The organism is Clostridium nitrophenolicum (assembly GCF_055391695.1).
Window position 1 is genome coordinate 3,344,784 of the sequence record NZ_AP042469.1, and the last position, 461,373, is coordinate 3,806,156.

Annotated in this window: 392 protein-coding genes, 3 tRNA genes, 4 rRNA genes, 2 other RNA genes, 5 pseudogenes, 1 riboswitch and 1 other annotated feature (2 of these 408 running past the window's edge); of the genes and pseudogenes, 108 read left to right on the forward strand and 298 right to left on the reverse strand. The window is 31.5% G+C overall.

Going from position 1 to position 461,373, the window contains the following annotated elements; all coding sequences use genetic code 11:
* Nucleotides 1-444 carry the 3' portion of a flavodoxin family protein gene (locus tag ACZ5N4_RS16015; protein WP_464203499.1) on the forward strand. The gene continues 180 nt to the left of window position 1, outside the view, so the window shows 444 of its 624 coding nt (coding positions 181-624); its start codon lies beyond the left edge, outside the window; it ends in the stop codon at nt 442-444.
* An 85-nt stretch (nt 445-529) separates the two neighbouring features.
* Here the strand turns inward: ACZ5N4_RS16015 and ACZ5N4_RS16020 are convergent, their stop codons facing one another.
* Complete coding sequence (locus ACZ5N4_RS16020; protein ID WP_464203501.1) at nt 530-1,453, reverse strand: serine hydrolase domain-containing protein; 924 nt, start codon at nt 1,451-1,453, stop codon at nt 530-532.
* A 238-nt stretch (nt 1,454-1,691) separates the two neighbouring features.
* Between ACZ5N4_RS16020 and ACZ5N4_RS16025 the strand changes: the two genes are divergently transcribed.
* The 6 genes and pseudogenes from ACZ5N4_RS16025 (at nt 1,692) to ACZ5N4_RS16050 (ending at nt 9,770) form a co-directional block, all read left to right on the forward strand.
* Nucleotides 1,692-2,891, forward strand: a complete 1,200-nt coding sequence (locus ACZ5N4_RS16025; RefSeq protein ID WP_464203502.1) for a 5-bromo-4-chloroindolyl phosphate hydrolysis family protein — start codon at nt 1,692-1,694, stop codon at nt 2,889-2,891.
* A gap of 26 nt (nt 2,892-2,917) precedes the next feature.
* Nucleotides 2,918-4,060: a toxic anion resistance protein gene (locus tag ACZ5N4_RS16030; RefSeq protein WP_464203503.1), complete on the forward strand. Its 1,143-nt coding sequence runs from the start codon at nt 2,918-2,920 to the stop codon at nt 4,058-4,060.
* A 214-nt stretch (nt 4,061-4,274) separates the two neighbouring features.
* Complete coding sequence (locus ACZ5N4_RS16035) at nt 4,275-5,693, forward strand: amino acid permease (RefSeq protein ID WP_464203504.1); 1,419 nt, start codon at nt 4,275-4,277, stop codon at nt 5,691-5,693.
* 26 nt (nt 5,694-5,719) lie between these two features.
* Nucleotides 5,720-6,937: a M20 family metallopeptidase gene (locus ACZ5N4_RS16040; protein WP_464203505.1), complete on the forward strand. Its 1,218-nt coding sequence runs from the start codon at nt 5,720-5,722 to the stop codon at nt 6,935-6,937.
* Nucleotides 6,938-7,054: 117 nt separating this feature from the next.
* Nucleotides 7,055-8,605, forward strand: a pseudogene (locus ACZ5N4_RS16045) (amidohydrolase).
* Nucleotides 8,606-8,627: 22 nt separating this feature from the next.
* Complete coding sequence (locus ACZ5N4_RS16050; protein ID WP_464203506.1) at nt 8,628-9,770, forward strand: AfsR/SARP family transcriptional regulator; 1,143 nt, start codon at nt 8,628-8,630, stop codon at nt 9,768-9,770.
* Nucleotides 9,771-9,888: 118 nt separating this feature from the next.
* On the opposite strand, the gene sufU is transcribed toward ACZ5N4_RS16050, so the two are convergent.
* The 5 genes from sufU to sufC all read right to left on the reverse strand — a co-directional run bounded on the left by sufU (nt 9,889) and on the right by sufC (nt 15,069).
* Nucleotides 9,889-10,335 carry a Fe-S cluster assembly sulfur transfer protein SufU gene (gene sufU / locus ACZ5N4_RS16055; RefSeq protein WP_464203507.1) on the reverse strand — a complete coding sequence of 149 codons (447 nt, stop codon included), beginning with the start codon at nt 10,333-10,335 and terminating at the stop codon, nt 9,889-9,891.
* Nucleotides 10,322-11,563, reverse strand: coding sequence for a cysteine desulfurase (locus tag ACZ5N4_RS16060; protein WP_464203508.1), 1,242 nt, complete (start codon nt 11,561-11,563; stop codon nt 10,322-10,324). Before ACZ5N4_RS16060 ends, sufU begins: the two co-directional genes overlap by 14 nt.
* 64 nt (nt 11,564-11,627) lie before the next feature.
* Nucleotides 11,628-12,848, reverse strand: coding sequence for a Fe-S cluster assembly protein SufD (sufD, locus tag ACZ5N4_RS16065; protein WP_464203509.1), 1,221 nt, complete (start codon nt 12,846-12,848; stop codon nt 11,628-11,630).
* Nucleotides 12,849-12,863: 15 nt separating this feature from the next.
* On the reverse strand, nt 12,864-14,270 hold the full coding sequence (gene sufB, locus ACZ5N4_RS16070; RefSeq protein WP_464203510.1) for a Fe-S cluster assembly protein SufB: 1,407 nt from the start codon (nt 14,268-14,270) through the stop codon (nt 12,864-12,866).
* A gap of 46 nt (nt 14,271-14,316) precedes the next feature.
* On the reverse strand, nt 14,317-15,069 hold the full coding sequence (gene sufC, locus ACZ5N4_RS16075; protein ID WP_464203511.1) for a Fe-S cluster assembly ATPase SufC: 753 nt from the start codon (nt 15,067-15,069) through the stop codon (nt 14,317-14,319).
* 317 nt (nt 15,070-15,386) lie between these two features.
* Between sufC and desB the strand changes: the two genes are divergently transcribed.
* Nucleotides 15,387-16,433 (forward strand): Delta(10) desaturase DesB, encoded by a 1,047-nt coding sequence (gene desB, locus ACZ5N4_RS16080; RefSeq protein WP_464203512.1) that lies wholly within the window; start codon nt 15,387-15,389, stop codon nt 16,431-16,433.
* Nucleotides 16,434-16,841: 408 nt separating this feature from the next.
* Here desB and ACZ5N4_RS16085 read toward each other — a convergent pair whose 3' ends face one another.
* The 7 genes from ACZ5N4_RS16085 to ACZ5N4_RS16115 all read right to left on the reverse strand — a co-directional run bounded on the left by ACZ5N4_RS16085 (nt 16,842) and on the right by ACZ5N4_RS16115 (nt 25,960).
* Complete coding sequence (locus ACZ5N4_RS16085) at nt 16,842-18,209, reverse strand: DUF4179 domain-containing protein (protein WP_464203513.1); 1,368 nt, start codon at nt 18,207-18,209, stop codon at nt 16,842-16,844.
* Nucleotide 18,210: 1 nt separating this feature from the next.
* Nucleotides 18,211-18,765 carry a sigma-70 family RNA polymerase sigma factor gene (locus ACZ5N4_RS16090; protein WP_464203514.1) on the reverse strand — a complete coding sequence of 185 codons (555 nt, stop codon included), beginning with the start codon at nt 18,763-18,765 and terminating at the stop codon, nt 18,211-18,213.
* Nucleotides 18,766-19,050: 285 nt separating this feature from the next.
* On the reverse strand, nt 19,051-19,368 hold the full coding sequence (locus tag ACZ5N4_RS16095; RefSeq protein ID WP_464203515.1) for a hypothetical protein: 318 nt from the start codon (nt 19,366-19,368) through the stop codon (nt 19,051-19,053).
* 3 nt (nt 19,369-19,371) lie between these two features.
* Nucleotides 19,372-21,207: an LTA synthase family protein gene (locus tag ACZ5N4_RS16100; protein WP_464203516.1), complete on the reverse strand. Its 1,836-nt coding sequence runs from the start codon at nt 21,205-21,207 to the stop codon at nt 19,372-19,374.
* A gap of 231 nt (nt 21,208-21,438) precedes the next feature.
* Nucleotides 21,439-22,974: a GTP pyrophosphokinase gene (locus ACZ5N4_RS16105; protein ID WP_464203517.1), complete on the reverse strand. Its 1,536-nt coding sequence runs from the start codon at nt 22,972-22,974 to the stop codon at nt 21,439-21,441.
* 76 nt (nt 22,975-23,050) lie between these two features.
* Nucleotides 23,051-24,487, reverse strand: coding sequence for a cardiolipin synthase (gene cls, locus ACZ5N4_RS16110; RefSeq protein ID WP_464203518.1), 1,437 nt, complete (start codon nt 24,485-24,487; stop codon nt 23,051-23,053).
* 654 nt (nt 24,488-25,141) lie between these two features.
* Nucleotides 25,142-25,960, reverse strand: a complete 819-nt coding sequence (locus ACZ5N4_RS16115; protein ID WP_464210976.1) for a purine-nucleoside phosphorylase — start codon at nt 25,958-25,960, stop codon at nt 25,142-25,144.
* A gap of 323 nt (nt 25,961-26,283) precedes the next feature.
* On the opposite strand from ACZ5N4_RS16115, the gene ACZ5N4_RS16120 reads away from it, so the two are divergent.
* Complete coding sequence (locus ACZ5N4_RS16120; RefSeq protein WP_464210978.1) at nt 26,284-26,856, forward strand: cyclic nucleotide-binding domain-containing protein; 573 nt, start codon at nt 26,284-26,286, stop codon at nt 26,854-26,856.
* Nucleotides 26,857-27,019: 163 nt separating this feature from the next.
* On the opposite strand, the gene ACZ5N4_RS16125 is transcribed toward ACZ5N4_RS16120, so the two are convergent.
* From ACZ5N4_RS16125 to ACZ5N4_RS16210, 18 genes are all read right to left on the reverse strand, one after another.
* Nucleotides 27,020-27,217, reverse strand: coding sequence for a hypothetical protein (locus tag ACZ5N4_RS16125; RefSeq protein WP_464203519.1), 198 nt, complete (start codon nt 27,215-27,217; stop codon nt 27,020-27,022).
* 152 nt (nt 27,218-27,369) lie between these two features.
* Nucleotides 27,370-27,741 (reverse strand): carboxymuconolactone decarboxylase family protein, encoded by a 372-nt coding sequence (locus ACZ5N4_RS16130; protein ID WP_464203520.1) that lies wholly within the window; start codon nt 27,739-27,741, stop codon nt 27,370-27,372.
* A 4-nt stretch (nt 27,742-27,745) separates the two neighbouring features.
* A complete protein-coding gene (locus ACZ5N4_RS16135; protein ID WP_464203521.1) occupies nt 27,746-29,371 on the reverse strand; it encodes a thiamine pyrophosphate-binding protein in 1,626 nt (541 codons plus the stop codon).
* A gap of 21 nt (nt 29,372-29,392) precedes the next feature.
* Nucleotides 29,393-31,651: an EAL domain-containing protein gene (locus ACZ5N4_RS16140; protein WP_464203522.1), complete on the reverse strand. Its 2,259-nt coding sequence runs from the start codon at nt 31,649-31,651 to the stop codon at nt 29,393-29,395.
* Between the two features lie 413 nt (nt 31,652-32,064).
* Nucleotides 32,065-32,913 carry a 3-hydroxybutyryl-CoA dehydrogenase gene (locus tag ACZ5N4_RS16145; protein WP_464203523.1) on the reverse strand — a complete coding sequence of 283 codons (849 nt, stop codon included), beginning with the start codon at nt 32,911-32,913 and terminating at the stop codon, nt 32,065-32,067.
* Between the two features lie 180 nt (nt 32,914-33,093).
* The gene (locus tag ACZ5N4_RS16150) at nt 33,094-34,116 is read right to left on the reverse strand and encodes an electron transfer flavoprotein subunit alpha/FixB family protein (RefSeq protein WP_464203524.1); all 1,023 of its coding nucleotides are present in this window, start codon (nt 34,114-34,116) and stop codon (nt 33,094-33,096) included.
* Between the two features lie 16 nt (nt 34,117-34,132).
* Nucleotides 34,133-34,915: an electron transfer flavoprotein subunit beta gene (locus tag ACZ5N4_RS16155; RefSeq protein ID WP_464203526.1), complete on the reverse strand. Its 783-nt coding sequence runs from the start codon at nt 34,913-34,915 to the stop codon at nt 34,133-34,135.
* Nucleotides 34,916-34,933: 18 nt separating this feature from the next.
* On the reverse strand, nt 34,934-36,073 hold the full coding sequence (locus ACZ5N4_RS16160; RefSeq protein ID WP_464203527.1) for an acyl-CoA dehydrogenase: 1,140 nt from the start codon (nt 36,071-36,073) through the stop codon (nt 34,934-34,936).
* Between the two features lie 13 nt (nt 36,074-36,086).
* Nucleotides 36,087-36,869, reverse strand: a complete 783-nt coding sequence (locus tag ACZ5N4_RS16165) for a short-chain-enoyl-CoA hydratase (RefSeq protein WP_464203528.1) — start codon at nt 36,867-36,869, stop codon at nt 36,087-36,089.
* Nucleotides 36,870-36,897: 28 nt separating this feature from the next.
* Nucleotides 36,898-38,073, reverse strand: coding sequence for an acetyl-CoA C-acetyltransferase (locus ACZ5N4_RS16170; protein WP_464203529.1), 1,176 nt, complete (start codon nt 38,071-38,073; stop codon nt 36,898-36,900).
* A 494-nt stretch (nt 38,074-38,567) separates the two neighbouring features.
* Complete coding sequence (locus tag ACZ5N4_RS16175) at nt 38,568-39,938, reverse strand: sigma-54 interaction domain-containing protein (RefSeq protein WP_464203530.1); 1,371 nt, start codon at nt 39,936-39,938, stop codon at nt 38,568-38,570.
* Nucleotides 39,939-40,297: 359 nt separating this feature from the next.
* Nucleotides 40,298-41,254 (reverse strand): MerR family transcriptional regulator, encoded by a 957-nt coding sequence (locus tag ACZ5N4_RS16180; protein WP_464203531.1) that lies wholly within the window; start codon nt 41,252-41,254, stop codon nt 40,298-40,300.
* A 407-nt stretch (nt 41,255-41,661) separates the two neighbouring features.
* Nucleotides 41,662-42,456, reverse strand: a complete 795-nt coding sequence (locus ACZ5N4_RS16185) for a glycerophosphodiester phosphodiesterase (protein ID WP_464203532.1) — start codon at nt 42,454-42,456, stop codon at nt 41,662-41,664.
* Between the two features lie 312 nt (nt 42,457-42,768).
* The gene (locus ACZ5N4_RS16190; RefSeq protein ID WP_464203533.1) at nt 42,769-43,332 is read right to left on the reverse strand and encodes a cysteine hydrolase family protein; all 564 of its coding nucleotides are present in this window, start codon (nt 43,330-43,332) and stop codon (nt 42,769-42,771) included.
* A gap of 308 nt (nt 43,333-43,640) precedes the next feature.
* Entirely contained in the window at nt 43,641-44,048 is a 408-nt protein-coding gene (locus ACZ5N4_RS16195) for a DUF2000 family protein (RefSeq protein WP_464203534.1), read from the reverse strand.
* A gap of 15 nt (nt 44,049-44,063) precedes the next feature.
* Nucleotides 44,064-44,456, reverse strand: a complete 393-nt coding sequence (locus ACZ5N4_RS16200) for a helix-turn-helix transcriptional regulator (protein WP_464203535.1) — start codon at nt 44,454-44,456, stop codon at nt 44,064-44,066.
* An 86-nt stretch (nt 44,457-44,542) separates the two neighbouring features.
* Complete coding sequence (locus tag ACZ5N4_RS16205) at nt 44,543-44,986, reverse strand: NUDIX domain-containing protein (RefSeq protein ID WP_464203536.1); 444 nt, start codon at nt 44,984-44,986, stop codon at nt 44,543-44,545.
* Between the two features lie 30 nt (nt 44,987-45,016).
* The gene (locus tag ACZ5N4_RS16210) at nt 45,017-45,781 is read right to left on the reverse strand and encodes a DUF2087 domain-containing protein (protein WP_464203537.1); all 765 of its coding nucleotides are present in this window, start codon (nt 45,779-45,781) and stop codon (nt 45,017-45,019) included.
* A 275-nt stretch (nt 45,782-46,056) separates the two neighbouring features.
* Here ACZ5N4_RS16210 and ACZ5N4_RS16215 point away from each other — a divergent pair, with 275 nt between their 5' ends.
* Together ACZ5N4_RS16215 and ACZ5N4_RS16220 are read left to right on the forward strand one after the other, a co-directional pair.
* Entirely contained in the window at nt 46,057-46,650 is a 594-nt protein-coding gene (locus ACZ5N4_RS16215; protein WP_464203539.1) for a TetR/AcrR family transcriptional regulator, read from the forward strand.
* Nucleotides 46,651-46,705: 55 nt separating this feature from the next.
* Nucleotides 46,706-47,533, forward strand: coding sequence for an EFR1 family ferrodoxin (locus ACZ5N4_RS16220; RefSeq protein WP_464203540.1), 828 nt, complete (start codon nt 46,706-46,708; stop codon nt 47,531-47,533).
* Nucleotides 47,534-47,611: 78 nt separating this feature from the next.
* Here ACZ5N4_RS16220 and ACZ5N4_RS16225 read toward each other — a convergent pair whose 3' ends face one another.
* From ACZ5N4_RS16225 to ACZ5N4_RS16245, 5 genes are all read right to left on the reverse strand, one after another.
* Nucleotides 47,612-48,661: a tyrosine-protein phosphatase gene (locus tag ACZ5N4_RS16225; protein ID WP_464203541.1), complete on the reverse strand. Its 1,050-nt coding sequence runs from the start codon at nt 48,659-48,661 to the stop codon at nt 47,612-47,614.
* A 162-nt stretch (nt 48,662-48,823) separates the two neighbouring features.
* The gene (locus ACZ5N4_RS16230) at nt 48,824-50,191 is read right to left on the reverse strand and encodes a DUF6179 domain-containing protein (protein ID WP_464203543.1); all 1,368 of its coding nucleotides are present in this window, start codon (nt 50,189-50,191) and stop codon (nt 48,824-48,826) included.
* Nucleotides 50,175-50,666, reverse strand: a complete 492-nt coding sequence (locus ACZ5N4_RS16235) for a DUF6323 family protein (protein WP_464203544.1) — start codon at nt 50,664-50,666, stop codon at nt 50,175-50,177. Before ACZ5N4_RS16235 ends, ACZ5N4_RS16230 begins: the two co-directional genes overlap by 17 nt.
* Nucleotides 50,667-51,164: 498 nt before the next feature.
* Nucleotides 51,165-51,992, reverse strand: coding sequence for a 4Fe-4S binding protein (locus ACZ5N4_RS16240; protein WP_464203545.1), 828 nt, complete (start codon nt 51,990-51,992; stop codon nt 51,165-51,167).
* Between the two features lie 103 nt (nt 51,993-52,095).
* Nucleotides 52,096-52,533: a MarR family winged helix-turn-helix transcriptional regulator gene (locus ACZ5N4_RS16245; protein ID WP_464203546.1), complete on the reverse strand. Its 438-nt coding sequence runs from the start codon at nt 52,531-52,533 to the stop codon at nt 52,096-52,098.
* A 357-nt stretch (nt 52,534-52,890) separates the two neighbouring features.
* Here ACZ5N4_RS16245 and ACZ5N4_RS16250 point away from each other — a divergent pair.
* Nucleotides 52,891-53,656 (forward strand): annotated as a pseudogene (locus ACZ5N4_RS16250) (AraC family transcriptional regulator).
* A gap of 73 nt (nt 53,657-53,729) precedes the next feature.
* The gene (locus tag ACZ5N4_RS16255) at nt 53,730-54,500 is read left to right on the forward strand and encodes an epoxyqueuosine reductase (RefSeq protein ID WP_464203547.1); all 771 of its coding nucleotides are present in this window, start codon (nt 53,730-53,732) and stop codon (nt 54,498-54,500) included.
* A gap of 78 nt (nt 54,501-54,578) precedes the next feature.
* On the opposite strand, the gene ACZ5N4_RS16260 is transcribed toward ACZ5N4_RS16255, so the two are convergent.
* Entirely contained in the window at nt 54,579-55,739 is a 1,161-nt protein-coding gene (locus tag ACZ5N4_RS16260) for a MerR family transcriptional regulator (protein ID WP_464203548.1), read from the reverse strand.
* 727 nt (nt 55,740-56,466) lie between these two features.
* Here ACZ5N4_RS16260 and ACZ5N4_RS16265 point away from each other — a divergent pair.
* Genes ACZ5N4_RS16265 through ACZ5N4_RS16275 form a run of 3 tightly spaced genes read left to right on the forward strand, consistent with a single transcriptional unit; the run spans nt 56,467 to nt 61,073 of the window.
* Nucleotides 56,467-57,060 (forward strand): TetR/AcrR family transcriptional regulator, encoded by a 594-nt coding sequence (locus ACZ5N4_RS16265; RefSeq protein ID WP_464203549.1) that lies wholly within the window; start codon nt 56,467-56,469, stop codon nt 57,058-57,060.
* A gap of 22 nt (nt 57,061-57,082) precedes the next feature.
* Nucleotides 57,083-59,737, forward strand: a complete 2,655-nt coding sequence (locus ACZ5N4_RS16270) for a phosphoenolpyruvate synthase (RefSeq protein ID WP_464203550.1) — start codon at nt 57,083-57,085, stop codon at nt 59,735-59,737.
* 10 nt (nt 59,738-59,747) lie between these two features.
* Nucleotides 59,748-61,073 (forward strand): MFS transporter, encoded by a 1,326-nt coding sequence (locus ACZ5N4_RS16275; protein WP_464203551.1) that lies wholly within the window; start codon nt 59,748-59,750, stop codon nt 61,071-61,073.
* A 53-nt stretch (nt 61,074-61,126) separates the two neighbouring features.
* Here ACZ5N4_RS16275 and ACZ5N4_RS16280 read toward each other — a convergent pair whose 3' ends face one another.
* From ACZ5N4_RS16280 to ACZ5N4_RS16290, 3 genes are all read right to left on the reverse strand, one after another.
* Nucleotides 61,127-61,693 carry an ion channel gene (locus ACZ5N4_RS16280; RefSeq protein WP_464203552.1) on the reverse strand — a complete coding sequence of 189 codons (567 nt, stop codon included), beginning with the start codon at nt 61,691-61,693 and terminating at the stop codon, nt 61,127-61,129.
* A gap of 260 nt (nt 61,694-61,953) precedes the next feature.
* Nucleotides 61,954-62,106 carry a sigma factor gene (locus ACZ5N4_RS16285; RefSeq protein WP_464203553.1) on the reverse strand — a complete coding sequence of 51 codons (153 nt, stop codon included), beginning with the start codon at nt 62,104-62,106 and terminating at the stop codon, nt 61,954-61,956.
* Nucleotides 62,107-62,576: 470 nt separating this feature from the next.
* A complete protein-coding gene (locus ACZ5N4_RS16290) occupies nt 62,577-64,052 on the reverse strand; it encodes a protein adenylyltransferase SelO (RefSeq protein WP_464203554.1) in 1,476 nt (491 codons plus the stop codon).
* A gap of 379 nt (nt 64,053-64,431) precedes the next feature.
* On the opposite strand from ACZ5N4_RS16290, the gene ACZ5N4_RS16295 reads away from it, so the two are divergent.
* A complete protein-coding gene (locus ACZ5N4_RS16295; protein ID WP_464203555.1) occupies nt 64,432-64,821 on the forward strand; it encodes a rhodanese-like domain-containing protein in 390 nt (129 codons plus the stop codon).
* Between the two features lie 77 nt (nt 64,822-64,898).
* Here the strand turns inward: ACZ5N4_RS16295 and ACZ5N4_RS16300 are convergent, their stop codons facing one another.
* The 4 genes from ACZ5N4_RS16300 to ACZ5N4_RS16315 all read right to left on the reverse strand — a co-directional run bounded on the left by ACZ5N4_RS16300 (nt 64,899) and on the right by ACZ5N4_RS16315 (nt 69,208).
* On the reverse strand, nt 64,899-66,011 hold the full coding sequence (locus ACZ5N4_RS16300) for a helix-turn-helix domain-containing protein (protein ID WP_464203556.1): 1,113 nt from the start codon (nt 66,009-66,011) through the stop codon (nt 64,899-64,901).
* A gap of 184 nt (nt 66,012-66,195) precedes the next feature.
* Nucleotides 66,196-66,960, reverse strand: a complete 765-nt coding sequence (locus tag ACZ5N4_RS16305; protein WP_464203557.1) for a MerR family transcriptional regulator — start codon at nt 66,958-66,960, stop codon at nt 66,196-66,198.
* Nucleotides 66,961-67,534: 574 nt separating this feature from the next.
* Nucleotides 67,535-68,311: a PIG-L deacetylase family protein gene (locus tag ACZ5N4_RS16310; protein WP_464203558.1), complete on the reverse strand. Its 777-nt coding sequence runs from the start codon at nt 68,309-68,311 to the stop codon at nt 67,535-67,537.
* Nucleotides 68,312-68,635: 324 nt separating this feature from the next.
* The gene (locus ACZ5N4_RS16315) at nt 68,636-69,208 is read right to left on the reverse strand and encodes a ferritin-like domain-containing protein (RefSeq protein ID WP_464210979.1); all 573 of its coding nucleotides are present in this window, start codon (nt 69,206-69,208) and stop codon (nt 68,636-68,638) included.
* Between the two features lie 200 nt (nt 69,209-69,408).
* On the opposite strand from ACZ5N4_RS16315, the gene ACZ5N4_RS16320 reads away from it, so the two are divergent.
* A complete protein-coding gene (locus ACZ5N4_RS16320; protein ID WP_464203559.1) occupies nt 69,409-70,575 on the forward strand; it encodes an SH3 domain-containing protein in 1,167 nt (388 codons plus the stop codon).
* A gap of 207 nt (nt 70,576-70,782) precedes the next feature.
* Nucleotides 70,783-72,288 (forward strand): stage V sporulation protein B, encoded by a 1,506-nt coding sequence (gene spoVB / locus ACZ5N4_RS16325; RefSeq protein WP_464203560.1) that lies wholly within the window; start codon nt 70,783-70,785, stop codon nt 72,286-72,288.
* 79 nt (nt 72,289-72,367) lie between these two features.
* Here the strand turns inward: spoVB and ACZ5N4_RS16330 are convergent, their stop codons facing one another.
* From ACZ5N4_RS16330 to ACZ5N4_RS16340, 3 genes are all read right to left on the reverse strand, one after another.
* Nucleotides 72,368-73,669, reverse strand: coding sequence for a DUF4179 domain-containing protein (locus tag ACZ5N4_RS16330; protein WP_464203561.1), 1,302 nt, complete (start codon nt 73,667-73,669; stop codon nt 72,368-72,370).
* 4 nt (nt 73,670-73,673) lie between these two features.
* Nucleotides 73,674-74,231 carry a sigma-70 family RNA polymerase sigma factor gene (locus tag ACZ5N4_RS16335; protein WP_464203562.1) on the reverse strand — a complete coding sequence of 186 codons (558 nt, stop codon included), beginning with the start codon at nt 74,229-74,231 and terminating at the stop codon, nt 73,674-73,676.
* Between the two features lie 144 nt (nt 74,232-74,375).
* Nucleotides 74,376-74,795, reverse strand: a complete 420-nt coding sequence (locus tag ACZ5N4_RS16340) for a hypothetical protein (RefSeq protein WP_464203563.1) — start codon at nt 74,793-74,795, stop codon at nt 74,376-74,378.
* A 751-nt stretch (nt 74,796-75,546) separates the two neighbouring features.
* On the opposite strand from ACZ5N4_RS16340, the gene ACZ5N4_RS16345 reads away from it, so the two are divergent.
* Nucleotides 75,547-76,440, forward strand: a complete 894-nt coding sequence (locus ACZ5N4_RS16345; RefSeq protein ID WP_464203564.1) for a permease — start codon at nt 75,547-75,549, stop codon at nt 76,438-76,440.
* Between the two features lie 44 nt (nt 76,441-76,484).
* On the opposite strand, the gene ACZ5N4_RS16350 is transcribed toward ACZ5N4_RS16345, so the two are convergent.
* The 5 genes from ACZ5N4_RS16350 to ACZ5N4_RS16370 all read right to left on the reverse strand — a co-directional run bounded on the left by ACZ5N4_RS16350 (nt 76,485) and on the right by ACZ5N4_RS16370 (nt 83,860).
* Nucleotides 76,485-78,092, reverse strand: a complete 1,608-nt coding sequence (locus tag ACZ5N4_RS16350; RefSeq protein WP_464203565.1) for a putative polysaccharide biosynthesis protein — start codon at nt 78,090-78,092, stop codon at nt 76,485-76,487.
* 44 nt (nt 78,093-78,136) lie between these two features.
* Nucleotides 78,137-79,096 carry an RluA family pseudouridine synthase gene (locus tag ACZ5N4_RS16355; protein ID WP_464203566.1) on the reverse strand — a complete coding sequence of 320 codons (960 nt, stop codon included), beginning with the start codon at nt 79,094-79,096 and terminating at the stop codon, nt 78,137-78,139.
* 610 nt (nt 79,097-79,706) lie between these two features.
* Nucleotides 79,707-80,879, reverse strand: a complete 1,173-nt coding sequence (locus tag ACZ5N4_RS16360) for a M20 metallopeptidase family protein (protein WP_464203567.1) — start codon at nt 80,877-80,879, stop codon at nt 79,707-79,709.
* A gap of 25 nt (nt 80,880-80,904) precedes the next feature.
* Entirely contained in the window at nt 80,905-83,061 is a 2,157-nt protein-coding gene (locus tag ACZ5N4_RS16365) for a cell division protein FtsA (RefSeq protein WP_464203568.1), read from the reverse strand.
* Between the two features lie 451 nt (nt 83,062-83,512).
* Nucleotides 83,513-83,860 (reverse strand): hypothetical protein, encoded by a 348-nt coding sequence (locus ACZ5N4_RS16370; RefSeq protein ID WP_464203569.1) that lies wholly within the window; start codon nt 83,858-83,860, stop codon nt 83,513-83,515.
* A gap of 204 nt (nt 83,861-84,064) precedes the next feature.
* Between ACZ5N4_RS16370 and ACZ5N4_RS16375 the strand changes: the two genes are divergently transcribed.
* Nucleotides 84,065-84,667 (forward strand): DUF3862 domain-containing protein, encoded by a 603-nt coding sequence (locus ACZ5N4_RS16375; RefSeq protein WP_464203570.1) that lies wholly within the window; start codon nt 84,065-84,067, stop codon nt 84,665-84,667.
* A gap of 231 nt (nt 84,668-84,898) precedes the next feature.
* Nucleotides 84,899-85,618, forward strand: coding sequence for a hypothetical protein (locus tag ACZ5N4_RS16380; protein WP_464203571.1), 720 nt, complete (start codon nt 84,899-84,901; stop codon nt 85,616-85,618).
* 39 nt (nt 85,619-85,657) lie between these two features.
* On the opposite strand, the gene ACZ5N4_RS16385 is transcribed toward ACZ5N4_RS16380, so the two are convergent.
* The 6 genes and pseudogenes from ACZ5N4_RS16385 to ACZ5N4_RS16410 all read right to left on the reverse strand — a co-directional run bounded on the left by ACZ5N4_RS16385 (nt 85,658) and on the right by ACZ5N4_RS16410 (nt 88,995).
* The gene (locus ACZ5N4_RS16385) at nt 85,658-86,107 is read right to left on the reverse strand and encodes an Ig-like domain-containing protein (protein WP_464203572.1); all 450 of its coding nucleotides are present in this window, start codon (nt 86,105-86,107) and stop codon (nt 85,658-85,660) included.
* 203 nt (nt 86,108-86,310) lie between these two features.
* Nucleotides 86,311-87,204: a hypothetical protein gene (locus ACZ5N4_RS16390; RefSeq protein ID WP_464203573.1), complete on the reverse strand. Its 894-nt coding sequence runs from the start codon at nt 87,202-87,204 to the stop codon at nt 86,311-86,313.
* Nucleotides 87,205-87,353: 149 nt separating this feature from the next.
* Entirely contained in the window at nt 87,354-87,836 is a 483-nt protein-coding gene (locus ACZ5N4_RS16395) for a hypothetical protein (RefSeq protein ID WP_464203575.1), read from the reverse strand.
* A gap of 242 nt (nt 87,837-88,078) precedes the next feature.
* Nucleotides 88,079-88,348 (reverse strand): annotated as a pseudogene (locus tag ACZ5N4_RS16400) (phage tail assembly chaperone); the annotation flags it as partial.
* Complete coding sequence (locus ACZ5N4_RS16405; RefSeq protein ID WP_464210980.1) at nt 88,315-88,746, reverse strand: phage tail tube protein; 432 nt, start codon at nt 88,744-88,746, stop codon at nt 88,315-88,317. The pseudogene ACZ5N4_RS16400 and the gene ACZ5N4_RS16405, both read right to left, overlap by 34 nt.
* 3 nt (nt 88,747-88,749) lie before the next feature.
* Nucleotides 88,750-88,995, reverse strand: a complete 246-nt coding sequence (locus tag ACZ5N4_RS16410) for a phage tail sheath C-terminal domain-containing protein (protein ID WP_464210981.1) — start codon at nt 88,993-88,995, stop codon at nt 88,750-88,752.
* Between the two features lie 144 nt (nt 88,996-89,139).
* Between ACZ5N4_RS16410 and ACZ5N4_RS16415 the strand changes: the two genes are divergently transcribed.
* Nucleotides 89,140-90,324 carry a class-III pyridoxal-phosphate-dependent aminotransferase gene (locus ACZ5N4_RS16415; protein ID WP_464203576.1) on the forward strand — a complete coding sequence of 395 codons (1,185 nt, stop codon included), beginning with the start codon at nt 89,140-89,142 and terminating at the stop codon, nt 90,322-90,324.
* 233 nt (nt 90,325-90,557) lie between these two features.
* Complete coding sequence (locus ACZ5N4_RS16420; protein WP_464203577.1) at nt 90,558-91,004, forward strand: GNAT family N-acetyltransferase; 447 nt, start codon at nt 90,558-90,560, stop codon at nt 91,002-91,004.
* Nucleotides 91,005-91,442: 438 nt separating this feature from the next.
* On the opposite strand, the gene ACZ5N4_RS16425 is transcribed toward ACZ5N4_RS16420, so the two are convergent.
* Nucleotides 91,443-91,913, reverse strand: coding sequence for a hypothetical protein (locus ACZ5N4_RS16425; protein WP_464203578.1), 471 nt, complete (start codon nt 91,911-91,913; stop codon nt 91,443-91,445).
* Between the two features lie 469 nt (nt 91,914-92,382).
* Between ACZ5N4_RS16425 and ACZ5N4_RS16430 the strand changes: the two genes are divergently transcribed.
* Nucleotides 92,383-92,850 (forward strand): hypothetical protein, encoded by a 468-nt coding sequence (locus ACZ5N4_RS16430; protein ID WP_464203579.1) that lies wholly within the window; start codon nt 92,383-92,385, stop codon nt 92,848-92,850.
* 62 nt (nt 92,851-92,912) lie between these two features.
* On the opposite strand, the gene ACZ5N4_RS16435 is transcribed toward ACZ5N4_RS16430, so the two are convergent.
* The 8 genes from ACZ5N4_RS16435 to ACZ5N4_RS16470 form a co-directional block, all read right to left on the reverse strand.
* Complete coding sequence (locus ACZ5N4_RS16435) at nt 92,913-93,668, reverse strand: DNA adenine methylase (RefSeq protein ID WP_464210983.1); 756 nt, start codon at nt 93,666-93,668, stop codon at nt 92,913-92,915.
* 239 nt (nt 93,669-93,907) lie between these two features.
* The gene (locus ACZ5N4_RS16440) at nt 93,908-94,294 is read right to left on the reverse strand and encodes a hypothetical protein (protein WP_464203580.1); all 387 of its coding nucleotides are present in this window, start codon (nt 94,292-94,294) and stop codon (nt 93,908-93,910) included.
* 531 nt (nt 94,295-94,825) lie between these two features.
* The gene (locus ACZ5N4_RS16445) at nt 94,826-95,125 is read right to left on the reverse strand and encodes a hypothetical protein (RefSeq protein WP_464203581.1); all 300 of its coding nucleotides are present in this window, start codon (nt 95,123-95,125) and stop codon (nt 94,826-94,828) included.
* A gap of 711 nt (nt 95,126-95,836) precedes the next feature.
* Entirely contained in the window at nt 95,837-97,060 is a 1,224-nt protein-coding gene (locus ACZ5N4_RS16450) for an SGNH/GDSL hydrolase family protein (RefSeq protein ID WP_464203582.1), read from the reverse strand.
* A gap of 112 nt (nt 97,061-97,172) precedes the next feature.
* Nucleotides 97,173-97,676, reverse strand: coding sequence for a hypothetical protein (locus ACZ5N4_RS16455; RefSeq protein ID WP_464203583.1), 504 nt, complete (start codon nt 97,674-97,676; stop codon nt 97,173-97,175).
* Nucleotides 97,677-97,804: 128 nt separating this feature from the next.
* Nucleotides 97,805-97,984, reverse strand: a complete 180-nt coding sequence (locus tag ACZ5N4_RS16460; protein ID WP_464203584.1) for a uracil-DNA glycosylase — start codon at nt 97,982-97,984, stop codon at nt 97,805-97,807.
* A 313-nt stretch (nt 97,985-98,297) separates the two neighbouring features.
* A complete protein-coding gene (locus ACZ5N4_RS16465) occupies nt 98,298-99,203 on the reverse strand; it encodes a hypothetical protein (protein ID WP_464203585.1) in 906 nt (301 codons plus the stop codon).
* 116 nt (nt 99,204-99,319) lie between these two features.
* Complete coding sequence (locus ACZ5N4_RS16470; protein ID WP_464203586.1) at nt 99,320-101,344, reverse strand: ATP-dependent helicase; 2,025 nt, start codon at nt 101,342-101,344, stop codon at nt 99,320-99,322.
* Between the two features lie 207 nt (nt 101,345-101,551).
* Between ACZ5N4_RS16470 and ACZ5N4_RS16475 the strand changes: the two genes are divergently transcribed.
* Nucleotides 101,552-103,033, forward strand: a complete 1,482-nt coding sequence (locus ACZ5N4_RS16475; RefSeq protein WP_464203587.1) for a nicotinate phosphoribosyltransferase — start codon at nt 101,552-101,554, stop codon at nt 103,031-103,033.
* A gap of 48 nt (nt 103,034-103,081) precedes the next feature.
* Here the strand turns inward: ACZ5N4_RS16475 and ACZ5N4_RS16480 are convergent, their stop codons facing one another.
* Complete coding sequence (locus ACZ5N4_RS16480) at nt 103,082-103,306, reverse strand: hypothetical protein (RefSeq protein WP_464203588.1); 225 nt, start codon at nt 103,304-103,306, stop codon at nt 103,082-103,084.
* A gap of 252 nt (nt 103,307-103,558) precedes the next feature.
* Here ACZ5N4_RS16480 and ACZ5N4_RS16485 point away from each other — a divergent pair, with 252 nt between their 5' ends.
* Nucleotides 103,559-103,915, forward strand: coding sequence for a winged helix-turn-helix transcriptional regulator (locus ACZ5N4_RS16485; RefSeq protein ID WP_178907748.1), 357 nt, complete (start codon nt 103,559-103,561; stop codon nt 103,913-103,915).
* Nucleotides 103,916-103,993: 78 nt separating this feature from the next.
* Nucleotides 103,994-104,341 carry a hypothetical protein gene (locus tag ACZ5N4_RS16490; protein ID WP_464203589.1) on the forward strand — a complete coding sequence of 116 codons (348 nt, stop codon included), beginning with the start codon at nt 103,994-103,996 and terminating at the stop codon, nt 104,339-104,341.
* 18 nt (nt 104,342-104,359) lie between these two features.
* Here the strand turns inward: ACZ5N4_RS16490 and ACZ5N4_RS16495 are convergent, their stop codons facing one another.
* The gene (locus ACZ5N4_RS16495; protein WP_464203590.1) at nt 104,360-104,968 is read right to left on the reverse strand and encodes an NUDIX hydrolase; all 609 of its coding nucleotides are present in this window, start codon (nt 104,966-104,968) and stop codon (nt 104,360-104,362) included.
* Between the two features lie 208 nt (nt 104,969-105,176).
* Here ACZ5N4_RS16495 and ACZ5N4_RS16500 point away from each other — a divergent pair, with 208 nt between their 5' ends.
* A complete protein-coding gene (locus ACZ5N4_RS16500; RefSeq protein WP_464203591.1) occupies nt 105,177-106,445 on the forward strand; it encodes a D-alanyl-D-alanine carboxypeptidase family protein in 1,269 nt (422 codons plus the stop codon).
* 61 nt (nt 106,446-106,506) lie between these two features.
* Here the strand turns inward: ACZ5N4_RS16500 and ACZ5N4_RS16505 are convergent, their stop codons facing one another.
* Nucleotides 106,507-107,622, reverse strand: coding sequence for an aminopeptidase (locus tag ACZ5N4_RS16505; protein WP_464210985.1), 1,116 nt, complete (start codon nt 107,620-107,622; stop codon nt 106,507-106,509).
* A 585-nt stretch (nt 107,623-108,207) separates the two neighbouring features.
* Between ACZ5N4_RS16505 and ACZ5N4_RS16510 the strand changes: the two genes are divergently transcribed.
* Nucleotides 108,208-109,722 (forward strand): MBL fold metallo-hydrolase RNA specificity domain-containing protein, encoded by a 1,515-nt coding sequence (locus tag ACZ5N4_RS16510; RefSeq protein ID WP_464203592.1) that lies wholly within the window; start codon nt 108,208-108,210, stop codon nt 109,720-109,722.
* A gap of 364 nt (nt 109,723-110,086) precedes the next feature.
* Here ACZ5N4_RS16510 and ACZ5N4_RS16515 read toward each other — a convergent pair whose 3' ends face one another.
* Entirely contained in the window at nt 110,087-110,488 is a 402-nt protein-coding gene (locus tag ACZ5N4_RS16515; RefSeq protein ID WP_464203594.1) for a hypothetical protein, read from the reverse strand.
* Nucleotides 110,489-110,700: 212 nt separating this feature from the next.
* On the opposite strand from ACZ5N4_RS16515, the gene ACZ5N4_RS16520 reads away from it, so the two are divergent.
* On the forward strand, nt 110,701-110,934 hold the full coding sequence (locus ACZ5N4_RS16520; RefSeq protein WP_464203595.1) for a CPF_0552 family protein: 234 nt from the start codon (nt 110,701-110,703) through the stop codon (nt 110,932-110,934).
* A 100-nt stretch (nt 110,935-111,034) separates the two neighbouring features.
* Here ACZ5N4_RS16520 and ACZ5N4_RS16525 read toward each other — a convergent pair whose 3' ends face one another.
* The 4 genes from ACZ5N4_RS16525 to ACZ5N4_RS16540 all read right to left on the reverse strand — a co-directional run bounded on the left by ACZ5N4_RS16525 (nt 111,035) and on the right by ACZ5N4_RS16540 (nt 117,589).
* Nucleotides 111,035-112,123 carry a 4Fe-4S dicluster domain-containing protein gene (locus tag ACZ5N4_RS16525; RefSeq protein WP_464203596.1) on the reverse strand — a complete coding sequence of 363 codons (1,089 nt, stop codon included), beginning with the start codon at nt 112,121-112,123 and terminating at the stop codon, nt 111,035-111,037.
* A gap of 197 nt (nt 112,124-112,320) precedes the next feature.
* Entirely contained in the window at nt 112,321-113,373 is a 1,053-nt protein-coding gene (gene gap, locus ACZ5N4_RS16530) for a type I glyceraldehyde-3-phosphate dehydrogenase (RefSeq protein WP_464203597.1), read from the reverse strand.
* Between the two features lie 551 nt (nt 113,374-113,924).
* Nucleotides 113,925-115,925 (reverse strand): methyl-accepting chemotaxis protein, encoded by a 2,001-nt coding sequence (locus ACZ5N4_RS16535; protein WP_464203598.1) that lies wholly within the window; start codon nt 115,923-115,925, stop codon nt 113,925-113,927.
* 476 nt (nt 115,926-116,401) lie between these two features.
* The gene (locus ACZ5N4_RS16540) at nt 116,402-117,589 is read right to left on the reverse strand and encodes an anaerobic nitric oxide reductase flavorubredoxin (RefSeq protein ID WP_464203599.1); all 1,188 of its coding nucleotides are present in this window, start codon (nt 117,587-117,589) and stop codon (nt 116,402-116,404) included.
* A gap of 394 nt (nt 117,590-117,983) precedes the next feature.
* Here ACZ5N4_RS16540 and rd point away from each other — a divergent pair, with 394 nt between their 5' ends.
* Nucleotides 117,984-118,145: a rubredoxin gene (gene rd / locus ACZ5N4_RS16545; RefSeq protein WP_211144775.1), complete on the forward strand. Its 162-nt coding sequence runs from the start codon at nt 117,984-117,986 to the stop codon at nt 118,143-118,145.
* A 106-nt stretch (nt 118,146-118,251) separates the two neighbouring features.
* On the opposite strand, the gene ACZ5N4_RS16550 is transcribed toward rd, so the two are convergent.
* The 15 genes from ACZ5N4_RS16550 to ACZ5N4_RS16620 all read right to left on the reverse strand — a co-directional run bounded on the left by ACZ5N4_RS16550 (nt 118,252) and on the right by ACZ5N4_RS16620 (nt 134,308).
* Nucleotides 118,252-119,259: a D-alanyl-D-alanine carboxypeptidase family protein gene (locus ACZ5N4_RS16550; RefSeq protein ID WP_464203600.1), complete on the reverse strand. Its 1,008-nt coding sequence runs from the start codon at nt 119,257-119,259 to the stop codon at nt 118,252-118,254.
* Between the two features lie 266 nt (nt 119,260-119,525).
* On the reverse strand, nt 119,526-120,677 hold the full coding sequence (gene vanS, locus ACZ5N4_RS16555) for a vancomycin resistance histidine kinase VanS (RefSeq protein WP_464210987.1): 1,152 nt from the start codon (nt 120,675-120,677) through the stop codon (nt 119,526-119,528).
* Nucleotides 120,661-121,356: a VanR-ABDEGLN family response regulator transcription factor gene (vanR, locus tag ACZ5N4_RS16560; RefSeq protein ID WP_464203601.1), complete on the reverse strand. Its 696-nt coding sequence runs from the start codon at nt 121,354-121,356 to the stop codon at nt 120,661-120,663. Before vanR ends, vanS begins: the two co-directional genes overlap by 17 nt.
* Nucleotides 121,357-121,596: 240 nt before the next feature.
* Nucleotides 121,597-122,475: a diacylglycerol/lipid kinase family protein gene (locus ACZ5N4_RS16565; protein WP_464203602.1), complete on the reverse strand. Its 879-nt coding sequence runs from the start codon at nt 122,473-122,475 to the stop codon at nt 121,597-121,599.
* A 207-nt stretch (nt 122,476-122,682) separates the two neighbouring features.
* Complete coding sequence (locus tag ACZ5N4_RS16570) at nt 122,683-123,318, reverse strand: GntR family transcriptional regulator (RefSeq protein ID WP_464203604.1); 636 nt, start codon at nt 123,316-123,318, stop codon at nt 122,683-122,685.
* A gap of 201 nt (nt 123,319-123,519) precedes the next feature.
* On the reverse strand, nt 123,520-124,779 hold the full coding sequence (locus tag ACZ5N4_RS16575) for an MFS transporter (protein ID WP_464203605.1): 1,260 nt from the start codon (nt 124,777-124,779) through the stop codon (nt 123,520-123,522).
* Between the two features lie 25 nt (nt 124,780-124,804).
* On the reverse strand, nt 124,805-126,886 hold the full coding sequence (locus tag ACZ5N4_RS16580; RefSeq protein ID WP_464203606.1) for an acetate--CoA ligase family protein: 2,082 nt from the start codon (nt 126,884-126,886) through the stop codon (nt 124,805-124,807).
* 14 nt (nt 126,887-126,900) lie between these two features.
* Nucleotides 126,901-127,449, reverse strand: coding sequence for a 2-oxoacid:acceptor oxidoreductase family protein (locus tag ACZ5N4_RS16585; RefSeq protein ID WP_464203607.1), 549 nt, complete (start codon nt 127,447-127,449; stop codon nt 126,901-126,903).
* Complete coding sequence (locus tag ACZ5N4_RS16590; protein ID WP_464203608.1) at nt 127,442-128,182, reverse strand: thiamine pyrophosphate-dependent enzyme; 741 nt, start codon at nt 128,180-128,182, stop codon at nt 127,442-127,444. Before ACZ5N4_RS16590 ends, ACZ5N4_RS16585 begins: the two co-directional genes overlap by 8 nt.
* Nucleotides 128,176-129,246, reverse strand: coding sequence for a 3-methyl-2-oxobutanoate dehydrogenase subunit VorB (vorB, locus tag ACZ5N4_RS16595; protein WP_464203609.1), 1,071 nt, complete (start codon nt 129,244-129,246; stop codon nt 128,176-128,178). The genes ACZ5N4_RS16590 and vorB overlap by 7 nt, the downstream gene beginning before the upstream one ends.
* A 3-nt stretch (nt 129,247-129,249) precedes the next feature.
* Nucleotides 129,250-129,453 carry a 4Fe-4S dicluster domain-containing protein gene (locus ACZ5N4_RS16600; RefSeq protein WP_464203610.1) on the reverse strand — a complete coding sequence of 68 codons (204 nt, stop codon included), beginning with the start codon at nt 129,451-129,453 and terminating at the stop codon, nt 129,250-129,252.
* Between the two features lie 24 nt (nt 129,454-129,477).
* Nucleotides 129,478-130,626, reverse strand: coding sequence for a Glu/Leu/Phe/Val family dehydrogenase (locus tag ACZ5N4_RS16605; RefSeq protein ID WP_464203611.1), 1,149 nt, complete (start codon nt 130,624-130,626; stop codon nt 129,478-129,480).
* 382 nt (nt 130,627-131,008) lie between these two features.
* Nucleotides 131,009-131,584, reverse strand: coding sequence for a transposase (locus ACZ5N4_RS16610; protein WP_464203244.1), 576 nt, complete (start codon nt 131,582-131,584; stop codon nt 131,009-131,011).
* Nucleotides 131,547-132,086: a helix-turn-helix domain-containing protein gene (locus tag ACZ5N4_RS16615; RefSeq protein WP_464203245.1), complete on the reverse strand. Its 540-nt coding sequence runs from the start codon at nt 132,084-132,086 to the stop codon at nt 131,547-131,549. The genes ACZ5N4_RS16610 and ACZ5N4_RS16615 overlap by 38 nt, the downstream gene beginning before the upstream one ends.
* Before the next feature lie 188 nt (nt 132,087-132,274).
* A complete protein-coding gene (locus tag ACZ5N4_RS16620) occupies nt 132,275-134,308 on the reverse strand; it encodes a methyl-accepting chemotaxis protein (RefSeq protein WP_464203612.1) in 2,034 nt (677 codons plus the stop codon).
* Nucleotides 134,309-134,902: 594 nt separating this feature from the next.
* Here ACZ5N4_RS16620 and ACZ5N4_RS16625 point away from each other — a divergent pair.
* The 4 genes from ACZ5N4_RS16625 to ACZ5N4_RS16640 all read left to right on the forward strand — a co-directional run bounded on the left by ACZ5N4_RS16625 (nt 134,903) and on the right by ACZ5N4_RS16640 (nt 139,806).
* Nucleotides 134,903-135,547 (forward strand): YidC/Oxa1 family membrane protein insertase, encoded by a 645-nt coding sequence (locus ACZ5N4_RS16625; protein WP_464203613.1) that lies wholly within the window; start codon nt 134,903-134,905, stop codon nt 135,545-135,547.
* 357 nt (nt 135,548-135,904) lie between these two features.
* The gene (locus ACZ5N4_RS16630) at nt 135,905-137,506 is read left to right on the forward strand and encodes a spore germination protein (protein WP_464203614.1); all 1,602 of its coding nucleotides are present in this window, start codon (nt 135,905-135,907) and stop codon (nt 137,504-137,506) included.
* Nucleotides 137,503-138,666, forward strand: coding sequence for a Ger(x)C family spore germination protein (locus ACZ5N4_RS16635; protein WP_464203615.1), 1,164 nt, complete (start codon nt 137,503-137,505; stop codon nt 138,664-138,666). The genes ACZ5N4_RS16630 and ACZ5N4_RS16635 overlap by 4 nt, the downstream gene beginning before the upstream one ends.
* A 15-nt stretch (nt 138,667-138,681) precedes the next feature.
* Complete coding sequence (locus tag ACZ5N4_RS16640) at nt 138,682-139,806, forward strand: GerAB/ArcD/ProY family transporter (RefSeq protein WP_464203616.1); 1,125 nt, start codon at nt 138,682-138,684, stop codon at nt 139,804-139,806.
* A 45-nt stretch (nt 139,807-139,851) separates the two neighbouring features.
* On the opposite strand, the gene ACZ5N4_RS16645 is transcribed toward ACZ5N4_RS16640, so the two are convergent.
* The 3 genes from ACZ5N4_RS16645 to yaaA form a co-directional block, all read right to left on the reverse strand.
* Nucleotides 139,852-140,754, reverse strand: a complete 903-nt coding sequence (locus ACZ5N4_RS16645) for a DMT family transporter (protein WP_464203617.1) — start codon at nt 140,752-140,754, stop codon at nt 139,852-139,854.
* Between the two features lie 130 nt (nt 140,755-140,884).
* Nucleotides 140,885-142,033, reverse strand: coding sequence for a PucR family transcriptional regulator (locus ACZ5N4_RS16650; RefSeq protein ID WP_464203618.1), 1,149 nt, complete (start codon nt 142,031-142,033; stop codon nt 140,885-140,887).
* A 30-nt stretch (nt 142,034-142,063) separates the two neighbouring features.
* Nucleotides 142,064-142,840 (reverse strand): peroxide stress protein YaaA, encoded by a 777-nt coding sequence (gene yaaA, locus ACZ5N4_RS16655; protein ID WP_464203619.1) that lies wholly within the window; start codon nt 142,838-142,840, stop codon nt 142,064-142,066.
* Between the two features lie 371 nt (nt 142,841-143,211).
* Here yaaA and ACZ5N4_RS16660 point away from each other — a divergent pair, with 371 nt between their 5' ends.
* Entirely contained in the window at nt 143,212-143,394 is a 183-nt protein-coding gene (locus tag ACZ5N4_RS16660) for a hypothetical protein (protein WP_464203620.1), read from the forward strand.
* 177 nt (nt 143,395-143,571) lie between these two features.
* On the opposite strand, the gene ACZ5N4_RS16665 is transcribed toward ACZ5N4_RS16660, so the two are convergent.
* From ACZ5N4_RS16665 to ACZ5N4_RS16675, 3 genes are all read right to left on the reverse strand, one after another.
* Nucleotides 143,572-147,705: a 5'-nucleotidase C-terminal domain-containing protein gene (locus ACZ5N4_RS16665; protein WP_464210989.1), complete on the reverse strand. Its 4,134-nt coding sequence runs from the start codon at nt 147,703-147,705 to the stop codon at nt 143,572-143,574.
* A gap of 324 nt (nt 147,706-148,029) precedes the next feature.
* A complete protein-coding gene (locus tag ACZ5N4_RS16670) occupies nt 148,030-149,223 on the reverse strand; it encodes a pyridoxal phosphate-dependent aminotransferase (RefSeq protein ID WP_464203621.1) in 1,194 nt (397 codons plus the stop codon).
* 80 nt (nt 149,224-149,303) lie between these two features.
* Entirely contained in the window at nt 149,304-149,762 is a 459-nt protein-coding gene (locus ACZ5N4_RS16675) for an Lrp/AsnC family transcriptional regulator (protein ID WP_464203622.1), read from the reverse strand.
* A gap of 452 nt (nt 149,763-150,214) precedes the next feature.
* Here ACZ5N4_RS16675 and gdhA point away from each other — a divergent pair, with 452 nt between their 5' ends.
* Complete coding sequence (gene gdhA, locus ACZ5N4_RS16680) at nt 150,215-151,576, forward strand: NADP-specific glutamate dehydrogenase (protein WP_464203624.1); 1,362 nt, start codon at nt 150,215-150,217, stop codon at nt 151,574-151,576.
* Between the two features lie 3 nt (nt 151,577-151,579).
* On the opposite strand, the pseudogene ACZ5N4_RS16685 reads toward gdhA, so the two are convergent.
* Nucleotides 151,580-152,361, reverse strand: a pseudogene (locus tag ACZ5N4_RS16685) (lactate utilization protein).
* A 378-nt stretch (nt 152,362-152,739) separates the two neighbouring features.
* Between ACZ5N4_RS16685 and ACZ5N4_RS16690 the strand changes: the two are divergent.
* Together ACZ5N4_RS16690 and ACZ5N4_RS16695 are read left to right on the forward strand one after the other, a co-directional pair.
* The gene (locus tag ACZ5N4_RS16690; protein WP_464203625.1) at nt 152,740-153,702 is read left to right on the forward strand and encodes a S8 family peptidase; all 963 of its coding nucleotides are present in this window, start codon (nt 152,740-152,742) and stop codon (nt 153,700-153,702) included.
* Nucleotides 153,702-154,502 (forward strand): endonuclease I family protein, encoded by an 801-nt coding sequence (locus tag ACZ5N4_RS16695; protein ID WP_464203626.1) that lies wholly within the window; start codon nt 153,702-153,704, stop codon nt 154,500-154,502. The genes ACZ5N4_RS16690 and ACZ5N4_RS16695 overlap by 1 nt, the downstream gene beginning before the upstream one ends.
* 288 nt (nt 154,503-154,790) lie before the next feature.
* On the opposite strand, the pseudogene ACZ5N4_RS16700 reads toward ACZ5N4_RS16695, so the two are convergent.
* From ACZ5N4_RS16700 to ACZ5N4_RS16790, 19 genes and pseudogenes are all read right to left on the reverse strand, one after another.
* Nucleotides 154,791-155,021, reverse strand: a pseudogene (locus tag ACZ5N4_RS16700) (MFS transporter); the annotation flags it as partial.
* Nucleotides 155,018-156,727, reverse strand: coding sequence for a GH3 auxin-responsive promoter family protein (locus ACZ5N4_RS16705; RefSeq protein ID WP_464203627.1), 1,710 nt, complete (start codon nt 156,725-156,727; stop codon nt 155,018-155,020). The pseudogene ACZ5N4_RS16700 and the gene ACZ5N4_RS16705, both read right to left, overlap by 4 nt.
* Before the next feature lie 261 nt (nt 156,728-156,988).
* Nucleotides 156,989-157,297: a hypothetical protein gene (locus tag ACZ5N4_RS16710; protein ID WP_464203628.1), complete on the reverse strand. Its 309-nt coding sequence runs from the start codon at nt 157,295-157,297 to the stop codon at nt 156,989-156,991.
* Nucleotides 157,261-157,500, reverse strand: coding sequence for a 3-hydroxyacyl-CoA dehydrogenase NAD-binding domain-containing protein (locus ACZ5N4_RS16715; protein ID WP_464203629.1), 240 nt, complete (start codon nt 157,498-157,500; stop codon nt 157,261-157,263). Before ACZ5N4_RS16715 ends, ACZ5N4_RS16710 begins: the two co-directional genes overlap by 37 nt.
* The gene (locus tag ACZ5N4_RS16720; RefSeq protein WP_464203630.1) at nt 157,487-158,665 is read right to left on the reverse strand and encodes an acetyl-CoA C-acetyltransferase; all 1,179 of its coding nucleotides are present in this window, start codon (nt 158,663-158,665) and stop codon (nt 157,487-157,489) included. The genes ACZ5N4_RS16715 and ACZ5N4_RS16720 overlap by 14 nt, the downstream gene beginning before the upstream one ends.
* Before the next feature lie 68 nt (nt 158,666-158,733).
* Nucleotides 158,734-159,522 (reverse strand): lysine 5,6-aminomutase subunit beta, encoded by a 789-nt coding sequence (kamE, locus tag ACZ5N4_RS16725; protein WP_464203631.1) that lies wholly within the window; start codon nt 159,520-159,522, stop codon nt 158,734-158,736.
* 23 nt (nt 159,523-159,545) lie between these two features.
* A complete protein-coding gene (gene kamD / locus ACZ5N4_RS16730) occupies nt 159,546-161,126 on the reverse strand; it encodes a lysine 5,6-aminomutase subunit alpha (RefSeq protein WP_464203632.1) in 1,581 nt (526 codons plus the stop codon).
* A 31-nt stretch (nt 161,127-161,157) separates the two neighbouring features.
* Nucleotides 161,158-162,627 carry a lysine 5,6-aminomutase reactivase ATPase KamC gene (gene kamC, locus ACZ5N4_RS16735; protein WP_464203633.1) on the reverse strand — a complete coding sequence of 490 codons (1,470 nt, stop codon included), beginning with the start codon at nt 162,625-162,627 and terminating at the stop codon, nt 161,158-161,160.
* Between the two features lie 10 nt (nt 162,628-162,637).
* Entirely contained in the window at nt 162,638-163,669 is a 1,032-nt protein-coding gene (gene kamB / locus ACZ5N4_RS16740) for a lysine 5,6-aminomutase reactivase subunit KamB (RefSeq protein WP_464203634.1), read from the reverse strand.
* 87 nt (nt 163,670-163,756) lie between these two features.
* On the reverse strand, nt 163,757-165,025 hold the full coding sequence (gene kamA, locus ACZ5N4_RS16745) for a lysine 2,3-aminomutase (RefSeq protein WP_464203635.1): 1,269 nt from the start codon (nt 165,023-165,025) through the stop codon (nt 163,757-163,759).
* Between the two features lie 31 nt (nt 165,026-165,056).
* Nucleotides 165,057-166,091 carry an L-erythro-3,5-diaminohexanoate dehydrogenase gene (gene kdd / locus ACZ5N4_RS16750; RefSeq protein ID WP_464203636.1) on the reverse strand — a complete coding sequence of 345 codons (1,035 nt, stop codon included), beginning with the start codon at nt 166,089-166,091 and terminating at the stop codon, nt 165,057-165,059.
* A gap of 12 nt (nt 166,092-166,103) precedes the next feature.
* Complete coding sequence (locus ACZ5N4_RS16755; protein ID WP_464203637.1) at nt 166,104-166,769, reverse strand: CoA transferase subunit B; 666 nt, start codon at nt 166,767-166,769, stop codon at nt 166,104-166,106.
* A gap of 1 nt (nt 166,770) precedes the next feature.
* Nucleotides 166,771-167,424, reverse strand: coding sequence for an acetate CoA-transferase subunit alpha (gene atoD, locus ACZ5N4_RS16760; protein ID WP_464203638.1), 654 nt, complete (start codon nt 167,422-167,424; stop codon nt 166,771-166,773).
* 35 nt (nt 167,425-167,459) lie between these two features.
* Nucleotides 167,460-168,281 (reverse strand): 3-keto-5-aminohexanoate cleavage enzyme, encoded by an 822-nt coding sequence (gene kce / locus ACZ5N4_RS16765; RefSeq protein WP_464203639.1) that lies wholly within the window; start codon nt 168,279-168,281, stop codon nt 167,460-167,462.
* Between the two features lie 79 nt (nt 168,282-168,360).
* On the reverse strand, nt 168,361-168,744 hold the full coding sequence (gene kal / locus ACZ5N4_RS16770) for a 3-aminobutyryl-CoA ammonia lyase (RefSeq protein WP_464203640.1): 384 nt from the start codon (nt 168,742-168,744) through the stop codon (nt 168,361-168,363).
* A gap of 129 nt (nt 168,745-168,873) precedes the next feature.
* Nucleotides 168,874-169,054: riboswitch (Lysine riboswitch) on the reverse strand.
* A gap of 422 nt (nt 169,055-169,476) precedes the next feature.
* Nucleotides 169,477-170,550 (reverse strand): 2,3-butanediol dehydrogenase, encoded by a 1,074-nt coding sequence (locus ACZ5N4_RS16775; protein ID WP_464203641.1) that lies wholly within the window; start codon nt 170,548-170,550, stop codon nt 169,477-169,479.
* Nucleotides 170,551-170,722: 172 nt separating this feature from the next.
* The gene (locus ACZ5N4_RS16780; RefSeq protein ID WP_464203642.1) at nt 170,723-172,678 is read right to left on the reverse strand and encodes a sigma-54-dependent Fis family transcriptional regulator; all 1,956 of its coding nucleotides are present in this window, start codon (nt 172,676-172,678) and stop codon (nt 170,723-170,725) included.
* Between the two features lie 400 nt (nt 172,679-173,078).
* The gene (gene aspD, locus ACZ5N4_RS16785; RefSeq protein WP_464203643.1) at nt 173,079-174,713 is read right to left on the reverse strand and encodes an aspartate 4-decarboxylase; all 1,635 of its coding nucleotides are present in this window, start codon (nt 174,711-174,713) and stop codon (nt 173,079-173,081) included.
* A 924-nt stretch (nt 174,714-175,637) separates the two neighbouring features.
* Entirely contained in the window at nt 175,638-177,824 is a 2,187-nt protein-coding gene (locus tag ACZ5N4_RS16790; protein ID WP_464203644.1) for a DNA topoisomerase III, read from the reverse strand.
* A gap of 213 nt (nt 177,825-178,037) precedes the next feature.
* Here ACZ5N4_RS16790 and ACZ5N4_RS16795 point away from each other — a divergent pair, with 213 nt between their 5' ends.
* The 5 genes from ACZ5N4_RS16795 (at nt 178,038) to ACZ5N4_RS16815 (ending at nt 181,789) form a co-directional block, all read left to right on the forward strand.
* Entirely contained in the window at nt 178,038-179,627 is a 1,590-nt protein-coding gene (locus ACZ5N4_RS16795; RefSeq protein ID WP_211144109.1) for an ATP-binding cassette domain-containing protein, read from the forward strand.
* A 119-nt stretch (nt 179,628-179,746) separates the two neighbouring features.
* Nucleotides 179,747-180,016: a DUF1294 domain-containing protein gene (locus ACZ5N4_RS16800; protein ID WP_464203645.1), complete on the forward strand. Its 270-nt coding sequence runs from the start codon at nt 179,747-179,749 to the stop codon at nt 180,014-180,016.
* A gap of 149 nt (nt 180,017-180,165) precedes the next feature.
* Nucleotides 180,166-180,582 carry a hypothetical protein gene (locus ACZ5N4_RS16805; protein WP_464203646.1) on the forward strand — a complete coding sequence of 139 codons (417 nt, stop codon included), beginning with the start codon at nt 180,166-180,168 and terminating at the stop codon, nt 180,580-180,582.
* A 343-nt stretch (nt 180,583-180,925) separates the two neighbouring features.
* Nucleotides 180,926-181,441 carry a MarR family winged helix-turn-helix transcriptional regulator gene (locus tag ACZ5N4_RS16810; protein ID WP_464203647.1) on the forward strand — a complete coding sequence of 172 codons (516 nt, stop codon included), beginning with the start codon at nt 180,926-180,928 and terminating at the stop codon, nt 181,439-181,441.
* 111 nt (nt 181,442-181,552) lie between these two features.
* Nucleotides 181,553-181,789, forward strand: coding sequence for a hypothetical protein (locus tag ACZ5N4_RS16815; RefSeq protein WP_464203648.1), 237 nt, complete (start codon nt 181,553-181,555; stop codon nt 181,787-181,789).
* Between the two features lie 360 nt (nt 181,790-182,149).
* On the opposite strand, the gene ACZ5N4_RS16820 is transcribed toward ACZ5N4_RS16815, so the two are convergent.
* The 22 genes from ACZ5N4_RS16820 to ACZ5N4_RS16925 form a co-directional block, all read right to left on the reverse strand.
* On the reverse strand, nt 182,150-182,890 hold the full coding sequence (locus ACZ5N4_RS16820) for an NAD(P)H-dependent oxidoreductase (RefSeq protein WP_464203649.1): 741 nt from the start codon (nt 182,888-182,890) through the stop codon (nt 182,150-182,152).
* A gap of 206 nt (nt 182,891-183,096) precedes the next feature.
* On the reverse strand, nt 183,097-183,405 hold the full coding sequence (locus tag ACZ5N4_RS16825) for a hypothetical protein (RefSeq protein ID WP_464203650.1): 309 nt from the start codon (nt 183,403-183,405) through the stop codon (nt 183,097-183,099).
* 418 nt (nt 183,406-183,823) lie between these two features.
* Nucleotides 183,824-184,639, reverse strand: a complete 816-nt coding sequence (locus ACZ5N4_RS16830) for an ABC transporter ATP-binding protein (RefSeq protein WP_464203651.1) — start codon at nt 184,637-184,639, stop codon at nt 183,824-183,826.
* The gene (locus tag ACZ5N4_RS16835) at nt 184,633-185,436 is read right to left on the reverse strand and encodes an ABC transporter ATP-binding protein (RefSeq protein WP_464203652.1); all 804 of its coding nucleotides are present in this window, start codon (nt 185,434-185,436) and stop codon (nt 184,633-184,635) included. The genes ACZ5N4_RS16830 and ACZ5N4_RS16835 overlap by 7 nt, the downstream gene beginning before the upstream one ends.
* Nucleotides 185,437-185,452: 16 nt before the next feature.
* Nucleotides 185,453-187,033 carry an ABC transporter substrate-binding protein gene (locus tag ACZ5N4_RS16840; protein WP_464203653.1) on the reverse strand — a complete coding sequence of 527 codons (1,581 nt, stop codon included), beginning with the start codon at nt 187,031-187,033 and terminating at the stop codon, nt 185,453-185,455.
* Nucleotides 187,034-187,148: 115 nt separating this feature from the next.
* Complete coding sequence (locus ACZ5N4_RS16845; RefSeq protein ID WP_464203654.1) at nt 187,149-187,949, reverse strand: ABC transporter permease; 801 nt, start codon at nt 187,947-187,949, stop codon at nt 187,149-187,151.
* The gene (locus tag ACZ5N4_RS16850) at nt 187,949-188,914 is read right to left on the reverse strand and encodes an ABC transporter permease (protein WP_464210991.1); all 966 of its coding nucleotides are present in this window, start codon (nt 188,912-188,914) and stop codon (nt 187,949-187,951) included. The genes ACZ5N4_RS16845 and ACZ5N4_RS16850 overlap by 1 nt, the downstream gene beginning before the upstream one ends.
* A 662-nt stretch (nt 188,915-189,576) precedes the next feature.
* Nucleotides 189,577-190,038: a hypothetical protein gene (locus ACZ5N4_RS16855; RefSeq protein ID WP_464203656.1), complete on the reverse strand. Its 462-nt coding sequence runs from the start codon at nt 190,036-190,038 to the stop codon at nt 189,577-189,579.
* 283 nt (nt 190,039-190,321) lie between these two features.
* On the reverse strand, nt 190,322-190,468 hold the full coding sequence (locus tag ACZ5N4_RS16860) for a hypothetical protein (protein WP_464203657.1): 147 nt from the start codon (nt 190,466-190,468) through the stop codon (nt 190,322-190,324).
* A gap of 165 nt (nt 190,469-190,633) precedes the next feature.
* On the reverse strand, nt 190,634-192,901 hold the full coding sequence (gene hypF, locus ACZ5N4_RS16865) for a carbamoyltransferase HypF (protein WP_464203658.1): 2,268 nt from the start codon (nt 192,899-192,901) through the stop codon (nt 190,634-190,636).
* A gap of 30 nt (nt 192,902-192,931) precedes the next feature.
* Nucleotides 192,932-193,936: a hydrogenase expression/formation protein HypE gene (hypE, locus tag ACZ5N4_RS16870; protein ID WP_464203659.1), complete on the reverse strand. Its 1,005-nt coding sequence runs from the start codon at nt 193,934-193,936 to the stop codon at nt 192,932-192,934.
* Nucleotides 193,929-195,029: a hydrogenase formation protein HypD gene (gene hypD, locus ACZ5N4_RS16875; protein WP_464203660.1), complete on the reverse strand. Its 1,101-nt coding sequence runs from the start codon at nt 195,027-195,029 to the stop codon at nt 193,929-193,931. Before hypD ends, hypE begins: the two co-directional genes overlap by 8 nt.
* Nucleotides 195,016-195,240 carry a HypC/HybG/HupF family hydrogenase formation chaperone gene (locus tag ACZ5N4_RS16880; RefSeq protein WP_464203661.1) on the reverse strand — a complete coding sequence of 75 codons (225 nt, stop codon included), beginning with the start codon at nt 195,238-195,240 and terminating at the stop codon, nt 195,016-195,018. Before ACZ5N4_RS16880 ends, hypD begins: the two co-directional genes overlap by 14 nt.
* A 13-nt stretch (nt 195,241-195,253) precedes the next feature.
* Nucleotides 195,254-195,976: a twin-arginine translocase subunit TatC gene (tatC, locus tag ACZ5N4_RS16885; protein WP_464203662.1), complete on the reverse strand. Its 723-nt coding sequence runs from the start codon at nt 195,974-195,976 to the stop codon at nt 195,254-195,256.
* Nucleotides 195,966-196,697 (reverse strand): twin-arginine translocase subunit TatC, encoded by a 732-nt coding sequence (gene tatC, locus ACZ5N4_RS16890; protein ID WP_464203663.1) that lies wholly within the window; start codon nt 196,695-196,697, stop codon nt 195,966-195,968. The genes tatC (ACZ5N4_RS16885) and tatC (ACZ5N4_RS16890) overlap by 11 nt, the downstream gene beginning before the upstream one ends.
* An 18-nt stretch (nt 196,698-196,715) precedes the next feature.
* Nucleotides 196,716-196,907 carry a twin-arginine translocase TatA/TatE family subunit gene (gene tatA / locus ACZ5N4_RS16895; protein WP_464203665.1) on the reverse strand — a complete coding sequence of 64 codons (192 nt, stop codon included), beginning with the start codon at nt 196,905-196,907 and terminating at the stop codon, nt 196,716-196,718.
* Between the two features lies 1 nt (nt 196,908).
* Nucleotides 196,909-197,574 carry a hydrogenase nickel incorporation protein HypB gene (gene hypB / locus ACZ5N4_RS16900; RefSeq protein WP_464203666.1) on the reverse strand — a complete coding sequence of 222 codons (666 nt, stop codon included), beginning with the start codon at nt 197,572-197,574 and terminating at the stop codon, nt 196,909-196,911.
* A gap of 3 nt (nt 197,575-197,577) precedes the next feature.
* Nucleotides 197,578-197,919, reverse strand: a complete 342-nt coding sequence (gene hypA / locus ACZ5N4_RS16905) for a hydrogenase maturation nickel metallochaperone HypA (RefSeq protein ID WP_464203667.1) — start codon at nt 197,917-197,919, stop codon at nt 197,578-197,580.
* 10 nt (nt 197,920-197,929) lie between these two features.
* A complete protein-coding gene (locus tag ACZ5N4_RS16910) occupies nt 197,930-198,382 on the reverse strand; it encodes a hydrogenase maturation protease (RefSeq protein ID WP_464203669.1) in 453 nt (150 codons plus the stop codon).
* A gap of 1 nt (nt 198,383) precedes the next feature.
* Nucleotides 198,384-199,805 carry a nickel-dependent hydrogenase large subunit gene (locus ACZ5N4_RS16915; protein ID WP_464203670.1) on the reverse strand — a complete coding sequence of 474 codons (1,422 nt, stop codon included), beginning with the start codon at nt 199,803-199,805 and terminating at the stop codon, nt 198,384-198,386.
* A gap of 30 nt (nt 199,806-199,835) precedes the next feature.
* Entirely contained in the window at nt 199,836-200,732 is an 897-nt protein-coding gene (locus tag ACZ5N4_RS16920) for a hydrogenase small subunit (protein WP_464203671.1), read from the reverse strand.
* A gap of 170 nt (nt 200,733-200,902) precedes the next feature.
* The gene (locus ACZ5N4_RS16925; protein WP_464203672.1) at nt 200,903-201,529 is read right to left on the reverse strand and encodes a DUF3793 family protein; all 627 of its coding nucleotides are present in this window, start codon (nt 201,527-201,529) and stop codon (nt 200,903-200,905) included.
* A 423-nt stretch (nt 201,530-201,952) separates the two neighbouring features.
* Between ACZ5N4_RS16925 and ACZ5N4_RS16930 the strand changes: the two genes are divergently transcribed.
* A complete protein-coding gene (locus ACZ5N4_RS16930) occupies nt 201,953-202,840 on the forward strand; it encodes a DegV family protein (RefSeq protein WP_464203673.1) in 888 nt (295 codons plus the stop codon).
* Between the two features lie 542 nt (nt 202,841-203,382).
* On the forward strand, nt 203,383-203,580 hold the full coding sequence (locus ACZ5N4_RS16935; protein ID WP_178908821.1) for an alpha/beta-type small acid-soluble spore protein: 198 nt from the start codon (nt 203,383-203,385) through the stop codon (nt 203,578-203,580).
* Nucleotides 203,581-203,671: 91 nt separating this feature from the next.
* Here ACZ5N4_RS16935 and ACZ5N4_RS16940 read toward each other — a convergent pair whose 3' ends face one another.
* The 3 genes from ACZ5N4_RS16940 to ACZ5N4_RS16950 all read right to left on the reverse strand — a co-directional run bounded on the left by ACZ5N4_RS16940 (nt 203,672) and on the right by ACZ5N4_RS16950 (nt 207,502).
* Nucleotides 203,672-205,732, reverse strand: a complete 2,061-nt coding sequence (locus tag ACZ5N4_RS16940) for a methyl-accepting chemotaxis protein (protein WP_464203675.1) — start codon at nt 205,730-205,732, stop codon at nt 203,672-203,674.
* A gap of 48 nt (nt 205,733-205,780) precedes the next feature.
* Nucleotides 205,781-206,353, reverse strand: a complete 573-nt coding sequence (locus ACZ5N4_RS16945) for a TetR/AcrR family transcriptional regulator (protein WP_464203677.1) — start codon at nt 206,351-206,353, stop codon at nt 205,781-205,783.
* 189 nt (nt 206,354-206,542) lie between these two features.
* A complete protein-coding gene (locus ACZ5N4_RS16950) occupies nt 206,543-207,502 on the reverse strand; it encodes an ABC transporter substrate-binding protein (protein WP_464203679.1) in 960 nt (319 codons plus the stop codon).
* Nucleotides 207,503-207,692: 190 nt separating this feature from the next.
* Here ACZ5N4_RS16950 and ACZ5N4_RS16955 point away from each other — a divergent pair, with 190 nt between their 5' ends.
* The 4 genes from ACZ5N4_RS16955 (at nt 207,693) to ACZ5N4_RS16970 (ending at nt 211,264) form a co-directional block, all read left to right on the forward strand.
* On the forward strand, nt 207,693-208,709 hold the full coding sequence (locus ACZ5N4_RS16955) for a FecCD family ABC transporter permease (RefSeq protein ID WP_464203680.1): 1,017 nt from the start codon (nt 207,693-207,695) through the stop codon (nt 208,707-208,709).
* The gene (locus tag ACZ5N4_RS16960) at nt 208,702-209,769 is read left to right on the forward strand and encodes a FecCD family ABC transporter permease (RefSeq protein WP_464203682.1); all 1,068 of its coding nucleotides are present in this window, start codon (nt 208,702-208,704) and stop codon (nt 209,767-209,769) included. The genes ACZ5N4_RS16955 and ACZ5N4_RS16960 overlap by 8 nt, the downstream gene beginning before the upstream one ends.
* Nucleotides 209,770-210,570 carry an ABC transporter ATP-binding protein gene (locus tag ACZ5N4_RS16965; protein WP_464203684.1) on the forward strand — a complete coding sequence of 267 codons (801 nt, stop codon included), beginning with the start codon at nt 209,770-209,772 and terminating at the stop codon, nt 210,568-210,570.
* 259 nt (nt 210,571-210,829) lie between these two features.
* Nucleotides 210,830-211,264, forward strand: a complete 435-nt coding sequence (locus ACZ5N4_RS16970; protein ID WP_464203686.1) for a hypothetical protein — start codon at nt 210,830-210,832, stop codon at nt 211,262-211,264.
* Nucleotides 211,265-211,657: 393 nt separating this feature from the next.
* Here ACZ5N4_RS16970 and lpdA read toward each other — a convergent pair whose 3' ends face one another.
* The 16 genes from lpdA to ACZ5N4_RS17050 form a co-directional block, all read right to left on the reverse strand.
* Nucleotides 211,658-213,046 (reverse strand): dihydrolipoyl dehydrogenase, encoded by a 1,389-nt coding sequence (lpdA, locus tag ACZ5N4_RS16975; protein WP_464203687.1) that lies wholly within the window; start codon nt 213,044-213,046, stop codon nt 211,658-211,660.
* Between the two features lie 13 nt (nt 213,047-213,059).
* The gene (locus ACZ5N4_RS16980) at nt 213,060-214,367 is read right to left on the reverse strand and encodes a dihydrolipoamide acetyltransferase family protein (RefSeq protein WP_464203688.1); all 1,308 of its coding nucleotides are present in this window, start codon (nt 214,365-214,367) and stop codon (nt 213,060-213,062) included.
* Nucleotides 214,368-214,398: 31 nt separating this feature from the next.
* Nucleotides 214,399-215,397, reverse strand: a complete 999-nt coding sequence (locus ACZ5N4_RS16985; RefSeq protein WP_464203689.1) for an ATP-NAD kinase family protein — start codon at nt 215,395-215,397, stop codon at nt 214,399-214,401.
* Nucleotides 215,398-215,436: 39 nt separating this feature from the next.
* The gene (locus ACZ5N4_RS16990) at nt 215,437-216,408 is read right to left on the reverse strand and encodes an alpha-ketoacid dehydrogenase subunit beta (RefSeq protein ID WP_464203690.1); all 972 of its coding nucleotides are present in this window, start codon (nt 216,406-216,408) and stop codon (nt 215,437-215,439) included.
* A 1-nt stretch (nt 216,409) separates the two neighbouring features.
* The gene (gene pdhA, locus ACZ5N4_RS16995) at nt 216,410-217,390 is read right to left on the reverse strand and encodes a pyruvate dehydrogenase (acetyl-transferring) E1 component subunit alpha (protein WP_464203691.1); all 981 of its coding nucleotides are present in this window, start codon (nt 217,388-217,390) and stop codon (nt 216,410-216,412) included.
* A 15-nt stretch (nt 217,391-217,405) separates the two neighbouring features.
* A complete protein-coding gene (locus ACZ5N4_RS17000; RefSeq protein ID WP_308038813.1) occupies nt 217,406-217,777 on the reverse strand; it encodes a Lin0512 family protein in 372 nt (123 codons plus the stop codon).
* Between the two features lie 138 nt (nt 217,778-217,915).
* Nucleotides 217,916-219,871, reverse strand: coding sequence for a sigma-54-dependent Fis family transcriptional regulator (locus ACZ5N4_RS17005; protein WP_464203692.1), 1,956 nt, complete (start codon nt 219,869-219,871; stop codon nt 217,916-217,918).
* 217 nt (nt 219,872-220,088) lie between these two features.
* The gene (pdxT, locus tag ACZ5N4_RS17010; RefSeq protein WP_464203693.1) at nt 220,089-220,685 is read right to left on the reverse strand and encodes a pyridoxal 5'-phosphate synthase glutaminase subunit PdxT; all 597 of its coding nucleotides are present in this window, start codon (nt 220,683-220,685) and stop codon (nt 220,089-220,091) included.
* 1 nt (nt 220,686) lies between these two features.
* Nucleotides 220,687-221,556, reverse strand: coding sequence for a pyridoxal 5'-phosphate synthase lyase subunit PdxS (gene pdxS / locus ACZ5N4_RS17015; protein WP_464203694.1), 870 nt, complete (start codon nt 221,554-221,556; stop codon nt 220,687-220,689).
* Between the two features lie 399 nt (nt 221,557-221,955).
* Nucleotides 221,956-223,464, reverse strand: a 16S ribosomal RNA gene (locus ACZ5N4_RS17020).
* Between the two features lie 265 nt (nt 223,465-223,729).
* A tRNA-Met gene (locus ACZ5N4_RS17025) sits at nt 223,730-223,805 on the reverse strand.
* Nucleotides 223,806-224,362: 557 nt separating this feature from the next.
* Nucleotides 224,363-225,544 carry a pyridoxal phosphate-dependent aminotransferase gene (locus ACZ5N4_RS17030; protein WP_464203695.1) on the reverse strand — a complete coding sequence of 394 codons (1,182 nt, stop codon included), beginning with the start codon at nt 225,542-225,544 and terminating at the stop codon, nt 224,363-224,365.
* Nucleotides 225,545-225,788: 244 nt separating this feature from the next.
* Complete coding sequence (gene cwlD, locus ACZ5N4_RS17035) at nt 225,789-226,523, reverse strand: N-acetylmuramoyl-L-alanine amidase CwlD (protein ID WP_464203696.1); 735 nt, start codon at nt 226,521-226,523, stop codon at nt 225,789-225,791.
* Nucleotides 226,524-226,655: 132 nt separating this feature from the next.
* On the reverse strand, nt 226,656-226,877 hold the full coding sequence (locus ACZ5N4_RS17040) for a YdbC family protein (RefSeq protein WP_464203697.1): 222 nt from the start codon (nt 226,875-226,877) through the stop codon (nt 226,656-226,658).
* 327 nt (nt 226,878-227,204) lie between these two features.
* Nucleotides 227,205-227,969 (reverse strand): SDR family NAD(P)-dependent oxidoreductase, encoded by a 765-nt coding sequence (locus ACZ5N4_RS17045; RefSeq protein ID WP_464203698.1) that lies wholly within the window; start codon nt 227,967-227,969, stop codon nt 227,205-227,207.
* 66 nt (nt 227,970-228,035) lie between these two features.
* Nucleotides 228,036-229,445, reverse strand: a complete 1,410-nt coding sequence (locus ACZ5N4_RS17050; protein WP_464203699.1) for a pyridoxal phosphate-dependent decarboxylase family protein — start codon at nt 229,443-229,445, stop codon at nt 228,036-228,038.
* 142 nt (nt 229,446-229,587) lie between these two features.
* On the opposite strand from ACZ5N4_RS17050, the gene pdxR reads away from it, so the two are divergent.
* Complete coding sequence (gene pdxR, locus ACZ5N4_RS17055; protein ID WP_464203700.1) at nt 229,588-231,078, forward strand: MocR-like pyridoxine biosynthesis transcription factor PdxR; 1,491 nt, start codon at nt 229,588-229,590, stop codon at nt 231,076-231,078.
* 152 nt (nt 231,079-231,230) lie between these two features.
* On the opposite strand, the gene ACZ5N4_RS17060 is transcribed toward pdxR, so the two are convergent.
* The 4 genes from ACZ5N4_RS17060 to ACZ5N4_RS17075 all read right to left on the reverse strand — a co-directional run bounded on the left by ACZ5N4_RS17060 (nt 231,231) and on the right by ACZ5N4_RS17075 (nt 235,916).
* A complete protein-coding gene (locus ACZ5N4_RS17060) occupies nt 231,231-233,195 on the reverse strand; it encodes an FtsX-like permease family protein (RefSeq protein ID WP_464203701.1) in 1,965 nt (654 codons plus the stop codon).
* Nucleotides 233,182-233,949, reverse strand: a complete 768-nt coding sequence (locus ACZ5N4_RS17065) for an ABC transporter ATP-binding protein (RefSeq protein WP_464203702.1) — start codon at nt 233,947-233,949, stop codon at nt 233,182-233,184. The genes ACZ5N4_RS17060 and ACZ5N4_RS17065 overlap by 14 nt, the downstream gene beginning before the upstream one ends.
* Nucleotides 233,950-234,131: 182 nt before the next feature.
* Nucleotides 234,132-235,184 carry a sensor histidine kinase gene (locus ACZ5N4_RS17070; RefSeq protein ID WP_464203703.1) on the reverse strand — a complete coding sequence of 351 codons (1,053 nt, stop codon included), beginning with the start codon at nt 235,182-235,184 and terminating at the stop codon, nt 234,132-234,134.
* A 36-nt stretch (nt 235,185-235,220) separates the two neighbouring features.
* Entirely contained in the window at nt 235,221-235,916 is a 696-nt protein-coding gene (locus tag ACZ5N4_RS17075) for a winged helix-turn-helix domain-containing protein (RefSeq protein WP_464203704.1), read from the reverse strand.
* A gap of 182 nt (nt 235,917-236,098) precedes the next feature.
* On the opposite strand from ACZ5N4_RS17075, the gene ACZ5N4_RS17080 reads away from it, so the two are divergent.
* Nucleotides 236,099-237,397, forward strand: a complete 1,299-nt coding sequence (locus ACZ5N4_RS17080) for an SH3 domain-containing protein (RefSeq protein ID WP_464203705.1) — start codon at nt 236,099-236,101, stop codon at nt 237,395-237,397.
* Between the two features lie 157 nt (nt 237,398-237,554).
* Here ACZ5N4_RS17080 and ACZ5N4_RS17085 read toward each other — a convergent pair whose 3' ends face one another.
* Together ACZ5N4_RS17085 and ACZ5N4_RS17090 are read right to left on the reverse strand one after the other, a co-directional pair.
* Nucleotides 237,555-238,055 (reverse strand): putative ABC transporter permease, encoded by a 501-nt coding sequence (locus tag ACZ5N4_RS17085; protein WP_464203706.1) that lies wholly within the window; start codon nt 238,053-238,055, stop codon nt 237,555-237,557.
* 189 nt (nt 238,056-238,244) lie between these two features.
* Nucleotides 238,245-238,727, reverse strand: coding sequence for a nucleoside deaminase (locus ACZ5N4_RS17090; protein WP_464203707.1), 483 nt, complete (start codon nt 238,725-238,727; stop codon nt 238,245-238,247).
* A 263-nt stretch (nt 238,728-238,990) separates the two neighbouring features.
* Between ACZ5N4_RS17090 and ACZ5N4_RS17095 the strand changes: the two genes are divergently transcribed.
* Nucleotides 238,991-240,337 carry a nucleobase:cation symporter-2 family protein gene (locus tag ACZ5N4_RS17095; protein ID WP_464203708.1) on the forward strand — a complete coding sequence of 449 codons (1,347 nt, stop codon included), beginning with the start codon at nt 238,991-238,993 and terminating at the stop codon, nt 240,335-240,337.
* A gap of 49 nt (nt 240,338-240,386) precedes the next feature.
* Here ACZ5N4_RS17095 and ACZ5N4_RS17100 read toward each other — a convergent pair whose 3' ends face one another.
* From ACZ5N4_RS17100 to htpG, 6 genes are all read right to left on the reverse strand, one after another.
* A complete protein-coding gene (locus ACZ5N4_RS17100) occupies nt 240,387-241,133 on the reverse strand; it encodes a GntR family transcriptional regulator (protein WP_464203709.1) in 747 nt (248 codons plus the stop codon).
* Nucleotides 241,134-241,427: 294 nt separating this feature from the next.
* Nucleotides 241,428-243,068, reverse strand: a complete 1,641-nt coding sequence (gene aspD, locus ACZ5N4_RS17105) for an aspartate 4-decarboxylase (protein WP_464203710.1) — start codon at nt 243,066-243,068, stop codon at nt 241,428-241,430.
* 128 nt (nt 243,069-243,196) lie between these two features.
* Nucleotides 243,197-243,640 carry an Lrp/AsnC family transcriptional regulator gene (locus ACZ5N4_RS17110; RefSeq protein ID WP_464203711.1) on the reverse strand — a complete coding sequence of 148 codons (444 nt, stop codon included), beginning with the start codon at nt 243,638-243,640 and terminating at the stop codon, nt 243,197-243,199.
* Nucleotides 243,641-243,685: 45 nt separating this feature from the next.
* Nucleotides 243,686-244,669, reverse strand: coding sequence for an asparaginase (locus ACZ5N4_RS17115; RefSeq protein WP_464203712.1), 984 nt, complete (start codon nt 244,667-244,669; stop codon nt 243,686-243,688).
* A gap of 706 nt (nt 244,670-245,375) precedes the next feature.
* The gene (locus tag ACZ5N4_RS17120; protein WP_464203713.1) at nt 245,376-246,128 is read right to left on the reverse strand and encodes an exodeoxyribonuclease III; all 753 of its coding nucleotides are present in this window, start codon (nt 246,126-246,128) and stop codon (nt 245,376-245,378) included.
* Between the two features lie 36 nt (nt 246,129-246,164).
* Nucleotides 246,165-248,033 (reverse strand): molecular chaperone HtpG, encoded by a 1,869-nt coding sequence (gene htpG / locus ACZ5N4_RS17125; protein ID WP_464203714.1) that lies wholly within the window; start codon nt 248,031-248,033, stop codon nt 246,165-246,167.
* Between the two features lie 160 nt (nt 248,034-248,193).
* On the opposite strand from htpG, the gene ACZ5N4_RS17130 reads away from it, so the two are divergent.
* The 4 genes from ACZ5N4_RS17130 (at nt 248,194) to ACZ5N4_RS17145 (ending at nt 251,750) form a co-directional block, all read left to right on the forward strand.
* Nucleotides 248,194-248,454: a MoaD-like domain-containing protein gene (locus ACZ5N4_RS17130; RefSeq protein WP_464203716.1), complete on the forward strand. Its 261-nt coding sequence runs from the start codon at nt 248,194-248,196 to the stop codon at nt 248,452-248,454.
* Between the two features lie 169 nt (nt 248,455-248,623).
* The gene (locus ACZ5N4_RS17135; protein ID WP_464203717.1) at nt 248,624-249,166 is read left to right on the forward strand and encodes an MORN repeat-containing protein; all 543 of its coding nucleotides are present in this window, start codon (nt 248,624-248,626) and stop codon (nt 249,164-249,166) included.
* 330 nt (nt 249,167-249,496) lie between these two features.
* The gene (locus ACZ5N4_RS17140) at nt 249,497-249,868 is read left to right on the forward strand and encodes a BlaI/MecI/CopY family transcriptional regulator (protein WP_464203718.1); all 372 of its coding nucleotides are present in this window, start codon (nt 249,497-249,499) and stop codon (nt 249,866-249,868) included.
* Nucleotides 249,869-249,872: 4 nt separating this feature from the next.
* Complete coding sequence (locus ACZ5N4_RS17145; protein ID WP_464203719.1) at nt 249,873-251,750, forward strand: M56 family metallopeptidase; 1,878 nt, start codon at nt 249,873-249,875, stop codon at nt 251,748-251,750.
* A gap of 68 nt (nt 251,751-251,818) precedes the next feature.
* Here the strand turns inward: ACZ5N4_RS17145 and ACZ5N4_RS17150 are convergent, their stop codons facing one another.
* The 5 genes from ACZ5N4_RS17150 to ACZ5N4_RS17170 all read right to left on the reverse strand — a co-directional run bounded on the left by ACZ5N4_RS17150 (nt 251,819) and on the right by ACZ5N4_RS17170 (nt 256,175).
* Nucleotides 251,819-252,544 (reverse strand): DUF1048 domain-containing protein, encoded by a 726-nt coding sequence (locus ACZ5N4_RS17150; protein ID WP_464203720.1) that lies wholly within the window; start codon nt 252,542-252,544, stop codon nt 251,819-251,821.
* Between the two features lie 3 nt (nt 252,545-252,547).
* The gene (locus ACZ5N4_RS17155; RefSeq protein WP_464203722.1) at nt 252,548-252,868 is read right to left on the reverse strand and encodes a PadR family transcriptional regulator; all 321 of its coding nucleotides are present in this window, start codon (nt 252,866-252,868) and stop codon (nt 252,548-252,550) included.
* Between the two features lie 246 nt (nt 252,869-253,114).
* Nucleotides 253,115-254,230 (reverse strand): HD-GYP domain-containing protein, encoded by a 1,116-nt coding sequence (locus ACZ5N4_RS17160; protein WP_464203723.1) that lies wholly within the window; start codon nt 254,228-254,230, stop codon nt 253,115-253,117.
* Between the two features lie 263 nt (nt 254,231-254,493).
* Nucleotides 254,494-255,231: a tRNA pseudouridine(38-40) synthase TruA gene (gene truA / locus ACZ5N4_RS17165; protein WP_464203724.1), complete on the reverse strand. Its 738-nt coding sequence runs from the start codon at nt 255,229-255,231 to the stop codon at nt 254,494-254,496.
* Nucleotides 255,232-255,380: 149 nt separating this feature from the next.
* Entirely contained in the window at nt 255,381-256,175 is a 795-nt protein-coding gene (locus ACZ5N4_RS17170) for an HAD family hydrolase (RefSeq protein WP_464203725.1), read from the reverse strand.
* Between the two features lie 447 nt (nt 256,176-256,622).
* Nucleotides 256,623-256,870, forward strand: a binding site (T-box leader).
* 79 nt (nt 256,871-256,949) lie between these two features.
* Here ACZ5N4_RS17170 and asnA point away from each other — a divergent pair.
* Complete coding sequence (gene asnA, locus ACZ5N4_RS17175; protein ID WP_464210993.1) at nt 256,950-257,966, forward strand: aspartate--ammonia ligase; 1,017 nt, start codon at nt 256,950-256,952, stop codon at nt 257,964-257,966.
* A gap of 295 nt (nt 257,967-258,261) precedes the next feature.
* Here the strand turns inward: asnA and ACZ5N4_RS17180 are convergent, their stop codons facing one another.
* Complete coding sequence (locus tag ACZ5N4_RS17180) at nt 258,262-259,236, reverse strand: metallophosphoesterase family protein (protein WP_464203726.1); 975 nt, start codon at nt 259,234-259,236, stop codon at nt 258,262-258,264.
* A 158-nt stretch (nt 259,237-259,394) separates the two neighbouring features.
* Between ACZ5N4_RS17180 and ACZ5N4_RS17185 the strand changes: the two genes are divergently transcribed.
* From ACZ5N4_RS17185 to ACZ5N4_RS17195, 3 genes are read left to right on the forward strand one after another with little or no spacing between them, the layout of a single operon-like run.
* A complete protein-coding gene (locus tag ACZ5N4_RS17185) occupies nt 259,395-259,463 on the forward strand; it encodes a 4Fe-4S binding protein (RefSeq protein WP_464210995.1) in 69 nt (22 codons plus the stop codon).
* Nucleotides 259,464-259,500: 37 nt separating this feature from the next.
* On the forward strand, nt 259,501-261,270 hold the full coding sequence (gene feoB / locus ACZ5N4_RS17190) for a ferrous iron transport protein B (protein WP_464203727.1): 1,770 nt from the start codon (nt 259,501-259,503) through the stop codon (nt 261,268-261,270).
* Nucleotides 261,260-261,418: a FeoB-associated Cys-rich membrane protein gene (locus ACZ5N4_RS17195; protein ID WP_464203728.1), complete on the forward strand. Its 159-nt coding sequence runs from the start codon at nt 261,260-261,262 to the stop codon at nt 261,416-261,418. The genes feoB and ACZ5N4_RS17195 overlap by 11 nt, the downstream gene beginning before the upstream one ends.
* A gap of 22 nt (nt 261,419-261,440) precedes the next feature.
* Here ACZ5N4_RS17195 and ACZ5N4_RS17200 read toward each other — a convergent pair whose 3' ends face one another.
* The 7 genes from ACZ5N4_RS17200 to aat all read right to left on the reverse strand — a co-directional run bounded on the left by ACZ5N4_RS17200 (nt 261,441) and on the right by aat (nt 267,053).
* Nucleotides 261,441-262,298, reverse strand: a complete 858-nt coding sequence (locus ACZ5N4_RS17200; protein ID WP_464203729.1) for a DegV family protein — start codon at nt 262,296-262,298, stop codon at nt 261,441-261,443.
* 228 nt (nt 262,299-262,526) lie between these two features.
* Nucleotides 262,527-262,727 carry a helix-turn-helix transcriptional regulator gene (locus ACZ5N4_RS17205; protein ID WP_464203730.1) on the reverse strand — a complete coding sequence of 67 codons (201 nt, stop codon included), beginning with the start codon at nt 262,725-262,727 and terminating at the stop codon, nt 262,527-262,529.
* A 7-nt stretch (nt 262,728-262,734) separates the two neighbouring features.
* Entirely contained in the window at nt 262,735-263,094 is a 360-nt protein-coding gene (locus tag ACZ5N4_RS17210) for a DUF2178 domain-containing protein (protein WP_464203731.1), read from the reverse strand.
* A 103-nt stretch (nt 263,095-263,197) separates the two neighbouring features.
* Nucleotides 263,198-264,121, reverse strand: a complete 924-nt coding sequence (locus tag ACZ5N4_RS17215; protein WP_464203732.1) for a DUF421 domain-containing protein — start codon at nt 264,119-264,121, stop codon at nt 263,198-263,200.
* 135 nt (nt 264,122-264,256) lie between these two features.
* Nucleotides 264,257-265,591: a DUF4179 domain-containing protein gene (locus ACZ5N4_RS17220; protein ID WP_464203733.1), complete on the reverse strand. Its 1,335-nt coding sequence runs from the start codon at nt 265,589-265,591 to the stop codon at nt 264,257-264,259.
* Nucleotides 265,591-266,145: a sigma-70 family RNA polymerase sigma factor gene (locus ACZ5N4_RS17225; RefSeq protein WP_464203734.1), complete on the reverse strand. Its 555-nt coding sequence runs from the start codon at nt 266,143-266,145 to the stop codon at nt 265,591-265,593. The genes ACZ5N4_RS17220 and ACZ5N4_RS17225 overlap by 1 nt, the downstream gene beginning before the upstream one ends.
* 263 nt (nt 266,146-266,408) lie before the next feature.
* Nucleotides 266,409-267,053, reverse strand: a complete 645-nt coding sequence (aat, locus tag ACZ5N4_RS17230) for a leucyl/phenylalanyl-tRNA--protein transferase (RefSeq protein ID WP_464203735.1) — start codon at nt 267,051-267,053, stop codon at nt 266,409-266,411.
* 295 nt (nt 267,054-267,348) lie between these two features.
* On the opposite strand from aat, the gene ACZ5N4_RS17235 reads away from it, so the two are divergent.
* Nucleotides 267,349-269,124, forward strand: coding sequence for a M3 family oligoendopeptidase (locus ACZ5N4_RS17235; RefSeq protein ID WP_464203736.1), 1,776 nt, complete (start codon nt 267,349-267,351; stop codon nt 269,122-269,124).
* A gap of 106 nt (nt 269,125-269,230) precedes the next feature.
* Here ACZ5N4_RS17235 and ACZ5N4_RS17240 read toward each other — a convergent pair whose 3' ends face one another.
* The 9 genes from ACZ5N4_RS17240 to ACZ5N4_RS17280 all read right to left on the reverse strand — a co-directional run bounded on the left by ACZ5N4_RS17240 (nt 269,231) and on the right by ACZ5N4_RS17280 (nt 277,796).
* The gene (locus ACZ5N4_RS17240) at nt 269,231-269,947 is read right to left on the reverse strand and encodes a flavodoxin family protein (protein WP_464203737.1); all 717 of its coding nucleotides are present in this window, start codon (nt 269,945-269,947) and stop codon (nt 269,231-269,233) included.
* A gap of 46 nt (nt 269,948-269,993) precedes the next feature.
* On the reverse strand, nt 269,994-270,800 hold the full coding sequence (locus ACZ5N4_RS17245) for an MBL fold metallo-hydrolase (RefSeq protein WP_464203738.1): 807 nt from the start codon (nt 270,798-270,800) through the stop codon (nt 269,994-269,996).
* A gap of 65 nt (nt 270,801-270,865) precedes the next feature.
* Complete coding sequence (locus ACZ5N4_RS17250; protein WP_464203739.1) at nt 270,866-271,957, reverse strand: AAA family ATPase; 1,092 nt, start codon at nt 271,955-271,957, stop codon at nt 270,866-270,868.
* Nucleotides 271,958-271,959: 2 nt separating this feature from the next.
* Complete coding sequence (locus ACZ5N4_RS17255) at nt 271,960-272,757, reverse strand: RNA ligase family protein (RefSeq protein ID WP_464203740.1); 798 nt, start codon at nt 272,755-272,757, stop codon at nt 271,960-271,962.
* Nucleotides 272,758-273,201: 444 nt separating this feature from the next.
* Nucleotides 273,202-273,792, reverse strand: a complete 591-nt coding sequence (locus ACZ5N4_RS17260) for a hypothetical protein (RefSeq protein ID WP_464203741.1) — start codon at nt 273,790-273,792, stop codon at nt 273,202-273,204.
* Nucleotides 273,779-274,564, reverse strand: a complete 786-nt coding sequence (locus ACZ5N4_RS17265; RefSeq protein WP_464203742.1) for a hypothetical protein — start codon at nt 274,562-274,564, stop codon at nt 273,779-273,781. The genes ACZ5N4_RS17260 and ACZ5N4_RS17265 overlap by 14 nt, the downstream gene beginning before the upstream one ends.
* A 152-nt stretch (nt 274,565-274,716) precedes the next feature.
* Nucleotides 274,717-275,493 carry a sporulation protein gene (locus ACZ5N4_RS17270; RefSeq protein ID WP_464203743.1) on the reverse strand — a complete coding sequence of 259 codons (777 nt, stop codon included), beginning with the start codon at nt 275,491-275,493 and terminating at the stop codon, nt 274,717-274,719.
* Nucleotides 275,494-275,891: 398 nt separating this feature from the next.
* A complete protein-coding gene (locus ACZ5N4_RS17275) occupies nt 275,892-277,220 on the reverse strand; it encodes a S41 family peptidase (protein WP_464203744.1) in 1,329 nt (442 codons plus the stop codon).
* 45 nt (nt 277,221-277,265) lie between these two features.
* On the reverse strand, nt 277,266-277,796 hold the full coding sequence (locus ACZ5N4_RS17280) for a GNAT family N-acetyltransferase (protein ID WP_464203745.1): 531 nt from the start codon (nt 277,794-277,796) through the stop codon (nt 277,266-277,268).
* Between the two features lie 334 nt (nt 277,797-278,130).
* On the opposite strand from ACZ5N4_RS17280, the gene ACZ5N4_RS17285 reads away from it, so the two are divergent.
* The gene (locus ACZ5N4_RS17285) at nt 278,131-279,195 is read left to right on the forward strand and encodes a 4Fe-4S dicluster domain-containing protein (protein WP_464203746.1); all 1,065 of its coding nucleotides are present in this window, start codon (nt 278,131-278,133) and stop codon (nt 279,193-279,195) included.
* 56 nt (nt 279,196-279,251) lie between these two features.
* Here the strand turns inward: ACZ5N4_RS17285 and ACZ5N4_RS17290 are convergent, their stop codons facing one another.
* Nucleotides 279,252-280,604, reverse strand: coding sequence for an aspartate aminotransferase family protein (locus ACZ5N4_RS17290; RefSeq protein ID WP_464203747.1), 1,353 nt, complete (start codon nt 280,602-280,604; stop codon nt 279,252-279,254).
* A gap of 225 nt (nt 280,605-280,829) precedes the next feature.
* Here ACZ5N4_RS17290 and ACZ5N4_RS17295 point away from each other — a divergent pair, with 225 nt between their 5' ends.
* Nucleotides 280,830-281,240, forward strand: coding sequence for a hypothetical protein (locus ACZ5N4_RS17295; RefSeq protein WP_464203748.1), 411 nt, complete (start codon nt 280,830-280,832; stop codon nt 281,238-281,240).
* A 286-nt stretch (nt 281,241-281,526) separates the two neighbouring features.
* On the opposite strand, the gene ACZ5N4_RS17300 is transcribed toward ACZ5N4_RS17295, so the two are convergent.
* On the reverse strand, nt 281,527-283,008 hold the full coding sequence (locus tag ACZ5N4_RS17300) for a hypothetical protein (protein WP_464203749.1): 1,482 nt from the start codon (nt 283,006-283,008) through the stop codon (nt 281,527-281,529).
* A 272-nt stretch (nt 283,009-283,280) separates the two neighbouring features.
* On the opposite strand from ACZ5N4_RS17300, the gene ACZ5N4_RS17305 reads away from it, so the two are divergent.
* On the forward strand, nt 283,281-283,355 hold the full coding sequence (locus ACZ5N4_RS17305; protein WP_464210997.1) for a hypothetical protein: 75 nt from the start codon (nt 283,281-283,283) through the stop codon (nt 283,353-283,355).
* Nucleotides 283,356-283,362: 7 nt separating this feature from the next.
* On the opposite strand, the gene ACZ5N4_RS17310 is transcribed toward ACZ5N4_RS17305, so the two are convergent.
* Entirely contained in the window at nt 283,363-283,914 is a 552-nt protein-coding gene (locus ACZ5N4_RS17310; protein WP_464203750.1) for a helix-turn-helix domain-containing protein, read from the reverse strand.
* 356 nt (nt 283,915-284,270) lie between these two features.
* Here ACZ5N4_RS17310 and ACZ5N4_RS17315 point away from each other — a divergent pair, with 356 nt between their 5' ends.
* Nucleotides 284,271-284,969, forward strand: a complete 699-nt coding sequence (locus tag ACZ5N4_RS17315) for a hypothetical protein (protein ID WP_464203751.1) — start codon at nt 284,271-284,273, stop codon at nt 284,967-284,969.
* Nucleotides 284,970-285,110: 141 nt separating this feature from the next.
* On the opposite strand, the gene ACZ5N4_RS17320 is transcribed toward ACZ5N4_RS17315, so the two are convergent.
* From ACZ5N4_RS17320 to ACZ5N4_RS17380, 13 genes are all read right to left on the reverse strand, one after another.
* The gene (locus ACZ5N4_RS17320; RefSeq protein ID WP_464203244.1) at nt 285,111-285,686 is read right to left on the reverse strand and encodes a transposase; all 576 of its coding nucleotides are present in this window, start codon (nt 285,684-285,686) and stop codon (nt 285,111-285,113) included.
* Nucleotides 285,649-286,188, reverse strand: coding sequence for a helix-turn-helix domain-containing protein (locus ACZ5N4_RS17325; RefSeq protein ID WP_464203245.1), 540 nt, complete (start codon nt 286,186-286,188; stop codon nt 285,649-285,651). Before ACZ5N4_RS17325 ends, ACZ5N4_RS17320 begins: the two co-directional genes overlap by 38 nt.
* A gap of 115 nt (nt 286,189-286,303) precedes the next feature.
* A complete protein-coding gene (locus tag ACZ5N4_RS17330; RefSeq protein ID WP_464203752.1) occupies nt 286,304-286,714 on the reverse strand; it encodes a VC0807 family protein in 411 nt (136 codons plus the stop codon).
* A gap of 15 nt (nt 286,715-286,729) precedes the next feature.
* A complete protein-coding gene (locus ACZ5N4_RS17335) occupies nt 286,730-287,437 on the reverse strand; it encodes a flavodoxin family protein (protein WP_464203753.1) in 708 nt (235 codons plus the stop codon).
* Between the two features lie 111 nt (nt 287,438-287,548).
* A complete protein-coding gene (locus tag ACZ5N4_RS17340; RefSeq protein WP_464203754.1) occupies nt 287,549-288,109 on the reverse strand; it encodes a PadR family transcriptional regulator in 561 nt (186 codons plus the stop codon).
* Between the two features lie 272 nt (nt 288,110-288,381).
* Nucleotides 288,382-289,236 carry a hypothetical protein gene (locus ACZ5N4_RS17345; protein WP_464203755.1) on the reverse strand — a complete coding sequence of 285 codons (855 nt, stop codon included), beginning with the start codon at nt 289,234-289,236 and terminating at the stop codon, nt 288,382-288,384.
* Entirely contained in the window at nt 289,217-289,783 is a 567-nt protein-coding gene (locus ACZ5N4_RS17350; protein ID WP_464203756.1) for an RNA polymerase sigma factor, read from the reverse strand. Before ACZ5N4_RS17350 ends, ACZ5N4_RS17345 begins: the two co-directional genes overlap by 20 nt.
* Before the next feature lie 14 nt (nt 289,784-289,797).
* Nucleotides 289,798-290,778, reverse strand: a complete 981-nt coding sequence (locus tag ACZ5N4_RS17355) for a hypothetical protein (protein ID WP_464203757.1) — start codon at nt 290,776-290,778, stop codon at nt 289,798-289,800.
* A 19-nt stretch (nt 290,779-290,797) separates the two neighbouring features.
* A complete protein-coding gene (locus tag ACZ5N4_RS17360; protein ID WP_464203758.1) occupies nt 290,798-291,664 on the reverse strand; it encodes an ATP-binding cassette domain-containing protein in 867 nt (288 codons plus the stop codon).
* A gap of 188 nt (nt 291,665-291,852) precedes the next feature.
* Nucleotides 291,853-293,337, reverse strand: coding sequence for an ABC transporter permease (locus ACZ5N4_RS17365; protein ID WP_464203759.1), 1,485 nt, complete (start codon nt 293,335-293,337; stop codon nt 291,853-291,855).
* Between the two features lie 4 nt (nt 293,338-293,341).
* Nucleotides 293,342-294,079, reverse strand: coding sequence for a hypothetical protein (locus tag ACZ5N4_RS17370; RefSeq protein WP_464203760.1), 738 nt, complete (start codon nt 294,077-294,079; stop codon nt 293,342-293,344).
* Nucleotides 294,072-294,974 (reverse strand): ABC transporter ATP-binding protein, encoded by a 903-nt coding sequence (locus ACZ5N4_RS17375; RefSeq protein WP_464203761.1) that lies wholly within the window; start codon nt 294,972-294,974, stop codon nt 294,072-294,074. Before ACZ5N4_RS17375 ends, ACZ5N4_RS17370 begins: the two co-directional genes overlap by 8 nt.
* A 218-nt stretch (nt 294,975-295,192) precedes the next feature.
* On the reverse strand, nt 295,193-297,136 hold the full coding sequence (locus ACZ5N4_RS17380; protein WP_464203762.1) for a molybdopterin-dependent oxidoreductase: 1,944 nt from the start codon (nt 297,134-297,136) through the stop codon (nt 295,193-295,195).
* 373 nt (nt 297,137-297,509) lie between these two features.
* On the opposite strand from ACZ5N4_RS17380, the gene ACZ5N4_RS17385 reads away from it, so the two are divergent.
* From ACZ5N4_RS17385 to ACZ5N4_RS17400, 4 genes are all read left to right on the forward strand, one after another.
* Nucleotides 297,510-298,202, forward strand: a complete 693-nt coding sequence (locus tag ACZ5N4_RS17385) for a response regulator transcription factor (protein WP_464203763.1) — start codon at nt 297,510-297,512, stop codon at nt 298,200-298,202.
* A complete protein-coding gene (locus ACZ5N4_RS17390) occupies nt 298,199-299,449 on the forward strand; it encodes a sensor histidine kinase (RefSeq protein WP_464203764.1) in 1,251 nt (416 codons plus the stop codon). Before ACZ5N4_RS17385 ends, ACZ5N4_RS17390 begins: the two co-directional genes overlap by 4 nt.
* A gap of 106 nt (nt 299,450-299,555) precedes the next feature.
* Nucleotides 299,556-300,236 carry an ABC transporter ATP-binding protein gene (locus ACZ5N4_RS17395; protein ID WP_464203765.1) on the forward strand — a complete coding sequence of 227 codons (681 nt, stop codon included), beginning with the start codon at nt 299,556-299,558 and terminating at the stop codon, nt 300,234-300,236.
* Nucleotides 300,229-302,655, forward strand: a complete 2,427-nt coding sequence (locus ACZ5N4_RS17400) for an FtsX-like permease family protein (RefSeq protein WP_464203766.1) — start codon at nt 300,229-300,231, stop codon at nt 302,653-302,655. Before ACZ5N4_RS17395 ends, ACZ5N4_RS17400 begins: the two co-directional genes overlap by 8 nt.
* 113 nt (nt 302,656-302,768) lie before the next feature.
* On the opposite strand, the gene ACZ5N4_RS17405 is transcribed toward ACZ5N4_RS17400, so the two are convergent.
* Nucleotides 302,769-303,464, reverse strand: coding sequence for a protein kinase family protein (locus ACZ5N4_RS17405; protein ID WP_464203767.1), 696 nt, complete (start codon nt 303,462-303,464; stop codon nt 302,769-302,771).
* Nucleotides 303,465-303,635: 171 nt separating this feature from the next.
* Here ACZ5N4_RS17405 and ACZ5N4_RS17410 point away from each other — a divergent pair, with 171 nt between their 5' ends.
* Nucleotides 303,636-304,427, forward strand: a complete 792-nt coding sequence (locus ACZ5N4_RS17410) for a TIGR00266 family protein (protein WP_464203768.1) — start codon at nt 303,636-303,638, stop codon at nt 304,425-304,427.
* Between the two features lie 275 nt (nt 304,428-304,702).
* Here ACZ5N4_RS17410 and ACZ5N4_RS17415 read toward each other — a convergent pair whose 3' ends face one another.
* The 3 genes from ACZ5N4_RS17415 to ACZ5N4_RS17425 all read right to left on the reverse strand — a co-directional run bounded on the left by ACZ5N4_RS17415 (nt 304,703) and on the right by ACZ5N4_RS17425 (nt 308,448).
* On the reverse strand, nt 304,703-304,909 hold the full coding sequence (locus tag ACZ5N4_RS17415) for a DUF350 domain-containing protein (protein ID WP_464203769.1): 207 nt from the start codon (nt 304,907-304,909) through the stop codon (nt 304,703-304,705).
* A gap of 249 nt (nt 304,910-305,158) precedes the next feature.
* Nucleotides 305,159-307,768, reverse strand: coding sequence for a cation-translocating P-type ATPase (locus ACZ5N4_RS17420; RefSeq protein WP_464203770.1), 2,610 nt, complete (start codon nt 307,766-307,768; stop codon nt 305,159-305,161).
* Between the two features lie 77 nt (nt 307,769-307,845).
* Nucleotides 307,846-308,448 (reverse strand): DedA family protein, encoded by a 603-nt coding sequence (locus tag ACZ5N4_RS17425; RefSeq protein WP_464203772.1) that lies wholly within the window; start codon nt 308,446-308,448, stop codon nt 307,846-307,848.
* Nucleotides 308,449-308,921: 473 nt separating this feature from the next.
* On the opposite strand from ACZ5N4_RS17425, the gene ACZ5N4_RS17430 reads away from it, so the two are divergent.
* A complete protein-coding gene (locus ACZ5N4_RS17430) occupies nt 308,922-309,524 on the forward strand; it encodes a 3'-5' exonuclease (RefSeq protein ID WP_464203773.1) in 603 nt (200 codons plus the stop codon).
* 167 nt (nt 309,525-309,691) lie between these two features.
* Here the strand turns inward: ACZ5N4_RS17430 and ACZ5N4_RS17435 are convergent, their stop codons facing one another.
* Together ACZ5N4_RS17435 and ACZ5N4_RS17440 are read right to left on the reverse strand one after the other, a co-directional pair.
* Complete coding sequence (locus ACZ5N4_RS17435) at nt 309,692-310,693, reverse strand: rod shape-determining protein (RefSeq protein ID WP_464203774.1); 1,002 nt, start codon at nt 310,691-310,693, stop codon at nt 309,692-309,694.
* A gap of 491 nt (nt 310,694-311,184) precedes the next feature.
* On the reverse strand, nt 311,185-312,066 hold the full coding sequence (locus ACZ5N4_RS17440) for a LysR family transcriptional regulator (protein ID WP_464203775.1): 882 nt from the start codon (nt 312,064-312,066) through the stop codon (nt 311,185-311,187).
* Nucleotides 312,067-312,200: 134 nt separating this feature from the next.
* On the opposite strand from ACZ5N4_RS17440, the gene ACZ5N4_RS17445 reads away from it, so the two are divergent.
* Nucleotides 312,201-312,818: a histidine phosphatase family protein gene (locus tag ACZ5N4_RS17445; RefSeq protein WP_464203776.1), complete on the forward strand. Its 618-nt coding sequence runs from the start codon at nt 312,201-312,203 to the stop codon at nt 312,816-312,818.
* Between the two features lie 415 nt (nt 312,819-313,233).
* On the opposite strand, the gene ACZ5N4_RS17450 is transcribed toward ACZ5N4_RS17445, so the two are convergent.
* The 4 genes from ACZ5N4_RS17450 to ACZ5N4_RS17465 all read right to left on the reverse strand — a co-directional run bounded on the left by ACZ5N4_RS17450 (nt 313,234) and on the right by ACZ5N4_RS17465 (nt 316,947).
* Nucleotides 313,234-314,190, reverse strand: a complete 957-nt coding sequence (locus tag ACZ5N4_RS17450; RefSeq protein ID WP_464203777.1) for a polysaccharide deacetylase family protein — start codon at nt 314,188-314,190, stop codon at nt 313,234-313,236.
* A gap of 558 nt (nt 314,191-314,748) precedes the next feature.
* A complete protein-coding gene (locus tag ACZ5N4_RS17455) occupies nt 314,749-315,867 on the reverse strand; it encodes an alpha/beta hydrolase family protein (RefSeq protein WP_464203778.1) in 1,119 nt (372 codons plus the stop codon).
* Nucleotides 315,868-315,941: 74 nt separating this feature from the next.
* Complete coding sequence (locus ACZ5N4_RS17460; RefSeq protein ID WP_464203779.1) at nt 315,942-316,379, reverse strand: MarR family winged helix-turn-helix transcriptional regulator; 438 nt, start codon at nt 316,377-316,379, stop codon at nt 315,942-315,944.
* 100 nt (nt 316,380-316,479) lie between these two features.
* Nucleotides 316,480-316,947, reverse strand: a complete 468-nt coding sequence (locus ACZ5N4_RS17465; protein ID WP_464203780.1) for a hypothetical protein — start codon at nt 316,945-316,947, stop codon at nt 316,480-316,482.
* 370 nt (nt 316,948-317,317) lie between these two features.
* Here ACZ5N4_RS17465 and ACZ5N4_RS17470 point away from each other — a divergent pair, with 370 nt between their 5' ends.
* Entirely contained in the window at nt 317,318-317,521 is a 204-nt protein-coding gene (locus tag ACZ5N4_RS17470) for a hypothetical protein (protein WP_464203781.1), read from the forward strand.
* Nucleotides 317,522-317,566: 45 nt separating this feature from the next.
* Here ACZ5N4_RS17470 and clpB read toward each other — a convergent pair whose 3' ends face one another.
* Nucleotides 317,567-320,173, reverse strand: coding sequence for an ATP-dependent chaperone ClpB (gene clpB, locus ACZ5N4_RS17475; protein WP_464203782.1), 2,607 nt, complete (start codon nt 320,171-320,173; stop codon nt 317,567-317,569).
* 209 nt (nt 320,174-320,382) lie between these two features.
* Here clpB and ACZ5N4_RS17480 point away from each other — a divergent pair, with 209 nt between their 5' ends.
* On the forward strand, nt 320,383-321,141 hold the full coding sequence (locus tag ACZ5N4_RS17480; protein WP_464203783.1) for a hypothetical protein: 759 nt from the start codon (nt 320,383-320,385) through the stop codon (nt 321,139-321,141).
* 46 nt (nt 321,142-321,187) lie between these two features.
* On the opposite strand, the gene ACZ5N4_RS17485 is transcribed toward ACZ5N4_RS17480, so the two are convergent.
* The 4 genes from ACZ5N4_RS17485 to ACZ5N4_RS17500 all read right to left on the reverse strand — a co-directional run bounded on the left by ACZ5N4_RS17485 (nt 321,188) and on the right by ACZ5N4_RS17500 (nt 326,196).
* On the reverse strand, nt 321,188-322,570 hold the full coding sequence (locus ACZ5N4_RS17485; protein ID WP_464203784.1) for a sigma-54 interaction domain-containing protein: 1,383 nt from the start codon (nt 322,568-322,570) through the stop codon (nt 321,188-321,190).
* Between the two features lie 146 nt (nt 322,571-322,716).
* A complete protein-coding gene (locus ACZ5N4_RS17490) occupies nt 322,717-323,973 on the reverse strand; it encodes an MFS transporter (protein WP_464203785.1) in 1,257 nt (418 codons plus the stop codon).
* Nucleotides 323,974-324,004: 31 nt separating this feature from the next.
* On the reverse strand, nt 324,005-325,333 hold the full coding sequence (locus ACZ5N4_RS17495) for an acetyl-CoA hydrolase/transferase family protein (protein WP_464203786.1): 1,329 nt from the start codon (nt 325,331-325,333) through the stop codon (nt 324,005-324,007).
* Between the two features lie 44 nt (nt 325,334-325,377).
* Nucleotides 325,378-326,196: an alpha/beta fold hydrolase gene (locus tag ACZ5N4_RS17500; protein ID WP_464203787.1), complete on the reverse strand. Its 819-nt coding sequence runs from the start codon at nt 326,194-326,196 to the stop codon at nt 325,378-325,380.
* 627 nt (nt 326,197-326,823) lie between these two features.
* Between ACZ5N4_RS17500 and ACZ5N4_RS17505 the strand changes: the two genes are divergently transcribed.
* Nucleotides 326,824-327,558: a YoaK family protein gene (locus ACZ5N4_RS17505; protein ID WP_464203788.1), complete on the forward strand. Its 735-nt coding sequence runs from the start codon at nt 326,824-326,826 to the stop codon at nt 327,556-327,558.
* Nucleotides 327,559-327,604: 46 nt separating this feature from the next.
* On the opposite strand, the gene ACZ5N4_RS17510 is transcribed toward ACZ5N4_RS17505, so the two are convergent.
* Nucleotides 327,605-327,877, reverse strand: coding sequence for an acylphosphatase (locus ACZ5N4_RS17510; RefSeq protein ID WP_464210999.1), 273 nt, complete (start codon nt 327,875-327,877; stop codon nt 327,605-327,607).
* Nucleotides 327,878-328,196: 319 nt separating this feature from the next.
* On the opposite strand from ACZ5N4_RS17510, the gene ACZ5N4_RS17515 reads away from it, so the two are divergent.
* The gene (locus tag ACZ5N4_RS17515) at nt 328,197-329,093 is read left to right on the forward strand and encodes a DMT family transporter (protein WP_464203789.1); all 897 of its coding nucleotides are present in this window, start codon (nt 328,197-328,199) and stop codon (nt 329,091-329,093) included.
* 97 nt (nt 329,094-329,190) lie between these two features.
* On the opposite strand, the gene ACZ5N4_RS17520 is transcribed toward ACZ5N4_RS17515, so the two are convergent.
* Nucleotides 329,191-329,724: an N-acetyltransferase family protein gene (locus tag ACZ5N4_RS17520; RefSeq protein WP_464203790.1), complete on the reverse strand. Its 534-nt coding sequence runs from the start codon at nt 329,722-329,724 to the stop codon at nt 329,191-329,193.
* Between the two features lie 289 nt (nt 329,725-330,013).
* On the opposite strand from ACZ5N4_RS17520, the gene ACZ5N4_RS17525 reads away from it, so the two are divergent.
* On the forward strand, nt 330,014-331,069 hold the full coding sequence (locus tag ACZ5N4_RS17525; protein WP_464203791.1) for a DNA polymerase IV: 1,056 nt from the start codon (nt 330,014-330,016) through the stop codon (nt 331,067-331,069).
* Nucleotides 331,070-331,265: 196 nt separating this feature from the next.
* Entirely contained in the window at nt 331,266-332,681 is a 1,416-nt protein-coding gene (locus tag ACZ5N4_RS17530) for a LysM peptidoglycan-binding domain-containing protein (protein ID WP_464203792.1), read from the forward strand.
* A 307-nt stretch (nt 332,682-332,988) separates the two neighbouring features.
* Here the strand turns inward: ACZ5N4_RS17530 and rrf are convergent.
* From rrf to ACZ5N4_RS17555, 5 genes are all read right to left on the reverse strand, one after another.
* Nucleotides 332,989-333,105, reverse strand: a 5S ribosomal RNA gene (gene rrf / locus ACZ5N4_RS17535).
* A gap of 324 nt (nt 333,106-333,429) precedes the next feature.
* A 23S ribosomal RNA gene (locus tag ACZ5N4_RS17540) occupies nt 333,430-336,323 on the reverse strand.
* 343 nt (nt 336,324-336,666) lie between these two features.
* Nucleotides 336,667-338,175 (reverse strand): 16S ribosomal RNA (locus tag ACZ5N4_RS17545).
* Together the 16S, 23S and 5S rRNA genes with 2 tRNA genes alongside form the textbook arrangement of a ribosomal RNA operon.
* 283 nt (nt 338,176-338,458) lie before the next feature.
* Nucleotides 338,459-338,534, reverse strand: a tRNA-Met gene (locus tag ACZ5N4_RS17550).
* Nucleotides 338,535-338,726: 192 nt separating this feature from the next.
* Nucleotides 338,727-338,802: transfer RNA gene (locus ACZ5N4_RS17555), tRNA-Met, on the reverse strand.
* Between the two features lie 513 nt (nt 338,803-339,315).
* Between ACZ5N4_RS17555 and ACZ5N4_RS17560 the strand changes: the two genes are divergently transcribed.
* Complete coding sequence (locus tag ACZ5N4_RS17560) at nt 339,316-339,696, forward strand: hypothetical protein (protein ID WP_464203793.1); 381 nt, start codon at nt 339,316-339,318, stop codon at nt 339,694-339,696.
* A 213-nt stretch (nt 339,697-339,909) separates the two neighbouring features.
* Here ACZ5N4_RS17560 and ACZ5N4_RS17565 read toward each other — a convergent pair whose 3' ends face one another.
* The 3 genes from ACZ5N4_RS17565 to ACZ5N4_RS17575 form a co-directional block, all read right to left on the reverse strand.
* The gene (locus tag ACZ5N4_RS17565) at nt 339,910-341,025 is read right to left on the reverse strand and encodes a pyridoxal phosphate-dependent aminotransferase (RefSeq protein ID WP_464203794.1); all 1,116 of its coding nucleotides are present in this window, start codon (nt 341,023-341,025) and stop codon (nt 339,910-339,912) included.
* A 324-nt stretch (nt 341,026-341,349) separates the two neighbouring features.
* Entirely contained in the window at nt 341,350-343,110 is a 1,761-nt protein-coding gene (locus tag ACZ5N4_RS17570) for a sigma-54 interaction domain-containing protein (RefSeq protein ID WP_464203795.1), read from the reverse strand.
* A gap of 575 nt (nt 343,111-343,685) precedes the next feature.
* The gene (locus tag ACZ5N4_RS17575; RefSeq protein ID WP_464203796.1) at nt 343,686-344,156 is read right to left on the reverse strand and encodes a hypothetical protein; all 471 of its coding nucleotides are present in this window, start codon (nt 344,154-344,156) and stop codon (nt 343,686-343,688) included.
* Nucleotides 344,157-344,663: 507 nt separating this feature from the next.
* Here ACZ5N4_RS17575 and ACZ5N4_RS17580 point away from each other — a divergent pair.
* From ACZ5N4_RS17580 to ACZ5N4_RS17590, 3 genes are all read left to right on the forward strand, one after another.
* A complete protein-coding gene (locus ACZ5N4_RS17580; protein ID WP_464203797.1) occupies nt 344,664-345,128 on the forward strand; it encodes a DUF4342 domain-containing protein in 465 nt (154 codons plus the stop codon).
* A gap of 113 nt (nt 345,129-345,241) precedes the next feature.
* On the forward strand, nt 345,242-345,925 hold the full coding sequence (locus tag ACZ5N4_RS17585; RefSeq protein ID WP_464203798.1) for a response regulator transcription factor: 684 nt from the start codon (nt 345,242-345,244) through the stop codon (nt 345,923-345,925).
* Complete coding sequence (locus tag ACZ5N4_RS17590) at nt 345,918-347,090, forward strand: sensor histidine kinase (protein ID WP_464203799.1); 1,173 nt, start codon at nt 345,918-345,920, stop codon at nt 347,088-347,090. Before ACZ5N4_RS17585 ends, ACZ5N4_RS17590 begins: the two co-directional genes overlap by 8 nt.
* Nucleotides 347,091-347,183: 93 nt before the next feature.
* Here ACZ5N4_RS17590 and ACZ5N4_RS17595 read toward each other — a convergent pair whose 3' ends face one another.
* The 10 genes from ACZ5N4_RS17595 to ACZ5N4_RS17640 all read right to left on the reverse strand — a co-directional run bounded on the left by ACZ5N4_RS17595 (nt 347,184) and on the right by ACZ5N4_RS17640 (nt 357,748).
* A complete protein-coding gene (locus ACZ5N4_RS17595; protein ID WP_464203800.1) occupies nt 347,184-347,768 on the reverse strand; it encodes a DUF3841 domain-containing protein in 585 nt (194 codons plus the stop codon).
* On the reverse strand, nt 347,744-348,304 hold the full coding sequence (locus tag ACZ5N4_RS17600; RefSeq protein WP_464203801.1) for a DUF3841 domain-containing protein: 561 nt from the start codon (nt 348,302-348,304) through the stop codon (nt 347,744-347,746). Before ACZ5N4_RS17600 ends, ACZ5N4_RS17595 begins: the two co-directional genes overlap by 25 nt.
* A gap of 325 nt (nt 348,305-348,629) precedes the next feature.
* A complete protein-coding gene (gene grdD, locus ACZ5N4_RS17605) occupies nt 348,630-349,784 on the reverse strand; it encodes a glycine/sarcosine/betaine reductase complex component C subunit alpha (RefSeq protein ID WP_464203802.1) in 1,155 nt (384 codons plus the stop codon).
* Nucleotides 349,785-349,877: 93 nt separating this feature from the next.
* A complete protein-coding gene (gene grdC / locus ACZ5N4_RS17610; RefSeq protein ID WP_464203803.1) occupies nt 349,878-351,416 on the reverse strand; it encodes a glycine/sarcosine/betaine reductase complex component C subunit beta in 1,539 nt (512 codons plus the stop codon).
* Between the two features lie 90 nt (nt 351,417-351,506).
* On the reverse strand, nt 351,507-351,983 hold the full coding sequence (grdA, locus tag ACZ5N4_RS17615; RefSeq protein WP_464203804.1) for a glycine/sarcosine/betaine reductase complex selenoprotein A: 477 nt from the start codon (nt 351,981-351,983) through the stop codon (nt 351,507-351,509).
* Between the two features lie 21 nt (nt 351,984-352,004).
* Nucleotides 352,005-352,328, reverse strand: coding sequence for a thioredoxin TrxA (trxA, locus tag ACZ5N4_RS17620; RefSeq protein ID WP_464203805.1), 324 nt, complete (start codon nt 352,326-352,328; stop codon nt 352,005-352,007).
* Between the two features lie 19 nt (nt 352,329-352,347).
* Nucleotides 352,348-353,289 carry a thioredoxin-disulfide reductase gene (gene trxB, locus ACZ5N4_RS17625; protein WP_464203806.1) on the reverse strand — a complete coding sequence of 314 codons (942 nt, stop codon included), beginning with the start codon at nt 353,287-353,289 and terminating at the stop codon, nt 352,348-352,350.
* Nucleotides 353,290-353,329: 40 nt separating this feature from the next.
* Nucleotides 353,330-354,874: a glycine betaine uptake BCCT transporter gene (locus ACZ5N4_RS17630; RefSeq protein WP_464203807.1), complete on the reverse strand. Its 1,545-nt coding sequence runs from the start codon at nt 354,872-354,874 to the stop codon at nt 353,330-353,332.
* Nucleotides 354,875-355,094: 220 nt separating this feature from the next.
* Nucleotides 355,095-356,408 (reverse strand): betaine reductase selenoprotein B, encoded by a 1,314-nt coding sequence (gene grdH, locus ACZ5N4_RS17635; protein ID WP_464203808.1) that lies wholly within the window; start codon nt 356,406-356,408, stop codon nt 355,095-355,097.
* Nucleotides 356,409-356,422: 14 nt separating this feature from the next.
* Nucleotides 356,423-357,748 (reverse strand): glycine/sarcosine/betaine reductase component B subunit, encoded by a 1,326-nt coding sequence (locus ACZ5N4_RS17640; RefSeq protein WP_464203809.1) that lies wholly within the window; start codon nt 357,746-357,748, stop codon nt 356,423-356,425.
* 376 nt (nt 357,749-358,124) lie between these two features.
* Between ACZ5N4_RS17640 and ACZ5N4_RS17645 the strand changes: the two genes are divergently transcribed.
* The 3 genes from ACZ5N4_RS17645 (at nt 358,125) to hutG (ending at nt 360,481) form a co-directional block, all read left to right on the forward strand.
* Nucleotides 358,125-358,775 carry a TetR/AcrR family transcriptional regulator gene (locus ACZ5N4_RS17645; RefSeq protein ID WP_464203810.1) on the forward strand — a complete coding sequence of 217 codons (651 nt, stop codon included), beginning with the start codon at nt 358,125-358,127 and terminating at the stop codon, nt 358,773-358,775.
* A gap of 107 nt (nt 358,776-358,882) precedes the next feature.
* Nucleotides 358,883-359,386 (forward strand): hypothetical protein, encoded by a 504-nt coding sequence (locus tag ACZ5N4_RS17650; RefSeq protein ID WP_464203811.1) that lies wholly within the window; start codon nt 358,883-358,885, stop codon nt 359,384-359,386.
* A 75-nt stretch (nt 359,387-359,461) separates the two neighbouring features.
* Nucleotides 359,462-360,481: a formimidoylglutamase gene (gene hutG, locus ACZ5N4_RS17655; protein WP_464203812.1), complete on the forward strand. Its 1,020-nt coding sequence runs from the start codon at nt 359,462-359,464 to the stop codon at nt 360,479-360,481.
* A 236-nt stretch (nt 360,482-360,717) separates the two neighbouring features.
* On the opposite strand, the gene ACZ5N4_RS17660 is transcribed toward hutG, so the two are convergent.
* From ACZ5N4_RS17660 to buk, 14 genes are all read right to left on the reverse strand, one after another.
* Nucleotides 360,718-361,008 (reverse strand): hypothetical protein, encoded by a 291-nt coding sequence (locus tag ACZ5N4_RS17660; RefSeq protein ID WP_464203813.1) that lies wholly within the window; start codon nt 361,006-361,008, stop codon nt 360,718-360,720.
* Between the two features lie 154 nt (nt 361,009-361,162).
* Nucleotides 361,163-362,686 (reverse strand): histidine ammonia-lyase, encoded by a 1,524-nt coding sequence (gene hutH, locus ACZ5N4_RS17665; RefSeq protein ID WP_464203814.1) that lies wholly within the window; start codon nt 362,684-362,686, stop codon nt 361,163-361,165.
* 29 nt (nt 362,687-362,715) lie between these two features.
* Nucleotides 362,716-363,354: a cyclodeaminase/cyclohydrolase family protein gene (locus ACZ5N4_RS17670; protein ID WP_464203815.1), complete on the reverse strand. Its 639-nt coding sequence runs from the start codon at nt 363,352-363,354 to the stop codon at nt 362,716-362,718.
* Nucleotides 363,355-363,381: 27 nt separating this feature from the next.
* Nucleotides 363,382-364,644, reverse strand: a complete 1,263-nt coding sequence (gene hutI / locus ACZ5N4_RS17675; protein WP_464203816.1) for an imidazolonepropionase — start codon at nt 364,642-364,644, stop codon at nt 363,382-363,384.
* A gap of 21 nt (nt 364,645-364,665) precedes the next feature.
* Nucleotides 364,666-366,687 carry a urocanate hydratase gene (locus ACZ5N4_RS17680; RefSeq protein WP_464203817.1) on the reverse strand — a complete coding sequence of 674 codons (2,022 nt, stop codon included), beginning with the start codon at nt 366,685-366,687 and terminating at the stop codon, nt 364,666-364,668.
* A gap of 30 nt (nt 366,688-366,717) precedes the next feature.
* A complete protein-coding gene (ftcD, locus tag ACZ5N4_RS17685; RefSeq protein ID WP_464203819.1) occupies nt 366,718-367,614 on the reverse strand; it encodes a glutamate formimidoyltransferase in 897 nt (298 codons plus the stop codon).
* 443 nt (nt 367,615-368,057) lie between these two features.
* Nucleotides 368,058-368,885: a diaminopimelate epimerase gene (locus ACZ5N4_RS17690; protein ID WP_464203821.1), complete on the reverse strand. Its 828-nt coding sequence runs from the start codon at nt 368,883-368,885 to the stop codon at nt 368,058-368,060.
* A 161-nt stretch (nt 368,886-369,046) separates the two neighbouring features.
* Complete coding sequence (locus tag ACZ5N4_RS17695; protein ID WP_464203822.1) at nt 369,047-370,534, reverse strand: amino acid permease; 1,488 nt, start codon at nt 370,532-370,534, stop codon at nt 369,047-369,049.
* A 186-nt stretch (nt 370,535-370,720) separates the two neighbouring features.
* Complete coding sequence (locus tag ACZ5N4_RS17700) at nt 370,721-373,765, reverse strand: AAA family ATPase (protein WP_464203823.1); 3,045 nt, start codon at nt 373,763-373,765, stop codon at nt 370,721-370,723.
* A 224-nt stretch (nt 373,766-373,989) separates the two neighbouring features.
* A complete protein-coding gene (locus ACZ5N4_RS17705) occupies nt 373,990-374,565 on the reverse strand; it encodes an indolepyruvate oxidoreductase subunit beta (RefSeq protein ID WP_464203824.1) in 576 nt (191 codons plus the stop codon).
* A gap of 2 nt (nt 374,566-374,567) precedes the next feature.
* A complete protein-coding gene (gene iorA, locus ACZ5N4_RS17710; RefSeq protein ID WP_464203825.1) occupies nt 374,568-376,355 on the reverse strand; it encodes an indolepyruvate ferredoxin oxidoreductase subunit alpha in 1,788 nt (595 codons plus the stop codon).
* 32 nt (nt 376,356-376,387) lie between these two features.
* Nucleotides 376,388-377,056 carry a hypothetical protein gene (locus ACZ5N4_RS17715; RefSeq protein WP_464203826.1) on the reverse strand — a complete coding sequence of 223 codons (669 nt, stop codon included), beginning with the start codon at nt 377,054-377,056 and terminating at the stop codon, nt 376,388-376,390.
* A 78-nt stretch (nt 377,057-377,134) separates the two neighbouring features.
* Nucleotides 377,135-378,235, reverse strand: a complete 1,101-nt coding sequence (hisC, locus tag ACZ5N4_RS17720) for a histidinol-phosphate transaminase (RefSeq protein WP_464203827.1) — start codon at nt 378,233-378,235, stop codon at nt 377,135-377,137.
* A gap of 12 nt (nt 378,236-378,247) precedes the next feature.
* On the reverse strand, nt 378,248-379,309 hold the full coding sequence (gene buk, locus ACZ5N4_RS17725; RefSeq protein ID WP_464203828.1) for a butyrate kinase: 1,062 nt from the start codon (nt 379,307-379,309) through the stop codon (nt 378,248-378,250).
* Between the two features lie 352 nt (nt 379,310-379,661).
* Here buk and ACZ5N4_RS17730 point away from each other — a divergent pair, with 352 nt between their 5' ends.
* A complete protein-coding gene (locus ACZ5N4_RS17730) occupies nt 379,662-381,260 on the forward strand; it encodes a sensor domain-containing diguanylate cyclase (RefSeq protein WP_464203829.1) in 1,599 nt (532 codons plus the stop codon).
* A gap of 46 nt (nt 381,261-381,306) precedes the next feature.
* On the opposite strand, the gene ACZ5N4_RS17735 is transcribed toward ACZ5N4_RS17730, so the two are convergent.
* Nucleotides 381,307-383,370, reverse strand: coding sequence for a sigma-54 interaction domain-containing protein (locus tag ACZ5N4_RS17735; protein ID WP_464203830.1), 2,064 nt, complete (start codon nt 383,368-383,370; stop codon nt 381,307-381,309).
* Nucleotides 383,371-383,772: 402 nt separating this feature from the next.
* On the opposite strand from ACZ5N4_RS17735, the gene ACZ5N4_RS17740 reads away from it, so the two are divergent.
* A complete protein-coding gene (locus ACZ5N4_RS17740; protein WP_464203831.1) occupies nt 383,773-386,322 on the forward strand; it encodes an ABC transporter substrate binding protein in 2,550 nt (849 codons plus the stop codon).
* A gap of 76 nt (nt 386,323-386,398) precedes the next feature.
* Here the strand turns inward: ACZ5N4_RS17740 and ACZ5N4_RS17745 are convergent, their stop codons facing one another.
* On the reverse strand, nt 386,399-387,607 hold the full coding sequence (locus ACZ5N4_RS17745) for a hypothetical protein (protein WP_464203832.1): 1,209 nt from the start codon (nt 387,605-387,607) through the stop codon (nt 386,399-386,401).
* Between the two features lie 187 nt (nt 387,608-387,794).
* Nucleotides 387,795-388,130 carry a cytochrome C biogenesis protein gene (locus ACZ5N4_RS17750; RefSeq protein ID WP_464203833.1) on the reverse strand — a complete coding sequence of 112 codons (336 nt, stop codon included), beginning with the start codon at nt 388,128-388,130 and terminating at the stop codon, nt 387,795-387,797.
* A gap of 259 nt (nt 388,131-388,389) precedes the next feature.
* Here ACZ5N4_RS17750 and ACZ5N4_RS17755 point away from each other — a divergent pair, with 259 nt between their 5' ends.
* On the forward strand, nt 388,390-388,680 hold the full coding sequence (locus ACZ5N4_RS17755) for a hypothetical protein (RefSeq protein WP_211141772.1): 291 nt from the start codon (nt 388,390-388,392) through the stop codon (nt 388,678-388,680).
* A gap of 83 nt (nt 388,681-388,763) precedes the next feature.
* Here the strand turns inward: ACZ5N4_RS17755 and ACZ5N4_RS17760 are convergent, their stop codons facing one another.
* The gene (locus ACZ5N4_RS17760; RefSeq protein ID WP_464203834.1) at nt 388,764-389,450 is read right to left on the reverse strand and encodes an FMN-dependent NADH-azoreductase; all 687 of its coding nucleotides are present in this window, start codon (nt 389,448-389,450) and stop codon (nt 388,764-388,766) included.
* A gap of 189 nt (nt 389,451-389,639) precedes the next feature.
* Between ACZ5N4_RS17760 and ACZ5N4_RS17765 the strand changes: the two genes are divergently transcribed.
* Nucleotides 389,640-389,948 (forward strand): winged helix-turn-helix transcriptional regulator, encoded by a 309-nt coding sequence (locus ACZ5N4_RS17765; protein WP_464203835.1) that lies wholly within the window; start codon nt 389,640-389,642, stop codon nt 389,946-389,948.
* Between the two features lie 97 nt (nt 389,949-390,045).
* Here the strand turns inward: ACZ5N4_RS17765 and ACZ5N4_RS17770 are convergent, their stop codons facing one another.
* From ACZ5N4_RS17770 to ACZ5N4_RS17810, 9 genes are all read right to left on the reverse strand, one after another.
* On the reverse strand, nt 390,046-390,843 hold the full coding sequence (locus ACZ5N4_RS17770) for a 4Fe-4S binding protein (RefSeq protein WP_464203836.1): 798 nt from the start codon (nt 390,841-390,843) through the stop codon (nt 390,046-390,048).
* 80 nt (nt 390,844-390,923) lie between these two features.
* Nucleotides 390,924-391,364, reverse strand: coding sequence for a hypothetical protein (locus ACZ5N4_RS17775; RefSeq protein WP_464203837.1), 441 nt, complete (start codon nt 391,362-391,364; stop codon nt 390,924-390,926).
* A 2-nt stretch (nt 391,365-391,366) separates the two neighbouring features.
* On the reverse strand, nt 391,367-391,564 hold the full coding sequence (locus tag ACZ5N4_RS17780; protein WP_211141776.1) for a helix-turn-helix transcriptional regulator: 198 nt from the start codon (nt 391,562-391,564) through the stop codon (nt 391,367-391,369).
* Nucleotides 391,565-391,779: 215 nt separating this feature from the next.
* Nucleotides 391,780-392,799, reverse strand: coding sequence for an alpha/beta fold hydrolase (locus ACZ5N4_RS17785; RefSeq protein WP_464203838.1), 1,020 nt, complete (start codon nt 392,797-392,799; stop codon nt 391,780-391,782).
* A 217-nt stretch (nt 392,800-393,016) separates the two neighbouring features.
* Complete coding sequence (locus ACZ5N4_RS17790; protein WP_464203839.1) at nt 393,017-393,652, reverse strand: TetR/AcrR family transcriptional regulator; 636 nt, start codon at nt 393,650-393,652, stop codon at nt 393,017-393,019.
* A 79-nt stretch (nt 393,653-393,731) separates the two neighbouring features.
* Nucleotides 393,732-394,967 (reverse strand): efflux RND transporter periplasmic adaptor subunit, encoded by a 1,236-nt coding sequence (locus ACZ5N4_RS17795; protein ID WP_464203840.1) that lies wholly within the window; start codon nt 394,965-394,967, stop codon nt 393,732-393,734.
* A 113-nt stretch (nt 394,968-395,080) separates the two neighbouring features.
* Nucleotides 395,081-397,444: an ABC transporter permease gene (locus ACZ5N4_RS17800; protein ID WP_464203841.1), complete on the reverse strand. Its 2,364-nt coding sequence runs from the start codon at nt 397,442-397,444 to the stop codon at nt 395,081-395,083.
* Nucleotides 397,444-398,151: an ABC transporter ATP-binding protein gene (locus ACZ5N4_RS17805; RefSeq protein ID WP_464203842.1), complete on the reverse strand. Its 708-nt coding sequence runs from the start codon at nt 398,149-398,151 to the stop codon at nt 397,444-397,446. Before ACZ5N4_RS17805 ends, ACZ5N4_RS17800 begins: the two co-directional genes overlap by 1 nt.
* 326 nt (nt 398,152-398,477) lie before the next feature.
* Nucleotides 398,478-400,178, reverse strand: coding sequence for a methyl-accepting chemotaxis protein (locus ACZ5N4_RS17810; RefSeq protein WP_464203843.1), 1,701 nt, complete (start codon nt 400,176-400,178; stop codon nt 398,478-398,480).
* Nucleotides 400,179-400,637: 459 nt separating this feature from the next.
* On the opposite strand from ACZ5N4_RS17810, the gene ACZ5N4_RS17815 reads away from it, so the two are divergent.
* From ACZ5N4_RS17815 to ACZ5N4_RS17845, 7 genes are all read left to right on the forward strand, one after another.
* Nucleotides 400,638-401,312 carry a response regulator transcription factor gene (locus tag ACZ5N4_RS17815; protein WP_464203844.1) on the forward strand — a complete coding sequence of 225 codons (675 nt, stop codon included), beginning with the start codon at nt 400,638-400,640 and terminating at the stop codon, nt 401,310-401,312.
* Nucleotides 401,309-402,337, forward strand: a complete 1,029-nt coding sequence (locus tag ACZ5N4_RS17820) for a sensor histidine kinase (protein WP_464203845.1) — start codon at nt 401,309-401,311, stop codon at nt 402,335-402,337. The genes ACZ5N4_RS17815 and ACZ5N4_RS17820 overlap by 4 nt, the downstream gene beginning before the upstream one ends.
* 168 nt (nt 402,338-402,505) lie before the next feature.
* On the forward strand, nt 402,506-403,273 hold the full coding sequence (locus tag ACZ5N4_RS17825; RefSeq protein WP_464203847.1) for an ABC transporter ATP-binding protein: 768 nt from the start codon (nt 402,506-402,508) through the stop codon (nt 403,271-403,273).
* A gap of 63 nt (nt 403,274-403,336) precedes the next feature.
* On the forward strand, nt 403,337-403,906 hold the full coding sequence (locus ACZ5N4_RS17830; protein WP_464203848.1) for a redoxin family protein: 570 nt from the start codon (nt 403,337-403,339) through the stop codon (nt 403,904-403,906).
* A gap of 9 nt (nt 403,907-403,915) precedes the next feature.
* Nucleotides 403,916-404,050, forward strand: coding sequence for a CD1871A family CXXC motif-containing protein (locus tag ACZ5N4_RS17835; protein WP_464203849.1), 135 nt, complete (start codon nt 403,916-403,918; stop codon nt 404,048-404,050).
* Nucleotides 404,043-404,888: a 4Fe-4S binding protein gene (locus ACZ5N4_RS17840; RefSeq protein WP_464203850.1), complete on the forward strand. Its 846-nt coding sequence runs from the start codon at nt 404,043-404,045 to the stop codon at nt 404,886-404,888. Before ACZ5N4_RS17835 ends, ACZ5N4_RS17840 begins: the two co-directional genes overlap by 8 nt.
* Before the next feature lie 48 nt (nt 404,889-404,936).
* Nucleotides 404,937-406,826: an FtsX-like permease family protein gene (locus tag ACZ5N4_RS17845; RefSeq protein WP_464203851.1), complete on the forward strand. Its 1,890-nt coding sequence runs from the start codon at nt 404,937-404,939 to the stop codon at nt 406,824-406,826.
* Between the two features lie 95 nt (nt 406,827-406,921).
* On the opposite strand, the gene ACZ5N4_RS17850 is transcribed toward ACZ5N4_RS17845, so the two are convergent.
* The 12 genes from ACZ5N4_RS17850 to ACZ5N4_RS17905 form a co-directional block, all read right to left on the reverse strand.
* Nucleotides 406,922-407,758, reverse strand: coding sequence for a YARHG domain-containing protein (locus ACZ5N4_RS17850; RefSeq protein WP_464203852.1), 837 nt, complete (start codon nt 407,756-407,758; stop codon nt 406,922-406,924).
* A gap of 98 nt (nt 407,759-407,856) precedes the next feature.
* Complete coding sequence (locus tag ACZ5N4_RS17855; RefSeq protein ID WP_464203853.1) at nt 407,857-409,005, reverse strand: GAP1-N2 domain-containing protein; 1,149 nt, start codon at nt 409,003-409,005, stop codon at nt 407,857-407,859.
* 2 nt (nt 409,006-409,007) lie between these two features.
* Nucleotides 409,008-410,285: a TRAFAC clade GTPase domain-containing protein gene (locus ACZ5N4_RS17860; RefSeq protein WP_464203854.1), complete on the reverse strand. Its 1,278-nt coding sequence runs from the start codon at nt 410,283-410,285 to the stop codon at nt 409,008-409,010.
* A gap of 53 nt (nt 410,286-410,338) precedes the next feature.
* Nucleotides 410,339-410,986, reverse strand: coding sequence for a hypothetical protein (locus ACZ5N4_RS17865; RefSeq protein ID WP_464203855.1), 648 nt, complete (start codon nt 410,984-410,986; stop codon nt 410,339-410,341).
* A 39-nt stretch (nt 410,987-411,025) separates the two neighbouring features.
* The gene (locus ACZ5N4_RS17870; RefSeq protein ID WP_464203856.1) at nt 411,026-412,288 is read right to left on the reverse strand and encodes a vWA domain-containing protein; all 1,263 of its coding nucleotides are present in this window, start codon (nt 412,286-412,288) and stop codon (nt 411,026-411,028) included.
* Between the two features lie 332 nt (nt 412,289-412,620).
* The gene (locus ACZ5N4_RS17875) at nt 412,621-414,966 is read right to left on the reverse strand and encodes a hypothetical protein (RefSeq protein ID WP_464203857.1); all 2,346 of its coding nucleotides are present in this window, start codon (nt 414,964-414,966) and stop codon (nt 412,621-412,623) included.
* 66 nt (nt 414,967-415,032) lie between these two features.
* Nucleotides 415,033-418,440, reverse strand: a complete 3,408-nt coding sequence (locus tag ACZ5N4_RS17880) for a tubulin-like doman-containing protein (RefSeq protein WP_464203859.1) — start codon at nt 418,438-418,440, stop codon at nt 415,033-415,035.
* Between the two features lie 23 nt (nt 418,441-418,463).
* Complete coding sequence (locus tag ACZ5N4_RS17885) at nt 418,464-420,209, reverse strand: VWA domain-containing protein (protein ID WP_464203860.1); 1,746 nt, start codon at nt 420,207-420,209, stop codon at nt 418,464-418,466.
* A gap of 57 nt (nt 420,210-420,266) precedes the next feature.
* Nucleotides 420,267-421,733, reverse strand: a complete 1,467-nt coding sequence (locus tag ACZ5N4_RS17890; RefSeq protein ID WP_464203861.1) for a TRAFAC clade GTPase domain-containing protein — start codon at nt 421,731-421,733, stop codon at nt 420,267-420,269.
* 31 nt (nt 421,734-421,764) lie between these two features.
* Nucleotides 421,765-424,437 carry a GAP1-N2 domain-containing protein gene (locus ACZ5N4_RS17895; RefSeq protein WP_464203862.1) on the reverse strand — a complete coding sequence of 891 codons (2,673 nt, stop codon included), beginning with the start codon at nt 424,435-424,437 and terminating at the stop codon, nt 421,765-421,767.
* A gap of 7 nt (nt 424,438-424,444) precedes the next feature.
* Nucleotides 424,445-425,623, reverse strand: coding sequence for a hypothetical protein (locus ACZ5N4_RS17900; protein WP_464203863.1), 1,179 nt, complete (start codon nt 425,621-425,623; stop codon nt 424,445-424,447).
* A 34-nt stretch (nt 425,624-425,657) separates the two neighbouring features.
* Nucleotides 425,658-426,686, reverse strand: coding sequence for a hypothetical protein (locus ACZ5N4_RS17905; RefSeq protein ID WP_464203864.1), 1,029 nt, complete (start codon nt 426,684-426,686; stop codon nt 425,658-425,660).
* A 422-nt stretch (nt 426,687-427,108) separates the two neighbouring features.
* Here ACZ5N4_RS17905 and ACZ5N4_RS17910 point away from each other — a divergent pair, with 422 nt between their 5' ends.
* The 5 genes from ACZ5N4_RS17910 (at nt 427,109) to ACZ5N4_RS17930 (ending at nt 432,439) form a co-directional block, all read left to right on the forward strand.
* Nucleotides 427,109-428,350: a hypothetical protein gene (locus ACZ5N4_RS17910; RefSeq protein ID WP_464203865.1), complete on the forward strand. Its 1,242-nt coding sequence runs from the start codon at nt 427,109-427,111 to the stop codon at nt 428,348-428,350.
* Between the two features lie 401 nt (nt 428,351-428,751).
* Nucleotides 428,752-429,477: an ABC transporter ATP-binding protein gene (locus ACZ5N4_RS17915; protein ID WP_464203866.1), complete on the forward strand. Its 726-nt coding sequence runs from the start codon at nt 428,752-428,754 to the stop codon at nt 429,475-429,477.
* The gene (locus ACZ5N4_RS17920) at nt 429,464-430,216 is read left to right on the forward strand and encodes an ABC transporter permease (protein WP_464203867.1); all 753 of its coding nucleotides are present in this window, start codon (nt 429,464-429,466) and stop codon (nt 430,214-430,216) included. The genes ACZ5N4_RS17915 and ACZ5N4_RS17920 overlap by 14 nt, the downstream gene beginning before the upstream one ends.
* 74 nt (nt 430,217-430,290) lie before the next feature.
* Nucleotides 430,291-431,727, forward strand: a complete 1,437-nt coding sequence (locus tag ACZ5N4_RS17925; protein ID WP_464203868.1) for a sensor histidine kinase — start codon at nt 430,291-430,293, stop codon at nt 431,725-431,727.
* Between the two features lie 16 nt (nt 431,728-431,743).
* Nucleotides 431,744-432,439, forward strand: coding sequence for a response regulator transcription factor (locus tag ACZ5N4_RS17930; protein ID WP_464203869.1), 696 nt, complete (start codon nt 431,744-431,746; stop codon nt 432,437-432,439).
* A gap of 35 nt (nt 432,440-432,474) precedes the next feature.
* Here the strand turns inward: ACZ5N4_RS17930 and ACZ5N4_RS17935 are convergent, their stop codons facing one another.
* The 5 genes from ACZ5N4_RS17935 to ACZ5N4_RS17955 form a co-directional block, all read right to left on the reverse strand.
* Nucleotides 432,475-434,901, reverse strand: coding sequence for a bifunctional diguanylate cyclase/phosphodiesterase (locus ACZ5N4_RS17935; RefSeq protein WP_464203870.1), 2,427 nt, complete (start codon nt 434,899-434,901; stop codon nt 432,475-432,477).
* A gap of 365 nt (nt 434,902-435,266) precedes the next feature.
* Nucleotides 435,267-436,334, reverse strand: a complete 1,068-nt coding sequence (locus ACZ5N4_RS17940; protein ID WP_464203871.1) for a tetratricopeptide repeat-containing glycosyltransferase family 2 protein — start codon at nt 436,332-436,334, stop codon at nt 435,267-435,269.
* 83 nt (nt 436,335-436,417) lie between these two features.
* A complete protein-coding gene (locus tag ACZ5N4_RS17945; RefSeq protein ID WP_464203872.1) occupies nt 436,418-437,833 on the reverse strand; it encodes a collagen-like domain-containing protein in 1,416 nt (471 codons plus the stop codon).
* Nucleotides 437,834-438,060: 227 nt separating this feature from the next.
* Nucleotides 438,061-439,242, reverse strand: a complete 1,182-nt coding sequence (locus ACZ5N4_RS17950) for a hypothetical protein (protein ID WP_464203873.1) — start codon at nt 439,240-439,242, stop codon at nt 438,061-438,063.
* Between the two features lie 177 nt (nt 439,243-439,419).
* Nucleotides 439,420-439,638 (reverse strand): hypothetical protein, encoded by a 219-nt coding sequence (locus ACZ5N4_RS17955; RefSeq protein WP_464203874.1) that lies wholly within the window; start codon nt 439,636-439,638, stop codon nt 439,420-439,422.
* Between the two features lie 223 nt (nt 439,639-439,861).
* Between ACZ5N4_RS17955 and ACZ5N4_RS17960 the strand changes: the two genes are divergently transcribed.
* Nucleotides 439,862-440,698, forward strand: coding sequence for a methyl-accepting chemotaxis protein (locus tag ACZ5N4_RS17960; protein WP_464211001.1), 837 nt, complete (start codon nt 439,862-439,864; stop codon nt 440,696-440,698).
* Between the two features lie 106 nt (nt 440,699-440,804).
* On the opposite strand, the gene ACZ5N4_RS17965 is transcribed toward ACZ5N4_RS17960, so the two are convergent.
* The 3 genes from ACZ5N4_RS17965 to ACZ5N4_RS17975 all read right to left on the reverse strand — a co-directional run bounded on the left by ACZ5N4_RS17965 (nt 440,805) and on the right by ACZ5N4_RS17975 (nt 447,780).
* Nucleotides 440,805-441,731 (reverse strand): indoleacetate decarboxylase activase, encoded by a 927-nt coding sequence (locus tag ACZ5N4_RS17965; protein WP_464203876.1) that lies wholly within the window; start codon nt 441,729-441,731, stop codon nt 440,805-440,807.
* A 22-nt stretch (nt 441,732-441,753) separates the two neighbouring features.
* The gene (locus ACZ5N4_RS17970) at nt 441,754-444,360 is read right to left on the reverse strand and encodes an indoleacetate decarboxylase (RefSeq protein ID WP_464203877.1); all 2,607 of its coding nucleotides are present in this window, start codon (nt 444,358-444,360) and stop codon (nt 441,754-441,756) included.
* Between the two features lie 177 nt (nt 444,361-444,537).
* Nucleotides 444,538-447,780: a DEAD/DEAH box helicase gene (locus ACZ5N4_RS17975; protein ID WP_464203878.1), complete on the reverse strand. Its 3,243-nt coding sequence runs from the start codon at nt 447,778-447,780 to the stop codon at nt 444,538-444,540.
* A gap of 224 nt (nt 447,781-448,004) precedes the next feature.
* On the opposite strand from ACZ5N4_RS17975, the gene ffs reads away from it, so the two are divergent.
* Together ffs and ssrS are read left to right on the forward strand one after the other, a co-directional pair.
* Nucleotides 448,005-448,269, forward strand: an RNA gene (gene ffs / locus ACZ5N4_RS17980) — signal recognition particle sRNA large type.
* Between the two features lie 13 nt (nt 448,270-448,282).
* Nucleotides 448,283-448,474: non-coding RNA, 6S RNA (gene ssrS, locus ACZ5N4_RS17985), on the forward strand.
* Nucleotides 448,475-448,535: 61 nt separating this feature from the next.
* Here ssrS and ACZ5N4_RS17990 read toward each other — a convergent pair.
* Nucleotides 448,536-449,981 carry a sensor histidine kinase gene (locus ACZ5N4_RS17990; protein ID WP_464203879.1) on the reverse strand — a complete coding sequence of 482 codons (1,446 nt, stop codon included), beginning with the start codon at nt 449,979-449,981 and terminating at the stop codon, nt 448,536-448,538.
* A gap of 18 nt (nt 449,982-449,999) precedes the next feature.
* A complete protein-coding gene (locus ACZ5N4_RS17995) occupies nt 450,000-450,695 on the reverse strand; it encodes a response regulator transcription factor (protein WP_464203881.1) in 696 nt (231 codons plus the stop codon).
* 173 nt (nt 450,696-450,868) lie between these two features.
* Here ACZ5N4_RS17995 and ACZ5N4_RS18000 point away from each other — a divergent pair, with 173 nt between their 5' ends.
* Nucleotides 450,869-451,444 carry a hypothetical protein gene (locus tag ACZ5N4_RS18000; protein ID WP_464203882.1) on the forward strand — a complete coding sequence of 192 codons (576 nt, stop codon included), beginning with the start codon at nt 450,869-450,871 and terminating at the stop codon, nt 451,442-451,444.
* A 76-nt stretch (nt 451,445-451,520) separates the two neighbouring features.
* Here the strand turns inward: ACZ5N4_RS18000 and ACZ5N4_RS18005 are convergent, their stop codons facing one another.
* A complete protein-coding gene (locus ACZ5N4_RS18005; protein WP_464203883.1) occupies nt 451,521-452,690 on the reverse strand; it encodes a hypothetical protein in 1,170 nt (389 codons plus the stop codon).
* The gene (locus tag ACZ5N4_RS18010; RefSeq protein ID WP_464203885.1) at nt 452,677-454,515 is read right to left on the reverse strand and encodes a MutS family DNA mismatch repair protein; all 1,839 of its coding nucleotides are present in this window, start codon (nt 454,513-454,515) and stop codon (nt 452,677-452,679) included. Before ACZ5N4_RS18010 ends, ACZ5N4_RS18005 begins: the two co-directional genes overlap by 14 nt.
* Nucleotides 454,516-454,718: 203 nt before the next feature.
* Between ACZ5N4_RS18010 and ACZ5N4_RS18015 the strand changes: the two genes are divergently transcribed.
* On the forward strand, nt 454,719-457,046 hold the full coding sequence (locus ACZ5N4_RS18015) for a YcdB/YcdC domain-containing protein (RefSeq protein WP_464203886.1): 2,328 nt from the start codon (nt 454,719-454,721) through the stop codon (nt 457,044-457,046).
* A 196-nt stretch (nt 457,047-457,242) separates the two neighbouring features.
* Here the strand turns inward: ACZ5N4_RS18015 and ACZ5N4_RS18020 are convergent, their stop codons facing one another.
* The 5 genes from ACZ5N4_RS18020 to ACZ5N4_RS18040 all read right to left on the reverse strand — a co-directional run.
* Complete coding sequence (locus tag ACZ5N4_RS18020) at nt 457,243-458,076, reverse strand: DUF7973 family transport facilitator (protein ID WP_464203887.1); 834 nt, start codon at nt 458,074-458,076, stop codon at nt 457,243-457,245.
* A gap of 164 nt (nt 458,077-458,240) precedes the next feature.
* Nucleotides 458,241-458,420: a hypothetical protein gene (locus tag ACZ5N4_RS18025; RefSeq protein ID WP_464203888.1), complete on the reverse strand. Its 180-nt coding sequence runs from the start codon at nt 458,418-458,420 to the stop codon at nt 458,241-458,243.
* Between the two features lie 38 nt (nt 458,421-458,458).
* Entirely contained in the window at nt 458,459-459,007 is a 549-nt protein-coding gene (locus ACZ5N4_RS18030; protein WP_464203889.1) for a BMC domain-containing protein, read from the reverse strand.
* Between the two features lie 14 nt (nt 459,008-459,021).
* Entirely contained in the window at nt 459,022-460,350 is a 1,329-nt protein-coding gene (locus ACZ5N4_RS18035) for a 4Fe-4S dicluster domain-containing protein (RefSeq protein ID WP_464203890.1), read from the reverse strand.
* A 51-nt stretch (nt 460,351-460,401) separates the two neighbouring features.
* Nucleotides 460,402-461,373, reverse strand: partial view of an aldehyde dehydrogenase family protein gene (locus tag ACZ5N4_RS18040; protein ID WP_464203891.1) — the 3' portion only. It continues 438 nt past the right edge of the window; the window shows 972 of its 1,410 coding nt (coding positions 439-1,410); its start codon lies off the right edge, out of view — the gene reads right to left on this strand; its stop codon occupies nt 460,402-460,404.

The window sequence follows — 461,373 nt, forward strand, 5'->3', positions numbered from 1 at the left end:
GTATTTGATGATGATTCTGTGAATATTGCTTTAAAAATAGCTAAAGATGCTGACGGTTTTGTTTTTGGTTCTCCTGTACATTATGCTAGTGCATCTGGTCAAATAACATCCTTTCTAGACAGATTTTTCTATGCTGGAAATGTTTTTCAATATAAACCTGGTGCTGCAATTGTAAGTTGTCGACGCGGTGGCTCAACAGCAGCTTTCGAACAGTTAAATAAATATTTTACCATATCAAATATGCCTATTGTATCCTCTCAGTATTGGAATATGGTTCATGGAAATACTCCTGAGGAAGTAAGACAAGATCTCGAGGGAATGCAAACAATGAGAACACTAGGCAAAAACATGGCCTGGCTTTTAAACTGTATACATGCAGGTAAGGAAGCGGGAGTTAAATTACCAGAGAAAGAAACTCGAGCTGTTACTAATTTTATACGTTAATAACATGAGCGCCAATAAAAACTATTGGCGCTCATGTTATTAATACTATTTATTAAACAGTTCTTCTTCTCCTGCAATCTTTAAATCATAGTTTATCAACTATTGTATTCCATGTTAGCTCTAGAACCCCTGTCATATTTGATGGTTCATTCGAAACGTAGGTAACCACTGCATTTTTATCTGGCAACATTACTACATATTGTCCATACAATCCATCCATTCGATAGGAATTAGGGTATGAATTGATCCATATCTGATAACCGTATCCTTGCTTGTGATCAACAGTTGCAAAATACTCATTGAATCCAGATGTATCGATTTGGGATTTTGTAGCCTGTGCAATATAATCTGCAGGTATAAGCTGTTTTTCATTCCATACGCCATTATTAAGCAGGAGTTGGCCAAATTTTGATAACTCTCGTGCTGTTAAATATAATCCTGAGCATCCAAATGATATACCATTTACATCGGAATCCCATTGTGGCTCAGGTATTCCTAATGGCTTAAAAATACGAGGCATTAAATATTCTTTTAGACTATATCCAGTTGTAATGCTAATAAGCTTTGAAAGCATATAAGTTGCAGCATTATTGTATAAAAAATGTGTACCTGGTTCAAAAACAACAGGCTCCTCAAAGAAAAGCTTGCTAATATCATGAAGGGGCTTATTTTCCTTCATTGCTTTTTCTACAGGGCATCTTGCATGTCCTGTACCCATACAAAGCAAATCATGAATGGTCATTTTCTTCAAGTTATCATTTATCTGTATAACATCATCTGCAAAATAATCTACAACTTTGTCATTTAATCTGAAATATCCTTCCTTTTCTGCAATACCAATTGCCATAGATGTAAATGTCTTACTTACAGACCATAAAAGAATTGGTTTTTCTTCTTCAAAATCATGTTCAGCAATTATATCCCCATCCTTTCTTACAACTACATTAAGAACGTGAAGATTTTGCATCTTAACTGATTTAATTAAATTATCCAATATATAATTTTTCATTTTCCATTCTCCTAATATTCATATAATATATTTAATTTTTACTAATAAAATTATAACTTTATTCTTCCTAATTTATCTAGTTCATAAATAATTCTGTAATAAAATTGTCTACACATTACAAATAGATATAATAGGAAGTTGTTGCAAATTGTAATTTATAAAAGAATGATATATAATAGAGCCAAAATATTATTACAATATATAGTGAATTACAAGAAAATAATTTGGAGGCATGAGCATGGGAAAAAGAGATTTTTCTGATTTAGAAGATCAAATTAGAGATACATTGAAAAATGCATTTAACGCTATAGATTTTGCTAGATTAAAAGAGGATATTAATGATAAAACTGATAGCACTTTAAATGAAGTAAAAACAAATTTAAAGAATAAGTCACAATATTTTAATGAAAAAATAAAAAATAACAGGTATTATAAATATAGAAATATTACAGATGTAACATCAAATGACAAAAATAAAGTGCAAATGTATATTTCTAAAAGACCAGCTGGAAGCATATCGGGAATACTTTATATGATATTTGGATTTATAGGCTGTGCAGCATTTGGTTCAATGTTAACCATATACTCAATATTTACTTCTTTTTTTATAGCTTTTTCTAGGGCTAATCTTATTACTTTAGAAATTCTGTTTTCTTTTTTCATATTCAGCATAGTCTTAGCTTTAAGAGGTGTGCATTTAAGAAAAAGGGTAAAGCGTTTTAAACAATATGTAAGAACCTTAGGTAATCAAAGCTATTGTTCTATAGAAGAATTAGCTGCATCCCTTAGAAGGAAGAACAAATTTGTTGTAAAAGATTTAAGCAAAATGATTGACTTAAGTATGTTTCCACAAGCACATATTGATGATAAACAGACCTACTTCATGTTAAATGATGAAGTTTATGAGGACTATTTGAATTCGCAAGAGGCTCTTAAGCATCGTAATGAAGAAGAATTAAAAAGACAAGAGGAATTAAACGAGGAACTAAATGATCCAGAAAAGAAAGAGTTAAGATATACACTTGAACTTGGTAAGAACTATATTGAACAGATAAAAAGTGTAAATGATGCTATACAAAAAGAAGAAATTTCAACAAAATTGCATAGACTCGAAAATATTTCCAGTCAAATATTTAATTATGTAGGAAATAATCCTAATAAGCTGCCTGAGGTTAACAAACTTACTAATCATTATCTTCCTATAACTTTAAAGTTAGTCAATGCATATAAAGAGCTAAATGATCAGCCAGTTCAAGGTGATAATATAAAAAATGCAAAAAATGAAATTGAAAAAACTATAGATACTATAAATATTGCTTTCGAAAAGCTATTAGATGACTTATTTGGAGAAGTAGCTTTAGATATTTCTACAGATATTTCTGTACTTGAAACACTGTTTACACAAGAAGGACTGACTGAAAATGATTTTAAAAAATAATATTAAACAAAAAGGGGAAATTGAGAGTGAATAACGAATTTAAAGAAAATATTGATGTGGTACCAAGCTTAAGTTTTGAACCTTTTCAAGAGGAGGCTCCTATTGTTAAGGCAAAAGAGGAAAATACACAGGGGGAAGTTCTTGACGATAGTTATTTAACAGAAGAAGAAAAAAAGATGGTAGATGAATTTGTTAATAAAATTGATATAACTAGTTCAAATTCAATTCTACAGTATGGAGTAGGTGCTCAAAAGAAAATTGCAGACTTTTCCGAAACTGCTTTAAGTAATGTAAAGACTAAGGAATTAGGTGAAATAGGCGAAATGCTCTCTAATGTAGTAGGTGAGCTAAAAAACTTTGATGCTTCTGAAGAGAAAAAAGGCTTTTTAGGCTTTTTTAAGAAAACTACGGAAAAATTTTCTCATATGAAAGCAAAGTATGATAAAGTTGAAGGAAACATAAACAAAATTTGTACTACTCTCGAAAAGCATCAGATACAACTTTTAAAAGATATTGCTATGCTTGATAAAATGTATGAAATAAATAAGGTATATTTTAAAGAGCTTTCCATGTATATCTTAGCTGGAAGAAAGAAGCTTGCAAAATTGGAGAAAGAGGAACTTCCGCTCCTAGTTGAAAGAGCAAAAGCTAGTGGACTTCCTGAGGATGCACAGGCAACAAATGATTTTGTAGCCCTTTGTAACCGCTTCGAGAAAAAAGTTCATGATTTGGAGCTAACTAGAATGATTTCTCTTCAAATGGCTCCACAAATTCGCTTAGTTCAAAATAATGATTCTTTAATGTCTGAGAAAATACAGTCTACTATAGTAAATACTATTCCGCTTTGGAAAAGTCAAATTGTACTGGCTCTTGGAGTTGCTCATTCCAGCAATGCAGCTAAGGTTCAAAGCGAGGTAACAAATATGACAAATGAACTTTTACGTAAGAATGCAGAAACTCTTAAAATGTCAACTATAGAAACAGCTAAAGAATCTGAACGTGGAATTGTTGATATTGATACTCTTCGCCAAACAAATGAATCATTAATTTCCACTCTTGATGAAGTGCTTCGTATACAAACAGAAGGACGTCAAAAACGTAAAGAGGCTGAAGCAGAATTGCAAAATATTGAAGAACAATTAAAAAATAGGCTTTTAAGGCTTAGATAATTATAGAAGATAAGAGCAGTATAATTTCACTTATTGCTCTTACCTTCTTTTTTTATTATATCTTCCTTGTTTAAAAAAGTTAATGACCTATGATAACAAACAAAATAAAACAGAAATACATGGAAAAATAAAACATTTTTTAAAATAGCTCTAATATATAATTAAAATAATGAAGGTACCTTTCATAAAAAAGTTCAATTATAAGGGGGTTAACATGAAAAATGAGCTTAAGAGAGGTCTGAAAAGTCGTCACTTGAATATGATTGCCATCGGAGGAACAATTGGAACGGGTCTGTTTTTAGCTTCTGGGTATAACATAGAAAAAGCAGGTGTAGGAGGAGGTCCTCTTGCATATTTAATTATTGGAATTCTAGTATATTTCCTCATGATGGGAGTTGGAGAAATGTCAACATTCCTCCCAACATCTGGTGCTTATCAAACATTTGCCGGCCTGTTTGTTCATCCTGTTTTTGGATTTGCTGTAGGATGGAATGTTTGGGTCAATGCTTCAATTTCAATTGGAGCTGAATTGGTTGGCGGTGCAATGATTATGCAACAATTTTTTCCTGGAATTAATCCTGTAGTCTGGTGCATTGTTATCGGGGTTGGAATACTACTATTAAACTTGATTACTGTTAAGGCCTATGGGGAAGCAGAATTTTGGTTTGCTGGAATCAAAGTAGTGACAATTATAGCATTCATGATTACTGGTATACTTATGGTGATTGGTGTTATTGGTAGTAAAGGTCCAATTGGATTTTCCAACTGGACGAGTGCCTCCTTTATGCCAAATGGCATATGGGCTGTTGCATTAGTATCTATTGGTGTAATTTGGTCCTATCTAGGAGTTGAAACTGTAACTATTGCAGCTGGCGAAACTGAAAACCCTCAATTAAATGTTCCTAAAGCTATAAAAACTGTTTTTTTCCGAATTGTATTATTTTACGTTGGATCCGTTACTATAATCGGTCTTGTTGTGCCTTATAAAAATGTGGATGTGTTACACAATGGATATGCTGGTGTTTTCGCAATGGCTGGGATCGGATTTGGTGCTACACTAATGAATGTTGTAATATTGACTTCTCTTGCTTCCTGTGCAAATTCAGTTGTTTATATTGCTAGCAGAATGCTAATGGCTCTTGCTCAAGAGGGAAAAGCCCCAAAAGTATTTGGTAAAATAAATAGTCGGGGTATACCAGTTCCTGCTATTTTGTTGACTATGTCCATTGGTTTTATTTCAATATTAACAAATTTTATTTCACCAGATAAAGTATTTGTTTGGCTAATTTCAATTGCAGGATTTAATACCTTACTCACATGGTTTGGAATCCTACTTTCTCATGTAAAATTCAGAAAATGGCTTGTAAAAAATGGTGGAAAAGTTGAAAACCTTAAGTTCAAAGCTTCCTTCTATCCAGCTGCACCTATAATTGCTCTTATATTTTTAATTGCGATTGCAATAGCTATGGCTACAAGCCCTGATACTAGATTTTCATTTCTAATTGGCATACCTATGATGGCATTGTATTTTGGAATAGGTTATTGGCAATACAAAAAGGGCAATATGATTCCTCCAAGCTATTCAGAGTATCTGGAAGCAAATATAAAAGCTAAAGAGTCAGAAAACTCATAAATTTATTAATGCTGGAGGAAACAAAAATGGAGTGTAAAAAGAAAGATAATTATAAAGAAAATTTAATTTCCGACGTAACGGCTTTAATGCAAAAACTAATTTCTATACCAAGTTCATATTTCAATGAATCAGATATTATGGACTTCGTATTTAACTGGTTTCGTGATAGAGAAATTAAAGCATATTTTCACGAGTACCATGAATCGAAGATTACAAATTATAAAGGTAAAAATGTAGTTTGTGAGTTATTTGGTAGTAAACCAGGACCTACAATTCATATCAATGGTCACCTCGATACAGTAAATCCCTGCAATGGTTGGTCCAAAGATCCTTATGCTGGAACTGTAGAGGATGACAAAATATTCGGCCTTGGAGCTCTTGACATGAAATCGGGATGCTGTGCAATAATGATTGCAATTGAAAGATTTTATCGACTTAATAAAAATTTTCGCGGTAAAATTATTTCTACTTTTGTTTCGGATGAAGAAGGACCTTATGGATTAGGAACCAACTCATTAATAGAAGATGGCCTGCTAGAAGGGATAGATTTTTCTATTGTTGCTGAACCAAGTGCATCATTTGCTTTAAAGCCCTTCCCTAATATTTGCTTAGGCGCAAGAGGTGGATACGCTTTGGAGGTAGAATTCTTTGGGAAAGCTGCTCATGCTGCACTACCACATAACGGTATCAGTGCTGCTGTTGATGCTGGTAAATTCATTTGCCAACTTGAAAATATAAGCTATTTAAAAGATGATTTGCTGGGCCAAGGCGTAGCCTGTGTTGTGGCTCTTGAAAGTGATGGTGGCGCCTGTAGTGTTCCTCATTATTCAAAAGTAAAACTTTTCTGGCATATTGTTACAGGGGAAGATGAAACCGCAATAGAAAAGTATATTATCGAAGCCATTGAAAAAGCAAAAATTAAATGTGATTACAAAATTTCTTTTAGAAATTCTCCAACAGAGGGAAGTCGAGGTTTCATGCCCTATAAAGTTGATAAAAAAAACTACTATGTTGTTGAATTCTTTAAATGCATAAAAAATATATGTGGAGTAGAGCCAAGTGTATCCTATTTCCAAAGTATTGGAGATTTCAATTATTTAGGCTCGAGAACAAATGCTCCTGTAGTAATATTTGGTGCTGACGGAGAAAATTTTCACAGTTCAGATGAATATGCAACCTTAACTTCAATTTCAAAGACTGCAGATATTATTTATGACTTTCTTGTTCGTATACTCTCAAAATAATCTCCTATATTATTGTTAGTATTTATTAACATTTTTTAGTAGAATCTTCGCTTCTATTAGCGATGATTCTACTATATAATTAACTATTAATATTCATTTAAATGAGGGGGCGAAGATTTGCAAGCAGATTTATTAATAGTAAATGGGAAATGCTTTAATCCCGCTGATAATGAAACCTACAAGTGGATTGCAATAAATAAAGATAAAATAGTTGCTATAGGAAAGGGAGATGACTACTTAAATTTCTCTGAATATTGCGGCGAAATCATCGATGCAAATGGTTCTTCAGTGCTACCTGGTTTTTATGATAGTCATTGTCATCTTGCTCAGACCGCTATCAATCATGTTAGCCTGAATTTAAGTGAGGCCACTTCTTTTAATGATATCGGAGATTTGATTTCTATGCAGTCAAAAAAGAATCCTGGTAAACCAATAAGAGGAATTCGACTGGATGAGCTTAATTTGAAAGAAAAGAAACTTCCTGATAGATATATATTAGATAAATTTTGCGATGATGTTCCAGTTTGAATAAATAGAGTGGAATATCATACGAGTATATTAAATACATACTCTTTGCTCCATTACAAAATTCCATATTCAGTCTCAGGAATTGAGCTTGATAAAAGCGATATGCCAACAGGTATTTTTAGAGGAAATGCAAACGCTTTGCTACGTCAGAATATCTTAAATAGCATAAGCAATGAATTCAAACTTGAAGCTTTAAAAGAGGTAATACCAAACTTTATTAAGTCCGGTGTTACAACGGTATCTTCAATGGAAGGTGGCTTTATGTTTTGTGATAAAGATGCAGAATTCATACATGAGTATTATAAATCTATGCCTATTGATTTGGTGCTTTTTTATCAGACTACTGACATAAAAAAAGTCACTAGTATGGGACTTAAAAGAATTGGTGGGAGTTTATTCATAGATGGCTCTTTTGGTTCTAGAACTGCTGCACTTTATCAGGACTATTCTGATTCCCCTGGTAATCGAGGAGTTTTATATTATACACAAGATGAACTGAATTCTTTCTTTCTAGATTGCTATGAAAATAATCTTCAAACCGCAGTTCATGTTATTGGTGAGCATTCCATTGATCTTGCTTTAAATGCTCATGAATATGCATGTAGAAGAACTGGCAATAACACATTGAGGCATAGACTTGAACATATAGAACTCCCTACCCCACTTCATCTAAAAAAATCAAAAGCATTAAATTTGATTTATTCAATGCAACCGGCTTATGAGTACTTTTGGGGAGGGCCAGGTAAAATGTATCAAAGGAGGCTTGGAGAAAGATATAAAATTACCAATCCATTCAACGAAATTATTAAATGTGGTATTAAAATTTGTGGCGGATCTGACAGTGATGTTACACCTTCCAATCCATTACTAGGAATTCATTCTGCAGTTAACCATCCCGTTGAACAGCACAGAATACCTGTTCTTGAAGCTGTTAAAATGTTTACATCGAACTCTGCATATGCGATATCTGAAGAGAGTGTTAAAGGTAGCTTAGAAATAGGAAAATTGGCTGACTTAATAATTCTAAGCGATGATTTATTTAGTATAAACAAAGAAAATATAATAGATGTGAAAGTTAAAGCAACTATTAAATCTGGCAATGTTTTGTTTAACGAATTTAGTCGGGGAGGTAGAGTATAAAATGCCTATTCTCTCGATAAGTATGCTAGGAAAAATCACTATGAAATTTAACGGTGAATACATCGAAAATAAATTAAGTCACAAGGCAATTGCTCTAATTTGTTATTTAATTACTAATTCAGATAAAAAAATTAGCCGTGAGAATTTAGCAGGTTTGCTCTGGGCTGATAGCGATGAGGAATCTTCAAGATACAATTTAAGATATAGTTTGTGGAGTATTAAACGTATTATTCATCATGATGAAAAAGGTGAGGAATTAATTATTTCAGAAAAGGATTCATGTTATATAAATAAAAGATATGATTTTTTTTGTGACATTCTTTTTCTTAAAAATCATGAAGAAAAGAATGCCATTACCCTAGAGGAACTTCTTAATTTGAAAACTTTATTCTCAGGAGAATTTTTAGAAGGACTATATATAAAGAGAGCTTCTGAATTCAACGATTTCATATTATTTGAGAGAATCATTTTTCAAAATAAAAACTTAGAAATTCTGAAAAAAATATTGAAAAAATATGAAGAACTAAATCAATCTAAAAACTGTATTAGGACAGTGAAAGAAATGTTGGCAATTGATTTATATAATGAAGATTTTGCTTATATGCTTATGGATACTTATAACAAATCAGAAAACATAACTAGCGCAATTGATTTTTACCAAAGCTTCGAGAAAAACCTCAGGAAGAACTTAAATATTTCTCCTTCAAAGAGATTGAAAACGCTCTATAGTTCAATAATTTCTACTAATCAAAATGAAAAAAAGACAACAAATAATACTTACGCCAATGTGCAAAAAAAACATTTATTTATTAATACCTTTTGCCTAAAAAAAATCCCCTTTTTCTGGATTTCTGATGTCATAGGAAAGATTGTAGAGGAATTAAAAGCTTATAAGGAATTAATTATTGAAACCAATTATATTGCCGACCTAGCATTTATTCAAAATAAAATAGTGTTTTTGAGTAAAGAAAAAATCAAAGTTCCTCAAGCGGTACCTCCAGTACGAGTAATTAATGCGCTTTATGAACTCCTTAAATCTTTACCAGAGTTTTACTTGATTCATATTAAAGTTAATAATTTCGAAAACATTGACTCTATTTCAAAAGATGCACTGCAATATATTGAAAGTAATTCCATAGAAGGTATCGAAATTATTAAAAGCTAATGTAAATTTAATGAAGTTTTAATTGAGAAATTAAAAAATCCAGCAGTTCATTACAACTACTGGATTTATATTATTTGTTATCCCTATAACTCTCACTATTTACGGTACCGATTATCTCCTAAGGCTCTAAACCATCTTTTTTTCTTATAGCTTCCTTCAATGTATGCCAAGCAAGCACCGCACATTTCACTCTAGCTGGCATTGTAGAAATATTTTTAAGAGCGATTGCATCTTCTAATTTTTCTAACTCTTCATCATCAGTAACTTCTTTTTTTATCATACCTATAAAGGTATTTACATATTCTAATGCTTCCTCTTTAGATTTTCCTTTTATAAGATCTATCATCATTGAGGTAGATGCCTGAGATATGGCACATCCACTGCCTTCAAAGGATGCATCCTCAATTATATCTCCATTAAATTTTAGTGATAGAGTTATATCATCGCCGCAGCTTGGATTGTGTCCTCTCTCTGTACAATCCGCATGTTCTATATGCTTCTTATTGTGATTACTTTGGTTATGCTCCATTATTATTTCAGAATATATTAAATTAAGATTCTCCATATCCTAACCACTTCCTTACACTTTTTATACTTTCAATAAATTTATCTACTTCTTCAAAAGTATTATAGAAGTAAAAGCTTGCTCTTGACGAAGCTTGAATTCCTAAATACTTCATAAGAGGTTGTGCACAGTGGTGACCAGCTCTAACTGCTACACCATAGCTGTCAACAATACTTGCAACATCATGGGGATGAACTCCTTCTATATTAAAGGATATAATTCCACCTCTACTATCCATATCCCTAGGTCCATAAATAGTTACATAAGGTATTTCCTTCATTTTACTTAGGGCGTATTCTGTAAGTTCTTTTTCATGTTCTGCAATATTGTCCATCCCCACACCCTCTAGGTAATCTATAGCTGCACATAAAGCTACTGCTCCCTCAACGTTTTGTGTGCCTGCTTCGAATTTAAATGGAAGCTCAGCAAAGGTTGAATCCTGCTCTGTTACGTACTCTATCATGTCTCCTCCTCTCAAAAATGGAGGCATCTTTAAAAGAAGTTCTTCTTTTCCGTATAGCACTCCGATTCCCATTGGAGCAAGTGCTTTGTGTCCTGAAAATACAAAGAAATCTGCATCTATATCTGTTACATTTACCTTCATGTGTGGTACACTTTGAGCTCCGTCAACCACAACGACAGCTCCTTTACTGTGGGCATACTCTACTATGTCTTTAACAGGATATATAGTTCCAAGTACATTAGACATTTGTGCTACAGCTACAAGCTTTGTCTTATCAGTAATCTTTTCCCTATACTCTTCTTCAGTAAGTCTTCCTTCTTTATTAATATACATGTATTTTAAAACTGCGTTTTTTGCTTTTGCTACCATCTGCCAAGGCAAGATATTACTATGGTGTTCTGAAATAGTAACTACAATTTCATCTCCTGGCTGTATAAAGGCCATTCCGTAGGTATAAGCTATCAAGTTTAATGATTCAGTAGCATTTTTTGTAAATATTATTTCATTAGCTTTTCCAGCTCCAATGAAATTTTTAACCTTCTCTCTAGCTCCTTCGTATGCATCTGTTGCTGCTACGCTTAGATAATGGGCTCCTCTGTGAGGATTTCCATTAATCTTCTCATTATAATCTGTTATTGCCTGTATAACGGATTTTGGCTTATGTGTTGTAGCTCCGTTATCTAAATAAACTAATTTTTTACCATTTATATCTATAGAGAGGATTGGAAAGTCCTCTCTTATTTTATTCACATCAATCTTACTCATCTTTAATCCTCCTATAGAAAACCTAGGATTCCAAGTTAAAAAATCAATTTCCTAACTAATTTCCCTAGACTAGTCTCTTTCTAAGTTCCTCCAATAAAAAGTCTTTAAGTTCTTGTACTGGTACTCTATCAAAAATAGGACTGAACTTAGCTTCCACTACAAGTTTCTTAGCTTCTTTCTCACTAAATCCTCTGCTCATTAAATAGAATAATTTATCCTCATTCATTTGCCCTACACTAGCTGCGTGTGCTCCTTCTACATCATCTTCCTCACATAGAAGCATTGGCACTGAATCAGTTTTTACTGTAGGATCTAATAAAAGTACGTCTTCATCCTGTGCTCCTTTAGCCTTTGATGCACCCTTCTTGAAATCTATATTACCTTTAAACAATTTCTTTGCTTTATCCTTCAATACACCTTTGATTTCCATGTTACTTTCACTTCTTCTGCCGTTGTGGTTTACAGTGTAATAAATGTCCTGCTTTCTAGCCCCATCTACAAGATATGCAGAATGTAATTCTGATGAACTATTATCCCCTTTTAGATTAGTAACATAGTTAGTAACGTTTATTTCACTTCCAATATCAACAGTAACCCAGTTTACCTTTCCGTCTCTTTCTACAAAGGCTACATTAGAGTCAAAATGAGTTGATTTATCATTCATTCTCTGTATTTTAACTATAGTTACCTCCGAATTTTCTTTTGCAAATACTTTTGTTACACCGTTATGAAATGGCTTATTTTCTTCTAAAACATTACTCTGAATTTCCATGTTTGAGTCATTTATACTATAGTCCATAACAACAGTAACTTTACTTCCTTTTTCTGCAATAATGATATTATGATCTATCACTGTAGGATTTTCCCTATCCATTACAAAGTTAAGTCTAATAGGTGAAGCTACAACTTGATTTTCACAGGTTCTAAGGAACACTCCAGAATTAAAGTTATATTCACCTAAAGCTACAAATTTATCAGAGACTCCAAAGCTTTCCTTCAAATTTATAAATTCATTTATATCCTCTACTACTTCTAAAGCCTCTTTTGTTTCCAAAACCAATGCACTATCTAAAGTTCCATCCTCAAAGCTTAAATATTGTTTATCAAAAGCTTCTATTTTAGGAAGTGTAAACTTTTCTAGATTAAAGTTGTTTACCTTTAAATAACTCCAAGCAGGAACCACAGTTTGATTTAACTTATGCTCCTTTTCGCTGTTTACTGCATTTAAAATATCTAAAATGTCATCATATTTACTCTTTGATAACTCTCTTATTGTACCATTCATTTTCTGCTCCCCCCCTTAACCTATAGTTCCTTCTAACTCTAGTTTTATTAAGTTATTCATTTCAACGGCATATTCTAGAGGAAGTTCCTTTGCTATAGGTTCAACGAATCCTCTAACTATCATAGCTTTTGCTTCTTCTTCATTTAATCCTCTACTCATTAAGTAGAATATAGCCTCATCACTTATTCTGCCTATCTTTGCTTCGTGACCAATATCTATATTGTCATTGGCAACGCTTATAACTGGTACTGTATCTGATCTTGACTCATTATCAAGCATCAAGGATTCACAGGATACAGTAGCCTTTGAATGATGTGCATTTGGAGTAGCACTTAAAAGTCCTCTATAAACAGCAATTCCTCCATTTTTAGATATAGACTTTGAATTTATTGTTGAAGTTGTATAGGGTGCTGCGTGAACAACCTTAGAGCCAGTGTCTAAATGCTGTCCTGACCCTGCAAAGGTAACTCCAGTAAACTCTGATCTAGCCCCTTCTCCTCTTAAAATACTCATTGGGTAAAGCATAGATACTTTTGACCCAAAGGAACCAGATATCCACTCAATAGTTCCATTTTTATCTACTACAGATCTTTTTGTATTTAAGTTATACATATTTCTAGACCAATTTTCTATAGTGCTATATCTAAGAGTTGCTCCCTCTTTTACAAATAATTCAACACAGCCTGCATGTAGGTTATTAACATAATACTTCGGTGCTGAACATCCTTCTATATAGTGAATCTTCGCTCCTTTTTCCACTACAATAAGAGTATGTTCAAACTGTCCTGCCCCTGGGGCATTTAGTCTAAAATAGGACTGTATTGGTATATCTACCTGAACGCCAGCAGGCACATAAACAAAGGAGCCTCCTGACCATACTGCACCATGCAGTGCTGCAAACTTATGATCACTTGGTGGTACTAACTTCATGAAATATGGCTTTACTAAATCCTCATATTCCTTTACTGCAGTTTCCATGTCCATATAAAGTACACCTTGGCTTGTTAGCTCTTCGCTTACATTGTGATAAACAACCTCTGAATCATACTGAGCACCTACTCCCGCTAATGATTCATGCTCTGCCTTTGGTATTCCAAGAAGATCAAAGGTCTTCTTTATATCCTGTGGCACATCCTTCCAATCATGCTTCATATCAGTATTTGGTCTGATGTACGTCACTATATTTTCTACATCCAAATCCGTTAAATCCGGTCCCCAGGCTGGCATAGACATGCTGTTATATATCTCTAAAGACTTAAGTCTAAAATCTCTCATCCACTGAGGTTCATTCTTTTCCTCAGATATTTGCTCTATTATTTCTCTAGTCAACCCCTTTTCTGTCTTGTAACTATATTTAAAGTCATTTTTTATATCGTAAATTCCTCTTTCTATATCATCAATATAAGTTTTCTTCTTTTCCAATTTACTCCACCTCTTTTTCTGAATATGGTTTTGCTAAGTTTCAAGCTTACTTACCTAATTCCGCTCTTATTGCATCATATCCATTTTCTTCAATTTCTCTTGCCAATGACATATCTCCCGTTTTAACAATTCTTCCATCCATTAAAACATGAACATAATCAGGTTTTAGATAGTCTAATATACGATTATGGTGGGTTATTATTAGAATTGAATTTTCTTCATTTACAAGCTTGTTAACCCCTTCTGCAACAATTCTTACAGCGTCAACGTCTAATCCTGAGTCTGTCTCATCTAATATAGCAAGTTTAGGCTCTAATACTGCCATTTGAAGTATTTCATTTTTCTTTTTCTCTCCGCCAGAGAATCCTAAATTTAAATATCTTTGAGCATAACTCTCATCCATCTTTAGAAGTTTCATCTTTTCCTTAAGTGCTTTTCTAAACTGTATAATGTTTTGAACTTTTCCTGCGACTGCACCTTTAGCTGTACGTAAGAAATTCTCTACTGTTATTCCCGGTACTTCTTCTGGATATTGAAATGATAAGAAAATTCCCTTTCTTGCTCTTGCATCTACTTTTAAATCATTAATTATATCTCCTTCAAAGACCATTTCTCCATCTATAATTGAGTATTTGGGATGACCCATTAATGTATTTGCAAGAGTGGATTTACCAGCACCATTAGGTCCCATTATTACATGAATTTCACCTTTTCCTATTTCTAAATTTAACCCTTTTAAAATTTCCTTTCCTTCAACAGAAGTTTTTAAATTATTTATTTTCAATAGTTCATTTTTCATTATTATCTCTCCTTACATATCCGAGTATTTCACTCTGATTTTAAATCAAAAAAATTTACACAATAATTTTTCCCGATGACTAACTGTTTTTCCTTTATAATAATCCTCTTCATATCCGACAAGATTACTCTGGTTTCTCTTTAGCTATATTTTACTACTTAAAACAAAAATAATCAACATTAAATCAAAGATAATTAATATCAAAAAATAATAATTGACAATTAATAATAATAATTGATATGATTTTATAGGTAAATATTTTGACTATCAAACAAATAATCGCAAAAAAGTACATACTACTAGGAGGAATCAACATAATGAAAAATCTTTATAAAATTCGCTGGTATGCAGAGCGCATATCGCCTTATTTACCTGAAACAGCATTTGATCCAGTACCTACTCGTCTTTTTGGAGGGCTTGCTTATTTAATTGTTATTACTGCAGGGTTTCTTACAATTGATTTATTCAATCTTAATCCATTGTTTAATTTATTGATTTCAATTATTTTGGGATTCAGTTTTGCATCTATAGGTTTGTTAGCCCATGAAATTCTACATGGCACTGTGGTAAAGAAACCTTGGCTCAGAAATCTACTAGGTGCAATTGGATTTTCGCCTTTACTCATTGGACCTAGACTTTGGATTAAGTGGCATAATATGAATCACCATGCCTACACTCAGGACAATGATATGGACCCTGATGCATGGATGAGCATGGAGCAGTTTAATAATAGGCCTTTTATAGGTTGGATATACCGTCTACCTATTACATTTCGTTCTTTGTTTAGTTTTACCTTTTTAACTGTTTCATTTACCCTACATTCTACTAGGATGTTCTTTCACTATATAAATGATTTTAAGCCAAATAAACGATTAGTTACTTGGATACAATTCATTTTACCTTGGACAACCTGTATAGGCTTGCTCTTTTACATAGGCTTAGAAAAATGGTTGTTTGTTTATTTAATTCCGGCACTTATTGGGAATTTTATAGTTATGGCTTATATTGCAACTAACCATCGATTAAACCCCCTTGTACCAGTTAATGATCCTTTAGTTAATAGTCTTACTGTTACAGTACCTAAATGGTTGGATATCCTTAACTTTAATTTTTCACACCACACAGAACATCACCTTTTCCCTAGAATGAGTCCTAAGTACTATCCTTTAGTTAAGGAGCACATAAAAAAAATGTGGCCGGAGCGTTATAATGAAATGCCGATGGGAAAGGCATTAATATCACTTTGGAAGACCCCTAGAGTTTACTATAATAATACGGAATTAATTGATCCACACAAAGGGAATATCTATGGCTCTTTAGGAAATGGATTTGATCCTAATAATGTTAAGTATCGTAAAATATAACCTGCAAAAAGTAGGTCCTTTTAAAATAGTTAAACCCATGGATTTAATTGCCATGGGTTTAACTATTTGTACAACTTTAGGTGGTATTTTATTCTGTCTCTAGAGTATGCTCCATCTTATAGGAATACTAACTAGAAAGTTAACTTATACAAAGGGATATGTTTCCAAAGCTGAAGGTAGATTTAAAAACTTTGTGTCAGTCTTAGTGAAGGGTTTTAAGACAACCTTAGCACCTTCGAGTTGTCTGAGCATAGCGAGTTTCTCGAAGGTTCTTAGGTCGTCTAAAACACAAGCTTTAGACCGACTAAAAGTTTTTAACGGACTGAAGCTTGGAAACATAGCCCGGGGTATAAGTTAACTTTCGGACTTATAACCCTATATCCAGATTGCATATACTATCCTAACTCATCATTTTTCCATTTTAACAGTAAAACTCTTGTCCTTTAACATTTTCACATTTGAACCATCATAAGTTCCAATCATAATATTTCTTGATGTACCAATTTTAAATATCTGTACATTATTCTTCAAAGTATCATATTTACTGTAAAGTTCATTTCTTTTATCATCATCAGCCTCCTTTACTTCAGCACCATCTATTGTTACATATATAGGTATATCAAACATTTGTCTTAAACTGTCTTTTCCAAAATATTTTTGATTATATCTTACAATCAGATAGTCACCATCTATAAAGTAATCCTTTATACCTACACTTCGATCTTTATCAATGGTTAATTCTATTGGCTTTACATTATTCATATCTAGCTTAACCGCTGGTAATTTTCCAGTATTTTCGCTTCCTTTGGTCTTATAACCTGGTATAATAGTTACACTTTTCATATCATTATTGGAAATAAAAGTTGAATTCCATTTATAGGTTTCTAGTAAACCATTTATTCCTCCAGATCTACCATTCCAACACAATCCATTACCTTTATCATCCAAAACTATAAATTCAGAAACAGTATCATTACCCAAATCATCAAACTCTCCTTCTCCTTTAATAGTTACAGTAAGCGGAGAAATAGTTACCGTTGAAATCTCACCTTTTACTCCATTTATCTCAAGCTTAGAATTAATTTTTTCTTCATAGGTCTTCTCTGTCTGCTTACTTTTATCAAGGAAAAAATGAACGCCCCAGTCCCCTGTTTTCCCAAATAATTGTGATATGTTTATATCTATATTCATCTTATTTGGCAACTTATCCCTTGACCAATCTATCTTCTTTAATATTCTAATTGTATTGTTGTCTATAAACTCCCATGATGCTCCTGCACCTGTACTTACACTTTTCCCATTAACCTTCATTTCTGTTGGAATTAATAAAGCATCAGAATAGTTATCTTTAATTTCTTTATTATTATTTTTCACTACAAAATTTAAAAATAGCATATTATTATCCGCTACCGCACTTTCAAAGGTAACGTCAATACCTTCACAGGACTTGGTCTTACCAATTACATCAAGGTAATTATCGTATTTTTCATTTACACTAACTAAATCTCTTTTAAATAATTCTCCGATTATTGGAACGCTAGTAGCTAATGCTGGGTTTACCACTATAGCAGAAGATATGAAAATCATAGTAATTGCAGCAGCTATAGAAATCTTTTTCTTACTGATAAATCTTTTCTTAGTTATTGACTTTTCCTTACTTAAAGCTTCTTTTATATTCTTCTTAACTCTTTCCTTTTCTATTTCACTTACAGGCATTTCTTCAAATTCCTTTTCATCTACTTCTATATCATTAAGCATTTCATAAATATCCTTCATATTAAATCACCTCCAAGTTTAATGCTTTTTCCTTTAATTTTCTCTTTCCTCTGTAGATTCTATTATCTACGGAAGCCTTGGTAATATTAAGTTTTTTAGCTATATCCTCTGATTTATAGCCAAGGAAAAATTTAAGAATAAAAATATCTCTATCAATCTTTCCTAGACTATTAATTAGTTCTATTACCTCACTCCTATTCTCCATAGTAATTAAATCATCTTCTACAGAGCTTTTGTCCACAACTTCAATAGCCTCTAAAACTTCCTCAGCCTTTTTTACTCTTGACCTGTAATAATCAATAGCCTTAAACTTAGATATAATATAAAGCCATTTCTTAAACTCACTATCATCACCGTGAAACTTATTTGCATTTCTCCAAACAGAAAGAAACACATCATTTATACATTCCTCTATAAGTCCTTCATCTTTAAGTGAAGCAAGAACCTTATATATAGTTCCTTTAATTAACGGGAGATAATTGTCAACTATATAATCTAAAGCATCTTCCTTCCCATCTTTTAGCCTTTGTATGTAATTTTTCTCGTCTGATTTCATAAACTCTCTCCTTACTAAAAGGTGTTGTTGTAAAAGCTTTTACACTTTATATAACGAATGAAAATTTATATATTCTCAAATTTTTCTATTATATTTTAATAATACATTAGTAAGATAGACTTGTAACTATTCAGCTATATATAATACTGTGAAATTTTAGGTACGCCAAAATGGGGCTGTTGTATTAAAGAATTTACATACAATACATTGTTCTTCAAATTTAAAATTAGAACAATATATTGTAGTATTTATTCTTAATGCAGCAGCCCCATTAATCCATTTTAACTAAACTATTTTAGCTACAACTATCTTTGTTACATAATAAACTAAAATATTATATGCTATAGCAATTGTCCATAATACTATTAAAACTTTTATTGCCTGTTCCGTTTTATTTTTTTCTACATTTTTATATATATTTATAATTTTATATGACCCCCAAATACCAATACACCAGCTGAATAAACTTTCTACAGATAATATTGGTATTAATAAATGCAGAAAAATAAATAAGGATTTTATACCTTCTCTGTATTTTACGGTTATTGCCTCTTGCAATCCACTTGAAGTACTTACTACATTTTGTTCCAAATTACTATTCATTCTTTACTGCCTTTCTTTAAAATAGTTAGCTTTTATCATATCATTTGATTGCTGTAGTATATTAATATATTCCTTCTTCTCTTCACTAGAAATTTCTTTTCCTACATAAGATTTATTAGTTAGCACTGCATAATCTAAATTAGTATTTAAAAGATTTCTACCTAATGCAGTGCCAATATAATTGTTTTCTTTTATACCCATTAAATAACTAATCGTTGGGAGAAAGTCTACTTGTCCACCATTAACCTTAAATTCTTTACCGTGAAAATTCTTCGAATATATTATTAAAGGTACTCTTCTATCATTATTTCTCCATTTATCTGGTATTCCGTTAATATCTTTTACTTCTCCACCAAAAAACTTGTGAACACCTTCATGGTCGCCATATATAGCCACTATAGTATTTTCTAACATACCTTTTTTATCAAGGTCTTGTATAAACTTTCCTATCATTGCGTCTGTATAATGTATGCTTTCTATAAACCCACCCATCTTAGTTCCTTTTAAATTATCTGATAAATCAATAGTTACCTGGTCTCTTGGAATAACAAAAGGGCTGTGGCTAGTTTCCGTTATCATGAAAGTATAAAAGGGCTCCTTTTGTTTTTCTATCTTTCCCACCGCTTGTGATAAAAAGCTTCTATCACTTAAATTTATCCCTATTATTTCGTCTGCATTAAAATTTGTTATGTCTAAACAGTTATCAAAGCCCATGTGTTTTTCTGCTGCCATCCAATTCCAATAACTACCTTTTTCTCCATGCATCGAATAAGTATAGTAGCCTTCCTTCTTTAATAGGTTTGGTAATGAATTATAATCATTATATGGATAATTAAAATTATTATTTCCTATTAATACAGGAAGCATAGAAGTATTAGAAACAAAAGTAGCATCAGAGGTTGTACCATTATAGGTTTGCTCATGATAATTGGAAAAATAAAGTGAATTACTGAGCAATTTATTTAAGTTAGGTGTTATTTCTTGATTGTTTACTTTTTCGTTTATAATAAAGTTTTCCATTGACTCTACTTGAATAACAATCAGATTTTTTCCTTTAAAAATTCCATTATAACTATTTGGTTTAAGATTTTTCTCTTTTGAACTAAAGTATCTTTTTATTGAGTCTTTCTCCTGCTGAGACATGATATAAGATGTGTTATCTTTGCTGTAATTGTATAAATCATATAGGTGATAACCTATTGGCGTTAAATAATACATGCTTTGGTTTTGTGACCATGATCTTTTAAATAAATATTGATAAGCATATCCTCTTTGAAATTTATCTACTTTGACATGATTATAGGCTAGATATAAGTTTGGAATTAAGAACAATATGCCAAACTTATTTAGGCTTCTTCTAACATTCTTATAAGACTTTATATTTTTTATAAAAATTGCTATAAGAATTACAGCGTTTATTAAAAATATCAAATCTATTGTTCTAAACATTGCGAGTATACTTGGAGTTAATCTTTCTAAATTAGCTGTCATTTTAAACATATAGTAATTTAAAAATGAACTATTGCTTCTATAATACCATAAGTCCAGTATCAATAATAATGAAATAAGTATATTCATTATTATCATAAACACATTTTGTGCTATACCCTTAAATAAAAATCCAAAAGAATAGGGTATTAACGCAAATACTATATATATTAATATTGGAAGTATCCCTAAAATAGCAGTTCTAAAATTTATACTTACTGCATTTCCATCGGATAAAAGCAAGATAAATAGAATATATTGTATTAATGTGCCTACTACTGCTGTCATAAAAAATTTATCTTTTATAAGTTCTTTTATGTTTTTTTCTATAAAACTAATGGTTCTCTTCACTTTTAGCCCCCTTTGCTCAAAAAATATGTAGATTTATTATATCACATTTTTGATAATAACAATATTTTTTTCATTCGTTAAATATAAAAAGCTAAACTGTGAGTCCTTAGGTCACAGTTTAGCTTTTTATATTGCCGCATTGGAATTATACTTACAGCTATTTATTTGAAATGCTTTATCCGATGTATATCGCCACTAACACCCCATAGCGAGAACTTCACCTCGAACTTCTTATAACTTAATTTTAAAAAGTCTTACCGCTTCTTCAGCTTTAATCTTATCCATCTCATCTAATTTATCTATATATTTTAAAATGCTTTTACTTATTTCTATTTTGTAAGCACCACTTTTAACCATCTCAATAAGTTCTTTTACTTTATAGGTTTCAACCTTACAATTGAAAATAGATAGAACTTTAAAATGCAATAGATTTAGCCCTATATCACGAGTTTTTTCCCATTCCTCATATGTACTTATCTTTTCACATATTAAATCTATAAGAGAAGTTATTACTTCATTTATTTCATCAATATTATTATCATATATAAACTCTATAGAGTCTACAATTTCAAAACTATGTGCTATGGTCAGCATAATATCATTTTTTACACCTTCAAACTCTTCTTCATTTAAAATTGAATGTAACCTTAAAAAACTATCATTTTCATAAAATCTAGTTCTTACAAATTTTATAAATGTCTCAAAATCCTCAGCATTATTTCCAAGCTCTATTTCAAATAATATTCTAAAAAACAAATTCCATTGAAATTCATTATTTATTGAATTTAATATGATATATCCGATCTTATTAGAGAAAGCATCTTCAAAATGTATCTCTCTTTCAAATTCTATCTCACTATTAAAATTCACATCATTTTTGCCAATACTATTTAATCTATCCATTGTTTTTACCATTGTTTTATTATAATCATCCAAATTTTCAGCATTTCTAGTTCTAAAAATATACTTCATTATGGTATCACAGGATTCTTTAAAATCGACTCCAAAGCCAATGTTATTTTGCATTTTTGCTGAAAATATATCATAAATAATTTTCGAAAGAAATATTTCTACTTTAGACTTTCTCATCATAGGATCTATACTATTTATACTATTAAACTGATTATAAATCATAAGAAGCTGATTATCTATCATTGTAAGGTTTTTCTTAATGGATCCCATCAGTTCTTTTAAAAAGCCATCTGCTATTCTGTAGTTATGATCTTTATATACTATTTTATGCTCAAGCTCACCCCAAAATATATTAACCAAGGATTTAATTTGAAGTTCAAATCTAATTATTCTATCATTTATTTCATAAACTCCATCTATTCTAAAGATTTCAAACCCATTTTTTTGTTCCTGTGGCTGTTTGCCAGATAACTCTAATCTAATATTTTCATTTAATTCATTGTAATAATATCCATCAGCATTTCTTTTGTTAAAAAGCCTTTTTAGAATTTTAAATATTACCATTTCATCTTCAATAAATCTACATTCTACTCTGACTCCAATCAAGTCTGAAAGATTTGAAATAACCTCCTCTCCTGACTTGTACTTTTTATAATAATTATTCCTTATTATTTTTTCTCTCAAGCTAGAAGAAGACTTTACTCTTGAATTTACCTTTATATCTCCATCATTATTATTTTCTAATAATTTTTCAAAATATATCTCTAAATCCTTAGCTTTATCTTGTAATTCATCATTTATTTCTTCTAAACACCCTATGACCTCTTCAATAAAATTAAACATTTTCAGCTCCATAACTTACCTCCTAATGTTAATGTAATACTTATTTCTAAAATATATAATTCTATACTTACTTTTGACTGTGTTACAACTATAAAATTGGTGAAATAAGTCTAACTATTGACTCCGCTGCTTTCTCAATTAACGGTCTTTTTATAAACTCTTCTTTATTTATCTGTCTACAATACTTAATATCCTCCTTAAAGCTGTCCTCTAGTCCTTTTGTAAATTCACTATTATATATAAAACTATTAACCTCAAAGTTTAATTTAAAACTTCTAATATCCATATTTGCTGTACCAATGCTGCAAACAGCGCCATCTGCCATCATAGTTTTAGCATGAATAAATCCTTTTTCATATAAATATACCTTTACATTCACATTTAAAAGCTCCAATATATAAGAATTTGCAGCCCAAGCCATAAACTTATGATCTGGATTTCCTGGTATCATAATTCTAACATCTACTCCAGATAAAGCTGAAATCTTTAAAGCTTCTAACAATGTATCATCCGGTACAAAATATGGAGTTTGTAAAAATAAACTTTCTTTTGCCTTATTTATTATTTTTATATAACCGTTTCTTATATGCTGTTCCTTATGATCTGGCCCACTTGTAACTATTTGCATTCCTATTTTTCCATCCACTAAGTTTTTACCCTTTGGAAAATACCTAAATATATCTTCTATCTCACAATTTTTAGCATAGCTCCAATCTAGTAAAAATCTTTTCTCTAATCCATATACTGCCTGTCCTATAATTTTCACATGAGTATCTCTCCAATAACCTATATTTTTATCTTTACCTAAATACTCATCACCAATATTGAAGCCACCTACAAAACCTATTTCTCCATCTACTACTACTATTTTTCTATGATTTCTATAATTAATTCTTCTATTTATGTATGGCATCATGCCTGGAAAAAAAGCTGCATATTCAACCCCTGCACTTGTCAATTCATTTAAATACTTCTTATTATTTAAGCTATTTGACCCCATTGCATCAAATAAAAATCTTACCTCTACACCTTCCTTAGCTTTACTCATTAAAATATTTAATAGCTTCTTTCCTATATCGTCTGGTCGAAATATATAATATTCCATATGAATAAATTTTGTTGCACCTTCTAAAGCTTTAATAAGAGCATCAAATTTTTCATTTCCTTCAATATACAAAGTTACATCATTATTTTGTGTATAGATTGCTCCTGATTGCTTGTAGTTCATATTAATTAAATCTCTATGCTCATAGGTTGACAAATCATATTCATACTCTTCTCTAATATTTTCTAAATATCTCTTTTTAGCTTCATCCCTTAAAACCTTCTTATCAAAAATCTTCTGCCTACTTATATTCCTTCCAAAAAGTAAATAGATTATAAAACCACCAATTGGAATTAACATAAATATCAATAGCCAAGCCCACGTAGTTGAAGGATTTCTTCTTTCAAAAAATATCAATACTATAGAAAATATTATATTTAAAATAAAAATCGTCGTACTCACACTTGTTACAACACTCATACTTTACCTCCTCTTGTTATATAGATATCCAACTTGGGTGCTTGACTTATTAGAGATATTCATAGGGGTACCTCTTCTGTACTGTTAATAATTTTAGTTATCTCTAGGGCTTGCTGCTAAGAACCTCAACAATCTTAAATAAACTCGCTGTGCTCAAACAGTATTCAAGATTGTTGAAGTTCTAAAGCAGCTTCGTCAAGAGCTAACATAAAATCATTAAATGTACTGTCAGATGTACCCCTATGAATACCTTGATTAAGTCAATTATCGAAGTTGGATATCTATATCACTTATATCGACAATAGTATCTATGCCTCGACCAATTTTTCCATCAATTAGATTTTAACATAATTGCATAACAATGAAAACAAAAGGGGGTTCAGCGTATTTTTGAATTCTATTTTCAAAGTATTTTCTAAATGAATAGTAAGATTATTATTATTCATAATCCATATATTGGAATATGCAATACTGCTGCATAATATATTAAGTGATAAGTTAACGCCTATGTTTTAAAACATAGACGTTTTTAATCAATATGAAAAATACCAGAGGTTGCTCTGGTATTTTAGTACTATTACATTTGCTCTGTATTTCTTTTCAATTGTTTTTGCTTAACCTAAACTTCCCAAGAACCTCCATCTACATAAGTTCCTATTCTACATTTTCTATTATCTTAGCTACCCAGGTACATAAGTCCGCTGAAACCTTTTTAGCTGTTGCTACAACTCTTTCATGTGAATGTTTATACTTTTGTATTCCTGTGGCCATGTTTGTAATGCACGCTATGCCAAGCACATCTATTCCTAGATAATTAGCAGCTATAGTTTCAGGAACAGTTGACATTCCTACAGCATCAGCCCCTTGCCTGCCTATAGATACTATTTCTGCGGCTGTTTCATAGTAAGGGCCCATAAAACCAGCATAAATTCCTTCTTTATATTCAATACCAAGTTCATCAGCTAATGTTTTTGCTTTGTCTATCAATTCTAGTTTGTATGGCTCAGACATATCAGGAAATCTTGGTCCAAATCTTTGATCATTAACTCCAATTAGTGGATTAGTTCCAAATAAATTTATGAAATCCTTTATAAGCATTAGTGTGCCAGGATTAAAACTAGTATTTATTCCTCCGCAAGCATTGGTAACTATAAGTTTTTTTATACCTAATTGCTGCATTACATATACGGGATAAGTAACTTCTTTCATAGTATATCCTTCATAGTAATGAAATCTTCCTTGCATTGCTAATACATCTATTCCTTTTATCCTTCCAAATACTAATCTACCCTCATGACCTTCAACTGTTGATTGAGGAAAGTTTGGAATATCTTTGTAATCTATATATTCTTTATCTTCTAATACGTTTACTAAATCACCTAATCCTGAACCAAGAATAACTGCAATTTCAGGTTTAAAGTTTGTAACCTTATTTCCTATATATCTTGCAGATTCTGTAACTTTATCATACATATTGTTCATTTTAGTACCTCCTTAAACTTTTAAGCATAATTTATCATATAATCTGTTGACTCTAAAACTTTATTATACATATTTTGTATTTTAACCTCCTCGTCGAAAGTAGTGTAGCATAAATGTATTGATATAGTGTATGACATATGTCATAATGGAATAAAAAAGTGAGCTAAGCATTATATGGAGGTAATTTGATTATGAAAAAGATAAAGAATACTTCTATGCTAAATAGATATATACAGCAGTACAATATTGAGAAGTTTTTTAATGGAGATATACCAACTTACTTAGAACTTATATTATTTAAAAAAGGATAACATATTTGTAAAGAAGGCGAGGAGACAAATTATCTTTTATTTTTTGTAAGAGGTAAGGCGAAGGTTTACACAACATTAAAAAATGGTAAAAACATGCTTGTGTGTTTTTACAGTCCATTAGAATTAATTGGAGAAGTAGAAATTATAAAATTAGTGCCAGCAATATCGAGTATTCAAGCTATAAAAGATTGCTATTGCATAGGTATATCAACTAAAATTATCAAAGAAAATTTGATGAAAGATATAAATTTCCTACTTTTAATTTGTGAATCATTAGGTAATAAATTAGAAAGATTATCCAAGAATAGTTCTATAAATTTAAGCTATCCACTTGAAAATAGATTAGCTAGTTTTATTATAGCGTCAAAAACTTTAATAGAAATTGAGGATAGAAAAATTGTGGTATTCAATGAGAATTTGACTGAAGTATCCGAGTTATTAGGCACAAGTTACAGACATCTATTGAGGAGCTTAAAAATATTATGTGAAAAAAGTATTATAAAAAAGAGAGAAGCTTATTATGAGATTATAGACTATAATGCTCTCTTATGCATTTCATCTGATCTGTACAAATAATTATTAAACTTGTTGCTTTAATTTTGATAGAGCGGAAGTAGTTTATTCGTAAGCACTGCAGCTGTGCCAGCATCTATTACACTCTCATCTATATGAAGAAGCATTTCCTTATGTATTAAATTTTTATTTATTCATCTCTTTCAATAAATTATCTATTTTTTTATTATCCAATGAACTCATTTCCTATCTCCTTTGTATAGTTCATGGCTGCAATTATCTCAATATCCATATCATTAAGGTAACTTTTATCTATTTTTTCTAATATTTTGTTATATAAATTCAATCCGTTTTTCCTTTCCAGTACATAATCATCATCACAATAGAACTGTATTTCTGTTATGCATGATTCATACATTGACATTTTAATCACCTTTATAGTCGGAATTATATTCTACAGAGTTAGTTACGCTAAAAATAAAGTTCATATTATGTAAAGCACAAAAAAGACCATGAAGTTTCCAATTTAAATCAGCTCCTTCATAGCCTTTTTCCACTTTATATTAATCTTATAATTTAAGCTTTATTGTTTTTAAAAATTTCACCTGCAATTACTAAAGCGCTGCAAGCCTTAGGAAATCCTACATATGCTGCACAATGCAAAATAATTTCTAATATTTCTTCTGGCTTCAATCCAACTTTAAGCGCTGCTTTTATATGAAAATCTAATTGTTCAAATGCACCTTGTGTTATAAGAGCCGTTATAGTTACAACCTCTCTTGTTTTTAAATCCAAATTTTCTCTTGAATATATTTGACCAAATCCAAAAGCAATCATTTTTTCTTCAAAATCAGGGAATATCTCTCCTAAAGATTTTATGGTCTGTTGGCCATTTATATCTGTCATTTCTTTTAATATATCAATTCCTTTTTGATAATCTTTATTCATTTCCTTAACCTCTTTTCATAGTTAGTGGTATTTCATATGGATCAACCATAACTTCTATTATAATTGTTTCGTTATGTAAATTTGAAATTTGTAGAGCTTCTCTTAATTCAAATCGATTACAACATTTATATGATTTTACTCCCATTGACTCACCAAATTTTTTAATATTTAATGGTACATTGTAAGTGGTTCCTATTGCTTTTCCTAAATGCTTTTGCATACCTTTATCAACCATATCTAATCTTCCGTTATTTAATATTATAAAAGTAACTGGAATATTATAATTTACTGCTGTGGATATTTCAGTGCCGTGCATAAAAGTACATCCATCACCGGTTAGACAAATAATTTTAGAATTATAACTTGCCAATTGGGCACCTATGGAGTAACCTATAGCATGTCCCATAGCTCCAAATACATCGTCAAAAAAGAATGTACCAGGTTTTCTGATATTAAAATGCTTTATTGCATAAAATGAATGACTCCCATCATCTCCAAAAACAATAGAATCCTCTGGCAACTCTTGTCTTATTATCTCTATAGCTTCAATAGCTGACATATAAGAATGATTATTACTATTTTTAATCTCATATTCCTCCTCTAATAAATTATAATCATTTTTTATTCTATCTTTAGCCTTGTCTAATACTAACTGTAAATTTGTTTTAATGTCACCTATAATAGGGAGTGTTTGAACTGATAGAGATTTACCTATAAATGTAGGATCGTAATCTAAATGAATAACTTCTTTAGGATAATTTTCTGTTGATATGCCAACTAGAGACATATCTGATAGTTTACTTCCAATTACAATCATTAAATCTATTTCTTGCTTAATATATTCAGATGATCTTTCTGTACCGCCTAATCCCAAAGCACCAAGTGATAATGGATGATTCTCAACAAATGTCCCCTTTCCACCTGGCGTAGTCATAACTGGTATATTCCATAGTTCAGATAAATTTTTAACTTCTTCATAAGCTAAACTTGAATGAACACCCTTACCTGCTAAAATTACAGGTTTTTTAGCATTATTAAGCTTATCAATAAATTCATCTAACCTAGAGGAATTTATCTGAGGAATGTTATTAGGTAACTCAAGCTCAAATTCTTCTATTTGTTCATTAAGTATATCAGATGGTATAGATAAATGGACTGGCCCCTTTACCCCAAAGTAAGCTTTTTCCAACGCATGCTGTAAATATCTCTTAAACTGATCTGCTCTTTCAATTCTAACACTAAATTTAGTAACCGGCTCAAACATTTTAACTAAATCTGTACCAAAAATAGTAGAATCCTGCCCTAATGCTTTCCCAACATCATTTATATTTTGTTGCCCAGTAATAAATAATACTGGAATGTGATAAGCTTTTGCCTGCCCTGCAGCGGTTAATAAGTTTGTACCACCAGGACCTGAAGTTCCAATAGCTACACCTAGTTTCTTGTTCATTAATGAATAACCTGCAGCAGCGTAACCTGAGCCACATTCATGTTTATTTAAAATAAAATTGATATCTTGTTTGTCTAATTCAATAATTAAAGGAACAACAGGCTTTCCAGGTATACCAAAAACGTGATCGATTCCCCATTTTTTTAAATGCCATGCTAAGATCCATGCTATACTTTTCATTCTTCCATCCCCTTATGTCAACTAATATTTTTCTTTAAATGTTTTTTGTAAATTATAAAATCCCGTTTCAAAAACATCTGCAGGTATGGGTTTACTAAAATAATAACCTTGTACAAAATCACAATGACGTGATTGTAAGAATCTTAATTGCTCTTTATCTTCAACCCCTTCTGCTATAACCTTTAAACCTAAGCTATGTGCCATAGAAATAATTGTCTCAACTATCTTTGCATCATTTTCATTATTCATAATATCTTTAACAAAAGATTTATCAATTTTTAAGTAATCAATGCAGAACTTTTTTAAATAATTTAACGAACTATATCCAGTTCCAAAATCATCAATACTAATTTTCACCCCTAAATCATTTAATTCTTTTAATGTTCTTATTGCATAGTCAACTTTCATTGTCATACTTTCAGTTATTTCTAGTTCTAAATTTATTGGATCAAGTCCCGTTTCAGATAAAACATCTTTAATAACTTTAGTTAAACCACTTTTTAGAAATTGTTGCGTTGATAAATTTACGCTTATTTTTATGAGTGGTAAATTGATATTTTGCCACTTCTTAGCTTGAGAACAAGCTTCTCTTAATACCCACTCACCTATTTTAGTAATTAATCCTGTTTCTTCTGCTATAGGAATAAATTTATCTGGAAAAATCATTCCTTTTTCTTTGTGATTCCATCTGATCAATGCTTCAACACCAATTATTTTGCCATTTTGTATATCCACTTGTGGTTGATAATGTAGAATAAATTCATTATTTTCTAAAGCTTTTTCCATATCCATCTTTAGTGTCAACTTATCTTTATAGGATTCTTCTAAAATCGAATTGTAAATTACATACCCATTTCTTCCATTAGATTTTGCTTTATACATAGCATTATCCGCATAAATTAAACTATCTTCGTAGTTCGCTGGATTATCTTCATATAAAACGATTCCTAAGCTTGGCGTTATATGTAATTGATGGCCATCAATTACAATTGTTCTATTAAAAGCATTGATAATTTTTTCTGCTAGTTCGGTTGCTTGTTCGTTATTTTTAATATCAAAACATAATAATATAAATTCATCTCCACCAGCACGAAAAATATGATCATCTTTGTTTAAGCATTCTTTTAGTATATTTGCAGCTTCTTTTATTAATAAATCACCCTTTGAGTGACCAAACTTATCATTAATCATTTTTAATTTATCTAAATCTAAAAATACAAGTGACATATTCCTAGATTGGCAAATCTTATTGTCAATGTATTTATTCATTATTTCATGAAAATACCGTCTATTTGGTAGTCCAGTTAACTCATCGTGATGTGCTAAATAATTATATTTTTCCTCTGCTAAATATCTTTCTGTAATATCCCTAAATTGTCCAAAAGCACCTATTATATTTAAATTTTCATCATGAATAGATTGCGCATCAACAAGACAAACATATTGTTCGTTATTATTATTTTTGAACTTTATCTCAACATCTTTATACTGTTTTTGATTATTTAATACATCTTTAAAAAGATCACCTGTTATTGGAGAATCAAAAATACTTTTCCCTACTATTTCCTCTTTATCAAAACCAGATATTTTTTCTGCAAATTCATTAAATTCTAACACTTTCCCATTTGCATCTGTGATAATAATTGCATTTCTAGTTTTGCTTAACATAATTTGGTTCATTATATTAAGCTTACGATTCTGTTTTCTAAGTAATAGCTCACGTTCTATAGCATCAACTACTGTTGTTAATGTCATTAGAAAAAATGGATTATGAAGACTCACTTCTGTCATAATACATATGCTTCCTAAAATGCGATTACTGTCCGTATCATGAAATGGCATTCCATAACAAGCAATGTTGTGTAAAAATGTATGAAAGTGATTAGTTCCTACTAATTGTATTGGATGATTTTGCTTTAGAGTTAAACTGACTACATTTGTACCCAAATTATTTTCACAAAATAGAACACCTTGCCTGATACCTAGTTGAGTCATAGTGGATTTTATTGTTTCATCTCCAACCATATCTAGCAAATAACCATTTTCATCTGATATTACTATTAATATAGGGGTACCATCTAATGACTTTATTATTTTTTTACTAAAAAATTTTACTACATCTAAAATTTCTTCATAAGCTTCTTTTTTATTTTCTAATTTAAATTCTGACATAATCTCTTTGGGGATTCTAAGCTCATTAGGATCCATACCCAATTCTATGCATCTTTTTTTTGATTCTATAACATACCTTGGTTCTTGCTCATATTCTTGTTGTGTCATAAATTACATTCCTCCTGAAAAGCAAAAATAGCTAAACTTTAATATACTTAGAATATAACATATTTTTCAAAAGTTATAATATAACACTTTACTAATCTCTTATAAAGTTAAAAATTATTAAATCTTTATAACCAATTATATCCATTATATATTAATATAGGCGTAAATACAACAAAATTTGTCATACAAACTATATTTTCAACAAAGTTTCAATTTCTTAAACCCTTGGAAATTTTACTTTATAACTAAAATATATTAGATAAGTTTCCTTAAAATAAAAAAGCTAAACTGTAAGTCCTTAGACTACAGTTTAGCTTTTTTATCTTACTTCGTTAGAATGAATATTTTTAGCTTTTCAAACAATAAACCATTGAGCCCGCAGTAATTTATTTGAGATACTCTATAATAAAAGCTTATTTTGCATAGTTATGAAATCCTTTTGAAGTCTTTCTTCCAAGCCATCCAGCTCTTACATATTTTCTTAACAATGAGTGAGCTCTATATTTTGAATCTCCAGTCTCTTTATATAATACATCCATTATTGCAAGGCAAACATCTAAGCCTATAAGATCACCTAGCGCTAGTGGTCCCATTGGATGATTTGCACCAAGCATCATAGCTTTGTCTATGTCCTCAGCACTAGCTATTCCTTCAGCTAATATTCCACAAGCTTCATTTATCATAGGAATAAGTATTCTATTAACAACAAAACCAGGAGCCTCTGCTACTTCTACAGGGTCTTTTCCTATAGAAATTGACATCTCTTTAACTGCATCAAAAGTCTCTTGTGATGTAGCCATTCCTCTAATTATTTCTACAAGCTTCATTACTGGAGCTGGGTTGAAGAAGTGCATTCCTATAACTTTATCTGCTCTTTTAGTTGCTGCTGCAACTTCAGTTATTGAAAGTGAAGATGTATTTGATGCTAGTATAGTTTCTGGTTTACATATTTCATCTAACTCTCCAAATATTTTTTTCTTTATATCCATATTTTCAACTGCTGCTTCTACTACTAAATCACAGTTAGCTGCCAAATTTAAGTCAGTTGTTCCTGTTATTCTATTAGCTATAGCATCTGCATCTCCTTGTGCCATTTTTCCCTTAGCTACTAATTTTGAAAGACCTTTCTTTATTCCAGAAATGCCTCTTTCCACAAATTCATCTTTAATATCTCTTAGTACAACTTCATATCCTTTAGCTGCAAATACTTGTGCAATACCTGCTCCCATAGTACCTGCGCCTAATACACATATCTTTTTCATTTAACTTCCCCCCCATTTATAAAATGAAACTTAAATCAAATGGGGTTTTAACTCCATTTGATTCTTATCGGATAAAAATTATATAAATGGCATGTCCGCTTCACTAATTCAAGCCTTAGATACACTGTTTTTTTCAAATCAACGTTCTAATCTAAAAACATGCCATTAAAAACAAAGTTACTATATGGCAGCTTCTTCTTTATGAGCTTTAATTTTAGCTGTTAGTTCTGGTAAAACTTTATTTAAATCTCCAACTATCGCAAGGTCTGCAACCTTCATTATAGGACAATCTGGATTTTTATTAATAGCTATTATAAATTCACTGTCCTGCATTCCAGCTAAATGTTGAATTGCACCAGAAATTCCACAGGCAATATATAATTTAGGTCTTACAGTTTTACCAGTCTGTCCAACTTGAATAGCCTTATCAGCCCAATTAATATCTACAGCGGCTCTTGAGGCAGCTACTGTACCACCTAAAACTTTAGCAAGCTCTTCAAGCATCGAGAAATTTTCTGCATTTCCAACGCCTCTTCCACCAGATACAAGTACTGAAGCTTCTCCTATATCCATTATATTTTTTGAAAGCTTTACTACCTCTTCTGTCTTTGTTCTTATGTCTTCTTCTGTCAATTTAATATCTACTTTTTGAATTTTTTCTGGGTTTATTTTTGAGTTATCTTTTTCTAGTCTTGAAAAAACTCCAGGTCTTACAGTTGACATTTGAGGTCTGTGCTTTCCACAAACTATTGTAGCCATAAGATTTCCACCAAAAGCTGGTCTAGTCATCATGAGGTTATTAGTTTCTGGATCTATGTCAAGCCCAGTACAGTCAGCAGTTAAGCCTGTGTGTAATCTTGCAGAAACTCTTGGTCCTAAGTCTCTTCCTATAAATGTAGCTCCTATGAATATTATTTCTGGCTTCTTTTCCAGAGCTAAGTCACAAATAACTTTAGTATAGGCATCTGTTGAATAGTGTGATAAAAATTTATTGTCACAAGCAAGAACTTTATCTGCTCCATAGGATAGCAAGTTATCTGCTATGTCTTGAGTATTATATCCAAGTACAACTGCAGTAAGTTCAGTACCTAATTTATCTGCAATTTCTCTTCCCTTTCCAAGTAGTTCAAGGGATACTTTTTGAAGCTTCCCGTCTCTCTGCTCTGCAAATACCCATACACCTTTATGTTCCGATATATTCATCTAAGATTCCTCCAAACTAAATATAGTGATTTTCAATTAATTTTGAAACTGTGTACTCTACTGCTTCTTTAACTGGTTTAGCCACCAATTCTCCACTTCCTTTAGCTTCTTTAGTTGCTGATTTCATAACTCTTGTTGGTGAACCATTAAGTCCAAGAAGGCTTTTATCAACATATATATCATCTGCAGTCCAAACTTTTATTTCTTTATCAAAAGCACCAAATATTTTAGACATATGCATATATCTTGGAATATTTAATTCTTTTATTGCTGTTAAAAGTGCAGGAGTTTTAACTTTTATTATTTCATAGCCATCTTCCCAAGCTCTTCTAACTTTTATATATCCTTCTCCTACTTCTTCAACCTTTTCGACATAGGTTACTTGAGGAATATTAAGATGCTCAGCAATTTCTGGTCCAACCTGTGCAGTATCCCCATCAATGGCCTGCCTTCCAGCAAACACTATATCATAGCCAAGTCTCTTTAATGCACTAGCAAGAGCATAAGAAGTAGCCAAAGTATCGGCACCTGCAAAAGCTCTATCTGTAATAAGTATAGCTTCGTCTGCTCCCATTGCTATTGCTTCAATCAAAGCATTTTTAGCTTGTGGAGGTCCCATTGTAATTACTGTTACATGTGCCCCGTGATTATCTTTAATTGCTAAAGCCTCTTCCAATGCATTCTTGTCATCTGGATTCATTATTGATGGAACTCCTTCTCTTATGAGCGTCCCTGTCTTTGGGTCAATTTTAACTTCATTTGTATCTGGAACTTGTTTTATACAAACAACTATATTCATTGTCTAATATCCTCCTCGTTATCTAAATATATTTCCGGAAATAACCATCCTTTGAACCTGTGATGTTCCTTCATATATTTCAGTTATTTTAGCATCTCTCATCATTCTTTCAACTGGATAGTCTTTAGTGTATCCATATCCACCAAATAACTGTAAAGCTTTAGTAGTAACATCCATAGCAACATTTGCAGCATGAAGTTTTGCTCTTGCCGCATCAACGCTATATGGAAGTTTGTTATCTTTCTTCCATGCAGCAAGATAAACAAGATGTCTTGCGGATTCAATAGCAACATCCATATCTGCCATTATCCAGCTTAAACCTTGGAATTTATCAAGTGATTTACCAAATTGTTTTCTTTCCTTCATATAATTTTTTGCCTCTTCAAAGGCTCCTTCAGCTATTCCCAATGCTTGAGCTGCTATACCAATTCTTCCTCCATCAAGACTTTTCATTGCTATGCCAAAGCCTTTTCCTTCTTTTCCAACTAAATTTTCAGCTGGAACTATACAGTCCTCAAATATAAGCTCAGTTGTTGATGATGCTCTTATACCCATCTTATCTTCTACTTTTCCTATTGAAAATCCAGGGAATCCTTTTTCAATTATAAATCCGGATATCCCCTTAACGCCCTTGCTTCTATCAGTCATAGCAAATACTACAAATATATCAGCCTTTCCACCGTTAGTTATGAATATTTTTGATCCATTTAACACATAGTGATCTCCTTCAAGAACTGCAACTGACTGTTGTCCTGCTGCATCAGTACCTGCATTTGGTTCTGTCAAGCCAAATGCACCGAGTTTTTCGCCCTTTGCAAGTGGTACTAAATATTTTCGTTTTTGTTCTTCTGTTCCAAATTCATTTATTAATGAAGCACACAATGAAGTATGCGCTGAAAGTATAACACCTGTTGTAGCACATACCTTTGATAACTCTTCAACTGCCATAATATATGATTGAGTGTCTCCTCCTGCTCCACCATATTCTTTTGAAAATGGAATGCCCATCATTCCATACTTAGCCATCTTCTTTACATTTTCCATAGGAAACTCTTCTGTTCTATCTATTTCAGATGCTATTGGTTTAACTTCTTTTTCAGCGAATTCTCTAACCATCTGTCTTACTAATTCTTGTTCCTTTGTTGGTGCGAAATTCATATGAAATTACCTCCTACTTATTTTTAAAGCTTTTTTCTCTTCTTTCTACAAAGGCTGTCATACCTTCTTTTTGATCCTCAGTTGCAAAACACTCTCCAAACACTTCTGATTCATACATAAGTGCTGTTTCTATATCACACTGCATACCTCTATTTATAGCAGCTTTACAATACTTAACGGCTATGGGAGCTTGTGCTGCTATTGTATTTGCAAAGCTTATAGCTTCTTCCATAACTTTATCTGGTTCAACAACCTTATTCACTAAACCAACTCTAAGAGCTTCCTCAGCTTTAATAATTCTTCCTGTAAAAATTAACTCTTTTGCTACTGCCATTCCTGCAATTCTTGCTAATCTTTGAGTTCCACCAAAACCTGGTGTTATTCCAAGACCAACTTCAGGCTGTCCAAATTTAGCATTAGTTGATGCAATTCTTATATCGCAAGCCATAGAAAGTTCGCAGCCACCTCCAAGTGCAAATCCATTCACTGCAGCTATTACAGGTTTATCTAACAAGTCAAATTTTCTAAATACTTTATTTCCAAGCATTCCAAATTTTCTTCCTTCAGCTACTGACATATCTTTCATTTCTGTGATATCTGCACCAGCAACAAAAGCCTTTTCACCGGCACCGGTTAAAATAACTGCATACACTCCCTCATCCTCAGCTACCATGTCAACAGCACAATCAAGTTCTTTTAAGGTTTCCGAGTTTAAAGCATTTAATGCTTTAGGCCTGTTAATAGATATGGTTGCAATTTTATCATTTTTTTCAAGAATTATATTCTTAAATTCCATGTTAATCCTCCTCTATATTTTAAGATTGCTATCTTTCAACTATAAGAGCGGTCCCCATTCCTCCACCTATACATAAAGTTGCAAGGCCTCTTTTAGCATCTCTTCTTGCCATTTCATGTAATAGTGTTACAAGTATTCTCGTTCCTGACGCTCCAATTGGATGTCCAAGTGCTATAGCTCCACCATTTACATTTACTACGTCCATATTGAACTTTAAGTCTTTAGCAACAGCTAAACTTTGAGATGCAAATGCTTCATTAGCTTCAATTAAATCTATATCTTCTATTTTCAAATTTGCCATATCTAATGCTATCTTAGTTGCATGGAATGGTCCGTAACCCATTATTGATGGTTCAAGACCTCTTTGTCCATAAGAAACTATTTTAGCAAGAGGTTTAACTCCAAGCTCTTTAGCTTTTTCTGCGCTCATTACAACTATTGCTGCTGCACAATCATTTATTCCTGACGCATTGCCAGCAGTAACTGTACCCTCTTTTTTGAAAGCTGGTTTTAATTTTGCTAAAGCTTCAATTGTCGCACCGAATCTTGGAAATTCATCCTGTTCAAATATTATTTCTTGTTTTTTCTTTTTAACAACTACCGGAACTATTTCATCCTTGAATTTTCCTTCTTTTATAGCTGTTTCAGCTTTTTTTTGTGATGCTAAAGCAAATTTATCCTGCTCTTCCCTGGTTATTCCCCATTGCTGAGCTATATTTTCTGCAGTTATTCCCATATGGTATTTATTGAATACATCTGTTAAACCGTCAGTTACCATTTCGTCAACAAACTCTCCATTACCCATCCTTTGTCCCCATCTTGCATTATTTAAAAGATATGGAGCTTTTGACATATTTTCCATACCACCAGCTACAATTACATCTGCATCTCCAGCTTTTATTATTTGACAAGCCAGAGAAACTGCTCTTAGACCTGAGCCACAAACCTTATTAATAGTCATTGCTGGAACTTCAACCGGAAGACCTGCATTAACCATAGCTTGTCTAGCTGGATTTTGTCCGAGTCCCGCTTGTAAAACGTTTCCCATTATTACTTCATCTACAGCTTCACCTTTAACTCCTGCTCTATTTAAAGCTTCTTTTATTACTACAGCACCTAAATCTACTGCTGCTACATCCTTTAAAGTCCCTCCAAAGGATCCAATAGCCGTTCTTACTGCACTTGCTATAACTACTTCTCTCATTTTTAATCTCCTCCCCCTCTATTGATTTAAATGTTACTTTGTTAACTTATACTATTGATGTGAAAATGTTATCAATACTATAAGCTGATATAAAATATATATGCTTGAAAGATTTGAAATATAATTTTTGTATCCCGAAATAGATATAGCAAATACCTTGCCAAAGATATTTTACTTATTAAAACCAGTAATTTAGCCTTTCTACAATTTTAATTAAATATAATATTTAACAAAATCAGTATTTCTTTTAATATTTGTGTTATATTCAAGACAATTTCAATCTAAAGTTGTCTACATTTCTATACAATTGATAAATTTATAACAATTTCACTTTTTTAAAATGTATAGTTTTCCGTACAATAACTGTCAAAAATAAACAAATTGTTAAATATATAACTAAAAGCCCCAAAAAAATATTTTTTGGAGCTTCCTAATATCAATTGAGTTTATCTTCTCGCTTAACACATAGTAAATTCAGTTTTAATTTTGTCACTCTAATCTATATGCAACTTTGACATTTTTTCATATAAACTTGATCTACTTATGCCTAGAAGTTGTGCTGCCTTTGATTTATTTCCCTTCGCAACACTAATACTATTTAAAATTGCTTCTTTTTCTGTATCATTTAATATATCTTGAAGATTTCTAACAGGTTTACACTCTCTTATTTCTGTTATTTTAGAAGGAAGATGTTTTACATCTATTACTGTTTCATTTTCAATAATTGTTATTGCTCTTTCAAGTACATTTTCCAGTTCTCTTATATTTCCTGGCCAACTGTAACTTTTTATATATTCCAAAGCCTCATTTGAAATCCCCTCAATATATTTACTTACTTTGTTACTTATTTTATTAATAATATGATAAACTATTGTTTCAATATCTTCTCTTCTTTCTTTTAATGATGGAACGTTAATTGTTAAAACGTTCAATCTATAAAATAAGTCCTTTCTGAACTTATCTTCTTTCACTAATTGTTCTAAATTTTGATTAGTGGCTGCTATAACTCTTACATCTATTTTTTTAGGACCATCTGACCCTATTTTTTCAACTTCCTTTTCCTGAAGTACTCTTAAAAGTTTAACCTGCATATATATTGGCATATCTCCTATTTCATCTAAAAAAATAGTACCACCATCTGCTAATTCAAATTTACCTATCTTTCCTTCTTTTTTTGCCCCTGTGAAAGAACCACCTTCATATCCAAAGAGTTCAGATTCAAGAAGTTCTCCTGGAATAGCTCCGCAGTTAACTTTGATAAAAGCACCATTCCTTCTTCTGCTTTCCTTATGAATAGCATGGGCAAAAAGTTCTTTACCCGTCCCACTTTCACCTAATAGTAAAACATTTGAAGAGCTCCATGCAGCTTTTTCAGCAAATCTTTTTGCACTTTTTATTAATACCCCTTCTCCAACGATATCATCAAAGGAATAAGTTGTTCTATTTAATGCGGATATATTATTAGTTAATCCTTTAAGTTGTTTTTTCATTGCGTTTATATGTTCATGCATATCATTTAAATCTTTTATGCTTTTAAATATAATCTTTGCAATGGCTCCAATTACTTCCCCATCTTTAACAATAGGTATACGACTGACAATTAAGTATTGACTATCTATTTTTAGCAACTCTGCTATTTCAGCTTGTCCAGTTTTGACTACCCTAGGTAATCTTGTTTCTTCAACTATTTCTGTTATGTGCTTCCCAATAATATCCTCTCTTTTCTTTTTAAAAATCATAGCATAACCTTTACTAATCATTGTAATGAAACCTTCTTTATTAATAGCTATAATACCATCATAAAGCGTGTCCATTATAATATTTAAAATTATACTGTCGTTTTTTAAAATGTTTTTCTTATACATATTTATAGCTCACCACCTAACTGAATTTATATTAAAAAACTATTTCCCTTTACCCTACATATACATTTATCTTTATGCTATCTAAAAAATAATTACAATAGTATATCCTATTGCATTATATTATAATCCTTATTTTTCTATTTTTCCATGATTGTATATATTTTGTTTAATTTTAAACAAAAATCATGAGCTTAATAGGAGTAAAGGTAGCATCTGTATAACCAGGGGCAAAGTAGAAAACGCACTCTAATTTATTAAATAATTAAAGTGCGTTTCTTAGTGTTTTTTCAATAGTGTATAACTTTTAGTAGCTGAAGAAATAAGAAGATTAATATCATAGTCTAATATAGCCTGATTTTTTAATTTTTTTCATTGAACGTTTTTATTAATTCATTAGTTGTAAATCCTAGTCTATCTTTTACTGCTTCATTAACGTCAGACAACATCTTTGTAGTATTTTCTCTATATTTTTTATAATCTTTATTAAGTAGGCATAAATACTCTTCAAAATCTTTTTGAATTGATCCAATTACCTTCATTATTTGCTTTGTTTTTTCAATATCTTTGATAAATTTCTCTTTAACTTCTTCGTTCTCTTTTAGCGATTTTGCAAATTCAATTTGATGATTTACCATGTTATTCTTAGTGTTTTCATCGTAATTTAACAAGTCTTTAATTTGAGAATCCATCATTTTTTTTAATTCATCTAATTTATAAGTATCTGATGATTTATTAAACTCTTTTATTAAATAATCATTTTCATCTACTTCGTCTACAGAATCCAAAAATTCCACAAGCTTCAGCCATGTTTTCTTTTTTTCATCATTATCAATGGTAATCATTAAAAAAGGTTCATACATAGTAACAAATATCTGTCCAAAGTTTCCTGGAAATATTCTAAGTAAGATATTTGATATATACTCTTTTTTATCATATATAGATAATTCTAATGTTTCCCTTAGTTTTCTAATTTGTTCTCCTGATGCTTTGTAATCATTTAGATTCTTTTCTATAAGACTTTCAATGATTAATTTACTTTTTCCCAGATGATTTATACTTTCATCTATTTTTTTTAGAGCAGCCATTAAAGCTTCAGTCAAACTTTTTTTACCTACAACCACATCTTTTATATCTATAATTGATATATCTAAAGCTCTCAGTGCTCCAATTAAATTCAGTTTAACAATATCATCCTCGGAATATTCTCTATAATTATTTTCATATTTTTTTGAAGGATTAATTAATCCCTCACTTTCATAGTATTTAATAGCCTTTTTGGTTAAACCAGTTTTCTCTGATGCAATTTTAATATTCATATTGTATACCTCCCATAAATCTAAGAAATTTCATTTCTTTAATTTTATTCTAATGGTGCCTGTAAGGTACAAGTCAATATTTTTTATAACACTTGATTTAAAATCAAACTCATTTTAAACTATAAAAAAGTATTGCATCTAATTCTTTAAATTGTTTTGATATATTTTACCATTCCGATGTAGCTCCAACAAATGAATTACACCATTATAATCTACTAACTACCTATGAACTATAATAAAACCCTATGCAAAGCATAAGGTTTTTGAACAAAATGAAACTCCTTCTCCTTTCGTCGAATGAGTACTCGCTGAGTAAGCGACTATCTCCAAATCATAGATTTGGGATATCTGCTTAAGATTTTGGATGCCTGCTTATCTGAGCGGTAGTTTTACCGCTTTATGTTATATTAAATACTTTTCAAAGCACCTGGACAATTAGTAATTATGTCATCAACTCCCATCTGAATAAGCCTTCTCCAATCATCTACATTATCTACTGTCCATACATGCACCTTTTTATTATTTTTATGGAGCTTTTCTACTATACTCTTAGTAACTTTAGGATAGTAAATGCTATAATAATCAACATATTCTAGATTTAACTTGTCTCCTTTATTCAAAGCTGTGATATATCCTGTCCTAATTTTAGGATTTAGCTTTTTCACCTTTATCAGCGTGCGGTAATCAAAGGAACATACTAAACAATTATCTATAAAATTATTATCTTCAATAAGTTGCACAACTTTTCTTGGTAAGTCCGTATCATTTTTATAGCTCTTAATTTCAATATCTAATTTAATTTTTCCTTTTGATGCCTTTATAACTTGATCTAGTGTAGGTATCTTTTCACCTTTAAACTTTTCTGAATAAATGCTCCCTACATCTAGCTTCTCTATATCTTTATATGCTACGTCTGAGAGGTTTTTATCCACCTTTGCTACTCTTTTTAAGTTCTTATCATGCATTAATACAACTACCCCATCTTTTGTTTCCTGTACATCCAACTCAGCATAATCTGCCTTATCTTCTGCCGCACACAAAATAGAGCTTACGGTATTTTCAGGCGCACGTTTACTACTTCCCCTATGACCTATTATTTTTACATTCTTACTTTTAACGGTAAATCTCTTACCAGAGTAATTATCAGCGACCATAATAGAAACCATAATAACTACAAATATAACCAGTGCCCTTTTTATCATAATTAACTCTCCTTCTGCTACAGCATCCACTTATTACAAAAATTATCCATAATCTAAATAAAAATTACAGGTTACTACAAAAAATTTAAGTTCTTATTATCCATTATATATTATATATCGGTAATGGTTAAATCATTTTTCAAATAATTCTGTGATAGTTCTTTTTAAAAACAAAAACTGCCTACGTTTGTTTCAATTAACATTATGACACATATAAGGAGGCTAGAATTCTACGGATGTAGAACTACCGAGGAAAGTAAATCAAGAAGTATCGTTATTACGAACAAAAAAGTACCTAAAAATGAAAAGATCCTAAAATTCATTACTCGATATAAGAGTAATACCATCCTGTTTAAACTTCTTTAAAAGGTTTCCCCATTTGTTTTCAGCTAGTAAGACAATTCCGTCTTTGATGATAGAGACATTGTATCCTCGTTTTAAGGCTCCCTTTGCTGTAAAATAAACACACCCTGCTGCATCTAGTCCAACAATATATAGTTTGTTAATTTGTTGTTCAGCTAAAAAAGCCTCAAATTTAGGATTAGAAAACGCATCTGGCATTGGTTTTGAAAAACAATGGTTGGACATGATATTGATTCGTTTATCAAACTCAGTTCCTGGTTTTCCTTTGATAGCTGTTCCATGTCCAACGACTCTCGATAGCATCCTACCAAAAAAACCGTCAAATTCTTGACGAATATATACAGTGATTATATTCTTCTTGGATGCCTCCTCTATTATCTTATTCACTGTTGTAATCAATCTCTCAGAGTCTTTGTAGGGATATGGAGATTTTGCTGTTGTTCCAGTATAGTCTTCTTGAATGTCTATTACTAATAATGCTTTTTGTGGGCTGTGGTACTTTTTATTTTCCATAATTTCACCATCACTTTCTTATGTCATATCATACCATTTTGACTTAATCAATATAAAAATTGTGAATCTACCTTTATAAAATATGCTCTATATTCGAATGATATCATTCGATGCATCAACGCATCAACCTATAACATTTTTCTGAACTAAAAATGCGCCATTAAGTTTTTATCTTACGGCGCATTTTGATATTGGTTTTCTCTTTTCATTTTTACTTTCGGTTGTTTCCCCCTAAATCTTTCTGTTGCATTCTTTTCTCGGAATATAAGAAAAATACGTCTTAATAAGCATTATAATGCTCTACTTATCTAATCGTGTAGTTTAAGTCCTTTTGTCATCCTATCAATATGATTCTTCTTGCCTATCATTCCAATACCTACAAGGTTTAAGTCATCAGTTTTATACTCTGCAACTTTTGCACGATTGTCCGTATCATTATAGGTCTTGAAAATTTCTTCAGTATAAATAGTCATCTTAACTTCTTTAGTAAGAGCCTTTTTCAGTATCTCTTTCAACTCCTGATTACTTGCGGAATAAATCATAATGGGTTGTTGTGACATCGGAAGGTAAGCTACCCCGTCACCATCAACATAAGGTTCTCCGATAATATTTTGTGTCCCGCCAATTCCGCTCATTAAAAATGCTGTAACATTTAGTTTTTGCCATACCAAAAGGTCATCTCTGATTATAATTACTATCTTGTTAGCAAATTCCATCTTAGAAACTCCTCCTCAATTTAAGTGTGACATATATTCAAATGGTGTTATTCCATATATGCTTTTAAAATTTTTATTTAAATGCGTTAAATCAACAAAACCACATTCTTCTACTGCTGAATAAACATCTCTATTTTTCTCTATTAACTTCCTTGCATGGTCTACCTTGTAGTTAAGAAAATATTGGTATGGTGAGATTCCAGTATTAGCTTTAAATAATCTGATAAACTTAAATTTTGACATATCAAGCTCTTTACAAATGTCATCAAGTCTTAGTACATTTTTTAAGTTACAACAAATCATATCCTTTGCTTTTATAATTAGAGCATTATCTTTCTTGTAACTTCTACAAAGATTAGTTTGAGTAAAGCTATCTGCAAGAGATAAAAGTAATTCACTACACCTCATTTTTTCAAATATAAATCTTATTTCTTATATATAAAGGTACTATATAAAAATATATTACAAGAATCTTCTTTACGTTTGTATTTTTACTAACGAATAAAAGCTGCTTCTTGCTGACAAAGAGCATCTTTCAGCCATTGAGGATGCATCGGTAAAATATCTGTTGGCAGATCATCTATTGCAAAATAACGCAATTCAAGAGTCTCAGGTGAAGAAGCATTTATTTGTCCTCCCACTACTTCTCCCTCAAAATACGTAGTTATAAAATGTGTTGTAATTCCATTAGGATATTTGAAAACTTGTGACTTTGGATCTGAGTAAACACCAATCAGCCTAGTAATACGAATATCTAATCCTGTCTCTTCCCATACTTCTCTAACAGCAGCTTCCTTTACACTTTCGCCTGGCTCTACATGTCCAGAAAGTAATCCCCAGAGTCCTACATCTGCACGTTTTTGTAGTAGAACTTTTCTATTTTCATCAAAAATAATTATTGCAACTCCTGGGTAAATGTTATCAATTTTTTGTATCATAAGTATTCCCTCCCCTTAAATTACACTAAGTTATTCCTTTATCCAGTAAGTGCTACAATCATTAGAGCGCTCAATAAACCCATACTCTATTAAAGCTCTTCTAATAGTAGCATAGTCATCATATACTCTTTTTAAAATTCTATTTATTTCTTTTTCGGAATATTTCTTTCCTTTTGAAAAATTCTTAACTATTTCAGATAGAACTATTATCTTATTTTTTTCTTTAGCTGGATAGGTCTTTATTGCTCCATTTTCATCCATATAATTTTTAATAGTGTTCTCTCGTTCTTTGTCAGTAGTATTATATCTATCATCTATGGTAGTTGCTGTTTTATGGGCATCACACAAAACCTCTTTATCTAGTATATTCACCTTTTTTCTTGCGTCATTAGATATAAGCTCCATCATTGCTAAAAACAATCTTGCTTGCTTTTCTTTTTCTCGCAATTTATAACGATGACTTCTTATAGTAGACTGCGCAACTCCTAGCTTTAAAGCAATTTCCTTATCAGTTAAGCCTGAAGCTATTAATACAAGTACATCTCGCTGAACCTCAGATATGCCAGTAAAAGCGGTATTCATTCCTAGCAAATATTCTAATGTTGAACCATGGATTTTCTCTATATGAAGCTCAGTTGCCTTCCTTGAATCATAAAGTATAGAATCTATTTCATATATTCTTCCCTTTGTAAATTCCTCCTCACAAATTATACATTTATAATGCTCATCACTCTCAATGAAGCCTTTTTTTACATCTTCTATAGTTGCATCCCAAAATATTTCTCTATTATTCATATTCTCAACACCTCTTTTATATTTGTTTATACGTTAATTATATGCACATTTTTCAATTTTGTCTATATATAAATAAACTTTTTCGAATTAAGTTTATTTGTTATTGGAACATATACTTTTTAATACGCTATTTTATAAATATAAACTTACGATTATTGATGTAAGCCTTTTGCCACATTATAAAAAATAAGAATTATGTTCAAATCGATTCTTATCTGACTTTTATTGACCGATCGATCGGTTTGTGTTAAGATTATGATGAAAGAGGTGATACCATGATAAATAACGAAGTACAGACAAATGTATCTACTGCTGACCGCATCTTATATGCTGCTATGCAGATTATTAGTGAATCTGGTCTTAAGGGGTTGAGTGCGTCAAAATTAGCAAATGCCGTTAATCTTAGCAAAAGTACGGTATTTCATTACTTTAAAAAAATGGACGACATCCCAGCACTGGTTCTTGAAAAATTATATGATAAAATCATTAATCCTATACAAGAGGAACATTATGATAATGTACACTCATATCTCAAAGCACTTGGTACAACTAGCTTTTCAAGCAATGAAGAGCACATAATCATCTATAAAGCCTTTGTAAGCCTTTTTCAAGCTAGTATGCACGATGCGCATTTAAAACAAATCGTAAGCAGCTGCTCCGACCATTTTGGTTCATCGCTTTATAGTAAACTTCGCAGTCTTTGCGATAAACGTATTGATGATGATACGTTAAAAACGTTGACGCATCTGATCTATATGAGCTTAGATGGTATCGGCATACACTATTTAATAAACGGCAACCAAATACAAGCACAAATGGCTTGGGAATTGTTCGTCGATACAATTGTTAATCAATACGCTTTAGTTTAGCAGCATAAAGATTAATAACCCTTATGTAAAATAAGGAATGCTAGGAGGTTCCGAAATGAAAAGCATTATTATTTATTATTTTAGTGGCACAGGTAATACCTGGTGGATAGTAAATGAACTTCAACAACAATTGACAGCACAAAAACATCAAGTCAAATGTTATTCTATTGAAACACTCACCACGGAAAATGTACTAGAACACGTTAAAGATGCGAATCATATTATATTGGGTTTCCCAGTATATGGCTCAACAGCTCCGAAGAATATGCTTAATTTTATTCATCAGTTTCCAAGTACAATTAATGGCCAATCTGTTAGCATATTTGCCACTCAAGCATTAGCCTCTGGTGATACTACTTATCACATAGGGCAAATGTTTATTGAAAAAGGTTATAATCTTAAACAAACAATGCATTTTAGAATGATGAATAACTTTCATATACCAAAATTCAGATTTTATCGACCTAAAAATGATTACCGTGTTGATAAATTACACCAAAAATCTTTACCGAAGGTGGAAAAATTAGCACTTGCAATTACTAATGACAAAAAGCACATTATTGGTAAAAATATTCTAGACCATCTTCTTGGTAATTTACAGCGAAGTCATATTGATAAGGTAATTGATACGGTAAGTAAAGAATTTAAGATTGACACAACACGATGTATCAACTGTGGTAAATGCGAGCGTATATGTCCGACGCATAACATTAAAAAGTGTAGCTGCACTTACAAATTTGAAGATAATTGCATCTTATGTTTGCGTTGTTATAGTCAGTGCCCTAAATCTGCAATTCTCATTGGCGAAGGTACAAAAAATGAAGTGAAGTATCCACGCTATAAAGGTCCTGGAAAATATTTTGACATTATAGAAAAAATCTAAAAAAAATAGTAGCTCCATTTACAATTGGATGCTACTATTTATATATATTTTGGTAAAACTTGAATAACACACCTTCAGCTACCACAAATAATTTTGCTGTAATCTAGCTCTCTTTTCTTTATTAAAGCCATATTCTTTTTCTAAATATTCATCAATAGAGCCGTATCTTTCTTTAATTGTATTTAAAGCACTTTCTATATATTCTTTTCTTACCTCCATTAAAGCTTTGAAAATTTCTTTGCTGTCTTCATCCATTAACAAATTGCTAAGGGATTTAATTAATGCTTCATTCATATTTGAGCGATATATATTAGTTAATAAATAATCTTCTATAACAGTTTCCTCTGGTACTCCTAATGCTAGTAATATTAATGCAGAACCTATACCTGTCCTATCTTTACCAGCTGTACAATGCTGAATTATAGGCATTTTATCTGGATGTTCAATATACTCCATAAGCTTTTTAAAGGCTTTATTTTCAAATACCATCTCTAGATAACTCTTTTTAAGAAGCTCCTCTGGTTTTCCTAATGTTTTTAAGCTTTTACTTTCCTTTATTAATGAAAACAGATCAAAATTAACATCACTATTATCTAAAGATTTCATTCCAGAAATATTTAGATTTTCAATGCCTTCAATTAATGGATCTGGTTTTGCATTAACTTCCCCCTTTGAACGATAATCCAAAATTGTTTTTATACCTAAATTTTTTAGATATTCTATATCTTCTTCCGTTAAACCAGCTAATTCATCAGAACGATAAAAAATATTCCATTTAACCCTTCTACCATCTTTTGTTTTATATCCTCCTATATCACGAAAGTTATTAGTACCCTTAAATGGTATTAATACTTCCGCAACTATTTCTGGAACATATCCCTCAGCTTTTAAAATAAAATAATTTCTTCTATTAGTATCTGGATCATCAAAAATAACTGCCTCTTTTCCTTCTACAGTTGCAATATATTCTTCAATTCCATTTATCTCAGGAGTTTTATTCCAATAAATTTTAACCTGGTTAAGCTCTTTTTCTGACTTCCAACTAATATTTACTTTGTTATCATTAATCCTTGTAATCTTTACATTTTTAAAATATTTTTTCTCTTTTTCTACCTTTAAAAAATCCATACTCATTCTCTCCTTAACACAAATTACATTTTATCCAATTTATAGAATGAAGTAAAAATTATAAATGTTATTTTAATACTTACTATTACTATTAAATCATATTGTTTTAATTTATGGTAGAATTTTCTTTGACATAACTAGACATTTCCACTAATTCTTTATTTACATACTAATCCCCTTAGATATTCTAATTATTTCTTCTTTTTTCGTATCATCCAAGCTTTCCAAATATTTGTTAAACTTTTCATGCCACTCTTTCTCACTTTCAGTACCATAATCAGTGTCTAGAACTTTATCATTGGAAATACTCTTAATTAATAAGGCTACTTCAAAATCATCTAGAGCTTTAAAAATATCAATAAATTCATCGTTAAATATACAATCAGAACTAAATACATCCACCAGATCCTTTAAGCTGTGAAATTCTTCTCTAATAATCTTTATTTTATCTTCTACTCTACTACAATCCCTAATCTCTTCAGTTATTTTTCTAAATCTACTATCATCTAAGCTTTTTCCATCCTCATATTTAAGCATATTTTCTTCTGACTTGCTTAAAGTGATGAATACATTTTCCAAAGTGTTAGTTTCAATATATCTTTTTATTTCAGGTGCTATCTTCCAAACAGTCCTGTTTATATATTCAATAAAGTTTTTATCCTCAATAAAAAGCTCCTGACAAAGTTTTTCTGCCGCCCCGAAAATCAATCTCCTAAACTCCACTTGAGATAAGTTTTTCATGATACTTTTAAGATATGTTCTATCCCCTTTAGTTATCTCTAAGGACCTGTCCTCTTTTCCAATTAGAATACATCCTAAGTAGTTGACAAGAACTAACTGAAAAATATTAATTAACATGTGCTTAGAGTCTTTGTTAAAGCCTTTTAATAAAGCTTCAATTTCTGAGCCATCAAAGTATGAACAGAACTTATTTTCAAGAATTATTTTATTTAAATAATCCTCTATATATTCAATTCCTACTAAATCACTTTCATCAATAGATAGTGGATAATCTATAGAACCTGGAGTTTCATGCCTTGCAAACCTAACATCATACTCTTTAAAAAATAATGAAATTCCATAATCAATGGTATCTATATAGGCATAGTTTTCTGTTTGTAATCTAGTTTCCTTTACAATCTGAAATAATCTTTGACATTCATCTACCTTAGCCTTTAATATCTTTTCACCCTGAGCAAATAAATACTTTACTTCTTTCTTTTTAATTAAAGTTATACTTTCCTCTACTGTTGATTGGTTCTTTAAAAATAATCCCAGTGTATAGCAAATAGACAACATAATCTGCTCTGCAATTTCTACCCTAACCGAAGAACTTTCATTCCTTGTATAATAACCCACCGTTTCTGTTAAGATATCTAACACTTGAAGTTGAATACTCTCAATATCTCTTATGTTTAATAAATTATTTGAATGAAGCACCTGCAACAGAGTTTGAAAATAATGTTTCTTACTTAATGAATTTTCAAAAGCATCTTTTTTATTTATAATAAAATTATTCTTTATCTCCATCATCATCACTCTCCACGTCTCCATCCACATTTAAATAATCAACCACTCCATACTTTATATTATGAGCTATTTTATCCAAGTATTTATATCTAAGAAGCTCTAAATCCCCATGACATCTATTATCAAAATACTCCTTCATCAACTCAATTAACTCGTCATCACTTATCTCTTCCATCGTTTCACTTTTATAATAATAAAAAGTTTCTATAAGGTCATCTATAGTTTCAACATAATTATTTTGTAAAATATAAGGCGAATCGCAAAAGCTGGAAATAATTTTCGTTATTATACCTCCGCCAAATTCCACTCTGCCATTACTGACTAAAGCTTCATCTCTCGTTTCCATAAGTGCTTTTATATCTTTCTCTAAAAGTTTTAATCCATATTCTAAAGTCTTTTCGTTAATTTGCTGAATTTCTATAAATGCTTGCTTAGTTATTATAGAATTTGGAATAGACATAATATAATTTTTCACAAATTAACCCCCTAATTTTTTAAATTTCCTATTGACTTTTCAATTCGGATATGATATGATAAAATTGATATATTATATTTACAACGTTATACAATTTTATCATTGTCTTGATCTTAAGTCAATGATATTTTTATGCTTGGATAAGATTAAATTGAGCTGAAAAGTTAAAGAAAAAACCCTCGACATCGCTGTCGAGGGTTTTATTAGTGTAGGGTATCCATACCAAACATCTGCACAAAAACCTCATTTACTTGTGGTAGTCGAGTAGGGAAAGCCCTCTCGAACTTTCCCCCTCACAGATTCCGTACGTGCCTAATTAAGACATACGGCTCTTCATATTATTTTATAGAAATCGCTATCTATATATGTTTACATAAATCTTAGGCTTAGGTAATGAATTATACTTCATATACATTTTGAATTTGTCTAAATCAAAGCTTCGCCTTTACCTTTGCTCTGAATTTCTTTTTTCTGTTTTCTTCTGCATTTTTCCAAATGTTAACAAATTCTAATTGGATTTTTACCTTCACAAGGTACTCCAGTTTGACATAAACCACATCCAGAGCCTGGCTTTTCACTTTCGCCATAAGATTCAGCTAATTTACTTAATGCATCACCATAAGCATATTTATAACATTTTATCTTATCATGACCTTCTTTAGATATAGCATTGACAGGACATCGCTTAATGCAAGCTCCACAGATACCTTTGCTACATAACAAACAATTTTCCGTATGATTTTTAGCAACTCTAACATCTGGTGTAAGCTTTAATTCAGTTACAACTGAAATTAGCTTTACTGCTATTCCCTTCTCAGTAATAAAAGCATCATTTATAGAAAAAGTCCCTAACCCAGCTGCATAAGCTATATGACGTTCTGACCAATTTGATGTTAAGTCTGAACCATCTCCATGAATTTTAAACCATTCAGAAAGATGAGGAGCAGTAGTTCTATATCCCATTTTATTTAAATAACTTTCTAAATATTTAGCAAAATCTCCAGAAGCACGAGTTAATGCCCATTCTTTTGATGCTAATTTTTTTTGTGCTCTATTACTTTTTCTAGTTTTTTCATTTATAGGCAGCACAACGCTTATAACTGTTCCACCCTTATAGGTACCTTCTCCAAAAGCTAATTCAAATGCTTCTTTTGGAGTGAAGTGATGCTCACCAATTATTTTTTTATACTCTTCAAATAAAGGATCTTCTGTATCTGCAAATTTTATAATAGGCTCCTCATAATAAGTATCTTTAATTTCTTCAAACCAATTCTCTTTACTTTCCTTAAAATATTTTTTAATTTCATTTTTTATTAAATTCTCCATTTAAAAACCTCCATAAATAATTTAGTTCTAAACATTTAATAAGTCCCCTGACTCACCTAGCAAATACCAATTAAAGTGTATATACACGTTAACTAGTAAAAAATTAAGGCACTAAAGCCTCAATTTTGGAAAGAAATGTTGTAAAAATATCTATATTGTCTTTGCCTAGATATTCTTCTAAAAAACTTTGTGCCTTTTCCCAAAGCTCTTCTGCATATTTATAGGTTTCAATTCCCTTATCCGTTAATTTAAGTTGTCTATTTCTAGCACCTTCTGCTGATATATCTTCTACAAATCCACTTTTTTCTAAAGGTTTAAGATTTCTCACAAGAGTAGTTCTATCTAATCTTATGATTAAAGCTAAGTCACTGACACTTACTGGTTCTAATTGCTTTATATGTCTAAGTAATGCAAACTGACCTATCTTTAAGTTACTTGGTGCAAGAAATTCATCATAAACTTCGGTAACTGCTTGTGAAGCTCTTCTGATATTAAGACAATTACAAGGGGATGGTTTCTTATCATAAATGTTTCTATCCATAATTATCACCTTTTTTACTTTCGTGTATTTACACTATTAAATATACTTCTTAAATTCTTTTTTGTCAATATATTCTTATATACTTTATGATATTTTCAAAAACCCTTACCATCTTTAATTTTAAAATAGGTTTCTGATGGAAATCTAAAGCAAATCTGAAGAATTTCTGAAGAAATATAAAAAACCATACTGTTTTTACAATATGGTCAATGTATAGTGCACATATTTCGTATATGATATGCTTCAGCGTAACGTATATAACTTAGACTTTTTAATTGAGAATACTAAATTTATGTTATAATAAGTTTATTATGTTAATTTACAGCTACAATTTATGAAAAGATGAGGTGATCACTTTTGAACAGTATAAAATGTGAACGTAGAATATATAATTGTGAATTCAACACTCATGCTCATTCATATGCTCAATTGATTCTCCCCTTGCATGGAATGCTTAATATAAAAACTGATTATAAAAAACTAGCACTTGAAGATGATCACTTGTTCTTTCTTCCTCCGGATTGTGAACACACCTTTAGAGCTGATAAGAATAATGAATTTTTGGTTTTAGATATAGCTAGTAATATGCTTAATAGATATGATATGGAAAATATGATAGGTGGGAGAGAACTTTTATTCGATGATAAGTGGAAAGCTATAAGATATTTATTGTTAAATGAAGCTGATAACAATAAATGTTCAAGTTCTATTATTAACTTATTTCTCTACTGTTATGATTTTATTGCAGATGGTGGTAATCTACCTGATTCTATAAAATATATTAATGAACATTTTACAGAGGATATAGATTTAAAAAAATTAGCAGCTATTGAGCATTACAACGTCAGTTATTATAGTGAATGGTTTAAAAATAAAATGAAGGTCTCCCCTGTTGAATATATACAAAAATTAAGAATAGAAAAAGCAAAAGAATTATTTTTAAATACAGATCTAACTATTTTACAAATTGCTCAGATGATAGGTTATGAACACAATTCTTCTTTTACTAGAGTATTTAAAAATTTAGAAAAAATGACGCCTGCAGAGTTTAAAAGAAAAACCAAATAATAGGCTAAAAACTAACTGGATTTTAGCTAAGATTTATAAAGAAAAAAAGCTATAATAGTAGATAAATAACAGTTTAAAGGACTATCATAAATAGTGCTTTATTTTTTTATAACTTAGGGGGGATAATAATGACTAATAAAATAGAAACAATTATAAAACAATTTGTAGAACAATATTCAGAAAGGGTGGATGTTCAAACAAAGTGGAAGGAACCTTTGGTAGCTTATGCAGATGCAATGGATGAAATGTTTTATAAGCTTAAGGACATAGTAAGTCCTTCACATGCAATGCCTAAGGATTTTTTGCCAGAAGCTAAAACAGTAGTAGCATATTTCATACCTTTTGATGAAGCTATAGTTAAAAGTAATATGGAAGGAAAAGAAAGTTCGAAAGTTTGGGCAAAAGCATATATAGAAACTAATCAGCTAATATTAGATTTAAATACTTTTATTAAAAATGAATTACAAAATTTAGGGTGTAAATCAAATATTATACCAGCAACACATAATTTTGATACTAAAAAACTAATTAGTGACTGGTCCCATAGACATGTTGCTTTTATTGCTGGGTTAGGAAAATTTGGACTAAACAATATGTTAATTACTGATAAAGGATGTTGTGGAAGGGTTGGTACTTTTGTAACTGATCTAAAGATAGAACCTACTAAAAGAAAAAATAGCGAGAATTGTTTATATAAGCATATGAATGTATGCAAAAAATGTGTAGATAGATGTGTAAATGATGCTTTAAAAATTGATTACTTTGACAGACATAAATGTTATGAAATGTGTTTGTATACCGATAAACTTCATTCAGATATTGGTTTATCAGATGTATGTGGCAAATGCTTAGTTAACGTCCCTTGTTCTACAACTAATCCAGTGAAACTAAATAAATAGTTCTATTACTATACAATATTCTTAAAAGATGAGTCAAGGACTTACTTCATCATAGTAAGTCCCATTGTTTTTAATTCACTACTTACTATTTTCAGAATAAAATTTTAAAGCTTCCCCGATAAATTTAGATGCACCACTACCATATTCCTTATCAGTTCCTTTTATCACTTTAGAATTTAATAAATAAAGTTCTGCCATAAACCCCAAATAATTTTCTCCCGCATCTATTTTTAAGGCTTTATTCTGTTTTTGAGTCTCATTTGCTATTTCTTCAACAATCTCTTGAATTTCCTCTGAAGAAGGCTCTTTACTTAAGTCAGATGTAAGCTTTTCATATAATGTATTTATTTTAGGCTGCTTATCTCTCAAATAAAATTTTAAAGCTTCTCCGATAAATTTAGATGCACCATTTCCATATTTCTTATCAACTTCTTCTATCCACTTAGGAAATACTAAATAAATTTGTACCATAGAGTACCAATGATCATCTCCATTATCCATTTTGAAAATTTCATAATCTTTTTTAGCTGTATTAGTTATTTCTTCAGCAATTTGTTGAATTTCCTTTGAAGAAGGATCTTTACTTAAGTCAGATACAAGCTTTTTATATAGTTCTTTTAATTTAGGATGCTTATCTTCCAAACAATCTTTTTTAAACTCATCATATTTTTCTTCTATAGTTAATATATCACTATTAAAATTATTCTTTATAGCTTTAGCAAATTTTTCAATACTTCCATATTGCTTTATAGCACTTTTAGCAATTTCAGCTTCATTAGATTTACATTTTTCAATAAATTCATTATATTTATCTATACTACCCCAGCTTTTAATTATATAATCCTCATGTTCTTTTTTAACCTCTTCCAATACATTAAAATATTCACTCATATCAAATTCTTTAAAACTCATTGTATTTTCTCCTTTTAAGGTTTTATTTATGAGCTCTATTAAACCATTCAATCTCTTGCGTTTTAACATAAGCAACTTTTTTTGATTTTTTAGTGCTTGCATTTTATCAAAGTACGGACTCAACATTATCTCTTTAACATCTTTTAAAGGTATATCAAGTTCTTTAAAAAATAAAATTTGCTGCAGAGTTTTAAGGGCCTCATCGTCATAAAGTCTATATCCTGCCTCTGTAATTTCACTTGGTTTTAATAATCCTATTTCATCGTAATAATGTAGTGCGCGCACACTTATTCCTGTCAAATCCGAAACTTGTTTTACTGTTCTCATTGCTACACCTCAAAGTTTAATTTTACAGCTATCAATATTATCTAATACTCAGCCGGCTATGAGTTTTTGTAATATATTCAAGCTATATTTTTATATTACACTATGACGTGGTGTTAGGGTCAACACTTTATAAAAGAATTATAATAAAACTTAGTAGAAAGCACTTTGCATGCTGCTTGGCTATTGTATCAGTTTGTAGTTTTTTATATCACACTTCAAATCTACCTAGTCAGCATTATTATATAGAAATTTTTATATTCACAGGATTTATCATTAATTTTCTTCTTGAAACAAAATAAGAAGGAGAACCTCCTCCCTCTGGATTTGGTTCTCCTCCATTACTTAAATACATTATATTGAAAATTATCTTTTATAATATTTTCTTTATTTTTACTTATTATCCTTTACTTGTGATATGGTTCGGCGTAACAGTAGTATAGGAGGTTTAAAAACTTCACATAAATGTTAGAAGAAATTTTATTAACATAGTACCTCTATTATGCTTTTAACCAATAGTTCTTTAACTATCTTTTTAAATTTTTCTTTATATCTACTGCTGTTTCCCCCTACTTCTCTTCGAATTTTTACTTATCCATTTATGAATTTAATTGGTGTTTTTTTATCAGCGCTTATTGACTTTTTAGAAAAATTGACTTAGTATAAATTTATACACCGTATAATATTTTACGTAATATAAATTTAATTGGAATTAAGGAGTGTTACAGTTATGAGCAGAAGGGAGCGCAAAAAGGAGGAAACTAGGAGCACCATAATAGATTGTGCTTTAGATCTTTTCAAGGGTAAGGGTTTTCAAGAAACCTCCATGGAAGAAATCGCAGAACAATCAGACGTATCAAAGGGCACTTTGTATAATTACTTTCCAGATAAGGAGTCCATACTGGTGGGATACTTTCAGTATATTACAGCTGATTACGGGGAGGATATTAAAGAGGCTCTAACAGACAGTCAAGATTTAAAGACAAAGCTTAATAACCTGTTGGACTTTAAAAAAGGTTTAATGGGAAGTGATGTAAAGTTAACAGCTATTTACTTAAGATATAGGATTCAGACACTTTTAAACAGTGACCCCTTTTCCAATCCAAATCGAAGCGGACTGGAAAATGTAGTACTCGAAATAATAAAAGATGCACAGGCAAAAAAAGAACTCAGATCAGATATACCTTCAATAATAATGGCAAGGACTTTTATGCTTTTAGCGGTTAACTATTTTATTTCAAACATAGAAGCAAAAGAGCCATTTGAAATGGATACATTAAAGAATCAGTTAATTGAACTATTTTTAAACGGTGCAAAGCTATAAATATTATGGGGGTGGAAGGATTATGGAAAAAAAGTATATTTTATTCTTTGATGAAACAGATAAAAAGGACTTGCTTCTTGTAGGCGGTAAAGGTGCAAACCTAGGTGAAATGACACTGGCAGGCTTCCCTGTACCTTTTGGATTTTGTGTGACAACAGAAAGCTATAAGGAGTTCATACACCATAACAATCTGTCAGAATTCATAGCTCAGGTAATTAAAGCTGCAAGCCTTGAGAACATAAATGAAATTGGGGAGCAAATAAGAGAGAAAATACAGCAATCAGCTATACCTGAAAAAGTGGAACAGGAAATAATAAAATCATTTAACAAGCTAGGAGTAGACAACTACTATGCAGTTAGATCAAGCGCCACAGCAGAGGACTTAGCTTTTGCCTCTTTTGCTGGTCAGCAGGACACCTATCTTAATATCATGGGAGAAAAAGCCCTATTAGACTCAGTAAGAAACTGCTGGGCATCACTGTTTACAGATAGAGCTATATTATATAGAATTCAAAATAAAATTGAGCATGAAAAGGTCCATATGTCCGTAGTTGTTCAAAAGATGGTACTGCCTGAGGTATCAGGAATTATGTTTACAGCGGACCCTATATCAGGTCACAGAAAGCTTATATCCATAGATGCAAGCTATGGTTTGGGAGAAGCTCTTGTTTCCGGTTTAGTGTCCCCTGACATATATAAATATAATAAAAGCAGTTCAGTAATAGAAAATAAAACAATTGCTGAGAAAAAACTTGCTATAACGCCGATTGAAGGCGGCGGTACAAAAAAAGTCGAGATAACAGCTGAGAAAGCAGCAAGCCAGGTTCTTCAGGACTCACAGATAAAAACTCTTGCTGAATTAGGCATTGCAATAGAAAAGCACTACGGCTGCCCACAGGACATTGAGTGGTGTCTGGAAAATGACAAGCTGTATATAGTTCAAAGCCGTGCTATTACCTCATTATTTCCTATGCCGCAACCTATTCCAAAGGATGATGCTCTGCATGCCTATGTTTCCTTTAACCATTTTCAAGTTATGATAGCCCCTATTTCACCACTTGGAATTGACATGCTTAGAATGATTTTTCCTTTTGACAAAGGAGCTAGAAGTGCCGAGGAATATAGAGTAATAAAGTCAGCAGCAGGCAGAATATATCTTGATTTAAGCGATATTCTTCAATATAAAAAACCTAGAGAGGTTGTATCTTCATTTCTCAAAAATGCTGATGCCTTGATGTCACAAGCTTTAAAAGAGCTTATAAACAGGCCTGACTTTGAAGCAGAAATTAAAAAGAACAAAAACTCAGGGAAAGCCTTAAGAAAATTCTTTAAGCCTATAGTTTTCAAAGCGGTAAAAAATATTACCTACAGAAAACCTGAGGGTACTGTGGAATTTGTAAAAAGCTATATAGATAAGCGAACAAAAGAAGCGGCTAAAGCTATTAATAATGCAAAGCAAGGCATAGAAAAACTTGAAGCTATATATAAGTCTGCAGACTTTTCTGATGACTTTCAGGTGTTGATTCCAATAATGGCTCCTGCAATGTTAAGCTTTAAAGCTCTTGAAGCACAGGAAGAAAAGCTGCTTGGAGAACACAAATATGTTGATATTATAGTTAAAGGCCTGGAGGGCAATATAACCACAGAAATGGGTCTTCTTGTTGGGGACCTGGCTGATATGATTAGAAAATCACCTGATTTAATAAGAGAATTTACAAATGAGGATTATATCACTTTAATTTATAGAATAAACAAACTAAAGGATAATGAGGAATTTAAAAAGACGTTTAATAACTTTATTGATATATACGACATGAGAGCTGCTGGTGAAATAGACATGGCAAAGGATAGATGGATAGAGAATCCTGAACCTCTAGCAAAGGCAATTATGGCTATAGTTAATACCTCAGAGGAAGGCATCCACAGAAAAGAGTATAAGGAAACTATTGAAAGAGCAAAGAAAGCTTCGGCAGAACTCATTAAAGAAGTAGAAGGAAAGCACGGAAAAGTAAAAGGCAAAGTAGTAAGACGTATGGTAAGGGTATTAAGAAACTATATGCCAATTAGAGAGCATCCTAAATATTTAATAATGAAGCTTATTCTGACCTATAAGAAAGCCTTCTTAGAAGAAGCAAGGCTACTGGTTGAAAAAGGCCATCTTTTAGAAGAAAAGGATATATTCTATGTAGGCTTCTGGGAGCTTTATAAGGCAATACAAAATAATGATAGCCTTGTAGAACTTATAAAACTGAGAAAAGAGGAATATGAGCACTTTAATAAGCTAACCCCTCCTCGCCTCATAACTAGTGATGGTGAAGAAATCAAAGCAGGCTATAAGAGAGAGAACCTTCCTGAAGGTGCCCTACCTGGCATGCCCGTTTCCTCAGGAGTTATTGAAGGTATCGCAAGAGTAATCACCGACCCCTCAAAGACTTCTATAAATAAAGGCGAAATTCTAGTAGCACCTTTTACAGACCCAGGCTGGACACCATTATTTATAAATGCAGCTGGTCTTGTTATGGAGGTTGGAGGTTTACTCACTCACGGTACTGTAGTTGCTAGAGAATACGGAATACCAGCAGTAGTTGGAATTACTGAAGCTACTAAGAAAATCAAGACAGGTCAGAAAATAAGAGTTGACGGTAATGCTGGATTTGTCCTGATAATTGAAGAATAGAGGTGCTTAAGTGTTAGGATTTGCAGGCATACTGCTAGGAATGTTTTCTATAGGCATGATGCAGCTTATACTTGCCACTGCCCTGCCTTTCATAGTTAAAGAGATAGGCGGCGGCAGTTTGTACAGCTGGGTTTTCTCCAACTATATGCTGGCATCTCTGGCTGCCATTCCATTATTCTCAAAGCTTGCGGATATTTACGGCAAACGGAAGTTTTATATCCTTGGAATAAGCATATTTTCTGTAGGCAGTATTTATGGAGGGCTTGCTCCAACCATGGCTCATTTAGTCGCAGCAAGAGTAGTTCAGGGCTTTGGCGCAGGGATTATAACCCCTGTATCCATGGCCATGATTACAGATATGTTTCCAGCTGAAAAAAGAGGAAACATGATAGGCGTTTTCGGATTTGTACAGCTCTTATCAAACCTTTTGAGTCCTCCCCTGGGAAGCTTTATTACAAAGCATCTGGGCTGGCACTGGATTTTCTTTATAACAGTAGCTTTGTCAGCACTATCAATCCTCATGATTGTATCAGGACATAAGATTAAAGAAATTCGCTCCTCCATGAAGCCCTCAGATATAGACATTTTAGGAGGAATGATTTTTGGAGGCTTCTGCGTACTCATAGTAAACTTCTCAAATACAGTAAGCAGTCAGAAGAAACTAAGTGCTTTAGGAATAACTCTCCTTCTGGCAGCTATTGTTGCAGCGGTGTTACTTGTATTTAATGAAAGAAAACACAAAAACCCTGTTATTAAAGTTGAATTCTTAAAAACTAAAGTAATAAGAAGTTCTATAATAAGCTCTATTTTGGCAGGAGCAATAATGTACGGTCTAGTTACTATACTGCCAATGTGTGGAGTTGTTCTTAAGACTCAGGGCTTTAAGATTGATGAAAGCAGGATACTCCTTCTTTTCATGATCGGCATTACTATAGGACTTTTAACAAGCAGCAGAGTCGCTGTCAAATTCAGTTCAAGATATTTTACAAGGTCCTTATGGTCAATTATGCTTTTAAGCTCCATTATAATGATGTATTCCATCAGCGCTGGAAAGCTTCTAATATTCAATGTTCTTTGCGCATTAATAGGCCTTTGCACAGGAGGAATCATGGCAACCTTCCTTATAAACTCACAAAATGCCGTGAGCAGCGAGGACAGAACAGTACTCAGTGGCCTTATACAGCTGGGAAGATATTTCGGCGCATCAGTGGGAGTTACCATCCTTACAGGTATACTGCCTGAGATTAGTGTAATCACAAACATTGGTCAGTTTACAGGAGCCTTTGGACTACTGGCGGCCTTGTGCATATTAGGTCTTATTAATGAAATTGTATAATAGATTTTTCATACTATAATTGATTATTCCAAGTTTTAACAAGTAATCTTAGACTAATTATTAGATATTTTGAGCAGTAAAACCGGTACAATAATCATACCAAAAACGTATGCGCTTATCATTTCCATTGTTAAAAGCAGATACATTATATTTCCAACAGGATGCATATCTCCATATCCTACAGTAAAGAAGGTGGCTGCACTAAACCAAAGGCAAACTATAAATGCTTTGGGCAGTTTATAATTGGATTTAATAGCGTCTTTAAGATAGTTTCCTGCAAAAGGACTGTTTGGATAGTTTATAGGAAAATTATGTACTAGGAAATATAAAGTTGCATTAACAAATAATATAACCATCACTACAGAAATGATTGTAGCCATTGTTTTTATTATTGTAAAATGTATGTCACTTTTAGGCCCCATAGTAAGATTGCTGTAAATTGAAAGAACCATTATTATTATAACAAAATATACGAACGTCATATATACAATGGGAGCAAGCTCTATTATAGATATTTTCGTTAAAGTTATATACTTTTGTATGCTGGATTTTGATGCATAGGAATATAGGATTTGAAACAATCCATAAACTGATATGGCTATGTTTATAAAATTCATCATAAAATTTTCAAAAGCTTCATGGAACTTACTTTGTTCTTGCTAGCAGCATAGTATTTAAAGGATATTATAAACAAACATAATAAGCTTGTATAATACAATGTCTAACATTTGAAGAATATTGTTAATGCAAAGTCACACAAGCATATAAAAATTCCGCTTACAATATTTATTTTGACTTGAGTTGATATAAATAAAGCAGGCAAATTGCTCCTACTAAAAGTTTGTATACCAAAATATTATAATTCACCATCCATGAAGCTTTATGTCGTTTTAATAGATGATTTGCATTTAAAATTTCCTATAGAGATAATCGCCTTAACAAAGGTTTCGGAAAGTAAATCTTCTGAAAGGATAGGATTTTTAGTAATACTCAACAAATAGTTATAGATGTCCTGCTTATATTCAAAATACATTTTTCAATCTGCTTCACTGATATCCCCCTTTCATATAATGAGTCACATCATTGCTCAAAATCTTACACAAGTTATTATATAAATTTTATATAACATATTTAAAAACAAAATTTAAAAAGAAGTTTAACTAGTTTATATCTAAAATTTTCATTTTACTCTTTATTCTGTCATCAACTATAACATAATAGCAAAACAGAAAAAGAAGAAGAACCCCATCTGAGTATTCTCCTTCCTTATTATTAATAAAATATTTCTGTGCCTTTTCATTAAAGTGTAACTATATGCTATCTATATTTTTTATAATTTATTTAGTATATGGTACGAACCCCAATACTATTATCATCTTTAAAGCCCGTTATACCAATCCCTCTGAAGAAAACCTCCTTTACTTGTGATATGGTTCACCGTTAACAATCCTAAATTTAATGAAATATTGTTAATTCCTAATCTAAGTCCGTCTATCTTCATTATCATGTACCGCAAAATGTTCGGTAAGGACGGTCTGATTTCTCAGGCAGTGTGGAATAATCAGCCTGTTCAGGAGAGTGTGCGTAAGGACAGGAAAGAACATTAATAAGTCTCTCCATCACGCTGTAGTCTCCATGTTTCACCGCAGCTTCTAGCGCTTCTTCTACCCGGTGGTTCCGAGGAATTAGAGCTGGGTTATTGCTTTGCATCAACTGATATGAGGAGGCTTTTGGTTCCTGCTGTCTATCTAGTCTCGCCTGCCACAGCTCATGCCACTGAGTAAATTCTGTGGTGTCAAACATCATCGTATCCGACAACTTATTAAAAGTTAATGCACGGAAAGTATTGGTGTAGTCCGTACCATACTTCTGCATCATATTTAGGAGGTCTTCAATTAGAGCCTCATCCTGCTGCTCTTCGTTAAAGATTCCCAGTTTTGCTCTCATTCCTTCCAGCCAATTAATATTATATAACTCAGCAAAATCTGAAATCGCATCCTGGGCCAATTTTACAGCCTGCTCCTGGTTGTCATGCAGCAGCGGTAATAGAGTTTCAGCAAATCTCGCCAGGTTCCATGCTGCAATATTGGGCTGATTGCCATAGGCATATCGGCCACGAATGTCAATGGAGCTAAATACCGTTGCTGGGTCGTAAGTATCCATGAAGGCACAAGGGCCGTAATCAATGGTTTCTCCACTAATGGTCATATTGTCAGTGTTCATAACTCCGTGAATAAAGCCAACCAGTTGCCATTTTGCAATCAATACAGCTTGACGTTTGATTACTTCCTTAAGCAGAGAAAGATAGCGATTCTCATCATCACCAACCTCTGGAAAATGCCTTTTCAATGTGTAATCAGCCAAGGACCGAAGCTCCTCAATAGTGCCCCATTGTGCAACATATTGAAAGGTACCCACCCGCAAATGACTAGCTGCTACACGGGTAAGGATTGCGCCAGGCTGCTCGGTTTCGCGGATTATTGACTCACCGGTTGTCACCACTGCTAGACTGCGGGTGGTAGGAATACCAAGTCCATACATTGCTTCGCTAATAATGTATTCCCGCAGCATCGGGCCAAGTGCCGCTCGGCCATCGCCACCGCGGGAATACGGCGTTTCACCTGAACCCTTTAACTGAATATCAAATCGTTCGCCTTTTGGAGTAATCTGTTCACCGAGCAGCACAGCCCTACCGTCGCCGAGCATTGTAAAATGTCCAAATTGATGCCCTGAATAAGCTTGAGCAAGAGGTAAAGCGCCGTCCGGAATCTTGTTCCCAGCAAATACTGCTGTACCATCATCGCTTTTCAGTGCCAGGAAGTTCAACCCCAAGGATGTTGCTAAGGAATCATTGAAAATAATCAACTTCGGTGAGGGTACAGGAGTTGGATTCTGTCTAGTAAAAAATGATTTTGGAAGACGAGCATAACTGTTGTCTAAATTCCATCCTGTTTCTATTATTTCTTTTGTCTCTATCATAGTATCTCCTCTCCTCCTTCTATTTTTTTGTATCTTAGCTTTTTCTTTTAGATAAAATAAAAATTATAGGTATTCCATGATATTTTTAGTTATTTACTTTCTATGTTAACACAACGCAACCCTTTTTAGTGTCTGCTTCTGCCAACTTATTATACTCTTTACACAAAAATGCGTCCTATAAGTATTTTCAGGTTTAAAATTAATAATCTTTAAGTTAATTTATCCTTTTCTTCTATATCCTCTCTTGTCGAATATGTTATTACAAATGAAAAAATAACTCTTGCTTTTATACCCCTAGGTGGTATAATTGTTTTATAGTTAGGAATTTTGATTATAATATTAATATAAAAACTAATACTATAGATGAGGAGTGCTTACAATGCAAAACTTTATTTTAATACTCGGTGTTGCTATCTTAGCCTTTATACTATATCGTAGATTTGCCTTTACTACTAATAAGAATATAAAGAATGTTACCGCTGATGAAGCCCATCAATTAATTAAAACTACTAAAGACCTTATAATTCTAGATGTAAGAACTAATCAGGAGTTTAAGTCTGGCCATATACCTGGTTCAAAGTCTATTCCTGTAGGAGAACTTACTTCAAGAATTAATGAACTTGAAAAATATAAGGATAATCCTATATTAGTTCACTGTACTTCAGGAGGTAGAAGCCCGGCAGCAGTAAAAGTTCTTTTAAAACATAATTTTAGTAAAATATATCATATGAATCGCGGTTTATCCGGTTGGAAATATGGCTTAAAATAATATATATAAGTCAAATAAAGGTGGTAGTTCAAAATGTTGAACTACCACCTTTATACTATGATTCTAAACTAATGTAATTATTTTTTACTTAAGGATCTTTCCTCTAATTTTTTCAAATCATTTATTATACTTATGAATTCTTTACTTTCTCTAATTATATCAAATATTGGTTGTTCAAAAATCTTGAATATATTCTCATATAAATTCATTGTTATCGTGCGATTCCCAGCTGAAATTTCGTTAAAGCACCAAATTGAGCTGAATTTAGCTGGCTCATTTATATCATTCTTCCCTATATCTTCTATCATATTGTGTAACATATCTATTGCTTTTTTTGTTTCATTAAATTTTAAATATGCTTCAGCAAAAATTAAATATTCCATTGATAATCCAAATGCTGAATATTCATCAGTAGAAAAGACTTTTTTAATATTAATAGATAAGTTGTAATATTTCTCTATCATCTTTAAATCTTTTTCTTCTTTCATAAATGAATTGGCTAACCCCATACATACTAGACCTATATCATTAATACTTTTATATAAATTACTTTGCAGCAATTCCCTTGCTTTTTTTAGTTCATTCCTTTTAATATGTATACTGGCAAGTAACATATCAGGATCAAGCTTACTTTTATTAATTTTACTCAAAGCCTCTATAGCTTTATCCTCTTCCTCTATTGATGGGTACAATGCACCAAGCTGATATAATGCTTGTTCAACTAATTCTGCTTTATTGCAATTTTGAGATACATCTTCAAATAATTCAATAGAATAATCCATCATCTTCTTACAGACTTCTTCATCTGAACCTTTCCATGAATACATAGTAAATAAAAATCCTACTCTAAGTTTTAAGTAATAACTAGATGGATACTTTAATACATAATTCTTGCACTTATCTATTGCATCATCTAAAGCACCACTACTAAATAGACTCTCACATTCACTGTATATTTTCATAACTTCCTCATCTGAAAGCTCAATTTTAAAATTTAGTAATTTATCAATTGTAATATTAAAAAATGCTGCAAGCACTGGTAATAAAGTTATATCTGGATATGAACTTCCACTTTCCCATTTCGATACTGCTGCTGTTGATACCCCAATAAAGCTTCCTAATTGTTCTTGAGTAATTCCTTTTTCTTTTCTTAATTTTAAAATAACTTCCCCTATTAGCAATTTATCCATGCTTAACCACTCTCCTGATTTCATTTTGCTTTAAGAGCTCTTATACTTTTATTGTAATTTAATTTTCTTCATATACCAATAGATAAATAGTTGAATGCTGCATGATAAATTTAACCGCTAGTTAAGTTACAACTAAATTTAGGCAAAAGAAACACCGGAGCACTGCCCCGATGTTTTATTATTTTTATTTATTCATTCCTGTATAGATGAAAATAGCATCTCTTAGAAAGGCTGCTAAGCCCGGTTGATTCTTATCATAATATGCTGTGAATCTTTCGTCATCTACATACATTTGAGCAAGCCCTGCATGTGCTTCTTTACTGTAGCTAGACCAAGAATAACTTAGCCACTGACGATGCAAATCTGCAGCTTTCTGCGCAAGTTCACCAGCTGGATTACCAGTCTCAAATGCTTTGCTTAGTGTATCAATTACATCACGTTCAAGTTTTTTTAGCTCAGCATACTGCTCCTCTGTCATGTTTTTTAATTTTTTATTTGATTTATCTACTGTTTCGTCACCATATTTTTCTCTGATTTCTTTACCATACTTCTTCTCATTTTCATCAATCATTTTTTGTTTAAAGCCTTCAAATTTTTCTTTATTACTCATTTTAACTCTCCCTTCCGTTGCAGCTATTGTTTTATCAACATTTGCAATTAACATGTTTAATTGTTCTCGTTTTTCAAGAAGCTTCTCACGATGTTCTCTAAGCGCAGCTGTACCATCAAAGGAGGGCGAAGTTATTATTTCCTTAATACTCTCCAAGCTTACCCCTAGCTCCCTATAAAACAGTATTTGCTGCAATCTATCTACTTCTTTTTCTCCATAGATACGATATCCTGAAGAATTCATTCTTGCCGGCTTAAGAATTCCAATTTCATCATAATATCGCAGTGTCCTAGTACTGACACCTGCCATTTTTCCTAGTTTTTGCACCGTGTATTCCATTTGTACCCTCTCCTGTATTCTCAATATGCATATTAAGGCTATCAGTCAGTATGTCTCCTGACAAGATTAATATACACCTTTACGCAGCGTGAATGTCAATAAGTTTTTAAAAAATATAAAAAGGTTCAAAAGACTTTGAACCTTTTTTGCAGTATTACTTTTAATAACACTTATCTTCCTATAAATACTTTTTAATGTTTCATTAAAGCTAAATTTCCTTGTATGGTAAAAAACTCTCATATAACTCTTACTTCTTAAATATTTAATTTTCTCACCTATTTTGTAAACATAGATTTTGTCTTTGTATACGATGACAATTTTTTACTGACTTTTCATTGTCCTCACAAAATTGAGTTACGGTTTTATTACTTCACGGGATGCTTTATTCAACGCATAAACCCGAATATCTGGTATTTATCCGATGTCTATCGCCACTAACACCCCAACTTCTTAAAGTTGGGGATAAGTGGCGCTACGACCCTGGATAACGGCTTCTAAGCTTCAGATGAAGTTTAAAACTCCACCTGAAGCCAAGAATCCTGTTTATATCGTATGTTCTATTCCGCTCTTGTAATTATGTATGGTAATATGAATACATATTACCACTCTTAGCAGGATCCACCTTATCAAATAGGTTCTGAACTGAGTGATATCCTACTCCGTACTTTCCGGTAGTTGGCGACCATAATTTGTAAGCACTTTGCGCATTTACTACTGTATTTTGGTAAGCTAAGCTTCCTTCTTGGTATGCTGTAACTCCACTAACTGTTATTGATGAAGGAATCCCGCTTGTAAAGTGCTCTGGGCTAATATAAAATCTTGGATTTGTTATATGTCCCTTTGCTTTTAAGTCTTGTACTACTTGGGCACAAGCTTGGTGATCGGGACTTGTATCTGTATAAGATGTAACCCTAACCATAGTTACAGATGGTCCACCATAAGCATATATCCAATCTTTTATTGCATTGAATATAGTTGTTTTATTAGCATTACAAGTATCATCTTTTATACCAACTTTTATGATTGCATTTGTTACTCCTAGAGCATTAACTGCTCTCTGTTGCTCCTCATATCTAGCATTTGACATTTCAACCGCGTCCATATATGAGCCTACTGTATACCCTTCTCCTACTGGATTATGATATCTTCCATGAATACCGCACCAGAGTGGTTGTGGAGGCGAAACGCTCTCATCTAAGTTATTAATTATATATCTTGCTGAACTACCAGAACCATCTGTAACTAACATAATAAAAACATTATGTCCTGCTGCTAAATAATTTTTGATAGCCATTCCCATAGATAAAGTTTCGTCATCTTGATGTGGTGATACAAATAATACATTTGCCATAATATAATACCTCCGTCAAAATCGTAGTAGTTTACAGTTCTCATTAATCTTATATAAAATTGTAACATATATTATATATTATTACTTACACACTATTCATAAGAATACATATGAAGTAGAATAATCAGTATAATTCTAACTATACATGAAAATTGTAACATACCATTCACCTTTATATTATTATGATTTTATTGTATTCTATCCATTACCTAATATTAACAAATCTAACTCAAGGGATTTAGAGAATAAAAAATAGTCGATTCCAACATCAATATTATCAATATCGATGTTGGAACCGACTCTCAGAATTCTAAACACATCTGTTTATGCTATTTTTCCTTTACCTGTAAGTTCAATATGCTCCTCTTCAACTCCAGATAAAGCAGCAAATACTTCTACTATAGTTTTATCCCCTATTTCTTTGCTGTATCTTTCATAGTATTCAACAGCATGTTTTTCTCTCTTACAAGCCATTTCCAGCAATATATCATCACTGTCATACTTTGAATAATCCATGTCTCTTAAAACAGGATTATCTTTAATACCACCTATTTTTTTATGTATTCTTGCATGCATATACTCAATTCTTGATAAAGCCTCAAATATTTTTTTAACTTTTTCATCTTCAGCAATTGTTGATGCTTTTTTGTAAAAATCTCCATTAAATACTTCTAATTTAACAGCATGGTCAATTATTTTCAAAGCATTGTCATCAAGCTCACTTTTATCATAATCAAACTCTTTACCATCTATTTGCAAATATTGTTGTGGTGCACCACAAAATGGACAATATTTTATATTCTCTTTACTGTTTGAACTAATAAAAGCTTCTTTATTGAAGTTATAATTCTTATCATTAATCTCCATACCACAAATTACGCATACTAATTTTTCCATAGTTCCATCCCTTCCTTCAATTAGCATAATAATCATAATAAGTATACCATAATTTCATGAAATATTACCCATAATCTTAATATTTTAATCCATAATTTGCGTGTTGATGTAAACCATATTCCTGTTTATAATTATGATTACAGTTCGAAAAAATTCCTCACTGAGTGCATACAATTCATATATATAGGAGGGTTTATATAATGAAAAGATATAAATCATTATTTCTTGCTGCCTTATTTGCAGTTGCTACAGTGACTACTCCGATAAGCATGGTAAGTGCTAGTACAGTGCAAACACCAATTACAAGAGCTCAAGCAGAGCAAAGAGCTTTAAGCATGATTAATCTAACTTGGACATACTCTGCCAGCAAAAATGGAACAATTGACCCTAATTATGCTTCAAGCGTTACTCAACCGAAGCAGTTTGCCAATGTTTCCACTGTCCAAGTTACGGGGATCCCTTATAACTGGGGTGGACAAGACAGCTTAGATTCAAATTCAATCGATTCTACATGGTCAAACTTTGTTGAAGCTATTAATAATGGGGCTTATGCTGGTAACGTAAATACAACTGCTGGACAACAACATGTACCTGGCACTGCTGGAATTGATTGTTCTGGATTCATACAAGCAACTTTTAATATTAAAGATAGCAAAATATCTACTTCAACTATGTTTGATAAATATTTTACTAAAATTAATCTAAGTGATATTAAACATATGGATATATTGGACAGGCCAGGTGATCACGTAGCTATATTCGACAGATGGGGTTCATTAAATGGAGTGCAAGGTGCTTTCACATATGAATCTACTTATGAAGATGTCTTTGGTGGAATACAAGGTACAAAAAGATATTTCATAACTATGGATGATATCAATAATGGATATATTCCAGGTAGGTATGTTAACATTGTTGAAGACAGCTCAAGTGGTTCATCTACATCAAATTCAGTTAGCGCAGGAACATTTGGTCAAATAACAAATGTAAATAGTTATGCAAATTTTAGAGCTAATCCTTCAACTAGCGCTGATATTATAGGTACTGTTCCTAAGAATACTATTGCATATTTAATTGATTATTCTAACGGCTGGTATCAAATAAAATATAATGGACAAGTAGGTTGGATATATGGAACTTTAATCACTTCAGTAAAAAGTGGTGAATATGTAACAGTAAACAATTCCACTTATCAGCTGAATATAAGAAACAATCCTACAACGGTATCTTCTAATATTATAGGAGTGTTAAGCCAAGGCCAATATGCTCAAGTACTAGATTATTCTGTAGATGGAAGTTGGATGAAAATCAGCGTTAATGGAGTTCAAGGATGGGCATCTAGCAAATATTTAAGCTATATAAATTAATAAAATTATAAGTATCTATTCAAGCACAGCTTTTACGAGCTGTGCTTTTTTATGTTTATACATACATCATTAAATGGAATATAATTATTTAATTTAACATAGTTATTAATACTAGGGAATACAAGCTTTATTTTACATCTGCTTTAGTTGTACTTTAATTACTAAAGTGATAACCTAAAAAACATTATTTAGTATAGGGGTTTGTGTATGAGAAGGGATAGATTTTTAAAAAATTCACTTATATTAATTAGCTCTAATTTAATTACAGGAGTATTCGGTTTTATATTTACTATAATTTTATCTCGTGAATTAGGTGCTGAAGGAATGGGACTTTATGGCCTTGTAATGCCTATCTACGATTTATTTATATGTCTTATATCTGGAGGAATGGTCACTGCTATATCAAAGGTTGCAGCAATATATTTCTCTAAGGACGATTTTAGGAACTTAAACAGATCTATAGATATTTCATTATTATTCGATTGTGTATGGGCTCTAATTATAGTAAGCCTCGTATTTGTTTATGCTCAGTACATAAGTGTTTATATTATAAAAGATGTAAGAACTATACATGCTGTACAAGTTATGTGTCCTGCTATGCTTTTCATAGCATTATCTGCAATTTTAAAGGGATATTTCTATGGTACTTCTAATATTAAAATACCTGCTTTTATTGATATTTTAGAAAAGTTTTTAAGGATAGTAGTTTTAGTAACTATAGTAACTCTTTTTTCACTTAATGATGTTAAAAACACCGTAACTGCCGCTTACGTAACATTGACATTTGGTGAACTAGTAAGTCTTATTCTTCTTTATGCTGCTTATAAAATTAAAAAATCGCATTATAAATTTAACTTTACCGCAGCTGAAGACAAGCTTCAGCTTTTATTTAACATACTGGTTATATCTTTTCCACTGTGTTTAAATGGCTTTCTATCAACAGCTATATCTGCTGCATCTGCTTTAATAGTACCAAGAAGACTTGTGAGTGCAGGAATAGAATACAGTATGGCACTGTCCATGATTGGTAAATTCAAAGGTATGTCTTTAAATATAATCTTTTTTCCAATGCTCATAGTTATGTCAATTTCAACTGTACTCATACCAGATCTCTCTGAAAAAATAGAGAAAAAAAATTACTGGGATGCAGAGCATAGAATATCACAGGTCTTAAAAATAGCTTTATTACTAGGTATTACTACTATGATAATATGCTTAAATATGCCTAATTCCTTAGGAGAACTTTTCTATGGCAGAAAGGACCTAGGACCATACATTAAGTTTTGCTCCTTTGCCGCTCCTATTGTCTTTACCTCTGCTACCACCTTTGGCATATTGAATGGATTGGGAAAGCAAAATATAATTCTACGAAATTCACTAATTGTAGCATTTGAGGAATTGTTCCTTTTGTATGTACTCACAGGAATATCATGGATAAATATTTATGGTTATGGTATATCCCTCATAATAACCTCCATAACAACTTTAGCACTAAACTTATATGAGATAAAAAGAATATGTAATTTAAACATTACAAAATATGATATATTCATAATGATGCTTTTAGGAATTCTGCTCTATTTTGTATTAGCTATATTAAACAATGTATTACCTTCGCAAATGTTTGCACTTAAAAACTTATCCATGATAGCAATTTCTTTTCTCATATCACTTGTTTTTGCTTTATATATAACTAAGAGTAGATATAGATAAGCATTTTACAAAGGATACTATAAAACAGGTAGTCTTTTTCGGCTACCTGTTTAATGTTTTAATATATATTTATCAGTTTCTATTTTAATTTAATAGTAAATTTATATGCCTCATTTAGTTTATAGAACTCTTCTAATCTCACAGCACCTAGTTTATATTTTTTATCTTTAGCTAATCCTTTAAAGTACATTATAAACTCATGTTGATTGAGAGGGTCTTTTTGAGTATTAAATCTATTTTCTGGTTCAATTAACTTTCCCCCTTCATCAACCAAGCACAATGCTTGGGATTGGGTTATAGGAATTTTCCCTTCTGCAATATATGAAATCTTAAGTATATCTTTATCCCATTCAACATTATTGACTATAAGTTTTCCTAGATTTTCTTGTGGCATTTCAATTGGCAACTTATTCATATCATATATTCTTGGATTAACTTGGTAGTTATCATTAAATTCAAATGGTATAAATGTTAGATATTTTGTATCTCCATTTATTAAGCTATTAAAATGCATTTCTCCTTTACCTCCATCTGAAGAAGCACTCCTAGCTTTAATTTCATTTCCTTTGTCGTCTAATAAGAAGTAGTGATATTTTATCAGTGAGCCATAAACTTCTATTCCCATAGATAGCGGGGATATACTTATCCTTTTAATAAAAATTTTTTCTTCTCCAAGGTTTATAATCTTATTTATTCTATAATTCTTAGTTTCTTTCTTAACGTCCTTTTTATTAACTTTTATATTGAAATTCCAGCTACCCTGTATTCTATCTATTTCTTTAACGCTCATAGCCAAATAAAATGTATTTGTAATATTTTCTCTCATCGTGTCTATTTCCAAAACTCCATCATATCTTTTATCATTAACAAATTTACCTGAACCTCCATAACCACAACTAAGCACTTTGCCATTGATTTTAAACTCTATTATACTTATATTGGGATTTTTTATTACTTCACTCATTTTTTTATCACTAATAATAGAATAGGAAATTAATACGTGATTATTATCACTTACTATTTCGTTAACCCTAAACTCAATGCCTTTATCGTAAGAAGACAGGTTAACATTTTTAATATATTTTTTGTAGTTTGTGTAATCACCTCTAAGGGTTTGAATAGTTTGAATTACAGAATTTTGTATATTAGAGGCTAGTGTTGGATTAGCAATAATAAAAGTTCCTAAACATATTAATAAAAGTGCTGCTGCAATATACTTTCTTCTTCTCTTGGTTCCATTTAATTTTTTCTTAATTTTATTTTTAATTCTCTTATACGCAACTTTGTCCAACTGAAAATCTTCATTATAATCATCTTCTAACTTTGCATAATTCAAAAGTGAATAAATACTACTGTCATCATATTTATCTTTTTTATTCATATCATTACCTCCCGATAATTTTCTGCCACTTATTTCTTATAGCTTTTCTACCTCTAGATAGCCTATTGTCAATAGCACTTCTAGGCATGTCCAAATGTTTCGCAATGTCGCTTATATTTTCATTTAAGATGTAACGTTTAATAAATATATCCCTATCCACTTCACTCATATCCATTATCACGCTATGAAGAGTAGCTATTTCACTATCTCGAATTATCTTATCCTCTATGTTGTCTTTTGCTATACTTATGTTCTCTTCTAGCTCTACTGTTTGTTGATGTTTACTAAGTTTTCTCAAGTAGTCAATTGCTTTATACTTAGAAACTGCTATAAGCCATTTTTTGAATGGTGTAACATTAGGATTATATTTTTCTATGTTTTTCCAAATTCCTATAAAGATATCACTTACACATTCTTCAATATCTTCTTTTGTAGTGATATCACCTAATATGTCAATCACAACCTTATAAACTAAATTTAAATATTTAGAATATATATAGTCTAGTGCCGTCTCATTTCTACACTTTAATTCATCAATAAAGTTATTTTCATCTACTTTCATTTTTTATACCTCCTGAAAAGCTCTTCACTAAATAAATACGAATGTTAATTAAATTTCTATCATAAAAAAAGAAAAAATCCCTTAATAGGGATATAGTAGTCTTATATGATAATCGTAATTTTATTCTTTCTCATTAATGTGAGTTTAACCTTCCTGCAATTTATTTTTCAAATCTCTAATATATATATCTTGTATTTTATTTAAATCCCAAAACAGGTAAGAGACAATTCTCACTATAGGGTTTTTAATAAAAATATTTTCTATAATTATTAATTTTGTTCCACCTGTTTTAGTTGGATAGAAATGGCCTGTCCAATTGCCATAGAACATCTTATTTTCCATGTTAAAAACATATTTTATGTATTCTGCTTTTTCAACAAGAGTAAATTTAGTGTAATTTTTATTATCATAGTATTCTAACCATTGACTTCCATCCTCAATAGGCTCTATTTTTTTAATATCAGAACGCCATTTGTAATCCTCGTTATTGGTTAAAACATTCCAGACAGCATCTACTTTTGATTTAAAATATACCGTTTTTTCAGCTATTCTTGCTTTTGCCATACCTTATCCCTCCATATAACATACTCATTTATTTTACTGTTATTAAATAAAGATAATCTAATAGCTTTAAAATTTTTTAACATAAAGTATAGAGAATTTAATTTCAATATCTATTCTATAATTACTTTCCCATAATCTTCATAAGTAAATTTTAGCATATTAACTATGACAACTGTATGTCATATCTATCCAAAAGATAAAAAGAGACAAAATTTTAGGTACTAGAGCCGTACTTACTCTGGTATCTAAAATTTTGCCTCTAATATAATATGGGGTAAAAAGGAAAATTTTCAAATTTGAATTCTCTATTATCTTATATATTCGTAAGCACCGTAGCTTCTTGCTGCATCCATCATGGCTTGTACATATTCAAAAGGGGCTTTTGGAGTTAGAATATCTTCTCTAATTTTTATACTTGTTCCCCCTCTTATTGCCTAATAAACGTAAAGTATCTCAATTTCCTATTGTATTTTTATTTTGAAATCAAAACAACAATTATAATTAAATTTAATAAGCTTATATATGCTTATATCTTTTTCTTATAAAGTAATCTATATTTTTACTTCAATTTAATTTTGAATAAAACACTTCACATATTAAAACTAGATATATTAATTATGAAACTTTATATGCATTTTAAATAGAAAAGATTTTAAAAATTTGAAAATCAAATAACTCTTGTAAAGAGGTTAAAATCCCAGTAAAATAGCATTGTCGCAATAATACAGTTAATGACTAAGGAGGAATAATTATGTTAAAAGTTTTATTAGCAGCAATCTTAGTTACAGGTGTAATATTTTTATTTGTACTTGTAAAGGACTACATGAATAAATCAAAGCAAGGTGAGCTTGGAAATGAAAGTTTTTTAACCTCAGGTCTTGTGGGAATGGTTGCAAACTTTTTCGATACTTTAGGTATAGGAAGCTTTGCTATCGAAACTTCATTATTTAAAAACCTAAAACTTGTAGGCGATAAAAAAATACCTGGTACATTAAACGTTGGTGCTACAATTCCAACAGTTTGTGAAGCCTTAATATTTTTAACAGTAGTACAAGTTGAACCAATAACTCTTATAAGTATGATTCTAGCAGCTGTAGCTGGTGCTCTTATAGGAGCTGGGATCATATCTAAACTAAATGAAAAAGCTGTTCAAGGTTCCATGGGACTTGCCCTTGTTTGTATAGCACTCATAATGATAGCAGGACAATTAAATCTTTTCCCAGTTGGAGGAAATGCAATCGGCTTATCTGGTGGAAAACTCATAATCGGAATTATAGGTAATTTTATATTTGGTGCTCTTAATACTCTAGGTATAGGATTATTTGCTCCATGTATGGCTCTAGTATTTGCTTTAGGTATGGATCCAAAGGTTTCTTTCCCAATAATGATGGGTTCAGGTGCAATACTACTTCCATTTGCATCCTTTAAGTTCATAAAAGAAGGTGCTCACGCTCCTAAGACTTCTCTGGCTATTAATATTATGGGTCCAATAGGTGTTTTAGTAGCAGCTTATCTTGTTAAATCTCTACCACTTGCTACATTAAAATGGTTAGTTATCGGTGTAGTATTGTATACAGCATTTATAATGTATAAATCCTTTAAATCCAACAAAAATAAAACCTCAGAATTAGAAAAATCTGCTTAATAAAAAATAACACTGATTTTACATCAGTGTTATTTTTTATTTATTTACTTAATTCTTTTTAAAATGAACCTTGGTATAAGTCTAGTTATTTTTCTTGGCATACTTTGTAAATCCCTCTTAGTGATGCCTCCAGTTACTGTTAATCCCATCATATATACAAGCACACCTACTATAACACATACTATAGTTAGAGATGTATTAAGAAAGTATCCTCTCTTTGAAAAACCAAGTAGATATTTAAATACATAGTTCACAACAAATACTGCTCCTCCCATTATTGCAGAGGCAAAGAAAGGTTTTAAAGCATGAACTACTATACTCAATCTTACTCCTAGAGATCTTCTGATTATTCTATGATTTAAAATTATAGGAACTAAAAATCCAACTACACTTCCGCCTATTGCTCCTAGAATATTTATACTTGGTATAGCAATTAAGAAGTAATTTGTAACTATTTTAAAAACTATTCCTATAACAGAGTACAATGTTGCAGTATAAAGTTTTCCTATACTTTGTAATATTGTAGTTTGTATTTGCATTACAGACATCAATACTAAAACTATTGAGCCATATGTCATTATATATGATCCTCCCCCAAATTTGAGCATTTGGAAAACTGGATCACTTAGTACTGCAAGTCCTACAGCACAAGGTACAGCAATTAAAAAGCAAAGTCTAAAGGAGTAATTAATTTTATCTTTTACTTGCACTTTATCTTTGATAGCAACAGCTGCTGATATTGCTGGAAGTATTGCCATAGATAGAGAAGATATTATGGCTATAGGAACGTTTAAAAGCTGTTGGTATTTTGTTAAAAATCCATACAGTATAGTTGCTTGAATTTCCGGTACCCCACCAGCCATCAATCTAACCTTAGTATTACCTAAATCTACCAAATTTCCTGCATATGTCATGCCAACGCATACAGTAATAGGTATTCCATATTTTATAATCTTTCTTACTAGCTGTTTAGTAGTAAATCTTCTTACCTCTTCATTTATATCGTCTTTATGTATTCTAAACTTTTTATTTTTTTCATAATAAAACATCAAGAATGCAGCAGATATTAGTGCTCCTATAGATGTACCTATGGCCCCTCCTGCACACCCAGCTTCAACACCATATTTTATAAGCATAGCAGCAAACAACAGAGAGAAGACAGTATTTGCAACTTGCTCTATTACCTGTGAAACAGCTGTAGGAGTCATATTTCCCCTGCCTTGAAAGTATCCTCTATAAGCAGAAGCTATTGATGTAAAGAGAATTGCCGGTGCTAATGTTAACAGCGACAAGTAAGCTTTTTTATAATGCACAGCATTGGCAAAAGGCCCTGCAAAAATAAGCAACATAATCGACATGACAACCCCAGCTATAAATAAAATAGCCCTGGCTATTTTAAAACTTTTTACTGCATCCTTATAGTTTTTAACTGCTATAAGCTCAGATACAAGTTTTGAAATAGCCACTGGTATGCCTGAATTTGTCAGTACAAATATAAATACATATACTTGATATGAAGCCCCGTATATTCCGTAACCTTCATCACCTATAATTATTCTTAAAAATGGTATGTACAGCAAGGACAGTATCTTTACCATCATACTTGCCACAGAAAGTATAGCAAAACCTTTAGTGGTTGATTGTTCCTTCATTTTAAAAACTCCCTATCCACAACCTTAATTAAAAGTTAAATATATTAGAATTTCTCAAATATATCATTCTTTATCTTTTTAAATACTGGCGGCAAGCTTTCTGCTATAGTCTTGTTTTCTAAATAAGATAATTTTTCTGGACAATCCTTAAATATAAGCTTATATGCATATAAAAACTGATAGTTTAGCCCATATTTATTAACGAAAAAGTTGTTTAACTTTGATATTCCGTATTTAGCATCACCTATTATTGGATTTCCAAGATGGTTCAAATGAGCTCTTAACTGATGACTTCTTCCTGTCAATAGTTCTAATTCAACCAATGAATATGTTCCAACACTTTGAAGAGTCTTTACCCTAGTAGATATTTTTTTTGTATCTTTCTTTGGTGAATCAAAAATTTTAGATATATTTTCATCTTCATTTTTAGATATGTATCCCTCATATAAGCCATCTTTTGCTCTTCCCTTTACAACAGCCATATAATATTTATCTATTTTTCTTTCTCTAATCATTTCATTTAATAATCTTAGTGCTTCATAGTTTTTTCCGTATATAACGATACCTGATGTGTTTCTATCAAGTCTATTGCAAGGTGCTGGAGTAAAAGTTACTTCCTTTTCCGGATTATAATCTCCTTTATCATATAAATATGAAAGCACATAATCTGTTAATGTAGAATCTCCTTTTTTGCTATCAGAATGCACCAATACACCTGGCCATTTTTCTACTATTAACATATTTTCATCTTCATAAGTAATCTTTAAGAAATTGCTTTCTATTCTTGTGAACTTTTCTTTCTTTTCGCTAGAAGATATATCTCTTGTCTCTACTAAATCACCTTCAACTAGAGAATACTTTTCCTTAACTTTTTTTCCATTTACTTTTACGTCACCTTTTCTTATAGTCTTATATATAGCACTTAAAGGAACATCTTTAAGCCATTTTCTCATAAACTTATCAATTCTTTGTCCCGCCTCATTTGGCCCAATTTCAATTTTCATGTAATCACTCCTAGTATTTTATAATAATGTTCTGCATCATTCTCCATTTTTATCTTGATATTGACATTTTAATATATTAAACAACATCTAATTATATACTACTATTGTTACCAAAATCAATACATATAAATACTAATATTTTATCCAGTAGCTACCATCCGTAACACTCCCATTGGATATACTAGATAATCCAATCCTGGATAAGTTCTTCTAAAACTCAATTGGAGAGAGGTAATCATCATAAATAAACTCCACCCGAGCCTAAGAATCACTTAATATTAGAACTAAAAAATACCCTATATAAAACTATATATAAGGTACTTTTTGATCAGATATCTATATAAATATATAACTTTGGCACTTGACTTAACTAAGGTATTCATAGGTGTACCTCTGACAGTACATTTAATGATTTTATGTTAGCTCTTGGCGAAGCTGCTTTAGAACCTCAACAATCTTAAATACTGTTTGAGCATAGCGAGTTTATTTAAGATTGTTGAAGTTCTTAGCAACAAGCCTTAGAGATAACTAAAATTATTAACAGTACAGAAGAGGTACACCTATGAATACCGCTAATAAGCCAAGCATCTAGGTTGAACATCTATATATATTATTTAAGAAATTCAAAGGCTGCTTGACATTGTATTGCAACTCCAACTGCCAGACAATCCTCATCAACATCAAATAAGCTTCCATGAGCTGGATGAATTATACCTTTGCTTTCATTTCTAGAGCCTAAATAATAAAATGCCGAAGGTCTCTCTAATGAAAAATATGCAAAACTCTCAACTCCCATACTTGGACTTTGAAGCATCTTTATATTATCTTTTCCTATAACTTTTTCTGCAGAATTTAAAAGTATATTCACAGCCTCATCATTGTTGTATAAGCAAGGATAGCTTTCTTCAATGTCTATTTCACACTGTCCTCTCATTGAATGTACTATACCTTCCACAACTTCCACAAGTCTCTGTTTTACATAAGCTCTGTGTTCTGTTGTCATTACTCTTATAATACCAGATATAGTCACTTCTTCAGGTATTATATTTGGAGCAGTACCTCCATGAATTGAACCTATGGTTAAAACCGCTGGATCAGTAGGTGGCAATTCTCTGCTTATAATATTTTGAAGAGCTAGAACCACAGAACTAGCTATAACTACAGGGTCAACGCCTGTGTGTGGGCGTGCTCCATGTGCGCCTTTTCCCTTAATTTTTATTGCAAAAGGATTAGATGCTGCGTTTACCACACCAGTTTTTACACCAATTTTTCCTGTTTCCAAGTTTTCTTCTACATGAAGTCCAAACACCATATCTACATGAGGATTCTCTAATACGCCCTCATCTATCATTACCTGTGCTCCCCCTGTTGTTTCCTCAGCTGGTTCAAAAAATAATTTTACATTCCCTTTTAATTCACTCTTTATGCTATTTAAAACCTTTGCTGCTCCAAGAAGTATTGTAGTATGAGCATCGTGTCCGCAAGCGTGCATTCTTCCTTTAACTGTTGAGACATAACTACAACTCTTTTTGTCTTCAAGAGGAAGGGCATCTATATCTCCTCTAAGAGCAACAGTCTTTTGTCCGTTACCTTTTATTATTCCACATATGCCGGTACCTGCAGTTTCTGTATATTCTATACCTTCTTTTGTTAGAAATTCCTTTATTTTATCAGAAGTCCTATGTTCTTCATAGCCTAACTCTGGATGCATATGAAAATCTCTTCTTAAGTCTACTAACTCTTCTTTAATATCAGTTGCTAATTTTAAAAAATCTAATTCCATTGCCACCTCTCCAATCTGTATAATATTATTGCCAACCAAGCTCTATAACATCTCCGTCTAGAAGCTTATCATGATATCCAGCATTTTTCCCATTTAATAATAGGTATAAACTGCCTTTTGGTATTGTTAAATCAAATTCTATATAATTGAATATATCTATAAATATATAGTCCTCTTTACCTTTTAAAATTACAGGTTCCTTATTGACTATAACCTGAATATAATCCTTAACTATACTTGAGCTACTTTCTTCTGCTATACTAGCAGCAGCTTCTTGATATATATTTGTATCTTCACTGTTATTCTGCGTATTAAAGCTACTTAGATTCTCCTGTTCTTCATCAATAATTTCTTTCTTTGCTTTATCTTCATTTTCTTTTATGTTTTCACTTTCTGTAACTTCCTCATTTGACTTAGTTTCTTCCATTGTCAATTCTTCTTTACTTATTCTATATATTCTATCTCCTTCATTTATAGCATAATCGTCAGAAAGTTCCTCGCCATTTAGAAAGTAGTTAAAACTTGAATTGTTATCTGCAAAATATTTCTTGTAATCTCCTAGTGCTTCTGGATATATTATTTGAACATCATCATTTTCCTTAATTTGTGCTTCTAAATCAACTCTTTCATCATTAATATATGTAACTGGTTCTAAATTTTCAAGAATATCATTAACAAAGAAGCTTATAGAATGAATTTTTCTTACATAGTCCTTAATTTTCGGACATGCATTATTTCCATCAACAGCATAATTTATTTCTATGCTATCCCCTTCTTTTACTTCTTCATCGATACTGGACTTTTCACCATTTACCTTAATTTCTGCGTTACTTGCAAGTGTTCCAAAGGCTACTCTTTTTATATCATTCAGTATAAACCTTATATTCCTACCATTCTTTCCAATCAACACCTTAGGATTTACCCCAGCTTGCATCATAACATCCATTATTGTATGCTTATGAGAATTAAATAAACTAATAACATTGTCATTTAAAAATACATCTATAAAATCATGTCCTAGCCTTTTAATTGAAACTAAAGCAATTCCTAAAACAGTAACACCAATACTACCTAACGAGTTATCTTCACATACACAATCTATAACCGCATCTCTTCCCTTTATTCCTATTCTTTGAAGAGGAATATTTAGTTTTTCTGAAAGAAATTCTTTTAGCTTCGGTGTATGTGCTCCTCCACCAACTAAAAATACCGCATTAGGAGCTTTATCTCCATTTAATTCTATTATCTTGCTTCCTATTTCCTCAGCTATTTTTTTAACAGATGGACTTATTAATTTTATTACCTCTTCCGATACAATTTCATTTTCAAGACCTAAAACATCAGTATATGTAACTTTCTCTTTTTCGCTGCACTGTTTTTTTATAATTTCGGCAGTATTAAAGTCTACTAAATAGTTCTGAGCTATAATTTCCGTTATTTCATCTCCAGCCATAGGAACCATCCCATAGGCACTAATAGTATCTTTACTGCTTATAGCTATATCTGAAGTTCCAGCACCTACATCCACTAGTGCCAAATTTAAAAGTCTTAAATTTTTAGGTATTGCTGCCTCCATAGCTGCTATTGGCTCTAATGTAAGACTTATAACCTGAAGCCCTACTTTATTCATTACGGAGTAAAGGCTGTCTACAACGGATCTTGGAAGAAATGTAGCTATAACTTCTGCTCCTATATTTTCTCCCTTATGGGAAAGTAGATTGCTAATAACATATCCATTTAAATAATAATTTTTTACACTATATCCAACACAATACAGCTTTCCTTCTGTCTGATTATTAATTTTTTCTTCTGCTGCTTTAACAGCCGTTAGCTCTAGGCTTCTAATTGCATCCTTGTCAATTTCTTTATCGTAGTCAACTTTCAGTTCAGATTTGCAAACTACTGTCCTTAAGAATCTTCCTGCCGCTGCAATTGCCACACATTCCATTTTTACATTTAGCTTACTTTCAATTTGCTTTTTCACAGTGCTTACTGCGCTAGCAACTAAGGATACATCGTGGATTTGCCCATCCACCATGGCCCTTTCTTCATGTTCCACACAATACTCAGCTACTACATGAAACTTCTTATCTTTTATAATACCTGCAGTACCTATAACTGAGCGTGTACCAATATCAAGTGCAAATATTAAATCTTGTGGGTTAACATTATTACCGTCCATAACAGTACCTCTTTTTTTATAATTTAAAAGCTCATATTCTAAGAATATGGTCTATTGTCTTAATAAAATTATAATTAATTATGAAATGTTTGTAAACTAGCCTATATGAATGAATTTGTTAAGATTTAGATCATAAAAATATTTAATATCATATAAATTATTTTTGACGTATTTTTGACGACAAATGGTAGGGATAGTAATAATTACGCAAGATGAAACTAGAAATAGTAAAAGATTTAAATAATGTAGAATGGTATTAACCTATATATGCACTAAAGAAAAAGCTCTGGAATAATCCAGGGCTTTATATCGTTCTATCCAAATTTATATTTTATATTAACACCTATTAATCAGGCAAACTCATCTGGTTCCATTGCATATTCCCTCATCCTAATTTCTTTTAAACGATTCTTCACTCCATATAAACCATCTCATATGTTTAGCTTATGTATTATACTCTACTTATGTTATTAGACATTGCTAACTTGGCTAACTCTTTCATTCTACTTTTTCTTTGCCTATATATATACTTGTTCCCAATTATTTCAGGTGTACCTTTGTAAAAATATTTAAAGGTTTTCTCTTTAACTTCATCATCTAAAATGCTAAGAACGCTTGATACATCAAGCATAGCTTCTTCTAAAAACTCCTGTTCAATTGTGTCTTCATCATATTCAACGCACTCAAACCGTTCAATTACAATATCCCCAAGAGCTTTTAATGTTGCGTATAAATGTTGATTGTTATTCTCAATGCGGCTCTCATAATTATACCCATCAGATACTTTTATCTCTATCATTTTTACCATTCTCCCCTCTTTTGTTTATGTATATATTCGATAATATGTATATAATTTACTTTTTTATATTTAATTGTTATTTCACTCTTCATTAATTGTATATATTCGTCATATCATGTTGAATATTTTTACAATAATGTAATATAGCTGTATAATCTACATGTAATTTATTTGTTTGCAAATATTAGAGAGGGGATAAAATGTATGACTAAAAAATCTATATTTAAAAGATGGTGGTTTTGGGTTATTGCAGTTGTTATAGTAATTGCTGCAATAAGTTCACAAGGAGGAAGCGAAAAAACTGAACAAGTTTCTAAAAATACATCAACACAACAAGAAAAGAAATCTGAACCTAAAAAAGAAGATGCTAATAAAATTACATATGAAAAATTCGGACAAGTTACTATAGGCATGACCTATGAGCAAGTTAAAGGAATACTTGGAGATGGAAAAGAAACTACTTCCTCTGAAGTAAATGGAATGAAAACAGTTATATATTCTTGGTCTAATCCAGGTGGTTCAAATATGAACGTTACCTTTCAAGATAATAAGGCACTTTCAAAAGCTCAGCTAGGGCTTGCTAAAGGTAATGCTAATGTAAATATGGAAAAGTATGATAAAATTCAAACTGGCATAACTTATGATCAAGCTAAAGAGATTTTAGGCGAAGGTCAGGTAACTTCTATGTCTCAGTTTATGGAGTCAACTTCAGTAATATATACTTGGGCTAACTCCGGTGGTTCTAATATGAATGTGACTTTTCAAGATGGAAAAGTAGCAGCAAAAGCTCAGATAGGATTAAAATAGAACATTAGATAACCTCGGTTTATATCCGGGGTTATTTAAATTTTAACTGTCAATAATCTTACTAGAGGTGATAATTTAAAAAGTTATATAAGAATTGATGTACTTTTAACTATAGCTTGTATTTTTATCGTGGGAGTGCTTTGTGGAATAATATTTTATCCATTGACATAATTGGTATATATTTTGTAATAATGGTAGTATATGTTACAGTTGAAAGGGGTACATATAGACATGAATACTAAGCTAATAAAAAAATATTCCGCTATAACTCTTAGCACACTAATGTTACTTTTAGTAGGATTTAGTAGTGCAAACAAAAATACGCAGACAAGCTCAAACCAAACCTCAAATAATGCACAAACTGAAACTAAAAATGAGGTAAAGAAAGAAAGAAAAGCTGAGGGTAAAGCCGTTGATTTAACTGCAGGCAATTTTGTATGTGGTACAGATATAGAACCAGGAATCTATGATTTAACGCCTAATGGCGGAAAAGGTCAAATAACTGTAAAAACACAGGACACATCAGACACAAGTTTAGGTTGCTCTATGGCTACTCTAGGTATGATAGATGACAACGACAATACTGGAATATCCAAAATAAGATTAAAACTTGTTAAAGGTGATGTAATACAAATAAATGGTGTAAGCATAACTCACTTTAAACCTGTAAAAACTCCATTTGTTGATAAAACACCTAAGAATATTTCTTTATATGCTGGTAGATTTGTTCCTGGAGAAGATATTGCACCTGGAAAATATAAAATAACAGCAGTTAAAGGATCCGGAAATGTGTATATCTTCAGTAAAAGTGGATTAATGCAGCAAAATATAGCTGACCATAATACACAGTTAACGAGTGATAATCCAAAAGAAGCTACTATTACTTTGAATGATGGCGAACCTATTTTTGTTACAAATATTGAACAAGTTGATTTTACCCCTGTTCAATAAAATATATGACAGCAAATAAAAATCATTATAAAAAAGCTACTAGCATTTTGTTGGCAGCTTTTTTATTGTATCTCTTATTACTTGTTCTAAGTTTTTATCCTTGAAGGTTACTATATTATCGTTACTTTTGACATTAAAATGAATTCTGCACTGATTTTTTAACGCTTTTCCTCTTTTAGAATGTACTCTAGTTCCAACGTTTAATATATAGTTTTCTCCTACTGTATATCCGTCTTCTGGAGCTGCTACTTTAACTGTTTTGCTATCTTCGTCTAATTGAATAGCTACATTCACTGTATTGCCCTTACTATCTGTTACAGTTATACCTTGATTTTTTAAATCATCAATTCTAACTTCATCTGTAAACTTGATTGTCCATATTTTGTTTAAATCCACTGTTTGGTTATCAGCAAAATTTGCTGCTTTTACATTAGGCGCAACCAATAAAAAAGCACTTAAAAATGTTGTAATTACAAATTTGTTTTTCAACTTTTTATCCCCTTGTGTATATGTTCAATACCAATTATATGCTTTTAGTAGAAACAACTCCATAAACTACAATAAATTCTTTTAAGCAAGTTTGTGTCGTATAATTTTTCTATTATAAAGCAACTCCTGTTTTTATACATTTAAAAAGAGCCTGTATAATCACAGGCTCTTCAGATTGATTACAATTAAGTAAGTGCTTAATTTTATTTAATATACTCTTGTCCTTCAAATATAAAAGACTTTACAGTACTTCCATCACTTGAAAAAGTTAGTTGAAATTCACTTCTAAGTTGTGCGCCAAATGAGTTTTGAGAATCAACATATGACTGTACTATTATTCTTTCTTTATTTTTTGAAAACTTCCAGTCTAATATGTTAGGAAATTTTGCAGTAGACGGTGCTTTTAAAATAGATTTCACATCATTTTGACACCTTACTTGTAACTTACTTGCTTCATCATTACTAATTATATAATCAGTGATTTTTGAAACAACTGCACCATTTTTATACAAAAAATTATCTGCCCATCTTACCATATTGACTTTATTATCTTTTGTTATATACAATATTATATTTTCTACATTTTCAGCCTTTAATCTATACCCCTTCTCTTCTGCGATATTAATTCCATCCAAGCTACTATCATGCTCGATTTTTTGTATTTTATTTATACCGCATTCTTTCAATATATTAATTAATTCTGTAGCTTGCTTTTTATTTGTATTTGTTATTTTCATAACATTACCTTCTTGTGTTGATCCTAATTCACCCTTATTCTTAGCTGCGTATACTGTAACAAGTGATAAAATACATATAACAAAAATTGGTATTAACCACCCTGTTTTTTTCTGTGATTTAAAACTTGGCAAAATATTACTAGGGTCTTCTTTCTCTATATTCTCTGGATTACTATAAAATTTATATTTTTTAAAAAAGAACATTTCTAACTTTATGATCAATGCATATAGAATAACAACAATTACATAGTCTAATACCTTATAGGTAAAAATATGCTTAATTATATTGTATATACCATATAAGAGATATCCCCCTGTTAAAATACTAAGAATTAAAAATATATTTGCTTTTTTTCTCATTATGCTCCCCCCATTCACTACCTAAATATTGTAAAATAATGGAGTATTATTCAACATTATCTTTTCTTAGCTTTATCCATATTCTTTTTTTCACTTTTTACATGTAAATCTATAGAAGCACCTACATAATGTAAGTGCTTTTGCAAATTTTACAATTCAATTTTGTGCTTTTCTTCTATATTTTTTATCAAAGGTCTTAAAGTATCTACTAATTTAGCCGCTCCCTTTATTGCATTTGCTTCAATATCTTCAAATATGATATAAGAACTACTTCCAGAGCTAGTTTCGTAATTTATAACAGCTCTACTAGTGACATTTCTTTTTTCTTTTGTTTTTGGTGCTGAGCCAATAATTGCACCTGAAACTCCAAATGTTGCAGCCCCAACTATACCTTTTATCATACTTGATTTTGTATATTTCTCTATATCCAAATCCATCTCAAAATTTACTGAACGTATTTTTTCTATTTTTAGGTTATATTCTTTATCTCCAAATTCAATAATTAATTTATCTTTATATACAATAACCTTACAGCATATTTTTTCTGGTACTTCTAATCCTACTAGATGTTTAAGCTCAAATTTACCTAGTTCACTATTTTCATTATTTTTCTTCCTTGAAAACAATCCCATTATTTACACCTCCATTAAAAATCAATTTAATATTAGCAGATAACGGAATATTATTCAATATTATCTTTTCCTTCCTTTATTAGCTTTATCTATATTCTTCTTTTCACTCTCTGCATGCAAATCTATACTTGCATATATAAAAGCTTTTTCTTTTCTGCCCATACTAATTAAGGTACTAGGAAGAATTTTTAACCTATGGAGGGCATAGTGAGCATAATTAGCTTCACCGTCGCCCCCCTTAATTAGTTTTTTGCATCTTCTATAAGTTCTTGTAGGCCTTTGTTATATCCGTTCACTTCACTAACTACAGAAGACCATTCACTATACTCTCCATCTTTCATTTTATTTTTCATAGCCTTTAGAAGCTCTTCGACTCCCATAACACCCCAAGCCTGTTGAAGCTCTGCGTTTTTCAAATCTGGATAAGTAGTAGTTTCTATAATCAGATTAGCCATGTACTTGTCCTGATCTGTTTCAATTATTTTCTGTCCTTTAAGAATAGAAATCTTTCTACATTTAATGCTTCTGTCTCAATATCAAGCATTGCCATAGGACACTCATCTAAATTTACATCCTTTAACACTATAGTTTGTGGTCCTACTGAACTTATCGGATCTTCATTTGTAATACTTATGTCAAAGTACGTGTCTACTACATCTTTCATATACTTTAACATAATTTCTCTAAATAAAGATGTAACATAGTAGATAGTCAGTTTACCTTCACCACTCCACCCTACGGCTTTATTCTGATCTCCTCTTTTACCTAATGTTCTTATCTGCTCCTTTTTCTTTTTTACAGTTGAGTCAAGCTTTTTAGCATAAAAAAGTTCTTCATTTCTCCCATCTATAGTTATATATGCTATAGCTTCTTGTCCGCTTATTGTATCTTCAGCTTTTAAGAATCCAATATATTATCTCACCTCCACGGTCATATACAATTTTTCCATAGCATCTATTGGTTGCACTCCAACTCTTGCTGCTACAGAATCCTTATCAGTACCTTTTATAACTTCTACATCTTCTGGAACTACATTTTCTAACGCTTCAATACCCTGTAGCTTTTCTAGGAACTTGATAACATCTTTTTTAAATAGATTTCTTCCATCTACACTGTTATCACCTTTACCAATATAATTAGTCTCCCACAGCAACCTAATGCCATTATTACTTCAAATTTTAAAGGGACAAATAGTTTTGTATCAGTACAGAAGTGCTTTTTTAATGTTGTACTGAATAATTTCAACATATATAATTTGATTATAATCTAAAATTGAAAACTACCAAATAGGGAGGATTATAAAATGAACATATCTAAGTTAGATCATATATTAAATTGCCATCCAATTATAAAGACAGATATTATAAGAGGTGAAAATACAAACCTATTTAGTAAAGATGGTAAAAAAATTATAGATTTTGAAGCCGGAGAATGGTGTACGGCCTTAGGACATAACAATAAACAGATAAATTCTGTTATGATAGAACAAATAAACAAGCTTATTAATGTACATTACAAATTAACAAATGATACTGCAGAGATTTCAGCTATAAACTTGCTTGAACAATTTCACTTTAAAGATGGAAAAGCAGTGTTTTTAAGCTCTGGTAGTGAAGCTGTAGAATTAAGTATGAGACTTGCAAAAATGGTTTCAAAGGGTAGGAAAATCTTAACTTTCGCGACTTCCTATCTATCTGCTTTCTCTAATACAAGCCTTCCTCGTGATAAAAATTTATGGGTTGAAATAGATTTTTTACAATGCAATAACTGTCCAAACAAAGAATGTTCGCACAAGTGTAGTATATTGAAGAATATTGAGTTTAATAACATCGCCACATTTATCTTGGAGTCTGCGACCTGCAGCAGAGTTCTTTTTCCGCCCTATAAATTAGTAAAGTTTTTAGCAAAAGAAGTAAAAAAGCATGGTGGTTCCATTGTTGCAAATGAAGTTACTACCGGATTGGGGAGAACAGGAAAATGGTTTGGATATACTCATTATGATCTTGAACCAGATATTGTTGCACTCGGTAAATCTCTCGGCAATGGATATCCAGTTAGTTCAGTAGTAATGCGTGAAGAAATAGCAAATCAGGTTGAAATGAAAAATTTCGTTTATGCTCAATCACATCAAAATGATCCACTTGGATGTACAATCGCAAATGAGGTTCTAAACATTATTAAGGAAGATAACTTGGTTGAACGTTCAAAAAACATTGGAGAACTTTTCCTTAATCAGCTGAAGAAAATTCAGGAGTCCAGCTTAATTGTAAAAGAGGTTAGGGGAAGAGGCCTTATGCTTGCAGTAGAGCTAAGTGTTAAAAATATAACAGAAATTATATCTGAAAAGATGCTAGAAAAGGATTATTTTATTGGAACAGTTCCTGCATGGAACATTCTAAGATTCTCTCCAGCACTGACTATTTCTGAAAATGATATTTTAAGTATGTGTGAAACTCTGAAGCATTTACTGAAACAACTAGAAAAATGAAGAGAATAATTATCTGCTTTAAACAAGAATCGTGTGCGCTAACTTTAGTTCACAATCGTAAATTATAACGTAACAAAAGTGAAAGAAACATAATAGAAATAATAGTTATAAATATTCTTTCTGTTATGTTTACTTAAATTTATAATTATAATTTTCTTGTGAATTAAATGAACTGTAAAATTATAGAGAAGAATTAATAGGCATAATCAATATCATATATTGGAGGTTTTATATTGAAAAATATATCTTTAAAATCTATTGATAAGAATAATTGGGAAGATGCTATTCAATTATCAGTTACTGACGAACAAAAGTTATTTATAGTTTCCAATCTTTATTCAATTGCAGAAGTTCAGTTTCTAGATAACTTCTATGCAAAAGGAATATATCTTGATAACGAGATGATAGGGTTTACTATGTTTGGAATAGACTGTGATGACAATAATTATTGGATTTATAGACTTATGATTGATAAAGATTTTCAAGGAAAGGGAATAGGTATACATGCAATAAAATTAATTGTTGAGGAAATAAGACACATGAATGATACAAATATTCCACTTATCATGATTGGTTATCATCCTAGGAATCTAACTGCTAAGTTTACATATAAAAAGGCAGGGTTTATTGAGACCGAACTATCCTCTTGGGGTGAGCAATTAGCAAAGTTTATTCTATAAACTGTTGTAAGGTAAAAAAATTAAATTTTCTCCAGTTACCTGAACTACTTAAATTTAGTTCAGATTCTTCTTTTATTGTACAACTAACAAGTCCTACACTCTTGTTTAAAAGAATGTAGGACTATTAATTGCTATAATAAAATTCCAATGTGGGATAGAGGATATTTATGTAGATATAGTTTATACAGTTATAGAATAATTATTACAGAATTTATATAACATTGCTTAACCTACATTAAAGTGGTTATAATTCAATATGTGTTCCTATACTGGGATGCTTCCTTATAAAACTCATAGAGCTGGCTTAGTAGCAGCTTATTTTTTATATAATTCCTGTTTTGTAAATTAATTAAAGCCTGCATCAATAATAGATACAGGCTTATATGCTATAATAAAATTTTAATGCAGAATAAAAGGCTCTTAAAAAATGAGCCAGTCTTATTGTAGTACTTTAAAGTAATCTAGTGTAATATCACCATTATCATATCTATAAATGTACTGCTCAGATCTAAGAACATTACCGTTTGCATCATATGCAGTTAAAAAAGTATAGTATCCTCCATTAAATTTAGGTATTGGAACATATATTTTTCTTGTGTCTGTAGATGTAAGATCATAATAATATGCATGACTTTTTGTTTCGCTTATCATGTCGTCATATTCACAACGATATCTTACAGCACCATCTATTGGTCTAAAAGTAATATGTGCATTCTTGACAGTTCCATCTGAGCGAAAATCCTCTGAAAGCATAGCACCAAACATTGGCTGATCTTGACTATAAGATGCCGTATAATTAGCTTGTACATTTTTTTTATTATCTGCAGCTTGTACATTTGTTGCAAATAAACCTGACATTAATACTAGTCCACATAAGGCTGTGGATAGGCTTTTAACCTTTTTATTCATATTAATACATCCCTTCCCATTTGTGTATTTTAGTTACATATATAATATAGCTCTTTTTGAAAATAATGTAAAACTACATATATATCCATATAATTCAAAATAACACTTAATAAACCATTTATTTCAATTTACTTCAATAATGCTTTAAATATGAATAAAATATATCATCTAAAACTATTATGAGTAGTTGTCTATTTGCAATTTATAAAACAAAAATACCCTAAGGTAAAATCATTTCTTTCTAAATTAATAATTAGTTATAATTAATTCTTTAAATTTTCTTCTTCCTGATTTATCTCTGCAAATAGAATAGTCTACCTTTGTTTCAATAAATGACTTTCCTAGAAGTTTAATAGTTACTTAAAATCAAATATATTGAATTAATTGATAATTCATCAATAAAAGTATAAATTTATTTAAAACTATATCGATAAATAAGAAATAAGTTAAAGCTCTAGGAGGAAATATAATGAATAATACTATAGGATACTCTCATTTAAACAATAACTATAATAATGTTAATAACAAAATTGTAGAAAATGAAAAAATCAAATCCCATAATAATTTAGTGCAGTCTACAAATATTCAAGAACAAAATTCAGACTCAATACAAATTAGTAATAATAATAAAACTATAATAAATTTCCAAAAAGCTAAAGATGCATACAAAGAAACACTCTCTCTTCCAGAATTTAAAATAGATTTCAATGGTTGCACAGATATGAGTGCTGCTTTTACTGATATGCAATTTTTTATGGCACAAGAAGGTATAAATTCTACTTTTAGTTCACCTGAATGTTCATTTATGAACTTTGCTGATAATTTAATAGAGTTTTCACAGAAATTTAATAGTGAACATCCTGGTTTTCTTCCATCAAACTTTATGGACTTCTGCCAAAAATATAAAGAAAATTTAACAAAATATGGGTGTGAGTAACATAAGTTTATTTTTTATAATACCCTAGACTGTTTGCCTAGGGTGAAAACTATTTTTTATAACTAGTAATTAGTTATAATTAGCTCTTTAAATTTTCTTCTTCCTTTATCATCCTTACAAACAGAATATCCAACCTCAGCTTCTATTATATTGAAACCTTTATACCACTCTCTTACTTGCTTATGATCATTTATTGTTAAAAGAAACTTGCCTTCTACATTTCTTAGCAAGTCCCTTAATTTTATGTGATGTTCTTCAGTGAATTTATCTTTATAGCCTTTTGTTTCAAAGTATGGAGGATCACAAAAGAAAAAAGTATATGGCCTATCATACTTTTTAATTATTTCTTCAAAATTTAAATTTTCTATATAAGTATTTCTAAGCCTTTCTTTAATCTTTAATAAATTCTCTGTATTAAAAATTTGTGGACCAGGCATTCCAGTAGTTCCATATCCAAAGTTGTCTCCATTACTAGCAAAACTTTGAGAGAGTAAGTATATAAATCTTATAGATTTTTGAATATCAGTAAGAGAATTTATATCTATATTTTTATATTCAGAAAATATATCTCTGCTGCATATTTCATGTGTCATTAATCGTCTTACTTCTTCAGCATGATACTTTAACATTTCAAATAGGCTTACAAGTTCTCTATCTATATCATTTATTACTTCAACCTTGCTTTTTTCTTTTCCAAAGTAAACCCATCCTGAACCAAAAAATAATTCTACATAACAGCTATGCTCTGGAATCATTTCTATAATAGTTCTTCTTAATTTTGACTTTCCGCACATTCTACTAATTGGTGGTTTTAACATTTTCATAATCCTTTCAGCAGAATTACTTAAATTATACATAGTGCCTATAGTTAGATTTAATACTTGTGTAACTTGTTGCAATTGTCTAGTCATTTGGTCGAACATTTTTAAACTTGCTGATACTGTTGCCATAATTTCACCTCTCTTTCAAGGCATAATAAAAGCACCTATATTAAAATAAGTGCTCTTATTATCCAATATAATATTAATTTTTGTTATAATTGTAAAGTATTTATATTTTATTGTTCTTCACTACTAGTCTGACTAGCAGTATTTATTTCTATTATATTTTTTAATTTTGCATATCCTACAAAACTTAATACTATTGATGGGATAACAAATATAATATAAATAATGAAAATAACACCACCTACAGAATATAAGATACCACCTGTAAGTGCAAAACCTCTTTTGTTTGAAAAATATCCTAACCAGTTAAAAATTGTCGCTAATACAACTAAAATCATATGAGGTGTAACTAAGGCTGTTGCTATAGCAGCCCCTGCAAGTTCTGCTCCACCTTTACTTCCAAATATTCCACCACCAAAATATGATATAAGATATAAAGAATATAATGTTCCTAAGATTGCTGAAATTAATAAGGCTTTAGAACGTTTAATTTTCATAAGACCCCTCCCCATTTTATACATACTTTACAACTATTCACTATAATTGATTATATAAGAAATTAAATATACATTCAACTTTTGTTAATTTTTTGTAAATATTTTGCTTATTTCTTAACTTTATTTATAGCTTTACTTTCTTTTTCAACGTGTATGTCTATAGAGCCTTATATAAAAGCTTTTTCTTTTCTATCTAGGAGTGATTTTATGCAGTATAACATCACCTATAGGAAAAAAATAATAGTTGGCAATATATAATTTCCTATAAAGATAACACAGGAAAATGGCGGCAGAAAAGCAAACACGGCTTTGAGATTTCCAGAAAAGGAAAAGAGATTTGCAAAAATGAAGCTGAAAATAAAGTTGAGGAATTGAAAAAGGTAAGTGAAATCGATATTAACAGAACTGAATATAAAAATATTATATTATGGCTTATTTTCTAATGTTAAACGCCATTAAACTCATATTCTAAGAATATGAGTTTAATGGCTTAATAAAATTATATAACATTAAAATTAAACATTCAATAAACTACTCTGTAAGATTTAATGATCCTTCACTTTCTGTTATATAAGGCAATTTTTTAATGATTTTATATACATACTTAAAGGATGATTTTCCTTCTTGTGCAAAGCTCTCTTTATCTACCTTATTAAAAAATAACATCTTGCACCAAAAATCAACGAAATCATCTTTATTTACAAAATAAGTGTTTTCGTTTTCTTTTACAACAAAACCACTATTATAATTTTCTACTATTTGTAGGTCTTTAATTTCATTATTTGCTAATATTGCACATACATCATCCCACATTTTTTTAAAAGCGACCATTCTTATAACCTCCCAGGTTTAATGATTATAACATTCTCGTAATTAGTATATCATATATTATGCAAAATTCATAGCACTTGTTAATAACGAAGTGTAATAATGTATCACATTTTATTGAATTTTTATTAATAATTCTTCATTTTACAACAAAAAACGTTAACTTATCTTTTTTTAATTACTATTGTGTTTTTAGTATTAAAATTTATTTTAAGTTTACATTTCTTAAGTTAACCATAACATTTTTATGTAAATCAATTATAAGCAAAAATAAATTTTATACAGATTACTAAGTAGACTTTAATAGTCCCTTACATAGATTACAATGATAGCGATCAAATAAAAAAAGGTACAAAATTAATTGTACCTTCGAAAGGGGGATATTTTAATGGCTCTAAATCTATATAAATAGTAAAATTGCATTTTTAAGTTTTATTAAATAATAAATATTTTCTTTTGATATTTATTATTATACTCTCATTTCATTTTATTTCAAGTATTAAATTTCGACATTAGTATGTTTAATTTAAAATTAAATATACATCATATAGCTTCTAAAATAAAAAAATAAGAGAAGATAATTCTACATCTTCTCTTTAACATTATATGCAATAACTGCGGAGTTTCCAATTATTGAAGTCTGTCCTCCAGCTATATATTCTGTGCCAGTTGTTCAATACTACATTTGTTAAACATACAAGCACAGATCCTGTTTTATTGTAAGTTGTTATAAATAACATCTCCAATATATTTATAACCTTTGTCACTAGGATGACCAGTATTTGTTCCACTACCGCCGGAATAATCGTTGGCTGCCATTCCAAATAACCCCTGTTTTTGTGCGGTAGTATAATCTTCAAAAAATGCTTTGTAAATATCGATAATACCGGTGTTATAAGTATCTGCTATTTCATACATTGATGCTACATAAGCAGGCCAATTTGTTGTCCATGAATCAGCAGGTTTTTGATTTGGCACTATACACACATTACTACCTCTTCCCTGCCAATAAGTTACTAAGGCTATCATATTTGTTTTATAGTCTTCAACAGGAATGCGGTTTGCTGATTCATTAATACCAAAAGACAAAAGCACTAAATCTGGCGCTGGTAAGGTATCCCAACTTCTTTTCTGCAAAGGTGCATTAAAATAACTTCCCCCTTTACTAGAAATTGCTATTTTATCTACTTCAATTCCCGTTGTATTTGATGAAGCAATTGCGCCTTCTATAAAAATATCTGAGGCTGTGTTAGGGGTTATTACTAATGTATGAGTAGTGTTACTTAAACCTGAATAAGAAACTTTATGTGAGAAACTTGCTGTTTCATCAAAACAATTTATAGTGTCTATTTTTTTACCATCTATTGTTACTGTTGCCGTACCTCCACCTATTGCCTTAGAGTATAATAAATCTAAATCTGTTCCAGTAAAAACTAAAGTTGCAGATGAAGTATTTTTATTAGAAATTGCAAAACACCCACCAAAACCGCCGACATTAGAAGTCACAGTATTAAGAGCACCAGAAACGCTCCAGCCCTGCCCTAAGGTCCATCTAGGCTTAGTACCAGATGGTAATGCACCTTCGTAGATACTAATAAAGCCTTCTCCTGCATTACCATATTGATTTTGTAAGGATGATTTCATTACACCAACCCAAGACTTATTTACTTCATCACTGGAATATTCTCCTCTTGTATTAGACTCACCTATACAATATATTTTTACTTTCTGAGTACTTGTATTTTTCAATGCATTTTTATATTTCAACAGACTTTTATCTATATTATATCCATATTTTTTATAAGGTGATTGCTCTTGAGTCGCTTTCGGTAGTGTTTTAATGTTCTTTGATAGATTATTTTTCTTTGATAAACTTACAAAAATCATCACACAAGATACAGCTACAGCAGAAATAATTATTACTGATCTTCCTCTCATGTTCATACTCCTTTATAGATTTTTTATGTTTTTCTTTCTCCTTTGCTTTAAGTTCATATACTTTAATATTTGTAAAACTCCTATATTACATACATCATGAAGTATGGTTTGTCTACTTAATTTCCTGATCTATAATGTTTAATAATTTCATCATTATCTTTTCATCATAAGATATTCCTGATATTATAGAAATATATTCTTTGTCTCCATAAGCCATATCTGCTCCATAATCTTTACCGCCTTCTGCCTTTATGGTGAAAAATAATTTTTTATACTTGTATTCAACCTTATTATTTTTTATTTCTAATTGAAAGCTTTTATCTACATCATAAACAAACTCTAAGCATTTCCAAGATAATTTGTTTTTATATAAATAAGTTATATGATCAGAGTCTTCTTCTAAATTACGACTCTTACTTTTATTTACTCTCTTATTAGTAAGTTCAATGATATCATTAAAGTTTTTATCATTAGAGGTCAGTGTTTTACTTCCTCCATTTTTATAAACTATAATCTTATTCGGTATAGGTATATTAACATTTATTCTTTCATCTTTTATGTACCACAAAACACTTATCAATAAAACAGAGAATATCGGTATTATTATCTTTTTCATAGTATCAATCCCCCTTAAGTTAAAATTATAGACTTTGCTTATAGGAACTACAACTTTTGTCAATTTATCCATACTTAACTCTTAGTTCATCTAATAATCACTATAATTACAATATACATCATATATTTTTATTTATCTTTAGACTTCTCTATAAATTCATTACAGGGCATTCCTATAGATTTGGAAACAACTATAGATGGAATTTGTTTAGATTTGATTCCATATAATTTGCATCCATAGGGAAACTGTATATCCCATGTAATATAATAATATTTACAATTGTGACACTGTACTTCTTTCCCACCCATTACCTACTGCCTTTACCTTTCATTCAAATATAATTGCTACTAATAGGATTATACCATATTACTCCAATTATATCTCAGACCTAATATTCACAAATGTTTATTTTACTGAAGGATAATAAAAAAAGTAGGATTTCTCCTACTTCAGCCTTAATAGAGCTTAAATTCTACAATTTATCCGATGACTTACCCGCTCTAATACTCCCATCTTCTTCAATTGGGAGTAAAGAGCGGCTATGTCCCTGGATAACGACTTCTAAGCTTCAGATGGAGTCGAAACTCCATCTGAAGCCAAGAATTCTGTTTATAACTTAGATTATTCATTTTGAATGGCTTCTGCTTTTTGTAAATAATCATTAGCAATTTTTTTACATTGCTCAAGTTGTTTCGCTACTTCTTGTTCAACATCTGCTTTCTTTTTTAATAGTTCAGCTTTACTTGCACTATCTTGGGGAAGTGCATCAACTTGTAGCATTAACTGACTTGATTCTTGCTGTAATTTATTTATTTTTTCAATGTATGGTGCTAAATCTTTTTGTTCTTGTTGGTACAAAGCATTAATTCTTGCTTCCTTATTTGCTCCACTATTTGAGTTAGTATTTGCATTACTAATTGAATCAGTACTTTGACTATTATTTGATTCAGCACTTGTATTATTACTTGAGCTGTTAGAACTTGTATTGATATTTCCAGCTGCACCAGAGGCATTACTTGTATTTACTTTAGTATTTCTTTGTACATTTTTTTGTGTTGTATAACTATAATTCTTTTTATTACTACTTATATTATTACTGGTCGTGCCATCATAGCCATTAACAACTGGATCATTTATATTAATATTAGAAACTTGTGCCAATATTTTTTTCTCTTCTTCAGTAAAACCATCAAAAGCATTACCCTCGGCATCTTTAAATGGTGTACTTTCTTCTTTATCTTCAGTAACACTTTTTTCATTAGTTTTAACACTCTTTGATAAAAATACTTTTAAATTTTGTGCAACTAATATTTGCTTCTTAATTTCATTGTCATCCTTTATCTGCAAAGCTTCACTATATGATGCTATAGCTGCATCATAATTACCTATTTTAAATTTATTATTGCCAGAATTAACTAAATCATTAAATTTTTTAGCCTTTATTACCTTATAACCTCCAAATACAGAGCCTAAAAATAATATACTTACTACTCCAGCCATTATTTTTAACTTTTTACTTTTTTCCATATATAATCTTTACCTTTCTGTATTGTATTTCATCAATCACTTATACACAAGTATACCAAAAAATGAAATAATGGTAAATAATCCTTTAGCATTCTATAGACAACTTGTTAATTCATCTAATTTGCCTTTACTAACAAATCACTGCTTTCTAACACAACAATATCAAATTTTCTCTCTATACCATTTTTGAAAGATATATTTATACAGTTGCCCTCAATTGATACTATTTTCCCTTTCCCAAAGGCTTTATGTACAACATACTCTCCAGTTTTATAGTCTCCACTGAAGGTTTTTTCATTCTTCGAATCTTCTTTATATCCTATGCCGCTCTCATTTATAAACCTTGATATTTCCTTACTTTTACCCTTTAAAACTCTAGTTGAAAACATATTTAAGTTTTCTATAGCTCTAGTTGCAGCAACATAAAAAAGTCTTCTTTCTTCTTCTATGTTTCCAGGGATGCTGTTTATATGAGGAACTACCCCTTCATTACAATTAACAATAAATACATTGTCAAACTCCATACCTTTTACTCCGTGAATTGTACTTAAAATAACACTATCTTCGTTTTGAGTTTTTTTATTTAGCTGCTCCTTTATTTCATCAACATGAACTAGAAATGTGGTTATACTGTTAAAGTCTTCAGCAGCTTCCTTAAAGCCTTCTATTATGTCTTTTAGTTCTTCAAAATCATTTTTCATTTTTTGACTATACTCATATATGTAATCAAAATACCCTAGATCATTAACTATAAAATTTATAGCATCTCTTAAGAACATTCTTTTTAGCTTAAGTATATTATTCTCTAATTTATCCATGGCCTTGATTTGAAATAAAGGAATATCCTCTAGATTTTTCAATGTTTCAAAGCAGCTTTCCTTTATTATGTTTCTCCTTACCTTTTCAATATTCACTTTGCTAATGTATCTAAAAGGCTTATTTATTATTCTTATAAAGCTCTCTTTATCAGTAATATCAATACTCAATTTTAAATATGCTAATATGTCTTTGCATATGAAGTTATCAAAAAAATCGTATTCTTTATCAAGGAGTTTAAATGGAATGTTCTTTTTTAAAAAAGTATCTATTAAACTTCTACTTTCTAAATTAGTTCTGTACAAAATTGCATTGTTCCTGTATTCCTCACCATTTTTCTCTACTAATTCTTCAATAATTTCTCCAATTTTTATTGATTGGCTTTTTTCATCTTCAACATTAAAAAAGTTTATTTTTCCTTTTTCTTTTTTGTTTGCTTCTATCTTTTTAAAATTTCTAGTTCTATTATTTTCTATAAGAGTCTTGGATAAATGAACAATATTCTCTTTACTTCTATAGTTCATTCTTAAAAATATCTTCTTTCCACCATCAAAATACTTGTCAAAATCCACCATACAATCTGGTCTTGAACCTCTAAAGCCATATATGCATTGGTCCTCATCACCTACTGCAAAAATAGAATTACCTTTACCAAGCATTTGCAGCAATTCTATCTGAAGTGCATCGGAATCTTGAAATTCGTCTATAAGTATATATTTAAATAACCTTTTATAAGAAGAAAAAAGCTCCGGTTTATTTAAGAATAAATTTTTAGCATTGATTTGAAGGTCATCAAAATCCATAATCTTATTTTCAGCTTTAAAGCTCTCATAGGCATTAAAGCACTCTATAAAAATACTTTTATCTATCTTAGGCTTATAATATTCCATGCATTCTCCACTATTCTTAAAAAGGGATATGTCATTTAAAACCTCTTTAACTTTTTCGTCACCTACAGAATCTAAATAAGATATTAAAATTCCGTTGACTAGCCTAAAGGCATCACTGCTTTTTATTATATTTATATTGCCTATATGTCTACTCAATATTTTATAAAAAAGCGCATGAAAAGTTCCGAAAAAAGGAGCTTTGCTATTATTAGTTAATTTTAGATATCTGTTCTTCATATTTAAGGCTGCTGCCCTTGTAAATGTTATTACTATCATATTACCTGGATTTACTTTTTCATCTCTTATAAGATGGGCAGCTCTATTTATGATTACTGTCGTCTTTCCAGACCCCGGAGGAGCTACCACTAAAACATTTTTTTCATCAGTATAAACTGCATTTCTCTGATAATCATCTAAATTTCCGTCTTTGAACATACTTTTCTCCCTTTATATATTTTAAACACACATTATATAATAAACTCTATTATATAATTATATCAAATAAATTTTAATTATATTGTATAATACATTCTTAGTTTTTTTACGCTATTGTAATAATATTAGTAAAGTATTACAATATTTATATATATATAATTCTTAACATTTATTGATTTTACTAAAACAAATAAGGGAGATTTAACTATGGAATTCACAAAAAATTTTGATGTAAGAAATGGAAGAAATCTTACTATGTTAGTTGATTTCTACGAACTTACAATGGGGAATGGATATTTAGAAAGTGAAGTTGGAAATAAAACAGCTTATTTTGATATGTTTTTTAGAAGGGTTCCTGATGACGGAGGATATTGCATTATGGCAGGTGTTCAGCAGATAATTGAATATCTTTCAAATCTAAAGTTCTCTGATGAAGATATAGAATATTTAAAAAGTAAAAACATTTTCTCTGAAAAGTTTTTAGACTATTTAAGAAATTTTAAATTCTGCTGCGATGTGTGGGCCGTTCCTGAAGGAAATCCAGTATTTCCTAACGAACCTTTGGTTGTTGTAAAAGGTCCTGCTATTCAAGCTCAGTTTGTTGAAACAATGATTCTTTTAACTGTAAATCATCAAACTTTAATTGCTACAAAAGCTAATAGAATCTGTAGAGCTGCTGAGGGAAAATCCGTAATGGAGTTTGGTTCTAGAAGAGCTCAAGGATACGATGGAGCAATTTATGGGGCAAGGGCTGCCGCTATTGGAGGATGTAATTCTACAGCATGTACAATAGCTGAGCAAATGTTTGGTATACCAGCAATTGGAACTATGGCTCATAGTTGGATACAACTTTTCCCAAATGAGTATGAAGCCTTTAAAGCATGGGCTGAGGTTTATCCAGATAACTGTACTCTTCTTATAGATACATATAATGTATTAAAATCTGGTTTACCTAATGCTATAAAGGTTTTCAATGAAGTTTTATTACCTAAAGGTTACAGACCAAAAGGTATAAGATTAGACAGTGGAGATATTACCTATTTATCAAAAAAGTGTAGAGAAATACTTGATGAAGCTGGATTTAGTGATGTAAACATTGTTGTGTCCAATTCTCTTGACGAATTTATTATAAGAGATGTATTAAGCCAGGGAGCCGTAATTGACTCTTTTGGAGTTGGTGAAAGACTTATAACTGCAAAATCAGAGCCTGTATTTGGAGGAGTTTATAAACTTGCTGCTGTAGAAGATAATGATGGCACTATAATTCCTAAAATAAAGATAAGTGAAAATGAAGAAAAAATAACTAATCCTGGCTTTAAGAAAATCTATAGAATATTCGACAAAGCAAATAATAAAGCTATAGCAGATTTAATAACTCTTGCTGAAGAAACTATAGATGAAAATAATCCTATAGAATTATTTAACCCTGTTTATACATGGAAAAAGAAAAAAATCAAGGATTACTATGTAAAAGAACTTTTAGTGAAAATCTTTGATAAAGGCAAACTAGTGTATGAAAGCCCTGATGTAATGGAAATTAGAAAAATTGTTCAAGAAGAAACAGAAAAATTATGGCCTGAAGTTTTAAGATTTGAAAATCCTCACAATTACTATGTAGATTTATCAAGAAAACTTTGGGATCTAAAAGAAGAGCTACTTCATAAGTACTCGAGTGAATACGTTGAATAAAATTTATAACAAAAGGACAGAAAATAAATAGTCTGTCCTTTTATTGTGCTAAAAATATTGATTTCTTTCTTCGAAAAATGACTTTCCTATGAAGGGAAAATCTTTTTCATATAATTCCACTAAATCATTTCTATTTCCTAATGCTTCACATGAATATTGAGAGACTTTTTTGAAAGGGCAAATCCCTCCAGTATCCTTATAGTTATATAGAGCACATCCTTTAAAGCACTCTACATCTTTGTCATAAGTTGATAAAAATGGGCATTCATCCATAGTCAACACCTTCTCCCCAAAAGATATAATTCAAGCTAACTTTATTATACAATAACAAATTAGAAAATTGAATATAATTTACTAAATTTTTAAAATCTTCTCATGTTTGTTACAAAGTTTTTCTAAATATAATAATTTGAATATAATATACTTAAATGATATAATTTTGTAGTGATATACTAATTACCCTATACAACTATTAGGTATAAAAGCATATAAAATATACTACACATTTTTAAAAGGAGCATCACTATGAACAAAGGATGTAATGTTATGAAAATACGTAACAAAGAGTACACTTGTTCAATGGAGTTAACATTGGACATTATAGGCGGAAAGTGGAAGACACTTATACTATGGCATTTAGGTGTTGGCGGAACAAAAAGATTCAGCGAAGTTAAAAAAGCCCTTCCTGGAATTACGCAGAAAATGCTAACCCAGCAGTTAAGGGAACTAGAAGCAGACGGCATGATAAATAGAAAAATTTATGCTCAGGTACCTCCAAAAGTAGAATACTCCTTGACTGAAGAAGGACAAAGCCTTATGCCTATCTTAGGTACTATGTGCAAATGGGGCAGAGATTATTATGATAAATACGAATCTAAATAAGTAGTACAACTATTTACTACTTATTTTTTATTTTTTGGTTAAACTATTATCATCAAACTCATGAAAGGAGTTGTTATTATGTATTTGACAAGTATATCTCTCTCCTATTATATTTTAGGAATTGCTATAGCAGCTATTGCAGCTTATTTATATTTTAAATTGTTAGTTACTAAAACCTCTCCTGATAGCCCTCAGAAAGATAAAATAATCGGACAGATGAAAGATCCTGAAAGCTGGAGAATAAAAAATGGTAGAATGGCTAATGTATGTATGTTCTGGTTTATAGTCTCTATAATAATTTTTGCTTCTATAAAATTTTTATTTAGAGTGCAACTAGTTCCAATAATATATTTATTAATATATGCAGTTCTCATAGTTCTATCCTTTATATTTGCTGCAAGAGTAGAAAAGAAGGCATCTACATAAGATTGCCTTCTTTTATTTTCATATATTTCTTTTAATTATATCAACAAAAGACTTTATAATTAATGCTGTAAATCCCCATATTATATAATTATCATATTTATAAAAGTACTCTGGCATCTTACCACTTCTAAATTTATAATTTTTCCCATTCCTTATAAGATGATAAGGGAATTCGCTTCCTGGATCTGGTATTATTGAAAGTTCATGCAACATAGGTGAATCTTCTAAAAAGAATTTTAAAGGAACTTTGAAAATATGATCGACTTCAGCCTTATTAGGTTCTATTTCGGACTTATTTGTTTTAGCTATAAAGGGATATATTATGAAATTATATGGTGTAACAATGTAATCCATACTTCCTATAAATTCTATATCCTCCCTTTTAAGGTTCAATTCCTCCATTGTTTCTCTTATTGAGGCTTTTTCTGGAGATTCACCCTTCTCTAACTTACCTCCTGGAAGACATATATCTCCTGGCTGATGTCTTAAATTCAAAGATCTGACTTCAAAAATCACACTAGCTTCACCATTATCTTCACAGAGCAAAATCATTACCGCACTTTTCTTATATGGCCCTATTATTCCAGCTTCTCTATTAGTAAATATGTTTTGTATTTTATCTAGCATAAATGAATGTCCTCCTTATTAAGTAATTTTAAATTATAGCTCAATTACTTTTACATAATAACTTTATATATAAAATTTAACGAATTTAGCTTAATATAGTCGATTGTCAAATTTTATTGTAAGTGATATACTAAAAATTGTTATGATTTAATTATAATATTTTTAGTAAAATATGTACACAAATTTAGGGTAAATGGAGAGATGAACATTGAAACAGAAAAAACTATCTATTTTGTTAATTTTTATTTTTATACTTTCTTTAAATATTAATGTATTTGCCGCTGGCGACAACCAAAAAACTGACCCACAAATTTATGGTAAAGCCGCTGTTACAATAGATATGCAAACTGGTGAAATTATATATGCTAAGGATATAGACAAGCAGATGTATCCTGCTAGTACCACTAAGCTTTTAACAGCTCTTCTCCTTGCAGAAAATAAAAATAAAACAGATATGCTTACATATACACAAAATGCAAAAGCTCAACCTGAATACTCTTTAAGTCTAAACCTTCACTCTATAGAGGTAGGTGAAAAAATGTCTGCAGATAATGCAATGGATGGACTTTTGTTGTATTCTGGTAACGACGTTGCCTATATGATTGCAGAAAATATAGGTAAAGATGCTAAAGACTTTTCAGACAAGATGAATGAAGAAATTAAGAAATTAAATTTGAGTAATACTCATTTTGTTACACCTAACGGGTTACATGACCCAAATCACTATACAACTGCCTATGATTTAAGTGTTATAGCTCGTGCAGCTTTCCAAAATCCTTGGGTTAAAGAATCTATGGGAAAGCAGAAAAGCACTATTAAAACCTCTAGTGGAACTACTTTTCTTATAGAAAATAGAAATAAGCTGCTTGGAAATGATGGCTGCATAGGTGGAAAGACTGGTTATACTGTGCCTGCTGGAAGATGTTTAGTAGCGATTTATGATAGAGGTGGTAGAAAAATACTAGGTGTTGTAATGAATTCGGTATACGATCAAAACGATGCTTTTGTATTTGATGATATGAAGAAAGTAATAGACTGGAGCTATGCTGCAAAGCCTGCGAGCCTGCACAAAAAAGATTCAGTTATAACTACTAAGACAGTTAAATATAAACCATTGGTATTTGTAGGACCTGAAAAATCTATAGATGTTCCTGTAACTATTAAGGAAGATATTAATTATTATGATAACGCAACAAATAAGAAAGAATTAAAAGAAGTTGTTAACTTAAATGATATAAAAGTTTCTAGCCTAAAAGGAACTGATCCGATTGGTACATTAACAATTAAAGAAAGAACTGCTTCTAGGGATTACAAATTATATTCTGCTTTACCTAAAGGAGCATTAATGAAAAATAACTTACCTGTTTATGGAGCTGCCTTACTAGCAGTGTTAGCTTCCTTAGGAGTTATAGCCTTTGCAGTAAAGAAAATACTGGATATAAAGAGAAAAAGACGAAGAGGAAAATATACATGGTAAAAGGAGTGTTAATTCACTCCTTTTTACTTTTCTAATAAAGTTATAATTTTAGTCAGCTATGTTACTTTAATACATCCTCTATAAACTTTCCATTTTCATAGAAAAGCTCACCATCAGCATAGATTTTACCACCATTTCTCATATCACAAAGCATATCCCAATGTATGTTTGATTTATTTTTACCACCAGCATCGGCCATGGAATCTCCTATAGCCATATGAACTGTTCCACCGATTTTCTCATCAAATAGCATATTTCTTGTAAATTTTTCTATGCCATAATTTGTTCCTATTGCTACCTCTCCAAATCTTGACGCACCTTCATCTATAGAAAGTAATTTTTGAAGCAACTCCTCTCCTTTTTTAGCTGTAGCCTTAATTACCTTTCCATCTTTCACTTCAAGCCTTATACCTTCGATTTCTTTTCCCATATAAATGCCTGGAAAGCTAAAAGTAATATAGCCATTTATTTTATCCTCTACTGGAGAAGTGAATATCTCTCCATCTGGAAAGTTAACTCTTCCATCACAATTAATCCATTTTCTATTTTCAATATTTACACTTATATCAGTATCATCAGAAATTATATGCAGCTCCTTCTTTTTATCTAAGTATTTTACCCATCTCTCCTGTTCTTTGCTTATTCTTTTCCATTCTGCAACTGGGTCTTCCATATCTAAAAGACCTGCACCATATACAAAGTCCTCATATTCTTCTAGGCTCATTAAAGCCTCTTGTGCATCTGCATAAGTAGGATATTGAGTCCCACACCATCTAAGTGAACCATCTCCTGTACGTTCAGAATAAATTTTTCTCCAGCTAGAAGCTCCTTTAGCAGCTAACTGTAACTTATCTGCTTGTATATTTGAGTTAACCCTGGTATTTCTTGTTGCCCAAGCTGTAAGCCATACATCCGCTTTTTCCAGAGCTGTTCTTTGTATGAAATACTCTTCTTCAAGCTGTTTTTCACTACTGTACTTTAGTTTTATGTTTTTAACTTCATGAGATTCAAGCATGGTTTCTACATGTGCCCCTGCTTTTATAGCTTCCTTAACTACCTCTCTCATCCAAGGCTCAGCTATATCTTCACAGCCAACTAATACAAAATCTCCCTCTTTTACTTCAGTAGAATAATTCACTAAAAGTTTTGCAAGTTTGTTAAGTCTCTTATCTCCCATTTTTATGTCCTTCCTTTCATACTTTGTGTATATTTTCATAAACCAACAATTTATTTAAATATTAACAGATTTCTAAGCATCATATGGAATTTTAATTCAACATGATGCTTATTAACAGGCTTCTTAGTGTCTTTAGCACTTAGAAGGCTTTATCCTTTAGGGGAAATCGTTATCCAGGGACGTTGCCGATCTTTACTTCCACTAAAAAATATAAATATTTCAAATCTCAAATATGCACCCAAATATATGATTTTGGGATGATCGCTTATACAGAGTACCTGTGGGAGTATTAAAGCGGGTAGTCATCAGATAAATTTTACCACAATATCCAAAATAATTTAAGTCGTTTGCTACAATATTATTTTGATTATTTACTTAAATTATATTAGTCATACAAACACAAGATTTAGAGTAACTTAAAAATTTTAATGAACTAAGCTTTGAAAATATAGGCTAGTGAACAAGTCCAACGCCAAAATCTAATATATATAACTCATTAATAATGATTTTCCCTTTTTTAATATTTTAAAAATTAAAAATTTCATGATATAATATACATAACAACAAGCTTAAGGAGGAATTTGTATGAAAATAGAATTTTATGGCGCTGCAGGTTGTGTCACTGGTTCATGCCATCTTCTAAAAGTAAAGGATAAAAACATTCTATTAGACTGTGGAATGTATCAAGGAAAAGATGAAAGAGAAAGAGGAAATGAAACCTTTAATTTTAATCCTAAGGATATAGATTATGTTATTTTAAGTCATGCACATACTGATCATAGTGCAAGAATTCCCCTTTTATATAAACAGGGCTTTAAAGGAGACGTTATATGCACTGAAGGTACTTTAGATCTATGTAGTGTTATGTTGGCCGATAGTGGACATATACTTGAGTCAGAAGCGGAATGGAAAAATAGAAAAAGATTGAGGCAAGGACTTCCTCCAATTGAACCTTTATATACTGCAAAAATAGCTCAGGTAACTATGTATCTTTTTAAAGGATATCCTTATGATCAGTGGATTGAGCTTTTTGATGGTTTTAAAGTTAAATTTAGAGATGCAGGTCATCTTCTTGGTTCTGCTATTGTAGAAATGCTAATAGATGAAAATAAAAAGCAAACAAAGTTGGTTTATACTGGGGATTTAGGAAATAAAGATATACCTATTTTAAAAGACCCTACTATTATTGATTACGCTGACTATGTCCTAATGGAAACTACCTATGGAGATAGACTTCACACTAATTTATCATCGGAATTAGAAGATTTAGCTAAAATAATAAAGGATACCTTAAAACGAGGTGGAAATGTCATAATACCATCCTTTGCAGTAGGAAGAACTCAAGAAGTTCTATATACTCTAAACAAATATGTTGAAGAAAATGTTCTAAAGGGAGTTTCTGTTTATGTAGATAGTCCTTTAGCCTCAGAATCCACTACAATTTTTTCAAAATATCGCAAATACTATGATGAAGAAGCAACTAAACTTTTAGCTAGCGGCGATGACCCTTTAAGTTTTAAAGGTTTAACATTTACAAAGTCTGCTGAAGAATCTGTAAATCTAAATAAACTTCAAAGTGGTGCAATTATAATTTCAGCTAGTGGTATGTGCGAAGCAGGAAGAATAAAACATCATTTAAAACACAATTTATGGAGAAAAGAATCTTCTATAGTATTTGTAGGATATCAAGCTGAAGGTACTCTAGGTAGAAGTATTTCAGAAGGCGCTAAAAAAGTTAAAATATTTGGCGAAGAAATTGCAGTTAATGCTAAAATATACACTCTACATGGATTATCCGGACACGCAGATAGAAACGGACTTTTAGGATGGTTAGAAGCCTTTAAAGCAAAACCTGAAAAAGTTTTATTAGTTCATGGAGACACCTCAGCAATGTCTAGTTTTAATGAACTTTTAATATCTAAAGGATATTCAACCTTTGTGGCTAAATCTGGAGATACCTTTGATACAGAAGTCATACCACAAAAATTCAGTTTAACTAGAAATAAGATATTGTCATTAATAAACTCTATTGAAGACTTAGATTCTATGGATAAAAATCTTTTACTTGAACAAATAAATGATGCAATAAAAGACATATAGAATATCCTTTATTGCACAAGTTATCTAAGAAGATACATTAGTGCCATTTAGCCACTAAATAAGTCTTGAATAATAAGATATCAGCTGGATACACTAAGTAGCATAAGGAAGGTTTAAAGTGGCGGTATAAAGAATATTTTAGGTTTGTGAGAACCTTTATTTTATACCACTTAATCCACATTATTCTTTCCGGAAGCTATTAATACATTTAGTGTTAGTAGTAAGAGGTAGATGTATTGATTACATCTACCTCTTTATTTTTATTCTATAAGAAACCTAACTAGAAAGTTAGCTTATAGGTCGGGCTATGTTTTCAAAGCTGAAGGTAGATTTAAAAACTTTGTGTCATTCTTAGTGAAGGGTTTTAAGAATTATGTTTAAGTATTATGCTAAATTTACTGTTATTATTAATAATGTCCTTAACCTCTATGAAACTGAACTTATCCTTTAGATAATCATTTATGTCTACAGTAAAATGTTTTGCATTAAATTCACATAGGTTTCCACTTATACTAAATCCCAATTTATCTAGCAGAGAAATTACTAAATCTGTTGAACCTTTAGAAGAAACCTTAAATACAATCTTCCCTTTGTAGAATTTATCATATGTTAAAAATAAATTAAAATTAGGTGCCAACATTCCTGGAGAAATTGTAACTTTTATTTTGTTACGTTCACAGCAAATTTGTTTTATCTGATCAGGTATTTTAACTCCTTTAGTGAAAATGTCCACCAACTCACTTAATTCAAAATTAATTGAAGCCATAAAACATCTCCTTTATATCTAACTTAAAAGGTTAGCATATTTTCCTGTTTCACTAAATGTATATGCATGTTTTCCCATATTAATTTAAAAAGTTAAAAATTAATAATAATTTTTTCATGATTTATATATTTATTTTCCTTTATAAGGTTATACTAAGTTGAGAAATACGAATAATTGTTTTAAAGGAGATGTTAGTTATGGAAACAACTATTATGGCATTAACCATTGATCCAAGAAGTGATCATGCGCCACAAGTTCAGACAGTGCTGACAAAACATGGCTGTATTATCAAAACAAGAATTGGGCTTCATGAAACATCAACAGATTTTTGCTCAGAACGGGGTCTTATACTCTTACATATTAATTCTGATGAAAATAAAGTTAAAGAGCTGGAAAAAGAGCTTCTTGACGTTGAAGGTGTAAATGTAAAATACATGTCTTTATAGGATAACTTCATGTAAAGGGCACTAGGCTGAAAGTTACTTTTCCTATAAAAATGTGACGCAAAATTTTTATCTTGCGTCACAAGTTTTTTATTACTTATTATTACTTTATATAATTTATAGCTGCATCGTTACATTTTGTTAAGCAAAGACCACATCCAAAACACTTATTCTGATCTATATGGGCTTTATCCTCAATAGTTATTGCACTATAAGAACAGCTTTTAACACATTTGCCACAGGATGTGCACTTTTCTTTGTTTACCTGTAGTAAACCAGGTTCTTTGTTAATCTTTCGTTCCTTCATTTTTATTGCAGTTAATCCTCTTATTTCATCTAAGCTGTTATAATTATGCTTATCAAGCCATTCATCTAATTCCTTAATTATTCTAGAATATACTTCTGGTCCTTCTAGTATAGCTGCTGTACAAAGCTGAACTGCAGATGCTCCAGCCATTATCATTGCAACTACATCTTCTCCACTAGAAACTCCTCCTACTCCTATTACAGGAACTTTAACAGAATTCGATATAGAGTATACATATCTTAATGCTATTGGGTTTAAGGCTTTACCAGATAGCCATCCATATCCCTTTTCATTCCCTAGATAAGGAAGTCCTGTTTCTACATCTATATGGAGACAAGGTCCTAAAGAATTTACTGCTACAAATCCATCTGCCCCTTCTTCTACCAATCTCTTTACATACCAACCTATTTTAGTTATACCTGGATTTATTTTTATATAAACAGGCTTATCAAACTTTCTTGCTGCCTGCATAGATTTTATTACAGGTTCTATGTCTTGTTCCATATAGTGAGTTGATATTTCAATTATATCTGCATACGGAGCAACCAAAGGTGCTAATTTTTCTATATCTTCCGCTGTATATCCTAAGCTTATGATAAAAGGTACACCACAATCTTTACACAATTTATATTCTTTTTGTACCCACTGCTCAACAGGAATTTCTGACCATAATTCACTATATAAAAATGCTCCATGCTTTGTTTCTTGAAGAAAAGGTTTCGGAATCTTGGCAGGTATTTCAGATATAGTTTTTGTTACTACAGCTCCAACTCCCTGTCGTACGCACTCCATCATATGTTTAGCATCTCTAACCTGTGGTCCCGAAGCTGGCATAACTGGGTTTTTCAATTTAATGCCGCGTAGATTTACACTTAAATCCGCCATATAATTACCCCCTAAACTGTTGTTTTCAAATATTGAACCTAATTAATAATTTCTACATTTTTGCTTCTTTTCCTTCTAAAAAATATGATTAAATTTAAAAAAGCTTATACAATTACTATTATATTCTTTTTTATAGTATATATGTATAATGATGGAATAAAAAAAGTTGAGGTTTCCCCTTGGGAAACCAACAACTTTTATTGATTAGCTGCCATCATAACACTGCATTCGCTTTGTTGTTTCATTAAGTTTGCTGTATAATTTACTAAATCAACAGTTCTAGTGGAATATCCCCACTCGTTATCATACCATGATACAACCTTTATCATGTTTTCACTGATAACCATAGTTGAAAGTCCATCTACTATTGATGATCTATCATCACCTTTATAATCTATTGATACAAGCGGTTCTTCAGAATATCCTAATATTCCTTCCATGTATCCTTCTGCTGCTTCCTTAAAGGCATTATTGACTTCCTCAACAGTAACAGATTTTGAAAGCTCACAAACTAAGTCTGTAAGTGACACTGTTGGTGTTGGTATTCTAACTGAAAATCCATTTAGCTTACCTTTAAGGTTTGGTAATACTTTTTCAACAGCCTTTGCAGCACCTGTAGTAGTCGGAATTATAGATTCTCCAGCTGATCTAGCTCTTCTTAAGTCCTTATGAGTTTTGTCCAAAATTCTCTGATCGTTTGTATATGAATGTATAGTAGTCATTAAACCTTTAACTATTCCAAACTTATCATCTAAAACCTTAGCAAAAGGAGCTAAACAGTTTGTAGTACAAGATGCATTTGATATAACAACGTGCTTTTCAGCATCTAGATCCTTTTCATTAACTCCCATAACTACAGTTATATCTTCACCTTTTGCTGGCGCAGTTATAATTACCTTCTTAGCTCCAGCTCTAACGTGCTTCATTAACTTTTCTTTATCTTTAAATATTCCTGTTGACTCTATAACTATATCAACATTAAGTTTTTCCCAAGGTAGATTTTCAGGATCATTTACATTTAATATCTTTATTTCATTACCATTTATAATCATGGAATTATCTGTAGTTTCAACAGTTCCGTTAAATCTTCCATAGCAAGAATCATATTTAAATAAGTGTGCTAAAGTTTTACTATCTGCTCTAGCATTTATAGCAACTATCCTTACATCCTCATCCATTCTTTCTTGAGCAATTCTCAATACCGCTCTTCCTATTCTTCCAAAACCGTTAATAGCAATATTTATAGACATAAACTCTCCTCCTAAAAAGTAATTTATTACTTATGTATCATAAATATATTATTTAATATTATTTTATGCAATAATATTATTATTTAGTACATTATATATAACACATTAACGAAATGTGCTATATTATTTATATCAATAAACTACTTATATGTCAATTTTATTGAGTACCGAGTTACACTTAATTAACTTTACTTTTCATTAATTTGCTCACATTTACATTATTATTTAAAGAAATTTTAGCTAAATTTGGAGTTCTATCAAAAATAGGTTAAAAAAGTAACAATACTTTTTTGCACATAAATATATATTATTTATGAAACTCCTTCTCCTATTGTCGAATGAGTACTCGCTGAGTAAGTGACTCACTCCAAATCACAGATTTGGGTTCGCTACTTAACCGATCATATCAAAATCAGCACTCTGTGTAAGCGACTATCTCAAAATCATAGATTTTGGATGCCTGCTTAAGATTTTGTATGCCTGCTTAAAAACAAAAAATAAAAAGACCATTAAAAAGTACTTTTCAATTACCTTTTAATGATCTTTTTATTTTATTCAACCTTAAATAAGTTTGTTTTCTCCCTAAGCTCTTCGGAATCTTTGTCTACTCTATCTGCCATACGTGATACTTCATTAGAAGAGGTTAATAATTCTTCTGAAGAAGAGGATATTTCTTCTGAAGCAGCTGAAATATCTTGTGCTGCTGAGGATATCCTTTGAATTTTTTCTAAAGCTACCTTGTTTCCATCTATTGTATCACTTAGAGTATTCGCTGTTTCTTCTATTGATTTCGGAACGTCTTTCATGGAAGAAATAATGTCTCCAAAAGATATTATTGTATCATTAGCAGTTACTGCTTGATCCTCAAGTAATTCTCCAACTTTATTGGAATTTTCAATGACTTCTTGAGTTTCATCTGTTATAGATTTCACTAAATCTATTATTCTTTTTGATGAGCTGCTCGACTCTTCAGCTAACTTTCTTACTTCTTCTGCAACTACTGTAAAACCTTTCCCGCGTTCTCCTGCTCTTGCAGCTTCAATTGAAGCATTTAGCGCTAAAAGATTTGTCTGTTCAGATATATTACTTATAATATCCGTTATTTTGCCTATTTCAAAAACTGTAGTAGATAACCCGCTAACTTTTTGAAGTACTACATCATAGGATTGTTTTATTGCTACAATAATATTAATTAACTCATAAATCTTGCTTTCGCCTTCTACGGCCTTAATTTCAGTATCTTTTACACTTTCTCTTACCTCAGCAAGCTTTTTACTAACTATATCGATTTCTTCTGTTAAAGTCATTAAAGAACTTACAACATCTGATATTTCACCTGCTTGAGATGCTGCACTTTGCGACACCTCCTGTATAGAACAGGAGACCTCACTAGCTGATGCTACCATCTCCTCCGATATAGTAGAAAGAGTTGATGCCGATTCTCCAAGCTGCAAAGATGCATTTTTCACTAAACCTAAAGATTCGCCAATAGTATTTAATGTGTCATTTAACTTATTTGACATATTTGCTATTTCATCTTTACCTATACTATTTACTCTAATGGTAAAATCCCCTTGAGCTATTTCATCCATGGATTGTGAAACTTTTTCTATTGGTTTCGATACATTTTTGCCAATGAACATTGCCAATAGCACTGATAAAATTCCTCCGATAAGAGCTATTAATAATAACACTTTTACTATAGTTATATTAGACTTAGTAAGTTCACTTGTCGGTACAGTAGCTACAAAGATCCAACCTAAGCTTTCATTGTAATCATAGGCTGATAGCTTTTCTACTCCATTATAGTTATATTGAATTATGCCTTTTTTCGTTGAAATTATTTTTTTACCAAAATCCGTATTTGCAACAGACTTCTTAAGTAGTTCATCTTCTATTGGATGTGCTACAGTCGTACCATCATTTTGAAGTATATACAAATATCCTGTTTCCCCAATTTTATTATTGGCAATATATTGCTTGGACAATAATTTTAAATCTACTGTTTGAATTATTACTCCTATCAATTCACCGCTATTGTCTAATACAGGTTCTGATATAACAAAAATGGGTTTTTTAGTTGTGATACTTTCCTTTACTTGACTAACATAAGTTCTTTTTTGTTTTTTAACCTCTGTAAAGTAATTCATGCTACTTAAATCTTTTCCTGCTAATGTTCCAGTAGCGTCCAATATCCCTACACCATCTTTGCTAATTAATGCTATATTTTCATAAAATCCGTAATGACTTTGGTATCTTTTAAATTCACTTATAATTGATGCTTCTAATGTTGGATTTAATTTGCCTGTATTTAGATCATTCAAATAGTCTATAGTGTTTTTAGAATAAGACATTTCATTCCCTATTTTCTCCATTATAGATTCCAAATTTTCTAATGACATTTTTACAGCCTTTTCTTGATTTATAAGAGTATTCTTTGCATCTTCAATATTTATTTTACTATTTATAAAATATATTAGAATTCCACCTATAATTAAGGGTATTATTGCAAAACTAGTGAAAAGTATTATAAATTTACTTTTTATTTTCATATAGTGCCTCCTCTTAAGTTATTAATTCATTGCAAATTTGAAGTTTTTATTTTATGAAGCTTTTAGTTTTTTATAATTTAATTTATCGTATATTATTTAACATAGTTAGATTAATACAAAATTCAGCAAATTATTATATTGATCAAAAACATAACTACCTCATATAAAAATTATACTAAATGTTAACAATTTTTTAAAGTGTTTAACATTATATTTTATGCATAATTTAAATATATAACTCTAAATTTAAAATACATCCATTTGATATGTTTTAAAATACCGAATTAAAACAATATTCTTATATTCATTGTTAAAAATACTACCGTAAACTGACGGAAATATACGAAGATATTTCACTTTCCAAGATACAACTTGACAAAAAAAAGATGTGCAGCAGCACATCTTTTTTATTTCTACAGCTATAGGTAAACTAACTCGAAAGTGAACTTTATCACATCCTCCTATAGTTTTGGATTCTATAATGTATTTGCAAAATTTTCTCCGAAAGCCTTACATCTCTGTGCTTCCTCATCGCCTGGATACCATAATTCTCTTATACCTTCATTTACTACTTCTAAACCAGCTTTATTGAGTTCTTCAGTAATCATCTTTACTGATTCTCCACCCCACCCGTAACTTCCAAAAGCTGCTGCTTTCTTATTTTTAAAACTAAGCCCCTTTATCATTTCTAAAATTCCAGCTGTTGAAGAAAGTATTCCTTTATTTATTGTTGAAGAACCTACCAATATAGCTTTAGATTTAAAAACTTCAGTGATAATATCATTTTTATCAGATTTTGAAGAATTAAATATCTTAATAGCTATGTCACTATTAGCGGATTTTATCCCCTCAGCTATCATCTCAGCCATTCTTCTTGTAGCATTCCACATGCTGTCATATATAATAGTAACTTGATTTTCCTGATAATTTCTTGCATATTCTAGATATTTATTAACAATTTGAAGTGGATTGTCTCTCCAAATGATACCATGACTAGGACAAATCATGTTAACAGGCAAATTCAAACTAAGTACCTCATCTATTTTCTTTTCCACAAGTGTGCTGAATGGAGTTAAAATGTTCGCATAATATTTTATTACTTCCTGATACAACTCAGCATTATCAACATAATCATTATACATAAGCTCTGAAGCATAATGTTGGCCGAAGGCATCGTTACTGAATAATATGTTTTCACCGGTTAGATATGTAAACATACTGTCTGGCCAATGAAGCATTCTTGCTTCAACAAATATTAATTTATTTTCTCCAATTTCTAATGTGTCTCCAGTTTTAACCTCAACGAAGTTCCAGTCTTCATGATAATGTCCTTTAAGTAATTTAGCACCATTTTTAGTGCAGTAAATAGGAACATTAGGTATTTCTTTAAGCAATTCTGGAAGTGCTCCGCTGTGATCAGGCTCAGAATGATTTGCAATTATGTAGTCAATTTCTTTTAAATCAATTTCTTTCTTTAAGTTATCTACAAATTCTTTAGCAAATGGTTTCCATACTGTATCTATTAATACGGTTTTTTTATCCCTTATTAAATAGGAATTGTAAGATGAACCTTTATGTGTTGAGTATTCCTCACCATGGAATCTTCTAATCTCCCAATCTATTTTACCTACCCAAGTAACTTTATCATTAATTTTAAAACTCATAATAACACCTCTTTTATTATTAAATACTTTGTTATATTTTAATTTTTATACAAAACTTATTTAATCTGTGTTATCAATAGTTTGCCTATTTTTCTAATATATAAACAGAATTCTTGGTTTTAAGTGGAGGTTAAATGCTTAGATGGTCATATTTGATCAAATACTCATAGAATAAAGCTAGCATAGTAAAATCTTGTTATTTTCAATAGACTTAGTAGTATAAATTTTGTTATAATTATGTTATAAATAATTTAAATTTTCCGTAACAAGGGTTACTGACTAAACAAATACAACCTTGGTAAGATAATACTATGACAAATTATTAATTTTATGCATTATTTCACTTAAAAGTGAAACACTGTTAATATTATTAGTTAAAGTAGGAGGTAATATTATGCAAAAGTATTTATGTGTTGTTTGTGGATATATTTATGACCCTGAGCAAGGTGATCCAGATAACGGAGTGAACCCTGGAACATCTTTCGAGGACGTTCCAGATGACTGGCTATGCCCTTTATGTGGTGTAGGCAAAGACCAGTTTGAACCTACTGAATAAAATAAGATTTATTTGAATCAAGAAAAACGGCATAACATTTTTTATGATGTTATACCGCTTTTCCTTTTCTTCCAGCTGTAACCTTGGATAATTCAAGTCTAATAATTTATTTGCCTATCTGATTATATACATTAAAGGCATCTAAAATGTGGAATTGCTTTGTCTCGTGATTTCCGCTTGCTCCGGCAGTTATCAAGGCATATTCCTTTCCATCCACAACTGCTAAACTGGCAAGACATAATCCTGCTTCTTCTGTATATCCTGTTTTTCCTCCTAATATTTTTCCTCCTGTTATATCTGCATGGTCCATATATTTAAACATTGTACTGCTAAAAGTTATTCCATCTGGATGCAGATTCGTTGGTTTAGTACTATATCTACTACTAGTATAGATTTCACGAAACACATCTTTTTGAAGTGCATACTGTAATAAAACAGCAATGTCTTTTACAGTGGTATAATGCTGGCTATCTTGTAGTCCTGTTGAATTAGAAAAGTGTGTATTTGTCATTCCTAATTTAACTGCCTTTTCATTCATCATCTTCACAAAGTTTTTTTCTGAACCTGCAATTTCATTAGCTAATCCAATACAGCACTCTGCACCAGAAGGCAGCAAGACTCCATACAGTAAATCTATAATCTTTACTTTCTCATTAGGCAAAAATCCAGCCATTGAAGCTTTTGAGGCATATAATTCTGGAAAAATATCAGATGAAAGTTTCATTGTTTTATTAAGATCTGATACAGTATCAATTACAACAACAGCAGTCATAATTTTAGTTAATGAAGCCGGATATATCTTATCTTCAGAATTCCTTTCCATTAGCACCTGCTTGTCTGATAAATCTAATAAAATTGCATTTGAACTATATAACCTATTTGTCTTAATAGCATTCCTTTGTTGTTTCTGATATTTTTTTAGTTCTTGATTTTTCTCTGATATTTTAGCAACATAGTTTTGTTGAAGGATATCAAATTTTTTAAGTAACTTCGGTTCGTTAAACAGCAACGATTTTCCTTGAATTAACAAAATAATTAAACAAGTAACCATCAAAATAAATATACTGATTTTTGAGCAACTAGTTTTTTTCTTTATTTTTTCATTTTTTAACATATTTATTTCCTCCCTAATAATCTAACAATTTCTTACTAAAGCTCATAGCCTATTTTGCACTATTAAGAAACTGACCATAAATACTCTGCTTCCTGGAATGGTGAATGCATTAATCATTCTTCTTTCCACAAAGAAAAAGCCTACCCATATCGATAAAACCATTCTATCGAAAATGAACAGGCTATACTTTAATATGAAATTGTTTAATTATTAAGAAAAGATAAAGAAAAAATTAATATTTTACTAAGGCTGGAGACTACAATATATTATTCTTCTTCCAACTCATTCTGCTTAACAGGTAAGGTGACTGTAAAAACAGTAACACCATTACTGCTTTCCGCGGAAATTGTCCCTCCATGTAATGTGACAATTTCTTTTGCTATGGCCAACCCTAAGCCAGCCCCTCCAGTATTTGTTGTTCGTGCTTCATCCAATCTAAAAAACTTTTCAAATATGTAGCTCAGTTTTTCTTTAGGAATTGTTTTTCCTGTGTTTCTAAAAGATATTACAACATTGTTTTGCTGAACCTCTGCTGAAATATCAATGATGCTGTTATCTATACTATAGGCAACCGCATTTTTCAAAATATTATTGAATACCCTTGCTAATTTAGCTGGATCGCCATATATTGTCATGTTTTCATCAGCATGGATCACAGCTTGTTTTCCATGTGGTTCAAGCAACGGATAAAATTCATCTGTCATTTGAACCAGCATATAGTATAGGTCAATGGTTTCTCTTTCTAATGTCATTGTTTGAAAATTATATCGTGTAATTTCAAAAAACTCATTAATTAAATTTTCTAGACGATATGCTTTCTCTAAGGTAATTCGTACATATTTCGCCTTTTGTTCAGTAGGCATATCCGGAGCTTCATCAAGCAAACTTAAATATCCAATAACAGAGGTCAACGGAGTCTTTATATCATGAGCTAAATACATTACCAAATCATTTTTCCTTTGTTCTGCTTGTTGCGCATTTTGTTCTCTTATCTTTAAAGTTTGCTTTAATGCATTTAACTTGATTTCCATGAAATCCATTTCCGGTGACATTTCAATTACTTTATTTTCATCTCTTATTAAAGCATCAACACTATCATTCATTTCATTAAAATATTTAGTAAACCAGGAAAGAAAAAAACGAAAGAATATAAGAAAAAATATGATAATTGTTATCAGCATAAAAACATCTAAATTATTACGAAAAGTATATTGATAGATTGTAAATGCATCCTCATAGTCTAATAAAAAACTACGTTCCAGAAATCGAACAACCAGTTCTCCAATATTTCCTCTACATAAAGAACGTAGAAACAAAGTAACAAAAACCGAAGCTAATACAATCAATAGCATCTGCGAAAATATTTTACGCTTTAATTTTATATAATCAGGCTTTTTTCTTTTATTTTTCAATTTTATACCCCACTCCCCATATGGTTTTAATGTATTTGGGATTTTCCACGGAATCATTCATCTTTTCTCTTAAATGCCGAATATGGACGGTAATAGTATTATTGCTTTTGCTAAAATACTCATCGCCCCATATTTCATGGAACAATTCTTCTGCGCTAACAACATTACCTTTTCGTTGACACAGTATCCTCAATATTGAAAATTCAGTAGGAGTAAGTGTCAATGGCTGCTCATTCAACAGACATTCATGAGTATCTATATTGAGGACTAATCCAGAATGAATAATGATATTTTCTTCTTGTTCTGAAACCTTATTATATTTCCAATACCTACGTAATTGCGCCTTAACTCTTGCCACTAATTCCAATGGGCGAAAAGGTTTTGTAATATAATCATCTGCGCCAAGTGTCAATCCTGTAATCTTGTCAATTTCTTCTTCCTTTGCTGTAAGCATAATTACAGGATAAGTATATTTTTCTCTAATCTTCTGGCAAATTGCAAAGCCGCTTGTGTCGGGAAGCATAACATCTAAAATCGCAAGGTCGATCGTGTCCTTTGCAATACAATCCAAAGCATCTTTTGCGGAATAAAATTTATAAACGGTATAGTTTTCATTTTTCAAATACAATTCCACCAAATCAGCAATTTCCTGTTCATCATCCACCACAAGTATTCTTCCATTCATAGTCTTTCACCTCTCTTATGCAATATCTTATTTTACTAATATATCTGATAGAAAATATTATTTTAATCTTAATAAATTATTAAGATTTTCCTAAGTTAGAAATCTTTCTCCTTGTTAGTACCTATTTATATAAATCAATTTTCGACTTTGTACCCCTATCTATAGGGAAACTAACTAGAAAGTCAACTTATACAGAGGGATATGTTGACTTTCGACCTAGTAACTCTATAAAAACTAAATTTATGGTATTATAAATTTTACTCCTCCTGGTATTATCTCAAAAGTAACATTCTTTCTTTTTACTATTTCCCCATCTATATTCACAGTAACTTCTTCTTTAGAATTTATTGTTACCTTTTTGCCTTTATAAAAAGTAACCTCTTCTATTTGATGATGCTCACCCTTAATAAGCTTTGGAAATAGTATAAACATTTTTGCTCTACTCAACTTTTCAATGGTACAAATATCAAATAACCCATCTTGCGGATCTGCATCTGGAGCTACCTTCATGCCTCCACCGTAATACTTTCCATTTGCCAGCGCTAATAGAGTATTTTTTATTTTTATCTCTTTACTATCAATTGTTAGCTGAATATCTCTATACTTATACATAAATATTGTAATAATGGCACTAAGTATATATGCTATTTTCCCTGATATAAATGGATATCTTTTTATACTCTTTGCATTATTTACAACTTCAGCATCAATTCCTATAGATGAAATATTTATAAAATATCTGTCATCAACCTTTGCTAAATCAATTGGTTTTATATCTCCATTTATAGTATCTCTTATTATATTTCTAGGCAGCTTCCCTTTATATAAGCTTCTAATAAAATCATTTCCGCTGCCACTTGGAATAACGCCAAGACAGCTTTCGCTATTAACCATTCCATTCAACACTTCGTTCAGTGTTCCATCTCCTCCAACAGCATAGACTCTGTAATTTTCCCTATTGACATATTTTCTTACTAACTCTGTAGCATGTCCTGCCCTTTCTGTTATCTCAATTATAAATTCTTCATTAGTATTTTTAAATTCCTTCTCAATTTTAGGTATTAGCTGAAGTGCTTTTTCTTTACCTGCCTTTGGATTAATAATAAATAAGTGCTTCATAAATTTCCCTCTTTCGTAAAGTGCAATCAAATATTTGCTACATACTATTATACACAAAAATGAAAACCCCTATAAAGTAATTCTACAGATTTTTATCTGTATCTACTTTATAGGGGGCAATTTTCGGTCTTTTACACCTATATTTTGCACTATTTTGAGTTTTTGTATACAAAAAGTTAATGCAATCATACTATTTCTTTTTCAAAGTTAAATTAGACTATGATCTAAGGTCGTCCAATGTTTTTTTAAAACACTTTCTGTACCAATTCCATCTCTTCTTTTCATATACTCCACTAACTCTTTATGCTCATTATTACAATAACCTAGCATTCTGAAAAGTTTCTCAATATCATCACTTACGTATGTCTGTGGATTAAAGTTAAATCTAAGTGAATTCAACATGCTGATGAGAGTGCCATTTCCACATTTGTTTATATAAACATCATGAAATTCATTTTGAAGTTTTGCATATTCCTTATAATTGCGATATTTAATAGCTATATCCATTTTTTCAGTTAATTCTTGCATAAGCATTATATCTTCGTCACTAATGTGCTGTACTGCTAATTTACCAGCTAAACCATCTAAAACTGCTGTTACCTCATATATTTCAAGCTTTTGATCTTTATCAAATTGCTTAACTATAAAACCCTTGTAAGGTATTTTTTCTAATAAGTTGTCAGAGGCAAGTTGAATAAGCGCTTCTCGTGCCGGAGTACGACTAACCCCCATCTCATTGCATATTTCTATTTCTGTTATTCTTTCATTTGGCAAAAACTCACCTTTTTGGATCTTATGTGATATATATTCATACACATGATCTTTAAGAGACTTGTGTTCCATTATTCTCTTCCTCCAATTGTGATACCACATATATTACTGTGCTCTATAGGGAAGTTAAATTTTATTACAGTATTAACTTCCCTGCTAAAGCACTAATTTAATCATGAGAAGATATTACTAGATTATATTATAATATATTTTTCCAATTAATTCCAATAATTTGTGTTATATTTTTAAATATATCTATAAGAATAATAACTCTTATCCTTCAAAAGTTTTACCTTTAGAAATTGGCTGCATATTCTTTGTTCTTTTTCTGATTAGGAAGGATAGAATAAATCCAAGTACACCTAATCCAGCTAAAAATATAAATATATATCTGTATCCTCCATCTCCAAACCTATCCATCCAATTTCCAAACATAGTGTTAAAAAGAAAATCTGGCAAATATCCTATTATTGAAGCAAGGCCGACAACGGTACCAGTTAGATGACGAGGAATACGGCATTCTTCAATAGTTGAATACATAATCCCATACATCATAAGTGAAACTGCGCCTGGAAGCAGCGATAAAATAATTACAAAAGTAGGATTTGATCCTTTTGGAAGCATCAGAACTGTCAAATAAAGGGCTATAAGTATAGCGAAGCAAATCATAAACCACTTTGAAGTAGACTTCATCTTATCTGCCATATATCCTCCGATTGGAGCACATATGAGCATAAATACATAAGTCCTAACAATACCTAGTGCACTAGCTCCCTCAACAGGTACTCCTATGACATTTGTAAGATATGGATTGAAATAAGATCCGCTGGTGTAGAGACCATAAGTGCAGAAAATTGTAAATGCAATAAACCAAAGTAAAGGATTCTTCAATAGCCCACCAATATCTTTAAAGTGAAACTTTTCTTCTTCACTGGTTGAAACATCTTTTGAGTCATCTTCCTTAAAGAACAAGAAAACTAAAATTGCTGCTATGGTTGCCGCTGCTGAGCCTACTAGTATAGCTGCTCTTAAGCCAGCAACCTGATCAGTATAACGAGAGAATATCCAAAGGGATATGGCATTGACAATTGCTGCAGTAGCACCGTTACCTGCATAGTAAAGACCAAAGATGCGTCCCTGTTCCCCTTCATCTCCAATAAGACGTATAGCTTTTATAAGTGAAGACCAAAATACAAACCCAGTAGTAATAGCAAGTAACATCCAAATAACTTCTGCAAGAAAATAATTAAAAGTGAAAGCATATATAAGGCTTAACACTGTAGTACCAAGCAATGACAGTATAAGTGACTTTTTTGCGGAGAGTCTATCAGCGAGAAATCCACCTGGAATATAAAGAATTATGCATCCTACTGCATATAGTGTAAGCAAAAATCCCATCTGTTCGTTATTAATCTTCATAACAGCTAATACAGGATCGTAGAATACGTATTTTAAATAAGGTAAAAAATATATTGAGCCTCCACTTAAAGATAGAGCAAAAAGTGTTAAATATTTTTTGGACTTACTCACCATTTACCATCCCCTCATAATATTATATTTATTTTTTTACTATCAAAGCATCTACGGCACAAATCCCCTTTTCATAAACAAAAATTGGATTAATATCTAACTCCTTGAGACTATCCTTGTAATCGCAAGCAAAATGAGATATATTTACAATAGCATCTGCCAGCGCTTCAATATCTAGCTCAGGTTTGCCTCGATACCCTTTGAATAATTTGGATGCCTTTAAAGAGTTAAGCATGTTAAGTGCCTCACTTTTAGAAACCGGTGCAGGACACAATGAACTATCGTTAAATACTTCGACAAATATTCCTCCAAGGCCACAGAGTACACAAGGTCCAAACTGTGGATCATTATTTACACCTATTATTACTTCTAAGCCAGGTTCCCTCATTTCCTGAACTAATATACCTCCTATCCTAGCATCTGGTTTATGTTTTTTTACGCTATCTATTATCTCAGCAAAGGCACATCTAACCTCATTTTCGGATTTGACTCTTAATTTCACTGCTCCTATATCAGATTTGTGAAGAATGTCTTTAGAGTCAATCTTCATAACTACAGGATATCCAATACTATTAGCAAATTTAACAGCTTCATCAGCGTTTACAGCTACTTTTTCTTGCGGAACAGGTATACCATAGTTCTTTAAAATATTTTTACTCTCATATTCAGTCAGCACTTCTGTATTCCCTATTTTACAGCTTGAAATTGCTAGAGAAAGCTCCACCTTTCCTGGATCATAATTCACAAAGTCTGCTAAGTAGCGCAATATTTTAAATGCATATACTGTAGGAGGCAGTACCGGTACACCTATATTTTCAAGCTTATCACAATATTCTGGATTACGAGTATTCTCAACAAAAGGCATCATTACCATAGGTTTAGCTTTATCCTCTTTGGACACTTTTTCCATACCTTCTGCCATATAGTGTATTGCAGGATCTGCTATTTCTTCTAAAAGTGTATAACCAATTACAACCATTCCTATATTAGGATCAGACATTACAGTTCTTAAAGCTGTTGCATATAAATCACTGTCATAGGATAGAGAGGCAGTCATATCTAAGGGGTTATTAGGAGTAGCATAATAAGGCAAAATGTTATTTAACTTATCAATAGTGCTCTGCTCAAAGTCTGGATATTCTATCCCGCTCATAAAGCCAAGATCAGCACAAACTCCAGTTTCTCCACCGGAAAGACTCATAGCGGCAAAGGTTCCTATTTCAGGGTACTTAGGTAATATTGAAAGCATTAATGATGTCGCTAGAAGCTCCTCTATATCATCTACTCTTATAACACCAAACTTTTTAAAAACAGCATCATAAACCTTATCAGCTCCAGCTAGACTTCCTGTGTGCGATGATGCAATGGATCCTCCCTTCTCCGAACGTCCTACTTTTAAAATTACAACAGGCTTCCGCTTAAGTGCAGCTTTTTTAAGTGAAGCTTCAAATTTATTAGGATTCTTTATTCCTTCTAGATAAATTGCAACAACTCTTGTATTGTCATCATCAACAAGATAATTAAGATAGTCCTCTATTTCTACTATTGAGCTATTTCCAGCAGATATGATATATGAAAATTTCACATTTGGGCTTTCCATCATTGATAAACAAATTTGCCCGCTCTGGGATATTAATCCAACAGAGCCTCCTCTATCACGATGATTAGATATGAATGCAAAAGAGTTAACACTACTGGAATAATTCACAAAACCTGCACAATTTGGACCCATAAGCGCTATATCTAATTCTCTGCAAAGGCTCTTAAGTTCCTCCTCTTCCATCTGTCCTTCTGCAGTTCCCACTTCAGAATATCCACTGGCAAAGACTACTGCACCTTTAGCTCCTTTAGCAGAAGCCTCTTTCAAAAGCGAATTTACTGTAGTTTTTGGTGTACATATTACTACGAGATCTATATTTTCTGGAAGTTCCGAAATACTTTTATAGCATTTTACTCCAAATATAGAATCACGTTTTGGGTTCACAAAGTAAACTTTGGATAAATCCATGTATTTTATTATATTTCTACAAGTGTCTCCACCAAAACCCTCTTTTTCACTGGCTCCAACAACACATACTTTCTGTGGATTTAACAACTTGGTAATATCCATAATCCACCTCCACCTTAACCTTTAGCAATATACTGGGCAGCATCTTCATATCCTTTTTCAAAGCACATAATATTCTTCGTATTGCTCTTTCCTTTTGCAATAAAGAAGTTTTCAATGCCTCTTTTTATAACCTCTTTATCAAACAATGTTGTGGCTGCAGCCATTGCGCCTATTATTGCTATATTGGCACCTCTAGGATTTTCAAGTCTATCTGCAATTTCCGTAACGGAGACTTCTACAACCTTAATATCTTGACGGAATTTATAATTTGTTATTATGGATTTATTTGAAATAACTACTCCACCAGGCTTTACCATACTCTCGAATCTTCTTATTGAAGGCTCATTCATAGCAATGAGGATATCAATATTTTTTACAAAAGGACTTGAAATTTTCTTACTGTTTATTTTTACATTACAGTTAGCAGTACCTCCACGCATTTCAGAGCCATAGGAAGGTATCCATGTTACATTTTTTCCATTGTCCATACCGGTTTTTGCTAAAATTAATCCGGTAGTCAAAACACCCTGACCGCCAAAGCCGGAGCAAATTATATCAGCCATTATTCCTACCTCCCCTTTTTATAAATTCACCTATGTTATATACTTTAGCAACGTTGTTTTTAATGTGTTCAAGTGATTTAACTGGCGCTAATCCCCAATTTGTCGGACAAGGAGAGAGAACCTCAACAAAAGAATATCCTTCACCTGATATTTGGGCTTCAAAGGCATTTCGTATATACTTCTTTGTTCGATTAATAGCTGCAACATCCATAACAGATCCTCGAGCAAGATATGCAATATCAAGAGTTTTCATAAATTCTATGACGTTAACTGGATTTCCTGAAATATTAACATCCCTTCCCTTAGGAGATGTAGTTGTCTTTTGACCATTTAAAGATGTTGGGGCCATCTGTCCGCCAGTCATTCCAAACACTCCATTGTTAACAAAAATAACAGTAATTTTTTCATTTCTAATAGCTGCATAAAGAGTTTCTGAGAACCCTATAGCTAGTGCATCTCCATCACCTTGATAAGAGAATACAGGATTTTCAGGTCTGCATCTCTTTATTCCAGCAGCCACTGCAGCTGCTCGACCGTGCTGTGCTTGAATCCAGTCAACTCCAAAGGTATCTATCATAAGGCAAGCACATCCAACTGCAACAACTCCAATAGCCTTTTTATCTAAACCCATTTCCTCCAAAACTTCTGCTACTAATCGGTTCACAATCCCATGGCCGCAGCCAGGGCAGTATTTGTTATCTTCTACAAGTAAACTTGACTTTTTCTTTAACATGATGCACTATACACCTCCTTGACTGAACCATTAAGTATTTCATAACAAATTTCAATAAGCTTTGAAGCATCTGGCACTTTACTGCCTGCTAAATAACTGTAAACTGATATTCTCATATTACAAGCTAATGCAACATCCTCCACCATCTGGCCGAGAGCTGAAAGCTCAACAGAACATAGAGCTTTAACATTTTTAAGATTTCTAAAGGCTTTTTTAGGGTATGGCCAAAGTGTAATAGGTCTTATAAGTCCAAGTTTTAGTCCCTTTTCGCGGCCTATTTCTACAGCTTCTTGACATGCTCTTGAGGATATTCCATATGCAACAAGAACAACTTCTGCATCGCTAATTTGGAATTCTTCCCAAAGCTGCTCCTTCTCTTCAATAGTGTCATATTTGTGTTTAATATAGTCATCATAATCCTCTTTATAATACATGACTGAGGTAATTCGCCTAAATGGATCTTCACCTTTTCCTTTTAGTGACCAACTAAATTTATCAGGATTATGCTCAATAGCTTCTTTTAGTTCAACAGGTTCCATCATTTGACTGATAGAGGAATCTGATAAAATAATTACAGGGTTTTTGTACTGTTCTGCTTTTTCATAAGCAAAATAAACTAGATCTGCTGCCTCCTGAACAGATGCAGGAGCATAAACTGGACATCTATAATCGCTGTGACCTCCGTTTTTTGCAGTTTGCCAATAATCTCCTTGACCTTGATATATATCACCAAGGCCACTGCCATAGCGCATAACATTTATAATTACGCAGGGAAGTTCTGCAGATGCTATATAGGATATGCCTTCTTGAAGGAGGCTGTATCCTGGACCAGATGAGCTTGTTAGTACTCTAAATCCAGCGGCTGCTCCACCATACACCATTGATATTCCAGCAATTTCCGATTCTGTTTGTACAAATTTGCCCCCTACCTGAGGCATACGCCAAGATAAATATTCAAGTATTTCACTTTGAGGAGTTATAGGATAGCCTGCAAATAAGCGACAGCCTGCTCTGATAGCTGCTTCAGCCATGGCTTCATTCCCCTTCATGAGTTCTTTAACCATACTCTACACCTCCACTATTTCAAAGACATAATCAGGACATACTGTGTGGCAAATACCACATTTTACACACTTGCTCTCATCTACATCTACAACTTGATATCCTTTTTTATTAATATAGCTTGATATGGATATAGCTTCTTTAGGGCAGAAATTCATGCAGTATCTGCAGCCTTTGCAGCTCTCTACATGCAATATTGTTTTTTCCATTAACCATCCCTCCATTAAATATCCCTATATGTCAGGTGTATCCATAATAGTTGGCGCAAATAACTCCATAGCTACTTCACGTTGAGATTTTCCTTGTTTTTTTGCTTCTTCAAATATTTTTCTTGTATTTTTGCGACAAAGTTGTTCTATATCATCAACAGCAGCCTGAGGGTCCTTTTCTATAAGACCAAATATAATAGCATCATAAAATCTAATTGCACCGAGATTAGCAACAAAGTCTACAACAACATCTATATCTCTTTCTTCAATGATTTTATCTCCTTCTGGCGATATAGGAATATTAGCAGCCTCGCATATAAGTGAAGCTCTTACCTTATGAGCATTATCTCTATTTATAACGTCCTCTAATGCAGCTGGTATGAGAATATCGCAATCTACATCTAGCCATGCATTGTTTGGAAGTACTTTATAATTACTTTCAAAGTAGCTTGAATCCATTTCTCCTTTTGGTTTTTTATGAGCAATTAACTTATCTATATCTAAACCATCTTCACAGGTAACTAGACAATTTGCATCAGATATTCCTACAATTTTGTAACCTAATTTATCAAGGCATTTTGCAGCACTTGCGCCAACGCATCCGAAACCTTGAATTACTACGCGAGCTCCTGCTTTTCCACTTTTAAACTTCCAAGCCTCATCTGCAGAGAAGGCAACTCCATATCCAGTTACCATGTCATACATTAAAAAGCCATCATATTGCATATCCACCATTTCATCATGATCTTTTATCCCCTTCTGAATTTTTGGATCTGCCTTCATAGCTTTAGTTTGCGGAAGGCCTATATCTATCTCATCCAGTATCTCTAAAACATCACCATAGTCCACTCCAAGATCTCCGCCTATTGAAACACCAGCTTTAATGTAAGGTGCCATAGCAATTATATAACGACGAAGAACATCTTTTGCATCTGGCGCTTTATAATCATAGGCAATGCCACCTTTGCAGCCTCCTGTAGTAGTAGATTCACATGCTGTATATTTATATGCCATTGTATGTGCTAATCTTATTACCTCCTCTTTTGTTACTGTTGGATGCATTCTTGTTCCGCCTCCGCAATAGTTGTTTACAAAATTATATGCACATAGCCATCCTACCGCCTTTGTCTCAGTGTCGTTCCACTCAACTACTACATAAGGTTTATTCATCATAATTGATACCCCCATAAATCATTAATTAATTGTATACAAATATATATTCTTGTTTTTTGTATACAATTACTAAAATTTAATTTTTTTCACGATTTATCATAAATAATCTTTATATTGTTAAATTGTGATAATAAATAACTTCAATATTTAATTAAAGTTAAAATGCTGTCATATATCTATTCATATGTTTTTAACATATAGAGGTTTGCACATTGTATACAATTTAAATTTATAGAATCCTTAAGTAACATTTATATGTAATGTAAATAAAAATAAAGCAGATTGTGAATTAAAGTTCACAATCTGCTTTTAAGTTTACTAATTACATAAGAAATATTAAATTTAACAAGCTTTATATAGATAAACAAACTCAAAGCTAGACTTATTTATAGTAATTTTTAGCGTAAACTAAGGACTTAATCATATCCTTTTGTTCATTAAAATGATGATAAACCATTTTGATTGACTCAAAAAGTTCATCAATAGAAAAATATGCACTTGCACTAAACATGCAATTTTTTAATTTATTCCAGATATTCTCCTGAGGATTTAGCTTAGGAGAATATCTAGGAGTATTTATTAAAAACAACTCACCTCTATGAGTTTCGGCGAAAGCCTGCATAGCCTTACTAACATGAAATCCCGCATTATCTAATAGAACATATACTTTTTTACCTACATTGATATCAAGTAGTCGCTTAAGAAACAATTTCACTTCTTCAGAGGTAATTACTTGTTTTGCCGAATAGGCATCTATGACAGTATCAAAGTTTTTAGTAATTTCAGTAGCACCTATTAGGTTAAGTCCTTCATGGCAATTGTTGCTCTCTAAAACAGGGGATATTCCTACGAGACTCCACGTTCTACGAATATCAGACTCCGTCCTAAGACCAGTTTCATCCATGGCATAAAATACACACTCAGAAGAGTTTTCTACAGAAATTAGAAGGGTTTTCATTTTTTAAAAAGGTTTTTTGTTCAACCTTATCAGCCTTAGTCGGCTTGCGCTGCGCTCTTTTATAGCTAAGATTATTTCGTTTTAACAATATTCTTATATATTCCTTAGAGTACTTTTCGCCATAGTTTTGATAAATGTACTCTACAAGAAGAGGACAGGTCCATACGTTACCTATAAATCCAAAATCATTAGGCCGTGTGTGTAATACAGTATTTATTAGATCATCCAACATCTCAGCACTAAAAGTTCCCTCTGAACCTCCACGATGATTTTCTAATGCCTTTAAGCCCCTAGAATTCCATCTTTTTATATAGTCTATAACTGTTTGTTTAGACTTTAATAAGAATCGGCCAATTTTTATGGTACTAAAACCCTCGTAGCGCATAATCACAGCAGTTAATACATTTCTAGCAAATTCATCTTCATGTGAATTTCTTATTTTCTTAAGTTCTTCTGTTGTGAATCCATATAATGATTCAATTTCCATACCTCTTCTACCCATAGTAACCTCTCCTAACTAAGTTTTACTTAACTTTAGTCTGTGCAGAAATCACTATAATATTTTGAATAAGTCAATCATGGAGTTGGTTTATCTATATAGATATCCAACTTCGATAATTGACTTAACCAAAGTACCCCTATGAATACCGCTGATAAGTCAAGCACTCAAGTTGGATATCTATAAATGCACTAAATCTTAAATTCTTTTATAACTTCCTCTAGTCTATCTACACTCTTTATATTTTCTACTGCATTTTCATTTACCTTCTGAAGCTTTTCAAATATATTTGCAGCTTTTTCAGTTATATTCTGCACTCCTTCAGCACTATCATTTACAGTAGAAGCTGTTTCATTTATAGCTTTTACTATTCCTTCAATTGAAGCATTTAACTCCTCTGCAACGGCACTAAAATCCATCATAAATTCATTTATATCATCTGCATCAGTATTGTACTGATTAGCTACGTCTACCATATTTTTATATTCTTTTGTTACAGTTTTTTCAACAAAATTTAGTATACTTACGGAACTTTCTATCAGCTTCTTTACAGAACTCTCTACTGTACCTACAACATTTTGTATATTACCAGCGGTAGCTGCAGACTCCTCTGCAAGCTTTCTAACTTCATCGGCGACTACTGCAAATCCCTTTCCAGCTTCTCCGGCTCTAGCTGCTTCAATAGCCGCATTTAAAGCTAACAAGTTTGTTTGGCTTGTAATGTTAAGTATACCTTCTGTAAGTTCATTTATTTTATTTACTGCTTTACTGCCTTCTATAGCCATCTCAAGATCAGCTTTTACGTTACTATAGATATTCTCCGCTTCTTTTATAGATTTAACGGAAGTCTCTTTTAAGCTTTCAGCTCTTTTTGAAATATCGTTAGAACTTTCGGATCCTCTTTCTGCCTTTCCAGCCATAGATGCTACAGCATTCACCATCTCTCCAGAGGCTGCAGAGATTTCTTCCGTTGTAGCTGCAGTCTCCTCCATAGCGGCTGATAAATTTTCAGCTTCTGTTGAAGTTTCTTGTGCGTATCCTCTTAATTCCTCTGTAAGCTTCTGTACAAAGGCTGCATTACTACTTACATTGTTTGAAACTACCGATAAATCTTCTATTACTCTTCTCAATATTTTTCTCATATTAGCAATAGCTCTAAATATATCGCCTATTTCATCTTTATAATTATAAAGATATTCGTACTCTTTATAATATGTTAAATCAAGCTTACAAGTTTTGTCTACAATCTCAGTAACCTTTTCTATAGGATCTGTTATTTTCTTTGATATAATACTGGATATTAAAATTGCCGCCAAAGCTATTCCAATCATGATGGCTATTATCATAAAAGTTACTTTTCTAGCACCAGAAATTATATCAGATTTATCTGCTGATAAGACAAATGTCCAATTTACACCTGGTATTATTTCATAATAAGAGACCTTTTCTTTTCCGCTAAATAAGTATTCAATCATGCCGTCATTTAACTTTTCACCACTTTGTACTTTTTTTACAACCTCTTTTATCTTATCATTTTCTACTGGCTTACCTATTTTTTCTTTAGTCGGATGGGAAATTATATTTCCTTTTTCATCTACTAAATAAGCATAGCTACTGCTTGCCCCTGCTATTTTTATATCTTTAAAATATTTAGAAAAACTTTCTGCCCTCACTGCAGAAGCAGAATATCCATAAATTGTTCCATTTATTATTATTGGACTAGTCACCACTATAATTTGTGCGCCGCTTGATTTTGAAGTTAGCGTCTCACTAATTGCTGTTTTGCCTTTTAAAGCTTCTTTATTATAGTTTCTATCTGATATATTTTGATTAATAAGTTTTCTATCGCTGTCCGCTATTATAATTCCTTTATTATTTACTATAAAAGTATGTTCTACATTGCCCTGCTTTTTTACATATTCATCTAATTCTTTATTAACGCTTTCAGCAGCAGTTTTATAGACTTCAGAATCATAAGAACTATTATGAAGTTGAAGAAGTTCAACAATTGATTTTTTGTTAGACAGTCCCTCTATATCTGTACTTTCTTTTTCAAGCATTACAGATATAGTTTCTGTAGAACTTTTAGATATGGATTTCATTTCAGTTTGACTGGCATCATAAAGTTTTGTGGATACTTGATAGTATACCACTGAACAAGATATTAACATTGTAATTAAAATAAGTGCCCCTATAAACATTGGAATTTTCTGTTTTATACGCATTCTACCACTCCTTCGTCATTGTACTTAAAATAGGTACCTTATTTTATATTTATCGCAACTTTATTAAGTTTCTTTAAAAATATTATTAAATTTTGTCTATATTGATGTAATAGTATCTGGAATATGAATATTATATTGAGCGTTATTGTAATTGCTTATTTACAAATAACTTAAAAAGATTTATACTATGTTTAGAGTTAATGCAAACTATATAATATGATTAAATTATTAATATAGCGTTATATCCTTATAATTATTTATTATCAGTTCACATAAGTGATATAACGATGAATAATCTAAAAGTATGGAGTAGATAATTATGGAGCAAGATATTATAAATATATTTCATTTGTTTTTTATAGTTGTTTTCTTTACAAGCATTTTTTCCTATGCTATTTATTCAATAAAACAACTTGTTAGGAATTTTAATTTTCAATTTGTAAAAAAGGTTTATTGTAAGGCTTTAAACTTTCGGAAACTCATGATGAGGAAAGACTATATATCTTTTGAAAAATATGAGGTATGGCGGTTTTGTGTTGAATTTTAAAAGAGAAGGTGTTCTATCAATAAAAATATAACATAAGGAGAGATAATATGAACATCATTTCCAGTGTATTAAATACATCGCTAGACTATTTCTTTAACTTAACAGGTGATTGGGGCGTTGCAATAATTTTACTGACCCTACTAGTTAGAACACTTCTTCTACCAATGTCAATGAAGCAAAAATTAAGCATGCAGCAACAACAAGGTTTATCTAAAAAGATTGAAGAGTTAAAGGAGAGGTATAAAAATAATAAAGAAAAACTAGAATCAGAATTGCAAAAACACTATCAACAAAGTGCTAAAAGCATGTTTGGATGTTTGATAAGTCTTCTGCAGCTTCCAATAATATTTACATTATACAGTGTAATTTTAAAAATGCCTGTTCATACAGGAACAATTATTATTCCTTGGGTAACAAGCATTAAGCTACCAGATAGCTATTTTGTTCTTCCTATATTATATGCACTTACTACTTTAAGTCCAAATTTACTTTCATATTTTTCATTTTTAAAAGTAAGTTCTTATAACAATATGCCAAAATCTACCCTTATACTGACAAGTATTTTCAGCATACTAATAACAATAAAAATCCCAATAGCTGTTGGGATTTACCTTATAACAACAAGTTTATTTTCTTTAATGGAAGAAATAGCCTTTAGATTATACTTAAAAAATAGAAGTTTAAGTTATTAATATAGTCTTATTTAGGGAGTAGAATAAATCTAAAAATATATAGTGAGAATCTTATCTTATAAACAGGCTTCTAAGCTTCAGGTGGAGTTTTAAACTCCATCTGAAGCTTAGAAGCCGTTATCCAGTGGCGGTAGACATCGGATAAAATAAAGCCTATATCTTATTTTACACGGTAATTTAAGATATAGGCTAATTATGTTTTCTTATTATAGATATCCTGTTGATAGACTGGAGTTTTTCTATTTGCAAATGATGCTAGTGACTAGCACAACGAGTAAAAATTAATATATTTATACGAAATATAGGTAATACTAAATACACATAATTATAAATTTATAAGTTTAATAGGTGATATCTATGTTAGATAAACTTTTAAGAAAGCTTAACTATTTTAAAATAATTAATGACCCTAAAAATTATGAAGAAACCATTAGTAACGAACCACTCCCTACTCCTATTTCAAAAAATATTAAAGATAATTTCGAAAAAATTAAGAGTATTTTTCAAAATGATATAGATATAAATATTCGCCAGTTTTTAATAGGTCAAAATAATGTGAAAGCATTGGTTGTTAGCATGGAAGGCTTAAGCGAAACAAGCGCAGTAAACAAAAATATACTTGAGAATTTAATGTGGGAAATCCGCAAAATTCCTATTGATTATGACATTAACTTAGAAAATATTAAAAATTATGCAATAAGCAGCAATAAGATAAGAGAAGTGTCTACTATAGAGGCAGCTGTAGATGGAATATTAAATGGTAATGCAGTTCTTTTTCTAGATAAAGAAGGTACTGCGCTTGAATTAGGAACGCAAGCCTGGGAGCATAGAGGAGTTGATCTACCACAAACTGAAAATACAGTAAGGGGACCTCGTGAAAGTTTTACAGAAACAATGAGTGTAAATACATCACTTGTTAGAAGAAAAATAAAAAATTCTGATTTAAAAATAGAAGAGATGATTATTGGCAAAAGGACTAGAACTAAAATATGTATTGTATATTTAAAGGACATTGCAAATATTAAAATTCTAGAAGAAGTAAGGAATAGATTAAAATCTATAAATATTGATGCTATTCTTGAGTCTGGGTACATTGAAGAATTTATTAAAGATTCTCCCTTTTCTGTATTTCCTACAGTTGGAAATACAGAAGTGCCTGACAAATTTGCAGCAAAAATACTGGAGGGCAGGATTGGTATTCTCACAGAAGGTACACCAATAGCACTAACTGTGCCATTTCTTTTTGTGGAAGGTCTACAGGTCACTGAGGATTATTATTCTGCACCATTTTTAGTAACACAAATTAGGCTATTAAGAACAATAGCCTTTCATTTCACTATTTTTGCTCCTGCAGTTTTTGTTGCTATAACAACTTTCCATCCTTCTTTTATACCACAGAATCTTATGCTTGTAATATCAACAACAAGAGAGAAAATCCCTTTTCCTGCTGTTGTAGAAGGGCTCTTTATGGGAATTATATTTGAGGTAATTAAAGAAGCTGGCGTACGTATGCCCCGTGCAGTAGGTCAGGCAATAAGCATAGTTGGCGCTCTAATTATGGGTGAGGTTGCAGTTACTGCTGGATTAGTAAGCCCTTTAATGATTATAGTAATGTCATTAAGTGGTATGATGAGTTTTTTATTACCACCACAAATTGATCCTATTACATTGCTAAGATTTCCGTTTATCATAGCTGGAGGTGTATTAGGGTTATTTGGAGTGATATGGTGTTACATATTTATGATAATTCACCTTGCTTCTTTACGTTCTTTTGGAGTTCCATATTTTTCACCAATTATGCCTTTTAATTTTAAAGGTATGAAGGATTTTATTCTAAGAGTTCCATGGTGGTTAATGAAAACAAGACCTAGTTCAATAGTATGGAAAGAATCTCAGCGTGTTTCTAATAACAGTAAACCTGATCCCAGTAATGGTAAGGTTGGTGATGAACAAAAATGAAAAAGAAGTTCATTTTTTTAATAGCGCTAGTTTTATCTACCATAAACCTAACAGGATGTTGGGATTCCTATGAAGTTAATCAAAGAGAATTAGTTTCTGCAGTTGGTATTGATAAATCAGATGAAAAGGGTAAAATAATTGTTACATTTCAAAGTATAATACCTGAACGTATATCTACGCCTGTAAAGCCTGGAAGTAATAAAAATAATGTTCACGTAGTTTCAATAACAGCAAATTCAATAACAGACTCATTAGTAAAATATAATCAAAGAACAAGTAAAATACCTGAAATTCAACACAATAGGATTTATGTCATTGGAGAGGATTTAGCAAAGGAAGGCGTTAACTCATTTATTGATGGTATATTTAGATCCTACGAATTTCGTGCCAGCGGTTGGATTTTGGCCTGCAAAGGAAAGGCATCTGATATTCTTAACAAAAAAGTTGATGCTTCAGCAATACCTGCTGATTATTTAGTTAATCTTATAACCATTGGCAATTATATGGCCACCGTGCCGACAGAGACTTTACATACCTTCATGATGAAGCTTTCAAGCAAAACAACATCACCAGTGGTTACAGAACTTGAAATAAAAGAAAAGAATGAAGGAGAATCTGGTGACATAGGATATAATGGCTGTGGAGTTTTTAAGCAAGATAAACTGGTTGGGTGGCTTAATATGAATGAGACTAGAGGACTTTTGTGGATGACTAATCAAATTGGTAGAGGCGTTCTCTTATCTGGCTATCCAGGTACAGCCAGTGAAAGTATAAGCCAACAAATAGTAAAATCAAAAGTAAAAATAAAACCTAAAATGGTAAATGGAGAAATTATTATATCTTTATATATTCAGGAAGAAGGATCAGTACTTGAAAATGATAAAGGTGTAAATATAAATTCACCTGAAACTATCAAAGCACTTGAAGAGGGATTTGCAATTGAAATAAAAAAAGAAGTTAATGACTGTCTTGAAAAGATTCAAAAAGATTATAAAACAGATATTGTTGGCTTTGGTGATAAAATTCATAAGAATTTACCTAGGGAATGGAAGAAAATCGAATCAAAATGGGATAATATATATCCAAATATAAAAACAGAGGTAAATGTTGAAGTTAAATTAAAAAGTACGGGTAAAATAATTAATTCTGTCGCCCCATAAAAGGAGTTGAAGTTTTTGTTTCAGAGTGAAAAAATATCTGGCCATCAAGCTTTAATGCTTGTACTTGCAGGTGCCATTGGAGATATATTTGTGGTTATAACTGCACCTGCAGTTAAATATTCTGGAAGAGATGCTTGGCTTTCAGTTTTACTAGCATATATTATTGCTGCACTAGATGGACTGATCTTAATTAGTTTGGGCCGTCGTTTTCCTCAAAAGACCTTTATTCAGTGTCTACCTGTAGTACTAGGTAAATTCATAGGAAAACTTGCTGGACTTTATTATATTTTAGGATTTTGGTTGATGGCTCCAATAATTATGAGAGATCTTCTAGAAACGCTGCGCCCTTTTTTCCCTTTCACTCCACTAAGTATATTAAATATTTTAATGTCTATATTAACTATTTATGTGATGCGAAATGGTTTTGAGGTATTTGCGAGAACAACAGAATTATTTATGCCAATAATAATTATTTTAATAATTTCTAGTTTATGTCTTAATCTTCCAAATGAAAATTTTTCAAATATATTACCTTTTCTTGAGAATGGTTTTATGCCTATTTTAAAGAGCCAAGTGTTTTTGTTTCCCTTTGCTGTAGAAACAGTACTTTTTATGGCATTATGGCTTCCATGTTTGAATGTAATAAAGGAAAGCAAAAAAGCTCTGCTTATAGGTATGTCCATTTCAGCAATACTTTTAATGCTTTTAACAATTGTAATAATAGGCTTTACTGGTACCAATATGACTACAAAGCTCATAAATCCTTTACATTATCTTTCACGTTATATTAGTGTTACTAATTTTATTTCTGGATTTGATGCAGGTTTCATTGCACTCTGGATGTTATCTAGTTATACTGAATTATTAGTTTTCTACTATCCTGAAATTGTAGGGTTGGCTCAGTGGTTAAATTTAAAAGATTATAAATCATTGATTATGCCTATGGTAGCTATTAATGCAGCCTTAGCTATGATACCACGAAATATTGTTCAACATATCAATTTAGATCTTTTAAAAAATCCTTTTATAATACTTCCATTAGGTATATTAATTCCAATTACATGGTTAATAGCAGTAGTTAGAAAGCTTGATGAATCAGGCAAAGAGGACCTAAAAAAGAACTGTAAGCAGATTAATTAAAAATCCATTTGCAGTTCTTCTATATTTGAAATTTATTTTATACTTTTAAGCATCTATTTCAGGCATCTCTTTAATACTATTTTTGTTAAACACCATTTTAAAGTCAATTTCTGAAATCAATGTCCCTAACAATATTAACACAGCACCAAAGAATCCTATTAAACTTAAAGTCTCTCCTGAAACTATATAAGCAAATATAGCTGCAAAAACTGGTTCTGCTGTATAAATCAATGCTGTGTGTGTTGCAGTTGTGTACTTCTGAGCTACGTTTTGAATAATAAAAGCACCGGCTGTACAAACTACACTCAACATTATTATGCTTCCCCATATATTATAACTTGTAGGAATTATAGGCTTTTCTATAAAAAGTGATGTTACCATACTTAGTAAGCCAACTACGCCTATTTGGATAATAGCAAATGAAATAGATTCTACATTTGCAGTATATTTGCCTACAAATATAATATAAAGAGCATATAGAACAGCGCTTATAAGCGTGTATATATCGCCTATATTTATGTCCGCAATTCCTTGATTTAGCGTAAGCATTGCTAACCCTACAAGAGCTAAAGTTACACTTATACATATTTTACCATTCAGCTTTGTCTTAGTCATAATTGAAGAAAAAACTGGTACCAGAACTACACTGAACCCTGTAATAAATGCTGATTTAGAAACAGTAGTATAGCTTAACCCTACAGTCTGAAATGCAAAAGAAGAATATAAGAGGGCTCCAATCATAGTCCCATACTTTAACTCTTTTTTTCCTATTTTCACCATATGCTTTATAAAAATAAGCGATGATATCATAAAGGCTATAATAAACCTAATTGCCAAAAAATTATAAGTTGGCATTTCAGATATGGAGTTCTTCGTTAACCAAAAAGATGTCCCCCAACCTACTGTTACAAATAATAATGCTGCATCTGCTTTAACTTGTTTTGTCATTACTAAAGTCCCCCTTAACATTAATAAAAGCAATATATTCTATTGCTTCAATCTACTTATATAATATACTAATTCAGGGGATTTTGGCTTTGTAAGATTTTAAATTCTACAATAGGTCCTTTTGTAATTTTTACAACCTGTTGTTTAATAAATTATATATTCTTATGGCTACTGCAAGCTCTTCATAAAAATGTGTGTTATCATAATTTTCATTCAATATTTTATTTATCCTTTCTATTCTGTATCTTATAGTATTGCTATGTTGAAATAATTCTTTAGCAGTTATTTTAATATCTCCATTATTTTCAATATACTTTACAGCAGTTCTTAATAGTTCTGTATCATTATTTTCATCATAAACAATTAGTGGCTCTATAATTTCGTTATAGTATTTCAATACCCATGGATTATCTATAAGAGGAATTAGGATTTTGTTAACTCCAATCTCATCAAAAAATGAAATATCCTTTTTATAGGCTATTGAATATTTAAAAGAGTACATGCTTTCTTTTATAGAATTATTCAATTCACCTAGTTTTTTATACAAACTACTTACTCCTATGATATACTCTTTGGCAGTAATTCCACATTCCTCTAATCTTTTTACTATAAGTTTTTTAGCTTCTTTGGAACTTATTTTTTCAAAGGTATTAATAAAAATATAGCCATCCTTATATGGTATGATTTTATTTAACGATTTATAATCCTCTTTACTAAAGAAAATCGACCTGTGCATTAAACTTTCCTTACTTTTCCTTTTACAAAAGGCTACTATATTCTTCTCTTTAAAATTTCTATTAATTTCATGTGCTATCTTTTTTATAATCAAACTATCTAGATTACTATATAAAATATTGTCTATCTTAAGTGATAATGCCTCATTTTCTTTCCTTTCATCGATAGCTTTAGCAACCTCTGTAATTATGTGTTCAAAATATGTATCACTGAATATCATAATTGGGAAAAAGTTTTTATCCGCTAGTTCTATAACTTCATCAGGTATGGTATTAAAGTACACACTTTTAATTGCTAATCCGCTTATTTTTATTGAAATCATTTTTTCTACAATCTTGTACAATTCTTCAATGTTATCTTTTATTACCATTAGTGTGCTTATTACAAACTCTCCTTCAATGAAGTTCTCTTCTATTAAACCACCCATTTCATAATCCAAAATTCCAACGTTAGTGATTTTATTTGAAAGTCCCTTATTTCCAGCAATAATTTTAAATCCCTTAAAGCTCTCAAATTCTAAAGCCTCATGTATAGTTATAGACATATACAATCCTCCTAAAACTTTTTCACATGATTATATCTTGCCATGTCTTGTAAATACAAATTCATTATCTGAAGATAGCTCCTCATTATAAGCATAGCCTTCTTCTTCAAAGTTTTTCAATATTTCAATATTCTTAACCTTATTTTCTGCAATATATCTGGACATCAAGCCTCTTGCCCTTTTAGCATAAACAGCTACAATTTTATATGCACCATATTTATATTCTTTAAAGCTTATATTAATAATTTTACCTGCGAAACTTTTTGTATCAATAGCAGAAAAATACTCATTGGATGCTAGATTAATTAAAATTTTATCATTATGTTTATTGATTTCTTCATTTAAATAATTAGTAATCTTATCTTTCCAGAAAGAATATAAATCTTTTCCTTTTGAATTTTTAAGTTTAATACCCATCTCTAGTCTATGTGGCTGAACCAGATCCAGCGGTCTAAGTACACCATATAAACCAGAAAGAATTCTTATATGATTCTGAGCAAACTGCAGCTCATTTTCACTGAACTCATCAGCTCTCATTCCTTGATAAACTGTGCCTGAAAAAGTTAAAATTGCTTGTTTGCTATTTTCTAAATTAGCTTTCGCTTGAAAGCTTAGATTTCTTTTAAAGTTTAACTCCGCCAAATCATCACTTATTTTCATTAATGTACTTAATTCTGGAGGAGTATATTGTTGAAGTTCCTTTACTAACTCAATAGCTTCTTTCTGAAATATTGGCTCCGTATATAAATTAGCTAAAGTTTTTTTATTATAATTCAAAGTTTTTGCTGGTGATAATACCACAATCATTATTCATTACTCCTTTCAGTATATTATCTTTTCAATAAATATATAGAAAACTATTTCTCTAAACTTATTTCTCATTTGGACAATTTATATTGTATTCTAATTTTACTATTTTCTCATAATTAAATACATAGATTTATCGGAAGGAATTTAAAATACTAAGACAATTACAATATATTTACAGCCATGATCGAACTTTCATATTATATACCGCTGTAACCTTTTTAGTCAAATAATATATAAAATTCGCAATCACATATTGAATTATTTTTTATTAGTGTTATACTATATATGAAAATAAAATTAAATATGTGTGTTTTTTCTTTAATTAACGCATATTATATAGTATATATTACAATTGTGAGGTGTATGTTATGAACAATACTATAGTTAAAACTCCTGAGGAATTACTAAAAGATTTAGATGCTAGTCTAAAAAAATCTGGTATGTCTCCTGAAGAATTTTTAAACTGTTTCGCTAATTTTTATAATATAAAAGACATTGTTGAAAAGGATATCATTGATTCTGGCTCTTATTATGATAGCTTTATAGCTTAAATTATTAAAGTCTAAGATATGTATCATCTCAATCATAATATATTTCAACTTTCATTTAAAAAAGCTAAGGACATGCTAAGTAAGCTTAAACTTACTTTCATGTCCTTTTGCTTTTAGGCAAAAGAAAAATAGACCATACCACCAATTTAGATGCAGTATGGTCTATAATTAATAAATTTAGAAGCCTGCTGGTATTACAGCCTGCCCTCCTATCAATATAACAATACTATTTGAGTTAAGTTTATTCTTCATGTAATCTACTGAAGTTTTTGGAATAGATTTGTAAGTTAGAACTATTGGTGAACTGCCCTCTGCTGCCAACGCTGCACCAGCTAGAGCATCTGCAAATTCATCTCCCTTAGGACCATCTCCTAAAGCAACATATACTTTTTCAAAGTTAATGTCTTTTTCAAACTGCTTTAGTATATTCACATTTGTTTCAAATCTATCATTTCCACCTAATCTTATAGATGAAGTTGAAGCTGATCCATCTACCGTTGCTTTAACATCTTTGTTTACGGAACCTTCTAGTCCAATTATATATGAATTAGCCGGTTTATTCTTAGCTAGATATGCGTCTACGCTTTCTGGAAGCTTGTTTCTATCTGTTAAAAGTACTGGCATTCCCTTTGCAGCTGCTACAGCTGATATTGATAGTGCATCAGCATAGTTATATCCATTTGCTATAACAGCACTGTCTTTCGTGCCAAGTTCTTTTGCTATATTTACAGAAGTTTCGAATCTGTCTGTTCCTGATATTCTCTTTACATCTGGTTTTATTTTTAAAGAATTTTGAAGAGTATTTTCAATATTTTTTGATACTACTGATTCTCCACCTAAAACTATTACATGTTTTACTCCTAGTCTTTCTAATTCAGCCTTTGTAGCTTCTGGAAGCTCATTGGACTTAGTTAAAAGTATTGGTCCATTATATTTTTTAGCAAGTGGTGCTGCGCAAAGAGCATCTGCAAATACCTCTCCATTTGCAATAAAGGCATATTCTGAACCTTTATCCCATCCATTCTTTGAAACATTTGCTGCAGTTTCATATCTGTCTACACCTTTAATGCTCTGTACTGTAAATGGAAGTATTGGCGTAGTGCTTATCTTCCAATTATTTGCCACATCTGGAGTAATCGTCTTTTTATCCTGGATATATTTAATCATCATATTTCTAACTTGTCCATCATCACCTAGTGTTTTTGCTGAATCATAGGTTGTTATAGAAGGATCTCCTGGCTTTAGTCCTGCGGCCTTCATAAATCCTCCTCCGCCATTGTATCTGTAGTTGTTTATTGCAACTGTGAATACATCAGTATCCTTTACAGGCACACCATTAACTTTCAAGTTTTTAATTCTGTTACCAGATGTAACTAATCCTGTTTTTGTATCAACGGTGCATGCTGGTTGTGTTAAGTCAATATCATAAGTTGCTCCATATAATTGATCTAAATTATAGTCTGGAATATTTAATACTGAATCCTTAGCTATTTGATCACCTGGATTTGATACCTGCTTATAATATCTAACAGAATACTCCATCCAATTTTTAAGCTGAGCACCTGTCATTTTAACTCCATATAAGAAGTTCTCAAATACATATACTCCCATCATGCTTTGAATTGTAACATCGCCTTTTGGTATATATGCACTTGCACTTAAAGGTGCTGCTATAGATAATTGAGCTTTAGCTCCATCCATTTGCACTTTGTTTATTAAATCCATAAGAGCTGTAGGCTCCGTTGTTTGATTTGCACCTGAGAATTCTCCTGTAGAGCTTCCAATAACAGTTCCGACATATTTTATAGTTGCATCCTGATAAGGCTCAGCAATCTTTAATATATTCTGATCTGCCTCAATTTTTTCATCCATCTTTACAGTTTTTGTAGTAACAGTTCCCACAGTTCCATCTGCTTTCACACTTATGTCAATTTGTGAAACAGCTTGAGCCCATTTACCAGGCTCTGTAATTGGGACAACTTTTCCACTTGGATTTTTAACAGTAAGGTCACTAGGGATATTAGAATGCGCATGTCCACATATTATAGCATCGATTCCATTAACACTACTTGCCACAGCTTTAATTTGATTTTCAGGTATTGTATCATTAGCACTTTCTTCTCCACTGTGAATTGTAGCCACTAATACGTCAACTTTTTCTGTATCTCTTAATACTGGTACCCATTTTTTAGCCTCATCTACTAAGTCATTAAATTTTAAACCTTCATAGTTTGAAGCATTCTCCCAGTTAGGTATGCATTTAGTTGTTAACCCTAATATACCTACTTTTATATCTTTTCCATTTACTTTAAATGTTTTAATAGTATATGGTTTTACAAAATTTGAATCATCTGAAGTTTTATAAGTGTTTGCTGACAAAACATTTATATTTTCCTTTTGAGCATCTTTAATTACCCTATTTAAAACTGTTAAACCATAGTTGAATTCGTGGTTTCCAAGAGTCCATGTATCATATTTCATTGCACCCATTATTTTCATCATTGGATATTCTGAAGTTGTATCTACCTTGTCGTAGTAATATGAAAGTGGAGTTCCCTGTATTGTGTCTCCTGAATCTACAAGCATTACATTAGGATTTGCATTTCTAATGCCTTTTACATAAGTTGAAACCTTTGCTAATCCTTGATTTGCAGGCTTCATATTACTATAATCAATTGGCAGTATATTTCCATGAAGATCTGATGTACCAACTATAGTTATAGTTGCATCACCATTTCCTACAAGTCTTCCATCCATGTTTGTAACTATACCTTTGTTAGCTTTTACATTTTCAATTAAAGCATCTCTAACAAGTATATGTGTATTGTTTAAAGTTGTCTTAACAGAAGGCTCGTTAAATACTACAAATCCATCGCCACCTTGTCCTAAAAAGTCATTGGTAGCAACCTTAATTATTTCACTGTCTGATATAGCTCTTCCATCTTCTCTAGTTAGGCTCATTACTCTACTACCGCTTGGTTTAGTCATATCATAAGAAACCTTAAGGCCTGAAGATTGAATTCCCTTTCCTTTATCTGCTACAGCTTGTTCAAATACTTTAATCAACTGAGCTTTATTCATATTAACTGTAACAACTTCATTGTCAAAAGGCATTAGGTAAAACATTGTTCCTACAGTTATATCTCCTGCTGGTACGTCAACTCTTATTCCTCCATTGTTTTGGAATCCAACCTCAGCTTGACCCTTTGTTTTTATAACGTCAGAAGTCCAGTTTCCAAGATAAGATTCTCCAAAAGGGTTAGAATTCTGCATTCTTGTTAAATCAGTTTTTGTATTTCCTATAACTTCTTTAAATGTAGGTCCTACTTGGTTTTTACTGTCATTTACTATCGCTAAAGCTTCACTGTCAGTAAGCGGAGTCTGAGCCTTATATCCATTAGGATTATTATTGTCAAGTGCTATAAAGCTTGACTCTACATTTGTAAAAGATACCTTTCCTGATGAATCTACGTTCATTTTTAAATCTGTAAAGCCTTTTCCTTGAGCTTTAGCTATTACAACAGGTATGCCTGTCTTGCTTGTAGCTTGTACAGCAGTATGAGAATGTCCCCCTATAACTGCATCCACATTAGAAAGCTTATCTGCTATATCAAATACAGGTCCTGTTTTGCTGTCTTGATTACTGCCTTCATGCATAACAGCCAGTATTACATCAGCTTTTTTACTATCTTTTATATCCTTTGCAATAGCATTTATTTCTACTGCTGGTTCTGTAAATTTATAGTTAGCAACATTAGCAGGTAAAACTGCACTTGGAGTTTCTGTAGTTATTGCGCCAATAAGTGCTATTCTAACTCCGTCCTTAGTAATGATTTTATATGGATCAAATACTCTTGTCCCTTTATTTTTGTCATAAAGGTTTGAACAAATTATTGAGTATTTTGCATCCTTCATTGTAGTGTTTATAATCTTGTCCAATCCCCAGTCAAATTCATGATTTCCTAGAGCAGTTACCTCCATTCCAATGCTGCTCATAAGTTTTTGAACTGGTACTCCAAATAATACATTGGACATCGGTGAACCTTGGTAAAGGTCTCCTCCACCTATAACCAGAGTTCTGTTTGGATTTGCATTTTTTATATCTTTTATGTTCTTTGCAAGAACTCCACCAACAGGTAGCGCTGGTGTACTAGAATCTTCTAAAGCCCCATGAAAGTCAGTAATTTCAATTAAGTCGAAGGCTTTAGATGCTGCTTCTGCTTTAACATTCGTAAACGCGCCAGGCGTTAGAAGTGAAAAAAGCATAAACAGTGTCATTAACTTTGCTGTCAGTTTTTTGTGTCTAAGCATTTTCAACACATTATTCACCCCTTTTTTAAAAAATAGAAATATAATGATGTATAACCATTATATAACATTGTGAATTTTTTGTAAACTCAACTTTGATCCTATATAGAGTTACTAGGCGGTCAGTTGACTTATTAGCGGTATTCATAGGGGTAAGTCAATTATCGAAGTTGGATATCTATAAAAAAATGGCTGTTCCGATATAAATTCGTAACAGCCATTATATTTTCTACCTATGTTTATTATATTGATATATGTATTTGAAAATAGATATTAAGATACATTAGAGATATAATTTACATATACCTATACTAAACTTTAAAAGTATTATTGCATATTTAAATACTGTATTAATCCTCTTTCAAAGATATCCATTGCATCCTCTAACTCATCTGAATTAATGCAGTATGAGAAACGAACTTCATCTTTTCCTAAACCTGGTGTAGCATAAAAACCTTCAGCTGGAGCGAACATGACGGTCTTATTGTTGTAAGAGAAATCTGTAAGCATCCATTTAGCAAAATCCTCTGCATCTTTAACTGGAAGTTTTGCAACTATATAAAATGCACCCGTTGGCTTATCACATATAACTCCTGGAATTTTGTATAGTGCATTATAAAGGATATTACGTCTGTTTTCATACTCAGCCTTTACTCCATAAAAATAGCTTTCTGGAGTATTTATTAGGTTCGCTGCTGCAATTTGTTCCAAGGTAGGCACACAGAGTCTAGATTGACATAACTTTAATATCTGATTGATTAAATCCTTATTTTTGGACGCAACAAGTCCAATTCTTGCTCCACATGCACTATAACGTTTTGAAATACTATCAATTAAAATTACTCTATCTAAAACATCTGTCATAGTTAATGCAGATGTATATTTTAAACCATCATAAACAAATTCTCTATAGACTTCATCAGCAATTATATAAATATTGTGCTCTTTTGCTATGTCCGCTAACATTCGTATTTCTTCATATGTATATACAACACCTGTTGGATTTCCAGGATTAGAAATAATTATTCCTCTTGTTTTATTTGTTATCTTACTAACAATTTCATCCTTCGATGGTAAATGGAATCCATTTTCTGCTTTTGTCATAAAAGAAACCACTTTAACACCAGCTACATCTGAAAAACCACTATAATTTGTATAGAAAGGTTCAGGTATAATTACTTCATCGCCAGCATCGCAAATTGCCATCAATGTAAACATAATTGCTTCACTGCCGCCATTTGTAATTAGTATCTCGTTCTTTTCAAAATCAACGCCCCAAACTTTATAATATTTAATGAAGCTTTCAATTAATTTATCAATTCCTTGAGAACCTGAATACTTAAGTACCCTCTCCTCATACTCTTTAACAGCATTAAAGAAACAATCTGGAGTTACTATATCTGGTTGTCCAATATTTAAATGATATACCTCAACTCCCTTTTCTTTCGCGATTTCTGCATAAGGTGCAAGTTTGCGTATTGGAGAAAATTGCATATCTGATATTCTTTTAGAAAATTTCATTAATAATCCCACCTTTTCATGATAGTATTTATAAACCTTACTAAATATAAAAAACTTGGAATCCTTAAACAAATATTCTTTTAATAATCCTCTTCCGATGGCATTACAGAATAATTATTTTTAATTGTAGATAAAGAAACTGTCGTCTTTGTTTTGCTAATTCCATTTAAGCTTTTTATTTTATTAAGAAGTTTTTCAAGAGTTTCAGTGTTTTCTGTAATGATTTTTAACGCATAATCATAATCTCCTGCAAGATAATGACACTCTAAAATCTCTTCTTCTCTCTGAACTGCTTCTAAAAACTTGTTAGTGTATTTAGGTGATTCTAAACTAATAAACATAATTACTGTAAGATTTCTATTTAATTTTTTAGCATTAATAATTACAGTATACTTTTCTATTACACCAGATGCATCAAGCTTTTTTAACCTATCACTTACCGCTGGTATAGATAAATTAATTTTGCTGCTGATTTCTGAAGCTGTAACTCTTGCGTTATTTTCCAATAACTTTAATATTTTCACATCTAAACTATCCATGGACACACCTCTCTAGTTGAACAATTAATTATTCGTTCTGATTATAGTATATATATTTAAATATTAAAATAATAATAATTAAAATACATAATTTTTAATGAATCTTATAATATTATCTTAAATCGATTAATATTATACAATCAAACACCAGTAAAAGTCCACAAAATTTAAGGTATCATAACGATTTCATTTGTTATTTTTTTAACATTTTTTGCATTATCCGTTTAAAATTTTAAGCTATTGCTAAAATAACCTTAATGTTTTAAATTGAACTGTGTTTGTCCATTGTTTGTAAAAATAAATTTAAGGCTAAATTTATTTTTACATTAATTATTATTGAATTTAGTTAAATAAGTTTAAAATTTCTAATAATTATAGTATTATGAATGTAAGCGATTAACCAATGATTTTTTTAACAAAATTTAAATTAATTTGTCTGGGGGTATCATAAAATGACAAAAGAAAGAGTAACAGCTTACATCAATGGAGTTATTGAAAACGTTAAGAAAAGAAATGGCAGTGAACCAGAATTCCTACAAACAATTGAAGAAGTTTTAGGTTCTTTAGGACCAGTACTTGAAAAACATCCTGAGTACATGGATGAAAATCTTTTAGAAAGATTCTGTGAACCAGAAAGACAAATCATGTTCAAAGTTCCATGGACAGATGACAATGGAAACGTACAAGTTAACCGTGGATTCAGAGTACAATTCAACGGAGCTATAGGACCTTACAAGGGAGGACTTAGATTCCATCCTTCAGTTTATATAGGAATAATCAAATTCTTAGGATTTGAGCAAATATTAAAGAACTCATTAACTGGCCTTCCAATAGGTGGAGGTAAAGGTGGTTCAGACTTCGACCCAAGAGGAAAGTCAGACGCTGAAATAATGAGATTCTGCCAAAGCTTTATGACTGAGCTTTATAGACATATAGGACCAGACGTTGACGTTCCAGCTGGAGATATTGGAGTTGGCGGAAGAGAAATAGGATATCTTTATGGACAATATAGAAGAATCAGAGGAGCTTTTGAAAATGGAGTTCTTACTGGTAAAGGCTTAACTTATGGCGGAAGCTTAATAAGACCAGAAGCTACTGGATTCGGTGTATCTTACTATTGCCAAGAAATGCTTAAGCATGAAGGAACAGACTTCAACGGCAAAACAGTTGCTGTATCAGGTTTCGGTAATGTTGCATGGGGAGTATGTCAAAAAGTTAGCCAATTAGGCGGTAAAGTTGTAACTCTATCAGGACCAGATGGATACATCTATGATCCAGAAGGAGTAACAGGAGAAAAGATAGATTACATGGTAGAAATGTTAACAGTAAACAAAGGTGCAAGAATTAAAGATTATGCTGATAAGTATGGTGTTCAATTCTTCCCAGGAGAAAAACCATTTGGAGTTAAAGTTGATATTGTAATACCATGTGCAATTCAAAACGACATTAAAATAGATGAAGCTAAGAAAATAGTTGAAAACGGAGTTAAATTTGTTTGTGAAGCAGCTAATATGCCTTGTACAAACGAAGCTGTTGAATACTTCCAAAAGAACGGCGTAATAGTAGGACCTTCAAAGGCTGCTAACGCTGGTGGAGTTGCTACTTCAGCTCTTGAAATGTCACAAAACAGCATGAGATTAGCTTGGACTGCAGAAGAAGTAGATGCAAAATTACACCAAATAATGGTTAACATCTACAATAACTGTAAGAAAGCATCAGAAGACTATGGTTTTGGATATAACCTAGTTGCTGGAGCTAACATTGCAGGATTTGTAAAAGTTGCAGAAGCAATGCATGCACAAGGAAACTACTAGAAATTACAGGAGAGAATCTTTAAATAGATTCTCTCTTTTTATACTATACAGCTTATTATTAAGTCTGAAAAATCTAAGTAAAAAAGAAAAAACCATACTATTTCTCCCTATAGCATAGTTTTCCTTTCTTCTATATTTCAATGGAGCTGCCGGATTACTGACCATAAAATCCGGTGGCTTTTTTATATCAAAATCCCATTGGCTCTCCAACGATAAGAATATATATCTCTTTCCCGGCTCAAGTTTTACAACTACATTGCACATCCTATGCGGTGAACTGCAATCACTGCACTTTCCCGTTTTGGCACAGGGAGTATCCAATTTTAGTCTCCTGGCATTCTGTGGGCATGCAGTGTTCTTTATTCTTTCTATACCAGTCTCATAATTTTCTACTATTTTATTTATACCACAAACGATGATGACCTTTTTAGGCTCATAGAACATAGAACTTACCCTGTTTCCCGAACCATCGATATTGATTAGTTCACCATTCATTGTTACTGCGTTTGTACTTGATAAATATGCATCTGCCGCTGCTGCTTTTTTCGGGTTTCATCCCTTTCATCCGCTTCAACCAGCCAGTGCCAAAATACCTTGTTACCCCTTTCCTGCAGCTCCTTCTGCACTCCCATTTCGAGAATGGTCATAGAGCCTCCTATGTCAACAGACTCCTGTGATGCTATATGTTCAAGTATGGCGCTTTTTGCTTCTATCCCGGTAGGGTAATATTCAGCCTTAAAGTTTCTCTTTTTCAGATTCTTTAAAAGTACTTCCATTCTATTCATTTAAATCTCCTCCTATATGAAAATCATGCACTATTAAACCTATTATGCCATTTTCAAACCTATTCTGGAATCAATATCCTGTATTTTCATTCATACATGTTGATGGATTCTATTCAGTTTTGTGTAATAGCATCAACCAATGCCCTTACAAGCGCAGGCGTCTAATCTTAGTATTATGTTGGTATGTGAAATCACTGTAATGAATGAGATTGAGAACTGATAAGAACACTTTGAATGGCTGCAGTTTGTTAAGGAAAATTTTATTAACAATTTTCTGAATAATAAAGGATTTTTTACCATAAATGTAGAATATATCATAAATGTAGAATATATATATGTCATTGAATCATTGAAAAAAATTTATAGGAGGGAGTACAAATGGAACGAAAAGTACATGTAATTCCGTTTCTAGTGATTAAACAGATAGATGAGGTCAATGAAGTTCCCAGAGGGGTTGAAATGATTCAGGCCCCAAAAATCTGGGATCAAACAAAAGGAAAGGGGATCACGGTTGCCATATTGGATACTGGCTGCGATACTACCCACCCGGACTTAAAGGAACGAATTGTCGGCGGAAGAAATTTCACGGACGATGATGGTGGGAACCCTAATGTTTACAAGGATTACAATGGTCATGGGACCCATGTTGCAGGGACGATCGCCGCAGTACAAAACAATAAGGGTGTTGTTGGCGTAGCCCCTGAAGCGAATCTACTTATTATCAAAGTTCTTGATAAAAATGGCTCTGGCCAATACGAATGGATTATTAATGGGATTCACTATGCAATCGAACAAAAAGCTGATATTATCTCGATGTCGCTGGGAGGGCCAGAGAATGTTCCCGAACTGCATGAAGCTATTCAAAAAGCTGTCGCCAACAACATTTTGGTAATTTGTGCAGCAGGAAATAGTGGTGATGGTAATGGTTCGACTGATGAATTTGACTATCCGGGCTCTTATAATGAAGTGGTAAGTGTAGGCGCAATTGACTTGAAAAGACACTCTTCTGATTTTTCTAATTCTAACAATGAAGTCGACGTAGTGGCTCCTGGAGAGGGAATTTTATCAACCTATTTAAATGGAACCTATGCAACATTGAGTGGAACCTCCATGGCTACACCTCATGTTTCGGGAGCAGTGGCACTGATAAAAGTACTGGCCAGTACAAGCTTCGAACGCAATATTACAGAGTCTGAACTTTATGCCCAATTAATAAAAAGAACAGTGCCCTTAGGAAATTCTCCAAAACTTGAAGGTAATGGGCTGGTTTACTTAACTGTAATGGATCACTTATCGGATTTATTTGGTCCACAATTTGTTGCTAAATTGATGCGCTCATGATGAACCGTCTGGAATTACTGGAAGAAGAACGGGAGAGTGCAAAGGTCATCTATTTGGAATATAGCAATCACCGCAGCTACTATGAGGAACAAAGAGATAAAGAAATCAAGCAAACATATTATCAAAATATTTCACTTAAGAGAAACAGTATTCATGCTCTATTAGAAAACACACATCAGCATCAACTAAGTTACTCTCCTCATCTTTATGTTTATCCATGGGTTGATCTTCAGGAGAATGGGAAACTCAAAAGTTTATACTCCGGGAAAGGAATGGATCCAATCGCTGTCATTGAGGAAGATATTCGGTTACTTGAAAACATGGAAAGAGAAAACATTCCTCGTTTATCCGATAAAATGATCTTAAATTGTGAGCATGTGGTACCTCAATCCTGGTTTCATAAACAAGAACCAATGAGGGGAGATTTGCATCATCTGTTTGCCTGTGAACCTACATGCAATAGCCGCCGCGGAAACCATCCTTATTATGATTTTCCTGACTACGTTCCAGAAAACCATCCTTCTGGAATTAAGGAAGGCTGCGGAAAGGCAGATGCAGGAAAGTTTGAGCCTGAATACGGTAAGGGAATTGTTTCCAGGGCTACACTATATTTTTTAACTCGGTACCAAGGAATGATCAATAACGACTTCGTGAACCTTGCGATTTTATTAAAATGGCATCATGAATTTCCGGTTTCTCTCTATGAAAAGCATCGAAACCTGGCCATCTTTGAATTGCAAGGGAACCGGAATCCATTTATTGACTTTCCGGAAATGGCAGAAAAATTGATATATGAATAGGCTCCTTCTATCGGGATGTCACCCTATAGCTATCAACCTAAGGTAGAATATAATTTACCTTAGGTTTTTTTCTTGTGCGCCCAGCATGGGCGCTTACTTGTCGGTGTAAGTCCGATACGGGGGGCGATATTGCCAACCGTTAGCTTAAGACAAGGGTGTCCACCGTGAGGTGGAATCTGAAGGAAGTCAGCGGCAAAGCTCTGGCCTGACGAACAGAAACTACATATGAGATAAATATCTTGAAAGCCTTAATTATAAGAGCATTTCCAAGAGATATCAACTAATTCATATTAACAAAACCGGTCTTCTCCCAATTCTATCTGACATCCTTCCCCAAAAAGGTGCAAAGAAGAACTACATAACTGAATAAGCAGACATAAAAATGCCTAGTGCAGCAGAACCGCCACCCATACTATTAACGTAAAAAGGTATAATAGGAATAATTATTCCGAATCCTACCATAACTAGAAAAAGAGTTATAAACAATATTATCTTTGACTTACCATAGTCTTTTTTCATATCAATTCCTCCAATATTTCAGTATTTTGATCTAGTAATAAAATTAACTTTTTATCATTAATCACTCTGGGAATCTTCACTTGATTTACTGAAGCTCCCTTTTTTAAAAGCTCTTTTCTAACACTTTCAAAAGTTCCACATTTTACAACCTGTAATTTCAAAGGTACAATCCTATTAGCCTTTAGACCTGCTAAATATCGTGGATTAGCTTCTCCTAATGCTTTTTCTAGAATAGCTCTATTTTTTTCAATATTATTTAGCAATGCTTCAGGATTATTCACTTCCACATAAAATTTATAGAATCCCACAGTAGAACTTAAATCTTGAATAACAGTATAATCTACAAGTTCAGTTTCCCACTTCTTTGCTGCTGTCATTACAGCATGCTGTACTGCTGCTTCTTGTGTTTTTTCCGCAGCAATATTAAGCAGCTGACCTTTTCTATATAAAAATTCAATAACAGGACTTTCGTGATAATAATTTACAACTTTAATTATATCTCCAAGTCGATAACGATAAAAACCAGAATAGTTAGTTGTTACCACCTCATAGCTTTCTCCCACTTTCAGCTCGTCCAGATTTAAAGCTATTGGTTTTTCTGAATTTTGTTCACTTATTTGTTCACTTAAAGGTATAAATTCAAAATAGACACTTCCAGGAACAACTACATAAGTTGTATCATTTGGTTTAACTGCCATTCCAATAAGAGCCTCTGTTGCTCCATACACTGATGAAAAAACAGGTAATTCACCAATAAAGTATCTAAGCTTATTAATGTAGATACTAAAACTTCCCCCTGCTACGCAACTCACATAGTGCATATTAGGCCATATTCTTCTGCAAATCCCATCCATGCCATTAGTAAACTCTTTCTTAAGTTCTTCTGCTCTTTTGGGATTAGGTTTTATCTTCTTCTCTAGTGTAATTTTAATTTTAGGATCAAGCCTCAACTGTTCACTAATAGTTCCTTCTACTATATCTTTTATTAATTCTCTCCAATTTTCTTCTATAGCTCCAAACATTTGAACTATATTCGATGGAAAAGGAGATGCAATATATGATAGATTTCTTTCCTTTAATGCAAAGAGTAAGTGTAAATAATTTGCAATCTGCTGCTCAGGAATTTCAAGCACTTCAATTGGCGAAGTCCAAATATAAGGCAATATGCCTTTCATAGCCTTAATCCCTTCAGAGGTACCAGCTCCAGCTGGAATTCCTCCTTCAGTTATTACTGACGGATTTGCCATATTCATCAAAAACATTCCTCTCCCACCTTTTTTCGCAGCTGGAATGGAATTATACAATAACCCCTGATTTAAAAAGTTCATGTAGCTATTATTTATTTTTCTAGATCTTGCAGTGACTGGAATATACTTTTGTTTACCTGTTGTACCTGAACTCAATCCAAAGTACTCTATCTCTTCACAAGTTAGTATATTTGATTCACCCTTTGCAATTCTTTCAATAAAATTTTCATAGTCGCTATAACTTGTTATTGGTACATTTCTCTTGTAATCTTTAACGTCTTTTATATCTTTAAAATTATGTATACGACCATATTCACTTTCTTTGTTCATTTCTAAAATTTCCATCAAGACGCTTTTGTTCACTTCTGCAGCTTTTTTTGTGTTCCTGTTAAAGTTTTTATAGTATCTATTAGAAATTAAGGAAAATGAAAAATTTAGTGCTGATTGAATAATATCCATTTTTGCATCAAAACCTCCATTTTATCTTATAATCTACCGATAAAGTGAACAATGTTCACTTTACTTTAAAAAAATTAATGCTTTCTAAAATATACTTTTATTTTTAATGAACCTTGTTCATATTATACTTCATACAAAACTGCTTGTCAATATTTACGAATTTTATTTATAGTTTCAAAACAATAAAAAATTAAAGCCTACCCCAAACTACTCCTATTATGTAAGAGTTGTCTAAAATAAGCTTTTCTAATACTATCTTTTCTAATACACTCTGGATTTCTTAACTATGCCTTCATACAAATATTTAAGATATTCCGTTTCTGCTCCTTCTTTCTCCAGCATTTCGATTCTAATCTTTGCTTTATTTAAAGCTTCCTTTGATTCATCAAAATCCTTTTGTTTTATACAGGTACTTGCATATTCTAGCAGATAATCAATTCTTAATACTGTTTCCGCCAAGTCCTCTCTACCGTCATTTACTAAATTCACTAATAAAGAATATATTTTGGGAGAAGCTTTTACCTTAGCATTGTTTAAAAAATCATTATTTCTAGCACTTTTCTTTGCCACTTTATAACACACCTCTTATGCTTCTTTTTTCTAGTATGAACACCAATTCTTTCATAATTCATATTTTCAACTTCAGCTTCAACTACTATATCACAATTTGCCGCTAGGTTCAAATCTGTTTTTCCTGTAATTTTATTAACTATGGCATCTGCATTTTCTTGTGCTATCTTTCCTCTACTTTCATATATTCTAGATTCGTTCAACTATAAGGGCTGTTCCCATTCCTCCGCCTATACATAGAGTTGCCAATCCAGTTTTTACATCTCTTCTTTTCATTTCGTGTAACAGTGATACAAGTATTCTTGTCCCCGAAGCTCCAATTGGATGTCCAAGAGCTATAGCTCCACCGTTTACATTTACTTTATCCATATTAAACTTTAAATCTTTTGCAACAGCTAAGCTTTGAGCTGCAAATGCTTCATTTGCTTCAATAAGATCTATATCTTCTATTTTTAAGTCAGATAATTCTAATGCCTTTTTAGTTGCATGGAATGGTCCATACCCCATTATTGATGGTTCTAGGCCTCTCTGTCCATAAGAAACTATTTTAGCAAGAGGTTTAACTCCTAGTTCATCAGCTTTTTCTGCACTCATTACAATAACTGCAGCAGCGCAATCATTTATTCCTGATGCATTACCAGCAGTCACTGTACCATCTTTCTTGAAAGCTGGTTTTAATTTTGTCAAAGATTCAATTGTTGTACCGAACCTTGGAAATTCATCTTTTTCAAATATAACTTCACCTTTTTTTGTCTTAATAGCTACTGGTACTATTTCCTCTTCAAATTTTCCAGCTTTTATAGCCGCTTCTGCTTTATTCTGTGATGCTAGTGCAAACTGATCCTGTTCTTCTCTAGTAATTCCCCACTTTTCAGCTATATTTTCTGCAGTTATTCCCATATGATATTTGTTAAATACATCTGTTAATCCGTCATTTATCATTTCGTCAACCAATTCCCCGCTTCCCATTCTCTGTCCCCATCTTGCATTGTTTAAAAGGTAGGGAGCTCTTGACATATTTTCCATGCCACCAGCTATAATTACATCTGCATCTCCAGCTTTTATTATTTGACATGCTAATGAAACCGCCCTTAAACCTGAGCCGCAAACCTTGTTTATAGTCATGGCAGGGACTTCAACTGGAATACCTGCTTTAACCATCGCCTGTCTAGCTGCATTTTGTCCGAGTCCTGCCTGCAAAACATTTCCCATTATTACCTCATCTACTATCTCAGGCTTAATACCCGCTCTATATATAGCTTCTTTTATTACGATGGCACCTAGATCCACTGCTGGTACATCTTTTAATGCACCTCCAAAGGAACCAATAGCTGTTCTTGTTGCACTTACTATAACTACTTCTCTCATACTTTATTACCCCCTTTTTTGTGTGAACTCTTATTTACATCTCAAAAATGTATCCCCATTTTCCATATTTATTTATTTCTTCTTTTAACTATCTCAGTTATTGCAAAAGTAGCTACATCATCAGCGTATTTTCCAGGACCAAATCCTGCATCATAACCCAGTTCCTTTGCAAGTTCATGGGTTATTCTTGGTCCTCCACAGATTAAGATCACCTTATCCCTTAAACCTTCTGCTTCTAAAAGTTCTACAAGTTCCGTTAAGTTTTGTATATGGATATTCTTTTGGGTAACTGTTTGAGACACTAAAAGTACATCTGCTTTAAATTCTATTGCCTTTTTAATAAACTCTTCATTTGGAACTTGGCTTCCCAAATTATGAGCTTCTATCATTTCATATCTCTCTAGTCCATAATGTCCAGCAAAGCCCTTCATATTCATAATAGCGTCTATTCCAACTGTATGAGCATCAGTGCCTGTACTTGCCCCTACAACAACAACCTTACGTTTTATATTATCTTTAATATATTCATTCACTTCACTCATATCCATAGTATGAACATCAACAGTTTGAACCTGAATCGAAGTATAATCAACAGTATGCGTTAAGCTACCATATACTACACAAAATGTGAATTCCTTGTCTAGAGCACAATGATACGCTACTGAAGGATCTTCTAGCCCCATCTTCTTTGCTAGTATCTTAGCTGCTTCCACTGCCTTGTCTCCATCCTCTACCGGAAGGGTAAGACTAACTTGAACCTTACCATCATTCATTGTATCTCCGTATGGCTTTAACTTTGTTAAATCTAAATCTTTATCAAATTCCTTTTTATTAGTTGAATATAATCCCCCACCCATTAACATCTACCTCCTTACATTATCTATACTGTACCTGTAGGATGGTCATCTGCTTTGTCTTTTAACATCATATCTATAAATGGATTGAAATAATCTTTTCCTTTTTCAACTACCCCATCCAATCCTTTTCCTCCATCTATTGGTCTTTTGACTCCTGCAAATACTCCTCTTTCAAGGGTCTTGAATAATCCTATAGATTCTATCTCCTGTAGAAGTTCACAGGCTTTGTTTAATACTTCTGATGCTCTTTTTTCCATTATGCCGCCTTTTTTAAAACTTATTTCTTCACCTAAATCCTCCATAGTATTAAAAATATATCTAGCATTTTCTATAGATAGTGCTCTATCAGACATAAATGGAGTATGAATAGCTTCTGTAAGCATTCCAAGTAAATGAAGCTTTTGCGAGGTTAATACGGTAATCATATTAAATAATGCATCTTGAACGTGGCCCTTAAATATGTTTCCTGTCATAAACTTAGTAGGAGGCATGTATTTTAGTGGTGCTTTCGGGAATATTTCTCTAACCATTTGAGCCTGAGCTAACTCATATACAAATCCATTCTTTAACTCAGGGTTAATTTCAAATGCATGTCCTAGTCCCATTTGTTCTTCAGGAAGTCCTGCAAAAAGAGCAAATTGTTCATTAATAAATTGAGAAGCAAGTACTGTATGAGCTTCCTCAACTGCATCTGAAGTAGTTAAGTAATTATCCTCTCCAGTGTTTATAATTACTCCTGCAAAACCATTAATTATCCTTGAAAAATATTGATCTACAATAGTTCTTTTCATATTTATATCTCTAAATAATATTCCATAAAGAGCATCATTAAGCATAACGTCTAATCTTTCTAAAGCTCCCATAGCTGCAATTTCAGGCATGCAAAGCCCTGAACAATAGTTACAAAGTCTTATATATCTTCCTAGTTCTTCTCCAACTTCGTCTAAAGCTTTTCTCATAAGTTTAAAGTTCTCTTGAGTAGCAAAAGTTCCCCCAAAGCCTTCTGTTGTTGCACCATAAGGTACATAATCTAGTAAGCTTTGCCCTGTTGTTCTTATTACTGCAATAATATCTGCTCCTTGTTTTGCAGCAGCTTCAGCTTGAACTATATCTTCATATATATTTCCTGTTGCAACAATTACATAAAGATATGGCCCTTTTTTATCTCCAAACTTCTGAAGATATTGTTCTCTTTTATCTCTATTTTTTCTTATTCTTTCAACTGTTTCTTTTGCAATTCTATTAACAGCTATCTTTATTTCGAATAAATCTTTCATTGGAAGCTTAGTTAAATCTAGTTCTCTTTTTCCCACTTTTTCTGCTATCTCCTGTGGAGTTAGATTTGTATTGACTATTGCATTTCCTATAAATAAAGCTGCTCCCATTGAAAGCCCATTTCCCTTTTCTATGTTATCAACTACTACGTTAGGAAGAGGTACTCCATACTCGTCTACTCCGTCAATTCCAAGAAGTCTACATATAGTTCTTTCTACAGATATAGTAGTATTTTTATTAATGAATTCTTGAGTATATATCGCTATATTTTTAGCCGCTTGTCTACTCTTATCCACTATAGCCCAGTCTAAATTTAATTTACTTTCCATAGCTTTTTTCCCCTTCTTTCCCTCTGATATATCATTTCATTTTGTAATCATCGCTATAATATTTTTTTGCTATATTTATAACTTCATCTTCCAATCCAAGCAGTACACATATATTTAAAGCATCCTTTGGAACTCCGCTTTCTTTTGATACCCTCTCTAAACGATATTCCATATGATCTTGCATTATTTCTACCGAATACCTCTTATTTAAATCAATCTTGTATTTTAAAGAATTAAAATCTATATTTTTAAGTCCTATTACTTGGTAGTGCTCCATATCATCATCAGTTATTCCATCATAATGAGTTGAAATAAGGCTTACAGAATCAAAATTTATTAAATATTTCGATATTGACTTAACTAAATAATAGCCTTCCTTAGGATTTGTTCCCCTAGCAAATTCATCTAAAGCAATAAAACCTTTTTTCTTTTTTGCATCTTCAATAACTTCTTTAAGCTTAAGTATTTCTGCTCCAAAAGTACTAAGTCCCTTAGATACTGACTGCATATCATCTGATATAAAATGTATAAAATCCAATGTTGGTACTACTGCATGCTTTGCAAATACGAAAAATCCACACTGAGCAAGTAGAAGATTTAAAACTATAGTTTTTAAAGCAACACTTTTTCCTCCCATATTTGCTCCAGTTACAATAGTAGTACCTCTAGTAAGCTGTAGATTTAAGGCTGTAAAGTTTTTGCCTTTATTCTCTAAAATCTCAGCAATCATAGGATTAAATACATCTTCAAAAACAATCTCCATCTTGTCTGAAATCTCAGGCTTTACGCCTTTATATCTTAAAGTTAACTTTGCCTTTGCTAATAAAAAATCAAACTTACCAATACTTTCAATATTCTCTTTTAATATATAACAATACTCCTTGATTTTCTTGGTTAACTTTGTTCTTATAACTAATTCTTCTTCCTCTTCTTCTAATACTGTATTTAATCGTTCTTCTTTAAGAGCTTTAAGCCTCAGCTCATCTTTTTCTATTATTATTTTTTCTTCAAGTCTTTCTTTCTCCGCTCTAATTTTCTTCAACTTTTCAGAATAGCTATTATATATATAAAAGGTAGGAATTCTTTTGCCTTCTGGATCTAATATATTAACTAAATTTTCAAGGGAGTGAAATCTAAAATCTACAATATTTAAATTCAGACTTTCAAAAGCTAATAAAAACTCATTTATCAATAATCCAAAGCACTTTATCTCATATAACTCTATATCATCTAAGTTATCTAAGTTCTCGCATCTTTTTATAGAGCTTCTAATATCTTTAATCTTATAAAATATTCTTTCTATATCATTATAAATTGCTTTATTAAGCTTTAAATTTTTACACATAATATCTAGAATGTTTAGTTCATTACACAACTTATGAATTTCATTTCTTTTAAAAGGCCTTATATTCTTTTTTTCTTGAACTCCATATGGCGTTATAACTTCTAGCTTATCTAATATAAATAAAAAACCTATTTGTTCCCTTTGCTCATCATCCAAAAACTTAATATTAATCACCTCCAACTACATCGAAAACTGGCAGGCTAATATTTTTTCTAAGTTCATCTAAAAACTTATGTCTATCAAATTCATATCCATAAGGTGATTTAGGATTACATGTAATACATACTAAACTTATCTTATTAAGTACCTTTAGTATTCCTCCCTGCTTTTGAAACTTATAAAAGGTTTCTCTTTCTGCAAAACATTTAGTTCCATCTTCTATTAAGAAGGTAATTCCCTTATATTTTTCTGTAGATTTCATAATATCTACTAAAAGTCTATCTGATGCTATACCTTTTATAACTACATGACTAACTTTTTCCTTTAAATTCTCACATATTTCTCTAGAAGCTTCTAATGAAGTCAATATATCTAAACACTTTATAGTCTTATCTTTATATATAAATCCAATTTTTGAACTCTTTATTATCTCTCTACATAGTTCTAAAATTTTCTTGTCATTCTCTGTTTCCAATGATAATAATTTGACTATATAACTAGTATTATCTACTACCTTATTAATACTCCTTTCAAGTGATGCTCCAGTGGATAATATTGCAGCTTCAGTTACTACTGGCGAAGCTAATGTCTTTCTGCTAAGAGCTCCATCTACTATAACTAATTCACTGCCACATTTTAAAAGATTATGACATATATTTTTCATAGCAGAATTTATTGAAGGTCCACCTAATTCCACGTATCCATCACTTAAAGCTCTAGTTATAATAACTTCTCCCATAGGAGTGTTAATTCCGGTGGTTTTTATAATTTCTTTAGTAATGTCACTATTTAATAAACACTGTTTAGCAGTAGCTACATAGGTCCCCTTTTCTATATAAATTTTTGGTTTTTCTGTATACGTAACTCTATCACTATCTTCTCCATCTCTACCTATGGAGGTAAGACCAAGGGACATTTTTCCCCTGGCCTCATTTAAAATATAGTTCAACACTGTGGTTTTACCTACATTTTTATCCATACCTATTATTGATATTGTTTTATATGCTTTTATTCTTTCTAATATATTTAGTTTTCTCATATCTACTGATACCTCATGGGCTATACTAAAAGTATATTATTACGCCGAATAATCACTTAATAATATCTATTCGTACGTACTCATGCACTAAATTAAATTTTCCTTCTTATGCTTTTCTCTTTGTTTTCTCTCTAAGCCTTCTGGCTCAAGAGCCATTTGTTGATGATTTAATAGTCCAGCAATTCCAACTCTCTTTTCTTTCTTTTCTCCACTGCATTCCTCACAATGACAACCTGGAACATAGCCTGAAGGCTCTTCATAAGTGGTTATAACTCCTTCAAAGTTTCTAAGAATAACTTTGTTATATCCTTGAGAAACTACATAGTTTGGCATCACAGGAATCTTTCCTCCACCACCAGGGGCATCAACTACAAAGGTTGGAACACAGAAACCTGATGTATGTCCTCTTAGTCCTTCTATAATTTCAATTCCTTTTGATACAGTTGTTCTAAAGTGTTCAAGTCCAACGGAGAGATCACATTGATATATATAGTACGGCCTAACTCTTATTTTGACTAATTCATGTACAAGTTTCTTCATTACATTTACACAATCATTAACTCCTCTAAGAAGAACTGATTGATTTCCAAGTGGTATACCAGCATTAGCTAAAAGTTCACAAGCTCTTCTCGATTCCTCAGTGATTTCATTAGGATGATTAAAATGAGTATTAAGCCATATTGGATGATATTTCTTAAGCATATTTACTAAATTCTCTGTAATTCTCTGAGGCATTACCACAGGAGTTCTTGAGCCTAATCTCACTATTTCAACATGCGGTATATTTCTTAATCTTTGGATAATGTATTCAAGCCTTTCATCAGAAAGAAGAAGAGGGTCTCCACCTGATATAAGCACATCTCTAATAACAGGAGTCTTTGCTATATAATCTATTGCATTGTCAATTTGAGTTACTGGTAAGGCTGTATCGCTTTGACCAGCAAATCTTCTCCTAGTACAGTGCCTGCAGTACATTGAACATTGATCTGTTACTAAAAGCAATGCTCTATCCGGATATCTATGAGTTAATCCTGGTACTGGTGAATCTCCGTCTTCATGAAGCGGATCCGTTAAATCTACGTCAGATTTAATTAATTCTGCTGCTGTTGTTATAGCCTGCTTTCTTATAACATCATTTGGATCATTGATATCAATTAGCGATAAATAATATGGAGTTATTGCCATCCTTAAAGATTTAAGACATTGCTTTACTCCTTCTTCCTCTTCTTCCGTTAACGGTAGATATTTTTTCAACTCGTCTACAGTTTCTATTCTATTTCTTACTTGCCATTTCCAATCATTCCATTGTTCATCTGTAACATCTTTAAAGAGTTCATGTCTTTTATTTATTCCCATATATAGCCCCCCTATGAATTTAGCATCAATATTAAACATACATTTCTTCAAATAATTTTCTTAATATTTCACTTTCTCTTAATTCAGCAAGCGTTATTTCAGCATGGTCTTTAGTATATCCATTACCTATTATCATAGTGACGTCTTTACCTACACCTTCAGCACCTAATGCAGCCTTTGTAAAGCTTGTTGCCATTGAGAAGAAGTATACTGTACCATTATCTTTAACCGGAAGTATACAAGCCATTTCAGTATTAGCCACATTTACACAGCTAATTGAAATATCAACTTCTTTTCCATCGTTAGCTTCTAATGTCTTATTTAATACATCTACAGGTTTTTGAGCATCACTAATTATAGCCTTATGACATAACCCAAGCTCTAACACTTTCTTAGCTTGAGCTTCCTTTCTTACCATTGCTATTACTCTTCCAGTTGGTCCCACTCTTTTCATAGCTTCATAACAGCAAAGTAGTCCTGACTTGCCATTTGCACCTAAAATTAAAACACTTTGTCCTGGTTTTACAAGCTTGGCTGTCTGAGCTGGAGCACCTGCTACATCCAACGCTGCTAATGCCAATGTTTCTGACATGTCCTTTGGAAGTTTTGCATATATGGCACTTTCAAATAATATTGCTTTTGCCTTAACTTCAACTCTATCTATTTCAGGTTTTATATCTATTATTTCTTCAATTTTTAATGGAGTTAGAGAAAGTGATACAAGAGAAGCTATCTTATCTCCAACTTTTAAATCTATATTAGCTAAGTCTTCACCTATTTTAGTTACAGTTCCTATTAACATTCCACCGGATCCGGTTACTGGATTTTGCATTTTCCCTCTTTCATTGACTATTTCAAGAATTCTAGCTTTTATTTTTTCTATATCTCCATTTGCTTCCTGTTCTATTTGAGTAAAACTAGCTGAATCTATATTTAATGCCTGAACATCAATTAATATTTCATTGCTGTAAATTTCCATATCATTATCAACCTTATATGCTGCTTGTGTTAAAACTCCCTTTGGTTCTATTACTCTATGTGTACCATATTTACATCCTTTTTTCATAATAACTTCCTCCTATACATTCATAATTTTTATATTTTCATCTATAATCAAATCAGCATCTGTCATCGATCTAATTTCTTCAACACTTGTATCTTTGTGAATTTCTTTAAGTACAAGCCCTTCTTTTGTTACTTCTATAACACAGAGTTCTGTAACTATAAGGTCTACAACCCCTTTCGCTGTTAAAGGTAAACTGCATTTTTTAAGTATTTTAGGCTTACCTTTTCCGGTATGCAGCATAGCTACTATTACTTTTTTTGCCCCTACAACAAGGTCCATGGCTCCTCCCATGCCTGGAACCATCTTGCCCGGTATTATCCAGTTAGCTAAGTTTCCCTCTTGATCTACCTCTAAAGCACCAAGCACAGTAATATCAACATGCCCTCCTCTTATTAGTGCAAAAGACATACTGCTGTCAAAGAAAGCTCCATGAGGAAGTATTGATACATATTGTCCCCCTGCATTAGTTATATCTAAATCTTCTTCTCCTTCTTTCTTTAAAGGTCCCATTCCAACCATGCCATTTTCTGATTGAAATGTAACATTAATTCCTTCTGGCACATAGTTTGCAACTAAGGTCGGAAGTCCTATTCCTAGATTTACAAGCTGTCCATCCTGTAATTCTTGAGCAATTCTTTTGGCTATAATTTGTTTTGCAAGCTTGCCATCTGTAATCATACTACTCAATCCCCTCTATAATATAATCTACTAACACCCCTGGAGTTGTAACATAATCAGGGTTTAATTGTCCTGTCTTAACGATTTTTTCTGCTTCAACTATTACTTTTTCTCCAGCCATAGCAATTATAGGGTTAAAGTTTCTAGTAGTTCCTCTATAGAATGTGTTTCCAGACTCATCTACTATAGTTCCTCTAATAATTGATAAATCAGCTTTTAATGGTAATTCTAAAAGATAATCTTTATCTTCAATTCTTATCTTTTGTTTACCCTCTTCAATGGTTGTACCTACACCTGTAGGTGTTAAAACTCCTCCAAGTCCTGATCCACCAGCTCTAATTCTTTCAATTAGCGTACCTTGTGGTACAAGCTCTACTTCCATTTCCCCTGAATTCATAAGTCTACCTGTTTCAGAGTTTGTTCCTATATGAGATGCTATAACCTTCTTAACCTGCATGTTCGCAATAAGCCTTCCTATTCCTCTATCTACATAACTGGTATCATTTGCAATTATAGTCAAGTCCTTTATATTGAGCTGTATTAGAAGATCTATAATTTTATGCGGAGTTCCACAGCCTAAAAAACCACCAATCATAATAGACATACCATCCTTAAAGAGAGGCTTTAAATCCTCCGGCTTAACAATCTTATTCATTTTGTCCCCCCTTAATCTTAAATTATTTGCTCAAACTATTTACTAATACCTAAAATTTCTCTTGCTTCCTTTGCATTGGCAATATCTCTTCCAAGCTCCTTTGCCAGCCTTACTACCTTTTCAACTAATTCACCATTCGACTTAGCAAGTGTACCTTTTGATAAGTAAACATTATCTTCAAAGCCAACTCTAACGTGCCCTCCTGAAATGATGGACATAACAGCAACTGGAAACTCATTTCTGCCTATTCCGGACACAGTAAAGGTGCTTCCTTGCGGTATACTTCCCCTTAGAAATTCAAAGTCTCTTATAGCAGCATCTATTCCTCCATTTACACCCATTACAAAGTTAAAATGCATTGGAGTTTTTATATATCCCTTTTTCTGGAGTCTTATTGCCATATCTATCATGCCTTTGTCAAATACCTCAAGCTCTGGCTTTATACCTAAATCAAGCATTTTTTCGCCAAACTCTTTTATTGTATTTTCAGTGTTGACAAACACTTCATCTCCACCAAAGTTACAAGTTCCGCAATCTAGAGTAGCCATTTCTGGTTTAAGATATATGGGCTGAAGTCTTTCCTCATTAGTCATTCCTACCGCTCCTCCAGTAGATGGTTGGATAATTACATCTGGGCACCTTCTCTTAATTTCTTCCATGCATAATCTAAATCTTTCCTTATCCTGAGTAGAGGTTCCATCATCATTTCTTACATGTAGGTGTATAATACTTGCACCTGCTTTATAAGCCGCTTCTGCCTCTCTTCCAATCTCCTCTACTGTATAAGGAACGCTAGGATTATGCTTTTTTGTGACTTCAGCACCACAAATTGCTGCTGTAATAATCAGCTTCTCCATGAAATAATCTCTCCATTTCCTCTTAATATTCGACTCAAAAATTACTTTATAAAAAATATTCGGACTTTTATTATGGTACTTATTTTTTTCTTTGTTTGCTATTTGGTACGACACAAGTTCCACTAGCTTTGCATACTACAATAGGTTCTTCTAATACGTCGCAAGCTGAATCATTTATATCTGATCTTGGAATAATCACTTTTCTTGCTTCAAATACCATTTTCCTTGAAGAGTTTCCACAGCTTACAATTTCTCCTACTGCTTCAATGTAATCCCCAGCATATACAGGCGCTAAAAACTCTACATTGTCATAAGCTCTGAACAATCCCTCATCTCCATCATTTCTGATTAAGAGTTCTGTAGCTACATCTCCGAAAAGATTCAACATTTTTGCTCCATCTACTAAGTTTCCGCCATAGTGAGCATCATGCATACTCATTCTCATTCTAATCATTACTTTCATTGTTATTCCTCCCTTAAACTGTGATATTTGTTGGGACATAAATAAACTTAAAAAAAGCATTGAAAAATTTCAATGCTTTAGAGTTATAAGTTATTTACGCCACTCATGCAATGAAAATTTTCTTCTCATCACATAAATAGCGCTCCATGATTATTCACGGCAGTGATAGAACTACTATGCTCTATCCCCAAGGATATATCTAATATCAAATACACCCTTTCGGCAAATAAACCCTTTGCTTTTAATATCGGAGGATGTATTCTCCTTAACACTTAAAAGCTACCTTTTTACTTGCACCTCTATTTATGTACTAACCTATTTTTTTGTCAAATTGATTTATTTTGCTTATTGTACTTTTATTTATTCCTATGTTTATTTTTAAGTATTACTCATGTGCCAAATGTGTTAATTTTTTATTTAGCTATACTTAATATTTATAATAGTTTATTGTAAAATATAACCAATCTAAAAAATAAATTTTTTTATTTTTTAGATTAGTTTTAATACTAATTAAAAAATAACGAACCTTAGCGGCACTCTCTTCATTCAAATATATTTAAGGTTCTATTTTTGTAATCACATCATTTATATTTTACTGCTTTTGTTTAAAAAGCTAGTATTTACAATAAAAAAACACCAGGTAAGTTACCTAGTGTTTTTATATCTATTTTCTTATTTTGCTTATTTCATTTTTACAAGCCCTAGCAAATGGTGTTGCATCTACATTGATAGTTATAGAAGTGATTTATCTGGAGTTACAAGTATTTTAACATGTTTTTTCTTTTCTGGGCCAGTTAAAGAACCAAATCCTTCCTCAACTATATCATCAAGAGCTATTTTCTTTGTTATATATCCTTCTGCTTTTATTCTTCCATCACTCATTTGCGCAATTGTTGCAGGAAACTCATGTCTATATGCTAATGTCCCAACAATTTTCTTTTCTGAGAATACTAAAATATTAGGATTAAAGCTTGTCTCATTTTCCCAAATACTTGTTACTACCATAGTTCCTTCAAATTTTAAACTATTAAGTCCTATATCAAATCCTATCTTAGCACCAGTAGTTTCAAATGCAGCATCTACACCTACTCCATCTGTAAGTTTTTTAACTTCTTCCACTATATCAACTTCATTTGGATCTAATACTACGTCTGCGCCAGCTCTCTTTGCATATTCCTGTCTTATTGATTTTCTTTGTAAAACTATTACAAGCTTTGCACCAGCTGCCTTTAAGCATTCTATAGTCGCAAGTCCAATCGGACCTGATCCTAATACTATTGCAGTATCTCCAGTTTTAAAGTTTGCTATTCTTATTGAGTGAAGTGCAACAGCCATTGGTTCTATTAATGCGGCTTGTTCGTAAGACATATTATCTGGAATTTTGTGTATAAACTCTTCTGGAAACACAGTATATTCAGCAAGTCCGCCGCCACTTCCGCAAAGTCCATGAAAACCTAAAGAAGAGCAAAGATTATACTTTCCCTCTTTACAAGCAGGGCATTTTCCACAGGCTACAATTGGCTCTACTACTACTCTATCACCAGTATTAAACTTTGTTACACCTTCACCTACTTCTACTACTTCACCAGAAAATTCATGACCTAAAACCACTGGAGCTGTAGTACCACTTAATGGATGTGGTTGTCCAACTGGAATAAATATAGGTCCTCCTAAATACTCATGCAGATCTGAACCACAAATTCCACACCACTTAACCTTAATTTTTACTGAACCTTTCACTACTTTTGGTTCTTCAATTTTTTCAACTCTTACATCATTTTTTCCATACCATAATGCAGCTTTCATAATTATTCCTCCTAAAGTATATTTTAATTTATGTATGTTAATCAATTCACAGATATATAGAGCAAATATTGTGCCAAAATAAAAAAGGCCTACTTGCAAGCCTTTTATCAAAACAAGTGTCAATATGACACATTACTGTATGTATTATATTGACACATCTGCTTTTCAATTCTCATTTTGACACATTTTTATTCTCTTGATTGTTAATATTATATCTTTTAATCTTTCTATATAAAGTTGATCTGCTCATATTTAATAATTTTGAGGCTTTAATTTTACTTCCACCACAGCCTTTTAAAGCATTCATAATATTTTCCTTTTCTAATATTTGAATAGGAATAATAGTATCGCTATTTCGATGATATTCGATTACAGTATTATCATCCTTATAGCTTTGAATACTAGATGCTGATACTAATTCAATGTCGCTTAAGTAGTAGTCTCTTTCAACTACATTTCTAAGTTCTCTTACGTTACCAGTCCAATGATACTCTTTCAATTTATCTATATAAGACTTGTGCACTTTTTTACTTTGTCTGTTATTTTTAATATTTAACCTTTCTACAAAATGACTGACAAGCACCTCTATGTCTTCTTTTCTTTCTCTTAGAGGTAAAATTTTAATATTCATTACACTCAGTCTATAATAAAGGTCTCCTCTGAAATTTTTCTTGCCTATTTCCTCCTGCAGTGTTCTATTTGTTGCCCCAATAACTCTTACATTAAGTTGCTTTTCATAAGTTCCACCTACTCTAGTAATCTTATTGTTATCCAATACTCTCAATAGCTTAGATTGTATATCTAATGGAAGTTCTCCAATTTCATCTAAGAAAATTGTACCACCATCAGCAAGTTCAAACTTGCCCGGATGACCTTCTTTAGAAGCTCCAGTAAAGGCCCCCCTCTCATAACCAAACAATTCACTTTCTACTAACTCTCTAGGTATAGAAGCACAGTTTACTGCAACAAAAGGTCCTCTTTCCCTATCACTAAAATTGTGTATAGATTGTGCAACAAGTTCCTTACCAGTTCCGCTCTCCCCCTCAATGAGAATATTACAATCACTTTGAGCTGCCTTTTTAGCAAACTCTATTATATCTTTCATTCTATTATTACGAGTAATGATATCTTCAAATCTATAAGTAGCTTTATATCCAACTACTTTATTTACTAAATTGTGCACATGTTGTATCTCTCTAAAGGTTATAACTATACCTACAGACTTGCTGTTAACTCTCATAGGTACAGCATTTATTGTGCATTTTACTCTTTTAGAATTTATATAAAAATCACATTCTACGTTATTATAGGATATATCTCCCTTACTTATTATTTCATTAAAGCTAACGCTTCTTAGTGAATCTCTTATATTTAATTTTACTGCTTCTTTATGGGTAATTCCCAAAATTTCCAAAGCTCTATCATTAATTCTTTTTAGTTCTAATTTTTCATCTAAAACAATCATACCTTCACAAATTGAATCAAAGGTTATATTCATGAGTTTATTTGAAATTGTCAAGGCTAACTGTTTTTGTATAGATTGTGCTGCAGCAGTTACAATTCCTAGTGTATGAGAGTGTGCACTATAATAATTGCCGGACATGTTTATGCATCCTATTATATCTCCTTCTTCATCATGAATTGGAGCAGCAGAGCATGTCCACGAATGCTGGTTTATTCCAAAATGCTCTGCACCAATAGTTTGTATTGGCTTATCTAAATAAAGTGCTGTACCTATTGCATTAGTTCCTACCGCTTCTTCCGTCCACAGTTCACCCTTTACAAAATTTAATTTATCTGCATTTTGCATAATATCACTATCACCAATTACGTCAATTACATAGCAATCCTTATCAACTAGCATTATAGCAAAACCTGAACCTGCTACAATACTATAGATACTTTCCATCGTAGGACGGGCTACTGCTATTAACTCTGAATTTTGTTCAATTTTAAGGTCTACAGAGATATTTCGAGTGTTATTTCCTTTTCCGTTCATCGGATCTACACCATATGCCTTACACCTTCTCCATGACTCTGCAATTTCTGGTCTTACCGCATGACTTATATAACCTTTATCAATAAATTCTTTCCATGCATTAGATATAAATTTCATATAGTTCTCCAAAATCCTCACCTCATTTTACATATTAAAGCTTTTAGATTGCTAAAACAAGGAGTAAACTAAAAATTCTATTTCTTTATATCTATAGAGGTTTAAATCAGGGCCCACATGATGATACTAGACCGAAAATTAGTTTCTCTATATAGATATCCAACTTCGATAATTGACTTAACTAAGGTATTCATAGGGGTACATCTGACAGTACATTTAATGGTTTTATGTTAGCTCTTGGCGAAGCTGCTTTAGAACCTCTACAATTTTAAATACTGTTTGAGCATAGCGAGTTTATTTAAAATTGTTGAGGTTCTTAGCAGCAAGCCCTAGAGATAACTAAAATTATTAACAGTACAGAAGAGGTCCCCCTATGAATACCGATAATAAGTCAAACATTCAGGTTGGATATCTATACTTTCTTTGTCTTCTTCCATGATGAAACATATTCCTCTAATATTTTATGGAGTACTCCTCCAATTTTCGAGTAAGATTCATCATTTAGATTAGCAAGAGATATTCTAATTGACCATTCTGGACCGTGGAATCCACCACCACTTAGCAATACTATAGAAGATTCCTCTGCTAAACGGAGAAGAATATCTACAGGTTTATGATTGCTTTGTAAGTAATCAGCAAATTCATTACCATAATAATGATTTGCCCATTCCAGCAAATCAAACTCTGTATAATAAGCTGCATCATAAGGATCTTTTCTTAGACTTATTCCTAAGCTGTTGAATAGCAGCATCTGGCGGCGACGGCAAATATCCATTGTTAGCTTTTTATAGTTATTTTCTTTATCAAGCAGCGCAAAAACTGAAAAAAAAGCCATCTGTACTTGCTGCGGTGTTGATAAGCCTGCTGTATGGTTAAGAGCTACCTGACGACTACCTGCAACAATTCTATCAATAAAAGGTATTTGTTCCGGATTTGTGGAAAGAGCTCCATAACGCTGTTTCAATTCTTTCTTTTTATCCTCTGGCAACTCTTTTAATAATTTATCAAATACATTATGTTCATAAAGCGCAATAGTTCCCAGACGCCATCCTGTTACGCCAAAGTATTTCGAGAACGAATACACTCCAATTGAATTGAATGGCAAATCTGCTACTATAGAACGAAAATTGTCAACAAAGGTTCCATATACGTCATCTGATATAATCATCAAGTTAGGATTATTCTTTTCCACTATATCTTTTAGCTGTTCTACTGATTCAGGTTTCATTGCTACTGAAGGTGGATTGCTTGGATTTACTATAAAAAGCGCCTTAATACTTGTATCCTGAAGCTTCTCCAGCTCTGATTTAGGATATTGCCACGTATGTGTGCCATCTTCAGTCATTTCTTTTGCAACAATTTCAACAACTTCTAAACTATAACGTGGTAAGTGAGGAACCTCTAAATATGGCGTAAATATTGGTGCTGCTACTGCAATTTTATCACCTTTAGATAGCAATTCATTAGCAATTAATGAATCAAATATATAACACATTGCTGCAGTGGCACCTTCAACAGCAAAAAGATTAAATTTACCTACTGGTGGCTTATTATAACACATTTCCTGAACAAGATAGTCATGAACGACTTTTTCTATATGTATTAGCATTCTATCTGGCACTGGATAGTTATCACCTATAATTGCATCCGCCAATTCATATATCCAAGCATCTGGATCAAAACCTTTGTTACTTATTCCGTAGTTAACTATACTTTTTAGAAGTTCTATTCCAGGCTCTCCTTGATGCTTATTAATATACACACTGAGACGTTCTGATATTCCTTCTTTTTTAGGCATTCCTGCTAAATCATGATTGTTCCATACTCTTCGAGTTTCTTCAACGGCAAATTGTCCAAAAGCAAAAAAAGCTTCACGAGGTGTTGCCGCAGTCCAGTTAGGATTACCTCTTCCCGCATCTAATAATGCGTGTGCACTCTTCTCCTTCTGTCCTTCCGCTAAATTAATTAATCTATCTTTAAGTTCAAAGGGACTAATTTTGCCATAAATAGCTTCTACCTCTTTACGCTGAACATTGTGAGTATCCATATTTGCGCTATTCCTCCTTATAATAGTTATTTATTATATATGCAGCTTTTGTATGAGATTAATATTTAGGCATAATCAAATAAATAATAGACCAGTATTCTCGCCTATTTGCCACGAATACTTCGTCGGCAAAATTCAGGCATAGCCCCACTATGACTGGATTTTACCTCCTCGTCTCGTGACAAATATGCTTCGAATCTTTGGTCTCTTATTTCTTTTCATATGCCTTAAATTAATATATTTTTCAATAAAGAATATAATTGTAGACTATGAATTTATATTCTCCATATCTTAAAATTGTATTCTTTATTATCAAACCCTTAAATTATACTACCTACAACATAATAATCTTCTTAAAAGTAAAACTAGATTAAATTTAATTTCTACAAAAACTAAAGAGCACTAGAATATCCAGTGCTCTCATACAGACTTATAGTTTCTCTTAGCAGTCTTATTAATAAATCTTTATTATATTCATGTTTTTAGAAGGAAGTTAACCCTGTAAAAAAGAAAGAGCCTTCCCCTCCATTTACGCGCGGTTTTATATTAGGTTGTAAAATTGATACTAAAACTTGCTTATTCTTAAACTATAAGTCAAGTTTTGATTTTTTATCCTCGTAAAAAATAATAGTAGGCAATTTCCTAACTACTATTATTCTTCAGTATTTTATTTAAAATCCTTTTCAAATTCATCAAATGTATTAAATTTTACTACAAACTAATAAAGAAAGATCTATATATCTAAATAGCCTCGGTTTATGTACTTATATATACGACTTAATTCTAACTTTTAGATCATTATTTCACCCTTCTAGCTGCTAAACCGCCCTTATACCTAATTGTTACAGCTTTGTTGAATAATTACTACATAGCTAATACACTTAATCCTATTACCAAAGCACTAAGTGCATTAGCTTATTTTTCTTATTTTAAGTTTAACTTAGCCAAAGCATCAGCCAATGCTGAATTCATTGGTGCTTCACTTTCTTGCTTCATCTTCTTCATATAATTTGCTACATCTCTTTTACTGTTCTTGCCTTCCTTATTGTCAAATCTCTTATTAAAAGAGGCAGCTTTTTCTCTGAAGGTGCAAGTTGTACATACATAGATTTGTCCTTCTCCCTGTCCTCTAAGCTCAAGCTTCTTATGACAATTCGGGCATCTCGCATTAGTCAACCTAGCTAGATTTTCTCTATGACCACACTCTCTATCCTGGCATACAAGCATTCTACCCTGTTTACCTTTAACCTCAAGCATATATTTGCCACACTCAGGACATTTTTTACCAGTAAGGTTATCATGTTTAAACTTATCGCTGCTTCCCTTAACATCTTCAACTAGCTCTGCTGCATAGTTTCTCATTCTATCTATGAATGCTCTAGGATCTTTCTTTCCTTTACTAATAAGCTCTAATTCTAATTCCCATTCTGCTGTTAATAATGGAGATTTAAGCTCATCAGGAACTAATTCTATAAGTTGCTTTCCTTTTGATGTTGGGATAATTTCTTTACCGTTTTTTTCTATATAGAACATGTTAAATAACTTTTCTATAATATCAGCTCTTGTAGCTACCGTTCCTATTCCTCCAGTTTCCCCAAGGGTTTTAGCATGTATTTTATCTATAGTTACATACTTTTGTGGTTTTTCCATAGCAGATAACAAAGTACCTTCATTAAATCTTGCTGGTGGTTTAGTTTTTAGCTTTTTGCTTTCCACTGCTGATATATTTATTTTGTCACCTTTTTTAATTATAGGTAACTCTTGGCTTTCTTTTTGATCCTCATCTTCAGTTAGATCACTAGCTCTGTCATATACCATTTTCCATCCCTTTGACTTTATAACATTACCTTTTGCTATAAAGGTTTCTCCATTAATATCTGCAGTTATAGTAGTTTGTAAATATTCAAAAGGTGGCAGCATAACAGATAAAAATCTTTTAACTACTAAGTCATAAACATTTTTTTCTTCATTACTTAATAGTGATAACTTCACTGTTTCCTCTGTTGGAATAATTGCATGGTGATCACTAACTTTACTATTGTCTACGAAACCCTTATGAGCATTTATCTTGCCCCTTAATATTTCATTAGCACAAGCTCTATAATTACCTATAGAAATTGCTTTTAAACGTTCTGGTAATGTAGCTACTATATCCGTAGAAATATATCTTGAATCTGTTCTAGGATAAGTTAATATCTTATAATTCTCGTATAATCTTTGCATTATAGATAACGTCTGTTTAGCTGAATATCCAAAGATTCTATTAGCATCTCTTTGCAGCTCAGTTAAGTCATAAAGAGCAGGAGCATGCTGCTTCTTATAGCTTTCCGTAACATCAACTACATTACATTCCTTGCCTTTAGTTGATGAAAGAATCTTATTTGCTTTTTCTTCATCAAAAATATTACTACTATTATTTTTATCTCTCCATTGAAGAGTAAATCCTTTTGCCTTTGCACTTATTACAAAATAATCCTTTGGTTTAAAATTCTTTATTTCTTCTTCACGATTAACTATCATTGCTAAGGTTGCAGACTGTACGCGTCCTGCTGTAAGTTGTGCATTATGCTTACATGTTAAAGCTCTAGTGATATTTAGGCCAACAACCCAATCAGCCTCAGCCCTACATTGTGCTGCCTTATATAAATTGTCATATTGTGATGAAGGTTTTAAATTTCTGAAGCCTTCAATTATAGCTCTATCTGTTTGTGAAGATATCCAAAGTCTCTTTATTGGCTTATTTACTCTTACTTTTTCAATTATCCATCTTGCTACTAATTCTCCCTCACGACCAGCGTCAGTAGCAATAACAATTTCAGTTACATCTTTTCTATTTAATTGTTCCTTAACTGCATTGAACTGCTTACCACTTTGCTTTATAATTACAAGCTTTAAGTGCTTAGGAAGCATCGGTAAATCTTCTAACTTCCAACTTTTATATTTATCATCATAAGCTTCTGGATCAGCTAATGTAACTAAGTGTCCAAGTGCCCAAGTTACAATATACTTATCTCCTTCTATATATCCATTTCCTTTTTTACTGCATTTTAGAACTCTTGCAATCTCTCTAGCAACAGATGGCTTTTCCGCTAGCACTAGTATTTTATTCATATTAACAATCCTTTCAATTAGCTGTAAATAACAGCTATTTAGTAACCTTATTAATATTAACATAAACTTTCCTATTATTAAAACATATTGTTTTTATAATAGGAAAATTTTAATTAATATATGTGTTTTTTATTTTTAACGAGTGAAATTTCCGTAAATTTATGATATAATAGCGCGATGGGTGTCAAAATTTAAATAGAGGAAGGTATTAACGTGATTACAGTAACAAATATAAGTTTAAGATATGGCGAAAGAAAACTTTTTGAAGATGTAAATTTAAAATTTACTCCTGGTAACTGCTATGGTGTTATTGGAGCAAATGGTGCAGGAAAAAGTACATTTTTAAAAATCCTATCTGGAGAAATTGAACCTAATACAGGAGAAGTAAACATGGCTCCTGGTATAAGAATGTCAGTGTTAAAGCAGGACCATTACCAATATGATGAATATCAAGTGTTAGATACAGTTATTATGGGTAATGCCAGACTTTATGAAATAATAAAGGAAAAAGAAGCTCTTTATGCAAAACCAGATTTCACTGATGAAGATGGTATTAAAGCTTCTGAACTTGAATGTGAATTTGCTGAATTAGACGGTTGGGAAGCAGAAGCTGAAGCTTCTTCATTACTTCAAGGTCTTGGTATTTCAACAGATCTTCATTACAAAAATATGGCGGATTTATCCGGTTCTGAAAAAGTAAAGGTATTGATTGCACAAGCTTTATTTGGTAAACCAGGCGTTCTAATTCTAGACGAGCCAACTAACAATTTGGATCTGAAATCTATCAATTGGCTAGAAGAGTTTTTAATAAACTTTGAAGGTACGGTTATAGTAGTTTCCCATGACAGACACTTTTTAAATAAGGTTTGTACACATATGGCTGATGTAGATTTTGGGAAAATCAAGTTATATGTTGGAAACTATGACTTTTGGTATGAATCTAGCCAATTAGCTCTTCAACTTATGAAAGACCAGAACAAGAAAAAAGAAGAAAAAATTAAAGACTTACAGGAATTTATAGCTCGTTTTAGTGCTAATGCTTCCAAATCTAAACAAGCTACTTCTCGTAAAAAACTATTAGATAAAATCTCAGTGGATGATATTGAACCTTCTACAAGGAGATATCCTTTTGTAGGTTTTAAACCTGAAAGAGAAGTAGGAAATGACATATTAAGAGTAGATGGACTTACTAAAACTATAGATGGAGAAAAAGTTCTGAACAATGTCAGCTTCATAGTTTCTAAAGAAGATAAAATAGCTTTTGTTGGAGATAATGAAATTGCTAATACAACCTTATTTAAAATTCTAACTGGAGAGCTTGAACCAGACAGTGGAGAGTATAGATGGGGTGTTACAATTACAACAGCATACTTCCCAAAAGATAACTCTGAATTCTTTAATGATGTTGACCTTAATCTAGTAGACTGGCTTCGTCAGTTCTCTGAAGAAAAATCTGAAAGCTATTTAAGAGGTTTCCTAGGAAGAATGCTATTCTCTGGTGAAGAAGCTCTAAAAGAAGCTAAAGTATTATCTGGTGGAGAAAAAGTAAGATGTATGCTGTCTAAAATGATGTTAAGTAGTGCAAATGTTCTAATTCTAGACCAACCTACTAACCATCTTGATCTTGAATCTATTACTGCTTTAAATAATGGTTTAAGAGATTACAGCAGCAATATTTTATTTACATCTCATGACCATCAATTTATACAAACTATTGCTAATAGAATTATTGAAATCACACCATCTGGATTAGTTGATAAAAAAGTTACTTATGATGAATATTTAGAAAGCACAAATTCATAAGACTATGAACTAAAACTTAGCCCCTTAAAGTAGACATGCAGAGAAAATCTCTGTAAAATCTACTCTAAGGGGTAATTTTACATTTAACTAAAAATAACTAAATTTATGGAGGCTAACTTATGAGAATATTATTTTATTATATTTTACTTATTAATTTATACGGAGTAATAGTGATGTATTATGACAAAAGCAAGTCAATAAAGCATCAATGGCGCGTACCAGAATCAAGAATTTTTCTAATATCATTTATCTTAGGTAGTGCTGGAGTATTTTTAGGAATGTATTTATTCAGGCATAAAACTAAGCATAAGAAATTTACAATAGGAATACCCCTAATATTTATCATTCAATTTTATATATTAAACAAGCTTATACTTCATTTATTTTAATCTTATATATTGTTTAAATTGAATAACCTATAAAAAGGCATAAGTTTTATAGCTTTTTATTTTATATAGATAAATTTATAAAGAACATTATAAATAATTAATATAGTTCATATTATAGTACTGTAGGAATTTATAAAGGAGTAAAATATATGGAATATAATCCGATCGAAAATAATATTCCTGAGAACAACTATACGGATACTGAAAACTTAATGAAAGAATACGAAATGATGCCTAGAGATATTTATCAAACACCTATGTATAATACAGTACCTTATAATATGTATCAAATGCCTTATCCAACAATGTCACATTATAATTATTATCCTTGGTTAATGCGAAGCTACCCTATGATGTATAATCAACAACCTATGCTACATGGCTCTTTTACCAACTATCCTATGAGACAAAGAGATGATGATTACTTGCTTCCGTTATTTTTATTAGGTCTGACTTCCTATATTTTAGGTGATGCTGGTTATTATCCGCCACCTTACCCTTATTATTCACCTTATTACCCTACTTATTATCCACCTTATCCTGGATCTTACTATGGTCCTTATTAGATTTATATTATAGGATTACCTATTAAAAATTTAACTTCCGATCCATATATGAGAATTATTAAATTGTCTCAACTTACAAAATTGTTGTAAACAAGTGTGAGAGCAGTTCATACATCTTAGAAATTTTAAGATGATATGAGCTGTTTTGTTTATTAATTTTATTTCTGTAAACACTTAAAATAAATATTCTTAATAAACTCTATATATTACAATTAGTAATATAAACTATAAATAATTATTGTATTATTTTATAATATTTTTATAAAATGAATGTATAAACTCTTAATATATTGTATAATTTTAATATGTATAAATAAATTAATAATAATTTAGGAGAATAAATATGGATAGAACAATGCAGGATTATTATTTTAACATATTCTTAAATCTAATAAGAACTACATACATGAACTTAGAAAAGAATTGGGAAAATGTAGCCAAAGAATCCGGTCTTACTCATGCCCAACAACACGCTTTGTGGATTTTGAATTTTTTAGATGGGCTTACGTTAGATCAACTGGGTAATATAGCTCTTTGGAATAAATCAACTACTTCAGCATTAATAAGCCGTTTAGAAAAGAAAGGATATATAAAAAAGGATAAGTATTTAGATAATAGTAGAGTAATTAAAATTTATATTACAGAAGAAGGAAAGTCAGTGCTCGAAAATAGCGTTGCTACAAAAACTGCTTATGAATTCATGGGTCTTTTCGGACAGTTCGAGGATAACGAAATAGAATCATTCTTAAGAACATTGCATAAAATTACAGGTATGGTCGGAACATGGGATTTAACAGACTTTGAAAGGTTTTTGGATATATCTTCTGACAAAATACTTACCAAGGAAGCAGAACAGTAATTTTTAAATGCTCCTCTATTTTGTTTTTAATTATAATAATTTATCATAAATTTTTATATATATTCATATACTTAATATGTATTCATTTATTGCATAGGAGGTACCGTGAATATGAACAATGAGCAACTATTAGAGATACACAGTAGAACTGTGGAATTTGAAAATATAAAATATATCTATATTGAAGATGACCATTCTATTCTAGTTAAATTAAATAACTCTATATTAAAAATATCAAATGTAGATTATCAATATAAAAACAGTGTATGCGAAATTATAGACCCTGATAATTGTGTATTTGTTGATAAGAGTTATTTGGATAATTTATTGGACAACATGTTTAAATAATTATGCCAGAATTTATACTAAATACTGCAATACAATTTGAACAAAAAAAGATACTGGAATTTAACCAGTATCTTAATTAGGAGGCTATTATAGACTCATTTATTTAGAGTATTACATCTTATCGTAATAAATAATTTTTTTAACTTTCGGAAACATTTTGTCAATTTTAGTAGCACTGCAGAATCACAGTGCTACTAAAGGGGACTTTATGAATATTATTTGTATGTTTGGGTTTGTTATTTGGTGTACATCTTTATTATATGATTTAATTATGTAATAATTATTTCTTTTTTGGAAACATTTTGTTAACAACAAAAAGTGCTGATTTGTACTCAGCACCTTGATTTTAAACTGTATAGCCTAGTTTAAAATTTTATCAAACATATTACATAGTTCTTGTAAGTATTGCTCTCTTACTTTGTCCTCAACATTTGGAACGCCGCCTAAAAACTTATGTTGAACTACTTTCATGCCGCAGAAACTGAATATTCCTATGTCACAAGTCTGTTGTATTGAATTAGTCATTCCGTAGTTATCGTAAGTTTCACATGAAGTTCCCATAGGGGTTACAATGATTACCTTTTTGTCTTTTAACAAAACTGATGAACCTTTTTGCTCATTTGTTGAGTTATCTTTTCTTTGATTAGAATTTTCAGATTCTTTATTATCGCCATCTGGTTTTTCACTAGAATTTTTCTTTGAATTATTTGAGTTTTCTTTTGACGTATCCTGTTGTTTCGAATCTCTGCTTTGCTGCTTTTGATCACTACTTTCCTGCTGAGCAGCCAGTTGATAGGAAAATACTCTATCTATATATCCCTTAAGAATAGCCGGCATACCAGTCCACCATATCGGATATATAAAAGTAATTAAATCAGCCCATTCTATATAATTTTGTTCTCTTTTGATATCTTCTGGAGTATTACCTCCACATAGCCCTTCAAAATCAGCTGCCCTTAAAATTGGATCAAATCCTATAGAATAAAGGTCTCTTACTTCAGTTTTACACCCCTTTTTCATAGAACATTCTTTAGCCTTTTCCAAAATGGCATTGGAAAAACTAGCTGAACTAGGGTGCGCATAAATAATTAAATGATTCATAAAGATGCCTCCGAATTATAATATTTCAATTTAAAACACCTCTATGTTTATTTTTACCTTATTGTTTTTACTTATCCAAATTAATTTAAATTTTCAACATTAATTTTTTATTTTAAGAATAAAAGACTATAATTTAATGAAAAGTTAAATTATAGTCTTAGTTAATTTTGCGTATTTTACGAACAAAAGTATATATGATAAGAATATTAATTTTTGGACCAATTGATAATTGATCTGTTATTCTGTTTTTTATATGAATGTTTGCTTTGATCTTTCTTCCAAAGACTTTTCTCAATTAGTTTATTATTAAAATAATTCATATATTTACCCATTAAAAATGAATCATCCACAAAATATCTGTCCGGCTGTTTTTTATATGTTTTAGCATAGTTGCTTTTAACATTAGGAGGGGTATTAAAATTTTTAGTATCACGTCGCAGAACTGGTTGTTTTTCACTTAAAATTATGGAAATAGCTAACAACGCAAGTGTACTCAATACAAATATTAAAATCATATTATTACATTCCTCCTTTTAGTCGGAACACTGGGTAATTTTGCTTGTTTTCCTTCGGGTACTGGGTAACTTAAGATTTTCGCTTCCGCTCACAAGTTACCCGTAAAAGTTCATTTAGAACTTTTACCTAGCAAAATTACCCGTTAAAGTCCATTTAGGACTTTAACCTCCCATTATAAATATGATACTCAATGATATTCTGTTACTGTAAGTATATTATAAAACTTGAAAAAATTCACTAATTTTTTATTGAAAATTTCAAATATTCAAATATATTTTTATTTAATTATTATCTTGTTCAAATTTCAATAGACAAGTGTTTTCATAATATATACATAATATTATCCAAATTCTATACTTATATACCTTTATAATTAATATTTCAAAATATAAAAGTTCAGTGATGTGATCACTGAACTTAAATTACTATTTTTTCATTAATTCTTTTATTGGGATTATTAATAGGTACTGAAGATATTAATTGACTAGTGTATGGATGCTTTATCTTATACCCATTATCTTCATTGTCTATAGTTTCTACTATACTGCCTTTATACATTACCATTATTTTAGGACATAAATATTTTACTGCACTTATATCGTGAGATATAAATAATACGCCCATGTCATTAAGACTATTTAATTTTTTAATCATGTTCAAAATTGACGCTTGGGTACAAACATCCAAACTAGATATAATCTCATCACATATTAGAAATTTAGGTTCTAAAAGCAGTGCTCTACATATGTTTATTCTCTGTCTTTCTCCACCACTTATATCTAATGGATATTTATTTAATATATCTTCTTTAAGATTAGCAAAATAAATTATATCCTCAATTTTCTTTATTTTTTCTTTTCGCAGTATTTTATAATGATTGTTTAGAGGTTCCATTAAAGAGTCTAATACTTTAATGTTAGGATTAAGTGAAGTCATAGTATCTTGAAATATTACCTGACAGCTTTTTCTAAAGCCTTTTATTTCTTCTCTTTTTAACGCCCAAATATCTTTACCGTTATACTTTATATATCCATTTGTAGGCTTTTCTAATCTCATTATTAAGCGAGAAAGAGTACTTTTACCGCAGCCACTCTCTCCTACCAGTCCTACTACATCTCCGCTATCTATATTAAATGAAATGTTATCTACAGCTTTTATACTTTCGCCTCGAGATTTAATTAAAGATAACTTTGTTTTATAAATTTTAGATAGGCCATCTACTTCTATTAGCATACTTCTAATACCTCTCTATCAAAGGTTGCTTTAATTAATGAAATTGTATAGCTGTGCTTTGGGCTATTAAAAATTTCAAATACGTTTCTCTTTTCTACTACGCAACCATCTTTCATAACAATTACCTCATCAGCCATCTCCGCAACCACTCCAAAATCATGGGTTATTATTAGTATAGTTGTATTGAACTTCTCTTGTATATTTTTAAATTGTTTTAATATCTCCTTTTGCGTAGTAACATCTAAAGCTGTTGTAGGCTCATCGGCAATTATTATTTCAGGTTCCATAAATATTGCTGCAGCTATCATCATTCTTTGCAGCATGCCACCACTTAATTGAAAAGGATATTGCTTTAAGATTATTTGTGGATTTTGCAAATTCAAGCTTTCCATTATATCACAGAATTTGACTTCAAATTCTTTTCGATTTACTATCATATTACTAGATATCAAATCGTAGATTTGTGATCCTAAAGTTAAAGATGGGTTAAAACAATTTATAGGATTTTGAAACACGGAAAATATCTTCTTTCCTCTTATATCCCTCATTTCTTTATCAGACATTTTAACTAGGTCTTGCCCCTGAAAAAATATGTTACCTTGAGAAATAGATGCATTCTTAGGAAGCATATTTATAATAGACATAGCTGTCATACTTTTGCCACTTCCACTCTGTCCCACTATGCATGTTATCTTGCCTTTCTTAACTTCAAAGTTTATTCCTTTAACTACTTCTTTAATTTCATTTTCAATTCTAAACTCTGTTTTTAAATTCTTTATTTCTAAAATGGTTTCCAATAAAGCACCTCCATTTTTAGTTTATATTCCATTCCTCTACATTCCATAAAAAGCCTGCACCATGATGTCCAAGTACCTTTTCCTTTATACCAGAAACTCTTTTATTTACACCATATAAAGCCTTTAGATAAATTCCAAAATTAAAGGCAGGATCTTCTGATAATTCTTTTTGGAATTCTGCATAATATTTTTTTCTTTCATTCTCATCGGATGTAGTTCTTGCTTTTTGTAGTGCTTCATCTACTTTTGGATTTGAATACGCTCCATAGTTATCTCCACCTTTAATTTCGCTTGAGTGAAATAGTTTAAAGGTATGATCGTCCGCATCAAATGGACTTCCCCATCCAAGTACAAAAGCTTCGCATTGATCTATTTTTATTACACTCCAGTCAAGTGCATCTACTTTTACATCTGCACCTATCTTCTTAAACTGAGAAGCAAAATATTCTGCTATTTTAACTCTAACCTCATCTGTTTTTGGAGCAGTTATAGTAAAGGTTAACTTCTTGCCATCCTTAACTCTTATGCCGTCCTCTCCTTTTTTCCAGCCAGCAGCATCCAAAAGAGAATTAGCTTTATCTAAGCTATAAGTGTATTTTCCCACATCAGCATTGTTAAATTTATTTATTTGTAGAGGTGAATACGCTTCTGAACCATAGCCTAACAATATTCCATCTACCATTCCTTTTCTATCTAAGGCATAATTAAAGGCTTTTCTTACATTTGCATCTTTCCATATATCTTTTCTCATATTGTACATTAAACATCTGTAATCTGCTGTATCAACTTTATATACCTTTATATTATCTAGCTTTTCAATTTTACTTACCTGACTTGGTTCAAGATAAGCCAAATCTATTTCACCAGTTTGAAGCTGTATTGCTCTAACATTGTAATCAGCTATAAACTTAATTACTAGTTTTTCTATATTTCCCGTTTTCCCATAATAATCTTCAAATTTAGTTAATGTAATATTATTTCCTTTTTCCAATTTTTCGAATTTAAAAGGACCTGCTCCTATTGGTTTCTGATTAAACTCAGCATTATTTATATCTTTTCCCTCTAGCGCGTGCTTTGGAACTATTCCCAAAGTAAGCTTATCTAGTAGCGGTGGAAATGGCTTTTTTACAGTTATTTTAACTTCGTAATCATTTACAGCCTGTACATCTTTTATTTCATTAAATTCTGGTCTTATTTCTGAGTTTACCTTTTCATCTAATACACTTTTTAAAGTGAAAACCACGTCTTCTGCTTTAACTTCTGTACCATCATGAAACTTAATTCCTTTTTTCATTTTAAAATCATATGTTAGTTTATCATCAGATATAGTATAAGACTCTGCTATTTCAGGCTTTGGTATGTTATTCTCATCAAATCTCATTAAACCTCTAAAAATCAAATCATTTGTAAGTGCATGAGATGATAACAATATTGGGTTTAACTTTTCATCTTCAAACTCTGCACCATAAACTAAGGTTTTACCATTCTTTGAAGCTTGTTTTGTAGAGGTAGCTTCTGATTTACCACATCCTGTAATCACCGCTGAAACTACCAGCATACAACTTAATACAATACTTGTTACTTTTTTCTTATTCATATGTATCCTCCTTATTGTAAATGTTTAAAATTAAATATGTTTTTTGTATAGGGACTCTTGTCCGAAAGTTAACTTTCTAGTTAGTTTTCCTATACTATAATTTTTTATTTTTAAGCTATGCATAGGTAACTCTCTTTTTTAGATATTCACCAATAAAGTTAATGCAAAGCATAGAAATCACTATGGTAGCGCCTGGAAATACAGCTACCCACCAGGCTCCTGATAAAATATCGTTTTGTGCATTATTAAGCATATTTCCCCAGGATGGGGTTCCCTGTGGTACTCCTATACCAAGGAAGCTCATAGATACCTCCATAAATATAGACTGAGCACAGTTTAATGTGGCTATTACTACAATAGCTGGCATACTATTTTTAAGCAAATGATTGATTAATATTTTCCACGTAGGTGTTCCCATTACAATAGCTGCCTTAACAAAATTCTTATCTCTCAGTTCTGAAAACTGTGATCTTACTATTCTGGCTGTAGAAAGCCATGATGTACAACCAATTACTAATATAATGCTTGTAAGCCCCCCTCTTATAATAGCTTGAAGTGCAAGCATTATTATAAGTGTAGGTATAGCAAGAAATGTATCTAAAAGCCTCATCATATAGTTATCTACTCTTCCTCCAAAATATCCGCTTATCCCACCATATATTATTCCTATAGTAGTTGATATCATTACTGAAAAAATTCCAACACTAAGAGAAACTCTGCCTCCATATAGAATTCTCGCAAATATTTCCCTTCCCATTGAATCAGTCCCCATTATATTAAAGCTATTTGGCCTCTGAAGTACCTTCGCTAACTCTACATCATATGGGTTGCTTTGAACTATGAGTGGAGCGAAAATCGTTGCTAGAATTATAGCTGAAAGTATAGTTATCCATATAACATGTGTTTTCTTTTTCATTATGTCACCTGCTTTCTTAAGGAAGGATTTATAGAAAGCTCTAATATGTCTGTTATAATTATGCTTATAACTACCATAACTCCTGTTATAAAAATAGTTCCCATAAGTAGCGGATAATCTTTAGAGTTTGCCGCTTTAACACTTATCATACCTAACCCTGGCCAGGAAAAAACTGTTTCAATCATAACAGATCCTCCGAAAAAGCCAGGTATAGTTATACCTAAATAATTTATAAAAGGTACTAATGCATTTTTTATAATTCCCTTCATGATCTTTTTTTCTTCCATTCCATTTGCTCTGCATGCTGTTACATAATGGCTATTACTCTCTTCTTTAACTTTTTCCTGAATAAATCTTGCATAAGCGCCAACATGAGAAATAACCATTACAGAAACAGGCATTATAAGATGCTTTATCACATCAACCATACCGCCATCTCCACTTATACTTTTGTTCCCTGATGAAGGCAGCAGTCCAAGTTGAACCGAAAAAACTATTATAAATAAAAGAGCTAACCAAAAGGAAGGAATAGAATAAAATATAACACTTAGTCCACTTGTGAATTTATCCCAGAAGGAACCTTCGTTAAAACCTGCTTTTAAACCTAATGTAAGTGAAAGAATAAGTATCAAAGTTATTGAATTTAAAAATAACATTAGAGTATTTGGTATTCTCTCTTTTAGTATGTCTGTAACCTTTCTTCCCTCCAAATAAGATACTCCAAGGTCTCCTTTTAACATATTGGTTGTCCATTTTATATATCTTTCGGCTATAGGCCTATCAACTCCATAATTTCTATTTATTCTTGCTCGCTCTTCTGTAGTAAGCCTATCAGCTAATGGACCATATAACGCCGTGGCCGGATCACCAGGGGCAGCATTAATAATAGCAAAACTTAGTATGCTGAGAAAAAATATTACGAACAGCCCTTGAAATATTCTTTTTGCTATAAATCTTGAAATCATTGCATATTCCACTCCTCAGCACTCCATGCTATAGTTTGCTGTTTGCCGCATCCAGTAAATATTGCTGAAATTATAAATAAAAGACTTAGTAAAATGCTGGTGACCTTTTTCATTGTAGTACCTCCTTAAAATTTTGCCATCTGTTTTTGTTAATTATATACTTAAATTATTCAGCAATTTTTATGCCAACCTGACAAACCTAGTGGAACTAATATTTCATCAGGTAATTTTATCTAAATGATACAATTTTAGTTTCAAAATGATAATAAAGGTTTAATTTTATCATTTTGAAACTAAATGTATGCGATTCAAGATTGTTCATTTAAAACAAAAGTGCTTAAGTGCAGGAGGGCTGCTCTTAAGTACTTTTGTTTTAGGGCTTTAGGTTTTTAGGGTTAAAAATTTATTTCAAACTACACTTAATTATATTAGCAATTTTGATGCCAATAATAAATTCTCTAATTTCCATGACATATAGTTTATATTTTATCATTTTGAAAATATTTTCGTTTCAAAATGATAAAACCTTTGAAATAAATTTCATTTCGAAACAATGTTTGTAAGTCTAATTTATTAAATGCTAACTTAATTCTATATATAAATTTTCTAAACTCAGCATAAAAGCTTCCCAATTCTATAGTTTGGAAAGCTTTTCATTTAACCTATTTTGCTATTGTTAATTTTTTATTTCCAGAGCGTATTTCTACATTGTCTAATCCATTTTCCTCTAATTCTCTTTCATATTTCTCTTCTAATTTACAAACTAACTTTAAAAAATCATTAAAATTTTCCTCATTTATATCTTCTTTAAGCTTTTTGGCAGCATCTCTTCTAGCCATTTCAATTGGGAGCTTGGACCAAAATACATAGTCATCATATTCATAAATTTTTTCTCTCATATGCTCATCAAACTTTTTAGTTGGAAAGTATTCCTTAAATTCCTCATCATACTCTACGTAATCTTGCCATCCATATTCTTTTGCAAGAGAATATATATAGTACTCAAGTCCCTCGTACTCTTTATTTATCTCCTCTTGATCCCTAAAGCCATTAATTAAGATGTTTCCAGCATAAACCAGATCCATTAAAAGCTTATACTGCTTTTTAGTAAATTCTACTTTCATAACACATATCCCCTTTATATTATATTATGTAAATATGCAGAATATTTATAAATTTAACTTATTTCTATAATACTATACTAACTTATTTCTATTAATTTTTCCATAAATTTCACAGTTTATTAACCTATTATTTAAAATTTTTATTAAATTAATTTACTTATAAACCTTATAGTTTATTATAATTATGCTGTATAACCTATTTTTCATTAAATATAACGGTAAATAGAGCTATCCGGTTAAATTATGATTTATTTACATAATTATAACCAAACAACTCAATGTTTTACTTAAATATTCTAAATTTAGCTCTTGTCCCATCTTTTTGATTGTTAAACATAGCTATTATATCTTCTTTATCTATAATACGTATATCGCCATTTATATTTCCAATTATCATATCTTTAGATGGATTGCTGCGCCTTCTTGTCATTTTACAACACTCCTTTCTAAAAATATAATATCCTTCTAGAAAGCTTTTATCCTAGTATTTAATATCCTAATTAGCAGTGATTCTGCTATTTTTGGAAACAAAAATAAATTATTAAATTAATTTTATATAACTTAAAATTTATACATATTATAAATTCTTCTAACTTTAAGATATACTTGCATTACATATCATAATTTGTCCTAGTGCTATTCCACCATCATTACAGGGTACATTTCTATGAGTATACACTATAAATTTATCTTTTTCTAAACCTTCAACAATCTTTTTTAATAGATATGCATTTTGAAATACTCCACCACTGAGAGCAACTTTATTAACACTACTTTCTTTTCTTATTTTATTACACATATCTATTGTAAAATTTACAATCATGTTATGAAATTTTAAAGATATTATTTTCTTATCCATCCCATTAATAGCATCAAAGATTATATCATGAAGTGCATTAGAAATATCAATAACATATTTATCTTTATTTAATATTTCATAAGAATAGGAGTCTGTGCCCTCTTCTTCAATTAATGCTTCAAGCTCCATTGCTGCCTGTCCTTCATATGTTACCTTATCTCTCAATCCTATAATACTTGCTACAGAATCAAATAATCTCCCCATACTAGAGGTTTCTGGACAGTTTATATTTGATTTTATAGCTTTTACTATATTAATGGACTTTTCACCATACAATTTTAGTAATATATCGTCATAAGAATATTTATCATTTATTAGCTTATCTTTTAATACCTTATATATATAAGATACAGCCATTCTCCAAGGTTCCTTAACAGCCATATCTCCTCCAGGCATCTTTACATAATCTAAATGTGCCTTTCTTGTAAATTCATTATAATCGCAAATTAAAAATTCAGATCCCCAGATTTTTCCGTCTATACCGTATCCAGTACCATCAAAAGCTACTCCTATAACTTTCTCTTCTACATCATTTTCTGCCATACAGCTGCATATATGTGCATGATGATGCTGAATTTTTACTAATGAACTATTATATTTTTCAGCATATTGTGTTGACATATATCCTTCATGCATATCACAGCATACATGCTTAGGACTAAAACCAAAGATATTTTTGAAATGCTCAATGTTTCTTTCGTAATGCTCATAGGTTTCTAGGTTTTCCAAATTTCCATTGTGCTGGCTCAAAAATATGAAGTTTTCCTTTGATATTCCAAAAGTATTTAACATATTTGCACCACAAGCTAAAATTTCTCGCGAATTTATTTTTTTTACTGGCTCTGGTGCATACCCTCTAGCTCTTCTAATCATTCTTGGTTTATTGTTAACTACTTTTACCACTGAATCATCAATTGGTATAAAAATATCTCTATTATGAATAAGAAAATAATCTACTATGTGACTTAAATTTCTTAATGCGCTTTCATTTTCAAATTCAATAGGAAATCCATTTATATTTGCACTTGTCATTATAAGAACCTCTATATCATTCTCAAATAGAAGTTCATGTAATGGAGTATAGGGCAGCATAACTCCTAGTGTATTTTGATTTGGTGCTACATTATCAGGTAAGCTGCTATTTTCTTTTTTCTTTAAAAGTACAATTGGCCTTCTTTGTTCTAACAGTAACTTTTCTTCTGATTTTTCTAAACAACAATATTTTTTAACTGTTTCTATATCTTTCATCATAACTGCTAGTGGTTTATGAGGCCTTTTCTTTCTATTTCTTAGTCCATCTATTGCCTTTTCATTTTTAGCATTACAAGCCAAATGAAAACCACCAATTCCTTTGATAGCAAAAATTTTTCCTAAATTTATATTTTCTTTTGTCCATTCTATTGGATCATCAGACTTAATATAATTTCCCTTTGAATCTTCAATCCATAAATTTGGTCCACATTTGCTGCATGCGTTTGGCTGCGCATGAAACCTTCTGTCTAATGGATTAGAATATTCATTACTGCATTCATCGCACATAATAAATTTATTCATAGTAGTTTTATCTCTATCATAAGGAATGGATTTTATTATTGAAAATCTAGGCCCACAGTTTGTACAATTTGTAAAAGGATATTTATATCTTCTATTTTGAGGATCTTTAATATCTTTTATACAATCACTACAAGTCCCCATATCCGGTGATATTAAAGTAATTTTTTCATCTTTTCTTTCACTTTCCTTTATTTCAAATCCTCTATAATGCATCAATTCTCTATTTTCAATTGTAATATTTTCAATTCTAACTAAAGGAGATGGATTATTTTTAAGTTTATCTACAAAATCTTCAACAGCTTTTTCTTCTCCTTCAATGTCTATATACACGCCTTCAGAATTATTGTTAACCCACCCTGTCAGACTATACTCCTGCGCTATCTTATAAACATATGGTCTAAATCCTACTCCTTGAACTATTCCCTCAACCTTTATAAAGATTCTTTTCATGTATCTAATTCCACTCCTCTTAGCGCTTTTCTAGCATATTCTAGGCAGCTGCTCTCCTGATGGCATATCAACAATTCTTCTTCCACCTATTAGGGTTTGCACATAAACTCTCTTTTCGGGGCCTTCTACAACTTTTCCTATTATACTGGAGTTTTCGCCTAAACAGTGATTTTTCATAGCTTCCAAAACTTTGCCCGCATATTCCTCTGGAACAAATACACAGATTTTACCTTCATTTGCTATATATAAAGGTTCTAATCCTAGTATCTCACAAGCCCCTCTTACCTCTTCTTTAACAGGAATTGAGTTTTCGTAAAGTTCAATATTTATCTTGCTTTCCTCAGCAATTTCATTTAATACAGCGGCAACTCCACCTCTTGTAGCATCTCTTAAAACGTGAACATCAGGACAAACTTTAATTATTTCTTCTGTCAAGGAGTTTAACGGTGCACAATCACTTCTTAGATCTCCATAAATATCTATACCATTTCTTTGACACATTATAGTCATTCCATGATCTCCTAATGTTCCATTTACAATTACCACATCACCAAGCTTTGCATTGCATGCTCTTATGTCTATTCCATCGTAAATTGTTCCAATACCAGAAGTATTAATAAATATTCCATCTACTCCGCCTTTTTCAACAACCTTTGTATCTCCTGCTACAATCAATACATCTGCTTGTTTCGCAGCTTCCGCCATAGATTTTACTATTCTTTCAAGTTCTTCAACGGAAAAACCTTCTTCAATTATAAAAGCACAGGTTAAATATAGAGGCTTTGCTCCACTTACAGCTAAATCATTAACAGTTCCGTAAACCGCAAGCTTTCCTATATCACCACCGCTAAAAAATCTTGGCTTTACTACAAATGAATCTGTAGTAAAAGCTATCTTACTTCTATCTAAACTCAGATGAGCTGAGTCATTCATTTCATTTAAGATTTCGTTATCAAAATATTTAAAGAATAAGTCTGTAATTAACTTATTAGTTTGCTTTCCACCACTACCATGACTTAGCGTAATTCTATCCATTACTTACCTCCGAATTGTAATATCTATAATAAGCTGCACAAGTACCTTCACTAGAAACCATACAAGAACCTATAGGGTTATCTTGTGTACATATCTTTTTAAATAAAGGGCACTCAAGCGGCGTTATTTTCCCTTTTAAAATTTCACCACATTTACATCCTGGACTTCCATCATATTCCTTGTATTCAATTTCAAAATGCTTTATAGCATCAAATTGTTCATACTCTTTATTAAATTCATAACCACTTTTCGGTATAATCCCTATACCTCTCCATCTACTATCTACAATTTTAAAAACTCTATTTAAATATTCTATGGCTTGAATATTACCTTGCTCTTTTACAATTCTTTTATAGTCATTTTCAATATTATTTTTACCGCTATAAATCATATCCAAAAGAGTGTTTACAGCCTGTAAAATATCTATCGGCTCAAAACCTGCAACTACTGCTGGTATATTATATTCTTCTGATAAAAAAGTATAGGGTTTTTCTCCAATAATAGCACTTACATGTCCAGGTAATAAAAATCCATCAATATTTAAATTTTTGTCCTGAACTAATGCCTCCATTGCAGGTGGAATTAGTTTATGTGATGTTAGGAAAAATAAATTATCTATACCATTTTTCTTAGCTTCTATTACTGTTACCGCTGTCATTGGAGTAGTTGTTTCAAAACCCACTGATAAAAATACAACTCTTTTAGAAGGATTTTTTTGCGCTAAAAGCATAGCATCCATTGGTGAATATACTATTCTTATATCTCCGCCTTCTGCTCTTCTTTTAAGTAATGAGGTGTTTTTCCCTGGTACTCTCATCAAATCACCAAAAGTAGTAATAATGACATTGTCCTTAGTAGATAACTCAATAGCAGTATCAATATAACTTTGAGGAGTAACACAAACAGGACACCCTGGTCCTGATATTAACTTAATATTTTCAGGCAGTACGTCCCGTATACCGTACCTAAAAATTGACATAGTGTGTGTACCACACACTTCCATAATATTGAGCTTTTTATCTTTTTTATTTTGAATTTTACTTACAAGTAATTTTGCATAAACCTCGTTTCTAAATTCATCAACAAATTTCATCTTCCGATAGCTCCCTTAAAATTTCTAGAGTTTTTAATGCTTCCTCTTCGTCTAATACTTGAATTGCACAACCTGCATGCATAAGTACATAATCTCCCACTTTAGCTTCAGGTACAAAATGTATAAAAGCTTCTCGTTTAACATTCCCTATTTCTATGATTCCTTTGTTATCTTCAATCTTTATAATCTTACCTGGAATCCCAAGACACATATTGCACTCTCCTTTATTTTTTATTTATAATCTTTTCTCTAAAATAAAAAATCCAAATATTCACTTCATATAAAACTATTACTGGCAGCATAATTATCGAAAAAATAACTAAATCTACTGAAGGAACAAAACAAAGTTCTACCGCTACTACTGCTGCCACAACATACTTTCTCCATTTCATAAGGGTTTTAACTTCAATTAATTTCTGCTTCGCTAAAAGCAAAAATATTAAGGGAATAGTAAATGTTATGCCTACAGCAGTACAAAATAAACCTATAAAACTAAAATACATATTTCCCGATAACAATGGATTCATGTAACTATTACTATAAGTTATAAGGAATTTTAATGTATAAGGTAGTATTATAACATATCCTAAAACTACACCAGATAAGAAAAAAATAGATAAGTAAAAGACTCCAAAGCATAAAATCTTTTTTTCTTTTTTGGTAAGTCCAGGACTAATAAAAGCTACTATTTCGTAAAAAATAATAGGGCTTACTAAAATAATAGCTGCAAATAACGAAACCTTTAATCTTGTTATAAAGCCTTCTGTTAGTGAAAAGTAAGCAAAATTCAGCTTAAATTTTTCTATAGGCTTCATTAAAAAATTTATTACAACTAATATTTTGTTATATAAAATAACTGTTGCTATAAAAACAGATACACCACTTACTATAATTCTTCTTCTCAGCTCTTCAAGATGCTCTGTAACAGCCATTTCATTATCTACCATTTTTCTTATTACCTCTCTCGATTATGTATATGCACCAAATACTTATCTCGTATAAAACAATCATAGGAAGAGCTACTATTGTTAAGGTAAATACATCTGGTGTTGGAGTAACTACTGCCGCTATAACAAAAATACTAAAAATAGCTATCTTTCTTTTATTCATTAATTTTTTGGAATTGATTATTCCTATCCTTGATAGTGCTACTAATATTAAAGGTAATTCAAATAATATACCTATTGATATTAACAGTAATATCATAAAGGAAAAACAATCATGTCCTCTTAAAGTTGGTTGCATAAATTCATTTCCACAATTTAAGAGAAAATCAATTGTAACTGGAAGCACAAATCTATATCCAAAACAAATTCCTCCTATAAAAGATAAAGTTGCAAAGGGAATAATAATAAATCTTATAATATTTCTTAGCTTTTTCGATATTTTAAAAGAAAACATAAAAACCATAATATATGCTATTATTGGAATGGTTATTATTAGACTACAAACCAATGCTACTGTAATTTTTACCATTATACCTTCTATAGGTGTGAGAAAAAATATTTGTAATCCCTTTAAGGGTTTTCTCAAAACATCTATAATTAAATTGCTCTTATAATACACTCCTACTGCTGTTATTAATGGCAACAGCAGTAGGAGTATTATTTTTTTTCTATACTTCTCAAGCCAGTGTACTGCTTTTACAATATTTTCACTAGTTAACATGCTTTACACTCCTTGAAGTTATTTTTGCTCCTTTTTATCCTCTACGATATTGGATATATTAGTATCTTCAGTAAGTTCTCTTGAGGCCTTTTTAAACTCTTTTAATGATTTACCTATAGCCCCTCCAACTGACGGAAGTTTTCCTGGCCCAAAAATTACCAAGGCAATAACTAAAAGTAATATTAATTCTGGAAATCCTAAGTTAGGCATATTATATTCTCTCCTTTTTCTCACTTATTTTATTTTTTATAAAACTGCATACCTCTTTTATTCCATCACCTTTTACACAGCTTGTTTCAAAAATATCCGCATTTGCGTTTAGTGCTTTTATATCATTATAAAACTCTTCTCTACTAAAATTTGTATACTTAATAATATCTATCTTATTAAGAATTACAGCTCCGCTTTTTTCAAACATTAAAGGATATTTCAATGGCTTGTCATTACCTTCTGTTGTACTTAAAACTGAAATTTTAATGTCCTCTCCTACTTCAAACTCAGCGGGGCAAACTAAATTACCTACATTTTCAATAACTAAAAAGTCTATATTATCCAGATTTAATTCATCCATGGCTCCTTTTATCATATCGCCATCTAAATGGCATGCTCCCTCAGTATTAATCTGAACAACCGGAACTCCTTGAGCTTCAATTCTCTCAGCATCTTTTGTTGTATATATATCTCCTTCAATTACTGCTATATTTATTTCCTGCTTTAGTTCTTTTATTATTTTTTCAAGTATAGATGTTTTACCTGAACCTGGTGAGCTCATTAAATTAACCACATATATGCCTTTTTCATCAAAGATTTGCTTGTTTTTACTTGATATTTCCTCATTCGTCTTAAGTATATTAGTAACAACTTTTATTTCACTCATTTTTTACTCTCCTTGTATTGTATTAATATATAATTCATATCCGCTTAAAATATTATCACAAAATTTTTTGCATTGAGGACATAGTTTATTGAAATGATCAATTTTAAAGGTGATGCCGCAGCTGCGGCATCCCCCTGTTGCTTCAATCCTTTCAATTACAAGATTAGCATCCTCCATTATCGTATCTTTTGAAGCGCAATCAAATGCAAATCTTAAAGAGTCTTCCATAACGCCAGACATCTCACCTATTTTTAGTGAAACATTATTAATTTTTTTGAAATTATTTTCTTTTGCTTTATCTTCTACAATCTTTATAACATTTTCTATTATCGAAACTTCGTGCATTGTTCATCACCTAATTTATATTCAATTCAAGTTTTACTAGATTAACTACTTCTGGTATTTTATTTTTTATAGTATCTGATATTTCAAGATCAAAGCTTATTTCCTTAGGCTCAACTCCAAATATCATTACTTGTGGATGCTTTCCGAACATATTTGCTATTTTTACTACGTCTAAAATCTGTACATCATGTATAGATAGATTTTCTTTGTTATAGTCCTTAATTTCCTCTGGCTTTATTTTATAAATTGTTCCTGGCTCATAACCGGCTCTTAAGCAGTCAATAACTACTACTTTCTCATAGTCAAGAAAGTAACCAAGCATGTCCAAAGTAGAAGTTCCTCCATCTACTAGCTCAACAAAGGAATTATCTAATTGTTTCTCTAATTCCTTTATAACATGCACTCCTACACCATCATCTTTGCGCAAAATATTCCCTATACCAATAACCGCAATTTTTTTCATTCTAGCCTCCTATAGGATTTACAATAAACTTAGACATTTCTATACCTTTTGGAGACATCACGTGTACTGAGCAGCCTGTACATGGATCAAAGGAGTGAACTATCCTTAAAAGCTCTATAGGCTGAGAAGGATTTGCTACATAAGTGCCAATTAAAGCTTTTTCTACTGGTCCTGGATTTCCCATATCATCTTTAGGTGACACATTCCAGCAAGTAGGAGTTATAATTTGATACTTTGATGTTTGTGAATTAGCAACTGATAGCCAATGTCCAATTGCTCCTCTAGGTGCCTCCGTAAGTCCAATTCCACTTCCTGAAGCTGGAGCACCTACTTTAGTATATCCACTCAATCCTACTGTAATTTGATTAATCCATACTTGCATATTGCTTACTATTTTTGCTGTATCTATGTATCTAGCCATATGTCTATCCATAACGGAAACACCTCTTTTATAGTCTCCACTAATCCAAGTTCTTGCTAATGGCCCTGCTTCATATGGTACATTATTATATCTTGGGGCTTTAAGCCATGTATATGCTCCACTTTTACCATAGCTTGGGGAAGTTGTACCACTTGATGGATTTACACCTGAAGAAGAGGAATACCATGAGTATCCTACGTATTCTTTAATGTTATTGACATCAAAACTGCTAACAACTCCACCTGTAACCACACCAGCTGGAAATAGCTGTTGTCCAGATGTATTTACATCAAATACTCCATAGCATATTAAATTTCCGTATCCATTTCCAACATTATAGTAGTCACTATAGGTAGAAGCTAATTTGTTTACATCCTGTTGATATTGATTATTTACAAAGCTTTGAATTTCATTTATGTAAGATTTGCAGATGCTTATATTGTCTGCTGATGGTATTGCGGTAACTCCACCAGCTATAACATTTGATGCATGAGGAAGCTTTCCTCCGAAAGTAGCTCCCAATTCATGAGCCTTTCTCCTTATAGTAAGAGCTGTTAAATAGTTATTAGTAAAAGCCTGAGTGTCTGCTGCAGAAAATCTCATATCCTGATTATAACCAGGTGTCCAAGGATTCATCTGCGGACCCTGTATATAGTCCATGAGAGATAGATGATAAAAGTTAAGTATATTGCTAGATATATGGTCTGCTCCCAATATAATATTTCTCAAAAGCAGTCCTTGTAAGCTTGGAGTGAATTTAAGTACGCTCTCTGATGCCTTTGCGGAGGCTACCGCATGTGAAACAGGGCAAACGCCACAAATTCTTTGAGTTAAGAATGCAGCATCTTTAGGTGTTCTCCCCAAAAGCATATTCTCAAAACCCCTATATAAATTTCCTGCTGCCTTCGCTTCAATTACTGTATTATTTGCATCAAGAACTACTTGTATTTTTAAATGTCCTTCTAATCTTGTTACTGGATCTAAAGTTAAAGTTGTACTCATTTTTATGCCACCTTTTCCTTAATTTATATCTTAAGAAGTACTTACTGGATTTAATGGATTTGTTGGGAACTCCGGATTAGCGCATCCAATACATGGATGATTTACCATTGTACAAAACTGTTTTCCATTATTCCATTTCATACTCGGACATACATTCTTGCAGCCCGGCCCCTTGCACCCTACTGCTCTATAGCAACCATATACTCCAGGTTGAGTTACTTGTGTTAATCCCTTCCTTGGACATATTGAGTGTATATTAGTACCGTAATATGTACTTGGTCTGTTATAGCTATCCAAACTTGGCACTCCAGTTAAAATTAAATTTATTAGTGTCTGCACTAAAACAGTAGGATGTACAGGGCATCCCGAAAGATTAACTACTGGGTTAACAGTTTTACCTGAAAGTAGCGACTTTGCCGTAGTGCAGGATGTTGCATTAGGAGCAGAAGCAGTTACTCCACCAAAGGAAGCGCAAGTTCCTGCAGCTACAACGTATTTTGCCATAGGACCATATTTTAATACCGCCTGCTGCATAGTAAGTTCAACACCATTCTGCTCACCTACTACACAATAGTGCCCCGAAGCTCCTGTAGGAATAGCTCCCTCAATAACTAATATAAATTTCCCTGCATACATATTTGCTGCTTGATCTAAAGTTTGCATTGCAAGCTCTCCTGCAGAAGTCATTAGAGTGCTGTTATACTTCATACTTATTTTATTTAGAAGTACTTGATCGATAGTAGTAGGATTTGTGACATTCATCATAGACACAGTACACCCTGAGCAACCTGCTCCTTGCAGCCAAATGATTGGCGGATCTGTATCAGCTGCAAGTACAGTATTTACACTATCCACATCAAATTCTAACTTTAATGCTACTGCAGCTGCTACTGACCACTTTAAGAAGTCTCTTCTACTAATTTTCATAACATTTCTCCTCTCTAGTTTTGTTACAAGTTAAGTCATGATTATTCTAAACATAAAAGATTTAGAAACCTTTTTATAGATATTATACCATATCTATCCTTTATAATAATATTTAATTAAGTATGTATCTCTATGAGAATTGTCTATATTAAAAATTTAAATCTCTTCAATTACCCTACCATTTTATATGAGCTTATAATTTCTATAGGTTTTATACCTTGAGCAATAAGTTTTATAATATCTGATTTTATGCTATCATACCTTTTGAAAATATTTTTAGCTTTTTCAACATTGCCATTATGATAAACTTTCCAATAACCTACAAGTAAACATTTTCTGTTAGGACAGCTTGAAAATATAGCTACATCTTCTACAGGGTATCCTAAAAAAATTCCTATTTCATGAGGACAAATTTTTTTGAACCGCTGGCTTAAAAGGGTTAAGTATTCCTGTAAACTCATATTTTCTGTATATCCAAATCTCTTTAGAAAATATATATTTCTTTTCTTCTTTAAGATCTCTAATAACATATTTTCATCATAAAAAAGTACAACTGAGTTTTCCTCACTACTATTTAATTCAAAAAATTTTATTTTTAGTCTATCTTTTAATTCATGTTTAACTTCTTCCCATACTTTCTTTTGGTTTCGATTATATGTATTAAATATTAGCAAAGAAGAAGGTTTTTCGCCCACTAATGTCGGTCCAATACTATGAGCTATTGTTGAAAATAAATAATCTTTTTCATTAAAATTTTTTACTATATTTATGTAATTACTAAAATCTTCTTTCACCATAGCTACATTCTCCTTTAAGTTATTTTAAAATATATTGTTTATTACTAGTTCATTTCTTTCTACTTATTATTTATAAATACATAACATAGCTTATTATTAGTAATCTTTAACAACGGCTTTATAATTGATAATGATTTTCATTATCTTGTTAATTTTATACTTTTTTCTCTTGTCTGTCAATAACAATACATGGCTTCAACAAAAATTTTAAGAAAAATCCATTAAGTATACTTTTCCATAGCAATACAAGATTACTCATTAAAAATTCTATATACACTAGTTATAATAAAAAAGTACTATAATTTTTCATTGTACTAATTTTTCCTTTTAAATATTTCTGATTGTATTTTGTAGAATTTCATTATAAAATAGAGTAAAAGTAATAAATTTGTCAAAATATCGATGTATTTAAGAGGAAAAAAAATGAAAGAATTTAGAATAATTACTGATAGTTGTTGTGATTTACCCACAGCATATGTTAAAGAGCTCGATATACCCTTTGTTAGCTTAACCTATCATTATAATAATATTGAAAGACTTGATGATTTTGGTACAAGCTACTCATTAGAAAACTTTTATGATGATATAAGAAATGGCGAAATGCCGAAAACCTCACAACCTAGTACCCAATCATTTTATGACGAGTTTAAAAAAGTACTTGATGATGGAAAGGATATATTATATATAGGTGCTTCCAGCGGCCTAAGCGGTACTGTGAATAGTGCAAATATAGCGAAAAACATGCTGCAAGAAGATTATCCTAACTTAAGAATTTGTATAATTGATATTTTAACAGCATCTTTAGGACAAGGTTTAATGGTTTTAAAGTCGCTGGAAATGCAAAAGCAAGGAGCTTCTATTGATGATATAATTAACTATTTAGAAGAAATTAAACAAAATCTAAATACTTTTATGATAGTAAATGATATTAATTATTTAAGAAAAGGTGGAAGAATATCTGCAACTGCTGCATTTGCTGGTATGTTATTAAATATAAAACCTTTCTTAACAATAAGCAACATTGGCAAAGTGCTTCCTTTAAACAAGCTTAGAGGAAGAAAAAAAGCTTTAAATGCTCTTTTTGAAAAGGTTTTAGAAAAAATTGAAAGCCCCGAAGAGCAGACTATAGGTATATCTCATGGAGATTGTATAGAGGATGCCTTAACATTAAAAAATCTCATATCAAACAAAATAAAGGTTAAGGATATTATAATGAGCTACGTTGGACCTGTTGTAGGTTCTTATGGTGGACCAGGTGCACTTGCTGTATTCTTTTTAGGGAAAGAAAGAGAGATTCATATTGGAACTTAAATATAATTAATCATATTTAAAGTAAAAAAATCAGCTCAAATTTCACTGAATTTACATGTGAATTTTGAGCTGATTTATTATTTTTATTTAGCGCTTTTTATAATTTCAAGCAAATTAGTATTTGTTCCGCCTACCCAGCTTGTTTTATTATCAAGAACTCTATAAATAAATTGTCCAGTTTCTGTTGACTGTATAACATTATTTATATTTTAGTTTACTTATATAGTTTCGCACCGCTTTATATCGTAATTTTTATTACTTATTGTTCTAAGTATTACATCTTATGGATAGCTTTCCTTTAATTTTATAGTGTAATAATTTTAAAACTGTACAAACTGTGATTATAAAACATATAAAAGTTTTATAAATTTAAGGAGGTTAAAGTCCTAAATGGACTTTAACGGGTAATTTTGCTAGGTAAAAGTTCTAAATGAACTTTTACGGGTAACTTGTGAGCGAAAGCGAAAATCTTAAGTTACCCAGTGCCCGAAGGGAAACAAGTAAAATTACCCCGTGTTCCGACTAAAAGGAGGAAGTAACTTATGGCAAGTAGAGGTAATAGAGTATTAGTTCCACAAGCAAAAGAAGGTCTAAACAGATTTAAAATGGAATCCGCTAGAGAAGTAGGCGTAAACTTAAAAGAAGGCTATAATGGAGATCTTACTTCCAGAGAAGCAGGTTCAGTAGGCGGAAACATGGTTAAGAAAATGGTAGAAGCTTACGAACAAGGTTTAAAATAATACAGGCAAAATAGTAACTCTATATGTTTATAAAAGCATATAGAGTTACCACGAATTTGAGTTAGGTAATATTTAAATTACCTAACTTTATTTATATTTTAAATTGTTGTATTAAATCATTTAATCGCTCAGCAAGTTCCGCTTGACTTTGCGATGCTTTTGCTACTTCCTCAATTGCATAAGTATTTTCGTCCACACTTCCCATTATTTCCTGAGAGCTTGCAGCAGATTCTTCTGCAATTGCTGATACATTTTCAATAGAACTACTTATATTATTTATAGATTCTGCTACTAAACCAACAGCAGTATTTATCTCTCCTGCTATACTATTAATAAATTCAGCATCTTTTTCATACTGTAACCCTGTATCAACTAACAACTGATAATCTGGCTTTACATTATTTTCAACAAAACTTAAAATTTCTTCAGCATTTTGTGAAAGGTTATTAAATACTTCTCTTACTTCAATAACCATGCTTTGTATACTCATAACAGTTTGAGATGACTGTTCAGCAAGTTTTCTCACCTCTTCAGCAACTACAGCGAATCCTCTTCCATGTTCTCCAGATCTAGCAGCTTCTATTGCAGCATTTAGTGCTAGTAAATTGGTCTGCTCTGCTATACTTGCGATAGACTCAGCCATAATCTTTACATCATCAACTATTTTGCCACTTTCAATAGCTTTAGCTATTTTTAAATGTTTTTCTTCATAAATTCCTATTGCTACCTTCATGGAATTTTGTCCTCTATCTTTTATTTGTGATGCACGACTTTGAATTTCCTGCGAAGAATTATTTACTTCTGTCGATTTATTTGTAAGATTACTTACAATAGAATTTATATCATCAACTGAAGTATTAATCTCCTCTGTAGCTGAGCTCAGCTCCTCGGTCCCTTTTGATACATTCTTTGTAGCTTCATTAATAGAATCCATCTTTGATGATATTTCCTCCATTGTAGCCGATAATTCTTCACTGGAAGAACTGATTTCCCCAGAACTGTCAGATATTTGTGTTATTAATTCACTCATGTTTTCATTAGCTTTTGAAAGTTCCTTGGAAAGGCGTCCAAATTCATCTTCTGAATTGACTTCTATAGTTTTAGTTAAATCTCCATTTCCAAGAGCTGTACCAAAATCAAGAATTCTTTTTATTGATGATGCAATATAATTGCTAAACAATAATATTGCTAATATTATAACTGCTATTGTAACTAAAATTACAGGAATAAGTTTATATATAAGAACACTAAGTGGTGAATATAATTCTTTCTCTGGCATTGTAAGTACAAGTACCCATCCAGTTTCAGCTATTGGAGCAGAATAAATTATATTTCTCCCATTGTTATCAGTAAAACTTCCTGTAGATTTTTTTCCTGACATTATGTTTTTTGATAGATCAGCAAGACTTTTATTATTATCATCCTGTAATTTCGTCTTCATAATTTTTGAAGAATCACTTCCTGCTATATAAATTCCATCCTTATCTACAAGAAATGCTTTACCAGTTTGTCCAATTTTTATTTCCTTAATCATCTTTTGAATTCTGGTTAAGTCTATATCTGCAGTTGTTACACCTAAAAATTTTTTATCCTTATCATAAAATGGTACTGCTGCCGTTACCATTGATATATTCGTCACATGATCTAAATATGGAGGTGTCCAAACTGCTTTTCCCCCAGAATTTACTCCTGCTTTATACCAATTCTGCTCTAGATAATTGTAGCTTTCAGAATTATAGTCATCTGTATAAACTAAATTTCCCTTATCTTTATATGCATATGGCCCAAAGTATTTAACGTCAGATTTATATTTATATGGCTCAAACCATACTCCTGCACCAAGAGTCTCATCGTTAGAATTTATATAAGATTTTAGCATTGATACATACTGCTCTTTATCCATAGTGTTCCCTACTACTTCTACTGTTCTTGCTAAAGTCACAGGAATTTTGCTGTGATTAGTAAGCGATTTTTCTATCGAAGAAACAGTGCTATCTAACTTTTCATTCATTTGTTTATCAATTTCATTATTTATAAGATTTTTTGAGGTTTGATAACTTATTGCAGATAAAAGTAACATAGATAGTATAATTAATGGTAAGAGTAATGTTAATATCCTTGTTTTTATTCTTTTAAATTTAATTAATTTCATTAAAATCACCTCAAATAAAAAATTTTGTCTTATCTTATTAGTATATCTTTATGCGTTTATCCACTGCCAATAGCATTGCCAATGTTTATTTAACTCTTCATCTGTAGCAGATTTATTAAGTGCAGTTATTTCAAATATAAAACTATTGATAAGTCTATAAAACGTATACACATGATCTTTAATTGATATATTCCTTACGATACCTTTAGCAATCATATCTTTAAAAATATTTCCTATAAACTCATGAGTATCATTTAATTCCCTATAAAAAATTTTAATTACTTTTTCTTTTAGTTCACTTGCTGGAAACATCGTGCTCCGAAAAAGAAAAACAGTTTTTTCTTTTTCCTTCAAATAATAGTTAACATGATATTTATATATCTTAAAAAGAAGTTCAGGAGTTAGATACTTTTCTTTATTTTCAATGATATCTACCCCTTCTGCCACTGCTCTCCATCCCTCAGCAAACACTTCGAGAAAAAGTTCTTCTTTTGATTTAAAATGTGAATATACAGCTGCTGCAGTTATTCCTACAGAATCAGAAATGTTTCTTATGGATGTACCTGAAAATCCCCTTTCACAAAATAGCCGTACCGCATTTTCTTTAATTTTCTCCTTCATGAAATATCTCCCTTAATTAACGTTCGTTAACTAAATAATAATATGAAATTATTTCTAATGCAATAATAATTTAATAGCATACTAATTAAAAATAATTATAATTTCAATAAATACATTTTATAAAGTAAAAATAATAAGACATAAACATATAAAAAACTACTTTTAATATGCCTGTGTCTTATTATTTTATTAAAGCTTATTTGATTTTATAAAATTCTCTATATCATCAAGCATTAGATTTGCAGCCTTAACTCCACCAGCTGTATTCCAAATAACATCATCAACTTTATAAACTTTCCCATTTTTATAAGCCTTTAATGATTGAAACATTGGATCCTTTAACCATTCCTGTTCTCTTGCTGACCCTTCACCATTTCCAGTTTCATATGTATAATAAAATACTACATCTCCATCTGTTTCTTTTAATCTTTCTTTTCCTATTTCTAATGTAAATTTATCACTTCTTTGATTTTCTGGTCTAGCAAAACCAATTTGTTTTAATATATTACCAGCAAAAGTGTCTCCTAAATAAATTCTAGTTTTACCTGGCATAAATCTTATTAAGGATACCTCTGTCTTAAGCTTATCACCAGCCAGTTTTGATATATTCGATACACGTTCATCAAATTTTCTTATTACTTCTTTTCCTTCTTTTTCTTTATTTAATGCTTTTGCATAAAATTCAAAGTTAGGTTTCCATTCTCCCCTTAAGGTATTTGAGTAAACTGTTGGTGCTATTTTTGATAGCTGATCATATATTTTTTCATGTCTCATCTTATTTCCTATAATTAAATCTGGTTTTAGCGAAGCTACAGCCTCTATATTAATTTGATCTTCAGTTCCTAAGTTTTGAACTCCTTCCATATCTTTTTCAATATGTTTATACCAAGGATTGCCTGTCCATGATTTAGCTGCTCCAACAGGCTTGATACCTAATTCAAGTAGAGCTTCTGTACCTTCATTTGTAAGAACTACAATTCTCTTAGGCTCACCCTTGATTTCTGTTTTGCCCATTGCATGCTCTATTATTCTTGTTGAACCATTAGATGCCTCTTGAGATTTATCTGAATTCTTTGCTGTACCACACGCGGTAAGAGAGAAAGCTAAAGTTAAAATTCCTAAAGCCCTTATTAGTTTTTTTGTTTTCATGCTAACACTCCTTCATCTTATTAATTCCGATTTACATCTTATCACAGAGCTAATTTTATTGCAAGTGATTCTCATTGTAAATTGATAATTATTTTCATTGACATCAAAAAAATAATAGATTATACTCTTATATGATATATTTAGTGTTTGCTAAAATACCATGAATTTAAGTTGAAAGGATGTGTTTTATTTGAAAATTTTTCGCTTAGAAAGCAATAAATCAAAAGTTCTAATGCTTGTAGCATTAATTTTTTTATTACTTTTATGCTTTCTAGGGAGTATATTATTAGGTTATATAAAAACTTCTTTTGTAGATTTAATAAATACATATATAAATTATACAAATAGTAAAGAACATATAATTATAAAAACATCACGAGTTCCAAGAGCCTTAACTGCCCTATTTGTTGGTGCTAGCTTAAGTGTTTCTGGAGTATTAATGCAAACTCTTACTAAAAACCCTATGGCATCGCCTGGACTACTGGGAGTAAATTCTGGTGCTGCTTTCTTAATGGTACTTGTATACAGCTACTTTCCCATGCTTTCTCCAAACTACACAATACTTTTTTCATTTATTGGTGCTGCAATAGCTGTAATTTTTGTTTATGCCTTAGCAGGTGGTCTTAAAGGTTCTATTCAAACTTTTGATTTAACTCTTGCAGGCGCGGCTGTATCTGCTTTATTCATGTCATTTACTCAAGTGATATTGTTTAAAGATCAAAAGACTATGGAGGAGATTATTTATTGGATAACAGGCTCTGTGGAGGGCAGAAGTCTTGATATTTTAATTAAGGTAGTTCCTTATTTACTTATTGCACTTATTATTTCCTTTATTCTATCAAAAAAATTGAATATTTTTTCTTTAGGTGAGGAAATTGCAAAGGGGCTTGGCTTAAATACAGAACTTTTAAAAATACAAATTATCATATTAGTTGTGGTATTGGCTGGTGCTTCAGTGGCTGTAGCAGGTCCTATTGGGTTAGTGGGATTAATTATTCCACATATAACCCGTGCTTTAGTTGGTTCTGAATTCAAGTGGTCACTACCTTATAGTATGGTTCTAGGATCAATATTTTTACTAGTATCTGATATAAGTTCTCGTTTTATTATTTATCCAAAGGAAATCCCTGTTGGAGCATTAACAGCTATAATCGGTACTCCTTTTTTCATTTATATAGCTAGAAAGGTGGAAACACAAAATGAATAAATTCTTTATTGTTCGAAAAAATAAACTATCTTTTATATATGAAAAAAGAAGCCTTATCATACTATTATTTACATTTATTATTTGCATATTAAGCATACTTTTAAGTTTAAGTATAGGTCAGAAAAATATTTCTGTACTCTATATAATAAAAACTCTATTCACTAATGAACTTAGTGGCGATACGTTTATTATAAATAACATAAGACTACCAAGAACATTAGTAGCCTTTTTTGTTGGTGCTTCACTAGCACTTTCAGGCTCAATTCTTCAAGGCGTTGTAAAAAATCCTTTAGCCTCTCCCAACATTATAGGCATAGTAGATGGTGGTTCTGTGGGAGCACTAGTCTTCTTAACTTTATTTACTGATCCCAAAAATAATGCTTTGACAACTAGTATATTCTATATGCCTGTATTCGCTTTTGTAGGGGCATTTTCTGCAGTTGTTTTAGTTTACTTTTTAGCTTTTAAGAACGGAGTTACACCTTATAGATTAATACTTATTGGAATTGGAGTAGCTGGTGCAGCAAAAGCTATTACTTCTATACTAATAATTAATGGGCCAGTGGTATTTATTAAAGAGGCCAATCTTTGGATTACCGGAACTGTATATGGCACAAACTGGACACATGTTAAGCTTTTATCCTTTTGGTTTCTCATATTCTTTGTGATAACAGTAATTTATTCTAAAGTGTTAAATGTTATAAGCTTAGAAGATACCATTTCTAAAGGATTAGGAACATCATTAGAAAAAAATCGATTTACCCTTATGATTTTAAGTGCTGCTCTAGCTAGTGGAGCTGTTGCTGTAGGCGGCGGTATTAGCTTTGTAGGATTAATAGCACCTCATATATCCAGAAAACTTACTAATTCATCCTTTGAAAATATTATACCTCTATCTTCATTGGTAGGTGGAATAATAGTGGTTTTGTCTGATATAGCTGCAAGAACGCTGTTCTTTCCTTTAGATTTGCCAGTTGGAATATTTACAGCAGGAATAGGTGCGCCATTCTTTGTTTACCTATTAATTAAAAATCAAAAAACCCTTAAAGGAGGTAGTTAAATGAGTCTGTCTACAACCAATTTAACCTTAGGTTATGGAGATAATATAATATTAGAAGATATTAACATTAGCATACCAAAAAATAAAATCACTATACTAGTTGGAAGTAATGGATGTGGTAAGTCAACCTTATTAAAAACCATGTCCAGACTATTAAAACCCAAATGTGGCAAAGTTTTTTTAGAAGATAGTAATATATTTGAAAAATCTACGAAGGAAATTGCAAGAGATCTGGCCATACTAACTCAAACTCCTACTGCTCCTTCTGATTTGACTGTGTTCAATCTTGTTAAGCAGGGAAGATATCCCTATCAAAGTTGGTTTAATCAATGGAGTAAAGAAGATGAAAAAATTGTAAATCATGCACTAGAAAAAACTGGCTTATTAGATATAAAACATAAAAAACTTTCTGACCTTTCCGGCGGACAAAAGCAAAGAGTTTGGATTGCCATGACATTAGCACAGCAAACAGGTATAGTACTTTTAGACGAACCTACAAACCACTTAGATATAAAATATAAAATAGAGGTGCTTGATCTTCTAAAAAAGCTAAACCAAACAGAGAAGAGGACTATTATCATTGTGCTTCACGATATAAATTTAGCCTGTAGATATGCTGACCATATAGTAGCTATAAAGGATGGTAAGGTATACGCTGAGGGCGATCCAAAGAAAATTATAAATGAAAAGTTAATTAAAGAAGTATTTGATATAAATTCTAAAATTATTGATTGTCCTATTTTTAAAACTCCTATGTGTATAACCTATCAAACTTTAAATACAGCAAATAGTTGTATCTAAAATTTTAAATTAAAGATTAAAATTTTTTATCATATTTATAACTTCTACAACCTAATTCCTTAACTTAATAGGAATTAGGTTTATTTATTGTATTTTATTAAAATTACATTTAATTTATTCCTACCCCCTTATATTTATCTAAGCCTTCGTATATTTCTCATGAAAGTTAATATTTATCATTTTACATAAGTTAAATTTAATACATAGAACTGTATTAAATTTAGAATCAATATAAAATTTTAAAAGGAGCATAGACCTTATGGAAAAAGATCAATTGTTTATGGTATCATCTACAGATATAGATATGACTCTAGAGATAAACTCTGTATGTTTACAACATATAATTGCTAAAAGCAAATTAACTCAATTTATATATAACTACAGTGAAATTTCCTCTGAACTTATTAACTTAAATAATAGAAAAGATATTATTGAATACATTGAAACTGTACTAAATAATAACCTAAACAGAAAAATTATCAACGATGCTCTTTCTAAAACAAGATTAGGAGAAAAAGCGCCTAAAAAAAGTTTAAACTCTGAGCCTTCTAAAAACTTTTCTAGCTTTGATACAATGCTAGCTGTAAGAAATTTTCAAAAGAAAAATCACATGGCATCAGCTGGCAAAACGGGCATGCAAATATTTAATAAACTAAATTCATCTGAATTGAATCATGTAGAAGAAACTAGATAGGTTTAGAATTAACTATCTATATAGGGGTACTAGGGCGAAAGTTACCTTATACCCCGGGATATGTTTCCAAAGCTTTAGTCCGTTAAAAACTTTTAGCCAATCTAAAGCTTAAGTTTTAGACGACCTAAGACTTAGATAAACTCGCTATGCTCAGTCGGACTAACTTATCAATTAGCATTGATAAGTAGCTCGTGAAAAGCCATTTAGGCTTTTCACCACTATCTAATGTTCTAAGTTTGTCTTAAAACTCTTCGCTAAGATTGGCACAAAGTTTTTAAATCTACCTTCAGTCTTTGGAAACATATCCCTTTATATAAGTTACCTTTCTAGTTAGTTTCTCTATATATAATTCAAAGTACAAAAATTGTAAACCTACATAGATAGATAACTTCATTACTCATTTAATATGTGAATGGCCTCTTTGTTAACTGAAAGTACAGCTTCTTTCATAGCTTCCCCTACAGTTGGATGGGCATGTACTGTTGTGATTATTTCTTCTGTAGTAGCTTCTAATCTCAGCGCTAATGCAGCTTCAGCTATTAAATCTGTTGCTCTTGGTCCAAGTATATGAACTCCAAGTATTTCATCATACTTTTTATCTGAAATAACTTTTATTATCCCTGTAGTTTCATTCATTATAAGGGATTTCCCATTGGCTATTAGCGGAAACTTACCCACTTTGTAATCTATACCTTTCTCCTTTGCCTGCTCTTCAGTTAATCCAACGGTCGCTAATTCAGGTTTGGTGTATACGCAAGCAGGTACAGTTTTATAATCCATTTCTTTGTTTTTCCCCATTATATTTTCTACAGCTACTATTCCTTGATCTGAAGCCACATGTGCCAGCATATTTTTGCCTGTACAGTCACCAATTGCATATATGTTTTTAATATTTGTTTCCATTTTGTCATTGACTACAATGTAGTTTCTTTCTGTCTTTATGCCTACAGCTTCCAAATTTAAATCCTCAATATTTGCTGTTCTTCCTACAGCAATTAGAACTTTTTCTGCGTTAACGACTAAATCTTTTTCACCAGAAAAGCTAACTTGAAGGCCTTCAGAACTCTCTTCAATTTTTGTGACCTTGTGGTTGGTGTGCATTTCAATACCATCTTTTATTAATTTATTTTTAAGCATTTCTGAAATTTCTCTATCTATTAGTGGTAAAATGTGCTGCATCATTTCAATAACAGTTACTTTACAGCCTATACTGTTAAAAATATTAGCCAATTCTATACCTATTACTCCTCCACCAATAACAACAAGACTACTAGGAACTTTCTCCAAATTTAATGCACCTGTGCTATCAATTACTCCTGTAAGCTCTTTTCCTTCTATAGGTGGAATAAATGTCCTGGAGCCGGATGCTATTACTAATTTATCGTATTTAATTTCTTCTGTAGTTCCATTCTCTTTTGCAACTAAAACCACATTACCTGCTTGAAGTCTTCCAGTTCCATTAATGACCTTTACCTTATTAGCTACTAATAAACCTGAAACTCCTGATACAAGTCTTTTTATTACATAATTCTTTCTGCTTTGAAGCTTACTCCAGTTAACTTTTGCACTGCCTTCAATATCTATTCCTATCTTTTTAGCTTCTTTAAGCTCTTCTAATAAATCAGATGTATGTGCTAATACCTTGGTAGGTATGCATCCAATATTCAAACAAGTTCCCCCAACCTTTTCTTTTTCAATTAATGTTACTTCAGCACCTAATTGTGCTGCTCGAATTGCAGCTACATATCCACCTGGTCCCCCACCTACAATAACTAACTTCATACTCATCATCTCCCTATAATATTAACATCTCTGGTTTCTCAATAAAGGCTTTAAGCTTTGACAAGAATTGAGCTGCTACTGACCCATCTACTGCTCTATGATCAGCAGTAAGGGATAAATTCATAAGAGGTTTTATAACTATTTCACCATTCTGAGCTATTGGAGTTTCTGTAATTTTATTTACCCCTAATATAGCAACTTCTGGCTGATTTATAATTGGAGAGAAATACTCTATGCCATACATTCCTAGATTGGTTATTGTAAATGTGCCACCTGTAATTTCATCAGGCTTAAGTGCATTCTTCTTTGCCTTATCAGCTAATTCTTTTATTGTTGTTGAAATTTCTTCTAATCCTTTTTCATCAGCACATTTAACTACTGGTACTACAAGTCCTTCATCTAAAGCTACTGCTATACCCATGTTTACAAAGTTTCTTAAGATTAGTTCATTTCCATCAACAGAACAATTAAGTAAAGGATACTGCAGTAATACCTTTGAAACTATTTTTACTAACAAATCTGTATAAGTTACTTTACACACATCTTTAAGAGCATCCTTAAATCTCTTTAAGTTAGTCATATCAACTTTTATGTCATATGTTACTGTTGGAGAAGTAACCCAGCTTTCATACATTCTCGAAGCAATTACCTTCCTCATTTGAGACATTGGAACTCTCTTTTCAACATAGGTATTCTCTGAAGTCTTATTACACTTACATAAGGATAGAATATCCTCTTTCATTATCCTTCCATCTTTTTCGATTTCTGATAAATTAACATTTAATTCCTTTGCTATTTTACTTGCCATTGGGGATGCTTTGGCTTTGTTTTTACTACTTTCAATATACTTTTCTACATCTTCAATTGTTACTCTTCCCTGTGGGCCTGTACCTTCAACTAATGTGATATCTATATTATTTTCTGAAGCCATCTTCTTAGCAGCTGGAGAGGCTTTTATTCTTCCTTGTTTTCTCTCTTCACCATTCACTTCTTTTAATTCTTTTTCTGGTAATTTACTATCGCTTTGCTCCACTGATTCACTATTTGATGAGGAATCACTTAATAAAGAAGATATATCTTCATCAGCACTACCAATAATTGCAACTGGCTTTAAACATTCAACTACATCTCCTTCTTCTACAAGTAATTTTCTCACTATTCCTTCATCACTTGATTCAAAATCATTGCTCAACTTATCTGTTGATATCTCAAATAAAACCTCTCCTACTTTGATTTCATCTCCCTCTTTTTTATTCCAAGTTACTAACGTACCTTCTTTCATTGTAAGTCCTAGTTTCGGCATAACTACAACCTTTGCCATAAATATTCCCCCTTTTTTAATATCTTCAAAACTAATCTATTTTGAAAAAACCACTTTTTTGAGCTATTTCTAATGCGTTTATGATGTCAACCCTCAGTGGACCATTCCTCGTTATTTTAAAAGTAAATCTTTCTCCAGCCTTAAAGGTAATTTCCCGTTCTCCGTCTAAAGCAATAGTTCCTGCTTCTTTACTAGTAAATTCACACTGATTATTAAGATTGATTATATCAACATCTCCCATATAAATAGGTGTTATAATTCCAGCTGCAACTGGTGCAATAATTTTGTGTTTATTATTCATTAAATCAACACTTACTCCAAAATCATCATTTTTACTCACAATTATTTTACATCCGACAATAGCAGAAAAACCTATTGATGCCGGGTGTGCTTTTGAAACAATAATCTTTAATATATCATTAATATTCCATATAGCTTTGCTGCCAACATATAAATTCTTTGAAATTACTACATCTATCAAAGCAATGTCTATTAATCTTTCATCTTTATAAATCTCAATTCTTTTATCTTTAGAACATATTTTGTTAATGTCAAATTTCTTAGAAGCAATTACTCCTGCTGCCATCCCTGCCACTGTTCCTTCTATCACCTCAGGGTAAACATTATTTGTACCTGTAGACAGGGCTATTATTGGTGTATATTTTATAATCTTAGCTACAGCCCTACTTGTCCCATCTCCTCCTAGGACAACAATACAGTCTACTTCTAATTCTTCCATTTTTTTAGTTGCATTTATAGTGTCCTCTAAAGTACCAGTGATTTCTATATCTAAAATGTTTACTTTAGCTGTGAGCTCCCCCAAAGTTAATAAGTTATCTTCAACTTTATATCCGATTTGATAAACATCAGGCATAATATAAACATTACTCACACCACATGCTTGCGCAGCTAGAATTATTCTTTCAACTATATTTACCTTTTCATTATTATCAACTGTTGTAGCATGAGATACAAGTCGTCTAATATCTTTACCAGAGGATGGATTGGCTATAATTCCAATTTTATTCATATACAACCTCACCTAATTTTTGGGGGAAGTCCCCCCCCATTAAAATAATTTTTTAACCCCATCAACTATATCATTGGAATTAGGAAGCACAAAATTTTCAAGGACTGGTGAAAATGGTATTGGAGTGTTAAGTGCTCCAATTCTAACTACAGGTGCATCGAGATAATCAAAAATTTCTTCACTTATGATAGCAGAAATTTCTCCACCATATCCCCCTCTTTTATTTTCTTCTGTAACAACTAATGCTTTGTTAGTTTTCTTTACAGAATTAAATATAGCTTCTTTGTCCAGTGGGAATAACGTTCTTGGATCTACTACCTCCGCTTCAATACCTTCCTTTGAAAGCTGCTGTGCAGCTTTTAAGGCTTCATGAACCATTTTGCCTGTAGCTATAATAGTAATATCTTTTCCTTCTTTCTTTATATCAGCCACTCCAAATGGTATTGGTTTGATATCATCTGGCACTTCACCTTTTAAGCTATATATTCCTTTATGTTCTATAAATGCAACAGGATTGTCATCCTCTATGGCTGTAAGCAGTAATCCTGCTGCATCAGCTGGGGTTGACGGATAAACAACCTTAAGTCCTGGTACATGTGTAAGCCAAGCTTCTAAGGATTGTGAGTGTTGAGCTGCAGCTGATAGTCCACCGCCACCTGGCAATCTAACAACCATTGGAAGACTTATTTTTCCTCCAAACATATATCTAAGCTTTGCAGCTTGATTAACTAACATATCCATTGCAACTGTAACAAAATCTGCCATCATTATTTCTGCAATTGGCTTTAATCCTGTAGCAGCTGCTCCTATAGCACATCCAACTATTGCTCCTTCAGATATTGGAGTATCTCTTACTCTTTTTTCACCAAACTCTGAATGAAGTGTTCCTGTTAACCCGAAACAGCCTCCAAATGCTCCAACATCTTCTCCAAGTATTAAAACGTTTTCATCTTCTTTCATTTTAATTCTCATTGCTTCTCTTATAGCTTCCATATAAGTCATAGTTTTCATATTATCTTACCTCCTCTTTTATGTCACTATAGACATCTTCAAGTGCTACTTCTAATTCCGGCTGAGGACTGTTATCTGCAAATTCTACAGCTTCTTTAATTTGGCTATCAATATCAGTTTGTACTTCCTTGATTCCTTCTTCGTTTAAAATCCCATTCTCAAGTATATATTTTTCAAACCTTGGTATAGGATCTTTTTTTACCCATTCTTCCTGTTCTTCCTTTGGTTTATATGTGCAAGGATCTCCTTCAAAGTGCCCTCTTTGTCTATAAGTTTTGCATTCTACTATTGTTGGCCCCTTACCTTCTCTGGCTCTTTTTATAGCCTCAGCTGCTGCTTCATAAACTGCAAAAACATCATTCCCATCCACTACAACCCCAGGAACATTATAGGCCACTCCTCTATCTGCTACATCCTTAATTGCCTGATGTCTCTTCTGACTTGTAGATATCCCATATCCATTATTTTCACATACAAATACAATTGGTAGTTTCCACACGCTTGCCATGTTCAACGCTTCATGAAATGTACCTTGATTTGTTGATGCATCTCCAAAGAAACATATACAGACTTGATCAGTTCCTCTGTACTGTGCACTTAAACCTGCTCCTAAGGCTAGATCATGACCAGCACCTACTATACCATTTGCTCCTAGAATACCTTTTGTGGCATCTGCGATATGCATTGAGCCACCTCTTCCTTTACAATATCCTGTTGCTTTTCCAAAAAGCTCCGCCATCATATATTTTAAGTTTCCACCCTTTGCTACTATGTGACCATGACCTCTATGAGTACTTGTTATATAATCGTTATCATTTAAACTAGCACAAACACCTGTTGCCACTGCTTCTTCTCCTATATAAAGATGAATAAATCCAGGAATTCTTCCTTCTGCGGAAGCATTCATAGCAACTTCCTCAAATTTTCTTATTTTTAACATAGTTTTGTACATATCAATTACTTTACTATTTGATATATTCAATGTTATTCCCCCCACTCAATTTTTTTCAATACCTACTTCAATACAAGCTATTGCAACTTCTATGCTGTCATCAACGTCTCCAAAGGCTGGATAATACAGCCCTGAGGTTTTTAGCCCCCCTTTAACCGCTACTACATTCTTTTTTCCTATTGGCAAACACCTTTTAATTTTTTCTACATCGATTTTTTCTGGATCTGAAACCGCTACGGTAACCTTTACAATAACTTCATTTTCCATATCCTTCAGCTCTAAAATTTCTTTTAGGCCGCAAAGGCAGCTTCTTGATACAGCATCTGTAACAGCTTTTTCTGCTGCTCTGTTGACACTCTGTCCGTGAAAATCAGCTCCTAATCCGAATTCTATTACAAACCTCCTAATAAAACACACCCCCTTTTCTTCTACTATTATTAATTAGCAAAAGATATGCCAATACTTAATTTACTGAAAATTCTTATGTTGATAAATAATGCTTTTACTTAAGGTTCATTTTGGGAAAAAGGAAAGTGCCAAAGTGGGAATTTTCAGTTATTTTTCCCACTTTGGCACTGTACTTAATTCATACTTTTTTATTTTTCTGTAAAGTGTAGACTTTCCTATACCGATTAGTTTACTTGCCTTAACAACATTTCCATCACAATATTCTAATGCTTTAACAATTAAACTTTTTTCTATTTCTTCTAGCTTGTCAGGTTTAAATTCATTATTATTAGAAAAATCTATGACTTCTTTGTTATTTTCATTAATATATTCAGGTATAAATAAATGAGATATAATGTCGCTTTTCGATAGATAGTATGCCCTTTGAATAACATTTTCTAATTCTCTAACGTTTCCTGGCCAATTGTGTTTTTTAATGGAATTAATAAACTCTTTATCAAACGACTTCTTTGTCTCAGAATTTTTATCATTTAGTCTCTGCAAAAAAAATTCTGCACAAAGTTCAACATCTTCTGGCCGTTCTCTAAGCGGAATCAATTTTATATTAAATACATTTATTCTATAGTACAGATCCCCTCTAAAATTATTTGCTTGAATTTCATTATATAAATTTCTATTTGTTGCAGCTATAACTCTTACATCTAATTTTCTTTCGTACTTTCCGCCAATCCTTGTTATAGTGTGGTTATCTAAAACTCTAAGAAGCTTAGATTGAATTTCTAGTGGCAGCTCCCCGATTTCATCCAAAAAAATTGTTCCTGTATTTGCTAGTTCGAACTTTCCAGGACAGCCTTCTTTAGAAGCCCCAGTAAATGATCCTTTTTCATATCCAAAGAGCTCACTTTCCACTAAATCCTTTGGTAATGCAGCACAATTTATTGCTACAAATGGTCCATTACGTCTATTACTTGCATTATGAATAGAGTGTGCGAACAATTCCTTACCAGTTCCGCTTTCTCCGTTAATTAATACAGTACAATCATTAGCTGCAATGCTTTTAGCTTCTTGAACAACAGATATCATTTTAGCATTATTGGTTATTATGTTATCAAAGGAATATTTTGAAGAAAAACCTGCTATCTTGTTAACCACATGTCGCAAACTATCAACTTTTTTAGCAAGAATTACAAAACCTATATGTTTTTCCTCCTTTTGTACTAGTGTAACACTTATATTACATTCTACTATACGATTATCTAAATACAAGCTAACCTCTCTATAATTAATTTTATTACTTTGACTAAAGTTATTTATATCTTTAATTATGTCTCTTAACAAAGCTTTGATATCAATTTTATAGAACTCTTGCTGAGGTATCTTTAATAGTTCACACATCTTTAAATTAAAATCTCTTACCGTAAAATCATTATCTATAACTAAAATTCCATCATCAATAGAATTAAAAGCTGTTTCTGCCCACTTCCTATGCTCGATTATTGAGAACTGCTTCTGTATAGCATTTGCAGCTTCAACAACTATTCCAAGAGTATGTGAATGAAAATCATAAAAGTGACCAGATAAATCAATAATTCCTATAATCTTTCCTTTATCATTATGTATTGGTGCAGCAGAACATGTCCATCCATGTTGATTTTTACAATAGTGCTCTGCGCCTAAAGTTTGAATTGGTTTGTTTAGATGAAGGCATGTACCAATGGCATTTGTACCTACATTTTCTTCTGTCCATTTACATCCTTTCAAAAAATGTAACTTTGTATTCTTGTCCATTATTTTTTCATTTCCAATGACTTCAAGAACTACCGCATTCTCATCCGTTAGAATAATAGAGTAATTTGACTCCTTCAAAAGATTAAATATATCAAGCATAACAGGTATTGCTATTTCAATAAGTTCCTTATGTTCGTCTAATATTTTATTAAATTCACTTCTAGATAACTCCTTGCCTTTTCCGTCACTTGGATTAACCTCATATTTTTTACATCTAATCCAAGAATTTAAAATATCTTGCCTTATATCCTTGGGCATCTCATTATGCTCTACAAATCTCATCCACTGATTTTCAGCTTTCAAGACATCAATCATAATTATCACCTTCTCCAGTTATAATAATTAAGTACCAATAATTTTTATCATTGTTCAGTCATGGTAATTTATACTATAATCACTTTAATTATAGTACTTTACACAAACAGGAATCAATGCTTTATTGCATATGGATTGATAAAAGCTATATCTTCTTTGGCATTATAAGTAAAATAGCAGGAAAGACTCTTATCTTTCCTGCTCTTCTATTCTTTTTCTAAGAAATATTTGTACAACTTATATTTGACTTATTGCACAGTTCTAAAAAATATTTGTGAAATTTAAGGTCCTTAGTTAATTCTGGATGAAATGACGTTACTAACATATTATTTTGTATTGCCGCTACAATATTTCCATTTAACTTATGTAATATCTCAACATTATTCCCTACATCTACAATATAAGGTGCTCTAATAAAAATAAGCGGTATAGTCTCTTTGGTAACTTTATCAATAACAGCTTCTGTTTCAAAACTATTTATTTGACTGCCATAGGCATTTCTTTTCACTTTTATATCCATAACTGAAAGATGAGTATTATCTTCACTATCAATTTCTTTTGCCAATAATATCATTCCTGCGCAAGTTCCCCAAACTGGTAACCCTGATATTATTTTTTCTCTAAGAGGATTAAGTAAATTTCTCTCTCTTAAAATCTTGCCTATTGCAGTACTTTCTCCTCCAGGAAGGATTAATCCGTCAATTCCCTCTAAGTCTTCCAACTTTTTTATTTCAACAGCATCAGATCCCAGAGCCTTTACATGATTAATATGTTCTCTAACTCCGCCTTGGATGGATAGGACTCCTATCTTCATCCTACCAGCCCCTTTCAGCGTATCTGTTACTTAGATCCCTTAAGTCTAATCCACTCATTGGTTCTCCTAAATCCTCTGATACTTCTGCCAAAACTTTAGGATCATTATAATAGGTTGTGGCAAGCACTATAGCCTTTGCTCTTTTTTCTGGATCTGAGGATTTAAATATTCCTGAACCTACAAAAACACCTTCTGAACCAAGCTGCATCATAAGTGCTGCATCTGCTGGAGTTGCTACACCACCGGCAGCAAAATTAACTACAGGTAATTTTCCTTCTTTCCAAACATATTTTACAAGATCATAAGGCGCACACATTTCTTTAGCAATAGTCATTAGCTCTTGTTCTGATGCATTTCTTACTTTTCTAATATCATCCATCATGGTTCTCATATGACGAACAGCTTCAACAACATTACCAGTACCTGCTTCACCCTTGGTTCTTATCATTGAAGCACCTTCACCTATTCTTCTAAGAGCTTCTCCAAGATTTTTAGCTCCACAGACAAACGGCACTTTAAAATCCCATTTATTAATATGGAAAGCTTCGTCAGCAGGTGTTAAAACTTCACTTTCATCAATATAATCTATTCCTAAACTCTCTAGTATTTGAGCTTCTACAAAATGTCCTATTCTAACCTTAGCCATAACTGGTATTGAAACCGCTGCTTGGATTTCCTTAATCATTTTTGGATCGGACATTCTTGCTACTCCACCTTGTTTTCTTATATCAGATGGAACTCTTTCTAAAGCCATAACAGCGCAAGCTCCAGCTTTTTGAGCTATTTCAGCCTCCTTTGGATTTACAACATCCATTATTACTCCACCTCTAAGCATCTGAGCAAGATTTTTGTTCAATTCATATTTTTCCATTTAAATACCCCCTAATAATGTTTTTGTAAAATTATTTGCTTCCTCTGAAACTATAATATATTAAATTTACATTTATCCAAAATGTATCGATACATTTTTAGAAAACCCTTATCAAAAGAATTTACTTTGATAAGGGTTTTCTCATTAAATAAAAATATTAAATTTTTATACTATAGTCGTATAACGAACTCTATGTTTCAGATGGAGTTTTAAGAGAAATAAAAAGTGTGACTTAAGCTACTTACTAGCATAAATCACACATAAATTCCATAAAACAACATTATTTATATATTTGCCTAAATTATCCGTTCAAAGCCATTTAGCCTTCTAATCCTTCAAAATTAAACAGAGTGTAAACAAACCTTCAAAGTAGAATTACCTACTTTGTCGACTCCTTAGAAAGGAGGTGATCCAGCCGCAGGTTCTCCTACGGCTACCTTGTTACGACTTCACCCCAATCACTAACCCCACCTTCGGCCGCGTCTTCCTTACGGTTAGACTACGGACTTCGGGTGTTGCCAGCTCTCATGGTGTGACGGGCGGTGTGTACAAGGCCCGGGAACGTATTCACCGCGACATGCTGATTCGCGATTACTAGCAACTCCAGCTTCATGTAGGCGAGTTTCAGCCTACAATCCGAACTGAGGGTAATTTTATAGTTTTGCTCCACATCACTGTATTGCTTCTCTTTGTATTACCCATTGTAGCACGTGTGTAGCCCTAGACATAAGGGGCATGATGATTTGACGTCATCCCCACCTTCCTCCCGGTTAACCCGGGCAGTCTCACTAGAGTGCTCAACTTAATGGTAGCAACTAATGATAAGGGTTGCGCTCGTTGCAGGACTTAACCTAACATCTCACGACACGAGCTGACGACAACCATGCACCACCTGTCTTCCTGCCCCGAAGGGCTTCCTCCATTACGAGTAATTCAGGAGATGTCAAGTCTAGGTAAGGTTCTTCGCGTTGCTTCGAATTAAACCACATGCTCCGCTGCTTGTGCGGGCCCCCGTCAATTCCTTTGAGTTTTAATCTTGCGATCGTACTTCCCAGGCGGAGTACTTATTGTGTTAACTGCGGCACAGAAGGGGTCGATACCTCCTACACCTAGTACTCATCGTTTACGGCGTGGACTACCAGGGTATCTAATCCTGTTTGCTACCCACGCTTTCATGCCTCAGCGTCAGTTACGGTCCAGAGAGTCGCCTTCGCCACTGGTGTTCTTCCTAATCTCTACGCATTTCACCGCTACACTAGGAATTCCACTCTCCTCTCCCGCACTCTAGACTTCCAGTTTGAAATGCAGCACCCAAGTTAAGCCCGGGTATTTCACATCTCACTTAAAAATCCGCCTACGCATCCTTTACGCCCAGTAAATCCGGACAACGCTCGCCACCTACGTATTACCGCGGCTGCTGGCACGTAGTTAGCCGTGGCTTCCTCCTTTGGTACCGTCATTATCGTCCCAAAAGACAGAGCTTTACAACCCGAAGGCCTTCATCACTCACGCGGCGTTGCTGCATCAGGCTTTCGCCCATTGTGCAATATTCCCCACTGCTGCCTCCCGTAGGAGTCTGGACCGTGTCTCAGTTCCAATGTGGCCGATCACCCTCTCAGGTCGGCTACGCATCGTCGCCTTGGTGAGCCTTTACCTCACCAACTAGCTAATGCGCCGCGGGTCCATCTCAAAGCGGATTGCTCCTTTAATTAGTTCTCCATGCGAAAAACTAATGTTATGCGGTATTAATCTCCCTTTCGGGAGGCTATCCCCCTCTTTGAGGCAGGTTACCCACGTGTTACTCACCCGTCCGCCGCTAATCCACCCCGAAGGGTTTCATCGCTCGACTTGCATGTGTTAGGCACGCCGCCAGCGTTCGTCCTGAGCCAGGATCAAACTCTCAATTTAAAAGTTTGAATGCTCATTACTGTTGTTTTTGACTACTAACAAGTAGTTCAAAAGAATTGCTGGTTTAGTTTACTTAATAAAAATCATCTTGATTTTTAACCTCTGTTTAATTTTCAAGGATCATCTGTCATTCAAGACAGCTTATACAGTTTCTCATACTTACTTAACTTTGTCAAGAACTTTTTTAAATTCTTTTTGTTAAGTCTAGCTGCTCTTGACAGCTTCATTATAGTATCATACAAGCTAATTTGCTGTAAATACTTTTTGGTTGCGGGGGCAGGACTTGAACCTACGACCTTCGGGTTATGAGCCCGACGAGCTACCAGCTGCTCCACCCCGCGACATTCATTTTTTACTTTTGTCGCTCGCTCTAGCAACGAATGTTATTGTATCATCTTTATAGTTATTAAATATTACTATCAACTGCTTTAGGCTAAGCATACACAGGTAATACTCTAATAACCTCTTGAATCCTTTCTATCTAACATACTGACACACCTGGTCTTGTTGTACCACTCTTTTTTAGTTAAAAGCTGATACATAACATTTACATAATAAAATTATCTATGACTCTCAACTATTTATTTCTTCTTTTCTTTTATGAAAATTATCAACTTAAATTTATATGAACACTAACCAGAAAGTTAACTTACACGTAGGGATATGTTTCCAAAGCTGAAGATAGATTTAAAAACTTTGTGCCAGTCTTAACGAAGAATTTTAAGACAACCTTAGCACCCTTCGATGTGTTTGAGCATAGCGAGTTTATCGAAGGGTCTTAGGTCGTCTAAAACTCGAGCTTTAGACTGGCTAAAAGTTTTTAACGTACTGAAGCTTTGAAACATATCCCGTAGTGTAAGTCAACTTTCGGTCTTTAACCCTATATGTTAATTTATTTTTACTTAAACTCCTGAACTAATTTTTCGAAGGCAGGAATTGATCTTTCAATCATATCAAATTTTACACAATAAGACATTCTAAAATGTCCTGGACATCCAAAGCCACTTCCTGGAACAAGTAATAAATTATATTTCATAGCTCTTTTAACAAATTCTACATCATCATCTATCAATGCTTTTGGGAAAAGATAAAAAGCTCCTTGTGGCTTTACACATTCAAATCCTAATCTTGTTAGATTATCATATAAGAAGTTTCTTCTTTTTTCATATCCAGTAATATCTACCTTAGCGTTTATTGCATCTCCAACAACCTTTTGGAATAGTCCTGGAGCATTAACAAAACCAAGAGTACGATTGCAGTAGGCTAATGCATCTGCAAGAATATCTGCATTTTCTATTTTGCTACTTACAGCTATGTACCCTATTCTTTCTCCTGCAAGACCTAAAGATTTACTAAATGAATTTACTATAATAGTGTTTTTAAAAATAGAAAGCAAACTTGGAACTTTAGCGTTATCATAAACTATCTCACAATAAGGCTGATCTGAAATAATATATATATTACTTCCATATTCTTTCTCTTTTCTCGTCAAAATTTCTTCAATGCTTCTTAAAATCTTCTCACTATATACAACTCCAGTTGGGTTGTTTGGATTATTAATTATTATAGCTTTTGTCTTCGATGTAATGCTTTTTTCTAAAATGTCTAAATCTGGCCCAAAAGTTGATTTATTAGGAGCTACTACTACTGTTTGTCCACCACAATTATCAACATAACAATTATATTCTACAAAGTAAGGTGCGAAAACAATTACTTCTTCTAAAGGATTAAGAAGTGATTTTAATACAACATTTAGTCCTCCTGCTGCTCCAACTGTCATTATAATATTATTTGCTGAAAGCTCAACTTTGCTTTCCTTCTCTAAACTTTCAGCCACTTTTGCTCTGACTTCTGTATAACCTGCATTACTCATATACCTATGTATTCCTTTTTCACCGCTTGTTACATGTTTTTTAAGTGATTCTATAACTTCTACCGGTGGTTCTGCATAAGGATTCCCTATACTGTAATCATAGACATTTTCCGCTCCATACTTTTCTGCAAGTCTTGTACCTTCTTCAAACATTAATCTTATCCATGATGAATTTTTTAAGTTATTTACTATCTTTTCTGAAAACATAAAACATCCCCCTTATTTTCTTATATTATTGAAAAGCTGCAATGTACCTTTCAACTATTTTAATTATACCATTATTTTCTGCACTTTTGTGTCTTTATATTTTAAATTAACACTTAAATCAGAATATTTTCACATCATCCATCGATTTGTTTTATACATCAAAATTGAAGATTTTGCATCTCTGCTTAAAACAAAATCACTAGATATTTAGCTTCTAGTGATTTTATTATATATATTTCAAAATCTAATAGGATAAGACTTTTTGACCTTCTGAATCAAAATACTCTTTTACTGATTTGGCCAAAGAATCTGCTATCTTATTTTGGTATTCTTCGCTCCTTAACTTTTCTTCTTCCTGTGGATTAGTTAAAAAGCCACACTCCACAATCACTGAAGGTATATCACTGTGGCACCTGAGAACCTTATAAGCATTTCCAGCAGGTTTCTCCACACGATTATTTTTCTTATCTAAGTCATTTTTGAAATTTTCCTGTATAATATGTGCTAGTTTTTCACTCTCCTGATTTTTTGAATACCATACTTGAGCGCCATGATAATAACTTTGCTCAAAAAAGTTCTGATGAATGCTTATAAAAACATCACAATTTGAATCTCTTTTCATTTTGCATCTATTGTTTAAATCTTCATTTTTTTTATTTCTTATACTTCCTGTGAGACCATAAAGTCCTTTATCGCTGTCTCTTGTCATTACAACTTCATATCCCATATTTTTAAGTCTATCTCTTAATTTTAGACTTATGCTTAAATTTATATGTTTTTCCTGACAACCTCTTTTGGATTTCGCTCCACCATCAATTCCTCCATGCCCTGGATCTATTAATATTATCTTATCTATTTCTCCTTTAACAGGAGTAGTATAAGTTGCAACAGTACTGCTATATTTCACATATACTGCACATATCATGCTCATGAATATTACAGCAATTCTTAATCTTATTTTTTTATTTATACAATTCAATACTTCTCACCTCCACTTTATGTATTTCAGATTTTCATCAGTATTTTATGTAAATTTATAATTATTATTGCACTTATGCTAAATTCGATAAATAAAAAAACACCAGACATAAATATCTAGTGTTTTTAAAATTTATAAATCTATTGTATTTAAAACGTCTCTTAATTCTATAAGTTCTTCCTTAGTAAGTGTAACTCCTTTACCCATCTTTTCATGATCTGGGGCCCAGTCTCTAATATCATACTTAGGTTCTTTATCATTCCAACTTATAAGATTTAATTCTTTCTTCCATCCTTTTGAAGATTCTGAAAGAGTACCTATCGCTTTTGTTATTTCATATTTTATCTCTGGCATATTTATACCTCTCCTTTTATATTTTCCGTACATTTTAATTTAAAAATTTAATGTTTATTTTATCTGAATGTTCTATAGTTATTTTACCATGATGATAATCAAAGTCCATAGCTTCAATTTACACTGCTGCTACTTTACTAAGGCATTCCCTCTTAATATAATATCTATTTTATAAACATTGTAATTATGTAATTTTAGATAAAACAAAATCCCCTATTGTATACCTACCTACAATAGGGGATTTTAAATAATACTTACTCATATAATTTTATGCTATTATTTTGTTTCTTCCGCTGTGTTTGGTCTCATATAAATAAAAAATAAGTTTTATTTTTTATAAACTACTCCACCAGTTGCTTGATGGGTTGCTGTTACTGTTACTTCACATATTTGAACATGATCTGGTACGGAAGCGGTATACAACACTATATCTGCAATATCTTCCGGAGTTAACGGCTTAATCCCTTCATAAACCTTAGCAGCCCTTTCCTTATCTCCATGAAATCTAATTACACTAAAATTAGTTTCTACAATACCAGGTTGTATATTAGTTACTCTTATAGGAGTATGCACTATGTCCATCCTCAATCCATCACTTATAAATTTAACTGCAGCTTTAGTAGCACAGTAAATAGTTCCCCCTGGGTATGCATGTATCCCTGCTACTGAGCCCATATTTATAACGTGACCTTTCTGATTTCCTATCATAGTAGGAACTATCTTCCTAGTCAAATATAAAAGTCCTTTTATATTAGTGTCTATCACAACATCAAATTCTTCTGGAACACCTTCCTGAACTTTTTCTAATCCTTGAGCAAGTCCTGCGTTATTTACTAATATATCTATATTTCTTAATTCTTTTGGCATATTCTCAAAAACTTCATCTATAGCTTTTTTATCTCTTACATCTAATTCATACACATAGACCTTTACTCCATATTCTTTTTCTAACTCACCTTTTAAGCTATGCAGTTTTTCCATGTTTCTTGCACAAAGTAAAAGTATAGCACCTTCCTTTGCAAATCTTCTAGCTGTAGCTTCACCTATTCCACTACTAGCTCCACTTATAAAAACAATTTTATCTCTTATCATAAACTCACCTCTTTTTAAATTTACGCTTATAGGGGTATTATACCATATATTAGTATTGTAAGAATATTACTTCAAATGGATTTTGTAAGCTTTATTTAATACTTCCCATGCAATTTCTATATCCTTTTCTTCTGTTCTCCAATTACTTATAGCTGCTCTTATTCCAGGTATTCCTTTATATACAGTTTGAGTAAAGAATGCTCTGCCATCTTCGTTAACTATTTTTAGGAACTGCTGTATTTGTTCTAATGTAGCACTATGATCACCTAAATTAATAGTAAAACAAACTACATTTAGTCTAGTATCAGACAATAACTTAAAGTTTTTAGATTCTTCAATCTTTTTACTCAATACCTCTGCTAAACTACAGTTTCTTTCAACTATCTCCTGATATCCATTTCTGCCATAAGCCTTCAAAGTAAACCATGCTGGAAGGGCTCTAAGTCTTCTAGAGTTTTCTGGCGTTAAATGAACAAAATCAGGATTTTCTGAAAGTTCTCCTAAGTATATAGCATTATTCTGGAAAACTTGAAGTTGAAGTTTAGTATGTTTTGTAAACTGCATTGCACTGTCATAAGGAACATTAAGCCATTTGTGTGCATCTACTGTAATAGAATCCGCTGCATCTATTCCTTCCATAAGTTTTTTATACTTTGGAGAGCAGGCAGCAAAACCTCCAAAAGCTGCATCTACATGAAGAAAGAAATTATATTTTTTCTTTAACTCGCCTATTTGCTTTATATCATCAAAATCCACAGTATTTACTGTACCTGCATTTGCTATAACAATGCAAGGTGTTCCATTATTTTGTTTTAAGTAGTTTTCTAATGCTTCAATGTCTATTGCTTCTCTACCATTAATAGATGGAATATAGTGCATATTATCTCTTCCCATCCCCAGCATAGATAAGGATTTTAAAATGCTTGAATGGGGTGCAGCACTTATAATTTTTATTGGCGGAAGATTATACATACCATTTTGAGCTATATCAAAACCCAATTCATTAGCCACCCACTGTCTTCCAATTGCTAATCCCACAAAGTTAGCCATAGTGGCACCAGTAACGAAAGCTCCTGAATATTCTTGTGGTAAGCCAAAGAGCTGTTTTAATAAATTAATAGTTTCTATCTCAATCTTTGCAGCACTGGAGTTATCTCTACCTGTGGCATTTTGGTCAAAGGCACTTACCAGCCAATCTCCCATTAACGCCGCAGGAGTCGATCCTCCTGTTACGAAACCAAAGTATTTGGGGCCTGTACTGGAAACTATTCCTTTATAAAACCTCTGCATGAATTCTTCTAAGGCTTTTTCTCCCCCTAAACCCTCTTTATTTAATTGAGAATTATCATAATTCTTTGAGACTCTTGGGAAAGTTGCTATCTCATCAATATCTTTTAGAAATGTACATGAATTATTTTTTACTTTCTCTAATAGATTGTTTATATTGTCTAAATCACTTTTTAAATATTTGTCCATAATTATTCTCCTTTCAAATTGTATTAGACAGATTTTATTCGACTCTATTGTTATGATATGATATAGTATTTATATCATATTATACCTTTACATTGTGTATAACAGTCAACAACATACTATAACACTCAAGGAGAAGATGAAAATGCACATAGATTTAAATAGAAGCTCTAATATTCCTTTATCAGCGCAGATTTATCAATCTATTGCTGACCGCATAGTCTCAGGCTTAATAGAAAAAGGTGCTAGATTACCTTCTGTTAGAAGCCTTTCTAAAACATTAAAGGTAAGCTTGGTTACAGTTGTTAAAGCTTATTCTATGCTGGAAAAAGATAATCTTATAGTAACCATCCAAGGAAAAGGTACTTATGTTCAGTCAGAAGATGTAGTTAATAATAACAATCCTGAAAATGATTCAACTTCCCTTGATTGGCAGCTTTCAATCACTGACCATCTTCCAAGGGCCCAATTTTGGAGACAAAATATAAATTTAAATACAAAACCACAAATTCAGATGTCTGCTGCTCACGTTCACAGCTCCCTGCTTCCTGAACAGCATATTTCTAAGCATTTATCCTCACTTGTTTTGAAAAATCCATCTTTGCTCTTTGAATATGGACCTATACAAGGAGATTTGGAATTACGAACTTCCATAGCTAACTATTTAAAAACCAAAGATGTTTCCCTGTCTGCAGAAGAAATTGTAATAACTAATGGATCACAACAGGCAATCAATTTAGTTGCCAGAACATTTATTGGAGCAGGAGATGTTGTAATTATAGAAGCTCCAACATATACTGCTGCTATTGATGTTTTTCGCTGGCAAGGAGCCACTATTTTATCTGTTCCTGTAGATAAGGAAGGAATGCGTATAGACTTACTTTTAAAAATTTGTGATTCTTATTCTCCAAAATTAATTTATACAATACCAAGCTATCATAATCCAACAGGAACCGTTATGAGTATGCAAAGAAGAAGAGAATTACTCAATATTGCAAGAGACTTTAATTGTTTAATAGTTGAAGATGACCCTTGGAGTGAGATAACCTTTGAAAAGAGTTTTTTACCATCGATTAAAAGTTTAGATACCAGTGGACGCGTAATATATATTAAAGGATTTAGTAAGTTTTTAGCACCGGGATGCAGAATTGGAACAGTATCCGCATCAGGCTCAATATTAAATAGACTTGTAGCCGCTAAAGCAAATTCTGATCTTGGAAGTCCATTACTAACTCAAAAAGCATTGTTACCTTTTCTTCAATCTAACTTTATGGAAAAACACTTGAAGAATTTAAACTCCATTTTAATTAAAAGACGTAATTTAGCTTTGAAGTTACTTACAGAGCATATGCCAATTGATGTTAAATGGACTGTTCCACAAGGAGGGCCAAATATTTGGATTACACTGCCTTCATGGATGAGTGCAGAAAATCTTCTTTTTGAAGCCCAAAGCCGTAATATTGCCTTTCTTCCTGGTTCCACATGTTACCCAAGCGAACCTGAATTTAACCATATACGTATTGGTTTCTGCTTTTTAGATGAACATCAACTAAAAGAAGGCATTCTGGCTTTATGTAGTATTATATCTTCCTTTTTAGATCAGAAATATAGCCATAATGATATTCCAATAATTTAGTAAATATTAAAAATCATAAATAGAAACTTTTTTAGTATTCTCATATCTAATTGAGATTTAAAAAGAACCCTGATAGTTAACCAACAGGGTTCTTAATTATATTACAGGGATTTTGTTTCAAATAATTTGTCTTTTTTCAAGAAATTTTGCACTTATAATCCCCAATTGTTAATCTGTTTTGTATACATTGACTTGGCAAAGGCATAATATATCGCTTGAAGCAGCAGATATATTCCAACTATAGTTAATAAATAAATGCTTAAGCTTCCACCAAGCAAATTGCTCAAGGCTTTTATAGCAAAGGTTGTGTGGCTGAATGCTACTATAAAAGGCAAAAAGAACATTATAAAACATTGAATACTTATAATTTTTTTTACTTCTTCTGATGCCATTCCCATCTTTTTCAGTGATATAAATTCCTGCCTATCCTTTTGTATTTCACTAAACATTTTAAAGTATATTATGCTTCCTGTTGCAATAAAGAACAATATGGAAATGAAAGTTCCTATGAAAAAGAATAGTGACATACCTTTCATCATTGAAGAGAAATCAATTACTCTTTCTCTAAATATATTTTCTTTTGCCTTTGGAACCATAGCCTTTATTTGAGATACAGCCTCAGCTGAACTCATCCAATCCTTTATATTGTATCCATAATAAACATACTTCTTTTCATCAGAAATTTTACTTTGAAGTCTTTTATAATCATTATTACTGATTACAACTGTGTTGGTACTTTTCTCATCAGCATTTATAATTCCTCCACTAATTTCATCTTTAAGCTTATACTTTATATTTTCACCTTCAACATTTAAATTTAAGTATTGGTTATTCACAAATAATTTATTACCCTTAGGTCCCATAAAGTTATAGGAATGCACTAATGCTTCCCCCTGCTTAAGATTAATTTCCTGTTTGTTAAATTTTCGAGCTAATGTGTTATAATCATTATTAGACATAATGTAAAAGTCTTTCTTATTAGCCATTGCTTCATATCTTGCCCTTCCACTTGCAGGCGAATCAACATTTTCAGCTTTAATCAAAATAATCTTACTTTTAAAGCTTATTTCATGCCCCTGATTTTTCAAAGTGCTTTCAACCTTTTCTGGCATTATTACATTATGATTATTTAATCCACTCTCAATAAAGCTTATATCCTGAGGATAGTTTAGCATAAGCCCAGTCTGAATACTTTTCTGAAAGGAATACACACTAGAAGATGCAGTTAAGGTAACACTTCCAAGTATTGATACTATAAATAGTATTTTTGCATTATCCTTTAATTTATATATAATTTGAGACAAAGTTATCATATTGATTCCTTTATAGTAAACTTTCTTATTTTTCTGAAGCTTACTGGTAAAATATACGCTGAATTGAGAGTATAGTAGATAAGTTCCTGAAACTGTTAAAATTAATATAGGAAACATAGTTATAATTATTGAAACCCCTGATACTACAGCCATAACATATCCTGCTGCAATAAGTAATATAGATAAAGCTGCCTTAACTCTAGAAAATTTAGGTACAGGTTTTGCAACTCTTGCTCCCTTTAATAATTCTATTATATTGTTGTTCTTAATTCTGTAGCTAGTTATAAAGCCGATTAGTTGAAATAATACAATAAAACATATGATTGTTATACCAAGTGCCTTAATAGATATTGAAAAAGGTATCTCTGCCTTCAACATCAAAATAGCAGCTATTGCCATAAAAAACAACTTAGAAAACAGTACTCCAAATATCACTCCTGTGGATATTGAAGCCGCAAAAACTACTATATTTTCAAACATAACATAGCCTCTTATCTGACTCTTTGTAAGTCCAAACATTGAAAGCAGCCCAAATTCCTTTTCTCTTGACTTTAAAAAGTTTGATATTGAATAAGTAGTGAATACTACAGTAAATATCAATATTACAATTTCACAAAGATACATTACCCTTGCAGCCATTACTCCCATACTTCCCATAGTCTTTACATTTCCAACCTGTGGATTAAATATAAAGTTTGCAAATATGAAAAACACCATAACTACTAAGGTATTGCTTAGATAGTACATCACATATTTATTTAAATTACCTTTAATATTTTTATATGCAATATTATGCAAGGTCATTGTATCTACCTCCTAATATGGAAAGAGAATCAATGATTTCTTTGAAGAATGTATGTCTGCTTCCCCCTCTTACAAGTTCTAAAAAGTACTTTCCATCTTTAATCATTATAATTCTTTTACAGAAGCTAGCTGCAAAAGGATCATGAGTAACCATCATAATTGTAGCTTTCTTTTCTTCATTTAAGTTATTTAAAGAATCCATTACGTCTTGAGAAGCCTTTGAATCTAAGTTTCCTGTAGGTTCATCTGCAAGAATTATAGATGGATTATGAATCAATGCTCTAGCACAAGCTGCTCTCTGCTGTTGTCCTCCTGAAGTCTCATAAGGCCTTTTATTTAGAATATCTTTTATATTTAAAAGAGAAGCAATGTCCTCAACTCTTTTTTCTATTTCTCTTACCTTTGCTTTATCCAGTACCAAAGGAAGTATTATATTTTCCTTAATAGATAATGAATCTAAAAGATTAAAATCCTGAAATATAAATCCTAACTCCCTTCTTCTAAATAAAGCAACGTTCTTTTCATCAAGCATGGCAGGATTTGTGCCATTTATAAATAGTTCTCCTGAGGATGGTGTATCTATAGTAGCAAGAATATTTAAAAGAGTACTTTTTCCGCTTCCTGAAGGTCCCATTACCCCAACAAACTCTCCCTTTTCTATATTTATGCTAAATTTATCAAGGGCTTTTACTTTTAACCCACCTTTGTTATCTCCATATATTTTAGTTATATTTTCACCTTTCAATACTGACATCTTTATTCTTCCTTTCCATTACACGCTAATAATTAGCGATTTTTTCAATTATGAAGTAAACTTGTTTTTATAGTTACTCAACTGCCTTGGCATAACCTTTACGTATATTATAAAAAAAATAGAGAAATCAATGTATCGATTTCCCTTTCATATACTATTATAAATCTTACAATATTGAAAGATTACAATTTAAATATATTTTTCCCTCTATGAAAAACAATAGAAAATGTAGCCCCAACTCCTTCTTGTGATTCAACCAATAAATCATGTCCAAGTTCTTCGCATATTCTCTTGGATAAATACATTCCCATACCGGTAGATTCAGCAGTTTTTCTGCCATTTTTTCCTGTAAAGAAAGCATTGAATACTCTTCCTATATCCTCCTTAGGTATCCCAATACCTTCATCCTTAATTGATAAAATAGTTTTAGACTGTTCTTGCTTTATTTCAAAAATTATAGACTTTTTTTCTTTTCGTACATCCTTTGAATATTTTAAAGCATTAATAAATATTTGATTTATAACAAAGAAAATCCACTTTTTATCCGTTTCTACAAACACATCTTCATTACCAATAATTTTAGGAAATATAAATTGACGTATTAAGGATTTTTTATTATGATTAATCACTTTTCTTACAACAGATAATATATCTATGCTTTCCACATTAAAATCCAGATTAAACTCATTAAGTCTTGCATTATACAGCATCATTTCGAGACCCTGCGAGATTCTCTCATTTTCCTCAGCTATGCTATCAAAAACCTCTCTATACTCCTCATTCTTTTGATCCTGAAGTATTAAATTTATCACAGAAACAGGCGTCTTCATTTGGTGTACCCACTGATTAACAAAATATATGTACTGTTTTCGTTCTTCCTCATATTTACTAAGTTTATCGCCATATATCTTATATGTTTTTAGAAGAATTTCTCTGTATATTCGTTGCTCTGTATTTCCAGCATCCTTTATGTTTAATATGTTATCCAAATCCCCCTTTGGGTAACGAATGTTATTTAGCTGATTATAGAAAGATTTATTTTTATAAAAATCATATAGTAAAAATAATGTAAGTAATACTATAGAAATTATAAATGCATATAGCATATTATTGAGAGTAAATACTCCATTATTAATAATTAAGGTTAAATACATTATCAAAATAACAATTGAGGTACTCATAAAATAAACTATCATGTATCCAATTCTATCTTTAAAAAAGTCTTTTAATTTCATATATGACACCTACCCACAAAACTTAGGATATGCATCCTAAGCGTTCCAATTATTTACCAATCTATATCCCTGACCTCTTTTTGTTTCAATTGCATCTACAATACCTAAGTCCTCCATTCTCTTTCTTAACCTTGTGATATTAACAGACAATGTATTGTCATCTACAAATTCCACATCGCTCCACAATACTTCAAGTAAAGTTTCTCTTGAAACAATTTTATCTACATTTTTAAGAAGAGAATATAAAAGCTGAAACTCTTTTTTGCTGAGTTCTAGTTTTTTTCCATGATACTCAACTGTACTTTGATTTATATATAAAAGCAACCCATTTACTTCATATAGCTCATTATCACTACTTTCAGAATAACTTCCATAGACCCTTCTTATTACTCCTTTGATCTTTGCCAGTAGAACGTCATAAGAAAAAGGCTTTGTTATATAATCATCCCCTCCATTTTCAATAGCCATAACCTGGTCCATATCTGAATCCCTTGCAGATATAAAAATAATAGGAACATTAGATATTGTTCTTATATCTCGGCACCAGTAAAATCCATCATAAAAAGGAAGGTTGACATCCATGAGGATAAGCTTTGGATTATTCTTTATAAATTCACTTTTTATGTTTGAAAAATCTTCTACTAAGTATGCATTATAACCGTATCGCTCAAGATGATTTTTTATAAGAGCGCTAAGTTTCTTATCGTCTTCAATTATCATTATATTGTACATGTTCAGATACCTCACTTACCTTTGATATACAAAAAAGTTAATTTTACATAATTCATTATAGTACATTCTGTATAAAATTAAAGATTTATTTATAATTTTTTTGCCATAGATGTGTTAATATATATTTATAGAAAATTAATGAAAAGAATATTAACTTTTCCAAATAGGAGGAGATGACTTTAATGAAAAGCAAAAGAATAATATCAATTGTACTTTCACTTTCAATAACCGTTGGTTCTATATTAGGTACTTCTTATACAGCTAAAGCCGCTGACCCGCTGCATGGTGTTGTATCATCTAAACAAGGTTTGAACGTAAGAAGTGAATCTAACTCAAATGCAAAAATTGTAGGTAGTTTAAAATTAGATGAAAGCGTAGAGATATTGGAGACTACAGGTGATTGGTATAAAATCAAATTTGGTTCTTCTTATGGATATGTATCTAAACAATTCATAGTATTAGATAAAAATACACCTAATAAAAATACATCAAATGACAACACTCCACCAAAAGAAGATCAAACAAAAGAAAATCAAAATTCAAACACAGGTGATAAGACTCCATCTAAAGTACCAGAATATAAAAACTTTGATCAGAGAAAAAGCATAGATACGCTTAAACAATGGAAAATCAAATTTAATAGAAAAATAAAAGATACTGAAAGCAATAAAAATGAATTCAAAGTTATAGATAGTAAGGGCAATTTTGTTTCTACTAAAGTTCTAATAGAGGATTACTCAGTAACTATTATTCCATGGAGCACTAGTTATAACTATGAAGAAAACTATAAGCTAATTATCGGAGACAATATTGAAAGTGCTGATGGCATAAAAATAAAGTATACATCAACTTTACCTTTTAGTATTAAATCGAAGGTAAATTCACTTGGCCTCGGAGAAAAAGAAACAGAATCTGTAAGTAATGATAGAGATTATGATTGGTATATTGGTCAAAATGATACTGGGAAATATTCAAATGTAAACTCTGGTCCTGCTGCTGTAGCTATGGCTATTAAGTGGATAAACCCTTTGCTTGACAAGTCCATAGCATATATAAGAGATACATATGAAAACAGTGGATCAGCTTGGAGCATTAGTAATATCCTTTCTTCTCTAAAAGATTCAAATATAAATTATAGTTCTTGTGACGCAATAAACGAGGACTCATTAAAGAAACAACTTAAAGATGGAAAGATACTTATTGCTAATCTAAATCCTCAATATATAAATTATAATAACAACTCAGAATCGAAAGTTGGACGTTTCCATACAGTTGATGGAAATACATATACAGTTATTATAAAAGGCTATAAAGTAGTAGATGGCAAAACTTATTTTGAAATATACGATCCATTTAACATTAACTCAAATTACTTGGATGGTTCGCCAAAAGGAAAGAATAATTATTACCCTGCAAATGAGGTGTTAAATTCTCTTACAGCAGAAAATGTACATCCTATTGTAATAAGTAAAAGTAATTAAGCAGAAAAAATCCCAGTACTTAATACAAAAGTACTGGGATTTTTAATAATCTCACATCTATATTATAGAGTTTTACATCCGAAAATTGGCTTACAGCTCGAGATATATTTATAGTTCTTTGTGTAAGTTAATTTTCAGCCTTGAAACCTGACTTATATTACTGAAATGTTACTACTTTTTTAAAATAATTTATCAAGCTGTCTGGTTTTTCATCTCTATAGATATAGTATGATAACTCATCATCTAGCCATACAATCACTATACTTAAAATATACCAAGCTATACTATTTTGCAGATTGATCTGTCCCATGAAGTTAAATTTATTATTTGAATAATCCCATATATGTAGACCTAAAATAATATTGAGAAATATCCCTGAAAGTAATTCTACTGCTATAATTAATGAACCGCCCATTATTGTTTGCTGCCACATTTTCAAATTGTAATATCCTGGATAGTCATTCAAAGTGCCAATGATTACTGCACAAAAACCTCCTATAGGAAACATCCATAAAGAAGTCCATCCGCATAAGCTCAGCTCAGATATACCATTGAAACCAACTAAAGAATTTCCAAGGGCCCTTGTTATAATTTCTATATTCAGATATATGCTTCCGAAAACAAGAAAGTGAATTAATTTATTTTTAAAGTGTCTCATATTTTCATCACTCTCCTATATTTGTTTATATATATTTTTAGCCTTTTAGGCTCTTTTATGTTAGGAAAGAGGAGCCTATTTTGTATAAAGCTCCTCATTTCTAAAATAACGTACCTTTATTAATATGCAATGTACAAGTAATTCTCCAATAAAAAAAGATTAGCAATTATATGCTAACCTTTTTTGTATCTATTTCCAAAATCCTTCATGTACTTTTACAACTTCTTCTTCAACTTCTGAAATAGGTCCAACTACTTCTATGTTTTTTTGCCCTCTAGCGAAAACTTCTCTACATGGAAGATCAAAAGTAGGATTTTGTTCATTACTCCCTGTAAGTTCTAACAATCTTTTTTCGCTTATACCATAAACTACTTTCCTAACATTTCCCCAATATATTGCTCCTGAACACATTGCACATGGTTCTGCAGTGCTATATAAGGTACACTTCCAAAGAAAATCTTTAGAATACTTATGTGAAGCATTCTTGATAAGAGTGGTTTCTGCATGTCCTGTACAATTTGCTTCTGTTATTTCAACATTTTCTTGCTCCATAATTATATTTCCTTCATCATCAACTAAAACAGCACCGAAGGGTGTATTTCCATGTTCTCTAGCTCTTTGTGAAACTTCAATACACTTCTTAATATAATATACATCATCTTTCCAACTCATTTTAGTATCCTCTCTTTAACACACTATATAATAGATAATAGGTATTACTTATTATCTATTATATAATGTGTTACTAGAATGTCAACACTAAATAATCTTATTGACATATGGAAAAATATGTCATAAAATTGATATATATAATAGGTATTACCTTTATACGAAAACAATTTCACTAAAAAAGCTATCTTTAAAGTTTAGCAATATACTAAGGTTTATTCTTTGGTATATAAACATTTTAATAAAATTTCATAGGGGGCTCTATAATGCAAGAAACTGTAAAAAATGATCTTTTAAATGAAAAACTTCCATTTGGTAAGCTAACAGTTCTAGGCTTACAACATGTCCTTGTTATGTATTCAGCTGCTGTCATTGTACCAATTTTACTAGCTAATGCACTCAAATTATCAAATTCTGATTTAGCCTTTCTAATATCTGCAGACTTATTTACCTGCGGTATAGCTACATTTCTTCAAGTCTTTGGTATTGGAAAGCTCATAGGTATAAAACTTCCAGTAGTACTTGGTTGTGCTGTAATAACTCTTGGCCCTATGATATCAATTGGTAAAACCGATGGCTTGCCAGCAATTTATGGCGCTATTATGGTATCTGGTGTATTCGTTTTTATTTTTTCCTTCTTAATTGACAGAATTATCAAATTCTTCCCTCCAATTGTTACTGGTTCCTTAGTTACTATAATAGGTTTTTCATTAGTTCCAATTGCCTTAAATGATATGGCAGGAGGTGTTGGTTCTCCTACTTTTGGACAACCAAAAAACTATTTAGTAGCAGTTTCAGTACTAATTCTTATATTATTAATAAATAAATTTTTCTCAGGTTTTACAAAAGCAATAGCAATACTGCTTGGGCTTATATTGGGTACTATACTTTCTTCATTTCTCGGGATGGTAAACTTTGCTCCTGTTCAAACTGCTGCTTGGTTTAAACTTGTAACCCCATTCCATTTTGGTATGCCAACCTTTACTTTTAGCGGTGCCGTTTCAATGTGTATATTTCTGATCATTAATATAGTTGAATCAGTAGGTATTTTTTATGTTATAGCCGATATTTGTGAAACTAAAATTACATCGAAAGATATTGCTAATGGTATACGCGCTGAAGGATGTGCTCAAATTCTTGGAGGATTATTTAATTCGTTTCCATATGTTACTTTTTCTGAAAATGCAGGTATTATAACAATAACAGGTGTTAGAAGTCGTTATGTATTAGTATCTGCCTCTATATTATTAATCTTACTTGGAATTATACCTAAATTTGCTGCTCTTACAACAATAATACCTCATCCAGTTTTAGGTGGTGCAATGATTTGTTTATTTGGTACTATTGGTGCTAACGGGGTAAAAATACTTTCAAGTGTTAACTTTAAAAAGAATGAAAATTTATTAATTATTGCTTGCAGTATTGCAGTAGGTCTTGGTACAAGTGTGACTCCAGGATTATTTGATAAATTCCCTGAACTAGCAAGATTACTACTAGGAAACGGAATATTTACTGGTACATTTACTGCCATAATTTTAAATATATTCTTTAATTATGATGAATTGTTTAATAAAGTTTCAAACAACTTGTCAGAATCTAAACAATTTGTGTAAATATATAGGGAGGCGAATAAATATTTATTCGCCTCCCTATATATTTCTTTTAAAAACTTTTTTGTCTAATTAAATTAAATCTAATAATATTAGTATCTACATACTCATTCCCATAAATAATGGGTTTATCTTCTTCATCAAAATGGACAATTTCGCAATTTAAAAAAGATTTTACAGCTTTAGATTGAAAATACTTTTTTAGCATACTACCTTCTTCATTTGTAATAGTAGATAATTCTACTTTATCCCATGTTATTTTTCTACCTAGTTTTTCTCTTGATAATTCAAATATAGATATTACAAAGTCTTCTTTTGTTATTGAACTATCAAAAAACTTTTTTGCTATTCTATCTACACAATATACAGCAGGTTCCTTATCTGCATAGAAAATTCTTTCTATTATTACAATTTCATCCTCAGGCTCTATTTGTAATTTATCACTTTCTTCTTCAGATGCAGTTCTTGTAGTAACATTAACTGTTTTAACCTTTACCTCATAACCACTATCTATAATAACTTGTCTTAAGTCTCCAATAGGATTAAAAGTTACTTTCATTTGCAAAGCTTCCTTATTTACAAAAGTTCCTTTGCCTTGTCTCCTAAAAATAATTCCTTCTGTGGCTAGTTCATTTAATGCACTCCTTACAGTGATTCTACTTACCCCCAATTGTTCTGCTAAAATTTCTTCTCTAGGAAGCTTGTTACACTTATGGATATCTATAGACTTAATATATTTGTATATAGCCTTTTTTACAACTTGACTTAATCCTTTATCCTTTACAGGACTAATATCCATTTTATTACCTCCTCAAAGTTTACATATGATTATCAATTTGATAATACCTATTACCTAATAATTATATATATTTATTGCTAATACTGTCAAGTTCAGACTTTATTATGTTGCACTTCTATCAGAATTAGTTACTTTACTAGAATATTCCCTAGCTATACTTATTATAAGAATTTGATATTTCATTAAATTTTTTTAATTAATGTAAAAATATAAATCCTAATATCAATTCACATAATCTAAAAAATTGTATGATGATTTTATTAAAATCACCATACAATTTCTATAATCTTTTATTTATTGTTTTGATCTTTTTGATTCCTGCCATTCTGCAGCATAGTCTTGTAATATTTTGCGAAGAACTTGTCCAATTTTAGAGTAAGATTCATCATTAAGATTTGCAAGTGATATTCTAATAGACCACTCTGGCCCATGGAAACCGCTGCCACTTAATAAAACTATAGAAGATTGCTCTGCTAATCTTAAAAGAATGTCAACGGGCTTATAAGTTTCTTGTAGGTAATTTGCAAATTCATCATTATGATTACGGCTTGCCCACTCTAGTAAATCAAATTGAGTATAATAAGCAGCATCAAAAGGATCTTCCCTTAAATCCAATCCTAGTCCATCAAACAATAGTCTTTGACGACGACGGCAAATGTCTTTTGTTAATTGCTTATATTTGTTCTCTCTATCAAGTATGGCAAATAGCGAAAAGAATGCCATTTGTACTTGCTGCGGTGTCGACAATCCTGCAGTATGATTAAGCGCTACTTGACGGCTATCTGCTACTATTCTATCAATAAAAGGAATCTTATCAGGATTGGTAGAAAGCCCTGAATAACGCCTTCTTGCTCTTTCCTTTTTATCTTCATCCTGTTCTCTTAATAATTTATCAAATACATTGTCTTCATAAAGTGCAATAGTTCCAAGACGCCAACCTGTTACTCCAAAGTATTTTGAATAAGAGTACACTCCTATTGTGTTGTATGGTAAATCTGCCATTAATGAACAAAAGTTGTTTACAAAGGTACCATATACATCATCTGAAATAATCATTAAATTAGGATTATGATTCTCTACAATATTTTTTAATTGATCTATTGTTTCTGGTCTCATTGCTACTGATGGCGGATTACTTGGATTAACTATAAAAACTGCTTTTATAGTTGAATCACATAATTTATCCATTTCTGAGGCAGGATACTGCCATGTGCGAGCACCATCTTCAGACACCTCATCAGCTGTTATTTTAATAACTTCAAAATTATAACGTGGTAAATGAGGTATCTCGAGGTAAGGTGTAAAGATTGGTGCCATAAGTGCAATTTTGTCTCCTTTTGATAATATATTATTTGCAATTAAGGAATCAAAAATATAGCACATTCCCGCTGTAGCACCTTCAACAGCAAATATATTAAATTTTCCTTCTAGAGGTTCATTATAGCACAACTCTTGAATAAGGTAATCATTAACTACACTTTCAATATGTCTTAACATTCTATCTGGTTGAGGATAATTATCACCAATAATTCCATCTGCTAATTCATAAACCCAATCGTCACCATTAAATCCCTTAACTGTTACACCATAATTAATTATTTTGCTAAGAAGTTCAATCCCTGGGGCATCTTGATGTGCTTTTACAAAGTCTACAAAACGCTCTGCAATACCTTCCTTTTTTGGCATACCAGCTAAATCATTATCATTCCATACCCTGCGACTTTCCTCAACAGCAAACTGACCAAAAGTGAAGAATGCTTCTCTTGGTGTAGCTGCAATCCAGTTCGGATTTCCTCTACCTGCATCTAACAGTGAATGTGCACCGCTTTTCTTTGATTCCTCTGCAAGATTAATTAATTTATCTTTAAGTTCAAAAGGACTTATTTTTCCGTAAACTCTCTCAATTTCTTCACGTTGAAAACTAAAATTATTCATGTTTGTATCCTCCCAATCATGCTTCATTTATTATATTGTTGTATTGCTCTTATAATAATTATCTACTCTTGCCCTATGCAAATTGGATATATTAAACAGTCATTTGTTATTTTAATACTGTAATTTAATTAAATGTTTTTATCATCGCTTATTATATGCTCTTTTTCTACTGAAGAAAGTATTATGAATGTCTCCGTATTGCCAAACATCTGTATCTTTCCAATAAGTTTTTCTAGACTTGCAATATTCTCAAGTCTGGCTTTTAAAATCTTACAGTATGGCCCTGTAACATGATGGCATTCAATTATAGAATCCTCGTTTTTAATAAACTCCATAAATTTTTCATTTCTTTGAACATTCATACCTACGTTTATAAGCACATTAATTTTTTTGCCAAGTTTCTCATAATCTACTACTGCTTTGTAACCTGATATGATTCCTTCTTCTTCAAGCCTCTTTACTCTCTCTGCTACTGCAGGAGCACTGAGTGCCACCTTTTGTGAAAGTTCCTTCATAGGTATTCTTCCATCTTCCAGAAGCAATTCGATAATTCTATAATCTGTAGAATCCATAAACATTCCTCCTAGGAAAATAATTTCTTGTTTCTAAAATTCAAATTAATAATAGTTCTTCTCAAATATTTCTTTAATTTTAAACAAGTCCTTAGTCTCACCTAATGCTACCATTAGCTTGATTCTAGCTTTTTGTCCTGGAAGATTATCTCCGAGAATTACTCCTCTTTCGGTAAGCTCTCTTCCAGCGCCTTCATAACCATAATCATCAAGAACTTTACCCATAAGGCATCTGGAGACTAAAACAACTGGTATATTTTTTTCTAGAGCATATTCAACTCCAGAAACCATTTTGGGTGGAATGTTTCCTCTTCCCATACCTTCAATTACTATTCCATGTGTTCCAGAATCTACACAAAACCTCAAGATACGATCATCCATACCACATCCACATTTTATAAGATCTACATTGCTGTCTATTTCTTTTGTGGATATGTACTGATTTTTAGTGTAATTATAGTAAAAGTAAACTTTGTTATTATCTACAAAACCAATAGGTCCAAAATCCTTGCTCTTAAAGGTGTCTAATGTATGAGTATTGGTCTTAGTTACCTGAGAAGCTGAATGCACTTCTCCACTCATTACTACCATAACACCCCTATTTCTCGCCTCATCGGATATTGCAGTATACACAGCATCTATTAAGTTTGGAGGTCCATCCCAACCTGGTTCAGAACTATTTCTCATTGAGCCTACAAATATTACAGGCTTTGAGCCATTGTATGTCAAATCTACAAGATATGCTGTTTCCTCAAGCGAATCTGTACCATGAGTAACTATAACCCCATCATAACCTTCAATTTCAACCTTATTACTTATTAATCTTGACAATTCCAGCATTTTTTCTGGAGTCATGTGAGGCCCCGGCATCATGCCAAAATCTAAGAAGTGAATATCTGCAATATCCTCAATTTCTGGTGTATGATTTAATATATCTTCCCCACTCATAGCTGGTACAGCGGCATTATTATTTTCATTCTTTTTCATGGATATTGTTCCACCGGTAAATATAATAATAATCTTCTTCATGATAGTGCTCCTTTTTTATTATGCTAAAACATAATTATATTTTGAATTGTTTAAATATATATTTGCTGAAACTCATGAGCTCACCATCTAAAGTAGTTTTATTTTAGCATAATGTTTTTGTAGCGTACATGCATGAAATAATGCCATCTGATACTTTTACATAACTTAATTAGTTCTTTGTATAAAATTACTTAATTTAAAAAATCATTATTGAATTAACGATTAACTTAATAACAAAATACTTAAAATTTTACTGTATTTAACATAATGTTGTAAACTTTAATATACTTATATAGCTATAGATATCCGATTTCGATAATTGACTTAACCAAGGTATCCCTATGAATATCGCTAATAAATCAAATATTCTGGTTGGATATCTATAGTGTTAAAAATATTATTCAGTATTATACAATTATTGCTACTGCACATCTTGTAAATGATATCAAGGTTCATGTGTAACAATTATTAATAAATGAAAAATTAATAGAAAATATAAAATGAATGGATTAAAAAAGATTCTTTTAAGAGAAGACTTTTGACTTTGTTCATAATGAATAAGTTTTAAAAAAAATGCCAGCAAAAACTTTTCTATAAGTCTTATATAATATAGCCATACAAGACTTATAGAAAAAATATCTACTGGGCACATAATATTATTTATATATGTAATTATAAATTACGATGGTGGATTATCTATAGCTTCCTACTTTATAACAAGTTCTACAGGACAATGATCTGACCCTAGAACATCTGTATGAATGTCGACACTGACCAGTCTATTCTTTAGTAAGTTTGAAACACAGAAGTAATCTATACGCCACCCTGCATTATTCTTTCTAGCGTTAAATCTATAAGACCACCAAGAATACATTCCTTCTTTATCTGGATTAAAGTATCGATAGGTATCAATAAACCCAGCATCCATAAGTTCAGTAAACTTTCCTCTTTCTTCATCTGTAAATCCTGCATTTTTTCTGTTTGAACTAGGGTTTTTAAGATCTATTTCTTTATGCGCTACATTTAAATCTCCACAGACAATTATCGGCTTCTTTTCCTCTAAAGACTTTAAATAAGCTTTAAAGTCATCTTCCCATTTCATTCTGTATTCTAATCTAGCTAATTCTTGCTGAGAATTAGGTGTGTAAACTGTTATCATATAAAAATCATCGAATTCTAAAGTGATAACTCTACCTTCTTTATCATGATCTTCAATATCAATTCCGTATGCAACACTTAGAGGTTCCTTTTTTGTAAATATAGCTGTGCCTGAATATCCTTTCTTTTCAGCATAATTCCAGTATTGATGATATCCTTCTAGTTGCAAATCTATTTGACCTTCCTGCAGCTTACTTTCCTGAATGCAAAATATATCCGCATCCACCTCTTTAAAATAGTCTAAAAATCCCTTAGTAACACACGCTCTAAGGCCGTTAACATTCCATGATATTAGTTTCACAGCTATCCCCTCCAAATTTTACAATATGCTTACAAATTAACCTGCAATTTTTGCAAGTATTTCATTACTTCTACTTATAAAGCGCGACATCGCCTCTGCATCAAGCTGTTTATGGCTTATCATAGCAAGGTCATAAATATGCTGACAAATAAGATTTACATCTTCTTTTTTATCTTCCATCTTATCAAGCTCAATAAGCTTTTTAATCAGTATGTTGTTTTTATTTATAACTAAGGTTTGCTCTGAAGGGAACATATCCTTCATATCCATACCGCCAAACATAGAACTCATTTCAGACATTCTTCTTGACTGCTCAGAAAGTAATACCATAGCAGGTACTTCAAAAGTTTTTAGCGCCTCTATAGAAATTTTTAATTTATCATTGTTCAATACTCTTTTAAATATATTTTCTACATCTGCATTGAATTCTTTATTTTCACTATCATTATCAGCTTCAGCAGCTTTTAGTGTCTCAGATAAATCTGAATCTATTCTATTGAATTTAACTTCACTTTCATTAGATTCCAAGAAGCTTATAAAATGACTATCTATTGTAGAGTTCAATATAATTGCATCTAAATCATTTTCTTTGAAAAGCTTAATGTACTGAGCTTGCTGTTTTTCATCATTTACGTAGAAAACTTTATTTTCATGCTTTTCTTTATTAGCTTCAAGATATTGTTTTAGTGTTACATATTCTCCTTTAATAGTCTTGAATATGATTATATCTTTTACCTTTTCATAGAACTTTTGATCTCTTAGACATCCATATTTAATAAATATATGGATATTACTCCAAAAATTGTTGTAATTATCTCTTTCATTTTTATAAAGGGTAGTCAATTTGTCTGCTACCTTATTTACAATGTGTCTAGAAATCTTTTTAACATTGCTATCCTTTTGTAAAAAGCTTCTTGAAACATTTAGTGGAAGATCGGCACAATCAATTGCACCTTTTAGGAGCAGTAGAAATTCTGGTATAACTTCTTTTATATTATCTGCAACAAATACTTGATTGTTATATAGTTTTATTTGACCTTCTGTTGCTTCAAATTCGTGTTTTAGTTTAGGGAAATATAGTATTCCTTTTAAATTAAATGGATAATCTACATTTAAGTGAATCCAAAACAATGGCTCATTAAAATCAAAAAATACTTTTTTATAAAAATCTTTGTATTCTTCTTCAGTACAGTCCTTTGGAGCTTTTAACCATAGAGGATTTGTATCGTTTAAAGGCTGTCTTTCATTATCTTTTTCCTCACTTTTTGCATTTTCATTCTCAATAAATATTTCTACAGGCAAAAATGAGCAATGCTTACTGATAACTTCTCTTACCTTGTATTCCTCTAAAAATTCCTTACTATCTTCACTTATATATAAGGTAATAGTAGTTCCTCTTTCATTTCTCTGTGATGAAGTTATTTCATATTCAGTACCACCATCACAAATCCATTTTACAGCTTCTGAACCTTCTACATAAGAAAGAGTATCGATTTCAACTTTATCAGACACCATAAATGCAGAATAAAATCCCAATCCAAAATGTCCTATTATTTGGTTAGACTCATCCATTTTATCTTTATATTTTGCAATAAAGTCTTCTGCACCAGAAAAAGCTACCTGATTTATGTATTTATTAATTTCTTCTTCAGTCATTCCTATACCGTTGTCAATAATTTTTAATGTTTTATTTTCTTTATTTACTGAAACAATTACCTCATATTTTGTTTCCTCAGGTATCTTTGCTTCACCTATGGAAGATAGTCTTTTTACTTTACTTATTGCATCACAACCATTACTTATAAGCTCCCTTAAAAATATGTCTTTGTCAGAATACAACCACTTTTTTATAATTGGAAAAATATTTTCCGTATTGATTGAAATATTGCCCTTTTCTTTTACCATGAAAACCCCTCCAATTACTTTATTTCAGCATAATTTTATATCTTTTAAAAAATGATGTCAAGAGCTCTTTATTATAGCTATGAAGTTTAATATTGGATATTTTCAAATTTTAGTCTATATTATAATTAGTACTATTGAATAGCTTAAGAAGGTGATATATATGATAGTAACAAAAACTCTTGAAATGGGTGGAATTTATAGAGAAGATTTTATAAAGTACTTTCTTAGTATTGGTGGTAAAACAGAAAATCAAGAAGTCTTTAAGGGCCCTTATTGGGAGGTAGAAGTAGGTTATGAAGTTTGGTCTATGATGGGATCATTAAAACTTCATCATACTTTAATTACCTTTCATGTTGAGGAAGATAAATTTGAAGAATTTATTTCAAAATTTCGTTTAAATTTTTTAAGATGTGGTGGTTAGCTTTTTAATTTATGGAAGACAATAAAATAGAAAATATCATTATAATAATATAGAAAATAATTTGTTGTGGTGGTATAATTTAATTTGTGATGTGTAATTGATAATGATTTTCAATATTTAAAAATACTAGACCTTACTATCAACATTAATAATATGAGGAGAATCAAGTATGAAAAAAATAAAAATATCCACTACAGAATTAACTAATTTGAAAATAAATAATAAAGGTCCAAAGAAACACGTTCACGGCGGCAATTACGTAGGTGAACGTAAGGATGGTAAAATGCATGGTCAAGGAACTTACTTTTATAATGATGGCAGCAAATATGTAGGGCAATGGGAAAACAATGAAATGAATGGCGAAGGTACTTTCACTTGGGCATGTGGTGAAAAATACATAGGTCAATGGAAAGACGATTTACAGCATGGATATGGCATATACACCTGGCCTGATGGCGATAAGTATGAGGGGCAATGGGAAAAAGGTGAAAAATGCGGATATGGTATTTTTACTTGGGCTGACGGAGAAACCTATGTTGGCTATTGGAAAAAGGACTTACGTCATGGCAAAGGCATTCATACTTGGATAGATTGCGATAAATATATAGGCGATTGGGACAAGGATATAAGAGAAGGTAATGGCATGTATGTGTATGCCAATGGAAAAGTCTCCATAGGAAAATTTAAAGATAATGAACTTTTAATAGAGTAATCACTTTGTAAAGGCTTGTTGATATTTATCAGCAAGCTTTTTTATATTACGGTCACATAGGATGAAAAATGACTTTCTTCTATGTTAATTACAATGAAACTCCTTCTCCTTTCGTCGAATGAGTACTCGCTGAGTAAGCGATTCACTTCAAATCAGCACTCTGTGTAAGTGATCATCTAAAAATCACAGATTTTAGATGCCTACTTAAGATTTTGGATGCCTGCTTAAATGTAATATTTATACTTATTTGTATATTGACAACTTTGGATTACGGTCGTAAACTAAATACAGATTACAATCGTAATTCTTTTAAAAAAGGAGTGACTCTTTATGAAACAAATACCTAAAATATCAGAGGCAGAATGGGAAGTGCTTAAAATTGTATGGGCAAGTTCACCTTGTACTTCAAATCAAATAATTGAAGCTTTAGAACAAAGTACAGATTGGAGTCCTAAAACAATTAAGACACTAATAAACAGACTGGTAAACAAAAATGTGTTAGGCTTCAAAGAAGATGGAAGAAGATATCTTTACTATTCGTTAGTGGAAGAAAATGAATGTATAAAGGCAGAAAATCAATCCTTCTTAAGCAAGGTTTATAATGGTGCTTTAAAAAGCATGTTGGTAAACTTTATAAAAGAAAGCGATTTATCTAAGGAAGACATAGAAGATTTAAAACGCATTTTAGATGAGAGGAAATAGTATTATGTATGGGTTGATTGGTTTCTTTAGCGATTTGTTCAAAATGATATTCCAAGTATCTATTATAGCTGGTACTCTTATACTTTTAATACTTATGCTAAGAAAATTATTTAAGGGTAAGCTAGGTGTAAAGTTTCAATATGCTCTATGGTTCATTGTAGTATTGCGTTTGATAATGCCTACGTTACCTAGAAGCTCTTTTAGCATTTTTAACCTTATGACTAGAATAAGGGAGCTCCCTTACTTATTATTTGCTATGGGGAAAAACGAAGTTGGTAGCATTGTGTCATATAGTACAGATACTCTCAGCTATATATACAATCAAGGCGCTGTACTAGGTAATTTAACTTCACCGAATCTTAGCAGCAGTAATCCTGCATCTTTCAATTGGTCATTTGCAGCAACTCTAGCTTTTATATGGTTACTTGGTATATTTATAATTAGCCTATATATAGTTCTGGTAAATATAAAACTGAGAACTAGAATAAAAAAGCATCCTAAATTTTGTAACAAAGAAGTTATATCAATACTAGAACAATGTAAACAGCAAATGAAGATTGATAAGAATATATCATTAATTAAGACGAGAGAGATTAGAACTCCTGCCTTATTTGGTTATGTTAAACCTGTAATACTGCTTCCTGAAAACATTCTGGATGTATTATCTGTGGATAAACTAAGATATGTATTTCTCCATGAGTTATCTCATTTAAAACGTAAAGATATAATTACAAATTGGATTATAAACATATTAAAAGTAATTCATTGGTTCAATCCAATTGTTCAATATGGACTTAAAAAAATGTGCGAAGACATGGAAATCTGTTGTGATTCTCTTGCGCTTTCCTATACAAAGGACGAAGAAGTAAAGGATTATGGACTTACAATCATAAGCCTTATAGAGCGACTTTCAAAACCTACTCAAGTGCCTGGAATTGCCTCTATGGTAAATAATAAATCTGAAGTAAAAAAGAGAATTATTATGATTAAACTATTTAATAAAAAGGCCTATAAGTTCTCTGCATTTGCGCTAGCAGCTTTGTTGATTTTAGGCTGTACTGCTCTCACAGATGCAAAGGCATCTCCCTTTAAAAAAAGTAAAGCTGTACATGTAGATAAAATTGATTATCCTTTTGTCAACGACCCTCAAATAATTGGTAGATGGCAGAGTGTAGACTTTGTAGCTAACATAGAGGATTTTAAAGTGGATACTAAAAGCTTTAAAGGTAATTTATTTGTTAAAGAATTAAACTTTACAAGTGATGGTAAAGTTTCAAAAACAGCTTTCACCTGGACAAAAGATCATATTCTTGACCCTGCGGACAAAACTGACAGCAAATATTTAATCAAAGATATAAATGGCTCAACTTATATGTTCTTCGAATGGAAAAACGGAGATTATACTCTAAGGGGCATGAAGCCTAGATACTATGTGCTAAAAAAGATAAGTTCTACTCCTTCTCTTACAACTAATATGTTTGGAGAAGAAGTAAAAACTAGAACCGACAAAATAGACTATCCATTTGTGAATGATTCTCAGGTTATAGGCAAATGGGAAAGCGTAGACTTTGTTCAAAAAATCGAAAACTTTAAACCAGGCGTCCAAAAATGGAAGTCAGACCTATGCATATCTAATTTGACTTTTAATGAAAAAGGAGATTTGCTTATGGAAGGCACAACTACCAACGAAAATGGTAAGACAGCTAGTATACACCTCTCCTGGACAAATGGATTAGTAATTAATAAAGAGTTTAAAACAGCATCAAAATATACAATAAAAAACATACACGGAGAAAAGTATATGTTCTTCGAATGGAAAAATGGAGATTATATAGAAAGAGGAGCAACTCCTTGCTACTATGTATTAAAGCAGGTAAAATAAAAAAAGCCGTTCTGGATTCACTTCCAGTACGGTTTTTGTATTGCCCATAGTTTCTGTTTATCCAAAAACTATTTATTGTCACATGTTCTTTTATATATTTCCATTAATCCAACTACTGCAAGTATAGTAACTATACAGTAAATATTATCATATAAGTTAATATTATAATTCATAGTATTCAACCCAAAAAGCTTTTCAATTATAGACTTTACACTAAACATAATAATCATGAGAATGGCTATAGGCCCTATAATGCTTTTATCATTTATATTGATTCTAGAATTTATTCTTTTATGTCCCGGAATATAATCAGGAACATATGCAGGAAGAACAGATACAGTTCCCTGTTTTTTAAGTCTTAAAATAAATATTATAAATATACACCATATATTTGTTTGTATAAATTGATCCATAGTAATAGTTAGATTAACAGAATCATTATTAAGAACGTTAGAAACACCCATTACAACTGCAATAAAGATCATTAACGCTAAATATTTTTGTATATAAATAATTATTTTGTATGGAGTACTCTTGCTATTATTGTATTCATCAATAATTGATTTACAAAATACCTCATAGTCTTTTCCAATAAACAAATCTATAGATTTATCTTCAATTTGAGCCTGCAGCATCATATCCATAATTTGCTGCAAAATTTCCTCTTTCTCACCAAGAGTTAAGTTGCTGCTTTGAATATACTCAGTTATATTCTTATATAAACGTAAATTTCCTTCACTCAATTTTTTCTGCTCCTTAAATCTAATTCTTTTTAATCGAATTGCAGATAACATAGTTTACTCCTCCAATACATTATCAATGTTTTTTTTAATTTCTTCCCATGATGATATAAACTCCTTTAATTCGGTAACACCTTCTTCTGTAAGGTAATAATATTTTCTCATAGGTCCTAAAGGAGATTTTTTCATAACAGAATATAATAATTTTTTCTTTTCTAATCTTATAAGTATAGGATATACACTACCTTCCGAAATATCTTTAAAACCAAATTCTATTAATTTCTCACATATTTCATAGCCATATGTTTCATTGTTATTTACTACCTTTAGAATGCATCCTTCAAGAAGTCCCTTTAACATCTGTGTAGTATTAGCCACTAAATCACCTACTTTGTATTACATAATAGCTTATGTTTAAATTCTACATCTGCTACTTGGTAATGTCAAGTAGTCTATAGAAATACTTTCCTTGCACCCTTGTTTTTTATTCTACAGGAAAAGAATTTTTAATTATATTCAATGTGAATTGTGTTATGAAAGTTATCCTCAATTATTAAATTTTATAAATTCCTATAGAATAAAAAAAGATTAAGAAATTTCTCTCTTAATCTCATTTATACTTTATTATTCTGTAACTTCGTACTCTGGACCCTTTATAACTAAACCCAATTCACATCTAAGATCTCTATACAAGTCTTCACCTTTTTCATTTTTTTTATTTATAATTTTAACTTTAGGTCTTAGTGTAAAATTAGGAAAAGCTTCTTCTACTACTGCTATTTCTTCGTTGCTTAATCTCACTATAGTTCCTTCAGGATATGGGACTATAGACCTGCTGAAAGCTTTGACTACCTCATAACTAAACTGTGTTTGTCCATTTGCCATAATGTATTCTACTGCATCATTAGGACTCATAGCTTTTCTATAAGGGCGGTCTGATGTCAGTGCATCATACACGTCTGCAACTGCCACTATTTTAGCTAATTGATTTATTTCATCATTGCTTCTCTTATCTGGGTATCCTTTTCCATCTTCTCTTTCATGATGCTGCAAGGCTATGATTCTGGAAACTGCTGATATATCTACACTACCTTTTAAAAAATCATATCCTCTCTTTGTGTGTTCTCTCACAATTTTAATTTCTTCTTCTGTAAGCTTATCATTTTTCAGTAATATATTTTCTGGTATAAGTGCCTTACCTATATCATGAATAAGTGCTCCTAAGCATAAATCATATAATTTTTTCTTATCTAATTGTAGTTGTATGCCTATTACCAAGGATAGAACAGCCACATTAACACTATGCTGGTAAGTATAGCTATCTGTACTTTTTATATCTACAATATTAATTAAAACAGTTCTTCTACCAAGAAGCTCCCCCATAATTTCATTAACAACTTCACCAATAGACTTAAAATAATTTTGTTTTTCCACCATAAGTTTTTTATCCCGTGCACTGCTTTTTCCTGAATCCAGATTGAACTTATCAAAACTGTAAAAAGTATCCTTTATAGTTTTAATAGCCTTTTGTCTTAATTCTGGCTTTATTAAATCCTCAACTTCCTTATCACTATATTTATCATTTATGTACATACTGAATATACCTAATTGTTTTACTCTTTTAATATAATTTTCAGTAAGCTTTACACCTTCTCTTAATAAAACCGCGCCTTTGTCATCATAAATAGTTTTCGCCAAAAAACTTCCCGCTTTAGCATATTGTATTGGCACAAGTCTCATTATATTCCCCCCTCTAAATCAGCAATCATTGCTCTGTCTATTTTCTACAAATCATAATATCTCGACAAATTAGCTTAATATCAATAGCTTTGTCTAATATATCTACTAATGCTTTATTATATATGAAAAGGATTACCAATTAAATTGTATTCCTCTTGAATTAGACATAACCGTCTAAAAATATTATACCAAAAAACCTGCCAGTTTTTATACTGACAGGTTTAAATTTATAAATTAAATCTTGTTTTAATAGAAATTTACCTTTAGTATTGAATGCTTTTTAAACATAAGCCCTTTGCCTGAGCTATTGGTCCTGCTTCTGACCTCTTCATTTCATTTAATACTCTTTCCATATCGGCTTTCTTAAGATTGCCTTTACCTACTTCTAGAAGAGTTCCTGTAATAATTCTTACCATATTTAACAAGAAACTATTCCCATTTACCTCAATCTCTATCATTCCGTCATCTTCTGTTATATGTATATAATTAATAGTTCTAACAGTGGATTTTGTGCTGGACTTTAAGCTAGTAAAGCTCTTAAAGTCATGGGTTCCTATTAAAATCTCTGCTGCATTTCTCATTTCATTTAGATTTAGTTCTTCATCAGTATGATAAGCATATTTTCTATTGAATACATTTCTAAATCTATTATTATTTATTCTATATACATAAGTTTTTGATTTCACATTATATCTTGCATGAAATCTTTCTGTTGTATCTTTCATGGACTTTACTACTATATCTTCAGGCAAAAATTCATATAAATAATTTAACATATCATCTACAGTTAGAGTACAATTAGTATGGAAATTTGCTATATAATTTTCAGCATGTACCCCTGAGTCAGTTCTTCCACAACCTACTACCTGGATATCTTCCCCTGTCATTTTAGATAACACATTTTCTATCTTAGCTTGTATAGTTGGAACATCGCCTTTTTGCTTTTGCCATCCTTTATATCTAGTTCCGTCATACTCAATTGACATTTTTAAGTTTCTCATATAGTACCACCTTTAATTTATTTTCTTATCCTTTTCTTAATTTTCCCAAGGACATTCTAATTATATACTTCATATTGAAATAAAGCTAGCTAGCCCAAAATTTATGGAGCTCTAATTTTAAAACATCCCCACCTCTGAGTTAAGTATTTCTAAATTGAAGACGCATACTTATAAATTACATTATAAACACCATCATCATTATTGCTTTTAGCTACAAAGTTAGCATGTTTTTTCACATCTTCTGGAGCATTTTCCATAGCATAGCTATAGTGTGCTGTTTTAAACATGGTTAGATCATTATAATAATCCCCAAAAACCATTGTACTCTTCTCTTCTATTTTAAACTTTTCCTGAAGTATTTTTATGGCATTTCCCTTACTTACCCCCCTGTTCATTATATCTATCCAACAATCCCCTGATACAACAAATTCAAGGTTATCATTAAGGTTATTTCTTAAGTATTGAAGCATAGGTGCTTTTACCCCATCTTTTGCATAATAGGTCATTTTATAAATAGGAGCCTTTACTTCACTAAAGGATTCTAGAACTACTGCTTTAACTCCAAAAGCATTGAATTGATGTAATATTGTCTCCGATGGATTTACTATATATCCATCTTCTGCCCCAAATAAAAACAACTCTTCACCAAATTCACGCTCAAAATTTATTACTTCCTGTATATCCTCTTGAGAAATACAATTTGAATACAATGTTTTACCGTTCCTATTATATTTTATGAGAGCGCCATTATGTGCAATAAATATCATATTTGTATTTACTTTTTCAAAGTTTTTATTAAGCTGATCATAAGATCTTCCACTTGCTGCTAAAAATTTTATACCTTTTTCATTTAGATTATTTATTAAATCAAATATCTTTTCATTTATTTTTCCCTGATCATTTACCAGAGTACCATCCATGTCAGTTGCAATAAGCTTTATCATGTTACTTGTCCTCCTTTAAGGTTTGTTCTAAAAATTATAGTATCATAAATTACTCTATTGCTCTATAAAATTCTTTAATATATACACATAAAGAGCATACGCTTTTTACCTTATTAATGGAATTAAATACATTTATTCCCTAGGAAATATGATTCTCTAATTTTAAAATATTTTCTAACCTATTTCCCAATTAGCTTTAAGGTTTTGCTTTTGAGCTTATAGGTGTTTAAAGATTATTTTCTTTTAAACTTAAGTTATTTTTTGATATTTTGCAAATAACAATTTATCAAAAATATCACCCAAACACTAAGAAACACTAGTGTAAATTCACACATTTATTTTCATTTCTCTAATAATTTTATTAAAAAAGTAAAAAATTAATATTGACATATTTAAAAAATAGAATTATAATTTACTCAACAGTTAACAATAATAAATACAACGAACTTAAATACTATGAAGAGAAGAGTAGTTATAGGGATATTTATAGAGAGTCGGGAATGGTGGAAGCCTGATATGATACCTATATATGAAGAACGTCTCGGAGTTTCTAACCGAAATCCTTTGAAAGTAGGCTTAGACGGAGCCAACCCGTTAAATATTGGACAGTATCGAATTTTTATTCTGTACTGATTTAAAGTGAGCTATTTAGCTAATTTGGGTGGTACCGCGGAAGTTTGCCTTTCGTCCCTTTTATGGGATGAAAAGGCTTTTTTTATTGTAAAAAACATAGTAATTTAAATTATCAATTTGTAGGAGGAAAAAACTATGGAAATGTTGTACAGTTCATTAATCAAACCGGAAGGATATAAACCAGTTCATAATATAATAGAAACTGAAATTGGGATAAAAAAACTTAAAGATTTCTTTGAAAAAAGAATTGCAGAGGAACTTAACCTTACAAGAGTTTCAGCACCTATATTTGTAAAACGCAGCACAGGTGTAAATGACAACTTAAGTGGTATTGAAAGACCTGTAGCTTTTGATGCAAAAGCTATAGATGATTCAGATATAGAAATCGTTCAGTCACTTGCAAAGTGGAAAAGAATAGCACTTAAAAGATATGGCTTTAATGTTGGAGAAGGAATTTACACAGATATGAATGCTATAAGAAGAGATGAAGATCTCGATAACCTTCATTCAATATATGTTGATCAATGGGATTGGGAAAAAGTTATAGACAAAGCAGATAGAACATTAGGAACCTTAAAAAACACAGTAGAAGCTATTTATAAAGTATTTAAGGATACAGAAGAATTTATTCACCAGTTATATCCTGCTATAGAAGAAATACTTCCTGAGAAAATCACATTTATAACTTCACAAGAGCTTGAAGATAAATATCCAGAACTTACTCCAAAGGAAAGAGAAGATGCTATAGCAAAAGAATTTGGAGCAGTATTCATATCTCAGATAGGCAAGACTTTAAAATCAGGAGAAAAACACGATGGTAGATCACCAGATTATGATGATTGGGAATTAAATGGAGATATACTTTTCTGGTATCCAATTCTTGATAGAGCTGTTGAACTATCATCAATGGGCATAAGAGTTGATGAAGAAGCTCTTATAAGACAATTAGACCTTAGTGGATGCCAAGATAGAAGAGAGCTTGAATATCACACAATGCTTATAAACAAAATGCTTCCATATACAATCGGTGGCGGTATAGGTCAATCAAGAATTTGTATGTTCTTCTTAAGAAAGGCTCATATAGGCGAAGTTCAAGCAGCTTTATGGCCACAAGAAATGATTGAAGAGTGTGAAAAAGAAAATATACTTCTATTGTAAAATGTAGGGAAATAGACCGAAAGTCAGCTTATACTCCGGGATATATTTATAGTTCCTGGTTACGTAAATACTTTTTAATGAGTCTAAAGCTTGTATTGTAGAAAAAACTAAGACTTAGATAAACTCGCTACGCTCAAACACTATCTAAGTTCTAAGTCTTTTCTGCAATCCTTCGCTAAGACCCATAGAAAAAGTATTTAATCTTACTGCAGAACTATAAATATATCCCTTCGTATAAGCTAACTTTCTGGTTAGTATTCCTATAAGAATATATAAAAACTCTTTTCTTTAAAACTTATTCTCCTGCACTTGAAATCTCTTTTGAAAATATCCAAGATTTTTTCACAAAATCTCTTCCCTTAATAGTAGTCTTGTTTCCCTTTACTTCAACATATAAGCCTTGGCTCTCATCATAAAGTCTTTTTATTCTATAGTCTTCAGGAAGTATGGCATAACTTACCGCTCCTGTGTGAGCTGTAGTAAAAGGCTGATTTTGTTTTATATTATCTACACTTAACAAAACATGAGTATGGGATGTAAACAAGATAACTTCCGGATATGATGATAAAATTTTGTTAAGTTCCCTTCTCTGCTCTACTCCTATCCATCCTTTTATACTTGTGCTTAAATGCTGATGTAAAAATACAAAAATAGGTTTTCCCTTTTCGTGTTTTTCAGCTAATTTTTCCTTTAACCAATCTAATTGCTTTTGAGATAAAAAGGCATTTACTGCACCTAATTCCTTAGTATTCCCAGATTCGGACCCTAAAGATATAAAGTGATAACCCTTGATCCAAGTATCATGGTATACTGACTTTTCACCAGCGAACTCCAAATACATATTTTTAAATTTCTCAACATCCTCAGATTTATTCGGCCCTTTTTGATAATCAAAATAATCATGATTGCCGATATTTTTAATTATGGTTTTAGGTAATAGTTCACGATCTCTATTTAAAGTATTTTTTATTGCATCATACTGACTTTTTAGGCCTTGATCTACATTGTCACCATTTAATATCATTGCATCCATATTCCCTTTTACATTGTACAAATCATTAATGGCATTATCTAACTTAGCAGCATTCCCATGCACATCTCCTAAAACAGAAAATGTAAGCCCATCGTCCTCAGGTACTTTTGTAGTTATAGTGCTTTCATTTTTTTTAGAGTTATCAAATTTTGATGCAGTTCCCTTTATATATACTGCTGATGAAATAACTATAGCTATTAACATCACTATTAATGTTGTTATTTTTAATCTTTTCATATATTTTAAGTCCCCTGCCATTCTATAAAATTTCTATGTTACTATAATATTACATTATACCCCACGAAACTATTTTTTACTATTTTATATAAACATAAATTAATATTTGTTATGGGAATGACTTTCATTTACTACCATTCTGCTGGTATAATTAATATATTAATACAAAATTATGTAATAATTGTGGTATGTGCATTTTAGTGTGTCATAAACATGCAATAAAATAACTTCATTATAATAAGACTTATAGATAAGGAGCAAAGTATGACTGTTTGTGCTTTAATTGGTAATCCAAATGTTGGACAAGAAACCTTTTTTAATAAAATTGCTCATGTGCAGCAAAAATCAGATGAGGAAGGAAATTCTAAAATAGATAAGCAGCAAGGATTTATAGATAAAAATACTAGAATAGTTGCTTTTCCTGGAATTTATTCTATAGATACTAATTCTAAAACTGAAGCATTATTTATTGATTATATAAGAGAAAATAAAGTGGACTTGATAATTAACATTGTAAATGCTGCAAATTTAGAAAGAAACCTTTATTTGACTTTACAGTTAACTAAGTTAAGTATACCAATAGTAATGATTTTAAATACCGTTGATAAAGCTGAAAAAAATGGCATACATGTAGATCATGAAAAACTTTCACATATGTTAGGAATTAAAATTATACCTATAGATAAACTTAATAAACATCAGGTGAGGGTTATGCATAAATATATAAAAGAAGCTAATTTTTCACTGCCTAATCTCCTACCTGAAAACATAAAGACTGAAAAACATATGTACTCCTATATAGAACAAATATTAGATTCTTGTGTAAGTATTAAGGAGTATAATATAGTTAATATAACTGAAAAAATAGACCGGATTGTTTTAAATAAATACTTAGCATATCCTATTTTTATATGCATTGTTTTCTTTATTTTTAAGATAGTATTTTCTTGGGTAGGCACTCCCCTTTCCGATGCTTTAAGAAGTGCATTATTTGACTACACCATACCTCTCGTTGATAAATTATTATCTCATCAAAGCCCTTGGTTTAAGTCACTTTTAATCGATGGAATTATATCTGGTATAAGCTCAGTATTGGTATTCCTTCCAGTAATACTAACACTATTTTCTATATTATCCTTTTTAGAAGATAGCGGATATATGAATAGAGTTGCCTTCCTTATGGATAGAATTATGAATATGGGTGGAGTATCTGGTAAATCATTTATGCCAATGATAATAGGCTTTGGGTGTTCTGTGCCAGCTTTAATAGCTGCCAAAAACATTGAAGATGAAAGAGAGCGAAATATTACAGCACTACTGATACCACTTATGTCCTGTAATGCAAAGCTTCCTGTTTATATGCTTTTTGCTACTATATTTTTTCACGAAAAGGAAATTATAGTTCTCGCCTTTATGTATGCCACTGGTGTGCTTATAGCCTTTATTTACAGCTTAATTTTTAAACTTCTAGTGAAGGAAGCGGATTACGAACCATATATTGACGAACTGCCAGCATACACAATGCCAGATTTAAAACTATTGCTTGTGCATACATGGGAAAAAGGTAAAGGATTTCTAAAGAAAATCGGAACTATTATATTTTCAATGTCTATTATAACTTGGACACTTTCTAATTTTAGTTTTAAAGGTATGGTAAATATAAACGAAAGTTTCTTAGCCTTTATAGGAAAATCAATTTCACCTATTTTTAATCCTCTAGGCTTTGGAAACTGGCAGAATTCAGTTTCACTGCTCACTGGTTTAATGGGTAAGGAAGTTATTGCAGGTACCTTAGGAGTTTTATATGGTGGTAATCTCTCAACAACTATAGTGCAGCATTTTAATACAATGTCATCTTTAAGTTTTTTACTTTTTATTCTTTTATACACTCCTTGTGCCTCAACTATAATAACTTTAAAAAAGGAATTCGGAACTAAGATGGCTTTAACCTCAGTATTTTACCAATTTGCTACCGCTTGGATAGTTTCATTTTTATTTTATAATATAGGAATGAGGTATTTTTATGGATTTTAAGAATTTTTGTGAGGTTTTTATTGCTGCTGCAATAATTGTTTCTGCTGTTTATATCCTGTATAAAAAAATAAAAAATAACAGCAACCAATGCAGCAGCTGTGGAAGCTGTTCTAAGATGTGCCCCCATTACAAAAATAGAAAAAAATAAAATATTTATTATATAATTTTGATTATCTCATATTTCTTTCTGTATAATACACAATAGCAATGGCACCAGGTCCAACATGAGTTCCAATAACTGGTCCTATTGAACATATTCCAATTTTAATTTTTAGTTTTTCTTCTAATTCCTCTGCAAGTTCCAGTGCTTCATCATAAGCATTAATATGGTGTACAACAATTTCTCCTAATCCATACTTTTTAATATCCTCACACATCTTATCAATCATTGTAGCTATTGCTTTTTTCTTTGTTCTAACCTTAGTTAAGACTGTAGTTATCCCATTTTCTACAGTTAAAATAGGAATAATCTTTAAAAAATTACCGATTAAAGCACTTGCACGACCAATCCTTCCACCTTTTTGAAGATATTCAAGTGTATCTGGAATAAATAGAAATCTACTTCTTTTTATATTTTCTTGCGCTATTTCTTTAACTTGGCCTAAATTTTTACCTTCTAATGCCGCTCTTGCTGCTACAATTGCTGAAAAACCAAGCTGCATAGAATTTGAAGTGGAATCCACTATTTCTATTTCAGCATTTTTATATACCTCTAAAATCATCTCTCTTACCGCATGTGCAGTGGAATAGGTACCACTCATATGTGACGATATAAAAATGCAAAGAATAGAATCTCCATTTTGCACAATCTTCTCCATCTCGTTATATAGTTCCTGTACAGAAGGTTGGGAAGAAGTTGGAATACCTTTTTCCTCCATTATTTTATAAAAAACTTCATTATCTATCTCTCTTTCTTTAAAACTTTCGTTTCCAAATATTACGTTTAAAGAAACTACTCTTATATCTAATTGATTTTCAATAGTCTTATCTATATAGCTTGTACTATCTGTTAAAATTTTTACTGCCATTACATCATCGCCTCTCTGATTCTTTCATATACTGTTATTGCTTCATCTATAAATAAATTTTTACTATTAAATTCACATATACATGTTACCATTGTAAATTATTATAACATAAGTAATGTAATTTTATTAATCAGTTTTACTTTTCTTAAGAAAAAACAGCTAGTAAAATATAATCTCTTTTACTAACTATCTATTTTAGAATTATTGGATTATGCTCATAACAGTAAATCAATCAAAAACAAAAATTTCTTCAATTGGTGCTTTTACTGCTCTTGATATATCAATTGCTAATTTGAGTGAGGGATTATATTTGCCTGCTTCCAGACGTATAATTGTTTCTCGTCTCACATTTACTCTGTTTGCTAACTCTTCTTGTGTCATTTCAGCAAGTTGACGGTATTTTTTTAAGTAACATTTAAATTCAGCCATATTACACCTACATTTTCTCAAATCTATAAAATGTAACTGCATAGGATATAATTAATAAAGAAAAAAATAAAGCGCTAACAGCAGTTAAAAGTTCTTTGGTAACAAAATTTAATGGAGCTATTAAAAACAGAATAATAAACTCAATGACAGCAATGTTTAAAGCAAAAGCTTTTGCATTTCTGGAATTTTCAACATATCTTTCATCCTCCATCTCATTTGCAAGGCTACTTATCCAAAAATAACCAAAGAACCCAAAGAACGCAAAATTGCCTAAAGAACCAATATTATGATTATAGAAGTACTCAAAGCCGCCAAATCCTAGGAATCCCAAAAATCCCATGTAATTTAAATATCTAGTTTTTTTCATTTTTACACCTCCATAGTGATTTATATGTCACTTGATGTTACAATTATATCACTTTTCCCTGTAAAATCCAAGCACTAAATTGGTATTACTTGGATCTTTGTTGTTACTCTTTTTTAGAAACATATAACTTTCTAGGACTGTCTATAGTAGCAATGTAAATGTTTTTTATATCATCTACATTATACATTGACAAATTATTCATAAGCCATTTTTTATCTACTCCTGATTTAATTAGATTTTCTTCAAATAATTTACCATCATTGATAATAACTAAAGGTAAATCTACATATTTAGAAAGCAGATTAAAATCCTTTGGAGTAACTGGTCTATGAGGTTCTTTTTTTATAATACTAAAATGACCATTAGGCTCTAGAATTGTATATTTAACTTCCGAAATATCAAAAATATTTTTAAGTCTTAATTCACTCATAAGTAAATCAACGTTTATGAAATGTTTTCTCAAATTCCTTCTTATTATCTGCCCATCATCTATCAAAATTATGGGTTTGCCATTAAAAAATAAAGATAAATTTCTATTTTTTTGAGATATTAAATCAATTATATAATGCCAAAAAACAAAGTTAGTAAGGGAACAATTGTATACTACTTTTTCAAGATTATGTGCATCTTTTTGTCTTAGTATAGAAAATAAATTATCGATTGTTAACTTTGCTTTTGAAAGATTATTCTTTAGCAACTTTCCGTTTTTAACTAGTATTATAGGTTTTTGAGAAACAATAGATGGAGCTTTAAAATATAAGTATGAAATAAATAAATTTATTAAAGCATACACTACTATTATTGCTATTGAATCTACTACTCTTGATTTAGGATTAACCATACGAGAAGCTGCAATGTAGCTAATACCTGCCGCCATTAAGAAGTTGTATGGAGTTAATATACCAGGCTGGCGAAATCCCATTGCCTTAGTTGAACCAAATAAAACAAAGTATAAAATAGATGCTCTAATAAATAATTCAATTATATTTAACTTTTCTGCTTGGAAGAAAATATTATATATATTCATAATGTCACCTCTAAAGTATACTTTAGGCAGTAAATACTTACATTATGTATTTAACTTACTTATAAATAAAGGTATATAAATTTGTCTAAACTCAAATATATATACCTTCTCCATTAATTTTTCAATTTCTTATGCTTATCTTAATGTAAGTCTTGATTCATCTTCATTATAATATCCTTCGTAATTTAATATATCAATTGTCATTTTAATTGCTACATTCTCCTGTGATATGTCATCAAATTCCGCAATATATCCAACGCCATTGTCTTCTATACTCTCAACTAACTCCCCTGTACTTGTGTATAAGCGTGAAATCGCGCTAAATACTTGCTTCTTGTCATTTCCTTTAATATAAACACGAATTTTTTTATTCTTTCTCTCTATATTATAAATTTCAGCCTTATTCCCATTTTTAAATGTAATTTCTTTTGTATAAACTACTCCTTGAATTTCTCCTTTAGGAAGATTATCTAATTGTTTTTCTATTTTATTATCATATTCTATACCTTCTTCCTTAGTCATATTTTTTAGCTTATCATCATCTTCTATTTTTTTAATAGAATGTTTTACAAGTGAAATATTTTTACCATTTTTAATAGCATCATAACCAATATTCTCAGCATACATCATATAATTTTTACTATTTTCATTACCACTACCACCTCCTGTTAAAGGATATATCTTATTATCTATCTTTAAAAAATAATTTTCATTAGATTCTCCTAACCATTTGTTACTATTAATAATAGTTCCCACTGAACTAGACTCAATATGATTAATGGTTACTCCTATATTCTTAGACATAGTCACTTGTTTCTCAATAGTTTCCTTAAAATTCTTTGAAAAATCTTGATTTATATTCCATACTAACGGATTCTTAAAAGCATCACTAAAAGCCTCAATTTTAAAATCTAACTTGCTAGGAAACTCTTTATCTGTATCACAAAAATTAAGAACCTTAAGTTCTGTGTTATCATCAATATTCTTAGAACCTCCAAATGACCCAGTTTCTAATTTTTTACCATTAATACTGTATCCAAAAAACACTGAAGGTTTTTGTGCTTTTGCCCACTTATCACCATACTGTACTTTCAAAGCTACTTTTATTATATGCTTTGTTGCTACAAGATTTTCTAGAGTAACTTTTATACCATTTTCTTCATAGGTTTTTCCTATATAAGCTGATTTTGATAAATACTCTGATTTAAATCCAAGACCTGCATAAATTTTATCAAATGCAGGTAATACCTTTGCTACTACATTACCTCCATTAAATCCTAATACTACTGATATTGCTACAGCTGCTGCAGCTGCTACTAAACCATTTCTTATATTTTTTCTTTTTATAATTTTGCTTCTTAAATTCTTCTTTATATTGTCTTTTTCTTCTTTAGAGAATTTCATTTCTATAGATTTATATTCATCTAAGTTTATATCTTCAAAATTAATATTCATAAAATCATTACTCATTATAATTTTCCTCCTATAAATGCATGCTTTAGCTTTTTCCTAATTCTAAGAAGCCTATTGCTTATAGAGCTTTTACTTATTCCTAAGTCAGCACTTATTTCATCTAAACTCTCATCTCTAAAATAACGTCTAACAATTATTTCTTTGCTACTTTCGTTCAGCATATCTAAATTAGACTTTAATACTTCACTTTCTAATTTTTTATTTACTTCTTCAAAAGTATTATCATTAGTGGTGTAAGCTAAGTCCGCCTTTAGCTCCAAGCTATTGCTATGCCTTTTTTCTCTTCTTAGAATATCTATTGCTTGTCTTTTAGTTATAACTGCGAACCACTTACCAAAATCTTCGCTATTTCCCTTAAATAAAGCTATGTTATCCCAAACCTTAAGCAAAACATCATTAGTACACTCTTCACTAAGCTGCCTATTATTTAAGACACTATAACTTACTTTTAGTGCTAAATCAGAATAATTGTCTACTAAATAATCTAATGCTTTCAAATCTTTGCATCTTAATTTTTGAATAAAATTATGCTCATTTATCATCTTCTCCATCCCTTCTAAAGGTACCTTCATCTATATAAACGTAAATAATTAAGAAATATATCGTATAAATTATAAATATATCCTACTAGAATTTAAGCATTTTATTCTAAATTTAACATATAGTTCTTATATAACTTTACCATATATACTTACACTAATTTATTTAACTAATAGTATATACATAAAAAACAGGTAGCCAATTAAAACTTAAACTACCTGTAAATATATTTATCATTGTAAGCTTATTTTTCTTAAACACTTTATTAGTTACTTCATTTTGTATACTCTTCCACAAGCTCTAAAAATTTTTCTCTTGAAATATTTACAGCCCCTAAGCTTTCAAGATGTTCAGTATAAACCTGGCAGTCTACCATAGTATAGCCTTTCTCCTCTAGTTTCTTACAAAGAGTAATAAAAGCAGCCTTTGAAGCATTACTCATAGTTGAAAACATAGATTCTCCAAAAAAGCATTTTCCAATACTTATACCGTATAATCCACCGACTAATCTATCTTCATACCAAGCTTCCACTGAATGTGCATAGCCAAGTTCATGAAGCTTACAATAGGCTTCTATCATATCATTAGTGATCCATGTACCACTTTCTTTTCTTAAATTTGAACAATTTGATATAACGTCTCTAAAACAAGTATCAAAGGAAATTTTATATGTATTCTTTTTAAGCAGCTTTTTCATAGAGTGAGAAACCTTGATATCCTTTGGGTAAAGAATAAATCTCGGGTTAGGAGACCACCAAAGTATTGGCTCATCTTCTGAAAACCATGGAAATATTCCATTGCGATATGCAAGTATTAATCTCTCAGGGGATAGATCCCCATCTACTGCTAAAAGTCCATCTTCCTCTGCAAGAGAAGGATGAGGAAATATTAAATCGTCACTTAGTCCAAAAACAGGCATGATTAGCTCCCTTCAAATATACGTTTATTCTATGGCTGCTGAATCTTATCTTCCATAAGCTGAAGGTAGGATTCTCTCGCTCCAGACAACAGATTCTAGGATTCAGATAAAATAAAATACTTCATATAAAACTTAAAATCATGTTTATATTTTAATATTCCCTGAAATATATGGCAAGTACCTTACATCTCAGTATAGTGCTATATATTATGTTATTTTAAATTTAGTTATTACATATAATACATAATAATGTTAATATTAACTATATCAAATTTATTTCTAGGAGGTACTACATATGAGTCTGAATTGGAGTCTAAAAGAACTCTATGAATCCTTTGAAAGTGAAAACTTTAAACAAGATTTAAGTGAGTGTGTAAAATATATCGAAAGTTTCAGTGATTGGGTAAATAATGTTACAAAGAACTACGATAATGTTGTTTCAAAGTTAGAAGACTATATAAATAAAATAAGCTATCAAGAAAAGCTATTTAGCAAACTCTTTGCTTTTTGTGAACTTACTTTAAGCGTTGAAACTAGCAACAAAGCAGCATTGAAAAACTTAGAAAGCTTAGAGCAAAAGGCTTCCTCTTTAGCACAGGGAGAGTCCAAAATTAAAAGCTGGATTGGAAAAATTGATAACCTAGATAGTATTGTAGAACAATCAAGTTTATTAAAAGAGCATTCTTTTTATTTAATGGAAATAAAACAAAACAATAAATATCTACTAAGCGATAAAGAAGAAGCGGTCATATCAAAAATGAAAAACACTGGTTCTAGCTCGTGGTCGAAATTAAGGGATTTGTTAACTTCTTCATTAAAAGTAGATATAGAACTTGATGGAGAAAAGAAACAACTTCCTCTTACAGTTATAAGAAATATGGCCTATGATAAAGATGAATCACTTAGAAGAAAAGCTTATGAAGCAGAAATTAATTCCTACAAAAAAATAGAAGATGCTGTGGCTGCCTGTTTAAATGGAATTAAAGGTGAAGTTATAACTATATCTAAAATGAGAGGATATGAATCACCTTTAGAAGAGGCTCTATTAAACTCAAGAATGGATAAAGAAACCCTAGAGGCTATGCTTGCTGCCATGAAGGAGAGCTTTCATAGCTTTAGAAGGTACTTTAAAAGAAAAGGAGAACTTCTAAAAAAAGAAAATGGCTTAGCATTTTATGATATATTTGCCCCAATAGGCACAGTTGATATGGAATTCCCTTATGAGAAAGGTAAAGCTTTTGTCTACGAAAACTTCAAAACCTTTAGTGACGAGCTTGCAAACTATGCACAGAAAGCTTTTGATAATAATTGGATCGATGTAGAACCTAGAGAAGGTAAAGTCGGAGGTGCCTTCTGCAATAATATTCATGCTATAGGCGAAAGTAGATTTATGCTTAATTATGGTGACAGATTTACTGATGTAGTTACTCTTGCTCACGAGCTTGGTCATGGATACCATGGTGAATGTTTAAATAATGAGAGTATATTAAATAGTGATTACCCAATGCCTATTGCAGAAACCGCTTCAACTTTCTGCGAAACTATAGTAAAAAAAGCAGCAATTAGATCTGCAACAAAGGAAGAAGCCTTTTCAATACTAGAAAGTGAGATAAGTGATTGTGCTCAAGTAATAGTTGATATATACAGCAGATTTTTCTTTGAAAGTGAATTATTTAAACATAGAGAAAATAGTTCTTTATCCTCTGAAGAACTTAATTCTTTAATGATAACTGCCCAAAAAGAAGCTTATGGCGATGCCCTTGATGAAAAATATCTTCATCCTTATATGTGGATATGCAAACCACATTATTATGATAGCGACTACAATTTTTATAACTTCCCATATGCCTTTGGATTGTTGTTTTCAAAGGGATTATATGCTAGGTACTTAAAAACAGGTAAAGATTTTGCACGTGACTATAACAAACTTTTAAGTGTGACAGGAAAAATGAAGCTCTATGATGTGGCTAAGCTTATGAATATAGATATTCATGATATAGATTTTTGGAGAAGCTCATTAAAAACTATTGAAGAAGATATTGATAAATTTATTGAACTAAGTAAATGCTAACCTTGATTTCACTCATAAATACTTTTTTCTAAATGAAAGCCATAAATTTTACTTATGGCTTTCATTTACATATTTATACTTCACTTAAAATTTAAAGGTTATATCCTTACCAAGGTCTTTTTCCTTGTATCCATCCTTTATCTTTCCAGTATTCTTTGTCTTGATGTCCATCTGGATAGCTATTCATAAGATTTCTAAATACGCTAAACAATATTTTTGTTTTTAATGGAACATACACTTTTTTGTTTTTCATTGAGTTATAAAAAGCATGGGTTTTCTGGTCTAAAGTTTTCTCGTATTTACGTTGCCTTTTAAGCGGCATTTCACTCCAATTTTTCGCCCAAATAGTTAAACCACATTTGTATACCTTTGGAATTCCCCAGTATTTTAAGCTTCTTTCTATTAGTTTTATTGCATGTTTTGTGCCTGTACCAGCAGTTGTAGATATTACAAGAGCTGTCTTAGAAAACATTTCTTGTAATGGTCTATGGCTCATAAAAATACAGGCGAAATGATCTAGAAAAACTTTAACTTGTCCGCTTTCAGCCAAGGAATACACAGGTGACGCTACAATAATACCATCCGAAAGTTTCATTGCTTCTAAAATAGGATAAGTATATTCAGCATGAGGACAGTATTCACCCCCAAAAGTTCCTTTTTCAAGACATTGAAAGCAGCCACAACAAAACATTGGTAAATCTTTTGGTAAATAAAAATCAAAAAAATCATTATTTTCAAGGGAATTTAATTTTTCTTTGACTATTTCAATAGTTTTTTCAGTATTACCATTTCTTTGGCTTCCATGTATTATAGCTATTTTCATATTATTCACTTCCTCAGCAAATATACTAACTTTTAATTCTGATTTTTTACCAATTTATTTCTAATCCAACTCCAACTTCTTTCAAAGGCAAAGTTTTATGTATCTCTGCCCTAACCTCAAATGAAGTACAATGGCAAGGATATAGCTCCTTTAAGTTATTCTTTTTTAGATAATCAATTGTTTTATTAACCCTTTCAGTAACTTCAAATAAATGAAATCCACCTATAACGCCTAATACTCTATTATCTTTACACACTTCTTTTGCATATTCTATTATATTACATATGCCACTATGAGAGCACCCTGTAATAATATAAATACCACTTTCACTTTTATATACGAGAGCAGTGTCATCCATTACATAATCATCAATTGAATTTTCACCAACAATTTGTTTACCAATAGGTTTTCTATTTTCAAAGTCATTTACTTGTGGTATTTCTCCTAAAAAAATTATATTTTTGCTAACCTTAATAGGCTCTTTTGAAAGAATTAAATTACACTTTTCTTTTAGTTCTTCTTCCAAAATAGGAGAGCAAATCTTTAAATTGCCTACTGCTTTTTCTTTAAATGCATCTGGGTGAGCAATAATAGAAATGTCATTTTTATAGTTTTGTTCAAAATAATATTTTATTCCTCTTGTGTGATCATCATGACCATGTGAAATAACAATAGTTCTAATACTTTCTAAATTTATACCTAATGCATTTGAATTCCTTATAAATAAATCAGAGTACCCTACGTCTAATAGTAACTTACTGTCCTCATCTTCAATATAGTATGAAACGGCAGGTTCCCCACAATAATATTGGTCAATGTATGTATTATTATCTACTAAAACTTTTAATTTCATTTTTTCCTCCTTCATCTAATATTATATATATTTTGCCAAATAATGTTTCAAAAAAATATAATTATTTATCTACAAATCTCTTCTGCTTCAAGCATATCCATATTCTTTATCATATTATTTATTACTTCAATCGGTACATATCTTTTTCTCACTTTATTTCTTAAAATTAGCTCACTATAAGGAACCTCTAAATAAACAAATCTTAATTTTGCTCCATAAGACCTGCATAATCTGATTAGCTTTTGTCTGTTTTCTCTTCTTAAATTAGTAGCATTCCAAACAAAACTTTCTTTTCTTCTCAGAAATTCCTTTGCTCTAGCAAAAGCAATAGCTCCAACTTTACCAAAATCCTTAGTCGGTAAAACATTAAGCTCTTCCCTAATATCATCTAGTGATATTACTTTAAAATCCTTAAAATTATCTTTTATATAAGTATCCTTTCCAGCTAAAGGTAGCCCCATCATAGCTATAACTTCAAATTCTCTATTATCAAAAACCTCGACTTCATGATAAATCTTATTTTCTGTAAAATATAAAAATCTTGTATAATCATTTTTAAATTCCTTAGGACCATAAAAACAACCTAGTTCTTTTGAATATATCTTAAAATATATAATGCTATCAAGTAAAACTTCTTTATCTTCACATAACCTTCCTAGTAAATCAGATTTTGCTAATAGATAAAGAAGCTTCATGTTAGTAATCTCAGCTGCTTTTATAAGATCATAATCCACATTTTCTCTCTCAGTAAAATATAATGGTAGACCATGATATCTAATTAAAGCTGCTATTTCTTCTCTTATAAATCTATCAAATTCATATTCTCTATAAGCTAAATCTCTAAATATCTTTGCTCCTTTTACTGCATGTTTAGGTGAAATGATTTTCCCATCTTCTTCTCTTGTAGTAATAATCTTACCTATATCATGAAATAGTGCTGAAGCATATAAAACTACCTTTTCTCTCTCATTTAATTTTTGCCATTCTTCAAGCTTTAAAACTTCATTGCAAACTAACTCAGTATGCTTATAAACATCTCCTTCTCCATGATATTTAGGATTTTGTTTAACTTCTTTAAGCTTTTCTAAAATTTCAAATTTCCCTACTATTTCTTTAAAGTTGTAGTTTTTTTCTCTCAAAAGTTTTTCAATATCCATAACTACACCTCCTCAGAAAAAATATCTATTCCTGATTTTAGCTTGTTAGGAATGATAGGTCTGTTAATCCAATGAGTTTCGGAATCCATAATTGTATTTAAAAATGAGCCTCTCACATACTTCATTCTACTAAGCACGTGGTCTTCATCCTCTAATTTTATATATATACCTTCCATTAAATCAGTAGTATCTGTTTGTTTTTTTGCAATTTCATAAGACAAACCTAATTCATTACAACTATTCTCTAAATTCCTTTCCCACTTATCTGATTTAAAATTTGATTTGCGTAAAAGCACTGTAAGTTCATCCCTAGCAGTTACTATTCCTTCCTTTAAAACCAATACTGATTTTATAAAAGGATAATTCTTAAGTAATTCTTTTCTTCTTTTAGTACTTAAAAATTTTTCTTCTACCTTATCAAATATATCAAACTCCATAAAATAGTGATTTAATTCATCATAAAATACAGTATGCTTGGCATAAAGCCATTCACCATACATAATGTATCTATCACCTAAAAGTTCCCAAAGTCTATAACTAAAAGTATTTGCCCAGGTTTTAAATAAATCAAATTGTGCTTCTCCATAACCACCATTTAGAAAATGTCCTCTACTTTGTAAATACATTTTTTCATTTTCATCAAAACTAATACCACAATTTGCTCCATCTACCTTTTCTTCAAATACACAAAATCTATTTATAATATTTTCGAACTTTACATCATCTAAATCCTCGTCTCCTTGTTGAAATCTTGAACCCTCAAGATGCGGAGTTCTTGGATATTTATAAATTCTTTCCATATAATCATCTCCTTTAAATTTACGCAACAAAAAAAGTGCTGCGAATCTTAACTTTTCACAACACTAATAAACCCAAAAGAGATATTCTTTTTAAGGTAATTATTATGGTTATAAAAAGTAAATTATCTTTAAAACTAAATTAGAGTACTAAAATGAACTCATTAAAATAATTTTTTAATGGCTACAAATACTCTTTTTAATTTTGTTTAGATAAATCTACTTAATTACATAATAATTTTCCTCATAACTTTCATTTTAATGACTTTATTATATCACTTCAATTTACATATAGTCAATATTTAACATTTAATTATTAACAATTGAAGTTAGTTTATTAAAGTAACTATATTTCACTTGAAAATACATCTACATCATTTTCAAATATTTGATATACACATTTTTCTATATTATCTTCGTTGCCACACTCTAAATTCGTTCTATTTACTATTCCATTCCCGCTAATTTATCAAATTCTCCAAAAATCTTTTCTTGTAAGTTATCTGATGTAACTTCAAGAAGATCAATTGTCCTTGTAGTTACTTTTTTTAGTCCCCAATATGTCTTAGAGCTTTTATCATTTTTTGGTGTTGCTATTTTATAATCACCTCTTGTTTCATAATTCATATAATCTCCATTTCTCAACGGATAATAAAAAACCCAGTGGTTCGCTGGTGAGCACCCTTCACTCCATTCATTTATGTTATTGTATTCAAATTTAGATATATACAATAAAGGAATATTGTCTTTTCCTTTTTCCCCTAGGCATATTTCTGATACATATAATGGACCATTTATCCATCCATTACCACTTTCACATTCTTCATTGTTTCTATTTTGGAATAAAAGGATAAAATCATTTATAAGCCATGCTTCAGTGTCATTATCTGATTTTCTTCTTAGGAATCTTGGTACTGAGCTTATATAAGATGTTCTCTCTGATGCAATTGTTTTAGAATATTCCATTAGTTTTTCAACATTTTCATATGTTTTAAAAATTACATTTAAGGCATTTTTTATATTTTCACTGGAATTCATAATATAAATCTCCTCTCACATTTGTGCTTATATCAAAATTTAGAATATTGTTCAACTTATAATCAAATTCAAAATAGCTTGAAGAATCTACCCAAGCTTCATCTTCAACAGTCATATCTTTAAATTGATTAAGTCTCTTTCTCTTAAGCAATTTTATCAAATCATCAATTATAAGATTGTAGAACTCATTATCTAATTTCAATTTTGATAACTCAGAAAAAAAAGTTTGCCAAGTTACATACCCTAACTCAACATCCTTTACAATTAAGTCTTTATTTATTGTATCTTCATATATCTCTCTACAGGAAGGATTTTTAGCAATAAAAATAAGTATCTTCTTCTTTTTACCAGCTCTTTTAGATATAATTCTAGCTTCTCTAGAAAGTTGATGTGAACTTAATTCCTTATTATATTCAATAAATTCATCTTCTGATGACTCAGAATAATCTATATTATCATTAGAGGATAAACTACTTAAATATTTTACTTCTATTCCTATTATCACATTATCAAACTCCATCAGAACATCCAGCTCTCCTTCTACGTCATAAGGCCAGAATTTTATATTATTGTTCCAAAAATTTGCTTGTACTTCATTTATAGTATCTGCAATTGATCTAGGATAAATTGCATTTGCAATTATTGGCTTCATTGCTTTATCAAAAGGAATATATCTTAAACTGCCGAACACGTTTCCTGTTAGATTGTCTTCTAATCTATCGTGTAAGTTACTACCGGAACTACTAAGTTTTCCATATGTTTCTGCTATCATCTTATCACCTCACCATTAACAGTCAGTAAAACTTATAATTTGTAATATTCTATAAAATTTAAATGGCTGAAGGTGGCTTGACATACAAACCTCCTTCTTCATTCTTTATATTAGTTCTACTATTTTTATAGTTTCAAGATCTATATCACATTTTAACAATAGCTTTTAATTGTATTTTCTAAGACTTGAGCTACATAACTACTTCCTTGAGATGCATCATAATTACTAATTGTAAGTACTATATGCTTTTCATCTAAGCCTGCAGCTTCTTGTATGAAAGATTTAAAACCTCTGGCTCTTCTATCAATCTGCATAAAAAGGTTAACCCCTTCAGAAGCTGGTAAAAAAGTAATCTCTAATTCATCTAATACTCCTCTAAATGCTGATTGAGGTACAAATTCAAACTCTTGTAAAAAGCCACCTTGACTTCCATTAACATATCCCGCTTTACACTCTACTTCTCTTAATCTAAACCCTAATACATTTAGAACTGCATCTAATACAACTTCCATTGTACGGCTTGGCCTGATCTCTACATAATCTCTATCTTCAGGATCTATTGCCAGTGGAATTTCTAACTCTGTCTCTACCCACACATTTCTTATATTCATACTGATAGGTGTATGATCAGGTACTCTAAAGGTAAAAGGAATTTGTTTTTTCTCATTAGGAGCAATTACTATATCTCTATCTACTACTAATTTTGCTAACGTCGCTGTATGTTTTTGTTTAACATCATCTACCTCTTTGATGTATTCTGTCTTAAGCTCTACTTCTACTCTATCAATATTTTGCTCTGCAGAGCCTCCTACAATATTGACAACGCCTTGTATGTCTTCTCCAATCCTTACACTAGACTGTGAAAGTTCAGTATTTACTTCAGCTCCACCAACACCTACACTTAATAGTATTTTCTTAAATAACCCCATATTATCTCCTCCTTTTTAAAATCGCTTTTATTTTAAACTCACTTTTATTTTAAAGTTACTTCCTATATTTTAAATACTAATTTTTATATAGTATTTTATCAAATATAAGTTGTATTCTCTAAATTTATTTACATGATTAGCTATTTGCCTCATTAACAAATTAGTAATAAAGCTTATTTGTTTCTCTTCCTTTAGGGCACTAAAAAATCTCTTCAAGATTAATCTCCACCAAAATTCCACTTCTAATTTGTAATATTCTACAAAATTATAGATATACCTTTTTAATTTCCATAAATATTTCAACATCTTTTACCTTTAAAAAATAAAAAAGTATGGAGCTCATTAATCTCTCCATACTAAACACTTTCTTGCTTTAATAGAAGCAGGTAGTTTATTATTTACACACCTATTAATTTTAAAACTTTATCTAACGGGTCTTCTGGATATTCTATCTCAATGTCTGGTTTTAATACTCTTTCACTATCCTTGCTTTTATCTGGTCTAGTCCACTTTTTGTATGAAATTTGAACTTCTAATTTGGACTTATCCAGTTGAAATTCTAATACGTCCCCAAATGAAGAAGGCATATTACTGCTTGGTTGTCCAACTATAGTGCCTAAATTTCCGTCTTTGACTAATGTGGCTAGCCATTGAGCTGAACTAAATGTTTCTTCATTTGTAATAATAAATAAGTTTATATCTTTATTTTTTACAACCTCATTGCTTCTATCATGCATTATATATCCACTTTTCCTTAAATATCCGTACCTTTCTTGTGCTAATGGAGAAAATCTTATTATAGCTCCAAAATGTCCTGGCTTTATTTTAAGCGCATCCAGTATCATATCGCAAGCCTGTGAGTTTCCTCCTGGATTGTCCCTAACATCTACTATAACATTTTTTACATTATTGCTAATACCCTCTTTTAAGTCTGCTACAGCTTTATTTAAGTTCTCATTAACCTCACAAATACCTAATTTTACATATATTGTTTTATCATTAATTTTTTTACTTGAAATTTCACGATTTACATTTTGATAGCTATTATTTATGTCAAATTCTACTTTAATATTTTCTTCTCCTGCTTCACTTTTTACTGTTACGAGCATATCCTTTGAACAATCAACACCGAAATTGGTAAGCACCATCTTTCCCTTTGAATAGGTAGAATTATTAATAATTTCAGCTGCATAATTTTCTGCTGGAAATAGATCTTTAATTGTATCCATAACCTTATTTATTTCTACACCATTGATTTTTTTTACTATTTTATTTGTTGGTTTATTATTTTTATCAAGTAAAACCAAATTGCCTTTTAAATATCTCCAATTAATATTTAAGTATTGATCCTCTTCAAACCAAACTCTGGTATGTCCATCTTGTATTGATGATAAATATCTACTAACAGAAAGTTGAAACTCAGCTGTGGTCATATCCTTATCAGTTTCTTTTAAAAATCTTTCCTTTGCTTTCTTATATTTTTCTGTTTCTCCTTCTAAAAAAATTGGATGTGTACTTTCTATTGTTTTTATCATCTTTTCTACATCTGCTTTTACTTCTAGTTTAGTCAACTTTTTATCTAAAACTACATTTCCACTAGATTTATAAGGTTTAGCTTCATGTATAGCTATAGGCCACTTATTATATTCATATATAAATATCCCTGCTAATAAAACAGCTATACAGCCTAATATTATTCCAATAACTTTAAGTTTTTTTCTACTCATAACTTTACCCTTCTTTACCATTTCAATAGTAGAGTACACTTACTCTTAATGACTTATCTTATTATTAAATATTTCATAGTATTTTAATTGCAATCCAAAGTATTCTTTAATTCCAACAAATTTAAGTCCAATTTTTTCTATAACATTACTTGATTTTATATTAAGAGGCTTTGCTAAGGCGATTATCCTATCTAACTTTGCTTTTTCAAATGCATATTCAAGAGCCACTCTTGCAGATTCTGTTGCATAACCATGATTCCAAAACTTAGGATCAAAAGCATATAATATTTCAACCTCTGAGGTTTCCTCAAGAAAGTTCAAGCCACAATGTCCTAGCAATTCCCCTGACTTTTTATCTATCACCGCCCATACTCCATAACCTTTTTCTTCCCACTGCTTTGAGAATTTATCAATTAATAGCTTTGTCTCCTCATAGGTTTTTCCTCTGGAAGTTCCAAGCCATTTACCTACTTCATCTTTTTTCATAATTTCATAATAATTATTTAAATCCTCATCTTTTAACTTTCTCATGTAAAGTCTTTCAGTGTAAATCTCACAATCTTTAATGTAATTCATTTAAAACCCTCCAAACTATCTAAAATTGTTTTTTTATAAGCCTATTACTGGAGCTTTTATAATCATTACTAAATTTTGATATATTAATATAATACTAATTATTCTCTAACTGTATTAATAACACTATTTTCCATTAATACAACTGATTATAACTTATCATACCTGTTGTCTGTAGGCAAATGCCATATATCCCCCACTTTGGTAATATGGATAAATTATTCACATTAGGTTAAGTTTACTACTAATTTAACAAAAAAATTGAAATATATAGCAACCTCATTATTTTGATAGTATACTAAAAACATGAAATTCAATTGTTTTTGGGGGTATGCAAATGAAAAGAGTTGACGAAAGAGATGTAATGTTTTCTAGAGCAAATTATCAAAAAGGTACTGATGTTTATGAAGATTACTATAAAAGAAATCCTGATAAAAAAGCTGTTGATGACAGCATAAGAACTAGACCTCGCCTCTGCGATGAAGACACTATGACTTACAGCCCATTAAACTCTCCTATGGCCAGCTGTGCCTTTGATTTTCTAGGTGATATAAGGCACCTGTGTGAAGGTAATGTTAGTCCAGTAAAAGTTGAAGGTAATAAAAAAATCATAACTAAAAGAATAAAAGGTTTTGCTAAACACTATGGAGCAAAATTAGTGGGGATTACAGAGCTTAAAGATTATCATTTTTACACTCATAGAGGTAGACATGCTGAAGTTTATGGTGAAGAAGTGAAATCGGACCATAAATATGGCATAGTTTTTGCAGTTGAAATGGATAAAAATATGATAAACAGAGGGCCTATGATTGCGGAGGTTATAGAAACCTCTAAATGCTATGTAGATGCAGCTGTAATAGGTATGGTCCTTAGCTATTACATAAGAAGTTTAGGCTATGATGCCAGAAATCATATGGATGCAAACTATTTACTTATGCCTGTTTTAGTAGCTAAAGATGCTGGACTTGGGGAAATAGGAAGAAACAGCATGCTTACAAATAAAGAACTTGGTTCTAGACTTAGACTAGGAGTTGTAACTACAAATTTAGAACTTGAAGTAGATGAACCTGTATCCTTTGGTCTTGAAGACTTTTGTGAACTATGTAAAAATTGTGCATTAATCTGTCCTTCCCATTCTATATCAACTGAAACTAAAAAAGAATCTAATGATAATTTCAATTGGAAAACAGAACAAGAAACTTGTTACATTAAGTGGACATACACCGGCACTGATTGTGGTATGTGTATATCAAGTTGTCCTTTCAGTCAGAGCATGGAGGTTATAAAAGATATAGATACTTTTAAAGATAACCCTGAGCTTGTAGCAAATGTTCTTGGTGAATTCAGGAAAAAGTATGGTAATAAACCTTTCGTACCAGGTAATCCTGATTGGCTCCGTTAGATTTAACAAACTTGTGTGAAATAAAAATGCTAGGTGCAATTCCTAGCATTCTTTATCTACCATCCCTTAGCTACCTTAAGCACTTCGTCTGGAATGTCCCCCCTTAAGTATTCCACTATTGAAGCCTCAATAACATCAAGTGCTTTATCAATTTGCTCTTTAGTTATCACAAGTGGCGGTTGAACACGTAATACATTGTTTGCAAAAAAGGTAAGCAATACTCCCTTTTCCCAGCATCTATAGCAAATTTTTGCCGCAGCTTCTTGTGCTCTTTCTTTTGTATCTCTATCTTTAACTAGGTCAACACCTATATTCATTCCTATGCCTCTGACATCTCCGATTAGGGAATATTTATCCTTCATTTTATTAAAACATTCTTTGGTATATTCACCTAGATTTTTAGAATGTTCTAGAAGCTTTTCTTCTTTTATTACATTAATTGTAGCAAGGGCAGCTTTGCAGCATATAGGGTTTGCCATAGTTGTAAAGGTATGTGCAGGAGGTCCTACTGCATCCATAATCTCCGCTCTTGCAACTATTGCACTAATCGGCATACCAGAGGCTATTGATTTTCCCATAACTATTATGTCTGGCTCAATTCCAAAGTTTTCTATACCAAACCATTTGCCTGTTCTTCCAAAGCCCTGCTGTACCTCATCAACAGCAAATAAAATTCTATGTTTCTTGCACAAATCATATAGTTTTTTAACATACTTTTGTGGAGGCACAATAAGTCCTGCATCTCCCTGTATAGGCTCCATTATTACTGCAGCTACTTCTTCCGGTGGTAAGTAACTCTTAAATTTATCTTCAAAATCTTGAAGGCATTCTAAGTTGCAGCTTTCTTCCTTTTTACCAAACTTACAGCGATAACAATGAGGATAGTTTATATGATAAATATCTGGGACTAGCGGTCCAATTTTTCTGCGCATATTTAAACTTATAGCAGAAAGTGAAATTGAACCGTATGTGGAGCCATGATAAGCACCTATAAAAGAAATTATTTTACTTCTTCCTGTATAAGCTCTGGCTAATTTAATCATTCCATCATTTGAATCTGATCCTGTAAGACCAAATACTACTTTCTTTTTGAAGTTTCCCGGTGTAATTTCTGTTAGCCCTTTTGCCAATTTAACTAAAGGTTCATGGTATGTGTAGACTGGTGTATAGTGAATAACTTCTCTTGCCTGCTCTATAATTGCATCTACAACCTTAGGATGTGAATGTCCCACATTAGTTGCTGCTGCACTAGATAGCATATCTATATATTCATTTCCATCAGCATCTTCAATTATCGCCCCTCGTCCACATTTTACAACTAGTGGATAATAAGGTACTCTACAAGCAGCCCCAACTACTTCATCATCTTGGGCAACAATATTTTCACAACGTTTTACATTTACAGCCAATATGCTCCCCTCCCCAAATAAATAATTATTTATTAATTTTTTAAGTATTTATTAATTTACTTCTTATTAACTATTCTATTACACATTAAAGGCAAATTCAACCATTTTTAATTATTTATTAAAAAATTAAGTTATACTTATTTAATTGTGTGTAAATGCAATAATTTATCATTCTTTAAATGCTTATTCTTCCCGAAGATAGGCCTAAATTAAACAAAAAGTCTTATGGTCAATCTTGGATGTAAAGTACTCTTAATGCTTTTGCAAGGAAAATGTACCTTTGCAAAACAGTTACCATGTTTAACTTGTAACGGAAGTAAGCCTTGCAAGGATCTAGGTATAGGCATTTTTGAAGTTGATGTTAAAAAATATGAAGTTCACATAAATTCTACAAAGGCGCTTATGGAACAGGCTAAAGTTTTTAATCGTCAAGATGTGGCAAAAGAAATTGGTTGTAAAACTACAGCTATAGTGTTTTTAACACCAACGCAGATATGTATAAATAAAAATTTAAAAAGAGGTAAAGAACGACAATTACCTTTAGAAATGATTTTAAGAATGGCAAAATTTAATCCTGATAAAATTAACATGGAAGGTTTCGATGAAGTGAAATATACGAAATTGCAGAGATGCTAAAAAAATAAGAGGATGTTATATTAATTGAAGAGAAGTAGAGAAACTAGAATAAATTTAATGGAGGTTTATCCTTATATCAATAATATACTAACAGAAAAAAATATCAATAAATTAAACTAATAATTGGTAGTTGAGTTAAAGAATATATTCTTCATTTATGGAGGCAATGAGCCTTGCCTCCATAAATGAAACCCACAAATATATAATGACCGTATTGGAGAAATTTATCTACTGCCACCTTATATACATTTAATTTACATAAATTTATATATAATCTAATTAAAATTTATTTCATTTTATAAAAAAATACTATATTAATAAAATCATTAGGATATTGGTCGTATAATTGCTGTAATAAATTTAAGTTAGCATTTCCACTATTTGCAATAGTCCACATGGCATCATAAGCTTCAGATTGTTTTTCCATTAAAATAGTTCCAAGGTAAGTGTTATTAAGATACGCTCTTTTTAAGTTTTTTTGAACTTTAGTCATATAGAAAGATTTATCATGATTTTGATTAGCTTGTCCTTTAGCAAAATCAATTCTTTCATCTAGCCACTTTTTATGAGCGGCTTCAATCTCAGCTTTTCTTTCTTCTTCTTGTCTTTTTATTTCTGCACTTATTTTTTCAGTTTCGGCAGCTATTTGCTGTTGTGTAACTAATTTTTGCTGATCTTTTAAGAATTTTTCATATTCCTCCATAGAATTAAAGCCTTTATCTTCTAAAAATTGACGTTCTGCAGCCTTTGCTGCTTCCACATCTTGATCTACCTTGTATTGAAGAGTTGAATTCTTTTGTTCTAAATTTGTAAGTTCAGCTTTTAATTCATCTAATTTTGTTTTAAATGTACTGAATTTTTCTTTGAAAATTTTATCACTGCCTTTATCTCCAGTCATAACATCAATGTTATATCTTTCTAATGCATTATAAGCTTCTTTAGCAGAATTAGCTGCGACCACTATTTTACTTACAATGGTTTGATTAGAAGTAAAACCATCGAAATAACCAGGTTTGGTAATGTTTTTATTTGCTGATTCCAATAAATCATATTGAACTTTGCCTTTATCAAGACCTTTATATGCTGAATCTAAATCATCATAGCATTTCATTAAATTCTCTGTATATTTTTTCGTAAATTCGTACAGATCTGAATTAGCCATATTTACTTCTGTAGCATTAAATCCGTTATTTTGTGTTATAAAAGAATAATTATAACAGTTTGAAAAATATTCTGTAAAAGTTTTTATTGCATCATCCAATTCTGTAGTAGCTTTTTTAATTTCTTCTATTTCACCAGCTTTAACACATTTATAAAAGCTGTACCATCCTAATTTTTCTGCTACAGTACTTAATTGAGTACAACTTTTCTCTAAATATAATTTGCTATTACCAGATTTTTCTCCAAGTGAAATTTCAGATATTTCTTTATTCATTTCAGAAATCTGAGATTTTAATGCATCTACATCATCATTAATTAATTTGCTGGGATCTGCATCAACCATTGCTCTTAGAAGTGTAATTTTTTTGTTATACTCAGCAATTTTATCAACATATTTTTTATAGGTTCTATTATATTTTTGGTCAGCGCTATAAGAGTCCCAAAGCTTACGTTCTTTTTCTGCTTCTTTAGCTCGAATGTTTAGGGTAGCTTGGTTTATAATCCAATCGTTATATTTAGGCGGCTCTGCTGCTAATACAGTTATAGGAGTAGCTAATAAAGAGCCCCCTAAAATTACTACGGATAAGTTTTTTATAAACCTATTCATTTTATTACCTCCAATGGAATTTTTTATTATAGTATACCATATAAAATTGTTAGTTCAAATACAGATGAAGGAATTATAGGAATTGGTGAAGTAGGAGTATGGGGATTTCTTGATGCTGCTGAAGAAGTACTAAAAAAATTAAAAGGTTATTTAATTTGGAAAGGATCCCTTTCAAATAGAACATCACTGGCAGTATATGTATCGCAGTATGTATTTTAGAGGATCCGTAATTATGAGTGCAATATCTGCAATAAGATATAGCATTATGGGATATTAAAGGTAAAGAACTTGGTGTACCAGTATATGAGTTACTAAGAGGAAAATCCTCCGCAATTGTTAACTCTTAATTCTTAACTAATATATTGGTGGACATATATTGCTTATACCAATAACTTTTTCGGAAGTTGGATTATAAAACCTATGTGGAATATTCTCTTGTATGTAAATACTATCGCCTTTATTTAAGGTATGCTTTTCCTCTGATAGATATACTTCAACAGTACCTTCAATTATAAATATACATTCATCTGCTGAATGTATCATTAATTCATCATTGCTCCAGCTGCAGGGGTCCAGTTGAAAATATATAATCTCCATTTTAGAATTCACTTCTTTATCTGAAGCCATAGGAGTAACAAATTCGTATACAATACTGGAATTAGGAAGCTCAAGCTTTTTTCGTTTATCTGCTTGAATAACTACATTTTGCTTCCTTTCATCAGTTAAAAATGTATAAATAGGTACTTCTAACTCAACAGAAATTTTCCTTAGCGATGAGATGGAAGGATCAATAAGATTACGCTCAATTTGTGAAAGGTAACTAGCTGTTAATCCTGTTTTATCAGCTAATTCATTCAATGTTAACTCTTTTTCCTGTCTTATTTCTCTAATTTTAGGTCCTAGCAAAAGTTATCCCTCCTACTTCTATAGAAAATTTATATATTTCTAAATTACATTAGTTTAATCTCTAATTAAAATATCACATAAAATTATTACTATGTATTTAACCATCTTAGTTATTATTTTATATTATTTTTCCATAATGTCAATTTTCAAACCTAGTCTTCTATATAAAGAGTTGTCATACCGAAAGTTGGCTTGCCCTTGGTACATGCATCTGCGGATAGATCAAGAACTCAAATTTGATATCTGTAAAAGAGAACACGTCTCACTTTACTTTATAAAAAAATTTCACATATGTGGTATAATAAAAAATGCTGACACAAAAATTATATACATAATACTAGCAACAAAAGAAAGCGGTGATTATTATAAATAACAAACATGAAGTAAAAGCTAACGAATATGAAGTAAAAGGAGATACTGCATATATAAAATTAAGAAAAAAAGATGGCAAAATTATTGATACTAAAATAGATATTGATGATTTAAAAATGGTATTAGATAAAGGTCCTTGGTTTCCAGAGTGGAATAAAGATTTTAATAGCTACCTGGTGCAGAGCCTAGCTTATTCTTCTGCTGGTGGTAAGAAAATTAAAGAGAAACAATCTTTACATTCATTTATTTTAGGTGTACACACTAAAACTCCTATTAGACATCTGAATGGAGACACTCTAGACAACAGAAGATGTAACATAGAAATATATAATCAAAATGCAGTAATTAATGATTACGAAGATGTAGACTCAGAAACTATTGCTGTCATACTCAGAGATAAGCACGGCATAAAAAAAGATAAGACCTTAATTGATAAAGAAGACTTAGATAAAGTAATACACAGCGATTATTCCTGGGTTTATTATGTGACTCATGGAGAGCATCATGCTGTAGCCAACTCCCCTGAAGGTAGAATTTTTTTAGAAAGCTTTTTAATGAATCCACCTGAGGATATGGTTACAAAACATACAAATCATAATACTTTGGATAACAGAAAATCTAACTTAAATAATGTCTCGATAGTTGAGGAATCAGATGGATTAGAAGAGAATTTAGATACCTAATAAATAATTTTCTAATATGTGGAGTTACATCCCAGAAGCTTAACCTATATATAGAAAATGGCCGAAAATTGACTTATACAACCGTATATGTCAATTTTCTAGTTTGTTTCTCTATATAGATAAACAAACTCAAAGCTAGACTTATTTATAGTAATTTTTAGCGTAAACTAAGGACTTAATCATATCCTTTTGTTCATTAAAATGATGATAAACCATTTTGATTGACTCAAAAAGTTCATCAATAGAAAAATATGCACTTGCACTAAACATGCAATTTTTTAATTTATTCCAGATATTCTCCTGAGGATTTAGCTTAGGAGAATATCTAGGAGTATTTATTAAAAACAACTCACCTCTATGAGTTTCGGCGAAAGCCTGCATAGCCTTACTAACATGAAATCCCGCATTATCTAATAGAACATATACTTTTTTACCTACATTGATATCAAGTAGTCGCTTAAGAAACAATTTCACTTCTTCAGAGGTAATTACTTGTTTTGCCGAATAGGCATCTATGACAGTATCAAAGTTTTTAGTAATTTCAGTAGCACCTATTAGGTTAAGTCCTTCATGGCAATTGTTGCTCTCTAAAACAGGGGATATTCCTACGAGACTCCACGTTCTACGAATATCAGACTCCGTCCTAAGACCAGTTTCATCCATGGCATAAAATACACACTCAGAAGAGTTTTCTACAGAAATTAGAAGGGTTTTCATTTTTTAAAAAGGTTTTTTGTTCAACCTTATCAGCCTTAGTCGGCTTGCGCTGCGCTCTTTTATAGCTAAGATTATTTCGTTTTAACAATATTCTTATATATTCCTTAGAGTACTTTTCGCCATAGTTTTGATAAATGTACTCTACAAGAAGAGGACAGGTCCATACGTTACCTATAAATCCAAAATCATTAGGCCGTGTGTGTAATACAGTATTTATTAGATCATCCAACATCTCAGCACTAAAAGTTCCCTCTGAACCTCCACGATGATTTTCTAATGCCTTTAAGCCCCTAGAATTCCATCTTTTTATATAGTCTATAACTGTTTGTTTAGACTTTAATAAGAATCGGCCAATTTTTATGGTACTAAAACCCTCGTAGCGCATAATCACAGCAGTTAATACATTTCTAGCAAATTCATCTTCATGTGAATTTCTTATTTTCTTAAGTTCTTCTGTTGTGAATCCATATAATGATTCAATTTCCATACCTCTTCTACCCATAGTAACCTCTCCTAACTAAGTTTTACTTAACTTTAGTCTGTGCAGAAATCACTATAATATTTTGAATAAGTCAATCATGGAGTTGGTTTATCTATATGTGCGGATGAAAGCATATTTAAATATTTTTAACCGATTTATATCTCCAGTACCACCTAGGAAAAGAGATAGAAAATGCTAAAAGCAAAGAACCCAAAAAAATTAAAGCATATAAAATATCCTGTACTATAGGCGATACCAAATAAAAGGTTGGGTTTTTCGAAATTATAGTTCCAACTAATCCAACTGCAGAGAAGATTCCTGATAATGCTGCCAGTGCATTTATTCTGTGTTCTTTAATATAATTAATTACAACTACACCAATACTCCAAAGTCCAGATAGTATTATTCCACTAAAAGGCATTTCAAGCTTATTAAACACTGAAAATATTACAACAGGAATAATGGCACTTATAACAAATTCTTTATTAAATATATTTTTTAATAAGGAGTGCTCACTCTTTATATTTCTATCACCTGATTTTTCCATGATTAATCTCCTTTTCTATATTTGTTCCCAACTTCCATTTGCTATTTTTATATACAGTTCAGGATCAATACGTTCTTTATCAAGCTCAGCTTGAGTTTCACCCCCTATGTGTCCTTCCTTTACTATATCTTTTCCTGCACTTTCTAAAGCTGAAAAGAAATCTGCATACAATTTTTTCAATTTTTCATCAGCATTAATAGCTTGAAGCGGTCCACCTTCAGTACATAAAATAGTACCTGCTAAATTTCCTTTTGTCATAACTTTAAAAGTCTCAACTAAACCTGAAAAATTATTATGACCTGGAAAACCGCAATTTGAAATTAGAACAGTCTTAACAGGTGTTTCTCTTTTAAAACGTCTAGGATGTGAGTAATTTTCACCAACCTTAATTATTTCTTTATTGTTTAATGGCAGCATACGATCCATGAAATCTTTCATAATTCCTGTAACTGTATAGTAATACAGAGGAGTAGCATAAACCATTATGTCTGCTTCTGATATTTTACCTAACAATTCCTCCATATCATCTTTATGAATACACTTCCCTGGAGTTTTTGTCCAACATGTAAAACACCCTATACAGTGCTTTATATCTTTATCTTTAAGATATACTGTTTCAATCTCTGCACCAGCTTCTTCTGCACCCTTAAGAAATGGTTTTAAGATAACCTCTGTATTTCCATTTTCTCCTCTTGGACTTCCATTTAAAGCTAAAATTTTCATTTAAAATCCCCCCATAAATTCTTTGAATTTTCTAAATATATCCCTTTATTTTTGATACTTATGACTAACAATACAAATCCTCATATTTTCATAAATTCCTCTTGTATATTTCTATAAGTTTTTTATTGCTTCTAATGATTTTATGGTTTCTTCACACCATTTTATCTTTGATTCCTCATCATACTTTCCAAAATTAAGTGTGCTCAACCATAATACTAAATTTTTTTTATCAATACTTCTTTCATTAGATTTCAGGAATTCTTCAACTTTCAAATATTCTTTAAGATTCTCTTCACATTCTTCTTTCTCTTTTAGAATTTTTTCAATAACATTTTCAACTGGTATATCCTTTGACAAAAATATTTTTAGTAAAAATTCTGATCTAACAGGGTCATGTTCTACAGGAAGCACAAGCCATTTTATTAGTTCCTCCTTCCCCTTTTCTGTAATAGAATATATATTTTTTGTCGGTTTCCCTTCTTTTTGCTCCACTTGTTTTGTTATCAGTTCTTCACTTTCCATTTTCTTTAGCATTGGATATATATGTCCATAGTTTTCATTCCAAAAATAAGATATAGAAGAGTCACAGGCTTTTTTAATATCATATCCTGAACCTGACATTTGATTTAGAACTCCTAAAATAGCATATTTAGTTTTATTTACTTTTGCCAATTTAACTTCCCCTCCATTATATATCAGAGTGATATATAAGTATTATATCACTCTGATATATAAAATCAAGTATTATGAAAAATTTTTCCAACTTTTTATAATAAATAAACCACCCTCATATACACTTAAATACTTATACGAGTAGGGTGGTTTATTCACCTTTATACCTAAAATCATATTTTTGTGCTTTAGAGCCGGCGCTCTCGTCATACCACCATAGAAATTAAAATATGAAAAACATTTTATTAGTAGAAGATGGAGTATGTGTTTTTTTATCCATAAATCTTTTTAATATTCTTAAATAAAAGACCTAACATGATTGTTGAAACTAAAATTAAAACTGAATTTATATTAATCCACATTGTATTATTATATAATTCTGACGCATAAGCATAGGATTGATTACTCTGGCTAACTTTCAAAAAAAACTGAAAAGATGAAACATATAAAACCCAAGTAACCCCATTTGCTATGGTACTGTGAATTACTCCTTTTTTATAAAAGAAATAAAGTGTGAAATAATATGACATTAATAGCGGTGATAACCATGTTAAGATTAAAAAGGCCCATATATTAATGTTCCACATCACATAATTAATAATTGCTAAAATAGTAGCAAAAACAATATTATAAATAAGTATTATAACAGTCCTTGCAAGTGTAATCTCATACATGGAATATTTACATACCGCTTCCATTTCAAAGACATTATAATATCTCCCTCTATATAAATAATATATAGAAAATACAGATACAACAGGTCCTAATAAAATAATACTAATATCTCCAGAGGTTTTTAAGGATATATACCCTAAAAATAATATGATAAATGAAGCTATCCAGAATCTTTTATCAAGAAGTGAAACTTGATGTCTCACATTAAGCAACAAATTCTTTATGGTTATATATATGTCTTTTTTGCAATTTGCTTTTAACGTTATATCCTCTTCCTCATACTTAAGCCGTACTGCCTCCATTATGTCATTAAAAAGACTTTCCGGTGGTTCAATCTGAGGCTGCGTTTTAAGAAAAGCTTCAATATCTTCAATATCTTCTAAGGTTATTTCCTCATCTCTATTTATATCATCTATATCGCTAAGAATATCATCACTTAACTTTTGCTTCATCTAAGCCACCTCCCCTTACATTTTTCAGTCTATTTTTTATAACCTTTATACCTTGATATAATCTGCTTTTTATCGTATTTACATTATTACCAGTAACAACTGCAATCTCTTCAATGGATAACTGGTCACAAAATCTTAATTTTACTGCTTCCTTTTGAACATCACTAAGGTCTTCCACAAAATCATCTATATTATTATTAAAAAGCTTATACTCAATTATGTTGTTTTTCTCTTTTATATTCTCATCTAAAGGAGTAAAGTCATTTCTTTTTGTATAAGTTTTACACCGTGTATAATCAATTACACAATTGTACGCAATTTTGTACAGCCAAGGCTTAAAGAAATATTCAGTTGAATAGGTCTCTCTCTTCTGATAAACCTTACAAAATACCTCCTGGCACAAATCCTGTGCTGCATGATAATCATTTATCTTGCTGTATATATATCTAAAAATGTCTTTATAATAACGGCGTACAATAAACTCCATAGCCTCTTTTTTTCCTCTTTGAACTTCTCCAAATAACTCTTCATCACTTATGGAATCCATAAATCCACCTCACTTTATTCTATCTTCTTATAAATATAAAGTCCTAGTAAATATAAAAAAATGTTTTGAACTAACATAGATATTACTCCAAACTTTATGTTATATGTAACATCTCCCATAATATAATTTTGATTTGCATAGTAAAAAGAAATGAAAAAATACTTAGAAAATCCTATACCATTTTCTATCGTAAAGTAGAAAGGAGCAGAATTACACACCAATAATGCACTTATAATATAAGAAGTTATTGCATCCCTTGTAACAGTTGAAATAAAAATAAATATAACTGCAGCTGATGCACAGATTATAAGTGCAAAGACAATCTTAAGTACTAGCAGTTCCTTGATACTTCTTTCAATAGTTGCTGTAGAATAACCAGATATAGAACGCATAGAACCAGACAAATCTGAAAATCCCATTAAATATCCACTAAAAAGATAGGAAAATATTAAATTTAAAATAAATATTAAAACCATTGCAGTTAAGATTGCCATATATTTTGAATGATACAATTCTAATCTGCTTGTACATGAAGAAAACTGTATTTGTGTTATGTTTTTAAATCTCTCATTACATACAATATCGCAGCAGAATAATAGCAATATAGGCAGCCAGTACATATCGTCAAAAATACTTTTATCTAATCCTTGAGAAAAATCTTTTTTAAGCGGAAGAATTTTATGACTGCTATAAAACTCTATTCCCTTCTTATATATTTTTTTTTCATTGTTAATTACCTCTTGAGACCCATTAAAATAATAACTTAAGTTAGATATAGAACCTTTTTCTAATTCGTCTAAGGATTTTTTATAAGTATCAATTCTATTAATATTATCCTTCTTATTACACTCATAAATATAGTCATAATTTGAAAATTTTCCATATTCAGCTACTATATTGTATATTGAGAATATCAGTATTCCCACAAGAGCTATCTTAAACCTATGAGATGTTATTATTTTGTAAAGTTCCGCCCTATATACCCGTAAAATCATTATATTCTCCTATTTCATCTTAATTGGATTTAACCTGATAATAATAAATATAAACATCCTCAAGGTTAGGTTCTACAAGTACCGCTCTTCTTTGTGTCTCCTCTGAGATAACTCTAACTGCTATACCCTGCTTTTTATTCATACTATGACTTACAACATATTTCTCCTTTAACCTCTGTACGTCTTTTAAATCTGTTATAAACTCATATACCTTCCCCTCAACCTCAGTTAAAGCTTCCTCAGGGGTTGTACATAAAAGCACCTCACCATCTTTCATAAAAACTATATCTGTAGCTGCAGCTTCTAAGTCTGATACTATATGTGTCGATAAAATGACTATCCTACTTTCGCTTATTTGGATTAAAAAGTCTCTAAACTTAATTCTCTCATCTGGATCTAAAGAAACCGTAGGCTCATCTAAGATAAGAATTTTAGGATCATTTAAAAGTGCTTGTGCTATTCCTATTCTCTGCTTCATGCCTTCTGAAAATGTCTTAAGCTTCTTTTTCTTTACATGCTTAAGAGAAACAAGCTCTAACAATTCATCTATTCTGTAATCTATTTTATCTTCATCTATTCCTTTCAAAACAGCAAAGTATTTTAGAAATTTCTCTGCAGTTTGGTTAGGATATACTCCAAAATTTTGAGGTAAATATCCTATAATCTCTCTATAACTCTTTCCCATTCTAAATATGTCTTTTCCATCTAAATAGACATTTCCACCACTTGGAATACTCACCGTTGATAAAATTTTCAAAAGAGTGGTTTTGCCTGATCCATTAGGTGCTAAAACTCCGGTAATTCCATTTCTAAATCTTAGTGTCATATTATTTAAAATAGTTTTTTTACCATAGATCTTAGTAAGATTTTTAATCTCTAGTTCCATTTCATACCTTCCTTATAATGTAGTAAATTAAGGCATATGAGAGAAAATAACAAGTCAAAGATGCGACGGATATTTTGCGTCAGACAAGGAGGCAGGTTCCGCAGATAGTTGTTCTATCTAAGGGTTCTGCTGACGTAGTATTACGCAAAATAGACTAGCATACTGACTAGTTATTTTTTTGAATATGCCTAAAATTCAATTACTGCGCTCTTATTCTTATAATACTTTTCGTGGTACTCCCTAACCTCACTATACAGCTTAATAATTTCATCTACAGACTTATCCTTATAATACTTTCTTATAAGAATTTCTATATCCATATATGAAAGCTTTTTTTCACTATGTTGTATATTCTTTAAAAGCTTTATCATATTTTCATGATTAGCTTGGTCTAGTTTATATAAAAAAACTTCAGATATAGTATTAAGGCTGTGAATATTATGCCTTTCCTTCTCATTATCTTTGCATTTTTTAAAATCTTCTTCCAATCCTTTTATATAATCAGTTCTATCAGAGTAACCAGTCTGAATAATCATCGTATTTTCTTTTAATTTATCTTTTATTTCATCATTAACGTATGAATAATAAATGTAACTTTGCCATGCATCTTTTAAAATTTCGTTTTCATTGTTAATTTTTATATTTTTAAATACTGATTCCATCAAAATTCTATTTATATCTTGATGCCAATATGCTCCATCATATCTAGTATCATTAAAGGATTTTAAAGATTTTATTGGCATTAAATATACCTTGTCCTTGTTATTTAATGAATCCCTTTGTTTTACATTAAATGTATAAAATTCATTATAACACATATCCTCTCCAAAAACATTTTGTAGACTTTCTGCTTCTGCATCACATATTTTAAGGAACTCTTCTGCACGTTTGTTATCTAAATTTTTATAATGTAAATTGATATTTTGCCCCTTTGATACTTTCCAATTGTTATCATGCCAAAACTCTAGCTTTATAAAAAAATAATTATATAAAAATAAACAAACTAAGGACGCTATTGTTACTGTTACTATCCCATTGTACGTAAGCTTTTTTCTTAAATGTTCCCCTCTACTTACAATAAAAAGATTTAAAATAACCATTATAATGATTACAATAATCATAAACAATATATTTGACCAAAAATCAACTGATTTTTCCATCAAATTTATATTAATAGATAGCAAGGGATGACTTTCATGCCATCTTATATTCGTCACCATATCTAAAGCCCACATGCTTAGAGGTACGCCATAAGCTGCTAATGTGTTGCTTGTGATATTGCCGCACAGAAGACCTATTAAACTCAAAACAGTAGAAATTAATATTAAAGCTAATAATCCAAATAAAGATTTTTCAAAACCCATGATTATAGCAGAAATATAAATAATACAAAGTACAGCTTCACTTATAATCCATGCTGATATATATTTCTGAATTAATATTTTATATTTAGGTGTTCTTGATGTAAAAATCAGAAAATCTGTTCCATTTTCAATTTCTGTTGAGAAAATATTTGCAGTAAAAAATAGAGGTAACAATGAAATTATACAATTGAAGACATACCACTCTCTATCCATGTTTAATATATTAAATATCAAAACTATTACCATAAACGTACCTGCAATTCCAAGCATAATCTTTGGCTGCTGTTTTAAATGATATTTTAAAGTCATAAAATCACCTTCTATCCATTAATTTTTCAGTAGAAAATTTAAATATTGAAATTATAATTAGTATGGCTGCTGAGGTCATTATAAAGCTTCTGTTCACCATAATGAGATTTATAATATCCGGTGCTAGAGGTTTTCCTGTATATAAATTATCCATATAAATTGAAGATATCATTAAACTGAATTTAGGCATGTTTTCCCCACTTATCCCCATAAATATCAGCATTGAAAGAAATATAGTTACAGGCTTAATATTAAATATAATCTCAAGAAAATATGAAAAAGCTGTCATTGCCAAAAAAGAAACTGCTGAATAAATAACAAAATATTTCAAAAATGGAATTGGCGAATAAGGTGCTTCTTTAAAATACAAGGGCATAAATATCCATATTATGTTTTCAATAATACAAAAAAATAGGCAGTACATATATGCACCTAAAAATTTACCTACAGCATATGTTTTACCTGTAATAGGCTGTGAAAATATTAATACCGGCATTTCTGTTATCTCATCCTTATAGTAAATTGAAAGAATTATAATAGGTATAACCACAATTGCCAGAGCAACTAATCCATTATTGCACTGATATGCAGCATATAAATTCGTCCACATTTCTTTACTTTCAATAGGACTATATACAAAAATCGGAGCCATTGTAAATGCAATAGTAGTAATTATTGTAATCCAATTTTTTAAAAGACTCTTAAATTCTTGTTTAGCTATTACAAAAATCTGCTTAAACATATTTCTTTTCTCCTTCTCCATATTTCATAAAATACATATAGGCATCCTCAAGATTAGGTTCCACATCTACCCCGCCAGTATTATTAGTGAAATCCTCTCCTACAACTCTTAGAAACTTTCCTGAAGATGTTCTTTTCACAGAAATAATCTCATATTTATCTTTTAAACTTAATATCTCCTCTTGAGTTGAAACCTTAAATTCTTTAACTTTTTCCTTTGCTTTTAAAATAAAGTCAATAGGAGAACCTAAATATTGTATACTTCCTTTATTAATAAGCCCAATTATTTCACAGGAACTTGATATATCCTCTACAATATGAGTTGATAAAATAACACATTTTTGCTTACTCAGTTCTACAAGGAGCATTCTAAAACGGATTCTTTCCTCTGGATCAAGTCCTGCTGTTGGTTCATCAACTATTAAAATCTTAGGATCTTTAAGTATGGCATTAGCAATTCCAAGTCTCCTTTTCATCCCTCCTGAAAAGCCTCCAACCTTTTTATTCTTTTCATCTAAAAGATTAACCTTATCTAATACCTCTTCTATTTTTTTTCTTCTCATTTTTTTGCCACCTAAATTGTTTATCTGAGCCATGTAGTCTAAAAATTCCCACGCAGTCAAATTAGGATATATGGAAAAGTCTTGTGGCAGATATCCTACTATATCCCTAACCTCCAATGAATGAGTTTTAGTGTCATAACCATCTACCATAATCCTACCTTTTTCTGGAGCAATGAGTGTAATAAGGCTTTTCATAAGAGTACTTTTACCTGCCCCATTAGGTCCTAAAAGTCCGAACATGCCCTCTGCAATTTTAAGGTTTACATTATTTAGCGCATATTGATTTTTGTTATATATTTTAGAAACATTTTCAAAAACAATTATATCTTTCATTGTCCTTTCCCTCCCAAAATTAACTATTTTTTGTATTACATTATCTAATACGAAGGATAGGGGGTGAAAAGTTTTTTGTTTTTGAAATTTTTATGTTTCCAATAAAATAAAGCCACTACGTTCAGTCGGACCAACTTATCAACTAGCATTGATAAGTTGGTCAAACTGAGCATAGTGACTTTATCTTAGATAATAGATATTATATAAAACTCTATAACTTAACTTTTCTTTTTTATTTCTACAAAAGTGTCATAATAAGCTATTTGTTTGCCCATATCAGAAACTGCCCCTTCTGTTAAGAAGTTTGGATTTGAGCTTTTTTCCCACCAACCTATTTCCATGTGAACTATGTTATCCATGAGTTTATTACTTATATTTGTCTGAACATCTATTTCTCCATTTACAGACTTTAATGTAACAATCTCTCCATTAAGCAAATTATGATTTTTAGCGGTATTCTGACTTATATTAGCTACAGCCATTGTATCTATGTCTTTAAAGCTTTGAGACATTAAAGATCTTTTAGGATGAGTAGTTATAATTCTAAGCTTAGAGCTTTTCTCATTAATATAAACTGGTGTTGGGCTTACATTATTCTTTTTTGCACTTTCAGAATATATCTCTATTTTCTTTGATGGTGTTTTAAATATTAAATCCTTCCATGCAACATCATCTTCTTGTATAGTTACATATTCATTTTTTATCTTTTCAAAAGTTATTCCCTTCTCTTCCAAAGGCTTTATAATTTGTGCTAAATATTCCTTCTTAGGTACATAAGGATATTCTTTCATTTCCATCTTTTTTGCAAGTTCCCTAAAGAAATAGTATTCGTCCATTAATTTGTACTTTGGCTCTACACATTTTTCATTATATATTATATATGGATTGCTCATTGAGGTATATAACAAATCCTCAGTTTCTAAGGTGTTTGTACACGGAATAACCAAATCGCAATGCTTTGCCGTATCAGTTAAAAACATGTCTATGCATACCTTAAATTCTATGCTTTTAAATGCCTTTGTAAATTCATTTAAATTAGGCCACTGATTAAGAGGATTTGCCTTGCTTATAAATATAGCCTTTAGGTTATCCTTCGCAAAACTTGGAAACTCATTTAAATCAAATTCTCTTTCCTTTGAGGCATATTTATAACTATTGTAAGGATCTAAGTTTAACACGTCAGGATATACTTTGTTACTGTAATTTACTCCTCCGCCCTTTTTACCTACACTTCCAGTTATAGCTCCTAAAGCATCTATTGCTCTTATAGAGTTACCTCCATTTTTATATCTTTGAACTCCATACCCAATATATATAGAGCTGTATTTTTCTTTAGCATAAAGATAAGTAAGTTCTTTTATTGTATTTATATCTACACCACATTCATCACATAGATAATTCATATCTAAAGTATCTAAGTAGGCTTTGTATTCTTCAAAACCTATCACATTTTCTTTTATAAATTCTGTTTCCTGCAGATTTTCTTCTATTATTATTTTTGCCATTGCCATAGCAAGAGCAGCATCTGTGGATGGATTTATTTTTATATGAATATCAGCAATATTAGCAGTGTTAGTAGAAAGTGGATCTATTACTATTACTTTTATCCCCTTTTCCTTTGCCTGTTTTATTCTATGAAACAACTGTATGTGAGAATTTGCTGGATTTTTGCTCCAAAGTATTATATTCTTTGAGTTTAAAACATCATCTATAAAATGTGATTTATTATATCCAAAATCATACTTTTGTGCTTTAGATCCGGCGCTCCAACAAGTTCCTCCATCAGCTTTTGTTATACCGCCATAAAAGTTGAAAAATATATCTTCTATTCCCTTTAGTATAGAGCCTGAACCTGATTCACTATAATGCATTACAGAGTTTGAAGAATACTTTTCTTTATAATACTTTAATTTATCTGCAATTATATCTATAGCTTCTTCAAAGCTTATGTTTACCCATTTTCCATCTTCTTTTTTCATAGGAGAGTATAGCCTGTCTTTATCATTTAATCTTTTTAAATGATTTCTCCCCTTTTCGCACATTATTCCCTTTGTATAGGGATGATTTTTATCTGCTTCTATTTTTATTACCTTATTATCATCAACATGAACATTTAGTTTACAGCATCCAAAACAATCAAGAGTACATCCATGACTTTTCATAATTTACAACACCTCCTACAAACTTCTACTAGTTTCAAATACACTACCCTTCTTGTATATTTTTAAAATTATAGCATACTTTTTTAAAATTGATAATAGAACAAAAACTCTTTCACTAAGGCATCTGAAAGAAAATAACAAGTCAAAGATGCGACGGATATTTTGTGTCAGACAAGGAGGCAGGTTCCGCAGATAGTCTCGACCCTATCTAAGGGTTCTGCGGTTGCAGTATGACGCAAAATAGACTATATACTGACTAGTTATTTTTTTGAAGATGCCCAATATTAAAAGTCAACCTTCTAATAGTAGCATTACCAAAATTATGCTAAAATGTGGTTAAGAAAAACATTATAGTATATAAGTAGGTGGTCTTATGAAAAACATTTTATTAGTGGAAGATGATGAATCTTTAAATATGGGTATTAGTTTTAAGCTGCGCAAGGAAGGCATGAATGTCTTCTCTGCAAAAAATTTAGAGGATGGAAAAAGAATTTTTAATAGTGAGCATATTGAGCTTATTATATTAGATATTGGTCTTCCTGATGGTAACGGCTTTGATTTTTGCAATGAATTAAGAAAAAATAGTGATGTACTTATTATATTTCTAACCGCTCGTGATGAAGAAATAGACATAGTTACGGGACTAGATATGGGCGCAGATGATTATATTACAAAACCCTTTAGTTTCATGGTTTTAATGTCAAAGATAAATGCCCTGCTTAGAAGAAATAGCAATAATAAAGCCTGTGAGAAAATTGTATCAAAAGACATAGCTTTCTATCCTCATGAAATGAAAGTATTAAAAAATGGTGAAGAAATAATATTGAGCAAAAGGGAACTAAAACTATTAAATTATCTACTGACTAATGGTGGACATATTCTGAAAAAAGAACAATTATTAAATGAATTATGGGATTTAGATGGAGAGTTTGTAGACCCTAATACCATTGCTGTTAACATCAGAAGGCTTAGAGAAAAGATAGAAGAAAATCCTTCAAATCCTAAATACATTAAAGCTGTAAGAGGTATAGGATATATTTGGGCAGAAAGGTGTGTAAAGCAATGATTAGCTGCATAAAAAAAGAACCTCTATTTAAAAAAATGCTTATAATACTTCTGCTCAACTCAGTTCTTGTATGTGCTGTTTTTATATCTACTCAATATTATTTTTTAGAGCAGATTCACAAAGAGCAAATTAGGTTAAATCAAAATCTAGTAGGAAAGCTTGTAAATATTTATCCAGAAAAAGAGTTAGACATTGTAAAAACCGTAATAAATAAGAATAGTGGAGAACTAACTGATGTAGGAAATAAAACCTTATTAAAATATGGATACGATATAAATACTAGAGCCTTTGAAGATGATATTTTCAAAACATATTTTTATAAATTTATGATTTCCACTACATTGGTTTTTATAATAATTATGGTAATAAATATTATCTTATTTATCTATGGAAGCAGATATTTTACAGAAAGGTTGGAGTCCTTTTCAAGAAGCATAGACAAAATAATAGATGGTGATTTTTCAGTAAACATATTTGCTGATAAAGAAGGAATTTTATCAAGAATATATATCCAATTTGAGCAGATGACAAGAAGACTTGAAAATTCCCTGCACAATCTAGAAAAAGAAAAGGAAAATATTAAATCCCTAATAACGGATATTTCTCATCAATTAAAAACTCCTCTAGCATCTATAAAAATGTTTAACTCTCTTTTATTAGATGAAGGCTTAAGCAATATCGAAAGAATGGAATTTTTATATAGAAGTAAAGAAGATATTAATAAACTTCAATGGTTAACAGACTCCTTAGTAAAATTATCTAGATTAGAAGCCGGTATGATTAGTTTAAAAAAAGAAAAAGGAGATATTAATGAAACTATATTTCAAGCTGTTAACCAAGTGTATTTAAAAGCTTCTGAAAAAAATATTGATATAAGCATAGATTGTATAGAAAGTTGTTTTATTACTCATGATTTAAAATGGACAAAAGAAGCAATCTTTAATGTCATAGAAAATGCAATTAAATATACAAAAGAAAATGGACACATAAAAATTAGTATAAATAAAATGGAGTCTTATTTAAGAATTGATATAGAGGATAACGGCATAGGCATCCCTAATAAGGAAACCAATAATATCTTTAAAAGGTTTTATAGAGGACCTTCTAAAACAGTTCAAGAATCTGAAGGTTCTGGCGTTGGATTATATCTTACAAGAAAAATATTAGAGCCGCAAGGGGGCTGTATAACAGTAAAGTCTGAACTAGGCAAAGGAACAGTTTTTAGCCTTTTCTTACAAAACTGTTAGAAAAGTTGAAAGTGAGCTGAAAGCTTTAGGTGCTATCCTTTAATTAAATAGTTCTTATGAGTTTCATATATGAAGATCTATTGGAATAAAAAAGGAGGCTATACTTATGGAAATATTAAGAACAGATTCTTTAAAAAAATATTATGGCAAGGATGAAAGCTTGGTAAAAGCCTTAGATGAAGTTAATTTAAGTATTGAGGAAGGCGAGTTTGCAGCAATAATTGGAAGTTCAGGCTCTGGCAAAAGCACTCTGCTTCACTTATTAGGAGGACTCGACAGGCCTACTGCTGGCAAGGTATTCATTGATGGTAAAGATATTTATTCTATGAATGATGAAAAGCTCGCAATATTTAGAAGAAGAAAAATAGGCTTTGTATTTCAATCCTATAACCTTATTCCTGTATTAAATGTGTGGGAAAATATAGTTCTACCTATTGGATTAGATGAAAAAAAGGTAGATGAAAATTATATAAGGGAGCTTATGGGAACCTTAAATATTTATAATAAAAAGGATGCGCTGCCTAGTACCCTTTCAGGAGGACAGCAGCAAAGAGTTGCAATAGCTAGAGCATTATCTACAAAACCATCAATAATATTGGCAGATGAACCTACAGGTAATCTAGACTCAAAAATAGGACAAGAAGTGATAAATTTAATGAAGCTGTCTGTAAAAAAGTATAATCAAACCCTAGTTATGATAACTCATAATGATAAAATAGCTCAAATGGCAGATAGAGTAATTAGAATAGAAGATGGAAAAATAGTTGGAGGTTTGGGAAATGAATAGTTTGTCAAACCTTTCAAGAAAGAATTTAAAAATAAATAAATTAAAAAATATACTTGTTGTTATAGCTATAATGCTATCAACTTGTTTGATAACTACAATAGGTATTTTGTCCTATAGTATTCAACAGATGGAGATAAAAAATATCATAGCTCAAACTGGAGATTGTCATGTTCAATATCAACATGTTAGCGATAAACAAGTTCAAATGCTGAAAAACAACAAAAAGCTTACTTCTGTAGAGGAATATATGTCTTTAGGCTTTAACCAGCAATACATTCCCTATTCCATTGAAATGTGTTATGTAAATAAATCTAAAGGTGATACTACCGACTATTTTAAATTAAAGGAAGGGAAGTGGCCTGAAAAAGAAAAAGATATAGCTATGCCTAAATGGATACTTGAAAAAATAGGTGTTAAACCACAAATAGGAGAAAAAGTTACTCTTTCCTATAGAGAAGGAGCGAAGGAATATAGCTATGAAGGTAAAGGTGAGTTTGTAGTTTGCGGTATTTTAGATGATGGTGAATTACTTAGGACTCAGGGATATAAGGCACTTGCCATTGTTTCAAAGGATTATATTTTAAAAAATGTAAAACCTGAATATATATTTACTCAAGTAACTGCAAAGGTAAAAGGTAGAAACATTTCAAATACTGCCTATGAGGTTGGTCACAGCATAGGTCTTAATGATAAAGATACGAATATAAATGAAATGTATATAAATGCACTAGGTCTATCTAAAGAGGTTCTGATTCCTGCTGGCATTGCTGGCCTCGTAGTTGTGCTTGCAACAGCACTTGTAATATATAATATTTTTTACATTTCTATTAAAGAGAGAATAACTCAATTCGGAATGTTATCTGCCTTAGGAGCAACTAAAAAACAGATAAGAAAAGTTGTAATTAAAGAAGGATTATTATTATCCATTATAGGAATTCCTGGAGGTATTGTCTTAGGACATCTTCTAAGCCTATTTATTATTCCTCTGATTCCTTTGAATGTAAAGCTAACTGTAGAAACTTCACCATATATAGTTTTTTTAGCAGTTCTTGTGAGCTTATTTACAGTTATAATATCCCTTAGAAAGCCAAGCAAAATAGCTTCTAAAATATCTCCTATTGAAGCTATACGATATACTGGTGTAGAGCTAAATTTTAAAAAAAAGGAAAGAAAAAGTAAAGGCCCTATTACCCTGAGAAGATTAGCTTATTTAAATCTTTGGAGAAGCAAAAAAAGAACCTTTATTACTATAGTATCTATGTCTTTAACAGGAATATTGTTTATATTGTTTTTTTCACTGTTATCTAGTATACAAAATAGCCCTGATATTCACATAACCAGTGATTTTGAGTTAACCTCAGCTAATTTGAATAGCAGAGATATTGATGATGGAAGTGATCCTTTAAATAAAGATATATTAGCCAAAGTTAAATCAATGAATGGAATTAAAAAAGTAAATATACTTAAGCATAAGACAATTTATACAGCAGATGATAAGATTTTGAATAAATTTAATAAAGAATTTAAAGGTTCTGATATGGAGATTTTACCTGAATTAAATTGTGACTTTTTTGGCTTTGATGATTCTATGTTAGAGGAGTTAAAAAAGAATCTTTTACTAGGAGAAATTTCTAAAGAAAATTTAAAAAGCAAAGATGAAGTTGTTATGGTAAACTACAATAAAGATAATCACAATGAAGGAAACCCTCTTAAAATTGGAGATAAAGTAATTTTACAAAATAACGATGGGTCTATAAAAAAAGAATTTACTATAGCTGCTGTAGTTAGTTATAACACTAGATGGCTTGGGTACACATCCATAGGTCCTCAATTTATAACCCATGAAACTGCTTTTTCTAAAGTAGTTCAAGATAATAGAATAAGTAAACTATGTATTGACATTAATGAGGACAGTTATAATAATGTAAAATTAAATTTAGAAAATATATCAAAAGCAAATAATAACGCTATATTCTTTGATAGAAAGGAATATAAGCAAAAGCAGGATTTACAGCTTAAGGGCATGGAGCTTGCTGGTGTCAGTCTAATATCTATCATAGGCTTAATAGGAATTCTAAATTCTATAAATACTATGGTTACAAGTATAATGGCAAGAAAAAAAGAATTTGGAATGATGGAAGCTGTGGGACTTTCAAATGTTCAACTTAGAAAGCTTTTGCAAATAGAAGGAGCTTATTATTCTGGTATAAGCATTATAATATCAGTTATTGTAGGAACTCTTCTATCCTATGTATTTTATTTACTTAAGTTTATGGCAGCTGGTAAATATCAGTTTCCGCTAAAGGCTATAATCTTAGTTACAGTAGTATTTACATTAATTCAGCTATTTATAACCTATTTAGTAGAGAAAGAACTTAAAAAGGAATCTATAGTAGATAGAGTTAGATATAATGAGTAATATGGTATTTTTCTTATGATTTTACAGACAACAAGAAAGGAATGTGTTATCTATAGGATATATTACATTCCTTTTATTTTCTACTGTCAACTGTAAAAAAGCATTTGCTTTTATTAAGTTATAGATTTAATTTTCTTTTTAAGCTTTTTATAAGTTCTATAGCTTTTCCTTATGAAATTAAGTACAAATTCAGGAATAGGTATAGTAAACTTATATAAAAAAGGCAAATAATATTTATAATAGGCCTTTTTAAAATCATCCCATAAACAACAATATTCCTTATGCTTAAAATCTGAAATATCAACTACAACTCCGCGATTGTCCATCATCATTATATTTTTTACATGAACATCATGAGGGTAAAGTCCCCTCTTTCTTGCATACTTAAGAGCTTCGTCAATATCTTTTATTATTTTAGGTGGAACTTTTATTCCTAACCTGAAGCAGTTATACAATGTGATACCTTTAATTCTTTTAAGTATTAGATAATCCTCTGTATAATATACTAAATTTGAATAAGCTGGATGATCTCCGATAGCTCTATATACCTCTATTTCTTCTTTTAAGCCTGGCCTTCCTTTAGCGTATATTTTTACTACATAATTCTCAAAGTCTTTATGAGTAAACACTGCTGCATAATTACCACACCCTAATAAACTCCAAGAATTTGGCACGTCTTTTACTACTACTGGATCTTCTGAGTCTATACTTTCAATAATTATATTAGATCTGAGATCTTCATCTATTATAGATATAAATTTTTCAATTTCATGCATATAAGATTTTCTTTCTCCTTTTAATAATGTCATTTTATAAAATAATACTTACTTAATATTTTACCAAAGTTTAAAATTCACTGCTATGTAATTTCCTACTTTAACTATAATTTAAAAACATTTTAAATATTATAATAATATATTGAAGTTAGGGCTAAATTAATATATATTGAAAATACTAATATTAAAGAAAGGATGATATATGTGAATTCTCATGAAATTGACTATAAGATTTATGGGGACGACATGCAGTTTGTTGAAATAGAACTTGATCCTAGAGAAACTGTAATAGCTGAAGCTGGAAGTATGATGTTGATGGATCCTAATATTCAAATGGAAACAATATTTGGAGATGGTTCCTCTCAATCTAAAGGTGGATTTATGGATAAGCTCCTTGGAGCTGGAAAAAGAGTGTTAACAGGTGAAAGTCTATTTATGACAGCCTATACTAACACAGGTTATGGAAAACAGAAGGTAAGCTTTGCAGCACCATACATTGGTAAAATACTTCCTATGGATTTAAGTGCCCTTGGCGGAAAACTTATATGCCAAAAGGATTCTTTCTTATGTTCAGCAAAAGGTGTGTCTGTTGGCATAGATTTTAGGAAAAAATTAAGTGTTGGTTTCTTCGGCGGTGAAGGCTTTATACTTCAGAAATTAGAAGGAGATGGAATGGCATTTATTCACAGCTGTGGTGCACTACTAAAGAAAGATTTATCACATGGAGAAACTTTAAAAATAGACACTGGCTGTCTAGTTGCTATGACAAAGGACGTACGTTATGATATAGAATTTGTAGGTGGAATTAAAAATACTTTCTTTGGTGGTGAAGGTGTGTTTTTTGCCACTGTATCAGGTCCTGGAACTGTATGGATTCAATCTCTTCCATTTAATAGACTTGCAGAACGTGTATTTGCAGCAGCACCTTATGGTGGCGGGAAAAAGGAAGAAGGAAGCATTTTAGGTGGCCTAGGAAACTTCTTTGATGGAGATTAATTATAGAGAAATTGACTAGAAAGTTAACTTATACAAAGGGATATGTTTCCAAAGCTGAAGGTAGATTTAAAAACTTTGTGTCAGTCTTAGTGAAGGGTTTTAAGACAACCTTAGAACCTTAGATGTGTCTGAGCATAGCGAGTTTATCGAAGGTTCTTAGGTCGTCTAAAACACAAGCTTTAGACTGGCTAAAAGTTTTTAACGGACTGAAGCTTTGAAACATAGCCCGGGGGTATAAGTTAACTTTCGGTCAAGTAACCCTATATTGATAACTCTTATGCTCCAACAACTCTTGATACTATAATTGCTATTCCAATGAGTAGCCCTGCGATAACTATAGCTACTGCTGTATTGTTTTTTTCCAACTCTTTATTAAAATCTAAAGGTATTACCTTATCAAATATCAAATATCCTACTAGCATAATAAAAATGCCCAATATTCCAAACAAAACACTTAACCCCAAATTATTTAAAACAGCCATTAAAAAACCACCTTTTCATTTTTATGTTCTAATACAAACTCTTCTGTTTCATTAAACAATTCACTTGGAAACAGTATACTTTCAATATAAATTTTAACATATATTTTTATGTTTGTAAAAGTTCCTTAAAAGCTTATAATCTGAATTTCGGCAGTATCAGTAATTATTTTAAAAATGATTATAAAAAATCTGACACAATAAATATATATGTCAGATTTTTATAATTAAAATATATTTCTAAATGGAATATTACTTTTCAGGTTTTACAAATATTAATTTATAGATCTGAACCACAATTAATGGAATAAAGGACAATCCATATATATATCCATGCTGGCTAGCATTTAATGCTGTAACTTCGAATATTCCCATAAGTGGTCTGAAGGTTAGAACTGCTGTTAGAAGTAAATAACCAATTATCGTTGCAATCCATATATACTTATTTGAGAATACTCCTATTTTAAATATTGATTCTTTAGATCTTGAATTAAATCCATGTATCAATCTTGCTAAACACAAAGTAGCAAAAGCCATTGTACTCGCAACTGAAGCATCTCCTGTTGATAATCCTATATGAAAGGCTATAATTGTACTTAATGCTATTAATACCCCTTCCAAAATAACTTCTATTGCAAAGGACTTATTAAGAATTGGAACATTTACATCTCTTGGTTTTTCTTTCATAATGTTTTGATTATAAGGCTCAAGCCCTATAGCTATAGCTGGAAGACTGTCTGTAACCAAATTGATAAATAGAAGTTGAACTGGAGCAAAAGGAATAGGTAATGCTCCTAGGGACGCATAAAGTACTGACAGTATTCCTGCTGTATTTCCTGATAGCAAGAACTTTATAGAATTTTTAATGTTTGCATATATGCTTCTTCCGTTTGATATGGCCTTGACAATAGTTGAAAAGTTATCATCTGTTAGCACCATAGAGGCAGCATCCTTGGCAACTTCAGTACCTGTTATTCCCATGGCAATTCCTATATCAGCCTGCTTTAAAGCTGGTGCATCATTTACACCATCTCCTGTCATTGCAACTATATTGCCTCTCTCCTGCCAAGCTCTTACTATTCTTATTTTATGCTCAGGTGACACTCTAGCATAGACGGAGATATCCTGAACCTTTTGCTTCAATTCCTCATCACTTATATTTTCTAATTCAAAGCCCTCCATGGCTTCTCTTTCATCCTTCAGTATGCCTATTTGTCTTGCTATGGCAGAGGCAGTTATCTTATGGTCACCTGTTATCATTACTGGTTTAATACCAGCTCTGATACAGTTAGCCACTGCTTCTGCAGACTCAACTCTTGGTGGGTCCATCATAGCTATGAGTCCTACAAAGGTTAAGTCCTTTTCATCTTCTAGAGTAATATCTTTGCCTTCTTCTATGTCTTTATATGCAAAGGCCAACACTCTAAGTCCATTCTTTGAAAAATCCTTATTTATATTTTCTATTTCCTTTTTATCTTCTTCAGTAAGTTCCTCTATTCCATTTGAGGTTTCTATCTTTACAGCTCTTAATAGAAGTACATCTAGTGCACCCTTAGTAATTATAATTGGCCTATCTTGAAGCTTACTAACAGTACTCATCAATTTTCTATCAGAATCAAAGGGTATCTCACCTAATCTTGGATAGTCTTTTCTGATAGATAATTCATCCATGTCATATATTTCGCCCAAGTTAACTAGTGCAACTTCAGTTGGATCACCAATTTCCTTTTTTTCAGTAGTAATAGCATCATTACATAATAATGCCATTAATATTAGCTTTTTCTCTAGAACCTTATTTTTATCCAAATCATCATGATTCAGTACCTTGTTATCAACGTAAATCTTTTGAACCGTCATCTTATTCTGTGTCAAGGTTCCTGTTTTATCTGAGCAGATTACAGAAATACTACCAAGGCTTTCAACTGCGTGAAGCTTTCTCACTATAGCATTTTTCTTGGCCATTTTTTGAGTTCCAAGAGCAAGCACTATAGTTACTATAGAACTTAATGCTTCTGGAATAGCTGCTACCGCAAGGGATACTGCAAACATAAAGGAATCGATTATTTCACGTCCTCTAAATATATCCAAAGCAAAGATAAATGCTGATATAGCCAGTATAACAATGGCAAGTTTTCTTCCAAAGCTATCTAAACTGACTTGAAGAGGTGTTTTCTTTTCCTTTGCATTCTCAAGTAAGTTAGCAATCTTACCAATTTCAGTATTCATACCTATACCAGTAACTAGTACAACTGCTCTACCATAGGTCACAAAACTCCCAGAGAACACCATATTTTTCCTATCTCCAATTGATATGTTGTCCTCATCTATAGGTTCACTCACCTTTAATACACTTTCAGACTCTCCTGTTAGAGAACTTTCATTTACCTGAAGGCTGTAAGTTTCTAGTATTCTGCCATCTGCACTTACATAATCTCCAGCATCAAAATATAAAATATCTCCTACCACTAGCTCTCGTGAAGGAATTTCTACCTTTTGTCCATTTCTTAGGACTTTAGCTGTTGGTGACGAAAGAGCCTTAAGACTTTTCAAAGACTGCTCAGCCTTAATATGCTGTATGGTTCCAAGAATCGCATTGATTGTTATTACTACCATAATTACAAGCGTACTTTCAAGTTTCCCAAGAAAAGCAGATATAAGTGCTGCAGCTAATAATATAATAACTAAAAAGTCTTTAAACTGGTCAATAAAAACCTGTAAGTGACTCTTCCTTGCAGCTTCTTCTAATTCATTAAAGCCATATTGTTCTTGTCTCTTTTTTATCTCTTCATCATTTAAACCTTTATCAGTAACACCTAACATTTTCATAACTTCATTTGAAGATTTCTTATAAAATTCATTCATTATATATCCCCCTTTCAAAGCTTCAAAAAACTTTTATCAAATTTTGTTTATTGCAAACTCATAAGAACTCTATTCTATTACTTACTGCATACCTTATATTTTTTTCTTTTATAAATTACTGTTATAATCACTATTCCAATAATAACTGAAGCAAATATACTGTACTGCTTCATGATCAATTCAATATAACTCCAATTATGACCTATAAAATATCCTAGTGTAATAAGTATTGAATTCCATATCATTATTCCTATCATTGAAAATAAGATAAATGTTGTCATGCCTAATTTAGTTGTCCCTGCTATGATTGAAATATATGTACGAGTAAGTGGAACTAATCTTGTAAAAAGTACTGCTAACTTTCCATATTTTTCAAACCACTTATTTATTGCTTCAATACTTCCTTTCGTCTTTGGAAATTTTACTTTCATTTTTTCTATAAGAGAATTTCCACCATAATATCCCAAAAGGTAACATAAAAGAGAACCAATTAATCCTCCAATAATACTTGAAAATATTGCTCCAAAGTATGTAATCTTTTCCTGCGCTGCAGTAACTCCAATGAAAGGCAATATAACTTCACTAGGCATCATAGGAAAACATGCATATTCTAAAGCAGTAATTGCTACTACTGCAGCATAACCCACTTCATTAACTATGTACATAAGCTGATTTGCCAAAGTATCTACAAATTCTATAATAATCACCTCCTAACTTTGCTCAATTTTACTTTATAGATTAAAAATTTAGCTAAAATAAAAGACTCTATAGCTAGAAAAATTCCTAGCTATAGAGTCTCACTAAACATTAAATGTTATCAAAGCCGGGATTTTATCCGAAATGACGACTTTGAATCCTGTTAAATTACAGGCAGTTACTCCCTCTATAAATATGGTTTTTATTATTATATATCATATACTTATTAACTATATTATCATTAAATTAAAATCATGTCAACTATTTCTATATGCCTTTGTTATCATAATTTTAAGATTTCTGAATAAATTCTCAGAGTTATAACTCTGTATAAACTTAATTAATAAAATTAATTATTGGAAGCTAATGTTGAAAATATGCTTTTATGAAGTTATAATAAATAACTGTAGTAAAAAAGAAATGGATTTAACATAGCACACTAAGGAGATTGTAAATTATGAAAAAGATTTTTATAGATACAGAAACTACAGGCTTAGAACCTGGTGAAATTCTACAACTTACATATTGCGTATGTGATACAAATGATTCTGGAGAAGAAAAAGTTTCTTTTGCCAAAAATTTCTTTTTTGCCGTAGATTATATCGACCCTTCAGCAGAAGCAGTTCATGGTTTTAGTACAAAAACATTAAAAGTTCTATCTAATGGACGCAAATTCAAAGATGTAGCTAAAGAAGTAGCTGAAGATTTAAATGGTGGTATATTTATTGCCCACAATGTAAGATTTGATCAAAAGTTTATCACTGCAGAATTTAATAGATTAAACAGCATAAATTGGTCTCCAAAAGGATTTTTTTGTACTATGGAATTCTTTAAATCAATAGTACAGGCAACAACTAAAACCGGTAGATTAAAGAACCCTAGATTGGAAGAAACCATGGCCTTTCTTGAGGTGAATGAGTCTACAGTTCTTAAAGGAGCAAAGAGGCTTTTTAACTGTAAAGATGTAGGTTTTCATGATGCCAGATATGATGTGGCAGGTCTTGTATCCTGTTATTACAGAGCTAAAAAACTAGGCTATGATTTAGATAGGGCTATATAATAAAATTCCTTTACCCTTTATCATCACCTGCTGGTTTAATGGTTAAACTATGGCTTCATCTTATTTTCTTAACAAATAAGTATAAAGTCACAAGGTAAAAAGTTGACTTATATAGAGATATAAGTCAACTTTTTTGTTTGGAATTTTATATTTCTTTTAAGTCTATATTAAACCTTATCTATCATATCCAAACACTTACCTGCACCAAGAACAACACATTCAAGAGGATTTTCTGCAATATAAGTAGGTATATGTATTTCACTATGTATAAGCTTGTCTAATCCTTTTAGAAGTGCGCCACCACCGGAAAGCACTATTCCTTTGTCCATTATATCTGCTGCAAGCTCTGGCGGAGTTTGTTCAAGAGTACTTTTAATTGCTTCAATTACTAAAGCTACTGGTTCTTTCAAAGCTTCTCGTATTTGACCTTCTGTTATAGTAATAACCTTTGGAAGCCCTGTCATTAAATCTTGTCCTCTTATTTGCATATCTTTTTCTGCTTCATCCTCATTTTCATAGGCAGAACCTAGTTCAATTTTAACATCTTCCGCTGTTCTTTCTCCTATCATTGCATTAAACTCTCTTTTAATATAATTAATAATTGTCTCGTCTAATTCATCTCCTGCAACTTTTACGGTATTACTTGTAACAATTCCTCCTAGAGAAACAACTGCCACCTCAGTAGTGCCTCCACCTATATCGATGATCATACTTCCAACTGGTTCATCTACAGGCAGACCTGCTCCTATAGCTGCAGCCACAGGCTCCTCAATTAGCATAATCTTACGTGCTCCCACCTGGCTTGCTGCCTCATTAATTGACCTCTTTTCAACCTCAGTAACTTCTGAAGGATGGCAAATTGCAATTCTAGAATTTTTGAAAGCACCTTTCCCACTGGCCTTTTCAATAAATTTTTTAAGCATTTGCTGAGCAATATCAAAGTTAGCAATTACCCCATCCCTTAATGGTCTAATAGTTGCAATATTTTCTGGTGTTCTGCCTATCATATTCTTAGCATCTGAACCAACAGCTAGAACTTGTCTATTTGTAGTATTTATAGCTACAACGGAAGGCTCTCTTAATAAAATACCCTTTCCTTTTGCATATACCAAAGTATTTGACGTCCCTAAATCTATTCCTATATCTCTAGACGTTACAAAAAATCCCATCAAAATTTCTCCTTTCAAATTTACAATATATCTTTAAGATAATATTGAGGATAATGTATGGAAAAGTAGATTTGTATTTTTCATAAAGTCCCCTACATACTTGTCTTACAGTATATATTTAATTAAGCCATTTTTCAATACATAAACATTTCCTATGATTCCATAAATTATTACAATGATGAGATTTTTGGGATATATGATTACCAATTTTAAAACCTATAGAAACCAAATAAAGCACTAAATTCTTATATTCTCAGATACTTCCGCTCCTCTACATTAAGATAAAACTATGTATGTATTTTTCTGCTTTTTTTATCATTAATTTTCTTCATTCCATCAAGATCACAAATGATAACATAATAAGCTTATCAATAATATTTTACTCCTTATATTTATTGAGAATTCTGTTTATTTCTTTATACTCCTGAAACAAAGGACCATCTGCAGATGTAAGTTTTATGATTGGTTTATCATACTTTAAAATCTTGATATTAAGAATTTACAATAGATATAAATTTCTTAACTATAGGTGAAATTTTTTCATTTTCCCTTGTGCAAATAACAATTTCATTTTTAAGGGTAATATCATCTACATGAACTCTTGATAATTTCCCCATATTAACAAGCTCTTTAACAACCATTGAAGAGCAAAAATTGGCACCGTACCCTTCCATTACTGCCATAAGCACCTCATGTAATCCATTGAATTCAAGAGACACATTTGGTAACCTAATGCCATATGTGTTGCAGATAGATTCCAAACATATTCTAGTGTAGCTGCCTTTTTCTCGCATTATAAATGGCTCTAACATCATATCAACTAAAGTCACTTTTTGATTAGCATATTTGTGGCTAGGAGCAACTACAAACCATAACTCATCTTCAGCAATTTTATTTACATCAATTTCATCAATGTGACTGATAGCTCCACTACCAACAACTGCAACATCCACTTGATAACTAATAAGTCGCTGTATTGCCTCTTCTGTATTCATTGTGGAAACTTCAATATTTATATCTTCATTTTGTTGTTTTAAATGTGATGCCCATTTAGGTATTAAAAAATTAGATGCAAGATAGTTGCCCGCTATTTTTAAAGTGCCCTTTTTCCCTTGTATATAACCACTTATAAGTATTTCCATTTTATCTTCTAGCATGAAAAGCACCTTTGCCTGATCTGCCAGCTTTTCTCCTATTTCAGTTAACCGTACACCTCTCCCATTAGGTTCAAATAGATCTATACCCAGTTCTCTTTCAAATTTTTTAATCTGAGAAGTGATTGCCGGCTGACTAATTCGTAATTGCTCTGCTGCAAGGGTTACACTTCCAAACCTTGCCACTACATAGAATAACCTTAAGCCATGTAAATTCATATTCTAACCTCATTCATACATTTTATTTATAGATACCTAAATAATATATATTATACTTATAAATACATTTCTTTTATACTATTCATATAAATTTATTTAAGCGGTACTGCACTAAGTATACCTAGGAGGAAAATATGAAAGAAACTACTATCTATTTGGTTAGGCATGGACAAACAGAATGGAATCTAGAGAAAAGAATTCAAGGGCATAAAAATTCCCCTCTAACAAAACTTGGTGTAATTCAAGCAAAAGGATTACATAAAAGACTTCTTGATGAAAATATTGATTTCATTTACTCTAGCGAAAGCAAACGTGCTTATGACACAGCAAAGATTATTAAAGGTAATCGCAACATTCCTATAATAATAAAACAAGAACTAAGAGAAATTCATATGGGACACTGGGAAGGTCTACAGCAGCTAGATATTATAAATAAATATCCTGAGTCTTGGAATCATTTTTGGAACAAGCCTCACTTATATGTTCCTACTGAATCAGGTGAAACTTATCAAGAACTGCAAGATAGAGCTATACCTGCTATTGGAGACATTGTCAATATAAACCAAGGCAAAACTGTGCTTGTGGTAACCCATCGAATTACTTTAAAAGTAATTATGGCACATTTTAATAACCAAGAAATACATGATATTTGGAATACATCAGACATAGAACCATCAAGCCTTTCTAAAGTATCAATCAAAGATGGGATAGCTAAAATTCTTCTATATGGCGATACTTCTCACTATATTTGATTAGTATTTTATTATAGGTTCTTAACAAGCATTAAATATTTAATTAGTAATATCCCTTATAAACGTTGGGGATATTATTAATTAAATTTCTACTACCACTCTACAAGGTAATCCAGTGGAATCTTGCAGACTTAATGGGAAACAATATATTGTCACATCATTGTTTTAGGCTTTTTGTACTCCAACTAGGCTTATTTTTTTACTTATTAAAAAATCCACAAGATTATCTGATAACTCAGCGCTTTTTTTCCAGTACTGATCTGTATAATATCACTTATATCAATTGTTCTGCCAACTCTTTTTATATTTTCTAGTGGAAATTCTTTATTTATTGCATCAAAATTAGTACCAATATGCCCCATCTTTCTAAGTGAATCACATGTTATAAAAAAGAGTCTGGTTGTGCAATACTGATTTATGACATCGTTCTAAATTCATATCCTTGACTTTTTAAATACTCTATTATCTGAGGTAATGCTTTAGCGGTTTCTTCCTTACCATATGTATCGTGCATTAATATTACTACCTTTTCTTTTGTTCCTACACTTTTTTTCACTTCATTCAATAATTCTGCTGCATTTTTTTTATTGCCCTCTGAATCAAAATCGTAAGCATTCCAATCTATGCTGTACATATCCTTCTCTTTTAATTTGGTATTAAATTCTTCTAAATTAGGGTCTTTATAGTACTCTCTTGACATATATCCCCCTGGCATTCTTAACACTCTTGTATTAAAATCTTGTCCAACTACATTTTTAATTGCAGCATTAGTTTCATAAATTTCTTCCATAAAATATTCTACATTAATCTTATTTCCAGGGTATAAATTTTTAAGCTTATGAGAGTAAGTATGATTTGCTAATGCATGTCCTTCTTCAAAGGTTCTTTTTACTACTTTTTTACTTTCTTCGTTGGAGTTTATACTTTGCCCAACTAAACAGAAGGTAGCTTTTATATTATAATTCTTTAACACATCTAATATTTTAGGCGTTACACTTGTAGATGGTCCATCATCAAAAGTAAGAAACGCTATTTTTTTGCCATCATGCTCTATTTTATTGTCTAATATATCTTTAACTTTTTTTACATCATAAGTATATTTTCCTCCTGCAGTATTTACATTAAGTAATTTATCTGTATCACTGTCTTTAGTTGTCTTTTCTTTTGTCTCTTTTCTATCCTTTATTTCTTTAACATTATTAGTTGATACTATTTTATTAGCCGCTATTCCTTTAGTAGCTTGTACCATTTTACCATGATAATAATCATACCCTTTATATGATAAAATCGAAGCTCCAATTAGAGATACTAGAATTAAACCTTTTCTTATAATTTTAGCACCTTTATTTTTTCTTCTGTTTTTTCTTCTCATTATATGAGTCCCCCTTCTCCTAGTCGAAAGACTTCTTTAAAAGTCTTAATTCATAATAAATAGCATATAAAAAAGTCATCCTTGATTTTGTATTTGTTAAATAAGAATATACAGGATACTTTTATTATAAAAAATAATTATTTCAAAACTTATATCAGTTGTATCTACCTTGTATATAATCTGTAAAATTATATTAAGTTTCATCAGCATAAGTCAAAATTCATTTAAAATTGATACATAAAGTCTTTTATAATTCTATTTTAAAGAGAGTATCTCTACTTCTTATAAACTAAATATAAACAAAATATAAACTTTATACTTAAAATTATATAAAAAGAAACTTCGTGATCTCTAGATACAATGCAAATAGAAAAAGATGACTTTAATTTAACGAAGTCATCTTTTTTCGAAATTAGTAAATTTCTTGCTTCCATTATTTTAGCACCTATAGCTCCAAGATTTGTAACCTAATATATAAAGGATTTGCGAAAAAGTTAGAAATTTAGATTGGTGAAAAGTCTAGATGACTTTTCATCAGCAACTTATCAATTTTAAAAATCACATCTCAAATTTTTTCTTTAACCAATCTATTATCTCTGGAAACACTTCATCTAAATAATTCTGCGTACAATGTTCACCATCTTCATAATATTTAAGTGTCTTTTCACCTATTGCCCACCTCATCATCTTTTCAGCATGAATTTTAGGCGAAGGCATTACTTCATCCTTTCCTGCATGGTAGAATAATAATGGAACTTTTAAATTAGGCTCTTGTCCAATGTCCCAATCAAATTTGTCAACCGCTTCTTCTAATGTTTCACATCCAGTCATATATGTGACACCTCGTTGCCAAATTAGGTTAAGTCGTTTCATTCCTTCTAATCCACCTATATAGACAAGTCCACTATTACCGACTACATATTTTACCCGTTTATCATATGCTGCACACATCGGTGCTAAATATCCTCCTAAACTAAAACCAACTAATCCAATTTTCTCTAAATCAATTTTATATATCTGTTGCTGCTCAAACCAGTCAATAATAGCTGATACCACTTTATGATATTCTTTCGCATCAAATTTCATATCTTTCCATAGTTCACCTTGCCCTGGCCCGTCAAAGGTAAAAAAGTTAAACCCATGTTGCTTATATATTGTGCCTTGTGAATGACCTTCAGCCTCTTTAATATTATCCATTCCGTTTACGAAAATTATAAGCGGTTTGTTTGAAGTATCTGAAAGTCTTAAATATCCTGGAATTTTTACTCCCTGGAAAGGTATCTCAATTCGTATAGGTCTTTCTCCTTCATCATATAAATTAAGCGCTCTTTTATAACTTGTTCTTGCTTGCTCTTGTGTTCTTTGTTTTTGAATACTGTCAATAAAAAATATATGCTGTCCAATATGATAGCAAGCTACAGCTTCATGAAACAATGCCCTTGCTTTAAACTCGTACCCTTCATTTAAAGCTTGTTCTGCCTTCTTATATAGCTCATCACCCTCTGTACTCCATTCATTGCACCATTGCAGCCAATTAGGAATTCTTGTCACTACTCTTCTCAATCTCCCATAATCTATTCCGAAAGACAGGAATCTTCCATACCATCTTTGATAAACTTTTTTCTCACTAAAAATAAATTTGAATGCAAACTTTTCTTTTAAAGATAACTTTACCATGATTTCCTCCTTTAAACTATTTTATATGGTAGATATGACTATAATGGTTATAACAACTATTTGATAAAAAATATTTATTCAGTGTTTCTATATATTTTTTCTAAAACATTTTTAAATATTTCTAATTCTTCGTCTGATATGCCTTTTCTAAACTGTTCATTTATTGATTTAACAGAAGGTATAAGGTCATTAAACATGTCTCTTCCTTCATCTGTAAGGTAAATACATGAGCTTCTTCTATCTTCTTCATGCTTTTCTCTTACTACATATCCTTTTTTACAAAGCACATCTAGTATTCTAGTAACATTTGTTTTATCTTTGTACGTTCTCGTTGCAATTTCACTTTGAATTAAACCAGGTTCTACATATAATACATTCAGTACTGTCCATTGTTCAAAGGTTATATCATATCCTTTTTCTAAAAATACGCTAAGAATCTTTCTTTTAACGCAAACTTCGCCTTTAACTATTAAATATCCAATTAACTGTGTATAATCATATTTATTCTTCATACAATCGCCTGCCTTCAACAAGTTGATATAACTATAGTAGTTTTATCAACTGTTTTTGTCAAGATACATTTTATCATATAAAAAAATAGTTGCTTATGAGTTATTCATTTATATGATTGGAGTCGGAGGTTTTATTTAAGCTATTTATTTTTTTCCCTTCTACAAACATCTTTATAAACAGGAAAATATTTATTAAACCGCAGATTATCTCTAAGGACTGCAACAAATAAAAGGTTGTACCTATCCTATCATTCTGTGCAAGATAATTCAAAGTAATTGCTAGAGGAGCAAGAAAAATTGCCCCATTTAATCCAATCCACTTTATTCGTCTAACTCTTCTAAGCTCATAGAAATTGTTCGGGTATAGTATAGTCAGTTTTCTTTCTGAGACAGCTGTTAAAATCATACATATAATCAGTAGTAACAATGCATATAAGATAGTTCTTTTTACAGCTGCAATAAGAATATGATCACCAATAAACTCTGAGACTAAACTAGAAGTCATAAAACATATAATCATTAAAAATGCAGTAATAGATGCTATTCGGTTAAGTAACTTTAATCTCATAACAACACCCTCCTTGGATTTATTATCTTATTAATTTTATTTTCAGCTTTTCAGTCACTATGGTGATAAAATAGTCAACTGAATCACCTAAATTAAAATCTATATAAGAACATATCATATTAATTCGTTATAACTATAATAGTTATAACAATTATAGTTATAACAACTATATTTAAGTTAATAATATAATGTATCAAATCCTAAGTCAATATAATATTACAAAAATTTAGATAAAATATATTAATTTTAATAATTGTAAAAATTAAAAAACACTTTGAATCACTCTGGAATAAAATATTTTTATAACCTAGAACTAGCTATGAGCTAAATAATTATAATTTCACAAAGTATTTTTTAAGGAGTGATCTTTATGGGTCTTATGAATATTCCTACCAAAACTTTGGGAGGTAAAGTATTTTGGTATACTTTAAAATCAAAAAATGGATGGAAGCTTCAACAAAATAAATTTACTTTTCACTATAGAATTCTAGATCCAGAAAATGTTAGACGTGATTGGGGAACAGATTTAGCTGATATTAATAAAGCTTTTGATTTATTTACAGGTAGTTATTAAAAATTAATTCCCCCTAGCATTAAACTAGGGGGTAAAATTTAATCATCAATTCAATTCATTTTTAATTATAATATTGTCACCATCAGCATCAATGTTTATGGCACATCCATCATAGACTTCACCAGCTATTATCTTTCTAGCTATATTTGTTTCTAATGTGTTTTCAATGTATCTTTTTAGCGGTCTAGCTCCATAAACAGGATCATAGCCTTCCTTAGCTAAAAGTTCATTAGCGGCTTCTGTAATTTTCATAGTAATATTTCTATTCTTAAGTCTCTTTCTTACATCCTGGAGGAATATATCTATTATCTTCTTAATTCCTTCATTACTTAACGGTCTGAATAATATTATGTCATCTAATCTATTTAAGAATTCAGGCTTGAATCTTCCCTTCATCTCATTCATTACAGCAGCTCTAATATTTTCATCTATAGAGTTTTCACCCTTGTTCTCTAAAAGATAGCTACTTCCTATATTAGAGGTCATTATTATTATAGTATTCTTAAAGTCTATAGTTTTTCCTTTGTTATCTGTAAGCCTTCCATCATCTAAAATTTGAAGGAATACATTAAACACATCTTCATGAGCCTTCTCAATTTCGTCAAATAAAATTACTGAATAAGGCTTTCTTCTAACCGCTTCTGTTAGCTGACCACCTTCTTCATAACCTACGTATCCTGGAGGAGCTCCTATAAGTCTTGATACTGAGTACTTTTCCATATACTCTGACATGTCTATTCTTATGATGTTTTCTTCACTATCAAAGAGATTTCTAGCTAAGGTCTTTGCAAGCTCTGTTTTACCTACTCCAGTTGGTCCTAAAAATATAAAGGAACCTATTGGTCTTTTTTCATCCTTCATCCCCGCTCTTGCTCTAATAACTGCATTTGATACACTTCTAACTGCCTCTTCTTGACCTATAACTCTCTTTTGTAAATCCTCCTCTAATCTTAATAGTTTTTCACGTTCTCCCTCTGCTAATTTAGACACAGGAATTCCAGTCCATTTAGCTACTACATCGGATATTTCATTTTCGGTTACCTCTTCTTTTAGCAGCGCTCCTTCATAATTTTCCTTCATAGACTCTTCTTTTTCCTTTATTTCTGCTTCAAGATTTGGAATAAGTCCATATCTTAATTCTGCCACCTTATTTAAGTCATATTCTCTTTCGTATTTTTCAATATTTCCTCTTGCTTCATCTAATTGAGCTTTTAAATTTCTTATTTCTAGGATATGACCTTTTTCTTTTTCGTACTTAGCAGTCATTTCATCATTTTTTCCCTTAAGCTCCGCAAGTTCTTTACTTAATATTTGAAGTCGTGCTTTTGATGCTTCATCCTTTTCCTTTGATAGAGCTTCTTTTTCAGTTTCTAATTGGAATAGCTTTCTTCTAACCATATCTAATTCCGTTGGAAGAGAATCTATTTCGCTTCTTATCATAGCGCCAGCTTCATCTATTAAATCAATAGCCTTATCTGGTAAAAATCTTCCTTGAATATATCTATCTGAAAGCTTTGCTGCTGCTACAATAGCAGAATCATGAATTCTAATACCATGATGTATTTCAAATCTTTCCTTTAAGCCTCTAAGTATAGAAATGGTGTCTTCTACAGTAGGCTCATCAACAGAAACCTTCTGGAATCTTCTCTCTAGGGCCTTATCCTTTTCAATATATTGTCTGTATTCATCAAAGGTGGTTGCACCTATACAATGAAGTTCTCCTCTTGCAAGTAAAGGCTTAATAAGGTTACCTGCATCCATGGCTCCATCAGTTTTTCCAGCTCCCACTATAGTATGAATTTCATCTATAAATAATATTATTTTTCCGCTTGAGCCTTGTACTTCCTTAAGTACAGCTTTTAATCTCTCTTCAAACTCTCCTCTGTATTTAGCACCAGCAATTAAAGCTCCCATATCTAAAGAAAATATTATCTTATCCTTTAACCCTTCTGGTACATCACCTCTTACAATTCTTTCAGCTAATCCCTCTACTATAGCAGTTTTACCTACACCAGGCTCTCCAATTAGTACTGGGTTGTTTTTGGTTCTTCTCGAAAGAATTCTAACAGTTCTTCTTATTTCTTCATCTCTTCCTATAACAGGATCTAACTTATGCTTTTTTGCTAATTCTACTAAATTTGTTCCATACTTAGCTAGTGCATCATAAGTTCCCTCAGGATCTTGCGTATCAACTCTTTGACTTCCCCTAACTTGCGATAATACCTTCATAAAATCTGATTTTTGTATATTGAATTTATTTAGTATGCTTCCAACCACACCTTTACTGTCTATATCCATAATAGCTATCATAACATGTTCTACGCTTATATAAGAGTCTTTAAACTTTTCAGCTATAGACTCCGCTTTAACTAAGACTTCTTCTATTCTTCTAGTTGCATAAACTCCTGAGCTTTGTGCACCCTCTCCTAAAACCTTAGGCATTTTATCTAATTGAAGATGTGTATCTTTCTTTAGCTCTTTTAAATTTATACCCATTTTTTCAAAAATATTAGGGACTAACCCGTCCTCTTGATTTAGCAAAGCTGAAAATAGATGAATTACATCCACTTGTTGATGATTATACTTAACTGCCGTTAGTTGAGCCTCATTTAAGCTTTGTTGTACTCTTATAGTCATTTTTTCTATATTCATGATTAATTTTCACCTCGACCTGTTATTATATTACTCTTTAATAAAAGAATAATACAAAAGTCAAAGAAAGTCAAAGTATATTTTTAAATTATCTATGAAATATTTAGCAAACTGTAACTAAATTGTAACAAAAGAGTTATATGATATATTCATACCAAATAATAAAGGAATGAATGTAAAATAAAATTATATAAAAGGAGAGTGTAAAGATGAACAGAAAAAAATTAATAAGTAAAATAATGACTGCAGTAATAGCTGGAGGTGTACTTCTATCAACAGGAGGTTATGTTTTTGCTAAAAGTAATGTAAGTGGAACAACTGGAGCACATAAAAAGACACAAGAAGCTAGAATGAATAAGAAAAATCCAACAGATAATATGAAGTCAAAGCTTGATAATCTAGTTACCGCTGGAACTATTACACAGGATCAAGAAACTAACATAATAAATGCTATGAAACAAGAACAAACTGACAGGAAAACTGAAATGGATAAAATAAAAAACATGACCGAAGCTGAACGTAAGACTTATTTTGAAAGCCAAAAAACTGCAGAAAAATCTGATTTCTTAAGTAAACTTGTAACTGCTGGAACTTTAACTCGAGATCAGGCTGATGCTGTACGAAATGCAATTCATCAAGGACCTGGTAGAAGAGAAGGTGAAGCTAATCCAGAGAGACTTAAAACTCAGCTTGATACCCTAGTTACAACTGGAACTATTACACAAACTGAAGAAAATAATATCCTAAAGTATTTAACAGATAAATATACTGAAAAAAAAGCTGAAATGGATAAGATTAAAAATATGACTGAAACTGAACGTAAATCTTATTTTGAAAGCAAAAAAAACACAGAGAAAACTGGCTTCTTAAGTGAACTTGTAACTGCAGGAATTATATCACAGGATAAAGCAGACGCTATTAAAGCCACTATGCCTGCTCCAAAAGACCATAGTATAAAAGCTAACTAGAAATTTGCTCAAAAAAGCTCAGAAATTAGATTCTGAGCTTTTAACATTATTTTATATCATACTTCTCCAATTTCCTATAGAAAGACATTCTAGGTATTTTTAATTTTTTAGCCGCTTTACTTTTGTTGTTATTGCACTCCGTCAGAGCATTTAAAACCATTTCTTTCTCCATATGCATCAAAAACGCATCTAATCCTAAGTCATTTACATCATATTTACTCTTAACTGCAGTTTTTAATATATATTCTGGAATATCTGCTTCTACTATATTAGCATCTTCAGCGTTAACGCAAATTCTATCAATTACGTTCTTCAATTCTCTGACGTTTCCAGGCCATTCATAGTTTACTAGTATATCAATAGCAGGTTTAGAAATTTTTCTAAACATTCCGGAATTCTTATAAAAGGAATTTAAAAATTTATCTATGAGTGCCTCAATATCACCTTTTCTTTCTCTTAAAGGAGGTATTTCTATACTCAATACATTAAGCCTATAATATAAATCTTCTCTGAATTTTTCTTCTTTAATTAACTGCTCTAAATTTCTATTTGTGGCACAGCACACTCTTACCTCTATAGGAATGGTAGTTTTACCTCCTACCCTAACTATCTCTTTTTCTTGGAGAACCCTTAAAATTTTAACCTGCATGTAATAAGGCATATCCCCTATTTCGTCTAAAAATATAGTTCCTCCATTGGCAACTTCAAACTTACCTATACTTCCACCTTTCTTAGCTCCAGTAAAGGCTCCTTCTTCATATCCAAATAGTTCAGATTCTAGAAGATTTCCTGGAATGGCAGAACAATTTATGATTATAAAGGGTTTATTCTTTCTTAAACTTTCATTATGCAAGGCATGAGCAAAAAGTTCTTTACCCACACCACTTTCCCCTGTGATTAGAACATCTAAATCTACTTTCGCAAATTTTTCAACTTTCTTTTTACACTGTATAATATCCTTACTTTTTCCTATAATATCATCTAGTGTATACTTTGCTGTATTGAATTTTGCTATATGATTTTTATACAGTTTCAATTCTTTATCAAGTGCGTCACATTTTTCTATAATTGACTTCATTTCAGTTATGCCTTCAAAAAGAACCATACCAAATCCTCCAACTACTTGTCCTTCATCATCTAGGATTGGAATTCTATGAACAATAGCATCTTTACCATTAGGAAATTTGTGCTTTATTGCAATATCAGCTTTTTTATTTTTTAAAGTATCCATGAATTTTGAAGTTGGATTTATATCCGTAACAAATTTTCCTATCATTTCTTCCCTGGGAATCTTTAGGAAATCAGCAAAGGCTTTGTTTATATAAATCATTTTTCCATCCTCGTCCAAAAAATCTACTGTAATTGGTATGTTTTCAAAAGCCTGCTGACAAAAATGTAAAAACTCTTTGGAATGTATAAAATTTGACATTCATATCCCCCTTAAAATTCTATCGTTTATATGTATCTTTAGGCGGCATGCCTTTTATTTACAATTTTTTATTTAGTATAGCAAAAAAATTTTCACATAACAATAAAGCTTATTAATTATGTGAAAATTTTATATTCTAATCTAATTTATACAGAAAGATTATTAGATTTTTTAACATCTATTAAACGCCCTAATATTACTGTAAAAATTACTGCCAATATTAACCCCGCTATATCAGAGTACCAAATTATATTATAACTCTTTGTGAGATCGTATATATATGCTCCGAGATAAATTGCAACGGCTGCTCCAAGGGATCCAAAGGTTGCCATAACTCCGCTAACTGTTCCTAATCCTTTGCGTCCAAATAAATCCGCAGCTAAAGCACTAAAAAGTCCATAACATCCTGTATATGAAAGTCCTGCTACAAAAACAAAAGCATAAGTCATTCCTATAGAAGTAGCATTTATGAGCATGAAACCGCCAAGAACTTGAAGTGCCAAAGCTATAATTATTGCTTTTTTACGTTCTATATAGTCTGAAATTGCAGGCCATGCTAACATAGATATAACATTTAAGAACATATTAGCTGCCAATGCATTAGTTGCATTACTTTTGCTTATGCCGTTATTAACTAGATGTGGAACTTGATGTACAGCCTGTGCCCACCCGTTTCCTGCCATGAAAAAGTATGCTAAAAACAGTGCCCAAGCTTTTGGTGATTTTAAGACTTTTATTAAAGTCCATTCTTCTTCATAATCATCTATAGTCTTTGTAGCTACTTCTGCGACAGCTTCTCCATCAGGGCATAATCCTAAATCTTCAGGTTTGTTTCTCATCAATAACAGTGCAGGTATTATTACAAGTATCCAAGACATAATGGCCATAACCCTGAAAGTACCTCTCCATCCAATTGTATTAAGCCAATCTTTAGATAAAACAGTAAATAAAGCACTCCCTAGTGGCGATGCTGCTAATGCTATAGCAAGAGCGCGGCCTCTTTTTTTAACAAACCATCGACTTACTGCAGTTGGTCCTGGAACCATGCCCATGCATGTACCAGCTACTCCTAAAATAACACCATAGCATAAATAAAATTGAAGTGGAGTTTTTATTATAGTCAAAAGATAATATGCTGCACCTGTTAAAAATCCTCCAAAAACTAATGTAGCTTTTACACCTATTTTATCCATTATACGTCCAGCAAAAGGAACTACAATAGCATATATAAACATATTAGCTGATAAAGCACCGGCAACTTGAGCTCTTGTCCATCCTAAATCCTTAAGCATAGATAACTGTATAACTCCAAAAGCTCCCTTTGTACCGTAAGTAATCCCTACTGAAAGGAAAGCTACAAGGACAATCCACCATCCATAGAAAATTCTCGATTTTTTATCCATAATCAAATCCTCCAATCACTTAAGTAATGTACTACCAAATCATATTCTTTTTTGCTTCAAATCTTAGCCAATCTCTGAAATTTTGATGAGCAATATTAATTAAAGCAGTTACCCTATCCTTTACGGATAGCCCTCTAAGCCATGCCACTCCATTTTCTGTAACAACATAATCTACATCATTTCTTGATAAACTTACAATTGAACCAAGCTTTAAAAAAGGAACTATCTTTGAAATTGTTTCTTTTTTGCCTTCATCATTGCTTATTATAGTAGTTGAATGCATAGCTATAATAGATTTCCCACCGCTAGATCTCTGTGATCCTAATACAGTATCAGCTTGTCCTCCAGTCCCTGTATATTGTATACTTCCTATGGATTCTGAACAGCACTGGCCAGTAAGATCAACTTCTAGAGTAGCGTTTATAGAAACAAATTTGTTGTTCTGTCCAATTATATAAGGATCATTAACCCAGGAACCTGATTTAAATAAAACCGTTGGATTGTTATCTAAATAATCATAAAGTTTTTTGTTACCAAAAGCAAAGGCGCATACTGACCTACCATTATAAAATCCTTTCTGTGAGTTATCTACAGCTCCACACTCTATAAGCTCTGCCATAGATTCCGTAAACATTTCTGTATGAATTCCAAGGTGTTTTTTACTCCTTAATTCTGCTGCTACTGCATTTGGAATGTTTCCTATTCCAAGTTGAATAGTAGAACCGTCTTCAACGAGCTCTGCAATATTTTCTCCTATTTTTCTGTCCACATCTGTATAAGGTATCAGCTGCACTTCTGGAATAGGACGGTTTGTCTCAACAAGTGCTTCTACTTCACTAATATGCACAATATTATCTCCAAAGGTTCTAGGATAATTTGGATTAACCTCACATATCAATACTGCGCCATTTTCTATTAATTCTCTTTCATATATATTGCTTATAGAAAGTGATAAGTATCCATGCTTATCCATAGGAGAACAGGTTGTAAATAGCACCTTCCTCCTGCCTTGTATTCCATGTAACTTTTTCCATACCGCTATATGGGCATGTTGCGGAGTACAAGTAGCATTTCCTCTTTTTTGAGCATCTCTTAAGGCTTTAGTAAAATACCAGCCATGAACAAATATGTTATCTTTATATTGAGGGTTGTTTATAAATTCATAATTTTTCATTGGCAGGCAATTTTGAAGCTCAACTCCAGTTATACCATTAGCACTTATAGTGTGCAGTTCATCTAGTAATGCCATAGGCTCTGCCCCCGCCTGAGCAACAAATATCACATCCTTAGACTGAATCAAGTTTAATGCTCCCGCTATACTCTTTACCTTACTGTTATAAATTTCCTGTACATTTTTCATTTTAAATACCTTCCTCTCTATAATCTATTATCACTTATAAATCATTAAACTATTTTGAACTCTTCATTACAGCAGCTTAAAAATCCAAGAACCAATGAAGTAAATTCATAAGGTTTCTCATACATAGATGCATGACCTGCACCCTTTATTACTGCCATTTTTGCGCTCTCAATTTTTTCATATATTTCTTCTTGAAATCTTACAGGTAAAAGTGAATCATACTCTGCACCAATAACCAATGTTGGTACCTTTATTTTGTGCAGATTGTCTCTTACATCATATTCTAATGAGCTGTTATTAAGTCTTCTAAACCCCTCATACCATTCATCAGTAAGAATTTTTTGAAATAACTTTTCTCTATCCTTCAACCACTGTATATTATCTTGATAGAATTCTGAGGAATATATATGAGGCATAGTAGCATTAAAGAAAATAGAACCATCATGAGTAGCTGCTGCTATATCCCAATTTGCTCCTATATCTTTTAACCCATTAAAGGTATAGCTAGTGGTATTAGCAAGTATAAGACTATTTAATCTTTCTCCATATTTTATTGCAAACTGTATAGCTACCTCCCCTCCATATGACACTCCTACCATGTTAACCTTTTCAAAGTTCAGCTTATCAAATACTTCTTTAAGAAACTCAACATGCATACTTTGAGTATAGTTTTCTTCAGCCTTATCAGATTGCCCCATATCAATAAAGTCTATTAGAAAAAGCTTATAATTTTTTGAAAAAGCCTTTATGAATGGACTCCAACTTGCAGTACTCATCATTATGCCATTTAATAATACAAGAGCTTCCCCTTCTCCATAGGTTTCATAATAAATATTCTTATTACGAATTGAAATTTTAGTCATATTATCTTTCCTCCCTTGTTATTTTTCATATATAATTAATGAGCAAAATGCGTGCCAATGTCTATTCTAGATATATCAAGGCTTCTGAAGAATTTTTGCAACAAAATGGTACATGTAACAATTATAGTATTCTTCAAAACTATCTAAAATCACATGTACAATTTCCTTTATAGCCATACTATCTCAATAAATATGAAAATATAACTTTAATATGTACCAACAGGATACAGATTGCTCGCTACTGGTACATCTACATATATAACTCATATATGTACTTGAATCGTATCTGCTGCAATTTCAATGCCCTCAAGAGCACCGGCCCCAATAACGAACAGTGAAATGAAAAACCCTATGGTAGAATTAAGCTTAATCTGCCATAGGGATAAGAATATGAAACAATATACAAAATTGATAAAAAAACTAAAGCACAGAACAATATACAAATTTAAAGGAAAGCATAGTATTTATTATAATAATTAGCTAATATATTTCACTATATTTTGCAACCAAGAAATTCATCCTTTAATTGTATTATACATATTTCTAAATTAGCAGTATAATAATTGTTGTTATTAGCTTTAAGTGAGTTTATAAAATTACACTTTATGGAAAGGAGTTATTCAAATTTTGCTTACTAATTATATAGGTGCACTTTGCAGAAATAAAACAAAAGTACGTCTAAATAATGTTACTTCTGAATCTGTTCACCTCGGAATACTTCTTGCAATAGTTGGAGGATTTTTAGATGCTTATACCTTTATTGGAAGAGGTGGTGTTTTTGCTAATGCCCAAACGGGAAATATAGTGTTATTTGGAGTAGAAGCTTCAAGAGGAAATTGGCGGCAAGCTCTTATGGCCCTTCCTCCTATTTTGGCATTTATATTAGGAGTAATAGTTTCTGAATGGGTAAAAAGAAGATCTCCTATGCCGTTTATAAAAGATTCAGCAAGGGCTATCTTGATCCTTGAGGTTGTAATTCTTTTTATTATAGGCTTTATACCTAGTAGTATTCCAGATGAAGTGGTAACTGTTACAATTTCCTTTGTTTCTTCGCTACAGATATCTTCATTTAGGACGCTTGTTGATTCTCCATATAGTACAACCATGTCCACTGGTAACTTACGATCAGCATCCTATGCAGCTTATATTGCTTTCACAGAAAAAGATAATAAAGCAGCTATTCGATCTCTTCGTTACTTTACGATCATATTGTCATTTTTATTGGGAGCTTTTTTAGGTGGACTACTCACATTATCTATTGGAGTTAAATCAATATGGGCGGCATCGTTGACGTTAATTTTTTCGATTATTTTATTTAATATAGATGAACGTAGAACTAAAGAACCCTTACCTGATAAGTAAGGGTTCAGATTTCATCCTTGCTATTCTATATTGTACTGATAAATTTTTAATATATAACTCTAAAAGATCTTTCGTTTTCAATATTTTCTATATTCCTGCAATTTATATTCTCTACTTTAACGAAAGCATTTCCCTTATTAATTTTTTCTATAAATAAAGATATATATTGGGCCTCCCCCTGTACTTCCATGCTAACACTTTCATCATCACAGTTTTTTACCCAACCAGTTAAATTAAAACTTTTCGCCATATAACTAGCAAAATTTCTAAATCCAACACCCTGTACTCTTCCAAAAACTTGAATAAAATATCTATACATAAAAGTCACCTTTTCTTTCTTTAAATTTTCGATAAACTTATATATTTTATTATCATTTGTAATACAGTATTTCATATATGTTACTCCTTTAAGTAAAATCCCTTTTCATATTATATAAATATAAGTTGATATTTACAATATTATAAAGATGTTAAATAGTATTTTTGTGTTTACTTTAGATTTAGTTTACATAATATTGTAATTGTTAACTTAATAATTATTTTTGTTGAAATAATTTTGTAGACATATATTACCTCGCACCTTAGAATATAATAGTGAGTTTAAGTTATAACAAGAACAAAAGATGGAGGAATATTTTATGTTGCAATCACATTTAGGAGTATTAGCTGCACTTGCAACGGCGGTATGCTGGACAGTTACTGCAGTTGCCTTTGAATCCGCAGGGAAAAAAGTTGGTTCTCTGTGTGTAAATATAATAAGACTTTTTATAGCCTTTATATTACTTTCAGTCTTTAATTTTTTCACTAGGGGAATGCTTTTACCTATAGATGCATCAGGCTATACGTGGGTATGGTTGCTTTTATCAGGATTAATAGGCTTTGTTTTAGGAGATTTATTTTTGTTCCAGGCCTATGTAGAAATTGGTTCACGTATATCACAATTAATAATGTCCATAGTACCACCAATAACTGCAGTAACAGGTTATATATTAATGGGAGAAAAAATAACACTATTAGGTTTTGTAGGAATGACTACAACAATTATAGGTATTGCTCTTGTAATATTAACTAAAGGTTCCGATGACAAGAAAATTACCTTTTCTCATCCTATAAAAGGATTGACATATGCTTTTTTAGGAGCATTAGGACAAGCTTTTGGGCTTGTTTTCAGCAAGTTTGGAATGGGATCCTATAACCCCTTTGCGGCTACTCAAATTAGAATTATAGCAGCAATCTTTGGCTTTTGCATTGTTGTTACAGTAAAAAAACATTGGGAAAATGTTTTTACAGCGTTAAAAGATAAGAAAGCTATGAAAAACATAACTATTGGGTCATTTTTCGGCCCATTCATTGGCGTATCTTTATCTTTATTAGCTGTACAGCATGCACCTACAGCTATTGTCTCAACAATAACCTCTATAACACCTATATTAATCATACCAGCATCAATCTTTGTGTTTAAAGAGAAAATAGTTTCAAAAGAAATATTCGGTTCTTTTATTGCTCTAATAGGTGTTGCATTACTATTTCTATAAGAATAACTAGATATAAAAAGCACTATTTCTAAAACATAATTTTAGAAATAGTGCTTTTTCTTTATATAATTTATATTAATTTAAAAGTTATACGAATCTAGAGAATCAATCCCATTATGATTGTATTATAATAAACTCCATTTATATAATTTTCTTTCTTTAATATACCTTCTTCTTCAAACCCAACTTTCTTATATAAATCTATTGCGCGATGATTATCTTCTCTAGTTAAAAGGCTTATTTTTTTAGTTATGCCATTTGAACTTGACCATTCTATAAGATAATCCATAATCTTTCTGCCTAAACCTAATCCACAGAATTGCTCTGCAATAGCTATTCCAAAAGTTCCTATATGTTTACATCTAGCTTTTTGATTAGAAGTAATAGATGCTATACTTATTATTTTATCATCAATTGTTGCTACCAATATTATTGAATTATTTTCTGCTGCTGTAGATTCTATAAACTTTTCATAATCTTTCAAAGGCATTTTAAACTCATTTTTCCCAAATGAAAGAAAATCAGTTTCTCCTCCTACCAAATTATAAAAATCTATCATAGATTGGGCGTCTTCCTTTTTAGCTTCTCTTAGGGTGACTTCTTGTTTATTTTTTAAACATAATTTTTTCATATCCCTTAATCTCCCTTAAAATAGTGTTAATATAATTTTACTATTACTTAATAAATTTCACAATATTTGTAATTTTTATTGAAAATAATTTTACCTAGTAGAGATTATTTATTATACAACACAAACAAGTGTTCTCTTTCATTTTTTTATATGATATAATAATGTTCATATGAATTTAAACCATTTTTACTTTTGGAGGTTAAAGTCCTAAATGGACTTTAACGGGCAATTTTGCTGGTGGAAACGATCAAAATTACCCGGTGTTCCGACTAAAAGGAGGAAAATACGGATGGAAAGAGTTATTCTACATGTAGATATGGATGCTTTTTTTGCTTCTGTTGAAGTTATAGATAATCCAAAGTTAAAGGGAAAACCTGTTATAGTTGGAGGGATTTCAGAAAGAGGAGTAGTTGCAACCTGCTCCTATGAAGCTAGGAAATATGGTGTAAGAAGTGCCATGCCTGTGTATATAGCTAAGGCACTTTGTCCTAATGGAATTTATCTTCCTACAAGAATGTTTAGGTATAAAGAAGTATCTGAAAAAATATTTCAAATATTTTATGAAATAACTCCCTATGTGGAACCACTGAGTATCGATGAAGCTTACCTTGATATTACTGAATTAAAAAAAGATCCTGTTTCAGTAGCTATGTATATAAAAGAAAAAGTTAAAAACACTACAGGACTTACTATCTCTGTAGGGATTTCTTACAACAAGTTTCTTGCTAAACTTGCTTCCGATTGGAATAAACCAAATGGTTTAAAAATTATAACGGAAGATATGATACCAAAGAGTCTCTTACCTTTACCTATAAACAAAATCTACGGATTAGGCAAAAAATCCGCTGAAAAACTTAATGCCATAGGTATATTTACCATCGAAGAATTATATCACCTTTCAGAAGAGTTTTTAACTGAGTTTTTTGGTAAATATGGTGTTGAAATATATAAACGAATTAGAGGGATTGACAATAGAAAAGTAGTAATATCCAGAGAAAGAAAATCTATTGGCAGAGAGACTACCCTTAGAAGTGATACTAATGATAAAAAAGAATTAGAAGCTTATATAAAAAGCTTTTGCAGCTCTATATCTAAAACTCTAATAACTAAAGGCTTAAGCGGAAAAACTATAACTTTAAAAATAAAGACCTCAACCTTTGAAAATCATACTAAGAACAAGACCTTACCAATGCATATATCAAAGGAAGAGGATATTTTAAATGAAGCTTTAGAAATACTATATTCTATTGATTTTAAGGAAAAAATTAGACTTATCGGGGTATCTGTTTCTTCATTAGAAGAAACAAAACTTCAACAGCTTACTTTATTTAGTTCTGATTTTTAGCTATAAAGATTGTAAAAATCAATTATGTCTACTCGAGTAGGTCATGATGCAAAACTAAATAGTTATTTTTAAAAAGCTCAGAAATTGAATTCTGAGCTTTTAAATATTTTTATTAAACTACTATTTGCCTGAATTCTCATTTTTCTTACATTCTACGCATAAGCTATAAATGTAAATTAAAATTTGGAGGTTATAGATGCTTATTCACGTAGTAAAGCCAGGTGATTCACTCTGGGAAATTTCAAATTACTATTATGTACCTATAGAAAGAATAATAGCTGTTAACGAACTTCAGAATATAAATCAGTTAGTTACTGGTCAGGCATTAGTAATTCCAACAGAAGACTTTTTGTATACTGTAAAATCAGGCGAATCTTTATGGAGGATTGCACAAATCTACGGGATCACTGTTCAGGAAATTATAAAAGCAAATCCAAATGTTAATCCTAATTCTATTTATCCTGGCATGAAACTATATATACCTGCACGCAGACATACAATTAGCCCAGGAGAGACCCTATGGGAAATTGCACAAGATTATGGAGTTTCTCTCGAAGCTTTGTTGGAAGCAAACCAAATTAGTAATCCCGCCATGGTATCTCCAGGCACAACAATAGTTATCCCTCGCACCCAAAAGCCTAGTATATATGTAAATGGATATGTTTATGATTTTAGTAATCAAAATATCTCAACTATAAGAAGAGAAGCTAGGTATTTAACATATCTAAGTCCTTTTGCATATAGAATACGAGAAGATGGAAGTCTTCAGGCAATAGAAGATAACGCAGTTATAAGACTAGCTTATGCTGTAAATTCGATACCAATGATGTCTATCACAAACTTTACCTCCACTGATCTTGGTCAAAATCTTGCTCATGTTGTTCTATCTAGTGTTGATATTCAACAGAATTTATTTACAAACATAATCAATATAATGAAAGAAAAAGGATATAGAGGTATAAATATTGACTTTGAAGGTGTACTTCCTGCTGATCGTGAACTTTACAATCAGTTTCTTCAACGTTTGGTAACTCGTCTGCACAGAGAAGGATTCTTTGTTTCAACTGCTTTAGCACCAAAAACTAGTGCAGAACAGCAAGGCACACTATATACAGCTCATGATTATGCTGCACACGGAAAAATTGCTGACTTTGTTATACTTATGACCTATGAATGGGGATATCGATTAGGGCCACCTCAAGCAATTTCACCATTAAATGAAATAATACGTGTTCTAGATTATGCAGTTTCTGTTATTCCAAGAGAAAAAATTTATTTTGGTTTTCAATTATACGCTAGAGATTGGCTCCTTCCTCATGTACCTGGTCAAGAAGCTGAAACTTTCAGTATGCAAGAAGCTGTATCAAGAGCAATAAAATATAATGCTGATATAAAGTATGATTCACTATCACAAACACCATATTATAACTATACAGATTCTCAAAGAAGACAGCATGAAGTATGGTTTGAAGACGCTCGCAGTGCTCAAGCAAAATTCGATGCAGTAAAGAGTTATAATTTGGGAGGCATAAGTTATTGGGCACTAGGCTTTCCATTCCCGCAAAATTGGGCTTTGCTTAGAGATAACTTTAATATTCGCAAACTAATTTAGAATTCAATTTATAGGGTGTCATTCCAGACTGCGCTAATGTCAAGACTTTTTTCTAATATGAATGACACCTATTGGATTTATTTCATACATAGTTTGCTGATATACTTGTTAATTTAATTTTTACTTTTCTAATTGCAACTTCCTAATTAGCACTTTAATCTGCCGACGTCCTATATGCTTCTACAAAGCTTTCCCTACATTATATCAATACTGTAAAGCTTAACCTACCTGTTAGCACTGAGCATATTACACTTGCTTATTTGCATAATAAAAAAACACCAAGCATTTGCTTAGTGTTTTCATTATTACCTGGCAATGACCTACTCTTCCACAGGGTCTCCCCTGCAGTACCATCGGCACTGTGAAGCTTAACCGTCGTGTTCGGAATGGGAACGGGTGTTACCTTCACGTCATAATCACCAGATGCTGATTTGTCAAAATCTTTGATTTTGGTAACGAATCAGTACTCCTCAGCTCTGCTGAGTGAGTTTCCTATTAAAAATTGCTATAAGCTTCGCATTACTTCGTCAGCTCCCTCCCTGCGGTACTCATTTACAGATCAGTAAACTCTGTTCCTCGCTCAGTCGCTTCCTTGTACTACTCGCTTCTATCAATTTTTAGTTGTTACTTTTTGTTTTTTCATTTTTAAGGAACACCGGGTAATTCTTAACGCTAACTGGTGTTAGCTAAATTACCCGGCAAATGTCATTTAGACATTTGCCCTCTCAAAATTGCACAGTGAATTGTATTGGTCAAGCCCTCGACCTATTAGTATCAGTCAGCTGAACATGTTACCATGCTTACACCTCTGACCTATCAACCTTGTGTTCTTCAAGGGGTCTTACTAGCTTACGCTATGGGAAATCTAATCTTGAGGTGGGCTTCACGCTTAGATGCTTTCAGCGTTTATCCCGTCCCGACATAGCTACCCAGCTGTGCTCCTGGCGGAACAACTGGTGCACCAGAGGTCAGTCCATCCCGGTCCTCTCGTACTAAGGACAGCTCCTCTCAAATTTCCTACGCCCGCGACGGATAGGGACCGAACTGTCTCACGACGTTCTGAACCCAGCTCGCGTGCCGCTTTAATGGGCGAACAGCCCAACCCTTGGGACCTACTTCAGCCCCAGGATGCGACGAGCCGACATCGAGGTGCCAAACCTCCCCGTCGATGTGGACTCTTGGGGGAGATCAGCCTGTTATCCCCGAGGTAGCTTTTATCCGTTGAGCGATGGCCCTCCCACGAGGAACCACCGGATCACTAAGCCCGACTTTCGTCCCTGCTCCACTTGTATGTGTCGCAGTCAGGCTCCCTTCTGCCTTTGCACTCTACGAACGATTTCCAACCGTTCTGAGGGAACCTTTGGGCGCCTCCGTTACTTTTTAGGAGGCGACCGCCCCAGTCAAACTGCCCACCTAACAATGTCCCGTGACCAGATTCATGGCCACCGGTTAGAATCCCAGTACTGTCAGGGTGGTATCCCAAGGATGACTCCACAAAGGCTGACGCCCTTGTTTCTCAGTCTCCCACCTATCCTGTACAGACAATACCGAAACTCAATGCTAAGCTACAGTAAAGCTCTACGGGGTCTTTCCGTCCAATCGCGGGTAGCAAGCATCTTCACTTGCACTACAATTTCGCCGGATTTGTTGTCGAGACAGTGCCCAAGTCATTACGCCATTCGTGCGGGTCGGAACTTACCCGACAAGGAATTTCGCTACCTTAGGACCGTTATAGTTACGGCCGCCGTTTACTGGGGCTTAAGTTCACACCTTCGCTTGCGCTAAGTGTTCCCCTTAACCTTCCAGCACCGGGCAGGCGTCAGCCCCTATACATCAGCTTTCGCTTTAGCAGAGACCTGTGTTTTTGCTAAACAGTTGCTTGGGCCTATTCTCTGCGACCTACTTGCGTAGGCACCCCTTATCGCTAACTTACGGGGTCAATTTGCCGAGTTCCTTGACAACAATTCTTCCGCTGGTCTTAGGATTCTCTCCTCACCTACCTGTGTCGGTTTGCGGTACGGGCACCAACTTCCTCCATAGAGACTTTTCTTGGCAGCGTGGAATCAGATACTTCGCCCATAAGGGCTCCCCATCACGTCTCAGCTAATACAGGCGGATTTGCCTATCCTGTATACCTAAACGCTTAGACGCACATCCAATAGTGCGCACATCTTATCCTCCTGCGTCATCCCATTTGTAATAACGTCAGTTGGCGGTATCGGAATATCAACCGATTGTCCATCACCTACGCCTTTCGGCCTCGGCTTAGGTCCCGACTAACCCTGAGCGGACGAGCCTTCCTCAGGAAACCTTAGGTTTTCGACCAATAAGATTCTCACTTATTTCTCGCTACTTATGCCAGCATACTCACTCCTGTACAGTCCACCGCTCCTTTCGGTACGACTTCAATCCATACAGGAAGCTCCTCTACCGCTCTTTCGAGCCCATAGCTTCGGTGGTAAGTTTTAGCCCCGGACATCTTCGGCGCAGGATCTCTCGACTAGTGAGCTATTACGCACTCTTTGAATGAGTGGCTGCTTCTAAGCCAACATCCTAGTTGTCTTAGAAATCCCACATCCTTTTCCACTTAACTTACACTTTGGGACCTTAGCTGATGATCTGGGCTGTTTCCCTTTTGACCACGGATCTTATCATTCGTAGTCTGACTGCTGAGATTCAAGTATATGGCATTCGGAGTTTGATAGGGTTCAGTAACTGTTGTCAGCCCCTAGCCCATTCAGTGCTCTACCTCCATTACTCATTCTCAACGCTAGCCCTAAAGCTATTTCGAGGAGAACCAGCTATCTCCGAGTTCGATTGGAATTTCTCCGCTATCCACAGCTCATCCCATGGTTTTTCAACACCAACGTGGTTCGGTCCTCCACGGAATTTTACTTCCGCTTCAACCTGTCCATGGATAGGTCACCCGGTTTCGGGTCTACGACATGCAACTTATTGCCCTATTCAGACTCGGTTTCCCTTCGGCTGCGCACCTTAAGTGCTTAACCTTGCTACATATCGTAACTCGCTGGCTCGTTCTACAAAAAGCACGTCATCGCACGTAAAAGTGCTTTGACCGGTTGTGGACACACGGTTTCAGGTTCTATTTCACTCCCCTCCCGGGGTTCTTTTCACCTTTCCCTCACGGTACTGCTTCACTATCGGTCACCAGTTAGTATTTAGCCTTGGGAGGTGGTCCTCCCTGCTTCCCACAAGGTTTCACGTGTCTCGTGGTACTCTGGAGCAGATCTCGTTGCTATTCTTTTCACTTACAGGGCTGTTACCTTCTACGGCGGAGCCTTCCAGCTCTCTTCAATTAAGAAATCACAACTTTTGTGATCTGTCCGCAACCCCAGGAACAAGTTCCTGGTTTGGGCTCTTTCCCTTTCGCTCGCCGCTACTTAGGAAATCGATTTTTCTTTCTCTTCCTCCGGGTACTTAGATGTTTCAGTTCCCCGGGTATATCCCTATAAACCTATGAATTCAGTTTACAGTACACTACGTTAGTAGTGTGGGTTGCCCCATTCGGAAATCTTCGGATCACAGGCTATTTGCGCCTACCCGAAGCTTATCGCAGCTTATCACGTCCTTCTTCGACTACTGGTGCCAAGGCATTCACCATGCGCCCTTTGTAGCTTGACCATCTAAATTAATATTACCTTCGCATTACTGCGTCAGCTTCCTTCATTGCGGTGCTCATTTACCTTAAGTAAACTCTGCTCCTCATTCAGTTACTTCCTTGTACTGCTCGCTACTATTAATTTATATTAATTCTTAAATCTACAAAGGTTACTTACTTATATAATAAGTAGTTTTACCTTCAGCTTTACTTTTATTTAATATCACTGTGCAATTTTCAAAGAACAATTGGAGATTTATTTTATCATGTTGATTATTCAAAATCAACTAGTAAATAATCCCTCAAGATTAAACAGAGTGTAAACAAACCTTCAAAGTAGAATTACCTACTTTGTCGACTCCTTAGAAAGGAGGTGATCCAGCCGCAGGTTCTCCTACGGCTACCTTGTTACGACTTCACCCCAATCACTAACCCCACCTTCGGCCGCGTCTTCCTTACGGTTAGACTACGGACTTCGGGTGTTGCCAGCTCTCATGGTGTGACGGGCGGTGTGTACAAGGCCCGGGAACGTATTCACCGCGACATGCTGATTCGCGATTACTAGCAACTCCAGCTTCATGTAGGCGAGTTTCAGCCTACAATCCGAACTGAGGGTAATTTTATAGTTTTGCTCCACATCACTGTATTGCTTCTCTTTGTATTACCCATTGTAGCACGTGTGTAGCCCTAGACATAAGGGGCATGATGATTTGACGTCATCCCCACCTTCCTCCCGGTTAACCCGGGCAGTCTCACTAGAGTGCTCAACTTAATGGTAGCAACTAATGATAAGGGTTGCGCTCGTTGCAGGACTTAACCTAACATCTCACGACACGAGCTGACGACAACCATGCACCACCTGTCTTCCTGCCCCGAAGGGCTTCCTCCATTACGAGTAATTCAGGAGATGTCAAGTCTAGGTAAGGTTCTTCGCGTTGCTTCGAATTAAACCACATGCTCCGCTGCTTGTGCGGGCCCCCGTCAATTCCTTTGAGTTTTAATCTTGCGATCGTACTTCCCAGGCGGAGTACTTATTGTGTTAACTGCGGCACAGAAGGGGTCGATACCTCCTACACCTAGTACTCATCGTTTACGGCGTGGACTACCAGGGTATCTAATCCTGTTTGCTACCCACGCTTTCATGCCTCAGCGTCAGTTACGGTCCAGAGAGTCGCCTTCGCCACTGGTGTTCTTCCTAATCTCTACGCATTTCACCGCTACACTAGGAATTCCACTCTCCTCTCCCGCACTCTAGACTTCCAGTTTGAAATGCAGCACCCAAGTTAAGCCCGGGTATTTCACATCTCACTTAAAAATCCGCCTACGCATCCTTTACGCCCAGTAAATCCGGACAACGCTCGCCACCTACGTATTACCGCGGCTGCTGGCACGTAGTTAGCCGTGGCTTCCTCCTTTGGTACCGTCATTATCGTCCCAAAAGACAGAGCTTTACAACCCGAAGGCCTTCATCACTCACGCGGCGTTGCTGCATCAGGCTTTCGCCCATTGTGCAATATTCCCCACTGCTGCCTCCCGTAGGAGTCTGGACCGTGTCTCAGTTCCAATGTGGCCGATCACCCTCTCAGGTCGGCTACGCATCGTCGCCTTGGTGAGCCTTTACCTCACCAACTAGCTAATGCGCCGCGGGTCCATCTCAAAGCGGATTACTCCTTTAATTAGTTCTCCATGCGAAAAACTAATGTTATGCGGTATTAATCTCCCTTTCGGGAGGCTATCCCCCTCTTTGAGGCAGGTTACCCACGTGTTACTCACCCGTCCGCCGCTAATCCATCCCGAAGGATTTCATCGCTCGACTTGCATGTGTTAGGCACGCCGCCAGCGTTCGTCCTGAGCCAGGATCAAACTCTCAATTTAAAAGTTTGAATGCTCATTACTGTTGTTTTTGACTACTAACAAGTAGTTCAAAAGAATTGCTGGTTTAGTTTACTTAATAAAAATCATCTTGATTTTTAATCTCTGTTTAATTTTCAAGGATCATGTCGCTCATTTGCGACTGGATTTACATCTTATCATGCTTGTCTCTATCTGTCAACTAGGAACTTATTCCCAAATCAACAATTGCTAAGCTTAATTTTAAGCTATGCATTAGACAGCTTTCAGATAGTATCATACAACCTAATTTGTTGTCAATACTTTTTGGTTGCGGGGGCAGGACTTGAACCTACGACCTTCGGGTTATGAGCCCGACGAGCTACCAGCTGCTCCACCCCGCGTCATTATATATTGTATTGAACAACTTTTGTATCTAATCGCTAACTGCGACTGGATTTACATCTTATCATATCTGTATCTGCCTGTCAATCAGTGAATTATTGCCAATTTACAACTACTTAACTTAGCATTAAGCCATGCATTAGACAGCTTTCATATAGTATCATACAACCTAATTCGTTGTCAATACTTTTTGGTTGCGGGGGCAGGACTTGAACCTACGACCTTTGGGTTATGAGCCCAACGAGCTACCAGCTGCTCCACCCCGCGATATTATATTGAGACTATTTCTTGTTTGTGTTCGCCGCTCCTTCAAGCGACAAGTGATATCTTATCATGTATGTAGATATAAAAAACCGGCTATACACATCTTCATTTCAAATGACCATCACAATTCTCACGCATTCTTTAGTATGCTCATTATTTAATATAGTGATACGCCTGACTTAGTTTATATGAAAGTATTTAATTAGAAATAACTATATTCAATCTAAGATCGAGGTACCTCCCCCTCTATAACTCTCTCTTCATAGCTAAGATTAAGATATAAAATAACAAAATCATTAAAATTATATTTATATCTCACTCATGTGAATTAAAATAAGCATCAAGCTATAAGTTAATTTAATATATAAAAGTATAAATAAGACTACGAAATCAAATAATAAATTTAAAACCACATTTTTATTGATTAAATATGCTAGATAAATTTAACTAAGAAAGTATTACGTTAGACGAAGAATACATACTTCTAAATAAATATACTAGGTGGTGATATATAGTATGGAAATTAGAGAAGGTCAAATGGTTCCACTTGGATACGGCAAATTTGCCCGTTCAGATAAAATTATCAGTTTAGAACGCATTGAAGACGAGCGCGGTCCTGGAAGAAGAACTCTTGTATACGTCGATAACGTAAAATCACCTTTGGTCGCATCCAGAACTGAAACCTCTATTCTTGCAAATATGGTAGAAATACCAAGTGAAGAATTAGAAGCAGCTGCAGCTTTAGAACTCTTATATGATATTCGAGATGATATACAACAAATTGGTCCCATGCTTCGAAAGAGTATTAAAAAAGAGGCTGAATTTGATTTAGACAAAATTGAAAAACGTATCAATGAAATTCTTCAACATGAAATTGAGTCTGGTGAATTTATGTAAAAATTAATCTAAGTTCGGATAAAATATTAAATACAAGAAATAAACCACACTATATCCGCTTTTGATTTTTACAGATATAGTATGGTTTATATAATTATTTATTTATTTTTGTTTTAATAGTTAACCATAAATTTTCATTTTCAAAACCAACTCTCCATATGATTATATCTAATTTAATTGTTGTCGTTAACTATAGGTACTTACACATCCGTTTTAGATTTTAATATCTTTTTCAACATTTCTTATAACTTCTATTAAATCATCTATCTCTTTAGGCACTCTTAACCTTACAAAATTTTTTCCAAGACCTATAAAACATTCTCCTGATTCAGTAATAACACTATTTTTCTTGAAGGCATTATACAAATCAAACTCATTATTTGGATGCATCATAAGCATAATAGGACATTCTAAACTAGTTTCCAGAACTCTTAATTTCGAACATTCTTTTATAACTTTATTTTTTATTTCTTTTATTTTATCTACTGACTCTTTAATAAATCCAGTATCTCTTAATGCTATTCTAGCAATATTATAACTAATTGTATTTATACTAAAAGGAAGTTCTACCTTTTTGAAATATTCTAAAAGAAATTCACTGCACAAAATATACCCAACTCTTATTCCGGCAAGTCCAAATCCCTTAGAAAAAGTTCTAGCAACAACTAGATTGGGATACTTGTTTAATAATGTAATTGCTGAATTTTTCTTACTCATAAATTCTCCATATGCCTCATCTATGACTACACATATATCCATATCTTTTGCTACTTCTACAATTTCCTCTATTTCTGATATAGGTATAATCTGACCTGTAGGATTATTAGGATTATCTATATAAATCATCTGAGTTCTATTGTTCATTCGACTTATTAATTTTTTCTTATCAAACTTAAAGTTTATGCTATCTTTTAGTTCAACGTATTCATACATACCTCCCTGACTTTTTACATCTGTTATATATTCTGTAAATTGCGGGCAATATCCTAACACACTATATTCTTTATCTACAAACATCATATTAATAGTGTTCAAAATTCCCATAGATCCACACCCAAGTCTTATATTTTCGCTACTTACCTCAGCAACATCGGACCAATATTTAGAAATTTCTTTTCTTATTTCTGTGTATGGATATTGTGGATAGTTGTTTAAATTTTCTATGCTGAATAAATTCTTTTCTTCACTAATTAATTTTGAGCAGCCAAAGGGATTAACTCCAAGTGAACAATCAATTACCTTCTTTTCACTATATATGTTTTTCTCTCCTTCATCTACATAGCTTACTCTATTAAAATCACGTATGTGCCTTCTCATCTTAATATTCATGCCTTTACCCTCCCCGTTATTATACTATTCTGTAATTAAGTAATCTTAACCATATCAAAATAAATAGCAAAATATATGCCAATAAACATCAAGAGTCTAAACTCCCATTCTATGCACTCTAGAGGAGGTTTTCTTTAAAGTGCAAAACAAAAAAGTGTAAACCATTTTACACTTTTTTTATTTTACTTACTATATACTTTTAAGTATGATCTGCCTTATTAAAGATTACAGCTATTTTTGTTATGATTTTTCTTGATTATGTAAAAGCATTTACATGTAAACATATTTACACTTTTAATGAATTTTCACCTTCTAAACTTTTCTTTATATTTTATACTCTTTTAACAACTTATATAAAGTCGGTCTAGAGATTCCTAATATCTCCGATACTTTTTTCTTATTTCCATTAGTTGACTCTAGTGCATCTGTTAAAGCTTTTTTATCTATTTTAATTGCCTCTCTTTTTATGAATCCCTCATGCTTATATTCCTTTAATCCGGCCATTACAAAATTTTCCTCTGTAATATATTCTCCATCACAAATATACATACATCTTGACAATGTATTTTCAAGCTCTCTTATGTTTCCTGGCCAAGCATATTGCATTATGGCCTCTTTCGCTCCACTACTTAAACCGCTAATATTTTTCTGCATCTTTTCACTAAACTTTTTAATAAAATAATCTGCAAGAATTAGCACATCCTTTTCTCTTTCCTTTAGAGGGGGTACTTCTACATAAAGAACCTTTAATCTATAATATAAATCACTTCTAAATTCTCCTTGTTCAACAAGTTTCTCTAGTCTTCTGTTTGTAGCAGCAATAACCCTCACATCAACTTTAAAGGGTCTAGTTCCCCCAATTCTATTAATGCACATAGTTTCAAGAACTCTTAATAGCTTAGCCTGAATGTGTATTGGCATTTCGCCTAATTCGTCAAGAAATAATGTCCCTCCATGAGCTAACTCGAACTTTCCAGGTTTACCACCCTTTTTCGCTCCTGTAAATGAACCTTCCTCATATCCAAATAGCTCGCTATCTACTAACTCATTGGGAAAGTTAGCACAATTTAATGCAATGAATGGCTTGTTTCTCCTATTGCTGTAATTATGTATAGCCTGAGCAAATAACTCTTTTCCTGTTCCGCTTTCTCCAATGATTAAAATGTTTTCACTACTCTTAGCAAATACCTTTGCGAGCTTAATATTTTCTTTTATTTTTCTACTTTCCCCTATAATATGATCAAATGTGAAAAACGCTTCATATCCTGCCATTGTGCTTGTAAGTTTTCTAGATCTTTCAATACTCCTAAATATATCAATCGCTCCAATAACATCTCTTTTTCTATCAAACACTGGATATCCTGAATTAATTAATTGTACAGTTTTTTCTTTAAATCTTAAAAAATATTCTACATCAATAACACTTCTCTTGCCATCAATGATTTCTCTTAGCAGCGGCTTGTCCTTTGAAAGCTTATCCATTTTTTTGCCTATTAACTCTTTCTTACTGGTGCCTAAAATGCTGCAGCAAGCTTTATTAACATAAATTAAATAGCCATCTCTGTCACAAAAAGATATCCCCTCATTTACTGAATCCAAAGCCATTAATAATAAATCATTATGATTGGCATGCTTATCAATTAGCCTCATGTACTTTTCTATATTATCATTAATGCTATTAAACATATTCATACACTCTAAATCTTTTTCACTTTCTGATATAAAGTACAAATAGTATTGTGATATATCGAACATATTTACTTTATAAATATAATGATATAATTTATATTTTCTATCTAATTCAGTAAAGATTTTAGTCATCTTATTATCATTGCTATCGAAATTAACATTAAAACTAATCCTTTTTCCAACCCATTCCTCCAGCTTTTCATTCTTTCCAAAAGAAAATGCAGCAATAATATTCTTATTAATATCAGTAAAAAAGATATAACCATCTTGCTGCTTAATACATTCAATTGCTAGAAAAAAACAATCCTTAATCTTTTCAAAGTAAGCTTTATCAAAGTTTTCATCAATATCTTGAAAGGATGAATATATGTGCTCTTTCACCAAATTATTGCTCATATCTTATCTTTAGTGAGAGAGTATATAATAAATATCAAACTCTCACTAAAACTCACCTCTTTTCTTTTTATACGATTTTATGCGTATACCATGTTAATAACTTTATTGATAGTTCACAAAATAAGAAAGATGTTACATATTTTACTGAGTCTACACATATCATTAAGTAAAATAATCTCGATATCAAAGGTGTGATGAAATTTGTTTAATTCATATAACAATCGTGATTTAAATATATTTGAATATACTTTGTATAATACAATTTTAGGTATTTTATACTGGATAATTATCAGTTTTATAGTTTGGATTCAAGATTACATACTTAAAAAATTTAGTTTACCTGGATTAGATTTATTACTATATTTATGCCCACTACTTATCTTATACTGGTTCATGCAGGTTACTTCACAAAAAGTTAAGATTGATGATTTAACAGGATATTTAAAATTAATACCATTCCTTGCATTTATACTGACTTTAAGTGTACTTGTATGGTTTTTCGGATTTTTAAAATTTAACCTTTAAATTGTATTATACGAATAATGTGCATTAATCTTTTTTCAATATTAAAATTCTTATATACCAAGATGAAGTATAAGATAATCACCTGATATAACTTTTTCTGAAAACAATCGTAGTTTTCTAAAATTCTCAACGAGTTCATCTCTATCTACTTCAAGTAAATTATATTTTCTCTCCGGTATACCACTTTTTATTTTTATACAACTATAATTACCAGTAAGTTTTAAAATATTTGGCCCAATTGAAAATAAATCAGCCCATGCTTTTGCTAACTTTAAAATAACTTCCGCACCTTCTTTATCAAATAATGTAATTCCATAATTATTTAATCCAAATCCTTTTTTATAACTATTACATGGATTAATTGATGGTATCCATGCCAACGTGTCTCCTATGTACTGAATTATATCATCATGAATTGATAAACAATTACTTAAGTCTTTTGCTGGTGAATAATATCCGTCACATCCCATTTCTTCATACTCATCATTTGATAGTAAAAAAAACTCATGGTCTTGTCCCATAAAAAACCTCCTCGTTTATAAAACTATTATTATCTTATATTAGTCGTTTAAATGTACATTAAATTATTTAACGCTAAAAATAAAATTATCAATACTGTTTTTTCATTTTTTCCCCCACAAAACTTACTTATTAATAATCTGCGATTGTGACGCATAGATTTACGATTGTGACTTTAATTTATCTAGTTGTTCTCTTAATCTTCTATTTTCATCTTTTAACTTCATAATTTTAATAATGATGTTTACAACTATATACTGATATTCCACACCCCTTTATTATTTCCTTTATTTTATATAAAGCCTAACTAGAAAGTTAACTTATACAGAGGAATATGTTGACTGTCAGACTATTTTCTCTATAAAAGCAAGATAACTTTTTAATTTTCTAATCAAATTTTAATCTTTCACTAATTCTTCTCTAATTATCCTCCATTATTATATAAACATAAGCAATTGATTCTCATATTAAACTAATTAAATTAAAAATATTGAATTGGAGGAATTAAAATGACAATTACAATTGAACAAATCGATTTATTAAGAAAAAGAGCAAATGTGGGATATAAGGAAGCTAAAGAAGCCCTTGAAAAATGTAACGGTGATATAGTTGATGCGCTAGGATACCTTGAAGAACAAAACAAGATTAAACCTGAACAAGAAGAGTGTATTAAAGGCTCGACTTTCATTAAAAAAGTTAAAAATTTAATTTCAAAGGCTAACAAAATAAAATTAGTAATATCCAAAAATGATAAAACAATATTAAATCTCCCTTCTACACTAACTGTTTTATTTGGTATCTTTGCAATGCCAGTTGCAATAGCAGCTTTAATACTTGCTCTAGTTACAAATTGTAAGCTAAGATTTAACAAAGAAAACGGGGAGGAATACGACATTAATAATAAAATAGACAAAGTTGCTAATGTAGTAACTAATGTTACAAATAAGATAACAGAAGAAATTAAAAATGCTTAATATTAAGCCTGCTTATGATTTTTCATAAAGCGGGCTTAACTTTTCTCATATTTTCACAACAACATAAAAAGAGTATAATTAATTTAAAATGACTGATTTTTGGAGGGTGTAAAATGATCAACGAAAAAATTCTTATTATAGAAGATGAATTAAAAATAGCTAGATTTGTACAGCTTGAACTTGAGCATGAAGGATATGTTGTTGATCAAGCTCAGGACGGAAGAATCGGCCTTGATAAAGCTTTAAAAGGAAACTTTGATCTTATAATACTTGATGTTATGCTTCCATCTCTAAACGGAATGGAAGTGTTGAGGAGGCTAAGGCAATCTTCTGAAGTTCCTGTTATTATGCTTACAGCCAAAGATGAAGTCATGGATAAGGTTATGGGACTTGACATCGGTGCTGATGACTATATGACAAAGCCCTTTGCTATAGAAGAGCTACTAGCACGTATTCGTGTAACCTTTAAGCGTAAGAGAGTCTCTATTTCTAAATCTAATCTTATTGAAATAGGAAATTTAAAATTGGATATGGATAAGTATACTGTAACCTATGATAACGAATCTATCGATCTGACGAAAAAAGAATTTGATTTACTAAAATACTTAATGATTAACAAGGATATAGTATTATCAAGAGAAAGTATACTTGAAAAAGTATGGGAATATGATTATGCAGGTGATACAAATGTAGTAGATGTTTATATTCGTTATTTAAGAAGTAAAATTGATGATAAATATAATGAAAAATTTATTCACACAGTTCGAGGAGTGGGGTATCAGTTAAAACATGAATAAAATAAAATCTATTTTCAAGGTTATATTTCAAGTTATAAAAATTATATTTTTAGTAGTAAAGTCCACCTTAAACTTTTTATCTAAACTACTAGATAGAGTTATTGAAAATATCTCAAATAAACTTCGTTTTTCAATTACATTTAAAATAACAATAACGTATATCTTTACTTTTATAATAATTTTTTCTTTAATGAGCGCAGGAATACTGGCTAGCTTTAAATACTACATTGAGAGTGGTATAAGTAGTGATTATCTGTCTATTCTTGGTGCTATTTTAGCAGGTTGCAACATTATAGGATTGATAATAATTATAATAATTGGTTCAAGAGCAAGTAAAAAATTCCTATCTCCTGTAGAAACTATGACTAAAACCGTAAAAGAAATATCTATAAATGCTCTTGATAAAAGACTTGATGTAAGAGGGTCTAAAAATGAACTTAAGGATTTAGCTAAAACCTTTAATGATATGCTTGATAGAATTCAAAAGTCTGTTGATCAGCAAAATCAATTTGTGTCCGATGCTTCACATGAGTTAAGAACACCAATTTCCGTTATACAGGGTTACGTCAACCTTTTAAACCGATGGGGAAAAAATGACAAAGAAATATTAGAAGAATCTATTTTAGCTATTAAAAGTGAATCTGAGAATATGAAAGATCTAGTTGAACAGCTCTTATTTCTAGCTCGCGGAGATAAAAATACTCAAAAAATTGAAAAACAAAATTTTATGCTCAATGAATTAATTCAAGAAATATTAAAGGAGACTAAGTTAATTGATTCAGCTCATCAAATAGAAAATGAATATAGTCACGAATTTGAAATCAATGCTGATAGAAAACTTATTAAGGAAGCTATAAGAATCTTTGTAGATAACAGTATTAAATACACTCCAGAAGGTGGTACGATAAAACTTGATTCTTACAAAAAAGATGATAAAGCTATTATAACCATTGGTGATACTGGCACAGGAATTTCCAGTGAAGACCTTCCCTATATATTTGATAGATTTTATAGAGCTGATAAATCTAGAACAAAGACCAGCGGTGGCACTGGGCTAGGACTGGCAATTGCAAAATGGATAATAGATAATCACAACGGTATAGTTGACGTTTGGAGTAAACCTGACATAGGAACAATTATAAAGATTACTCTGCCTATAAGCTAATAATAATTCCCCAGCAAAAACTTTATTGCTGGGGTTTATAGTTAGACAGAACTCCGCCGACACTTCTAGTACCCATATAAGCCTTGATAGCATCTAAAATTTAATATCAACAATCCACTCTTTTCTAAGTTCCCATAGACCTGCTTGCAAATCTCTTTCCTGTATAGCTCCAGACTTTATTAACTTATGATATCTAAATAAATTATCCCAGCTCTTTTTTACTTCTGATTTCAAATTTGGATAAAAAGACTTGGTAATTACATCTGACTCAATTGAAATATTCAGCTTTGTCAACATATCCTTATGCATTTTTTCATCTTTTTCATTAGCAGCTAAATATTTTAGATTTAAAATTTTGTTCCAATCTTCAACTTTGAAAAAAACCACTTCTTCAATCGGAACTTCCAAAACAAGCAGGTAGTTGCCTGGATACCATCCAGCATAATCTATTTCCGTATATGTCCAAAATGGATATTCAGCATTTTCAGGCTTTTTTACAATATCCTGCGCTTTACTTATGTACCAATTGTATGCCTCCAAAAATATGCTTGAAACCTCCTGATACTTTTTTACAATGAATTCTCTTTTTACATAGCATATCTTGTGTTCCTTCAATGCTTTAATGACCTCTGAACTTTGGGAAGTATACAGCATTATCTTATTACTCTTTGCACCCATTCTTTTTTCACCTCCCAAATTGTTCCTTGTTTTAGACTTGACAATGAATAGGAATTGTCAAACAATCTGCTCCAACTTTTAATTATTTCACTTTTAAGATGAGGATAAAAACCACTCATATATGCATTTGAACAATTTAATATTCCATAATTCCTAAGTTTTTTATCGTATTCCTCTTCATCTTCCTTGCTTAATGGAACATACCACAAATTAACTACTCTATCCCATTTTTCTGAATCCGTTACAATAACCAAATCCTTCTCTACTAAAAGCTCTAATATAACGGTGCCAGGAGTCTGCTGAAGCATAAAATCAGAACTTATTGAAACCCAGACAGGATATTTTACATCGTGAGGCTTTGGAACTATTTCATTTGCTTTCATAGTGTACCAAGAATACACTTCAAAATAATATTTTTCACAGTTTTCCATTTTGTGCTCTATGTATTCTCTTTTTACAATATATCTTCCTTCATTTTCTAAAACATCAAGAATACTCGTATCCTGCCTTGTCCATATTTTTATTTTTTCTTTCATAAAAATCACCTTTATACCTAATCTATATATCAGGAGCTTTTCTATAACCTTATTAGCCTTGCTTCCTGCACCTATGGAAATATGGATTGCCTTAATATATAGATAACCTCACCAGACACTTAACTTAGGCGCAGGGATATATTGACATTCTGGAAGACATATTTAAATACTTTTGGCATAAGTCTTAGCGAAGTATTCTAGAAAGTCTTAGAACCTTTGATATGTTTCAGGGACGAGAGCTTATCAATGGTTCTAAGAAATTAATAAAACTCCTCCTCCTTATGTCAGAGCATAAGTTGAGTGTCGGCCATGTGTGTATATAGTACTACTTAAATCCATTCTTTATAAGTAAATTGACAGCTTTTTCACTTTCCTCTTCACTTACTAAAACTATTGGACCAGTGCAGCCCATTCCGCTCTCAGAATATATACCTTCCTTCCAAAGCACCTTACAAGCATTTTCAAGCTCAAGAATATCGATTCCTGGTATTCCATATGTTACTACCTTTTTAGGCGGAATCTTAACTTCTTCTACTGCAGATGCTGGCTTATCTTTTTCAAGTATTTTTCCTATTATCTCTTTTAATCCTGCAGCATTGGCACTTTTATATTCATCATTAGCAAGCTGTACTAAATTATTCTTTGCAGAAATAGCACAATATTTTAAAGCTTCACAAATTAGTGGTGCACCGGAGGCACGGGATACTATGTTTACTATCTTGTCATAGCCTTCTCCAACACCTGGGCCATATCCATATCCGACAGTTTCATAGTTGCCTCCTGTTGTAAATGAAGCAAATATCTTTATTAGTAAATTTCCTGTCAATGAATCACAAACCATAACATCAGGTGTTCCCGCCAGTAAATCATTTCCTCTCATGACTGAACCGCCATCTGCTCTTAGTGATTCACCAAAAGTAAAATGATATCCTCTGCTTTGCAGTTCTTTAAGAGCTCTCTCAACTCCTCTAGCACCATCTACATTTAAAATGCCGACCTTTGGATCTTTAATACCACACGCCTTTGCAACAGCTATACCATTTATTGTGTTTTTTATCATTCCCTCAACTCTATGAGTAGCTGTTGTTCCTGTAGTTGTTGCAATTATTAATTCTTTTCCTAAACCTGGAGTTATTACTCTCCCCACTGTTGAAACCCCTATTGGAAAATCGAAATGCTGAGTTACACATCCATCTATTACTCTGCTATCTAATAGCTCTACCATTTTTTTATGTCCTTCTTCAGCATCTCCGACTTCAACAACCTCAAAGTCACCTTCAACTTTAGGTCCAATTAAAACTATATCAAAATCACCATATTTACTCTTCGCAAGTGCTGCAGCTTTAGCCATCTCTAAAGCACCATGCTCTGAGCCAAAAGTAGTTAGTCCAATTTTAACTCTTTTTCCGAAGCTTCCACTTATAATTCCATCAGCTATTTCATTAAATACTTCTGCAATTACTTTTTTAGTTTGCTCCACGTTGCTCCCTCCTTTTATTAGTATCTATTCGATAATTTCTAATAGCTGTTACCATACAAGGAACTTCTGCTACTTGGCTGAACTCCTCATTGTTTATTCTGCCATCATTTGAGATGCAAATTTTTTTAATTCTTCAGCTATCATGCTCTTAATTTCTTCCTTTGAAACTGAAGCCTCAGTGCTTTCTACTGCACCAGTATTCTTCTCAACTAATATTGAAATTCCATCGAACAGGTTAGTCATTCTTCCTAAGAATAAACTTCCTTTTCCTATTATCATAAAGTTATTTAACTTTCCTGACATTATATGTTCAATACCATGTCCAACTATAGGAACTCCTGATGGTATGTGACCTTGTGTTGGTGCATATCCTGGATATCCATGTTTTGATACAAAATTCGGTAATTCCTTTCTGTCTAATTGTCCATTTTTTACTGCAAGTGCCCCTATCATCTTGTAGTTTTGAGTTGGAACGTCTCCTGCTCCTGCTGGCTCTGTTAAATCTGGAGTTTGCATTTCTGGAGCAAATTTATCAACATCAGTGATTTTTAATCCATTCTTAGTTAATGGCTCTGAAACTAATGCCTCTAAAACCGCCTGTGGTGCAGCTCCATGTCCAATACTATGTCTTCCTACTACATCTGTTCTTAAAATTGGACTTACTCCATCATTTTCAGATATTAATATTGCAAATCCTCCTAAGCAATCTTCTAAAACAGGCAATCCCTTTTTAATATGATCCTTGCCATTCATTCCAAGCTTAGCAGTAGCCCCACCAGCAAAGACTATTACATTCTTGTAAATTCCTGATTTAACTAATGCTGCTGCCGTAACTATTGAGTGTGAAGGACCAGCACAGAAACCTCTCATATCTATTCCTGTAGCACCTTTAATTCCTGCAATTTCCCCGCAAGCCTTAGCTATATTTCCGCCACCTCTTTGATTCATATCTCCTATAGCTTCTTCTGAACATTCAATTAAGTATTCCACTTGGTTAACGTCAATTCCTGAATTTTTCACTAAATGCATTAGTGCAAGAACTCCTGAAGCCTTAACAGCTAAATTTTCAACAATAATATGTGAAGTTAAGTTCTTATCAAATTCGTGAGCTCTTTTTACACAACCAATAAGCTTGTTGTTATCATATAGTCCTTCAGCTACATGATTTTCCACTAGCTTCTCTATTTCAACTAATTCAATGCCTTCCTTTAAAGCATCAGCCTTTATATTTAAAACAGGGTGAGACTTGAACTTCTCTCTAACAGTCTCTGTAAAATCCTTCTCAAGTAGAACAAGATCAAATACATCACTTACCTTCATCAAACCATAGAACTCATCTTGGGACATAATTTCGCCGAACTTACCAAATCTTGATAACCCCATAGTCTTTTCATTGTACCATGGTCTCTTTATTTCACTTAATTCTTCTGGAGTCATGTTTCCTATATAGGTTTGATTCGGTGCATAGTTGACTACCTCTTCATAAGATCTTAAGTGATTTGGTATAACCTTTAAATACTCTGATTCTGAATTTGTCTCTCTTTCTAGTGTTTGAGTAGTACCGTTATGTAATATCATATCTGGTGTATTTACTAACACATAAGCCGCATTTTTAATTACTGGAAAACTCATTTTTAAAAACCTCCATTTACTATTTTCACTTTATACTAAAATAGCATGCATTTCTGCATGCCATTTTTAAATTGTTAAAGCTTACATAGATTATTTATTGTATTTTGAATGCTGATCTCTAACAGTTTTTACTTCACTGATAATTGCATCTATGTCAAGAACCATTTCCATCATTCCACACTGCTCATCATAAATAGCTGGATCAAATTCATTTTTAACTTCTTGCTCTATCACATGATACACACCAAGTCCTAATGCAATTCCTGCAAGTGGCCCTGCAAAAGTAGGATCTCCTAAAGCTACAGTTTCTGCTGATAGTCCTGATGCCTCAGCCTCAGCTCCTCCTATTATTACCACCACATTTTCAGCACCGTATTTTGAAGTTAAATCAATTACTCTTTGTTGGATCTCCAGATCCATAGCACCTGCGGCTGTTCAAACAAAGCATTCTGTTGAGGCAAATATAACTTCTCCTTTAGCACTTTTCACACATTCTTCAATAGCTGGACCTGGAATTCCATCTCTGTCCCCTATTGCAATTATTTTTTTTCCTTCTAATAAACTCATAACTTTTCTTCCTCCTATAATTTAAGCATTGATATGTTTTATAATCATTGCATCAATACTTTCTTTTGTAGCATCTTCCTTTACTACTTCCTCAATCTTTTTCCCATCTTTATATAGTGATATTGTCGGAAGCCCAAGTACCTTTTGAGAAATTGCCAGTCTTCTAGCCTTTGTAGTATTTAGTTTACAAAATTTAACCTTACCTTCATACTTTTCAGCTAATGCTTCTACATCTGGTAATAAAGCTTGGCATGGTGCACAACCATCTCCAAAATAGTCTACAAGTACATAGCCCTCCCCTTCTAAAACTTCAGAGTTAAAGCTGTCCTTATCTACAATTATCATATTAGCTACCACCTTTCCTTTAAAAATTATTTTCTATATATTTCTCTGCTTGTACAGCAGCAATAGCCCCATCTGCTGTTGCTGTAACAACCTGTCTTAAAGGCTTTTCTCTTATATCTCCAGCTGCAAATACCCCTTCTATATTTGTTTCCATCTTATCATTTGTTATTATATATCCACCTTCATTCAACTGGATTTTTTCCTTAAATAAATTGTTTATAGGTAGATATCCAGTAAAGACGAATATACCAAAAGTACCATCCTCTTCATCAGCGAAGTATTCATGAGTTTCACCAGTTTGAGTATTTTTAAATACTGCTGACTCTAATATTCCCTCACCTTTTATCTCATCAACAACAGTATTCCACATGAAATGAATTTTTTCATTTTTGAAAGCCTTTTCTTGTATGGATTTAGCAGCTCTTAATTCATCTCTTCTGTGAACTATCGTTACCTTTCTTGCAAACTTTGTTAAATAAATAGCCTCCTCAACGGCAGAATCTCCTCCGCCAACCACAAAAACTTCTAGGTCCTGGAAAAAATCTGCATCACAAGTTGCACAGTAAGATACACCTTTTCCAATTAATTTATTCTCTCCAGGGCATCCAATATGTCTAGGTGATGCTCCTGTGGCAATAATCACAGTTTTAGCCTGATATTCTTCACTTTCTCCCCTAAGTAGCTTTATTTTCCCACTAAAATCAACTTCTTTTATATTGTCTTTTTTTCTTTCAGCCCCAAAACTTTCAACCTGTTTTTCCATTCTTGCTATTAAACTTGGACCTGTAGCATCCTCCACTGATCCAGGATAATTAGCCACTTCATCTGTAGTTACAATTTGTCCCCCTACCTTCGTCCTTTCAAGTATTAAAGTTTTCATTCTGGCTCTCGCTGCGTATAATGCAGCAGAAAGTCCTGCTGGCCCAGAACCGATAATTATAACATCATATAAATTATTCATATTGCACCTTCTTTTTTAATATTTCAATAATATTTACTTACTACTTAGTTAAATCTACTTTTAGTTCCTCATTTTTAGATACTACTATTTCTTCTTTGACTTGATCCTCCCGAAGAGCTTTGTATATGCTGTAGCACATGACCATCATAATTAACATGAATGGAAAAGCAGCAGCAATAGAAGCGGTCTGAAGTGTCTTTATGGCAGCAGTTCCTCCTACTAGAACAATCATTATTGTTACAGCCCCTTGGGTAACTCCCCAGAACCCGCACAGCTTTTTACTTGGATTCAAATCTCCTCCCGATGTCAACATACTTAGTACATAGGTTGCTGAATTAGCAGCTCCTGCAAAGGATGTGATAATCAGGATAATAGCTAGAGGTGCAGTTATGGAATAGAGCGGTAGATGCTGCAAGGTTGCAAATAAAGCAGTGGAAACATCAGTTTTAACAGCCGCCTGAATGGCCCCTTGTGACAATGCATCTAGATTAAATGCAGCTCCCCCATAGATCCCAATCCATACTAAGCAGAAACCGGAAGGCAAAAACACTGATGCCAGTATGAATTCACGAATGGTACGACCTCTAGAAACACGTGCTATAAACTGACCTACAAATGCTGCCCATGCAATATACCAAGCTCTGTAGAATACCGGCCAAGCTTTAGTCCATTCAATATTTCCCATCCACAAACTCTGTCCGATAAAGTTTTGAATATAATCACCAAGGGTATGAGTAAAACTATTTAATATAAATACCATTCCACCAAAAAGGAAGATAAATACCATAAATCCAATTGAAAGCCATACCTTCACGTCAGCAACAGCCTGCATAGCCTTATGTAGACCAGATACAGTTGCCATTGTAAATATTACTGTCATGATTGCTATAATAATAGCAGTAATACCAGGTGTAGCTTTAATTCCCCAGATATATTGTACTCCTGTGGCAATCTGACCAGCTCCCAGTCCTAGGCTAGTCGCTACTCCAAACATCGTCGCAAATACCGCTATTACATCGATGGCTTTACCGATAGGTCCGCGAATGCGATCACCAAGGATTGGATAAAAAGCTGAGCTGATTAGGCATGGAAGACCTTTTCTATACTGGAAATAAGCTAGAGCTAAACCACACACTGCATAAATAATCCAGACATGAAGCCCGAAATCATTAAATACAATTCGCAGGGCATCATACATAGCTTTTTCAGTTCCAGGTTGTCCCACAGGTGGGGACATGTAATGAATCATAGGTTCAGCAATGGACCAGAAAACCATTCCTATGCCCATTCCCCCTCCAAATAGCATAGTAAACCACTGGAAATTTGTAAATTCTGGTTTCTCATCATCAAGCCCTAACTTGATATTACCAAATCGGCTGAGAGCAATAATAAATATAAACACTGTAAACACAAATACTGATATAAGATATAGCCAACCAAAATTAGTGGTTAAAAATGATAATACACCATTGGCCCCTTTGGCCATTTGAGAAGGCAGGATTATACTAAATGCTACAAATACCAGAGCTATACCTGCAGAAACATACAAAACTGAGCGGTCTTTTAATTGTCTTTCATTTGCCATAATTAATTTCCCCCTTAGCAAAATCAACCTAAATAGGTTTCATACATCAATCAAACATACAAAATCTACTATTTTGTGATGGTCGCTTACTCCTCTGACAGAAGGAAGAGAAGTTTCATTTTTAACAAGACCTATTTAGTTATATGAAACTATTTCTCCTTTCGTCCAATGAGCAAGCGATTCGCACAAAATCACATATTTGATTCTCTGCTTAACTGATTTAGATTTTAACCTTAAATACAGTTTGTTCCTTAATATCAGTTGAAAGAGAATCTAAAGCTACACCAACTCTATGATATCTTAATTTCCACTGCTGCTCCTTAGAATCTGCAGGGCTTCCAAGTGGATATGGAATAGATATTGTTGGAACTATTCTATTTGCACCTACTGTTGTTGCTACAGGAATCAAATTACACATTTGAACAACTGGGAATCCAGCTCTTTCAATTTCTTTTACCATTGTTGCACCGCAACGTGTACAAGTTCCTCAGGTGGAGGTCATTACAACCGCATCTACATTTGCTTCTTTTAGATGTACAATAATTTCTCTTGCCATTCTAGCAGCCTCACCTTGAGTAGTTCCAGTTCCAACTGTAGAATAGAAATACTCATGGAGTTTACCTATTTTACCCTCTTTTTCATAGGCTCTTAAAGCATCTAATGGAACTATTACATTAGGGTCTGCATCTGCTGCTGCTGGGTCAAAGCCTGCATGTATTGTCTTGAAGACTCCCCCTTCTAATCTATCTAACTTTGATATATCATATTTGCCCCATCTTGTTGCTGAAGCAGATTGAATTCTATCAGGGTTGTCCACTGGAACTATACCACCAGTTGTTACGCAAGCTATATTTGCCTTACTTAAATCCTTTATAGCCTCCGCTATTGGCACTCTGTCCATTTTAGGAATAGGCAACTCTGTTACAAATTCTTCCCCTTTTAATTTCTTTAACATCATTTCCACTACTCTATCCGCAGCTGGTTTGCCTGATTCAAGCCAAACCTGATGTCTTTTGCCTCTTCCATAATATCCTTCTTCTTCTGCTGAAAGAAGCTTTTCACCGCTTAGCATTTTATTTGCAAAGTCAGCCATTGCCTTTATATCTTTTCTCATTCTTCCAGCATTATTTCCACCCTTAAATATATAAACATCCTTTTTAAACATCTCAACACCTGGGTTTTCAATATGCATTGAAGATATAACTGGTACATCGAACTTCTCTTTTACAGCTTTACAAATAACTCCACAAGCATTTCCATATCTTCCAGCTTGGAATGCAGGACCTGCAAAGAATATGTCAAATTCTTTTCCCTCTAAAAAGCCTAGTATTTTCTCTACTGCTTCCTTCTCATTTGAGCCCATAAAGTTGTCTCCACATATTATTGTGTGAGTAATTTCTGTATCTTTTAGTTGTTTGCTTAACTCTAAAGCAGGTCCAACTAGTCCATCTCTTATTTCTGGAGAAAAATCTGCTTTATCTTCTCCTCCTATTTGTCCAAAGAATTGATTTATATATAGAATTGCTTTCTTCATCTAATCTGCACCTCCTAAAACTCTTTCATTGTTTTTGGTGACCATCCACAGGCCTGATCTCCACAGAACATTGCATTGTTTTCCATAATAATTGAACCATCTTCTCTTACTGAAGGTCCTAATATTTCATCATTTGCCCATCCTCCAGAAAGACCATCTCTAGCTAGTGACTGTAGCTCTCCTATAACTGATTCCATTGGTGGCAATTCAATTAGCTCTGAAACGTTTCCAGTGGATACAATAGCATCTGCCTTTACATCTAAGGACACTAAAGGTTGTGATTCTCCATCTCTTCCAGTACACTCGTTTGTGATACCACAGGTTTTAACTCCAGCTTCTTCTAAAGCTACTATACAAGCTATAAAGTCAGCATCTGGATTACCATATCCTTCTTCTGCAACAATTGCTCCATCTGCTCCTAGAGATCTTGCCATTTGAGCAACAAATAGAGCTGAACGTTTCTTTTGCTCTAGTGCTACGTTAAGGTTAGACATTATAACACCTAAGAAGTTAAGGGTCTTTCCATGTTCAGCATAAAGTCTTTTAATAGTTGGATTATTTTGAAAATCATATGTAGCCCATTTTGATGAACATGGCATGAAGCTTCCTGAAATCACAGCTCCGTCTAAAACTTCATTTGGATGCATAAATGTAGGCACCATATGATTTGCATCCCATCCATATACTAAATCGTTATATCCCATTTCCTCCATCTGTGATTGAGGCTGCATTACAAATACAACTGATGGCAATTCTTGAACCTCTTTTGCTCTCTTAGTAACTGGTTCTAATTCAAAGGTTTCTATTTCTTCTGGTTCTAAATCTTTAACAGCATTTCCAATAAACTCAGCCAATTTATGTCCAGCCCATCTTAAAGCCTTATTTTTCTTTTGCTGCTCATGTTTTTCAAAATCTTCGTCTGTATCTCCTACAAGGACTATGTTCTTTAACTGAGAATAGTAACTGTACTTTGCACCTTCTCCACTCATATCTATTAAACCGTCTTGGAATCCACCCCAGTGTTTTCCAACTACTAGAACACTACAGCCTTTAAGTGCATGAGTTCGTCCTTCCCCTACTGGAATAACCTCTCCTGTAACTCCTGGGAATAAAGTGTTACCGTTTACTTTTACTCTAGGCTCAATTGCCTCTTTTACAGGAACTAAACGAACCTTGTCCCCTGGTTTTACAATTAATATATCAGCTTCTGTAATGTGTTCATCTTCTAAGACAAAATCCAATGCTTCCTTCTTATTTATTGTTAATATTCCATTCTTGTAGGAAGTCTTTTCTCCAAAAACAATATCTTTCACATGAAAATTTCCAAATTCTAATTTCACTTATACCACACCTCTTTCACATAAATGTCCATAGTGTCACCATGATTTGTTTTTTGAAATATACTTCAACAGCGCTATTTGTTTAAATATTACCACAATTCATAGCATTTTGTAAACATGATTATAATATAATCGCGATTATATTGTTATAAAAATAACAAATACCTTTTATTACATATTTCAATAATATTCTAACCTTCCTTATTCTCTAGCTTAAGAGCATGTACTCTAAATTTTAAATATAGAAATTATTAATATATTTTATTATGTTATGTAATAATACAAGTCCATGCTTTTAAAAAAGTGAAATTTAAGATATAATTGTTATGCTTACTAGTGTGTTAAAATTTTTTGCAAGATGGTGATTTTAATGGAAATGGATAAAAAAGCTATTCAAAAAAAACGAATGATGAAATATTTTATAGATGCAGTTCAAAAAATAATAAAAGAGGAAGGCATTGATTTTGTTACTATTAGAAAAGTTTCAGATATAGCTGGATTTAATAGTGCCACAATTTATAACTACTTCAACAATTTAAATGAACTAATATTTTTTAGCTCAATAAAATATTTAGAAGATTATTCTCACGATCTTCCTAACTATGTTAAAAATTGCAATAACGCTTTAGATACTTTTATGAACATATGGAAATGCTTCTGTCATCATTCTTATTCTAACCCAAAAGTTTACTACAATCTTTTTTTTGAAGAAAGAGTTAATCCTTCAAATAGTTCAATTAAGAACTACTTTGATATTTTTTCTGATGAAATAAACAATCAATCTGAAGAACTACTTCCAATGCTTCTAGGTGAAAGAATTTATGATAGAAATCTAACTATTCTGAAGAGATGTGCTAATGAGGGATTTATTCAGGAAAAGGATTTGGAACAGATTAATGAAATGATTTTGTTAATTTATCACAGCATGCTTTATAAAGTACTAAAACGTCAATGCGATTATACAATTGAAGAAGCAACAGAAAGAACACTAAATTATATAAGCCATACAATAGATTCATTTAGATGAAAAGTCTAAACAACATAAAATCTAAAGCATTATTTAAATCAAACTCTAATCGCAAATTTATTAGTAAATTTGAAATTAGAGTTTGGTATTTTTTAAGGAGTAATTTTATGGGAAAAATAATTGAATTCAAAAAATTTAGCAAGAGAATTAATAAAGACAACCTAAAAACACAGGGTTTTTCTACAGATATCTTTCCAGAAGAGGACTTTATATACATTAGAAGAGAAATAGAATTTAATCTAAATGAAATGGATGAACTTCTTAATTGTATTTATAAACAAATATCGATTAACGATACTCTCATAATTAGCACTGAAGATAACTATGAATTCGAAAAAATGACTTATTTAAAAGACTTTAATGACAAATTACATGATATTATGTATTTTTTGACAAACACTTTATATCAGGATCCAATCACAATTAACATGAATTTTTTAGAACTTCAGTATTTAGTTGGTACTTTACAATTAGAAACTGAAGTTCTCGAAGACTCCTATGCTTCTATAGATAATGATGCTTCATCAGATTACTCTAAAGTTATAAATAAAATATATCACAGACTTTACCCAGTATATACTTCCTGGAAAAAAGAATTATATGAAAACTAAGCTATTTCTGATATAATTATAATAAAATTCAAAAAATTATCTAAATGGTATTTAAAGAACAACTTGGAGGTAAAAATGTTTGATGCAAATTACAGAATCATAGACGAATCTACATGGCAAGGACGAATTGACAGTGACAGTAATTATGATGCCTTTAGATGGCATCAATGGGTTAAAAGTATTGATCTAAGAGACAGTAACTTAATTCCCTACACTGGAAAACTAGGTTTCGCTTTTATTGGTTTTTGCTGCGATGAAGGTGTTAAACGTAATAGAGGTAGAGCTGGCGCTGCTAATGGTCCTCAAAGTATTAGAAAAGAACTATCTAGTTTACCATGTCTTTTCACAAAAGACGTTGAGCTTTTTGATGCTGGAAACATACTTTGTGAAAATATATCCCTAGAAGAAGGGCAAAATCTACTTTCAACAGCAGTATCTAAAATTTTAGATTTAAATCTTTTTCCAATAGTATTAGGTGGTGGCCATGAAACTGCTTTTGGAAACTATAATGGTATACTAAACCACTTGTCTAAAAGCAATTCTAGTCCAAGCATTGGTATAATAAACTTTGATGCTCATTTTGACCTTAGACCATATCCTAATGGCAGCAGCTCTGGAACAATGTTTAGACAGATATCAGATATTTGTAAAGATCGGAATCTAGATTATTCCTATTTCTGTCTTGGAGTCCAAAAACACAGCAACACTGTTGATTTATTTAAGACAGCAGATAAACTAGGTGTTAAGTATATATTGGCAAAGGATATGATAAATGCTGACAATTGGAGTCTTCTAGAAAAGTTAGATGATTTTATGAAGCTTCAAGAACATGTTTATATAACAATATGTTCTGATGTATTCTCTTCTTCTTTTGCACCTGGAGTAAGCGCTGCTCAGCCTTTAGGCTTGGACCCTGAAAAGGTATTAAACTGCCTCAAGTACATTATAAAGTCTAAAAAAGTGGTAGGTTTTGATATATGTGAGGTTTCTCCAAGATTTGACCAGGATAGTACTACTGCAAATTTGGCTTCAATTATAATTTTTTCAGTAGTTAATACTATATGTCAAATTCACAATTTATGTGATGAATACTAAAATAAGATCCATATAATGGGGTAATAGGAGTTAAGTTAGTTTTTATATATAGGGCTATAAGGCAGAAAATTGACTTACACTCCGGACTATGTTTCCAAGTTTCAGTTCGTTAAAAACTTTTAGCCAGTCTAAAGCTTGTGTTTTAGACTGGCTAAAAGTTTTTAAATCTACCTTCAGCTTTGGGAACATATCCCTTTGTGTAAGTCAATTTTCTAGTTTTCCTATATAAAATATTATTACATCGATCTCATAGCTATAAATATCATATAAATTAATATAGCAATAAAATACAGCGAAACTATCATTAGTATATTGCCAATTAGTCTTTGAGTTTTTCTTTTAGAAAATGAAATAATTAAAAACGAAGAAAATATAACTAGCCCTCCCACTAACATCATTATAGTGTTAAGCTTAGAAATAAAAATATATCCTTGTACATATAGAAGAATTCCTAAAAAAATAATACTAGGTAGAATACCTCTTTTCTTTATAATATCTTTTCTATTTATGTTTTTTTTCTTGTCCATAGTAATTATCTCCTTATCTTATGTTACTTTCAAGTCTATATTATATTTTAATCAAAAACAAATAAATATTCCACATGTTTATTTAATTATTACAGGCAAATTTAAAAAAGTGGACAAAGCCCACTTTTTTAACAATTTACTATATGCACAAATTCTAAATCTTCAAGTCTACCTTCTTCTCTACTGCTTCAAGAAGTTCGCCATTTATCATAAGCTCTTCACATTTATCTAGCTCTTTATACATGATTTTATCTTCTTCAATAAAGCTTACTTTTTCTCTTATTACTTTGTATACTTCACTAGTCCCTTTACCTAGCTTAATTCTATCTCTAAAATCTATAGCTTGACATGCAGCCATAAGCTCTGTTGCAAGTACTCTTCTAGCATTATTTAAAATGTCTAAGCTCTTTCTAGCTGCAATAGTTCCCATACTTACATGATCTTCTTGGTTTGCTGATGAAGGTATAGAATCCACTGATGCTGGATGCGCAAGAACTTTATTTTCTGATACTAAAGCAGCAGCAGCATATTGTGTAATCATAAAACCTGAATTAACTCCACCATTCTTTACAAGGAAAGGAGGTAAATCATTTAATTGAAAATTAACTAATCTCTCAAGTCTTCTCTCCGATATATTAGCAAGTTCAGCTACTGCAATACCAAGAAAATCGAAGCTCAACGCCATAGGTTGTCCATGGAAGTTTCCTCCTGATATTACATCTCCATTTTCAAATACAATTGGGTTGTCTGTTGCGGAGTTTATTTCTATTTCCACTTTTTCTTTTACATAATTTATCGCATCCTTGCTTGCGCCATGAACTTGTGGTACGCATCTTAGTGTATATGCATCCTGAGTTCTCATTTCTCCTTGATTGGTTATAGAAGAACTATCTTCTATTAGGGCAAGCATATTTTTAGCTGTTTGTATTTGCCCTTTGTGAGGTCTTACCTCATGAACTCTTGGATCAAAAGCATTTCTTATTCCCCTTAAGGCCTCTAATGTCATTGCTGCTGTAATATCACTAAGCTTCAATAGATTTATGCTATTATATACAGCTATGGCACCCACTGCAGTCATTACCTGAGTTCCATTTATTAAAGCTAACCCTTCTTTTGCTACCAGTTCTACTAATGGTATACCTGCTTTTTCCATAGCTTCTTTACCTGACACAATATTACCCTTAAACTCAGCTTCGCCTTCCCCAATCATAGGTAATACCATATGTGAAAGTGGTGCTAAATCGCCAGATGCTCCTAGTGATCCTTTTTCTGGTATAATAGGATGTACTTCTTTGTTAAGCATATCTATTAAAGTCTCTAAAGTACTTAATCTTATTCCTGAATAGCCTTTTGATAAAGCATTTGCTCTTAATAACATTATAGCTCTTACTATTTCTTTAGGAAATTTTTCACCTGTACCACAGGAATGAGATATTATCAAGTTTCTTTGAAGAGTTTTGCATTCTTCTCCTGATATAACTATATCAGAAAATTTTCCAAACCCTGTAGTAATTCCATAAACTACTTTATTGTTGTTAACTATGTTATCAACTATCTCTCTTGATTTTTTAACCTTTTCCTTAGCATCATCAGTAAGCGCTACTTTATAGCCTTTATATGCAACATTTATTATATCTTCTAAAGTAAGATTTGTTCCGTTTAATTCAATAATCCCCATGTTTTTTCCTCCTTAACTTCTGTTAAACTCTATACCAATTTACTTTCTATGATTCCCATGATTTCTTCTTTTTTCTTCTTACTATTTTCCAATAGATATTTGCACTTATCTTTGAACTCTTGTTTACGCTCTTCATCTTTTAAACCCATGATATTTATTTTTACGTTTAATATTGCACCCTCTATAGCAGTTTCTACTAATGACGCTGCAACTCCAGCATCTGACACTGCATTTTTATTTCCATATTGTACTGCTATATAAATATGGTCATAAAGCTTATATGCTTTTTCAGCCACCTGCAGTGGTATTTCTAAAGACTCTTTATTACCCTCTGCTATTTTTTCTTTTCTACTTCTGATTTCATCTTCTGTAGTTTTAGGCATTTTAAAAGCTTCCATTAATGACAAGAAAGCATTAGTATCTCTTTCCATAAGTTCTAAAAATTCTTCTTTGCATGAGTTAACACCTTTAAAGGAGTCACCAATTCTTTCCTTTAATAACTCATCGTACTCCATGTATTCTTTCTTTCCAATTGTAAGATTAAATACCATGCTAGCTAATGCACTGGCAAGGGAAGCAGAAAGTGCTGCTATGCTTCCTCCCCCTGGTGCTGGTGATTTAGATCCTAACTCATCTATAAAATCTTTTAAGGTTAGATTCTGTAACATTTTACAATCCCCCATTTTAATCTAAAGTTACTCATGTTTATATACAGGTTTTCCATCCTGAACTACAATTGACCCATTTTTAACTACCTTATCTACTGCATTTACTCCAAAATGGTAGAATAAATAATTTAAATTTTTAGCGTTAAATATAGCTAAATCTGCCTTCTTGCCAATTTCAATACTTCCGATTTCTTTTTCTCTACCAACTGCACAAGCAGCATTTATAGTCATTGCATTTATTATTTCCTCTGGCATCATCCTAAGCCCAAAGCAAGCAAAAGTCATAGTGCTTTGTAACGATTCAGTTGGAGAAGTTCCAGGGTTACAATCAGTGGATAAGGCTACCGGAACACCCTCTTCTATCATTTTTCTTGCCCTTGCAAACTTATTTAACATTAAATAAAAGGATGTAGTCGGTAGTAATACTGCAATGACATTATTATCAGCCATAGCCTTTATACCTTCATCTGAAGCTGCTACTAAATGCTCTGCAGATACAGCTTTAATTTCTCCAGCAAGTTCTGCTCCTCCTATAGATTCTATTTCATCTGCGTGAAGCTTAGCTTTAAGCCCTAACTCTTGTCCTGCTTTTAAAATTTTCCTAGCCTCTTCTACAGTGAATACGCCTTCTTCACAGAAACAGTCAACAAATTCAGCTAAATTATTCTCTTTAATATAAGGCATTACTTTATTAATCATAAGATTTATATATTCTTCCCTATTGCCTTTATACTCTTTAGGTATAGCATGTGCACCAAGATATGTTGAAACTATATCTATAGGATGGGTTTTATTTAGATTTTTGTTTACTTGCAGCATTTTTATCTCATTTTCAAAATCTAAGGCATATCCAGATTTACTTTCTACTGTTGTAGTACCATGTGAAAGCATTAAATCTAATCTTTTTCTAGTTTCAGCTTCCAGCATTTCTTGTGAAGCTTCTCTTGTTTTACTTACAGTACTTAATATACCGCCACCAGCATTTAGTATATCTATGTATTTCATCTTTTGAAGCTTTAAAGGCAATTCAAACTCTCTTGAGCCTGCATACACCACATGAGTATGACTGTCTATAAGTCCTGGAGTTACAGTTTTACCTTGAGCATCTACTACAACTCTATTATCATTTAAGTATTTTTTATATCCATCACCGCTGCCTACATCTACTATAAAGTTATCTTCTATTACTATATAACCATTTTCTATTATACCAGCGTCTTTTAATTTATCTTTAGTTTTAGGGAAGCTGCCAGCACAAGTTACTAGACAGCTTATATTTTTAATTATCATTTAATTCCCTCCAATATTTATTTAAAAATATTTAGAAACTGCTTTTTTTACTAAATCATCATCTGCTAAATATGGAAGTGTTACATGATCTGTTCCTGTATGAGTTTTATTAAACTCTATTACTGTTTCAATTGAATGTTCATTTCTTGCCCATGAACGTCTTGAAACTCCTCCCATAACATCCCAAGTCATTGCTGATTTAATTATTTCATCTATTCTATAGCTTCCATCTAAGACTAGTCCAAAACCTCCATTTATGGATTTTCCTATACCAACACCACCGCCATTATGAAGAGCTACAAGACTCATACCTCTAGCAGCATTACCAGCATAACATTGAACAGCCATATCTGCCATTACATTACTTCCATCTTTAATGTTTGAAGTTTCTCTAAATGGAGAATCTGTACCACTAACATCATGATGGTCTCTTCCTAGCATTATAGGACCAACTTCACCTTTTCTTACCATTTCGTTGAATTTAAGAGCTATATTTACTCTTCCAATTGTATCTTGATATAATATTCTTGCTTCTGTTCCTACTACCATGCTATTCTTTTCTGCATCTTTTATCCAGTTATAGTTATCTCTATCCTGATATCTTCTATTAGGATCTATGCACTCCATAGCAGCTTTATCTGTTTTAATTAAGTCTTCTCTCTTACCGCTTAAGCAGACCCATCTAAATGGTCCATAGCCATAGTCGAATAATTGAGGTCCCATTATATCTTCTACATATGAAGGGAATATAAATCCGTCTTTTTCATCTATTCCATTCTTAGATATTTCTTGAACACCAGCATCATATATTGCCTTCATAAATGAATTACCATAATCGAAGAAGTACGTTCCTTTTTCTACCAAAGCTTTTATTAACTCAAAATGAAGTCTAAGAGTCTTATCTACTAACTTAGCAAAAGTTTCTCTATCTTCTGCAAGTAGTCTTGTTCTTTCTTCAAAAGTAATTCCACTTGGACAGTATCCACCTTCATATACATTATGACAGGAAGTTTGGTCTGATAATAAATCTATTTTTATATTGTTATTAACTGCATATTCAAGTAGATCTACTATATTTCCTTCATAAGCAATTGAAATAGGCTCTTTTTTATCTACATATTCTTTAGCAATCTTAAATACTTCTTCTAGGTTAGCTGAAGCTTTATTAACCCATCCTTGCTCTAGTCTTGTATTTATTCTTGATCTATCTACCTCTGCAATTATACCTACACCATTTGCTATTTCCATAGCTTTTGGCTGAGCACCACTCATTCCGCCAAGTCCTGAACTTACAAAAATGTATCCTCTTAAGTCTCCATCATTCGGAATGCCAAGTTTCATTCTTCCAGCATTTAGTAGTGTGTTAAATGTACCATGAACTATACCTTGTGGTCCTATATACATCCATCCTCCTGCTGTCATTTGTCCATAATTTGCCACACCCATTTCTTCTGCTATTTCCCAGTCCTTTAAATTGTCAAACATACCAATCATTAGAGCATTAGTTATTATTACTCTTGGTGCATTTGGATTGGATTTAAATAATCCTAGAGGATGACCTGATTCAATTACTAGAGTTTGGTCTTGAGTTATAACTTCTAAATACTTCATTATAAGTCTGTATTGCATCCAGTTCTGACATACACTTCCTGTCTCTCCGTAAGTAACTAACTCATAAGGATATAAAGCTACTTCAAAGTCTAAATTATTATCTATCATAACCTGGAATGCTTTACCTTCTACGCATTTTCCTGCATATTCGTCGATAGGCTTTCCATATAATCTTCCTTCTGGACGGAATCTATATCCGTATATTCTTCCTCTTGTAGTTAATTCTTCTAGGAACTCAGGAATTAACTGTTCATGATATTGAGATGGGATATATCTTAAAGCATTTTTTAAAGCAATTTCTGTTTGTGCTTTAGTTAAATTAAAGCCTCTATTTGGTGCTCTTCTTATTCCTTCTTGAAATTTAGGCATTTCAGGTAATACATCGTCTAATCTTACAGTCATAGCATCCTTAATATTAATATTGTTAACCATATCATATCCTCCTCTTATTTTTTATATAAACTATTCACTAAGTCTTGACTCTAATACTTGATTTATATCAAAGTTTTCAATTTGAAGATAATATTCTGCACAATCTATTAAAGCTTTCATTGGAACTAATCCAATAACCTCAGCTCCTACTACTGGAACACCATATCTCTTTGCTTCCATCTTCACCATTTCCTGTGCAGTATAGATAGCTGTTTTTTCATACTGTACTAAGTTTATTGAAACTTGAGCTATGTTTCTTTCAGTTAGCATTACTCCAACTGCTTTAGCGTATCTTAAACCTCCATTTATGTGTCTTATTTTTCTAGCTATTGCATTTGCTATTTCTATATTATTTGTACCTAAATTTACATTGTATGCGATCAGTGGGAACCTAGCACCTATAACGGTAGCACCGCTTTTTTCATTCATTTCATTTGGTCCAAAATCTGGCTTCCACTCAGGTTGTTTTATTTTTTCAAAGAATCCCTCATATTGACCTTTTCTTATATTGGCTAAATTTTGTCTTTCTGGTGCTGTTGCTGCATCTTCATATAAATACACAGGAATATTTAATTCCTCTCCAACTCTTTTTCCTAATTCCTTAGCTAGTTCAACACATTCTTCAGTAGTTATGTCCTTTATTGGAATGAAAGGAACTACATCTGTTGCACCCATTCTTGGATGTGCTCCCTCATGCTTACTCATATCAATTAATTCTGAAGCTTTTTTAATAAGTTTAAAAGCAGCTTCCTTTACTTCCTTTGGTCCACCTATCATGGTCACAACTGACCTGTTGTGGTCTTTATCTGAACAATAATCAAGTAACTTTACTCCTTCTGTTTTTCTAACTTCATCCACAATTTTTTCAATTATTTCTTTATCTCTACCTTCACTAAAATTTGGTACACATTCTACTAATTTTGCCATATGTATTTCCCCCTTAGTTTGTTTTATTTGATTCTATTGTACCGTTTACACATCTACATACCGTCTATTTAATAAGTATTTATTAAGAATTTTCTATATAATTTAATTATTTTTTTATCGACGCTAAAACTTTCACTTATTTTTTATTTCAATAAACTGAATTCACAGATTATATTTCTTTTCTATTTCTTAAATTATTATTAGTTAATTCCGAGAACTGAATATTTCATAAAAACAATCAAAAAAATTAAAAATAGAATTGTCCCAAATCTGCATAGAATAAGTGTTTAGGTACAATTCCTATATATGGTTTCAAACTAAAAAATTGACTTCCACAAAGGGCTATGTTTCCAAAGCTGAAACCTAGTCCGGGGTGTAAGTCAATTTTCGGCCTTATAGCCCTATAGTTTAAAATATAGATTTTTAGTGCTGCGAAACTTAAATTATATATAAACCTCTCCTTCAGCAACTATACTCACATTACCCTTCAGATAAATATCCTCAATCAGACCATTCTTCACGGTGGTAAGGACATCTATATTTCCACCAGGCTGCTTTACTTTTTTATCAATACTACTGCGGAACTTTGAGGACAATACTACACCAAGAGCGGCAGTACCTGTACCGCAACCTCTTTCCCATATAATGCTTCCAGTGTTTTTAACATAGACAAGGGGCGTCATAAAATCTTCTTCTTCATTATAAAACATTATTCCGAGAGCACTGTAAGGTAATGGAGAAAGCTCTTTTACAAGCTTAAGAAGCAACCCTTCACCAGGAAGATCATTACCTGTAGATATCACTACGTGGGCGATCCCATCAAACTCTACAAGAAGCCCACTGTAATCAATACCTTTGTAATTAATTTCAATAGGATTGATTGACTTATGCAGTGGAATTTTAACCTTTACTTCAAAGGTATTATCGGTGAGCTGTTTAACTTCACTGTAGAGAATCTGCTCAACTGCTGATGATTCAAAAGGCACAATGTGCTTGCCCTCTTTCAATTCAAAGGAACTATAACCTTTCTGAACCATTACAGCAGCAAAAGCTCTTGAAGCGTTGCCACAAAACTCTCCTCCCATCATATGAAGCCTTGAACAGCTTCCATTAAGGTTAGGCCTTTCAATAAACCCTACTTGCTCAGCATGGAGGTTATTATAATTCATAAGCTTGTTTGCTACTTCGGGGTATATTGATCTGGAAAGAGGATCAAGTATGAATATTGTCATGTTTTCAGTGGGGTTTACCTTTACAAAATTTAATTTCATTAAGATTAACACCTCTTTTTCTTCGATATAATAACTCATATTCCGCTAAACTTATTTTACATATTCAATAGTTTAGTATATCGGTCATTTCTTATATAGTTATATATTATGCGAAAAAGAGGCACTAGAAAAATAGTTATGCGGAATATAAGATATAATTACTATTCAGCTATTTTTTCTACATGTTCAAAGTCACATTCCATTAGAGGAACCATCTTTGTATTATTTACTTTCTTGTAGCCAAGATAAAGACATAAAAATATAGGAATAACTCCATAGTTAGTTATAAAGTCAAACCAACTGAAGGTTTCTGCCTGAAATACCCATATATTAGCACCAAATAAAACAACAACACAAAGTATCATTGCAAATATAGGACCAAATGGATACCACAAGGCTTTATATTTTAGATCTTCAATCTTTCTACCTTGAGCAGCATAAGCTTTTCTGAATCTGTAGTGGCAAATTGCTATTCCCAACCATGCTAAGAAGATTGTAATTCCAGATAAATTGTAGAGTATATAGTATATCTTACCATCACCAATAAGCGATGCAAAGAATGCTGTTGATGCGACAGCTGCTGTAAGAATAAGTGCATTTATTGGAACGCCTCTTTTGTTTAACTTAGCAAATAATTTTGGGGCTTTTCCTTCTTTAGCCATAGCATATACCATACGAGATCCTGCATAAAGTCCTGAGTTACCACAGGAAAGAACGGAAGTTAATATAACTGCATTCATTATTGACGCAGCGGCAGCAATACCAGATCTTTGAAATACAATAGTAAATGGGCTATATGCTATTTCGGATACACCATTTTTCAATAAATTAGGATCAGTAAAAGGAATAATAAAACCAATAACAATAATTGCACCAATGTAAAATATAAGTATTCTCCAAAAAACTGAATTTATCGCCTTTGGCACATCCTTTTCAGGATTTTCGGATTCACCAGCTGCAAGTCCAACCACTTCTGTACCAGCAAAAGAAAATCCAGCTGTTAAAAAGCTCATCAGTATTGCTACTCCTCCACCTACAAATGGTGCAGAATTACCTTTTCCATCATTAAGTGTCCAATTGCTAAAGCCTGTTGAATGGCCTCCCATGATTCCAAATATCATAAGTATACCAACAATAAGAAATATGATAATTGTTACAACCTTTATACTTGAAAACCAATATTCACCTTCACCGTACGCTCTTGCGGACATTAAATTTAAACCAAATAAAATAATTAAAAATCCTACACTCCAAAAGGTAGTCTGTGTATTAGGCAACCAATACTTAATAACAAGTCCAGCTGCAACTAATTCCGCTGCAACAGTAATTGCCCAGTTAAACCAATAATTCCAGCCTAGTGCAAATCCAAGTGCTGGATCAACAAATCTTGATGCATAGGTTTCAAAAGAACCGGAACTTGGTATCATTGTCGCCATTTCTCCTAGTGACGTCATTAAAAAATATACAAGAATCCCCATAAGTCCATACGCCAAAATTGCACCACCAGGACCTGAAGAACTAATGGTGTTACCACTGGTAAAGAATAGACCGGTTCCAATTGCACCCCCTATAGCAATCATGTTCATGTGTCTTGTCTTTAAACTTCTTTGCAATTCGCCGTGATTTTTTGTTTCCAAATTTGTGTTCATAAAATCCCCCCTTGTTCTCTTTAAGTTAATATCACTTTAATCAGCTGCAGCTAAATTAATTATATCGTTTACACATCTCTAAAACGTCTATACAGATGAAAGTTTGTTAAAAATTTATTAAGAATATTCTATAAAATTTGATTATTTTTATTGACGCACAAAATAAGCTGATGTTTTTTACATCAGCTACTCAACTTTTATTCTATTTAAAGCATCAATTTGATGCTGGTCTCTTGCTTCGGTTAAATATTTTTTCCCCTGTTCAATATATTCTTTTAAATCATCCTTTAAATAGTTTCCAAAAGTTTGTTCAATATAAAAATTATCTTTCATACTTGCCTTTAATTCTGCTTTAACTTTAAAAACTGTTCCTATCTCTTTAGGATTCTTCAATGCCTTTGAATTCATGTCAGCACTCTTCAGATACTTTAAGGCTCCTTCAAAATTTTCTTCCTCTACTAAAATCAGAGATACAAATGCTTCTGCTATAGCTCTTCCCCATATAAAATCAAACTGTCTGTAGATATTCATCGCATTCAGGAAATATCCCTTTGACAAATTATAATCACCAATATAATAAGCTGTTTCCCCTGCATTGGTTTGAAATAAAGCAAGACAAGTAAGCGCATTCTTTTCTTCGCATATTTTAATAGCCTTATTGTAATAGTGTAGTGCTTCCAAAAATTTACCGGTCTTCTTTCTTATATCGCCAATATAGTTATAACAAGCTGCTATATTCAAGACATACTGGTCAGAATTATTTTTAGTGGCACTTAGTGTATTTATTGATTCATACATTAAAGCTTCAGCTTCATCATAGTCTCCAACCATCTTTTTATACAACGCCTTGAGTCTCAATAATATGCCTATCTCTTTGTTACAATTGTATTCCACAGCTATATCAAGTCCAAGGTTAATATAAGTTATCATTTCATCAGTGTTATTTGTTTGTATACAATAATAAATCATCTGTTTGCATCCCTCAATAGCATAGCTTGAGCTGCTAATTTCCTCAGCCTTTTCAATCATATTTTGAATATTTCTAATTCCTTCACCATATTCACCTTTTCTTATTAAATATCTACCTTTTATATGAAGAACACATACTTCAAGTTCTAATGTTTCAGCTGAGTTTCCTTCTTCATCCTTTACCTTATTTAGAAGGTCTTCTATTTCAGAAATGTTTTTTACAGTTTCACTTTCATTAAAATATAACTTATTGTATGTATCTTTGTTATTATAAATTACCGGGAAAAGCTCGTGACTAAAATTAAAATATATATTTAAGCTTTTCATCCTATATTTTAAAGTAGCTGTGTAATTGCTAGCACTTTGAAAATGATAAATTAATTTATAATAAACATTGATATCGCTTATATTATTTTTAAGAGTTCTTTCAAAAATTTCTCCTATCCTATTATGAAGTATTTTCTTTCTTGCTTGGGATAGCTGTGTGTATTGAAATTCTCTTAATTTTTGGTGAGTGAACTTAAAGCATATATTATTTCCATTAATTACTTCTTTTAGAATACACTTTTTCTCAAGTTGCTCTATTATATCCATAATCTGAAGTTCATCCTTATGTGTTAACTCTTTTAAAATAAACATAGGCACTTCATCGTCAAATAATGAAGATATTTCAACTATCTTTCTTTCATCATCAGTCATGTCTACAAATCTACCCTTTAAAACATCCTGCATTTTAGATGTCATTATATTTACATTTTTCTTTAGTTTAATGGTATTTAGATATTCTGTAAGAAAAAAGGTATTACCTTCAGTCTCTATGTATATTTTATTTATCATTTCCTTTGACAAACTTAAATCTGGAAGAGCTTTTTTAATAAAATGTTCTACTTCATCAGCATTAAATCTAATTAGTTCTATAACTTGGATTCTATTATATTTGCAAATTGAAGCAAAGAATTTTTCTGTACAAGTATTAATCTCATTTCTACAGGTAATTAAAAATGTTATATTACTTCCTTGAGAGTGAGAAATGATACTCGTAAGCAGTGATATGCTAGTTAAATCCATCCATTGAATATCCTCAAAAACTAACAAAACCTTCTTTTTTATGGATATTATTTTTAAAATATCATTTACTATATTTCCTATTACATCATACTTTAATAGATCTAGTGCATTTTCTAGCTTAACACTTTCCGAAAATCTACTATTGCCTGTTTCATTAGTAAAGTTACCTATTATATTTTCTAAAATAGCAGGGATTTTAATATTATCAGTACTTATTGTATATGCCAAATCTGAAATGATATTTCTCCATGGTTTTAAGGTATAATCGTTCTCAAATTGATAACAGTTTGTTTCAAATATGTATGTATCTTTTCTGTTTATAGATTTAAGAAACTTGTCTTTAAGGCTCGTCTTTCCTATTCCCATTTCTCCCTTTATCAATATAGATTTTGCACTCTTATCATTAATAAAGTCTGTATAGTTTTTTTCTAGTAACCTTAATTCATTAAACCTTCCATAAAAATAACTTTTGCAGTTTTCTGTCTCTCCTCTGGCATTCATCAAATCAAGTACTTCTTCAAATACTTCTTTAGTTTTATCGCTAGGAGTTATAGATAGTTCCTTTTCTAATATATCCGAAAGTTCATTATATAGCTTTATAGCATTATTAAATTTGTCTTGGTTCTTATAGCAATTAATTAGAGTTCTATATGCTTCCTCATTAAATTCATCTACTTTTATAAGCAACTTACAATAATGCTCAACTTTGTTATAGTTTTTATTTTCTTTCTCTAATTCTATTTTACAGCTAAGTTTTTTTAAATATAGTTCCTCAAGATACTCTTGAGTTTCAAGCATCCACTTCTCAAAGTTCTCAGCATCCTTAGGTATATACCCCTTTAAAAACTTGCCTGCATATATATCTATTTCATCTTCATTAGTAACAAATGTATCAACATCTGTTTCAATATTTATATTAGGATTTAACGTAATTATAGATTTATTTGAGAAGGATAAAATCTCCTCATCTCCAAAGGATTTTTTAAGCTTATATATTGCATTTCTTAAATTTTTTCTTGCAACATTTTCTTCCATATCTGGCCATAAAAGTCCTGATAACTCTTCTCTTGTAGCCTGTTTCTTAACTACTAGATAGCAAAATAAAGCTTGTACCTTGCTATAGGGAAATGATACATTTTTTCCATTTAAAGTTACAATAAAGCAGCCAAGTAATCTTACATGGATATAACTCATATCATCACCTCTCTAAACCCATATAATCATTAATTGCCAATTCATAATTAATTATAAATTTTTCGAATTTTGTTGTCAATTTACCGCACTAATATGTTAGCCTAGTATCTAGGTGTTGCTTTATTCTTAGACATATGAAAATAAATAACGAGTCAAAGATAGTTGAAAAAATAAGACAATGGAGCTTTTCCATTGCCTTATTTAAGTTCAAATCATCAGTATTTCTATAGTGCCATTCCTTTTTCAAGTGCAGACACATTTAAATCAACAAATTTTTCTTTTACATTTTCTTTTACAGCTTTAATCCAGTCAACATTTTCAACATTTAAAGCTTTTAATAGTCCACCTAGCATAACTATATTTTGTGCTTTTATATTTCCTAATTTTAAAGCTTCTTCAGCAGCATTTATAACAGTTACATTTTCAAATGCTCCTTTTACTTTATCAATAACATTTTCAGGATATTTTTCTTTTCCTGAAAGTACAGTAGCTGAAGGAATTGAGTAATCATTTATTACTATCTTTCCATTTGGTTTTAGGTAATCTATCCATCTTAACGCTTCTATTCTTTCAAAAGCCACTATTAAATCTGCTTGGCCTAAGCCTATTATAGGAGAGTAGACTTTTTCACCATATCTAACCTGTGTTGTAACACTTCCTCCTCTTTGAGCCATTCCATGAACTTCTGACATTTTAACATCATAGCCGGCATCTATTAACCCACTAGAAAGTATCTTTGAAGCTAGAATAATACCTTGTCCTCCAACTCCTACTAAAAGAACGTTTTTTACTTCACTCATTATTATTCACCAACCCTTTCTATTGCACCAAACGGACAAACTTGTGCGCATACAGAACATCCTACACACATAGTTGGATCTATGCTTGAGTATTCTTTCATAGCTATCGCTGGACACCCTGTTTTTGTACACATTTTGCACTTTTTACACTTTTCTTCATTTACACTATAAGTTTTTGAACTTAAATCAAATTGTTTTTTATCTTCTTCAGTAAACTTTTTAAGAACACATGGCCACTTTGTAATAATTACTGTAGGTTCTGTTGCTGTCAACGCAGCGCTTACAGCCTCATCTGTTTCTTTTAAGTTTAATGGGTTTACAACTTTTAAATTCTTTACGCCAATAGCCTTACAAAGATTTTCTATATCAATAGCTTCAGTCTTTTCTTCTGCTAATGTATAACCAGTTCCTGGATTTTGTTGATGTCCTGTCATTCCAGTTATTCTATTATCTAGTATAATAGTAACTGAGTTTCCTCTGTTATATACTACATCTATTAAGCTTAAAAGTCCTGAATGGAAGAAAGTTGAGTCTCCTATTACACTTACTACTTTCTTGTCTACTCCATTTACGTCGAAAGCTTTTTGAGCTCCATGTCCTGAGCTTATAGATGCTCCCATACAAATACAAGTATCCATTGCATTTAAAGGCTCTGATGAACCTAATGTATAGCATCCTATATCGCCTGTAATCATTATGTTCTTTTTCTTAGATAATGTATAGAATAAACCTCTGTGAGGGCATCCTGCACATAATGTAGGTGGTCTTCCTATAACTTCATCTTTTAAAGCTTCTACTGAGCTTGCTGCTTCAGTTTTAGCTTCACACTCTGTGCCTAATAGAGCATTTGCAATTATATCAGGATTTAGCTCTCCTATATTTGAAATTTTTTCTTTTCCTATACAAGCTATTCCCCTTGCTTTTAATTGCTCTTCTATATATGGCTCTAACTCTTCAATTACATATAAAGTTTCAACTTCTTTTGCAAACTCTTCTATCTTTGCAAATGGAAGTGGATGGGTAAAACCTAACTTTAAGTATGAAGCCTTATCACCAAATACTTCTTTAGCATATTGATAAGATATACCTGAAGTTACAATACCTATCTTTTTATCTCCATATTCTACTCTATTTAAAGGAGTGTTATTACTGAATTCTTCTAACTTCTTTAATTTATCTTCAACAACTACATGAAGCTTTTTACCATTTGCAGGAGTTGCAACAAATTTAGCTATATTTTTTACATATGGTTTGATTTCAAATGCTTGTCTTTCTCCAAGTTCCACAAGAGTTTTTGAGTGGCATACTCTTGTTGTAACTCTATAAAGAACTGGTGTATCAAATTTTTCTGATATTTCTAATGCTTCTTTTATAAAATCCTTAGATTCTTGACTGTCACTTGGCTCAATCATAGCAATTTTACCAAATTTAGCATAATATCTGTTATCTTGTTCGTTTTGTGATGAATGCATACCTGGGTCATCTGCAGATATTAATACAAGCCCACCATTTACTCCAGTGTATCCATATGTCATTATAGGATCTGCTGCTACATTTACTCCAACGTGTTTCATTGCAGCAAGAGATCTTGCTCCTGCTATGGAAGCTCCTATAGCTACTTCTAACGCTACTTTCTCATTTGGAGCCCATTCTGAATAAACCTCTTTATACTCTGCCATATTTTCTAATATTTCAGTTGATGGTGTTCCTGGGTAAGCTGCAGCTATTGTTCCTCCAGCTTCATAAAAACCCCTAGCAATTGCCTCATTACCTGTCATAAGCTTTTTCATTTATATTCCTCCTCTTTCTAAAACCTATCATATTAATTGGTTACTTCATTTAATTGAGTCTTTTGTGCTTTCTTTTTTGCAAAGGCTAATATTAACCCTAATGCCATTGATAACATTGCGGCAACCAAAACTCTATATTCAGGTGGTAATAAAAAAGTTATTGTATGTGCTGGTATCCAGAAAATCGGAACAGTCTTTAATATAACAAAGGATACAAATCCCGCCCAATCAATCTTTCTAACAACATCGCCAATATTTGTACTGCTTCCTTCATACTTTGAATCTATGAAGGTATCAGTTATTCTGTGGAATGCCATCATTGTTGGCGCAAAGGTTACATTCATTATGGCACTAGTGAAGAATGCAAAAGCAAACTTGGAACCTTTTCCTGGAAGAAGACCTTTAGACAATGCTGCCATAACACCTGATGCAAACATATCAAATATCAATACGATAGCCATACCTAAAAATCCCCAGATAGCAGCTCTATAAATTACTCCCTTAGGAATAATCCAACCTCCTGCTACAATTCTTATTGCTAAAAGTTCGCCCATTGTTGCAAGTATGCTAAACTTTATAAACCCTCCTGCATAAGGATGCGCAGTTGTAAACTTCATAAATACATCATGAGTGGTAGGCACTACTAGTATTGCTATTAATGCTGCTAAGACTAAAGTCCATACTATATCTCCTTTTTTCAAGCTATATCCTCCTCGTATTCTTCACATTATTTTTTAAACCTCTAGCCTATGCTAGAATTGTTCATTTTCTCTTATTTTCTAAATTTCCTTTAACACTTCATCTAATCTCTTTATAAACTTTTCTGTTTGTTCCATTGTTCCTGTACTTACTCTAAGCCAGCTGTCCCATCCCCATAGGTATCCTGGCCTTATAATTATTCCTTTTTTGAGTAGACCTTGGAACACTATTCTCGAATCTTCATTTACATTAACAAAAACGAAATTTGCATTAGGTTTTATATACTCAAAATTCTTTTCTTGAAAATATTTTTCCATTAACCCTAGTGATTTGTAGTTTAATTCAACAGTTTTATCAAGATGTTCTTGATCTTCTAGTGCTGCAATAGCTGCTGCTTGCGCAAGCCTATTTACGCTAAAGGTTAATTTTATTTTATTCATTGCATCAGCAATCTCTTTTGTTGTCAACAAATACCCTACTCTAACTGCTGCAATTCCTGCCACTTTAGAGAAAGTCCTTAGAATGATAGTATTTGGTCTTTGTTTTAATATATCCAAGCTTTCTGGATATTCTGGGTTCTTTATTGCATAGTCATAATAGGCTTCATCTAATACAATTACTACATCTTCAGGTGTATTTTTCACTAAATAATCTAAGTCTTCTTTAGGCATTATATTTCCTGTAGGATTATTAGGATTACATACAAATATTAATTTTGTTTTTTCATTTATTCTTTCTACAAAAGTTTCAAAATCATGCTTATAACTCTTTAGAGGAATTTTAACTGCAACTCCTCCCATAAAACATACTTCTGAAGAGTATTTATCAAAGCTAGGATTAGCCATTATTGCTTCATCACCAGGATTTATAAAGGTTTCTGCTATCATCTTTAAAAGTTCTTCTCCGCCATTACCTATAACAATATTTTCAACAGGCAGCGCATACTTTTCTGATAGCTTAATTTTAAGTTCTGTTGAGTTTGCCTCAGGATAGATATGTATATTTGCCGCTTCTCTTCTTATAGCTTCTATAGCCTTAGGAGATGGTCCTAAGGGATTTTCATTTGATGCTAATTTCTCAATTTCCTCTATGCCCAATTCTCTCTTTAGCTCTTCAATTGGCTTACCAGGAACATATGGCTTTACATAAGATACTTCATTTTTAAATAAGCTTTTCCCCATGATCTTATCCCCCTATCCTAAATTATATTCATGTGCCTTTTCTTCACCCTTTAACACTCTAAGAGCCCCAAAAGCTAATGCCTCTAATTCATTTTCTCCAGGAACAATTTCCACTGGAGCAATAAATTGTACTCTTTTCTTTATCCAACCAGTCATCATCTTTGAGTATGCAATACCACCTGTAATTATTACTGCATCTACTTCCCCATCTACCACAGTTGCAAGTTCCCCAATTCCTTTAGCTATTTGATATGCCATAGCTTCATAAACTAATTTGGCATTTTCATCGCCACTTTCAATTTTCTTTTCAACTTCTAAAGCACTATTAGTACCTAAATTAGAAACTAATCCGCCTTCCCCTCTCATTTTCTTTTTCATTACATTTTTGTCAGTACTATAACACATTTGCATCAAACGTTTACAAGATATTCTTCCAGCTCTTTCAGGTGAGAATGATCCTTCATCATCACCAACAATATCAACCATCTTGCCTTTGGTGTGAACACTGATAGATATTCCTCCACCTAGATGAGCAACAATTAGATTACAGTCTTCATAAGCTTTACCTAATTTTTGTGCTACCTTTATTGCCACAGCTCTCATATTTAATGCATGAGAGAAGCAGTCTCTTTTTACATCAGCTATTCCTGTTATTCTTGCAATATCTTCTAGCTCATCTACGGCCACTGAATCATAAATAAATGCAGGTATATTTAATGGTTTAGATATTTCATTTGCTATTATTGCACCTAAATTTGCAGCATGCTCCACTAAAGGTCTATTAGCTAGTCTATCTACCATAGAATCATTTACTCTATATGCTCCTGATTTTACTGGAGGTAATAATCCACCTCTCCCAACAACAGCAGATAATTCTTTAACATCGAAATTCATTTCTTTTAGAGACTTCATTATAGCTTCATATCTCATCTCATATTGTTCTGTTATGTTTTTGTATTTTGCTAACTCTTCATTAGAGTGCTCTATATTTTTCTTAAATAGTTCTTTTGTTTCTTCATAAAGAGCTATTTTAGTAGACGTAGAACCTGGATTAATAGCTAATACTTTGTACATTATTTCACTCCTCTATTATAGAATTTTTCTAAAATTACCTTCAATTCTGTATTTAGCAAATATTATGCCAGTAATTACAATATTCCTAAATCCTTTATTTTTCTACATTATTATAAAAAAAATATAAACAAACGGGGTAAATGGTTCAAAAATCCGATACCATTTACCCCGTTTGCATAATTTACTTTGAAGACTCCTATAAGCTTTATATTTATTTTTGTATAAAAAACTCGATTTATATATATTAAAAAATGTTGAAAACTATGTAATTTTTCTGCAATTAATTTTATAATCTTTATATAGATATAATTTTATTCTTTTATGAATTCTAATAAATTTAAAGGATGATACTATGAAAGATTTTTTGGGGATATTTTTTCAATTTATTAATGAAATACAGAGAGACCACTATCGTGGTCTAATTATTTGCCATTATGTTATGCCGATAATATTTTTTATAATAATAACTTTATTAGTTACAAATATTTCAAAGCGTAAGAAAATTGAAGCTGAACTAAATGAAAATAAGAAAAGCTTACAAAACAATTTAAATTTTCTTCGGCTAGTTCTTGATACAATTCCTGATCCAGTATTTTGTAAAAATGCTGACGGTGTATATATAGAATTTAACAGCGAGTTCGAGAAATGCTTAGGTTTAACTAGAGAAGAAATATTAAATCATACCGCTTATGATCTTAACCAAGGTGAATATTCTAAAGTCTACCACGAAGCAGATATAGCTCTAATGAAAACTAGAGGTATGCAGACATACGAATCAAAAGTAAAATATTCCGATGGTAAATTACATGATATACACTTTAGAAAAGCAACAATAGGTTCAGAAAACAATGAGGTCGACGGACTTGTAGGCATTATGATAGATTTTACAGATTTGAAGAAGAATGAAAATAAAATAAGCAGGCTTCTAAAAATTAATGAAGCTATGCTTGAAATAAATCAATCTATACTAGGATTAGATAATATTAACCATCTATTTGACTTAATATTAGAAAAAGCATTATCGATTATAGATGAAGCAGAGTATGGCAGTATATTAATATTAAAAGATAATGAAATGCTTGAAATTGGGGCATCTAAAGGATATGATCTAGTTAAAGCTAAAAATTTTAATCTTCAGTTGAATCATTCATTCCACTGGCTTAAAACTAATGGTAATATTAAGGGCACCATTATCATCAACGATGTTTCCAAGCTTCCAGGGGCTGATACTACTGCTATAACTGAAGAATTAAAACAATGGTCCATTAAGTCCTGCATCAGCACACCTATCATAATTAATCAAAAGCTATATGGTATGCTAAATATAGATAGTAATCGTATCAATGCATTTACTGAGGAAGATGCTCAAATTCTACAATACATGAAAAGTCAAATTGAAATAGCAATTAACAAACATAATCTATATAAAGAAACGATTTATTTATCTAAATACGATAAATTAACTAATTTATATAATAGAAACTACTTTGAAGAAATGTTTAACAAAGCTTTTCAAAATATTAGTAACAATAATAAAGAATTTAATCTTGTAATTTTTGATTTAAATAAATTAAAGTATGTTAATGATAACTATGGTCATATAGCAGGCGATGAATATATTAAATTATTTACAAAAAATTTAAGTAATCAATTTAGCTCTCCAGATATTTTAGCAAGATACGGCGGAGATGAGTTTATAGGGATATTTTTTAATACAAATGATGAAATTTTAACTAAAAAATTTGAAGAACTGATTGATTATCTCAAAAATAATCCCTTAAATTTTGATGGACAAAATGTAATATGTAGTTTTAGCTATGGTATTGCTAATTTTCCTGCAGATTCTATTATATATGATCATTTAGTAATAGCTGCAGATGTAAAAATGTATAACTACAAAAGACAGCGAAACATCAGACTTGCAAGTTGTGCAATCTCTAGAAAAGATTAAAATATAAATTATATATAGATATCTTGGTCAGATATCTATATATATTCTAATACTTTCCCTTTAAATATTTAATAATTTTTCTACCAAAATCCGTTATTGAACTTCCACCTCTTCCTACAAAAACCTTTGCCATCGAGAACTTCTCAAGATTAATTAATATACTTCTTATTTCCTGCTCACTTAAAAAAACGTTATGTTCCATTGCAATTTTATATAAGGTTCTTCTTCCAAGTCTACTTTTATTAATATAGCTTTTTTCTAATTCTTCTAGAATAAATAAGTACTTTTCTATCTTTTCTTCTGAGCTTTCCCAAAACTCATCTAATATACTTTTTTCATTTAAAGTTAAAATATTATCATTTACATCTTCCTCATTATCGAAGGGAAGATCTATTACATCTATCTGTTTTAATCCAAGATTAGCAAAATACTCTACGTAGTTTTTAAGTTCTCTAATATTTCCTTTCCAATTATGATCCAATAAAACTTCTTTTGCTTCCTGTGTTAGCTCAAATTCACTGTAAAATTGTTTTTTAATTTTATCAATTAACGGTAGAATATCTTCTTTGCGATCTCTAAGAGGAGGTAGTTTCAACGGAAGTACTCTTAATCTATAGTACAGATCTTCTCTAAACTCTCCCTCCTTAACCATTTCTTTTAGGTTCCTATTTGTTGCTCCAATTACTCTAATGTTTACATTAATAAGTCTATCGCCTCCGATTCTCATAACTTCTCTCTCTTGAAGAACCCTCAGAAGCCTCATTTGAAGGTTAAGAGGCATTTCTCCAATTTCGTCAAGAAACAATGTTCCATTATGAGCTAATTCAAAAAGTCCTGGTTTTCCTCCTTTCCTCGCTCCTGTAAAGGCTCCTTCCTCATATCCAAAAAGTTCACTTTCTAAAAGGCTTTCTGGGAGTGCACCACAGTTTATTGCCACAAACTGATAAGTTCTTCTTTTCGAATTATTGTGTATAGCCTGGGCAAAAAGCTCTTTCCCCGTCCCACTTTCACCTGTAATTAAAATGGAGGATTCTGATTTCGCCATTCTCCTTGCGATATCTATACATCTTTTTATTGCTTCACTTTCTCCTTGTATATCCTCAAATCCATATTTTGCTCGATGTCCTTTGCCTATAAGCTGTTCCCTTAATTTATGCTGTTTCTTTTCTATATCATTGAATTTTTTTACGATGGCAACAGCTCCATATAACTTGTTTGAATGTATTATAGGATCAACAGACACAACTATATCATATCCATTTATTCTTATAAGTTTTTCTTTGACAGGTTCTAAATTTTCTAAAACATATTTAAAAGGAATATCCGGCAGCACATGCAGTCCATGTTTTCCGATTATATCATTTTTTTTATATCCTATAATATTTTCAGCGCCTTCATTATAATTAGTGATTATTCCTTTAGATGTAATACCTATAATACCATCATCTAATACCTGAAGTAATATATCTATTTCACTTTCAAAACGATTTGTTTGTCCTATTATTGTTGACAATCCAGCATCAGTGGTTACAATTTCCTTGTAACTTTTCCTAATATTCTGTCTTTGCAAAATATGAATCAAGTTTAACTTTGCTCCAATATTCATTATTGTACTTATATCCAAAAGACTACCGCCAATATCTATAACCTTGTTTGAAATGTTTGAAACATATTTTGTTTCCCCTAATACAATTACAGTCTTTTCTTCGATGCCTATATTAATACTTGGACAAATAGGCGTCAATTCTATATGTCTAACTCCTAACTGATATATCACCGAAACCATTTGTGATGCCATATCCACATTTTCATCCATTAATAAGGCTTGCGTACCCTCTGGGATAGCCATAATTTTTTCCAAGGAAGATTTTAAAATTGTTCTGTTTGCAATAACAATCTCACTTCTCTTATTTATATAAGGTTTAATAAGCTTAAATATATTATAAGATGGAATTAATATTAAATCTGCTTGTATACCTTCTTTTCTATATTCACTATCTATACAGAATCTATCTACAATAATATTATCTGAAAACAAGCTTATAATTTGCTCATTATAGGTATCAGCAGTTGATGTACTATAACTTATGATAGCTAACCTTTTCTTCATATGTTTCCTCCTTTTAGTCGGAACACTGGGTAATTTTGCTCGTTTCCCTTCGGGAACTGGGTAACTTAAAATTTTCGCTTCCGCTCACAAGTTACCCGTAAAAGTTCATTTAGAACTTTTACCTAGCAAAATTACCCGTTAAAGTCCATTTAGGACTTTAACCTCCTCTTAAGTTTAAGTAAATTACCATGTAAATTATACTTCTACTAAAAATTATATCACAAACTAAAAAAGAAGTATTATTATTGTATTTCCAAACTTTCACACAAATGATAACATGTAAATATAAAAATATGTTATATTAAGATATATAACACAACTTTTTATACATAGTATACCAAATAAATCAACTTTCACCAGCAATATAATAGTTTAAATAGACAAAGTTGGAGGGCGATACTTATGAGCAAAACTTTAGTTAAAAGAGTTAGCCTAATAATTAGTTTTGTACTATATGTTGTTTTAAATATAAACACCTATGTAAAAGCAGAATCTCATAAAAAGGTTTTAATTCTTCACTCATACTCAGAAGATTTTAAATGGACAAGTAATATTTCTTCTGGAATCAGATCTGTATTAAATGATGCGGATAAAATTGATTTACTAACTACTTATATGGATACAAAAAGAGTTAATAACAGCGCCTATATTGAAAGCCTTAAGAATCTATGTAAAATAAAATATGCAGATACTAAGTTTGATGTCATAATTTGTTCAGATAACGATGCATTAAATTTCCTAGTTAAATATGGAGATAGTTTATTCCCCAATACGCCTGTTGTGTTCTGTGGGATAAATAATTTTAACCAATCAATGTTAAATGGACATAAAAACTATACTGGTATAATTGAGACAATTGACATAGAGTCAACTATTAAATCAATAATAAGGCTTCAACCTACTATTAAGGATATAATAGTAGTCTGTGATTCCACATCTACAGGAAAGTTAAATGAAGAAGATACTAAAGACATTATAAGACGTCTGAGATTAGATGTTAACTTTCAATTTTATCGTGATGTAAACATTGAAACATTAGATGAAGCTGTAAAAAAATTTGATGATAACACCGCAGTTCTCCATATAGGCCAACTTAAAAATAATGAGGGAAAATTTATTAACTACGAAAATATAGGTCCTTTAATTAGCAAACATATAAATGTATCCAACTACATATGCTGGGATTTTGCTTTAGGAAATGGTCTATTAGGTGGTAAAGTAATTAATTCTATAGAGCACGGTAGAGCTGCTGCACAAATAGCGCTTAAAATATTAAATGGTGAAAAAGTAGAAAATATACCTATATTATCAAAAAGCATAAGTAGTTATACCTTTGATTACAATGAGTTAAAAAATTTTAAAATTGATACAGACAAGCTCCCAGATGGAAGTACAATAATAAATAAAGATTTTTCTTTTTATGAAACCTATAAAAAGCTGGTTTGGTCCGTAATTAGTATATTTATTATATTATCTACATTTATAATTATCCTTTTTATAAATATTAAGAAGCGAAAAGAAAGCGAAAGAAAACTTCAAGAAAATTTCGAAGAATTAAGCGCTGTATATGAAGAGCTTACAGCAACAGAAGAAGAGCTTAGAGCTCAATATGATGAACTCCAGGAAAGTGAAGAATTTTTGAGATTAAGTGAAGAAAGATATAAGCATTTAGCTTACTACGATAACCTAACTTCTCTTCCTAATAAAATTTCTTTTGTAGGCGAATTAGACAAAGCAATCGATTATTCTAATAAAACTGGAGAAAAAGGAGCCGTTCTTTTTATAGATCTTGATAACTTTAAAAGAGTTAATGATACCTTAGGGCACCACTATGGTGATAGACTGCTTAAAGTTGTGGCAGACAGATTAAAAACTATTATCGATAAGAATAATACCCTTTATAGATTGGGCGGAGATGAGTTTTTAGTTCTTATGAAAAATATAGAGAATAAAAAACCTATTGTGAACACTTGTAAAAAAATAACAAATAGTTTTAGAAATCATTTTGAACTAGATGGAAAACAAATTTTTACAACAGTTAGTATAGGAATTTCATTATATCCTAATGACGGACTTGATTCTAATTCGATTTTAAAAAATGCGGATACAGCAATGTACAGAGCAAAGGATTTAGGGCGAAATAGATATGAGTTTTATAACATAGAAATGTTTAACGAAATCCTAAAAAAGTCTCAAATTGAAAAAGGATTAAGAGATGCTATAATTAAAAATGAATTTCAATTATACTATCAGCCTCAAATTGATTGTAAAACAAGAAAAATTAAGGGAATGGAGGCTCTATTAAGATGGAAGAGCAATGATTTCGGCTTTGTTTCTCCAACAGAATTCATTCCTATTGCAGAGGAAACTTCTTTAATAGTGCCAATCGGTCAGTGGGTACTGAAAGCTGCCTGTAAGCAAGCGAAACAATGGCTCGACTTTGGTTATAATTTAGGGGCCATAGCTGTAAATGTTTCTATCGTTCAACTTCAGCACCCAGGATTTATTCATATAGTAAAAAGCGCTTTAATTGATAGTAATCTTCCACCAAAGCTTTTAGAAATTGAAATTACAGAAAGTGTGCTTATGCAGTGCTTGGATTATAATATAACAATCTTAAATGAATTAAAAAGATTAGGAATTAATATATCTTTAGATGATTTTGGGACAGGCTATTCGTCTTTAAATTATTTAAGAATACTTCCAATAAATAACCTTAAGATAGACAAATCTTTTATTGATTCAATTCATCTAAATAGCGGAGATAAAGAAATAGCAGATGGTATAATTCAACTAGCTCATAAGATGAACTTAACCGTAATTGCTGAAGGTGTCGAATGGGAAGATCAGTTCCAGATACTTCAATACCTAAATTGCGAAATGGTTCAGGGATACCTATTCAGTAGGCCTATACCAGCTGATCATATCGAAAATTTGAGTGATTTAATCTAATTTAAGAGTGTAGATGGTTTTAAAAACTAAAATCATCTACACTCTTATTTCGCCAGATTTATCTACACTATTATACTTAAACTCTTAAACTAATTGGCTGTAGCACAACAAAGGTATTTTCCATTTTTTCTACCTTCCAATTTAGAATCATACAAGAATCTAGTTTTGGGTTATACATATTAACTGCCTCATCCTTAAGAAACATTTTCAGATTATATGCGGCATATATGAATGCCGCTTTTTTCTTATTTGTATCTGTATATTTTCTTAAATTAATTAATCCTGAGGCAACTCCTGCTAAGTAAAATGAAGGATTATATAAACTATTTCTGCTATCTGAAACAATTAGTTTAACATTTTCTCTAAGCTTAGGCATAAGTTGCCTAAGCAAACTCATTCCTCTTCCTTGTGGAATTTCTACTTCTGTAATTCCTTCACTTAAGCTTTCGCAAACCTTACTCCATAACTCCCTGCTGGATTCTTTATCGATTTCTAGATAATCTCCTAAGGTAATAGATTCAAGGTATCTTAAATCATGAAAAACATTACATTCCTCAATCAAATCACAGAAATCAATTATAATTGGCTTATTTTCAGTAATGATTATATTATCTCCTTGAAAATCTCCATGGGCGCAAGCTATAAGGCAAGTTACTTTTAATCCATTCCAAACATCTTCATTATTAAAATAGTAATATGGGTTAGGCAGTAATATATCTGTCCCATCTAAAGATATCCACTTTGTATATTTATCTACTCCTATTGATTGAAAAGCCTGCTCGTACTTAGTATCCATATATCTATAGGAAAGTTCATTTTTAACTATATCTTTAGGTGATATGTACTTCTTTGCATGTTCTTTATTCCAACTGAACAAAAATTTAGTCATTTTTGAAATTATGCTATCTTTAAGATCGTCTTCATTAATAACCTTGTCCAAAAATGTTTCACTTTTATATATGTCATCACCTGCTAAATCATATAGATTTGCATGTATAGTAGACTGTGTTTTACTTTCTATTTCATAGTTTGCTATGAGTTTAGCAATATATTTATGCATATTATTTTGTACAGCTAGATCATATGCTTTTTGAAATACTTCTGCTTCATTGCTACTTGTTATCTTTAATATTCCTACCCTGTTGTCAGCTCCATATTCAACCATATATACTCCTGCTCCAGACCTTCCTCCATTAAATCTCTTCAGTACTTCTACAGGAGCAATTTTATCCTTAGCCTCATCACTTATTTTATTTATTTCGTCCAATATTCCTACAATATCCATCACTAAACCACCCTATAAATATAAAACTTATTCTATATGTTATATTATAACTATTAATAATAAACAAGTCATCAAGAAAAAATGAATATATTATTAAATTAAATATAACATTAAGCCGTAATCATTATTTTAAAATATTGTTTATTTTACTTTATATTTAAAAATTAAGTGAAAGATTAAAATAATTTTATAATTCATATGGATTTAAAATTGGAATAACATTTATTATAGGTACTTCATAAGGATGAACTTCTTTTATCGTATCCACTGTTTTTATCAATACTTCTTTGCCACAGCAAAATTCAACCTTACACTCTTCTGCATAACAAATTTCTCCAACCTCACCTTTAAAAGGATCAGCGCCCTGAAGTGGTCTCCATGAGCCACTCACTTTAGAAACAGCCATACAATTATCATAGTTCCCACCTATAGTAAGCGCTCCAATATCATTTAGACTTTTTCTTAAATTTTTTAGATATTCCTCCGGTATAAAAGTTTCCACTTTAAAAAAATTAAACTCCATTTTACATTCCTCCCTTAAATATAGAATCATATAAATAAGTTAACTATAATTAAATTTTGTATATGTAAAAAATTATTAGTAGTTCTATAAATTATTATAAAGCGTAAAAATTACATTACAGGATTATAATGGACTAAAAAAGTATAGTAAACGTTTTTTAACTATTAAAAATATTGCTAATAGTCTTATTTAATATTTGTTTTTCTATATATTCCATGTTAATATTAACTCATAAGTTAAGTAAAGGGGGAACTGATAGATGAGTACAATGAAAGAATTTGTTTTTTACCCACGTTTTGTTCAATTTCAAGGGGTTAGAGGTGTAACTGTAGATAATAGTCATAAAATATTAAATGAAATAGTTAGAGATGAAGAACTTAGTTTAGGTAATAGACAAGTTGGTAATAGAAGCTATCACGTTTTCTATTTTAAAAACGACTGTTTTGCAGTTTATTATCATGGTGGCGGCACAGATGCATTATTCACTTCTAGATCATTGGATGAAGTTTTAGATTATATAAATGGTTTGAATCCTGAGGATTTTAAATAAGATATATGGATAGAGGCTTTAGCAACTGCTAAAGCCTCAGACTATTTTTAAACTTTCCTAGAATTAGCTAATTATCTTTTTAATTAAAATCTTTCTGCTACTTCCTTAGCTTTAGCTACGGCACTTTCTTTAATTTCCTCTGCCTTATCAGGCATTGCACTTACTCCTTCTACAATAATAGATTCTTTATCATTTATTCCTATAAAGTTTAGTATTGTATTTATATATTTGTCTCCCATTTCTAAATCGACAGCAGGTCCACTAGAGTATACTCCCCCTCTTGCCTGAATATGAACAGCTTTCTTATCAGTTAAAAGTCCTACTGGACCATTGTCAGTATACTTAAAAGTCTTGCCTGCAATACAAATATTATCTATATAAGCTTTCATCTTTGGTGGCACAGTAAAATTCCAGAATGGTGTTACAAAGATATATTTATCAGCAGATATAAATTGCTCTAATATATCGTTCATAGTTGCTATCTTACTTTGTTCCTCTGGTGTTAAATTTTCAAAGGAAAGTCCTTTTCCTAACTTATCCCATGCACTAAAGACAACTTCATCAATTAGCGGAACCTCCATCTTATATAAATCTACAGGTACTATTTCATCATTAGGATTAGCATTCTTATAAGCATCTATAAAAGCACTTCCTACTGATAAGCTATATGAATATTCCTTAGACTTTGGATTTGCAGTAATGTATAATACTTTTGACATTTTTACATTCTCCTTTTCATTTTTAAATATATTTTTTATAAATTTTAACATCTTTTCACCCTTCTTCTTAAACATAGAATAAACTAAATAATAATTTTTACACAAAGTGACAATAATATATATTTACTTTATGAAATTAAATAACTTATTAAAACTTAGTTACTTTATGTAACTATAGTACAATAAGTCACTTACTTTTGTCAAGTAAATATGATAAAATAATTATAGGAGTTGATATACATGGAAAAATTTCATTTATGTCCTAGGTTTGAATCTGCTTTTGAATTACTAGGGAAAAGGTGGACTGGATTAATCATACGATCCTTATTAAATGGAGCTAAGAGATTTTCTGATATTCAAGAAATAATACCTAACCTTAGTGCTCGTATGCTTACAGAAAGGTTTAAAGAATTAGAAGAACAGGGTATTATTACTCGTAAGGTTTATCCAGAAATGCCAGTACGTATTGAATATGAACTAACTGAAAAAGGAAGAGACCTAGAAAAAGCTATGGACGAAATTCAAAAATGGGCTGAAAAATGGGCATAAAATAGAAAGCTTCCCTTATTATTCTAGGGGAAGCCTTCTTAATTTTCATAAAACTTCAATTTTTATATTATTTCTAGAAATTTCTGTTCCGGTCTGCTTATTCTTTATGACCTTCTTTTCTTCTCACCGGAATTCTATATTCACAAGGCACTGCTGTTTGGCATTTTCCACAGCCATAACGTGGTGCAAAACGCTTCTTAGTGACATTAGTAAGAAAATCTTCACAGGGCTCATGTTTTTTCCCTAATTTGTCAATTGCTTGTGCAGGACATCTATTAATACAGACACCACATTGACTGCAATAATCATAAACACCTTCATATTTTCTTTCAGTTGCTTCAAACGGTATACTGACAATTATGCTTCCTAATCTGCCTGCAGCCCCTTTTTCTGTTATTATTGACTTACTTAATCCAAAGGTACCTAGCCCTGATATAAAGGCAACATGTCTTTCAGACCAATTACTTTTATAGTTCCCAGACACAAAACGAGAATCCAATCCTGGGATAATCGCTTCTCCTCCCATGTCTGCAACTTTTTTTACTAAAAACTTGGCAAGCTCCTTATTGGCTATTTCTCCCTCAACTCTGCCATACAACCATTCTATTGCTGGTAGATCCTTATTTTCACGATTTGCCTTTCTCACAGCTTCAGTAAAAGGCAGGAAATATGATATAACTGCTTTTGCCTGCGGCATCCATTCTAGAGGAGTCATATGACCATCACCTATAGCCTCTTTATCTTTTAACTTTAAGAACAACGGATCGTCAGCAGCAGCAATTCCTATAATTGGCGCATCAAACATTTGAATTCCCTTTAGTTCTTTTATCTTATTGTAATCGGTATCTGCTATAAATTCCCCTGCCTGATTAATTATCTCTTTAATATTATCCATTTCTATCCCCCTATATTTCCCTTATATAATAATAGAATAAACTTTAAATCCTATCTTTTCAAGCACTCTTTTCTAATTATTTACATCATCCTATTGCTATAGATAGTTATAAAAATTATATTGATGATTTCCATTGTAACTACAAATATAATACCTATTATATATATAGGCATATTTAATTTTATAACTTCTGCTGCTGTTAATATAGTAAAAATTATTATAGCAGACACAGTAATTTCAAAAGTAGTATAAGCCGCTCTATATCTTATGAGCTTCAGCATTTCATCATCTTTATTTACTACTCCAATACTTTTAATGGGATGTTTTTCAAATAATTTAGTTAAAATCATCCCACAAATACCCATTATTATAAAAGCTACTGAGAATGCTTTAGCAAATTTCATTCCTTCTCCAGTTGTTCCTTGATAACTAGAATATAGATAAATTGCCGCACCCATTAATCCAATTATTGTGGCTCTAACAAATCCAATGAAGTCTGTTCCTAATTTACTAGTTTTCATAATTATTCCTCCTCATAAATAAATATATTTTCTATAGGCATATTAAATATTTTGGAAAGTTTAAAGGCAAGTTGTATTGATGGATTATACTTTCCTTTTTCAAGGGATATTATTGTTTGCCTTGATACCCCTGCTGCTAAAGCAAGTTCATCCTGTGTATAGCCATTTTTTTCTCGGAGTTCTCTTATTACGTTTTTCACTAAAAAATCACCTCACAAAATAATGTAAAGCTAACTTTACATTATTATTATATTCCAAGATTTGAGAAATGTAAAGCTTACTTTACTAAATATTTATATTATGCTTAGAAATCTGTTTATAAATAAAAAAATCCCTGTAAATCTACAGAGATCTTTTTATAATGAGTTTATACTTTTTGAATAAAGATTACACTACTTATTCTATTTTAGTAAGTTTAGTGAAAATAGTTGAATTGGTATACTGAATTTTTTTCTTGTTTTTTATTGTTTTTTTCTTCATGTTTATTTATATGTTTGTTTTCACTTGTTAGATAATCAATTACATATTCTCTCATAGCATTCATTGCATCTGCATTTCTAACCATATCTCCATGAGCATAGGAAGTTTGTATTGAGCTAAATCTCTTGTTAACACTATCGAATTTAGAAACTTTTGTTCTCAAAAAATTATATATATCTAGAACATTATCTTCTGTCATATCAGGAAGTAATTTAGCTGCTTCTGGATCAATTCCAAATTCTGATGGATTTTGCCTAATCATAGCTATAATACCTGCTAGTGATGGAGATCCTGTAACAGGATCAGCTAAAAAGTTGTTAGCACTTCCACCAAGCAGTAATACGTCTCTATTTAGATCCCATGTTTTAGTAATATCATTATTCCATGACATATCCATGTATTGCAAAAACTCATCATGGGATAATCCAGACTGAGGATCATATTCAAGAGTAGTTAAAACATTTTCTGTAAGATTAAATTTTTCATAATCTTTGAAATTATAATATGCTCTATCTAATAATACAACGTCCTTTACTCTCTCAGGATATTTTTTTGCAAACATCATAGCAGTATCAGCTCCAAAGGAATGCCCAACAATGTGAGCTTTCTTAATACCATATGCATCTAGCACAGCTTTTATTGACTCTAGGTGTTTATCCCATGACATTGTAGGAACATGTCCACTGTTACCATGATCTAAATAATCCATTGTTATTGTCATATATGGATTGCTTTGATCATATAAAAACTTACCGTGAGCATAGCTTCCTCCTAAACCATGTAAAAATATAACTGCCTCTTTTGCTTTTGGAGAATAATTGTAAGATTCAGTGTATATTTTCACCCCCTTGTAATCAACATATTTTTGTTTAACTGCACTTTCAGCTTTACAAGGTGTTATCGCAAAACTGAAAATTAACATCATTGCAACAATATAAGTAAAAACTTTTTTCATCAATGTTTCTCTCCTTTCTACGTTATATATTATTTACCTACAATAATATTCCACATTTAAACAACATTTCCTTCAACATTTTATTTTTTTCTTTTACTAACGCCAAAATCAGTTATTATTTATATTTATATAAGGCAATTATTTTACAGCAATATTTAATCCCCCTAGCCTGCCAAATACAATTTGTTTATAGCAGGTTAGAGGGATTTTAGTTCTCTTAGGTCTCACAATACATTCCAAATTTTAAAATGTCCATATATTCATTAAACTCTTTAATGATATTCTCTACATCATTAAAAACTTCATCTACAGGTCTATTTTTATATTTTTCAAGATACTTTTTAGAAATACCATCCATACACATCATCATCAGCTCTATAGCCTTTTGAGGATCAATTTCTTTTTTGAATTTTGATATATCTATATCTCCAAAAAATTGTGGCATATGCTTTACATAGTATTTATTATACCTTTCCGTAATCTCTTGTTTTAATGACTCTGGCATATTTGAAATTGCTGAAAAGACCAGTCTATTTTTAAGAGGCTCTTCTTGGGTTATTTTTATCTTTATTATACTAATCCACATAATCCTTTCAAAAATATCCTTTGGCTCTTCTTTTTTCACTGCATAATATCTATTTATTAAATGATCCATACAGTAGTCAAACACATAAAGAAACAGATTTTTCTTATTTCCAAAGTAATGAAATAATATACCTTTAGAAATATCTGCTTTTTTTACTATAGAATTTGTAGATGCTTTATCATATCCCTTTAAAGCGAACTCTTCAATACAAGCATCCAATATCCTGTTCTTTTTTTCCTCTGGTAAGCTTTCAAATTTATCAATCAATTATAATCTCTCCCACTTTATTCCTTAGCTAAATATTCTATATAGGGCTTTTAAAGTCCTATATAGAATAACTTCCACTTTATTTATTTCTAATCTTCATTCCTTCTTTTATATTGTTATCAGGTTTAACTAATATCCTTTCTCCTGGTTTCAGACCTTCTATTACTTCAATTAATTTTTCACTTTCTATCCCTTTTTTTATCTGTCTTGTGACAGCTTTGCCGTTGTCCACTACAAATACACAGGAGCTCCCTTTATAGTCAAATACAGATGTATCCGGTACTACTAGTGTATCCTTTTTAACCTCTGTTATCACTTTTATATCTAAATCATAACCTGATTTTAATAATCCTGTATCATCCTTTATTTCAATAGTTACTGATACCCTCTTTTGGTTTACTCCTAAAGATGAGGTTATATTCTTTGCTTCCGGCGCTATTTTTGTAACCTTACCTGTAATAGTTGAATTTCCTATAGGCTTTCCAGTTACTTGAACCTCATTACCTATTTTAACCTTATAGATGTCATCAGACAATATATTTGCTTCAAGTTCCAAACTTTTAGTGTCTCCTACTAAAAATGCTGCTGTTCCTGCAGTTACCGATGCATTCTCATCTATAAGCTTTTCAAGAATGACTCCATCAGCTGGGGAAACAACCTGTTGTTTTTCAATTTCTCTATTGATGGTATTCCTTAAAATAACAGCTTGTTTAATTTGAGATTCATATTGATTTTTCACATAATCAGGAGTGCCATCTTTAATATCTTCTAACTGGGAATTTGCTGATTTTAAAGCCGCTTCAGCAGTTTTATATGCATCCTCAGCATTATTCAGCTCCTGTTTGCTTATACTTCCAGAATCATAAAGTGTCTTTGCATTATTTAAATTTCTAGATGCAGCATCATAAGTGACTTTAGCCTGGTCTACAGCCGCTTGCGCAATTTCTATTTTATTTACACTATTTGCAATATCAGTGCCCTGCAGCTGAGCCTTGGCAGCCTCAATCTTTGCATTTGCATCTTGAAGTTTTAGCTCTAAGTCACCTTTATCCATGATTAACAGTATATCACCTTTTTTTACTGCATCACCTACATTAACTTTAATGCTAATTATCTTTCCTGAAGCATCAATATAAGCGGTTTGTTTTTTATTACTTTGAACTGTGGCGGTATCTTCAATATACTGCTTAATTTCACCCTTTGATACAACTGTAGTATCTACAGTCTGTCCATTTTGCAGCTTTACATACGCCAATGCACTGATTATACATACTATTACTGGCGTAACAATCCAAAATAGTTTCTTTCTTTTCATATAATTTACATCTCCTCTAAAAATATAGAATCAAACTACAAACTTCAGATTATTCTAGCTATGGATAGCTTATTTTGAGACATAACTGATTTTAAAGTTTTCTTTTCATCTGTCTATTCCTTATTCTTTAAAACTTCTATCATGTCAATGGATTTAATCTTTTTCATTAAAATAAAATTAGTCATAACAGTAAATATAAGTGTAAGAGCTGTTGTAATAATATAGGTCTTAAATTCAACTACATAGGGAAAACTATATGCGTCTGTACTACTTGCAGACATAATAGCTGCTCCAAGCCACCTTCCTAATGGCAATCCTACAACTATTCCAAATACAGTAATAATATAATTTTCATTGAAGATTAACTTTTTAATTTCATTATTTTTAAATCCTAATACCTTTAGAGTAGCCAATTCTCTCTGTCTTTCAAAAATATTTATAGTAGCAATGTTATATACAACTGCAATAAGAAGAACTGCTGCAAGCATAACCAATACTCCTATAGAGGATTTCATTGCTCCCATATTTTTCAACAGGGCATTAAGAGCATCTGTCTTTGATTCTACAGAATTTACTGCAGCCATATCTCTTAACTTACTTTTAACTTCATTTTCAAAAGCACTGTTATCCAGCTTTATCACAGCTGAATTGGCAACCCTACCTTCCCCTAGCATACTGTTTATGCTATCCATAGAAACGTAAGTGCTTAAGCCTAAATACTGAACCACAATACCCTTAACAGCTACCTCCTTCTTCTCTTTTCCTGGGTAGAAAAATCTTATATTTACACTGTCATTTGGTTTTACACCTAAAGTATTTGCAAGTTTTTCAGATATAAGTATGCCATTTGTCGGAAGGCTTATGGCTTTCCCACTTTTATCTTCAACTTTATACATTTCAGGATTTTTTACAAGCGCAGTAAACCCTACATCCTTACTTCTCCAGCCATCTGATATTTCAACTCCTGTCTCAAGAACCGGTTCTATTGCTTTTACATGAGGAATATTTTTAATCTTATTTAATTCTTCTACACTTATTAGTTTGGAGAAGTTAACTTTTACATCATAGTTCTGAATACTTCCATATTGCTGACTTATCATAAAATCAATAGAATCCTTCATGCTTAGAGCTACCAAAAGTATAGCTGAAGAAAATATAATTCCTAAAGAAGTCAGTAATGCTCTTCTTTTATATCTAAATAGGTTTCTTAATATGATCTTCCATAGGTAACTAATATTACTCCATATTACTTTCACTTTTTCAATAATTATTTTTTTACCAATTTCCGGTGATTTCTCTCTCATAGCTTCACTGGGCATAATCTTAAAGATAACTTTACAAGAATGATACCCTGCAAATAAACAGAAAAATAGTGTTAGTATGGAAGCTGGAAGTACAAGTTCCCCATAAATTTTCGCACCTTCAAGAGGTAAGTTAAAATATTGATTAATAAGCTTAGTAAATCCTACTCCCATATAAGTTCCCAGTATAGAACCTATTAGACTTCCACTAACTGCAATAAGAGCAGAATAACACATATAATAGGTGAGTACTTGTACATTAGTAAATCCTAAAGCCTTTAATACTCCAATCTGTACTCTTTGATTTTCAACCATTCTTCCCATCATAATATAGATAATAACTGAAGCAACCATAAAAAATATAATAGGAAATGTACTTCCCATAGATTGCAGCTTTTTTATTTCTTGAGTTAGCATCATAGTGCTTATCTGCTCATCTCTATCAATAATACTTTTTACTCCATAATTTTTTAGATTCTTTTTTATATCATCCTTTACAGTTTTAACATCACTGCCACTAGAAAGTTGAATAGAAATATTATTTATAGATCCCTTAAAATCAAAAATTGCTTCCCCGAAGGATTGCTTAATATATATTATCCCAAACTTTTTATTGTCAGGCATTAGCTCACTTGAATCCTTTAAGGTATATACATATTCAGGACTTTTTACTGAACCTACTACCTTTAACTTAACTTTATTGCCATTAATTATTGGATATATATAATCTCCTAATTTTAAATCATTTGCGTTGAAAAAATCCTGATCCACAAGACATTGATTGCTGTCTCCTTCTGAAAAATATCTACCGGATTTTATTACTATATCATTTACTATCTCTTTTTTTACATCAGGAAGGGTTATGAATCTTAAAGTTGCATTTTCTCCTAAAATATTTATACTGGCATCTTTAACAATTCTTCCTGTAGCTGATTTTACCTGAGGTAATTCTTCTACCTTTTCCTTTATACCTATAGGTGCTTTATAAAGGTCTACCCAAAGGTCTGCTAATTTATAATCTTCATAGTATTTAATACTTGAGTTAGAAAGATTTCTAAACATAGAATTTATTGATGTATAAAAAGTGACTCCTAAAATAACAATAACTAAAATAGAAACAAACTGTCCCTTTGATTTTTTTATATCTCTAAGTAAATTCCTGAATAAAATATTCACTACCACTCAATCCTTTCAGGTGGCTCAGGATTCTCATTAACAGTTACAGCTTCAACAGCACCGCTTCTAACTCTAATGACCCTGTCAGCCATAGCTGCAATAGCAGCATTGTGTGTAATAACTATTATTGTCTTATTCATACTTTTATTAATGTCGTATAACAGCTTTAAAACTAATTTTCCAGTATTATAATCTAAAGCTCCTGTAGGTTCATCACATAAAAGCAGTAATGGATTCTTTACAAGAGCTCTTGCTATAGCTACTCTCTGTTGTTCTCCTCCTGAGAGCTGTGCTGGGAAATTTGATGCTCTTTCGCTTAATCCTACCTCTTTAATAATATCCTTGGGGTCTAAAGGATCATCACTAAGTGTCCTAACCAATTCCACATTTTCAAGTGCTGTAAGGTTTGCCATAAGGTTATAAAATTGAAATACAAATCCTATATTTTTTCGCCTGTACATAGTAAGTTGATTATCAGAATATCTAGTTATATCTTTTCCATCCACATAGACCTCTCCTGAGGTAGGTCTGTCCATTCCACCAATTATATTTAGAACTGTACTTTTACCAGAACCACTTGGCCCAAGTACTACTACAAATTCCCCCCTAAGGATTTCAAAATTCATTCCATCGGAAGCCTTTACGATTATTTCTCCCATAGTATATTCCTTTACAACATCTTTTACTACAACAATAGGATCTTTCATTTTTAATCACCCCATATCCAATTTCCTTGACCATTTGGTCAATTTGATATTATTATGCTCCTTTTTGACCACGTAGTCAATAGGGAAATATAATAATTTTTATTCAAAAAATTTTTTCACTAGATGTGCTAATATCAAAGCTAGCTGCTATTTTGAGAAAAACCTATTCTTATTCAAGTGTACTAGATTATAATGATGCCATACTCAATTTAAAAGATTGTAACATCATGTATAAGTATAAGAATATGAAAAGGAAAGGCAGCCAGTATAATGAATTTACTATACCGATAACCTTTCCTTCACTTATCTTTCAATTATTTGTTAAATTATCTTGTCTTAAACTTATTTACCTTATTCATCATTTCTATAGTCATGTCATGCATATCTTGTGATGTTCGTGAAACTTCTTCTGTAGAAGCACTCATTTCTTCTGAAGAAGCTGCTATTTCTTCTGAAGAAGCTGAAACTTCTTCCGCAATAGAGGATGCTCCTTCTATTTTTTCTAAAATAGAATTTTTCTCATCATCTATTTTTACAGCACTAATGCTAACAGAATTTATTTTTGGATTTACCTCATTTACTGATTTGATTATATTAGTAAATGATTGTATAGCAGTATCTATGTCTGTTTTCTGATTAATTAATTCACTTTTCATAACGTCTGTTGTTTTTATCATAGTATTGGTATCAGTTGATATTGTATTAATTAAAGCATTTATATTTTCTAATGAAGATTTAGACTGCTCTGCAAGCTTTCTTATTTCATCAGCAACTACAGAGAATCCTCTTCCTGCTTCCCCAGCTCTCGCCGCTTCAATAGCTGCATTTAATGCTAGCAAATTAGTCTGCTCTGAAATACTGTTTATCATACTTGTTATTTCGTTTATTTTATTTACATTTTGTCCTACATTAGAAATTTTAGAAATTAAATCTTTGAATGAATAAGTTACTTTTTCCACTGAATTTATTACATTTTGCATATCACCATTGCTTTTATCAGCCATAGAATGAATGCTCTGAGTATTTATATCTATTTCCTTTATTAAGTCAACCATATTTCCTAGTTCATTACCAAATCTATTAAGTGTTGTTGTAATATTTACCAATTCCTCCGCCTGTTCTCCAGTTCCTTTTGCTACATCCTGTATTGCATTAGATACATTTTCTGCAGAAGATGTCATTTCTTCAGATATTGCGGATAAATTTTCTGAAGCTTCATCTATATTATAAGATTTTTCTTTTATGTCATTAACTATTTGTGATATATTTTCTATTGTGTTTCTTAATGAATTTTTCATTATTTCAAATTCATTATTACCACTGCTTTCTACATTAACTGTTAGATTCCCTTCTGCAACCTCATTTAAAACTTCAATCATTTCTTTTGTTGAACTATTTATTACTTTAATAACTAAAATTAAAATTATAATTAATATAACCATACCTATTAAATATATTAAAAAAAACAATCTTAAACTTTGATTATAAATATTATCAGATTGTGCTTTTAATTCATTTGCTTTAGTTATTTCATGTTCCCTTAAATCTTTCAATGTTGTTTCAATATTTCCGCCTAGCTTACTAAAGATATTATAGTCTTCAGTAGATAATCCTTGTCCTTTTTCTAATGATTCTTTTGATTTTTCCCACGTTATTTTATATTGTGAGTAGTCACTTTTAAATTTATTAATTGCATCAGCTTCTTCAGCATCTGTCTGTGCTGCGTTAAACTCAGTTAATTTTTGTTCTATGTTCTTTTCAGACTCTTTAATTTTACTATCAATGTCTTTATCATAACTTATAATTCCTTTATTAACATAAACCCTAATATTTAAAAAATCTCCTCTTATTGATGTTAGCGATGCAATTGGTACTAGTCTTTCTTCATACATTTTAGCAGTATTATTATTAAGCTTTTTCATATTAAGGTACCCTAAAGCCCCTATTAACAAAGTAAATACCAATGAAATGATAACTATTCCTAAAATGACCTGTGATACTTTTAAGTTTTTTATTAATTTTTTCATTAATTTTCGCCCTCCTCTATTACTTTTTAAATATTATGAATGAAATTTGTCTTCATAATTTTATTAAACTAAATGACTTGTTTAATATTTTGTTAGGTATAAATACTTTACCTATATCATGTAAATCAGAAGACATAAGTAAATTATATATGGCTTATATGATTGCATTGAATTATTTACTACTTATGCAATATAATCACAACTTCAGGAGGAAGTCAAGACCATTGTTTCATTTTTTTACATTTTTATTCTTTTATTGCAATTAAAATTATAAATTATGATTTATTTTATGACAATATATGATAAAAAAACGACACGAAAATGTCATTGACATTTTTATGTCATTTTTAATTTTCACATAAAATTAAAAAAATATATATTAGCACGACTGCATTTTATGTTAAATAAAATATTTAAAGATGACTCAATTCATAACGAAACTAAATTAGAGGTGATAACATGTTTAAAATTATGATAGTAGAAGATGATCATAAAATAAGAGAAATAATGATAGAAAACATAAAAAAGTGGAACTTTGATGCCATAGCAGTAGAAGACTTCAATGAAGTATTCCATACCTTTGTAAAATATGAGCCTGATCTAATTCTAATGGATATAAATCTCCCCTGTTTTGATGGATTTTATTGGTGCAACAAGATAAGGGAAGTCTCTAGAGTACCCATAGTATTTATATCTTCAAGAAATACTAATATGGACATAATAATGGCAATAAATATGGGTGCAGACGACTTTATTCAAAAACCTTTTTCACTAGATGTGCTAATAGCTAAGATAACTGCTATTTTAAGAAGAACTTATTCTTATTCAAATATAGAATCAAATGTACTAGAGTATAAGGGTGCCATACTCAATCTGAAAGATTGCAACCTTATGTATAATGACGAAAAGATAGACCTCACCAAAAATGAATTCAAAATCTTATACACACTTATGAAAAACAATAAAGAGGTAGTTAGTAGAGATAAGATAATGAAAGCTCTTTGGGAGGATGAAAGCTTTGTAGATGATAACACTCTAACTGTAAATATAAATAGACTTAGAAAGAAATTAAGTGATATGGGGCTGACAGATTTTATTCAGACTAAGAAAGGACAGGGATATATAATACAATGAGTTTAAAGGAATATTTAATAGATAAAATAAAATTTATTATTTTTTATGTATTACTGATGAGCTTTATATCTACTGTGGTGTACTTAGATGGATTGGTAAAAATAAGGCTTGGAAATATACTATATATCAATGCTATAGGATTGACTTTGCTCTTATTATACTTTTTATTAGATTATCTTCCTATGAAAAAATATTACAGCACCATAGACTATATAGCAAAGAATAGAAAAGAAGATATTCTAACTAGCCTTCCTAAAGCTAAAAACTATGAGCAGGCTTTATGGAGTGAAATTGTAATGAGTATTTACAGAGAACAGCAGCAAAAACTTGATAAATTATATGAAGAAAAAAGAGAGAGCTCAGAGTTTGTAGCTTCCTGGGTACATGAAGTAAAAACTCCTATTGCGGTGAGCAGACTTATAATCGAAAATAGCTGGAATAAATTTAAGAATGAGACTTTAAACAGCATAGAAGAAGAAATAGACAAAATAGATAGCTACATAGAACAGGCTCTCTACTATTCAAAAACAGATGATTTCTCAAAGGATTACTTTGTAAATGAAAACAATATTGAAAAAATAATAAAAGAACTGCTTAAAAAGAATGCTAAAGCTTTTATAAATAAAAAAATAAGCATAGAATTGTTAAACTTAGATGTGAATGTGTGTACCGATAAAAAATGGATACTGTTCATAATAGACCAAATTTTATCTAACTCTTTAAAATATACTAATGAAAAAGGGAAAATAACAATAAATACTGAGACGAACAATAAAGAAAAGGTATTAATTATAGAAGATAACGGTGTAGGTATAAAAGAAGAGGACCTTGATAGAGTGTTTAACAAGGGCTTTACAGGATACAATGGCAGAAAAGAATATAAGTCTACAGGAATGGGACTGTATTTATCCAAAAAGTTAGCTATAAAACTAGGCCATGATATAACTATAGAATCAGTATACGGTAAGTATACTAAGGTTAAACTTCACTTCCCTAAACTTATGGATTATTTTAAACTAAATTGAGATCTTGCTTCAATGTTACAAAAATGTAAGGTTTAATATTTACTTTGTAAGTTAAAAAAATGGATAATAACACTGCCTTTATGTAAAATAAGGTTACAAACTTAGTTAAATAAGTTTTAACCTTATTTTTATATTGGTTTAAATAAGCAAATATTAGGAGGCAATAAAATGAATACTGTTGTAGATGTGAAAAATCTCAGAAAAATATATGGTTCAAAAGGTAATGTATATACTGCACTTGACAATATAGATTTGCAAATAAACGAAGGTGAGTTTGTGGGTATAATGGGACCTTCCGGAGCAGGAAAAACCACCCTTTTAAATGTAATATCAACCATAGATAAGCCTACTTCTGGAGCTATTAATATAGGCGGAGAAAATATAATGGCTATGAATGAAGATAAGTTATCTTCATTTAGAAGAAATAAGCTTGGATTCATCTTTCAGGATTTTAACTTATTAGATACTCTAACTTTAAAGGAAAATATAATACTTCCTTTAACTCTTTCAAAAATAAAACCTTCTTTAATAGAGAAAAAAGTCATTAAAATAGCAGAAATCCTTGGGATATCTGAAATATTAAATAAATATCCTCATGAAGTATCCGGTGGACAAGAGCAGAGAGCCGCTGCTGCTAGGGCTATAATAACTGAACCTACATTGATACTTGCAGATGAACCTACAGGAGCCTTAGATTCAAAATCTTCTCAGGAACTGCTTCAATGCCTTACGGATTTAAATAAAAACAATGAAGCTACTATAATGATGGTAACTCACGATGCCTTTGCAGCAAGCTACTGTCAAAGAATACTCTTTATAAAAGACGGTAAAATATTTGCCGAACTTGTAAAAGGAAATAACTCACGCAGAGAATTTTTCCAAAAAATATTAGATATGTTGGCTGCAATTGGCGGTAAAAATAACGATATGATATAGGCATCTTTCACTTGTTATTTTATTTCAGATGCCATTAATAGATTGATATGGAGGATTATATAAATGAAAAAAATAATTATTTCTACCCTATTAGTAGTTATGAGTTTTAGTCTAACAGCCTGTGGTTCAAAGGAGAACAAGACTTCAAAGGTCAGCAGTACAGCTCAAGTTGAGCAATCTCAAAAAGGCACTTTTGCAGGTTTAAAGGTTATGCCTCAATTTAAGGTTAAGGATATAGACGACAAAGAAGTTACAAATGACATCTTTAAAGGCAAAAATGTTACTATGATAAACATATGGGGAACCTTCTGCGGTCCCTGTGTAGAAGAAATGCCAATACTTCAAGAATTATATAAGGAGTACCAATCACAAGGTTTCAATTTAGTAGGTGTTGTTGCTGATGGAGATACAAATGAGGTACAAGCATTACAAATATTAAAAAAGACAAAGGCAGACTTTGCAAATTTAATACCAGATGAAAAGTTTAAAAATGATTTTGTTAGCAAGACTAAGGCCGTTCCAGTTTCAGTATTTGTAGACAGTAAGGGGGAAATCCTAGAAACTGTAGTAGGTTCAAAGAGCAAAGAGGAATACAAGAAAATAATTGAAAGAAATCTTCAGCAAGTTAAGTAGGTGTAGAGTATGAAATACAGGATTAGAACTTTCTTATTTACAGTAAGTATACTGTTTATAGCCGCTGGGGTATATAGAGGAGAAGTTCAGAAGGTATTAATAAAAGCTATAAATATTTGTTTGGAGTGCATAGGAATTGGATAAAATAAAGAGAAAATTAGTTCAAATAATAACGCTTATAAGTACTAATGGATACTTTAAGGGATTTTTAGATGGCAGCATTTACAGTGGAAAGTTAAAAAGTATGTGTGTCCCTGGGCTTAATTGTTATTCCTGTCCTGGAGCCTTTGGCGCTTGTCCTATTGGTTCTCTTCAGGCAGTTATATCAGATATAAAGTATAAGTTTTCCTTTTACATAGTTGGATTTTTAACTCTAATGGGAGTAACTATGGGAAGATTTATATGTGGATGGCTGTGTCCTTTTGGATTAATACAGGAGCTGCTAAATAAAATACCTTCCCCTAAATTTAAAGTCAGTAAAAGGTTTGAAAATCTAAAATATCTAAAGTATGTAATACTTTTGGTATTTGTAATTTTACTTCCTATGTTCTGGGTAAATGATGTAGGTATGGGTAGTCCAACCTTCTGTAAGTATATATGCCCTGCTGGAACTCTTGAAGGAGGAGTACCTCTTACTTTACTAGATACCTCTTTAAGATCCGCTGTAGGATTTTTGTTTGCTTGGAAATTAACTCTACTTATAATCACAATAATTCTATCTATAATCATCTTTAGGCCCTTCTGCAGATTTATATGTCCCCTTGGAGCTATATATTCTATTTTCAATCCTATAAGTATTTATAGATTAAAAATAGATAAAGATAAATGTACAAGTTGTGGTGCTTGTGCTAAGAAGTGCAAAATGGATATAGAGGTTTATAAAAAGCCAAACAGTTTGGAGTGTATAAGATGTGGTGAATGTAAATCTGCCTGTTCGCAAGGTGCTATAAAGTCGTTAATAAGGATGAAAGATACAAAGTAATGAAAATTGCTTATTAATATAGAAATAAAAAAACTGTAGGAGGAAAAAATGTTATTTACAATAGCTAAAAAAAACGTAAAGAATAACTTTGAAAATTATTTTATATATTTTGCTTCCATAGTATTTAATGTACTAATATATTTTACTTTTGAAAGTATAAGGTTTAATAAACAAATTGAATCATTTTTAGAAGGCGACCCTAAAGTTCTTTTGGTTTTTAAAGGTGCTTCTGTGATAATTGCTATATTTTCAGTTGTATTCATGTTATACTCTAGCTCTTTCTTTATAAAGAAAAGAAAAAAGGAAGTAGGTCTTTATTCCTTATTAGGATTAAAAAAGAGACAGGTAGGAGCACTCTTATTTTATGAAAATATAATTACAGGAAGCCTTGCATTAATTGTAGGGGTATTGCTTGGAAGTTTACTTTCCAAACTGTTTATAATGATTTTAGTTAGGTTTATTGGAATAAATATAGCAATAAATTTTTCTATAAGCATGAAGGCCCTTTTAAATACTATAATAGTTTTTGGAGCATTATTTTTATTGGTTTCCATAAACGCCTATACTATAATTTACAGATTCAAGCTTATAGAGCTCTTTAAAGCTGAAAATAAAGGAGAGAAAGAACAAAAGTCATCAGTAATTTTAGCAGTACTTTCTATCGCATTATTTATAATAGAAATCTATGCTGCTATGACTGTTAAAGATTCTCCTACATTTATAAGAAACATGCCTATTATTTTCATATGCTCAATAGCTGGAACTTTCCTATTCTTTAGATCATTTTTGATATTTATAATAAAAGCTTTAAAAAATAAAAAAGGCATATACTACAAAGGAAGTAATTTAATAAGTATATCACATATCCTATTTAGAATAAAATCTAACAGCAGAAGCCTATCAATAATAGCTTTGCTTAATGCAGTTACTATAACCTCTATAGGTTACGGTTATAGCTTCTATTATAGCTTTGAAAAAATGGATAAATTAGCAACACCCTTTTCATATTCTTATGTAAGTAATGATATGTCTTTAGATAAGAAAATTGAGGAATTGATAGAAAAACATCCGGAAAATAAACTTGTAGCTTCAAAAGACGTAGAACTTATTAAAGTAAATGCTGATTTATCAGAGGTTTCAAAAAATGAAAAAAACATCTATTTAATATCACAAAGTAAAGCTGAGGAGCTTATTAAATTTAGAGGTATAAAGGATAACCTCAAACTTTCTTCTCCATCAGAAGGAATAATATTGAAATATGGCGATTTATCAGAAGATAACTTTAAAGGTAAAACTATAGGCCCGTCAGATACAGGATTAAATAACCCTATTAAAGTAGTAGATAGAAAAAACTATGATCCTATGAACGCTTTGTATGATAAAACAATAGTTTTAGTGGTGCAGGATGTAGTGTACAACAAATACTATAGCAAGGATAACATTGTCAGAATTAAAGGCTATGTAGTAGAAAATCAAAGAAACAGCAAGGCATTGACAAAAGACATTGTAAGGATTATTCCTGATAATTTACAGCTTACTTATGAATCTGAAAATTTAGGTATATTAATTTTTTCTTCTATGATATCTTTTATAGGTATTTTTGTAGGACTAGTATTTTTGTGTGCTACAGGAAGCATAATATACTTTAAACAGCTTACAGAAGCTACTGATGACAAGAAAAGATATGACGTACTGAAAAAAATAGGTATAGGAAATGGTGAAATAAAAAAATCTATTCGAAAACAGGTATTTACATCTTTTGCTTCACCATTATTTATAGGAATGTTTCACTGTTTAGCAGCTTTTGCTTTTCTTAGCAGCGTGCTAACTGCAATGGACGTATTTCTGCCAGCGGTAGTTACTATAGTGTTTTATGTTTTAATTTACACTATATATTACTTCCTGACAGTAAACTCATATATTAAAATAATGGAGTAAAATATTTATATATTTTCTTAAGCACTTCTTGTAATTAATAGAAAAACTTCGTATGAAAATACGGAGTTTTTCTATTAATAAAAGTTTTTTAATTATTACTTACCATTATAATCTGAATCATAATTTGGTTCTAAATTTTTTTCTTGACCTTCTGCTGTCATTATTATTTTTATATTATGCCTTTCCAATGGGGAAAGCTGCTTACCTTCTCCTGTAAATTTAGGATTAGGCTTATACCAAGATTTTTCATTAAAATAACTTTTATAGGGGTCCTCAGTAAATACATAACCATGTCTTGCAAAAATTTCATTCCTTGCTAACGCTAATTTTTCTTTACTCATATTTTTAAGACTATGTAACTCTAAAGGCTTTACATTGCTGTAGGGAAGTATGTATTCATTTGATTTACTATTAACATTTTCATTAGTATCGCTCGAATCTGAATTATGAGAATTTACAGGAGAATTATTGCTAGTTTCAGTGTTAAAGCCACTTTTTGTATTATTACTCGAAAAAAATACGTAACTTCCTATAAATCCAAAAATAAAAAGAACCACGAGTATGATAAGAAAACTCCTATTTTTTCCTTCACTTACTTCATCCCTATGCTGCTCTTTTATATTATTTGTCTTTAAAGTTTTCTTTGCCTTATCATTTATATATATGTTGGACCTTGAATTTTGCTTTATTACTGTATCTCTATTAGCTTGCGTAATTTCTATCTTAGGTTCTGCTTGTTCATTATATTTAGCTTTAGCATTTACTTCATGTTGTTTAGGCACTTGAAGATTTTCATCTAATTTATTTTCTATGCTGCTTATTACTTTTTCATTAATTATCTTTTCATCTTCGTATTCTCGTTTTGTGCCACAGTTAGCACAAAATTTATCATTTTCATCAAATGGTGTACCACATTTTTTGCAATTACTCATTTTATCAACCACCTTAACTTTCTATTACAAAGGTTAACCGGCCTAAACTATCATTTGATTAAATCTAGAAGTCAGCTATTTTTAAAAGTACATTTTTATTATATAGAGTCGTCACTATTCTTATGAATGATATTTTTAATCTTCCTCCAAATAGCATAAATGCTTCTTGTGTTATTTTCCTTTTTTTCATATTTGGTGTTGCTATTATCTCTCATATCATAAATCAAAATGTCTTCTTTTGTTTCAATTAAAGATATTTTATCCTCTGTGGATAAATGATCTTTATAGCTCTTCTTTTCGTCAATAGGCTTAAGAATATTATCATATTCATAAATATTAAGCTTATCACTAATAATACCTTTGTCCGCTTCATAAAAGAAATCCTTTAAAATTTCTTTATTTTCTATATTTTTCATAACATATTCAATAAATAGATGATTTTCTTCATCGATACCATCTAAGTAGAAATTGTCATCTGCTAAATCAAAAACATAACCTGCCTTTATTTCAGTAGTTAATCTTTTTATGCTCCCTTTGCATAAAAAAATTATGTTAATTAGATTTTTGTTTTTTGGCTCCTTCATATAAGTTATAAATCCAACTTTTTTTCTTACTTCAAATGGGATTGCTCTATATAGATATTTTAATATTCCTTTAGCCAATGTTGTTATACTTTTGTTATCTGAATCTAACACTATGTATATGTTTTTTCCATACTTGGCTCCATCAAAGGAAGCCCTGATAAGATTCAAAAACGTTTCTTTGCACATATCAGTAGCTAAAAACATCTCTTCTATTGAACTAAAGCAATTCTCACTGTTATTATTTTCAATTTTGAAGACCTCTGGTAAAAGAGCTCCTTTATCCAAACTATAGTTCGACATAAACCCAGTTGAAAATATCACCTTTTCAGGATTTTCTATGTATTTATTTCTCTCTTCTTCTGGAATTATATAATTATGAGTAAAGTACCTATTTCTCTGACCTGTGTAGTCTTTACCGGCAAAGACTGACTGTCCAATTATCATTCTATTATCTTCTGTATTTATACAAAATAAAGATGTAGGATATTTTAATATATTCTCCTCTCCTGCAAGAGATGATGGTACTTCATAGAAGCATAAATCATGAAGAGTATTAATTATAAAATCATCCTCTAAATTTTTACTTTTAGCTACCGTATCATAGCCTGGAGTTTTGCTGAATATTCCTTTCCGATCTCTTGTGTAATAATGCTGTTGAATCATCTTTATTCTCTTCCTCCATCTAAATAGTTCATTTTGTAAAGCAGCCATAAGAATGGTTCATCTACTCTTAAAGGGTTTATGTTAGTGCTGCTATCTATCTGAAGATTTTGAGGATTACAACCTAGCGATGATACTGCAAAATATCCTGTGACTCCGAAGTAAGTATCCATAGCCCCTTTAAAAGGACTATCTACTTTTCCTAAAAATTTTCTAACCTCTCCATCAATGTTTTCATACTCGTTTAAATTAAAGACTTTTTCGTGTTCATAATTTCTAAATATATTGCTGTTTTTGTTTATATATTCTTCATCATTTAAGCTCTTCAGCATGTCACTCTTAGTGACTACTACTGCTGTGGGTATGCTAGTTTTTTCATGAGATTGTTTAGAGATAAAATTTTCAAATAAATATACAATTATATCTTTTGGCTCTTGGTATTTCTCAGTAAAATCACCTTTCAATTCTCTATTAGTAATATTTATCTTTTTCCTTAAAGCTCTCATTTGAAGTGGATCAACAAGAAATATTATTCCATCAGAATTTTTAATATGCTCTCCATGCTTATCTATGTATCCTTTATCAGTCATTCCTTCACCAGGAATATCATAAAAAATTAAAGTAATCGGTGGTATTTTATCATTCTTAAATTTTAAGTTTTCAATCAATGGCTCTATATGTTGTTTAGGTGTTGGATCTAGCATTATATTTTTATCAAAAATTCTTTCTTGATTTTCTCTTATTTCATCATTATAAGCGGAACTGCCTGCAATAAGAGATGCATCTATCCTTTCACCGGTATACTTCTCAAGCACATATAAAAGTGTCGTCATATACACTGATTTACCCACTTGTGATGCCCCTACAACTGAAATGATCTTTGATGGCCCCCTACCTGAGGTCACAGGGAGTTCATTATGACAATAAGGGCATACTCTCTCACTGGTATTAATATCATATTTATCTCTAATTTCTATAAGCACTCCATCTACCCTAGTTTTGCTACTTTCAGGTAGTCCTTCTGGCTTAACTACAGGGTTTATTTCTCCAAGAATCCCCTTACCTATTTTCCTATTATAATGATTAAGCAGCTCGTCTATTGTCTTTTCATATTCAGGGTCTCCTTTTTCTGAGTGTGAGGCTCTAAATACCACCTGATCTGTTTTAAACTTTTTGAAACAAAAAGGACATTTTATCATAAAGGGTCCTTTTTCATAAGTTGCTTTTTTATAATCGTTGTTTTGTTTTCTATTGTTACTACGAAAAAAATCCAAAAGCCCCATATACTTATACCCCTTCCATATGTATGTACGTAACTAATCCTTTGTTTTTGTAGTTACTTTTGCTTTAATTTATATATATTACCATACTTTTTTATATCTTTTATAAAAACTTTTACGTATTCATTTTTATCTACTATTATTTCTGGCATAATGCTTCGACCTGCATTAATGTTGTTAATAAAGTCAAAGCATATCCCATCATCTTTATTGATGGGATATGAATCATATTTTTTTACATAGCATAATGCATCTTTTGGTAAAGCTACTTCTGAATCTATTATAATTTCTAGAGACTTTTCTTTTGAAAAAAAGCTCTTAATGGATTTTATCTCTTTAATCTCGTATAGAATTTCCGGCTTTCCTGTACTTATCATTAATTCATTTTTACCATTACCTTGTTTTATGAGCAAAATCTCTCCATCACTTTCAACTGCTGGAAACACCCAGTATTTATATTGATTAATTTCTTTAATGGCTTCACAATATCCATTAAACTCCTTATACTCTTCTTTGGTATATAACTTCACATTATTTTCATTTATATTGTCTAATGAAAAATCATCCAAAAAATTTGTTTTTAGTATATATACTATATCCATATTTTTAGGCCATTTCCACCTTATATTAAACTTTTCCTTATCAAGTTCATAATCCATATCATATATCTCATAACTTGTATCGGGAACCTCAACTATTTTCATTGTAACACCGTCCTTTAATATAGCAGAAATCATAAAGCACTATTTGAAACTATTAAAATTGTTGTTGTCGCTGAAATTAATATTTTTTTCTTTACCCATATAAGTAGTTTTTGAATAATCTTTTACATCTATATTTATAGGAATAAGAGTAAAAACTAATGCCATAATTATATCCGCTAAAGCTCTATATAGTATTCCGATCCATGGAAGATATAAAAATCCTAACTCTATAATCACTCCTGCGACGATTCCTGAGATGGCACCACCTAATAAAAAACCCTTTAACAGATTTTTATTATCAAATACAAGACTTACACTTCCAGCAATTAAACATCCTAATAACGAAATTAATATTACTCTTAGCATTATATAGAAAATTGAAGATTCATAAACTCCATTTCTTTTATCCATGAGTAATCGCTGCTGTCTATCTTTGTATATCTTATTAAATATGCCTTTTAAGTCCTTTGCTTCTTTCACACCATAGTAGTTTCCATTACTTTCCCTTGATATTTTCTTAAGCATATAATAATTATTTCCATCAGCCATTCCAACAGTGTATATAGGTATTCCAGCATTTTTAAATGGCTTCATGATTTCATTAAAATTGTTGTCCAAATTGTATGTGTCACCGCCATCTGATAATAAAATTATCATTGCATTCCTATCAGGCTTTTCTGTTAACTTTACTTCATCATAGGCTTTTTGCAAGGCATCTCCCATATTTGTATTTCCCTTTGGATTTTCATGTAATTTCAATTTTTCCTTTATATCCTTTTTCATCTTATCTGTAACTTCAGTCATAGGCAATATCTGCTCTGAAGTATCATCAAATCTATAAAAAGAAACTCTATTTTCTTCATTCATACTATTTAATAGATCTAAAGCAGCTGAAAACCTTTCGTTATCCGGATCTGTTTTACTCATACTTCCAGATGTATCTATAACAAATACAACATCATTGATTTTTTTTATTTTTCCGGTGCTAGCTTCATATAAAAATTGAAAAAGTGCTCCAAATATAAAAAGTAAAACTAATGTACATGGAATTAAAAATTTGAACGAAGTTTTTAAATAATTGTTTTTCCAACTAAAACCATTGAGTCTTGGATTTATCATTTCTGCTATAAGACACATTAGTCCTATACATAAGGCTAATATTCCAAAATACAGTCCCATTAAAAGGCTGTGGGGTAATGTGTATCTATATAGATTTATCAAAACTTCACCAATAATAAATCCTATACAGCCTCCAATTAAACTCATTACTGTCATAGTTAAATTTATTCTTTTTTCTTTCAAGCAGTCCCCCTCCAATACACCTCTAAATTTTATTTTAAATTATAGAGAAAATAACTAGAAAGTTAACTTATACAGAGGGATATGTTTCTAAAGCTGAAGTAGATTTAAAAACTTTGTGCCGGTCTTAGCGAAGGGTTTTAAGAGAACCTTAGATGTGTTTTATATGACGCTCCTCTTCCTTACGTCAGAGGAGTAAGCGATTCACACAAAATCATAGATTTTGGTTCTCTGCTTAAAGCACAAGCTTTAGACTGGCTAAAAGTTTTTAACGTGCTGAAGCTTGGAAACATATCCGGTTGTATAAGTTATCTTTCGGCCTTTGAGCCCTATAATCAAGTTATTTTAGGCAATTTTTCTATAGCTATTCCATGCATCATATACCCATTCCCTATGCAATAGTTATAGAAGTCAATTGCATTTCTTACATATATAATGTCCTTTACTCCAAATCCACCCATTAGATTTAATTTTTCAATACCGCTGCTCCTTCTCTCATGTATATATCCTATCTTGTAATTTCTTGTTTTTCTATCAAAATCAAAAGCGTATTTTATAAAATCGCTGCTATAATCCCCGAAAAAGTATTTTTCCTGATATCTCTTTACATCATAATTCATTAAATAACATTTGAGTTCAGAATTACTATCAAGAATATTATAAAGCTTACGATAAAGCTCTTCCTTTGAAAGTACTTTACTCCCCAAGTCCTCTACATTAACATTTGCTCTTTCATTAAATTCTTCTTCAAAGGATTTATTAAACTCCTGTTCTGTTATAATATATTTATTACAGAAATATATTATTTTACGTAGCAATTCTTCTTGTCCTTTTTTTAAATTCTGAGATAGACTCCCAATATATTTATCGCTAAGGTAAAAAGCTTTTCCGTGATTTTTCTCAAGTTTATCTATAATACTATTTATTACATTCCTGTAATAAATCTTCACATTTTGTGCCATATATTCCTCTTGGAGCTTTATCATATTTTCTTCATACTTTTTAATTCCTTCACTGATAAAGTTAAGTTGATTTATTTCTTCATAAAGCTCATCATGAATTTTTAATAAGATCTCCTCATACTTCTCCATAATTTTTTCACAAATGCTTAGTTTTAAGAGTTCAAACCTTTTACCATATATATCTAGAAATATTCTTTTTCTTACTTCTTGTATATTTCCGCCTTTACTGAAAAGCTTCATAAAGCTAAATCCTTCAATAAACCTTGACTCATATATGCTATCAATTTCGCTCTTTATATTCTCAATATGTCTATTAACTAAATCTCTACTATCTCTTATGTATTTTATACCTTCACCCTCATCAGAGGTCCATTTCCAAGCACAATATAGGCCCAATTTAGGATTATTTAGTACATTATCATTTAGTAAAGTTCTTATTTCTTTTTCTAAATTTATATTTTGAATATTTTTTTCTGCAACATTTTTAAAGTTTAGGCAAAAAAAGTTCTCACATCTATCTTCATATAAACCTTCCTCCACCTGTCTTAAGGTCAGCTTTGAAAGCCTTTTTTCTATATTGGAAGAGTTTGACATCATAATTCCATTCATATCCATTACAGTTATATTATTTGGTACAATAGATTCTACCCTTGATGCAATGCTATTCTCATCTATCTTTAAAGCTTTTGCTATAAATTCTCTATCTCTTTTTGACAACTCATCTAGTTGTTTTAGAATTCTTTCATAAAAAGCTCTCACTACTGTTACAGCAATAGCTCCATTTGGCCTTTTCACCTTTGAAAGTCCTGCTGTAATGTATCTATTTACAGACTTATCAATATTTATATTTGCCTTAAACCTACTGTTATCATAGTGCTGATTTTCCGTATCTGAATAAGTTTCTATACTAACATTTCTGTTCTTTAAAAGATTAATATAAGATATTATTTCATAATTATTTTTCATTGATGCAGCAGGTATTGTTCCTCTTTCACTTTTCTCCTCTAGTAAATATGTCATGTAAAATATAGGACCTTGCCAAGTTATTGGAAGTTCTCGTTCTTCTCCATAAACAGCTATTTTTTCATCAAAAATAAAGTCATTTTTTTGTATATATTCTACCTCTCTAAAAAAGCTTACTGAAGCTGCTTGGGAAAAGAACTCATCTTCTATATTCTTTTCTTTTATTAAAACATAAAGATCAGCGGTACTAAGCTTAAAAACTTCTAGCATTCTTTTTCTAATAAGTAAAGTTACTTCTGGAAGTATTATATTTAAAGGGTCATCTGCCATAGTAACTACAGAAATATTTATTCCATCAAAGGAATTAAATAAATTGCCATAAGATAGTATTTTATCTCTTACCATTGTTATTTTGCTATTCAAGTCTTGCAAAATTTTTTTGTCGTTATAAAACTTATCTCTTACACTCTTTCTCAAATGCTTTTTATCTGATAAGTCACAACTAAACTGGAAATTAAAAGAGTTATCTTTATCTTCATTAATATCTGTAAGTATATTAATGAATGCTATTCCCCGTCCATTATCCCATTTTTCCTGTATAGTACTGCTAATATATTCAGAAGCCTCTCTAGTGCTGTTTCCTATAAACACAAAAAGTATGGGATTATTTGCACTTCTTTGAGAGTCATCATTGTAAATTTTTCTATCTATTTTTAGATCATACTCTTCTGCAAAACTCTTTAATATATTTTCCATAAAAATTCCTCCGAAATATACATTAAGGAACTGGAAGGCAAGGTTTAAACCTTACCCTCAAAGTTGTTATTCTAACTGTTTTCTTACCTCCTGTATCCTTGAAAGTATTTCACTATAGAAGGCAAAAAGCTCATCTCCATTTACCAATTGATATTTTCTAGTATCTAGTTCCTCTACAATTTCTTTAATATTTTCTAGTAGTGTATTTACATTTAAAATAAGAGTTTCTGCTCCATCCTCCATTGAAAGTTGCTCAAGCTTTTTATCAGAAGTCTTGTCCACGACCATTCTTTCTCTTTCTTCAAGAGCAACATATTTTCGGAATATAGCCTCATGTTGGTATTCCTTTTGTTTTAAAGCATTTATAAAAGGTTCAATATTTACCTTGCTGTCTTCTCCTCCATTATAAACATAAAACAATCCTTTTTTTACTATAGTGTCTGTGTATAGTGCTCTTAAGAAGTTATCCAAGTCTAGTTCCGCTTTACTCATATCTTTTATTATATTTTCAAGTTCATCTCTTTTAGCAGTAATTTTTTCGTATTTTTCAACCTCTGCTCTTACTAACTTAATAAGTTTTGGTGTTCTTATTAAATTATTTTTTGCCTTTACCTCATTACTACTTTCAAAAATATAATATTTCTGCATATCATGATTTTCCGCAGGAGTAAGTCCTGCTTTTAAAAGCTTCTTAATATCTGCTATAGCCCTTTTTATCTCTCCTACATTTGGAATATCACTTTCTAGATTAATTAAATAATCTTTCATAAATTCATCAATGTCAAAATGCTCAGTAACATTGCATTTATATTTTTCATTACTACCTTTTTCGGTGTTTACAATACATCCAAATTCTATAGCTCTATCAAATAAGCTTCTTACCTCAGCATTATAGCTCTTTAATCTCTTATTTACATAAGTCGTACCCCATGACTGCTCTGGAATTGGAGAAGGAAGGTATACCCAGTTTTTATCCCCATTTTGATATAGGTGTCTTCCTATACCATCATGTTCAAATAATGTATTTTCATATATTTCTTCATAGTGCTTTATTGGAGTATAAGAATATAGAGGCACTCCATTTTTTGTATTTAACCAGAATATTCTATTAGTCACCATACTCTCTTTTATATTCAACGAATTACCTGTATTGGAATTTTTCTTATATTCTGTAATTCCTTCAAGGATTTTTTTAGCATTTCTTGGAACAGAAACCATACTCCAAGATGGAAAATTTATTGCCTCCATATTGTTTAAATGGAAGATTGGAACTGCATCTTTATCAAGCCTAGGAGCAATTTGATTTTTAACTATGTTGATAATTGACTCATCTTTTCCATACTGTAGAGTCAAAAATTCTTCCATTGATTGAGTTATTACTCCTCCATATTCTTCAGATACAAAATCAGATATTGACCCTACAATATCAATACGAACCTCATCTAACCATTTTTGAGACTCCTCTAAAAGCTTATTAGAAAATCTTCTTACTAATTCATCAGCAGTCTCTTTATTTACTATATTTTCAATATAATCTTTTAAATCTGGTACACTTACTACTGTCCAAGAATAGCTTCTTCCTAGTGCTCCTTCTATTTCTTCTCCCTTGGCAAGTATATCCCCGTCTTCTTTAAATATTTTGTTTAACTCGTTAAGTATTTCAGTATAGACTCTATAAATTTTGTTATTTAGATCACTTAAATCACTAATTACTTTACTATAGAACTCTATCATTCTCATGATTCTTTCTTCTTCAGACCTTAGTATATACTCTTCACTTTTCTCTTCTATGTAGTCATTCTTCTTACTCTCCTTGGTAAATAAAATTGCTTTTTTTGCTTCGATGAACTTATCCTCAGCTAACTCTCTCTTAAATTTTATTTCCCTGGAAACATTTGAAAGTCTTTCTTGTAGTGAAGTTATTTCTGCTTCGATCGTCTTTACAATACAAAAACTGCTTGAAAATAATAATCTTGATGCATAAAATGGTCCCTTCTTAGCGTCTTTAAAAATTCCATCTACTATTTCTCTTACATTTTTTTGAACTTCACCTGGATACTGAGTTTTTACTTTATTATACTCATTTGTGCAATCCCTTAAATATTCCTTCATGTCGTCATCAATGTCTACTGATTGCTTTTTTATTACATTATCATAGCTATATTTTTCTCTATTTTTATAACCAGTTAGAGGTTTTCTGCTCTGAAGTTGCTCCTCGAATCTTTCAATTACTGCATCTTCATCCAACTTCAGTTGTCTTATTACTGCATCTACCTCCTGCTCTGTTGGTACATTATCAAACATATATTGCATTTTCACAAAAAGTTTATAAGCAAGATATGTGGTTATTTCTTCAAGAGGCAGCACTGCAGAAGATGCGCCTATCATTGTATACTTATAATTTGACATATAAGGTTTAGCCATGTTGTCAGTATTTTGCTTCAAATTACTAATATAGTCCTGTATTGCAAACTCTCCTCCTGACTCCCTTACCTCATTAGACATAAAGTTTACTATATTCTCTGCCGTAACATTCATACAATAATCATAGGCGTTACTCATAGGTCTGCCATCAATATTGGTTGCAGAAATCAAGTGACATAAATTAAATGGAGGCATTGGTGAGTCAACAGTAAGTCTATTTCTATACTTTTGTTTAAATCTTTCATGCCTATCTCCTATTCCCATAAGGTAGTCCAATTCTTTAAGAGCTGCAAATCCATTTTTTATAATATAAGATTGAGAAGACTGATTGTCGGCTGTCTTTGATAAATTAACATCTGGTGTAAATAAATATCCCATAATATTAACTCTATCATTGCCCTTGGCACCATTTATGCTATGCATAATTCCTCTTACTATGTAGGCAATGTCAATAAAAGTTCCTCCACCAGTTCCTCCTGAAAGTCCTGAAAGAATAAATACATGAAGCGGTTGGTCAGTATCTTCTTGAAGAAGTCTTATCTTCTTTTCTATACAATCAACTATTTCATTAATTTTAGTAAATAAAAGCAATCTTCCTATCTGTCTGACTCCACCAGCACCATCAGCACCACTTTCTGAGGACAGTTCTGGTGCCAGCCATTCTTTAATACAATCATCTAGTATTGCTCTATCATTTAGGATAGACCTTATCTCTGCATTTGATAACATTACAAGCTCACTTTGAGGGTCAAGACCTACTCCACCTGTAGCAGGATACCTTTTTGTTTTTTCCTTTTGATTTGTTTCAAAGCCTAAAAATTCTACTTTTCTAGGCTTATCCTTTCTTGTATTTGAAATAATGTCTTCTTCTAAAATAAATCTTTTGCTGATCTGGTATTTTAATCTTAGCATAGCATCTATACCAGTTCCTCCAAGTCCTATTATAAGTACTGGATTTTCTATTGTTTCAATACGTATTTTATCACTTATAATTCCTCCACCCTTGCTTACATCAAGGTCCTGGAGATGCTCTCTAACTCTAGTGTTCATATTAATTCCTCCATTTTATCATCCTATTTAGCATGAAATTCCACTATAATACTTTTAGGTACCTTATTTAAGAATACTGTTACCTTATTTTTATTATAAAGTGTCACTATAGAATCATTATCTAACTTTTTACCTGATTTTTGGATAACACAGTCTGATTTATTAATTAATTCTATACTATCATCATTTTTAAATACAAATTTTATGTTCTCTGTTTCTGAATATTCTTCTTTAAGTCCCAGTACATCAAAAAGTGTAAAGCTCCCAGTATAACCATCTAAATTCCTAAATTGAGGTGGTAAAACTTCAGCAGTATTTTCATCTCTAATTTGAAGCTCTACTCTTCCAAAACCCTGTATGCGATTCTTTTTTACAAAAACATATATAACATAAATTAAAGCAGCTGCCAAAATAGCTCCAATCACACCTAGAATTATAGGGTTTTGAAATATACCTTTTTTAGAAATTCCGCTTGCTTGAGATTTAGCACTCTCATCTCCTATAATTATAGCCGCACTTTCTCTATAAAAACTATTTCCGTCTACTCTTACTTTTAGTTCATATTTTCCTTCTCCTGGAAGCTGGAATTCTCCTTTAAATGCGCTTTCTGCAACGCTTAGCGGCACTTCTTTAAGAGAGTTGTCCTTTAAATTCTTAACAAGAAGCTTTGCTTTCATATTATTATACAGCTCTTTATCGGATATTTTCTGACCGTTACTTGTAAAATAAGATTCTATATTTATTTTATCTCCCTTACTTGGATTTTTAGGGGTAATGTTTGCTTGTATTTGAAGGTCATAATTAAATATGTAACTTACTTTTATATTGCTTCCACTAATGCCTTTAACTCTTACAGTCCACTGACCCTCTACAGGCTTAACTATCTTAAGCATTGAATATTTCTTTGATGAGGTAAAAACCGCATTTGATGATGGTATTGCTACTTCTTTACCAGATGGATCTAATAGCTTTAACTCTATAGGCTTATCAGAAAGCATAGATATATTTGCTTCTAACACATTTGAATTTGGAATGTTAACTTTTAAATCTTGAAAATCTCCATTTCCAGTAATAGTGCCTCCATCTTGAACTTTCAACTTTGAGTTATCTGCATAAATATCTGTAAGAATATTAGGAAGATCTGCAGCAGTATTAGTTATGTAATTTTTTCCTTTAGTTGAATTAGATATTTCGCTAAGTTGAGCCTTATCTACGGTACCATCATAATTTAAACCTATAGTATATACAGGATAACCTTTGCTCTTACATATGTTAAGAGCATTATTTAAATCATTTAAAGATTCTTGTACACTTCTCTGAGGGTCATTTTTGCCATCCGATAAAAGGATTATCATAGGCTCATGTCCTTTTTCATGACCACTATCCAACAATTTTGCTGCTTCAAGTAAGCCATATCCCGTATCGGTTTTTTGTCCAAAAGGAATATTAGAAGCCATATTTTTTATTCTATCTTTATCTTCAGTTGAACTTATACTATCAAGATTATGTTCTCTTACTATACTATCTGAATATGCCACAAGTCCTACCTTATTTCCTTGTATTTGCCCCATATCAAGAAACATTTTTATAGCTTCCGTTCTTATTTCTTCAGGGTCACTTTCTTTCATCGATCCGCTGGAATCCAATACAAAAATTACATCCATATTAGATGAAGATTGACTGGCATGTACCTTTGAAAAAGGTATAAAAACTATTTGAAATACATATATTAAAACTACAGTTAAAATCCATTTAGTTTTAATTTTCACAATAATAACACTCCTTATTATATCTAGTATATGTTACAATACACTTCTTTAATTTATCTACTTCATATCTTGATTTGTCTGCCCTAAAATCCACTCTACAGGTTTAAATATTCCCTGTGACTTATAGGGTTCTCCAACACTTAAATGCCCTAAAGCACTACAGGAAAAAAACTGATAGTTTGAAAAGTTGTGTTCAAATTTTCGTATTAATTTTTCTTCTCCTGAATCTTTAAGAAACTCTATAATATTTTCTTGGCCCTCTAACACATCCATCTTATTTACAATAACTGCAACAGGTATATCAATAAGTTTATTAAGTTCTATTTCTCTAACTTCTCTCAATCCTAATATAAAGCGATCTAATAAATCATTTACGTTTGTATTACTAGGACTACTCTTTATAAACTCTTGCTTTTCTGAAATACGCTTTACCACTCCTTCTATAGAGAGGGAGTCTATTATAAAAATCAACCCATCAGTATATTTATAATAATTGTGCCTTCTAATAGAAGCTCTTATATCAAAATACTCTCCTGCAATATCATACATATACAAGAGTTTCTCACTACGAAACTTATCTGAATTTATAAAAACACTATAAGGTACTGTATCCTGCTTAATAGTTTTTCTAGGTAAGACCCCTTTGTTTAATGTATCTAGACATTCCCTAATCTTTAATTCTTCTTTTTCATTTAAAAATCTTATATTCCACTTTTTTGCTTTTGCAAGATCATTTATTAAAGTGTTTAATGTAGAGTACATAAAAGAGGTTTTTCCAGCAGATACTCCACCTATTATAGGTATACATATCGGTGATGTTTCCTTGCTTTCAATAGTCTTAGAGCATCTAGGACATACAGCTCTAAGCTTAGCTCTACCTGCAAAATTAGTTGAAGGGATTACCTCACCACATACACAAGTTCTTTTCATAATTCCATATGGTCCCGCTTCTAATCTTTTATGGACTTTTTCACAGCTTGGACATATGTAATAAGGTATATCGAACTTTATATGACAATGAGGGCAAACGCCTGATATTTTTTCCCTTGTAAACTTTATTTTCTCCATGGCTATAACTATGAAGTAAAATATATAAATAGGTATGCTTATAATTGTAATTATCAAAAAATGTATAAAAAAGCAAATTGCATTTAAAGCATTACCAATTATGTATATGATAAATTGCGCAGCTTTTATCCTGCCAAACGTAAAGTATGATCCATTTATCAACTGCTGCTTTAAAACTAGAATTTTACCCTTATTAACAGAAGTCGCACTTTTATATGTATTATTTAAATCCTCATACTGCTTGTAGAAAAAATATTTTTCCTCTGCTGGTTCGTAAAACTCTCTTTTGGTCTTCAGTGAATTTCCTTTATGAATGCTGTATCTTAAACCTCTAAAATAGCTATCTACAGTTTTAAAAAATCCTTCACCTATTCCTATGACAGCTCCAGCTATAATAGCTATTATTGATCCTAATACTATAAAAATAGCTCCTATAGCTTCAAGTATTCCTCCCAAAAAATCACTCCCTTCGATTTAAAACTATTCACTACTTTCTAAAAAGGTTGAAAGGGTTTCTTTTTTGTTTTTTCTCTCTTGCTTTACCCTTGATTATTGACCACTTCTCTATAATTTCCACTCTATTTTTATAAGCGTTAACTTTTCTTTTGAAATAATTATCATAAACCTCCAACTTTTTTTCAGAGCTTTCTTTTAGTATATTTATAATTCTATTTTCTAAGCATTCTTCTGTTTTTTCCTTTACCTTCATGTCATTTTTAAACAGGAATATTAAGAAATCAATAAATACTTGATAGCCTTCCCTGTTGTTAGATTTTAGTATATCTTTGTATTGCTTAGTAAGAACAATATCATCTAAGATATCAAAGTATTTGCTATAATAAATTTCTTCATATTCTAAGCAAAATAAAGCCTTCTTTACTTTGTCGTGTTCAGATGGACTCTGAAGGTATACACATAAATTATTAAGAAAACTTTCTAAGAGCTTTTCATAGCTCTTAGTATCTATATTTAGAAAGTCAACTTTAAGATTTTCTAGGTTATTTATTTTAAGTAATGCATCACTTTCTTCAATCTTCTGTATACTATAAATTAGCTCTATTATATTACAAGGTGTTTTTATATTACATTTACTCTTTAGTTCAAACATTTTTCTAATTGTATAACTTTCTAAGGCTACCTTCTCTACATCAATTTTATCTTCTAACTCTATAAAAAGTACTTTTAGTACATCTTTATCTATATATTGGCATAAGGACTTTTTATTTATATAACTTATAATTTCTTTATACTCCTCTAAAGAGAGCTCTCCATCTTCACATAAACTTAAATACAGCTTAAGTGCATCCGAGAACTTTTTCTCTCTATAATTTTCAAAATAATTAAAGACTTTATAACAATAAGATATAAAAAATTCTTTTTTATTACTCTCATCTCTTAATTCGATGCTGTATATAGAAAATAAGAAGTCATTTGCATTAGTTAACTGGCTTATACATGTACATATCTTCTTTTTCCACTCTTCATCTATTCTTCCTTCTTCTATAATAAATCTTACTAAGGTCTCCTCAATGCTGTTGTCTTTATACAAGTAATTATTAATAGAATATGCCTTGATAATTATTTCCGGAAAATATTCATATTTATATTTTAAAGTATGAAGAATATCTAAAATGTCCTCTGAAGATTTTATAAGTATACTTAAGCATTTGTTCAAAAGTATAGTTATATTTTTAGCGTCTTCTGATTTTATATTGAAAAGATCTATTCCATCACCATCACTGTACTTATTGTTAAATGCCATAATATCGCTAATCAAAGACCTAAAATAAAATTTAGCATGTCTTATTTTACCTCCTTCAAGGTAAGTTTGAAGCTCTTTTATCCTAGACCTATGAAGAGATAACTTTACAAATTGTCCAAGAGTAACTTCTTCTATTTTCCTTATTCTTTCATGTAATCTTAATATATCTTCTACATTGATATCTTCATTATCCATGACTAAATAATGTATAGAATTAAAATAGAACTCATAAGCTTTTCTTACATGTTCACTATCATTAGTTTCTCTTCCTAGCATAAATAAAAATTTTGTTATCATCTCTGCTAATTCAACATCTACTTGCGTACTAATTTTTTCAAGATTAGGATCAAGCTGCTGAAAAAGCTGTCTATAAGCCTGAATAGATTTATAGTTAACCGCAAAACTTACCGCCTTTTTAACATCTTCTATAGTTGATTTTTCAACTCCTCTATTTACCATGTTATACAAGCACACGCAGTTATCTATATTTTCATCTAGAACATTATATTCAAATTGATCGAGAAAGCATATAAAAGGTAAAAATGTTTCCTTTGAAACTGTATATCCTACTTCTGCTCTCTTTATAAAACTACTATTATAGGCCAAATCCGAATTCTGCCCATTAATAAAGTCAAAAACATTATATTTATAAGACTTTTGATTATCTCTAAAATTAAATTTACTTCCTTCTCTGTCTGCAGCACAAATCATATAAGAAGCATCATCGGGATTGTAACAATAGGTAGTAAAGCTAAATTGCTGTGCTAATTTCCTAGGTAAGGACATTTGCACTGCTCCAATCCAGTATGCAGTGTTGTCTTTATAATCACAAAATATTATTTTTTTCTCAGTCTTATTAAATTCTATAGCTGACTTCATTAATTCTATAAAGCCTTTACTTCTTTTTCCAACATCTGCCCTCTTCAAGAAATTGCCTATTGAATCAAAACAAATAGAATTACCTAAATGTATTTCCTCTAGTTGTGGTAGATACTCTATTTCTGACATATTTTCTTCTTCAGAAGTCAACCCAGTTCTAAAGGTAATTGATCCATAAAGCTCTATAGGATAGAAGGGCCATGGCTTGTCAGATACAAGTACATGACAAAAATAATTCCCATATCTCCCTGAGTAATCTTTACCTACATATTTGGCAGAAGAAATACAGTATTTTCCCGTCTTTAATCTAAAAGAAGAAAATGCTATCGGAAATAACTCATCTATTTCTTTATCTGAAGGTTGTGTTGGAAGGTTGTCTGGAGGTATATAAACACAATAACCTTCTATTTCTTTTCTCTCCTCCTCAGTAATTCCCCTTGATATAGAATAGGTTTGAAATCCCATTCCGGAAGACAGTCCCTTCTTACATGAGGTGTAAAAAAGCTGTTGAACTGCCATAGCTGAATCACTTCCTTTTTTCTGCCTTTATTAATTTATGTTCATATAGTAACCATAGAAATGGATCTTCTATTCTATGAGGTCTCAATTTTGAAATCCTACTGCTTTCTGGATTACAGCCTAGTGCAGTTATTCCAAAATAAGCATGATTTTTAAAATTTGAACTTAATTGATTTGCAAAGTTTTCTCCACCCCAACTTCTAACTAAGGATTCCATAGTTCCGTTCATATCTTGAAAATCTGAAATATCAAAACTTCCTTTGTTTATGTGTTTACTTGAGTAATTTATACAACTTGATGGATCTACTAAAGATTCAACTGCATCTATTTTTGAAAAAGCTACAGCCACAGGTATATCAATAAGCTTATCTACCTTCACGTTGTTTGCTTTTCTAATAAGGTTCGCCGTTCTTGAAAGCAAGTCTTCTATTTCGGTGTTTTGTTCTGGCAGTGGTGTTCCTGCTGGAAGCATTTCTCTTACATTTTCTAACTGAAGCGGGTCAAGTAGAAATATAATACCTGAGGAATTATATATGTATCTGTTTACGGCCTTCATTGTATCTTCAGAATCTAAGTCTTCACCTGCAGTATCAAAAAAGGCAATGGTAACAACGTTGCTTATCCTTTTACCTTTAAATAGTCCGCCAAACATTCCCTGTTCCGTAAAGGTAAGATTATAAATAAGAGGTTGCTTTACAGATGAGTCTGTCTTAGCTGAACGAGTTACTCTTATTAATTCATTTCTTTTAAAAACAGGGTCATAAAAATCAGTTCTATATCTTTTAATTGTTGCATCATTTACCGCCGAGAGGCTACAGTTGAAAGCCGAACCTATTTCATTCATTATTTTGTCAATCAAAACTGCAATATAATGACTTTTCCCGGCTTCTTTTGCCCCTATTACTGCAAAGACTAAATTATCATATTGTCCTATAGCATAAGGTAGTTCCTCATGACATGTAGGACATATTTTTACATTTGTTTTTTCTCCGCACTCAGTGCAGAAAATAGAGTCTGGCATTTCTTTTTTACTCTCTCCTCTTTTAGATCTGAGAAAAATACCCTCTCTTGCATTTTCACATCCTTCTGGATCATTCTTACATATAAAACTTACATCATTCAAATCATGTTTAGAAAAACAATATGGACATATATAATAATCTTTTTTCTTTAAATTAAGCTTCATTTCATTGTTCCTCCTTAACTGCAATAGCTATTAACTATTTAAAATATAATTTTTCTTTTGCCGGTGATATTATTCTGTACAACTTGCTATTACTGTCGTCTAAGAAAAATAACTTTACATACATGTTTCTACCTATATTTTCAATAGACAAATTTAAAGTTATAGGTTTATCGGTAGTAATAGTTTGATAGTCTATATTAAGTATACTTTTACCATCTGATTTCTGAAGAGGCATATTGCCAAACTTACCAACCAATTCAAGTTGTGGCAAATTTATTTCTTTATCGGTAGTAGATAAAACTATTTCCGCCCCCTTAAGTTTTCCAAGGAGACTCTTCTTATGTCTTATTTCATAGAATATTTCTGAAGGTATTTTATTTACCACAAGTCTTCTTTGCCCCTCAGAATATAGTGTTTTTCCATTACAATCAGCCGAAATATATATACAAAAATAGTAGTTTCCTTCTACTGCCTTATGAATTAAACACTCTCCTTTTTCATCATCGTACTCCCTTTTAACCATAAACTGTGAAGCACAGCAATCTGTTGGCCCTATTGGAAATCTATCCATCCTGTAACATATAATAGCCTTGCTTATGCCTTCTGGCCATCCCCATTCTAATGAAAGTTGTCCATATTTAATATCAGCTTTTATAAAAGAAACTTCTGGAATATTACCTTCGCTAAATACACTGTTTTCTATATTTTTATCCTGTATTTTATCTTCTATTATAGTACTTTCCACAACACCAGTATTAATCGTATCTTGAGCTTCTAAAAAAACATTGGATGTTTCAAGTACATCAATTTTCTCTGAAGTATCATTTTGTGTATCACCTTGATTGCTACTTACAATTTCATTAGTTTTATCTATAAAGTTCTGTATGTATGTAGAATCGCCAGTGATTTCTCCAATCTTTTTTCTTACATTATATTCTGATAACGAATTAAATTTATTTACGAAATTATCTATTTCTTCATGGGAAATATTATCTTTTACAGAAAGTATTATTTCCACTTCATCTGTTAATTCTTGAAGTTCCTGTTGATTCTCATCAATCATTCTTTATATCCCCCATCTTTATTTACTTATTTTATTAACATTTATTAGTAAAAACTTTACAAAGAAAATAATTTCTTTAAATATAGTATAAATTAGTATACTATTACTACTATAAATATTTTATCACACATACATGTTTTTTAAAGTGACATTACAAAAAGTTCAGTAAAATATAAGAATTTAATATTTATTAATAAATAATCACAAGAAAATGAAGAACTAAACAAAAATCAAAATATTAGGGATAACTTTTAGGTATTTATAGATATAAAACTTTATGATAGGTAAATCATTTTTCATGCACAAAGTTTATATTTTGTTTATAATTAGTTTATAGAAAATAGAGAGACTCCCTTTAAAATAGAATTATGAAAGGCTTTCATATTATGAACTAATTTAAAACTAAAAGGAGATGGTAAAAAATGAAATTTAAGAAGAAAACAGCAATGATTTTAAGTTTTGCTGTAGGTACTCTAATGTTTGCTACTACCGCTATGGCTGAAGTAGTGTCTAAAAGCGGCTATGACCAACTTAAAGATTCTCTAAAGTATACAGCAGAAAGTTGTACAACTAAACTTTCAAATTATACTGTAGATATGTCTTTTGTTGTAAAGGATAATGGTACTCTCGTTTATTCCGAAAACTCACTTAATAAGTATGATACATCAAAAAAGGCTATGGAAAATGTATCAACAAGAGTAGAGGGTTCTACTAAGAAAGAAAACTATTACTATTCCGACAAAAATGGTTTTATAAACAAAGATAGCGATCAAAATATTTATTATGTAAGTGAGTATAAAAGCCCTCGAGAGGTTAAATCCTTTGAAAATCCTTTTAAACAGAAAGAAGCAGGAGATGTTGAAAGAATAGCAGATGCTCTTGTAGGTAATTTAAAAGATTCTGTTATAGTTACTCAAAATCCAGATGGAAGCAAAGAATTATCTGGTTCTTTAAGTGAAGCACAGATTCCAGCACTAATTAATGCAGTAGTATCTCTTCAATCTAAGCATGAATTTGGTAACAGACCTAATAATGAAAACAACATGCCTAAAATTACAAAAGATATATTTGTAAAAGAAGTTAAAGGAAAAATGGTAACAGGTAAAGATGGATTAATGCAAAGTGTTCTTGGTACTGGAATTCTTTCTGGTAAAGATGAAAGCGGCAAAGAGCATAATATAACTTTTGAGTTATTAGTTAAAATTACAGGAGTTAACTCAACTACTGTAAAAAAACCTGATTTATCTGGCAAGAAGGTAGAAAAAAGTATAGAAAGAGATTATGATAAGTTATCTAATCCTTCAAAATATATTGGAAAATATAAAACTGATATTTTAATAGAAAAAGATGATAAATTCCAAAAAATAGGGGAGAGAATTGTAGATATTGAAAAAATAGATTCTAAGAGCGTTAGCGGAAGCTACCATGAAGAGTATGCTAAAGGTTATGAAGAATACGCAGCTAATAAAAAAGACTTGAAATTTAGTGCAACATTTGAAAAAGATCATTTTAATGCACCTTTCACTGCTACTAGTTCCTCAGGCGCTAATGTTAAAGGAAATATATCTATTAATCCTCATTCAGCAAAAGTATACTTTAATATAAACGAAAATATGAATGGAAACTTAATATCCGACGGTGAATATAGTAGAGTATTTAATTAATATTATAAAAATTTTGCGACATAAAACTTTATATATGGTACTAAGCTGAAAGTTAGCTTATACGCCGTGATATGTTTCCAAGCTTCAGCACGTTAAAAACTTTTAGTCAGTCTAAATCTTGTGTTTTAAGCAAAGAACCAAAATCTTAAGCAGGCATCCAAAATCTATGATTTTGAGATGATCGCTTACACAGAGTGCTGATTTTGTGTGAATCGCTTACTCCTCTGACGTAAGGAAGAGGAGCGTCATATAAGGTTCTCTTAAAACCCTTCACTAAGACTGACACAAAGTTTTTAAATCTACTTCAGCTTTGGAAACATATCCCTCTGTATAAGCTAACTTTCTAGTTAATTTTTCTATAAAAAATGTGTCGTATTATTTATAATTTGGGAGGTATGCAAATGGAAAAGGTTATTGAAATTAAAGAACTTTCTAAGATATATAAAAATGGAAGAGGTATAACAGATATTAACCTTGATATACATAGAGGCGATATTTTTGGATTTTTAGGTCCTAATGGAGCTGGTAAAACTACTGCAATGAAAATCATGACTGGACTTATAAAGCCAGACAGTGGTGATGTTAAGATTTTGGGACATAGTATTTTGGATGAATTTGAACAAGCTATGAAAAAAGTTGGATGTATTATAGAAACTGCTGAATCTTATTCTTATTTAACAGCCTTTGAAAATTTAAAGCAATTTTCACGATATTATAAAAACGTTGACAATAAAAGAATAGAAGAAGTTCTAGAACTTGTAGGTCTTTTAAAGTATAAAAATGAAAAACCAAGAAAATTTTCCCTTGGAATGAAGCAAAGGCTAGGAATTGCAGCTTCGCTCTTGTCTAAGCCTGAAGTAGTTATTTTAGACGAACCTTTAAATGGTCTTGATGTTGAAGGAATGATTGATGTAAGAAATATTATAAAGAAACTTGCAGAAAAAGAAAAAACCACATTTTTTATCTCAAGCCATCTTATCCATGATGTTGAACTCACCTGTACTCGTATTGGAGTGCTATATAATGGCAAGATGCTTAATGTAGATAATACTAAAAATATATTAAATAACTATGCTTCTCTTGAAAATTATTTTATCAGCGAGGTAGAAAGAAATGGTAGAATTTAAAGCAGCTTTAATTAATGAGATTGAAAAATTATATAAAAAGAAGAAAGTTTTAGTGGCAGCAGTAGTGTCACTTATTTTCATAGTAATAGGACAAGTATCTATTATTGGCCTAAGGAGCGGTTTTGGAGTACGTGGAGTTTCTAGTATGGAATTTCCTTTGCTTGTGCTTTCTGTAGTTGTTAACACAATTCTTCCCCTATTTACTGCACTTGTTACTATAGATAGTTTTTCAGGTGAATTCTCTCAAAACATTATGAAAATTGCACTTACAAGACCAATTTCAAGGCTGAAATTTTTTACAGCAAAGATAGTTTCTATAATGTTATTCGTTTTTGTAAATCTTCTGTTTGTAATGATTTTTTCAACCTTAGCAGGTTTTATTTTCAATTCAAGCCCCTTTACAGCACAAGGTATTATTAAAGTATTAGTTTCATACTTTGTAACACTAATCCCAATGCTAGTTTTATCATTAGTTATTGTACTTCTTACAAATATATTGAAAAGCGGAATAGGAGTGTTTTTTGTATCTATTCTTATTTTTATTGTTTTCAAAACACTTGGAATTGTTTTTTCTAGCTTTTCTGCTTTGTTTTTCACAAGCATGTTAGATTGGTATACTCTATGGATTATGAACAATGTTTCCTTCTTAAAAATCTTTCGTCAGTTTATGATGATGCTCAGTTATGCTATACTACTATTTACAGGAAGTTATTATTTATTTGATAAAAAAGAGTTTTAAAAAACTTTCAGTGTATTTAAGTGTGCCTATTTATAATAAAGTTAAAAATTCTACAGATTATGTAAGGTGAAGAAATGGATATAAAAAAACGTCTAATTACTTTTAATACTATAACTGTTGTAGTTCCATTTATTATTGTATGTTTAACAATTTTCATCTTTATGTTTGTATCCTCAAAAGTTTTTAGTACAAATATAAGCTATGATAATTTCAAAAAACTTGCAGCTACAAAATTTGAGTTGATAAATGCGGTAAAAGATGTCTCAAAGTTAAATCCTGAAAGCATTGAAGTTGCTGGATTTCAAGAATACTTATATCAAAAGCTTTCAGCCATAAATGGAGAAGTCATAATAATTAAGAACAATAATATTATATTTGCCTCAAAAGATATTACTAAAATTGATATAGAACGGTGCTTAGAAGAAATAAACACTAAATCTCTTAAAAAAGCTGTAAAAATTGACAATATCTCTTATATAGTTGAAACATCTTCACTTAATTTTAAAGACAACTCTACAGGAAATATTATATTATTAGCTCCATTGGAAAAATCAACTGATATTTTTAATAAATTTATTATAGCCATTGTTATTATATTTTTTATTTCTTTTGTAGCTATAAATATATTTATGTCCTATCTTTTTTCAAAGAGAATATTAACACCTATATCACTTCTAAAAAAAGCTACTGCAGAAATTAGCAGAGGTGATTTAAACTTTGAAATCGTAGAGAGCGGTGATAGGGAAATTAGAGAATTGTGTGCAGATTTCGAAGGAATGAGAATACAACTGAAGGACTCCGTTCGTATGAAAATGAAGTACGATGATAATAGAAAGATGTTGGTTTCCAGCATATCTCATGATTTAAAAACTCCTATAACTTCTATAAAGGGATATGTAGAGGGAATTTTAGACGGTGTTGCAAATACTCCTGAGAAAACAGAAAAATACTTAAAAACTATTTATTCAAAAGCTGAACAGATTGATATTATGATTGATGATCTGCTTTTATATTCTAAACTAGATTTAAACCAAATTCCCTTTAATTATGAGAAAACAGATATTGCTGAGTATTTTGATTATTGTATTGAAGAAAGTGCACCTGAACTTCAAAAATCTGATATAAAAATATACTTAAAAAACGACTTAAAGGAATCAAAATATTTTATAATTGATAGAGAAAGAATGAGGAGAGTTATACTAAATATTATTGATAACTCTCGAAAATATATGAACAAAGAGACTGGACAAATTACTATAATGTTGAGAGAAACAAACTCTAGCATTATCATTGAAATAAAGGATAATGGATCTGGTATTGATAAAAATGATATAAATAAAATATTTGATAGATTTTATAGAGCTGACTTAGCAAGAAGCGGGACAAAGGGCAGTGGGCTAGGTCTTGCCATTGCAAAACAAATTGTTGAAGGCCATAAAGGGAAAATATGGGCTGTTAGCTGTGAAAATGAGGGTACAAGTATTATAATATCATTAGCAAAAATATCATAAAAATAGAGAGGTTATTATGAAAAGAATTTTAATAGTTGAGGATGACTTAAGTATTGCTGAACTTCAAAAGGATTATCTAGAGCTTTCAGGGTTTGAAGTTAGTGTATGTACTGATGGTGTACAAGGCCTAAATACTATAAAAGAGAAGGAATTTGATTTAATAATTCTTGATATTATGCTTCCTAAAATTGATGGCTTTAGTATTTTACGCAGTATACAAGAAGATAAGGATATTCCTGTTTTATTGGTTTCTGCCAAAAAAGAAGAAATCGATAAAATTAAAGGCTTAAGCCTTGGAGCTGATGACTATATTACAAAACCTTTTAGCCCTGGTGAGTTAGTCGCTAGAGTTAAATCTCACATTCAAAACTACGAAAGAATAAAAAGTAAATTTACACCAAAGTCAAAAAATAATGTTATAACTATAAGAGGACTAGAAATAATTAAAGACTCAAGACAAGTTCTTATAAACGGCACTGAGGTAAGTTTAGCTCAAAAAGAGTTTGACCTATTACTTTATTTAGCTGAAAATCCCAATAGAGTATTTAGCAGAGAAGAATTATTTGAAAAAATCTGGGGCTTTGATGCTCTTGGCGATACTGCTACTGTTACAGTACATATTGGAAGAGTGAGAGAAAAAATAGAGTCTTCTCCATCCAATCCTCAGTATATTGAAACTGTATGGGGAGCTGGATACAGGCTTAGGGTATAAGATTATATCCTAAGCCTATTTTGTTTATTATATTTTTACCAAAACTTTATACCATCGGTCAGTAGTTTTTCGAAAGTTTCTGTATCTATAGGCTTACTAAAAAAGTATCCCTGTAGTTCATCACATTTTTGATTTTTTAAATACTCTGCCTGAATAGAAGTTTCTACTCCTTCAGCAACAACTGAAATATTTAGTCCATGTGCCATTTGAATTAAGGCATCAATAATAACCTGTTTGTCCTCTAAATTTACAATGTTATCTACAAATGCTTTATCTACTTTTAGAACATCAATCTGTAAACTTTTTAAGTAATTCAATGAAGAATACCCTTTTCCAAAGTCATCAAGAGCGATATTAATTCCACATTCTCTTATTTCCTTCAATATCTTATTGCATTCGGATATATCCTCCATTAGTGAGGATTCTGTAATCTCCAACTCCAATAGGTTAGGTTCTAATTTTGTTTCTTGTATTATATTTTTTATCACATCTATAAGATTTTTTTGTTGGAATTGAACTACAGAAAGATTTACGCTAACCTTTAAGTTTGATAGTCCTCTTTCATGCCATTCCTTTAGCTGCATACAAGATTTTTTTAATACATAATTTCCAATATCAATAATCAATCCTGTTTCTTCAGCTAGTGGAATAAATTCATCGGGAAATATCTTTTGTCCATCTTGTTTTTCCCACCTTACAAGAGCTTCTGCACTGCTAATTCTACCGGTTCTTGTGTTAATCTTAGGCTGATATACTACTTTAATTTCGTCTTTTACTAAAGCCTCTTTTAGTTCCTTTTCCATAACTAAACGATTAATTAAGCTTTTCTCCATCTCTTGGGAATAATACATATATTCATTATGTCCTTTGTTCTTGATATGATGAAGTACAAGCTCTCCATTTTTTAGTATTTCCTCACTTGTAGTTCCATGTTCTGGATATATCACAACCCCAGCATTGAAAATAGTGATCAAACTCTTACTTGGGATAAATTCTTCTTTCTGAAGATCCTTCATTAAATCCTTTATTTTTTCATTCATATGATGAAAATTTAGAAAATCCTCTAGTATAGCAAATTCATTATCACTTTTGCAGGATATAAATGCAGTTTTCCATTTAGTCTTTAAAAAAGTAGCTATACTTAACAATATTTCTTCTCCTGCAATATGTCCTACGATATCTGTAATCTGCTTAAAATTATGTATTTGCAAAATTATCATTGAACAAGTACCTTTACATTCACGCATATATATTCTTTCATCTATCTCTTCTTTTAATAACTCTTTGTTGGGTAACCCAGTTATGCTGTCATAATATGCCATTGTACTAATTTTAGTTTCTCTATCTTTAATACGATCTTTCATGATATTTATATTTGATGCAATTTGTGAAAATTCGTCTTTGCCTGCAATTATAATATCTTGTGAATAGTCTCCTTTAGAAATCTCTAAAAGACTATTATTAATTTTTTGTACTTTTTTCATAATAAAATTATTTAGAAATCTCCTGATAAAAAAATAGAAAATGGCTATTATAAATAAAGAACTTTTTATGGAATTTATTATTGTCTGCTTTTTTATCCTTTCAAGTGCAGTAAAATCATATCTCATTTCTACATAAAACTTTTGTGAAGGAACGAAGCTTTTCCATGGTGTATTTAATTGGTAATACCTATATGTAAATCCATCTTTATTCTTAATAAGTTCATTGTTATTTTTTAATTGTTTGAATTCTTCATTTCTCAAATCTAGCTGCTTTCCTTCATCGGATAAAGCCCAGGTGTATTTTCCATTATTATTATAAATCTCTATATTTATTTCACCTTTTTCTAAAGACTTTGGAAACTGAAACAAGTCTTTAAATAAAAAATTATAATAACTAAGATCATATTTTTTCCTTATATATTCCTTTACATCAACAGATATCTCTATAATATAATCGCTTTTTAAAGGGCTGTAGTAAGTATATCTATTTAGTTTTCCTTCTTTCATAGAAAACTCTATGCCTTGATTGTATACTTTTCCTGTACCATATATTTTAGATAAGTAGTCTCCCATATAATTATTTTTACTAATCAAATTTATTCCTTTATCTAGTTGAAAGCTAGTGTGTACAACTTTACCCTCCTTATTAATAATGTAAATGTCTGAAATTGGTAAACTTTCGGCGAGCTTCTTTAACTCTTCATCCGCTACTTCTAAAGGATTTTGCTTATTTTGTACAAACCATTGTTCAATATTATTTATGCTGCTCTTTTCTAATTCTAAAAATTCATCATTCATTCCATATAAAACCATGTCAAGCTCCATAATTTGCTCAGTTGCATGGGAAAGAGTATCTTTTTCTTGTTTTACAGTTATATTTCCAATTTCACTTTCTATATTAAAAATGGTTAAAATAGAAAGTGCTATTGTCGCAAATATAACGGATGAAATAAGAAATAATATAGTCTTATTTTTCACAGTACCCTCCATTTATACAATAAAGTATATATTTAAAAATCCAAAAATTTCTTACCATATTTTAGTTTAAAATATTTATAAGCGCATGTCCATATTGTCTTTAAATTATTATGTATATTAGGTATATGAAAATAAATAACGAGTCAAATATATTTTCATACTGGCTTGTCATTTATTTGAATATGGATTAAGTTTCTACGCTCTATAAAACATTAGATTTAAAGCTAATATTAGTATAATATAAAAATACAGATAAATATTGCAAGATATTTATCTGTATTAAACAAAAGAGCGATGAAAAGCTTTAAAACAAAATAAAGTTAACACTTCCTATACTATATAATCTCACATTTTCAAATTCAACTTTAATTATAGTTTTTAAAGAATTCATTGTTATATTGAACTGCTTTATCATCAGACTTAAATTGTTCAGCCAGTTTATTATATTTAATTGCCTCTTCTATATTTCCAAGTTTATAATAACAAGTACATAATTCTAGTGAAGGTATATATCCATAACAATCATGCCTTATAAAACCCCATCTATTTTCATCTTTTTTCAAACTGAGGGCAGTTTCAAACCAAAAAATTGCTTTCTCATATTCATCAATATCTTTAAAAAAGTATCCAAGCTGGCAGCAAGTTTCAGCTCTAGGCGTATCATAGCTAAAAGTTTTTACTAAATACATGAACTCATTTTCTTTATCATTTTTTATTCTATAGCATTGTGCAAGCTCCAAGCATGCATTAATATTATCTTCTATCCATCCTTTATTAGTATCAAGAAATTTTTTATAGTATGAAATAGACTTATCATATTTCTCGTTAAAATAAAGCTCTTTTGCATAATAATATAAACCTCTAGGACTAAGAGATCCTCTGCTAGCTTTCATCTTCTTAAATATTTTTAAATTTCTCAGAGGGTTAGATTTGCTTTTTTTATGTGTAATACAAATGCTGCTGTTAACTATCTTTCCATCTATATCAATATACTCATGAATCTTGTCTTTCCATTTAAAATTATTACTTCTTTTTATTAATCTTTCTCTAAAATAAGATAGATTAGCATTACCTAGATCATCAAAACCCACATTATATTTCATCATAACCACGTCAACATCTTCCTCAATGCTTTGTTTTAATTGTAAAAATGCTTCTTTATCATCTTTTAATACAATATCATCTGCATCCAACCATAAAATATAATCTTTAGTGGCCTTAGAAAAGGAAAAATTTCTTGCTGCTGAAAAATCATCAATCCATTTAAAGTCAAATACTTTAGTAGTATAAAAGCTGGCAATTTCTTTAGTACTATCTGTTGAACCAGTATCAACTATTATTATTTCATCAACAATGTCTTTTATTGAATCTAAGCATTGTGCAAGAGTTTCTTCTTCATCTTTTACTATCATACATAAGCTAATAGTAATCATGATATTTATTGCTACCTCCTTGATTTTAATCTCGAATAAAAACCAGAAGGAAATGTTCACCATTTCCTTCTTATTTTTAAAGTCTATCTAATATCTTCTATAGTACAAGTAGATACTAAAGTAGAGGTTCCTAGAACAGCTATTCCATATGCAGTATGAGTTACTCTATTTGGTTCTAAGAAATTTCCACCTGCTATTATATTTGCTGTTGCTTTGCATCGAATTAGTGATTCTAATGTGTTCCTCACTGCTGATTCACATTTAGCTGCACAGCCTATTGGCAGCGGTGTTGGCGGTGGAAGGAAAGCTATCTTCAGTAATCCATCACGATTAAACAAAGAGTTATTACAAGTAAGAGTTATTGCTACTATCTTACAAATAGAAATTCTATGAGTTTTAACTCCTGCAGGATTAGATAATACTAGTATACCACTATCTAAAATCGAAGTTGGTATTCCTATAGCTGAACCTTTATTTTCATAGTTAATAACTACAGTGGTTCCAGGGAACAGTTCTATTATTTGCCTTAACACATTTTTTATTTGAGCAGTGCATGCACATTCAACAGCATCTCCTGGTTGTCCCTGAGGACCTTGATCTCCTTTAGGTCCCTGACAACCTTGGTCTCCTTTACATCCTTTTGGTCCCATCGGTCCTTGACATCCTTGGTCTCCCTTTTCTCCTTTTGGTCCCATCAGTCCTGGACATCCTGGATCTCCCTTTTCTCCTTTTGGTCCCATCGGTCCTGGGCATCCCGGATCTCCTTTTTCTCCCTTTGGTCCCTGACAGCCTGGATCTCCTTTGCACCCTTTTGGTCCTGGACAGCCTTGGTCTCCTTTACATCCTTTTGGTCCCATAGGCCCTTGACATCCCGGGGCTCCCTTTTCTCCTTTTGGTCCCATCGGTCCTTGACATCCTGGATCTCCTTTACATCCTTTCGGTCCTGGACAGCCTTGGTCTCCTTTACATCCTTTTGGTCCCATCGGTCCTTGACATCCTTGGTCTCCCTTTTCTCCTTTTGGTCCCATCAGTCCTGGACATCCTGGATCTCCCTTTTCTCCTTTTGATCCCATCGGTCCTGGACATCCCGGATCTCCTTTTTCTCCCTTTGGTCCCTGACAGCCTGGATCTCCTTTGCACCCTTTTGGTCCTGGACACCCTTCAGGCCCCTGTAGCCCCATCGGTCCTGGACATCCCGGGTCTCCTTTTTCTCCCTGTGGTCCTGGGCATCCTGGATCTCCTTTGCAGCCTTTTGGTCCTCGAGGGCCAGTCTCTCCACAAACTGTTATACACTTATGTCCAGAACATGGATCAGGATGTCTTAATCTATCATGGCACTTATTTTTTTTCTCATTGCAATCATCTTCATCAAATTCATCTACGTACTTCTTGTACCCTTCATAATATGGCATTTCGTTTGTATCAATGTCTTCACTTTTACGTTCATTAATAAATGGATGGCTTCCCCTTGAATGGTGCGATCTTCTATGACTTGCCATATTTATTTCCTCCCTCTATAGAAATTTGCACAACTAATACACTGTTATATTGAAAGTAAATAAAATAAAATTTAAGGAATTTATCCTTAATTAATAATATGATGACTTGTTAAGATTGTGACAGTATAACAAAGTAATTTGATACTTCTTTTCTACAAGCTAGAAGCTGTGACCAAAAAAAATAAAAAACTCCTTGCTGTAAATAATCAGCAAGGAGTTTTACATTTCTATTTAATTTTAGATTCACTAATTAAATCTTGAAATTTTGTAGAGTTTTCACTATTAAGCTCTGGGAACTTTATTTCAACATTTTTATTTATATTGAAAGTACTTGTGTTAAAATCAATTCCTAATTTATATACACCAGTAAGTTTATTTTGTGTGCTTGTACCACTTAATTTTTCAACTGTTGGTATAAGCTTTGCTGAGTCAAATACTAAGTCTATATTACCTTTTTCATTTACAACATATCCATCTCCATCAACTGCATACTTAATTACGATTCCTTTATCTCCAACAAGAGTTACTTCATCAAAAGCATTTAATATTTTGTTCATCTGTGCTGTAAACTGTGGTAATCCTTTGTCAAAGTCTGAAAAAGCTTTATCTATTCCTGCTTGATTAGCTTTTGCTTCTTCCTCGCTTGAAGCAGACAATTTTGTAACTGTAGTTAAATAATCCTTTAATAATCCTTTAGCATCCTTGTTATTTATTAAGTTATTTGAAGTATATTTTATTAAATCTTTGAACTGCTTATCATTTAACTTAATCTCGAAGGTACGCACTAATTTTCTTCCATCTGGAAGGTTCATATATGTATATCCTGTTTCTGTAACAATTTTAAAGCCTGGATCAAAACTTGCCATACTGCTAAGAATCATTTTTGAGAATTTATTCTGCATATCTTCACTTGCTTTAGCTAAATACATATTTGCATTATTTGATTTATCCATCATTGAGTTATCTAATACAACATACTGCTTTCCACCCATCTTTTGTGCTTCAGCAGCTGGTACTTTGATAATCTCTTTAAATTCATTTTTACCATCTGCCATATTTACATCAGCCCAAACTCCCATGTTTAATGGCATTGTTCCTAGCTGCATTGCAACATCTGCCTGCATTTTTCCAACCTTACCATCCTTCTGCTGATTTGCCTTGGTATTAATAGTCATTTTTGAACCATTGATCATAGGAATAGCCTTACCAGCTTCCTTCTGCTCTTCAGCTGAAAGATTTTCTGCAGTAAATCTCAATCCAATCTCTGTTTTACTTTCTGAGCTAGTGATTTTTTGTGTTTTACTAAATGCATCAGAAAGTGTTTTTCCCTCATAACTGCACCCTGTAAAGAGAGAAGTGGACATTGCTACCACAGCTCCAATTAAAACTAATTTTTTTAAACTTTTCATTATTGCACCCCCATCAAAATCATGGGTTAATTATACCATGGTTGTAAATATTACGCAATAGGGTTATCTATACCTCTTAATAAGTTTTCATCACCTATCCACTATTTATATAGATTTATTTTGCATTTACTCCTGTTTTCTTCCACATATTTAATTTATCTATATTCTCATTTACTTCTAGCTAATCTTAGATTTCTTTAAAATGTTGTTATACCCAACTAGCGTTTCCATCATTTTTTCTTTTATATATTTTAGTACATTATTTTTATCTATACCTGAGTAAAGTTGTTCAAACACAATATTAGCATTAAAAGATATTGGAATGTCCCTTCCTACAAGTTCACCAACAAAGCCTGCCAAAATCATTACGCCTTTATTGTGTATACTACTGTTCATATCCGCTTCTCTTTCAATATTCTATGATTAAACAATTTAGTTAATATTTTCACGATTCTTCTTTCATCATCTATGACTTTTTATGCCTTTTTACTGAAATATTAGAATTTTTTCAATAAAAACTTTTATATTTTAGCATTTTTTGCTAAAATATTTATATGGCATGTTAAATGTTATTAAATATATTATTTAATTTTAGATTAAGGGGGAGAAGAATTTGAATATGTTAGATTCTATGTTAAATATCATTACAGTTCTTGAGGATATGTTCCAAGATGAAGATGCAATGCTTGTAGTATCAGATTTAGAGAAAATAGTATATTATAAAGCTGGAAAAACCGTTAACGCAGGACATGAGGGCTTACCATTAAGAGCTGGCGATGGCTTATATGAAGTTATTCAATCTAAAAAAACTTTAAGAGTCATTGTTCCAAAGGAATTATTAGGTACTCCATTTAAAGCCATTACTATACCTTTGTTTGATGAAAATAAACAAATAATAGGTGCCGCAGGAGTGGGTTGGAGCTTAGATAGTAAAGTAAAAATATACGAGCAACTAAGCAATGTTGTCGATAGTTTGGCAAGCTCTATCGAACAAATCTCAACAGGCATCAATGATATAACTACAAATGCACAAAATATAGCTTCCTCACAGGAAGAAATGGTATCTTCAGCTCAAGTGACAAGAAAAAACGTAGATGAGACTTCTAAAATTACAGATTTCATAAGAAATATAGCTAACCAAACTAATCTCTTAGGACTTAATGCAGCAATAGAAGCTTCAAGAGCTGGACAAGAAGGAAGAGGTTTTCAAGTAGTAGCTGGAGAAATACGTAAGCTCGCCGTAAATAGTAAAAACGCTGTAACCCAGATAGAACAAGGGCTTAATGGCATGCAGAGTTCTATAAATTTCATCATGAATATGATAGAAAAGAACACCTCAACAACCCAATCACAGGCTGCTGCTTCTGAGGAAATAAGCGCTTCTATCCAGGAACTAAGAGCTCTATCAGATGTTTTATTGCAAGTTACTAAAGACTTAGAAATACTGACCAAATAATATAAAAAGAAGCCTCCTTCAAAAGAGGCTTCTTTTTATATTTTGGTATTAGCTTAATTCTTTAGACTAATAATATACTACTTATTATATCTTATAGCCCCACTAACTATCCTATTATGCATTTCACCCCTAAAGACTCTACGGACTCCTTTAACAACTCCATTTTCTCCTTATCTGGTGAAGTTACATCGGAAATACCATATGTTAATCCTAATTGTTCATATTTTGCTACACCTAATTTGTGATAAGGTAAAAGATTTATTCTATCTATATTATTTTCAGCGCAGAACCTACTTATACTTATAATATTTTCTTTATCATCATTTAAACCTGGTATTATAGGTACTCTAATTACTACAGGCTTGTGCTTTGATATTATTGAAATATTATTTAAAATTGGCTTGTTACTAACTCCTGTAAGCTTTTTATGTTTATCTTCATCCATATGTTTTATATCTGTTAGAAAAAGATCTGTAACAGGTATAAACTTATTGACTATCTCAGCGCTAGTAAACATTGCACTTTCAATAGCGGTATTTATATATTCTTCCTTGCAGGCTTTTAAAATATTAACTGCAAATTCTGGTTGATAGGTAGGATCTCCTCCTGAAAGTGTTACTCCGCCATTTCTTTTGTAATAAGGAGTATCTCTTTTTATAACTTTCATAACTTGTCCCACAGTCATAGTCTTTCCAGTAGGCTTTAGTGCATCATTCAAACACATATCTATACATTTTAATTCACTGCACATAATGCACTTTTCTTTATTTATGTCTATACTAGCTTTAGTATCTTCATTATTTTTTAAAGTAATAGCCTTGTTTGTACAAGCTTTTGAACATTCCATACAACCTGTACAATTCATCTTATGATATCGAATCTCCGGCAGTATCTTTTGTCCTTCTGGATTAGCACACCATAGACATTTTAGTGGACATCCTTTTAGAAATATAAGAGTTCTTATACCAGGTCCATCATGAAAGGATAAGCTTTGTATATCGAATACTATACCTGAACTCCTTGAATTTCCCATAATTTATGCTCTCTTTCTTATTCTATATACTTGTAGCATTATACTCTGTTCTTGCTATTATTTCATCCTGTATTGGCTTTGAAAGCTCTACCCAATAAGCGCTAAAACCTGCTACTCTGACAATTAAGTCACGATATTTTTCAGGATGCAATTGAGCATCACGAAGCATATCAGAGTCAACTATATTAAATTGTATATGATATCCTCCCTGATGGAAATAAGATTTAACTAAATCAACAAGGTTATGAGAGCCTTCTGCTCCCCTAACTGCATTAGGATGTATCTTCATATTAAGTTGAACACTTCTCATTTTAACAGAATCTAGCTTAATTCCTGATTGGAATAATGCTATTGGTCCGTTAACATCTGTTCCTGGTGTAGCTGAAAGAACTCCATCAGTTAAGCTAACGCCAGCCACTTTTCCATCTGGTGTAGCACCACATACACGTCCAAAAGGTCCATGAGCTGATATTGATAAACCAGCAGGTATCCATGGAAGTCCTAAGTATGTTGTCTCTGATAAACATACTTCATTATAATGCTCCCAACACTCAACAAATATTGAATCTACATAATCTTCATCATTTCCATATTTAGGTGCGTTTAATAAATCTCTGTGTATTCTTTCAAAACCACCACTGATACGTTTTTGTTCAAGCATTGAGAAATTCCCAACCTTATCTGCTCTTTCAAAACCAAAGTTTTCTTTTAATGCATGTCTTATCTCTTCTAGTGTATATTTTTTATTTTCAAAAACTAACTGTTTAATAGCAGCTAAACTGTTTGCAACATTTACCATACCTGAATTTAATAGTGTTACTGACTTGTTGTAACGAGCTCCATTAGAGTCTAATGGTTTACCATTTTTAACACAGTCTTTAACGAATACAGAACCAATAACAAGTGGACTTATCTCTCTATGTACTGCCATAACATAGTTCCAGTAACGCATATAAACTCTTAAGAATCTATCTTCTACTTTGCACCACGCATTCCATAAATCTTCATAGCTGTTGATGTCTCCTAAAGGCTCAGTGCAGCGTATTCCTGTTCTTGGGTCTACTCCATCATTTAAAACTATTTCCAAGCACTTAACCTCATTAAAGAAACCTGGATGGCATATACCATGACATGTTCCCTGCATTTGCATTTCAACGCAACCACCCATTCCTACATCTCTAGCATCTTCAATAGTTATATTCTCATCTCTGTGGTTTTGTAATAAATGTTGAATACAAGCTTCATTATTAAACCAAGCAGGATATCCTGCACCAGTTTTTGTAGTTTGTGCAGCTCTCATTAATAATTTATCAGTTGTTTTAGAATTTACCATTACACCTAAAGTAGGTTGAATAGTCTGCATGCTGCAGCCTGCTTCAAGTATTATTTCTTCTAACTCGTTGTCTGCACATTTTCCATCTCTTGTGACTCCTCCAACTATCATGTGCTGGAATAGGTTTCCTGAAGCTAAAGCTTCCCAGCTTCTTGGAGATACATATTCTTCACTAGAGAATTTTACTCTCATAAGTTCCATAAGCTCTACAGCTTCTTCTCTAGTTAGCCTTCCTTCTTCTATATCCTTCTTGTATAATGGATATAAAAGTTGTCCCCAACGCCCTGGAGAAAGTCCTACTATTGGACCATCTAATGCAATAGATATATGACCTATCCAAGCTGCCTGTAGTCCTTCATAGAAGGTTCTTGCTGGTTTTGCTGGAACCCATCTTAGAGTTTCAGCCATCTTTAATAGTTCATTTTTTCTTTGTTCATCTTTCTCTTCAGCTGCCATTTCCTCTGCCTTGTCAGCATAATTTTTAGTCCAATTTATAACACCTTCGCAAGCTAATATAGTTGCTCTCCAAAATAAAACCTTTTCAGCAACCTCTCTACTAGTAGGAACAGTATTTTTAACTTTTTCCTTACATTCCTGTATAATATCCTCTAGCCCTCTCTCAACAATCATATCATAGGCTGGTATCCATCTTCCTTCCATAATTGATATAACACTTGGAGGAAATATTACAGTTTTAAATGCATTATCAAGGTCATCGTATTCAGGCATAGTTTCTTTTAAGAACTTGTCCGACTCATCTTCAATACATTTGCCTTCCCAAAACTTACAGGACTCAATTAAAGGCTCTGCATCTTCTTCTTTCATTGCAAAGGTACCCATCTCAATTAGACCTTTGCCTTCTTTATGACTACGGCCTCCTCCTACTCCAACATCATAAACTTCATCACCTGAGTTTTCAGCCTTTCCAATCATATGTGAATAAAATTTTTGACTATATTGTAGATATACTGGTGCGCCTCTCATATATCTAGTTTTCTGCATAGTAATAAGCTCATATGGTTGTATTGCTGGTGTTATATTTTCAATAGCATACTTATATGCTCTTGCTCTACGAATAAGAAGTGGTTCACCTTCTGCTCTCTTCCATTCCTCTGTATAAAGTACACTAAATTCTGGGTCAAGCATACACCTAGCTTCTAGTAATCTTTTTTTAATTATTCTACCTCTTTCTGTTGTAGGTTCTTCTGATACTTCTCTTGAAACATATCCCTCTTGTTTCTGCTCTTCATTAGTTGGTGGCCATTTTAATGTTTTTAAATTTTCAAAGTCAATCACCTTTAATTCCCCCTTAAATGTAGTTAAATTTTTCGTATAATCTATTATATCATACAAAATGTAATATTTTATACTAAAATGTTAATTATGTAATTTCTTATATTTACTATATGATTTATATTGTTTTACCTTGGAGTATTATGTAAATAAATAGGAGCTGAATTTATTATCAGCTCCTTACATTCCAAATAATCCCAGTATTTCTTCCTCATTCAAAGTAGCAAAGCTATCACCACTAGTCAATTCATCCCCCAAAATTCCTGATATAAGCTTTTTCTTTTCTTCTTGGAGTAATAGTATTTTTTCCTCAATAGTGTCTTTAGCTATAATTTTTATAACCTCTACCACATTCTTTTGACCTATTCTATGGGCTCTATCTGTGGCTTGCTCCTCCACCGCTGGATTCCACCAAGGGTCAAAATGAATTACTAGGTCTGCAGAGGTTAAATTCAATCCCGTTCCCCCAGCCTTCAAGCTTATCAGAAATACTGAGTTTTCTCCATCATTAAAAGCTTTTACCATACTCATTCTTTTTTCTGAAGACATAGAACCATCTAGGTAATTAAAAGATATTCCTTCAGCATTAATTCTTTTCCCAATATTCTTAAGAACAGATGTGAATTGAGAAAATATCAATGCTCTATGCCCTTCTTCTATGCTCTTATGAATAAGTTCAACTAATGCTTCTATTTTTCCACTACCACCGCTATAATCTTTCATTAATACCATTGGATCTAAACACAACTGTCTTAGTTTTGTTATATAAGAAAGTATTTCTATTTTGCTACTTTGGAATTCATAATCCTTTACCTTCTTTTGAATAAGTTCAACTGCGTAGTTGGCATAAGTTTTATAAACTTTCTTTTGTTCATCCTCCAAATTCACCACTAATGTTTTTTCTATCTTATCAGGCAATTCCTTTATAACATCTCTTTTTTTTCTTCTAAGAATAAATGGCTTTATTAGTCTATTTAAATCCTCTAAAACTTCTGGACTTTCTCTAAGTTTTTTATGATACCTTACACTAAATCTCTTTTCATCATATAGGTATCCTGGCATTATAAAGTCAAATATAGACCACAATTCCATAAGAGAATTTTCTACTGGTGTCCCTGATAGTGCAAATCTCCTTTTTGCTTTTATTTTCTTAACAGCTATCGCATTTTGAGAGTTTGAATTTTTTATATTTTGAGCTTCATCCAATATACAATAATCAAATTCAATTTCATTGTAGCTTTCTAAATCCCTTTTTAATAAATTATAAGTTGTAATAAAAACATCATAATCATTTATTTTCTTAATTATATCTTCTCTATCTTCCTTAGTTCCATTGATAGCTGCTACCTTTAGCTTAGGTGCAAACTTTTCAAATTCACCTACCCAATTGTATATCAGTGACGTAGGAGCTACAATCAATGATTTACTTTCCTTATTAGACAATATAAAAGTAATAGTTTGGAGAGTTTTACCGAGACCCATCTCATCACCTAAAATTCCACCAAACCCTAAGTAATCTAAGGTTTTAAACCAATTATATCCTACTTTTTGATATGCTCTTAAATTCCCCTTTAAATCTTCTGGTTCCTTAAAACTTAAATTTTCTATATTTTTAAATTTATCTTTTATTTTCTTTAACTCTTTTTTGCCTTTTATAAATCTAATGCCATTATCCTCTAAATAGTTGTTTAAAAAAACACCTTTATTTACAGGGATTTGAATACAATTATCATCTATATCCTCTGATGAAACTATGTCTAAAAGCTTTAGAAACCTATTAAGCTCTAATTCTTCTAGATCTATATATTCACCATTTTTAAGTTTATAGTATTTAAGATTATCTCTAAAAGACCTTAATATATCAGCAGTCTCTTCAGGACTAATATCTCCTATTTTAAAATTCATTTCAAAATAATCATATTTATTAGATTTAATACCTCCACTAATTCCCTTTGAGCCTATGGACTTTATACCTCTAAAATTTTCAGAATAATAAACTTCTCCCATCTCTTGAAGTTTATTTATTTCACTTTTAAAAAACCTAAATATGTAGTCATCTCCCATTAACAGATAGAACTTACCCTTTATTTCTTCAAATCCTAAGGTTCTAAGAATTTGAATCACCTGTGATTCTTTTCTAGAATCTCTATAAATAATTTTTTCTCTGCAGTCTTCAAAAATATTAAATTCAAAAGCTCCATACACAACCTTTACTGTCAGTGTAATATCTTCATCTTCTTTATCAAAATAAAAATTGAAGTGACACTTATCAATTACTACTTTTTCCTTTATAGATTTAGACAGAGTAACTATAGGCGACAACCTATTAAGTTCCGGGATCAACTTTCTGAGTATAGTTTCTTCTTCAGTAGCTTCCATAGTTACTACCTTGGCTTCATTAAATATTTGAAGATATGGACTTATCTTATAACAAAATTCGTAGTCTGGAATATATACAGATGTACCATATACGAAAATATTATTGTTACATCCTAAAGCCTGTGGCATTCCCCCTAGAGCTTTAAGAACATATTCTCCCTTTATTAGTTTTAAATCAAATTCTATTGGTGGAGTTTTATTTAAAATTTCAGTTTCTACAGGTCTATAGAAGAACCCTTCATTTAAATAAACTCTATGATTTTTTATAACCTCAAAAAATTCTCTAACCAAACATTTAGGTATATTTATATATTTTCCATCTACAATGCTATCCTCACTTCTGTAAACAGTTTTATTATTTCCCTTTATCTCTTTCAAAGTCTCAATATAATTGATGAGCCTTTTATCCTTTGTGCTTAACCTTTGATTTTTTATATTAAAACTAAAGTTTTTACCATAACTTATAGAAATATTATTATAAAGAGCTACCAAAAACTGATTAATATCTTTTAAAATATAAAGATTGCTGGAACTCATAGACTTAAGTCCTATTTTAAATTCAGCAGTAATATTATGACTCCATTCATTTTTATTTATATAAACCTCAATTTTTATTTCCTCTTTACTCTCATCATCTCCTAAGAGCATATGTAATAAGCTATTTCTATTTTTAAATATACCTTTATCATGAATAATCTCCTCTATCAAAAGAGGATGGTTAACTAACTTTTCTAATGCTTTATAAAAAGTTGCCACTAAATGCTTACAGCAATAACTCCTTTTTTTAAACTCATTTTTTTCATAATCTAAACAGCTGCAATATGTAGAAAAAATACTCTTTTTTTCTGCATCCATCTCAATTTTTGTATTATATTCATTAAAGAGATTTTCCGAAATTACATTACCATTTATACAAATTAATTTATCTTCATTAGTAATATCTATAGAAGATACTAAATCATTATTAAAAACTCTTTGCCCATTAGCATAATTTTTACCACTAGTTTCTTCATTAAATATTTGTAATAATATATCTTCTTTCAACGTTCCTTCTCCTTAACAATTTGAAATTTCCAATCCTCTAATTATATCATAAAATGAAATATAAATCAGAGCTTAAGCTTTACAACTACTTCTTCATACTGTGGCAATTCGAACTACATCCAAAGCAGGAATAACTTACTATGCATTGAACACTTGTTTTGCTGATTTAGATGTGTTATTATATTCTCAGCGAAAGATAGTAACTACTTTTAATGAATAACTATTCGTGCTAGATGGGGAGCTAGCGGTGCCCTGTAACCTGCAATCCGCTACAGCAGGATTGAATTCCTTCTTTAGGCTTTAAGCTGTTAGGACAGTCTTACTCAAGTGGTGTTGAGAATTGGGTCCCATGCAACAGAAGTTCATAAACTCCGTCAGATCCGGAAGGAAGCAGCGGTAAGTGAATCCTTTTGTGTGCCGTGGAGCAACCTAATTTGAGCTAACTAGGTAAGAAACGCTGGTAGATTATTGCCGACAGAAGGTGCACGATCTACATAGACTATAATTTCTGAGATATTCGTTAGCTCTTATTTTGAACCTACATTAGAACCTTGGGAGTCTAATATTTAGATGAGGATATGTACCTTCTTATGAGTCCTTTTTATGGCATTGAGGGCGATAGATACATCTGTGAGGACACCCCCCTATCGAGAGATAGGTGTCAAAATGGGAGTACCGGTATTTTGGATTTAAATTTGTAAATTTTAAGCCAATGCTAAACTTTAGCATTGGCTTTTTAAATTAATATTTAAATTTTAATCGCTTCCACCTGGAAGAGTTATTTTAAAACATGCTCCACCTTTAACACAGTTTTCTGCAACAATACTTCCATTATGCTTTTCAATAATACTTTTTGTTATGGCTAAACCAAGTCCATAATTGCCCTGCTTTCCTTTATAGAATCTATCAAATATATTTGCTATGTCCTTTTCATCGAAACCTGGACCATCATCTTCTAATAATATAATTATTTTTGAACCTTCCTTTTTTAACGTTACATCTATATATTTTTTAGAATATCTTAGTGAGTTTCCAAGAATATTAATTATTGCTCTTGTAAGTTTTTCTTCATCCCCTAAAAGCATTATATTATTTTCATTGGATGAAAAATTGATTATCTTTTCCTTTTTAACTGCAATTCCACTTACTCTTTCAATGCTACTCCTTATCATATCTTCTGTGTTTATTCTCTCAAAGTTCATTTCTTCCTGCAAAGCATCTATTTTAGATAAGTACAGCAAGTCTTCTACTAATTGTGATAGTCTTTTACTTTCTTCTATTACAATATCAACAGCTTTATTCTGATCATCTACCACACCGTACTTTATACCTTCAGCATATCCTTGTATTGACATAAGGGGGGTACGTAGTTCATGTGAAGCATTTTGCATAAATGTTTTCATAGTGCTATCATAGGCAGAAAGCTTCTGCGTCATAGAATACATGGTTTCTGCCAGCTGCCCTATCTCGTCATCATTGTATTTTATAGGTTCTATGTCATATTTTCTTTCACCAATTTTGTTTGCATATTTACTAAGTTGAGAAATAGGTCGTGATATCTTTTCAGATACATTATTCGATATTATCAGAGCAATAATTGCTGCAATAACCATTATCGATAAGAGCATTATATTAACAATAGTTGTAAGCTTGCTGCTTTTATCAAGATCAGAATAAATCAATAAATAACCCTCTTTCAAGTTATTTGAGGATTCCAATGGATATATTGTAGCTGCATACCTTTTTCTTGATGCATTAAAATAAAACACATTATTCTTCTTTGTTTCAGATGTTATCAATTTTTTCTTGTTTATCATAGGAAGTAAGCTGTTTTGTAACAATAAATACTCCTGGTTGCTTTCTTTTAAAGGGTAAATTATATTTTTATTTTTTCCAAATATGGCATAGTTAATATCTAAAAAAGATTGAGTCTTTCTCAAAGTTTTATTAATTTCTAACATACTTTTTATAAGTTCTTTATTATTTTTGCCTTGTATTATAATATTTAGATCCTGCAAATCTTCAGACATTGATTTTTTAACAATATCTCCTGCAATTATAAGCTGCTTTTTAGTCTGTGTCCTAACAAAAATTCTAAGACATGCATCAAACACTGCTGCAGTTAAAATCAAAGAAATCAAAATTATTGCTATATGTGAAAAGAAAATTCTTTTCTTTATTGTTATTTTATAAGGTTTCATGGATACATTCCTTTCATGTTAACTTTGATCCGATATTTTAAATCCAAATCCCCATAAAGTCTCTATTTTTAGTGAAGATCTCGTTCCTGCAATCTTTTTGCGAATTCTTTTTATCATATCGTCTGTGGCTCTAGTATCCACCTCACTATCGAATCCCCATACCTTATTTAAAAGCTCTTCACGGGATATTCCTTTATTCACATTTTTAGCAAGATACAATAATAGGTTAAATTCCATTGGTGTAAGCTTTAAATTCTGCCCATTACAAACTGCATATCTACCGTCAATATGAATAGTTACGTCAGAAACAGTTATATCTTCCTGGCTCACTTTTGGTACCTTCTCAAATTCCATTCTTCTAAATATACTTTTTACTCTCAGAACTAATTCTACAGGACTGAAAGGTTTTGTCATATAATCATCACTTCCGAGCATGAGTCCAGCTATTTTATCAGATTCACTATCTTTTGCTGATATTATAATAATTGGTACATTACTTTCTTTCCTAACTTCAGAACACAAGGTGAGGCCATCAAGCTGAGGCATCATAATGTCTAAAATCAGCATATCTGAAGGTCTTTTCATAAAAGCTTTCAAAAGCCTTTCTCCATTCGAAAAAACCTGTACATCATAACCCTCTTTTTCAAGAAACATTTTTATTAACTCCTGTATCCTTATTTCATCATCTGCAATGTATATTAGCTTTTTTTCCATGTCAGCACCACCTTTAGCTTACTCAACAATTATTTTTATTATATCACTCATAAATTATTTATCCCATATTTGAAGTATCTCTGCCACAATTCTGCCACAGTCTATCGGAGATTTATCCCAAACTAAGATGTTAAACTTAATTAATAAATAATTTAAAATAAGGAGATGTAAAAATGAAAAGTTTAAAATTTAAAATTGTTTCAGCATTGATTACTGCTTCCCTTTTTGTACCTGCAATATCTGTTAACGCTGAAGGAACAACTAGCAGTGCAAATAACTTAGGAAATGGATTAACAAAACAACAGAAAATTGCTAATAGACAAGAATTACAGCAATATAAAGCTACTATAACACCTAAAAAAGATACAATAAAACAAAACCACCAGACAATTGCTTCTTTAAGAAAAGAAGTATCTGAAAAAAGAGCTACTATAAAAACTTTAACTAAAGGTATAAAGCAAAACAAAAAGAAATTAACAGATGATGATTTATCTAAAGTAAAGGCTCAATTGCAAACCATAAAGGATGAAACATCTGCATTATCATCCACTAAGGGAGCTGTAACAAAAGATTTTCAAACAGTAAAGACTGATGTTAAAAATAGAAACTTTCAAGATGCTGAAGCACAACTAGACAATGTTATTTCTATCCAAAATACAAGAATGGATGGATTAAAAAAATTAAGTTCAGATATGGATACACTAATAAACTTACTTCAGACAGTATCCGCTAATGTTAAAACATCATAAATAAAGTCATATTACAAATCATTAGCAAAATAGAGAGCTCAAATTTTATATACACAAAATTTGAGCTCTTGTATTTTTAGTTTACGCAGTTACTTAATTCTTCAAATATAGATCTAACGCCACTACCCCACTTGCTGTCCTCTGCGTATTTCTTACCTATCCATAAAAATGGATCTGTATTTTCAGGGGTATTTTTAGACAAATTAATCAATGTTCTAGCAGCTATACTTGTGGAATCTTTTATGTTGGTGTTATACTCTTCCCAACTATGAAACACATTATATGGATTATTGGCTATCTTAAAAGCATTAGGATTATTTTTAGGCACAAAACTTTGTTCCTGCCCTGCTACAGAAAAAAGTACAATAGGATTTAAATTAAATTCTTTTGATACAGAAAGTATAGTAGAAAAATAAGGCTCTTTAGCTAAAAGGGAATTACGTTTATCTAAAAAGTTTTTCAATTTTTCCTCGTTTACTTTTTTATATCTCATGTATATAGGCATGTGGATATTAGGATGAATAGCAGAGACTTCTATGGCTTTATCAGTTTGAAAAATATAATTTTCATCTTTGTATTCAGCTTTTTTTATTTTTAAAAACAATCCTTTACTCAAAGATATACTGAATATACAAATAGCCAGTATTACTATATAGCTGCGAAAATTTAAACCATTTAAGTAACTTAAAACATTTTGTAAAGTAGGTTTAAAATTACTGCTGCATGAGTTATTTAGTGACATAACACTATTGAATTGTATTCTTTCACTCTCAACTGATATAACACTGTTAGAAGGCATCTCTTTACTTTCAATATGCATGTCCTCTTTTAGTAATGTATTTGAGTTCACTTCTTTATCATACTTAGATCGTAAATAAAGCTGAGCGTCATCCATTTCAATTTTAGTGTTACTATGTACATTAACCCAGCTTATTAGTTCTCCTGTAAAGTTAGTTCTTAAATTTTCATCAATTACACAAGAATCAAAAATGTCATAAAGAGTAATTAAGTTTTTGCTGCTTCCAAGAGTATTTTTTAAAGTAATAATTTTAATGGATGACTTAAAGTCTTCAGGTATGCCATCTAATTTAGTATATATTACTTGATGAATTGTATCTGAAAGTATTTTTGCATTTTTTACTGCTGTGTTTTCAGGGTACTTTTTATATATATAATTTTTAAACTTTATAATATCGTCCCTGTCTATGACCTTTATTTTCCTTAACTCTTCTTCAATATGTTTCATAATCTTTACTACCTATATCACTGTTATCTATATCAATACCTGCCATCCTCATTAAATATATTGCATTTCTAGTTGTAGAAACTCCTAAACGTAATTTGTAGTCAAAATATATTTCATTATTTTTATACTGCTCTCTAAAGTGATAATTCCTAACTTTCTTATTTTTCTCTTCTATATCAGCTAGTTCAAGGTCATGAGTTGACACCATTCCCAAAGCATTTTCATTACTTAATTTTTCTATTAAGACCTTTGCACCTGTATGTCTATCTTTAGAATTTGTTCCTCTAAAAATCTCATCCAGTAAGAAAAAAACTGGCTCTTTTTCTTTTGTAGCATCTACAAGCTTTCTTATTCTTAAAAGTTCTGCATAAAAAGATGATACATTTTCTTCTAAGTTATCGCTTATTCTCATGCAGGTATAGATATTCATTATAGAACAACAAAAGGTATCAGCGCAAACTGGTGCACCTGCATAGGCTAAAACTAAGTTAATTCCTGCAGTTCTAAGCAATGTACTCTTACCAGACATATTGGAACCAGTTATAAGTAGAATACTTTCAGCTTTATCTATTTTTAAATTATTACATACACGATTTTTAATTATTAGTGGATGCCCTATGTTTTTAGCCCCCAACATTAAAGAAGTTTCCTTTATTTCTGGCATTGCCCATTCTGGATAGTCATGCTTAATTACAGCTAGACTTGATAAGGCTTCAATCTCTGCAATAGTGTTCAGCCATTGTTCTATACATCCACCAGATTCTTTTTTCCAGCGTTCCAATCTAATTAAGCAGTGATATTCCCAAAAAGTCACAATATTTATTATATGATAAAAAAAATTAGCCCTATCTGAGATTAGATTTACCACTCTGGATAATTTATTAATCTGTTCCGTTGCAGTTATTTTATTTTCGCTAATAAGATTTTCCTTTAGTTTTACTAAATAGCTAGATTTAAAGCTTTTTTTCTCAATGAGATTTAACATTTTACTATATACTTCTATATCCTTTTTGTATTTATAAACTACATTTAATATTTTATTGCTTTTCTCAGAGTTAAACTTAAGTATAAGTATCTGGATTCCTATAGCTATAAGTGGAAAATAATATGGTATGCTACCTAGCAAAAAGTACAATAAAATAACTCCTATTGTAATAATCGGTAGAATATATGTCATAAGGATAAACTTTCCGCTACAAAACAAATTATTTTTCTCTTTTCCCCATTTAAATAATAGTTCGGGATTTTTCTTTTCCTCTGTAGCTATCTTTCCCTCGGCCATAAATCTCTGTCTCCACCCAAGATTATCGGAAAGCTCTTTTACTGCCTCCTGTCTATCATATATTTCTTCTATACTATAATTTGGATATGCTAGTATGTGCTTTACCTTTTCTCTTCCTAAATAAGTACTAGCAGTGTTAATGTACTGAAAAAGTGATCCTTTTCCAAAAATGTCTAAATCCTTCGAATAATTATGGTCATCATTTAAAAAGTCTGCCCCATCATCTTCAAAAGATTTCCATTCCCCTTTCAGACGTTTTAAAGAGCTCTCATTTATTTCACACATCAATGTTGAGCATTTTTTATTATGTCTAATTCTACTGTGTTTATTAAGTAAAATTAAAAACAATATAGCGAATCCAATTAATATTATAATACTAAAATAGTACTTTTTAATCATATACGAAAAAATCACTAAACCAGCAGCGCCAATAAAAACTATAAGCCTTAAAGCAGATATAAAATTAATTGAATGTACTTGCTTTTTCAGTAACTTTTCATAGATAATTTTTCTCTTTATATATCGGGATTCTATAGCATTCAAATTAACTATCCCTCCTCTTTTGTACAAAATATTTCTAATTATATATCCATAATGTAACATATTTGTATTCTATGTGTCTAGTTTATCATATATAATACTTATATAATGAAAATTTTACCTCAATCGGGAACACTTTGCAATTTTGTATCGTCTAATAAAATATCAATAATTTCTACCTATAAAATATACAAAGGGGGATAACTATGACGAGTAAAAAAACATACGCTATTATTCTAACTGCTCTAATTTCTCTTAGCCTTGTATCACCGGTTTATGCACAGGAAGTGGATAAAACAGCGTCCAATACGTCTGCATCTAATACTACAATAGTAAGTGCTATAAGCGAAAACAATTCTAAAATATCAAAAGATGAAGCAAAATCTATTGCTAAAAAAATTCTAAAAGATTATTTTGAGTTTAATATTGATGACACAAAATATCAAGCCAATGTAAATTTCACACCTGATTATCAATTCGGTACTAACAATAAAAACTATAGTTGGCAGATAAATTGGAATTCTCATGATCAGGAAAAAGATGTAAACATTAATGTTTCTGTAGATGCTACAAACGGTAAAGTTACTAATGTAGATATTATGACATCTTTGCGCGGACAAGCCTCTGGAATTGCAACTTTAACAGAAGATCAAGCAAACGAAGCAGCAGTAAAATTTCTAAATAAAATAAACCCACAAGAATTTTCACAATGCAAATTGATAAAAAATGATTCTATGAGTTATGGATGGAAAGGAGATCCAACATCATATAATTTTAACTACTGCAGAGTAGTTAATAATATTCCTTTCTCAGGAAACTTTTTGAACGTAACTGTGGACAGTATTACAGGTAAAATACGTTCTTATGGCTTCAGATGGAATGATTATCAGCTTCCTTCACAAGATGGAGTTATATCACAAGAAAAAGCAAATCAAATATTTAAAGATAACTTAAATTTAGATCTTAAATATGTGCCTTACAGAGATGAATATGGATATGATACTAAAACAAAAACTACTAAAATTGCCTATATGCCTGATATGTCAAGCGGAGTTAACATTGATGCAAAAGAAGGTAAAATGTTAGATAATAATAACAATCCACTGGATAAAAAAGTAACAGATTTAGATGAAAATCAGAAAAAATCTTTTATAGGAAGCTATAAGCCGGTGCAAAAGTTGGACAAAGAGTTAACCAACAATGCTGCTGAAACAATAATGAAATCATTTATTAAAGAAATATATGGAGATGGCTATGATATTGAGTCAACAAGCTATCAAGATAACAATGGCATATATGGATCAGGACTTACATGCTGGTCAAGTCATTTTATAAAAAAAGGCACAAATAACGATTTTGGAGATCAAGGACAGATAACTATAGACTCTTCAACAGGACAGCTAGTATCCATAAATAGATTCAATCCTGTTGATAAATTTGGCTCAAGTAACGATAATTCCAAACCAAAAATTACTTGGGAACAAGCATATAGTAAGTCTATAGATATAGTAAAAAAATATTTCCCAGACAAGATTAAAGATATTGATACTAAGCAAACATATATCCAGCGTACAGAATATTATAATAATGTACCTCAATTTGATAGATCATATGGATTTAATTTTAATAGGTTAGTAAATGGATTATCCTATCAGGATGATTCTATTAGTATAAGCTTTAACTCAGCAACAGGTGAAATAACTAGTATTGACAGCAGATGGACTAAGAGCTTAAATGTACCTTCAGCTAATGGAGTTATAAGTAAATCAGATGCACAGAATATATTCTTTAATACCTATAAGCCTCAACTTCAATATACACTTTTTAATACAAGCAAAGATCCCAAAAATTCAGAGCTTGGAGTTAAATTAGTATATAGTGTACTAGATGGATTACAGTACAGACAACTTAATGGTATAGATGCTTTTAAGGGTAAATTTATAGATTACAATGGACAGGAAATTGATAATAATTTTGAAGCATTTAAATCAAAAATTAAGGGAAGTCCTGTAGAAAAAGAACTTAGCATTCTAGCTTCATTAGGAATAATTGACACTAAAGATTTTGATTTAAATAAGCAAATCACTAAAGCTAACCTGGTAAAAATTCTTGTCAATGCAAAAGGTTATAGACCTTATATGTTAGAAAACTCGCCAACCCTTAAAATAAATTATAGTGGATCAAAAGACGATGAAACATATAAGTATTTACAAATGGCAGTTTCATATGGAATGCTTGATAACTCAGGAGACTTCAATGGAAATGAAAAAGTTACAAAAGAGGAAGCTATTAAAGCTTTAGTAAAACTCCTAGGGTATGATAAGCTTGCACAAGCAAAAGGAATTTTTACTCTCTCCTATAGCGATGCTAATGATATAACTCCAGCGAATACAGGATATGTAGCTATATCAAAAGGACTTGGACTTACTAATGATACTGACAATAAATTTAGACCAAAAGACCAAATAACAATATCAGATCTAGCAGTTAATGTATATAGAGCTTTAAACAGCTTAAGAAGTAATGGATATTAACATGTAGATTAAAACTGCTGACAATTATATTTTGTCAGCAGTTTTTTCTTTAAGTAATCAAATAAACTTGATACAATACTAAAAAATCTGTTTTAAACCCATTACAATCAAAAGTATTCCTGATACTACAGCTGCTTTATTTGCCAAAACAATTAAAAATGTATATAGAAGATGCATATTTAACACCTTAAGAATTCTAATGGAAAATCGCAAATATAATGAAGCTACATATCATTATTGTACCTGCTGGAGGGTCTATATGTGTATCACAATGGCTGTTAAATGTATTCTCAAAAGCGTTTCCTACAAACCAAGCAATAACAGCAGCCACTGCACCTATAAAAATATTTCCTGAAGCAATTGTTGCGTACCCTGCAACCAATGAGATGTGATGCGTTACTGGGAATTCTAGACCCATTTGCAAGAATATCAATGAGGATGCACTAATACAAAAACCTAAGATGTTTATTTGTGTAAGATTTACTAAATAAGAAATTACTATACCTAAGCTTAATGACCATAAAATATTAAAACCAAGATTATTTGAATTGAAGAAAGTTCTCGTGCTTTTATCCTCTGGTCTTCCTATAATACCAGTTTTCCCAAATGCTAATCTTGCAATAAGACCTGATGCAACTACAGTAAATGCAACTGTATCTATCTTTAAGCCTGTACTAGCTATTAAGGCATTTATGATATATCCCAGTATTCCAAATATTCCACCCACTAATATAACAGAATCATCCTTTGTTTTTAAAAGTGGTACTACTATATTCATTCCACCATCTAAATTATTCTTTTTGTTTGCTGCAAAAGCTGCTGCTGCTACTCCACCAGCAAAGGCTATGTGAGGTCCAAATAATGTTCCAAAGGCTATGTTAGGCACAATAAGTCCAGGTCCTTTAGCTAGCATCTCAACTACTCCGAGTAACCCCATAACCCCTGTGAAAATAAATGCCGGTATAGCACCAATTAAAGCCCCAAATGCGCCTCCTCCAAATGCAGCTAATATCAGAATTATATTAAACATAATATATCCTCCTAACTTAATCTTATAATATTAAAGATTATAAATGGCATTTTGTCTAAATTCTTACTAATAAACTTAAAACATAATTAGTAAACAAAATTTTTTATGGTATAATATCTTTGTAATATTCTTTGGCAAGTGGTGGGTAATTCTCAGCAATCTATTTACCCACCATGGGCCTCTTTTAATAATTTAATTATCTCTTCTTTTTTAGGTGCTCTTGGATTAGTAACCGTACATCTATCCTTTAATATTACCTCTGCCATAGTTTCAACATTACTAAGCAACTTAGTTTTATCTACGTTTGCTTCTTCCAAGCTCATCGGAATATTAGTTCCCTTCATAAGTATATAGCTCCTTCTTTTGTACAAAACTTAATATATTATAATAGACACTGCAACAATTCCTTATTTGGAGCTGCTATTACAGCTTTATTCACTAACATTCCACTTTCTAGTGCAGTATTTGCTCCTACTGTTACAGCATTGTTAACTGAACTTATGTCCCCAGTTAGAGTTATAAAGGCCTTTCCCCCTATTCCAACTCCTAATCTCACTTCAATTAGTTCTACATTTGCAGATTTAGCAGCAGCATCAGCAGCAACAATAGCAGATGCGATACTGAAAAATTCTAATACTCCTAAATCTTTTAATTTTTCAACGTTAGTTGATGCGTTAATTGCTGGAATCACCTGCGGATGAACATTTGGGAGAAGTAATTTATTTACTACATATTGCTGACCAGCGGCTGTTCCATGGTCGATTGCCGCTTGTACAGCACCTACGTTACCTGTAACCAAGATAACATATTTCCCTGGGCAAACAGTTTTAGCTAAAAGTAAATTTATCTCTGCAGATTTAAGCATTTCATCTGCAACCTCGATTCCTCTTGCTATACTATTTAATTCTATGAATCCTATAGTTCTTATCATTTTTTCACCTCAGCTTATATATCTTTTATTACTATGCTATCATTTATTTCAGAAATTACGCCTCTAATGCTGGCATGTACATTGGATCCCATCTTTCCCTCTTCTACCGCTCCAATAAGCTGTCCTTTTTCCACAGTATCTCCAACATTAACAACTGGACTCGCAACTGCGCCAATTCCTTGTCTGAGAGAAATCATTACTTCAGCAGGATTTATTTCCTGTCCCTCTTTTAATCTTTGCTTCTTATACTTATCTAGCTGTAACCTTCCCACTAATCTCTCTGTAGGTATTTTCCTATAATCTCTCAATACATTAGCTGTGAATTTATTTGTTTTGTTTTCCCACTTGACTCCCTTTTCTCTTAGTTGTCCTTTTAAATATACATTTACCCTCTTAGGAGATAATCCCATAGGACATGCATACATTTCACATACTCCACACTCGCAGCATATCATAGCTTCTTTTAATACTTCGCTACTTGACTCGCTTAAGGCAATATTCCTCATAATCTTGTGTGGACTTAATGGATGTCCAATTAAGCTTCTAGGACACATATCAGTACAAAAACGGCATTGTATACAAGCTGATTTAGCTTGATTTTTTATATGTTCAATAGTATTCTTTTCTCTCACAGCTAGGTAGTGATTATCAGGAATAACTATAATCGCACCATCGGTCTTTGTAATTGTTCTACTATCTATTTGTTCCTTTGAAATTTTTCTTCCCATCATTGGACCACCCATTATTACAGCGTAATCCCTAACTCTCACTCCACCGCACTTTTCTAAAACCTCTTTCACTGCGGTGCCTATTGGTACTTTAATAATTGAAGGTACACCTACTTCACCTATAACAGTAACGAATTTATAGGTAACTGGAGTATCTTGTAGAGCCTCAAATACATTGAATACAGTACCGGAATTTGCTACCACCGCTCCTACATTTAAAGGAATTCCTCCTGGAGGTATGGTTTTTCCTGTTACCTCATAAACTAATATCTGTTCATCTCCTGCTGGATAAAAAGCTCTGCTTAAATGAAGCTTTACACTGGAATTAAACTTCGTTATAGAATTTTTTAGAGCTTTTATTTCCTCATGATATTCTTCCTTTAGACCTATCACTATGTGCTCTGCTCCTATTGCCTTTCCTATTTCCTCTGCTGCTTGTATTATTTCATCACTTTTGTTTCTCATCATAAACTTATCTGACTGCAATAATGGCTCACATTCTAATCCGTTTATTATGAAATATTCAACTTTGCAATTTAACTTAACATGGGTAGGAAATCCAGCTCCACCTGCTCCTATAATTCCGGCATTTCGGATTTTTTCAAGTAAATTCACAATTACACCTCTCTTTTATAATTGAGACTTGGGGTACTTTAAAATACTCAACTATACTATTTTAAAAGAACCTACCATAGTACATCTTCTTTGTCTAGTAAAGGAAGCTGCGTTAGTTAACCCTTCTCCAGTAGGACCTGCGATAGTGAATGTTGTGTGTCCTTCTCCGCCAAATCCAATACCAGCATAGGATGGAGCATTCTTCACAAATATTGTAGTATCTATCTCCCTAGCCATTCTTGTTAGGTTGTCTACATTCTTAGAATGCATTATAGCTGTGTGTCTGTTGCCATGTTCATCTTGAATAGCCATCTTTAATGCTTCTTCAAAATCTTTTGCTTTAACTATAGGAAGAATAGGCATCATAAGTTCTTCTTGAACAAATGGATGGCTGTTATCTGCTCTATATATCAGACACTCAACTTCATCTGCGTTGTTCTTACCTACCTGCTGTAGTATATACTTAGCATCTTTTCCAACAAAGTTTTTATTTACAGAGTGAGTGTTATTCTCTTGGTTATGAACTAAAACTAACTTAGCTACCTTATCAGCTTCTTCATCATTTAACTCATAAACCGCTCTGTTATCTTTCATTTCTTTTATTAAATCTTCATAAACTGCTTCAACTACTATAGCCTCTTTTTCTGCTATACAAGGCAGATTATTATCAAAAGTACATCCTGCAATTATATCTCTTGCAGCCTTTTTTATATCTGCTGTTTCATCCACTACAACTGGTGGGTTTCCAGCTCCAGCTCCGATAGCTTTCTTTCCTGAAGAAAGAACCATCTTTACTATTGCTGGTCCTCCTGTAGCAACTAACATTCTTATTTTTTCATGCTTTAACATTACATTAGTGCTTTCTAAGGAAGGCTTCTTTACTGATGTAATCAAGTTATCTGGTCCACCAGCTTCTCTTATCGCCTTATTCAATTCTCTAACCATTGTTAATGATGCATTGAAGGCTCCTGGGTGTGGCGAAAATACAACAGTGTTTCCTGATGCTAACATTCCTATACTGTT

Excerpts from the sequence above, each read along its gene's own strand:
- ACZ5N4_RS16020 (WP_464203501.1), bottom strand. The coding sequence starts at position 1,453 with ATGAAAAATTATATATTGGATAATTTAATTAAATCAGTTAAGATGCAA.
- ACZ5N4_RS16025 (WP_464203502.1), top strand. The coding sequence starts at position 1,692 with ATGGGAAAAAGAGATTTTTCTGATTTAGAAGATCAAATTAGAGATACA.
- ACZ5N4_RS16035 (WP_464203504.1), top strand. The coding sequence starts at position 4,275 with ATGAAAAATGAGCTTAAGAGAGGTCTGAAAAGTCGTCACTTGAATATG.
- ACZ5N4_RS16040 (WP_464203505.1), top strand. The coding sequence starts at position 5,720 with ATGGAGTGTAAAAAGAAAGATAATTATAAAGAAAATTTAATTTCCGAC.
- ACZ5N4_RS16050 (WP_464203506.1), top strand. The coding sequence starts at position 8,628 with ATGCTAGGAAAAATCACTATGAAATTTAACGGTGAATACATCGAAAAT.
- sufU (WP_464203507.1), bottom strand. The coding sequence starts at position 10,335 with ATGGAGAATCTTAATTTAATATATTCTGAAATAATAATGGAGCATAAC.
- ACZ5N4_RS16060 (WP_464203508.1), bottom strand. The coding sequence starts at position 11,563 with ATGAGTAAGATTGATGTGAATAAAATAAGAGAGGACTTTCCAATCCTC.
- sufD (WP_464203509.1), bottom strand. The coding sequence starts at position 12,848 with ATGAATGGTACAATAAGAGAGTTATCAAAGAGTAAATATGATGACATT.
- sufC (WP_464203511.1), bottom strand. The coding sequence starts at position 15,069 with ATGAAAAATGAACTATTGAAAATAAATAATTTAAAAACTTCTGTTGAA.
- desB (WP_464203512.1), top strand. The coding sequence starts at position 15,387 with ATGAAAAATCTTTATAAAATTCGCTGGTATGCAGAGCGCATATCGCCT.
- ACZ5N4_RS16085 (WP_464203513.1), bottom strand. The coding sequence starts at position 18,209 with ATGAAGGATATTTATGAAATGCTTAATGATATAGAAGTAGATGAAAAG.
- ACZ5N4_RS16090 (WP_464203514.1), bottom strand. The coding sequence starts at position 18,765 with ATGAAATCAGACGAGAAAAATTACATACAAAGGCTAAAAGATGGGAAG.
- ACZ5N4_RS16095 (WP_464203515.1), bottom strand. The coding sequence starts at position 19,368 with ATGAATAGTAATTTGGAACAAAATGTAGTAAGTACTTCAAGTGGATTG.
- ACZ5N4_RS16105 (WP_464203517.1), bottom strand. The coding sequence starts at position 22,974 with ATGGAGCTGAAAATGTTTAATTTTATTGAAGAGGTCATAGGGTGTTTA.
- cls (WP_464203518.1), bottom strand. The coding sequence starts at position 24,487 with ATGAGTGTTGTAACAAGTGTGAGTACGACGATTTTTATTTTAAATATA.
- ACZ5N4_RS16115 (WP_464210976.1), bottom strand. The coding sequence starts at position 25,960 with ATGTATGATAAAGTTACAGAATCTGCAAGATATATAGGAAATAAGGTT.
- ACZ5N4_RS16125 (WP_464203519.1), bottom strand. The coding sequence starts at position 27,217 with ATGTCAATGTATGAATCATGCATAACAGAAATACAGTTCTATTGTGAT.
- ACZ5N4_RS16130 (WP_464203520.1), bottom strand. The coding sequence starts at position 27,741 with ATGAATAAAGATTATCAAAAAGGAATTGATATATTAAAAGAAATGACA.
- ACZ5N4_RS16135 (WP_464203521.1), bottom strand. The coding sequence starts at position 29,371 with ATGAAAAGTATAGCATGGATCTTAGCATGGCATTTAAAAAAATGGGGA.
- ACZ5N4_RS16140 (WP_464203522.1), bottom strand. The coding sequence starts at position 31,651 with ATGACACAACAAGAATATGAGCAAGAACCAAGGTATGTTATAGAATCA.
- ACZ5N4_RS16145 (WP_464203523.1), bottom strand. The coding sequence starts at position 32,913 with ATGAAAAAGATATGTGTATTAGGCGCAGGTACTATGGGAGCAGGTATT.
- ACZ5N4_RS16150 (WP_464203524.1), bottom strand. The coding sequence starts at position 34,116 with ATGAATATATCGGAACATAAAGGTGTATGGGTATTTGCAGAGCAGAGA.
- ACZ5N4_RS16155 (WP_464203526.1), bottom strand. The coding sequence starts at position 34,915 with ATGAATATAGTTGTTTGTATAAAACAAGTTCCAGATACAAATGAAGTT.
- ACZ5N4_RS16160 (WP_464203527.1), bottom strand. The coding sequence starts at position 36,073 with ATGAATTTCGCACCAACAAAGGAACAAGAATTAGTAAGACAGATGGTT.
- ACZ5N4_RS16165 (WP_464203528.1), bottom strand. The coding sequence starts at position 36,869 with ATGGAATTTAAGAATATAATTCTTGAAAAAAATGATAAAATTGCAACC.
- ACZ5N4_RS16170 (WP_464203529.1), bottom strand. The coding sequence starts at position 38,073 with ATGAGAGAAGTAGTTATAGCAAGTGCAGTAAGAACGGCTATTGGATCC.
- ACZ5N4_RS16175 (WP_464203530.1), bottom strand. The coding sequence starts at position 39,938 with ATGTATAAGAAAAACATTTTAAAAAACGACAGTATAATTTTAAATATT.
- ACZ5N4_RS16180 (WP_464203531.1), bottom strand. The coding sequence starts at position 41,254 with ATGAATATTAAAATTGCATCAGAGAAAACTGGTTTAACCAAAAAGGCT.
- ACZ5N4_RS16185 (WP_464203532.1), bottom strand. The coding sequence starts at position 42,456 with ATGATAAAAAGGGCACTGGTTATATTTGTAGTTATTATGGTTTCTATT.
- ACZ5N4_RS16190 (WP_464203533.1), bottom strand. The coding sequence starts at position 43,332 with ATGGAAAATAAAAAGTACCACAGCCCACAAAAAGCATTATTAGTAATA.
- ACZ5N4_RS16195 (WP_464203534.1), bottom strand. The coding sequence starts at position 44,048 with ATGGAATTTGCTAACAAGATAGTAATTATAATCAGAGATGACCTTTTG.
- ACZ5N4_RS16200 (WP_464203535.1), bottom strand. The coding sequence starts at position 44,456 with ATGAGGTGTAGTGAATTACTTTTATCTCTTGCAGATAGCTTTACTCAA.
- ACZ5N4_RS16205 (WP_464203536.1), bottom strand. The coding sequence starts at position 44,986 with ATGATACAAAAAATTGATAACATTTACCCAGGAGTTGCAATAATTATT.
- ACZ5N4_RS16210 (WP_464203537.1), bottom strand. The coding sequence starts at position 45,781 with ATGAATAATAGAGAAATATTTTGGGATGCAACTATAGAAGATGTAAAA.
- ACZ5N4_RS16215 (WP_464203539.1), top strand. The coding sequence starts at position 46,057 with ATGATAAATAACGAAGTACAGACAAATGTATCTACTGCTGACCGCATC.
- ACZ5N4_RS16220 (WP_464203540.1), top strand. The coding sequence starts at position 46,706 with ATGAAAAGCATTATTATTTATTATTTTAGTGGCACAGGTAATACCTGG.
- ACZ5N4_RS16225 (WP_464203541.1), bottom strand. The coding sequence starts at position 48,661 with ATGGATTTTTTAAAGGTAGAAAAAGAGAAAAAATATTTTAAAAATGTA.
- ACZ5N4_RS16230 (WP_464203543.1), bottom strand. The coding sequence starts at position 50,191 with ATGGAGATAAAGAATAATTTTATTATAAATAAAAAAGATGCTTTTGAA.
- ACZ5N4_RS16240 (WP_464203545.1), bottom strand. The coding sequence starts at position 51,992 with ATGGAGAATTTAATAAAAAATGAAATTAAAAAATATTTTAAGGAAAGT.
- ACZ5N4_RS16245 (WP_464203546.1), bottom strand. The coding sequence starts at position 52,533 with ATGGATAGAAACATTTATGATAAGAAACCATCCCCTTGTAATTGTCTT.
- ACZ5N4_RS16255 (WP_464203547.1), top strand. The coding sequence starts at position 53,730 with ATGACTAATAAAATAGAAACAATTATAAAACAATTTGTAGAACAATAT.
- ACZ5N4_RS16260 (WP_464203548.1), bottom strand. The coding sequence starts at position 55,739 with ATGAGAACAGTAAAACAAGTTTCGGATTTGACAGGAATAAGTGTGCGC.
- ACZ5N4_RS16265 (WP_464203549.1), top strand. The coding sequence starts at position 56,467 with ATGAGCAGAAGGGAGCGCAAAAAGGAGGAAACTAGGAGCACCATAATA.
- ACZ5N4_RS16270 (WP_464203550.1), top strand. The coding sequence starts at position 57,083 with ATGGAAAAAAAGTATATTTTATTCTTTGATGAAACAGATAAAAAGGAC.
- ACZ5N4_RS16280 (WP_464203552.1), bottom strand. The coding sequence starts at position 61,693 with ATGATGAATTTTATAAACATAGCCATATCAGTTTATGGATTGTTTCAA.
- ACZ5N4_RS16285 (WP_464203553.1), bottom strand. The coding sequence starts at position 62,106 with ATGTATTTTGAATATAAGCAGGACATCTATAACTATTTGTTGAGTATT.
- ACZ5N4_RS16290 (WP_464203554.1), bottom strand. The coding sequence starts at position 64,052 with ATGATAGAGACAAAAGAAATAATAGAAACAGGATGGAATTTAGACAAC.
- ACZ5N4_RS16295 (WP_464203555.1), top strand. The coding sequence starts at position 64,432 with ATGCAAAACTTTATTTTAATACTCGGTGTTGCTATCTTAGCCTTTATA.
- ACZ5N4_RS16300 (WP_464203556.1), bottom strand. The coding sequence starts at position 66,011 with ATGGATAAATTGCTAATAGGGGAAGTTATTTTAAAATTAAGAAAAGAA.
- ACZ5N4_RS16305 (WP_464203557.1), bottom strand. The coding sequence starts at position 66,960 with ATGGAATACACGGTGCAAAAACTAGGAAAAATGGCAGGTGTCAGTACT.
- ACZ5N4_RS16310 (WP_464203558.1), bottom strand. The coding sequence starts at position 68,311 with ATGGCAAATGTATTATTTGTATCACCACATCAAGATGACGAAACTTTA.
- ACZ5N4_RS16315 (WP_464210979.1), bottom strand. The coding sequence starts at position 69,208 with ATGGAAAAATTAGTATGCGTAATTTGTGGTATGGAGATTAATGATAAG.
- ACZ5N4_RS16320 (WP_464203559.1), top strand. The coding sequence starts at position 69,409 with ATGAAAAGATATAAATCATTATTTCTTGCTGCCTTATTTGCAGTTGCT.
- spoVB (WP_464203560.1), top strand. The coding sequence starts at position 70,783 with ATGAGAAGGGATAGATTTTTAAAAAATTCACTTATATTAATTAGCTCT.
- ACZ5N4_RS16330 (WP_464203561.1), bottom strand. The coding sequence starts at position 73,669 with ATGAATAAAAAAGATAAATATGATGACAGTAGTATTTATTCACTTTTG.
- ACZ5N4_RS16335 (WP_464203562.1), bottom strand. The coding sequence starts at position 74,231 with ATGAAAGTAGATGAAAATAACTTTATTGATGAATTAAAGTGTAGAAAT.
- ACZ5N4_RS16340 (WP_464203563.1), bottom strand. The coding sequence starts at position 74,795 with ATGGCAAAAGCAAGAATAGCTGAAAAAACGGTATATTTTAAATCAAAA.
- ACZ5N4_RS16345 (WP_464203564.1), top strand. The coding sequence starts at position 75,547 with ATGTTAAAAGTTTTATTAGCAGCAATCTTAGTTACAGGTGTAATATTT.
- ACZ5N4_RS16350 (WP_464203565.1), bottom strand. The coding sequence starts at position 78,092 with ATGAAGGAACAATCAACCACTAAAGGTTTTGCTATACTTTCTGTGGCA.
- ACZ5N4_RS16355 (WP_464203566.1), bottom strand. The coding sequence starts at position 79,096 with ATGAAAATTGAAATTGGGCCAAATGAGGCGGGACAAAGAATTGATAAG.
- ACZ5N4_RS16360 (WP_464203567.1), bottom strand. The coding sequence starts at position 80,879 with ATGGAATTAGATTTTTTAAAATTAGCAACTGATATTAAAGAAGAGTTA.
- ACZ5N4_RS16365 (WP_464203568.1), bottom strand. The coding sequence starts at position 83,061 with ATGGACGGTAATAATGTTAACCCACAAGATTTAATATTTGCACTTGAT.
- ACZ5N4_RS16370 (WP_464203569.1), bottom strand. The coding sequence starts at position 83,860 with ATGATAGAGATAAAAGTATCTGATGGGTATAATTATGAGAGCCGCATT.
- ACZ5N4_RS16375 (WP_464203570.1), top strand. The coding sequence starts at position 84,065 with ATGACTAAAAAATCTATATTTAAAAGATGGTGGTTTTGGGTTATTGCA.
- ACZ5N4_RS16380 (WP_464203571.1), top strand. The coding sequence starts at position 84,899 with ATGAATACTAAGCTAATAAAAAAATATTCCGCTATAACTCTTAGCACA.
- ACZ5N4_RS16390 (WP_464203573.1), bottom strand. The coding sequence starts at position 87,204 with ATGAGAAAAAAAGCAAATATATTTTTAATTCTTAGTATTTTAACAGGG.
- ACZ5N4_RS16395 (WP_464203575.1), bottom strand. The coding sequence starts at position 87,836 with ATGGGATTGTTTTCAAGGAAGAAAAATAATGAAAATAGTGAACTAGGT.
- ACZ5N4_RS16415 (WP_464203576.1), top strand. The coding sequence starts at position 89,140 with ATGAACATATCTAAGTTAGATCATATATTAAATTGCCATCCAATTATA.
- ACZ5N4_RS16425 (WP_464203578.1), bottom strand. The coding sequence starts at position 91,913 with ATGAATAAAAAGGTTAAAAGCCTATCCACAGCCTTATGTGGACTAGTA.
- ACZ5N4_RS16430 (WP_464203579.1), top strand. The coding sequence starts at position 92,383 with ATGAATAATACTATAGGATACTCTCATTTAAACAATAACTATAATAAT.
- ACZ5N4_RS16435 (WP_464210983.1), bottom strand. The coding sequence starts at position 93,668 with ATGTTAAAACCACCAATTAGTAGAATGTGCGGAAAGTCAAAATTAAGA.
- ACZ5N4_RS16440 (WP_464203580.1), bottom strand. The coding sequence starts at position 94,294 with ATGAAAATTAAACGTTCTAAAGCCTTATTAATTTCAGCAATCTTAGGA.
- ACZ5N4_RS16445 (WP_464203581.1), bottom strand. The coding sequence starts at position 95,125 with ATGGTCGCTTTTAAAAAAATGTGGGATGATGTATGTGCAATATTAGCA.
- ACZ5N4_RS16450 (WP_464203582.1), bottom strand. The coding sequence starts at position 97,060 with ATGAGAGGAAGATCAGTAATAATTATTTCTGCTGTAGCTGTATCTTGT.
- ACZ5N4_RS16455 (WP_464203583.1), bottom strand. The coding sequence starts at position 97,676 with ATGAAAAAGATAATAATACCGATATTCTCTGTTTTATTGATAAGTGTT.
- ACZ5N4_RS16460 (WP_464203584.1), bottom strand. The coding sequence starts at position 97,984 with ATGGGTGGGAAAGAAGTACAGTGTCACAATTGTAAATATTATTATATT.
- ACZ5N4_RS16465 (WP_464203585.1), bottom strand. The coding sequence starts at position 99,203 with ATGGAAAAAAGTAAAAAGTTAAAAATAATGGCTGGAGTAGTAAGTATA.
- ACZ5N4_RS16470 (WP_464203586.1), bottom strand. The coding sequence starts at position 101,344 with ATGTTCAAAGACGGAAATTTAGATGATTATCAGAGAAATGCAGTTTAT.
- ACZ5N4_RS16475 (WP_464203587.1), top strand. The coding sequence starts at position 101,552 with ATGGAATTCACAAAAAATTTTGATGTAAGAAATGGAAGAAATCTTACT.
- ACZ5N4_RS16480 (WP_464203588.1), bottom strand. The coding sequence starts at position 103,306 with ATGGATGAATGCCCATTTTTATCAACTTATGACAAAGATGTAGAGTGC.
- ACZ5N4_RS16485 (WP_178907748.1), top strand. The coding sequence starts at position 103,559 with ATGAACAAAGGATGTAATGTTATGAAAATACGTAACAAAGAGTACACT.
- ACZ5N4_RS16490 (WP_464203589.1), top strand. The coding sequence starts at position 103,994 with ATGTATTTGACAAGTATATCTCTCTCCTATTATATTTTAGGAATTGCT.
- ACZ5N4_RS16495 (WP_464203590.1), bottom strand. The coding sequence starts at position 104,968 with ATGCTAGATAAAATACAAAACATATTTACTAATAGAGAAGCTGGAATA.
- ACZ5N4_RS16505 (WP_464210985.1), bottom strand. The coding sequence starts at position 107,622 with ATGGGAGATAAGAGACTTAACAAACTTGCAAAACTTTTAGTGAATTAT.
- ACZ5N4_RS16510 (WP_464203592.1), top strand. The coding sequence starts at position 108,208 with ATGAAAATAGAATTTTATGGCGCTGCAGGTTGTGTCACTGGTTCATGC.
- ACZ5N4_RS16515 (WP_464203594.1), bottom strand. The coding sequence starts at position 110,488 with ATGGCTTCAATTAATTTTGAATTAAGTGAGTTGGTGGACATTTTCACT.
- ACZ5N4_RS16520 (WP_464203595.1), top strand. The coding sequence starts at position 110,701 with ATGGCATTAACCATTGATCCAAGAAGTGATCATGCGCCACAAGTTCAG.
- ACZ5N4_RS16525 (WP_464203596.1), bottom strand. The coding sequence starts at position 112,123 with ATGGCGGATTTAAGTGTAAATCTACGCGGCATTAAATTGAAAAACCCA.
- gap (WP_464203597.1), bottom strand. The coding sequence starts at position 113,373 with ATGTCTATAAATATTGCTATTAACGGTTTTGGAAGAATAGGAAGAGCG.
- ACZ5N4_RS16535 (WP_464203598.1), bottom strand. The coding sequence starts at position 115,925 with ATGAAAATAAAAAGTAAATTTATAATACTTTTCACTAGTTTTGCAATA.
- ACZ5N4_RS16540 (WP_464203599.1), bottom strand. The coding sequence starts at position 117,589 with ATGAGTTTTAAAATTAATGATAAAGTTACTTGGGTAGGTAAAATAGAT.
- rd (WP_211144775.1), top strand. The coding sequence starts at position 117,984 with ATGCAAAAGTATTTATGTGTTGTTTGTGGATATATTTATGACCCTGAG.
- ACZ5N4_RS16550 (WP_464203600.1), bottom strand. The coding sequence starts at position 119,259 with ATGTTAAAAAATGAAAAAATAAAGAAAAAAACTAGTTGCTCAAAAATC.
- vanR (WP_464203601.1), bottom strand. The coding sequence starts at position 121,356 with ATGAATGGAAGAATACTTGTGGTGGATGATGAACAGGAAATTGCTGAT.
- ACZ5N4_RS16565 (WP_464203602.1), bottom strand. The coding sequence starts at position 122,475 with ATGAAGCACTTATTTATTATTAATCCAAAGGCAGGTAAAGAAAAAGCA.
- ACZ5N4_RS16570 (WP_464203604.1), bottom strand. The coding sequence starts at position 123,318 with ATGGAACACAAGTCTCTTAAAGATCATGTGTATGAATATATATCACAT.
- ACZ5N4_RS16575 (WP_464203605.1), bottom strand. The coding sequence starts at position 124,779 with ATGGTGAGTAAGTCCAAAAAATATTTAACACTTTTTGCTCTATCTTTA.
- ACZ5N4_RS16580 (WP_464203606.1), bottom strand. The coding sequence starts at position 126,886 with ATGGATATTACCAAGTTGTTAAATCCACAGAAAGTATGTGTTGTTGGA.
- ACZ5N4_RS16585 (WP_464203607.1), bottom strand. The coding sequence starts at position 127,449 with ATGGCTGATATAATTTGCTCCGGCTTTGGCGGTCAGGGTGTTTTGACT.
- ACZ5N4_RS16590 (WP_464203608.1), bottom strand. The coding sequence starts at position 128,182 with ATGTTAAAGAAAAAGTCAAGTTTACTTGTAGAAGATAACAAATACTGC.
- vorB (WP_464203609.1), bottom strand. The coding sequence starts at position 129,246 with ATGGTTAAAGAACTCATGAAGGGGAATGAAGCCATGGCTGAAGCAGCT.
- ACZ5N4_RS16600 (WP_464203610.1), bottom strand. The coding sequence starts at position 129,453 with ATGGAAAAAACAATATTGCATGTAGAGAGCTGCAAAGGCTGCAGATAC.
- ACZ5N4_RS16605 (WP_464203611.1), bottom strand. The coding sequence starts at position 130,626 with ATGATGAATAAACCTTATGTAGTAGTTGAGTGGAACGACACTGAGACA.
- ACZ5N4_RS16610 (WP_464203244.1), bottom strand. The coding sequence starts at position 131,584 with ATGAAAACCCTTCTAATTTCTGTAGAAAACTCTTCTGAGTGTGTATTT.
- ACZ5N4_RS16615 (WP_464203245.1), bottom strand. The coding sequence starts at position 132,086 with ATGGGTAGAAGAGGTATGGAAATTGAATCATTATATGGATTCACAACA.
- ACZ5N4_RS16620 (WP_464203612.1), bottom strand. The coding sequence starts at position 134,308 with ATGCGTATAAAACAGAAAATTCCAATGTTTATAGGGGCACTTATTTTA.
- ACZ5N4_RS16625 (WP_464203613.1), top strand. The coding sequence starts at position 134,903 with ATGAACATCATTTCCAGTGTATTAAATACATCGCTAGACTATTTCTTT.
- ACZ5N4_RS16630 (WP_464203614.1), top strand. The coding sequence starts at position 135,905 with ATGTTAGATAAACTTTTAAGAAAGCTTAACTATTTTAAAATAATTAAT.
- ACZ5N4_RS16635 (WP_464203615.1), top strand. The coding sequence starts at position 137,503 with ATGAAAAAGAAGTTCATTTTTTTAATAGCGCTAGTTTTATCTACCATA.
- ACZ5N4_RS16645 (WP_464203617.1), bottom strand. The coding sequence starts at position 140,754 with ATGACAAAACAAGTTAAAGCAGATGCAGCATTATTATTTGTAACAGTA.
- ACZ5N4_RS16650 (WP_464203618.1), bottom strand. The coding sequence starts at position 142,033 with ATGTCTATAACTATACATGAGGCTTTAGAATTTGAGAGCTTTAAGGGA.
- yaaA (WP_464203619.1), bottom strand. The coding sequence starts at position 142,840 with ATGATTGTGGTATTATCACCAGCAAAAACTTTGAATTATAATAAAAAA.
- ACZ5N4_RS16660 (WP_464203620.1), top strand. The coding sequence starts at position 143,212 with ATGAACAATACTATAGTTAAAACTCCTGAGGAATTACTAAAAGATTTA.
- ACZ5N4_RS16665 (WP_464210989.1), bottom strand. The coding sequence starts at position 147,705 with ATGCTTAGACACAAAAAACTGACAGCAAAGTTAATGACACTGTTTATG.
- ACZ5N4_RS16670 (WP_464203621.1), bottom strand. The coding sequence starts at position 149,223 with ATGAAATTTTCTAAAAGAATATCAGATATGCAATTTTCTCCAATACGC.
- ACZ5N4_RS16675 (WP_464203622.1), bottom strand. The coding sequence starts at position 149,762 with ATGGATAGTTTAGATGTGAAAATATTAAAGTTATTGGAAAATAACGCA.
- gdhA (WP_464203624.1), top strand. The coding sequence starts at position 150,215 with ATGACAAAAGAAAGAGTAACAGCTTACATCAATGGAGTTATTGAAAAC.
- ACZ5N4_RS16690 (WP_464203625.1), top strand. The coding sequence starts at position 152,740 with ATGGAACGAAAAGTACATGTAATTCCGTTTCTAGTGATTAAACAGATA.
- ACZ5N4_RS16695 (WP_464203626.1), top strand. The coding sequence starts at position 153,702 with ATGAACCGTCTGGAATTACTGGAAGAAGAACGGGAGAGTGCAAAGGTC.
- ACZ5N4_RS16705 (WP_464203627.1), bottom strand. The coding sequence starts at position 156,727 with ATGGATATTATTCAATCAGCACTAAATTTTTCATTTTCCTTAATTTCT.
- ACZ5N4_RS16720 (WP_464203630.1), bottom strand. The coding sequence starts at position 158,665 with ATGAGAGAAGTAGTTATAGTAAGTGCAACAAGAACAGCTATTGGTTCC.
- kamE (WP_464203631.1), bottom strand. The coding sequence starts at position 159,522 with ATGGGTGGGGGATTATATTCAACTAATAAAAAGGAATTTGATAAAGAT.
- kamD (WP_464203632.1), bottom strand. The coding sequence starts at position 161,126 with ATGGAAAGTAAATTAAATTTAGACTGGGCTATAGTGGATAAGAGTAGA.
- kamB (WP_464203634.1), bottom strand. The coding sequence starts at position 163,669 with ATGAGAAAACTAAATATATTAGAAAGAATAAAAGCATATAAAACAATA.
- kamA (WP_464203635.1), bottom strand. The coding sequence starts at position 165,025 with ATGGGAATAAATAAAAGACATGAACTCTTTAAAGATGTTACAGATGAA.
- kdd (WP_464203636.1), bottom strand. The coding sequence starts at position 166,091 with ATGAAAAAAGGATGTAAATATGGTACACATAGAGTAATAGAACCAAAG.
- ACZ5N4_RS16755 (WP_464203637.1), bottom strand. The coding sequence starts at position 166,769 with ATGATTACAGATGGCAAGCTTGCAAAACAAATTATAGCCAAAAGAATT.
- atoD (WP_464203638.1), bottom strand. The coding sequence starts at position 167,424 with ATGAATAAGATTGTTAAGCCGGAGGATTTAAAGCCTCTCTTTAAGGAT.
- kce (WP_464203639.1), bottom strand. The coding sequence starts at position 168,281 with ATGGAGAAGCTGATTATTACAGCAGCAATTTGTGGTGCTGAAGTCACA.
- kal (WP_464203640.1), bottom strand. The coding sequence starts at position 168,744 with ATGAAAGTAATGATTAGAATGAGAATGAGTATGCATGATGCTCACTAT.
- ACZ5N4_RS16775 (WP_464203641.1), bottom strand. The coding sequence starts at position 170,550 with ATGAAAGCTGCATTATGGTATGGAAAAAATGATGTAAGAGTTGAAAAA.
- aspD (WP_464203643.1), bottom strand. The coding sequence starts at position 174,713 with ATGGATACTCACAATGTTCAGCGTAAAGAGGTAGAAGCTATTTATGGC.
- ACZ5N4_RS16790 (WP_464203644.1), bottom strand. The coding sequence starts at position 177,824 with ATGAATAAAATACTAGTGCTAGCGGAAAAGCCATCTGTTGCTAGAGAG.
- ACZ5N4_RS16800 (WP_464203645.1), top strand. The coding sequence starts at position 179,747 with ATGAGAATATTATTTTATTATATTTTACTTATTAATTTATACGGAGTA.
- ACZ5N4_RS16805 (WP_464203646.1), top strand. The coding sequence starts at position 180,166 with ATGGAATATAATCCGATCGAAAATAATATTCCTGAGAACAACTATACG.
- ACZ5N4_RS16810 (WP_464203647.1), top strand. The coding sequence starts at position 180,926 with ATGGATAGAACAATGCAGGATTATTATTTTAACATATTCTTAAATCTA.
- ACZ5N4_RS16815 (WP_464203648.1), top strand. The coding sequence starts at position 181,553 with ATGAACAATGAGCAACTATTAGAGATACACAGTAGAACTGTGGAATTT.
- ACZ5N4_RS16820 (WP_464203649.1), bottom strand. The coding sequence starts at position 182,890 with ATGAATCATTTAATTATTTATGCGCACCCTAGTTCAGCTAGTTTTTCC.
- ACZ5N4_RS16825 (WP_464203650.1), bottom strand. The coding sequence starts at position 183,405 with ATGATTTTAATATTTGTATTGAGTACACTTGCGTTGTTAGCTATTTCC.
- ACZ5N4_RS16830 (WP_464203651.1), bottom strand. The coding sequence starts at position 184,639 with ATGCTAATAGAAGTAGATGGCCTATCTAAAATTTATAAAACAAAGTTA.
- ACZ5N4_RS16840 (WP_464203653.1), bottom strand. The coding sequence starts at position 187,033 with ATGAATAAGAAAAAAGTAACAAGTATTGTATTAAGTTGTATGCTGGTA.
- ACZ5N4_RS16845 (WP_464203654.1), bottom strand. The coding sequence starts at position 187,949 with ATGAAAAAGAAAACACATGTTATATGGATAACTATACTTTCAGCTATA.
- ACZ5N4_RS16850 (WP_464210991.1), bottom strand. The coding sequence starts at position 188,914 with ATGATTTCAAGATTTATAGCAAAAAGAATATTTCAAGGGCTGTTCGTA.
- ACZ5N4_RS16855 (WP_464203656.1), bottom strand. The coding sequence starts at position 190,038 with ATGAAAGTAGAATTTACTAAAAAGCAGTATAAGCTTTTAATGGATCTG.
- ACZ5N4_RS16860 (WP_464203657.1), bottom strand. The coding sequence starts at position 190,468 with ATGACAAGAAGGCGCAGCAATCCATCTAAAGATATGATAATTGGAAAT.
- hypF (WP_464203658.1), bottom strand. The coding sequence starts at position 192,901 with ATGAAAAGAATCTTTATAAAGGTTGAGGGAATAGTTCAAGGAGTAGGA.
- hypE (WP_464203659.1), bottom strand. The coding sequence starts at position 193,936 with ATGGATAGAATTACGCTAAGTCATGGTAGTGGTGGAAAGCAAACTAAT.
- hypD (WP_464203660.1), bottom strand. The coding sequence starts at position 195,029 with ATGAAATTTGTTGATGAATTTAGAAACGAGGTTTATGCAAAATTACTT.
- ACZ5N4_RS16880 (WP_464203661.1), bottom strand. The coding sequence starts at position 195,240 with ATGTGTCTTGGGATTCCAGGTAAGATTATAAAGATTGAAGATAACAAA.
- tatC (WP_464203662.1), bottom strand. The coding sequence starts at position 195,976 with ATGGTAGATAATGAAATGGCTGTTACAGAGCATCTTGAAGAGCTGAGA.
- tatC (WP_464203663.1), bottom strand. The coding sequence starts at position 196,697 with ATGTTAACTAGTGAAAATATTGTAAAAGCAGTACACTGGCTTGAGAAG.
- tatA (WP_464203665.1), bottom strand. The coding sequence starts at position 196,907 with ATGCCTAACTTAGGATTTCCAGAATTAATATTACTTTTAGTTATTGCC.
- hypB (WP_464203666.1), bottom strand. The coding sequence starts at position 197,574 with ATGAGTGAAATAAAAGTTGTTACTAATATACTTAAGACGAATGAGGAA.
- hypA (WP_464203667.1), bottom strand. The coding sequence starts at position 197,919 with ATGCACGAAGTTTCGATAATAGAAAATGTTATAAAGATTGTAGAAGAT.
- ACZ5N4_RS16910 (WP_464203669.1), bottom strand. The coding sequence starts at position 198,382 with ATGAAAAAAATTGCGGTTATTGGTATAGGGAATATTTTGCGCAAAGAT.
- ACZ5N4_RS16915 (WP_464203670.1), bottom strand. The coding sequence starts at position 199,805 with ATGAGTACAACTTTAACTTTAGATCCAGTAACAAGATTAGAAGGACAT.
- ACZ5N4_RS16920 (WP_464203671.1), bottom strand. The coding sequence starts at position 200,732 with ATGAAAATTAGTAGAAGAGACTTCTTAAAGTGGTCAGTAGCAGCTGCA.
- ACZ5N4_RS16925 (WP_464203672.1), bottom strand. The coding sequence starts at position 201,529 with ATGGTGAAAGAAGATTTTAGTAATTACATAAATATAGTAAAAAATTTT.
- ACZ5N4_RS16930 (WP_464203673.1), top strand. The coding sequence starts at position 201,953 with ATGAAAGAATTTAGAATAATTACTGATAGTTGTTGTGATTTACCCACA.
- ACZ5N4_RS16935 (WP_178908821.1), top strand. The coding sequence starts at position 203,383 with ATGGCAAGTAGAGGTAATAGAGTATTAGTTCCACAAGCAAAAGAAGGT.
- ACZ5N4_RS16940 (WP_464203675.1), bottom strand. The coding sequence starts at position 205,732 with ATGAAATTAATTAAATTTAAAAGAATAAAAACAAGGATATTAACATTA.
- ACZ5N4_RS16945 (WP_464203677.1), bottom strand. The coding sequence starts at position 206,353 with ATGAAGGAGAAAATTAAAGAAAATGCGGTACGGCTATTTTGTGAAAGG.
- ACZ5N4_RS16950 (WP_464203679.1), bottom strand. The coding sequence starts at position 207,502 with ATGAAAACAAAAAAACTAATAAGGGCTTTAGGAATTTTAACTTTAGCT.
- ACZ5N4_RS16960 (WP_464203682.1), top strand. The coding sequence starts at position 208,702 with ATGAATAAATTCTTTATTGTTCGAAAAAATAAACTATCTTTTATATAT.
- ACZ5N4_RS16965 (WP_464203684.1), top strand. The coding sequence starts at position 209,770 with ATGAGTCTGTCTACAACCAATTTAACCTTAGGTTATGGAGATAATATA.
- ACZ5N4_RS16970 (WP_464203686.1), top strand. The coding sequence starts at position 210,830 with ATGGAAAAAGATCAATTGTTTATGGTATCATCTACAGATATAGATATG.
- lpdA (WP_464203687.1), bottom strand. The coding sequence starts at position 213,046 with ATGAAGTTAGTTATTGTAGGTGGGGGACCAGGTGGATATGTAGCTGCA.
- ACZ5N4_RS16980 (WP_464203688.1), bottom strand. The coding sequence starts at position 214,367 with ATGGCAAAGGTTGTAGTTATGCCGAAACTAGGACTTACAATGAAAGAA.
- ACZ5N4_RS16985 (WP_464203689.1), bottom strand. The coding sequence starts at position 215,397 with ATGAATAAAATTGGAATTATAGCCAATCCATCCTCTGGTAAAGATATT.
- ACZ5N4_RS16990 (WP_464203690.1), bottom strand. The coding sequence starts at position 216,408 with ATGAAAACTATGACTTATATGGAAGCTATAAGAGAAGCAATGAGAATT.
- ACZ5N4_RS17005 (WP_464203692.1), bottom strand. The coding sequence starts at position 219,871 with ATGATTGATGTCTTGAAAGCTGAAAATCAGTGGATGAGATTTGTAGAG.
- pdxT (WP_464203693.1), bottom strand. The coding sequence starts at position 220,685 with ATGAAGATAGGAGTCCTATCCATCCAAGGCGGAGTTAGAGAACATATT.
- pdxS (WP_464203694.1), bottom strand. The coding sequence starts at position 221,556 with ATGGAAAAATATGAATTGAACAAAAATCTTGCTCAGATGCTTAGAGGT.
- ACZ5N4_RS17030 (WP_464203695.1), bottom strand. The coding sequence starts at position 225,544 with ATGTTTTCAGAAAAGATAGTAAATAACTTAAAAAATTCATCATGGATA.
- ACZ5N4_RS17040 (WP_464203697.1), bottom strand. The coding sequence starts at position 226,877 with ATGCCAGAGATAAAATATGAAATAACAAAAGCGATAGGTACTCTTTCA.
- ACZ5N4_RS17045 (WP_464203698.1), bottom strand. The coding sequence starts at position 227,969 with ATGATAAGAGATAAAATTGTTTTTATAAGTGGAGCTAGTAGTGGAATA.
- ACZ5N4_RS17050 (WP_464203699.1), bottom strand. The coding sequence starts at position 229,445 with ATGGACAAATATTTAAAAAGTGATTTAGACAATATAAACAATCTATTA.
- pdxR (WP_464203700.1), top strand. The coding sequence starts at position 229,588 with ATGCACATAGATTTAAATAGAAGCTCTAATATTCCTTTATCAGCGCAG.
- ACZ5N4_RS17060 (WP_464203701.1), bottom strand. The coding sequence starts at position 233,195 with ATGACCTTGCATAATATTGCATATAAAAATATTAAAGGTAATTTAAAT.
- ACZ5N4_RS17065 (WP_464203702.1), bottom strand. The coding sequence starts at position 233,949 with ATGTCAGTATTGAAAGGTGAAAATATAACTAAAATATATGGAGATAAC.
- ACZ5N4_RS17070 (WP_464203703.1), bottom strand. The coding sequence starts at position 235,184 with ATGAAATTAAAAGACTTTTTTAAAGATAGAATTGGATACATGATAGTT.
- ACZ5N4_RS17075 (WP_464203704.1), bottom strand. The coding sequence starts at position 235,916 with ATGTACAATATAATGATAATTGAAGACGATAAGAAACTTAGCGCTCTT.
- ACZ5N4_RS17080 (WP_464203705.1), top strand. The coding sequence starts at position 236,099 with ATGAAAAGCAAAAGAATAATATCAATTGTACTTTCACTTTCAATAACC.
- ACZ5N4_RS17085 (WP_464203706.1), bottom strand. The coding sequence starts at position 238,055 with ATGAGACACTTTAAAAATAAATTAATTCACTTTCTTGTTTTCGGAAGC.
- ACZ5N4_RS17090 (WP_464203707.1), bottom strand. The coding sequence starts at position 238,727 with ATGAGTTGGAAAGATGATGTATATTATATTAAGAAGTGTATTGAAGTT.
- ACZ5N4_RS17095 (WP_464203708.1), top strand. The coding sequence starts at position 238,991 with ATGCAAGAAACTGTAAAAAATGATCTTTTAAATGAAAAACTTCCATTT.
- ACZ5N4_RS17100 (WP_464203709.1), bottom strand. The coding sequence starts at position 241,133 with ATGGATATTAGTCCTGTAAAGGATAAAGGATTAAGTCAAGTTGTAAAA.
- aspD (WP_464203710.1), bottom strand. The coding sequence starts at position 243,068 with ATGAATAATTTTAGTTTTCAACGTGAAGAAATTGAGAGAGTTTACGGA.
- ACZ5N4_RS17110 (WP_464203711.1), bottom strand. The coding sequence starts at position 243,640 with ATGGATTCTACAGATTATAGAATTATCGAATTGCTTCTGGAAGATGGA.
- ACZ5N4_RS17115 (WP_464203712.1), bottom strand. The coding sequence starts at position 244,669 with ATGAAGAAGATTATTATTATATTTACCGGTGGAACAATATCCATGAAA.
- htpG (WP_464203714.1), bottom strand. The coding sequence starts at position 248,033 with ATGGTAAAAGAAAAGGGCAATATTTCAATCAATACGGAAAATATTTTT.
- ACZ5N4_RS17130 (WP_464203716.1), top strand. The coding sequence starts at position 248,194 with ATGATAGTAACAAAAACTCTTGAAATGGGTGGAATTTATAGAGAAGAT.
- ACZ5N4_RS17135 (WP_464203717.1), top strand. The coding sequence starts at position 248,624 with ATGAAAAAAATAAAAATATCCACTACAGAATTAACTAATTTGAAAATA.
- ACZ5N4_RS17140 (WP_464203718.1), top strand. The coding sequence starts at position 249,497 with ATGAAACAAATACCTAAAATATCAGAGGCAGAATGGGAAGTGCTTAAA.
- ACZ5N4_RS17145 (WP_464203719.1), top strand. The coding sequence starts at position 249,873 with ATGTATGGGTTGATTGGTTTCTTTAGCGATTTGTTCAAAATGATATTC.
- ACZ5N4_RS17150 (WP_464203720.1), bottom strand. The coding sequence starts at position 252,544 with ATGTTATCTGCAATTCGATTAAAAAGAATTAGATTTAAGGAGCAGAAA.
- ACZ5N4_RS17160 (WP_464203723.1), bottom strand. The coding sequence starts at position 254,230 with ATGAGACTTGTGCCAATACAATATGCTAAAGCGGGAAGTTTTTTGGCG.
- truA (WP_464203724.1), bottom strand. The coding sequence starts at position 255,231 with ATGAGAAACTTAAAAATGTCAATTGAGTATGACGGAACTAGATATAAA.
- ACZ5N4_RS17170 (WP_464203725.1), bottom strand. The coding sequence starts at position 256,175 with ATGATAAAGCTTATTGCAACTGACATGGATGGTACTCTGGTAAATGAT.
- asnA (WP_464210993.1), top strand. The coding sequence starts at position 256,950 with ATGTTGTACAGTTCATTAATCAAACCGGAAGGATATAAACCAGTTCAT.
- ACZ5N4_RS17180 (WP_464203726.1), bottom strand. The coding sequence starts at position 259,236 with ATGAAAAGATTAAAAATAACAACATTAATAGTGATGTTAATAGCTATA.
- feoB (WP_464203727.1), top strand. The coding sequence starts at position 259,501 with ATGACTGTTTGTGCTTTAATTGGTAATCCAAATGTTGGACAAGAAACC.
- ACZ5N4_RS17195 (WP_464203728.1), top strand. The coding sequence starts at position 261,260 with ATGGATTTTAAGAATTTTTGTGAGGTTTTTATTGCTGCTGCAATAATT.
- ACZ5N4_RS17200 (WP_464203729.1), bottom strand. The coding sequence starts at position 262,298 with ATGGCAGTAAAAATTTTAACAGATAGTACAAGCTATATAGATAAGACT.
- ACZ5N4_RS17205 (WP_464203730.1), bottom strand. The coding sequence starts at position 262,727 with ATGGCTGAATTTAAATGTTACTTAAAAAAATACCGTCAACTTGCTGAA.
- ACZ5N4_RS17210 (WP_464203731.1), bottom strand. The coding sequence starts at position 263,094 with ATGAAAAAAACTAGATATTTAAATTACATGGGATTTTTGGGATTCCTA.
- ACZ5N4_RS17215 (WP_464203732.1), bottom strand. The coding sequence starts at position 264,121 with ATGAATATATATAATATTTTCTTCCAAGCAGAAAAGTTAAATATAATT.
- ACZ5N4_RS17220 (WP_464203733.1), bottom strand. The coding sequence starts at position 265,591 with ATGAGTAATGATTTTATGAATATTAATTTTGAAGATATAAACTTAGAT.
- ACZ5N4_RS17225 (WP_464203734.1), bottom strand. The coding sequence starts at position 266,145 with ATGGAGAAGATGATAAATGAGCATAATTTTATTCAAAAATTAAGATGC.
- aat (WP_464203735.1), bottom strand. The coding sequence starts at position 267,053 with ATGCCTGTTTTTGGACTAAGTGACGATTTAATATTTCCTCATCCTTCT.
- ACZ5N4_RS17235 (WP_464203736.1), top strand. The coding sequence starts at position 267,349 with ATGAGTCTGAATTGGAGTCTAAAAGAACTCTATGAATCCTTTGAAAGT.
- ACZ5N4_RS17240 (WP_464203737.1), bottom strand. The coding sequence starts at position 269,947 with ATGAAAATAGCTATAATACATGGAAGCCAAAGAAATGGTAATACTGAA.
- ACZ5N4_RS17245 (WP_464203738.1), bottom strand. The coding sequence starts at position 270,800 with ATGAAATTAAAAGTTTTAGTAGATAATAATACATACATTGACCAATAT.
- ACZ5N4_RS17250 (WP_464203739.1), bottom strand. The coding sequence starts at position 271,957 with ATGGATATTGAAAAACTTTTGAGAGAAAAAAACTACAACTTTAAAGAA.
- ACZ5N4_RS17255 (WP_464203740.1), bottom strand. The coding sequence starts at position 272,757 with ATGGAAAGAATTTATAAATATCCAAGAACTCCGCATCTTGAGGGTTCA.
- ACZ5N4_RS17260 (WP_464203741.1), bottom strand. The coding sequence starts at position 273,792 with ATGAATTCCAGTGAAAATATAAAAAATGCCTTAAATGTAATTTTTAAA.
- ACZ5N4_RS17265 (WP_464203742.1), bottom strand. The coding sequence starts at position 274,564 with ATGATAGCAGAAACATATGGAAAACTTAGTAGTTCCGGTAGTAACTTA.
- ACZ5N4_RS17270 (WP_464203743.1), bottom strand. The coding sequence starts at position 275,493 with ATGGGGTTATTTAAGAAAATACTATTAAGTGTAGGTGTTGGTGGAGCT.
- ACZ5N4_RS17275 (WP_464203744.1), bottom strand. The coding sequence starts at position 277,220 with ATGAGTAGAAAAAAACTTAAAGTTATTGGAATAATATTAGGCTGTATA.
- ACZ5N4_RS17280 (WP_464203745.1), bottom strand. The coding sequence starts at position 277,796 with ATGAATTACATTAAAGATTGTGAGATTTACACTGAAAGACTTTACATG.
- ACZ5N4_RS17285 (WP_464203746.1), top strand. The coding sequence starts at position 278,131 with ATGAAAAGAGTTGACGAAAGAGATGTAATGTTTTCTAGAGCAAATTAT.
- ACZ5N4_RS17295 (WP_464203748.1), top strand. The coding sequence starts at position 280,830 with ATGGTCAATCTTGGATGTAAAGTACTCTTAATGCTTTTGCAAGGAAAA.
- ACZ5N4_RS17300 (WP_464203749.1), bottom strand. The coding sequence starts at position 283,008 with ATGAATAGGTTTATAAAAAACTTATCCGTAGTAATTTTAGGGGGCTCT.
- ACZ5N4_RS17320 (WP_464203244.1), bottom strand. The coding sequence starts at position 285,686 with ATGAAAACCCTTCTAATTTCTGTAGAAAACTCTTCTGAGTGTGTATTT.
- ACZ5N4_RS17325 (WP_464203245.1), bottom strand. The coding sequence starts at position 286,188 with ATGGGTAGAAGAGGTATGGAAATTGAATCATTATATGGATTCACAACA.
- ACZ5N4_RS17330 (WP_464203752.1), bottom strand. The coding sequence starts at position 286,714 with ATGGAAAAATCAGGTGATAGAAATATAAAGAGTGAGCACTCCTTATTA.
- ACZ5N4_RS17335 (WP_464203753.1), bottom strand. The coding sequence starts at position 287,437 with ATGAAAATTTTAGCTTTAAATGGAAGTCCAAGAGGAGAAAATGGAAAT.
- ACZ5N4_RS17345 (WP_464203755.1), bottom strand. The coding sequence starts at position 289,236 with ATGAAGCAAAAGTTAAGTGATGATATTCTTAGCGATATAGATGATATA.
- ACZ5N4_RS17350 (WP_464203756.1), bottom strand. The coding sequence starts at position 289,783 with ATGGATTCCATAAGTGATGAAGAGTTATTTGGAGAAGTTCAAAGAGGA.
- ACZ5N4_RS17355 (WP_464203757.1), bottom strand. The coding sequence starts at position 290,778 with ATGATTTTACGGGTATATAGGGCGGAACTTTACAAAATAATAACATCT.
- ACZ5N4_RS17360 (WP_464203758.1), bottom strand. The coding sequence starts at position 291,664 with ATGGAACTAGAGATTAAAAATCTTACTAAGATCTATGGTAAAAAAACT.
- ACZ5N4_RS17365 (WP_464203759.1), bottom strand. The coding sequence starts at position 293,337 with ATGACTTTAAAATATCATTTAAAACAGCAGCCAAAGATTATGCTTGGA.
- ACZ5N4_RS17370 (WP_464203760.1), bottom strand. The coding sequence starts at position 294,079 with ATGTTTAAGCAGATTTTTGTAATAGCTAAACAAGAATTTAAGAGTCTT.
- ACZ5N4_RS17375 (WP_464203761.1), bottom strand. The coding sequence starts at position 294,974 with ATGAAAGATATAATTGTTTTTGAAAATGTTTCTAAAATATATAACAAA.
- ACZ5N4_RS17380 (WP_464203762.1), bottom strand. The coding sequence starts at position 297,136 with ATGAAAAGTCATGGATGTACTCTTGATTGTTTTGGATGCTGTAAACTA.
- ACZ5N4_RS17385 (WP_464203763.1), top strand. The coding sequence starts at position 297,510 with ATGAAAAACATTTTATTAGTGGAAGATGATGAATCTTTAAATATGGGT.
- ACZ5N4_RS17390 (WP_464203764.1), top strand. The coding sequence starts at position 298,199 with ATGATTAGCTGCATAAAAAAAGAACCTCTATTTAAAAAAATGCTTATA.
- ACZ5N4_RS17395 (WP_464203765.1), top strand. The coding sequence starts at position 299,556 with ATGGAAATATTAAGAACAGATTCTTTAAAAAAATATTATGGCAAGGAT.
- ACZ5N4_RS17400 (WP_464203766.1), top strand. The coding sequence starts at position 300,229 with ATGAATAGTTTGTCAAACCTTTCAAGAAAGAATTTAAAAATAAATAAA.
- ACZ5N4_RS17405 (WP_464203767.1), bottom strand. The coding sequence starts at position 303,464 with ATGACATTATTAAAAGGAGAAAGAAAATCTTATATGCATGAAATTGAA.
- ACZ5N4_RS17415 (WP_464203769.1), bottom strand. The coding sequence starts at position 304,909 with ATGGCTGTTTTAAATAATTTGGGGTTAAGTGTTTTGTTTGGAATATTG.
- ACZ5N4_RS17420 (WP_464203770.1), bottom strand. The coding sequence starts at position 307,768 with ATGAATGAATTTTATAAGAAATCTTCAAATGAAGTTATGAAAATGTTA.
- ACZ5N4_RS17430 (WP_464203773.1), top strand. The coding sequence starts at position 308,922 with ATGAAAAAGATTTTTATAGATACAGAAACTACAGGCTTAGAACCTGGT.
- ACZ5N4_RS17435 (WP_464203774.1), bottom strand. The coding sequence starts at position 310,693 with ATGGGATTTTTTGTAACGTCTAGAGATATAGGAATAGATTTAGGGACG.
- ACZ5N4_RS17440 (WP_464203775.1), bottom strand. The coding sequence starts at position 312,066 with ATGAATTTACATGGCTTAAGGTTATTCTATGTAGTGGCAAGGTTTGGA.
- ACZ5N4_RS17445 (WP_464203776.1), top strand. The coding sequence starts at position 312,201 with ATGAAAGAAACTACTATCTATTTGGTTAGGCATGGACAAACAGAATGG.
- ACZ5N4_RS17450 (WP_464203777.1), bottom strand. The coding sequence starts at position 314,190 with ATGAGAAGAAAAAACAGAAGAAAAAATAAAGGTGCTAAAATTATAAGA.
- ACZ5N4_RS17455 (WP_464203778.1), bottom strand. The coding sequence starts at position 315,867 with ATGGTAAAGTTATCTTTAAAAGAAAAGTTTGCATTCAAATTTATTTTT.
- ACZ5N4_RS17460 (WP_464203779.1), bottom strand. The coding sequence starts at position 316,379 with ATGAAGAATAAATATGATTATACACAGTTAATTGGATATTTAATAGTT.
- ACZ5N4_RS17465 (WP_464203780.1), bottom strand. The coding sequence starts at position 316,947 with ATGAGATTAAAGTTACTTAACCGAATAGCATCTATTACTGCATTTTTA.
- ACZ5N4_RS17470 (WP_464203781.1), top strand. The coding sequence starts at position 317,318 with ATGGGTCTTATGAATATTCCTACCAAAACTTTGGGAGGTAAAGTATTT.
- clpB (WP_464203782.1), bottom strand. The coding sequence starts at position 320,173 with ATGAATATAGAAAAAATGACTATAAGAGTACAACAAAGCTTAAATGAG.
- ACZ5N4_RS17480 (WP_464203783.1), top strand. The coding sequence starts at position 320,383 with ATGAACAGAAAAAAATTAATAAGTAAAATAATGACTGCAGTAATAGCT.
- ACZ5N4_RS17485 (WP_464203784.1), bottom strand. The coding sequence starts at position 322,570 with ATGTCAAATTTTATACATTCCAAAGAGTTTTTACATTTTTGTCAGCAG.
- ACZ5N4_RS17490 (WP_464203785.1), bottom strand. The coding sequence starts at position 323,973 with ATGGATAAAAAATCGAGAATTTTCTATGGATGGTGGATTGTCCTTGTA.
- ACZ5N4_RS17495 (WP_464203786.1), bottom strand. The coding sequence starts at position 325,333 with ATGAAAAATGTACAGGAAATTTATAACAGTAAGGTAAAGAGTATAGCG.
- ACZ5N4_RS17500 (WP_464203787.1), bottom strand. The coding sequence starts at position 326,196 with ATGACTAAAATTTCAATTCGTAATAAGAATATTTATTATGAAACCTAT.
- ACZ5N4_RS17510 (WP_464210999.1), bottom strand. The coding sequence starts at position 327,877 with ATGTATAGATATTTTATTCAAGTTTTTGGAAGAGTACAGGGTGTTGGA.
- ACZ5N4_RS17515 (WP_464203789.1), top strand. The coding sequence starts at position 328,197 with ATGTTGCAATCACATTTAGGAGTATTAGCTGCACTTGCAACGGCGGTA.
- ACZ5N4_RS17520 (WP_464203790.1), bottom strand. The coding sequence starts at position 329,724 with ATGAAAAAATTATGTTTAAAAAATAAACAAGAAGTCACCCTAAGAGAA.
- ACZ5N4_RS17525 (WP_464203791.1), top strand. The coding sequence starts at position 330,014 with ATGGAAAGAGTTATTCTACATGTAGATATGGATGCTTTTTTTGCTTCT.
- ACZ5N4_RS17530 (WP_464203792.1), top strand. The coding sequence starts at position 331,266 with ATGCTTATTCACGTAGTAAAGCCAGGTGATTCACTCTGGGAAATTTCA.
- ACZ5N4_RS17560 (WP_464203793.1), top strand. The coding sequence starts at position 339,316 with ATGGAAATTAGAGAAGGTCAAATGGTTCCACTTGGATACGGCAAATTT.
- ACZ5N4_RS17565 (WP_464203794.1), bottom strand. The coding sequence starts at position 341,025 with ATGAATATTAAGATGAGAAGGCACATACGTGATTTTAATAGAGTAAGC.
- ACZ5N4_RS17570 (WP_464203795.1), bottom strand. The coding sequence starts at position 343,110 with ATGAGCAATAATTTGGTGAAAGAGCACATATATTCATCCTTTCAAGAT.
- ACZ5N4_RS17575 (WP_464203796.1), bottom strand. The coding sequence starts at position 344,156 with ATGGGACAAGACCATGAGTTTTTTTTACTATCAAATGATGAGTATGAA.
- ACZ5N4_RS17580 (WP_464203797.1), top strand. The coding sequence starts at position 344,664 with ATGACAATTACAATTGAACAAATCGATTTATTAAGAAAAAGAGCAAAT.
- ACZ5N4_RS17585 (WP_464203798.1), top strand. The coding sequence starts at position 345,242 with ATGATCAACGAAAAAATTCTTATTATAGAAGATGAATTAAAAATAGCT.
- ACZ5N4_RS17590 (WP_464203799.1), top strand. The coding sequence starts at position 345,918 with ATGAATAAAATAAAATCTATTTTCAAGGTTATATTTCAAGTTATAAAA.
- ACZ5N4_RS17595 (WP_464203800.1), bottom strand. The coding sequence starts at position 347,768 with ATGGGTGCAAAGAGTAATAAGATAATGCTGTATACTTCCCAAAGTTCA.
- ACZ5N4_RS17600 (WP_464203801.1), bottom strand. The coding sequence starts at position 348,304 with ATGAAAGAAAAAATAAAAATATGGACAAGGCAGGATACGAGTATTCTT.
- grdC (WP_464203803.1), bottom strand. The coding sequence starts at position 351,416 with ATGAGTTTTCCAGTAATTAAAAATGCGGCTTATGTGTTAGTAAATACA.
- trxA (WP_464203805.1), bottom strand. The coding sequence starts at position 352,328 with ATGATAATTGTAGATAAGGACAGCTTTAACTCTGAAGTTTTAGAAGGG.
- trxB (WP_464203806.1), bottom strand. The coding sequence starts at position 353,289 with ATGAATAATTTATATGATGTTATAATTATCGGTTCTGGGCCAGCAGGA.
- ACZ5N4_RS17630 (WP_464203807.1), bottom strand. The coding sequence starts at position 354,874 with ATGGCAAATGAAAGACAATTAAAAGACCGCTCAGTTTTGTATGTTTCT.
- ACZ5N4_RS17645 (WP_464203810.1), top strand. The coding sequence starts at position 358,125 with ATGGATAAAAAAGCTATTCAAAAAAAACGAATGATGAAATATTTTATA.
- ACZ5N4_RS17650 (WP_464203811.1), top strand. The coding sequence starts at position 358,883 with ATGGGAAAAATAATTGAATTCAAAAAATTTAGCAAGAGAATTAATAAA.
- hutG (WP_464203812.1), top strand. The coding sequence starts at position 359,462 with ATGTTTGATGCAAATTACAGAATCATAGACGAATCTACATGGCAAGGA.
- ACZ5N4_RS17660 (WP_464203813.1), bottom strand. The coding sequence starts at position 361,008 with ATGGACAAGAAAAAAAACATAAATAGAAAAGATATTATAAAGAAAAGA.
- hutH (WP_464203814.1), bottom strand. The coding sequence starts at position 362,686 with ATGGGGATTATTGAATTAAACGGAACAAATCTTACTTTAGAAGATATA.
- ACZ5N4_RS17670 (WP_464203815.1), bottom strand. The coding sequence starts at position 363,354 with ATGTTACAGAATCTAACCTTAAAAGATTTTATAGATGAGTTAGGATCT.
- hutI (WP_464203816.1), bottom strand. The coding sequence starts at position 364,644 with ATGATAATTAAAAATATAAGCTGTCTAGTAACTTGTGCTGGCAGCTTC.
- ACZ5N4_RS17680 (WP_464203817.1), bottom strand. The coding sequence starts at position 366,687 with ATGGTTAACAATATTAATATTAAGGATGCTATGACTGTAAGATTAGAC.
- ftcD (WP_464203819.1), bottom strand. The coding sequence starts at position 367,614 with ATGGCAAAATTAGTAGAATGTGTACCAAATTTTAGTGAAGGTAGAGAT.
- ACZ5N4_RS17690 (WP_464203821.1), bottom strand. The coding sequence starts at position 368,885 with ATGAAATTAAATTTTGTAAAGGTAAACCCCACTGAAAACATGACAATA.
- ACZ5N4_RS17695 (WP_464203822.1), bottom strand. The coding sequence starts at position 370,534 with ATGAACACAAATTTGGAAACAAAAAATCACGGCGAATTGCAAAGAAGT.
- ACZ5N4_RS17700 (WP_464203823.1), bottom strand. The coding sequence starts at position 373,765 with ATGAGTTATATCCATGTAAGATTACTTGGCTGCTTTATTGTAACTTTA.
- ACZ5N4_RS17705 (WP_464203824.1), bottom strand. The coding sequence starts at position 374,565 with ATGAGTGAAGTAAAAAACGTTCTTTTAGTAGGAGTTGGAGGACAAGGT.
- iorA (WP_464203825.1), bottom strand. The coding sequence starts at position 376,355 with ATGAAAAAGCTTATGACAGGTAATGAGGCAATTGCTAGGGGTTTTTAT.
- hisC (WP_464203827.1), bottom strand. The coding sequence starts at position 378,235 with ATGGGGAAAAGCTTATTTAAAAATGAAGTATCTTATGTAAAGCCATAT.
- buk (WP_464203828.1), bottom strand. The coding sequence starts at position 379,309 with ATGTACAAAGTATTAGCTATTAATCCAGGTTCTACGTCTACTAAAATA.
- ACZ5N4_RS17730 (WP_464203829.1), top strand. The coding sequence starts at position 379,662 with ATGAAAGATTTTTTGGGGATATTTTTTCAATTTATTAATGAAATACAG.
- ACZ5N4_RS17735 (WP_464203830.1), bottom strand. The coding sequence starts at position 383,370 with ATGAAGAAAAGGTTAGCTATCATAAGTTATAGTACATCAACTGCTGAT.
- ACZ5N4_RS17740 (WP_464203831.1), top strand. The coding sequence starts at position 383,773 with ATGAGCAAAACTTTAGTTAAAAGAGTTAGCCTAATAATTAGTTTTGTA.
- ACZ5N4_RS17745 (WP_464203832.1), bottom strand. The coding sequence starts at position 387,607 with ATGGATATTGTAGGAATATTGGACGAAATAAATAAAATAAGTGATGAG.
- ACZ5N4_RS17750 (WP_464203833.1), bottom strand. The coding sequence starts at position 388,130 with ATGGAGTTTAATTTTTTTAAAGTGGAAACTTTTATACCGGAGGAATAT.
- ACZ5N4_RS17755 (WP_211141772.1), top strand. The coding sequence starts at position 388,390 with ATGAGTACAATGAAAGAATTTGTTTTTTACCCACGTTTTGTTCAATTT.
- ACZ5N4_RS17760 (WP_464203834.1), bottom strand. The coding sequence starts at position 389,450 with ATGTTAAAATTTATAAAAAATATATTTAAAAATGAAAAGGAGAATGTA.
- ACZ5N4_RS17765 (WP_464203835.1), top strand. The coding sequence starts at position 389,640 with ATGGAAAAATTTCATTTATGTCCTAGGTTTGAATCTGCTTTTGAATTA.
- ACZ5N4_RS17770 (WP_464203836.1), bottom strand. The coding sequence starts at position 390,843 with ATGGATAATATTAAAGAGATAATTAATCAGGCAGGGGAATTTATAGCA.
- ACZ5N4_RS17775 (WP_464203837.1), bottom strand. The coding sequence starts at position 391,364 with ATGAAAACTAGTAAATTAGGAACAGACTTCATTGGATTTGTTAGAGCC.
- ACZ5N4_RS17785 (WP_464203838.1), bottom strand. The coding sequence starts at position 392,799 with ATGAAAAAAGTTTTTACTTATATTGTTGCAATGATGTTAATTTTCAGT.
- ACZ5N4_RS17795 (WP_464203840.1), bottom strand. The coding sequence starts at position 394,967 with ATGAAAAGAAAGAAACTATTTTGGATTGTTACGCCAGTAATAGTATGT.
- ACZ5N4_RS17805 (WP_464203842.1), bottom strand. The coding sequence starts at position 398,151 with ATGAAAGATCCTATTGTTGTAGTAAAAGATGTTGTAAAGGAATATACT.
- ACZ5N4_RS17810 (WP_464203843.1), bottom strand. The coding sequence starts at position 400,178 with ATGAAAAAATTAATAAAAAACTTAAAAGTATCACAGGTCATTTTAGGA.
- ACZ5N4_RS17815 (WP_464203844.1), top strand. The coding sequence starts at position 400,638 with ATGTTTAAAATTATGATAGTAGAAGATGATCATAAAATAAGAGAAATA.
- ACZ5N4_RS17820 (WP_464203845.1), top strand. The coding sequence starts at position 401,309 with ATGAGTTTAAAGGAATATTTAATAGATAAAATAAAATTTATTATTTTT.
- ACZ5N4_RS17825 (WP_464203847.1), top strand. The coding sequence starts at position 402,506 with ATGAATACTGTTGTAGATGTGAAAAATCTCAGAAAAATATATGGTTCA.
- ACZ5N4_RS17830 (WP_464203848.1), top strand. The coding sequence starts at position 403,337 with ATGAAAAAAATAATTATTTCTACCCTATTAGTAGTTATGAGTTTTAGT.
- ACZ5N4_RS17835 (WP_464203849.1), top strand. The coding sequence starts at position 403,916 with ATGAAATACAGGATTAGAACTTTCTTATTTACAGTAAGTATACTGTTT.
- ACZ5N4_RS17845 (WP_464203851.1), top strand. The coding sequence starts at position 404,937 with ATGTTATTTACAATAGCTAAAAAAAACGTAAAGAATAACTTTGAAAAT.
- ACZ5N4_RS17850 (WP_464203852.1), bottom strand. The coding sequence starts at position 407,758 with ATGAGTAATTGCAAAAAATGTGGTACACCATTTGATGAAAATGATAAA.
- ACZ5N4_RS17855 (WP_464203853.1), bottom strand. The coding sequence starts at position 409,005 with ATGATTCAACAGCATTATTACACAAGAGATCGGAAAGGAATATTCAGC.
- ACZ5N4_RS17860 (WP_464203854.1), bottom strand. The coding sequence starts at position 410,285 with ATGGGGCTTTTGGATTTTTTTCGTAGTAACAATAGAAAACAAAACAAC.
- ACZ5N4_RS17865 (WP_464203855.1), bottom strand. The coding sequence starts at position 410,986 with ATGAAAATAGTTGAGGTTCCCGATACAAGTTATGAGATATATGATATG.
- ACZ5N4_RS17875 (WP_464203857.1), bottom strand. The coding sequence starts at position 414,966 with ATGGAAAATATATTAAAGAGTTTTGCAGAAGAGTATGATCTAAAAATA.
- ACZ5N4_RS17880 (WP_464203859.1), bottom strand. The coding sequence starts at position 418,440 with ATGAACACTAGAGTTAGAGAGCATCTCCAGGACCTTGATGTAAGCAAG.
- ACZ5N4_RS17895 (WP_464203862.1), bottom strand. The coding sequence starts at position 424,437 with ATGGCAGTTCAACAGCTTTTTTACACCTCATGTAAGAAGGGACTGTCT.
- ACZ5N4_RS17900 (WP_464203863.1), bottom strand. The coding sequence starts at position 425,623 with ATGAAGCTTAATTTAAAGAAAAAAGATTATTATATATGTCCATATTGT.
- ACZ5N4_RS17905 (WP_464203864.1), bottom strand. The coding sequence starts at position 426,686 with ATGATTGATGAGAATCAACAGGAACTTCAAGAATTAACAGATGAAGTG.
- ACZ5N4_RS17910 (WP_464203865.1), top strand. The coding sequence starts at position 427,109 with ATGAAATTTAAGAAGAAAACAGCAATGATTTTAAGTTTTGCTGTAGGT.
- ACZ5N4_RS17915 (WP_464203866.1), top strand. The coding sequence starts at position 428,752 with ATGGAAAAGGTTATTGAAATTAAAGAACTTTCTAAGATATATAAAAAT.
- ACZ5N4_RS17920 (WP_464203867.1), top strand. The coding sequence starts at position 429,464 with ATGGTAGAATTTAAAGCAGCTTTAATTAATGAGATTGAAAAATTATAT.
- ACZ5N4_RS17925 (WP_464203868.1), top strand. The coding sequence starts at position 430,291 with ATGGATATAAAAAAACGTCTAATTACTTTTAATACTATAACTGTTGTA.
- ACZ5N4_RS17930 (WP_464203869.1), top strand. The coding sequence starts at position 431,744 with ATGAAAAGAATTTTAATAGTTGAGGATGACTTAAGTATTGCTGAACTT.
- ACZ5N4_RS17940 (WP_464203871.1), bottom strand. The coding sequence starts at position 436,334 with ATGATTACTATTAGCTTATGTATGATAGTAAAAGATGAAGAAGAAACT.
- ACZ5N4_RS17945 (WP_464203872.1), bottom strand. The coding sequence starts at position 437,833 with ATGGCAAGTCATAGAAGATCGCACCATTCAAGGGGAAGCCATCCATTT.
- ACZ5N4_RS17950 (WP_464203873.1), bottom strand. The coding sequence starts at position 439,242 with ATGAAAAGTTTAAAAAAATTAGTTTTAATTGGAGCTGTGGTAGCAATG.
- ACZ5N4_RS17955 (WP_464203874.1), bottom strand. The coding sequence starts at position 439,638 with ATGAACAGTAGTATACACAATAAAGGCGTAATGATTTTGGCAGGCTTT.
- ACZ5N4_RS17960 (WP_464211001.1), top strand. The coding sequence starts at position 439,862 with ATGTTAGATTCTATGTTAAATATCATTACAGTTCTTGAGGATATGTTC.
- ACZ5N4_RS17965 (WP_464203876.1), bottom strand. The coding sequence starts at position 441,731 with ATGGGAAATTCAAGGAGTTCAGGTATAGTATTCGATATACAAAGCTTA.
- ACZ5N4_RS17990 (WP_464203879.1), bottom strand. The coding sequence starts at position 449,981 with ATGAAACCTTATAAAATAACAATAAAGAAAAGAATTTTCTTTTCACAT.
- ACZ5N4_RS17995 (WP_464203881.1), bottom strand. The coding sequence starts at position 450,695 with ATGGAAAAAAAGCTAATATACATTGCAGATGATGAAATAAGGATACAG.
- ACZ5N4_RS18000 (WP_464203882.1), top strand. The coding sequence starts at position 450,869 with ATGAAAAGTTTAAAATTTAAAATTGTTTCAGCATTGATTACTGCTTCC.
- ACZ5N4_RS18005 (WP_464203883.1), bottom strand. The coding sequence starts at position 452,690 with ATGAAACATATTGAAGAAGAGTTAAGGAAAATAAAGGTCATAGACAGG.
- ACZ5N4_RS18015 (WP_464203886.1), top strand. The coding sequence starts at position 454,719 with ATGACGAGTAAAAAAACATACGCTATTATTCTAACTGCTCTAATTTCT.
- ACZ5N4_RS18020 (WP_464203887.1), bottom strand. The coding sequence starts at position 458,076 with ATGTTTAATATAATTCTGATATTAGCTGCATTTGGAGGAGGCGCATTT.
- ACZ5N4_RS18025 (WP_464203888.1), bottom strand. The coding sequence starts at position 458,420 with ATGAAGGGAACTAATATTCCGATGAGCTTGGAAGAAGCAAACGTAGAT.
- ACZ5N4_RS18030 (WP_464203889.1), bottom strand. The coding sequence starts at position 459,007 with ATGATAAGAACTATAGGATTCATAGAATTAAATAGTATAGCAAGAGGA.